Source organism: Polaribacter sp. AHE13PA (genome assembly GCF_019278505.1).
In the GTDB taxonomy this organism is placed as follows: domain Bacteria; phylum Bacteroidota; class Bacteroidia; order Flavobacteriales; family Flavobacteriaceae; genus Polaribacter.
The window spans coordinates 1825687-2287059 of sequence record NZ_CP058985.1; the positions used below are offsets into that span (position 1 = coordinate 1825687).

Sequence of the window (461373 nt, forward strand, 5' to 3'; positions counted from 1 at the left end):
AGTTATGGTTAACAACATATAAGGTTCTGAAATCAGTTTCATTTTTTATCTTTTGTTAGTTTCTTCAATCTTATTTTCCTCAACACTTGATGTGTAAAACTAGTGCTTAGTAAAACTAAAACAGTACTCCCCAGAATTGCTGCTAGTATTGGTACTAGTTCTTTTGAAATTAAATCAAGATAACACATAATAGCTACGCCCGGTGGTATAAAAAAGAAGACCATGTTATCTAAAAGAAAATCAGCAACTTCCTGTATCCATTTAAGTTTAATTACTTTAAATTGAAGTCCTGCTGTTAATAACAACATACCTATGATACTTGAAGGGATTTTAATCCCAGTGAAATAAACTATAATCTCACCTAGAGCAAGACACATGAGTATTATGAATAATTGTCTAATCATACTATTATTTTTCTACTACAAAAGTAGTGTTCTATAAAAAGATAGAGCTGATAATTCTCATGAAACAACAATATTATTTTCTATAATATTTACATAAAAAAAGAAAGATTCATTAATAGAAATTAAGGATGAAAAAAATGATTTTAAAAGACAAAAAACGAACCTTATAAAAAACCCAAATAATACACTTTGCAACCACACAACACCTTTTTTCAAAAAGGTAAATCAACTTTATAGATTTCTTTTAGAATTAAATTGATAACTATTCCTAATAGTTACAAGAAATAAGACTACTAGCAAAAATTTATTATAGTCACTAAATTATTACTTTTTTAAAACAAAACTTGTAGGATTTTGATTGAAAAAAGAATGTTTCAACTCTTGATTTCTTAACTTAAAAAAGTAACTTAGCTAACATTAAATCTAAAAAAGCGGCATATTCATCTTAACGTTACCAGCAATTAAAAACAATAAAAAAGATTAATTAACAGAACAAACAATATAATGGAAACGATATATATTGCAGGGGGCTGCCTTTGGGGCGTTCAAGAGTTTTTTAAACACATACCAGGTGTACATGAAACCCAAGCCGGAAGAGCTAATGGAATTACCAAATCTACTAAAACAAGCTATGATGGTTTTGCCGAATGTGTCAAAATAACCTTTAACCCTAAGGTTATTTCTGTTGAAGATTTAATACATCATTTATTAGAAATTATTGATCCTTATAGTATCAACCAACAAGGAAATGATATCGGAGAGAAATATCGCACAGGCTTTTACAGCAATCATCAAAAACATCTGTTAAAAGCAAAAAATTGTATTCAAAAAATAGAACAGACATTAAACCTTAAAAATAAAACCATAAAAAAAATAGCGATTGAAGTGCTTCCTTTAACTAATTTTATCCCGAGTGATGAAGAACATCAACATAGATTAACCTTGCACCCGAATGATCATTCTTATTGCCACATTCCTTTAGACATACTGTATAAGTATAAAAAAAAGGTAAGTAATAATTAGCTAGGTAGCTAGAATTCTCCAAAGTCTGTTATTAAAATGAAGTATAGAAAAGAGAATCTTAATCAGTCTTTATACTTTTAATTAATAAGGATTTAGAGCTATTTTTTTTATTCAGATATTCATTAAGTTCAAGAGAAGCAAAAATAAGACTTCCACCAATTAAAATCTTTTGAATATCTGCCTCTTTATTCCAAATAACAAGGTTGACAATTAACCCTATTGGAACTAATGCATTATTCATAATTGCTAACGATCCTGTATTTACCATAACAACACCTTTGTTCCAAAAAAAATAACCTAGTCCAGAAGCCACAGCGCCCAAATATATTAATACTCCCCATTGAACAGATGTGGTTGGCAACTTTTCTGTTGCCCCAAAAATGAAAAAAGCAATGAGTGCTACTAGAAATGCTCCAATAAAGAACAACCCAAAAATAGTATGCTTTGGAGTACTTTTTAATTCAGGCGTAGATTTTAATAAATATTTATAAGCGATTTGACCTACAGCAAAGCAAAGGTTAGCACCTTGGGTAATCATAAAACCTAAAAATACATTTTCACTAATACTTGAGTATTGAATATAAGCAGCTCCTAAAACAGCTATTAAAGCAGTAAGCAGATGTCTTTTATGAAATTTTTTACTTAAAAAATCATTTAATAAAGTAATGTAAATTGGTGTCAGCACACTAAAAAGTAACACTTCTGGCACCGTAAGAAAACGAAACGATTGAAAGTAAAAACAATACATTAAACCCAATTGAACTGAACCAATTGCAATAAGTTTGTAAATTGTTGCTACTTTAATTTTCTTCAGCTTTAAAAAAGGTAAAAAAAGCATTGTAGCAACACCTATACGCATCAGTACTGAAAACCAAGCATCAACAAACCCAGAAAGATATACACCAATTAAGCTAAACGAAAAAGCCCAAATCATAGTAACTCCAAATAAATACTTCATAAAAAAAACTAGATAAACAATAAATTAGACATCACTTAAAAAACAAAAAATTAACTAAAAAAAGACAATGATTTTTAATGAATCTTCTAGTTACAATTAACAAAGCACTAAACAAAATCACTGTTTAATGTGATGATGGGACAAAGAAAAATAAAAAAAGTGACAAAAAAATTATAAATTAAAATATCTCACTTTTTATGAGTAATGATAATATTAAAATGTGGTAAACTTATTTTACTAAAAAATAAGTTTGACAGAACAAATATTAATCGTAATATTGCAATGAATAAATAAAGAAACAAAATGGGATTAGCAAAAACTGAAATGTTTACCGATCAACAAAATAAAATTGCCTTGTTTGCAAAAGTTTTTGGTCATCCAGCAAGAGTAACTATTTTACAACATTTGTTTAAAATTGATTCTTGTGTTTGTGGAGATTTAGTAAACGAAATCGGATTGGCACAACCTACCATTTCTCAACATTTAAAAGAATTGAAACATTTAGGGTTGATAAAAGGAAGTGTAGAAGGGACAAGTGTTTGTTACTGCATTCATAAAGAAAACTGGACCGCAATGAAAATAGTAATGTCAGAGTTTTTAGATCAAGATTTATCTCAAAAAACAGATTGCTGTTAAAAAAATTTACAAATATTAATCGCAAAATTGCAATAAACAAATATATCATTATGAAATTATCAGAAGTAAAAGTAGCTCTAAAAGCTTTAAAAAAAATTGGTTTTCAATTACCAAACGGAGAATTAGTACCAAATCATTTTCATGTTACCGAAGTTGGGAAAATCACCAAAAATTTTATTGATTGCGGCGGAACCGTTAGAAACGAAGAAGTAGTAAACTTTCAACTTTGGAATGCCGATGATTATGACCACAGATTGCACCCAGAAAAATTATTAAATATTATAGAGCTTTCTGAAAAGGTTTTAGCCATCGGAAATTTAGAAATTGAAGTAGAATACCAAGCAGAAACTATTGGTAAATTCGGACTTGATTTTGATGGAACAAACTTCTTACTAACTTCTAAGCAAACAGATTGTTTAGCCAAAGACAATTGCGGAATTCCGGAAGAAAAAACAAAATTACAATTTTCAGAAATAGCTACAGGAAATTCTTGTGCTCCAGGAAGTGGATGTTGTTAAACTAAAAAAAAAAATCAACTTAAATAAAAATGATCACAACACAAACAACACTGTTTTCAGAAATAGAAAACGTAATTAAAGGTTTAAACTTTACAGCCATAACAGAAGAACGTAAAACCGTTTTACAACCTTTGGCAGATTATATTCAAACCAAAGTTTCTAATCAACAAGAAATTAGAATCAACTTTATTTGTACGCATAATTCTAGAAGAAGCCATTTATCTCAGGTTTGGGCACAAGCAATGGCTAGCTATTTTAACGTTAAAAATGTATTTTGTTATTCTGGAGGAACAGAAGCTACTGCTCTTTTCCCGATGGCTGCAGAAACGTTGAAAAATCAAGGTTTCCAGATTAAAACAATTTCAGAAGGTAAAAACCCTGTTTATAGTATAAAATACGGAGAGAATGCACATCCTATTATTGGGTTTTCTAAAAAGCTAGATGACGATTTTAATCCGAAATCTCAATTTGCTGCTATTATGACTTGCTCGCAAGCGGATGGTGGTTGTCCGTTTATTGCTGGTGCAGAAAAACGTATTCCAATAACTTTTGAAGATCCAAAGGCATTTGACAATACACCTCAACAAGCAGAAAAATACCAAGAAAGAAGCTTGCAAATTGCAGCGGAATTATTTTACGTTTTCTCACAAGTAAATTTATAAAAATGGCTTCAAAAAAATTAAGTTTTCTAGACAGTTATTTAACTTTATGGATATTTGTTGCCATGGCAATTGGAGTAAGTTTGGGGTATTTTATTCCTACTTTTCCAAACATTATAAATTCCTTTAGCAGCGGAACTACAAATATTCCTATTGCAATTGGCTTAATATTAATGATGTATCCGCCTTTGGCGAAAGTAAACTACGCACTATTACCTAAGATTTTTAAGAACACAAAAATCTTATCCATTTCACTAATTTTAAACTGGATTATTGGTCCTGTTTTAATGTTTATTTTGGCAATTATATTTTTACGTGACTATCCAGAATACATGGTCGGACTTATTTTAATTGGTTTGGCTCGTTGTATTGCAATGGTTTTGGTGTGGAATGATTTAGCAGAAGGAAGCGCTGAATACGGAGCTGGACTAGTGGCTTTAAACAGTATATTTCAAGTTTTTGCATATAGTTTTTATGCATGGCTATTTATAACTGTACTTCCTCCCTATTTTGGGTTTGAAGGTGCAATTGTAGATATTTCCGTAGCTACTATTGCAGAGAGTGTTGCTATTTATTTAGGAGTTCCGTTTCTATTAGGTATTTTAAGTAGATTAATTTTAGTGAAATTAAAAGGAGAAGATTGGTACACAAACAAATTTATCCCTACAATTTCTCCATTAACCTTAATTGCATTGTTATTTACCATTGTAGTGATGTTTTCTTTAAAAGGAGAATTAATTGTAGAAATACCTATGGATGTTTTAATCATCGCTGTTCCTTTATTAATTTACTTTACATTGATGTTTATTATTGGTTTTTTCTTTACCAAAGCATCAGGGGCAGAATATGATAAAACTGCAGCCGTGGCATTTACAGCTGCAGGTAATAATTTTGAATTAGCAATAGCAGTTGCCATTGCTGTTTTCGGTTTAAACTCCGGACAGGCTTTTGCAGGTGTAATAGGTCCTTTAGTAGAAGTGCCTGCTTTAATTTTATTAGTACGTGTTTCTTTTTGGTTGAAGAAAAAATATTACAATAAAGCCTAGTTTTATAAACATTTTACTATATAATAAGTTAAATTTGTGTAAACCATCTTAAGAAATTGCACAAATGAATTTAACCATTGAAAACATACTATTAGTTGGATCTATACTCCTTTTTATAAGTATTATTGTTGGTAAAACCTCCTATAAATTTGGAGTACCAACTTTAATACTTTTTTTAGCTATCGGAATGATGGCAGGATCAGAAGGGATTGGCGGTATTAATTTCGATGATCCAAAAATGGCACAATTTATAGGGATTGTTTCACTTAACTTTATCTTGTTTTCTGGTGGTTTAGACACCAATTTTAAAGCAATAAAACCAATTTTAAAAGAAGGTCTAGTTTTATCTACTGTAGGTGTTTTACTTACGGCACTTTCCTTAGGTACTTTTGTTTGGTTTGTTACAGACTTTACGATATACGAAAGTTTACTTCTAGGCTCTATTGTTTCTTCTACAGATGCAGCTGCCGTTTTTTCCATTTTAAGATCAAAAAATTTAGCTTTAAAAAATAACTTAAGACAAACTTTAGAGTTAGAAAGTGGTAGTAACGACCCAATGGCATATGTATTAACATTGGCTTTTTTAACTTTAGTAATCAACCAAGATTTAAGTATTGCCTCTATAATTCCAACGTTTTTTCAACAAATGATTTTTGGTGGAATTGCAGGTTTTGGTTTTGGTAAATTAAGCGTATTTATCATCAATAAAATCAAACTTGACTTCGAGGGTTTGTATCCTGTTTTAGTCATTGCCCTTATGTTTATTACTTTTTCGGCTACAGATGCAGTTGGCGGAAATGGTTTTTTAGCAATTTACATTTGTGCTGTTTATTTAGGAAATCATGATTTAATACATAAATCTACCATTCTAAAAATGTTTGATGGTATGGCGTGGCTTATGCAAATTGTATTGTTCCTGACTTTAGGTTTGCTTGTTTTTCCTTCAGAAATAATCCCTTATATGGGCGTTGGAATCTTAATTTCTATATTTTTAATTTTAATTGCGAGACCAATAAGTGTTTTTATTAGTTTACTATTTTTTAAAATGAAACTTCGTAGACGTCTCTACATTTCTTGGGTTGGTTTACGTGGCGCTGTGCCTATTGTGTTTGCCACCTATCCGCTTTTAGCGGGAATAGACAAAGCAAATGTTATTTTTAATATTGTCTTTTTTATCTCGGTAACCTCTGTATTAATACAAGGTACCACATTATCTCTTTTTTCTAAATGGTTAAATGTTGCGCTACCAGAAAAATTAAGTCCGGTTGCAGAGAATGATCGTTATATTTTGAATTTACCAAAATCTGCTATGAAAGAATTAAAAATTCCAGCAGACAGTACAGCTGTTAATAAACGAATTGTAGATTTACACTTTCCAACTTGTGCCTTTATAAGTATGATAAAAAGAGACGGTAAATTTGTGCGCCCAGGAGGAGCAACTGTTATTGAAGCAAACGACACGCTTGTGATATTGCTAGACAATGATCACAGTATAAAAGAAGTTTGTGACGTATTTAATAAATACGGAATGAGTTATATTGAAAATGTAACAGAGTAATAAAAACGAACCTTTTTTAGTCTTATAAAATTGAAAAATACTGATATCTTATAGCAATTTAAAGCATATTGAATTCAATCATCAGTTTGCAATACCATTGCAAGAATAAGTTTCTATATTTGCATCAATGAAATTTTTAATATTTTTATTAGCTATTTATATTTTTGCACTCAACCTAACACCTTGTGCAGATTTTATTGTGCCTAATGATCATGTACAAACCAAAATTTCACAAATTACCGACAACCACAAACATCAAGACTCAGATTTATGTTCGCCTTTTTGTATTTGTCAATGTTGCCACGTAAACGCAACAGATCTTCAATTAACTTTTATAAAAATTGAAGTTTCTGAAATTTCGACACAAGATTTTTTCTTTTTAAATGGCTCAGAAAAAGAGTATACTTCTTCAATTTTACAGCCTCCAATAGCATAATTTAATTCTTTTACAGGATACTTATATCCCATTTTGAATCTTTTAGGTTCTTTTTATTTCGAATGATTCTATTTTTATAATTGAATTATATCGAGATGTTTAACTGAATTAAATCTTTTTTTATGATTAATAAAATCATTGATTTCTCAATCAATAACAAGTTTATTATTGGTTTGCTTACGCTTACCATAATTGCAGCAGGTATTTGGAGCATGACCAAAGTACCTATAGATGCTGTGCCAGATATTACAAACAACCAAGTACAAGTAATTACCCAAGCGCCAAACTTGGGCACAGAAGATATTGAACAGATAGTAACCTACCCTGTAGAAATTGCCATGAGTAATCTGCCTAATGTTCAAGAAATTCGTTCTATTTCTCGCTTTGGTCTGTCTGTTGTTACCGTTGTTTTTGATGACGATATGGGCACGTATTTGCCACGTCAATTAGTAGCAGAAAAACTAAACGATATTAAAGCTCACATTCCCGAAGGATTTGGAGAACCATCCATGGGACCAATATCTTCTGGATTAGGAGAAATTTATCAATACACCTTAAAAGTAAAGCCAGTATTTAAAGACAAATACTCAATTACCGATTTGCGAACCATGCAAGATTGGATTGTACAACGTCAAATGGCTATGGTAAAAGGTGTTGTTGAGGTAAACGCCATAGGCGGAAAAATTAAGCAATATGAAGTTGCCCTAGATCCGAATGAATTAAGAGCAATTGGCTTAACTATTACCGATGTTTTTGAAGCGTTGGAAGTCAATAATCAAAATACTGGAGGTGCTTATATCGAAAAAAATCATCAAGCCAATTTTATTCGTGGAGAAGGATTGGCAAGAAATTTAGATGATATTAGACAAATTGTTATTAAAAACACTAATAATATTCCAATTACCATTGGAGACATTGCAACCGTTCAATATGGTGCTGCCGTTCGTTATGGTGCTATGACTCAAGATGGAAATGGTGAGGTTGTTGGCGGAACAGTAATGATGCTTAAAGGAGCCAACTCGAATGATGTTATAAAAAATGTAAAGGAAAGAATGGCTGAGATTGAAAAATCTTTACCAGAAGGTGTTAGTATAGAACCTTTATTAGACAGAAGTAAACTGATTAAAGAAACAACATCTACAGTTTCGAAAAACCTAACTGAAGGCGCTCTAATCGTCATTTTTGTCCTCATTTTTTTATTAGGTAATTGGCGTGGAGGCTTAATTGTGGCTTCAACAATTCCATTATCATTATTATTTGCTTTTATTTTAATGAATGCATTTGGTGTTTGGGCAAACCTAATGAGTTTAGGAGCTATAGATTTCGGAATTATTGTTGACGGAGCCGTAATTATTGTAGAAAGCACTGTTTTTATTATAGCTACACAAGTCTTAAAAAAGAAGAAATTATCACAAAAAGAAAGGGATGGTGTAGCAGCAAATGCTTCTAAAAAAATGATGAATGCAGCCTTTTTTGGTCAACTTATAATCTTAATTGTGTTTTTACCCATTTTAGCATTAGAAGGTATCGAAGGAAAAATGTTTAAGCCAATGGCTTTAACATTCATATTTGCCATGATTGGCGCCATGATTCTTTGCTTAACATATGTACCAATGATGTCTGCCTTAATTTTAAGAACACCTAAATCTGACAAAAAATCGTATGGTGATAGATTTGTGCTTTGGACAGAACGAAAATACCAACCAATATTAGAGAAAGCTTTAAAAAACGGAAAACTAATTGTTGGTATCTCGGTCGTTTTATTTGGTGTAACTGTATTTATGTTCTCTAAAATGGGAGGAGAATTTATACCACAACTAGATGAAGGAGATATTGCATTTCACTCTATTCTAAAACCCGGTAGTTCTCTTACAGAAACACTTGAAACGACAACTCGAGTTGAGCAAATTGTAATGTCTAAGTTTCCAGAAGTTAAAAAAGTTGTTAGTAAAATAGGAGTTGCAGAAATCCCTACAGACCCCATGCCTATGGATTTAGCTGATGTTTTTGTTATTCTGAAACCTAAAAATGAATGGACAACTGTAACTTCTAAAGACGAGTTAATTGAAAAAATAAAAGAAGCCGTAGAAATTATTCCAGGCGTAAATTATGAATTCACGCAACCTATGGAAATGCGTTTTAATGAATTGCTTGAAGGTGTTCGTGAAGATATTGCTATAAAAATTTATGGTGAAGACATTGATATTCTTTCTAAAAAAGCAGAAGAAATTTCTAAAATTATTGCAGGAACAAAAGGTATTGGTGATATGAAAACGGAAGCTACCACAGGTTTACCACAAATAACCATCACATATAATAGAAGTAAACTAGCGCAATATGGCTTGCAAATAAACATGCTGAATCAGATTGTTCAATCTGCATTTTCAGGAGGAACCGCTGGTATTATCTTTGAAGGTGAAAAACGTTTTGATTTAGTAGTTCGTTTAAATTCTGAAAATAGAAAAGACATTTCAGACGTTCAAAACTTATTTATCAACTTGCCTTCTGGAATACAAGTTCCGCTTCGCGAAGTTGCAGATGTGAGTTATAAATCGGGGCCTATGCAAATAAGTAGAGACAATACCAATAGAAGAACTTATGTTGGTATTAATGTTAGAGGGCGTGATGTAAAATCTTTAGTAGAAGAAATTAAAGTAAAATTAGATGCGAAATTGGAATTACCTTCTGGGTATTTTATCCGCTATGGAGGCGCTTTTGAAAACTTAGAACGTGCTAGTAATCGCTTGCAAACCGTTGTTCCGATTGCCTTGTTACTTATTTTTGTATTGATTTATTTTGCATTAAAATCGCTACCACAAACCTTAATGATTTACATAGCAATCCCTATGGCAACCATTGGCGGTGTTGTTGCATTATGGCTTAGAGACATGCCTTTTAGTATTTCTGCAGGTGTTGGTTTTATTGTACTCTTTGGAGTTGCTGTTCTTAACGGACTAGTAATGATTAGTGGTTTAAATGAATTAAAAGAAGAAGGTGTTACTAATTTAAAAGATAGAATTATAGAAGGTACCAAAAGACGTATTAGACCTATAATGTTAACTGCACTTACCGATGTTTTAGGTTTTTTACCAATGGCAATTTCATCATCTGCAGGCGCAGAAGTGCAAAGACCTTTAGCAACCGTTGTTATTGGAGGTTTATTGACGGCTACCCTATTAACACTATTCGTTTTACCTATTTTATATCATTGGGTAGAAAACAAAAATTTCAATTTTAAGATGAATAAAAAACTCGTTACAAATACCGCTATTTTAGTATTTATACTCTTACTACCTATCGTAGGATATGCCCAAGAGTCTGTAAATAAGCTACCGATACTTTCAATGCAAGATGCTCTAAAATTATCAAAAGAAAATTATCCTAGTTTAAAACAAGGACAACTACAAATTGAAAAACAGCAACTATTAAAAAGTACTGCTTTTGATTTTGGTACTACTCAAATTTATACAAGCGGAGAAGAACTAAACAATGGTGCTGGTGTTTACACAACTATTGGTTTAGGGCAATCTAACATTGATGTTTTTGGAATTTCATCTAAACGAAAATTAAATAAACAACGTATTCAATTGGCTGAAAAAGCCTATCAACTTTCTGAGTTAGATTTAGAGCTAGAAGTAAAAAAAGCTTGGTCAAAAGTATTTCAGACAAAGAGCAACTACTATTTATATAAAGAATTAGACTCAATTTATACCAATTTCGAAAAATCTGTAAAGTTAAATTATGAAGTAGAAGCGATCTCTAAATTAGAATATTTAGCGGCTAGAAATCAAAAGTTACAGATTCAGAATAAAACAAAACAAGCCTATAGTGCATATATTATTGCAATACAACAATTCAATTTATGGTTTGTTTCAGATGAGTTGTTTACCGTATCAGATAAATTTGAAGACCTAAATACTATTGATATCAGTGCGATTAACCCAGAATTGCATCCATTATACAGTCTTTCTCAGTTGCAAATAGCAGAAGCAGAAGCGAATTATAAAGTAGCAAAAGCAGAAAACTTACCTAAATTGAATCTTAAAGGAGGCTTACAGGAAGTACAAGGAGTTTCCGGATTTTATAGTTATCAAGTAGGTGTTTCTATTCCCTTTTTATCTGGGAGAACAAAAGCACAAATTAAGACTGCTAAAATAGATACAGAAATAGCTAAAGCAAATGTACAATTCAAACAGAAAGAAATTAAATCTAAATTATTTCAGGCAAAAGAAAATTATCAAAAATGGAAAACTTCTTGGTTGTTTTATAAAGAAGAAGTTTTACCACTTGTAAAAAGTCAAAAAACAGGTGCTTTATTTGCTTACAAAGAAGGAGAGATTGATTATACCGCATTTACACAACTTATAAAGGAAGCCATACAGTCTGAATTAGACGCACAAGATGCATTTATAAATTATTTAGAAAGTACTTTTGAATTACAATATTTTAAAAATTAAGACAATGAAAAACACAATATATAACATTCTAGCAGCATTAATTCTCTCAGTTTTATTAACTTCATGCGGTGATAAAAAAGCAGATACACATGCACACGATATAGAAGTTAAAACAGAAGTAAAGCAAGAAGAACATCTTGAAGAAGCGATGCTTTCTGCTCAACAATTTGATGCTTTAAAAATGAAAGTAGCAACTATAACTACAAGACAAATGAGTGGTTTTGTAGAAGCAAATGGAACCTTAGAGGTTCCGCCACAAAATGAAGCAGCAATAACTACAGTTATAGGTGCAAATGTGGTTTCTATTAAAGTGATTGAAGGAGACAAAATAAATAAAGGGCAGGTTGTGGCCTACCTATCACATCCAAATATTATAAAAATGCAAACGGAATATTTAAATGCTTATAGCAATCGCAATTTTCTACAAAAGGGTTTTGAGCGTCAAAATAAACTATACAAAGCTGGCGTGGGTTCTGGTGCTAATTTTCAAAAAGCAGCAGCTGAGTATGAAGCTTCAAAAGCATTAGTTAATGGAATGGCTGCACAATTAAAACTGTTGAACATAAATACTTCTTCTGTTAGAAATGGCACTATTTTTCAACGTATTGCATTGCGAACTCCAATTGAAGGTTTTGTGCAAAAAGTTCAAGTAAAAATGGGTCAATATGTAGATCCACAAACAGAATTATTCGAAATTGTAGACACACATCACGTGCATGCTGATTTAATGGTTTTCGAAAAAGATGTTTACAAAGTAAAGAAAGGTCAGAAAATAACGTTTGATGTTCAATCGATTCCTAACCAAGAATTAACTGCAGAAATTTATTCAGTAGGCAAAACTTTTGAAGAAAATCCAAAAGCAATTCACATACACGCAGAAATAGAAAATAAAGAAGGAAATTTAATTCCGGGAATGTATATTAAAGGAAGAATTCAGGTAGAAAGCACAGAAAAAATGGCATTGCCAGAAAGTGCTATAACAAAAGAAGGAGATCATTTTTATGTTTTTTCTGTTGAAAAAGAAAATGATGCTTGGAGTTTTAAACCCGTAGAGGTTATTCCAGGCCAAAAAGATGGTGATTGGATCGCTTTAACTTTTCCGAATGAAATAAATCCTAATACAAAATTTGCTTATAACAATGCGTATTACCTTATTGCAGAAATAAAAAAAGGAGACGCAGAACATTCACATTAATGACGCAAACAATAGAACATTTTTTAGAATCTAACAATATTCGGGTCACAGCAATGCGACTGCTTATTTACAAGTTTCTGGCAAAAAAACAAGTTGCTGTTACCCTAACGGATATTGAAAATGCTTTTGAAAAAGCAGACAGAACAACTTTATACAGAACCATTAAAACTTTTGAAGAAAAGACAATTGTACATCAAATTGATGATGGAACGGGTATTACTAAATACGCCCTTTGTGCACAAGGATGTAATTGTGAAATTGAAACCGATTTGCACCTACATTTTCATTGCAATCATTGTAATGAAACAGTTTGCTTAACAGATCATAAAATTCCACAAATAAAAGTACCCGATGGTTTCATTTCAGAAAACATCAACCTCGTTGTAAAAGGAATATGTGATAAATGTAGCTGACAATAAATGCACTTCCGTTGCATTGAATTTTATAGCATCTTTGAGCTATAATTAAAAGCATTATGAAAAAAAAGCAACTCAATTTAAGAGATATAAAACCAAGTTCAGAAAAAGAACATCATCATCATGATGGACATAATCACGATGGAGAGCCAAGTGGTTTTAAAGCCTATATTCCGGCAATTGTAAGTTTTACAATGTTGATGACTGGTATTACCTTCGATTATTTTGATATTTCTTTTTTTAAAGATTGGCTCCGTATTATTTGGTACGGAATCGCATATATACCTGTTGGACTTCCCGTAGTTAAAGAAGGTTGGAAAAGTATTAAAAAAGGAGCTGTTTTTACCGAGTTTTTCTTAATGTCTATCGCAACTGTTGGTGCCTTTGTTATTGGCGAATATCCAGAAGGTGTTGCTGTAATGTTATTTTATGCCGTTGGCGAATTGTTCCAAGATGCTGCAGTTAATAGCGCAAAAAGAAACATCAAAGCGTTGTTAGATGTCCGTCCGAAAGAAGCCAATGTTTTTAGAAACGGAAAAACAGAAAGTGTAACTCCTGAAGAAGTTGTTATTGGCGAGAAAATTCAGGTTCGAGTAGGAGAAAAAATTCCGTTAGATGGAATTTTAACTTCAGCAAAAGCATCATTAAATACCGCGGCATTAACAGGAGAAAGTAAACCAAACACCATTGAAAAAGGAGATACTGTATTTGCAGGTAGTATTAACCTAGAAAGTGTCATTGAAGTTAAAGTTACCAAAGATTTTAAAGATAGTTCTATTGCTAGAATTTTAGATTTGGTACAAAATGCGACAGCCCGTAAATCTAAAACGGAATTGTTTATCAGAAAATTTGCACGAATTTACACTCCAATTGTGGTATATCTTGCAATCGCTGTAACATTCTTACCGTACTTTTTTGTAGTTAATTATGTGTTTACAGATTGGTTATATAAAGCCTTAATCTTCCTAGTAATTTCTTGTCCTTGTGCTTTGGTTATTTCTATTCCGTTAGGTTATTTTGGAGGATTAGGAGCTGCTTCTAAAAACGGAATTTTGTTTAAAGGAGCTTCTTTTTTAGACACCATGACTAAAATAAACACATTGGTTCTAGACAAAACAGGAACTGTAACGAAAGGTGTTTTTAAAATAACAAACATTAAAACGATTGGTTGGGAAGAAAAGGAATTTATGAAATACCTCTTTGCCATAGAAAAACAATCTACACACCCAATTGCCAAAGCTATTTTAGAATATAAGACAACTTCACCACATTTTAAAGCAACTGAAGTCACTGAAATTGCAGGAAAAGGTTTAAAAGGAATCGTGAATGGAAAAACTGTTTTAGTTGGTAACAAAGCTTTAATGATGGCTAACAAAATTGAAGTTCCCCAAGAAGTTGAAACAATTGTAGAATCAATCGTTTTAGTTGCTATTGACGGAGTCTTTGTTGGTTATGTAGTAATTGCAGATGAATTAAAAGACGATGCAAAACAAACCATTATCAACCTACATAAAATTGGTATTGAAAATATTATAATGCTTTCTGGTGATAAAAATTCTATTACTCAAAAAGTAGCATCAGAATTAGGTATTAAAATCGCCAAAGGCGGATTATTACCAGAAGACAAATTACATGAAGTAGAACTTTTAAAGCAAAATACTGCAAATAAAATTGTATTTATTGGTGATGGTATTAATGACGCACCCGTTTTAGCTACAAGTGATGTTGGTATTGCCATGGGCGGTTTAGGTAGTGATGTTGCCATTGAAACTGCAGATGTTATTATTCAGACAGATCAACCTTCTAAAGTAATAAAAGCGATAAAAATAAGTCGTGCTACACGTAAAATTATATGGCAAAATATAGCACTCGCTTTTGGTGTAAAATTAGTTGTAATGATTTTAGGAACTCTGGGCTTAGCAACCATGTGGGAAGCCGTTTTTGCTGATGTAGGCGTTGCTTTATTAGCCATTTTAAATGCAGTTAGACTACAAAAAATGCAGTACGATTAAGCATCATAATTACTTATTAAAACAAAATAAAGTCTCACTTAAACTGAAATCAGTTCAATTTAAGTGAGGCTTTTTAACTTATTTACTCTTTAAGCAAGACTACTCTTCACTTCCCCAAGGAGCAGAAGGTGTTTCAATTTCTTTTGTGACATCAAACTTTACAGAAAAGTATCTTTCAGAACCAATTCTTCTTAGATTATATGTAAAACTTGTTTCATCAATAGTTACCCACCAAACATTGGTTGCTGCTGACGGAATTAAATCTGCAGTTTGTTTATCCGCAGGAAAAACTTGAAGATTCGCTAAGCAAACATTCGAACTCATGCCTCCATATTGTGTAATTTTATATTCTGATCCATCTTTGTACCTATGATCGTGTTTTAATTGAATCAAATTATCTTTATCCATTGTAAAAACCCACGTTCTAGATTTGTCATCACCCACAAAAAAAGGAATTCTAATGGTATTTTCTTCACAAGAACGTACATGCATTACTAATTTCTCACCTGTAAAACCATCGCCTTCTTTTCCTCCTGCAACAATTTCTCCTTCATAAGATTTGCCACAATGTGTTGCTAAAACATCCCAAAACACTACAGAATTTGGTACACCTTGTGCTAATAATTGAATTGGTAACAATAATAGAAATACTAATTTTTTCATATTTTAATTTTAAATAATCGGATGAAGATACACTTTTTAAGCATAAAAAAACACCTCATTTACATGAGGCGTTTTTAAGTATTTATAAAACTTTAAGTATTAAGCTCCTAAAACTTCAGCAACTTTATCTGCAGCTTCTTGAAATTCTGTAGCAGAAATAATTTCCATTCCAGAATTGTCAATTAATTCTTTTGCTTCAACAGCGTTTGTACCTTGTAATCTACAAATAATTGGCACAGTAATTTTGTCTCCCATACTTTTGTATGCATCTACAACACCTTGTGCAACTCTGTCACAACGTACAATACCTCCAAAAATATTTACTAAAATTGCTTTTACATTCGGGTCTTTTAAGATAATACCGAAAGCAGTTTCAACTCTAGCTGCATCTGCAGTACCACCAACGTCTAAAAAGTTAGCAGGCTCTCCTCCAGATTCTTTAATTAAATCCATAGTTCCCATTGCTAAACCAGCTCCGTTTACCATACAACCGACGTTTCCATCTAAATCTACATAGTTTAAACCAGCAGCTTTTGCTTCAACTTCAATTGGGTTTTCTTCACGTAAATCACGCATTGCTGCATAATCTTTATGTCTGTATAATGCATTTTCATCTAAAGAAACTTTAGCATCAACTGCCATAATTTTAGAATCAGATGTTTTTAATACTGGATTAATTTCAAACATAGCAGAATCTGAACCAATATACGCTTTGTATAAATTGGTAACAAATTTTGTCATTTCTTTAAAAGCAACTCCAGATAAACCTAAGTTAAAAGCAACTTTACGTGCTTGAAAAGGCATGATTCCTAATAAAGGATCAATTTCTTCAGTAAAAATTAAGTGCGGAGTTTCTTCTGCAACAGTTTCAATATCCATTCCACCTTCTGTAGAATACATAATCATGTTTTTACCAGTTGCTCTGTTTAATAAGACAGACATATAGTATTCATCTGGCTCAGAATCTCCAGGATAATATACATCCTCACAGATTAAAACTTGATTCACTAATTTTCCTTCTGCAGAAGTTTGAGGAGTAACTAACATCATTCCTAAAATATCATCAGAAATACTTTTTACTTCGTCTAAGTTTTTAGCCAACTTAACTCCACCACCTTTACCACGACCACCTGCGTGAACTTGTGCTTTAATTACATGCCAACCAGTTCCTGTTTCTTCTGTAAGCTTTTTCGCAACTTCTACTGCCTCTGCAGGAGTACTTGCAACAATTCCACGTTGTATTCTAACGCCAAAACTGTTTAATATTTCTTTTCCTTGATATTCGTGTAAGTTCATCTGTAAATGTTTAAAACGGAATCAAAAATACAAATTCATATATAAAAAGGTGCAAAGTTTCTATTAAAAATTTATTAATGCTATTTATCTTAAATTTTCTAGAGATATTTTATTACAAAAAAGTGTAACATTTTAACAAGATACTCGTCTTTATAATAACGAACAAAATAGACTTATGTATCTAAAACAGAAAAGAGATATTGGTTTTGTACGTACAGATAATCAACCAAAAATTATATGTTTAAAAGAATCATTCTACTGCTTATTGCAGTGTTATCAATAGCTCCGCTATCTGCTCAAAATAAAAAAAACAGAAAAACTATTAAAACTACAAGGGTTAAAAAAACTCCTAAAATAGATGGTCTTTTAAATGATGTAGTATGGGAAAAGGCAGAAGTTTGTACAGACTTTGTTGACTTAAGACCAAATAATGGTAAATTAGTTTTAGAAGAATATCAAACAACTGTTAAGGTTATTTATGATAATGATGCCATCTATATTTCTGCTCAAATGAACGATCCAGACCCAGAAAGTATTCCGCAGGAGTTTGCAACAAGAGATAATTTTAGTATTGCAGACTTCTTTATGGTTACCATAAACCCTAACGACGATGGTCAAAATCCTTTTGAATTTTTAGTTCAAACTACCGGAAACCAAGCTGATGCTAAAATTTCTAACGGAGACGAAGACTTTAATTGGAGTGCTGTTTGGGAAAGTACTGCAAAAATTAATGATAAAGGTTGGGCTGTAGAAATGAAAATTCCCTACAGAGCACTTCGTTTTGCAAACAGACCAATACAATCTTGGGGGTTTAATTTTCACCGAAGGTTAGAGAAATTAAACGCTCATCACACCTGGACGCACATTGACAATGCTGTTGGAAGATGGACGCAATACGATGGTTTAATTGAAGATTTTAGAGATATTAAACCACCAACAAGATTAAATCTTTACCCATATGCTTCTGCAACTGCTAATACTTTTGAAGGACATACAAAATATGATTGGAGTGTTGGAATGGATATTAAATATGGTTTAACTGAAAATTTTACTTTAGATGCTACTCTAATTCCAGATTTTAGTCAGGTTGGTTTTGATGATGTTGAATTAAATTTAGGCCCTTTTGAACAACAATTTACTGAACAAAGGCAATTTTTTACAGAAGGAACCGAATTATTTAACAAAGCAAACCTTTTTTACTCTAGAAGAATAGGTAGTGACCCAATAGATCAATTTAACGTAGAAAGCACTTTAACTTCGGACGAAGAAATTACAGATTACCCAAGTAAAGTAACCATGTTAAATGCTATAAAAGTTTCTGGAAGAACAAAAAGCGGACTGGGAATTGGATTTTTTAATGCCATTACAGAAAAAACAGAAGCAACCATAAAAAATAATTCTACAGGAGACACTAGAAAAGAAGTGATAGCCCCTTTTACAAACTACAATATTTTAGTTTTAGACCAACAGTTTAATCAGAATTCTACAGTAACATTAATCAACACAAATGTTACAAGAGACGGCAGGTTTAGAGATGCAAATGTAACTGCTTTAGATTGGCACATAGAAACAAAAGACAGTAAATACAATGCAGATGGCTCTGTTAAGATGAGTAATATTTCTGATGACATAAACAACCCAAACACCGGGTATACATTTGATAATAGCTTTGGATATAATTCTGATCACTGGAACTGGGAATTGGGTTATAATTTTGAAAACAAAGATTTTAACCCGAATGATTTAGGAATTCTTTTTAGCAACAACGAACAATCTATTTATGGTAGCGCAGGGTGGCGAACTTTACAGCCAACCAAAAATTATAATTGGTATAATATTTACTACTACAACAATGCTAATTTTCAACATTATTCTGGCATTTATACTGGTTTTACTGCTAGCGCAGGAATTGAAGCCCAGACAAGAAATAGATTTACTTTTGGAGGAAACTTAAACTACAATACAGAAGAAAAAGATTTCTTTGAACCAAGACAAGGATCTACAAGTGGCATTTATTTTCTACAACCAGAAAGAAAAAATATAAATATTTGGATCTCTACCAACTCACAAAAAAAATTAGAAGTGAATGCAGATATTTATTATTCTGCCTACAACAATTACAACAAGGCAGCTTACGGCTTTAGCATTGCTCCTCGTTACAGATTTACAAATCAGTTTTCTTTACAATATCAATTAAATTACAATAAAACGGATAATGATTTAGGTTTTGTAGATAAAGTAAACACCAACATTATCTTCGGTAAAAGAGATCGAAAAAACTACACCAACACCATTGCTGGTAAATATAGTTTTAGTACCAATTCTTCTTTATCTCTTAGTTTTAGACATTATTGGGGCGCTGTTAACTATAACGATTACTACAATCTTAACACAAACGGTGGATTAAACTCAAACACAACCTATAATAGCGATAATGTAAACTTTAATAGTTGGAATTTAGATCTGAGTTACATTTGGCAATTTGCCCCAGGGAGTCAGTTAATTGCTTTTTACAGAAATGCAATTTTTAATGAAGACACAAACGCAGACTTAAATTTCAGTAAAAACTTAGACAACTTATTTAAGGAATCACAAAGACATACGTTTTCTGTTAGGCTTGTTTATTTTATCGATTATAACAAATTGAAAAATATTTTTTAAAACTTCTTACTTTATAAACACAACGGATATTCTTAATAACAAAGGATATCCGTTTTTTTATGAGTAAAATTAAAGTCTTTTTTATACATTCGTTACAAAGTTATAGGTATGATAATAGGTAAAAACATTCACAAATATTATGGGGATGTAGAAGTTTTAAAAGGAGTAGATTTACATATTAAAAAAGGAGAAATCGTTGCTATTGTTGGTCCATCCGGAGCAGGAAAAACAACTTTACTTCAAATTTTAGGCACCTTAGACAAACCTCAAAAAGATCAAAACTACGAGTTAAAACTAAATAACGTTTCACTAAAAAACCTCCCAGACAAAAAACTTTCTTCTTTTAGAAACCAGCATATTGGCTTTATATTTCAATTTCATCAATTATTACCAGAATTTACGGCTTTAGAAAATGTTTGTATTCCTGCTTTTATTGCTAAAAAATCGAAATTAGAAACAGAAACAAGAGCTAAAGAAATACTTACATTTTTAGGATTATCGCACAGAATAAGTCACAAACCAAACGAACTTTCTGGAGGAGAACAACAAAGAGTTGCCGTTGCCAGAGCATTAATTAACAATCCTTCCGTTATATTAGCGGATGAACCTAGTGGTAATCTAGATAGTGAATCTGCTAAAAACTTACACGAATTGTTCTTTAAATTGCGTGATGAATTTGGACAAACCTTTGTAATTATTACGCATAATGAAGAATTAGCAGACATGGCAGATAGAAAATTAACCATGATTGACGGTAAAATTATAGAATAGTGTAACATTTCTAAGTTTAATACTACTTATAAATAAACCTAGATAATGAAAGAAACCTTTAACAATGTAATTAGCTATTTAAAAAATCCAGTACCAGGCATAGATCCCAATAAGAATGCTGGTTATCGCATTAAAGTATTCTTTCACCTATTTGTTATAAGCATAGCAACCAGCATTATAATCACTCCTTTATTCAGTTTAATTCAAGAGTTACAACTTGTAGATTTTGAAACTCATAAACTAGAAGAAATGTTTAAAGATTTGTCTTTTATTCAAGTTTTATTATTAGGTTCTATCCTTACTCCTATTTTAGAAGAAACCTTATTTAGAGCCCCAATTACTATTTTTGTAAAACCTAAATCGTTTAAATATGCCTTTTATATTTTTACACTAATTTTTGGTTTTATACATATTAGCAATTTTGAAATCACCACAAACGTCCTATTACTCTCTCCCATATTAATCTTACCACAATTATTAGTTGGTGGTTATTTTGGATATATAAGAGTAAAATTTGGCTTATTATGGGCGATGTTACTTCATGGAAGTTATAATGGTTTTTTATTTTTAATGAGTTTTTTATTTGAGTAGATAAATATGAAGAAATCTGAATTAAAAGAATTTTTAGACGAGAAGGTAGTTCTATATAACACCCCTAATTTTATTGAATCTGACCCAATTCAGATTCCGCATTTGTTCACCAAAAAGGAAGATATTGAAATTTCAGGCTTTTTAACAGCAACTATTTCTTGGGGAAATCGAACTATGATTATTAAAAACGCCACTAAAATGATGGATTATTTTGATCATTCTCCTTTTGATTTTGTTATGAATCATGAAGAAAATGATTTAAAAATTCTTGAAAATTTTGTGCATAGAACTTTTAATGCAATCGATTTACAACAATTTATAAAGTCTTTAAAACACATTTACACGCATCACCAAGGATTAGAAAAGGTGTTGTTGGTTGATAAAAAACAGACCGATTATAAGCATGCAATTCATCATTTAAAACAAGTTTTTTTTGAAACTCCTCATCAACAAAGAACTCAAAAACACATCTCAGATCCTCTAAAAAATTCGGCAGCAAAAAGAATAAATATGTTCTTAAGATGGATGGTTAGAAACGATAATTCTGGGGTAGATTTTGGCATTTGGAAAACCCACAAACCTGCAAATTTATCATGCCCATTAGACGTACATTCTGGTAATGTTGCACGTAAATTAAAACTTCTTTTAAGGAAACAAAATGACTGGAAAGCACTTTCTGAATTAGATACAAACTTGCGAAAACTAGATCCAAATGACCCTGTAAAATATGATTTCGCTTTGTTTGGTTTAGGTGTTTTTGAAAAATTTTAACGACTCTTAAAACTCTAAAAAAAGACAAACAAAGCAGTTTATTACACCTAATTTAAAGTTCCTTTTCATCCCTTGTTCTGCTATTTCTATTTTCAAATTAAAGACTATTATTTCGTTTTAATTTCAAAAGATTATCTTTCACATTTCTAAATCTATTTTTTAAATTTAACTTTTTTCGAATCACATCTAAACATGATAAATGCAATTTAAAAACCCAGAAATATTATACTTTTTAGCACTGTTAATCATACCGATAATAGTGCATCTTTTTCAACTACAAAAGTTCGTAAAAGTACCTTTTACAAATGTTGCTTTTTTACAAAAATTAGCACAACAAACACGTAAAAGTTCACGTATAAAAAAGTGGTTAATATTAGGTACAAGAACACTTTTATTTACCGCTATTATTTTTGCATTTTCACAACCTTATTTCAGCAACAAAACAGCAAACAAAAAACAACATAACTTCATCTATTTAGACAACTCTTTAAGTACAAATACAAAAGGAAAAAGAGGGAATTTATTACAAATAGCAGCCAAAGAAATTATAGAAAACGCATCAGAAAAAGATGTATATTCGCTGCAGACAAATTCCAGTTTCTACGACAGAATTACAAAGTCAGAACTAAAAAACATCTTATTACAGGTTAAAGAAACTTCAAAAAAAATAGATTTAGCGACTGTTTTATTAAAATTCGACTCCAAAACACAAGATAAAACAAACACTACAAATAAGACAATACTAATATCTGATTTTCAGAACACCTACAAAAACGAGTTTACAAATGTAACACCTGGTTTTTCAGCTATAAAACTAGAATCTTCCATAAAAAACAACATTTCTATAGACAGTGTTTTCATCACAAATTCTAACACCTATAATTTTACACTTAATGTTCTTATAAAGAACCAAGGCGAAGTAAAAAAAAATATTCCTATTGCTGTTTACAACAATAACAAACTAATTAGCAAACTCTCCTCCTCTTTTAAAAAAGACACTTTAAAAAACGTTCAATTTAAAATTCAAAACCAGGCAGAATTTAACGGTAAAATAACCATTAATTTTAGCGACACTTTCGCCTTTGATAATGTATTTTATTTCACCATAAAAAATGATCAAAAAATCAATATTTCATCCATCGGAAACAAAGCTAATTTCCTTCCAAAAATTTACACTAAAAATGAATTTAACCTCACACAATCTACAGTCCAAAACACAAACTATAATTCCATTTTAAAACAGCAATTAATTATCCTAAATGAGGTAGAAGATATAACTGAAATACTATCTAAAAAAATCATTGAATTTTCTAAAAACGGAGGAAGTCTTGTAATTATTCCACATAAAAACTTGAATATTAATTCTTACAATTCTTTGTTTCAAAATTTGAGTTTAGGGAAAATTCAACCTAAAAAAACAGACAGTTTAAAAATTACAAACATCAACTATAAGCATCCACTTTTTCAAAATGTATTTTCAAAAAAAGTGACAAATTTTCAATATCCAACAGTGCAACATTACTACCCTTTCTCTTCAAATAATAAAAGTACAATTGTAGCTTTTGAAAACGGAAGTTCTTTTATTTCTCAAATTAAAAATGGAGAAAATAACACCCTTTGGATCTCGAGTTCTCTAGACACAAAAAACAGTAATTTTATAAATTCTCCTTTAATAGTTCCTGTGTTTTACAACTTCGGAAAAATGAGTTTTAAACACCCTAAATTATTCTATAGAATTGCATCAAAAAACACCATTGATATTGAAACAAATATTAAAAAAGACAAGGTGTTAAAAATTGCAAATTCTGAAAATTCTTTTATTCCGTTGCAAAAGAAATTTCAAAATAAAATAAGCATCACTACAAAAGAACAACCATTAAAATCTGGCATATATAGCATCCTACAAAATACAGATACCATTCAAAAAATTGCATACAATTACGCTAAGGAAGAAAGTTTGTTAAATTTTCTGGACTTAAATGAACTAAAAGAAACCAATCAAAATATTACTGTTTCTAATTCAGTTGCAGACGTTTTTAAAAAAATCAACAAAAAAAATGAAGTTCATTGGCTTTGGAAATGGTTTTTATCGTTGGCAATTGTATCTTTGCTTTTAGAAATTTTGATTTTAAAATTCTATAAACCATGACTACGCTTTTAAAATCGGCAACGATTATAGATACTTCAAGCCCATATCATCACCAACAAAAAGACATTTTAATTACCAACGGAATCATTACTAAAATTGAGGATTCTATAGAAGACAACAATTATCAAGTGGTAACGCTAGATAACTTGCATGTTTCTTGTGGTTGGTTCGATACGAGTGTTTCTTTTGGAGAACCTGGCTATGAAGAACGAGAAAATATTAAAAACGGATTAAATGTTGCTGCAAAAAGTGGCTTTACAGCCGTAGCAGTAAACGCAAACTCAAACCCAGTAATAGACAATAAGGCAGCGGTTGAGTATTTAATACACAAAGCAAACGGATTTGCTACAGGTCTCTATCCTATTGCTGCACTAACACAAAACAGCGAAGGTGTTGATATTGCCGAATTGTATGACATGCAACAATCTGGTGCCATTGCTTTTGCAGATTACAACAAACCAATTGCAAAAGATAATTTGATGAAAATTGCACTTTTGTATGCTCAGAATTTTGATGGCTTGATTTTTAGCTTTCCTAAAAACAACTCTATTGCAGGAGAAGGAATTGCAAATGAAGGCATTAATAGCACGAGATTAGGATTGAAAGGAAGCCCTGCTTTAGCAGAGCATATACAAATTGCAAGAGATCTATATTTATTAGAATATACAGGAGGAAAATTACATATTCCAACTATTTCTACCACAAAATCTGTTGAGCTAATTAAAGAAGCTAAAAAGAAAGGCTTGCAAGTTACCTGCAGTGTCTCTGTACATCATTTAACTTTATCTGACGACGAATTACATGGTTTCGACAGTAACTTTAAGGTAAACCCTCCTTTAAGAACTAAAACCGATTTAAAAAGCCTGATAAAAGGAATTAAATCTGGAGTTATCGATATTATCACTTCAGACCACAACCCAATTGACATAGAGCATAAAAAATTAGAATTTAGTGAAGCAAAAGACGGAACTATTGGTTTAGAAAGTGCTTTTGGAGCAATTAATTCAGTTTTAGATTTAGACGATTTTATAGAAAATATTACAAGTAAACCAAAAGCTATTTTTGGTATAGAAAATCTTTCTATTCAAGAAAACAATAAAGCAGAAATTACTTTATTCAATCCTGAACAGAATTACACTTTTACAAAAGAGGATATTTTATCAACCTCTAAAAACAGCGCTTTTTTAGATAAAAAATTAAAAGGGAAAGCCTACGGAATTTACGCTAACAATCAATTAATATTAAAATAAACAGCATGCAAAATCAGACAGCAAACGAAGGAAAAACAATGGCAATTATAAGTCATTTTTGGATTATAGGCTTAATCATTGCTTTTTTCATGAACAACAGCACAAAGAATTCTTTTGCTAATTTTTACATCAGACAAATGATAGGCTTAAATTTAATTCAATTTTTAAACGGATGGATTATTTATAACTACCTAGGAAATACAGCAGGAATAATTGTAAGTACTATTTTATTGGTTTTATGGGTTATTTCATTAATGGGAGCTGTTAAAGGTGAAGAAAAAATTATTCCTGTAGTTGGAGATCAGTTTCAAGAATGGTTTAAGAACATATAATTAGATTAAAAAAGAATATAAATGAGCGATTTACAATACATAGTTAGGCAACCAAAAACAATAGCTGAAAACCCGCCATTATTGATTTTATTACATGGTTACGGAAGTAATGAACAAGATTTATTCTCTTTTGCTGAAGAATTACCAGATGAATTTTTAATTATCAGCGCACAAGCACCTAATGCATTGGGTGCCGGTAGCTACGCTTGGTACGCTATTAATTTTGATGATGTAAATGGTAAGTTCTCAGATTTAAAACAAGCAAAAGAATCTATAGATAAAATTGCCATTTTTATTGATGAAATAAAAGCAAAATACAATACAGCCTCAGACAAAACTTTTTTATTAGGTTTTAGTCAAGGTGCAATATTAAGTTATTCTTTAAGTTTTTTCTACCCAAATAAAGTACAGCATGTAATTGCATTAAGTGGCTACATTAATACAGAACTACTACCTGCATCTATTTCTAAAGAGATTAAAACAGACTACTATTGCTCTCATGGTTCTGTAGACCAAGTTTTACCTATAGAATGGGCTCGAAAAAGTAAACCTTTCTTAGATAGTTTAGATTTTAAAAACGTGTACTCAGAATATCCGGTAGGTCACGGAGTTGCTCCACAGAATTTTTATAGTTTTAAAACCTGGATTGAAGAACGTTTATAAGCTTGTTTATTTTAAACTTTAAAAGTGTATACCAAATCAATAAAAGCTTTAAAAGACATATAAAGAACCTCAAACACTCGTTTGAGGCTTTTTATTTACAAATAAATAAAACTCAGCAATAGACAGAAATCTATCTTATTTATAAATTTGAACCACAAATAAACCCCAACAATACATATACCATTAAATTAAAACGCATGAATACGCTAATAAAAGTAATTGAAGCAGAAGAAATTTTGACAATAATTCCGCTTTTAACAAAATTAAATTCAAAAACTCCTTTAGATATATTGAAAGAACGCGTGATAGAAATATCAAAAAACACCAATTACGAATGCGTAGGTCTATATGTTGATGAAAAATTAGTAGGAATATCTGGACTTTGGTACTCTACAAGACACTATATTGGTAAATCCGTAGAGCCAGATCACGTAATTATTGACGACTCTGTTCGTGGACAAGGACTTGGAAAACAATTCTTTAATTGGATAGATAGTCACGTTAAAAATAAAGGCTGCGAAGCGATTGAGCTAAATGCTTATTCTAGCAATCCTAAATCTCATAAGTTCTATTATAATGAAGGATACAACATCTATGGCTTCCATTTTTTAAAGGTTTTACGAGACGATAAAAAATTTTATTAATTTTTTCAAAAAAAAGCTTGCGGAACTCAAAAAACATATTATATTTGCAACCGCTTACCAATAATGCGAAAGTAGCTCAGTTGGTAGAGCGTCAGCCTTCCAAGCTGAATGTCGCCGGTTCGAACCCGGTCTTTCGCTCAAAAGACTTCATATTTTATATGAAGTCTTTTTTTTGTTTAAAATATTAAAAAAGATTTAGAAGTTTTTAAACCTCTAAATCTTTATCATAAGGAATACGGTTTAAAATGTGATTAATTACATTTACACGCGCTTCTGTTTTTCTATTTGCTCTTATTATCTTCCAAGGAGAAATATCTGTATTTGTTTTCTCAAACATTGCTTTTTTATACTCTGTATAATCATCCCAAAGCAATTGAGCCTTTTCATCTAGCTTTGTCATTTTCCATTGCTTTAATGGATCACTTTTTATGTCTGCAAAACGTTTTGCTTGCTCTTTTTTAGAAATAGACATATATATTTTAACTAAATGAATTCCCGATTCTAAAATCATTCTTTCGAAATCATTAACCTGGTTCATAAATATTTTATATTCCTCTTGTGTACAAAAGTCATTAACAGGTTCTATAACCGCTCTGTTGTACCAACTTCTATCGAAAAACACCATTTCTCCTGCTTTTGGAAACTGCTCTACATATCTCTGAAAATACCATTGAGACTGCTCATCTTCCGATGGTTTCGGCAGCGCAACAATACGCATATGACGTGGATTGATACGTTCTGTTAATCTTCTAATCGCTCCTCCCTTACCTGCAGCATCTCTACCCTGAAAAACAATAATTATCCTTTCATTATTATTAATAGCCCATTTTTGTAAACGAATCAATTCTACTTGCAAGCCCTCAAGCTTCTTTTGATAATCTACATATCTAATGGCTCTTTCTATATTTAAAGGTTCTTTAGACAAAAGCGCTAACAAACCTTTCTTAGAATTTAGTTTTTTTAAATTTTTAGGTGATATTTCCATATTAAATTTAATCTATATTAGTATTAGATCTATAATAACGCATTACAACATTAGGATCTGGGGTTAATACTGTTTTTGCTTCTTTATCCTCATAATCAAACTGAGATAATACGTGCCTAATAGCTTCTAACCTTGCTACTTTTTTATCATTCGTTTTTATCATCATCCAAGGACTGTAAGAGGTATGTGTCTTAGAGAACATCTCGCCCTTATAATGCGTATATCTATCCCAAAGAATTTGCCCTTGCTTATCAACAGGACTAAATTTCCATCTTTTTAATGGATTTTCTTTTCTGCCTTCAAAACGCTTTAGTTGCTCATCTTTACTAATTGATAACCAAAATTTAATAATAATAACCCCGTCTTCGTACATCATATGCTCAAACTCGGGCACTTGCACTAAAAACTCTTTATATTGTTGATCTGAACAAAACCCCATAACAGGCTCTACTACCGCTCTATTATACCAACTTCTATCAAAAAAAACAATTTCTCCAGGGTTTGGCAATTCTTTTATATAACGTTGAAAATACCATTGTCCTTTTTCTATTTCTGTAGGTTTATTTAAAGCCACCAACCTACTAGAACGTGGGTTTAGGTGCTCCATAAACCTACGAATATTACCACCTTTACCGGCAGCATCTCTTCCTTCAAAAATAATTGCAACACGCTTGTTGTTATTAGAAATCCATCTTTGTAATTTAACAAGCTCTATCTGAAGCAACCTTAGCTCTTCATTATAAATAATTGTTTTCTTTACTTTCTTACAAGCAGCATTCTTTTCTCCTATAAGTGTTAATAACTCTTGATTGTTTTTAACATTCTTAAAGTCTTCTGAACTTAATCCTTCTTTAATTTCCATAAATTCTATTTACTCGGACTAAAATAACTACTTTTTTTTAGAAATACATTAAAAAAAAATCATTTTAAATAAGTTATTTTATATTTGTTACTTATGAAATACTTTATACTTATTCTAGTTGTCTTTATATCGTCATACACAATTGCTCAAGAAAAATTCTCAAAAGAAATTAGCCTAATCACAGATAACGATTTATATGTTTCTACTGTTAGAGATAGATATTATACAAGTGGAATTTTCTTAAGTTATAGCTACCTTTCTAAAAATAAAAAAGAGTCTTTGGATAAACGAATTTTAGAATGGAAAATAAATCAGGAAATGTATACTCCTTTTAAAGCTACAGTTCAAAACGCTAGCAATCACGACAGACCTTTTGCAGGGTATTTATATGGGAGCTTCGGCATAAAAAGAATCTATAAGAACAACCAAATTTTTAACACTACTGCTCAAATTGGGGTAATAGGAAGTAATTCTTACGCAGAAGAATTACAAGAATTGATACATAATGTTTACGGCTTTAAAGAAGCAGTAGGCTGGGAACATCAAATAGAAAATGCTTTTGCTTTAAATTTTAATGTGGAATATTCTAAAACAATTGTAAACAACCAAAACCAGCTTTTTGACATCACTTGGACCAACAACGTAAATTTAGGTTCTGTCTATACAAATATTTCTACAGGAGTTTATAGTAGAATTGGATTAAAACCTCTTCAGAACTTAGCTAATTCAATTGCCTTTGATACAAACCTAAATAACGAACACACTAATTACTTTAGAGAAGTTGAATCTTTTTTTTACATAAAACCAATGTTGCGTTACGCAGTTTATGACGCAACTTTACAGGGAAGTTTCCTCAACAAAACAAGCCCAATTACAAAGGATTTAAAGCCAATTGTCTTTCATCTAGAATTAGGATTAAAATTTACTGCAAACCGTTTTAACTTTGGATACTCATTTCACTACAATACAAGCAAATCTAAAGATTTACGATTTACGAATGGACATAGATACGGTAGCATCGCAATTAACTATCTATTGAAATAACCTAATTTTAATTAACAAAAAGAGCTCGTAACTATTCCTCAAAAAACTCATCTTTAAAACCGATTAAATATAATTTTTCTTGCGCTCTAGTTAATGCGGTATACAACCACCTGTAATACTCTTTAGACACTCCTTCGGGTAAATAAGGCTGCTCTATAAACACTGTTTTCCATTGCCCTCCTTGAGATTTATGGCAGGTCATAGCATAAGAAAACTTAACTTGTAATGCATTAAAAAACAAATTCTTTTTAATTTCCAGAAACTGTTTAGACTTCGATTTTAAATGTGCATAATCTTCCTTTACTGCCTGATATAATTTATTAGATTCCTCATAAGTTAAAGAAGGAGTTTCACTCGTTAAAGTATCTAACAATAAAACGGTTTCAAAAGGCTGCATTTCTGGATAATCAATCATACTTACTTCTACTTCTGCAAATTTGAAACCATACAATTCTTTAATAGAAAATATTTTTAAGACCTCACAAATATCTCCATTGGCAATAAAACCTGCGGTTGAATTTTCTTTTAACCAGAAATAGTTGTTTTTTACAACCATTATATAGTCTCCTGCAGAAATTTCATTTTCCTGCCCACGAATTTTCATTCTAATTTGCTGATTATAGTCATTTGCTCTTTTATTAGAACGCACAATAAACGCAGTATCCTCTACTCCATCACTTTCATAAGCAGTAACTAAAGCGTCTTCTATATCATAACCATCATCTAAACGAACAATATCAGGGAAATCAACATCAAACTTAAAATTAATAGTATCATTTTGAATCATTAACCTCAATAAGGTAGCATTTGCAAGAATTCCAGAATCTTCATGCTGACGCATAACTTCATCTAATTCAATTTCAGTGACATTCTTATGATAGTCATACACCAACGTATCTTCCTCTAAAGCAGGACTAATATTTAACTTTACAGGAGGTAATTGAGCAGTATCACCTATAAATATCAATTTACACTGATGACCAGAGTACACATATCTAATTAAATCGTCTAATAATGATCCCGAATCGAATAATTGTTGATTCTGCCTACTATCAGGAATCATAGAAGCCTCATCCACAATAAAAATAGTATTTCTATGCTTATTAGGTTGCAAAACAAAACCTACACCACCATTTGACTGTTTTTTAGGAAAATATATTTTTTTATGAATTGTAAATGCAGGTCTTTTAGAATATACAGAAATTACTTTAGCTGCTCGCCCTGTTGGCGCTAGTAAAACTGCTTTTTTACCAATAGCTCCCAAACTATTAACATAAGCACTAATACTTGTTGTTTTCCCGGTACCAGCGTACCCCTTTAATAAAAACAATGCATCTGTATCTTCTGTAAAGCTAAAATCGCTTAAAAGATTTAATAATTTATTCTGCTTCGTTGTTGGTGAAAATTGAAATTTTTTCAATAATTCTACGTAAAAATCGGCTCTTTTATTTATCATATAAAAATTAATACAACAAAGATACATTGATTTGTAAATAAAAGTTTTTATCATAAAAAAAAAATTGTAGATTTGCCTTAGGACTATTAAAAAAAATACTTAACAATGGGATTACTTGGAATGATTTTGGCAGCTGTTTTAGTTGCAATATTACTAGCTTTTATTATAGTTAAATTTTTACCATTAAAACTAAGGTGGATTGCCTCTATATTACTTTTGGCATTAACCGCTTTTTTAGTTTCTAAAATATACTACGGTATTATGGAGCCAATTATTTTTAACAAAACAAAAGTTGTTAAGTACAGCAAAGTTGTTGATAAATTAAAAATAATTAGAGATGCAGAAGTTAAACATTTTGAAGTAACAGGAACATACACTAAAGACAAAAATGCTTTATTGCAATTTATTGACACTGCTAGATTAGCTTTAACAGAAACAAAAACTGTTGTTGAAAAAGAAGATAGAGGTGGTGGAATTATCATTGATGTAGAAAAAAAGAAAGTAGATACTATAGGTTACGAGCCAGTTTCTAAATACTTTAAAGGTAAAAACTACAAAGAGATGTTTAAAGTACCTGGTGTAGAAGGAAAAGAGTTTGATATTGAAGTAGGAACAGTAGAAAAAGTACCAGGAATGGTAGTACCAACATTCTATGTAAAAACAGATAAGAAAGACATTTTAAAAGGAATGAATGAATCTCTTTTAAAACAAGAATTAGAGCAAGTTGCAACAGACCAAATTAAAGGAGAATTTGTTTCTGTAGGTTCTTTAGATGAAGTTTCAACTGGTGGTAACTGGCCTCCTGCTTATGATAAAAAAGACCGTGATCAAGAAGAATAGTAGAAATACTGTAACACACTCAAAAGATACAAAGTTATCCATTCAATTTAATTTGGATGGATTTTCTTTTTGTATCATAAACAACACTACAAAAGAAACTAATTATTTTTCTGAATATGTTTTTAAAGAGAAACAATTAACTCCAGAGAATCTATTAAAAAAAATAGAAGAAATATTTAAAACAGATATACATTTACAAAAAGATTTTTCTTCTGTTTTAGTTATTCATCAAAACAATTTATTTTCACTAGTACCTAATCAATATTTTTCTGAAGACGTACTTTCTGAATATCTTAACTTTAATATTAAAACATTAGCCACAGATTTTATTGCATATGATGATATAGAAACCATCAATGCAAAAAATGTATATGTGCCTTATGTAAATATTAATAATTACTTATTTCAAAATTTTGGAGAGTTTGAATACCAACATCATTTAACTATTTTAATTGAAAAATTAATTTCAACTAATAATTCTGATGATAAAAAGGTATTTGTAAATGTTTCTAAAGAAAATTACGACATTGTTATACTTGAAAATAAACAATTGCAATTTTCCAATTCATTTAATTTTCAAACAAAAGAAGATTTTATCTATTATATCTTATTTACATTCGAACAATTAAAGTTAGATGTAGAGAAAATAGGTTTATTCTTTACGGGAGATATTGAGCCAGAATCTGAAATTTACAAAATAACGTATCAATACATTAGAAATGTTTCCTTTTTAGAAAGCAATAACAAAATTTTTAATGAATTAGATGCTTCTAAACATTCTAATTATATACTTTTAAATTCATGAGAATAATTTCTGGAAAACACAAAAGTAGACGTTTATCAGCGCCTAAGAACTTACCTGTTCGCCCTACAACAGATATGGCAAAAGAATCGTTGTTTAACATTTTAAATAACACGTATTTCTTTGATAGTATTGCTGTAATAGACCTTTTTTCTGGTACAGGAAACATTAGTTACGAATTTGGTTCTAGAGGAACAAAAGATATTTACGCTATAGATGCTCACTTTGGATGTATAAAATATATCAACGAAACAGCTAAAGTTTTAGACTTACCAATAAATACTTTTAAAAGTGATGTTTACAAGTTTTTAGAAAAGACTTCTTTACAAGCAGATGTTATTTTTGCTGACCCACCTTACGATTTTGAAGAAGAACAATTTTTAAAAATAGTAGATTTAGTTTTTACTAGAAAACTACTAAAGGAAGAAGGTGTTTTAATTGTTGAACACTCTAAACATACAGACCTTTCTAAACATGAAAACCACAGTTACGACAAGCGCTACGGAGGAAATGTATTTAGTTTCTTTGAAAACGAATAATTTTCATCAATTAAAAGTGTACTCATAAAAAAACACGGCATTTGCCGTGTTTTTTTATGTATGAAAAATATAATATATCTACAAAAGAGACTTTATAATATCTGCAACTGTAATTCCTTCTGCCTCTGCTTTGTAATTTTTTACAATTCTATGCGATAAAATAGGGATTGCTACTGCTTTTACATTCTCGATATCCGGAGAAAACTTTCCGTTTACAACTGCATGTGCTTTTGCTGCTAAGATTAAGTTTTGAGATGCTCTTGGTCCTGCACCCCAATCTAAGTAAGATTTTACTAAGTCTGTCGCTTCTTTAGATTTTGGTCTTGTTTTACCAACTAAACCAACTGCATATTCTATTACATTATCTGCAACAGGAATTTTACGTATTAGTTTTTGAATTTCAACAATTTCTTCCGCCGAAAACAATGGATTTATAGTGGTATTTTTATTACCTGTTGTACTTTTTACAACTGCAACCTCTTCTTCAAATGAAGGATATTCTAAATAAATAGAAAACATAAATCGATCTAATTGAGCTTCAGGTAAAGGATATGTCCCTTCTTGCTCAATTGGGTTTTGTGTTGCTAATACAAAGAATGGTAAGTCTAATTTATAATGATTCCCAGAAACCGTTACAGAACGCTCTTGCATTGCCTCTAATAAAGCTGCCTGCGTTTTTGGTGGAGTTCTGTTAATTTCATCAGCAAGAATAATATTAGAGAAAATAGGTCCTTTAATAAATTTAAAATGTCTGTTTTCATCTAAAATTTCACTCCCTAAAATGTCGGAAGGCATTAAATCTGGGGTAAACTGAATTCTTTTAAAACCTAATCCTAAAGCATCTGACACTGTATTTACTAACAAAGTTTTAGCCAAACCAGGTACACCAACTAATAATGAATGTCCCCCGCAAAAAATAGACAATAAAGTAAAATTAACAGCCTCATGCTGACCTATAATTACTTTACCTATTTCTGTTTTTAGCGCGTTGTATTTATCTACTAAATCCTTTACAGCTTTAACGTCAGACATTATTTATTTACTGCTTTTTTCCAATTCTTATCAAACGTACATTTACTATGTGTAGGTCCGATGTTAATGTAAGTGTCTTTTATTTTTTCTTTAGACCATTTTGTAATAGTTTCTTCTTTCTTTTTTTGAAGTGCTAATTGCTGTACTTTAACGTAATCATCAATAATATTTGCAACATGCGTATCTGTTCTACCTTTCATTAAAATGAATTTAAACATTTTATCTCCAGATCTTTCTTCATCATAAAAAGGGTCTGTCATTTCACCTTTTTTAAGATCACTTACTCTTGCATAAAAAGCAGGATCCATTCTTGTTAAATCGAATTTAGATTCTCCTGTGGATGGGTTAATAATAAGCCCTCCACTATTCCTTGTATCCTCGTCATCAGAATATTTTTTAACAGCTTCCTCAAAAGTTAAAGCTCCTTCTCTAATTTTTTGAACAATACTATCTGCTTTCACTTTAAGCTCATTCATTTTAGAATCTGGAACTTCTGGTTGCATTAATATATGAGAAGCAACTCTTGTATTTCCTTTAACTGCATGCAATTGCATAATATGATAACCAAATTCAGATTTAAATGGTTTAGAAACCTGACCAATATCTAAAGTAAAAGCCATTTCTTTAAATTCTTTAATAAAAGCAGATTCTTTTGTCACTGTATACTCTCCTCCATTATTAGTAACTCCAGGATCATCTGAATTAATAATCGCTTTCATTCTAAAGTTAGATCCGTCTTCTATATCCTTTTTAATTTCTAATAACTTAGCAATAACTCTTTCTGTTTCTTCTTTTGTTGGGACTGCTGTTAAAACTATTTGAGCCAATTCTATCTCTGCAGGAAACTGAGGTAATTCTCCTTTTTCTTTTAACCCATTAAAATACAAACGAACTTCTTCTGGAGTAACATCTATTTTTTCTGTAATTTTTAATTGTTCTTTTTCAATTAAAAGATTTTCTGTTTGAACAGTAGTCAATTCCTTTTTTAAATCTTCTAAATCATTAAAACCATAAGCTTTAATTACTTTGTCTATATTTCCGTATTGTTGTGTAAAGTACTGAATACTTCTATCTACTTTATCAGAAATTTCAGCATCAGAAACTGTAACACTATCTACAACTGCGTGATGTGCCATTAATTTCTGCTGCATTAATTCTTCTAGCATTTCGCAGTCTGAAATTTGCACTTTCCCTTCGCTTCTTACCTCTACCTCTTGCTTAAATTTAGCAATATCAGAATCTAAAACTATGTTTTTACCAATAACAACGGCTACACCATCTATTTTCACCTTTTGTGCGGAAGTTTGCAGTCCTAAAAAGCATAAGAATAATGCAAAAATTGATGATTTAATATATTTTAAAATTGTTGTTCTGTGTTGCATCTTTTACTATTATTTTTTCTATCTCTCTTAATAATTCAATTTTACGTTTATGTAAAATCATTTGTTCTATGGTTGGTGTAATATAACTTAATGGCGCAATAGAATTACGCTCTAAAACATCGTTTATAGCCACCAAATATAAACCTATTGAATCTTGTTTTTCGATGAATTTTGTTTTTTTTAACAGTTTTTCCTTGGAAAAAGGAAGTTTTAACAAAATGTTATCTAATTGCGTCCAAACAGAGTCGTTAAATTGATGTGATTTAAAACTCAACTCTTGTTTTTCTAATTTTTCTAAATCAGTAATATCATCCGATTTAAAAAGCTTTAAAATATTCTTTTTATCTTTAATGTTATTATCTACATGAAGATACCTTATTTTAACTAGCTCTTCATTTAATTTAAAATTCTCCATATTCAACATATAATATTCCGCTAATTCCTCTTCAGAAATAACAGTATCTAATTGTTGTTTTACAAGTTGTTCTTTAAAATTATTAATTAATAGACTTTCTTTATAATCTTTAACTAAATTGTCTATTTGATTTACCGTTTCTAGAGAAATATTATTCTTTGCTTTTTCAAGCAAAAGTCTTTTAATTGCCCAATTTTGAATATAGCTTTTTACCAACACTAAGCTATCTACATTACTTATGTTTTTAGGTAACACATTTGCTAAGTCTTCTTTAAAAAGCTTTTCCGCATTAACAGAAGCCACAATTTCTGAGGTGTTAATTTCTTTTTCTTTCATTGTAAAAAATTCACAAGAAGAAAATAGCACTACACAAAATAGGAAAACAATGTATTTCATTATTTATTTTCGTAAAATTTAATTAACTTTTTTAATTCCTTTTTACTCACTTTAACTTTACTTTTCTTTCTTAAATCTGCAATCCAATTTTCGTCTAAAAAGTTTTGATAATCATTAATCACCTGTCCTTTTATACTATCTAAATCGCTTGTTGCATAAGTATCCTTTTGGTTCTCAAAGAACTTTTGCAATCCAATTGAATCGTTAGAAGACTTTGTCCAGATTTTTTCTTGCATCAATTCAAAAAGCAACAAACCATCTTCATATTCTTTTAAAGTATATGCATATTCTGGTTCTGTATAAATTAAATTCTCTTTATAATAGGTAAGAATTTGATCATCTTTAAACATTTCAAAAAGTTTAAAAACAGCTAAATGCCTTCTATTTCTAATATATTTTACAAAAGTTTCTTGTGTAATTTTTTTATCATTTATACTAATAATTGTATTCTGTAATGAGTCTTTTGGAATTGCTCTTAGGTTTTTACGATCTAAAATCTTTTTAGCTTCATCATATTCTGTTATTGTGTACTCTTTTTTCAATTTATTTACAACTGCATCTTCAGACAACTGCATTCTAGAACTCTTTTTTATCTTTTCTTTTAATTCAACTTTCATTTCATCAAAAGATTTAATAGGATGTTTTTTTAACAATTGTACAATATGCCAACCAAACTGACTTCTAAATGGTTTAGAGAAATCTGATACGTTTTCTAAAGCGAAGGCTGCATCATCAAATGATTTCACCATTCTTCCTGCTCCAAATTTACCTAGCTTACCTCCATTATTTTTAGAACCCGGATCTTCTGAGTATTTTTTTGCTAAATCGTCAAAACGCTCTTTATTATTTAATTTAGCATAAATACTATCTATCTTCACTTTACCAACAGCAGTGGTGTCTCTTATTAAAATATGTGCTGCTTCAATTTCTCCTTTAGATTCCTTTACATCATCAACTTGCATAATATGATATCCAAATTGTGTTTTAAATGGCATAGAAATTTCACCAACCTTAGTAGCATACGCAGCAACCTCAAAAGGATACACCATATTAAAAGCAGAGAAATAGCCTAAATTACCACCATTTCCTTTTCTTCCTGTTTTAGGATCGTCTTGTGCAGATCTATCTTCTGAATATTGTGCCGCTATTGCTTCAAACTGTTCACCTTTTATAATTCTTTCTCTTAGTTCTAAGATTTTATTATAAACCATTAAGGTATCTTTTGGTGATGCTTCTCTTGGCAATCTTATTAAAATATGCTTTGCCTTTACCTGATTTTTAGTTCTAAAATAAGCGTCTTTCACTAATTGATCTATAAAAGTAGTATCTTGTAAATAAGGTGCAGAAAGCTGGTTTTTATAAGATTCCATTTCTCTTTTATAAGAAGGCAACGTATCTAAATTAATAGCATAAGCTTCTTTTACTTTTAGCTTATAATTAATGTATAAATCTAAATTTTTAGTGATGCTTTTAGCTTCTTCATTATCTATAGCCTCTAAATTTTTTTCATACACTCTTTTAAATTCAGAAACAGTTGTTTTTTCTCCATCTATTGTAATTAACGTTTTCTCTTTCTTTTGTGAGAAGACAGATATAGAGGCCCCTAAAACAAATAATAAAACTATTTTTTTCATAAAATGACTTAATTATAATGATATGATTCCTTTAATTTTTTCAGCTTTTAAATAATAAGAAATTACTTTATCTGAACTTTCTATCTTTAATACGATAGAAACGCTCACATATTTCCCTGTCTTAGATTTTTTTGTATTAATTACTGCCCCAGAATCGTTAAATAAATCTTCTACTTCTTGTACCTGATTACCATCTGTAGGTACAATAAATTTATACATATAATCTGCAGGAAACTTTGTAGTATCGTCTAATTGACTCTTTAACTTTTTATAAAATTCTTTTTTATCACTCATAAAAACACTTTCTTAAATCTAAATTAATTATAAACAACAAGACACAAAATTACGTTAAAAATTAGTTTTATAAAGAGATTCATTTATTTTTGTGAAATGCAGCAAAAAATAGTCTTAATAGGTGGACCTGGAACAGGAAAAACTTCCGTTATAAATGAATTAACAAATAGAGGGTATTTTTGTATGCCTGAAATTTCTAGAGAAGTAACCTTAGAAGCTCAAAAAAAAGGAATCGATCAACTGTTTTTAACAGAACCTTTATTATTTAGCAAAATGCTTTTAGAAGGCAGAGAAAAACAATTTTTAGAAGCGAATAAAAGCGAGCAAGAACTAGTTTTTTTTGATAGAGGAATTCCGGATGTTCATGCATATATGGATTATTTTAAAACCGACTATCCAGCAACATTTTTCGAAAAATGCAATCTTTATAAATACACTAAAATTTTTCATTTCTCTCCTTGGAAAGACATTCATACAACTGATAACGAGCGTTATGAATCTTTTGAAGAAACCACCGAAATAGACCGGTTTTTAATGAAATCTTATACTGATTTAGGGTACGCAATAATTAATGTTCCTTTTGGCTCTTTAAAAGAAAGAACAGATTTTGTTATAAATTCGCTTGCTTGCGAATTATGATTTCGCCAAAAGAAATATTAAAAAAATATTGGGGCTTTTCTGAATTTAGACCCCAACAAGAAGAAATAATTACGGCATCTTTAGCGCAAAAAGATGTAATTGCATTACTGCCAACAGGTGGAGGAAAATCTATCTGTTTTCAAATTCCGGCTTTAGCACAAGAAGGTGTCTGTTTAGTTATTTCTCCTTTAATTGCTTTAATGCAAGATCAGGTAGAAAACTTAACTCAAAAAGGAATAAAAGCAACAACCATTAAATCTGGTTCTACACAAGATGAAATGATAACATTGTTTGACAATGTTAAATTCGGAGGCATCAAATTCTTATATCTTTCTCCAGAAAGGTTGCAATCTTACTTTATTCAACAGAAAATAAAAGAATTAAACGTTAATTTAATTGCTATTGATGAAGCACATTGTATTTCTGAATGGGGACATGATTTTAGACCCTCTTATAGAAACATCAATATATTAAGAGAATTAAAACCAGAAACTCCTTTTATCGCTTTAACAGCAACGGCAAACCAAAAAGTTCTTGGTGATATTGAAAAAAACCTTGAATTAAAAGAACCACAACTTTTTAAAAAATCTTTTTATCGAGAAAATTTAGCGTATCAAATATTTACGATTGAAGATAAATTACAACGCTTACTTCAAATATTTACAAAAACGAAAACACCTGCAATTGTTTATGTCAATTCTAGAAAAAAAACAGCTCAGATAGCCTCATTTTTAAATGCAAATAATTTTAAAAGTTCCTTTTACCACGCTGGATTATCATCCGTAGAAAAAAATATTTCTTTTGAAAATTGGATGACAGAAAAAACACCCATTATAGTGGCTACAAATGCCTTCGGAATGGGAATTGACAAAGCAAATGTTGGTTTGGTTATTCATTTAGACTTGCCTACAAGCATCGAAAATTACGTACAAGAAACTGGTAGAGCAGGTAGAAGTGGTAAAAAATCGTTTGCCGTTTTATTGTATAACAAAAGTGATGTTTTATTATTTAAAGAACGCTTAGAAAAAACATTATTAAGCATCTCTGAAATTAAAGAAATCCATAGAAAATTGTATCAATATTTTAGAATTTCTTTAGGCGAATTAAGCGAAGAATCTTATTCTTTTAATCTTTTAGAGTTTTCTAAAAAGTATAATTATTCCGTATTAAAAGTAGATACTGCTCTTAAAATATTAGCTAATAACGGAATTATAGAAATTAGCAATCAGTATAATAAAAAATCTACGTTGCAGTTTATTGTGAACAGTAAAACGGTTTTAAATTATTTGGACAAAAATCCTATAATTAAAAATTTTACTAACTCTATATTAAGAACCTATGCGGGTCTATTTGAGGAGGAAGTTAAGATTGATGAATTTTTTATCGCTAAAAAATCTGGTTTAACCACCAATCTTGTTTTAACAAATTTTCAACGTTTAGAAAAGGATAATATAATTGCTTACAAACCCGTAAAAAATGATGCAGAACTCTTATTTTTAGTACCACGGGAAGATGATTATACTATAAATAGGTCTTCTAGAGAAATGAAGCAATTCATCCATCAGAAAAAACAAAAATCTGAAGATTTAATTGCTTTTGTAAATAACAATTCCGTTTGTAGAAGTAATCAGGTTTTAAGTTATTTTGATGAAATAAAAACAGAAAAATGTGGCATTTGCGATGTTTGTATTTCAGAAAACAGAAAGCCTACCAAAACTTTATCATCAGAAATAATACTACTTTTAAAGAATAATCAATTTTTATCATCCCAAGAAATTAGTGCTTCTTTAGTAGCAGATGAAAAAGACATTTTAATACATTTGCGACAACTATTAACAGATGATAAAATAAAAATTAATCATCAGAATAAATACCAATTAATCCACTAATTATGAAAGACATGCGTATTGTTTTTATGGGAACTCCAGATTTTGCTGTTACTATTTTAAAGCATTTGGTAGAAAATGATTATAATGTAGTTGGTGTTATTACAGCAGCAGACAAACCAGCAGGAAGAGGAAGAAAGTTAAATGAATCTGCAGTAAAAAAATATGCAACTTCGGTAAATTTGCCAATTTTGCAACCTCCCAACTTAAAAAACGAAGATTTTAATATAGAATTAAAAAATTTAAATGCTGATGTACAAATTGTAGTCGCTTTTAGAATGTTGCCAAAAGTAGTTTGGCAAATGCCCAAATATGGTACTTTTAATTTACACGCTTCTTTATTACCAGAATATAGAGGTGCAGCACCAATACATTGGGCAATTATAAATGGAGAAACTAAAACGGGTGTAACCACTTTTTTTATTGATGATAAAATTGATACTGGAGAAATTATCTTACAAGAAGAAATAGCGGTTTCAGAGACAGAAACAGTTGGTACATTACATGACAAGTTAATGTTTTTAGGAGCCGATTTAGTTGGTAAAACTATAGACTTAATTGCTACAGAAAAAGTAACCACTACAAAACAACCAGATTTAGAAGAAAAATCTGCTTCTAAATTAAATCCTGAAAATTGCAGAATAGATTGGACAGATTCTTTAGACAACATCTATAATAAAATTAGAGGTTTAAACCCTTTTCCAGCAGCTTGGACTATCATCAAAAATGGAGAAGATGAAATAACAGCAAAAATCTATGCCATTAGAAAAGAAATTGAAGAAGAAGCTCATGATTTTGAAATTGGTAAAATAATTACTACTAAAAAAGAATTAAAAGTAGCTGTTCATGGCGGTTTCATTATTATTGATGAAATAAAACTATCTGGAAAGAAAAAAATGGATGCAAAAAGTTTATTAAATGGCTATAATTTTTCTTCTGAGGCGAATGTCTTCTAAAGCCTTTATCCGTAGGGTTTTTACAGATTTTCGTTATTTCCAACTACCTTTATTAACAATTTACACATATTTATTAACAAAAAGGTGCTTTTTTTGCACTCAAATTTGCGTAAACCCTTAATCCATCTATATTTGTTAAGCTATTAAGCAAAAAATATACAATTAATTTTAAAAAATTTATTTATTATGAACAAGTCAGATTTAATCGATGCAATGGCTGCTGATGCAGGAATTTCTAAAGTAGCAGCTAAAGCGGCATTAGAATCTTTTACAGACAATGTAACTTCTGCTTTAAAAGGTGGTGATAAAGTTGCATTAGTTGGTTTCGGTACATTCTCTGTTTCTAACAGAGCTGCTAGAACTGGTAGAAATCCTCAAACAGGAAAAACTATAGAAATTGCTGCTAAAAACGTAGCTAAATTTAAAGCTGGAGCTGGTTTAAGCGACGCTGTAAACTAAAACATATAGTTTTAAAGTATATAAAAGCTCTCTTTTTTAAGAGGGCTTTTTTTTATGAAAATTTTTATTATATTTAACATAACTATTTTAAATCAAAAATTTGAAACTAAATAAAGGTAAATTATTAATTGCAGAACCAGCTATTTTAAACGATAGCGCCTTTAATAGAACTATCGTCTTATTAACAGAACACACCTCTAGTAATTCTGTTGGCTTTATCTTAAATAGACCTTTAGATTATACTATTAATGATTTGTTACCAGAAATTGACTGTAATTTTCCAGTATATCAAGGTGGTCCTGTAGAGCAAGATAACTTGTACTTTGTACATAAAGTACCACAACTACTTCCGGATAGTATAGAGGTTGCTAACGGAATATTTTGGGGAGGAAGTTTTGAGTGTTTAAAGGATTTGTTAAACACTGACACCTTAAAAGCATCTGATATTCGTTTTTTCTTAGGATATTCTGGCTGGGAAAAAGAACAACTAGACCAAGAAATGAATCAAAATTCATGGTTTGTAGGTGACAATGATTTCGAAAATATTTTTTCCATGGACGATGAAAGCCTATGGAAAAATAAATTACTACAAAAAGGAGGCAATTATAAGCTTTGGGCAAATGCCCCCAGTGATTTTAATTTAAATTAAACACCCGTAATTTGTAATACTTTTAAATTACCTGCTATTTTCTTTCCAATCTCTGTAGTAAATACTTTTTTCTTATATCCAGTTACTGGTTGTACACCAATTATTGCATTTGTAATAAACACTTCATCTGCTTTTTGTATTTCAAAAGGAGATATTGAAGTTTCCTCTAACGTAAAATCTTTGTTTTTAGATAAAATTTCAATTACCTTATTACGTACAATCCCTTTTATACAACCTTCTGAAAGTGCTGGCGTTTTAATAACATTTCCTTTAATTACAAATATATTTCCATTTGTAACTTCTACTACTCCCTTTTTTTCATTTAATAAAATACAATTGTCTAAATCATTTTCGTCAGCAAAAATACTTGCCAAAGTATTCAGCATTCTGTTATTGGTTTTTATGGTTGATAAAAGCCCAGAATAATTATAAAAATCTTTATAAACATCTAAAGAATAAGATTCTTTTGTCTGATAAGAACTTTCCGAAGCTTCTATAGTGTAATCTATTTTATTAGTTTTAGGAGTGTACAAACCACCGTCTTTTCTAAAAACATTTAAACGAACTCTATATGTATTTGCAGATCCTTGGGACGCAACAGTTTTTAAAATTTCTTGTTCTAAAAACTCTAAAGTAAACTCCATAGGAATTCTCATACGCAACATTCTCATAGAGGCCATTAATCTAAAATAATGATCTTCCCAAAAAACCACTTTTTTATGCATCACTTTTACAGATTCAAAAATGGCGTCACCATATTTAAAAGCTCTATTTTCTGATGATAATTTTATATTTTCAGGATCTATTAACGTTCCATTAAAGTTAATCATAAATACATTTTTTTTAGCCTTGCGAAATTAATGCTTTTTAAAATATTTTAGCATAAAAAAACTCAACAATAATGTTGAGTTTTATATTTTAATTATATGTGTTAAACCACAAAGAATACAAAGTTTTAACAGAATAATACTATTACCCAATAAAGGCTAAAACTTAAGCACCAATAGTGTGTCTTAATTCATCAATTTGATTTTCCCAAAGTTGTTTAGACTCCTCTACTTCATCTTCATCATCAGCAAAATCTGTAATAACTAAAGAAACATCTTTAGTTAATGCATCAACTTGAATCTTAATTTCAAAATAACTATCATCTCCTTCACTCTCTACCCACTTAAAACGGATTCTATCATCTGTTTTTTTTGTTATCAATTCAGCAATTTCTTCTTCTCCCTCCCAAGTAAAGCTATATTCTTTACCTCTAGAGTTTACTTTATCTGCAAACCATTCTTGCAAATTAGAAGGTGATGAGATGTACTGATACAACATGTGAGGCGATGCGTGAATAGCTATTTCTAGTTCGAATTTTATTTTATCCATTATTATTTTCTTAGGTTGACAATATAGTTATTAATTCTTTTTAAAAAAAATTTAAAACAGTTCTTGCCAGTTTGTAAAATTCTACTATATTTGCAGCCTCAAAACAATGGCGAGGTAGCTCAGTTGGTTAGAGCGCAGGATTCATAACCCTGAGGTCACGGGTTCAAATCCCGTTCTCGCTACTATTTTAAATCAATAAAAAACAACAGTTTAGGTCTCTAAACTGTTTTTTTATGCAATCAATTTACCATTACCTTACCCTAACAACAGAAATTGAACACGATTTTGAACACGATTCTAAAGTTTTAAACCTTTTTTCTTCCCCAAAAATCTATACAGCAAAAGGAGATTTATCTAAGCGATGGTACATCTATTTTTCCTTCAGAAATCCAAAAACAGGGAAATTGGAACGAATGGCAAATGTATATGGTAAAGTAAACCAATACAAAACCAAAGAGAATAGAATGAGCATCTTGTCTTCTTATAGAAAAAACTTGTTGTTTTTACTAAAACAAGGCTTCAATCCTTTCATAGATAACTCCGAGTTGTATGAGCAGTTGAAAAATCACACTGTTGATATAGAACTAGAAGAAACTCTTAAAGAAGAAGCAATATCTCCATCAAAAATAAACGAATCTGTAAAAAATGCTGTAAAGGAAGCCCTAGATGAAAATATGATTACTTCACTTTTAGAAAATGTAATTCTAAAGGGAGACTTATCTAAAACAACCAAAAAACCTATAAAAAACAACCAAAAAGAAATTCACAAAAAAGAACAAAATACTGGGAATAAGAATCAAGAAGAAATGTCTATTGTAAAAGCTTTTGACTTTGCTCTAAGCTTAAAAGAAAAGGCAGTAAGTAGTGGAACGTTAAAAGATTATAAAAGAAAAGCAAAACTTTTTATTATTTGGATGGAAGAAACGCATCCAACCAAAAAGAATATAAGAGAAATTTCTAGAAAAGATTTATTAGATTATTTTAATGGAATTGTTTTAAAAACAAGCGCAAGAAATCGTAATAATTACAGAACAGAATTAGGAAGTATCTTCCAAGTATTAAAAAATAATGAATTGGTTGCTGAAAACTATATTCAATCAATTCCTGTATTAAAATCCAAAACAGAAAGAAATAAGGTTTACACATTAAAAGAGCAACAAAATATATTTGAATATTTAGAAAAACAAGATCAACTATTATTACTATTCATAAAATTCGTTTCTTATAGTTTCATTAGACCTATTGAGGTTTGTAGAATAAGAATTAAGGACATTAATTTAGAAACTAAAACCGTTCAATTTAAGGCTAAGAATAGCCCTTTAAAAACAAAAATTATTCCTAGTATTTTATTTGATGAATTACCAGATTTATCAAAGTTAGATAAGGAATCCTTTTTATTTACTCCAGAAACAATTGGAGCTTTCTGGGATGCAAATGAAACTAATAGAAGAGATCATTTTTCTAAAAGATTTAGAAAAGTTGTAAAAGACCATTTTAAATTGAATGAAGATTATGGAATTTATAGTTTTAGACATACCTTTATCTCAAAATTATATAGAAAACTGAGAGAAAATGCTTCTCCTTTTGAAGCTAAGAGTAATTTAATGCTGATTACAGGACATAAATCAATGAGTGCATTGGAAAAATATTTAAGAGAAATTGATGCAGAGTTGCCAGAAGATTACTCAAAATTATTTAAGTAAAAAATGAGCAAAGAAACTAGAAAAGTAAATGTAATTTATCAGGAGTTTAGAAAGAGGGTATTTTACCCTCTTTTACTCAATTCCCCAAAATTCTATTTCGAACACTTAATTGAACAAGTACAAATCTAACAAATAGAATGGGTGTTTGATGTTTTGATATTAGCAAGAAAGAAAATGGATATTGTTTTTATTGATGATAAAGATGAATCACAAGAAATTTTAAATAAACGGAGTCTTTTAAACGAAAACTTGTTTGATTTAGTAGACTGTCAAATAGAACTCAAACCTGATTAATTTTTCTTTTTTACCTAAAAAACTGCTATAACAATACCCAATATGTTACCTAATAATACTATTGCTTAGCTCGAACTCACGCTATTTAACAACTTTTTTATAACTCCATAATAGTATAAAAATCGTGTGCAATTATTTTACATTGCCTATATTAGGCGTTAATTATACGTAAAATTAACGCATAATTCAACTATAGATATACTTAAATTCATAATTATTTTTAATGAAAATAAAGAGTATTATATAAAACAAAAATTTAAACTAAAGACTTTTCAAAGCATCCAACTCCACTCCTATCACAAATAACATTAGTGTAATACAAGTTTGTAATACAAAACTTGATTTGTGTTACAAGTATTTTATCAATCCATTTAAAGTATCTCCTCCATATTTTGATAATGATTTTTCTTGGAAAAATCGAGATAATGTAACTAACTATAGTTTTACTCCCAATAAATACAAATCATTGCTTACAACTTACCATACATTTAAATACAGAAGTATAATTTGATAATTAAGAAAAATATTTGAATTATCTAAAAAAGACATTGTATATATCTTTACATTACACTCGAATCAAAAATCGACGAATTAAATCTATTAAAGCACAAAGCTACATACTTCTTATTTATTTTATTTTCAATACATTAGATAATTATTTAGCTATGAAATCTATTATTTTACTTCCTAACATTCATAAGAGTTCAAATATTGTTATGATTAATTTTCCTTTTGATCAGGAAATAAAAAATCATTTAAAATTATTACCCGAGGTACAATGGAGCCAAAATTTGAAATCTTTCTACATTAAAGATTCTTCAAGTAATAGGAGTTTATTATATAACCATATTCGACTAAAAAAATGGTTTGTTAATTATGAAAAACTTAAAAAAAAAGTTATACCTCCGTCAGAAGAAATCTACAAATTGGTCTTACCTGCTTTATCTATCGACTTAACTTCAGAATTAAAAAAGTTTAAAAGGTGGTTGCAACAAAAAAGATTAAGTGAGAATACTGTTAATACTTATGTGGAAGTAACTGCATACTTTCTTCGTTATGGATTACTAAAAAAAAATGAAGATTATTCAATAAAATTAATTGAACAGTTTAACTATGACTTTATATTTAGAGCAAACAGATCCGTATCCTATCAAAATCAATGCATTAATGGAATCAAAAAATTTCTTTTTTTTAAAGGTATAGAAATTAATTTATTAAATATTGAAAGACCTAAGAAAGAAAAGAAATTACCAGCAGTTTTAAGTGTTGCAGAAATTAAAGCCATATTTAATAATCTTACAAATCTAAAGCATAAAACATTATTAAGTCTTCTTTATTCTGGTGGACTCAGAATTGGGGAAGCATTAAATTTAAAAGTTGATGATATTGATAGCAAAAGAATGTTAATTCATATTAAGCAAGCTAAGGGAAAAAAAGACAGGTATACTTTGCTCTCGTATTCTTTTTTAATACTTCTTAGAGAGTACTATTTAGCTTATAAACCTAAAGTTTTTCTTTTTGAAGGGCAAAATGGACATAAATACAGTGGTGCCAGTGCTCAAGCTGTGTTAAAAAAAGCATTGATAAATACTAAAATTACAAAAAAGGTTACATTACATACTTTAAGACACTCTTTTGCAACACATTTATTAGAAAATGGAACAGATATTAGGTATATACAAGAATTATTAGGTCATAGTAGCCCAAAAACGACAATGATATATACTCATGTTACAAAAACTAGTCTTAAAAATATTAAAAATCCTTTTGATGAATTGTAGGAATAAATTACTTTTAAAGAATCATATTCAATGTATAAATATAATCATAAAACTTCAGCATATAAACCCAATTAAGAGATATATACTGATATAACATAAGCATATAAACAAGTTACCCAACATTAACCACTCAACTCAAAACTGAAAGAAAAATTGAAAGCTGAATTTATTAATCAACCAACTTCTGGACAATATGAGGAAAAAATTTTTGACTTAAATACAGTTTGGAAAAGTCAAATTTGGAGTTGGACAAAATTCGTAACAAAAAGTGGATTTGAATGGGTAGGAATGTTTCGTGGAGAACAGAAAAGAATTGCAATTGCGGAAAAAATTAATCAAACAGGAATTCTAACAAGTGACGGACTTTATATTTTAGATATTGAGGAAAAAGAAATCCTATATTTTGACCAAAAAGTAGAATATGGAGAATTAGCTGAAATCCCAACAAAAGATAAATTCATTGTTTCGGAATTTGGCGAAATCGGAATAATTGACGAAAATTTTAAAATAAAGTATTTAAATCTTGAATTTGAGATTGAAAATATTGTGTTTGGAAAATATGAGGAAAAAAGATTGAAAATAAACTTTGAGAAACTACCTAATTATGAAATAATAGATGGCTTTTTAAATACTGAAAATTGGAAAATAGAAATGAAATAAAAAAACGTTGGGTAACACCGTATATAATTTATTGCTGGCTTGTCGCCTACTTACGAAAGTCCTCGCGGACTTTGAACTGCTCCCAAAAAGTTAGACACTATTTGAGGGTATTATTATGGGAAGAAAAGTCAAGTATGATTACGCATTTAAACTTCGATGTGTAAAGCAAGTTTTAAAAAATAACCAAACAGTTGAAGATGTGTCTAAGTTATATGGTTGTCATCATACAACCCTTCATGATTGGATTCGATTTTATGAAAAATATGGTAAAAAAGCACTATTACCAAGAAAAACAAAAGTGTATAGCATTCCTTTTAAACTTAAAGTTTTAAAAGCTATTGACAAAGATTCATTATCTTTCAGTCAAGCTTGTTTAGAATTTAATATTCCTACAAAATCTGTAATTATGAAGTGGCAACGTAATTATAAAAAAGAGGGTATTATAGGCTTAAACATTAAACCTAGAGGTAAACCAAAATCTATGCAATTTAAGAGGGCTAAAAAAAAGTCTAATAAACCTTTAACAAGAGAAGAGGAACTTTTATTAGAAAATGAATCATTACGTGCAGAACTGGACTTGCTAAAAAAGTTACAGGCCTTAATTCAACAAGAGCAAAACAAAAAGCAAAAGCCATAACAGAATTAAGGCATAAGTATGATTTAGATATTTTATTATATCATATGAACATGGCAAGAAGTAGTTATTATTATCATCATAAAAGAAGTCTTATAGTTGATAAATATAAAGAGATAAAACTATTGATTCATCAAATATATCATCGTCACAAAGGAAGATATGGTTATAGAAGAATCTCTTTAGAAATCAACAAAACAGGAACTCTAATAAATCATAAAACAGTACTCAAGTTAATGCGTGAATTAGGTTTAAAAAGTTTAGTCAGAACTAAAAGATACAAGTCTTATAAAGGGCAAATAGGGGAAACAGCTCCTAATATATTACAACGAAATTTTAAAGCTATTAGGCCAAATAAAAAATGGGCTACCGATATTACAGAATTTAAAGTTTTAGGAAAAAAACTATATCTATCTCCAATAATTGATCTCTTTAATAGAGAAATAATAAATTATCAATTATCTGAAAAACCTGATTTTAAACAAGTAGCTATTATGCTGAAAAAGTCTTTTAAGAAAATACCAGATCAAACAAATTTAATATTACATTCAGATCAAGGATGGCAGTATCAAATGAAACAGTATCGAAGATTATTAACAGAAAAAGGAATTACTCAGAGTATGTCTCGTAAAGGAAATTGTTTAGATAACGCTGTGATAGAAAATTTCTTCGGTATTCTAAAATCTGAATTGTTTTATATAAATAAATACAAGTCGATATCTCAATTAAAAAAAGAGATTAAAGTGTATATAAAATATTATAATAATGAGAGAATTAAACAAAATTTAAAGGGAATGAGCCCGATTGAATATCGAGCTAATTATTATCAAAATTAATTATAAATTTGTCTAAACATTTGGGTGCACTTCACTTTCTATCTGTGTTTTATTTACTAACTTTAGTGCTTAAAACACGCAACTAATCATACACAACAACGTTACCTGTAAGCTAAAAAAAATCTCGAACTGAATGAAATTCAATCTTCTTATATTATTAATTCTAATTAATTTTGATATAAATGGACAAGATTCAATTCGTACATACAAAATTGAAAGTAAAACTTTTGAAATAGAGAAAAAATATGCAATTCAGGAAATAATAATTAGCTCTGATTCGACATATATTCACCTGAATTATAGATTAGATGAGAAATCTCAAAGAAAGAAATATAGAACTTATAAACCAGAAGAAACAAAAGGAAAATTCCGAAAAATAGGAGATTATTATTTATTTAGACCTTTCAATCAAACTTTTGAAGTTGGAAAATATAAGATAACTGAAAAATGTATTACTTATTATTATCCTTGGAAAAAAAATAAATTTAAAAAAGGAGCAAAATTCAAAAGAGTTGAAAAATTATAAAAATCAATATAATTTGAAATTATATAAACCAGTTTTTTCAATTGTCATAATAATAATTCAACTGATTTTTTCTCTTAAAGATTATTATGAACTTCAAGAATGGAGAAAAGCAAATCCTGAACTTGATTCACTAATAAATTTAGTTATTCATTATGACACGCTTTTTATATTTGTCTTACTAATCGGAATTTATGAAATGCTGACAAAACCGAGTTTAAATAAAAAATTGATTCGATTAATTTTAGTCTTTATTGTTTTTGGTTATCATTTTTCTGGACTTATTCCTATCAAAGATTTTAAATACGGAATTTATAATACTGCTTGGTTTTTAGGATTTTCAGCATTCGTTTTAATTTTAGTAAAAATAACGAAATATCTAATTGAAAAAATAACAAGTAGAAAGTTGAAATAAAGCCTACAGGTAACACCGTATAAACTTTATTGCTGGTTTTAGCTCACTTGGGAAATTCCTTCGGAATTTCGCCGTTCGTGTTTTATTTACTAAATTCACTGCTTAAACCACGCAACAAAGCTTATACAACAACCTTGTAAGTAAGCTGAAAAACAATCGAAATATGAAAAACATCGGAATTTATTTAATTTTGATTTTATTAATAACATCCTGTAAGAAAGATTTTGAAATAAATATAACTCCGAAAAAAATATCTAAAAAGAAATTTAAAACAATTATAAAAACGAATTTTCCTGAAAATACTATTTTTTCAATTACAGTTGAGAGATTATATCAACGAAAAAACAACCCAAATATTTATGGCGGAACACATTTTTTCTCAAGGGAGTTTCCTGTAAAAAACGGAGAAATTGAATTTTCTTTTGAAGTTAATGACAAAGAATGGATTAAATACTATAATGAACATCGAGAAGATGATAAAAGAAACGAATTCCCAAATAAGGAATTAACCGAAATAGATTTTAAATTTATAAAAGATTCATTAGAAATTTCAGTTTTTTACAATCCAATTTTTGAAAGAGACGAAAATGTTAAGAAAATAATTGGAGAAAATGGAAAAAATTTAAGCGGAAAAGGAACAATAGAATTAGAAAACGAAAAAATATTCAGAATAACGAAAAGCATTTATAGTAAATTCGAAAAGTAAGCCTACTTACAACACCGTATAAACTTTATTGCTAGTTTTAGCTCACTTGGGAAATTCCTTCGGAATTTCTCCGTTCGTGTTTTATTTAGTAAATTCATTCCTTAAACTACGCAACAAAGCTTATACAACAACGTTGTGTGTAATTTAAAAAATGTACTTTCCTGAAATAGGTTGACTAAAAATTAAACACTTAATTATAGTCACTTATGAAAGCTCAAAAACAACCCTGGCGAAAAAAAACGTACGAAAAAGCAACTTTAGAACTCAAATTATTCGTCGTTGACCAAATTCAGAATGGACAGATTTCCACAAACTTTGCTTCCAAAAAATATGACGTTCCTAGAACTACAATTGGGTATTGGATCAAAAAATATAGTACTTTAGTCCAACAAAATACAGGTATAAGTAAATTAGATGAGATTAAAAAACTAAAGGAACGTATTGAAGAATTGGAGTTTGTAAAGGAATTTCAACAAGATATTATTGCTGACATGGAAATCATTACTGGAGTCGATTTGTCAAAAAAGTCGTTGCCCAAAACATTAGCGAAAGAGATAGAACTAAAAAAGAAAAACCGTTTAAAAGAAAATGGTTCTATGAGTGTTTTGGGATTAGTAAACAAGCTTTCTACAAAAGACTCAAAACCCAAGAAAACAAACGACTAAACGATGAAAAAGTCATCGAAATGATACAGGAATATCGAAAATTAGTTGGTATGAGAACTGGCGGAATTAAGTTATATGATGAACTTAAACAAGACTTTATAAAACAAGGTATTAAAATAGGTAGAGACAAGTTGTACGATGTGTTAAGGCTTCACAATTTACTTGTTCCTAGGCTTAAAAACTATGTAACAACAACAAACTCTAATCATCAATTTAGAAAATATAAAAACCTAATTAAAGACCAAGTTCCTACTCGACCAGAACAACTATGGGTAAGCGATATAACATACATTAAAACAGACAATGGACACAATTACCTAGCAATCGTTACAGATGCATATTCTAAGCAAATTATGGGCTATAAATTAGATAACAACATGAAGACATCACTTTGTTCAGAAGCGCTAGAAATGGCTATTAAAAATAGAAAATACCCTGATAAAAAATTAATACATCATTCTGACAGAGGTTTTCAATACTGTAACCCCAAATACACAGCATTCGCAGAAGAAAATGGAATAATGATGAGCATGACAGAACAATATGATCCTTATGAAAACGCAATTGCAGAGCGAATTAATAGAACTTTAAAATATGAATATGGACTTAGAAATTGCATTAAAAACACTGCCATTGCTCAAGAAGTAACAAAACAAGCAGTATTTATTTACAACAATTTAAGAACCCATTTTAGCTTAGAATTAAGAAAACCAGCTGAAGTACATTTAAATCCAAACATCAAATACAAATCATATCGAAGAAATAATGTAAATTTGACTGAACTAACAATTTGAAAACAAAACTAGTTCAAAATATTTTTTGCCTTCTAAACGGCTAAAAAAATCTTTTGAACGGTATAAATTAACCTAAAAAAAGGTCAACCTATATCAGTATAATACACTACAGAACTTTTAGAAATGTAATTGAAAAATCTATTCTTGAAGAATATACTAATCATTCAAAAACAAAGTATAATAAAAGTTATAAAGGAGTATCTAAAAAAGCCATAGAAACTAGAAAGGAAATTTCGTTTTTAACAACTTCTCTTATTTTCAAATCAATTCAAGGAGAATATAATGGGCATCCTTTTGATTCAGAAAGATTATCAAAAATGCTTAAGGATTATCGTGAAAACAACAACTTAGAGAGTAAATCATTTACGCCAATTATAGTCAGCCCTCCTCTACTTAAAGACCAATTTATTATACATTATTTTAATAGTAAAAATATTATATTAAAACTTTTAGCAAGTAAAAAAAGTAAATTAGTAAGTGAAGTAAATTTAAAAAGAGGAAATGGAGATATTTTTGATTTTACTTATGATTATGATAATGAGTTTGAACTTGTTGAAATAAATGATTCTCAAACTGAAATTTACAACTCTAAAGAAAATTTTGAAATTGTTAATGAGCTTATAATTGCTAGTAATCATTCTTCAATAATAATCAAAAATGAAGTTGCAATTGAAACCTTAAAACAAATAAATGAAAGCTTAAAAACAGAAACAGAAGATGAATTTTTAGTTGATGGAATATAAAGCCTACTGCCAACACCCTGTATAATTAATGGCTAGTTCTCGTCTACTTACGAAAACCCTCGCGGATTTTCTATTCAGTTTTTATTTACTTAATTAGGTACTTAAAAACGCCACTAATCATACACAACAACGTTAGCTGTAATTGAGTAAAAATTTTGTAAAATGAAACAAAACCCTACTATCTACAAAATAAAACCTCAATATCCAATTGATGATGTTTTTCAAAAGATTTCTGAACAATTACATTTTAATGGAAAGATTTTCACAAGTAAGGACTTAGAATTTGAAGACTATGAAGGAAAATTAATCGTAATTGAATCCGATGAAAAATCATCTGAATGGGCTACATTTTTTCCTGAGGAATTTGTTGAGGGACTTACATTAACATACAAAATGCCTTCTTTATTATTTTTAATAAACACCATAAATGGAATATATGCTATAGTTGGTGGAGGTTTTTATAAATATGTAATTCCATATTTAGATACTTCATTTGGATTAAACACATACTCTAGAATAATGAATCCCACAAGAGATGAAATCATTACAATTAAGACTAGAGGTGTGACAGGAATGAGAGCTGGAATGTCTGAACAATTCAAAGACAATTACAGAATAATGGATTATATTAAATTCGGTAAAATTCCAACCGAATTAAAAATTAAACTAGCTAATGAAACTGTAGACTTATATTTTAGTGAATTTATAAACAATAGATCTCCATATATTATACTTAATATATCTAGTGGATTTAATATTAATAAAAAACTAAACTATACAGAATTAGAGTTATTAATTTCAATATTAATTCACATAGAACAACTTCCTCCAAATGATTTTTTTAGTTCCTACAAGGAAATTACAGATGCAAGACAGATTTCAACTTCTCTAAAACCTGCATTAATTAATGAATTATTTAACAAACGAGCAGGTATATTAAACAATGAAATTTCTCTTTTTGACATTTGTTATCCCAATAAAATTGAAGATTTTTATAGTGCCGATGAATACGAAATAAAGCTAAAAAAAGAAGCTAGAAAATATATAACTATAGATAGAACTACAAATAAAAGTGAAATTTTAAAAATTATTCTCAATTATTTAAATGAAAATGGTTTTGATAATAACTTAAATGATTTTAGTAATAAAATCTACAACATGTATATAAGAACGTTTAAAAACGAGAATAATACACCAATTCTTAATACTGCACTAATCTATCATCTTAACACAGAGCTTATCATACCACATTTAGGAACATTCATATACCTAGATTCAAAATGGTATAAGTTACGTGAGAATTTTATTAATGAAATGAATACAAGATGTTTAGAAATATTTAATATAAGTGGCTTAAATAATGAAATTTTAAATGAAACTTGGGATATGGGAGAACGTAGAAAACGTTCAAGAGAAGATGTCTATAATGACAAATACCTAAAACCAAATTATTTAGTCCTAGACAAAATAATAATTGACTCAATTGAATTAGCAGATATAATTCATATAAAAGAAGGAGTCTTATACCTATGTCATGTGAAATATGGCTTTAGCACTGAATTACGTGAATTATATAGCCAAATAATATCATCTGCTAGAAGACTTAAAAACGATTTGAAAGATGAAAACAATGAATATTTGAAAAGTATTTATAATGGTTTAGTTAATAAGGAGAGAAATAATAATCTTAGCCAAGATGAATTTATTAATCTTTTTAAAAATAATAGCATAAAGTATGTTATGTCTATAACAGGACATTTGAAAAACAGACCTTTAATAGAAAACATAAATTCATATAAATCAAATATTGCTAAACTCTCATTGATACAATGCTATACAGAAATGAGAACCGATTATTATGATTTAAATATAGAAATTATAAATAATCAAAATTGTTTTGAATAAACTGAATTAACTACAGCTAACACCGGCTAAAATTAATACGGGTTTTGTTTCTTACTCAAAGTTTTGTGTATATTTACTAAGTCGCCAAATCCTTTTTGATTTGGCTTTGTAATAAGAAAATTAAAACCAAAAAAAAGGCTTCGGCTTAGTACGTGTCTGAAAATCTTGGCGATTTTCACCCGCACTAATCCTAGCCAAAACCGTTGTAAGTAAGCTGAAAAACAATCGAAATATGAAAAACATCGGAATTTATTTAATTTTGATTTTATTAATAACATCCTGTAAGAAAGATTTTAAAATAAATATAACTCCGAAAAAAATATCTGAAAAGAAATTTAAAACAATTATAAAAACGAATTTTCCTGAAAATACTATTTTTTCAATTACAGTTGAGAGATTATATCAACGAAAAAACAACCCAAATATTTATGGCGGAACACATTTTTTCTCAAGGGAGTTTCCTGTAAAAAACGGAGAAATTGAATTTTCTTTTGAAGTTAATGACAAAGAATGGATTAAATACTATAATGAACATCGAGAAGATGATAAAAGAAACGAATTCCCAAATAAGGAATTAACCGAAATAGATTTTAAATTTATAAAAGATTCATTAGAAATTTCAGTTTTTTACAATCCAATTTTTGAAAGAGACGAAAATGTTAAGAAAATAATTGGAGAAAATGGAAAAAATTTAAGCGGAAAAGGAACAATAGAATTAGAAAACGAAAAAATATTCAGAATAACGAAAAGCATTTATAGTAAATTCGAAAAGTAAGCCTACTTACAACACCGTATAAACTTTATTGCTAGTTTTAGCTCACTTGGGAAATTCCTTCGGAATTTCTCCGTTCGTGTTTTATTTAGTAAATTCATTCCTTAAACTACGCAACAAAGCTTATACAACAACGTTGTGTGCAATACGAAAAAACCGATACTATGAAAAAAATACTATTTATTACATTCTTAATACTAATGAATATTTCTCTTTTCGGACAAGGAGAAAATAACGATTATGATATTGACTCTGAAGACCTGAAAAGTGTTTTTGAAGGACAAGGTATTCACATATTCAAATATCCTTTTGACCTTAAAAAAGGAGAGTATATATCAATAAGTTACGAAATATTTGAGAATGAAAAATTGACAGTTAAAAAACATCTTATAGAGGATTTTCAAATTGATAATGAAATAAAATTTAACCATCACATTGCTAGACAAGACACCACTATTTTTCATCGGTTCTATTTCTTTGAAAAAAATGATATTCTAACAATGAGACAGACACTTCCTGGCATAAAACCAGTTGAAAAAATTGACATATCTAAAATTGTGACAGGTAGTTTTAATTCAAAAATTAATATTCCAACGGACTTGACTAAAAAAGAAGAAATATTATTTTATTATGGAAATAAATCTAAAGGCTGGTTGGATTGCTCATCTGGAATAGCAAAAACTGATTTAATAAAACGTTATGATTTTGTGATTTTATTTTATGCAGAAAAAATAAAAAAAGAACGAACAAAAACCATACTTGAGGAATTGAAGAAATAAAAAGTACTGCACACAACACCGTGTAGTAAAAATTGCTAAATTAGTGCTTAACTAAAAGCTGTTGCATTTTTGCTCACTTCAATTTTCCTACGGAAAATAGCCGTTCACAAAAATCGCAACTTTCATTACACAAACACGTTGGCTTTAATGCGAAAGAAATCACATAAAAATGAAAAAAACATCGATTAGAAAAGATTTGTTTAGATTTCTGAAAAAACCAAATTTTGACAAACTTCAAGATGTATCAATAAAAACGAAAGTAATTATTCTATTTAAAATTTTAATTCTTACTTATATTGGACTAATTATAGCAAACTTACCTTTTCAAATTCTGAAAGAATTAAGTTTTGTATCTGAAACTACAAATAAAGTTAATGTATTTTTAGACACAATGAGGGAAAGTAAAAGTGAATTTAAACCATATTATATATTTACATCCATTTTGTTAATACCTTTGTTTGAAGAAACAGCATTTAGATTATTTCTAACAAAATTTAAACTAAATTATTTTATCATTTCAATATCTTTAATTTTAGGTGTTTTGATTAAACACTTTATGAATTTTCACTTTTGGAAACCTAAATCATATTTATTACTTGCAGTCTCATCATACATTTATATTATTATAATTAGTGCAATTATTGGATTAGTATTATGGAGAATCAAGAATCAACTAATTAGAATAGAGAAATTTTGGAATAATAATATTGGATTAATTTTTTACTCTTCAGCAATACTTTTTGCGTTATTCCACTTTATGACAACTAATTTCGACAAAGACAATCTAATATTTGCACCATTAATTCTTTTACCTTTTTTAGTTTACGGACTAACCTTTAGCTATGTTAGAATTAGACTTGGATTAATATATTCAATGACTCTCCATTTAGTTGTTTTAGGAATACTATTTGGATTACCAGAACTAATAACCTTACTGAAAAAATAATGCTCTATTAAACTAATAAATTAAATTTAAATAATAAAAATCACGAAATGAAAAAGCACTAAAGCCAACACCGTGTATAATTTATTGCTGGTTTTAGCCAATTTACGAAAGTCCTTTGTGACTTTCTTAGTTCGTGTTTTATTTAGTAACTTCACTGCTTAAAACACGCAACAAATCATACACATCAACGTTAGCCATAATTAAATAAAAATGACAGCAGAATTTGAAACTGAAATAGTAAAAACAAAGGAATTCAATAAAATCTTTATGATTGTATTTATCATTCTTTATATGATTTCAGGATTTTATATTTTTATGTATGATAAAGAGAATCAAAACATCTATTTAAAGTATTTAGCACTTGGAATTTACCTATCTGGAATTTATTTTTTATTTGGACAATCTTTTATAAAACCAAAAAAAATCGGAAAATTAAAAATCTCAACTGACAGAATTGAATTTAACGTGGATGATGATAATAAAAATATTCCACTGAACGAACTTGAAAATATTTATTTGAAATATATGGATTATGGAAGTTGGTCAACTCACTCAATTTTCGGAAACAAAAACTACTTGAGAATAACGGAAAAGTCAGAAAAAAAATATGATTTTGAAATACTTTTAAGAAATAAAAACTCAAAAAATGACCTTAAAAAAATTTTAAATAGTCCAGAGTTTTATGAAAAATTTGATTTTATGAAAGATAGAAACTCTCGAACTGAATTTTAGAAAAAAACTATGGCTAACACCGTATATAATTTATTGCTAGTTCTAGCCTACTTACGAAAATCCTCGCGGATTTTGAACTGCTCCCAAAAAGTTAGACACTATTTGAGGGTATTATTATGGGAAGAAAAGTCAAGTATGATTACGCATTTAAACTTCGATGTGTAAAGCAAGTTTTAAAAAATAACCAAACAGTTGAAGATGTGTCTAAGTTATATGGTTGTCATCATACAACCCTTCATGATTGGATTCGATTTTATGAAAAATATGGTAAAAAAGCACTATTACCAAGAAAAACAAAAGTGTATAGCATTCCTTTTAAACTTAAAGTTTTAAAAGCTATTGACAAAGATTCATTATCTTTCAGTCAAGCTTGTTTAGAATTTAATATTCCTACAAAATCTGTAATTATGAAGTGGCAACGTAATTATAAAAAAGAGGGTATTATAGGCTTAAACATTAAACCTAGAGGTAAACCAAAATCTATGCAATTTAAGAGGGCTAAAAAAAAGTCTAATAAACCTTTAACAAGAGAAGAGGAACTTTTATTAGAAAATGAATCATTACGTGCAGAACTGGACTTGCTAAAAAAGTTACATGCCTTAATTCAACAAGAGCAAAACAAAAAGCAAAAGCCATAACAGAATTAAGGCATAAGTATGATTTAGATATTTTATTATATCATATGAACATGGCAAGAAGTAGTTATTATTATCATCATAAAAGAAGTCTTATAGTTGATAAATATAAAGAGATAAAACTATTGATTCATCAAATATATCATCGTCACAAAGGAAGATATGGTTATAGAAGAATCTCTTTAGAAATCAACAAAACAGGAACTCTAATAAATCATAAAACAGTACTCAAGTTAATGCGTGAATTAGGTTTAAAAAGTTTAGTCAGAACTAAAAGATACAAGTCTTATAAAGGGCAAATAGGGGAAACAGCTCCTAATATATTACAACGAAATTTTAAAGCTATTAGGCCAAATAAAAAATGGGCTACCGATATTACAGAATTTAAAGTTTTAGGAAAAAAACTATATCTATCTCCAATAATTGATCTCTTTAATAGAGAAATAATAAATTATCAATTATCTGAAAAACCTGATTTTAAACAAGTAGCTATTATGCTGAAAAAGTCTTTTAAGAAAATACCAGATCAAACAAATTTAATATTACATTCAGATCAAGGATGGCAGTATCAAATGAAACAGTATCGAAGATTATTAACAGAAAAAGGAATTACTCAGAGTATGTCTCGTAAAGGAAATTGTTTAGATAACGCTGTGATAGAAAATTTCTTCGGTATTCTAAAATCTGAATTGTTTTATATAAATAAATACAAGTCGATATCTCAATTAAAAAAAGAGATTAAAGTGTATATAAAATATTATAATAATGAGAGAATTAAACAAAATTTAAAGGGAATGAGCCCGATTGAATATCGAGCTAATTATTATCAAAATTAATTATAAATTTGTCTAAACATTTGGGTGCACTTCACTTTCTTGGTCTGTAATTATTTACTAAATTACGTGCTAAACCACGCAACAAACCATATACAACAACGTTACCTGTAATTATGAAAAACATCCTGCTTGCCATAATATTATTTCCGATTTTGACTTATTGCCAGTCATCTAAAACTTATTTGGAATTAGTTGACGACGCAAAAACGAAGAAAAGTTCGGAACAAATTGAAAAACTGTTTATTGGAACATGGGAATTTCAAAAATTGACTGATAAAAACGGAAAAATTATTACCGAAATAAAACATTTTGTAAACGACACAATTACTGCCAATGAAGTTGTTTGGAGACCAAGTATGCGGATTGAAAAAAATGGAACTTATGAACTAATTGGTTGTGAAAATTCGGAAAATTGTGAAAGTGGAAAATGGGAATATGACTCAAAAGAAAAGGTCGTTATAATGACCTTTGACAAACCACAATACAACGTTCCGATTGACAAACTTGCGCCTGGTCTTTTGGAACAATTAAAAAAATCTGGTTCTTTAATTGAGTTTACGAAAAACGAAATAGAAATAGCGGAAATCACTCAAACGGATTTGAAAGTGTTTGAATTTTTGGAAAGTGACGGAACTGAATTTAAATATAATTTAAAAGTGTATCGGAAAAAATAACTACAGGTAACACCGTATAAACTTTATTGCTAGTTGTAGCTCACTTGGGAAATTCCTTCGGAATTTCGCCGTTCGTGTTTTATTTAGTAAATTCATTGCTTAAACAACGCAACAATGCTTATACAACAACGTTGTGCAACATATCTGAAAAAACTGAAAATTAATGACAAATCGAATTTTAACAGCTCTAGCAATAAGAATAGCTGGAATATTTTTATTTATTAAAATTTTTGACCAATTTGGTTCTTACTTTCTTTCAATTTATCTTACTACTGCAATAGGAGTATCTAAAGATTCATTAAACGAACCATTAGAAAAGTTATACTACACAGGAACATTTCTTATTTTTGCTAATATTATTGTATCACTGTATCTATTCATAAAGGCAGAATGGATTTCTAAAAAACTAATAAGAACAGATAAAGAAATAAGTACAGAATTAAATTCCAAGTCATTATCGAAAGTTATTTTAATTACTGTGGGAATTGTTTGGTTAGCTAATTCAATTTATTTATTGCCTGATTTTATAAAATATTGTGTTGAACTAATTTCAAAACTGAATGGGAATGAAAACGCTCATGTTCCTGATTTTAGCTTATCAAAATACATTTTAAGAACAATAATAGGCTTAATTTTAATATTCCGAATTGAAAAAATTTCGAATTGGATTACAAAACGAATATAAATACGTTGCACAACACCGTGTAAAAAAAATTGCTTAATTTTAGCTTAATCAAAATTAGTCGCATTTTTGTAAACTCCTATTTTCCTGCGGAAAATAGCCGTTCACTTTAAACGCAACTTTCCTTAACACAACAACGTTGGCAACTATAATGAAAAAGACACTTTTACTATCAATATTATTTTTTTCTTTTCAAATTATCTTTTCTCAAATCAATAAAGATATTTACGAATTGAATTCAATAGACAATCTTTTGACAGAAAAAGTTAAAAAAATTATTGACACTAATATTAGTAAAAAACAAACCGTCTTTCTTGGTGAGTCTGTACATTATAGTGGTTCAGATTTCCTTGCTAAAACTGAATTCATAAAATATTTGGTAATTGAACACAATTACAAAGACATCGTTTTTGAAAGTGATTTTTTTGCTTTATTATTTGAGCACGATAAACGAAATTTATATACATATTGGAGTAAATCAAATCAATGTGAAGAACTTTTCAAATTTCTTAAAGAAAATAACGTCACAATTTGGGGATTTGATAACAAATTATATTCCAGATATTCATATCTAAATTTTACAAGAAAACTATCAGAAATTCTTAAAGAAGTAGGAATTGAATTAGAAACAGAATTTACAAGACTTATTAAATTAATTATCAAGAATCAGTACAATAGCAGAAAGGAGTTATCTCAAAAAGAGGTTGACTATTTAAAAAAATATATCATAGAACTTCAAGCAAATGAAATAATTAAATCAAACAAGGTTTGGAATCAAATTTTAAAAAGTATTGAAAGTGCTATTAAACTTTATACTATAAAAGATAACAACTCTGATAAGAATAGAATTCCAATAAGAGATAAACAAATGGCTGAAAATCTTGACTTTTTAGTTAAAACTAATCCAAGCAAAAAATTTATTATTTGGCTTGCTAATGGACATATGTCAAAATCTAACAGTGAGTTAATGAAAGGAGAAACTATGGGATATCAATTTAGAGAACTAAACCCGAATAATTCTTATCATATTGCTTTCGGTTCAATAAGATTAACCGAAAGAACGGAAAAAAACATTACAAAAGCTGGAAAAAAAAGAAATAATGTTTTGTCTCTTTTGCCTTCTCTTGAAAGCAATTATTTTCTTGATTCGAAAAAAATATTATCAAAAAATATTGAATTAAAAAATAAAATTTTTAATGATATGTATATTTTCAATTTACCAAATAACAAAACAGAACTACTGAATCATTTTGACGCTCTTGTTTTTATAGCATTTGGAGAAGAAGTAAAATATGAAAAATAAATTACAGTTGCCAACACCGTGTAAAATTAATTGCTGGTTTTAGCCAATTTACGAAAGTCCTTTGGGACTTTCTTGGTTCGTGTTTTATTTTCTAACTTTAGTACTTAAAACACGCAACTAATCTTACACAACAACGTTAGCCCAAATTAAAAAAATGTACTTTCCTGAAATAGGTTGACTAAAAATTAAACACTTAATTATAGTCACTTATGAAAACACAAAAACAACCCTGGCGAAAAAAAACGTACGAAAAAGCAACTTTAGAACTCAAATTATTCGTCGTTGACCAAATTCAGAATGGACAGATTTCCAGAAACTTTGCTTCCAAAAATATGATGTTCCTAGAACTACTATTTCATACTGGATTAGAAAATATAGTACTTTAGCTCAACAAAATAAAGGTATGAGTAAACTAGATGAAATAAAAAAATTAAAAGAACGTATTGAAGAACTTGAGTTTGTAAAGGACTTCCAGCAGGATATTATAGCGGATATGGAAATCATTACAGGAGTCGATATGTCAAAAAAGTCATTGCCCGAAACATTAGCAAAAGAGATAGAACTAAAAAAGAAAAACATTAAAAAAAAAAATGGCTCTATCAGTGTTTTGGGATCTCTACACAAGCATTCTACAAAAGAATCAAATCCTTCGAAAACAAAAAAACAAACGATAGAATATTAATTAAAATGGTATTACAATATCGTAAAAAAGTAGGTTCAAAAACTGGTGGTATTAAACTCTATTCTGAATTGAAAAACGAAATGGTACACCAGAATATTAATATCGGTAGAAATAAGTTTTATCGCTTTTTAAGACACTATAATTTATTGATAGCCAAAAGGAAAAACTATGTAACGACAACAAATTCTAAACATTTTTTTTAGAAAATATAGGAACCTTGTAAAAAACCACGTTCCTACTCGACCTGAACAACTTTGGGTAAGCGATATCACATATATTAAAACTGAAAAAGGGCACAATTATTTAGCCTTTGTTACAGATGCCTATTCGAAGCAAATTATGGGATACAAACTTGATAATCATATGAGAACATCACTTTGTACAGATGTGCTGGCTATGGCTATTAAAAATAGAAAATATCCAACTAAAAATCTCATTCATCATTCAGATATAGGTTTTCAATATTGTAACCCTAAGTACACGGAATTTGCAGAAAATAACGGAATTACAATGAGTATGACTGAAAAATATAATCCTTACGAAAACGCTATTGCAGAACGAATTAATAGAACTTTAAAATACGAATACGGATTAAAACAAATTCTTAAAAACACAGATATTGCCCAAGAAATAACAAAACAAGCAGTATACATTTACAATAATTTAAGAACACATTTTAGCCTAGGTTTAAGAAAACCTGCAGAAGTACACTTAAATCCGAATATAAAATGTAAACTTAAGATGTATAAAAATTTATCTTTTAAAAGTATGTAAAACATATAGTAAAATTAGTAAATTGCATACAGAAATTTATACTAATAATCTGGTCTAAACTGAACACGTTTTTGAACACGATTTACAAATAAAAAAGGTTATTTATTACGTTATAAGCATTTTAACTCGAATTCATAACCCTGAGGTCACGGGTTCAAATCCCGTTCTCGCTACAAACTTAATGTTAATTAAATCAACGAATTGTGTCTCACAATTCGTTTTTTTATGTCTACATTTTTCTTACTTTTACAAAGAGTACACGATAAAGTACACGATTCCACTATGAAATTGAATTATTCAGAGCCAAAAATCTTCACAGGTGGAGTTATTATTGGAGACTGGTCTAAACTGTCAAAAAAAGATAAAAAAGAAGCATTATCCAAAAGTTGGTACGTCTATTATTCATTTAGAGATCCAATTACAGGAAAACTAAAAAGGCAGACTAATATAAAAGCTGGAGTCAACCTTTATAAAGATAAAAGAAGTAGAATACACATCTTAACTCAATTAAAGGAAAGTTTAGAATATGTTTTATCAAAAGGCTTCAATCCTTATGAAGACAATAGTTCCTTAGCTGAATTTATCGAAAATCTTCTATCTCCCGAAGAAGACAAAATCAAGAATACACCAACACAAAAGGAAACTCCTGTGTATCTTGAAAAAAAGGCTGTACAAGAAACACCAATCCTCTACCCTATTAACACTTCTTTTGACTTAGCATTAAATACCAAATCTAAAGTTCTAAGTGGAATTTCTTATAAAAATTTTAAAAATAGAATTGAACGATTTAAAAAATGGCTCAATGAAGAAGGTTATAATCTTAAAGAAGATATTTCAATTATAAATAAGAAACTTGTAATACAATATCTGAACACTGTATTACAAGCAACAAGTCCTAGAAACAGAAACAATACACGTACTGACATTAGTTCCTTATTTCAAACGTTAGAAGACAATGAAATCATTGAAAATAATTTTGTTAAGAAAATTAATGTTTTAAAATCTGTACCAGAAAGAAATAAAACCTATACTACAACTGAGCAGAAAGATATTTTTAAATATTTAGAAAAACATGATGCAGTATTATATCTTTTTGTTCAATTTATATCTTATAATTTTCTTAGACCTGTTGAAGTTTGTCGATTAAAAATTGGTGATATCGATTTAATAGATAAAAAGATTTATGTGAGAGCCAAAAACAAGCCTGTAAAAATTAAAATCATTCCTGATATATTAATTAAGCAATTACCAGATCTATCTAAATTAAATAAAAGCGATTTTTTATTTACTCCAAATGACATTGGTGGCGAATGGGAAACAAAAGAAAACAATAAAAGAGATTATTTTACCAAACAGTTTAAAAAAGTAAAAGACCATTTTGGTTTAGGTAAAGATTATGGTTTATATAGTTTTAGACATACCTTTATAACGAAGTTGTATAAAGAAATGGCAAAAACAGCAACTCCTTTTGAAGTAAAAAGTAAATTAAAATTAATTACAGGCCACGCAACAATGGATGCACTAGAATTGTATCTACGAGATATTGATGCCGTATTGCCTGAAGATTATTCAAAATTATTAAAGTAATGGAAAGTAAATATTTTGGAATTATTCCAAAAGAACTAAACTCTTTGAATAAAATTATACAATTAGAAAATTTTCTAAAGGAAAATGATTTAATAATTATATCTAATAAATTAGAAATAATAAAATCAACTAAAACAGAAAATCTAGGAGAACGAAAGAACGTAGTTAAATACGATCATAATAATACTGGTTACAAATTTACAGATGAACTTACTATAGAGGTTTATGACTTTTTATTAAATCAATATAAGAATAGTTTATGTAAAAATATTTTATTTAACATTAACTTTGATGATGAAACCTTTGGTTTTTTAGAAGCTAGAAAAAAAGAAGCTGCCTTAATACAGTTCAAAAATCTTTATTCTAAATGGACTAACAATCTACCTACAATGGTCTCGGAAAATGAATTTAATAAATTAAAGAGAGCTAGAGCATTATTCCAAAACCAACTAAAATATCAGTATGAGTTAGTTGTAGCCTTCCTTATTGGGGAAATAAATTACTTTAACAGAGATTTACTTCAAACTAATGAATTGTTAATTGAAATGTTTGATTTTGAAAATGATTTATTAATTTTAATAGATTTAAACCAACGTTTTTCTTTTACAGAAGATAATGTCTTTACAAAAAAAACAATAGCTCAAATAATATATAAAGAATACCCTGAAGAATTTCATTCTTTAAAACAAATTGAATTTATAGAGCATCTAATTACCATAAAAGACATAATAAATAGAGCTTTTATCGTAAGCCTTTTTGATTTTTTTAGTAACAAACTAAGTATAAAAACACCATCTGCCGAGTCCTTTGGGAAAATTATAAATAGTCACTTTGGCTTTACTTTTGGAGAAATTAAATTAAACAGTTCTGAAGGGGATAAACATTTTAAAAGAGTAAAAGAAATTGAAAAAGAATGGGGGCAATTTTAATAATCAGAAGCTATTTTTAACTATTCCCCATAAACCTTAAAAATTCCCACACATTTCCCACACATTTCCCCTTTTCCCTCCCTTTTAAAAGCTTCATTGTATCACGTAATTGCACCTAGTTAATTCTTGTTAATTAGGTAGTTATCTTTTGATGTAAAATCACCTTACTTTTTAACAAGTATTTATTTTAAAAATATTTAAAACAAAAAGTAAAAATGATTGCAACAATTAATTTTAGAATTGATCAAGACCAGAAAGAACACCTTCAAATTTTAGCAGATGAAAAAGGGATAAAAGTATCCGCTTTAACTAGAGAAATTATAACAGACTATTTAAATAGTTTAGATAATCACGGTCTGTATGATCCATCAAAGACAATTGGTGAGTTAATAATGCCTATTCCGCCAATAGACTCTAATAATCTTAAAAATTAACTTCATGATAAAAGATAAAGTTAATTTAATAACTAAGGATATAGAAAACAATCAAAAAAAACTTAAAATTAAAGGTTTTGAATATGGTTGTTTAATTATTAAAGAAGCAAATACTTGGGTAGAGGAGGCTAAAAACAGACCAATACCCAACATGCTTTTTAGTGAGCTATGGTATGAAAATGAGCTTTGTATTTTATTTGCAGACACTAATTTAGGTAAATCTATTTTAGCTGTGCAAATAGCGGATAGTATTAGTAAAGGAAAAGCAATACCTGGGTTTAAACTTGAAAGCCCTCCTAAAAGAGTTCTCTATTTAGACTTTGAATTATCTGATAAACAATTTGAAAATAGGTGTTCTGAACAATATGAAAACCATTATCAATTTAATAAAAATTTTCTTCGTGCAGAATTTCATACCGAGTTAGAGTTACCAAAAGAGTACAATAATATTGAAGAATATCTTTGCGCAACCTTGTCAGATATTATTACCAAAACAAAAGTATCTGTTTTGATTGTAGACAATCTTACCTTTTTAAGCAGCGAAAATGAAAAAGCAAAAGATGCTTTGATATTAATGAAAACTCTTAAAAAAATATCTAATACAAATAATGTTTCAATACTTGTATTAGCTCATACTCCTAAAAGAGATGACTCTAAACCTATTAGTAAAAATGATCTAGCAGGAAGTAAAATGCTAATGAATTTTTGTGATAGTTGTTTTGCTATTGGTAGTAGTTCTCAAGAAGCATCGTTTAGATATATCAAACAAATTAAGCAACGTAACACAGAACATTTATATCACTCAGAGAATGTTATTGTTTGCAGTCTTGATAAAGAAACTAACTTTCTAGAATTTCATTTTGAAGATTTTGATTCTGAAAAAGCACATCTTAAAACTTTTGGAACATCGGACTTAGAAGAAAGAGACGAACAGATGAAGTTTTTAATTTCTGAAGGAAAGAATAATGTTCATATAGCTGAAATGTTAAATGTATGCGAAGGAACTATCAGAAAAAGAAGAAAAAAACTAAATATCTAAGATAGATGGTTGCTTCAGACATATACACAATAGCCAAAGCTCTTTCTAAAGAAGAGTTTATCAAGCTATCCGATATGCTAAGAAGCGATATAAAAAAAAGTAAAATAAAAAAAAGTGAAATAAAACCGAAAAAGAAATATGAGTTACCAGACTTCACTAAAGAAGATGGATTACGTTACCTATTAGAAAATCACATTCGCAAAAATTAAAAAACATAATCGTACCATTCGTACCAATAAATAGGTACGAATGGTACGAATTCAAAAAAATGAAACATAATTATAAATACAGTTTAGATAGATCAAGCAGAAAGTTTATCTGCCCTAATTGCCATAAGAAAACATTTGTGAAATTTATTGACAATGAAACTAATCTTTATTTAAATTCTAGTGATGGAAGATGTGATAGAGAAAGTAAATGTGGTTATTTTAAAAAACCAACATCAAATTGTATTACAAATATTAATAACTGTATCACAGAAGTAATACAACCTTCGTATCACAATAGAAAAGTATTGCAAGAATATTGTAATACAAAGCAACAAAGTAACTTTATAAGCAATTTATTAAGGAATTTTGAGCCTAAAATGGTATCACAAGCAATAGATATGTATCACATAGGGACAACAAACTATTGGTATGGAGCTACAATATTTTGGCTAATAGACACAAAAAACGTAATACGTGGTGGCAAGATTATGTTGTACAATTGTAATACAGGTAAAAGAGTTAAAAAACCTTTTAATCATGTTAGCTGGATACACAAACAACTAAAATTAAATAATTTTGTATTACAACAATGTTTATTTGGGCTACACCTTATAAACAGCATTTCTAAAAGTGATACAATTTGTATTGTAGAATCAGAAAAAACTGCAATCATCATGAGTATTATGATTCCTAATTTCATTTGGTTAGCTACAGGTAGTAAAACAGGTTTTAAAGAAAAAATGCTAAAATCTATTAAAGAATTTAATGTTATTGCTTATCCAGATAAAACAGTTTATAGTAATTGGAACAAAGAAGCAATACTTTTAAATAAACAAGGTTATAATATCCAATGCAGTACAATGTTAGAAAATTTAGAAATTGAAGACGGTGGTGATTTAATTGATTTTTTATTGTAGTACACTTATGTAAGACACTAACACTCAAAATAAATATCACTTTATACAAACATTTAGATAGTATCGGTTTGCGTGTATGAGAAGTATCGGATTAAAAAGCACTTCAGTTTCAGATTGGACTGACTTTTATTAAATGAACTGACTTTTATTAAATGAACTGACCTTTGATTTATCACTGAATCAGCTATTTCTTATACTTGGATTCAATGTTGTAACGCAACAAACCGTTTTTGTTTATTGATGTTACTAAGCTACAAATTTAAGTTCTAAATCCATCATTTCTTTTGGAGTTTTATATCCTATAATTTTTCTTGGTCTGTTGTTCAATTTTTCTTGAATATTTTGGAGTTTATTTACGTCAATTTCATTGAAGTTTGTTCCTTTTGGAAGATATCTTCTAATGAGTCCATTTGTATTTTCATTTGTTCCTCTTTCCCAGGAAGAATATGGATGTGCAAAGTATATTTTCATACCTGTTTTTTTAGTAATCATTTCGTGTCTCGCCATTTCAATTCCGTTATCATATGTCATTGATTTTTTATAAATAGGATTTAATTTGTTTAATATTTTAGAAAACTCATTAGCTACTTCACCTGCTTTTTTAGACTCTAATTTTACTATTAAAGTAAATCTAGTTTTGCGCTCTACAATAGTTCCAATAGCACTTTTATGATTTTTTCCAATCACTAAATCTCCTTCCCAATGTCCCACTTCATTTCTAAGTTCAATATGTTGTGGTCTGTTGTCAATACTGACTTGGTTAATGATTTTACTTCCACCACCACGTCTTTTTTTAGGAGTTCTACGTCTTGTTTTTTTACGTACTAATAGTTTGATTAACTTTTTATTTAAACGAGCTTGTGGTCTAGTATAAATGTGTCTATAAATAGCTTCGTGTGAAATAGACATTATTAGATTATTAGGATACAACTCTTTTAATCTTCCAGAAATTTGTTCAGGAGTCCAGTTTGATAAAAGTCCTTTGTAAACAAAAAATTTGAGTAAAGAATAAGTGCTTATTTTATCTAAATTTCTCTTGTTTAAATAATCTTCTTTAGCACACCAATGAGCAAGTTCAGCATCATATTTATGTTCTTTTTTTTTGCACCCATTTATTCACTTCTCTACCGATAGTTGAACGAGATCTATTGAGTTTAATTGCTATATAAGATTTAGACTTTTCTTCATTTAAAAGAGTCTGAATAATCACTCTTTCTTTCAAAGTTAATCGTCTATGTTTTTTTACTTCCATTTTACAAATCTATAATTTTAGATTTGTTGCGTTAAGTTATTGAATGGAGGGGTACATTGCTCAACTTGTGGCTAACGGTCTTGTATATGAAAAGTAGCAGGTTTTTATAAGCTATTTTTCGGATTAAAACAAAATTAGCAGTTAATAACCAAGCTTTAAGTTTTGCTCTTAACTGCTATTTTTTATATACGTTGTTAGCAAACGTTTTATATCATTTAGTTTGTAGTAAAAGAAGCTGTGCTTGTTCCACCATTAGTTACCGTATTATCTGCATATTTTGCGTAAGGTCTAAAATAATAAACTGTATTTGATGTTAATCCAGTAATAAACTCTGCGTAAGTTGTTACAAAAACATTCCCTGATACATCTGTATCTAAGGCAATTGAGCTATTAGAAAAATCTTGATTCAAGCTATATTCAAAACCGATTTCTATAGGCGATTCTTTTTCTATTGCTGTTACTTGCAATTCTGGTGTAATTCCTTCAGAATTTTGGAAAAATAAATCTGGCTTAATCGTCATTGCAATTAAACGAGTGCTACTTGCATCTACATCTGTACTAGTTTGTATTTCATTTCCATAGAAAAAAGTACCGTCATTCATTTCAAAAAAGCCTCTTATGAAAATAGAATTACCAGCATCTAAATTCATAAATGTTGCATGTACAGGGTTAGGACCTGAAGCTGTTACTGTATTATTATCATTCGCTTCTGGATTAGATGCTGTGCCATAAACAAAACCACGTCTTGTTACATCTCCAGCAATACCTGAGTCTGTAAATTCTCCTGTAACTAAAATATTTACAGTTCCATCTCTGTTAATAAAAAAATCTGTATCAGTATCAGTGGTAAAAGCCCTATCATCTAAAGGGTTCATCGATTCTTCATCACTTGAACAACTATTAAGTGTTATTGTAAAAAGAAATAAAAAGGCTACTTTAAATAAATTTTTAATTTTCATTGTTTTCATTGTTTTTAAAAAGGGCATAATTCAGCAAAATATTTTATTTATCAATAACTATACCAAAAAAAGCATTATTAAATCTAATATTGTTGTTGTAATAAAACGCCAATATAGTTAGATTATTTCAAGGTGTGTCATAATGTTTGCTAACGTTTAGTATAAGAAACGTAGGGCAGTTAATAAGTACTTTCGTTTCGGTTTATTACTTAGCTAAATATAAATATTCTGCTTTTATCTTTTTTCTATAAACGCCAAATTTTATATTTAGCGGACTTAGTTAAAACTCACAGAACTTTCGGTTTAGCACAAACGCCCTATGTTTTTTATACATTGTTGGCAATAGTATTTTATTCAGTATCTTGTTTCGTTTCATTCCAATAATAACTATCGGGATAGATACGCTCTCCAAAAACAGCAGTTCCTACTCGTATAATTGTAGCTCCTTCTTCAATTGCAATTTCTAAATCACCACTCATTCCCATAGATAATTCGTTCATTTCTACATTTGGGACGTTAAGGGTTTTAATATCTTCTTGTAATTGTTTAAGAAGACGAAAACATTTCCTTATTTCTGTTGAATCAGAGCTAAGCAAACCAATAGTCATTAGCCCTTTAATATGGATGTTTTTTAATTTGGAAACTTTCTTTACAAGTTCAATAGTTTGGTCAGGAGAAATTCCAAATTTGCTTTCTTCAAACGAAGTATTTACTTGAATATAAACATCTATTTCCTTTTCTTCAAGAACTAATCTTTGTTGTAATTTTTGAGCAACAGACATTCTGTCAATAGATTCAATGCAACTTGCCCATTTTAAAACTTCTTTAATTTTGTTACTTTGTAAATGACCAATAAAATGAATTTCAGGATTTAACTCTTTTACGGCATTACATTTCTGTTTTAACTCTTGTACTTTATTTTCACCAATTAGTGTTTCACCTTGTTGTAATGCAAAATTTATACGCTCTGAACCTACCGTTTTAGTAGCCAATAATAAGCGTACATCTTCAGGTTTTCTATTTGTTTTTTCGCAAGCATATTTCATTCTGTTACGAATGATTTTTAAGTTATTTATAATGTTTTCCATTTTTAATTACTTTCTATATAATAAATCAATTTATTCAAGTTAGTTATTAAGTTTATTATATAAATTGATTGATTTTATTTTTAATTTCTTCCAAAGTAATATGACCAAACCATTCCTGTAAAACTTCATACTCTTTGTTGAAAAGAACAAAACTTGGTGTACCTCGTAATTGATTAATTGTAAATGAGAATGAAATTTCATCTAATGATTTTAAATATTTTTCAATTCTTTTTTCTAACGCCTTTTGTTCAAAGTCAGGCCATAATTTATAGTTTGGATTTATTCTACAAATAGCATGGATAGCATATTGAATCTCTTCTTCTGATTTACCCATTTCTTTATCCATAGCAATAGGGAAGTCAAACTTATCAGGGTATTTTTCATAGCCATTTTGGAGCATAAACTTTTTTGTCTCTCCAATTAAATCTCCATTATTGATTAACTTTTCTGTATTTTCAATAGTGTTCTTGTCAAAATCTTCAAAAGCTGTAGATAATGCTAAAAACGCCATATCTTCATTTTGAAATTATTGGTATAACGTATTGAATAATGGAAGAGCATAAGAGAAACATCCAGGGCAATTGACTTGAAAAACTAATAAAATATTCAAGTTTTTTAAATTAAATTTGCCTTTTAATTCCTTATCAAACTGTAATTCTAATTTTTTCATAACGATAATATCTGTTTTATACAAATGTAAATAACCAATACAAAAGAATAGTTTATTTTTTGTATTGGTTATCAATGCTATTAATTCAATGTAGAAGTTAATATACTTCTTAATTCTTCTTGTTCTTCATTTGAAAGTGGTTTCAGAGGACTTCTTAAATATCCACCATCTTCACCAAGAATATTAAGTCCTGCTTTTATAGATCTAGGCAGTCCAACTCTCACAATAAATTTCAGTAAATCTAGTTGTTTATGAAAAATAATTTGAGATGCTTTGAGGTCGTTTTTTTCAATTGCCTCATATAATTTTACATTCAAATCTGGAATTAAATTATGAGCAGCCGTACACCATCCAGTAGCTCCAGCAGCAAAAGCGCCCAAAGCAAGTGGATTTGATCCATTAAAAAAGGCTACTTTATCTCCAAGTGTTTTTTTCAAATAATGCATGCGTTGAATATCACCTGTACTTTCTTTTATCATTGTAACATTTGGAATCGTTAACAATCTTTCCAATAATTCTGTAGGCATATCCACACCACTTGTTGCTGGATTGTTATATGCCATAATAGGAATATTTATTTCTTGAGCAACTGTATTATAATGATCAAAAATTTCTTCAGGTGCTAATTTCCAATAACTCATAGGTATTATCATTACCGCATCAGCTCCTTGTTGTTCAGCATATTTAGCATGGTGTATTGTTCTTTCTGTAGTTAGATTTGATACGCCAACCAAAACAGGAATTCTTCCTTTAACTTGCTCGATAGTTGCTTTAACAATACTTTCTTTTTCAGAATCATTCAAATATGGTAATACGCCAGTGCTTCCTAAAGGTGCTATTACGTTGGCATTATTTAGTATTAACCTTTCAACTAGTTTTTTAAATAATGGAATATCGACACTCTCGTCTTTTTTGAAAGGTGTAATTGGATATGCAATTATACCTTTAAATTTATTGTTGTTCATATAGCAAATGAATTGTTGATTTATAAATCTCTTCCTTCTTCTTCTCTTAAGGCAACTCCTAAGTTTTGAAGTTGTGGCGCATTTTCACAAGCTAAATACTTAGCAGATTCATCATTGCTGAGATTCCCATGTCTGTGCCATGCCCATGATGGGATATAAACAGCATCACCAGCTTTCCATTCTACTCTTTTATCTTCGACTTCTGTCCAACCAGATCCTTCAATCACATATAAAACAGTTTCATAAGTATGTCTATGTCTACTTGTAACCTGATTTGGAAGTAATCCTCCAATGGTCATAGATACGTTTTTACTAGGTAAGTCAATAAAATGAACAGGATGCTTTCTCTCTTCTGAAAACTGACTGTGAACACCTTCACCTTCAACATTTCTGTAAATGAGTCTTTCCGGCATTCTAACTTCTGGTTTAGCGAATGTTTGATGAAAATCTTTTGAACTAAATTCTTTTTTTTCTGACATTATTTATGTTTTAAGTATTAATTGTATACAAATTTAAATTACTTTTGGTCTATCAATATGATCCAGTTTAATTAAAAATAGGTAGACCAATGAATAGGTTATGGGATTTTGATATCCAAATATCTTTAAAGGCTGATAAAGCCGTTTATATTCAAATAGTAGATGCTTTTATTTTAGCGATAAGAAAAGAACGTTTGAAATCTGGTGAAATATTACCTAGCTCTAGAAAACTAGCTGATATTATTGGTGTAAATAGAAATACAATAATAAAAGCACAAGATATTTTAATAGCAGAAGGATGGCTTATTTCAAAAAATAGAACAGGTGTTTTTGTTGCAGAATTAACAATTGAATCGAGTCAACTAAATATTGATAACCAACAAAGTCAATTCGTTTTAAAAAAACCTTTAATAGTTATTGATGATGGAGTACCAGATACTAAAATTGCTCCGATAAAAGAATTGGCTAGTGCTTATAGAAGAGTGTTTGGTCTTAAGTCGAAATTAAATATATTAGGATACGCTGATAGCAAAGGGAGTCGAGAATTTAGGAATGTAATTTCTCAAATGTTAAACCATAGAAGAGGTATGAATACAACCTCTGACAAAATTTGTATTACTCGTGGTAGTCAAATGGCATTGTATTTAATTGCTCATGCTTTATTAACTCAAAAAGATATTGTTTTAGTTGAAAATCCTGGATATCAACCAGCATGGAAAGCTTTTAAAAGTGCTGGGGCAATTGTTGTGCCTATTGGTGTTGATAATGATGGATTAAAAATTCTAGAAGTAGAAGCTATCCTTCAAAAAATATCCAATATAAAAGCAATATATATAACGCCACATCATCAATATCCAACAACTGTATCGCTTAGTTTACAGCGAAGATTAAAGCTAGTTGAATTATCTAATAAGTATAATTTTATAATAATTGAAGATGATTACGATCATGAATTTCATTTCGATCACAGACCAATTTTACCTATTTCAAGCTTACCAAGTATAAAAAACTATGTGTATATCGGAACTTTCAGTAAAATTATTGCTCCCTCTTTACGGATAGGTTTTTTAGTTTGTAATGTTGAATTAATCAATAAAATAGCTTCTTTAAGAGAGATTATTGATGTTCAAAATGATTCCATTATGGAAAGAGCAATTATTGAACTCATTCAAAATGGAGATATAAAACGACATCTAAAAAGAGCATCCAAAAACTATATTGAAAAAAGAAGGTATTGTGATAATTTATTAAAAATTCACTTAAAAGATAAAGCCCATTATAGCACACCTACAGGAGGTCTAGCATTTTGGATAAGACCATTAAAATCAGTAAGTCTGAAAGATTTAACCGTTAAGTTAGAAATGAATGGTATTCAGATAACAGATGCTTCTAAATATTGTATTGAGAATTCTTTTCGAGGGTTCAGACTAGGGTATGGTAGTTTAAGTAAAAGTGACCTTGAAAAGGTTATTATAAAACTAGGTCAATTACTATAAATTAATGACTTTGTTATAATTAAAAAATCTAGATTTATTTACCTTAATGCGTACGGTTTAATTTTTTAACCAATTTGTTTTTTAATTATGAAGCACTTGATGTTCTGGACAATCTATTTGTAATTCCGAATTTTTCAACTGTTCTTCCATTAAATTACAATAATGATTGTTGCCATCTTTTTTGTAATGAAAACATGTTAAGCACATGCGTTGTGTAGAGATTACATCTTTTTGATTTAATTGATAAATGAGTAGCATTAGTCTTTCTAAAAAAATACCTTTTTCTAATTCAGAGAAGGAATTAATAGATTCTTTTAATACAGTTGTAAAACCACTTGTTTTTTCTACAATTTCTTTCCCTTTTTTTGTTAATTGAACTGTGAATCTTCTAGAGTCTTTGGCATTAATGGTTTTGGAGAGTAGTTCCTTTTTTAGTAATACTTTAATAGAATCACTAATGGTAGCTTTTGTTAAATCATATTCGGTAGCTAAAAAACTTACATTCAAGTCTTCTTTTTTATGAGTGCCACAGAAAATAAGCAATTGTATTTGTATAGGACTTATTTTATATAACTTACTTTCTTCCCAAAGTAAAACCCTTAAGGCTTTAGAAATTCTTTCTAGTCCACTTATTATTTTTTGATTAACATTATTATCCATTCTGTCTTACTATTATTAATTCTTTTGCTTCTTCAATTTCTATAATTTTATTTTTAACAGCTCTAAAAGTAATGTCTTTAGCTTCGGCATAGGATATAGAATAATTACGTGTTACATTTCTGAATTCTTCAGGAAATTGCATTAACAAAGAGTCATAATATTTATCTAACTCTTTATTATTAGGTGCTTCAAATTTTAGCTTTAATTGAAAACGTCTTAATAAAGCGGTATCAATAATACTAGAATGATTAGTTGCTGCAATTAATAAAGTATCGTTTGGTAACTGATCTATAAGTTGAATAACGGTGTTTACCAACCGTTTCATTTCACCAGAATCTTTATTATCGTAATCGCGTATTTTGCCTATGTAATCAAATTCATCTAAAAACAGTACAGCATTTTCTCGAGATGCTTTTTTAAAAACTTCAGTAATATTTTTAGCTGTTTCACCTAGACGTGAAGATATAATACCACCTAAATTTAAAGTGAGTATTTTTTTATCTATTTCTTGGGCGATTGCTTTAGCAGTTGTTGTTTTTCCACAACCTGTATGTCCAAATAGCAGTAACTTATTGTCAATGGGTAATTTGTAATTGTTTAAAACATCAACATACTTAAATTCTTTAAGTAATTGGTTTAAAATAATTTTATTATTCGCACTTAAATGAATGTTACTTAACTCAATAGTAGTTTCATTTCTAGAATTTAAGATTAGGTCATATATCGCCATTAATATTTTTCTTTTTAAAACACAAAGTTAGTAATCCTAATTAAACAGACATACGTTTTTTATTAGATATATAAATCCAAGCTTTTTTGCCAGATTTAAATGTTTCTATAATTCTTTTGTAATCTGAAACTTCATAATTATCAGTTTGTATGAGTTCTTGCTCTGTAATTTCAAAAATAACACCTTCAATACAATTTTTTTTATATTTTGAAGGAGTGGCAATTGGATGAAATTGTTTTTGACTTATAGCGAGAACATCTTTATCTGTGATTTTAAGTTGTTCAATAGTGTAATTCTCTAGGGTATCTTTAAAACCAATTAGCTTTCTATTGTAAGTCTCTATTTGAACCTTTTCCAATTGAAGTGTTCCGTAAGAGAATAAATAATGAGCTTTACTATGCATAGATTAACAATTTTCCATTTCTAGAATATAATAACCATCTGTTAAAACTGCTTTTTCTATTTCAATAGGAGCAGTTTCTATGTGACAAAATGTACACTCTTTAGTTGTTAATTTACCATCAGATAGACTCTTTGAAACTAAATACTCTTTGCCAAAGGCAATTGCTTCTTCTACAGTTTTGCTTTCTTCAACTAAAATATCGAAGTGCATAATTGTACTATTATTTTTTTTAACGTAGGTATCGTAAACTGAAATTTTCATAAGTATCTTTATTTATTTATTTATTTATTTATTTATTTATTTATTTATTTATTTATTTAAAGTAGTGAGTAGTATTTACTCACTACTTTAAAATTATTTTTAACCTTTTACATCTGCCATTGATGCACCAAAGTTAAGATGCAATACGTTTTTAGTTGGCGTTAATAATGCTGGTACAGATTTTACTCCAGCTGATTCTGCCTCTTCAATTCTAGTTCTGTCTTCTCCAATGTTTACAATTTCTACATTGTCTTTTCCAACTAATTGAATTATGTCGTGTTCTGCGCTAATACAAACTGGACATCCTGCGTGATAAAAAATTGATTTACTCATTTTGTTTGTTCTTTAATGATTAATAAATATTGTGTTGTGAATTCACATTACAAATATAGTAAGGAATCCTAACTATATTACGTATTTATAAATATTTTTTTAAAATACTATATTATTACAGTACTATTAATTATTTTTCGGACAGAATAATGTTGATGATTTAATAATATATAGTGAGCAAAATATACCTCCATTAGAGAAATTGAGAGGTAGAAAATTTAGATTGTGATTAAGTGATTGTATTATACTGATATAGGTTGACTCTTTTTTAGTTAAAATCCTCTGTTCTTAAATTGTAAGCTCAGGTAAATTTACTTTATTTTTTCGATACGACTTGTATTTGATATTAGGATTTAAATGCACTTCTGCAGGTTTTCTGAGATCCAGGCTAAAATGAATTTCTCAAATTGTTATAAATATAGACTGCTTGTTGTGTCATTTTTTGTGCTAATTCAGTGTTTTTAATGATTTGTTTTAGCCCGTATTCATATTTAAGAGTTCTGTTAATGCGTTCTGCAACAGCATTTTCGTAAGGATCGTATTGCTCGGTCATACTCATTGTAATTCCATTATCTTCAGCAAACTGCGTGTATTTGGGGTTGCAATATTGAAAACCTCTGTCCGAATGATGAATTAGTTTTTGATTAGGATATTTTCTGTTTTTAATAGCCATAGCTAGCGCATCTGAGCAAAGTGATGTTCTCATATGATTATCAAGTTTGTAACCCATTATTTGCTTAGAATAGGCGTCTGTGACTAAAGCTAGATAGTTGTGTCCATTTTCTGTTTTAATATAAGTGATATCACTAACCCAGAGTTGTTCCGGTCGATTAGGAACGTGGCCTTTTACGAGGTTCTTATATTTTTTGTACATATGGTTTGAGTTTGTCGTTGTGATGTAATTTTTATTTTTTGGAATCAAAAGATTATTTAGTCTAAGAAAGCGATAGAACTTGTCTCTACCTATCTTAATATTAGCCTCAATAAAATTAGTTTTAAGTTCCGCATGTAATTTTATTCCACCAGTTTTAGAGCCTACTTTTTTACGGTAGTCTTTAACCATCTTGATCATTTTTTGATGATCTATTTCTTTTTTCTGTTGCGTTCTTAGTCTTTTGTAGAAGGCTTGTTTAGATATCCCAAAACATCCATAGAGCCATTTTCTTTTATACGCTGTTTTTTCTTTAGCTCTATCTCTTTTGCTAATGTTTTGGGTAATGACTTTTTTGACATATCGACTCCTGTAATAAGTTCCATATCAGCGATAATGTCCTGTTGGAAGTCTTTTTGAAACTCAAGTTCTTCAATCTTCTCCTTTAGCTTTTTAATCTCATCGTTTTTACTCATACCCATGTTTTGTTGCACTAAGGTACTGTATTTTCTTAACCAATAAGAAATAGTTGTTCTAGGAATATCATATTTTTTAGAAGCTTGGTTGTTTGAAATCTGACCATTTAAGATTTGGTCAACGACTAAAAGTTTGGTTTCTAAAGTAGCTTTTTGATAGCTTTTTTTTAGCCAGTGTTCATTTTTTGTTTTCATAAGTGACTGTAATTAATTGCTTAATTTTTAGTCAACCTATTTCAGGAAAGTACAGATATCTTCTAATGAGTCCATTTGTATTTTCATTTGTTCCTCTTTCCCAGGAAGAATATGGATGTGCAAAGTATATTTTCATACCTGTTTTTTTAGTAATCATTTCGTGTCTCGCCATTTCAATTCCGTTATCATATGTCATTGATTTTTTATAAATAGGATTTAATTTGTTTAATATTTTAGAAAACTCATTAGCTACTTCACCTGCTTTTTTAGACTCTAATTTTACTATTAAAGTAAATCTAGTTTTGCGCTCTACAATAGTTCCAATAGCACTTTTATGATTTTTTCCAATCACTAAATCTCCTTCCCAATGTCCCACTTCATTTCTAAGTTCAATATGTTGTGGTCTGTTGTCAATACTGACTTGGTTAATGATTTTACTTCCACCACCACGTCTTTTTTTAGGAGTTCTACGTCTTGTTTTTTTACGTACTAATAGTTTGATTAACTTTTTATTTAAACGAGCTTGTGGTCTAGTATAAATGTGTCTATAAATAGCTTCGTGTGAAATAGACATTATTAGATTATTAGGATACAACTCTTTTAATCTTCCAGAAATTTGTTCAGGAGTCCAGTTTGATAAAAGTCCTTTGTAAACAAAAAATTTGAGTAAAGAATAAGTGCTTATTTTATCTAAATTTCTCTTGTTTAAATAATCTTCTTTAGCACACCAATGAGCAAGTTCAGCATCATATCTATGTTCTTTTTTTTGCACCCATTTATTCACTTCTCTACCGATAGTTGAACGAGATCTATTGAGTTTAATTGCTATATAAGATTTAGACTTTTCTTCATTTAAAAGAGTCTAAATAATCACTCTTTCTTTCAAAGTTAATCGTCTATGTTTTTTTACTTCCATTTTACAAATCTATAATTTTAGATTTGTTGCGTTAAGTTATTGAATGGAGGATGGTTTTTTCAGCTTGTGGGTAACGTTGTTGTATAAGCTTTGTTGCGTTGTTTAAACAGTGAATTTAGTAAATAAAACAAGAACGGAGAAATTTCGAAGGAATTTCCCAAGTGAGCCAAAAACAGCAATAAAGTTTATACGGTGTTGGCAATAGTTTTTGTTTAATAATTATTATTAATATTCACTAATTTTATCTATCACAAATAATCTAGATGTTTCACCATCTTTTAATTTGTATTTTATTTGGCGAGTACCTCCGGTTGGGTTATTATTAGTATCTTCATCATTGTAAATAGGGAACCTTCTTGCTAAAGTGGTTTCCGTAATTGCAAATTCATCGTGTCCCATATATCCACTGCGTGCCTCCTCATTTTTAGATATTTCTGGGAAGTAAATTTGACTTATCGACTTTCCATTATTTACTGAATAGCCTATAACATCGCCATAGCTACCGCTTCCTGCAGATATTGTATAAATCAATATTTCTGGAAATCCATCTGCATTTAAATCTTTAATTTCTGCATTGGTAACTTGTCCTTCCAATTCAAGAGTAATTTTTTTATTATCTATTTCTAATCCTTTAGGTTGAATTGTTAATTGACTAATAGACCCTTCTCCGGTATTACTTAAATCAAAGGTTATATTTTGTAGAGTTAAATTTTTTTGAAATATAATTTTTTGACCTTCTTGAATTTGATTCTCAATTATGACCTCATTATTTTCAATTTGTTCTTTATTAGTTTTTCCCTGTTCGTTCTTACAAGAAATAATAGTCAATGCTCCAACTAGAGCAATTGTGATTGTTTTTAATTGTTTCATGCTTGGATTTAATTATTGCCAACGTTGTTGTATAAGCTTTGTTGCGTTGTTTAAGCAGTGAATTTAGTAAATAAAACACGAACGGCGAAATTCCGAAGGAATTTCCCAAGTGAGCTAAAAACAGCAATAAAGTTTATACGGTGTTAGCAAAAGTTTTTATATTCCATAAACTTTTTCCAACTTCCTAAGGCTGGTGATTCAGCAAGTTTTGTTTCCGGATTCATATTTATTATTTGAAATCCTCCTTTTTGTATTTTAGGAGAGTGTTCAATATAATTTTCTCTAAATTCATCGTGCATTCCATTCAAAACGTGAGAAATTTTTAAGAGAGTTTGTTTTATTAATTCTGACGAAGCATAACTGATACAGTATTCTAAATCTTTATCTATAATTTTCTTTAAATTAGATTTTATTTTTTCAGAACATTGAAATTGGGTAGTTACTTTTCCTGAGTTTAATTCCCAAGAAACATTTGCAAAAGATGTTGATTTTTTCCTGTGAATAAGTTCCGCTCGATAGTCATTAAACTTACTCACAAATTCCGAATTAACTTTTATTATGTTATCTACAAACTTCCTATCTGAAAATTCACTTTTATTGTTGTGACAATGTTTTACTAAAGTTATCCATTGCAATTTTGTTTGCGGGTTTTTTCCAAATATAAATTGAGTTAACATAGCCAAATAATCAAAACAAGAAGATAGATGGAAAACAATACTGTCATAGATTGCCATTATTTCATCAGCTGCTATTTCAAAATGAGGATTTCCCATTATAAACCCGTCAAAAGAGGAAGGTTTATCTTTTAACATTTTAGCAAATCTATTTTCTATTTCCATTTTTCGGACAATGAGTAAATAAAAATGAAGGTTTGCACTTCTTATTCTATAATCAATACTATCTCTTAATTCGTAAATTTCGTGTTTCCCATCTTTCGATTGTCCAAAAACATTATTAATATGATATCCATAATCCATTGCTAAAGCCATAAAACCTTCAGAAACAACCTTTATGAGGCTCTGAATTTCGTCCAATTTCTCTTGTGGTTTGTCTATGTAAATTATTTCACTCATTGGTCTGGTTTTGAATTTTTGCTAACGTTGTTGTAAATGGTTTGTTGCGTGTTTCAAGCAACTAATTTAGTAAATAATTACCGACCAAGAAAGTGAAGTGCACCCAAATGTTTAGACAAATTTATAATTAATTTTGATAATAATTAGCTCGATATTCAATCGGGCTCATTCCCTTTAAATTTTGTTTAATTCTCTCATTATTATAATATTTTATATACACTTTAATCTCTTTTTTTAATTGAGATATCGACTTGTATTTATTTATATAAAACAATTCAGATTTTAGAATACCGAAGAAATTTTCTATCACAGCGTTATCTAAACAATTTCCTTTACGAGACATACTCTGAGTAATTCCTTTTTCTGTTAATAATCTTCGATACTGTTTCATTTGATACTGCCATCCTTGATCTGAATGTAATATTAAATTTGTTTGATCTGGTATTTTCTTAAAAGACTTTTTCAGCATAATAGCTACTTGTTTAAAATCAGGTTTTTCAGATAATTGATAATTTATTATTTCTCTATTAAAGAGATCAATTATTGGAGATAGATATAGTTTTTTTCCTAAAACTTTAAATTCTGTAATATCGGTAGCCCATTTTTTATTTGGCCTAATAGCTTTAAAATTTCGTTGTAATATATTAGGAGCTGTTTCCCCTATTTGCCCTTTATAAGACTTGTATCTTTTAGCTCTGACTAAACTTTTTAAACCTAATTCACGCATTAACTTGAGTACTGTTTTATGATTTATTAGAGTTCCTATTTTGTTGATTTCTAAAGAGATTCTTCTATAACCATATCTTCCTTTGTGACGATGATATATTTGATGAATCAATAGTTTTATCTCTTTATATTTATCAACTATAAGACTTCTTTTATGATGATAATAATAACTACTTCTTGCCATGTTCATATGATATAATAAAATATCTAAATCATACTTATGCCTTAATTCTGTTATGGCTTTTGCTTTTTGTTTTGCTCTTGTTGAATTAAGGCCTGTAACTTTTTTAGCAAGTCCAGTTCTGCACGTAATGATTCATTTTCTAATAAAAGTTCCTCTTCTCTTGTTAAAGGTTTATTAGACTTTTTTTTAGCCCTCTTAAATTGCATAGATTTTGGTTTACCTCTAGGTTTAATGTTTAAGCCTATAATACCCTCTTTTTTATAATTACGTTGCCACTTCATAATTACAGATTTTGTAGGAATATTAAATTCTAAACAAGCTTGACTGAAAGATAATGAATCTTTGTCAATAGCTTTTAAAACTTTAAGTTTAAAAGGAATGCTATACATTTTTGTTTTTCTTGGTAATAGTGCTTTTTTACCATATTTTTCATAAAATCGAATCCAATCATGAAGGGTTGTATGATGACAACCATATAACTTAGACACATCTTCAACTGTTTGGTTATTTTTTAAAACTTGCTTTACACATCGAAGTTTAAATGCGTAATCATACTTGACTTTTCTTCCCATAATAATACCCTCAAATAGTGTCTAACTTTTTGGGAGCAGTTCAAAAGTCCGCGAGGACTTTCGTAAGTAGGCGAGAAGCCAGCAATAAATTATATACGGTGTTACCACCAGTTATTTATTTTCCTCTTGTTTTGGAAATTCATAATCTATATTTCCCTTAATTCCATAGAAATGAAGATATTGTCCGTGAGCCGTAATATACAAATGTGTTCCCCATTGTTGTGCTATTCCAGCAGAAATTAAAAAAGCTACATTGTCATCAATATGAGAATAACCTTTATGAAAAGGTTCTTTTTCTTCAGCCATTTCATTAAGAAAATCAATTGCAGTCAGATTCAATCTTTCCGCACAATATGATAAACTTAAAAAACTTGGCCAATCAAATTTGTCATTTATATGAGAAGCAAAAAGGTTAGCAAGTATTTTCGACTTTTCAATTTCTAATATTCTTTCATTGAGTATCATTATTTGTTCAACTACTGAATTTCTATACTTTTTGTTTTCTTTAAATTTATTTTGAAATTCAATTTTTACTGAATCTTTTAGTTTTGCTGAATGAAATTCTTTCAAAAATGTCAACAATTTTTTAGCAAAATGAATTTCTTTAATCTTTATTCCGCCTTTTACTAGACCAAGTATAGTCTTAACGATAGGGATTTCTTTAATTGCATCATTATCTAAAAAAGAATCTAAAGCCAATTCAGCATAATCAACTGTCAAATCCATAGTAGTTGATTCTAAACCATCTTGAACTACTTTTTCAATTGATTTTTCATTTTTTTCTTCAAATTCCATTGATTTCGTATTAATTGGTGGTAACGTTTAGTATAAGAAACGTAGGGCAATAAATAAGCACTTTCGTTTCGGTTTATTACTTAGCTAAATATAAATATTTTGCTTTTATTTTTCTTCTATAAATGCCAAATTTTATATTTAGCGGACTTCATTAATATGCCTAAACTTTCAGTTAAGCCACAAATGCCCTATGTTTTTTTATACATTGTTATATACCGTTTTCTTTTTTCCAGTCGGTTTTCAAATATTTCAAAGCACTTTCTAAAGCCTGTTTTGATGGTTTCGGATTATAACCTAATTCTCGTCTTGATTTACTAATATCATAATCTTGTTTTAAACCATAAAACATATCTAAGTAATGTCTCTGTAATAGAGGCTCTTTTCCTGTTAGTTTACTGCTAAATTCCATTAAACCAGCAACAGAGTACAATAAACATTTTGGTACTTTTTTAGGTGTTTTTAGTTTTAGTTCAGGGTATAAATCAGCTGCTATTTTCACCGTTTCTTGTAGCGTAGTGTGTTGCTCGTTAGATAAAATATACCTTTCACCATTTCCTCCTTTAGTCATTGCATTATACATTCCTGAAGCTACATCTTTTACATCTACCCAATTTAAAGTTACATTGGTGTCTACAGGTATTTCACCATTTAAAACTTGTAATACAAGCTTGTTAGAATAACTTAACTTATAAGCTTTAGACCCAATCATAGCAGAAGGTAAAACAAGAACAGTTCTAATACCATACTTTTTTCCTAATTCTAATGCGAGTTTATCAGAATCATTTTTAGAATTATAATACCAGTTTCGTCTGTCTTTGTTATATCCATTGTCCACATTTGCAGGTAATTTTGTGAAATCTAAACTGGCTACAGAACTTACATAAACGATATTGCTGATGCCACATTCTTTAGCAATGTCAAATACGTTTTGAGTTCCTTGCATATTATTATCATAAATTTCCTCTTTTGGATTTTTTGCCCACATACTAAAATTTGCCGCAACTGCATATAAGTTTGTGACTCCTTTGAATGCTTTTTTCAGAGATTCTCTGTCGGTAATATCAGCTTGAACAACTTCACAGTCTAACCCTTTAAAAGGTTCAGTATTATTAATGTTCCTTACAGTTGTTCTTACTTTTTGGTTGTCGGAAAGTAAAAGTCTAATTAGGTTGTTTCCTAAATGTCCATTTCCGCCAGTTACTAATGAAATTTCATTGCTCATAATTCTTAAATTTTGTTTGAGCAAATTTCCATACCTTTTATGAGGTTAGAAATAACATTTGTTAGAAAGTGATTTGTTTTCTAATACGACTTAAAGATTGAGGTTCCATTCCTAAAAAAGAAGCGATATTGTCAATAGATACATTCAAAGCTAATTTTGGATACTGATTTACAAATTTTAGATAACGTTCTTTTGCTGTTAAAATTTGAAAATCTTTAACACGCTCTAATTTGCAACCTAAATGTTCGTTGGTTACTTCTTTGACAAATATTGCCCAAAATTTTGTCTCCTTTTGTAAAATATCAAAATCAGGTTTCGATATTTTTAGAACTCTAGATTCTGTGATAGTTTCATAATAATCTAATGATGGTGTTTCTGTCATAAAACTTTCTAAAGATGTAAAAAAATCTTGCTCTACTACAAGATGCTGTACGATAATCTTTCCGTCAACATTTTGATACCCTTTTACGATTCCAGTATCTAAGAAATAAATATATCGCTCAATTTTTCCTGCTTTTAAAAGATTAGTTTGAGCTGGTATTTCTTTAGAAACGAAAGACTTTTTGATTAAATTAATATCATTTTGAGTTAAAGGAACTCTCGATTGTATGTAATTAATTAGATTTTCCATTTTGTTTGTATTATACTGATATAGGTTGACCTTTTTTTAGGTTAATTTATACCGTTCAAAAGATTTTTTTAGCCGTTTAGAAGGCAAAAAATATTTTGAACTAGTTTTGTTTTCAAATTGTTAGTTCAGTCAAATTTACATTATTTCTTCGATATGATTTGTATTTGATGTTTGGATTTAAATGTACTTCAGCTGGTTTTCTTAATTCTAAGCTAAAATGGGTTCTTAAATTGTTGTAAATATATACTGCTTGTTTTGTTACTTCTTGAGCAATGGCAGTGTTTTTAATGCAATTTCTAAGTCCATATTCATATTTTAAAGTTCTATTAATTCGCTCTGCAATTGCGTTTTCATAAGGATCATATTGTTCTGTCATGCTCATCATTATGCCATTTTCTTCTGCAAATGCTGTGTATTTGGGGTTACAGTATTGAAAACCTCTGTCAGAATGATGTATTAATTTTTTATCAGGGTATTTTCTATTTTTAATAGCCATTTCTAGCGCTTCTGAACAAAGTGATGTCTTCATGTTGTTATCTAATTTATAGCCCATAATTTGCTTAGAATATGCATCTGTAACGATTGCTAGGTAATTGTGTCCATTGTCTGTTTTAATGTATGTTATATCGCTTACCCATAGTTGTTCTGGTCGAGTAGGAACTTGGTCTTTAATTAGGTTTTTATATTTTCTAAATTGATGATTAGAATTTGTTGTTGTTACATAGTTTTTAAGCTTAGGAACAAGTAAATTATGAAGCCTTAACACATCGTACAACTTGTCTCTACCGATTTTAATACCTTGTTTTATAAAGTCTTGTTTAAGTTCATCATATAACTTAATTCCGCCAGTTCTCATACCAACTAATTTTCGATATTCTTGTATCATTGCGATGACTTTTTCATCGTTTAGTCGTTTGTTTTTTTGGGTTTTGAGTCTTTTGTAGAAGGCTTGTTTACTAATCCCAAAACACTCATAGAACCATTTTCTTTTAAACGGTTTTTCTTTTTTAGTTCTATCTCTTTCGCTAATGTTTTGGGCAACGACTTTTTTGACAAATCGACTCCAGTAATGATTTCCATGTCAGCAATAATATCTTGTTGAAATTCCTTTACAAACTCCAATTCTTCAATACGTTCCTTTAGTTTTTTAATCTCATCTAATTTACTCATACCTGTATTTTGTTGGACTAAAGTACTATATTTTTTGATCCAATACCCAATTGTAGTTCTAGGAACATCATATTTTTTGGAAGCAAAGTTTGTGGAAATCTGTCCATTCTGAATTTGGTCAACGACGAATAATTTGAGTTCTAAAGTTGCTTTTTCGTACGTTTTTTTTCGCCAGGGTTGTTTTTGAGCTTTCATAAGTGACTATAATTAAGTGTTTAATTTTTAGTCAACCTATTTCAGGAAAGTACAGTTTTGTAATGGTATATAACGGTTTCGTGTATGAATAGTTGCGGTTTTGTGTGCGAGGAATTTCCGAAGGAAATTCAGACGTAACAAAAATGCAACTACCTTTGTTTAAGCACTAATGTAGCAATTTTTTATACACGTTGTTGTAAAACGTTTTTTATTCCGTTTTCAAATTCCGTTGTTAATTTATTCACTTTTCTTTTATTCGCAAACCAATGAAAAGGTGAAGGACTTGAGTGAAGTCCGAACGATATACAATTTACTAACAAATCAGTTCCATCGTAAATTATTGTCATTTGTTTTCCCCAATCAGTTCCTGAATCTTGCCAAGAAAAATTAATTATTGCTATTTGTTGATTATTCGCTGAAATATTCCAGTCATTTTTTTCCGCAATCTTTTTAATCAGATTTGAGTTTTTTCCTCTCGATATTCCTTTAATCCGCTCTAATTTATAAACATTGAAAATTGAATAAATCATCAATCCTCCAATTATCATTGTAAAAATTAGAAAAGCAAGAGAAAGTCCAATCGGTTCGTCTTTGTTTAAATTCGAATTGAATTCCATTATCGCTATAAATGGAAACATTCCAACAAGCATTAGTGGAAGCAAATAGTCGAATATTTTTTCAAGAAACCATTGTCTCGTAATCAGCTTTTTAGCTTTTTTAGATTTTGATATGTCGATTGGAATTCTGTTCACTCAAATGTTTTACAACGTTTATGTATAAGAATAGTGCGGTTTTTGTGCGAGGATTTTCCGCAGGAAAATCAGCCGTAACAAAAGAGCACTAACCTTTGATTAAGCACTTAATACCGCATTATTTTTATACGGTGTTAGCTGTAGTTTTTATCTTTTGAATTCAGATGTAAATCCATCATTAAAATCATCAGTTATTATAAGGCTTTTACCAATTGAAAGAATAACCATTCTATAGTCATCATTATCAATGAAAAGGATTTGGTCTTCATTATTATCTTCAATATTGAATGAGTAGGTTCCGCTGTGCAAATAAAAACCATTATCGTTTCCAATTTTGTTTTCTACTGTCAAAATAGTAGATGTTTGGTCAAAAGTCCATTTTATGTCCCCTTTTGAATAGTCATTATCGATACTTGCTAATCCTCCGCGTACATTTACTAAATTCCAAGTTCCATCAATAGTGTTTTCTTGCGATGAATTATCGTCATTGCTACAGCTAGTCAGAAATCCGACTCCGACAATTATAAGTAGGGTGATAATATTTGCTTTCATAATAGTTTTCTTTTTAGATGCTAAAATTCATAAACGGTTGCGTTAAATTACAGCTAACTTGTTTATATACAGAGCTTTTATACTGATTTTGTTCCGTTATGGTGGGATATGCAGAAGTTTATTGTCTTTATATCCATTCTATAAAAGTAAGTGATTAAAATAAATCATCAAACGGATTTTTAATATTTTTTAAGCTTGGTTCTGTAACATGTGTATAAATCATAGTAGTTTTTGGACTACTATGACCTAATAGCTCTTGGATATATCTAACGTCTGTCCCTTTTTCCAATAGATGAGTTGCAAAACTATGTCTTAAAGAATGTAGTGTTGCTTTCTTTCTAATACCAGCTTTAAATAAAGCATTTTTTAATACTTTTTGTGCACTTGTATTACTATATTTTCCTCCTTTTTGTCCTTCGAATAAATATTTTTCTGGTTTATAAGCAATATAATATTCTCTTAAAATTTTTACAAACACAGGTGATAAAAGAGTGTATCTATCTTTTTTTCCTTTAGCTTGTTTAATATGTATTAACATTCTTTTACTATCGATATCGTTTATTTCTAGATTGATAGCTTCACCAATTCTTAAGCCAGCAGAATACAATAAGCATAAAAGAGCCTTATGCTTAAGGTTTGTTAAGGTGTTAAATAGCGATTTTATTTCAGATCCGCTTAACACTATTGGTAGTTTTTTTTCTTTTCGAGGTCTTTCAATTTGTATTTCTTCATAAGAATATCCCTTGTATTCAAAAAACTTTTTAATTCCACTTATAAATTGATTTTGATATGAAATTGATTTATTTGGAATAAAAATATAATCATAACTAAATGCTTCCACTATTTTTGTAGAGAATATTTCAGCATTTTTTAAAAGAACATATTTAATATAAGTTGTAGTAACATCTACATAAGTGTTCACAGTATTTTCACTAAAACGTTTTTGAAACAACCATTTTTTAAACTTTTGTAATTCTAATTGATAAACATCAGGTAGTTGTTCTATTAGGTGTGAATTTCTTCTTTCCTCTATTTTACTTTTGTTGATGGAAGGTTGTAATTCTATATAGTCAATAGTCCAATTTGTTTTTTTCAAATGATTGAAAACTATTCTTAAATTTTCTAACGAAAGTTAAGAATAAAAAGACCTTAAAGTTTGACTCCAAACAACATTTTTAAGTTTTTTAAGATGTTCTTTTATTTCATTATTATAAGCAAACCGAATTACTAAAACATTTTTATTACGAAGTTGAGAAATTGTTAAGTTGATTTTTTTCATAGCTTTTAGGTAAAGTTAACATTTTTTTTATAAAATCAATTTCTCGGATCTACCGCTACACTCATCTTTTTAGATTGAATTACATTCATACTACAAAATCCATAACGATTGGTAATTTTCCCATAACAACCATAAATCCCCATTCCGTTTACTGGATATTGATGTACAACATTTGTAAAATGTACTGCATCAAAGTAATGACCATCTTTATCAATAAAAGTACTCAGTCTCATTAATTTATTTTGAGACGTTTTGTTAAAGCGAGTAGTTACCAGTAAACCATAAATTAAAACATGCTGACTCTCAAAATCAATCATTTGTTTTGCTTTAATACTTGGCAGAAAAGGTTCAGTCACCAGTTTAAAATAATCATGCACAGTAAACCCTAATAATTCCATTTCATCATAGACTTTTTCTAACCAATGAGATTCTAGTTTTGGCAATTCATACTTTACTTGTTCTGTTTTAAAAAGCAGTTCTTGTTTTGTTTTTTGTTTGGTAGCTTTCAATTTAAAAATAGCTTGCCACAATAGTTGTTTTTTGGTTTTATTTGTAAAACGAAAAGCATCAATTCTAATTAAAATGGTTAGTTGTTCAATACTAATTACAACACGATCTATAAAATTTTCTAAAGACGTAAAATCCCCATACAATTGTCTTTCTGTTAACAATCTTTGAATTGTTAAATGCTCTAAACTTTTTAAATACCCAAAACCCAAATAAATAGTTTTATCTATGACAATGTTGGGATGATTACTTTTATTGATACAGGGCAACTCAATAATTGCTCCTTGCATTTTTGCTTCATGGATATAATGTTCCGTTGAATAAAATCCACCTCCGTTATTTAAAACCGCCACCATAAATTCTATGGGGTAATAACATTTTAAAAACATACTTTGATAGCTTTCTACAGCATAAGAAGCTGAATGTCCTTTGGCAAAAGCATAGCCTGCAAAACTTTTAATTTGATTCCAAACCTCAAAAATTAAAGCATCTTTATGCCCTTTTTTTCTACAGTTAGCAATAAACTTATCTTCTACAGCTTTAAATTCTGATAATGATCTGTATTTCCCACTCATTCCACGTCTTAAAACATCCGCTTCACCCAATGTTAAGTCTGCAAACTTACTCGCCACCTTCATCACATCTTCTTGATAAACCATTACACCATACGTCTCTGGCATAATTTCTAACAAAATAGGATTCGCTTCTTTTCTTTTTTCTGGAAAACGATGTCTTTTTATAAATTCATCTTTCATTCCTGATCCCGAAACGCCTGGTCTAATAATTGAACTTGCAGCCACTAATCCTAAATAATCTTGGGTTTGTAGTTTTTGCATCAATCCTCTCATTGCTGGAGATTCTACATAATAAGCACCAATGGCTCCACCTGACTTTAATAAATCATTGATTTTTTTATCTTTTTTAAAACTTTCTACATCCGTAATATCTATGGGAGGATCATTTGGTCTGTTTCTTTTTATAATTTCTAAGGCTTCTTTAATTTTTGCCAAACCTCGTTGTCCTAAAATATCAAACTTAAAAACACCTACATCATCTGCAATGTTCATGTCAAACTGAACTGTTGGAAATCCTTTTGGAGGTAAACTTGTTGCTGAATAATAATGTATTGGTTTATCTAAAATCAATATCCCTGCAGAATGGACACTTACATAATTCGGAAAACCCTCAATTAGTTTACCATATTTTAAAACCAACGTTGCAATACTATCCGTTTCTTGCTGTTTAATTCCCTTACTTAATTTATCTATTTCCTCTTTTGGCAATCCAAATACTTTTCCTAATTCTCTAATGACTGCTTTATACTTAAAAGTATTGTAGGTTGCTAAAAGTGCTGTGTTTTTAAAGCGTTTAAAAATATAGTTGGTAACATCTTCTCTATCTTTCCATGAAAAGTCAATATCAAAATCAGGTGGAGAAGCTCTAAAAGGATTGATAAAACGTTCAAAGTACAAATCTAATTCTACAGGATCTACATCTGTAATACCAATGATATAAGCAACAATACTATTGGCACCACTCCCCCTTCCTACATGAAAGTACCCTTTACTTTTTGCATAACTCACAATATCATAATTGATTAAAAAAAAGGAAACAAACTTTAAATCAATAATTACTTTCAATTCTTTCTCAAGTCGATCGTGTACTTTTTGAGTTGGATTTTTATAACGTTTATGTAAGTTGTTTTTACATAAATCTAATAACATATTGCAATCTTTTTCAAAACTATTGCAATACTTTTTAAGATTTTGGTTTTTTCTATCTTCGTGAAAGTCAAAAAACGTATTACAACCTTGCAATACTTTTTCTGTGTTTGTAATACTATTTGGAAACTCTTTATAAAACGTTAACAATTCTTTTCTTTCATGCATTACATCTGTTGTAATACATTGTTCTGTAGTAGGAAGTTTACTTAATAAAGTATTGTTATCTATGGCACGTAACAATCTGTGTGCGTTAAAATCTTTTTTATTTCGGATGGTAACCTGTTGTTGTATCACAATTCTATCTTCAAACTTCTTTAAATGAGAAAAACGGAGTTTATTAATTTCTGCAATAGAAACTCCAATAAATTCATTCTCTTTAAAAGTGGTCATGTTTAACTGCAATACTTTTTCAAATGGATAAACAATAAATGCATCTTCTAAATAACTAGGAGTATCTGGAATATCAGTTTTAGTTTCTAAAAAAGTAGATAAGTATTGATTGATATTTTGAAAACCAACATTACTTTTTGCGAGTGCTACAAATTGTTGGGAATTTCCATTTCTGAAATCAACACCAATTACAGGTTTAATGTTATACTTTTTAGCTTGTTGTATAAAATTCATACAAGCAGAAGTATTGTTGATATCTGTAAGCGCAATACTTTTGATATTGTTTTCTTTTGCGAGTTCTAGTAGTTCTATTTCCGAAAAAGTACCATAACGTAAGGAATAATAGGTATGACAGTTTAAATACATAAAGCAATCAATTATTGTTTTCTATGTGCAAGAACCAAAGGAGGTTCTCCATTAAAAGGATTGCTAAAACGACCAATAGATTTTGCTCCCATAGAAGCTGCTCTCATAATACTTTTATCTCCATATTTATTTCTAACAGTATCCATTGCATTGTATAAATCCAATAGTTGTTCTGTATCGTCAAACAAATTAATTTGGTAATTACCACTGACAATGTCAGATACTTTTACCCCCACCAATCGAATTAACAATCTTCGTTGATATAATTGTTTAAACAATTCTAAAACAGCAGGAATGATAATGTGATCTGCACTTGTATAGGGAATTTTTATTTGCTTGTTATACGTGTTAAAATCTGAATATCTAATTTTTACACTAATCACACCTGCTAACTTATCTCCTTTTCTCAATTGATAAGCTAAATTTTCTGCCATTGCAAAAATGGTTTCTTTTAACTTTATCATATCAATTGTATCTTTAGTGTAGGTTCTTTCTGTGGATAAAGATTTACGTTCGTGAAAAGCAATAATGGGTGGATTATCTATTCCGTTTGCACGTTTCCAAATAGTTTTTCCATTTTTCCCTAAAACGCTTATCATCATTTCTAAAGGCATTTCTTGAATTACTTTTATTTTTTCTACACCTAAATTCCTTAAAATTTGATACGTTTTTTCTCCAACTGATGGAATTTTACGAATTGATAATGGTGCCAGAAATTCTTTCTCAAATCCTGCATCAATCAATAATTGATTATTGGGTTTCGCTTCTCCTGTTGCAACTTTAGATACAATTTTATTTTGTGACATTCCAAAGGAAATAGGCAAACCACTTTCTTTTATAATTCGCTGACGTAATTCAGAAGCGTATTTATAACTCCCAAAAAAAGCATCCATTCCAGAAAGGTCTGCATAAAATTCATCAATACTCGCTTTTTCAAAAATGGGTACTTTTTCTTTGATGATTTCTGTTACAATATTTGAGTATTTAGAATAAATACTCGTATTTCCTCTAATAACAATTGCTTCAGGACATAACTTTCTAGCAATCTTCATTGACATGCCTGAATGCACGCCAAAAGTTCTCGTTTCATAACTACAAGCTGCCACAACTCCACGATCTCCTGTTCCTCCAACCAACAACGGTTTTTTTTGCAATCGACTATCAATCAATCGTTCACAAGAGACAAAAAAAGTATCTAAATCGAGATGTAAAATATTTTTCTTCACACCACAAAATTAGCTACAAACACAAACAATTATTGCTTACATTTGTAGTATTATGAAAATTATATCCAAAAACATACGTCATTTAAGAAGTTTAAAAGCGCTTTCACAAGAGCGTTTAGCTGATGATTTAAATGTAACAAGATCAAGAATAGGTTCTTATGAAGAGAACAGGTCTTCACCTACTTTAGAGTTTTTAATAGATTTCTCTAACTATTTTAAAGTACCTATTGATATATTATTGAAAAACGACCTTACCAAAACTAAAGATATTTCGTTTATAGAAGTTGGAAGCAAACGTGTTTTATTTCCAATTACAGTTGATGACGAAAATGAAAATTTAATTGAAGTAGTTTCTGCTAAAACTTCTGCTGGTTATTTATTAGGGTATGATGATCCTGAATATATTGAGCAGTTAGAAAAAATAAAATTACCTTTTTTACCTACTGGTAAACACAGAGCATTTCCTATTAAAGGAGATTCCATGTTACCTATGAAAGATGGATCTTATGTGGTTGCTGAATTTGTAGAAAATATTACAGATGTTAAAAATGGAACGTCTTATATCATAGTCACTAAAAATGATGGTATGACCTACAAAAGAGTCTATAATCAAATTGAAGAGAAAGGAAGTTTACTTTTAAAACCTGATAACAGAGAATATCAGTCTTATGAAGTTCCTTTAGAGGAAGTTTTAGAACTATGGAAATTTACTTGTAGCATAAATACGCAAGAGTATGAAGAACATGAACTAAAATTGAGTAGTATTATGCAAATGTTTAATGGTTTAGGTGTTGAATTGAAACAATTAGAAAAATCTTTAAAAATGAGTTAAAAAAATCAATTTTAACCTTTAAGGAATAAAAATCTTAATTATATTTGAATAGAAATTATATATAAATCCGAGTACACGATTCAGTACACGATTTAGTTAAAATAAAGCATAAAAGCGTGAAATTAGGGTGTTTTGTTAAATTCATAACCCTGAGGTCACGGGTTCAAATCCCGTTCTCGCTACTATTTTAAATCAATAAAAAACAACAGTTTAGGTCTCTAAACTGTTTTTTTATGCAATCAATTTACCATTACCTTACTCTAACAACAGAAATTGAACACGATTTTGAACACGATTCTAAAGTTTTAAACCTTTTTTCTTCCCCAAAAATCTATACAGCAAAAGGAGATTTATCTAAGCGATGGTACATCTATTTTTCCTTCAGAAATCCAAAAACAGGGAAATTGGAACGAATGGCAAATGTATATGGTAAAGTAAACCAATACAAAACCAAAGAGAATAGAATGAGCATCTTGTCTTCTTATAGAAAAAACTTGTTGTTTTTACTAAAACAAGGCTTCAATCCTTTCATAGATAACTCCGAGTTGTATGAGCAGTTGAAAAATCACACTGTTGATATAGAACTAGAAGAAACCCTTAAAGAAGAAGCAATATCTCCATCAAAAATAAACGAATCTGTAAAAAATGCTGTAAAGGAAGCCCTAGATGAAAATATGATTACTTCACTTTTAGAAAATGTAATTCTAAAGGGAGACTTATCTAAAACAACCAAAAAACCTATAAAAAACAACCAAAAAGAAATTCACATAAAAGAACAAAATACTGGGAATAAGAATCAAGAAGAAATGTCTATTGTAAAAGCTTTTGACTTTGCTCTAAGCTTAAAAGAAAAGGCAGTAAGTAATGGAACGTTAAAAGATTATAAAAGAAAAGCAAAACTATTTATTATTTGGATGGAAGAAACGCATCCAACCAAAAAGAATATAAGAGAAATTTCTAGAAAAGATTTATTAGATTATTTTAATGGAATTGTTTTAAAAACAAGCGCAAGAAATCGTAATAATTACAGAACAGAATTAGGAAGTATCTTCCAAGTATTAAAAAATAATGAATTGGTTGCTGAAAACTATATTCAATCAATTCCTGTATTAAAATCCAAAACAGAAAGAAATAAGGTTTACACATTAAAAGAGCAACAAAATATATTTGAATATTTAGAAAAACAAGATCAACTATTATTACTATTCATAAAATTCGTTTCTTATAGTTTCATTAGACCTATTGAGGTTTGTAGAATAAGAATTAAGGACATTAATTTAGAAACTAAAACCGTTCAATTTAAGGCTAAGAATAGCCCTTTAAAAACAAAAATTATTCCTAGTATTTTATTTGATGAATTACCAGATTTATCAAAGTTAGATAAGGAATCCTTTTTATTTACTCCAGAAACAATTGGAGCTTTCTGGGATGCAAATGAAACTAATAGAAGAGATCATTTTTCTAAAAGATTTAGAAAAGTTGTAAAAGACCATTTTAAATTGAATGAAGATTATGGAATTTATAGTTTTAGACATACCTTTATCTCAAAATTATATAGAAAACTGAGAGAAAATGCTTCTCCTTTTGAAGCTAAGAGTAATTTAATGCTGATTACAGGACATAAATCAATGAGTGCATTGGAAAAATATTTAAGAGAAATTGATGCAGAGTTGCCAGAAGATTACTCAAAATTATTTAAGTAAAAAATGAGCAAAGAAACTAGAAAAGTAAATGTAATTTATCAGGAGTTTAGAAAGAGGGTATTTTACCCTCTTTTACTCAATTCCCCAAAATTCTATTTCGAACACTTAATTGAACAAGTACAAATCTAACAAATAGAATGGGTGTTTGATGTTTTGATATTAGCAAGAAAGAAAATGGATATTGTTTTTATTGATGATAAAGATGAATCACAAGAAATTTTAAATAAACGGAGTCTTTTAAACGAAAACTTGTTTGATTTAGTAGACTGTCAAATAGAACTCAAAACTAATTAATTTTTCTTTTTCACCTAAAAAACTGCTATAACAATACCCAATATGTTTCCTAATAATACTATTGCTTAGCTCGAACTCACTCTATTTAACAACTTTTTTATAACTCCATAATAGTATAAAAATCAAGTGCAATTATTTTACATTGCCTATATTATGCGTTAATTATACGTAAAATTAACGCATAATTCAACTATAAATATACTTAAATTCATAATTATTTTTAATGAAAATAAAGAGTATTATATAGAACAAAAATTTAAACTAATGACTTTTCAAAGCATCTAACTCCACTCCTATCCCAAATAACATTAATGTAATACAAGTTTGTAATACAAAACTTGATTTGTGTTACAAGTATTTTATCAATCCATTTAAAGTATCTCCTCCATATTTTGATAATGATTTTTCTTGGAAAAATCGAGATAATGTAACTAACTATAGTTTTACTCCCAATAAATACAAATCATTGCTTACAACTTACCATACATTTAAATACAGAAGTATAATTTGATAATTAAGAAAAATATTTGAATTATCTAAAAAAGACATTGTATATATCTTTACATTACACTCGAATCAAAAATCGACGAATTAAATCTATTAAAGCACAAAGCTACATACTTCTTATTTAGTTTATTTTCACTACATTAGATAATTATTTAGCTATGAAATCTATTATTTTACTTCCTAACATTCATAAGGGTTCAAATATTGTTCTGATTAATTTTCCTTTTGATCAGGAAATAAAAAATCATTTAAAATTATTACCCGAGGTACAATGGAGCCAAAATTTGAAATCTTTCTACATTAAAGATTCTTCAAGTAATAGGAGTTTATTATATAACCATATTCGACTAAAAAAATGGTTTGTTAATTATGAAAAACTTAAAAAAAAAGTTATACCTCCGTCAAAAGAAATCTACAAATTGGTCTTACCTGCTTTATCTATCGACTTAACTTCAGAATTAAAAAAGTTTAAAAGATGGTTGCAACAAAAAAGATTAAGTGAGAATACTGTTAATACTTATGTGGAAGTAACTGCATACTTTCTTCGTTATGGATTACTAAAAAAAAATGAAGATTATTCAATAAAATTAATTGAACAGTTTAACTATGACTTTATATTTAGAGCAAACAGATCCGTATCCTATCAAAATCAATGCATTAATGGAATCAAAAAATTTCTTTTTTTTAAAGGTATAGAAATTAATTTATTAAATATTGAAAGACCTAAGAAAGAAAAGAAATTACCAGCAGTTTTAAGTGTTGCAGAAATTAAAGCCATATTTAATAATCTTACAAATCTAAAGCATAAAACATTATTAAGTCTTCTTTATTCTGGTGGACTCAGAATTGGGGAAGCATTAAATTTAAAAGTTGATGATATTGATAGCAAAAGAATGTTAATTCATATTAAGCAAGCTAAGGGAAAAAAAGACAGGTATACTTTGCTCTCGTATTCTTTTTTAATACTTCTTAGAGAGTACTATTTAGCTTATAAACCTAAAGTTTTTCTTTTTGAAGGGCAAAATGGACATAAATACAGTGGTGCCAGTGCTCAAGCTGTGTTAAAAAAAGCATTGAAAAATACTAAAATTACAAAAAAGGTTACATTACACACTTTAAGACACTCTTTTGCAACACATTTATTAGAAAATGGAACAGATATTAGGTATATACAAGAATTATTAGGTCATAGTAGCCCAAAAACGACAATGATATATACTCATGTTACAAAAACTAGTCTTAAAAATATTAAAAATCCTTTTGATGAATTGTAGGAATAAATTACTTTTAAAGAATCATATTCAATGTATAAATATAATCATAAAACTTCAGCATATAAACCCAATTAAGAGATATATACTGATATAACATAAGCATATAAACAAGTTGCCATTCATTGCGGAGCGCACTCTGAACGGAAAAATAATTTCTAAAATTACGTCTGACTTTTTAGCTTGTTTGCGGAATCGAAATCTGAATCGAAATCTGAATTGAAAAACGAAAACCGAACTGAATGCGGAATTTAGCAAGTTGCGGAATTGCTCACTCAAACGGAATTGAAAATAATGCGGAATAAAAAGCTGACCGATTTTACTCAAACGCGAAAAAGCGGAAAACGGAATTTAACGGAATAAATTGAACTCTGAAAAAACAACGAAATGGCAACACCGCATAAAAAAAATTGCTTATTTTAGTTAAAACGAAAAGAGTTGCTTTTTTACTAGCTGCTGATTTTCCTTCGGAAAATCCTCGCATGCAAAACCGCAACTCCTTTTATGCAAACACGTTGTACAACATAAAGAATGAAAATAAAATTTGTAATAATATTCACATTTTTAGCTTTTATAAAGGCTGAATTTTCTCATTCTCAACATTCCGAAAAATTTGTTGAATTAACACAAAATTTGAAACCAATTGATTCAATAGTTAAAATCAAAAAATTTACAAACGGAAAAATTAAAGAAATTTCTAAATTTTTAGTTTATGAATATGGAGAATATACTTATGAAATTGTAAGTGGGAAACAACAATTATTTGACAAAAAAGGGAGATTATTTTATGAAGTTTTTTATGGTAGTTTTGGGAATTTAATTTATCAAAAACAATTCAATAATAAAAATCAACTCTATAGAATTATTGAAACAACAAAAATTGATTTGAAACCTGAAACCACTCTTTATCAAATATTAAACTCTAATAAAAAAACTTTAATTGAAAGTTATGAAAAAGAGTATAACTCAAATGAAAAAGAGGGAAATTTAAAATTATGGAAAGAAGGAAAATGGTTGAATGGAAGAAAAATTGGAAAATGGAAAACTTATAATTTTTGTGACGAAACATTTAAAATAAAGGAATACAAAAGGAAATAAAACGTTGTACAACACCTTGTATAAAAAATTGCTAAATTTGGCTTAATCAAAGTTTGTGCTTTTTTATAAACCCCTATTTTCCTGCGGAAAATAGCCGTTCATTTAAAACGCAAATTTCCATACAAAAACACGTTACCTGCCATTTGAAAAAAACACTGCATAAAAAGACAATATGTTTCACTTCGATAAAAATTTTGGATTATTTATTGGCAAACTAAAAGAGAATCTTTATCATAAACATTATGCTATACAAATTAGTATTTCAGTAAAATCTAATATGAAACTGACTATAAAAGGCGAAAATGAGATATTAGGAAAATCATTTTTTATAAATTCTAAAGTTGAACATAAATTAATTAGCGAATCAAATCAACTGACAGTTCTTGTAAATCCATTAAGTTCTATTGGACACCAATTTCATTTGCAATTTGGAAAGTCGAATTTTACATTACTTAATGAAAATTTGTCAGATAAGTTAATCGAAACTTTAAACAAGTTTGAAAATTCAGAAATTGATTTTGAAAGATTATGTGAATTAATAAGTCAAGTGTTATCAGAATATCAATGCACTTGTGAATCCGAAAACCATTTGGACGAACAAAGAATTATAAATGCAATAAAATATATGGACGCTAATTTTGAAAAAGTATTAAGTCTTGAAGAAGTTGCAGAAAAGTGCTTTTTATCGCCAACACGTTTTTTACATTTATTCAAAGAAAAAACAAATTTAACTTTTAGAAGATATCAATTATGGAATAAGTTAATAAAATCACTTCCGTTTTTAGTCAAAAATTCTATTACTGAAACAGCATATACTTTTGGGTTTTCAGACAATTCACATTATACAAGAACTTTTAAAGAAACCTTTGGTGTTACACCAAAATTTTTGATAACAAAAACATAGCCAGTTCATACAATTTTAAGTCTGTTTAACTTCTCACCTTTGTATTTCAATAGAAACAAAATGAGAACGATATTATTTATTATGCTATTAACACAGTTAAATGCATTTTCACAAACAGACTTAAAAACAATGAACAATTATTTAAAAGAAACGACAATTTTAAACTATTCAAACCTATCTCTTCAATCTTTAATTAAAGAGAAAAAATGGATGGAATTAGACACTATTAAAAGAGTAAAATCAATTTATAACTATGTTAGAGATGATATTGAATTTGGCTATAATATTTCTGACAGTATAACTGCAACACAGGTTTTAGAAGATGGTTATGGGCAATGTAATACAAAAGCAACATTGCTTATGGCTCTTTTACGAGCAACTGGAGTTCCAAACAGAATACACGGTTTTACAATAGATAAAGCATTACAAAAAGGAGCAATTAGCGGAATTTGGTATAAATTATCGCCAAAAAACATTTTACATAGTTGGGTAGAAGTTTATGTTAATGAAACTTGGTATTTTCTGGAAGGAGTTATATTAGACAAAGAATATTTAACCAAATTACAAGAGAAAAACAAAAATTGTAAAACTACTTTTTGTGGTTATGGTACATACACAGATAATTTTGAAAACCCACCAATTGAATGGAATTTAAACAATACCTTTATTCAAGACAAAGGAATAAATCAAGATTTTGGGCTTTTTGATACACCAGACGAATTCTATGCTAAACACCAACAAAAATTAGGAGCATTTAAAAGGTTTATTTATCGAAAAATAGTTAGGCACAGAATGAACAAGAATGTTGAAAGAATAAGAAACGGCAGGTAACAATGTATAAAAATAATAAGGGTTTTAGTGCTTAATGTAAAGGTCTGTGCATTCTACAGAGTTCACCAAATTTACAATTTTAAATTTTGTGAAAATATAAAAGTAAAATTGTAAATTTGGCTAAGTGCTAAAGCTGAAAGTAAGTACATTTTAACCCCTTACTATTCTTATACTAACCGTTGTAGCCAATTAATACATCACGATGACCAAGAAAAAACCTCTCAAGAATTAATTAGATGAAAATATGAATAAAGATGCTTACAATGCTCAAGACAATCCTATAAATGACCGAAAAAAGACAGTAAAACGAGGTCCGAATGTATTGCATTTAGAATATTTAGGAGGCTTGAGTGAAGATGATTTGAAAGAAATTAATGAAAACTTATCCAAAGCAAATCTTGAATTAAGTTCATTTAATAAAAGTGGAGTTTTTTACAATTCAATTGATGAATATAGCCTAGTTACATATTTCGTAATTCACCAAGTTTTAATAATTGAAATTCTAAAAAATATTGGAACTAGCGCTCTTTGGGATTCAATTAAATGGTCTCTTATGTTTGGTTGGAATAAATTAAAAGGAAAAACCTATCACAAAGGTGTAGGTTCTAAAATTACAGAAGAAAAAGTAAAGTTTGGACTTTCTGTAAAATTAGATGAAAACACAGGTTTTAACTTTGAGTTAGATGGGAATTTAGACAAAGAGATTATTGAAAGCTCTCTAGATAAAGTCTTTGATTTTTTAAAAGAGCAGAAAGTAAATGATAATTATAAAATTCCAGATTACGTTTATTATTCGGAGAAAGAAGAAAAATGGTTAAAGATTGATGTAATAGCCGAAATTATCAAAAAGACAAAAAACAACAAGAATAAAGCCCTTGAAAAAATTCTAAAAGAAAAAAGGAAAACGAAAAAGAAATAACTGGCTACAACACCGCATAAAAAAAATTGCTTATTTTAGTTAAAATGAAAAGAGTTGCTTTTTTACTAGCTGCTGATTTTCCTTCGGAAAATCCTCGCATGCAAAACCGCAACTCCTTTTATGCAAACACGTTGTAAACAAGCTAAAAACAAACCGTAAATGGAAAGACCATTTGATACAAGATTAAAATTAGTTTATGAAACTTTGGAAAAAACTAAAGAGAATTTCATATTCAATTTCAATCAAAATGACAAAATACTAGTTTGGATTGTTGGTTTTTCTGTAACCGCAATTTCTATTATAATTTCAAAGATTTCCAACATAAGTGAAAATTATTCATCGTGCATTTTAAAAACAGTTTTATTACTCTTAACAACATCAATTATTAGTGGAATAATTTATAGACTTTCTGCCCTTTTATTTCTTCAAAAATATCAGAGTATTATGTTCTTTTTAGAAGGAGCATTTTCAAAAGAAAAAACAATGCCGACCGAAACTAAAGAATTAAAAAATCCAGATGATATACACGAAATTTATCAAAAGATTAAAACCGATTTTGACCACGATTATTCCGATATAATAGAACTTTACAATAAACCTCAATCAGCAGAATCAAAAAATTATTATGTTGACTATCTGAAAAACGAATATGAAAGATTAGCAGAGTGGGCTAAAAACGAATACGAATATGCAGACGAATATATGAAAGGAGTTTATAAAACTGCATTCGGACTTTCTGAAAAACAAATCAATAAACTTTTTAGTAAAAATAAAGATTCATTTTACTTGAAATTATGGAGTTGGATTTCTGTTATATCAATTGCAGTTTGTCTAATTACTTTTATTTCAGTAATAATAATTTTAGCAATGAATTATGAATAAAGCCAGTTTACAACACCGTATAAAAATAATTGCGGTTTTTGGCTTAATCAAAGGTCGTTGCGTGTTTGTAACGTCTGATTTTCCTTCGGAAAATCCTCGCATACAAACCCGCAACTATCCTTATACATAAACGTTGTAAGCAAGCTAACGAAAAACCTGAAAACTGAATTTAAATAATAAACTTAATGATTTTAAAAAAACGAAAAATATTTTTGACTTTTATAGGAACTATATTATTCCTTTTCTATAGCCCTTTTACTTATTTCGAAGCTCATACAAATATTGAATCTCAAAATAAATTAAATGAAATAAATATTAATGGTTTTACGGAAAAAAATGAAACTCATAAAAAAGGTATATACTGGAATGAAAAAGAAATTAGTCTAAAAAATGACAGAAGAATTAAAGTTAACAAATCTTCTGTTTTAAATTTTGGAGTTTATTCAAAAATAACGAAAGAAATATCTTTTGAAAGAATCGTTAATAACCAATTGACAAAGACAATTCTGAAAGCTGAAAGTAAGATTTGGGGTTTAGGAAAATTAAGTGTTAAAAAAAATAATTTTAACAATATAATTAAGAAGAAAATTGACGAAATATATTCGGAAAAATAAATCATTAACATTTGAATTTATAAAGCCAGCTTACAACACCGTGTATAATTAATTGCTAGTTTTAGCTCACTTGGGAAATTCCTCCGGAATTTCGCCGTTCGTACTTTATTTAGTAAATTCACTCCTTAAACAACGCAACTAATCATACACAACAACGTTGTGCCCAATTAAAAAATTCCGTTTCATAAGATAATTCAGATTAAATGATTGTATCTTTGATAGTATCAAATGATAGTATCAAAAATGAAACCACCTTACGAAATAACATCTTCTATTTTAAAATTAATAACTTCTATTTCAGAAAAAATAGGAGAAGTAAATGCTAATTTATTAAACAAACCTTCGCCTAAATTGAGAAAACAGAATAGAATTAAAACTATTCATTCTTCTTTAAAAATAGAAGGAAACACACTTACAGAAGAACAAATAACAGCACTTCTTGAAAACAAAAGAGTTATTGGTCCTAAAAAAGATGTTCTTGAAGTTTTAAACGCAATTAAAATTTATGAAAATTTAGAAGATTATAATCCTTCAAATGAAAAATCCTTTTTGAAAGCACATAAAAACTTAATGGAAGGTTTAATTCAAAATTCTGGAAAATATAGAAATCAAAGTGTAGGAATTGTAAAAGGCTCAAAAGTTGAGCATTTAGCACCACCTTTTGGAAATGTGCCATACTTAATGAAAGATCTTTTTGAATATTTGAAAAAGTCTGATGAAATTGAATTAATTAAAAGTTGTGTTTTCCATTACGAAATGGAATTCATACATCCTTTTTTGGATGGAAATGGCAGAATGGGAAGATTATGGCAAACTTTAATTTTAATGGAAAAATATCCAATCTTTGAGTTTTTGCCTTTTGAAACTCTAATTAGTAAAGACCAGGAAAAATATTACAAGTCTTTAGCTGAAAGCGATAAATCTGGAAAGTCAACTAAGTTTATTGAATATATGCTAAATGTTATTGACATTTCAATAAGTGAACTATTAGATTTTAATAATCGAACGTTAAATGAAAAAGATAGATTAGATTATTATATTTCATTAAATAAAACTGAATTTACAAGAAAAGATTATATGGATATTTTTAAAGATATTTCTTCTGCGACTGCAAGTAGAGATTTAAAGAAAGGAGCTGAATTAGATTTATTTGAAAAAATAGGAGAAAAAAATAAGACAATCTATCGTTTAAAATAACTAGGCACAACACCGTATATAATTTATTGCTGGCTTCTCGCCTACTTACGAAAGTCCTTGCGGACTTTCTTAGTTGGTAATTATTTCCTAAATTAGTTACTTAAACCACGCAACAAACCATATACAACAACGTTGTAGGTAATTAAAACCAACCTTTGCGAATGAATGACTATTTAATAATTACTTTGATTGTACTGCTTTACTTTTCGCCAGTATTTTATCAATTATACTTATTATTAAAAGAGCGAAAAGAAGAAAACAAGAAACTGCTCAAAAGATTATTGCGTTTTACGAAATACAGTTTTTTAGTTCTAATATTTACTGGAATTGTATTTGGAATATTAAGTCATACAAACTATTTGAATTACCAAAAACCTATGACTTTTGACAAGTATGACCAAATCACCTTTCAGAATTTCCGAGGTTTGGAATTTTTTAAAAAGTCACTATATGGAAATGAACGGTTTGCGTATGTTGTAACATCAATCGAAAGTGAAATTGATGACAATTCTGTAACTGTGCAATCATTATTCTATCCTTCGCGCTCTTTCGTTTATAAAAAAAACACGAATAGTACAGAACTCTTAACTCACGAAAAATATCACATCAAAATCACAGAGTTGTTTGCTCGTAAAGCAAAACAAGAAATATCTGATTTAAAAACTTTCGATGAAAACAAAATCAAGGGAATAATTAAAGACGTAGAATCAAAAGAAAGAGCTTTTCAAAAAGAGTATGATTACAATACTTTTCACAGCTATGTATTAAGTGAACAAAAAAGATACGAGAAAGAAGTAGATAGTTTATTAACTTCGCTAAACCAATATAAAAACCCAAAAATCATAATTGATGACAAAAATTAAGTACGTCCTTTTAGCAATTATCTGCTTAACATTAACCAATTGCAAAACCGAAGAACACGAATTCCCTTTAGACAAAAGATATTGGGATACAAATGATTACGACAAAGCAATTCTTGAATTAAGATTTGGATACGAAGACGATGAAAAGAAACCAACTTTTGACAATCCAGAACAAAGAATAATAGTTGAAAAATTAACAGACGAACAAAATTTCAAAGTCGTACTTAAAGACAATGAATTAGGTACAAAACATCGGAATGCAGTTGCAACCGAATTCTTTGAACATTGGAAAGATATGCATCAAATTTACCAAGCAACTGACCGAAAGGATATGTATGTTTATGATATAGAAATGTTGGCTGTTTGGCAATATGGTTTGAGTTTACAACTTGACTATTTTAAGTTAGGAAATGACGAAATATTAGAAAGTGCAGACGACCCAAACTCTTCAAGAGTCAAGAATGTTATTAACTCAAACATTAGTACTTTAATTGGCAATTATATTATTTATTTGGATGAGATAAACGAAGAAAATGCGTTTTCGGAAAAAGGAAAAACTAAACTTGCTGACGGAATAGATAAATACTTTACTCAATTGATTGAACTTTATCCTGACGCAAATTATAACGGAATGAAAAAGAAAGCGGAATTGATGCTTAATAAGAGTGAGTCTGACAAAATTAAATCGTCTCTGACAAAATTAATTGAGTTAATCGATTCAAAGAAAAAAACGGAAGAATAACTACCTACAACACCGTATAAAAATAATTGCGGTTTAGTGCTTAATCAAAGGTCGTTGCGTGTTTGTAACGTCTGATTTTCCTTCGGAAAATCCTCGCATACAAACCCGCAACTATTCTTATACATAAACGTTGTAAACAATGCTGAAAAACCTCATTTACATAACAATCTTTTTTACTTCATTTTTAAGTTTTTCTCAAAACATAAAATCAATTGCGGAATTTAAAAAAGTTGGAGATAGCTTAATTAAGAATAGATTGAGCGAATTTGACCAATCCGGAAATTTAGTCCGCGAAGTGAATTATGGAAGATTTGATTCCAGATTAAAAACTTACAGAAATAAAATCACAACATTTGAATTAAAAAATGGACAAAGAGTTTCGGAATATTTCTGCGAAGACTTTGTTGCTAAAGATACTTGTGTACTTCGTTCTTTCTCAACATTTGAATTTGACAAAAAAAATGGAATTGAAAAGCAAACAAAATTCGAGTCGGATTCTCTAATTCGTTTCATTCGAGAAACTAAAAAATCAAAAAGAATCAAAAGTTCTAAAACATACTCTTGGGAATTTATACCTGTCGAAAAACCTGATTTTGAAAAAGCTCTTGTCTTAATAGACACAATATTTTATGACAAAAAGCAAAGAAAAATAAAAAGAGTAAGCTATAACAGTCGTAAAAAAAAGCCAGTTGTCGAATTATATAAATATTCAGATAAGAATTATACTTATCAGACAATTGGAACTTTTAGAGATACAACATTGACTTTTCAGTATAATAAATTGCAGAAATTAGCGGATAAAAAATCGTTGAATTATATATTTCAGAATTCCGAGAATTTTAAGTACGAGATAGAATATTATTAAAAGCACAGTTTACAACAACGTATAAAAATAATGCGTAGTTTAGTGCTTAATCGAGAGTTAGTGCATTTTTTTTACATCTGATTTTCCTGCGGAAAATCCTCGCACACAAAACCGCACTATTCTTATACAAAACCGTTACCTGCCATTTGAAAAAAACACTGCATAAAAAGACAATATGTTTCACTTCGATAAAAATTTTGGATTATTTATTGGCAAACTAAAAGAGAATCTTTATCATAAACATTATGCTATACAAATTAGTATTTCAGTAAAATCTAATATGAAACTGACTATAAAAGGCGAAAATGAGATATTAGGAAAATCATTTTTTATAAATTCTAAAGTTGAACATAAATTAATTAGCGAATCAAATCAACTGACAGTTCTTGTAAATCCATTAAGTTCTATTGGACACCAATTTCATTTGCAATTTGGAAAGTCGAATTTTACATTACTTAATGAAAATTTGTCAGATAAGTTAATCGAAACTTTAAACAAGTTTGAAAATTCAGAAATTGATTTTGAAAGATTATGTGAATTAATAAGTCAAGTGTTATCAGAATATCAATGCACTTGTGAATCCGAAAACCATTTGGACGAACAAAGAATTATAAATGCAATAAAATATATGGACGCTAATTTTGAAAAAGTATTAAGTCTTGAAGAAGTTGCAGAAAAGTGCTTTTTATCGCCAACACGTTTTTTACATTTATTCAAAGAAAAAACAAATTTAACTTTTAGAAGATATCAATTATGGAATAAGTTAATAAAATCACTTCCGTTTTTAGTCAAAAATTCTATTACTGAAACAGCATATACTTTTGGGTTTTCAGACAATTCACATTATACAAGAACTTTTAAAGAAACCTTTGGTGTTACACCAAAATTTTTGATAACAAAAACATAGCCAGTTCATACAATTTTAAGTCTGTTTAACTTCTCACCTTTGTATTTCAATAGAAACAAAATGAGAACGATATTATTTATTATGCTATTAACACAGTTAAATGCATTTTCACAAACAGACTTAAAAACAATGAACAATTATTTAAAAGAAACGACAATTTTAAACTATTCAAACCTATCTCTTCAATCTTTAATTAAAGAGAAAAAATGGATGGAATTAGACACTATTAAAAGAGTAAAATCAATTTATAACTATGTTAGAGATGATATTGAATTTGGCTATAATATTTCTGACAGTATAACTGCAACACAGGTTTTAGAAGATGGTTATGGGCAATGTAATACAAAAGCAACATTGCTTATGGCTCTTTTACGAGCAACTGGAGTTCCAAACAGAATACACGGTTTTACAATAGATAAAGCATTACAAAAAGGAGCAATTAGCGGAATTTGGTATAAATTATCGCCAAAAAACATTTTACATAGTTGGGTAGAAGTTTATGTTAATGAAACTTGGTATTTTCTGGAAGGAGTTATATTAGACAAAGAATATTTAACCAAATTACAAGAGAAAAACAAAAATTGTAAAACTACTTTTTGTGGTTATGGTACATACACAGATAATTTTGAAAACCCACCAATTGAATGGAATTTAAACAATACCTTTATTCAAGACAAAGGAATAAATCAAGATTTTGGGCTTTTTGATACACCAGACGAATTCTATGCTAAACACCAACAAAAATTAGGAGCATTTAAAAGGTTTATTTATCGAAAAATAGTTAGGCACAGAATGAACAAGAATGTTGAAAGAATAAGAAACGGCAGGTAACAATGTATAAAAATAATAAGGGTTTTAGTGCTTAATGTAAAGGTCTGTGCATTCTACAGAGTTCACCAAATTTACAATTTTAAATTTTGTGAAAATATAAAAGTAAAATTGTAAATTTGGCTAAGTGCTAAAGCTGAAAGTAAGTACATTTTAACCCCTTACTATTCTTATACTAACCGTTAGCAATAATTACCAATGAAAATCCGAAAATTCATAGAAAATCTAACACCTGAAGAAATTGAAGAAAAAAACCTTCAGCAAATTAAGGAAAATGATGAATTCTTTAAGGAATTTAAAGATGCTCACGAAAAAAAATGTTGTGTTCTTTGTGGTAATAAATTAGATTACTTTTCAGATTTTGAACCTTGCTTTCACTGGTTTCTACTACCAAAAGGAATAAAGAAAAAACATTTTAAAAGCTACCTATCTGAACCTATTGGATATTATAGACTTGAAAGTTATTTTAGATGGATTGCTACATTGGAATCACCTCTAAAAAACATCAATGATTTAACAGATGAAAAATCTGGTTCTAAATTAAAAGAAATCACTATCAAATATGAGAACATTGAGTGGTCTATGAATTTTGGACAAAATGATTTGGATGGACATAAAGATTCAAATAATGCTAAATTTCCACATTTTCATATTCAAATGTTGATTGACAATAAGCCTTTTATTAGGTTTAACGATTTTCATATTCCTTTTTCAAAAGAAGACCTTTTCAACCTACAAATGATGGAAGAAGCTTCTGATTTAATAAGTTTAGACTATGATTTAGGAACTGGTATGTCATTTATTGAAAAAAATGAAAATTTAATTGAACTAGATAAAGTTATGAGACTTGCGGAAGATGAAAATAACGCAACTTTTAATACAAGTTCTATGTTTCAAATGCCAGAAGGCAAAACCATAAAAGGAGAAGAAATTGAAAAATTTATAAAGGAAAGTAAAGATACTAAAACACCTCTAAGAAAAATAATGAAAGAAAACATTCCTGACATAAAAATTATTACAGAAGTTAGACCAGGTAATTCAGTTCCGAAAATGAAAAAAAGAAATTCAAGAAAATAACTATTGCTAACACCGTATAAAAATAATTGCGGTTTAGTGCTTAATCAAAGGTCGTTGCGTGTTTGTAACATCTGATTTTCCTTCGGAAAATCCTCGCATACAAACCCGCAACTATTCTTATACATAAACGTTGTACACTATTTATGAAAAGAATTTATTACTTAATAATATTTGTTATTTTCATTCAAAATTCTTCTTGCAATCGAATTAAAAAAAATGATTTAATTGGTGAATGGAGAACTTTCACTTTTAATGATAAAATTTCTTATTCAGATATTAAGTTCTCAAAAAAGAAAATACAACTACTTGATAATTTTTCAAGAATTGAAAGCGGAAAATATTATTTGAAAAGTGATGAATTAAATATCAGTTTGAATAATTATAATTTAAAATCAAAACTTATTTTCTTCAACAACGATTCTATTGAAGTATTTAATAAAACATATTACAAAGTTGAAAATTCGAAACATTTTGAATTAGATGAATATCGTTTAATTGGAATAGATTCAAATGAAAAACTGTCAGTAAATAATAATTCATATAATTTCCATCTTTATTCCGAAAAAGGAATTACAAAGATTCGATTTAATGAGAAAATTATTTCTCTCAATGATGTGAAAATAGCCATTTTTGGAGGACATCACAATTTAAAGCCAACCGTTGAATTATTCGTTGGAGAAAATATTAAATCAGAAGACTTAACGAATTTTTATATTGAACTTGAAGAATTGGGAATAAAAAAAATAACATTAATCGTTAAAAAGGAAAATCCAACTGAGTATAAAGTTATTAAAGATTCTACTGGAAATAAAGAAAATATATTGAATACAAATAAAGAATTAATTATAAAATTGAAATAAAAAACAGTGTACAACACCGTGTAAAAAAAATTGCTTGTTTTAGCTTACTTGCGAAAATCCTCTCGGATTTTCTCGGTTCGTGTTTTATTTATTAACTTTATTGCTTAAAACACGCAACTTTTCTTACACAACAACGTTGTAGGCAATTTGAAAAACATCTCCTCCATTCAATAACTTAACGCAACAAATCTAAAATTATAGATTTGTAAAATGGAAGTAAAAAAACATAGACGATTAACTTTGAAAGAAAGAGTGATTATTCAGACTCTTTTAAATGAAGAAAAGTCTAAATCTTATATAGCAATTAAACTCAATAGATCTCGTTCAACTATCGGTAGAGAAGTGAATAAATGGGTGCAAAAAAAAGAACATAAATATGATGCTGAACTTGCTCATTGGTGTGCTAAAGAAGATTATTTAAACAAGAGAAATTTAGATAAAATAAGCACTTATTCTTTACTCAAATTTTTTGTTTACAAAGGACTTTTATCAAACTGGACTCCTGAACAAATTTCTGGAAGATTAAAAGAGTTGTATCCTAATAATCTAATAATGTCTATTTCACACGAAGCTATTTATAGACACATTTATACTAGACCACAAGCTCGTTTAAATAAAAAGTTAATCAAACTATTAGTACGTAAAAAAACAAGACGTAGAACTCCTAAAAAAAGACGTGGTGGTGGAAGTAAAATCATTAACCAAGTCAGTATTGACAACAGACCACAACATATTGAACTTAGAAATGAAGTGGGACATTGGGAAGGAGATTTAGTGATTGGAAAAAATCATAAAAGTGCTATTGGAACTATTGTAGAGCGCAAAACTAGATTTACTTTAATAGTAAAATTAGAGTCTAAAAAAGCAGGTGAAGTAGCTAATGAGTTTTCTAGAATATTAAACAAATTAAATCCTATTTATAAAAAATCAATGACATATGATAACGGAATTGAAATGGCGAGACACGAAATGATTACTAAAAAAACAGGTATGAAAATATACTTTGCACATCCATATTCTTCCTGGGAAAGAGGAACAAATGAAAATACAAATGGACTCATTAGAAGATATCTTCCAAAAGGAACAAACTTCAATGAAATTGACGTAAATAAACTCCAAAATATTCAAGAAAAATTGAACAACAGACCAAGAAAAATTATAGGATATAAAACTCCAAAAGAAATGATGGATTTAGAACTTAAATTTGTAGCTTAGTAACATCAATAAACAAAAACGGTTTGTTGCGTTACAACATTGAATCCAAGAAACTTCAAATCGAAAGTTTTGAACTAAACAGAGAAAGGAATTGAAAAATATGATTGAAAAATATGACGGAAAGAAGTATGCTCTGAAAGAATATCTTCCAGTTATTTTTTTATTTATTTTTCTTATTGGATTTGCAATTTATACTGTTGTTAAAAAAGGAGAGTTTGAAGATGTCTTTTTAAGTACAACTTTTGACGAAAGTGTTGTGGACATTTTTGAAGAAAAAGGAAATACTTATTTATTACTGACAAATAAAGATAATAGATATAGAATCGAAAACAGTCGGAATTACGCTTACGAATCTGCTTTTTTATATGATTTTATTAAAGAAAATGACCGAGTGATTAAAAACGAATGTTCTGATACTCTTTTTATAGAACGAAGTTCAAAAAAATATCATTTTCTTATAGGAAGTACATTGTACAATCGTGAAGGAAAATCAAAGGAACTTATACAGAAATCTCTAATCGAAAGAGAAATAATGAATGACAGAAATGACTGTGACTGAAAATAAAACTGAATAGAAAAACGAACACACAACACCGTGTAAAAATAATGCTTAGTTTAGTGCTTAATCAAGAGTCCGTGCATTTTTGTGACGTCTGATTTTCCTGCGGAAAATCCTCGCACACAAAACCGCACTATTCTTATACATCAACGTTGGCAATAATATCCAAGCAGAATGCTGAAAAAAAATATACTGAAAGAATAAACGATAGAATGAAAAGGCACAAATTTAAAACATCAAAAAAATTAAAAACAATACATCGTAAAATGATAGTAAATTTTGGTGCGGAAAACATAAGATATGAATACGAACATTATTATTTCGATATCAAAACTGAAAAAGTAGAAAGTTTACAAGCTCATTTTAAGAAAATTGGATTAGTGTTGTTAGAAGTTTAACTGGAAGTATCTAAAATAGATGCTGGAAAAAAAAATAAACATAATGCCAAAATTTTTATGTGTTTTTATATCAATAAAGAATTTTAATAAATCAATCCGATAGTTTGAGAAAAATCGAACTGAATGTTGAAAAAAGTATTTCGGAATTATTAATCGTGCGGAATCTCTAGCAAATTAAAAAACTGAACAGAACGCTGAAAATTATTTCGAATTGAAACAAACCTAAAAAAAACAAAAATACTATCGCCAACACCGTGTATATTTAATTGCTTTTTTCTTCCCTACTTGCGAATATTCCTGAGGAATATTCACGGGTTCGTAAAAGTTTACTAACTTAGTTGCTAAACCACGCAACTAATCATACACAAACACGTTGGGCATAATTTATGAAAAATCTAATTTTAATAAAAATAGGTGAATCAAAATACATTAACGATATGTATGAGAACGAATATTTATATTTTAAAAGTTTAAAAGAATTTAGAAGTAATTCAGAAGACCAAACAGGAAGATTAGACCCGAAAGAATTAAATGTAAGTAATACGCAAATAAATAACTTAACACTAACAACAAATAACAAGGAAATAGAATTACATAAAGTTTTCAAAAATTTTGAAGGTCAATTAATGAAAAACTTAGATAACCCTGAAATTAATTGTTGTTCACTTAATTGGTTAGTTCTTGAAACTGGTAAAAAAAGTAGATTTTTTGAAAAAAAACTACTCGAAATGGGAAACAAAGCTCTGTTAATATTAGATTGGAAAAAATTCTTTGAAATTCTTGATAGAGAAATTGAAAAAATGAATTATAATTTTTCTAGGAAAAAAGTAACATATTATTCTCCTAAAATTCATAACGGAGAAATCTCATTACATCACAAAGATGAAAAGTTTGAATATCAAAATGAATATCGAATATTAATTTCACCTACGAAAAATGAACCAATAAACATTCCTTTGCCAGGTTTGAAAGAAATTAGCACTGTAATAGATTCTAGTAATTTGAATAAATTAATCATTAAATAAAAAACTAAGCCCAACACCGTGTATAAAAAATTGCTATTTTTAGCTAAACTAAAACTTGTTGCTTATTTGCAAACTTCTGAATTTCCGTTGGAAATTCCTCGTTCACAAAATCGCAACTTTTAATACACAACAACGTTGGCAATAATATATCAGAACGCAAAGAACACGAACGAATTGAGCAAATAAAGAACTAAAAAAATGAAAAACATACACTTTGATAATATGAGAAATTGGATATGGATTGCAATTTTAATCCTATCTCTAATATTTATTTTGGGTGGAGCTTTTGAACTGTTTGAACTTGAAAACCCAAAGTTGAATAAAGGAATGAGTGCTATCGGATTTTTTCTTCAAGTTATTTATTTCAGCAAAATGTTTTGGTATAAAAACTATGTTCAATGGAACAAAAAAGGTGCTGTAATTCGAATTAATTCTTTTTCTGCGAAGTCGTTGAGTTTTGACCAAATCAAAAAAACTGAACTGATTGAAAAAAAATTGATAATAACTAAAGACAGCGGAAAGACAATAACATTTGACTTGAACGAAATAGCAGAACCTGACACACAAAAGTTGAACGAAATAATAATAAAAAATACTATTGCCAACACCGTATAAAAATAATTGCGGTTTAGTGCTAAAACAAAGGTCGTTGCGTGTTTGTAACGTCTGATTTTCCTTCGGAAAATCCTCGCATACAAACCCGCAACTATTCTTATACATAAACGTTGCCAGTAATTTAAGAGGAACATTGGAAATCACAAAGAAAGAAATAGAAAAACTAATTGAATTGAGAAAAGAAAACACTTTTCTTAATCATTTATGGAATGTTTTTTCTCGTGATTTTAGATCAAAAGGAGAAATTAATAGGAATAAAATAAAAGTTTGGAATCAAAGTATTTGGAATGTAGCTTTTTATCCAATTTTTACGTTTGAATTGAACGCTAATAATCATCTGACAAATATAACAGATAAATTAAATCCAATAGGAAAAACAATCGTTGGGTTATTTTCAGTCGGAATTCTCTACTTTATTTTCACCAATTTTTCAATCGATTTTGACTTTTTGGAAAATTGGTTACCTATTCTAATCGTTTCCATCTTCTTGCTAATTGTTATTACAGTTTTCAGGAAACTTTACCTATTTGAAAAACAAAATCAACTTGACGAAATATTTGAGATTTTAGAAATAGAGGTTGAGGAAAAAAAACCAGAAAAAGAATGGTCACTGAAAAACATATTAATTAGATTATTTACATATCCGTTTTGTCTGTTTTTAATCGGACTAAATATTTTTCTAATAATTCCGAATGGACAATACATTTTAGCATTAGGAACTTTTGGATTTGTTGGATTTTATCTGTTTTCGGATTTGAAAATGATATTTAAGAAATAAAAAACTACTGGCAACACCGTATAAATTTTATTGCTGGTTTTAGCTCACTTGGGAAATTCCTTCGGAATTTCGCCGTTCGTGTTTTATTTAGTAAATTCACTGCTTAAACAACGCAACAAAGCTTATACAACAACGTTGTACACAATATAACCCAACAGAATGAATAGAAAAATAATCACACTTTTACTTTTAGCAATATTCACAAATTTTGGATATTCGCAATCGGACAAAATAAATATAAAAACTGAACATTTAACAGAGGCGAATTATCTGAAAATGGATGATTTTTATTTGACTCATTACTTATATATCGACCTCTTTTTAAGAGAAAATTTGTTTCCAGAAGCAAACGCAGAAGATGTTTCCTCAATCTTAAAAGCTTTGAAAAAATATGTTTCAGTAGAAAACAAACTAGACATTGAAATTGAAAAACCTGGAAAAAGGAATTACTTAATCCGATTCACAATTTTAAAGAAAGATGACGGTACTGAACTTTTAATAGCTTTCACGAATTGGAGCGTTAAGAAAAAAGAGTTTGAAAAAGATATTAAAATGGAAAATGATTCCTATACGAGATGGTATTTTCTAAATGGAAACAAAATGACTTACCGAAAGGATATGTCTGACCAAAGCGATTATTCAACTATGAATAAATCTGACTTAGCTAATGCTTATCTATTCGATGAAATATCTGAAAATGATTCTGAGATAAAAAATACAATAGACGAATATCTAAATCAAAGCGAATTAAGTGTTTCAGATAAAATTATGGCGAATTTAATCTTATTGAAATACCAAATTTTTCAAAAAGAGAACGATAATGTGAATAAACAAACTGAATACATAACTGAACTTTTTGAGAAAAATAAGTCGGAATCTAATTTAAGAGGTTTACAAGCTGCATTCAATGCGACAATATTTCAAATAGAATTAAGTAAATAAATACTGTGTACAACACCGTATAAAAATAATTGCGGTTTAGTGCTTAATCAAAGGTCGTTGCGTGTTTGTAACGTCTGATTTTCCTTCGGAAAATCCTCGCATACAAACCCGCAACTATTCTTATACATAAACGTTGTACAACATAAAGAATGAAAATAAAATTTGTAATAATATTCACATTTTTAGCTTTTATAAAGGCTGAATTTTCTCATTCTCAACATTCCGAAAAATTTGTTGAATTAACACAAAATTTGAAACCAATTGATTCAATAGTTAAAATCAAAAAATTTACAAACGGAAAAATTAAAGAAATTTCTAAATTTTTAGTTTATGAATATGGAGAATATACTTATGAAATTGTAAGTGGGAAACAACAATTATTTGACAAAAAAGGGAGATTATTTTATGAAGTTTTTTATGGTAGTTTTGGGAATTTAATTTATCAAAAACAATTCAATAATAAAAATCAACTCTATAGAATTATTGAAACAACAAAAATTGATTTGAAACCTGAAACCACTCTTTATCAAATATTAAACTCTAATAAAAAAACTTTAATTGAAAGTTATGAAAAAGAGTATAACTCAAATGAAAAAGAGGGAAATTTAAAATTATGGAAAGAAGGAAAATGGTTGAATGGAAGAAAAATTGGAAAATGGAAAACTTATAATTTTTGTGACGAAACATTTAAAATAAAGGAATACAAAAGGAAATAAAACGTTGTACAACACCTTGTATAAAAAATTGCTAAATTTGGCTTAATCAAAGTTTGTGCTTTTTTATAAACCCCTATTTTCCTGCGGAAAATAGCCGTTCATTTAAAACGCAAATTTCCATACAAAAACACGTTGGCAACAAGCTAAAAAAAACGACATAGATGGAATTTAAAGGAGGTGCAATTATCATAGGTTCGTTACTTTGGGACAAAAAACCCGAACGAATTAAATGGAGAAAACTCTATCTCGAACCTTCAGAAAATATAATTTCATTTAAAGCTCGAATTCGTTACGGAAGAGAATCAAGTTCAAGGAGAAATACGCATACGATGATTTTATCAAATCACCCAAAAACAGAATTCGGAAATGCTTACATTCTGCGATTTAAGGAAATACTTAAAAATGCTCGGAATTTAGAAAGTCAAGCATTTGCTATGGCAGCAGCAGAAGGACTTTGGAAAAAAACTGGACCTTCATTGAATAAAAATTGGGGAACTGTTGGTCTTTTAATAAATCCGAAACTTGAGGAAAGCAGAAATCTTGAAATAATAAAAGAGCGTTGGACAAAAATTTATGCAGAGTATAATTTCAATCCAGCTGATTACAAAATCGAAAAGGAATCTGAAATAATTGATAAAAACGGATTTTTAAAAATTGAGTGGACAGAAGAAATGAACGAATTTGATTTTCTAATAGCAACATTGACTGTTCCAAGTCCAAAGTCATTGCTTAACGAAAAAATTATAGCTGAAAGAATTAATGAAACGGGTTATGACAAATATTTTTTAAACAATTATAAAAACGGAATTAGAACTTTCCAAGATGAGGAAATAATTAAGAAACTGAATAAAAAGCCAGTTGCCAACACCGTATAAAAATAATTGCGGTTTAGTGCTTAATCAAAGGTCGTTGCGTGTTTGTAACGTCTGATTTTCCTGCGGAAAATCCTCGCATACAAACCCGCAACTATTCTTATACATAAACGTTGTAAAACATTTGAAAAAAACTCTGTACATATTAATATTATTCTGTTTCGGATTTAAATGCGCTGATATTAATTGCGATTTGAGTAACGGAAAGTATAAAGTCATCTATGATAAAGAGTTCTTAAACTATCCAAAATTTGAGTTTAAAATAGATGGAGAAAATTTAACGGAGATTAACTCTAAATTGAATCGGAGATATAAGATTGAAAAACTTGGAGAGAATTCTTTCAAACTAAAATCTCTTGAGAAACAAACTGACTCTTTGACTGAATTTCAAAAAGCATTAATCTCAAACGGAAAAACCTACTATGAAATTACGAACTGTAAAAAAGACACGATTGATTTTATAATGCGAGTAAACTTGCACGTAATTTCACATTCTGGAAAATTTGTGCGAATAAAATAAATATGACTTAATTTATTATAATATCAATACTTGTAATTCTTTTTGCTGGATTTTTATACTGGGCTTATTTACCAGATTATCGAAGAAATCCAAAAGAATTCTGGAGAACTATAATCGGAATGCCAATCGGAATGATATTAGGCGGATTAGGATACTCTACATTGAATGATAAAATAAAGAAATGGGCAACTAACGATAAAAAGAAGAACGCGAAATAAAACGTTTTACAACACAGTATAAAAATAATTGCGGTTTAGTGCTTAATCAAAAGGTCGTTACGTGTTTGTAACGTCTGATTTTCCTTCGGAAAATCCTCGCATACAAACCCACAACTATTCTTATACATAAACGTTGCAAAACATTGTCGAGTAAGTTTGGAGAAAAATTGAAAATTAACGATTTAAGAATGTTAGTTGTAATTACAAAAAATGAAAACAAAAGAATTATTTGATAAAATCATCAATGGAATCGAATTAAATAGTGGAGAAACTCTTGAATGGAATGCTGAATTAAAAACACTTATTCCATATTCAAATAAACACTTTATTGATAATGAATATATTACTCTTGATTTCGGAATACAAGAACTTGTAAATGGAATAAAAATAAAACTGACAGTAACCGAAATATTAAATGAAAACAAATATTTTACAAATATTGGTTCAAGTTTAAAAAGTCAAGAAGAAACTCTATCTCTAATCGGTAAACTGAAATCCAAATTAGGTGATCCAAATGAGTTTTATCAAGGGAATTTTGGAATTTTCACTCATTGGGAAAATAATGATAATCGAATTGAAATTATAACTAAAGACCATCACGGAGGCTCTTGGTTTGAATTTCATATAAAAAAGAAAATATCCTTATAAATTAAAGGTTGCTTTTTGTGTTATAAAAATTAAAAATAAGGAACACCTTCTCACTAATCGGAATTTTCGAAAAACAAGGAATTGAGAAAAATGGAAAGTAAAAAACAACGATTTTGCAACAACGTGTAGTAAAAATTGCTAAATTAGTGCTTAACTAAAAGCAGTTGCATTTTTACTCACTTCAATTTTCCTGCGGAAAATAGCCGTTCACAAAAATCGCAACTTTCATTACACAAACACGTTGTAGCACATTTAAAATGAACATTTTGCTGAAATTAATATTTAGAGTTTTCATCATTTTTTATTCATCTATAATTGGAATAATTTTAGTTTCAAAACTGAAAAATATTGAGCTTTCTGACAATTATATTAGTGGAAATATCTATGTGATTTTTATCATCACAACGATTATATTAATAATAACTTCTATAAGAATAAATACTTTAAGAAAAATTGAAAATACCGAAAAAGGAATATTTCGATTGGCGCATTATATTGTTGGAATTACAACTTTAATCTTTTTAGTTTCACTCACACTAACATCTGAATTTGGAAGTTGGATAAATAATAGAATCGAATATGAAAATATACAAAATCCGAAAAGAACTATTAATCATCAAATATTAGATAAAGGAACTTTAGGATTTGGAGGTGAAAGAGTTGTGGAAACTTCTTCCTTTTTTAAAATATGGAATACTGTTAAAAAAATTGACACGTTAAAATTAAACTCGAAAGAATGGAAAAGAGTTGAGAGAATTCCACAATATCCATTTGAATAAAATATGAATTATGAAAAATAAAAATAACGTGCTACAACAACATATATAATTTATTGCTAGTTTTAGCTTACTTACGAAAATCCTCTCGGATTTTCTTTGTCAGTAAATATTTACTAAATTAGGTGCTTAAAACACGCAACAAACCATATATAAACACGTTGTAAACAATTTAAGAAATGTCGAAAAGCATTCATATAACAAAGAAAAATTTCAAAGGTTTAACTAAAGCTGAACTTGACGAACAAGCTAAAGACCCAAATTCGGAATTAACTGAATGGGCTCGAAAAAGTGCGATAAAAAAAGAGGTTAAGAAAAACCGAAAGAATGAAAAGAATAGTTAAATATGGTTTTTTGATTTTCGGAGCAATAATTCTAATTGGATTTGCTCTGAAAGGAAATATCACTCACGAACAATTTGACTCTGAAAAGTGGAAAAACTGGACGGAATCTGAAGCGGAATTATCATTGCGTTGGGATATGATGAATAGTTTGAGAAATAATCACGAACTGAACGGAAAAACGAGAACGGAAATAATAAACTTATTAGGAAAACCAGATTCAGAAACTAACTCGGATTTCCGATATTATTTGGGAATGTCAAAACGTGGAATTAATACTGGAAGTTTAACAATTAAATTTAATGAGAACGGAATTGTAAATAACTATAAAGTTTGGCAAGGATAATATGATTTTTAAAAAAGAAACAAAAGATAATGAACTCTACGTTTATATGAACGGAAAATTGATTTATAAAAAGTGGATGAATACTGGTGAATCGAAAGTATTTGACTTAATTGCTTATGACAAATACACTTTGAAATCAATTAAAGAAACGGAATAAAAAACTGTTTACAACACCGTATATAATTTATTGCTGGCTTCTCGCCTACTTACGAAAGTCCTCTCGGACTTTCTTGGTCGGTAATTATTTACTAAATTAGTTGCTTGAAACACGCAACAAACCATATACAACAACGTTGTAAAACATTTGAAATTGACCTCAATAAGTGAAATTAAAATTTAATGGATAAAAGTATAATCGGAATTTTTTTTGCGCTTGGAATAAGTTTCTTTATTCTTTATTCGAGAAAAGCAAAATGGATAACACCCAAGAAGGTTTGGTTTTTCTGTTTAGGATTTTTGATTGTCGGAATTTTTGGCTTATTATCAAAAAATGAGTTAAGAAATGAAAGATTAATGTATTTTGGATTCTGTGTTCCTTTAGTATATTGGATTTTTGACAGATTATTTAAAAAACTGAGTGAAAAAATTCACAATAGAGATTTTATTCTCTTCTTAAGAAATTCGAGTGAAATTGATTATGGATTTTCAGCTGAAAATCCACACGTTAAAACCTCCGATAAATTATTTTCATTTGGGCTTTTAATAATTATTATTGGAACTTTATTTATCGGTATGAAAACATTATGAAAAAAAACGTTTTACAACAGCAATGAACACAGATAAATCAAACGAATTTCCTCATATAAAATTTGGTTCTCGTGGAGAAGGAATTTATTATAATCTGAATGGAAAGGAATATGGTTTTGATTCAACTTGTTTTGGTGGAATAAATATCTGTTTGAGAGATTTAAGCGATACGAATTTGGGCGAAAACCAAAAGACTAAAATGTTTATGGAAATTATTCAATTCGTAAATGAAAGAGAAAATGAAAAACCAATAATCTCTTACAATACTGACGAAAAAGATTCGGAATTGTGGAAGAAACTGACAGCTAAATTTAGTTCGCAAATTAAGGATGTTGAAATAACAAATAATGAAGAAGCGAATCAAACTTGGTATGAAAGTATGAAAGCTGATTTAGAAACGGGATTAACCGAAATCAATATCAGAGGTCTGAAAATAAAAACAATTAAGGATTTAGACAAACATTGGAATAAAATAAAATTTACGAAAGATGGTGAATCAAACGAAAAAGTCACTTTTTGGGACAAAATAAAAGCAAAACTGAAATAAAAACGTTTTACAACACCGTATATAAAAAATTGCTGGTGTTGTGCTAAAAAAAAGGTCGTTGCACGTTTGCTACGTCTGATTTTCCTTCGGAAAATCCTCGCACACAAACACGCAACTTTCCATATACAAACACGTTGGCTTTAATGCGAAAGATGTACTTTCCTGAAATAGGTTGACTAAAAATTAAACACTTAATTATAGTCACTTATGAAAGCTCAAAAACAACCCTGGCGAAAAAAAACGTACGAAAAAGCAACTTTAGAACTCAAATTATTCGTCGTTGACCAAATTCAGAATGGACAGATTTCCACAAACTTTGCTTCCAAAAAATATGATGTTCCTAGAACTACAATTGGGTATTGGATCAAAAAATATAGTACTTTAGTCCAACAAAATACAGGTATGAGTAAATTAGATGAGATTAAAAAACTAAAGGAACGTATTGAAGAATTGGAGTTTGTAAAGGAATTTCAACAAGATATTATTGCTGACATGGAAATCATTACTGGAGTCGATTTGTCAAAAAAGTCGTTGCCCAAAACATTAGCGAAAGAGATAGAACTAAAAAAGAAAAACCGTTTAAAAGAAAATGGTTCTATGAGTGTTTTGGGATTAGTAAACAAGCCTTCTACAAAAGACTCAAAACCCAAGAAAACAAACGACTAAACGATGAAAAAGTCATCGCAATGATACAAGAATATCGAAAATTAGTTGGTATGAGAACTGGCGGAATTAAGTTATATGATGAACTTAAACAAGACTTTATAAACAAGGTATTAAAATCGGTAGAGATAAGTTGTACGATGTGTTAAGGCTTCATAATTTACTTGTTCCTAAGCTTAAAAACTATGTGACAACAACAAATTCTAATCATCAATTTAGAAAATATAAAAACCTAATTAAAGACCAAGTTCCTACTCGACCAGAACAACTATGGGTAAGCGATATAACATACATTAAAACAGACAATGGACACAATTACCTAGCAATCGTTACAGATGCATATTCTAAACAAATTATGGGCTATAAATTAGATAACAACATGAAGACATCACTTTGTTCAGAAGCGCTAGAAATGGCTATTAAAAATAGAAAATACCCTGATAAAAAATTAATACATCATTCTGACAGAGGTTTTCAATACTGTAACCCCAAATACACAGCATTTGCAGAAGAAAATGGCATAATGATGAGCATGACAGAACAATATGATCCTTATGAAAACGCAATTGCAGAGCGAATTAATAGAACTTTAAAATATGAATATGGACTTAGAAATTGCATTAAAAACACTGCCATTGCTCAAGAAGTAACAAAACAAGCAGTATATATTTACAACAATTTAAGAACCCATTTTAGCTTAGAATTAAGAAAACCAGCTGAAGTACATTTAAACCCAAACATCAAATACAAATCATATCGAAGAAATAATGTAAATTTGACTGAACTAACAATTTGAAAACAAAACTAGTTCAAAATATTTTTTGCCTTCTAAACGGCTAAAAAAATCTTTTGAACGGTATAAATTAACCTAAAAAAAGGTCAACCTATATCAGTATAATATAAAAGGATTGCAACTGTAATACAAAAGAATTGCTACTACCCTACACTGCAATGTTTATCATAAAGTAAAAACAATTGCTACAAATTCACAAAGACGATACAAATTCTCATCAAAATAAATAATTGCATTACAAAAACAAAAAGGATTGCAAATGTAATACAAAAGGATTGCCATTACTTTACACTGCAATTTTATCACAAAGTAAAAACAATTGCTATAAATTCACAAAAACAACACAAAGCCATATCAAAATAAATTATTGTATTACAAAAACAAAAAAGATTGCAACTGTAATACAAAAGAATTGCTACTACCTTACACTGCAATGTTTATCATAAAGTAAAAACAATTGCTACAAATTCACAAAGACGACACAAATTCTCATCAAAATAAATAATTGCATTACAAAAACGAAAAGGATTGCAAATGTAATACAAAAGGATTGCCATTACTTTACACAGCATTTGCAGAAGAAAATGGCATAATGATGAGCATGACAGAACAATATGATCCTTATGAAAACGCAATTGCAGAGCGAATTAATAGAACTTTAAAATATGAATATGGACTTAGAAATTGCATTAAAAATACTGCCATTGCTCAAGAAGTAACAAAACAAGCTGTATATATTTACAACAATTTAAGAACCCATTTTAGCTTAGAATTAAGAAAACCAGCAGAAGTACATTTAAATCCAAACATCAAATACAAATCATATCGAAGAAATAATGTAAATTTGACTGAACTAGTTATATAGAATATAAATAATTTAAAAGGTATAAATTAGACCAAAAAAGGTCAACCTATATCAGTATAATACATTATGGGATACAAACTTGATAATCATATGAGAACATCACTTTGTACAGATGTGCTGGCTATGGCTATTAAAAATAGAAAATATCCAACTAAAAATCTCATTCATCATTCAGATATAGGTTTTCAATATTGTAACCCTAAGTACACGGAATTTGCAGAAAATAACGGAATTACAATGAGTATGACTGAAAAATATAATCCTTACGAAAACGCTATTGCAGAACGAATTAATAGAACTTTAAAATACGAATACGGATTAAAACAAATTCTTAAAAACACAGATATTGCCCAAGAAATAACAAAACAAGCAGTATACATTTACAATAATTTAAGAACACATTTTAGCCTAGGTTTAAGAAAACCTGCAGAAGTACACTTAAATCCGAATATAAAATGTAAACTTAAGATGTATAAAAATTTATCTTTTAAAAGTATGTAAAACATATAGTAAAATTAGTAAATTGCATACAGAAATTTATACTAATAATCTGGTCTAAACTGAACACGTTTTTGAACACGATTTACAAATAAAAAAGGTTATTTATTACGTTATAAGCATTTTAACTCGAATTCATAACCCTGAGGTCACGGGTTCAAATCCCGTTCTCGCTACAAACTTAATGTTAATTAAATCAACGAATTGTGTCTCACAATTCGTTTTTTTATGTCTACATTTTTCTTACTTTTACAAAGAGTACACGATAAAGTACACGATTGCCCTATGAAATTGAATTATTCAGAGCCAAAAATATTCACTAGAGAAGCTGATATTGGAGCTTGGTCTAAACTGTCAAAAAAAGATAAAAAAGAAGCATTATCCAAAAGTTGGTATGTCTATTATTCAATTAGAGATCAGATCCAATTACAGGAAAACTAAAAAGGCAAACTAATATAAAAGCTGGAGTCAACCTTTATAAGGATAAAAGAAGTAGGATACACATCTTAACTCAATTAAAAGAAAGTTTACAATATGTTTTATCAAAAGGCTTCAATCCTTATGAAGATAATAGTTCTTTAGCTGAATTTATCGAAAATCTTCTTTCTCCTGAAAAAAGCGAAGTCAACAATACACCAACACAAAAGGAAACTCCAGTGTATCTTGAAAAAAAGGCTGTACAAGAAACACCGATCCTCTACCCCATTAACACTTCTTTTGACTTAGACTTAGCATTAGACACCAAATCCAAGGTTCTAAATAGGATTTCATATCAAAATTTTAAAAATAGAATTGAACGATTTAAAAAATGGCTCAATGAAGAAGACTATGACCTCTATGAAGATATTTTAACTATAAATAAGAAACTTGTAATACAATATTTAAACTGTATCTGATTTATTGTTAGCTTTAACCTACTGTCCAAATTATTTCTCAAAGCTTTCAATTCCCGTCTGAAGCCATGAATGATAATCTTCTGGATTAGACATATAACCAACAGGAGGTAATAAATTTTCTTCGTTGTGATCCATCAATACATAAAACGGCTGTGAATTGGCTTTATACCTAATGGTTTGTAATTCACTCCATTTCTGACCAATATACTTTAACTGTTTACCTGGTTTTAGTTTAGACTCCGTAACTTCATTTGCTTCTAATGGGCGCTTATCATCTACATATAATGAGATTAAAACGACCTCATTTTTAAGAATGTTTAAAACTTTTGGGTTTGGCCAAACGTTTTGTTCCATATTTCGACAATTTACACATGCCCAACCTGTAAAATCAATCATAACAGGTTTGCCTATTTTTTTAGCGTAAGCTAAACCTTTATCATAATCATTAAAGGCTAAAATATCATGAGGAGCTAATAAATGTGCACCATCTGGTAAACCTTCATTAACACTTAAAACTGAAGATGTCCCCATTCTAGAATACCCAACACCGTATGACGACTCACTATATTCTAGTGGTGGAGGGAAAGCACTTATTAAATTTAATGGAGCTCCCCAAAGTCCAGGTATCATATAAATAGTAAATGATAAAACAACTAACCCTAAACTTAATCTCCCTATGGAAATATGAGGTAATGGTGAATCATGTGGCAGTTGTATTTTTCCGAATAAATAAAATGCTAAAGTTCCAAAAATTGTAATCCAAATAGCTAAAAACACTTCACGTTCTAGTAAATGAGCTTGTAAAACTAAATCGGCCTGTGATAAAAACTTGAAAGCTAATGCTAATTCTAAAAAACCTAGAAAAACTTTAACAGTGTTTAACCAACCTCCTGATTTGGGCAAAGAATTTAACCAACCCGGAAAAGCAGCAAAAAGGGCAAAGGGTAAGGCAATAGCTAATGAAAACCCAAACATACCTACCACTGGCGCTACCCCACCTTTAGAAGCTGCTTCAACTAATAAAGTTCCAACAATGGGACCTGTACAAGAAAATGATACAATAGCTAAAGCCAATGCCATAAAGAAAATACCAATAAAGCCTCCCCGATCAGCTTGTGAATCGACTTTATTAGCCCATGAATTTGGTAACATAATTTCGAATGCTCCTAAAAAAGACGCCGCAAAAATGACCAATAATAAAAAGAAAAAAATATTAAACCAAACATTAGTAGCTAGCGCATTTAACGCATCTGCACCAAAAATTCCAGTTACAGCGATACCTAATAACAAATAGATAACAATGATACAAATACCATAAGTAACCGCATTTTTTATACCTGCTGCTTTGGTTTTACTTTGTTTAGTAAAAAAACTAACTGTCATCGGAATCATAGGAAACACACATGGTGTTAACAAAGCTGCTAAACCTGATAAAAAGGCTATAAAAAATATACCCCACAACCCTTGTCCTGATTCTTCGGGGATGTTTTTTGATAGAGATTTATATGAAATAACCTGTGCCTCTTTCTCGGACATACCCCGAAGACTGAATGTTAACTCAACCTCTGTAGGCGATAAACATCGAGTATCATCACACACCATAAACTCTACAAAACCATCAATAGTCGCAACTTCTTTTTCAACCGTAATTTTTTGTTTGAACGTTGCTGTTCTTTCGAAGAATTTAATCGTCATACCAAACACAGGATCGTCTACAGTGTGCCCTACTTCTTCAGAAGTATTTCCTAAAATTTTAAAAGCCCCTTCACTATCATCATAAATAAATGTGGTAGGTATGGGACCATCTTCTGGAACTGTTTGAGCATATAAATGCCAACCCTCTTCTATGGTCGCTTTTGACACTAAAATATACTCGGTATCTGATGTTTTTTCAACAGAAGTACTCCATGTTACGGGATCTAAAATTTGCGAATAACTTATGGTAAAAGTTAATAAAACGTATAAAAAAATTAGTTTTTTCATTTATAAAATCTATCTTAAACTATTTGATATTAAAAATTAAACCTTCTTCACTTGGAGGCAAACACCTAGTATCGTCACAAACCATAAACTCTACAGTGGCATAGACACTAAATGGCATTTTTTCTTTTATTAAAATGCGTTGCTTAAATAAAGCTTTGGTTTCAAAAAATTTAATTTCCATATTAAAAACAGGATCATTTATAGTTTCTCCTATCGCTTCCTTTGTATTTCCTTTTTTTAAATAATTGGGACTACTTTTAAATGAAAACGTAGTAGGTATTGGCCCTTCTTTAGGTACATATTGTGAATATAAATGCCAGTTCGTTTCTATGTCTGCTTCGGCTACTAATTCATATTCTTTATCTGATATTTTATTTACAGATGTAGACCATGTTAAAGGTTCTAAAATCTGAGCGTTACCAATAGCAAAAACTAATAACGTTAGTAATAATGTAAGTTTTTTCATATTTCTAAATTTATATTTTATTAAAGGGTTGTTATTTATTTAACAACCCTTTGTTAATCTCTATTTGTATTAGTTTACCGACTAATTAACTCAAATAATTTCTAGATAAATAATAATAGAAAGAGATTAATATAACCTTAAGACAAAGACGTAAATACCAAATAAAAGGCTGATACGTTTTATAATTAAGTATTAAAAGACCTTTAATTAATGTAGTTATTTAAGACACTAACTGGTACCACTTCTTTTATAACCATTTGTATGTCTCGATTTGTTTTAGACCCCATTGTATAATGAGAAGAAGTAGCACTTACAACACCTATTAATTGTCCGTAACTATTAACTACAGGCCCTCCACTTGCACCTGTACCAAAATCTGCAGTTATAGATATTTTAGGCATGTTTGTACGACCATTAAGATATTCTCTAGCCACTATACCTTTAGACATAAAAAAAGTTTTTTCAAAAGGATGTCCCATCATAAACACATCTTCTCCTATTAATTCTTTTTCTGCCAACTCCAAAGGTTTTAGTTTCTTTCCTTGCATATCTAACTGCAGAACAGCTATGTCATTTAATTTACTAGCAGACAAAACCTCAGCAACAGAATACACATTACCTTTATCATCAATTGCGAAAATAGCAGATGATTTTAAATTTCCTTTCACATCAATTACATGATAATTTGTAACGATTATACCATCTTCGTTTATAACAAACCCCGACGCATTACTTAAATGCATATTGGGACATCTCGTACATAAAAAAGAATCTCCTATATATAAAGTACGCTCCTTTAAATAATTATATATTTCGTTTCCTGTTTTTATTTTAGAATCACCACTTTTATACATCGACACTTTAAATTTCACTTCAGTTTTATTTTCCTTTTGTTTTTGTAAAACCTCAAAAGGCGTATATGCATTTTCACTTAATAGTTTCTTTGCTTTTTCCATTGCGTTATTAAGGAACACCGAACTGTTTTCTGGTTTAGTAACCTTAACGGTATTACTATTCAAATGGAAATCATCATGTATATTATTAATCGATCCACAACTAACCAAGGCTAGTGCCATTAAAGCACCTGTTAAATAACTAATTCTCATAATTTATATCTTTATTTTAGGAGCTGTAATAATTATAGATCAAGTTCATTAAATAACTTGATTAACTTCTCATCTGATGGTCTTGGTGCATTTGCATCAATAATTTTACCTTGGGGATCTAATAAGATAAATCTTGGAATACCACTAATTGCATAATCCTTTATAAACTGTGAATTAAAATTATTATCAGCTAATAATTGAACTCCTCCAAGTTCTTTTTCCTCAATCATAGTTCTCCACTTATCATAATTCTTTTTTTGATCTATGGAAATACTTAAAAATTCGATGTTTTTATTATGATATTTTTTTTCTAATTTTTTTAAATATGGTATTTGTCCTAAACACGGACCACACCAAGTTGCCCAAATATCTATATAAACATATTTCCCTTTAAAATCATCTAAAGAACTAGTTCCTCCAGCATAATTTTCATAATCAATAAATTTTGGAGAAAACTTGTATTCAGAAACCTTTTTAAGGCTATGATAGATTTCATAAATTTTAGCATTGTTTTTTTCGTCTGTAGAAGCACTCATGTATGTTTCATAAAATACATCTAAACTTTCCGTCTGTGCAATAGACATACGTGCTTGAATATATATCAACTCATTTTTAATGGTTTGATTTGAAATTTTAGAATACGTTTTTATTGAAGCTAAACCACGATCTATAGAATCTGTTTTAACTAATTCTTTAACTTGACCTGTGTAATAATCACCAATTAATGTATAGTAAGCCCCTGAAAATCTATAATCTTCTTCACTATTAAAATCTATTTTTTGTAACTCTTTTTTCAGTTCTTGTGAAACCTCATCATTAATTTTATTAAATTTTTTAAAATTTGATAATTGATATACATAAGAGTAATTAATATTTCTATTTTCTAAAGCCTTAAAGTTTTCTGACACCCCTTGCATGGTATCTAAAACCTGATGGAGCGTTGTTTTAATTTTCTTTGCAGTCGTTAAAAATTTCGTCTCTTTTAGTTTAAAAAAAGAAGTTTCTCCTGTTCTTAAATTTGAAGAAATATCTCCCTTAATAGCTAGATATTTTGTAGCGCCAGCACCTTTTCCTGAAACATTAAGAGATGACTTAAAATTATCTGCATCTGCTTTAATATTAAGGTCATACCCATTTTCTAAATAAAAAACTACTTTATTTTTACCAGAAATTAATCTATAAAAACCTGACTTTATTTTCATCGTATCTTTAAAAGTACCATCAGAAGTTACAACTATCTTTTTGGTGTAGGAACGATTCGTTTTTAATAGGGTTATTTCTTTATCTTTAAGATTGTCTATTTTACCCGTTAATAAAACATAATCTAATTTAGTTTTTTTTGAGCAAGACGTAAGGCAAAAAGCCATTATCAATATAAATAATACTTTATTCATGTGCGTTTTTATTATAAGTTTTTTTATTGCTATTTGCAGAAAATTATTTGAAAATATTCAAAAACATATAGGTGTAAAAAGCTATACCTATAATATTTTATAGATATACTTTTAATGTTATTACTTAAAAAGAATCAACAGAATTTTAGTCTTTAACAACGTACTACACTGCTGTTTTATTAATATCATTAGGTGTTATAAAAAAAGGGCTGATAGTAACACAACCCTTTTTAAAACTTATTAACGTTCTCTATATGCAACACTTTTAATTTTGCCAAATCCAGAGTATGACGTTTTTAATTCTATTTGACCATTTACAGGTGGTACATCATATAATTCCATAGTCCCTTCTGAGCCATCATAACTACAAACAATTAATTGAAATCCTAATTCATCATAATCGCTATTAGAATAGAAAAAATCATTAAATTTTATCATTGTGATTTCATCGGAACCTTTATCTACCATTAATTTTGTAGTTTTTAAAGAATAATCATACTGATATACTTTTCCTCCTACAGCATAAAATAAATACCCATAGTTTGGACTCACAGCATAGCTTGTTGCTTGGTCAAAATCTGGCGCTACCACTTCAGCATAATAAGACTGAGAACTATTAGTTGCATTAAATAAAGCTAAATATTTTTTGCTGTCAATAGGGTCTTTTAACACTGCAAAAATTTGAGCACCAGCACTACTATTAAAATTATTACCTACCATATATTCCAAATCTTTACCGGTAGTATAATTAAAACGTGTACCCGTTGGCATGACTCTTGAGCTACCAAAGTTTGTTCTAATAAAACGCTTGTTGGTGTTATCGTATAAAATTGAATTTCCAAAATAAGTTCCTTTTCCTATAAAAGGTGAAGCTTCAAATAAAACACCATTAATAGAGTTTATAGGCGCACTATATTTATAACTAAAGACACTAAAATAGTAATATACATTTCCATCCTTAACGGCATATGACATTTGACTTGCTTTAGCAACTATATTATCAACTTCTAAATCTTCTGGTTGATTTGTTACAAACTCTTCAGAGATATTAAAAGAGCTATTCCATGTAAATGTATTAGGCTCTAATTTAACAGTACCATTACCTGTAGTTGAAACATAAATACCATAAAAATTAGATTCAAACGGGTAGGTATAAACAAATTTTGGAGTACCTGTCAATGTTAATTCAGAACCAACAACATTAAGAATATCATACGCTGTTCTATACTCGTTTTCAATTAAAGACACCATATCTAATCTACCAACGCCATTTACATCACTTAAAACTAACCAGCCTTCGTAAATATTATTTACTACGTTTAGTTGAAAACTATGTTGAAATTCTACCTCTGTATTTAGATCTTTAACAGTATAATAAATAGTATAATCTCCTGGTATTAGATTAATAGTGGTTTTTAAATCTTTTTCAAAAGATAAATCTACTAGTCTATTTTCTCCTGTATCTGCAGGCTGATATGCCTGCCATTTATAACTATATGTATTCTCTTCATTTTGATCTTGAGAGCTCACTAATTCAGGAACAATATTAAATTCATCAAACCTAACTACAGAATATATTTCTTCTAAACCTGCGACTTCTATTTGATTTATTCCTGTATAATTGTAATTACCCTGATCTTCAAGACAAGAACATATCAACGTGCAAGTGAAAAACACTAAAACAAGTTGTATTTTTATTTTTTTAAACATTTTATATGTATTTAAATTAAATAATAATTAATTAGGCATTAGGTCCTAAAACCATTTCTGTACCATCCTCTTCTAAAACAGGAGTCCCTGCATTTTTTTGAGCTTCTAAATAAGCTTTTAATACAGCTACATGACCATAAAAGTCTGGCCAAAAGCTCGACGTTAAAACATTATAATTTGGTAATGGAATTTCGTTAACTTCTGCAATCAAATAATATTTTTTCACAGAAAATGCACCTAAATATTTTTCTAATACAGACCATCTATCTGGCTCCGTTAACATATCTGAAATTGTTATTTCAAATTCTGAATAGCTTAAAATTCGATTAGGATTATTATCACTTAATTCTTCTCCCCACAAGTTCACTTTAAAACTCTCATTTTCTAACAATTGAATTTTTAAAGACACCTCTTCTACTTTCATATCTTCAGTTCTATTAAAAGAGACAGGTATGTAGCCAATATATTCATTTGCAGGTATCATAATATTATCTGAAATTGTATAATGAATATCTTTTTGAGCGGTAGACTCATCTAAAACTTTCACCGTTACAGACCTATCTTTAGAACTAACATATCCTTGAATTTTTACAGGAACTAATATTAAAGAATCGGTTACTTCTGTTGGCAACTCTAAAGCAAAACTAATAGCCGTACTATCTATTTTTTGGGATGCAAATTCTTTTCCATCTATGGCCCACTGAAAATAAATAACATCTTTACCATTAAAGGTTGCAATTTCTTCTTTTTCACAAGCTGAAAAAGCGAACGCTATAACACATAGCGTAATTATTGTTTTTATATATTTTTTCATAAAAAATAAAATTTTATTATTAACGATAATCTGTTTCTGATTCTGGTAACGGAACCACATATTTATTTGTATCCATAATTACATCTCCTGTAGTAGAAGAACCATCAGGAATACTTAAAGCATTCTTTCTTTTATAATAAAAGAATAATTGCCCCTCTCCGTAAAATTCTTTTTGATATTCTTTTAGAATTTCACTTTGGATATCTGCGCTTAAAGGTAAGTCTACTAAACCTCTATTATAGCGTACCGTATTTAAATAATCTATAGCTACTGCTGGATCTTCTTCTGTTTCGGCTGCGATATAATACATTTCACTAATTCTAATTAATGGTTGTCTATAACGAAACGCTTTACTATTGCTATCTACATCTGCATATTTAAAAAACGTTCTAAAAGTATGATCACCAACATCAGGTATCATCCATGTATAAATGTAACGGTAGTCATTTTGATTCCCCTCAAAAACAGTGTTTAAACGAGAGTCTTCGCTTGCTAGAATTGCATAACCATTTAAATAACTATCAAATAAATTAGCATGTTGATTATATAGGTTATTATTGTGAATAGCAAATAGTACTTCTGATGAAAATGTACGATCTGGATTTTCACCTGCCGAAATTATTTCTGAAGGACTTGTCCACTCAAACCATGTTGAAGCCTCATCAATGACTACTTTAGACGCTATTAAGGCCGCTTCTTTATTTCCTGCATATAAATGCACCCTCGCTTGTAGAACTTTGATAGCATAATAGTTTAATCTGAGATTTCTGAATCTATAAAAATCTTCACCATTGTAACCTGTAGCATCATCGTACTCTTGATTTACTGCTACTTTTCCATAGGTTCTTACAGGATCATTTTCCAATAATTGTTCGGCCACATCCAAATCTGCTAAAATTTTAGCAATTACATCTGTTGCTGGCAATAAAGCATTTAAATTAGCTTTAGCTTCTGTATTATAAGGTATCGCTTCTGCAGATGCATTAGCACTATATACAGGACCGTACAGTCTTAATAAATCAAAATGATGCATGGCTCTTAACCCCATAGCTTCTCCTTTTAAAATATCCTCTTTTTCTTGAGAAATTATAGGGCCATATGTTTCTAAACTTCCTATAAAATTATTAATGTTTAATATATTGCTATATAAGCTGGTCCATATATTATCAAAGGTATTTTTAACACCTGCATTTTCATAGTTGTAATTTCCATAATAGTGATATCTATGGCTAACATTATTAACATTATAGCGTTGCGCTAAAAGATCTACAGTACCTAATGTTAAATTGCCACCATAAGTATTACTACTTGTCATATTAGAGTAAATACCGTTTAGAGCAGTTTGTATACCATTTTCTGAGGTAAAAACATTTTCTTCTAAGTATTCATCAACAGGTTGAACATCTAAGTAATCGTTACAAGAAACCATTAAAATAAAAGCAGAGATTCCTATGATATTTTTTAAGTATTTTTTCATTATCATCATTTTTATATTAAAAAGAGGCGTTTAAACTAAACGAAATAGCACGTGCAAAAGGATAATTAATTCCTCTTTCAGTTTTCACAGAAGAAACACGAAATATTTCATTCATATAAGCATTTAATCTTAATCTGCTTAAGCCCATTTGGCTTACCCATGGTTGGTCTTTAAATTCGTATCCAAAGTTTATAGATTCTCCTACAATTACATTTTCTTCTTGAATAAAACGTGAAGAAAGTTGTGTTGAACTAAAATCTGCAATGGATTTAAATCTAGAAACATCACCTGGATTAATCCATCTATCGGTTAAAGCCCTAACGTCTTGGTTGTATATTCTACTAGATTCTGAAATGTTTTCTACTTTATTAAATAAAGCCGTATTCATTACATCGCCTCCAAAACGGTAACGTAGATTTACACCAAAAGTGAAGTTTTTTATTCTCAGGTTGCTACTAATAACACCCTCCATAGTTGGTCTTGCATTACCCATTACTTTTTCATCATCAGAATTGTATTCATAAGTTGGCATACCATCTTTAGTTAAAAACACTTCTAAACCATTTGTAGGATCTATTCCTAAAGATTGTACAGTCCATAAATCATCAGGACTATAACCATCACGATACCTAAGTAAAGACTTACTTACTAACGCCTCATCATTTAAAGATTCTAAGGTTGAATTAAAACCATTATATTCACTTTTAACAGCACTTGCAGTAGCTCCCAGTGTCCAAATTATTTGCTCGTCAATTTTATAAATTGGAGAAAATCTTACAATAGCTTCAAGTCCCTTTGTATTCATATATCCTGTATTTATAGGATATTTAACGATACCTGTTGAAGAAGGAAGATCTATACGTACAATTAATGGATCTGTTTTCTTATTATATACATTTAAAGTAGTAAACAATCTATTGTTAAAGAAAGCGCCATCTACTCCAATACTTGTTTGTAAAGTATTCTGCCATTGTAAATTAGGGTTCGCTAAAGTTGATAAATATGTTCCTTGTCCAAAAACATTTACGTCTTGTGTAAATCCGTAAATAGAAACTGAAGATAAATTTCCAAAACCTTGATTTCCTGTAGATCCAATATTTCCTCTTAACTTAAGTTGCGAAACTTTATTTGAATCCATATTAAATGCGTTATTTAAATTAACACCTGCACCAACAGCCCAGAAAGGAGAATATCTTTCATTAGAGCCAAAAACGGTTGATCCATCTAAACGATAAGTTCCATCAAAAAGTAATATTCTATCAAAGTCGTAATTAACACTCCCTAATACATTAACTCTTCTATAGTTACTATATACCGCATTGGGTTTAGAATCTGGGTAACTATAAGCAAAAGAAGGATTTCCATTGGTTCCAGAAGGATAACCAATTGCTGAGAAACTAATTCTTTTGTTATCAGTTTCCTCAATCTCCCCCCTTAAGTTAGCTGTAAAACTATGCTTATCTTTAAATAAATTAGCATAAGATATCATTGTATTCACTTTATAACTGAACATATCTGTTCGTTGATTGCTGTATGATCCTCTCTCTAAAATAGTCGTATTTCTAAAATTAGTATGTTCCGGTTGTAAAAAAGTTTCTAACGTGGTAATACCTTTATTTAACTGTAAATTTGACTGTATTCTAAATTTGCTATTTAAAGTCCAAACAGCACGTAGATTATTAGTAATCTGCAAATTACTTGTATTATCTAAAGAATTTAAAGATGCATTGTATAAAGGGTTTACATAAGCAGTTCCATAATAATCATTAATATCTAAATATTTTGTAATATTTCCATCTTCATCTGTTTTTTTAAAATAAGGATTTGCTTTTGCAAAATTTGAAAACGATCCGTAAGGAGAGTCATTAGCATCATATCCATTTATATATAAATTATTAGATATATTTATTTTACCCTTTCTATACCTTAGGTTAAAACTAGCTCCCCAGTTTTCTCTATCTGAGCCTTTCATTACACCCTCTAATTTCTTATAGTTTAAACCGACTCCAAATGTTACTGCTTCACCACCTCCACTTGCATATAAAGAATGGCCTAAAGTGGTTCCTACTCTTACTGGTTCATTTAACCAATAAGTATCTACACCTCTTTTAATTTCAGCTAAAGCTGCATTATATTGTTTGTCTAATTTAAATTGACCAGTAACATTATAAGAATCTGTATCCCAAAGTCCTGATAGTTTTTCATACTCTAACTTTTGAGTAGAATTCATTAAATTATAATCATTTAAATCTGGCATTTCTACTCTAAAATCAGCATTATAAGTTACTTGCAATTTTCCTCCAGTAGCTCTTAATGTTTCAACAACAATAACACCATTGGCTGCTTTTGCCCCATATAATGCTGTAGAAGAAGCATCTTTTAAGATTGTAATAGATGCCACTCTATTCATATCTAAATCGGTGATAACTCTTAATGTTGTTTCAAAACCATCTAAAATAAATAAAGGTTGATTTGGGTTAGCCCCAAACTCATCCCCTAAATCACTAGTAGATAAACTGGTTTTTCCACGAACCTCGATGTCTGAAAGCATATTAGGATCGGAACCTAAAAGGTTGTTTTCAACAATTATAAAAGAAGGATCTAACACTTTTAAACTTTGTAAAACGTTTGAGTTTCCAATAACTTTTAACCGCTCTCTACTTACAGTAGTTGTGGCTCCTGTAAAACTTCTTTTATCTCTTTTTACTATACCGGTGATTACCACCTCATCTAGTTCACTAATAGCTGGAGTTAATTGTACGTTTATTTCCTTATTTCCGTCAACTTTTACCTCTTTCTTTTCATAGCCTATATAATTAAAAATAAGCGTAGACCCATCCGTTGTTTTAATAGAATATTTTCCATTAAAATCTGTGGTAACTCCTTTTTTGGTTTCTTTAATTATTACTGTTACACCAGGTAAAGGCATCTTATTTTCGTCCGTTACATGCCCACTAATTATATACTCTTGTCCTTTTTTTAATATAGCATCTGCATCATTATTTTTTACTATAATAGTATTATTTTTAGCAAACTCATATATAAACTCTCCACTAGACAAGGTCAACTTTAAAAGTTCACCTACATTAATATCTCCTTTATTTAAAGATATTTTTGAGTAGTTTTCAAACAAATCTGCTCTATAAATAAAAGTATAATCTGTTTGATTTTTAATAAGTTTGAATACTTGATCAACAGAAATAACTTGATTATTTTTTATGTTGATTTTGGCGTCTTGAGAAAATCCGTTACTAGAGGAAAAACTAAAAAGTGACAACGAAAAAAGAAAAATAAATATTTTCATAATTTGTACTAAGAACCTTATTTTAAAAAATAAAGGAGGTTTGTTAATGTTTCTTTTCATAAATTTGTGTGTGTTGGTTAATGAATCAATATAAAGGGATATTACTGGCTTGAGACGTTATGTTTTATCCCTTGTTTTTTTTTATTTAATTACGATAGTATTTTTATCGATTGTATAAGTCATATTGTTTGTGTTTTTAATAATTTCTAATATATAATCTATAGGCTGGTTCTTACTTATAACACCAGTAAATCCTATCTTTTTCATTTTTTCGTTAGAGATAAGAATATCTACATTATACCATCTTTCGAGCACTTTCATTATTTCTTCTAGTGATTTATCTGTAAAACTAAACTCTCCATTACGCCAAGAAACTTGATCTTCAATTTCTACTTGGTAAATTTCGAAATCACTATCACTCTGAGGTAATTTAGATTGCTCACCAGGCTTTAGTATACTTTTATTAATACTATTACTAACAGAAACACTACCTTCTATTAAGGTGGTTAAAATCTCTGTTTCATTTCTGTATGCCTTTACATTAAACTCAGTACCTAATACTGCAATTTGTTGTTCATTGGTTTTTAAACAAAAACCATCGCCATTATGTAGAATGCTTTTAGAAACCTCAAAATATGCTTCACCATATACCAATTCTACCGCTCTCGGTTTTCCTTTGGTAAAACTTACAGGGTATTTTAATTTAGATTCTGAATTTAGCCAGACTTTTGTACCATCTGATAATTCAACAAAAAACTGACCTCCTCTAGGAATTGTTAAATAATTATAAACAACCTTCTCATCACTTATTTTTGTTTTATTATATAATAACGATTGACCATTAGTAGAAAGCTTGTTTGAATGATAATTGGTTTTTTCGTCAAGAATAATATTTGTACCATCTTCTAGTGTCAACTTCGCTTTATTTGTACCAATCTGTATATTGTTTTGAGTAACATTAATACTATTATCTCCAAACAAAATATGTTTATACAAACTTCCCAAACTGATACATGTAATTAATGATGCTGCAACTGCATATCTAAAAATATTTTTTCTATAAAAAGGAACAACTTTTATAGGTGTTTCTATTGATTCTAAAATATTGATAAGCATTTTATTCTTTATCCTACTTTCAGAACCTAATTCTTCAACCCAATCATGTGACTTTTGAAAACTTTCATAATAGTTGACAAGTTTTTTTACTTCATCAATCGAAATTTTAGAATCAAGATATTTCTCAATAAGTTCCTTAAATTCTTCATTGTATTTTTGACTGTTTTCCATAAAATATGATTAAAAAAAATAACTATGTATATCTAGTAAGTGTGTAAAAAGACACCTACCCCCTAAAAAAAAATCAATTATTTATATATTTTTATAAAAAAAATATCAAAATTTACTAAAAAAGAAGAATTATCCCCACTAAAACAAGGGTATTGATGATTAAAATGTAAAAAAAATAAAATCTAGATTTAGATTTAAATTTTAACGATTTAGAAAAATAGCTATAAATAAAGTGTGCCCTAAAGAAGTACGAAGAATACGAAGTGCGTTTGTTATATGGTTTTCAACAGTTTTAATAGAAATACCTAACTCCCCTGCTATTTCTTTATGACTTAAATGCTCATTTCTACTCAGTTCGTATACTCTTTTACATTTATCAGGTAAACTTCCAACAATAAATTTAACTTGTAGCTCGAGCTCATCATGCATCATTTTAGTTTCTGGAGTTGTATATTGAAAACGCTTATCTAATTCTTCAAACAATTCAACTCTTATAATTTTATTCTTTCTAAATTCAGCAAAAACCTTATATCTTACACAAGCATAGAGATAACTTTTTAAAGAAACCTTAATCTCTATATTTTTTTGTTTATTCCATACTTCTATAAATACATCTTGAATAATTTCTTCACAAACTTCTTTATCTTTCAATAAATTATATGAAGAAATATAAAGAACCTTCCAATAAGTATTATACAATACAGTTAAAGCTCTTTTATCTCCAGCTTTAATACCTTGTATTATATCTTCGTCAGAATTATACATGAATTTATAGTTGATTTAATGCAAAAATACATCAAATAAGCAGCCCTAAGAGGCTAAAAAAGAAAAGAAGTATCAAAACATTTAATTTTTCACAAATCAACAATTAGCAGTCCTCTTTTTCATTAAAGAGCAAAAAATAAAGTTATTTTTTATCGCTTTAGTGGAATCTAAAATTTTGCAAGAGTTTCTCAAAATTAATTTACAGTTAAGAAAAAAGCAGGTTTTTTACCTTATTGTAAAAATAACATACTATTAGGTTAAAAACAAACTAATAATTACACAATAATTATTGTAATATTGTCTTTAAGAAATTATGGTATGGCTTGAGACTATCTATAATCAGTTGTTTATTTCTTAAAACAACTACCTTAACTATACTTAATTATGCAAAAAAAACTATGGGTTAAACAACTCTTAATATTGCATGTCTTTGCAATAGCAACATCATCAATTTTCGCTCAAGACTTATTTTTCGAAAAATCAAATGGTACTTCTAATACATTTGGTGAAATTGATGCCTACCAACAATTAACCACTACTTTAAAAGAAAACATTACCATCAATGCTACTTTTAATAAAACAGAAGGTTGGGAACTTTTGGCTCTTGATGGCTCAAACTTTTATTATCAAATTACCGATGTAGCTTCTAGTAATTACGGACAAATAGATATTTGGAACAACACTTCTAAAACCAGAACAACTTACGGTACATTAAGTTCTATTTTTACAGACCCTAATAATTGGGTTTTAGGTGGAGCTGATAAAGGCACATTATACTTTAGTTCTTCTGCAGTTAATCGTGAAATTGTGTCTTGGGATGGTGTTACAAAAAACACCTTTGCACATTTACGAGATGTCGTGACGATCCCTAAATACTGGAAATTTGCTGGTTTTCATGATGGCGTCATGTATATTGAATGGAAATATGCCAGTAATTTTAACCCCTCAATAAAAACATGGGACGGCACAAGTTCTCGAGGTACTTATGATAATACCAATTATTACAGCAATTATGATGATGCTTTTCTAATTGGTGTCACTGATTTTATTTCTTCTGATAATCCTGAGATATTAACTCAATTTCACAAAGTTAAAACCCACATTTTAGGTACATCAACATTAGCCACTACAGGATTTCAATCCATAAGCAATACCATTAAAACGGATTACGCTTTATTTACAGATAATTTTGATGTTATAAAAACAGCATTAGAAATCATTGAATTGTATGAAACTAACAAAGGAGCGCTATTTACAACAGGTACAACAACTTTAGGAGGATTCTCTAGAACAGCATCTGGTTTTGATCTAGAAAATACAATTCTCTTAATTATGCAATCTGTTTTAGATTACTCATATACAGAAGCAAATATTACAGCTTATCCAGATCTATTTAACAACAAGCTTTTTTTAACATCTTCTTTTTTCCCTGGGGCAGCAGCACAACCAACCGATGCTTCAGTAAATTACACGGTTAAAATTAATGGAGAACATGTAAGAAAACCAGGTACACAAGCTAATTATGAAACAGAAGATGCTAGAAGACCTACAGGCTGTTATTTAGCTCCAGGAAGTATTGCTAAAATAACTGTTCCTTCATCATTAGTTGGTACAGGTGCTTCTATACTCGTAGGAGCTCAAACTTGGGATTTATCTAATAAATCAACCATTAAAAGGATGGATCGTGTAACAAAAAAATACGAAATAAACAGCACAACAACTACAATAGCAAACCCTTTGGGAGGGGGTATATATATTAACATCCCCTATCACAGTAGTTTTGGCATTGTTAATATAACACTAGAAAATGTAATTCGTTCTCCTTATTATGCAAATACAGTAGCTAACAAAACAAGTTTAAGCGAATGGCAAAATACAGAAAGATTACATGCTGCTCCTTGGACCGATTTTGAAACTGATAAAATAATGATTCAAGTGCCAACATCTTGGATATATGCCTTTGATGATCCTGAAACACCTTTAAACGATTGGGATATGTCTATGGATGCTATTTCTGAACTTTTAGGACGACCACTTATTAGATCTAAAACAGTAGTCTATGCACAAGTAGATGTTACACCAAGAGGAAGCGCAAATTACCCAGGCTACCCACAGTCTAACGTTGCCTACAATCCATACACAAATTATGAGGGAAATCATGACAATTACTTAATAAACGGACCAAGAGACGAAAGAGGTTATCTCATTAATGTATTTTTCCACGAACAAGGTCACGCAGAAAAAATATACAAATTTAGAGGAGAAATAGAATCTTTTGTAAATTTCTTATGGGTTCCTATTTATAACAAAAAATTTGGTATTGAATTAAATCAAGCTTTCGAAGATTCTTTTGCAGCTTATGGTCTATCTCATTCTATTGAAGAAGCCGCCATTAGTTGGATGATTACAGAAAACTTTAGAGTAGGAAATCAAATGAGTTCAGTAACAACTGAAAATCAACAAGAATTCTCATACCAACCAAGAGGTCATGCAAAATACGCCGATTTAGTAAGACTTTTTGATTGGGAAACGATAGAGACATTTTATGCTAATACAAGTAAAAGTCATGAAAATGGAACGATAGACTATTCTAGCAATGTAAATAATGTACCTGCTGATGATAGATTACTAAGAATGTCTGAAGCTGCTGGTTATGACTTACGCCCTCTCATTCATTTTTGGGGAATTCAACCAGATGACTTCAATAGTCTGGCAATTGAAATTGGAAATAGGGATTTAAAAAAATCTACCGCAATTTATGATCAATTATCTTTTTATAAAACCATAGTTCCTATAGATAATGAAACTTTCAGAAGCTTTGGATTAGAAGATTACTCTGAATCTAAAATTGAAAACAGTACTTATTATGATCATGTCTCACAATCATATTCTGCTGGATTCTTTAAAAAATGGTGGGATTATTACGGACCTACACAAGGACAATCTGCTATAGATGAAATACAGAATATTATAAATTTATACTTCCCTGGAGGTAGACCTGAAGAAGACAATAGTTCTTGTCTTGAAATCACAGCAACCTCAGTAGAAGCAAGTAATTTTACTGAAAACGCACAAAACACCTTAGATAACCTTTCTGAAACAGCATGGATATCTAAAGGAGATGGAGAATATTTATTGTATGATTTAGGAGCTATCTATGATATTTGTGATTTAGAAATAAAATTCCAGAATAAACTTACAAAATTCAATTATTTCGATGTGGAAGTTTCTAGAGACAATCAAACATATTTAGCAGTAAAACAAAATTTATCCAGTACCAAAACAGATGAAAATTATGATGCCTATTCTATTTCTAGAAAAGCGCGTTATATTAAAATTATTTGTAGGGGAAATGAATTTGATGACTGGAATGCAATTAGTGATGTAAAAATTTACTCTAAAGAAAACAACCTTTCTATCGATAATAATAATTTAGAGAATACAAGCACAATGTCTTTATTCCCCGTTCCTACTAAAAATATTTTAAAAATTAGTGGGATACCTTTAGAAAATACTAAAGTGGAAATTTATGATATAAAAGGCGCATTAATTCAAACTGAATATATGAATCCAGATTCCTTTATCGATACATCAAAATTGATTTCAGGTATGTATTTTATTAAGGTAAAATTATCTAACACTCGTATTATAAAAAAGTTTATAGTTCAATAACTATACAATCATCAAAAAAATGGGATCTAAAAAAACATCATGGGGATTGCTGTAATTGAGAGTGCTTCTCAAAACTTAAAAAAGATGATGCGTATAAATTGACTTTTCATTTTATTTTAAGGCCAAATATGTACTCACAATCCAGTCCCCACTAAACATTACAACTATTTATAAAAATATTTGTAAATAAAGAATGAAGTGACTCCCCTACTGTGAGAACTTTATCTGATTTTTTAATTTATCAAGTAGCAATAATTGCTCTTCTAACAGAAGGGCATTTACTGCTTGATAACTATTTATGAATCCATATCTAAAAACAAATATTAATTAGCTGTACTTTCCTGAAATAGTCGTATTTATTTTGTTTGCAAAGCAATTCTTACTTATTTCATTCCATCAAATAAAATTACTTTTGTTTTTTCTGTTTTAAGATAAGAGCAACACTATCTAAGGTTAATTAAAAAATGGAGTTGATTAATTGCAATAATTAATTAACTCCATTTTCTTAAAATTTTAAAACTAGTTATATTAAATTTTCGATAAAGACACCTTTTTTAAATGAATTTATAAAAACAAACGACTTCTAAACATAGAAGCTATTCATTCATAAACACCTCTAACTTGTCTACCATTTTTGGACTTCCGCAGAAAAAAGGAACTCTTTCGTGAATGTCTGTTGGTTTTAATTCTAAAATTCTTGTACCATTAAAATCTATAGCTCTACCACCTGCCTGTTCCGCAATAAAAGCAATAGGATTACACTCATACAATAATCTTAATTTTCCGTCTTCATTTATAGTACTATTTGGATACATATAAATACCTCCTTTAATCATATTTCTATGAAAATCTGAAACCATAGAGCCAATATACCTTGCAGAATATACTTTTCCATTTTCATGACTCTGGCAAAATTTTATGTAGTTTTTTACCGCTTGAGGAAAATGGATATAACTACCTTCATTTACAGAATACACATTTCCGTCTTCAGGAAATTTCATGTTAGGATGCGAAAGATAAAAAGAACCAATTGCCGGGTTTAATGTAAAACCATCTACTCCATTACCTGTTGTTAAAACTAACATTGTAGAGGTACCATAAATTATATAACCTGCAGCAACCTGGTTAATTCCTGGTTGTAAAAAATCTTCTTTTTTAACAGCTGTTCCTATTGGTGTAATTCTTCTATAAATAGAGAAAATTGTACCTACAGATACATTTACGTCTATATTAGATGAACCGTCTAAAGGATCCATTAAAACCACATATTTGCTATTATTTTGTGCATCTAAACCTTCTACGGGTATAAACTCATCATCTTCTTCAGAAACAATTCCACAAACAATGTCTCTATTCTTTAAAGCTTGTATAAAAATATTATTGGCATAGACATCTAATTTTTGTTGTTGCTCTCCTTGTATATTTACGTCTCCAGAATTACCAAATAAATCAACTAAACCCGCTTGGTTTACTTTATGATTAACTGTTTTTGCAGCTAACCTTATTGCATTTAGCAGACTAGATAATTCTCCGCTTGAATACGCAAAAGAGGATTGATTTTCAACAATAAACTCTCCAAACGTTCTTTTTCTACTATCCATTTTAATTTTTATTTAGTTAAGTTTGATTTCATTATAAATGAAGTACCAAAAGCACTTTCATTTTTTCATTCAGATATTTTAACAACGCTATTTTTTAAAAGCATTATTTTTTTTACTTCTGATGAAAGCTTTCCTATTATTATAATATCTAATAAAATTGACTTCACAAAGATATTTATAGCTCTAACCAAATTAAATATTCAAAATCCGTATTTTTGTATCTAATATAAACATCAACACTTAATTAAAATTACAAAAGCATCATTTTAAGAGATCCCCATCTGATTATTAAATTTTATCATGTTAAAATTAAATTATAGCACTGAAGATAATATTACTATAATTATGGAACTTACAAAATATCATTTTACTTTTGGGATAATATTTTAACAATAAAAGTAAGAAAAGTATTAATTCATTTAAATAACACTTATAAAAACAAACTAGATGCTTTATATCTAATTCTACCTTTCATTTCCATTTTCACCTACCTAAAAGAAGTAGATACTTTAAAATATTGAAAACATTTAACAGGTTATTCTTTTTTTTATCATTAATTCATTGGAATTAAGATGTTCTATTTTAGCATGTAAATCCTAAAATTATAGAAATAGAAAATAAAGACTATAAAAATTCCTTTAATATAAATACATTAGCAATTTAAAAGAAGTATAAACCTATATACCTAGAACGTTTTAAGGCTATTCTAAGTTTTCACGTAAGTAAAAAAAATAAGGTTTAGAAAATGCTATTCTAAAAATAGTTGCGTCTATTCTGATGATGATGGGATATTGTTCTAGCAACACAAGTTAAACCTTTCTTTACTTATTGCTGCTCAACGATACTCAAAAAACTATTCTATTGTTAGTCTATAAACATTTGTTTCTCTTTTGATAAAACCTAATTTCTGATATAATTTATTGGCAGCAATTCTATCTGGACTCGATGTTAAATTGATACTTTTAATACCTTTATTGGCGGTAAATTCTATAGCAAATTGAGTCAGTTTCTCTCCAACTCCTTTACCTCTTGCGGCATTATCAACCACAACATCTTCTATCCAAACTTTATTACCAGTAGGTATTTTATTAAAAACAAGTGTTAGTGTCCCTAATATATTATTGTTTTCTTCTGCTATAAAAAGCATCGTATTACCAGAGCTAACAATATCTTCCAAATCTTTTTGATTAGGTAAAATACAACTAGTGCTAAGTTGTGGGATTAACTTTATAAATGCTTTTAAAATATGGTCATTTACTGTTTCTAGCTTATAAATTTTCATCACAATAAAATTTTATTTTAATTCCTTATTTACAAAGCCTAAATTTAGATAAAAAAAATCGTTAATGTTAGCTACTAAGTTATCTATTTAGATTTTTACAAAAGACACTATTTCTAGTCCTCTTTACTTAGCTTATAGAAATAAATTAAAGCGATAAACAGGATAAATTACAAAAAAAAGGTGATACTTTCTAATTAGAAAATATCACCTTTATACTACGCTTTTGTTTATCTAACTCATAACTCTTGTAAGATGAAAGAATTTTTTATAATCTAAAGGAATCGTACTAATATCTAGCAAACATCCTTCTTTTAAATAAGGATAAATTTCTTCGTAAGTTTTTACATTATATAAACCTACTCTTTTACTAATGTGATCTCTTGTTAGCTCACTAGGATCATTTAAACCTGCAGCTGCCACCAATTCTAAAAAACTATGAATAGTAGCGTCGTGATATCTTTTTGCTCTTGGCGCTTTATCCTCTACAACTAAACCTTTAACTAAAGATTTATTTTGAGTTGCCACCCCAACAGGACAGGTATTAGAATTACACTGTAGCGCTTGGATACAACCAATGGCAAGCATCATTGCACGAGCACTATTACAGCCATCTGCACCTAAAGAAATTGCTCTAGCCATATGAAAACCTGATATTATTTTTCCTGCTACAATTACTTTAATATCTTTTCTTAATCCAAAACCAACAAGCGTATCGTGCACAAAAATTAAACCTTCACGCAATGGCATTCCCATTGAATTAGAGAATTCTACAGGCGCAGCACCTGTTCCTCCTTCTCCACCATCAACAGTAATAAAATCTGGTTGTATACCTGTAAAAATCATCGCTTCACAAAAATCCATAAACTCTTGTTTTCTTCCTAAACATAATTTAAAACCAATTGGTTTTCCATCAGAAAGTTCTCTTAACCTTTTAATAAAATGCATGAATTCAATTGGATTCGAAAAAGCAGAATGAGAAGGTGGAGAATGCACTGCAATACCTGGTTTTACGTGTCTTATTTTTGCAATTTCTTCTGTGTTTTTTGAAGCTGGTAAAATTCCACCATGACCAGGTTTAGCACCTTGTGATAGTTTAATTTCTATCATTTTAACCGATGGTTTAATGGCATTTTCTTTAAAAGTTGTTTCATTAAAAGTACCGTCTTCATTTCTACAACCAAAATATCCAGTACCAACTTGCCAAATTAAATCTCCTCCATGTTCTAAGTGGTATTGACTAATAGCTCCCTCACCAGTATTGTGTGCAAAATTCCCCATTTTTGCTCCTTTATTTAATGCCAAAACAGCATTTTTACTTAAAGAACCAAAACTCATGGCAGAAATATTAAGTAAACTAGAAGAATAAGGTTGTTTACAGTCTTTACCGCCAATTAATAATCTTGGAAATTCTTCAATTTCTTTTGGATTATTTTTCGCATACATAGAATGCTCTAACCACTCATAACCAGAATGGTACAAATCCATCTGAGTTCCAAAAGGTTCAGTATCATTTTCTCCCTTTGCTCTTCTATAAACTAAAGATCTTAAAATTCGGTTTAATGGCCTCCCTTCAGTATCTGTTTCTACAAAATACTGCATAATTTCTGGTCTTACAGACTCCAAAATATATCTAAACCTACCTAATAATGGAAAATTACGTCTAATAGTATGCTTTGTTTGAAAAACATCAAAAAGTCCCAAAATAATTAACGGTCCAATCAATAAGAAAGCCCAAACAATTGGAAACCAAAATTGAGCGATAACAATAACAGCTGCTGTTATAAGAATAGAAATGATTATAAAATATTCACGAACTTTCATAAGATAAATTTATTTTGTTGAAAAAGTTTACTTTGAGAAATAATTTTAATTGAATCTAATTTAACCACAAGATTAATTTGTAAATCTATGAATTATATTTCTCTAAAAAAAACAGTGTTAACCGAGTATAAATCTAGTTTTTATTAAACCTGAAAAATAAGTAACATCTAATGCCTAAACAAGTATTAGTTTCTATTGATTCCACCAATAAAAATAACCTTTCTTAGAATGACAAAATTTAAAAGTTTATAAATTTAGATGCCATTTATTCTAATTCAAAAAAAACTTTAACAATACTTTACATTAATTCGGTTCGCTATTACACGAACCAAAACTATATTTATATTCTAACAAAAAGGAAAAATTATGAAAACTAAATTAATAATAGTATTTACAATGATAGCAATGATAACTATAAGTTGTAATTCTGATAAGAAAAAAAACAAGGATTCTTTAACAAATTCTATTACAGAAAAACATTGGCAACTTAAAACTCTAGAAGGACAAGAGGTAACCAAAGCAGATAACCTAGAACGTGAAATTTTTATCACTTTAAATACAGATACAAACAGTATTACGGGTTTTACAGGTTGTAATACAATTTCTGGAGAATTTATTTTAAAAGAAGGTAATAGAATTGAATTCAAAAAAATGCTAACAACTTTAAAAATGTGTCCAGATGCAGCTGTTAATGAATCTGAATTATTAAAAATATTTGAAGTAGCAGACAACTACACAATTAAGGATAACATTCTATCATTAAACGTTGGTAGAAAGGCTCCTTTGGCTGTTTTTGAAGCTATTGAATAAAATAAATATTCATACATTACTTTATTCTAAATATTATTGATATTTCACCAACTTGTTTAGACCTTGCAGGTATTGATTATCCTGAATCATTCAATCAAAAAAACATAGCTCAATTTGAAAGAGCTAGTTTAGTAATTGTATTAGAAAATAAAGACTAAAAATAAATGTGATCATTTTTTTCAACATCAACAAAGTTGCGCCATTATATCAGACCACTGGAAACTAGTTCGTGGAAAACTTTCTGATAAAGTAATTGAATTAGAACAAAAATGGAATGATTGGGCAACCGAAAACAATGTTTTCCCACTTGAAGAAAGAGAATGGACAGATAGAATAAAATATTATAAAAATTTGAATCCTGATCAAGATGGGATTTACCAATTAGAAAAATTTAATCTTACACATAAAAAAGAAAGGGATTGTATTACTACAATCCCTTTTTACATTCTTAGAAATAAAGAAAACCTAACGTAAAGTAATTAATCGTATTAAGTTTTAAAGCTGAAACACCTTTCTTTAAACTAATAATTTTATAATGAAAACCATTTCTTTACCAACTCTTTTTCTATAGGCAGAACATTCTTGTGTAAAAAATCATTTTTAAGAGTATCATACTTATAATCTTTAGACCATTCTTCAATGTTTTCTGACAGTTCTTTTAAAGAGTTACAAATAAAACTTAACTCTTCTGATGTTATTGTTGGATGAATTGACAAGCGAATCCAACCCGGTTTATCCGTACTGCAGCCAAGTAAAATTTCATCTTTAATTCTATTAGATGTTGCTTGATCTACATTTAATAAAAAATGTCCGTAAGTTCCTGCACAAGAACAACCTCCTCTAGTTTGAATTCCGAATCTATCATTCAATATTTTTACAACCATATTAAAGTGATGTTTTTCAAAATAAAAAGAAAAAATACTTAATCGGTCTTTATGGTTTGGTGCTAATATTTTTACTCCCGAAAGACTTTCTAAAGTTTCAAATACTACGGCATTAATTTCATCTTCCCTTTTCTTAATATTTACAACTCCCATTTGGTCTTTCAACTGAATAGAAAGTGCAATTTTTATGGCCTGCATAAAACCTGGTGTTCCACCATCTTCTCTTGTTTCTACATCTACAAAATAGTCATGTTGGCCCCATGGGTTTGTATAACTTACTGTACCTCCACCGGGGTTATCTGGCACCACGTTTTTATACAATTTTTTATTAAAAACTAAAACTCCAGAAGTTCCTGGACCTCCTAAAAACTTATGCGGAGAAAAAAAGATGGCATCTAACTGTTCGTCTTCATTTTCTGGGTGCATATTTATATCTACATAAGGAGCACAACAAGCAAAATCTACAAAACAGAGTCCATTGTATTTATGTATTAGTTTTGCAACTTCATGATACGCCGTTTTAATTCCTGTAACATTAGAACAGGCAGTTATAGAAGCAATCTTTATTTTTCTATGTTCGTATTTCTTAATACATTCTTCAAATTTCTTTACACATAACAAACCTTCATCATTACAAGGTACTACCTCAACATCTGCAATTGTTTCTATCCAAGAAGTATGGTTAGAATGATGCTCCATATGAGATACAAAAACAATAGGTCTAATTTCATCTGGAATATGAGTATGCTCTTTTAAATTCTCTGAAACTTTTAACCCTAAAATTCTTTGAAATTTATTAACAACACCTGTCATTCCTGTACCAGAAGTAATTAAAACATCATTATCATTTGCATTAACATGACGTTTAATGATGCTTCTAGCTTCATGATATGCTAAGGTCATAGCAGCACCAGAAGTTGATGTTTCTGTATGTGTATTTGCTATAAAAGGACCAAACTCATTTATTAACTTTTCTTCAATTGGACGGTATAATCTTCCACTTGCGGTCCAATCTGTATAAATTAATTTTTGTTCTCCATAAGGAGATTGAAAAGTCTGATTAATACCAACAATATTTACTTTAAACTGATTGAAATAATTTTCTAAATCAGATTTTACTATGTTGTTTTTATTTACTGAAATCATAATTAAAATTATTTAAATTTTTTAATACCTTCTTTCATCCAATTATAATAATCATCGCTATTAGGCGTATATCCTACTGGCGCATTTAAATCTTCTTCATCATGATTCATTAAAACATAAAAAGGTTGCGTATTGGTCTTATATTTAATGGTTTGCATTTCACTCCATTTCTGGCCAATATACTTTAGTTTTTTACCAGGTCTTAATTTACTTTCTACCACTTCATCATCCTCTAACTTTCTTTTATCATCAACATATAAAGAAATTAAAATTACGTCATTTTTAAGCATTTTTAAAATATTTGGTTGCACCCAAACATTTTGCTCCATTTTTCTACAGTTTACACAAGCATGACCTGTAAAATCCATCATTACTGGCTTCCCTACCTTTTTAGCATAAGCCAAACCTTTATCATAGTCGTTAAATGATAAAATATTATGTGGAGGCATTAAATGTGCTCCATCAGGAATTTCTACTTGAGAAGCATCTCCAGAACCTAACTTCATATATCCAACACCGTAAGGAGATTCGCTATAATGCTGTGGTGGTGGAAAAGCACTTATTAAATTTAAAGGTGCTCCCCATAAACCTGGTAACATATACAATGTAAAAGTTAATGAAAATAATCCCAAACCTAATCTACCTACCGAAATATGTTTTATCGGAGAATCATGTGGTAATTGTATTTTTCCGAAAAGGTATAAAGTTAACCCTCCAAAAACTGCAATCCAAATAGCTATAAACACTTCTCTTTCTAACCAATGTAACTGAAGAACTAAATCTGCATTCGACAAGAATTTGAAAGCCAACGCAAGTTCTAAGAACCCTAAAACTACTTTTACAGTGTTTAACCAACCTCCCGATTTTGGCAAAGAATTTAACCAACCAGGAAAAGCAGCAAATAATGCAAATGGTAAAGCAATTGCTAAAGAAAAACCTAACATGCCCACTATTGGACCTATTTGACTTCCACCGGCAGCAGCCTCTACTAATAAAGTACCAACAATTGGACCTGTACAAGAAAAGGACACAATAGCCAATGCCAAAGCCATAAAAAAGATACCAATTAAACCTCCTCTATCTGCTTGAGAATCTACTTTATTTGCCCAAGAATTTGGTAACATAATTTCGAAAGCACCTAAAAAAGAGGCTGCAAAAACCAATAACAAAATAAAGAAGATAACATTAAACCACACATTGGTGGAAAGTGCATTTAATGCATCTGCTCCAAATAGTAAACTGACCAAAACTCCTAATAAAACGTAAATTACAATAATTGAAAGTCCGTAAATAATAGCATTTTTAATTCCGGCAGCCTTTGTTTTACTTTGTTTTGTAAAAAAGCTCACCGTCATTGGTATCATCGGGAACACACAAGGCGTTAACAATGCAGCAAAACCAGATATAAAGGCAATTAAAAAGATTGAAATTAAACCTCTCTGATTGTTATCTTCACTTGGTGTGTTTGTCGTAGTACTTGTTATAACACTCTCTTTTTCTGATGTTACACTTGCAGCTGAAATTTCTTTTGTAGCAGCTGTATTATTAAAATTAAATTCTAAATCTATATAGGTAGGCGGAAGACACTTACTATCATCACAAACCATAAACTCTACTTCTCCTATTATTGCAGTAAGTTCTGTACTTGTAATTTTTATTTTTTGTTTAAAAGTTGCACTGTCTTCAAAAAACTTAATGACCATATTAAAAACAGGGTCATCTATCGTATGTCCCTCTTCTTCTTCAACATTACCTATTAAAGAATAACCTTCATTTTCTTCGAAACTAAATGAAGTGGGTATTGGTCCATCTTCTGGTACATTTTGAGAGTATAAATGCCAACCTTTATCTATACTTGCCTTTGCTACAAGATTGTATTCTGTTTCTGATACTTTTTCTACAGAAGTAGTCCATTTTACAGGTTCAAAAACTTGAGCGTATGATGTAAACCCAAGTGTTAATAATAAAATTAAAATTATTTTCTTCATCTGTTTCTATTTGGTATTTAGTATCAGTTTTATTTTTAAAACTTTTAAGTTAAAGGAGAATAATAATGCCTTACTAATTACGTTATATATAAGCAGTAATTACCTTTTTTTTAAAGCACCAATATTAATATTTCTAAGGATGTCTACAAAGTATTATAGGTTAATTATATTATAATTTTCCTTATAAAACACTTCTAATAAATCCATATAAAAAGATTTAAACTCGTCTGCTGCTTATATTCTTTTCAATAATTTGACTTCCTTTTTTTTAAACCTTTTAAAGTGAATTCACGTTGTACTATTTTTCTAATATTCTTTTAGTTAAAAAGCTACTAAGATATCAACTTTATCTGAATTAGAATTAAATTGTATGCAAATCTTAGCTTAATAATACCACACATATACTTGGCAAAATTAAGAATAACACCGTGTTAAACTAAAAATATATGTATCATCGTAATCAACTTCTCTCTTCAATATTAAACTTATACTAACATAAACACCTTTAAGATACTAATCTCTTTTATGCTTAATTCATTTATATACGTTAAAAAAGTGTTCTTTTTTCAAAATTTTATAAATGCAAAAAGCATTGATACAATTAAACTATCTTTGCATAAAAAATAATCAATGCAGTTTTCTGAATTACCTTTACATAAATCCATCTTAAAAGCAGTTGCTGAAGAGCGATTTCACAGACCAACCCAAGTACAAGAAAAAGCAATCCCTTTAGTTTTAGCTAAAAAAAACGTAATTGTTTCTGCACAAACAGGTACCGGAAAAACTGCTGCTTTTGCACTGCCTATTATTCAACTTTTATTAGATAAAAAAGTAGAAGATGAAAAAGCTAAAAAGAAGATAAAATCATTAATTATAACACCAACCCGTGAGTTAGCAATACAAATTTTAGAAAATTTTGTAAGCTACAGCAAATACACCGATTTAAAAACTACTGCTGTTTTTGGAGGTGTATCTTTAGAACCTCAAAAAGAAATATTAGGCGAAGGTGTAGATGTTTTGGTTGCAACTCCTGGTAGATTAATTGATTTACAATTACAAGGAAACATCGATTTAAGTGCTATTGAAATTTTTGTTTTAGATGAAGCAGATTTAATGTTAGACATGGGCTTTATTGCCGATGTTAAAAAAATAGAAGCATTATGTCCTAAGCAAAAACAAACATTACTTTTTTCTGCAACAATTCCAGAAAAAATAGATGAATTGGCTAAAAGGATTTTAAAAAGCCCTATTAAGATTGAAATAAACCCAGAAGAAACTACCGCAAAAAACATCGGTCAGTTATTGTATTATCTTCCAAAGAAAAACAAAACCGATTTGTGCTTGCATTTGTTAAGAAACACCATAAACGGGAAAATAATTATTTTTAGACGTACCAAATTTGGTGTAGACAAATTAGAAGAATCGTTACTTAAAAACGGCTACAAAGTTACAAGTATTCATGGTGATAAAACCCAAGCAATACGTAACAAAGCAATTGAAGATTTTAAAGACAAAAAAGCAAATATTTTAATTGCGACAGATGTTGCTGCACGTGGAATTGACATTACAAATGTAGATGCCATTATTAATTTTGATATTCCTAACATACCAGAAACATATATTCATAGAATTGGTAGAACTGGTAGAGCTGGTAAATCTGGAATTGCTTTTTCTTTCTGTTCTCCAGATGAAAATGCTTATATTAAATTAATTGAAACGTTAATAGAAAAGCCAATTAAAGTAATCGCAGAACATCCTTACCCTATTGCGCCACCAAAACATAGAAAAAAACAACCTAATACAGTTAGTAAACATAATAAAGGAAGAAAGTCTGAAGCTTCTAAGAAAAATAAAAAACGCTGGTATTAAACTTAGCTAACTTTTTAAAATTACAGCATAAAAAACCCCAAGTGAAAACTTGGGGTTTTTATTAAATAGAGGAAAAAGTTCAATTAATCATCTAAATCATTTCTCTTATAATACTTTTATTGAGCAACCAATTGCTCTAGTGTTTGTTTTTATAGGCTTTTTTCCAGATAATAAAGCATCTACAACATTTTCTACATATTTCTCTGTCACTGCATCTGCATCTCTAGAATTATTATCTACTGCACCAATATATTCTACTTTCATACCTGGCCTGCTTACCACAAATACATGAGGTGTTTTAGTTGCTCCAAATTTTGGATATACTTTTTGTCCTTCATCTAATAAATAAGGAAACGAAAATCCCTTCTCTTCTGCCCTAACCTTCATATCTTCTAAACTATCTCCTTTAGATGCTTTTGGATCATTCGGATTGATAGCAATTACAGGGTAACCTAATTTCTTATATTTCAAATCTAAAGCAATTATTCTATCTTCATTAGCCACAGAATACGGACACGTATTACACGTAAAAATGAGAATAAATCCTTTTACATCAGAATAATCTGATAGAGAAACCATTTTTTTATCAATATTCCTTAATGTAAAACCTTCTATAGTGTCACCTACTTGGTAACCATCTGCTGTTTTTATCGTAAAGGCACTTGCCACAAGAACTACAAATACTAGTAAAATTGATTTTGTAAATTTCATATCTTTACTTTGTTTGTTTATAAAATAGTTTTTAACTCTGTTTCTAGCATTTCATAATCGAAAGATTGCTCGTAAAACGTTCTTCCTTTTGCATTGTAAATTAATGTAGCTGGTATGGCTCCAGACCAAGTAGAGTCTATCGCTTTTATCCAAACATCTTCATTTATATCATTTAATAAAACAACTTTAGACTGTAAATTATGTTTATTGATAAATGGAATCAATCTTTTATCTACCTGCTTCGGAAAGTCTAAACTCACCAAAATAACTTCTACATTTTTAGTTGCGTATTCTTTGTTTAATTTTTCAAATGCCGGTAATTCTTTTACGCAAGGAGCACACCAAGTTGCCCAAAAATTAACCACGTATGTTTTACCATCATTTTTTTCTAACAAAGGTTTCAATTCATTATATGTATAAGACTTTACTGAGCTTACTTTTTGTGATACTTCTTTTACTTCTCCTTTTTTACAGGAAAATAAAAGGGACAAAAATAGCAAAGAATAAAAACCGTTTTTAAACATTTTATAAAATTACAAAGAAGATATATCACTAAAAAACAATTAACTAATCCTTAACAAAAAAGCCTCATAAAACTAAGTTTATGAGGCTCTATTACTAATCTATTTTTCTGTTAGAAAATTTCGTTTAAAATTTTAGCCAAACGAATTCCTCCTTTTTGCAATTGAGTTCTTACAGTTCCTAAATGATCATAAGAATACCTGTATTTTAAATTCTCGCCAACCTTTACAGATTTATAAACCTCCTTTGTAACCTCATGAACTTCATCTACCCAATCTACAACAGTTCCTTTTTTAATAGCTTTAATTTCTGCTTTTGATAAATCTTTTGCATTTTCAGCCAATTCTATATAACTCATGTTGTATTCTTCTATTATTTTAGAATCCCAAACCGAGTGTAAATTTGTACCCTTACCAAACCATTGAAGTTGTATAGTATTCCCTCCTTTGTCTTCTCTTTGACCAACATGCATTGGTTGGTGTAAATCTCCTACTAAATGCACCAACATTTTTAAATAGAAAACTTTATCTTCCTCAGAACTATTTTCATCCTTTAAAACCTCTATACATTTATAGATACCAGTAACCATATCTCCTGCCGGATTTTTTTCTGCATCTGCATACTTTTCATCTAATCCCATATTTACATAATGCCAAGAATAAAATTCATTGTATTTTTTCTCAGATTTTATTTCATCACCAAAGGTGGATACAAAAGCTAAACTTTGTCCTTTTAAGAGTTTATCAATTTTTCTTTTGGCTTTGTTTGATAAATGTTTCTCAGCAATTTTCCCTGTAGTTCTATGTCCTGTTGGTCCCCAAAAAACGGTTTCTTCTGCTGAAAAATTTGAGAATAAAAATATCGATAGTATAAAAAGTACTTTAATCTTCATTTTGTATTTTTAAAATTATGTTTCAACAAATTTATAAAATTATTCTTCACCAAATTTGTAAATCTTAAAAATAATACTATATCTTTACGATATCATTTTAATATCATTATAAAACAATTCATATGAAAGCAGAAAAAATTATTAAACCAGCAAACGGTTATTTAATGTTATTAATCGTATTACTATTATTTATTGGCGGAATTGTATTGTGTGCAATGCAAGAAACAATTGTGTATGCTCTTGTTAGTCTAATTGGCTTTATTGGTTTCTTCGGATTTATTTTAGTAAACCCAAATACTTCTAAAGTAATTTTACTATTTGGTAAATATGTAGGAACTATTAAAGCGAATGGATTGTATTGGGCAAATCCTCTTTATAAGAAAAAAACAATTTCTTTAAGAGCTAGTAATTTCGATTCTGAACGTTTAAAAGTAAATGACAAATTAGGGAATCCAGTAATGATTTCTACCATTTTGGTTTGGAGAGTTACCGATACGTATAAAGCTGCTTTTGATGTTGATAATTACGAAAACTTTGTACGAGTACAAACAGATGCTGCCGTTAGAAAATTAGCAAGTATGTATCCGTATGATAATTTTGCAGACGAAGGTCATGACGAAGACATTACCTTACGCTCTAGTGTTAACGAAGTTTCTGAAGCTTTAGAAAAAGAAATTGATGAACGTTTAACAATTGCAGGTATTGAAGTTTTAGAAGCAAGAATTGGGTATTTAGCCTATGCTAATGAAATTGCTTCTGCAATGTTAAAAAGACAACAAGCAACTGCTATTGTAGCTGCAAGACATAAAATTGTACAAGGTGCCGTGGAAATGGTAGAAATGGCTTTAAACGAATTAAGTAGAAAACAAATTGTGGAGCTAGATGATGAACGCAAAGCTGCAATGGTAAGTAATTTATTGGTTATTTTATGTGGAGATAAAGAAGCTTCTCCTGTTGTGAATGCAGGAACCTTGAGTCATTAACACGGAGTTAGGAGTTAGAAAGAATAAAATTTCGAAAATAAAAAACCTTAATTTTTTAAAACTTTGTAACTAAATAAAAAAACATGAAAGAATATAAAATAGTAGAGCTAAAACTAGGTCTTAGAAATCGAGTTCAAAATTTTGAAGATTTATTAAATCAATATGCTAGAGAAGGTTGGATTTATAAAGAAGTACCTCAAGGCTGGAACTCTGTAATATTTGAACGAGACAAAAACAGATAAAATGAAAATTTTTAAAGAAGAGCAAAACTTTAGACAAACTTGGTTAATTTTAGTATTAATTATAGCTTCCATTGTACCTATTACAATGATGATAAAAAAATACTTAAAAACAGATACAACGTTATCTACACAAGAGTTTTTAATTACAATTGGAGTTATTGTATTATCAATTTCATTAATTTTCTTCTTTAAATTAACAACAAGAATTGATGAAAAAGGAATCCATTACCTGTTTTTTCCTTTGCATTTTAAGGTAAAAACAATTCCTTGGAGTACAATTTCTAAAGCATATGTTAGAACGTATTACCCTATAAGTGAATTTGGTGGTTGGGGATTAAGAGGTGGCTTCTTTTTTAATAAAGGAAAAGAAAAAGCCGTAAATGTTTCTGGTGATATTGGCATTCAACTTATATTTAAGAATGGTAAAAAATTATTAATTGGTACTCAAAAAAAAGAAGAAGCTAAAAGAGTTTTAGAAACTTATAATTTAAAAATAAATTAATATGATTCGTTTTATTACTTACCTCATAATCTTAACCTTAGGAACCTTAACTTCTTCTGCACAGTTAAAAACTGAAGAAATTTTAATAAAAAATGGAGAAATAGAGCTTCCAGGAACCTTAACTTTTACAGAAGAAAAAACACCTTTAATAATTTGGATTCATGGTTCTGGCCCCATAGATAGAAACGGAAATCAGCCTGTACAAAACGTAAAAGCAAACTATATTAAACAGTTTAGAGATTCCATCAATAAAGAAAATATTGCTTTTTTTAGTTATGATAAAAGAACAGCTAACAAGAATAATAGCAAGTTATTAGCACATACAAAAATTACAGATTTCACACTGGATGCTGAAAAAGTAATTACACATTTTAAAAATGAAAACCGTTTTTCTAAAATTATTTTAATAGGTCATAGCCAAGGTTCATTAATTGCAATGATGGCTGCTAAAGAGGTCGACCAATATATATCTATTGCTGGCTCAGGAGAGCAGATAGATGAAACGATTATAAAACAAATTACAAAAAACAATGCTCCTTTAGGTCTTGCGGCCAGAAAACAATTTGACACTTTAAGAGTAAAAGGTAAGATAGAAACTGTTCATCCGTTTTTAATGAGCATATTTGGCAAACCAAATCAGGCTTTTTTATACGATTGGATGCAGTTGAACCCTAAAATCGAGATTAAAAAATTAAAGATTCCTGTTTTAATTATTAATGGAGATAAAGATTTACAAGTAACCATAGAAGATGCTAAAATATTACATGCAGCAAATACTAACTCTAAATTAGTGATTATAGAAAACATGAATCATGTTTTAAAAGACATTCAAAAAGAGGAAGATAATATAAAATCTTACTATTCTTCTGAATACCAAATCTCAAATAAACTAATAAAAACCATTAGTTTATTTATAAAAAAATAACATGGCAAAGAAAAAAGCATTCGCGTTGCGAGTTAATGAAGACATGATAAAAGCTATTGAAAAATGGGCTGCAGATGAATTTCGTTCTACAAACGGACAGATAGAATGGATGCTTATGCAAGCACTAAAGGAAGCTAAAAGAGAACCAAAGAAAAAAGAAGAATAAATTAAGCTTATTCCAAGCAATTAGAAAACAACATAAATTTTAAAAATAGACGCTCAATTTTTATTGAGCGTTTAGTATTTTGTATATTGCCTACTTGATTAAAATTTATTTTCTTAGATCTAATTAATTTATGAAAAACAAAATACAAATTATCTGTTTAATACTTTACTGTTTTCAAGTAAATGCACAATCTTCCGCTGAAAGCAAATTAGGTACTTGGTATATGTACAATGGTTCTCATAAACTTACTAAAAATATAAAACTTACAACCAGTACCCATTTTAGATATTATGAATTAGCAACAGAATATCAACAAGAAATTTATAGAATAGGACTCAATTATGCTTTTAATGACAAAATTAACGTTACAGGCGGTAGTGTATACTCCATAACAGACAAATCTTATAAAAAGGATGCTGCAGATTTGTATGAATACCGTTTTTATCAAGATCTAAACATTAAAGATAATTGGAATAAAATTAGGGTAAAACATCGTGTACGGTTAGCCCAAAGATTTAAAAGAAGAAACGCAACAAATGAGATAGCACATAGAATACGATATGGTTTGTTTTTAAACTATCCTATTTCTAAAAATTGGGAAACCTATACTTTTAGTGAGCTTTTTATAAAATTTGCAACTAAAGCTTACAGCCAAAATAGAACGGGTGCAGGCATTCTTAAAAAAATCGATGATAATCTAAAACTAAAATTAGGTTACTTTTACACAAAATTTTCAAATAGTGACCTTCATCGGTTACAAGTAGGAATTATCTTAAAAACAGACTTTACAAAAAAACAATTTAAATATGACAACACCCACTTTTACAAATGATGCAATCGTTTTTGGAATCTTAATGTTATCACTCGGTTTCGTTTTCTATACGGAAAATATAAAAAGTGGTTTCTGGCATAAATTTTACAAGATTGTACCAGGTTTATTTATGGCATATTTTATTCCTGCTATTTTTACTACTGCTGGCATTATATCCCCAGAATGGGAAACCTTAAATACGGCAGGTGAAATTGTAACAGGTAAATCGCAATTGTATTATATTTCTAGTCGATTTTTATTACCTGCAGCCTTAGTTTTAATGACATTAAGCATCGATTTAAAGGCTATTTTTAACCTAGGTTCTAAAGCATTAATAATGTTTTTTACAGGTACTGTAGGTATTATTATTGGAGGACCCATAGCTATTTTGTTAATTTCAATCTTCTCTCCAGAAACGGTTGGTGGATCTGATTTTGATGCTGTTTGGCGTGGTTTATCTACACTTGCAGGAAGTTGGATTGGTGGTGGAGCAAACCAAACTGCCATGTTAGAAATTTATAAATATAACCCTGCAAAATATGGAGGAATGGTGTTTGTAGATATTGTAGTTGCTAATGTTTGGATGGCTATTCTATTAATAGGAATTGGTAAAAAAGACAAAATAGACAAATGGTTAGGTGCAGATACTTCTGCCATAGAAGATTTAAAAGATAAAGTTTCTTTATTTGCTAAGAAAGTAAAAAGGAATCCTTCTGTAACAGACTTTATGATAATTCTTGCCATAGCTTTCGGTACGGTAGGTTTAGGTCATTTTACAGCAGAATATTTAAGTTCTTTTTTCGGTGAATTAGTTGCTGGTATCGAATCTGAAACTTGGAGAAACATCTTTACTTTCTTAGGTTCTAGTTTCTTTTGGTTGATTAGTATTTCTACAGTTATTGCAGTTATCTTATCTTTTACAAAAGCAAAAAATTACGAAGGCGCAGGAGCTAGTAAAATTGGAAGTGTATTTATTTACATTTTGGTTGCTACAATTGGTATGAAAATGGATTTAGCAATGATTTTTGACAATGTAGGATTAATTGCCATTGGTCTTGTTTGGATGTCTATTCATGCTGGATTATTAGTATTCGTTGCCAAATTAATAAAAGCTCCTTATTTCTTTCTAGCACTTGGTAGTCAAGCAAATGTTGGAGGTGCAGCTTCTGCCCCAATTGTAGCGCAAGCATTTCACCCTTCTTTAGCTACTGTTGGTGTTTTATTAGCTGTTTTTGGATATGCCATAGGAACAATTGGTGCTATTTTATGTACCATTTTAATGGAATTATCAGCAACACTTTAAATAAAAATGAGCATATTTGCACACGAAAAATATAGATTTATGAAGAAAATTATTACGCTTTTAGTCCTATCAATTTTAATTACAGCATGTTCTTCTAAAAAAGAAGGAAATATGACTGTGCAAGGGAAAATTAAAGGTCTTAAGAAAGGGACTCTATACCTTCAAAAAATGAAAGATACACTATTAGTATCTGTAGATTCGGTAAAATTGCTAGGTAGCGATAAATTTACTTTAACGGATAATGTGGAATCTCCTGTATTATATTATTTAACATTTGACGGAAATACAAGTGATAAAAGAATTTTATTTTTTGGTGAAAAAGGAATTATTACCATTAACGATAATGTAGAAAAGTTTGGATATACTCCAAAAATAACAGGATCTAAAAATCAAGAAATTTTAGATAAGTATAATAAAATTAAAAGTAAATTTCAAGATCAGCGATTAGAATTTATCAAAAAAGATTTTGATGCTAAAAAAACAAACAATCAAGAATTAATTACACAATTAGAAAAAGACTATCAAAATCTTGCAAAAAGAAGAGTTTTATTTACTACTAATTTTGCACTTACAAATGCAGACTATGAAGTTGCACCTTATATTGGTTTAACAGAAATGTATGATGCTAGTCTAAAAATGTTAGATACAGTAAATAATTCTTTATCAGATAAAGTAAAAAGCTCTGATTATGGAAAACGTTTTCAAGAATACTTAATTTCTATCAAGGAAAAATAGTTAAAATATTTCTTCTATTAAATAAAAAAAAACGAGCAAATTGCTCGTTTTTTTTATGTTTAAAAAAGTAAAAAACTAATATTTAATTATTGTCGACACATTTCAAACTTATATAATTAGACTTTAAGCCACAATTAGAAACAGTTACAAAGTAATGTCTTAATCTCTTATTAAAGGCAATGTAGAACATCTAAGTAACCCTTCTTGCTTCGATATTTCAGAATAAGCAACTTCCTCTACAGTAAAACCATTTTCTCTAAGCCAAGTATTTAATCTTGTAAAGTTTTTTTCAGAAATAATAACTTCTTCAGAAATTGAAAAAATATTACTATTCATGTTATACATTTCTTCATTTGTAATTTCAAAAACATTTTCCTTTCCAAAGAAATCTACCAACCATTCATATTCTCTTTCTATTAAAAAACCGTTTTTATGAAGAATAGCCTTGTCTTTTCCTATTGGTTGAAAACAGCAATCTAAATGCAACGCATTATCCTTTGCATTGGTATTCGATTTTCTTAACTCAAAAGACTTTACTTTTTTATGAGGAAATAATTCTTGTAGCGCAATTACCGCGTCCATATTTGTACGCGCTGTAATATAATCTGCATAATCACTTCCAGAATAGGTACCAACAAAAATATATTCATTCCATGGCATTACATCACCACCTTCAACATGACACTCTTTGGGTAAAACAACCACTTTAGAAGGATCTATTTGTGAGATTACTTTATCTATTGCCTTATATTCTTTTTCTCTGTCTGGTAGAATATTGGCTTCTATAAAAGTATCTTCAATTACAAAAGCAATATCTCTAGCAAATATTTGATTATAATTTTCAATTATATCTGGTCTAAAAACTTGTACATTATACTTTTCTAAAATTTCAGCAACTGCTTCCATTTCTAAGTTCATTGCAGATTCTTTAGGATATGTTCCGGCTAGAACATGTTCTATACTTTTAGGATCATAGCAATCTTCTACCCTTGGCACTCCTCCATTACTTTTAGCAGTTCCTAAGATAACAGCTCTTAATTTAGATGTTTCGTTTTTAATATTTAATTGTAACATATATAAAGTAGATAAAAAAAGCTTCATAAAATATGAAGCTTTGATTTTGTAAATGTAATAAAATTTATCTTTTTTCTATACCTGTAAAAGGTCTGTAGTTTTCACCTGTATATATTTGACGTGGTCTACCTATTGGCTCTTTGTTAAGGCGCATTTCTTTCCACTGAGCAATCCAACCAGGTAAGCGTCCTAAAGCAAACATTACTGTAAACATTTCTGTTGGAATCCCCATAGCTCTATATATAATACCAGAATAAAAATCTACATTCGGGTATAATTTTCTTTCAACAAAATAAGGATCATTTAAAGCTTCTTGTTCTAAACTTCTTGCGATATCTAAAATAGGATCTTCAACTCCTAAATCATTTAAAACATCATCTGCTGCAGCTTTAATAATTTTAGCTCTAGGATCGAAGTTTTTATAAACTCTATGTCCAAATCCCATTAAACGGAAAGGGTCATTTTTATCTTTTGCTTTGGCCATGTACTTTTTAGTATCACCTCCATCAGCTCTAATTCCTTCTAGCATTTCTAAAACAGCCTGATTAGCTCCACCATGTAATGGTCCCCAAAGTGCAGAAATTCCTGCAGAAAGAGAAGCAAATAAACCAGCATGAGAAGAACCTACAATTCTTACTGTAGATGTAGAACAGTTTTGCTCATGATCTGCATGTAAAATTAATAATTTATCTAATGCATCTTTAACAATAGGGTTAATTACAAAATCTTCATTTGGTTGCTTAAACATCATAAACATTAAATTCTCTACGTAACCTAAAGATTTTTGTCCATAATTTAAGTGCATTCCTTTTTGCTTACGCATAGTCCAAGCTACTAATACTGGAAATTTAGCCATAATACGTACAATAGCGTTGTACATATCTTCTCTAGACTCAATATTAACTGAAGATGGATTAAATGCAGTTAAAGCACTTGTTAAAGAAGACAATACTCCCATTGGGTGTGCTGTCTTTGGAAATGCTTCTAATATTTTTCTAACATCATCATCTACTAATGAATGATCTCTAATGTCATTATGAAATTTTTCTAATTCTGCCTTTGTAGGTAAATTACCAAATATTAATGCATAAGATACTTCTAAAAAATCTGCTTTTTCAGCTAATTCTTCAATAGAATAGCCTCTATAACGTAAAATACCTTTTTCTCCATCTAAGAAAGTAATAGCACTTTCACATGAACCTGTGTTCTTATAACCTGGATCTATAGTTATAATTCCATTGGTTGCACCTCTTAAGGTTTTAATATCTATGGCTACTTCATTTTCTGTACCCTTTACAAGTGGAAACTCATAAGTTTTATCTCCAATCTGTAATTTAGCTGTATCTGACATTTACTGATGATTTTTTAGTATTGTTAAGTTTGACGAAGATACCAAATTTAATAGTATTTTAAAAGGGTGCACTAATAGATTTTAAGAATTTTAAAATAAAGGTAGCTTATGTAAGAATAATGCAAAAAAAACCTCATAATTTCTTATGAGGTTATAATCTATTTAAAAAAGTTACTCTTAAAGGTTAAAAGCATTTTCTCCTGGAAAATAAGCAGTTGCACCTAATTCTTCTTCAATACGTAATAATTGGTTGTATTTTGCCATTCTATCTGAACGAGAAGCAGAACCAGTTTTAATTTGTCCACAGTTTAATGCTACTGCTAAATCTGCAATAGTATTATCTTCTGTTTCACCAGATCTATGAGACATTACTGAAGTATAACCTGCATTTTTTGCCATATTTACAGCTGCAATAGTTTCAGTTAAACTACCAATTTGGTTTACTTTAATTAAAATAGAATTTGCTATTCCATTTTCAATTCCTTTAGCCAAACGCTCTACATTAGTTACAAATAAATCATCACCAACTAATTGAACTTTATCTCCAATTAATTCAGTAAGATATTTTGTACCATCCCAGTCATTTTCATCCATTCCATCTTCAATAGAGATGATAGGATATTTAGCAGTTAATTCAGCTAAATAATCTGCTTGTTCTTTACTTGTTCTAATTTTTCCAGTTTCACCTTCAAATTTAGTATAATCGTATTTACCATCAACGTAAAACTCTGCAGAAGCACAGTCTAATGCAATTTTAATTTCTTCTCCAAAAACATAACCTGCATTTTTAACTGCTAAAGCAATAGTTTCTAAAGCATCTTCAGTACCACCTGCTAAATTAGGAGCAAATCCTCCTTCATCACCAACAGCTGTAGATAAACCTCTATCGTGTAAAACTTTCTTTAAGTTATGGAAAATTTCAGAACCCATTTTTAAAGCTTCAGTAAAAGTTTTCGCTTTAACTGGCATAATCATAAATTCTTGAAATGCAATCGGAGCATCTGAATGAGAACCACCGTTAATGATATTCATCATTGGTAATGGTAAAGTATTAGCAGAAACACCACCTACATATCTATATAAAGGCATCCCTAACTCATTAGCAGCAGCTTTAGCGGCAGCTAAAGAAACTCCTAAAATAGCATTTGCTCCTAATTTAGATTTATTTGGTGTACCGTCTAAATCAATCATTAATTGATCTATTGCATTTTGCTCAAATACAGAAGTACCTAATAATTCTGCTGCAATAATGTTATTTACATTAGATACTGCTTTTAAAACACCTTTACCCATGTAATCTTTACCACCATCACGTAATTCTACAGCCTCATGTTCTCCTGTAGAAGCTCCAGATGGAACTGCTGCTCTACCTAAAATTCCGTTTTCTGTAGTTACATCTACTTCTACTGTTGGATTACCTCTTGAATCAAAAATTTGACGTGCGTGAACGCTAATTATTATACTCATTTTATTTATTATTTAATTAATTTATGTCTTTTATTTATACTGCTAATTTACAAAAAACCACTCATAAATGAGTGGTTTTAAATAGTTACTTACGAAAACGTTTTCAGATGAAATAAATTAACAAATGTTAACTTATCACTGCTTTAGCCTTGGTAATATTTTCTATAAATTGGTCAAATAAATACTCAGAATCGTGTGGTCCTGGGCTAGCTTCTGGATGATATTGTACAGAAAAAACATTCTTTTCTTTCATACGAATTCCTGCAACAGTATGATCATTTAAATGAACATGTGTAATTTCTACATTTTCATTAGATTCCGTTTCTTCTCTATTGATAGCAAAACCATGATTTTGTGAAGTGATTTCCCCCTTACCTGTCAACAAGTTTTTTACAGGATGATTAATTCCTCTATGCCCATTGTGCATTTTATAAGTAGAAATTCCATTAGCCAAAGCTATTACTTGATGTCCTAAACAGATACCAAATAACGGTAAATTTCTTTCTATAATTTCTTTAGCTACTTCTTGTGCTTCAATCAATGGTTCTGGATCTCCAGGTCCATTAGAAATAAAATAACCATCAGGATTAAAATCTGATAAATCTTCAAACTTAGCATTGTAAGGAAACACTTTTATGTAAGCTCCTCTTTTTGCTAAATTTCTTAAAATATTCTTTTTAATACCAATGTCTAAGGCAGATATTTTAATCTCAGCATTTTCATCACCAACAAAATAAGGTTCTTTTGTAGACACTTTAGAAGCCAACTCTAAACCTTCCATACTAGGTACTGCCGCTAATTGCTTTTTTAAAGCATCAATATTGTCTACATCAGTAGAAATAATAGCATTCATAGCTCCATTATCTCTAATATACGCCACTAAAGCTCTAGTATCAACATCTGAAATAGCTACAAGATTGTGTTTAGTAAACCAATCTTTTAAATTACCATTAGAATCTACTCTAGAATGCGTAAAACTAAAATTTCTACAAATTAAACCTGATATTTTTATTCCATCAGATTCAACTTCGTTGTCATTTACCCCATAATTACCAATATGTGCATTTGTTGCAACCATTAATTGACCAAAATAAGAGGGGTCAGTAAAAATTTCTTGATAGCCAGTCATACCTGTATTAAAACAAATTTCTCCGGTAGACGTTCCTTCTATTCCTACGGATTTACCATAAAAAATTGTTCCATCTGCTAATAAAACAAGCGCTTTTTTTCGTGTTTGATATTTCATTGATAGTTGTTGTGTTTCTTAATGCAAAAATATAAAAAAAAGGGATAAACGTAAACGCTTATCCCTTTTATATAATTTAAAAAATTTTCATTTTTTATTCTTCAGATTTTTCTTCTGTTGCTGTTCCTTCTACTTGTGGAGCATCTGCTTTTTTGCTTCTTCCTCTACGTGTAGTTTTCTTAGCTTTTTTACCATTAGGATTGTAAATTTCGTTGTAATCAACTAATTCAACCATTGCCATAGGAGCATTATCCCCTTGACGATTTCCTAACTTAATAATACGAAGATAACCTCCTGGTCTATCTGCTACTTTTACAGAGATTTCTTTAAATAATTCTGTAACTGCATATTTATCACGTAAGTGAGAAAATACAACACGTCTGTTGTGAGTAGTATCACTTTTAGACTTTGTTATTAATGGTTCTGCAAAAACTCTTAATGCTTTTGCTTTAGCCACTGTAGTGTTAATACGTTTATGTTCTATTAAAGAACATGTCATATTAGCTAACATTGCCTTTCTGTGTGAAGTAGTTCTTCCTAAATGATTATGCTTTTTTCCGTGTCTCATGACCTTTGTTTTATAATTTCATCTTGCATCAACTCGTTATGAGGAGCAAATTATGAAAAATTAATCTCTATCTAATTTGTATTTTGTTAAATCCATACCGAAACTTAAACCTTTAACAATCACTAATTCTTCTAGTTCTGTTAATGATTTTTTACCAAAGTTTCTAAACTTCATTAAATCACTTTTGTTAAAAGAAACTAAATCTCCTAATGTATCTACTTCTGCAGCCTTTAAACAGTTTAAAGCTCTAACAGATAAATCCATGTCGATTAATCTAGTTTTTAATAACTGACGCATGTGTAATGACTCCTCATCATACGTTTCTGTTTGTGCAATTTCATCTGCCTCTAAAGTGATACGCTCATCAGAGAATAACATAAAGTGGTGGATTAATATTTTTGCAGCCTCAGTTAATGCATCTTTAGGATTGATTGATCCATCAGTATCGATATCGAAAACTAATTTTTCATAATCCGTTTTTTGCTCTACACGAAAATTTTCGATTGCATACTTTACATTCTTAATTGGTGTGTAAATAGAATCAGTAAAGATTGTTCCTATTGGTGCTGAAGCTTTTTTATTCTCTTCTGCTGGTACAAATCCTCTACCTTTTTCTATAGTAATTTCTGCATTTAACTTTACAGATTTATCCATGTTACAGATTACTAAATCTGGATTCAATACTTGAAAACCAGAGATAAATTTCTGTAAGTCTCCTGCAGTAAACTGCTCTTGACCAGATAATGAAATAGATACAGTTTCTCTATCTGTTTCTTCTATTTGTTTCTTAAAACGAACTTGTTTTAAGTTTAAAATAATTTCTGTAACGTCTTCTACAACCCCAGATACAGTAGAAAATTCATGCTCTACACCATCAATTCTTAATGATGTAATTGCAAATCCCTCTAAAGAAGATAAAAGAACTCTTCTTAAAGCGTTTCCTATTGTTAAACCAAAACCTGGTTCTAAAGGTCTAAACTCAAATCTACCTGTAAAATCAGTAGATTCAATCATAATAACCTTATCTGGTTTTTGAAAATTTAAAATTGCCATTTTTCTTCGTTTTAATTGTTATCCGGTTGCGCGGTTTATAAATGTGAAGAAATATTTATAAACCCTTTGGCCGAATTTCAATGTGTTTAATTTATTACTTAGAATATAATTCTACGATTAATTGTTCTTTGATGTTTTCTGGAATTTGTAATCTTTCTGGTGCTTTTACAAAAGTTCCAGATTTAGTATCTGTATTCCAAGTTAACCATTCAAAAACATTGCTGTTAGAAGCTAATGCATTTTCAATAGCACTTAAAGATTTAGATTTCTCTCTTACAGCTACAACATCTCCATCTTTTAAACTATAAGAAGGAATGTTAACTATTTCTCCATTAACAGTAATATGTCTGTGAGAAACTAATTGACGAGCTCCACTTCTAGAGTTAGAAACACCCATTCTGTAAACAACGTTGTCTAAACGAGATTCACATAATTGTAATAAGATTTCACCTGTAATCCCAGAAGCAGCTTGTGCTTGTTTAAACAAGTTACTGAATTGACGCTCTAAAATACCATAAGTGTATTTCGCTTTTTGCTTCTCCATTAATTGAGTTGCATATTCAGATTTCTTTCCTCTTCTTCTTGCATTTCCATGCTGTCCTGGAGGAAAATTTCTTTTTTCGAAGTTTTTATCTTCTCCAAAAATTGCTTCACCAAACTTACGAGCAATTTTAGTTTTTGGTCCTGTATATCTTGCCATTTCTTTTGTTGTTATAGATAGGGATTATGAATTAAGGCTTACTCCTTCGATAATCTAGTTCCTATCAAATTAAAAAATTAAATTATACTCTTCTTCTCTTTGGTGGACGACATCCGTTATGAGGAATAGGTGTAACATCAATAATTTCTGTTACTTCGATACCTGCATTATGAATTGATCTAATAGCAGATTCTCTACCATTACCCGGTCCTTTTACATACACCTTTACTTTACGTAAACCTGCTTCTTTTGCAACGTTTGCACAATCTTCTGCTGCTAATTGAGCTGCATATGGAGTATTCTTTTTAGAACCTCTAAAACCCATTTTCCCTGCAGATGACCAAGAAATAACGTCACCTTTTTTATTTGTTAAAGAAATAATGATGTTGTTAAAAGATGCAGTTACGTGCGCCTCTCCAATAGCATCAATGATTACCTTACGCTTTTTTGAACTTGCTTTTGCCATAATTTTTCAGTTTTAGTAATTTAGTTTTCTAACCTTATAGCCTAGACTATTATTAGATCTTTATTACTTTATCTAACTTATTTTTTCTTGTTAGCTACAGTTTTTCTCTTACCTTTTCTTGTACGAGAGTTATTCTTAGTTCTCTGCCCTCTTAAAGGAAGACCAAGTCTGTGACGAATACCTCTTTGACAACCGATATCCATCAAACGTTTGATGTTAATCTGTACCTCAGAACGTAGTTCACCTTCGATTGTGAAAGATCCTACTTGTTCTCTAATTGCTGCGATTTGATCATCAGTCCAATCTTGAACTTTAATGCTCTCATCTACTTTTGCTTCTGCTAGAACTTTTTGAGCTCTGCTGCTTCCTATACCAAAGATGTAAGTTAATGCGATAACACCTCTTTTATTCTTTGGAATATCAATACCTGCTATTCTTGCCATTACCCTTGTCTTTGTTTAAATCTAGGATTTTGTTTATTAATCACGTATAATCTACCTTTCCTGCGAACTATTTTGCAGTCGGCACTTCTTTTTTTAACTGATGCTCTAACTTTCATCTGTTTTGTTTTTTTAGTATCTGTAAGTAATTCTTGCCTTTGATAAATCGTACGGACTCATTTCTAATTTTACCTTATCTCCAGGTAGTAATTTGATATAATGCATACGCATTTTACCAGAAATGTGTGCCGTAACAATATGTCCATTTTCTAATTCTACACGAAACATTGCATTAGATAATGCCTCTGTAATTGTTCCGTCCTGTTGAATTGCTGATTGTTTAGCCATATTATTTATTCGATTTTCTGTTGCTATTCCCCGCTTTCATTAAACCATCATAATGACGATTTAATAAGTACGAATTAATTTGTTGCAACGTATCAATTGCAACTCCAACCATAATTATTAATGATGTACCACCATAAAACATGGCCCAACTTTGTTGTACTCCAAACTGAACTACAATTGCTGGTAAAATAGATAATGCTGCTAAAAATAACGATCCTGGGAACGTAATTCTAGATAATACAGAATCTAATCTATCTGCTGTGTCTTTTCCTGGTCTAATACCTGGTATAAAACCACCACTTCTTTTTAAATCATCCGCCATTTTATTCGTAGGAATAGTAATAGCAGTATAGAAATAACTAAAGATGACAATTAACAATGCAAAAATAACATTGTACCATAAACCATTCATATCTTGTAAGCTAGCAATTGCTGGAAATCTCTGAGCTAAAGCAACTGGTAAAAACATAATTGCTTGAGCAAAGATAATTGGCATAACACCTGCTGCATTTAATTTCAAAGGAATATAATCTCTTGAACCTGCAACATTTTGTACATTTCCTACAACCGTTCTTCTAGCATACTGCACTGCAATCTTTCGAACAGCAGTAACTAATAGCACAGTTAATAAAATTACTACAAACCAAACAATAATTTCTATTAAAACCATCATAATACCACCTGCTCCTGCATTTGTTGTTTTAGCAACAAACTCTTGTAAAAATGCAGCAGGAAAGTTAGCGATAATACCAACAGTAATTAATAATGAAATACCATTACCAACACCTTTGTCTGTAATACGCTCACCTAACCACATTGCAAAAATAGTACCTGCAGTTAAAATGATAATTGATGATATCCAAAAAGTAGCACCACTTACTAAAAACGCTTCTGGTCCTAAACCAAATTGTGTTTTAATAGCAGTAATATACGTAGGTGCTTGCACTAACGTAATACCAATTGTTAACCATCTTGTTATTTGTGTAATTTTTTTTCTTCCACTTTCTCCATCTTTTTGTAGTTTTTGTAAATAAGGAACCGCAATTCCCATTAACTGAACTACAATAGATGCAGAAATATAAGGCATAATACCAAGAGCCATTACTGACGCCCTAGCAAATGCTCCTCCTGTAAATGCATTCAATAAACCTAAAAGACCTCCAGAAGTACTTTCTTTTAAAGCTGAAAGTTGTAATGGATCTATTCCAGGTAAAGGAACAGAAGCCATAAAACGATACACAGCAATTAATCCGATTGTAAGAAGAATTTTATTTTTCAACTCTTCAATACTGAAAATCTCTTTTAATCTATTAATAAAATTCATCATTTACGGGATGTTATAAAGTAACAGCTTCTCCTCCAGCTGCTTCGATAGCTGCTTTTGCTGTTGCTGTAAATTTATGTACAGTTATATTTAATTTAGCCTTTAACTCTCCACTACCTAATATTTTAATTAAGTCGTTTTTTCTTGCCAATCTATTAGCAATTAAAGTATCTAAAGTAACTGTATCTGTTATCTTTCCACTATCAACTAAAGATTGTAATTTATCAATATTGATACCTTGATATTCAACACGATTAATATTTGTGAAACCAAACTTTGGCACACGTCTCTGAAGTGGCATTTGCCCTCCTTCGAAACCAATCTTTTTAGAATAACCAGAACGAGATTTCTGTCCGTTGTGACCTCTTGTAGCGGTACCACCTTTTCCAGATCCTTCACCCCTTGCAATTCTTTTTCCTTTTTTAATGGAACCTTCTGCTGGTGTTAAATTATGTAAACTCATTTTTTCTAAATATCTTATTTAATTTCTTCGAAAGAAACTAAGTGTTTAACTGTATTTACCATACCTACTATAGAAGGAGTTGCCTCATGCTCTACAGTTTGGTTCATTTTACGTAAACCTAATGCCTCTAAAGTTCTTTTTTGACTTTGAAGACGTCCGATTTGACTTTTCACTTGTGTAACTTTTATTCTTGCCATCGTTCTTAGGTTTATCCGTTAAATACTTTCTCTAAAGAAATCCCTCTTTGCTTAGCAATACCTGCTGCACTACGTAATTGTAATAAAGCATTAAAAGTTGCTTTAACTACGTTATGAGGATTTGATGATCCTTGAGATTTTGATAATACATCATGAATACCAACAGACTCTAGTACGTGCCTTACAGCACCACCAGCAATAACTCCAGTACCATGAGATGCAGGCTTAAGAAAAACTTTAGCTCCACCAAATTTACCTTTTTGCTCATGAGGTAAAGTTGCATCTAAAATAGGAATTCTAACTAAATTTTTCTTTGCGTCTTCAATTGCTTTTGCAATTGCAGATGCAACATCTTTAGATTTCCCTAATCCATGACCAACAACACCATTACCATCTCCAACAACTACGATTGCAGAGAAACCAAATGCTCTACCACCTTTTGTTACTTTAGTAACACGTTGTACTCCTACTAATCTATCTACAAGATCTAACCCACTAGGTTTTACTCTTTCTACGTTTTTATATCCTTGCATAATTTCTTAAAATTTTAAACCCGCTTCTCTTGCAGCGTCTGCTAATACTTTAACTCTACCGTGATATAAATACCCGTTTCTATCGAAAGCGATTGTTTCAACTCCAGCTTTAGTAGCTTTTTCTGCTATTAATTTACCAACTGCTGTTGCTGCTTCGATTTTAGTACTTGCGTTTATTTCTTTATTTCTAGATGAAACTGAAGCTAATGTTACTCCATTTACATCGTCTACTAATTGAGCGTAGATTTCCTTGTTACTTCTGTAAACCGATAATCTTGGTTTAGTAGCAGTACCAGAAACGATCTTTCTAATTCTACGCTTAATTCTAGCTCTTCTTTGTAGCTTTGATAATGCCATAATGCTATATATTATGCAGATTTACCTGCTTTTCTTCTTAATATTTCACCAACAAACTTCACACCTTTTCCTTTATAAGGCTCTGGAGCTCTGAAAGAACGAATCTTTGCAGCAATTTGACCTACTAATTGTTTGTCAAATGAAGATAATTTAATGATCGGGTTTTTCCCTTTCTCAGATATTGTCTCAATTTTAACCTCTGGAGCTAATTCTAAAACGATATTATGAGAGAAACCTAAAGCTAAATCTAATTTTTGTCCTTGATTAGATGCTCTATAACCAACACCAACCAATTCTAAATCTTTAGTCCAACCTTTACTTACACCTTCAATCATGTTATTGATTAAAGCTCTCATTAAACCATGTTGTGCTTTATGGTTTTTACTTTCTGATGCTCTATCTAAAGTGATAATACCATCTTCGATTTCTACTGTAATACCTTCAGAAATAGTTTGAGTTAACTCACCTAATTTTCCTTTTACGGTTACTACATTGTCTTTTACATTAACATCTACACCTTGTGAAATGCTAATAGGATTTTTTCCAATTCTACTCATTTCTATAGATTAATAAACGTAACATAAAACTTCTCCTCCAACATTCTCTTGACGTGCTTTTTTGTTTGTCATTACACCCTTAGATGTAGAAACAATAGCAATTCCAAGTCCGTTTAATACTCTTGGCATCTCTGTAGAGCCAACGTATTTACGTAAACCTGGTGTACTGATTCGTTGAATCTTTCTAATTACTGATTCTTTTGTTTCTCTTTCGTACTTTAAAGCTATCTTAATTGTTCCCTGAACTTTATCGTCATTGAACTGGTAGCTTAAAATATACCCTTGATCAAACAAAATTTTAGTCATTTCCTTCTTCAAGTTTGAAGCTGGAATTTCCACTACTCTGTGTCCTGCTGCGATTGCATTTCTTACTCTTGTAAGAAAATCCGCGATTGGATCTGTATACATATTTATTTAAAATTGCGATTACGGTTTTCAAATACCTCTATTTATGCTACAGATTTCTCTGTGATAAATGAACCTATAATCAGTTAAAATTCTTATACTCAAAAAAAATAGAGCGTGCAAAGATACACATTCTATTTTTATATTTGAGCTTTATTTAAAATTTTCTACCAAGATGCTTTTTTAACACCTGGTATTAACCCTTGATTGGCCATTTCTCTAAAAGTAACACGAGATAAACCAAATTGTCTCATATATCCTTTTGGACGACCAGTTAATTTACATCTGTTATGCATTCTAACTGGTGAAGCATTCTTAGGTAATTTTTGTAATGCATCATAGTCTCCAGCTTCTTTTAAAGCTTTTCTCTTTTCAGCATATTTAGCAACAGTTGCTGCTCTCTTACGCTCACGCGCTTTCATTGATTCTTTAGCCATTTCTTAATTTTTTTTGAATGGTAAACCTAATTCTCCTAATAATGATTTAGCCTCTTTATCAGTATCTGCAGATGTTACAAAAGTAATATCCATTCCACTAATTTTTTTAACTTGATCAATATTAATCTCTGGGTAGATGATTTGTTCAGTAATACCTAAATTGTAATTACCTCTTCCATCAAAACCATTAGCTTTTATACCGTTAAAGTCTCTAACACGAGGTAAAGAAGCTGTAACTAATCTATCTAAAAACTCATACATTTTATCTCCACGTAAAGTAACTTTAACACCAATTGGCATCCCTTTACGCAATTTAAATGCAGCGATATCTTTTTTAGATAATGTAGAAACTGCTTTTTGACCTGTAATTTTAGTCAACTCTTCTACAGCATAATCTATTAATTTCTTATCTGCAATTGCAGCACCTACACCTTTAGAAACAACTATTTTTTCTAATTTAGGCACTTGCATTACATTCTTGTAACTGAATTCTTCAGTAAGAGCTTTTATTACTCTTTCTTTGTATTCTGCTTTTAATCTTGGTACGTAACTCATGATTATCCTTATTTTTTAGTTTTTTTAGAGACTCTAGTCTTAGTATCTCCATCAACCTTATAACCTACTCTCACAGCTACACCATCTTCAACTAACATTAAGTTAGAAATGTGAAGTGAAGCTTCTTTCTTTACAATACCACCTTGAGGGTTTTGAGCGCTTGGCTTAGTGTGCTTAGAAACTAAGTTAACACCCTCTACCAAAACTCTATCTTTCTCCTTAATGATCTGTAAAACCTTTCCTTCAGATCCTTTATGATCTCCTGCAATTACTTTTACAGTATCTCCTGATTTTAATTTGAACTTCTTCATCTTATATAATGATTTAAAGCACTTCAGGTGCTAATGATACTATTTTCATGAATTGTTTCTCACGAAGCTCACGTGCAACAGGTCCAAATACACGAGTTCCTCTCATTTCCTCTGTAGGATTTAAAAGTACACAAGCGTTATCATCAAATCTGATGTATGATCCGTCTTTACGTCTTACTTCTTTTTTCGTTCTCACAACAACTGCTCTAGATACTTGACCTTTTTTTACAGTTCCGTTTGGAGTTGCAGATTTAACAGCTACAACAATCTTGTCTCCAATACTTGCGTAACGTTTTCTTGTTCCTCCTAAAACTCTAATCACTAAAACTTCTTTTGCTCCAGTGTTATCTGCGACTTTTAATCTTGATTCTGTCTGTAACATATTATTTAGCTCTTTCTAGGATTTCTACTAATCTCCAACGTTTAGATTTACTCATAGGTCTTGTTTCCATGATCCTAACAGTATCTCCTTCGTTGCAATCATTCTGTTCGTCGTGTGCAACATACTTCTTCGTCTTTAATACGAATTTACCGTACATTGGGTGCTTTACTCTCTTAGTTTCTGCAACAACAATAGATTTTTCCATTTTGTTACTAGAAACAACACCAATTCTCTCTTTTCTAAGATTTCTTTTTTCCATCTTTAAAACTGACTATAGAATTATTGTAATTCTCTTTTTGTTAATTCTGTTGCAATTCTTGCTACAGTTCTTCTTAAACCTCTCAACTGCAATGGGTTCTCCAATGGAGTGATTGCGTGAGCCATTTTAAGATCAGTATAATTCTTTTGCAACGCTCCAAGCTTTTCATTAAGATCAGCTATAGATAATTCTTTTACTTCAGATTGTTTCATTTTATTTAGAATTATGCGTTAATATCAAAATCTCTTGCTACTACAAACTTCGTTTTTACTGGAAGTTTCTGAGCTGCTAAACGTAAAGCTTCTTTTGCTACTTCAATCGATACTCCACCGATTTCAAACAAAATTCTACCTGGTTTAATAACTGCAACAAAATGATCTGGTGCTCCTTTTCCCTTACCCATACGTACCTCTAAAGGTTTCTTAGTGATAGGCTTGTCTGGAAATACTTTAATCCATAACTGACCTTCTCTTTTCATATGACGAGTTGCCGCGATACGAGCTGCTTCTATTTGACGAGAAGTTAATAAATTCTGGTCTAGTGATTTGATACCAAACATCCCATTAGAAAGTTGATTTCCTCTACCAGAAATACCAGTCATATTTCCTTTCGACTTCTGTACCTTACGGTATTTTACTCTTTTTGGCTGTAACATTTTTAATTTCTAATTTTAAAAATTATTTTCTTCTACGAGGTTGCTGACGTTTAGATCTATCACCACCACCTTTATTACCACCTTGTTTTTTAGACAAGCCAACTAATGGAGATAATTCTCTTTTTCCATAAACCTCACCCTTCATAATCCATACTTTAACACCTAGTCTTCCGTATTGAGTATGAGCTTCTACAAGTGCATAGTCAATATCAGCTCTAAAAGTAGAAAGTGGAATTCTTCCTTCTTTATAATGTTCAGAACGTGCCATTTCAGCTCCATTTAAACGACCTGAAATTTGAATTTTAATTCCTTCAGCGTTCATACGCATAGTAGCTTGAATAGCCATCTTAGTAGCTCTCTTGTATGAAATTCTATTTTCAATTTGACGAGCAACACTAACTGCAACTAATTTTGCATCTAATTCTGGACGTTTAATTTCAAAAATATTAATTTGAACTTCTTTTCCTGTAATTTTTTTAAGCTCTTCTTTTAACTTGTCTACCTCTTGACCTCCTTTACCAATAATGATACCTGGACGTGCCGTAGTGATAGTAACGGTTACAAGTTTTAAAGTACGTTCTATAATTACTCTAGAAACACTTGCTTTAAATAATCTAGCATTTACATACTGTCTTATTTTAAAATCTTCAGCTAATTTATCTCCGTAGTCATTACCACCGTACCAGTTAGATTCCCAACCTCTGATGATTCCTAAACGATTTCCTATTGGATTAGTTTTTTGTCCCATTTCTACTTTAATTAATTGCTTAAATTTTTACTACCTAACTCTAAAGTAACGTGATTAGAACGCTTACGAATTCTATGTGCACGACCTTGTGGAGCTGGTCTTAATCTCTTTAACATCCCTGCGCTATCAACACAAATTGTTTTTACAAATAACTTAGCGTCTTCTATAGATGCTTCTTCATTTTTAGCTTGCCAGTTTGCAATTGCAGACAATAACAATTTCTCTAAATTAATTGAAGCTTCTTTCGGGCTAAATTTTAAGATTTGTAAAGCTTTTTCAACTTCAACGCCTCTTATCTGATCTGCGACTAAACGCATTTTCCTCGGTGATGTAGGACAGTTAGTAAGCTTCGCGAAAGCACGTTGCTTTCTATCTGCTTTTAACTGATCTGCCATGTTTTTTTTACGAACTCCCATATCCTACTATTTTTTTCCTTTATTTTTTGCACCAGCGTGTCCTCTAAAAGAACGAGTTGGTGAAAATTCGCCTAATTTATGCCCTACCATGTTTTCTGTAACAAAAACTGGTACAAACTGACGTCCATTATGAACAGCAATAGTTTGTCCTACAAAATCTGGAGTAATCATACTTGCTCTAGACCAAGTTTTAATTACAGTTTTGCTACCAGCCTCTACATTAGCTAACACTTTTTTCTCTAATTTATAGTGAACGTAAGGTCCTTTCTTTAATGATCTTGCCATAACTTATTATTTCTTTCTACGTTCTAAAATGTACTTATTACTAGCTTTAGTCTTAGATCTAGTTTTAAATCCTTTAGCAGGAATACCATTTCTAGATCTTGGATGACCTCCAGAAGCACGACCTTCACCACCACCCATTGGGTGATCGACAGGGTTCATTCTTACTGCGTTAACTCTTGGTCTTCTACCTAACCATCTTCTTCTACCTGCTTTACCAGATACTAATAATTGATGATCTGAATTAGATACAACTCCAATAGTTGCCATACATGTTAACAAGATTAATCTTGTTTCACCAGAAGGTAACTTAACTGTTGCATACTTACCATCTCTTGCCATTAATTGAGCAAAAGAACCAGCAGAACGAGCCATAACAGCACCTTGACCAGGACGTAATTCTATACAAGAAATTGCAGTTCCTAAAGGAATTTCACTTAATGCCATTGCATTTCCAATTTCTGGCGCAATAGCAGAACCTGCTACAATTGTTTGACCTACTGTTAAACCGTTTTGTGCAATCACATAACGCTTTTCTCCATCAGCATAACTAAGTAAAGCAATAAATGCAGTACGATTTGGATCGTACTCTATAGTTTTTACTGTTGCGGGAATACCTGCTTTATCTCTTTTAAAATCGATAATACGATATCTTTGTTTATGACCACCACCTATATTACGTGTTGTCATTCTACCCTGACTGTTTCGACCTCCAGATCGTTTTTTCGGAGCAAGTAAACTTTTCTCCGGCTTATCAGTTGTTATGGTGTCGAACCCATTTACAACTCTAAAACGCTGACCTGGTGTTATTGGTTTTAATTTTCTAACTGACATTTTTGTCTTTTCTTAAAGATTGTTATAAAAATCAATGCTTTCTCCTTCTGCTACTTGAACGATAGCCTTTTTGTATCCACTTTTAATACCAGTAACTAAACCTTTTTTAGTAAACTTAGTATTTCTTTGTATTGGATAGTTTAAAGTCTTAACGCTTAAAATAGAAACTCCGTAAGTTGCTTCAACAGCTCCTTTGATCTCTAATTTATTAGCTTTTTTATCTACAATAAATGTAAAGCGATTATACAATTCGCTATCATTAGTTGCTTTTTCCGTGATAATAGGTTTTATTAAAATACTCATTATGAATCCCTATTTGGTTAAATTTGTATTAATTCCTTCTAAAGAACCTTCAGTAATAATAATCTTACTTGCATTTAAAATACCATAAGTATTTAAATCTGCAGCGTTTATCACTGTAGTACCTTTTAAGTTTCTAGAAGATAAATACACATTTGTATTTAATCCGTTCAAAACAAATAAAGATCTTCTAGCATCTAAAGCTAATGCACCTAATAAGTTTGTAAAGTTTTTTGTTTTTGGACTGTCAAATTCAAAATCTTCAACAACTACTAAGTTATTATCCGTTGCTTGAATACTTAAAGCAGACTTACGTGCTAAACGCTTTAAGTTCTTATTCAATTTAAAAGAATAACTTCTTGGTCTTGGACCGAACATACGACCTCCACCTCTAAAAACACCAGACTTGATAGAACCTGCTCTTGCAGTACCAGTTCCTTTTTGTTTTTTTATCTTTCTTGTAGAACCAGTAATTTCTGCTCTCTCTTTAGACTTATGCGTTCCTTGACGTTGGTTAGCCAAATACTGCTTTACATCTAAATAAATTGCGTGATCGTTAGGTTCAATTCCAAATACATCTTTAGAAAGCTCAACCTTTCTACCTGTATCTTTTCCTGTAATATCTAAAACTGCTACTTCCATTATTTCTGAATAGTTACAAAAGCATTTTTGTGTCCAGGAATAGCTCCTTTAACAACAAGTAAGTTCTTTTCAGCAACTACTTTTAATACTCTTAAGTTTTGTACTTTCACTTTATCTCCACCCATGCGGCCTCCCATTCGCATTCCTTTGAATACTCTTGCAGGATATGACGCAGCACCAATAGAACCCGGAGCTCTTAAACGGTTATGCTGACCATGAGTAGCTTGACCTACACCACCGAAACCATGACGTTTTACAACACCTTGAAAACCTTTACCTTTAGATACACCTGATACATCAACGAATTCGCCTTCTTCAAAATGACTAACTGTAATAGAGTCTCCTAACTTAAATTGCTCTTCAAATCCTTGAAATTCAACAACTTTTTTCTTTGCAGTGGTACCAGCTTTTTTAAAGTGGCCATCTAACGCTTTGTTAGAACTTTTTGCTTTTTTGTCATCGAAACCAAGCTGTAACGCACTATAGCCGTCAACCTCTTCGGTTCTGACCTGAGTGACAACGCAAGGACCCGCTTCGATTACAGTACATGGAATATTCTTCCCGTTCTCATCGAATAAGCTGGTCATCCCAATCTTTCTTCCTATTAACCCAGACATTTAGTTAAAATTTTAGACGATAGATCTATTTATCCAGCGCGTCTATATTAATAATTTATTTTTTGAAACAATTGTTTCATTTTCGTCCTTTAAATTTCGACCAAAAAAAACAGCGCAAACAAATTCAACGCTGATTTTGTTTTTCCGTTTTTCCTTCGCGAAACGCTCTGGACATGTTACTATTTCTTAATTTTACTCAAAAAATAGCGTCACCCTACTCTATTTCGGGTTGCAAAAGTATAAAAAACTTTCGGTTTAACAAAATTAAACCGAAAGTTAATATAAAATTACTTTTTTTTTAGAGATTCTTACTTTCGTAAGAAATACTATAAAAGTTTAATTAAACTTTTATTTCTACTTCAACACCACTTGGTAACTCAAGTTTCATTAAGGCATCAATAGTTTTCGAAGAAGAACTATAGATGTCTAACAATCTTTTGTAAGAAGCTAATTGAAATTGCTCTCTAGATTTTTTGTTAACGTGTGGAGAACGTAATACAGTAAAAATCTTTTTATGTGTTGGTAAAGGTATTGGTCCGTTTACAACAGCTCCAGTACTTTTTACCGTCTTTACAATCTTTTCAGCAGATTTATCTACTAAATTGTAATCGTAAGACTTTAATTTAATTCTAATTTTTTGACTCATCTTATATTATTTAGAGATTAACCTTTAGATTTAGCGATAACATCTTCAGATACATTTGAAGGAGTTTCTGCATAATGTGAAAATTCCATAGTAGAAGTTGCTCTACCAGAAGACATTGTTCTTAAAGTAGTAACGTAACCAAACATTTCAGATAACGGTACTAAAGCTTTAACAACTTTAGACCCATTACGATCGCTCATGTCGTTTACCTGACCTCTTCTTCTATTTAAATCACCAACGATATCTCCCATGTTCTCCTCTGGAGTTAACACTTCTAATTTCATTAATGGTTCCATTATTTTTGCTTTTGCAGATTTTGCAGAAGCTTTATAACCCATTCTTGCAGCTAATTCAAAAGATAAAGCATCAGAATCCACAGCGTGGAAAGATCCGTCTTTTAAAGTAACTTTCATTGAATCCATTTCGTATCCAGCTAAAGGACCGTTTTTCATAGCCTCTTTGAATCCTTTCTCTACAGAAGGAACAAATTCTCTAGGTACGTTTCCACCTTTAATAACAGACTCAAATTGTAAACCTTGAACACCTTCATCTGCAGGTCCAATAGTAAATACAATATCAGCAAATTTACCACGTCCACCAGATTGTTTCTTATAAATCTCTCTATGTTCTGCTTCTGCAGTAATAGCCTCTTTATATTCAACTTGAGGTTGACCTTGATTAACTTCTACTTTAAACTCACGTTTTAAACGGTCTACAAGTACATCTAAATGCAACTCACCCATTCCAGAAATAATAGTCTGTCCTGAGGCTTCGTCTGAACGTACTGTAAACGTAGGATCCTCCTCTGCTAATTTTGCAAGTCCAACACCTAATTTATCTACATCAGCTTTTGTTTTAGGCTCAATAGCAATACCAATTACTGGGTCTGGAAAATCCATAGACTCTAATACAAGAGGGAATTTTTCAGCAGTTAAAGTATCTCCTGTTTTAATAGATTTAAAACCTACAGCAGCACCAATATCACCAGCTTCAATATAATCAATTGCATTTTGCTTATTCGCATGCATTTGATAAATACGAGAAATACGCTCTTTTTTACCTGAACGGTTATTTAAAACATAAGAACCTGCATCTAAACGACCAGAGTATGCTCTAAAAAATGCTAAACGACCAACAAAAGGGTCTGTAGCAATCTTAAATGCTAAAGCAGCAAAAGGCTCCTTTACACTAGGCTTACGTAATTCTTTTTCTTCTGTATCTGGGTTTACACCTACAATACCTTCCTTATCCATTGGAGAAGGTAAGTAACGACATACAGCATCTAAAAGAAACTGAACACCTTTATTTTTAAATGAAGAACCACAAACCATTGGAATGATAGCCATATCCATAACAGCAGCTCTTAATGCATTGTGCACTTCGTCTTCTGTAATAGAATCTTCATCTTCCATGAATTTTTCTAATAAGTTCTCATCATAACTAGCTACTTCTTCGATTAATAAAGCACGATATTTACGTACTTCATCTTTCATGTTTTCTGGAATTTCAACAACATCAAAGGTAGCTCCGAAGTTATCATCATGCCATACAATAGCTCTGTTTTTTACTAAATCTACAATACCTTTAAACTCATCCTCATCACCAATATTTAAAACAATTGGCACTGCGTTAGACTTTAACATATCTTTTACCTGTTGACAAACCTTTAAGAAGTCAGACCCTTGACGATCCATCTTATTAACGAATCCAATTCTAGGCACCTTATAGTTATCAGCTAATCTCCAGTTAGTTTCAGATTGAGGCTCTACACCATCAACTGCTGAAAATAAGAATACTAATCCATCTAATACACGTAAAGATCTATTTACTTCTACAGTAAAATCTACGTGACCAGGAGTATCAATAATATTAAAATGGTATGCTTGAGTTTCTGGAGTAGGTTGAGCATTTTCTTTTGGAAAATCCCATTCACAAGTAGTTGCAGCAGAAGTAATTGTAATACCTCTTTCTTGCTCTTGTTCCATCCAGTCCATCGTAGCTGCTCCATCATGTACTTCTCCAATCTTATGAGAAACACCTGTATAGAACAAGATACGTTCTGTTGTTGTGGTTTTACCAGCATCAATATGAGCTGCAATACCAATATTTCTTGTTAATCTTAAATCTCTAGCCATTTCTATTAAAATCTGAAGTGAGAGAAAGCTTTATTAGCCTCTGCCATTTTGTGAGTATCAGTACGTTTTTTTACTGCTGCACCTTCTTCTTTAGCTGCTGCTAAAATTTCTGCTGCCAAACGCTGTGCCATGGTTTTCTCATTTCTCTTACGAGTATATAAAATCATCCATTTAATAGCCATAGAAACCTTACGGTCTGGTCTAATTTGCATTGGTATTTGGAATGTTGCACCACCAACACGACGAGATCTTACTTCTACGTGAGGCATAACATTAGATAAACCATCTTTCCAAATTTCTAAAGCCGACTTTTCTTCGTCTTCTCCTTTTCTTTCTTCTACTAGCTCTAAAGCGTCATAAAACACTTTAAACGCTACAGACTTCTTACCGCTCCACATTAAGTTATTCACAAAACGCGTTACTAACTGATCGTTAAATTTAGGATCCGGTAATAAGACTCTTTTTTTTGCTGCTCTTTTTCTCATGTCTTTACATTAAAAAAGTTAATTAATTTGTCATTAGCTCTTCGTTATAAAAAATAAAAAACAATAGTTAAAACTCAAGAAAAATTCTTAAACAACAACTACTACCTTAAAGATCCTACAACCCTTTACTGATAACTCTTACTTCTTTGGGCGTTTTGCACCATACTTTGAACGTCTCTGGGTTCTACCCTCAACTCCCGCTGTATCTAATGCACCACGTACTACGTGATATTTAACACCTGGTAAATCTTTTACCCTTCCACCTCTAACTAATACTATCGAGTGCTCTTGTAAATTATGTCCTTCACCTGGGATGTATGCGTTTATCTCATTACCATTTGTCAATCTAACTCTGGCAACTTTACGCATTGCTGAATTAGGTTTCTTTGGTGTTGTAGTATAAACACGAGTACACACTCCACGTCTTTGAGGACAAGACGACAAAGCAGCCGATTTACTCTTCTTAGTTATTTTGGTTCTTCCTTTACGAACTAATTGTTGAATAGTTGGCATACTAAATTATTACTGTTTTTCGTTTATAATTAAACCTTTACTCTTTTTTAAGAGTCCGCAAATGTACAATTATTTTCTAATTATTCAAGTATCAGCAAGTTATTTTTTCTTAATGTTTATTTTTATGTTAGTTATTAGGATTTTCTTTTACTTTTGATTCTTATATTTTATCCATTTTGAATAAAAAAATCACTCCTTATATATATATGATACTTGCACTGCTTTCTTATACAGAAACCTTTGCACAATCATTTTCCTTAAAACTTACCTCGTTAAATACAACAGAAGTAAACGTTTTAAATAAAATTAATTATCAAAAAAAACACAAAGACACTATTTTTCTAAACCTGGAAATTAATAGAATTTCTGAGCACTTAAAGAATATAGGATATTTTACAAATACAATAGATAGCATAAAAAAAACGAATGAAGATTACATTGCTTATTTTAATCTGAATCATAAAATAGACAATGCTATTATAACAACAAATAAAGAATTTGAGTTTTATTTAGAAGAATTTAAAACAACAGAAAACACATTTTCCATCCCAATAAAAAAACTACAAACCACATTATTAAAAATTTCTAAAAATTTAGATACAGAAGGAAAATCTTTCTCTAAAGTGAAACTAAAAAACATTACCCTTAAAAACAAAATCCTTTTTGCTCATTTAATAATTAATCCTTCTAAAAAAAGAATAATAAATAAAGTGATTATTAAAGGATATGAAAATTTCCCTAAATCATATTTAAAAAATTACTTTAACATAAAACCTACTGACATATTTAATCAACAAAAAGTTTTAGAAATTTCTGATGCTTCTAAAAATTTAGACTTTATCAAGGAGATTAAATCTCCAGAAATTTTATTCACAAAAGATTCTACATTATTATATATGTATTTAAAAAAACATCAAAATAATAGTTCTGATGGAATTATAGGTTTTGCATCAAAAGAAGATGGGAAATTATTGTTTAACGGAAACTTAGAATTACAATTAAATAATATTCTTAATACTGGTGAAAAATTTGGTTTATCTTGGAACAGTATAGGTGAAGAAAAACAAGAATTAAAATTAAACACAACAATACCCTACATCTTTAATTCTAAATTTAGCCCAGAATTAACTTTCTCTATCTACAAACAAGATTCCACATTTCTAAACTCAAAATTTGATTCACGCATCTCCTACCATATCAATTCAAAAATTAGACTCGCGCTCACGCTAAATTCTGAAAAATCAGAAAACCTAGAAGAAAACCTATCCAACAACATAGAAACCTTTAGCAATTATTTTTTAGGTCTACAATTAAAATACAGTGTACCCAAAAATGACTTTTTCTTGAGCAATAAATTTCACTTAGAGATAAATCCCAGTTTTGGTAATAGAAAAACAACAAACGAAGAAACAAGCCAATTTAAAATCGAAGCCACTTTTTCTTATCTATGGAACCTAAATTCACGCAACAGTATTTTTATCAAAAACAAAACAGGTTATTTAAATTCTGATTCTTATCTTAATAATGAACTTTTTAGAATCGGAGGAGCGAACTCGATAAGAGGATTTAACGAACAAAGCATATTTACCCACAGCTACACATTTGTAAATCTAGAGTACAGATACCTGACCTCAGAAAAATCTTATCTATATACTATAACTGATTTAGGACGCATAAACTTAAACTCTAAAAAGGAAAACCTAATCGGATTAGGCTTCGGTTATTTATTTAACACCAACAACTCACAAATAAACATAAGCCTTTCAACAGGAAAAATAAATCAACAAGAAACCGACCTTAAGAGCATGAAACTTACGATAAACTGGAAAAACTACTTTTAATTATCCATAACAACTTAACATTACTTAACTTTATTTTAACTATTTTTATGAAAAATGATTGCACAATTGATAATTAATATTGATATTTGAGTCAAATAATTCAAATTCAAATAATAATGAAAACAAAGTTTAAAGGATTTTTTACACTACTATTGGTGTTTCTGATGCAAATATCTTTTGCTCAAGAAAAAAAGGTTTCTGGAACCGTATCAGACTCATCTGGTACATTACCCGGAGTTAGTGTAGCAATTAAAGGAACAAACAACGGAACTCAAACTGACTTTAACGGAAAGTACTCCATTAGTGTTAAACAAGGCGACGTATTAAGTTTTAGCTATGTTGGCTACAAAACCATTCAAAAAACGGTTGGCAATTCAGCAACAATTGATATTACAATGATTGAAGACGCTAGCGTTTTAGATGAGATTGTTGTAACTGCCTTAGGTATTAAAAGAGAAAAAAAATCTCTAGGTTATGCCTCTCAAGAAGTTAAAGGAGATGAAGTAAGCGCAATTAAAGACGTAAACTTCGCAAACTCTTTATCTGGTAAAGTTGCAGGTATAGATGTTTCTGGAAGTGGAACAATGGGTGGATCTACCAACGTTGTAATCCGTGGTTATTCTTCTTTATACGGATCTAACCAAGCATTATTTGTAGTAGACGGCGTACCAATTAGTAACAATAACTCAAACTCCGCTGACCAACGAACAGGTGGAGCTGGCTATGATTATGGAAACGCTGCCGCAGACATTAACCCTGATAACATTGAGTCTATAAACATACTAAAAGGTGGTGCCGCAACTGCTCTTTACGGGTCTCAAGCTGCAAATGGAGTTATTGTTATAACAACTAAAAAAGGTAAAGACACTGATGGATCTATTGGAGTTACCGTGAATTCATCAATAACATTTAATAAATATAATGCAGATACTTTTGCAACTTACCAAGATGAATATGGAGCAGGATATTGGATTGGTAATTATCATGACGATTTTTACGTTAAAAATGGAGAAAACTATACATTAGCTGACTGGGATGGATCTTATGGAGCTGCATTTGACTCAAATACACTAGTAAGACAATGGGATTCTTTCTACCCTTCATTAGATGGTTACGGAATAGCAACCCCTTGGGAGGCTGGTAAAAACGATCCTTCTTCTGTATTTGAAACAGGAACAACAGTATTTAACAGTGTCTTTTTAGATGGTGGTAGCGATAAAGGTACTTTTAAGCTAGGTTATTCAAAAGCAAGCATTAAGGGAATAATGCCGAATAGTGAAATAATAAGAGATAATGTTGATTTTTCTGCATCATACAAACTTACAGAAAAACTTACGGCAGCATCTAGTGTTTCTTACAACAAAACAACCGGTAAAGGACGTTATGGAACAGGATATGATTCTCAAAACTTTATGCAAACTGCTAGACAATGGTGGCAAACAAATGTAGATTTAAAAGATCAAAAAGCAGCCTACCTTGCAACTGGAGAGAACGCAACTTGGAATACAAGTTATATTGATGAAGATTTACACGCAATTTACCACGACAACGTTTATTGGATGCGTGACAACAATTATGAAACTGATGTAAGAAATAGAGTTATAGGTAATGTTAATTTAAACTATGAAATTAACGATTATTTAAATATTTTTGCCAGAGCTTCTATTGACACTTATTCTGGAAACCAAGAAGAGCGTATTAATAATGGTAGTACTAGCCTACCTTCCTCTTACGGTATTTTCACTGAATCATATACACAAAACACCTATGATTTACAGTTACATTTTGACAAAGATCTTACGGAAGACTTAAACTTAAAAGCTATTTTAGGAACAAATATCCAAAGAAATCATTACTCTTATGTAGATGCAGAAACTAACGGTGGAATTAATATTGATGGACTTTGGTCTTTATCAAACTCTGCTAATGCTCTAGAAGCTCCAGGACAATATGAATATAAATCTGGAGTTGATGGATATTTTGCAAATGTATCTTTAGGGTATCAAAATTTCTTATTCGTTGAAGGATCTTATAGATTAGACATAGCTTCTACCCTTCCAACAGATGATAATCAATATGATTATTATGGTTTATCAGGAAGTTTCTTATTCTCTGAACTAGTAGAGTCTAACTTTATGAACTTAGGTAAATTAAGAATTGGATATGCAAAAACAGGTAATGCTGCTTCTCCATTATCACTTTACAACACATTCGGATTAAACACACCTGTACAAGGACAAGCATCTGCTTCTTTACCATCAACAAATAACAACTCTAACCTAAAGAATGAAGAGTCTACTGAGACAGAAATAGGATTAGAAATGATGTTTGCAAAAAGAAGATTAGGTTTTGACTTCTCTCTATACAATAAAACATCTAAAGATTTACTTACACCAATATCTGTTACTCCTGCAATAGGATATACCGGACAATGGTTAAATGCTGGAGAAATAGAAAATAAAGGTGTTGAATTATCTTTATACGGTTCTCCAATAAAAACAGAAGACTTTGAATGGAGAGTTGATTTAAACTGGGGGAAAAACGTAAGTAAAGTAATAGCACTTCCTGCAGGTTTAAAAAACCTTCAATTAGCTAGCTTACAAGGTGGAGTATCTATCAACGCAACAGTAGGAGATACTTACGGTATGATTAGAGGTACTAATTTTGTATTTGACGACAACGGTAATAAAATTATTGACGCAACATCAGGCGCTTACGCTGTAAGTCAAAGTTCTGATGAAAATCTTGGTTCTTTTCAACCAGATTGGAAAGGTGGTATAAATAACTCATTTACCTATAAAAACTTCTCTTTAAGTTTTTTAATTGATATTAAAAAAGGAGGTAATGTATTTTCTTTAGATACTTGGTATGGTATGGCTACTGGATTATATCCTGAAACAGCTGGACTTAATGAATTAGGCAACCCAAAAAGAGATGCTTTAACATCTGGTAATGATAGTGGAGGTATTATTTTACCAGGAGTTATACAAACTGGTACAGATTCAGACGGAAATGCTATCTCTGATGGGACCGTTAATACCTTAAGAACTGACATGAGTAATTTTGATAACGCATTGGGGTATAAAAGAGCACCAAATGCACTTCACGTATACGATGCAGGTTTTGTTAAATTAAGAGAATTATCTGTATCTTACTCTCTATCTCAAGAACAATTAGGTAATTCATTTTTTAAAGGAGCTACTTTTTCTTTAATTGGTAGAAACTTATGGATTATTGACAAAAGTTTACCATACGCAGACCCTGAAGCAGGTTTAAGCTCAGGTAATGTACAAGGTTATCAATCTGGTGTTTATCCAACAACAAAAGATTATGGATTTAGTGTTAAACTTCAATTTTAAAAAAACAAACGATGAAAAAAATATTTTTAATAGCATTATTGATAGGGATCACATTTTCTTCATGTGAAGATTTTGAAGGATGGAATGTCGATGATAAAAACCCAAGTGAAGTACCAGCATCATATTTGGTAACTAGTACTCAAAAAGATTTATTCTATAGGATGTCTAGTCCTAATGTAAACTATAACATATTTAAGTTTTTCGCTCAATATTGGACAGAAACACAATATACAGACGAAGTAAACTACGATATTAGAGGAAGAGATATAGGTGGTGGTTTTTCAACTTACTTATATAGAGACGTATTAATTGACTTACAAGCAGCAAGAGACATTCTTGATGCTGATGAATTTTTAGATGCAGGAACAAAATCTGCTCAATTAGGAGTAATTGGACTTATGGAAGTTTATACCTGGAGTGTATTAGTAGACGTATATGGAGATATTCCTTACACAGAAGCTTTAATGGGAGTAAACAATATTATACCTGTATACGACAATGATGAAGATATATACACAGATCTATTCACTCGCTTAGACGCAAGTTTAACTAACTTAAACGCAGGTACAGAAACTTTTGGTGATGCCGATATCGTTTATGGAGGATCAACTGCAAAGTGGAAAAAATTTGGTAATTCTTTAAAATTAAGAATGGCACTTAGAATTGCAGATTACGATAATGCTAAAGCAAGCACAATAGCTTCTGCTGCGATTGCAGGTGGTTTATTTGCATCTAATGATGATAATTTTGCTTTTGCTTTTGAAACGACAAGCCCAAATACAAATTCAATTTGGGTTGACTTAGTACAATCTGGTCGTGATGATTTTTTAGTAGCTGACACTTTTGTAAACCTAATAAATCCATTAAACGACCCAAGAGCTTCAACTTATTTAGCAGATAACAAAACACCATATATCGGAGCTCCTTACGGTGTAGGAAGTTCTTACACAGACTTTACACATATTGGTGACGCATGGCATCAACCAGACTTAGAAGGAGTACTTTTAAGTTATGATGAAGTTCAATTTCTATTAGCAGAAGCTGTAGAAAGAGGTCTTATAACTGGTAGTGCAGAAACTTATTACAATGCAGCTATTTCCGCTTCGATTATCTATTGGGGAGGAACTCAAGCAGAGGCTGACACATATTTAGCACAAGCAACTGTTGCGTATACAACTTCTGGTTCTTCTTGGAAAGAAGTTATTGGTAATCAAAAATACATAGCACTTTACGGAAGAGGATTTGAAGCTTGGAGTTCATGGAGATTATTAGACTACCCAAATACTTTTACTCGTCCTTCAATTTCTAACGAAGCTGTACCAAGAAGGTATTTGTACGGAAACGACGATAAAGATCTTAACCCAGATAATTATGCTGCTGCAAGCAGTGCAATGGGAGGTGATGATAAATCTTCTCGCGTATTTTGGGATATTACAGGTGTAGGAAACTAACATCAAATACACTAAAAAAAAGACTATCTGAAAAGGTAGTCTTTTTTTTATACCATAGAAAAATCTTTAAAAAAAACAGACTTTAGCTAAAACTAATACATATTTCGTTTATCTAAATAAAAAAAGTCACTAAACCAAATTATGTTAACATATAAGATAATTACAAAGGAATACAAATTATTCTAGAACCTAAAAAAAACATCAACAGAAATAATAACGTTAAAAATCGTTTTTACTTGAACAAACACCTCTATTTAAGAGGTCTTTTTTTTATCAAAAGAATCATAACTGATAAAAAAACAACACCCATACAATACAAAAATAGAAGAATTCATTACAGATAATTTAACCATATCTATAAATGAATAAATTTTATATTGCAAAAACACTAAAATCACTCGATTATTCCTAACACTGAAAGGTTTTAAATAAAAAAAATAAATAAAATTTAAAATTATTTTTATTACAAAATACAAGAAGAGAGAAAGAGTTTTTTAGATAAAATAAAAATAGAACCCCTTAAAAAAGAACCTATTAAAAAAATAATAAAAGAATAAAAAGATTTAAAAAGCAAAAATAACAACAAAATTTAATGCTATTTTTACCACATACTAAAAAACTATTTGTGTTAAAAAATTGTTTTATTAAGATTAATTTAAGACTTTTGGATTTAATTAATTCAAATAATTATACAATGAAGACAAAGTTTAATGGATTTTTAACGCTACTCTTAGCGTTAATCGTGCAAATTTCATTTGCACAAGACAAAACTGTTTCTGGTACAGTTACAGAAAATTCGGGACCTTTACCTGGAGTTAGTATATCAGTAAAAGGAACCAACAAAGGTACAGAGACTGATTTTGATGGAAAGTACTCTATCCTAGCAAAAAGCGGAGATGTTTTAGTTTTTAGATACTTAGGTTTTACACCAGTAGAAAAAAAAATAGGAGCATCTAACACCGTTAACGCGAGTATGGTAGTTGACGATAACAACGTTTTAGACGAGGTTGTGGTTGTTGGGTATGGTACAAGTACAAAACAAGCCTTTACAGGTACTGCAACTGTAGTTAGTGCAGAAAACTTACAAGCAAAGTCTGTTTCTAACATATCACAAGCATTAGCAGGTGAGGTAGCAGGTGTAACAGTTGTAAATGGATCTGGACAACCAGGTAGTGCTGCTGAAATTAGAATTAGAGGTTTTGGTACTATTAATGGTAACAGTGATCCTTTATATGTTGTTGATGGTGTACCATACTTAAACAGTATTAGTAACATTAACCCAGCAGATATTGAGTCTACTACTATATTAAAAGATGCAACTGCAACTTCTATTTATGGTTCTAGAGGAGCAAATGGGGTAATTGTAATTACAACTAAAAAAGGTAAAGATGGTATCTCTAACATTAATGTAGAAGTAAAGTCTGGTGTAAACATGAGACTTTTACCTACTTATGATTTAATTAGCTCTCCAGATGAGTACATGGGACTTTCATGGCAAGCTTTAAGAAACACAGGAAGTAGATTAGGTGTTGCAGATGCAAATGCATATGCAAATGATGTATTATTTGATGATACAAGAGGTGGTATTAGCCAAGATTATAATATGTACAATGCAACAAATGGTGCAGATATTATAGATCCTGCCACAGGTACAGTTATACCTGGTGTTTCTAGAAAATACACTCCTGAAGACTGGTCTGATTATGGCTTTCAATCATCTACAAGAACAGAAGCTAACGTAAGTATGAGTGGAGGTAATGATACAACAACTTATTTTTCTTCTTTTGGTTACTTAAATGACAAAGGATATGTTATAAACTCTGATTATAAACGTTATTCTACAAGATTAAATGTAACTCATAAGCCTGTAGATTGGTTAGAAGCAAATGCTAATATTGATTACTCTTATGCAGAACAAACTGCAAATGGTCAATCTGAGGATTCAGGTTCAATTTTTTGGTTTACAGATAATATCCCATCAATTTACCCATTATTTTTACGTGATGCTTCTGGAGCAATAGTTGCTGACGATTACTATGGTGGTAACCAATATGATTATGGTACTAATAGAGGTTTTGGAGGTTTAACAAATGCTATTGCAGATGCTACATATGATTTAAGTCAAAATATGCGTCATTCTATAAATGGTAACTTCTCTTTTAAAGTTAATTTTACTGATGCTTTTTCATTTACAGCTAAGTATGGTGCAAACTTCTATAGTTTAGTAGACAACAGCATCAACAACCCGTTCTATGGATCTTCTGCTGGACAAGGTGGTAGTTTATTCAAAGAACAAAGACAAGCTATAACACAGAACTTTTTACAAATGTTTAACTACAATAAAACTTTTGGAGACCATAACGTTTCTGCTTTAGTAGCACATGAAACAAATAATTGGGAAAGAGAGCGTACTTACATCAGTAAGAATACAGTAGTAAACTTAATTAATGGTTTAGACAATCCTACAAACTATGTAAACTTAGGAAGTAACCCTTCTGGTTATACAGAAGAAACTGCAATAGAAAGTTTCTTTGCTCAAGTTAACTATAACTATTTAAATAAATATTTTCTTTCTGGTACAGTAAGAAGAGATGGTAGTTCTAGATTTGCTACAGAGAAATGGGGAACTTTTTGGTCTGCTGGAGCATCTTGGATTGTTAGTAAAGAAGATTTCTTTAGTAATGTAGATTTTGTAAATAACTTAAAAGTAAAAGCAAGTTACGGTATTCAGGGAGATCAAGGTGGAGTAGATTTCTATTCTGGTCAAAATGGATATGATATTGATAATTTAGACGGAGGTATTTCTCTTATTTTAAGAGCAAGAGAAAATGCTAGTTTAACTTGGGAAACAAGTAAAATGTATCAAGTAGGTACAGAGTTTAGATTGTTTAACAATGTAATTGATGGTTCTGTAGATTATTATATAAAAGATACTGATGGACTTATTTTTAGTGTACGTACGCCAATTTCTACGGGTGATGCTCTTGACACTAAAAATGATGGTGCACTTGTAAATAGAGGTTTAGAATTTGACTTGACAGGACACATTATCAACAAAGAAAACTTTAAATTAGATTTATCTATAAATGGAGAAGTTTTAGATAATGAACTTACTAAAATGCCATATGACGTTCCAGAAGGTAGAGATAAAATTATTGACATTGATGGAAACTTTGGTAGAGCTGAAGGACACAGTAGATATGATTATTATATGCCAGTATGGGTAGGTGTAAATGCAGCAAATGGAGATCCTCTTTGGGAAACTCATTATGTAGATGCTAATGCGAATGGTGCTTTTGATTCTGGAGAAGAAATTGCAGAATTATTTGAATATTCTATAAAAAACCCAACAGCAGAAATTAAAAAATCTGTTACAAACGACTATACAGAAGCAACCAATCAATTTATTGGAAAATCTGCAATACCTAAAATTAGAGGTGCTTTTAGATTATCTGCTCAAATACATAATTTTGACGTAAGTACACAGTTTGCTTATAGTTTAGGAGGTTATGGATATGATGGTAACTATGCAAATGTATTAGGTAATGGTCAAGTTGGATCTAATAACTACCATGTAGATATTAGAGATGCATGGCAAGCTCCTGGAGATATTACAAATATCCCTAGATTATACAGTAATGAAAATGTAAATGTAAACAGACAATCTACACGTTTTTTAACAAAATCTGATTACTTAGCATTAAACAATGTAAGGATTGGTTATAGTGTACCGTCTAAATCATTAACTAACACAGGTATGTCTGCTTTAAGTTTTTGGGTAGCAGGAGACAATTTGTTCTTATTAAGTTCTAGAACAGGTTTTAATCCATCTTCATCTTTAGTAGGTGCATCAGAAAGATACCAATATAGTCCTTTATCTACATTCACATTAGGTGTTAGAGTACAATTATAATTAACTTAAAAACAAAAAATAATGAAATATAATATTTTAAAAACAGTATTTACTCTTGCGGTAATTACATCATTTTTAAGTTGTGGTGATGACTTTTTAGAAAAAAGTCCAACATCATTTATAAATGCTGAAGACGCAGGTTTAACAGGGCAATTAAACCCTGTAATCTCAGATGCCAACCTTAGTGGTTTGTATTCTATGATGGTGAACACCGGAACGGGTGGTACTACGGCTCATGAAGATTTTGGTCAAAAAGGGTATGATATCTTTACAGATTTTCTTTCTGGAGATTTAGCACTTACAGCTAATAACTATAACAGATATGCTAACTTTGTAAACTTATTATCTACAGTAGATTATTCTGATAATAATAACTATATACCTTGGAGATACTACTATAGAGTAATAAGATCAGCAAACCTAATAATTAGTTCTTTAGGTGGTAATGATGCAATTCCTGAATCTGATGCTGCAAAGCATGCTTTAGGACAAGCTAAAACATTAAGATCATATGCTTATTTTTATTTATCTCAATTATATCAGGCAGAATATAACGGTACAGAAGCAATTTTACCATTGTATTCAACTCCTTTTGACCCTGTATTTCCACAATCACCAATGAGTGATGTATATGATTTTATGATTCAAGATTTTACATCTGCAGCTTCACTTTTAGAAGGTTTTGAAAGATCAAACAAAGCAGGTGCAAATCAAGATGTAGCTAGAGCTTTATTGGCTTATGTGTATGCAGCTAAAGGAGACAGCGCTTCTAACTTATTAGCTAAAGGATTAGCAGACCAAGTTATTGCTGCAGGGTATCCTTTAATGACTAGTAGTGAAGTTGTAGGCGGATTTACCAGCGTTACTACACCAGGTTGGATCTGGGGATTTGATGTTACTTTAGCTAATGGATTAGATTTAGTTTCTTGGTGGGGACAAATTGATGTATTTACCTATAGTTACCAATGGGCTGGAGATAGAAAAGGGATTGATGATGGTTTATTTGCACAAATTAAAGATGGAGATATCAGAAAAACTCAATTTGATGTTGATAATTCATTACAACCTCGTAATAAGTTTTATAATGCTGCTAGAGTAATTGGTGGTCAAAGAAACGTAGAAGATGATTACGTTTATATGAGAGTTGCAGAAATGTACTTATTATCTGCTGAAATGGCTGCAAAAGAAGGACAAGATGGTGTTGCTAAATCAAGATTAATTGAGTTATTATCTCAAAGATTTGATGATGCTGCAGATTATGCATACGTGAACGCATTATCTGGTGATGCTTTATTAAATGAAGTTATTCTACAGACTAGAATAGAATTATGGGGTGAAGGAAAAAGTTATTTATCAATGAAGAGAAATAAACAGACTATGACAAGAGGTACAAACCATGTATTTCACTCTGGTTTATCTATTCCTCATACTGATGAAAGATTAACTTATGAAATTCCTCAAGCAGAGGTTCAAAACAACCCTTACATTAACTAGATTTTTTACAATGGGCAAGCTTAAGTTTTTATAAGCTTGTCCATTTAAAACAAAAACATAAATTATGAAAAAATATATTTATTTATTTTTAGCATCTGTAGCTATTATATCTTTCTCTTCTTGTAAAGATAGTTCTCTAACAGCTTTAGATACTTCTTATGCGTCATTTGTATCTAACTCTATGGATATCGGTGTTTTAGAAGGCGCCGAAACTTCTGAAGAAGTTAGTGTTTATACTACAAACATTATAAGTTCTGATAGAACTATTACTTTAAATGTAGTAGAAAGTACTACTGCAGATGAAGGTGCTTATACTGTTCCTACTTCAGTTGTTATTCCTGGAGGAACAAACGTAGGGACAATTACAATTGGAGTAAAAGATGTAGATTTAGTAGAAGATAAAGTATTAGTTTTAAGACTAGAAGCTTCTGAAGAAACTTTTACTGGTGAAGCTTTAACAATAGGATTATCTCAACTTTGCCCTGATAACGGAATAAAAGTAAAAATAAACCTTACTTTTGATAGCTATCCAGAAGAATTCGCTTGGAGAATTTTGGATGCTGACGGAACAACAGTATTAGCAAGTGCAGATCCATTTGGATATGGAGCTTACACGGGTTTAGCTGGAACATCTTTAACAATTAGCGAATGTTTACCTTCTGGAGATTATACCGTACAGGTATACGACAGTTATGGAGACGGAGGTAATGAAGTTAGCATTACTGCTAATGGTGTATCCGTTTTTAGCATATCAGGTGATTATGGAGATGGAACAGAGGAAGTAATTTCTATTTAATTTCTTTTATAAAATTTAAACCACCTCTTAATGAGGTGGTTTTTTTTTGTCTAATAATTTCAATAATTAACATACCTTTGCACAATGACAACAGAAAGTACACCAACAACCAATATTTTTGGTATTAGAGCTATAATTGAAGCCATAGAAAGTGGTTCATCAATTAATAAAATATACTTACAAAAAGGATTAAGAGGAGAATTGTTTTATGAACTGAACAAGTTAATTAAAACAAACAACCTAACTACAAGTATGGTTCCTGTAGAAAAATTAGATAGGTTATCTAAAAACAGTAATCATCAAGGTGCTGTTGCTCAAATATCTCCAGTAGAATTTTACGATTTAGAAGAATTGATAGAAAAAACAGTAGAGAGTGATAAAACACCTTTATTTTTATTGTTAGATCAAGTATCTGATGTACGTAATTTTGGTGCCATCATTAGAACTGCAGAATGTTCTGGAGTTAGCGGAATTATCATTCAGAAAAACGGAAGTGCTCCTGTTAATGCTGAAACTATAAAAACATCTGCGGGTGCAGCTTTTAAAATTCCTATTTGTAAAGTAGATCACATTAAAGATGCTTTATTTTTATTACAAGCATCAGACATTAAAACGGTAGCAGCTACAGAAAAGACAGAAGACTCTGTATATGATATCGATTTTAAGCAACCAATTGCTATAATTATGGGTTCTGAGCATAGAGGTGTAAACCCTTCTATATTAAAAATGGTAGATTATAAAGCTAAATTACCATTATTAGGTGAAATAGCTTCTTTAAACGTATCTGTTGCTTGTGGTGTTTTACTATATGAAGCCGTAAGACAAAGAATTGTTGTGGGGAGTTAGAAAGAATTAAAAATACATTTAAAACAAAGCTGTATCTAAGGAATTAGGTACAGCTTTATTTATTTACCATTTATATAAGAAGTTTCCAATTTCTATTCAACTTTTTCATCACCTACCTCCTGCTTTATTTCTGGTGGAGTAAAATTACCATGTTCATCAAACAAAGCATCAAATTCTGTTTCTATAAATTGATGTTCTTCTCTTACAATTCCTCTATTTCTAAAAACAATTGCAAAAAGAAGTCCCACTATAAAACCAGATAAATGACCTTCCCATGAAACCCCTTCTTTTATAGGCAAAACATACCATATCATACCTCCGTATAGAAAGATGATGATTAATGACAATGCGACTAATCGAAAGTGTCTTTTTATAATTCCGCTAAAAAAAACAAAACTAAAAAGCAAATACACAATTCCGCTTGCACCTATGTGGTAAGACTCTCTAGCAATGCACCAAGTTATTAAACCTGTAAAGAAACCACCAAGAAGCAAAACTTTATAAGCTACATCTCTATAAAAATAAAAAAGACTGCTTAAAAGCACAAATAAAGGAACCGAATTATTAAAAAGGTGACTAACATTACTATGTATAAAATGTGTTAAGAAAACACCTCTAAAACCAACAAGATTTCTTGGAAAAACACCATATTTATTAAAATTGAAGTCAAGTTGTATTTCAATCCAATAAATAAGCCATATTGTAACAACATATACAATTGGAATTAAGAAAATTGATTTCGAACTTTTTAAATTATTTTCCTCTTTCATCATTATAAAAATAACAAAAATAGAACCAATCCCGATTTTTACAATTTCTGTCAGAAATCTTTATTATTTTTACGGAATGAATGAACCTTTGGCAGAAAGAATTAGACCTAAAACTTTAGAAGACTATATCAGTCAACAACATTTAGTGGGTAAAACGGGTGTTTTAACCAATTTAATCAAAAAAGGAATCATTCCTTCATTAATTTTATGGGGACCTCCAGGAATTGGAAAAACAACGCTTGCAAATATTATTGCAACAGAATCTAAACGTCCTTTCTATACATTGAGCGCTATTAGTTCTGGGGTAAAAGATGTAAGAGAAGTTATAGAAAAAGCTAAAAAAAGTGGAGGATTGTTTACGGTTAAAAATCCTATTTTATTTATTGATGAAATTCATCGATTTAGTAAATCTCAGCAAGATTCACTTTTAGGAGCAGTAGAAAAAGGATGGGTAACGTTAATTGGTGCAACTACAGAAAACCCAAGTTTCGAAGTTATTCCTGCCCTACTCTCTCGTTGCCAAGTCTATATTTTAAATTCTTTTGATAAAACTGATCTCGTGGCACTTTTACATAGAGCCATGGAGAAAGACGAACTTTTATCAACCAAAAAAATTACTTTAACAGAAACGGATGCATTATTACAAGTATCTGGAGAGGACGCTAGAAAGCTTCTTAATATTTTTGAATTATTAGTATCTGAAGAGGATGAAATTGAAATCACCAATGATTTAGTACTCGCTAAAATTCAGAAAAACACTGTTAGATATGATAAAACAGGGGAACAACATTATGACATTATATCTGCTTTTATAAAATCGATTAGAGGTAGTGATCCTAATGGCGCTGTTTATTGGTTGGCTAGAATGATTGAAGGTGGTGAAGACGTAAAATTTATAGCAAGAAGGCTACTTATTTCTGCTTCAGAAGATATTGGAAACGCAAACCCTACTGCTTTAATACTAGCAAATAACACGTTTCAAGCTGTTTCTGTTGTTGGATACCCAGAATCTAGAATTATATTAAGTCAATGTGCTATTTATTTGGCTAACTCCGCCAAAAGTAATGCTTCATATATGGCTATTAATGATGCTCAAAATTTAGTACAGAAAACGGGAGACTTATCTATCCCTATTCATTTAAGAAATGCACCAACTAAGTTAATGAAAGACTTAGACTATGGTAAAAACTATAAATACTCGCACAATTATCCGAATAACTTTGTAGAACAAGAATTTTTACCTGATGAAATATCTGGAACAAAACTGTATGAACCAGGTAATAATGCTAGAGAAAATCAGTTTAGAGAAATCTTAAAGAATAGATGGAAAAATAACTATGAATATTAATTTATATCTAAAACTTTTATCAAAAAAAAATGTCACTCAGAAATTATTTCTAAGTGACATTTTTTATTCAAAATAAAACTAAGGATACTAAGTTTTATTTTTTTTTATAGAAAATTAATTAAAATTTTATTTGATATTCTTCTTTTACTAATTGGTCATTTTTATAATATTCTGCAATCCAAATTTCTCCATTTTTATAAAGCGTTCCGTCTTTTCCTTTAATTACATAAACATCTTTCTTGTTTGTATTTAAAATTATAAAAACAACTTCTGGTGTTAAATTTACCAGTTGAAATCCGTTATTTTTTTTCTGTGCATATAAAACATTAGTAGCATTAGAATTAGTATTAATTTCTTTTACACTTGTTTTAACGGTAACAACAGATTCTTTTTCCTTAACTATTTCTGGTTTTATCTTTTCTTTAGCAGCAATAGAAGTATTATAATTATACTTTAAATCTTCCATTGTTTCATAAGCTTTTCTTATAGCCTCTTGATAACCTTTCTTATATTCTTTAAGTTTACTCTTACCAACCTCTGAAGTGTATAATACATTATTATTACAGTCTTGTAATTTAATTACACTTTTAATGGTAAACATACTAGAATAATCTACAACTATTGCTGTTAACGCTTTACATCTATTTAGCATTAAATCTTCTGGTAATTTTTCATTGCTTAGAAAAACTTCAAATCCTTTTTTTTCTAAAAGAAACTTAGTTAAAGAACTCGTTTGGTATTGATCTGAACTCTTTAAAAAATCGAATCGATCTGGTACAATTACATATTTGTAGTTATTAATATCTCGTTCTTGACTAAATGCTGATATTGCTATTAAAAACAAAAAACTAAATGCTATTTTTTTAATCATTTTAATTAAATATTTAATGAATTTCTAATTTTACAGTACTATTATTTGCAGATGCAATATCGCAAAATTGTGCGATACCATCTAGAATTCTAGATAAATTAACTTTTATTTATTTAAATATAAAACGCTCAATCAGTTATAAATATTGCTTTATTTCTAGTAGAGAACTTACAGATACCAAATTACTTTTATTATGTGAAACATTGTAAAAATTACAATGAATAGCTTGCATACCAACGCTCAAAGCTCCTTCTATATCCGCCTCAATATTATCACCAATCATAATAGAATTGTCTTTGTGTGCGTTTGCAACTTCTAAAGCATAAGTAAACACTTTAGGGTTTGGCTTTTTAACACCAACAGATTCTGAGGTAATAATTTTATCAAAATAATGATAAATATTAGAACTAATCATTTTCTTATTCTGCACTTCTTCAAAACCATTGGTAATGATGTGCAATTGATACTTATCATTTAAGTAATCTAAAAGTTCAAAAGTTCCATCAAACAAATAATTAAAATCAGGTAAAAACATTAAATAATCTACAGACATTTTAACTATAACCTCATCTGAAACAGTATGATTTAAAGCGTCAAAACTATTTTTTAATCGACCGTATCTTAATGCTTCTTTAGTTACTTTTTCTTCTCTAAACAATTTCCAAAATTCAAAATTTATGGGTTTGTAAACTTCTAAAAAAGCATTTAAATCAACTTTTAAATTATTGACTCTAAAAACCTTTTCGAAGGTTAAATCAGAATTTTTATCGAAATCCCATAAAGTGTGATCTAAATCAAAAAAGACGTGTTGTATCTTTGTCATTTACATTATATTTGAATACATTATTTTAAGTAAGTAATATGCAACTATTTTCTTTTCTAAAAAAAGAGTTTGTTAAAAATGTTTTAACATTAATAACAGGATCTACTTTAAGTCAAGTTGTTATTTATGCTTCAATTTTAATACTTACGCGCCTTTTTTCTACAGAGCTTTTTGGTATTTACACCTTGTTTTCATCCGTAACTTTAATCTTAAAGCCTTTGGCAACTCTGCAATATGAATTTGCTATCGTTTTACCAAAAAAGGATAAGGATGCTATTAATTTAGTGGGTTTTTCATTTATTATTTTAACAATATATTGCTTTTTATTACTTGTAATCATCTTCTTTTTTAATGAAAACATTACTACCTTTTTTAATATAACAAAACTCGTAAATTTAATTTATTTACTACCATTAAGTGTCTTCCTTTTTGGTAGCGTTTCAATTTTTGATTTTTGGAACAACAGAACTAATATGTTTAAAAATATTTCTAAAGGATTGATCACAAAATCTGCGGTAATGAGTACATCTCAACTTGCTACCGGTTTTAGCTCTTTTAATTCTTTAGGATTAATTCCAGGAATGCTTTTAGGGCAATTTATGCAACTTCTTTTTTTAATAAAAGCGTCTACCAAATTAATGCAAAAACTTACCAAGGAACTATCCTTAAAAAGAATGTTTTTTTTGGCAAAAAAATATAAAGATATTCCCGTTTTTAATACCATTATCAACTTGACTAATAATCTTTCTAATGAATTACCCGTGCTTTTAATTACTAAATATTTTGGTTTGGCAAACTCGGGAATTTATGGTCTAGCAGTTAAATTTACAAGAGCTCCTATTGGCATTTTTCAACAATCAATAAACCAAGTCTTTTTTAATAAAGCAAGTAAAACTTACAATGAACAAGGCAATTTGCATGATTTAGTTATAAAAACAGTCAAACATTTATTATTCATAAGTTCTTTTCTTTTTATTCCTTTATTTGCAATTTCTTTTTTCTTAGATATTATTTTTGGTGAAAATTGGTCTGACGTAGGTTTGTTCTCAAGAATTATAATTCCGTGGTTATTTTTTGCTTTTTTAAGCAATCCTATATCACCATTAATTTTAATTCTAAACAAACAAAAAACCATGGTTGTTTATGATACTTTTTTACTGCTTTTTAGATTTTTGGCATTATTCTTAGGATACTATTTTTACGATAATATTGTTATTTCTTTGATACTTTTTTCTGGAGTAGGAATGCTTTTTAATATTCTTATATTTATCTATCTTTTAAAAACATCAAAAGAAAAGAAAATTGCATACAGCTAATATGAACATTACTTTAAAACATAATAAAGGCTTTAAATGGTATAAAAATGATTCTTTTTATTTAAAAGGTTATTTTTATATTGATGCTGTTTTTTATGAAAAAGAAAATGCTTTAAATTTCCTTTTAACAATAAAAGATACATCTGATTTTAAAGAACTTTTAAAGAACATAAATGGTGTTTTTACAATCGTTTTTTCTGATAAAAAAACTGTTTGTATTGCTTCTGACATAACAAGATCTTTCCCCATTTTCTATACTTTTCATAATGAAAAATTATTTTTGAGCGATGATATTATCTATTTGAAAAACACTTTTAATATTCTTGATTTTAATGCTGTTTCAGAAATCGAATTAAAAGCTTCTTGTCATACCCATGGTAATAAAACATTATTACAAAATGTAAATCAAATACAAGCAAGTGAATATTTAATCATTGAAAATCATAAAATTATTGAGAGTAACTTTTTCTTTTCTTACGCTATAGAAAAAGCATATATAGACTCCTATTCTATTTTAAAAAACAAGATAGTAATTGCTTTTGAAAATTCTTTTAAACGGTTTATAGACTCACTAAATAATAGGACGGCAGTAATTCCTTTAAGTGGTGGTTTTGATTCGCGTTTAATTGCTGTAATGCTTAAAAAGCATAACTATAAAAACGTAGTTTGTTATACCTATGGCAGAAAAGATAGTTTTGAAATTGAAAATTCTAAAAAAACTGCAGAGACTTTAAATTTTGACTGGTATTTTATTGAATATAAAAATGAGTTAATTTCTAATTTTTTATCAACTGAAGAATTTAAAAATTACGCACATTTTGCTGGCAAACTTTCTTCTATGCCTTATCTTCAAGAATACTTTGCTATTAAATTTTTAAAAGATAAAAAAATCATTACTCAAGATGCTATTTTTGTTCCGGGTTTTGCCGGCGATATTTTAGGAGGAAGTGAATATTCTAAAACAATTTCTAAAAACTTAAAACACTCTAATTTACCAGAAGTTATCTTAGAAAAAAAAATGATTAATTATTGTTTTTCTAATGATGAAAAGAAACAAATTGAAGCAGAAATAAAAAAGAATTTATTTCTATTTGATAAAAATTATACAAAAAAAATACCTGAAACTGTCTTAGAAGATTACAACTTAAAAGAACGAATTGCTAAATATATTTTTAATTCTGCAAGTTATTATACTTTTTTTGGTCATCAATTTAGATTTCCTTTTTGGGATACAGAATTGTTAAGTTTATTTAAAAAAATTCCAATTAAATACAAAAAAGGAAAACTTCTTTTTGATGATATATTAATTAATGATTATTTTAAACCTTTTGATGTCTACTTTGAAAAAGAAATTCAGCCTACAAAAAAACAAATTAAATTACAAAAACTAAAAGACAAAATAAAGCCACATTTACCTAATCACCTAAAAAAAAGAATATTAAAAAAACATGATTGGAATAATTATAAACCAATAACCGATCAAATGGTTTATGAATTAAATAAAAAAAATATCAAGGCAAAAAAATTATATAAAGATTATAATGAAATAATATCTCAGTGGTATATTCATTTTTCTAAAAAAGATATTTAACTCATTTTTTTTAACAACTTAATAAACCAAGGTAAATTATTATACTTTATTTGTTGATAATTATTTGATGTAGCACCAAAACTCAAAAAATATTTGGCTATAGATTCCATTGATGAACCTCCAAAATTAAAAATACTAAAATTCTTTTCAAACTTATAAATTGCACGATCAATTAAAAAAGTATTTGCGCCATTTTTTCTATGCTTAAAATCTGTGGATGACACTAAAATTGTAACAGCTTTTTTATGTTTTAAGAAAAAACCAGAAGCGACTAACCTATCTTCTTTGTTGTAAACCGAAAGTATTTCTCCTACTTTTTTCTCTATACAAATTTTTATCAATTCTTCTAAAACTAAATAATCTTTATCTGTAATATTGGGTGTTCTTTTACCTACGTTATTTTTAAATAACTGAATTAATTTTTCAGGATTATCATTCCATTTTTCCGTTAAATCGACTTTCTTTGCCTTGTTTAAGTCCTTTCTTCTATCTTTTCTGTAACCATTACAAATAGTATTATAATCATCCGAAATTAACAAAATTTGCATTTGTTTTCCTACAAAACAAGAGGTGTTTTCTTGTATATTAATAGCACTATTTAACCGGCTTTCTACAGATTTAAATTTCTGAAACAGAAGTTTAAAAAAAGGATTGTAATCTATGTTTTCACTTAAAGAAAAAATACCTAATTCTAACAACCAAAGTGGCGGATAAACATATTTAATCCCAGCCTTTTTACGACAAGGAATTGGCATCACTGCTTTATAATCATCCAAGACCAAAACATCCCAATTATCTGCAACAATATCTAAATACCAAGAAAAAGCATAAATTCTAGATTGAATAGAATTATCTATACAAGCATCATATTTCTCTACCTCTAAATCTTCTCTCTCAACATATTGAATCATTATGAAGTAGCAATTTTAATCATAGATTCATACAGCCTTTTCCAGCCTTTCCAACGTAAATAATCACTTAGGCTTTCGTTATGAAATAAAGTAATAAAAGTTCCGTTAACCGCTTTTACTTCATTTTTTATATCTCTTATTCTTCCTAGAGATTGTTTAGGTGTAAGCTTCATATAATCATTTAAAGTAGTGTCCATTAATGCAAATGGAAACACCTTTAACGGAGTTTGAATTTCGAAATCTAAATCGTAAAAATAAAAAGGCGTACAAGTACTTGCTCTAAAACCTACATTACTTGCATACCCCATAGAGTAATCTTCTTCTACTTCTAAATCTATTAAATGTTGGTACGTTTCGGGCAAGCTAAATCTTAAATAATGTTGTCTAGACCTCTGAATTGGAGAATTAATAATATTTTCTAACCTCAGTTTTTCCTTTTTTAATAAAGAAGTATTGTGCATCGTAAAATAAGAAGGATGCAACCCCACTTTTGCATAATCTACCATTTCTTTAATAAGTAGTTTGTACTTGCTTTTTGAAGCAGAAACATTGGTATCAAAAGTAGTATAATCGCCTATTAAAAAGAAAAAGATTGTTTTAATTTTATACTCCTTTTTAGTCTCTAAAATTTTCTGAAAAGTATCAAAAGGATCTTTCTTTAAATTGAAAGTAACTGCAAATCGATTCCAAACATCTAACACTCTAAAATGAAGTAAATCATTTATAAAACCACCTACACTTCTTATCAAGCTTTTATACTTATAAGCATACGCATTATCAATATCTACTGTGGAAATAAACTCATACTTACGATTTTTGTAATCATAATCTGGAAACTTTTCTTTTAAAGCTTCTAATAATTTATAGGCCCAAATATCTACTACTGGTTTTTCTAAAAAACGTTTTTTATAAGCCAGACTCTGGTCTGCAGTATAACGACCATGAATATCTTTTACGTGCGGTAAGTATTCTTCATATCTCGTAATAAGATAAAAGCTTGCCGCAAAAACATCAAAAGGAATAGAAGATTTTGGTCCGGTTTTAAAGAAACATGGAGTTTCATCCCATTTCTGCATAGAAATCTCCATATCATTAACACCTTGCTCAAACAATAAATTGTTACTTTTCACAAAAAACTCATTCCCTAAAGGTGTTTTTGTGTAGGTCATTTTAGGACCATTAAAAGCCACAAATTCTTCTACCTTAGAAGTGAAATCTACCGGAATTAATAAAGTTCTTGTAAGAATATGTTTAAAAATATAACGAACTCTTGGTGTAATTTTATGTGTGTAAACTAGTATCATGTATTCAGTTTTCAGTCTCAATTTGCGGTCTCAGTAATCAGTTATAATTTCAAGTAACTTTTTTACTGATTACTATAACTGCAAACTAAAGCAATCCTTCATCTGCAAAGCTAAAATACGCTTTTTCGGTAATAATTAAATGATCTAGCAGCTTTATATCTAAAGTGTTTCCTGCTTCTTTAATTTTTTGAGTAAGTTGTTTATCTGCATTACTAGGTTGTAATTTACCTGAAGGATGATTATGGCAAACAATCATTGCTACAGATGCCAATTCTAACGCTCTTTTAAACAACAACCTAACATCTACAACCGTGGCCGTTAAACCGCCTTTACTAATCTGACTTTTTGCCAAAACTTTGTTAGAATTATTTAAAAATAACACCCAAAATTCTTCGTGCTCTAAATCTCCAATAACAGGTTGCATTAAGTTAAAACCATCTTTACTACTGGTAATTTTAGGTTTTTCTAAAGCTATTTCTAATTGACGTCTTTTACCAATTTCTAAAGCAGTAATAATAGCAATTGCCTTTGCTTCTCCTATTCCTTTAAAAGTGGTTAATTTTTCTACGGATAGTTTTGCTAGCTCATTTATGTTACCACCTACCTCTTGCAAAATTCGTTTAGATAACGCTACAGCACTTTCTTGTCTATTGCCAGATCCAATAAGAATTGCAATTAATTCTGCATCAGAAAGTGCCGTTTTCCCTTTTGCTAACAGCTTTTCTCTTGGCCTATCATCTAAAGCCCAAGTCTTAATCGTTAACTTTTCCATTTACTTTTTTTATAAAAATACAAAAATGAAAATTAACTATTTTACCTTTTTTAATCTGTTAAACGAAACCTTTTATTAAAATAATCTACTACAAAGTGATTATAATTGATTTAAAAAATTTCTATATTGTTGGTTATTTGGATACAAATCAACCAATCTTTGTAAAATATTTTTTGCTTTTGGTTTTTGATCAGATTTAGAATATAAATAAGCCAACGCATACAGTAAACCTTCATTTTGTGCATCAACTTTTAGACCAGTAACCAATGCTTTTTCACTATTTTTAAAATCTTGTTTTTTATCATACAACAACCCTAAATTATAATAAACACGAATATTGTCTGGCATTTTTGTCATCGCTATTTTAAGTTGCTCAATTGCCTCATCTTCTCTATTTAATTCTGCATACATTAAAGCAAGAGAATAATAAACAGGGCCATATTCAGGCTCTTGTTTAATTACTGTTTTAAAAGCTGCTTCAGCCTTTTCATATTCTTTAATATTATAATATAACGTTGCTAAATTTATTCGTATTTGATTGTTGATAACATCAATAGATTGTGCACTTTCAAAATTTTCTATTGCTTTTTCTATGTTCCCTTGTTTTAAAAAGTAATCTCCTTTTTTCATTCTTACCCCTACAAAATCTGAATTTGTATCGATATGTAACCAAAATTCTTTCTTTACCTTTTGATAACTTTCTTTATAAACTTCAGGCACATCTGTTTCAGCCAAACCTCCTAAACCATAGAAAGCCTTTACCCTAACACTTCTTTTTGGATCTTCTAATAAAGGTAAAAAATAGGCATTATAATCCGTGGTATTTATGCCACCTAAAACATCTACACTTGCTCCTCTTACCAAAGCAGAATCATCATTTAAAAGTGAAATATAATCTTCCACAAAATTCTGTGCATTATAGTTAGCCAACACTTTTGTTGCAGAAGCTCTTACTATTTCTGGTTGATGCGTATCGTGCATCAAATCAATTAAACCTATATGTCCTTCAGGTTGCATGGTTATTCCTGGTGCTAATTTTTCTGAATAATGAATAGAATCTACCTCTCCAAATAATTTTGTAAAATTTTCTGCCGCCCAAGCATCATCTTTATCTGTATGACAACCAGAACAAGCGTTTGGATTTCCATATTTTACACTTAAATCTGGTCTTGGTACTCTAAAACTATGATCTCTTCTAAAGTCATTTCCCATATAAAATCTTCCTGTCATGTGACAGTTAATACATTTTGCTCCATCGGTATTTTGTTCGTGAAAATGATGTGTAGGAGTATCATATTTTTCTGGAACATGACATTGGGCACACAGTTTATTACCATCAAACTTTAGTTTTAAAGAATGTGCATCATGGCAGTCTGTACAAGTTACATCATTTTGATACATTTTACTTTGCGTAAACGAACCATAGACATAATCTTCATCTAAAATTTGTCCGTCTGCTTGATATAAAGGAGCTTCTAATAATTGTGGATAATAATGATCTAACATTGTACCTTCAAAATTAAAGACTCCAGAGAACTGCTCTCTTCTCATGTGGCAACGTGCACATTGATCTACTAATTCTTTAGGCCCTGTTTCTATTGTCATTTGAAAAGTACCGCTATCCATATAATCTTCACCAAGTTTATCTACATCGGCAACATGTTCTTTTCCAGGGCCATGACACGCTTCACAATTCACGTTAATAATTGCAAATTCGGTATTATAACTATGTGTTTCTACATCGTAATTTTTACGAACATTTGTAGAGTGACAATCGGAACACATATTATTCCAATTTAAACCACCTCTAGACCAATGCAACCATTCGGAATGTACAACTTTAAAATCTGGATATAAATCGAACCATTTATTCTCTACAGAATCCCAAGCAGTTCTTAAACATTGATAATGTCCGTCAGGAAACTGAACAATGTATTGCTGTAAAGGAGTAACACCAAAAGTGTATATTATTTTATAATCGTGATTTTCACCATCTGGTCCTTCTGTATTTACATAAAAATCATTGTCTTTTTTATAAAAATGAGAAGTCACACCCTGACTTGTAAATTTCTGATTGTTAAAATCACCTAAAATAGAAACACTATCGGCAATTTCCATCGCTTTATCATGATGAGAACCTTCCCAACTTTTAAATTGATCTTGATGACATTCTTTACATTTCTGATCTCCTAAAAAATGATCATCAGGAATAATTTTTCCCGAAAGAAAAACGCTACTATCAGCTACAACTGTTTTATAATCTTCTTTTTTATCACAAGAGAAAAAAGAAATTATAAACAAAGAAAAGATTAAAAATGAGTTTATTTTTAAAAAGACGGATGAGCGTAGGTTGGTTAATTTCACGAATACTATTGTTTATAAATTGTAGCAGTAAATCTAAAATTTCTATTTAATAGAAAATAAGATATTTATCATTTTTCATAGAAAAAACATATTTTTATTGAAACAAAAAAATAGTAGTAATTGTTCATACTCTACGTTAAGCAGAAAAATATTTCTGATTATTTTATTTATATGCTGATAATATTCTACACTGATTACCTTGATATCGCTATTACCTTTACAAATACGCAAAATACCCGATACATACTTAAATTTGAAAAAATCTATTTATTTCCCTTTTCCATGAAAACTCTTTATATCTTTGCCAACACATACTACTTTTAAATTATGAAAATTATAATAGCTGGTGCTGGAGACGTTGGTTTTCACTTGGCTAAACTTCTTTCTTACGAATCTCAAGACACCTATATCATAGACTTTGATGGTGAAAAGTTAGAATATCTAAACAGCCATTTAGATGTAATTACTAAAAAAGGAGATGCTACATCCATAAAATTATTAAAAGAAATTGGAATTGAATCTGCAGATTTGTTAATTGCGGTTACCGATAGCCAGAATACCAACTTTACTATTTCTGTAATTGGAAAATCTTTAGGAGCAAAAAAAACAATTGCTAGAATAGACAATCCTGAGTTTCTAAATAATTGTGAAGTAGATTTTAAACAATTTGGTTTAGACTTTATGATTTCGCCTCAAGAATTAGCGGCTAATGAAATAAAAATGCTCTTAAATCAATCTTCATTTAATGATACTGTAGCCTTTGAAAGCGGTATTTTTAATGTGTTAGGTACACCATTAACCTATAAATCTCCCATTGTAGATTTAACCGTTAAAGATGCAAAACAAAAGTTTGCTGATGTAGATTTTATTACAATTGCAATTAAAAGACAAGGTGAATCTCAAACAATTATTCCCCGAGGAGATGTTGTTTACGAGATAGGAGACCAAGTTTATTTTTGTGTTCCTAATTATAGTATGAATGATCTTTACCCTATTACAGGTAGAAAACGACTAAAGATTAAGAATGTAATGATTCTTGGTGGTGGTAGTATTGGAGAAAAAACGGCAAGAAAACTTTGTAAAGATAATTTTAGAGTAAAACTTATAGAAAAGAAAAAAGATAAAGCAGAGTTTCTTGCAGAAGAATTAAGTGACACTTTGGTTATTAATGGTGATGGTAGAGATTTAGAACTACTAGAAGAAGAAAATATTAGAGAAACAGACGCTTTTATTGCAGTTACAGGAAACTCTGAAACCAATATTATGTCTTGTTTAGTAGCAAAATCTAAAGGAGTTAAAAAAACGGTTGCCTTGGTTGAAAATATGGATTATATCGATATTTCTCAAACTATTGGAATTCAATCTTTAATTAATAAAAAACTACTTGCAGCAAGTAATATTTTTAGACACATAAGAAAAGGTGAAATTTTAGATCTCGCCAATTTACATAACGTAGATGCAGAAATTTTTGAATTTGAAGTTCAAGAAGGTGCTAAAGTATCAGAATATCCTATTAAAGATATACGCATTCCTCGAGAAGCTATTTTTGGTGGTATTATTAGAGATAAAAAAGCAATTATGCCTCACGGAAACGTGCAAATTATAACTGGTGATAAAGTAATTGTATTCTGTTTACCAGAAGCTATAAGTGCTGTAGAACGCCTATTTAAATAAATATGACGAGTACTTTAAACACCAAAATAATATTTCGCTTTTTAGGTATTACAGCAATCTTAAACGGATTCTTTATGTTTATTGCATATCCGTTTAGCGTGTACCACGAAGAAAATGCTAAATGGGGTATTTTAAATGCAGGAATTGTAACTGTAATTACAGGACTGCTACTTTACTTTCTTAACAAGCCTAAAAGCACCAATATAAAGAAGAAAGACGGTTACTTAATTGTTACCTTAGGTTGGTTAATTCTCTCCTTAACAGGAATGCTCCCCTATTTGTTTTCTGGTACAATACCAAGCGTTGCAGATGCTTTCTTTGAAACTATATCTGGCTATTCTACCACAGGTTCATCCATTTTAACCGACATAGAATCCATGCCAAAAGGAATTCTATTTTGGAGAAGCGCAACCCACTGGATTGGAGGAATGGGAATAATTGTTCTTACCATTGCTATTTTGCCTCTTTTAGGTATTGGAGGAATGCAACTTTTTATGGCAGAAGCTCCAGGACCATCTGCAGATAAATTACATCCTAGAATTACAGATACTGCAAAACGCTTGTATTTAATTTATATATCGCTAACGTTTGCTCAATTCTTTTTATTAAAAATTGCTGGTATGACTTGGTTTGATGCCATTAATCACGCAATGGCAACAATGAGTACAGGTGGTTTTTCTACAAAGAATAGTAGTGTCGCTTTTTATAACAACTTACCTCTTGTACAGTATATTATTATCTTTTTTATGTTTGTTGCAGGTACCAACTTTGTAATTACTTATTTTGCTCTAAAAGGGAAGATTCGTAAAATTTTTGAAAGCGAAGAGTTTAAATATTACTTTGTTGGAATTATAAGTGTTTCTGCATTAATTGCTATTTTAATCATCTTTTTTCAAGACCATAATTTACAAACAACCATTCAGCACCCTATGATTTTCGGTGAAGTAGAAAGCGCTATTAGACATTCTCTATTTATGGTGATTTCTGTGGTAACTACAACTGGTTTTGTTAGTGCAGATTTTACCATGTGGAATTTCTTTGCAACAGGTATTTTCTTTGCATTGTTTTTTACAGGTGGTTCCGCAGGTTCTACAAGTGGTGGAATTAAAATAGTTAGGCATATTGTAATGCTTAAAAATAGCTTTCTAGAATTTAAAAAAGCCTTACATCCAAACGCAATTATTCCGGTACGATTAGACGGAAAATCGATACCTCCAACTATTGTATTTAATATACTATCGTTTTTTATTATTTACATGCTTATTTTTATATTAGCTTCTGTAATACTAACGCTTTTAGGCTTAGACTTTATGTCTGCTTTAGGTGCTGCAGCTTCTTCTTTAGGAAACATTGGACCTGCAATTGGTAGTGTAAGTCCGGTAGATAGTTATGCCCATTTATCTGATGCCGCTAAATGGTTTTGTTCTTTTTTAATGCTTATTGGTCGTTTAGAACTTTTTACAGTGCTTATTTTATTTACTCCATTTTTTTGGCGAAAAAATTAAATATATCATTCATTATTAAATAGTATACCTCTTAAGTTTTAAGCGTTTTTTGTTTTTTATAAATAATAAAAAAGTTACTTTTATTCTTTATGAAAAAACAATCGAAATTCTTGTATAAAACTGTTGAAGACAAAACTATTGTTTGGTTTGAGAATAGTAATGAATATTTAGTTTTAGAAAACAACACTGCAGATATTTTAAAAAGATTAAGCAAAGGGATTCCAGTAAAAGAAATTGCTGAAGCTTTATCTAAAAAGTTGGCAGTTCCTTTAGATAGAACTTTCGATTTTATAATAGATTTAGAAAAAAAGATTTACGTACCAAAAAGCAATAAAGAACCTGAAATAGTTAATGATTATAGAGATATTGAAAAGCCAAAATCTTATGAGTTTATAAAGTTCTACAAAGTAAACAATGTTGTTTTTAAAGTTTCTTATTTAAGTGAAAAAGAATTATCTCATGTGCATCCAAAATTTGCGCATTTGGTAATTGACAACACTACCAATTTTGACTATGAATTTGATGTTTTTATCAATAATAAATTTATCTTTCTTATTGTTGATAAAAAACTGATAGGTGCTTGGAGTAGTAAAAACATTCATTACTTTCAAGGAAAGTTTTCGATGCAATTTATTCAAAAAATTCATCATAAAGAAGAAGACGAATGGATGGGAGTTTTTCATGCATCTGCAGTAAGTAATGAAAAAAAATCCATTCTTTTTTTAGGTGATTCTGGCAATGGTAAAAGTACTTCTTTAGCACTTTTACAAGCAAAGGGTTTTACTTGTTTAGCGGATGATTTTGTACCTATGGATGTAGAAAAAAGAGAAGTATATAGTTTTCCTGCATCTATATCTATCAAAAAAAGTAGCTTAGAAACCTTACTTCCCATTTATCCCGAATTAGAAACCACAGCTGAATATAATTTTACCAGATTAAATAAAATTGTACGTTATTTAAAGCCAAATAACACAAATTATTTTAATCACTTACCGTGTAATGACTTGGTTTTTATTAAATATGAAAAAGACGCTGAAATAGCTTGTGAAAAAATTTCTAAAATTGAGGCGTTTCAGCAATTAATTCCAGATTCTTGGATTTCTCCAAAATTAGAAAATGCACAAGTATTTTTAGATTGGTTCAGTTCTTTAAATTGCTATCGCTTAACGTATTCTAAGAATGAAGAAATGATTGCAACTGTTTCTAAGATTTTTAGTGATGAATTATAAAGAAACACTCTTTTTTATCGCGAAATGTTTAACAATTTCTTTGAATAAAGGAAACAAAGAAGAAATTGAAAATCAATTAAAAACTACAGAAATAGATTGGGAAGCTGTAGTAAAAGTAAGTACCGGTCATTTTGTATTTCCTGCTTTGTATTGCAACCTTAAAAGAGTCAATTTCTTGCATTATTTACCAGAAGAATTGGTGAATTATATGATTCATATTACTGATTTAAATAGAGAAAGAAATAAGCAAATTATTGATCAGGCTATAGAAATAAATGCTCTTTTATTGGCAAATCATATTACTCCTATTTTCTTAAAAGGAACAGGCAACTTACTTGAAGGATTATACGAAGATATTGCAGAGAGAATGGTTGGCGATATAGATATAATTGTTTCGAACACTGATTTTAAAAAAGCCATTCAACTTTTAAAAAGCGAAAAATATTCCGCTAAAAATGAGGTTTACATGAACTTTCATTGGCACTATCCAAAAATGGTAAAAGAGAACCGTATTGCTGCCATAGAAGTGCATAATAAGGTTTTAAAGAAACCATACACCCAATATTTAGATTACCAAACTCTAAAAAAAGACTCTTTTTCTGTAAATAAAATTACAGTTGCTTCTTTTGAAAATCAATCTTTAATTACAGTTTTACAAAAACAGATTAATGATAATCTTTATTTTTCTAAAACAATTACTTTAAGAAATGCTTATGACAGCTATTTATTAGCTAACAAAACAACCTTAAAAAAGAGAGTTTTAAATAATAAAAAGTTAGAGAAATATCTTAATAATTATGCAATTGTTGCATCAGAAATATTGAATCACCCAAAAAGTTTATCTTTTATTAAAAATGAAGAAGCTTCTAAATATTTAAAATCTTACCTTTTAATTTTAGAAAATTCCCAAGCGGAAATCAAAAAAATTAATCGAATTAATTCTTATATAAAATTAAAAGATAAGCTAAAAATTCTACAATATTCTTTTACTGATAAAGAGTATCGTACATATACATTTAGGCGTTTTAAAAGTGTTCCATTTTATTTAAAACAACTTGGTTTAAAAAAAACTAAACCAAATTCTTAACCTCTTCAAAATCTAAACCTCCATAATTACCCGAACTCATTAAAACCACTGCTGATTTTTCTAAATTCTGACTGAATAAAAAGGCTTTAAATTCATCTGGATTTGTATAAATAGTTAAATCGTCTCTTTCAAAAGCGTTTGCAATTTGTTCCGCCGTAACTGCAGATAATTGTTTTATTTTTACAGCATGCGGAGAATAAAACACCACCGCTTTATCGGCCGCATCTAATGCTCCTTTATATTCTGCTAAAAATTCTGCATTTAAACTAGAATATGTGTGTAACTCTAAACAAGCCAAAACAGTTCTCTCAGAATACTGTTCTTTAACCGCTTTTGTAGTTGCAGCCACTTTACTTGGCGAATGTGCAAAATCTTTAAAAATTACTGTTGATGGAGTTTCAATAATCTTTTCTAATCGTTTACTTGCACCTGCAAAACTAGCAATGGCTTCATAAAAATCATCTTCATCAACTCCCATATGTTGACAAATCCACTTTGCCCCGGCTAAATTCTGAAGATTGTGCTTTCCAAAAATCTCTAATGGTAAGTTTCCTTCTGCTGTTTCTAAATAGGTAATTCCGTTTTCAATAAAATGTTCTGGTGTTGTGTAAGGATATTTTTTAATATGATTTTCTGATGATTCCACAACGTCTTTTACAATGGCATCTTCTTCATTATACACCATACTTCCTCCATTTACCATAGAATCTGTAAAGATTTTAAACTGATCAACATAACCTTCAAATGTTGGAAAAACATTAATATGATCCCAAGCAATTCCGCTTAATAAAGCAATGTTTGGTTTGTATAAATGAAACTTTGGTCTCATATCAATTGGCGAACTCAAATATTCATCACCTTCTAAAACAATAAAATCGTTTTCTTCAGTTAAATGCACCATGGTTTCAAAACCCTCTAATTGTGCACCAACCATATAGTCTACTTCTTTTTCATGATAATTTAACACATGTAAAATCATAGAGGTGATGGTAGTTTTTCCGTGAGAACCACCAATAACAACGCGCGTTTTATCTTTAGATTGCTCATATAAAAACTCAGGATAAGAATAAATTTTTAAACCTAATTCTTGGGCTTTTAATAATTCTGGATTATCTTTTTTAGCATGCATACCTAAAATAATCACCTCTAATTCGGTTGTTATTTTCTCTGGAAACCAGCCAAATACTTCTGGCAATAGCCCGTATTTTTCTAATCGAGATTTAGAAGGATTATGAATTGTATCATCAGATCCAGAAACTTGGTATCCTTTTTGGTATAAAGCAATTGCAAGGTTGTGCATGGCACTTCCGCCAATAGCAATAAAATGAATTTTCATCGAACAAAATTTAAAAAAGTAAAAATACAAAAGCTTACTACAATATAAAGTATCTTTAGACGTAAACTCTAATAAATTTTGATTTACAAGCTAATTTGTAGGTGCTTTAAAAGCATAAAATAAATTGATTATGAAAAAACTGACAACAACACTAATAATGATTATAGCTTTCTCTTCTTTTTCTAATGCTCAAGACTCTTTTAATGACCTTTGGTTACAAGTAGATAGGTTTGAAAAAGACAACTTACCAAAATCTGCTTTAAAAATTGTAGAAGATATTTACGCTAAAGCGGATAAACAAAACAATGCACCTCAGTTAATAAAAACGCTGTTTTATAAAAGTAAATATTCTTTAACCTTAGAAGAAGATGCGCAATTAATCATCATTGATAATTTAAAAAAACACATTGCTAAAAGCGAATTTCCAACAAGAAACGTATTAGAAAACATACTAGGAAATTTATATTGGCAATATTTTACTGAAAATAGATACAAGTTTTACAACAGGACAAAAACGGAAGCTAAAGTAGATGAAAACGATTTTAGAACTTGGGATTTAGAAACTCTTTTTAAAGAAATTCACTGTCATTTAGAAGCTTCCTTAGAAAATGCAGCAGAATTACAGAAAACAGATATTTATGACTATTCAGATATCTTACAAATCACCAAAGATTCTAAAACATACAGACCTACTTTATATGATTTTTTAGCAAATAATGCTTTAGACTTCTATAAGTCATCAGAAACTAGTATTACAAGACCGTCTTATAAATTTGTGTTAGATAATTCAGATTTTTTATCTGATTACAACACCTTTTTAGACATAAAAATAGAAACTGAAGATCACTTATCATTACAATTTAATGCGTTAAAAATATATCAGAATTTAATTCAGTTTCATACTAAAGAAAACAATTTAAACGCTTTAGTAGATATTGATATTCAACGTATAAACTTCATTTACGAACACGCTACTTTTAGCGACAAGCAGAAAATTTATCTAAGTACATTAAATAAAACGAAACAATATTTTAACAAAAATAAAGTAAGTGCTTTATATACTTTTCAAATTGCAAAACATCATAGAGAGCTAGCCAATAACACACTTGCTTTCTCAATTTGTAATGAGGTAATTAATGAGTTTCCCAAAAGTATGGGAGCACAAAAATGTACAGTTCTTAAAAATAAAATTTTAGAGAAATCACTTTCAATAACAGCAGAACAATTTGTGCCTATAAACACCAATTCTAGAGCATTGATCAATTATAAAAATATTGACAACCTCTATTTTACAGCGTACAAAATAACAAGTACAGAACTAGAAAAATTCAATAAAACGTATAATACAGCTGATAAAATAAAGTTTATAAACACTTTAGAGAAGAACAAAAACTGGAATTCAAAACTAAGAAATGAGCAGGATTACTTGCAACATACTACAGAGGTAATTCTTCCAAAATTTGACAACGGAAACTATTTAATTGTTTCTTCTGTAGATGAAATTATTGGAGAAAACTCCATTTTTGGAACAACTACAATTCAAGCAACCGATTTAACTTTAATTAAAAACAATTTTGATGACAAATACAATTATCAAATTGTAGATAGAAATACAGGTAAACCTGTTAAAAATGCAGAGGTATCTCTATCTAACAACCAACCTAGAAGAGGTGCTACTATCAATAAAAAATTAACGACAGATAAAAACGGATTTGCTTCTTTTAAAAGTGACGATTATTACCAAGATGTAATTATTACAGTAAAAACTAAAGATGATGTTGGCACTTTTGGAAATCATTATTTATATAAAACCAATAGAAGACAAACGAATAAAGCGAACGAAAGCTTGCAATCTTTTATTTTTACAGATAGAAGTATTTACAGACCAGGACAAACCGTTTATTTTAAATCAATCGTTATCAAAAAACAAGGAGAAGAATCGACTGTTTTTACGGATGATTTTATAGAAATTAATTTAAAAGATGTAAACAATCAAACGGTAAGTACACTCGAATTAAAATTGAATGAATTTGGTTCTGTTGCAGGTGAATTTATCTCACCAAACAACGGTTTAACGGGTCAGTATGCAATTGAAATAAAACAAAGTTCGAAAAGTAAAAATACTATTCGTTTAAATAATAATCGTTCTTATATTTCTGTTGAAGAATACAAAAGACCAAAATTTGAAACAGCATTTAAACCAATTACAGAAAGTTATAAAATTAACGATGCTATTACCATAAACGGATTTGCAAAAGCATTTTCTGGTGCAAATATTACAGATGCAAAAGTGGTGTATCGTGTACACAGAAAAGTGCAATACCCAAATTGGTATTATTGGAGAAAACCAAATCCTGCTTCTAGTTCACAAGAAATTATAAACGGAGAAACTATTACTGATGAAAATGGCGCGTTTAAAATAGTTTTTAATGCCATTCCTGATGAAAGTGTTGATAAAGAAAGTCTGCCTATTTTTAATTATGAAATCACTGCAGATGTTACTGATATCAACGGAGAAACTCGCAGTGCAACTAGCATTGTAAATGTTGGGTATCATGCTTTAGTTGCAACTATTTTATCAGAAAACAACATCGATAAAAATAGTGATGACAATATTTTAAATATTGATACAAAAAACTTGAACGGTGAGTTTATTCATGCAAAAGGAAATATTAAAATATACAAATTAGAAGCACCAAAAAAACCGTTAAGAGACAGACCTTGGGGAGCACCAGATTATCAAGATATTTCAGAAAATGAATTTAGAAAGCTATTTCCTCATGACGCGTATTCAGATAACGAAATGAATGCTACAAACTGGAAAAAAGGAACTCTTGTTTTTAACGAAAACTTCAACACAGAAACTAGTAAAAAGCTCCTTCTAAAAAATACCGGAAATTGGCTTTCTGGTAAATATAAAATAGTTTTAGAAAGTAAGGATAAATTCAACCAAAAGGTAAAAAACCAAAAAATAGTTACGCTTTTTGCTACCAAAGAAAAACAAGTTGCAGATAATAATTTATTTGTAATTCATGCAGATAAACCTTCTTATCAAATTGATGATATCGTTGAAATCCAATTAGGTTCTGCATCTAAAGATATTACTGTAATTGTACAAATTGAAAAAAATCATATAATTATAGAAACTCGTTTAATTAAATTAAACAACGACACAAAAACGATAAAAATACCGGTGAACAGAGAAGATCTTGATGGTTTTGCTGTAAAGTATCACTTTGTAAATTATAATTATTTTAAAAGTGGAAGCTTATTAATTAATGTAACTGAAGAAAAAGAAAGCATAGAAATTGAAACCAATATATTTAGAGATAAGTTATTACCAGGACAAGATGAAACTTGGAGTTTTACTATTAAAAATGATAAAAACGACCAGCTTGCAGCTGAAGTTTTAGCTTCTATGTATGATGCTTCTTTAGACCAGTTTACACCTCATCAATGGAGTTTTAACCCGATAGCTTCAAAGCCAAAATATTATTCTTACACACATAGTAATGCGAATAGTAGTTTTAGCAACACTTATTTTAACGTTGTAAATACCCAAAGAAATCTATCAGGTTACCCAACAATTTCTTATGATACTTATAATTGGTTTGGGTTTCGTTTTGGAACGAATAGAAATCTTTATTTAAGACATTCTATGGCTAAGAGAAGTGCTCCAAGCCCAGAAATGATAATGGTTGTTGAAGATGAAGCTGAAGTCTCAGAAACAATTATTGAATCTACAGAATCCGATGAAAGTGAAATGGTTGATGATGTTTCATTCGTTAAAGAGGAAGAAGAAAAAATCGATTTAGAAGGAATACAAATCAGAAAAAACTTTAATGAAACTGCTTTCTTTTTACCTCAATTAAGAACTGATAAAAACGGACAAGTAAGTTTTTCTTTTACAATGCCAGAAGCATTAACTAAATGGAAATTGCAATTATTAGCGCATACAAAATCGTTAAAATCAGCAACAAAAACATTAGAAACGGTTACTCAAAAAGAATTGATGATAGTACCAAATGCACCAAGATTTTTACGAGAAGGAGATAAAATTACGCTTTCGGCAAAAGTAACCAACTTAACAAATAATAAATTAAGTGGTTTTGCTAAACTAATTTTAACCGATGCCATTACAGGAAAAGAAATTGATATAGCATTAGAAAACTTAAACTCCACCAAAAACTTTACCGTTGATAGAGATGGAAATACCAATGTTTCTTGGAATTTATCAATTCCGGAAACTGTACAAGCTGTTCAGTATAAAATTGTAGCTAAAGCAGGTGATTTCTCTGATGGTGAACAAAATGTTTTACCTGTTTTATCCAACAGAATGTTGGTTACAGAAACTTTACCAATGTGGGTAAAATCTAACGAAACTAAAACTTTTACCTTAGATAAGTTAAAGAATAATACTTCTTCTACTTTAAAAAACCATAAGTTGACTTTAGAAATGACATCAAACCCAGTTTGGTATGCTATACAATCTTTACCATATTTAATGGAATATCCATATGAGTGTGCAGAACAAGTTTTCTCTAGATATTATGCAAATACCTTAGCTAGTTTCGTTGCAAATTCTAACCCAAAAATTCAAGAAGTATTCAATGCTTGGAAATCTTCTGATGCGCTTTTATCAAACCTAGAAAAAAATGAGGAATTAAAATCATTAATTATTCAAGAAACTCCTTGGTTAAGAGATGCGCAATCTGAAACCGAGCAAAAAAAGAGAATTGCTCTATTATTCGACTTGAATAAGATGATAAATGAGCAAGAAAAAGCTATCCATAAATTAGAAGACATTCAGATGAATTCTGGTGGTTTTCCTTGGTTTAAAGGTAGTAGAAATGAAAGCAATTTTATTACACAACATATTGCAACTGGTTTTGGTCATCTGCAAAAATTGGGCGTTACAGATTTAGATGCTTCAACAAAAAAAATGATTGAGAAAGCTGTACAGTTCTTAGATGAAGAAATAGATGATCAATACAAGAAGTTATTAGACAACGCAGAGCAAATAAAACAGAAAGCAAAAACAGAAAAGAAAGGTAAAAAAGCATATGATAATTATTTAGCTAAAAATAATTTGAACTATTTTACCATTCAGTATTTGTATATGCGTAGTTTTTACAACAACATTTCTATGGATAACAACTTGCAAAAAGCGGTTGATTATTACAGAAATCAAACTGTTACCTATTGGAATGATTATAATTTATATGCAAAAGGACAAATTGCTTTATCACTTTTTAGAAGCGATGAAAAAACAACTGCTAATCAGATTTTAAAATCGTTAAAAGAAAATTCAATTACTTCAGATGAATTAGGAATGTATTGGAAAGAAAACGCTGCTGGTTACTATTATTATCAAGCTCCTATAGAAACTCAGGCATTAATGATTGAAACATTTTCTGAAATAGAAAACAATACAGAAACCATTGATAACCTAAAAATTTGGTTACTTAAAAATAAGCAAACTAATAGTTGGAAAACGACCAAAGCAACCTCCGAAGCCGTGTATGCATTATTGTTAAATGGAACTAATTGGATTTCAGTTACAGAAATGGTAGATATAAAAGTTGGTGACAAAGAAATTAACCCAACAAAGTTGGAAGAAGTAAAAGTAGAAGCCGGAACTGGTTATTTTAAAACTTCTTGGAAAGGAAATGAAATCACACCAAAAATGGCAACAATTACCATCAATAAAAAAGGAGAAGGAATTGCTTGGGGAGGTTTGTATTGGCAATATTTTGAAGATCTAGACAAAATTACTTCCGCAGACACACCTTTAAAACTGGATAAGAAATTATTCTTAAAAGTAAATTCAGACACAGGAAAAGAGTTACAGGAAGTAACAAAAAATACACAGTTAAAGGTTGGCGATTTAATTACAGTTAGAATAGAACTAAGGAGCGATAGAGATATGGAGTTTATTCACATGAAAGACATGAGAGCTTCTGGAGTAGAGCCTATAAATGTTTTATCTAGCTATAAATGGCAAGACAATTTAGGATATTACGAAAGCACTAAAGATGCTGCAACAAACTTCTTTTTTGATAGATTACCAAAAGGAATCTATGTTTTTGAATATGATGTGAGAGTTAATAATGCTGGAAATTTCAGCAACGGAATTACTACCATACAAAGCATGTATGCTCCAGAGTTTAGCAGTCATTCTAAAGGTATAAGAATTAATGTGTTATAAATTTAAGCATATTACCTAGCAAAATAATACCCCTTATATTTTGAAACAAGAGTTGAAAGGTTGTAATTTGGGGCAACCCCCAATTTGACATAAAATGCAAAAAATATTATTAGCCCTCAGTTTAATATTTGTAGTAAACTTAACAGTAAAATCCCAAAATATATCAGACCATGCAATTGGTGTACGTATAGCCGGCGGAAATGGAACCGGAGGAGAAATCTCCTACCAAAAACATTTAGACAATAACAACCGTTTAGAAGTTGACTTAGGAATAGCCAGCGAAATTAACGACTTTAAATTAACAGGTACATACCAATGGCTATGGAGCATTGAAAAACAATTTAACTGGTACGCCGGAGTTGGTGGTGGAGTTGTTTCTGCTAGTAAATTTGGTGTTTATGGAGCCGGAGTTGTAGGACTTGAGTATAACTTTGACGCTCCAATAGTAGCTTCCTTAGATTACAGGCCAGAACTTGGTTTCTCTGGTTCTTTTGGTTTTATTTCCAATATAGGTTTAGCTGTAAGGTATCAATTTTAAAAAAAAAGAACCTTTTAAAAGCCCTTCTACTTTAAAACTAGAAGTTTTTTTTATGTGTTTATCTTTGGATTAACATTTTAATGACAAAGTTCATTTAGATTAAATTATAAATATAACTTTGTCCTTTAATAAAAAACACACTTAATTATGAAAAAAACACTTTTAATTATCGGTCTATTAGTAGCAGGAGCATTTTCTGTAAATGCACAAAGTATTTCTGAAAATGCAATAGGTCTACGATTTAGTGGAGGAAATGGAGTTGGAGGAGAAATCTCTTACCAAAAAGGATTAGGAGATAACAACCGTTTAGAAGTAGATTTAGGTTTAGCAAACGAGTTTTCTGATTTTAAAGCAACAGGTTTATACCAATGGGTTTGGAATTTAGAAGATAGATTTAATTGGTATGCAGGTGTTGGTGGTGGTCTTGTTTCTGCTAGCGGAGCAAGTATCTTTGGAGCTGGTGTTGTAGGTATTGAATATGATTTTAATGCACCTATTTTACTTTCTTTAGATTACAGACCTGAAGTAGGTATTTCTGGTAATTTAAATGGTGTAAATTCAGATATATCTTTAGCTGTAAGATATCAATTCTAAATAGAATACTTAACATAATGAAAGATCCTCTAAATTAATTTTTAGAGGATTTTATTTTTTACTCACTTTATCTAGCGTATTAAAAGCTAATTACATTCAATAATTTAAACCTAATGCTCCAAATTAGAAATTTACTTTTAAATAACTCAGGTAGTTTAGTTTATGCTATAGGTTTTAAAATTATTCTACTTTTTTAAACCTTATACTGTAGACTAAAGTTTCTATCAAAAAACCTTTTGAATCAATAATTCAATCGATAAAGGTCATTTAAACGCAGTAATACATCTAAATTTGAACTATAATAAAAAACACACTTAATTATGAAAAAAACACTTTTAATTATCGGTCTATTAGTAGCAGGAGTATTTTCTGTAAACGCACAAAGTATTTCTGAAAATGCAATAGGTTTACGTTTAGGCGATAATGATGGATTTGGAGCAGAAGTTTCTTACCAAAGAGCTTTAGGAGATAATAACAGATTAGAAATTGATTTAGGGTTAAGAAACAACACAAACTACGACGGTTTTAAGGCTACAGGTATTTACCAATGGGTCTGGAATATTGAAGGAGGTTTTAATTGGTACGCAGGTGTTGGTGGTGGTTTAGGAAACTATAGTGGAAAAGACAACAACGATGATTTTTCTGAAACATTTGCTTTTGCAGCTGGAGATATTGGAATTGAGTATAATTTTACAGACGCACCAATATTACTTTCTTTAGATTTAAGACCAGAATTTGGTTTTGGAAATACATATAATGATTTTGATAACGACATAGCATTTGGTATCAGATACCAATTCTAGATAATAAAAGATTATATAAAAAATCCTCTAAATTAATTTTTAGAGGATTTTCTTTTTTTACTCGCTTTTGCTAGCGGATTAAAATCTAAGGCCAACTGCAACCAATAGTTTAGGTCTTCCTCTAAATCTACCGCTTCTTCAGAGAGAAATACAAAACCATTCATCGGTTTTCCTGTAAAATTCATTTTATTACAACCATCCTTTACTAAAGATTCTTCATAAACATCAGGATTAATACGTGCCATAATTTCCGCTTTTATTACAGCAACATACATTTTATCATCTAGCATAAATAACAAGCCTCCCATCATTTTTTTAGTGATAAAGAAAACACTTTTCTCTTTTAAAAATTGAGAAACTCTATCTGCTAAATATTCACTATAAGCCATTATTATTTTTATTTAAGCGGATAACTTTGTAATATTTTATGAAAAACTTCTTTAAAATAAAGTATTCTTTTTTCTGGACTTCTTTTCTCTTTTATAGTTGATGTTAAAATTCCTTCCCAAAAAAGCTGGTTGGTTTTGGCATCTACAAATTCTACCATTATTTCTTCATCGAGTTTTTTTCCGCCAATTGGTATTCCTCCAGAAACTCCAATTCCACCATTTCTTCCTCCACTTCCTAAACCAATTGCAATAGTATTAGTAACTTTAGGTGCTGATGTTTTTGCCTTAAAATTGATATAAAAATCTGGTTTTTCTACCTCATTGAATCCTAATTCTCCCATTTCTTCAAATAGAGCATCTGCTGCCCTATCTACATCAAATTCATTTAAACCTGCACCAATATCATCAAAAAAAGCATAGGTTTTATATTCCTTAAAGTTGGTATTCTCATCATAATCTGTAATTACTTTAGATGTTGAGCAACTCATTAATAGGAGTAAAATAAAGTATTGGACTTTTTTCATCAGAAATATTATTTATTTTCTTTAATCACAACTCTTGTAGGCGTATCTTTTCCACTAATAATACTCTCTGTTCCTTTAGCAACCGCCTTTATGGTTTCTGTAATAACCGTCATATTTAAAGTTTCTACTTCATCTGATACTTGGTGATAATCTTTATCAACATCAATTGGAGTTGTAGAAAAAGTATGAGAAGGCACACCTAATCTCGCCAAAGAGGCATTGTCTGATCTAAAAAATAAATTAAACTTTTTATACGGATCTGCAAATAGTTGATAACCGGTTCCTTCTAAATTCTTCTGAATAATTTTTCCGAAATCAGATCTTTCAAAACCTGTTAACCAAGCAGTATTTGGACCAAAACTTGGCACTTTACCAATCATTTCTAAATTAATACCTGCAACAAACTTATCTGCATCAATACCTTTTCCAAAATGCGTAGAACCAATTAATCCCATTTCTTCAGCCGTAAAGGCCACAAAAAGAATGGTTCTTTCATTGTTTGCTTTCACTTTAAAGTATTCGGCCAATGCTAAAATTCCTGTTACTCCAGAAGCATCATCATTTGCACCATTATAAATACTATCTAATTGCCCTTCTTTTTTACTAATTCCTAAATGATCATAATGGGCAGAAATAACTACAATTTCATTTTTCTTAGATTTCCCTTCTAAAATTCCGATAATATTACTGGTTGTAATTTCTTTTTTAGACCTTTTATCGGTAAACGTAAACGTTTGTCTATAATTTTTTAGAGTATCATAAGTGGTTAAACCAATTCTTTTAAATTCATTTTCTATGTATTTAGCTGCTTTTTCAATTCCTGGTGTTCCAGATTTTCTACCTTCCATATCATCTGAAGCTAGTGTATAAAGGTGTTTTTTTACAGTAATAGAATCTATCGTTGCTACCTTTTTTTTCGTTTTAACTACTTTGGAACTTTCTTTACAAGAAATAATAACTGCAAACAAAAGCACATAAACTAAATTCAATTTCTTCATTCTAATAGATTTTTAAAAGGCTAAATATAGCTAATTTTATTTCGTATTTTTGCTGAAAATATATAAAATGGATTTATCTCTTATACCAAACATAAAACACTTAAACTCAAATAACTTTTTTTTACTTGCAGGTCCTTGTGCCATAGAAAGTGAAGAAATGGCTATGAGAATTGCTGAAAAAGTAATTACAATTACAGAAAAATTAGAAATTCCTTATATTTTTAAGGGGAGTTTTAAAAAAGCAAATAGAAGTAGAATTGATAGCTTTACAGGAATTGGAGATGAAAAAGCATTGAAAATTTTACGTAAAGTTTCAGAAACTTTTAATGTACCAACTGTTACCGATATTCATGAAGTCTCAGATGCTATAAAAGCCGCAGAATATGTAGATGTTTTACAGATTCCTGCTTTTTTAGTGCGCCAAACAGATTTAGTTGTAGCTGCTGCACAAACGGGTAAGGTTGTCAACCTAAAAAAAGGGCAATTTATGAGCCCTGGTGCTATGAAACACGCAGTACAAAAAGTAAAAGATGCAGGATCTGAAAAAGCTTGGATTACAGATAGAGGTACTATGTTTGGTTACCAAGACATGATTGTAGATTTTAGAGGAATCCCAGAAATGAGAAAATTTGCTCCTACAATTTTAGACGTTACGCATTCTTTACAACAACCAAATCAAGAAGCTGGTGTTACTGGTGGAAGACCAGATATGATTGAAACTATTGCCAGAGCCGGAATTGTAAATAATGTTGATGGTTTATTTATTGAAACTCATTTTGACCCTGCAAATGCAAAATCTGACGGAGCAAATATGTTACATTTAGACAATTTAGAAGGTTTATTAACCAACTTAGTTGCCATTAGAAAAACAATTAATAGTTTATAAAATATACATTTTTTGGGCGTTTTAACAGGCTTTCACTACTCGCTTTTTTTCTAAAAAAGAAAAAAGAGCTCAAACAAGCCGTTCAATCCTTAACGCGCTTACCCAGTTCACATAAAAAAAATAATTTCACAATTCCTGTAAGGTCTTTTTCTTGATATTGCAGGAATTATTTTCTTTTATAAAATCCTTTTTCTTTAAGTTGATGTGCTTCGGCTAAAACAGATAGTAAAATTTCTTCATTAATAGCATCAATAGACGTATAACGAAGTGATTTTATAACCTTTCTATTTTCTGAAATTAAATGCTCATTGTATTTTGTTAAATGAGCAGAAACCCAAAAACCAACATCTACATATCCTTTTTTCTTTGAAGGATTTAAATAACAAAATGGCTTTTCATCTAAATAATAAAAAGGCATTTTCCATTTAAATTGTAAATCAACTTCAGGGAAATTAGTTTCAATTAAAATCTGCAAATGCATTAAAATGGATTTGAAAGGTTCTGGTTGGTTTAAAATGTATTCTTCTGCAGGTTTCATTGTTGTATATTCGCGAAAGTTAAAAAATAACAGTTACATGAACGATAATTATCAAATTAATTTCTCTTTAAAAGGATTTACAAGTATTTTAATTGGTGCTTACTTTTTTATTGGAGGCTTTTTTATAGAAACCATATTAAAAGGTTCTCTAACTAAAGAAACTCCTTTAAATTTATCTTATAAAACTACAGAAATATTAATTATTACAACTGTTCTACTCGTTTTTATTTTTTCTTCTTTGACTTTATTTTTTAATGGAAAAAGAAATGCTAAAAAATTACAATATCAACTTTGGAATGATAATAGCAAAGTAGCTTTAAAAAAATATATACTTGCATTTGTAGCTATTTTTACTTCGTTACTAATTTTAATGAATCTTGGTTTTATAACCTACCTTACTCCTGCTTTCCTTATTTTATACGGACTTTTACTATTTTCCATAAAGCATAAAGATCGAAAAAACCTATTAATTTTAGCGGGCTTAAGTATTTTTTTAGCAGTAATCTGTTTCTTAATACCTACTTACTGGTCTGCATCTCTTTCTATTTTAGGAATTGCCCATGTAGCGTATGGTGTTGCTGTAAAAGAGTAATTTTACAAGTCATCTTACATCAGTTCATCAATAAAAACTAAAAATAATAAACTTTTGTTGCCCAATTGATATTTTTACTTTTACTTTGCAATTCAAAGTTCTTTAAGAAATGAGTCAAGAAGATTATTTAAGAGACATATCAGAAATTAAAAACTTAATGAGTAAATCATCGAAATTTATTTCATTGAGTGGTCTGTCTGGTATTTTAGCAGGAATTTATGCTTTAATAGGTTCTGGGTATGCATATTGGTTGGTAACCCAAAAAGGAGGTGGAATTCTTACTTTAGACGGAGAAGTATTCCGTTTGGCAATTATAGATTTACTTTTAGTAGGAACTCTTAGTGTGGCAACAGCTATCTTTTTAACCACCAGAAAAGCCAAGAAAAACAATGAAAAAATATGGGATCCTTTAACTAGAAGAATATTATTAAATTTTATAATACCTTTGGTCGCTGGTGGAATTTATATCATCATAATTTTAAACCAACAACGTTACGGACAAACAGGTGCATTAATGTTATTGTTTTATGGTTTGGCGCTATTTAATGCCTCTAAATATACTTTGGGTGACGTAAAATATTTAGGACTTACTCAGATAGTCTTAGGTTTATTATCAGCTATTTTACCTGGTTATGGTTTTTGGTTTTGGGTACTTGGTTTTGGAGTAATGCACATTTTATATGGAGCTGTTATGTATTTTAAATACGATAGAAAATAACCTCTTTTAATAATAAATAGACCTTAGTTGAAAAATATAATTCTAAATATAAATAAAGCTTTTGATCATCGAATACGACTTGGCATTATGTCTGTTTTGATGGTGAATGAATATGCGGATTTTAATACATTAAAAGAATTATTAGGTGCCACAGATGGCAATTTAGCAAGTCATACAAAGGCTTTAGAAAAAGTAGATTTTATAAAAGTTGAAAAACAGTTTATTGGCAGAAAACCTAACACAAAATACTTAGCAACCGAATTAGGTAAAATGGAATTTAAAAAGCACATTGAAGCACTGGAAAAATTAATTAAAAATAAATAAATCTATTTTTTTACACATTTACTTTGAATTTCAAAGTACTTCAAAGAAAACGAATCAATTTAAAAAAAATATAAATAAATTAATAACTATGGAAACAAATAATCAACAACAAGGAAAATTTGGTAGATGGGTAAAAACATCAATTACTGCAAGAATGCTAATGGTAGGCGTTTTAATTGTGGTTTTAATGATTCCGCTCTCTTATATTAAAAATTTAATCTACGAAAGAATGATACGCCAACAAGAAGTTGTTAGTGAAATCAATCAAAAATGGGGAGAAGAAGTTCTAATTTATGGCCCTATTTTAAAAGTACCTTATAAAACATATTCAGAAAAAACGATAACAAATCCAATTACTAAAGAGGTACAAAAGGAAACAATTTCCAAAATAAAATATGCTTACTTTTTCCCTAAAAAGTTGGTCATAAATTCAACCATAAATCCAGAAGAAAAAACGAGAGGAATCTATAAAACCGCCGTTTATAAAAGTAGCATAGCTATTAATGGAAGTTTCTCTAAACCCGATTTTTCTGAAATAGAAATTAACGACGAAGATATTCTTTGGGATAAAACAAGAGTAATTATACAATCTTCAAATTTAAAAGGAGCTGCTAGTTTGTTTGAAATTAAGTTTCATAAAAACAAGTATCAATTAACTTCTAAGAACTTTAAAAACACAGATTCTAATATAGCGTACAACACAGATTATGTAGATTTAAACGAATTAGAAAGCAATAACTTACAACTTTTAGACGTACCAAACGGAAAGGAAACTTCGTTTGCGATAACCATAAAAATGAAAGGTAGTAAACAGATTCGTTTTATACCAGTAGGCCAAGAAACTGATGTTAATATTAATTCTGATTGGAAAACTGCTAATTTTATTGGAGAATATTTACCTCATAATTCTGATAAAATTACAGAAGAAGGTTTTAATGCAAAATGGAAAATTTTAGATATCAACCGACCTTTTTCTCAGCAATATTTTAACGGAATTCCTAATTTAAATAACTATGCTTTTGGAGTTAATTTTTTAATTCCTGTTGATGAATATCAAAAAAGTGAGCGCTCTGCTAAATATGGATTTTTAGTAATTGGACTTACGTTCTTAATTTTCTTTTTAATACAATCTATGAGTAAAATTAATATACATCCGTTTCAATATTTAATGATTGGTATTGCATTAACCATGTTTTACACCTTATTAATATCTATTTCTGAACATAGTAGTTACTTAAAAGCATATTTAATTGCAGGAGCTTCCGTTGTTACTTTAATCACTTTATATTCTAAATCGATCTTAAAAAACATCAAGTTTCCTGTTTTTATTGGAGTATCCTTAACAGCATTATACACCTTTATTTTTGTAATTATTCAGTTAGAAAATTATGCTTTATTAGTGGGAAGTATTGGTCTATTTGTAATTCTAGCAGCAGTTATGTTTGCTTCAAGAAAAATAGATTGGGAAAATAATTAGTAATCAGCTTTAATTAAGCAAAGTCTATAGCCTACTCGATATTTAGCTTTTTAATAAAAACAAATGATCTTATTTACATTATTAGCACTCTTATTCTTAACATCAATATCTTTTATAAGCTACTTAACTTCAAAATTGATAATATCAACTTTTAATATAAAAAAAGGTGAGAAGAAAACGGTATTTACCATTCTAACAACCTTATTAATTATATGTGCTATAATGCAACTAATATTTAACTACAAACCATGAAAATATACTTAAACTATTTTATCCCTTTTATTTTACTTTTGATAATAGAAGTACTTATCGAAAGATTTGCTACAGGTTTTATTAGATTTACAATAGGTGATTATTTAGCTGTTATGTTGGTCTATACTTTGATAAAAAGTATCCTTAGAATATCTATAGAAAAAGCAATATTAATAACCTTTATTATCGCTTTTAGTATTGAATTTCTTCAATTATCTGATTTACAAAATAACTTTCCAGCAGCTTATTCTAAAACATTAAAAATAATATTAGGTACCTCTTTTAGTTTTGGAGATCTAGTTGCTTATTCACTAGGAATCATATCAATAATTTTAGTAGAGAGATATTTAAAAAAGCTTAAAATTGCCTTCTAATCTTTCTAATAATATCTTCTAATCCATTTAATTGCAGTTCATACACCAACTCCATTTGTTTCCCTAATTTTCCGTTAGGGAAACCTTTGTTTTTATACCAAACAATATAATGTTCTGGTAAATCTATAAGATATTTGCCTTTGTATTTACCAAACGGCATTTTCATGTTTGCTAAATCTATTAGAAATTGTCTGTCTTGTTCCAATATTTTGTATTGATTTTTTTTACTTTTTACTTAAAACGTATTATTATCCTTAAAAACTGCAACTAATCACTGAATACGGACTTACTCTTTTCCGTCTATATAATCTTGTAAATAAGAAAAACGTGGAGTTAATTTTCCGTTTTCTGTCATTTTTGCACGTTGTAAAACGCCATCTTTATCATTATTGAAAAAAGCAGGAATTACGTTTTCTAAAAACATTTCTCCAAAACCTTCGCTCGCATCTTTTGGCAATTCACAAGGTAAATTGTCCACCGCCATAACAACAATAGCATTTTTGTCTTTAAAATTAACTTCTGATGCTGTTTGTGGATTATACCCATAAATTGGATCTGCAATTGTTGATGCTTTTATTGTAGATGCCACTGGACCATCTACATCGCAAGAAATATCTGCCACGAATTTTATATTAAAATCTTTAGCTTTTGCATCTTCTCTTGTAAATAAATAAGGTGCACCATTTCCATAAAAATGACCAGCAATAAAGAAATGGGATACTTTTGCAAAACGCATAAAATCTGACTCATATTTTTCTGGATGATCATAAAAATCGAAATTATCTATAACTTGTCCGTCTTTACGTTTGTTATAATCTAACACATCTGCCAAACAATAAACAGGCTCGTTAAACGAATTATTTAAATATTCATCTACAGAAACTTCTTTAATAGACATTGCATCTAACATTTCTTTTGCTCCGTAAGCCACTTTTCCGTTTCCGGTTAAAAGAATTTTGATGTTTGGTAATTTTATTTTCTTTAATTCAGAAATTAATTCTTGTTGGCTATCTAACGTTTCTGCTTTTGGCAAATTGAATGTTTCGTTTGTTAAACCAATTGCTCTAAAACCATTATAAGCACCAACAATACCTGCATAACGACCAAAACCAATTAAACGCATTCCGTTTTCACCTACAATAGTTTCGTGATCGTATAATTCTATATTTTTTTCTAGAATAGCTAATAACAATTTTCTATTATAAGGTTGCTTTTTAATCGTATGGCTAAAGAAAAAATATTTTTTATTGTTGATTAAAGCCTCAATTGGCACTTCTTTGACACCAAATAAAACATCACAGTCTGACACATTTTCAGTTACCTCTAATCCTGCAGCTTTATAAGCTTCGTTAGAAAACACTCTAATATCTGAAGACTCTACTTTAATAACCGCTTCCGGATAGTTTTTCTTAAATTCTTGTAGCTTTCCTGGTGAAAAAACAACTCTTCTATCTGGTGGGTTTTTGCGTTCTTTGATAATGCCAAACTTCATAATTTTAGTGTTTTTAGAGACCTTGAAACAAGTTCTGTAGGATTGGTATAATATTTGCTCGAAGATATTAGAATTTATGGTGATAAGCAACTGTATTTTTTATACTTTTGCAGACCGCGTTAAGGATTGAAGTGACATCCTTTTTAATTTTTCATTAAAAAGATATAACGGAAAGCCTGACCACGATTTTTTTTCGTGGTAACGCCCAAACTATTAAAACGGGGACGACTGGTTTTGACAGCGAGGACAGTGGATTTGTAAGCATACCGAGTTATGAAATAACACTCGTTAAACCTAATTTCAACTTTTTAAACGGCGAAGATAACTACGCTTTAGCTGCTTAATCCGAATCACAGTAGGATTGGCCTCGGCACACTAGGTGTGCAAGCTTTATGTCCACGAATAGCCTTGATTTACGGCGATTCACTTTTGGGCATCGTAAAAGTAAATATAGAAAATCTGGTACTTTGACGGGTTTTTGAAACTAAAGAAGATAAGCTAAAAGCAGATTGTTCTTAATCAGCTTTTAGTCGAAAACTAAGAAAGAACTAAGTATGTAGAAAGCTTTTTGGCTGCTCGTTTGGACCCGAGTTCGATTCTCGGCGTCTCCACCACACACCCTCTAATCAATTGATTTAGAGGGTTTTGTTTCTTAAGGTGTCATTTCAGGTGTCAATAATAATTTTTACTAAACCTATTATTTTTACCACATTTCTACTAGCAATATAGTTAAAACCTCATCTAAATAGTTAAAATATGTAGAATAAAATCAGAAATAATTTATAGTAAATAATTATAATTTTTATTATTAATTAATAATCGTTATATTTAATTTCTTTTTCTAAAAGCCTTTTTTTTTAAGGCTTTTACATAGCAATTTTTCCCACCTCTTAACAGAGGTGGGTTTTTATTCTAAAACAATCCTTTTTGATATTGAACTTTTTTTTATATTAAAAATTATTTACTCCTTATTAAGTTGTCTCAAAAGATAATGGTTAATTATTGGAATATTTACTCTTTATGTTATCAATTGGTTGAACATTAAAAATTAAAAACTCCTCTAAAGCTAAACGCTCAAACCAAGTCTTTGAATCAACAGCTATTGTACAAACGTATTTTGGTGTTGTACTCCATTTATGTATAATTTTACAAGATTTATCCTCTGAATATTGAAAATAGTCACTTAGGCGATTTCCTATGTTTGAAGATTCACCTATGTAAATTACATTTTTATCTTTATCCATTATTAAATACACACCATACTTTCCGTTGTTAGGCCATTCATTAAACCATCCATAACTTTCTTTTGTTTTTGGAAATAAGTCATATGTATTGCTAATGCTTAATTTTTCGAGGTTTTTACCTCTGTATTTTTCTGAATATTCATTTACAAGTTTAAGAACGTTGTTCAATGCTGTTTTTTTCATGGAAATCTATTCTATTTCTTCTAATTGCAATCTTTTTATAATATTTAAAATTGCACCCCCAAATTCCTTTACTTTTTTACTTCCGAATCCTTTTATTTGAAGTAGGGATTGTTCGTTTTTTGGTTTTATGGATACTAGCTCATTTAATGTAGTATTACCAAAAATATAAAAAGCTTTCATGCCTTTTTCGTTTGCTAGTTGTAGTCTAAATTCTTTTAATAAAAGATACAGTTTTCTATCTTCATTATTTAGTTTAGGTAAAACATACTTTTGAATTAAAGGTTTGTCAAAAGATAAATTATTTGATGTATAATTATTGATGACCTCTAAAATGTCTTTAGCATAAGTATTGCACTTTTTTTCACTTATACCATAGATGTTTAATAACTCTGTTTCAGATTTTGGGATTTGTTCTACTAATGCATCTAAAGTTTTGTTTGTAAACACCGTAAAAGCAGGTTTACCAATTTTATTTGCTAACAGCAATCTTTTTTGTTTTAAGGCTTCATATAATGCAATCTTATTTACAATAGAGTTATTACTTGTTGGTTCTGTTGATTTATTCTCTTTTTTGGTAGGGAAAACAATATCTACACCGTTGTTTCGTGCTATGTGAATTAGAGTACCTAAACTAATTGCACCGTTGTTTCTTTTTAATAAATTTGTATACTGTTTATCACAAGAACTTGAATTATATCCTTGATTAAGTCTTGATAATCGATGAAAATGATCTCTACCGTTTTCACCCAACGTTGATGCTAGTGAAAAACCGATTCTAATCCAATTTTCGTAACCATTTGTAATATCAATACTATTTTTTTCTATTTCTCTTGTTAAATTTTCAATAACCTCATTATCATTATTGGAAGTGATACTAATTGTGTAATTTAATTTTTTATTGCTTTTTGGTAGTTCTTTAGGTTCAGGCATATATAGTTCTGCATAAACTTCTGAAAAAGGATTGCAATACAAATTAGGGTCGTATGACAACAACATACATCTAGCAATATCTTTACAGGCACTATCGATTTCAATATTATAAGTATCATTATAATACTTTTGAAGTGCCATAAATTGCTCTAAATGTGTATCTATTGATGGATTTACTTTAACAATTACTTTTATTCCATTACCACTAGGACTTTTAAAAGTAACAAAAGTAAACTCGTCAGCAATTATTTTATTATATACATTATTAAAATCTTTTACTTCATCTATATCTACCTGCATTAAACCAGAATGTTCTTGTAGATAATCTTTACTTCTTTTTTTAAATGTTCCTGATAAGGTTACGCAAGGTAATTTTGATTGTTTTAATTTGGCTCTAATTTTCTTGTCTTCAACATTTCTTAAAGCTTCAACTTCTTTTTTTATATAGCCGTATTTTATTACCTCTATGAGTTCGTTTATATTAAATTCATTATCTGGTGATTTGGCTGAAAGTAAATTATTGTAGTATGAAAAAGTGTATTCTGAATTTATTAATTGCATCAATCTTATAATTAATTATCTACCCCATTAATAAAAGTTTTTACAAAGTCTTTTATTTTTTCTGTGATTCTTGTGCTTATTGATTCTCTTTGTAGGACACTTGGTTGTTTTTCTAATGCTTCTATTACTTCATCTTCTGTTGCCATTCTTCCTGTAAAAAGAAAATCGTTTATAATGTCTTCTACTTTATCTTGTTTTAATGCTTCTGCTTTACTTAAATCCTGTAAGGCTTTTTTAGTTTCTTCTTGCCAATAACTTTTAAATTCATCTTCAATCGTTTCGCTATCGTTTATTTTAGGAAGATTATTTTGAATAAACTTTTCTATTAAATCTCTTTTACTTCTTAATTCAAATTCTCCTGCAATTAAATCTATAATTTGTTTTTTCTGTTTTGCTTGGTCTTTTGGTTTCGCATCTTTTAATTGTGCTAACAGCTTCATTATATAGGCTACATTAATTTCATCACGATGTATTAACTCTAATTCAAAATCAATTTCATCTAAGATAGATACTGTTTCCTTTTGGTTATTTGTTTTTATCTTATCGTAAAGGTCTAAATATTTACTTGTGTAATCTGCAAACTCTTGGTCTTTCATATACGTATCATCAAATGAAAATTCTACAAATGATGATAATATATTTTTTAAACGAATTATTTCTCTAAATGCTTTTGCAAATTCTAATTCATCTTCTTCTGTAACTAAATCGTTTACACTATCTACAGTTGGTGCAATACCCATTAATACTTTATAAGCTTCATTAAATTTCGCTATTTGCTCATCGTATGGTGCTATAATTATAGTTTCTTGAGCGTTTTTATCAGAAAACAAAGCGATAGCATCGTCTGTATTTTGTTTTAGATTACGGAATGCTAAAATATTACCTTGTGATTTCTTTTCGTTTAAGATTCTATTCGTACGAGAATACGCTTGTATTAAACCGTGATAGTTTAAATTTTTATCTACATATAGCGTATTTAAGAACTTACTATCAAAACCTGTAAGAAACATATTAACGACTAATAATATATCAATCTGCTTGTTCTTAACACGTTTAGAAATGTCTTTTTTATAGTTTAGAAATGCATTACCATCTTTAGCTGATTGTTTAGTACTAAACTGTTTATTATAATCTGCTATAAATTCATCTAACTTATCTCTTGTATGTTTATTTACAGGTGCATCATCATTTACATCTTCTTCTTGTATTTGACCATTTGCATCCTTATCTGGTTCATTTACATTATAAGAAAAAATAGTTGCAATATTTAAACGGTGTTCTCCTGCTTCTTTTTTAGCTTTTAATAACTCGTAATATTTTATTAGAATATCTACACTACTTACACAAAACATTGCTGTAAATGCTCTGTGATGTGTTTTTCGATTGTGATTTGCTATTATATAATTTGTAATAGTATTTAAATATTCATCATTTTCATAGACTTCTTGTTTGTTTATATCTTCTACTTTAGTATCATCGACACCTTCTTTAGATTTAAAAACATTGTAATACTCTATTGAGAATTTTAATACATTTTCATCTCTAATAGCATCTGTAATTACGTATTGATGTAAACACTTGTGAAATAGGTTTGCAGTTGTTTGTTTGATACTCTTTTTACTAATCGCATTTTTTACAAATATTGGTGTTCCTGTAAAACCAAATAATTGGTGATTGGTAAAGAAGTTTACAATACGTTTGTGTGTATCTCCAAATTGTGAACGATGACATTCATCGAATATAAAAACTACTTTTTCATCTTTTAAAGCTTCAATCTGTTTTCTAAACTTTGCTTTTGAAATAGCACTATTTAGTTTTTGAATTGTTGTAACTAATAAAGGTCTGTTATTATCTAAAAATTGATTGATAAGCATTTTGGTGTTTTCAGTTCCATCAATACTCTCTTTGTCGAACGCTTGAAATTCTCTAACAGTTTGGTCGTCTAAATCTTGTCTATCTACTACAAATACTACTTTTTTAATTTTAGGATTGTTTGTTAATATCTGACTTGCCTTAAATGACGTTAGGGTTTTACCTGAACCTGTAGTGTGCCATATATAACCGTTTTTATCAGAATTTTTAACTCTATCTATAATTGATTCTACTGCATAATACTGATAAGGTCTAAGTATCATTAGCTTTTTATCACTTTCGTGTAAAACAGTATACTTTGTAATCATTTTAGCAATATGACAAGGCTCTAAAAAGATGCTTGTAAATTTATCTAATTGTGTGATTTTTTTATTCTTTTCGTCACTCCAAAAAGATGTAAACTTAAAACTTTGCTTTTGACTATTTGCGTAATATTTGGTATCTACACCATTACTAATTACAAATATTTGTACATAATTAAATAGGGCGTTATTAGATGCAAAAGACTCTTTTTGATAACGCTGTATTTGATTAAATGCTTCTTTAAGTTCAATTCCTCTACGTTTTAATTCTATTTGAATTAATGGTAACCCATTAATAAGAATAGTAACATCATAACGGTTTTCTCTTTTACCGTTAATAGTAATTTGATTGGTTACTTGAAATTGATTTTGACACCAGAAGTCTTGATTAATAAACTCTATATACGCCTTCTCTCCGTTATCTTTATGTAATACATATTTATCTCTTAAAGTTTTAGCTTTATCGAAGATATTACCTTTAGAAAGATGTATTAATATACGCTCAAACTCTGACGTAGTAAAGGTTATTTTATTATGCTTCTCTAATTGAGATTTTAGATTGCTTAATAAATCATCTTCGGTTTTAATAGTTACCGATTTATGGCCTAAAGCTATTAATTGGCTTATTAAATTATTTTCTAATACTTGTTCTGGTTGCGTTGTCATATTTAAACAAACATTTGTTGTAATAACCCTTTTTTTAAGGTTTTACTATTTTCTATTTTGGTATTTAAGCCTTCTATTTTTACATCTATATCTGATAAGAAATTGGCTATTTTGGTTTGTTCTTCTTTTTCTGGCAGTGTAGTCATAATTATGCTTCGTATTTAACCATTGCTTGATATGAAATATCACGACTAACACTTACACCTCCTAAAGGTTCATACCCCATTTTTACAAGCTCTAAAACTTGTTTTTCAAAGATTTCTTTTACGATACTATTTGTTGTTGGATTTAGGTCGCTCTCATATTTCTTTAACTCTTCATCAAGTTCTTTAATTTCCCTTGTCTTCGTACCTAAAGCGTATTCTAAATTAGAAATTTTTTCTTTAATATTTGTTGTTGATTTTTTGAAAATTTTAAATGCAGCTTCTTGAGCAAAATCATAAGTGCGTTCACCTAAAACAAAAGATTTTTCTACTTTATCATTAAAATAAAGAGGGTTCGCTATTTTAATTTTAGATTTATCACTAAATTTATTTTCCCATTCTGCTTTTTCATTATAATCTATGGACTTATATTCTTTACCTATCTCGAATTTATTTAATTCTTTAAGTAATTCATTATGATTTTTTAAAATCTCTGTTTTGTGATTTATTTCACGTGTATTATTATACTTTTCCTTATTAATTTCAGAAATTTTATTTTTAATTCTTACTAACAAATTCTCTTCTGGAATACCTCCATTAACAACAATATAATCTACAATTTTTTTATTTTTCATATTTTTATTAATACTGATAAATTAACAAAAGGGTTACACAAACATCTTTTGTAATAACCCTTTTTTAAAGCTTTTACTATTTTCTATTTTGGTATTTAAAACCTCTATTTTAATATCTATATCTGATAAGAAATTGGCTATTTTGGTTTGTTCTTCAACACACGGTAATTGCACTAAACATTTTCCTATTTCCCCTAAATTTATTTTTATAGGAAATGCAACGTGTATAATCCTTTTCCAAAGTTCACGCTGAAATGGAACTGAATTAATATATTGAGCTAAATATTTACTAGAAAAAGAAGAGTTTTGTTTAATTAAGGCTAAACTCACATAAAATGAAGCCTTTACATCCCAATCAATATACCTAGCTTTTCCAACATTCCCTATACGGGTCATTAATATATCGCCTTTCTCTAATCTCACTCTTTTGTTCTCTTTCTCAAAAACCTCTCTAGAGATATATTTTGTCTTTTCAAATTGATTAGCTGTAACGTGTTCCACACTATAAAAAGGAATACCCTCTGAAACGTAATTAGGCGTTTGATGTGTGCCATCATAGTATTTGGTAATCTCGCCTAACTTCTTCTCTTCCCACTCAGGAAAGTCATTACCTTCATCATCTTTAAATCGTAACTCTTGATTAAAGATTTTTTGCATTATGCCTTTTTTGTATTGCTCTAAAAGTTCTTTCTTTTTGGTTAGTTTGGTAATTTTATCATCTACATCTGTAAGGAATGATGCTATTTTTTGTTGTTCTTGAAGCTGGGGGAATTTTAAATTTATCTTCCTTAATTCAACCATTGTTAATGCTTTTTGAGTTGAACCTATTGAAGTTTTAATTAGTTCTTTAGTATTTAATTGAATTAATTTTTCTAAAAAACTGCTATCTTCTTTTATATTTTTAAGCCATATTAAATTACCATCTTTAAAATAAAATGGTGAACTATTTTCTATCATCCATACATTACCTAATGTGCCAACAGCAGTAACCAAAATGTCCCCCTTTTTAGGTACACCATATTTTTCCTTAAAATCATTATACCTCTCTTTTGATATGTAAAGGATATCCGTTGGTTTTTCTTTGTTTTTTAATTCAGTTATTTCCTTTCCTCTAAAAAATGGGATACCTTCACTTACATAATCTTCAAGATAAACTCTTTTACTCGATGTCAAAATAGATATATCCCCTAGTTTTTTAGAAAACCATTCACCCTCAAATTCAGGAAACCTCAATTGTGGTATATTTCGACTACGCTCAATAGAACTTAATTGCTTTTCCATATTAAAAAGGTGTTTTAATATTTAACTCCTTACAATAGGAAGCAATACGCTTATCGGTTTCAGCTATTTCTATATCTAATGCTATTATTTCATCTGCAACAGCATTAATATCAATAGACTCTTCTTCTTCAAAGGTATCTACATAACGTGGTATGTTTAGGTTGTAGTCATTATCTGCAATTTCTTGTAATGTAGCTCTGTGGCTGTATTTATCTGTTACCGTTCTATTGGTATAGGTTTCTACAATTTGGTTAATATGCTCTGGTAGTAGCTTATTGTCTTTGCCTTGTTTTTCAAAATGATTAGAAGCATCAATAAACAATACATCTTCGTTTACCTCTCTACATTTTTTTATTACTAAAATACACGTTGGAATACCTGTACCAAAAAAGATGTTTGCAGGCAAACCAATTACAGCATCTATATAATTTCTATCTTCAATTAAATAACGTCTAATATGAGCTTCTGAACTCCCTCTAAATAATACACCGTGCGGTAATACGGTTGCCATTATTCCACTTTCATCTAAATGATGAATCATATGTTGTACAAATGCAAAATCGGCTTTTGTTTTAGGTGCTAATTTACCATACTGACTAAATCTATCATCTGTACTAAAAATACCTTTTGCACTCCACTTTGCAGAAAATGGTGGGTTTGCGACAATAGCTTCGGCTTTTAAGTCGATAGCCATATGTTGTGGTTCTTCTAAGGTATCTTCTTGTTTAATATCAAACTCACGATAATTTATATCGTGTAGTATCATATTCATACGTGCTAAGTTATACGTTGTACGATTTAATTCTTGACCGTAAAACATACCGACATCATCTACTTCTTTAGCTACACGTAATAGCAACGAGCCACTACCACACGTTGGGTCATATACCGATTTTAAACGCTTTTTACGAGTGGTTACAATTTTTGCTAATATGGTAGATACTTCTTGAGGTGTGTAAAATTCCCCTGCTTTTTTTCCTGCACTTGCAGCAAACTGCCCGATTAGAAACTCGTATGCATCACCTAATAAATCGCTGTCATTATCTTCTAATCTAAAATCAATTTCATCTAAATGTGTTATGATTTTTGCAATCGTTTCATTTTGTGCTTTTACGGTTCTTCCTAACTTACCAGAAGTTAAATCTAAATCTTCGAATAGTTTTACAAAATCATCTTCTGATTCTGTACCCATTGTACTTTGTTCAATATTGGTAAGAATACGCTCTAAGTCTTCAATGATAAAGAATTGTTTTGCTTCGTCATTATCATTGGTTTCAATTTCTGAAAGGTTGTTTCCTTTTTGAGCAATAGAAGTAAATAATTCGCTTGGTTTTAAAAAATACCCTAATTCTTTTACACAGGCTTTTTTAACAGCTTCAACATATATTTTACCATTATCTGAATTTTCATCTAACTGCTCATAGGTTAAACCATCTGGTGCTAATATTTTATTAGCGTATAAGTGTAACTTCTCTGAAAGGTATTTAAAGAATATAAAGCCTAAGATGTAGTTTCTGTAATCGTCTGCATCCATTTTGCCACGTAATAGGTTGGCAATAGCCCATAATTGTTTTTCAAGTAGTTTTTTTTGTTCTTCTGACATTTAATATTGTTGATTTTTTTGAACTTTAAAAGTAGTATTTATATAATACAAACAGAGGTTTTTTGATAAATTACTTTGTCTTTTTAGTTAAATAATTAGCTGCAAAAAAAGATTGATATTTTGAAATGGGTTTATTACATTTTATTAAATAGTAACTAAAACGTATTACATCTATTTTATAAAAGTGTTGGTTTTGATAAATGGGTGTATTACAGTAATAAAAATAATTGCTTTGTTATAATATCGGATGAAAATGTAACTTTAGTTGTAACACATTGTTTTTGTGCAGGTCTCAATATATTAAATTACGCTAAAAAAAGGATTGATGTTTGTGATTGATTGTATTACAATAAGAATAGGTTTCTTTTTATGTATTAAATTGATGTTTTATGAAAATAAAAATAATTGCAATACTTTTTTAAAAACAATTGCTTTGTTATAATATCGGGTGAAAATGCAACTTTAGTTGTAATACATTGTTTTTTCTTTAGGTCGCAATACATTAATTGCTCTAAAAAAAACAATTGATGTTTGTGATTGGTTGTATTACAATAAGAATAGTCTACTTTTTGTGTATAATATTGATCTCTTTTAATAATAAAAATAATTGCAATACTTTTTAAAAACAATTGCTTTGTTAAAGTATCGGGTGAAAATGTAATTTTATTTATAACACATGTTTTTTGTGCAGGTCTCAATACATTAAATTACGCTAAAAAAAGGATTGATGTTTGTTATTGATTGTATTACAATAAGAATAGGTTTCTTTTTATGTATTAAATTGATGTTTTATGAAAATATAAATAATTGCAATATTTTTTTAAAAACAATTGTTTTGTTATAATATCGGGTGAAAATGCAACTTTAGTTGTAGCACATTGTTTTTTCTGTAGGTCTCAATACATTAATTGCTCTAAAAAAAACAATTGATGTTTGTGATTGGTTGTAATACAATAAGAATAGTCTACTTTTTATGTATAATATTGATCTTTTTTAATAATAAAAATAATTGCTTAGTCAAAGTATCGGGTGAAAATGTAATTTTATTTATAACACATGTTTTTTGTGCAGTCTACTGTAAAGTATGTAGATGTTTTTAATCTGTTTCTGTTATTGTGATTTATTATTTACAATAAAAAATGAAAACAAGTAATTTTCTGTTGCGAAGTTGATAATTACTCTAAAGCCTTTGGTTGAAAGAGGTAGAGAGGTAACAAAGATTCAACATACTGTCAACAATAAAAACTAGATTTATTTATGTTGACAGTCTGTTGAACTACTGTTGCAATCTTAATCCTTTTGTGTTGTTGAGTTTTTTGCTTATTCATCAACAGTCAACGCAGATTCTATAAAATCACTTTTTACAAACTCGTAGTATCTTCCTTTTTTAGTTTCGTAATCAATTAAAGTTTTTCTATCTGAACTATATGAAGGATAGTATTTTTTATAACTTCCATTAATCGATTTTAAACCGTAGTCTAATTTTAAACTCTGGCCAATCTTAAATATTGATGATCCAATACTTCCTTTTAATAGCTTTTCAAATAAATCTTTTGCGGAATATTTTAGTGTTGCTACATCAAAAGCTATAAAATCATCAATAATAATTTCTTTGATTTCTAGACTTAAAGACGATTTGTTTCCTTTTACAACTTTATCTAAAGCGGGTGTGTAAATTTGTTGCTTTGTAAACCACATTCTAGTTTTTCTTTCTGATGTAATTTTTCTATTCTTTATAAAATAAATAAACATCGGAATTTCACTTTGTAGTTTCTTTAGCATATCTACATCTTCTGTTTTAAAGGGATTCACCTTAATTACCCAATATCGAATTTCTTTATCATCAATCTGAATAAAATTTTCTTCATTATTAGAACATAAAATAAACTTTCCAAAAAAGTTAGATTCCACTTTGTCTTTTCCTTTGGATTCTGTTTTATAGGAATTGGCGGTAGAAAGGTTTTTAATACGTTCACTGTCTTCTCTTCTGTCTAGCAATACTTCATCAATTGCAATTATTAATTTAGAAGACCAATCGCTATTAAACCTACTTCTAAAATCTTCATTTTTATTGATAGTCATATTACCTTGAAACAATAATTTCATCCAATTTAAAAAAGAGGTTTTTCCCGTATTTCTTTGGTCGCTAACCAGACATAAAATTGGTAATATTTGAGTAGGATATTGCCAAAGAATAGATAAATAATCTAAACCCAATATATATTGCTCACCAAAAATATGTTTTAAAAATTCTTCGGTTTTGTTAAAACTACCTTTTTGAAGTTTATGTTCAACCTTTTCGTACTCATTATAAAAAGAATTAATTTCTTGCTGATAATTATTATGTTCTGGAATTGTGATAAAACCATCATACTTTTTTATCGATTGTAAAAAATCTCTTCCATTGTCTGTAATAATTTCTCCTTTAGACCATTTTATTAAGGATTTTACAGTATCCCCACTTAAAAGTGGGATATTGCAAATTTTAAAATAATCTGTTCCTATTCTTAAGTAATCCATAATTATTTTCCTTTATGAATTTCTAATTTATAAAAAGCTCTATTTCCTCCCTGTTTCCAATCTAATTGAACAGTTATACCTGTAATACTTTTGTCTAAAGCGTAAAGTCTATCTATTTCTTCTTGAATTTGTACCCATATAAATCTTGGGTTGTTTTCAATAGCAATTTTTACTTTATCAAGTTCAGATAATACATAGCCTAAAAAATTCTGCAAAAAGTTATCGGTAATTCTATCAATTTTAAACCTTGATATTTCAGTAGATAACCTTTGGATAATAACAAGTCCGTTCTGAACGAACTTGTTACTTAGTGCGTTATAATCTTTCATACTATCTTCTGTATTTTAAAGATTTAACTTCTTTTAAAGAGTTTTCTAAACTATCTAAATTGATAACAATTCTCCTACCAATTTTAGAGGCGGAAATTGTACCTTTCTTAATGTAGTTCTTAATTGTTGGCTCAGAAACATTAAGTATCTTTGCAGCTTCTTTAACTGTTACATTTTTCTTTTTAGGGTTTAACTTACTATTTATAAGTTCCTGTAAAGGATTGATTCTTTTATATATTGCAGAATCAATCATCATAGCCAACTCTTCGTGGCTTGTTATAATAATTTTACTCATAATATGAATATTTTAAAATGTTAATATTTAAAACACATCATATTCAGTAATTACTAATATCCATGGATTGAATATTTATGTTTTATTACCGCAAAGATTGTTGATTAAGTAGTAAGATGAAAGAATATTAAAGCAATGAAGTAAGAGCAAAGTAGAACTTTAAAAAAGTTAAAAAACTAAATATCAAGGTACTGGATTTTATTTATGACGTAAAATATAGCTTTAGGAGTAGAAGGATTCTCTCATTTTTAAAATATTTATTAAATTTATTATCTCATTTAAGCCATTTAGTTTTTTAAGTTTCTCAATAATGTTTTCCATCATTATTCTTTTATCTCCTTTAAACTTCTGACCTTTATTCACACCAAATTTAAAATAATCAAAACTTTTGTATCCTGTCTTGATTTTATAAAAATCCTCTTCTTTTAAAACACTAGAGCATAAAATTAATAATCTGTACTTTTCAGTTTTTGGGATACCTTCGCTTAAACTATCATTTAAATAAAAAAATAAAATACTTAGTAAAATTGATTTTTCATTATCCTCTAATTCTATTAGATTTGATACAAGTTCTTTAGATTCTTTTTGAAGTTCTTTTTTATTATTTAAAACTAAAATATTTAAGTCATCCTTAATGTATTTAATTTTAAAAAAATCATCAATATTTTTTTTACGTATTTGGGTGCAGAAATCTTGATAGTTCTTATTTAGAAAACTACTGTAATTATGAAGTACTAGGAATTTAGAATAAAGTTCAAGAAAGTGATTGAAATCTTTATACTGTGTATATTGTTTATTACTTTGAAAGCAATTATAAATATCTAGATTTACGATGTTTTGTATTCTATCAGCTTTATATTTTTTATTCATAAAACCTAAACAATAACCTGTTAAAGAGCTTGTTTTATCACCTTTACTATCATTTTTACGAATTTCATTAATCTTTTCTTGAATTTCATTTTTATAAGTAAGGTATAAATCTTCTTCCATTTCTGGAGAGTCATGGTCTTCCTTAATTCTTGCAATGATTTCTTTTTTAAACGCTGAAAAATCTTTGTTATATAATTCTATAAAATCTTTTCCGTAATTCATTTTTTTTAACTTTAATATTATTTAGTATTTTCAGGTATATTCAAATCAAAAGTATCATCTACAGCATCTTTTACATCTTCATTAGTCACTTGATAATATTGATTTAGGGTCTTCATATCATTGTGACCTGTAATTTCTGCAATTAACTTATCACTTTTTCCTTTACTTTTCATTAATGTTATGAAGCTCCTACGTGCCGTGTGGCTCGATATTCTCTTGTAAAATGGTATATTTATTCTGATTACTTCTTTTCCTCTTGTAGTTGTTTTTTCAACATCATGTGTATAACCTGCTTCTTTAAAAACATCTTTTATGTAATCGTTATATTTCTGATTTTCAATTAAAGGTAAATTGTAATCGTACTTATTCAAAACATAAATAGCAATACTGCTTAACGGTATATACCTACTCTTTTTACCAGAACTTTTTTCTTCTTTTAACAACAAAGTTCTTCCGTCAATATTATTTTTTGAAACAAATTTTAATTCTCCAAACCGCATACCAGTTACACAAGCAAAAACAAAAACATCTCTAACCCTCTCTAACTTCTTAGAAGACATCTCTGTATCTAATAATTTTTCTAAATCTTCTTTTTTTAATGCAATTTGACTTGTAATAACTTTTGGCTTCTTTTTAAAATTGATAAAGTCTGCCTTATATGTATATCTGTTTTTTAAAGCCCAATAAAGAAAAGTTTTAACCAAGCCTACGTTTCTAGAAAAAGTATTATTAATATGACCTCTACCCACCATACAGAAATCTGTAAATTCTGTATAAAATTTTTCATTTATAGTATCAAACGTAATTTTATATTTTTTTTTGACCTCAAAATCTTGTAACATGTTTTTTATATTGTCATACCTCTTAATTGTTGCCAATGACCATTCTTGATTTTTCTTTTTAAAAGATACAAATTCATCATACGCATCGTAAAATTTATTTTTACCTGTTGCAACTCTTTTAAATTCTTTATCAAACTCAGCTCTAACTTTTTCTACCGTTAATTCTTGATTTGTATTTTTAAAAGATTCTGTAATAAGATTAAACAAATTAGAATACCTATCTAATTGTCTTTTTATAGTTCTATGTGTATCTGCTTTTCGTGTTCTTCCTGTTAAAGCATTTGGTTGTCTATTTTTAAAATCCCATTCTTTTGGGTGAATAGATTCTCCTGTAGAATAAACAAATCTTTTACCTTCATTCTTAAAATAAGCTTTTAAGTAAATTAAAGTAGCTCCATCTTTGTTTTTATCTTTTAAATTAAATGTACTTGTCATTGTAAAAGGGTGTCAAATTAGGTGACAATAAAGGTAACATTTAATAGATAAATTGACCTAAAAGAAATAATATTTATTTTATAAACATAGTAAAAACAGTATATACAGTAAGGTTTAAGGTACAATAAGGCAAAATAGGCACAATACTCGGCGTCTCCACAAAATACCCTTATAAACCCAGTGTTTGTGAGGGTTTTTTATTTGCGTTGATAATAACGTTGAATTTTGTAGAATAATAAAATAATTAAAACACTTAAAAAATGAAGAAGTTAAGTAAAATCTTATGTGTAATTTTTGCCATAACATGTATAGCCGGATGTAGTAGTAATGAAAATAACATTATGGAAACACCAGTAAACACAACTATTAATGCGAAATGGAAGGTTAGTAATTCTACCGAATATAAATCATTCGAATTTAATGATAGCGGTAATTATATTATAACAAAAAATGCTGCTGACGCAAAAACAAACACCGCTACTACTGAAACTAAAACCATCTTTTTTGGAACCTATATTTTTATTGATGATAATACTTTAGAGCTTTCAGATTTTGGAACACTAACCATAGATAATATGGATGAAAACGCTATATATTTTACACTAAAATTAAACAACAATACAAATACGGAAACTTTTATTGAAGCCGACAGAGAAGAAGAAATAACAAACTCTACAAATACTGAGTTACTATGTAGAACTTGGCAATTAATAAGTATTGACGGACAAAATGTACTTGGAACAGATGAAGAGCTTACTGTTTTATTTTCTAAAGCTGGTACATATTTTGTTACCAATAATAACCCTTTAGAAGAAGGTGGTTTAGCTGAATGGAATTGGACAGACAGCACACAAACATTTCTTGAATATTCTTGGAATAAAGGCCTAAGTAGTGATGGTATTGTAGAAGTTAGTAATTTAACTTCTACCTCTCTAACAATTACTGAAGATGGAGAAATATTTATTTTAGAACCTATTTCTAATAAGAAAACAAGTAAAACTGATACAAAAAAATATAGTGGAGTTGTAAAATCTGGTATCTTTAAAAGATAAAAAATATAGGAAATAATACTTTACCATAAACCTCAAAAAATTAATTTTATTTTTTGAGGTTTATTTTTAGCCAACTATTAGTCAACATCTTTTACAAAACATCAAAATTAGCCTTTTACTTTTTTAACAAAGTTCTGTTTAAAGCATTTCATTAATTCCTTCCAGAACCTCTTCTAGAACGGCCTCCACCGCTTCTATTCTTTCCCTGAACATTCATTTTCTGGCCAGCAAAACTACCAAACTTATACACGAAGTTGAGCATAAAATATTGTTCTAAAATTTTATTTTCTACATCTTGAATATAGGTTTCTGTTACAGATCTTCTATACCCATTATTCTTACCAAGCATATCATAAGCCACCAAAGAAAGTGTTGCTTGATTATCCCAAAGCTCGACTCCTAAACCTGCATTCCAAAAAACGGCATCACCATCAAACTCATCTCCCACTCTACTATTGTAGCGATATGAAACTCTATTAGATAAAAAAGCATTTTTAAAAAAGAACACATTAGAATTGACATCAACATTCTGAACAAAATAATTATTATCATTAAATGCATCTGTAGTATAAACATTTTTATTTTTAGAATAACTGTAAGCTGTAGTTATATCAATTTTGCTATCATAAGAATAACTAACAGAAAATGAAGGTTTTAAGACAGTAGTTTTTGCAGTAAACTCTACAGCATTCTGTAGAGATAAACTGTTCTTATAACTCGCATTAAAACGGGCATTTAAATTAATATTTGTTTTTCTGTTAAAGTAAGATTTAGAAACCGCAACATTTCCGGTATATGAATAATCTCCGTCTATATTACTATATGTAGTGTACCTGTTTAAATCTGCATCTGTAATGGTAGAGTTTATAATTTTATCTTGAACAAATTGTGCTCTCACATTTCCAGAAATGTTGATATTATTATACGCTAAATTATTTTGATATTGAAAACGTGCATTATGACTTATTCCTGGTTTTAAAAGCGGATTACCAACAATTACATGCGTAATATTACTAACATCTTCCACCGGTTGTAATTGTCCTACGGATGGTAAATCCACATTCTGATCATACTCTAAAGAGATATTTTTATATCCATTTTCATCTCTATAGCGTATTCTTCCCGAATAGGTTAGATAATCAAATTCGGCCTTAAAATCTCGCTCCGCTACCAACTCATCTTTATAATCTCTATAGGTATTGGTATATGCGCCTTCTATATCAAAACGAAATTCTTTATATTGATATCTTAATTTTAATGCAGGTCTTAATGTTGTGGTAACGTACTTACTCTCTGAACTTAGCAACTCATTAAAATCACTATATTCTTCTGATGTTTCATCGAAATCATAGATATATTTTTCGCTGTTTTTTGTATTAACTGTAGCGCTATATCTTGGCATCAACCTAAAATTTGTAAATAATTCCTTACTCCAAAAGGCATTAAAATTGATATCACTACTATTACTATCTGTTGTATTAATTTGATCTTGAATAACCGTTTGCCCCCTATTAACTAAAACGTTTTTAGAATATTTTTGACTATCGGAATCTGATTTGTTAAAATCTGTACCTAAGCTTACATTTAAATAATCTGCTTTATTATTTAAAACAGGTGTTACTGAAAATTCATTTTTAAATTCACTGCTAGAAGAGCTAGATTCGCTATTAGAAGTATAATCACTTACTAAATCGCCATTATCATAATAAGATTCACTTTTAACTGTTCCACCAGATTCTTGACTAGAACTTTTAAAATCTGTTTTATTAGATAAACGGACTTTCTTATTGGAAGAAGTACTTTTTGGTTTTAGAATAAATTTTAAATCTACTCCGGCTGTATGACTGTCTGAATCTGAAAAGCTATTACTTTTAGAGTCAGTAATATAATTTAAATCGGGTAAAAAAGTTTCTTTATGACTTATGTTATCAAAATCTCTATTCTGTGCACTATACCTATAATTACCATTTACACTTGTTTCATTCCATTTCCCTTTTGTATAATTTGCTCCTACAAAATCAGACTTAATATCTCCATTACTAGTATCTGTATCTGGTAAAGAATTAAACCCTTTAGATAAATTTATATTATTAGTACCACCAATAATCCCTAATTGTTTGCCATCAATTAATTTAAAAACATTGGCATTTGCCTGATATTTTTCATCTGTACCATAACCGAGTTTAACATCTCCAAAAGTAGCTCTGTTTTTCCCTTTTTTAATTTTAAAATTGATTTCTTTTGTACCTGAATCAGATTCTTCTCCTGTAAATTTTTGATTATCCGTTTTATAATCTGTAACCTGTACTTTACTTATAACGTTACTTGGCAGGTTTTTTAACGCGATATCTCCTTTTTGCTCACCAAAAAATCGCATTCCATCAACATTTATAGCCGTTACTTCTATTCCATTTACCGTAATAACACCATCTATATCGATATCTACTCCTGGTAATTTTTTTAATAAATCTTCGGCTTTGTCATTTGGTAAGGTTTTAAAACTATCTGCATTATATTCTACAGTATCTTTTTTTATTAAAACAGGAGGAGCTCTCGCAATAATTGTAATAACATCTAACTCTTCTATTTCATTATTTAAAACTAAATACCCCATATTTAATGTCCCGTTATCTGGAACATTAACAACTTTTATATATGGTTCATAACCTAAGGACGCTATGTTAAAAATCACTTTAGAATCCTCTCCAGCATTTACTCGCAAAGAATATTCACCATTTTTATTTGTAATACCATAAGCAATCGGAACACTATCTTTTGCACTCTGCACATACACTGTTGCTCCATTTAAAAAAATAGAATCTTGATCTTTAAGCACACCTTCTAACGTGAATTTTTGTGAGAATAATGTAGAAGAAATAAGTAGCAAAAATAATAGTAGTGTTGTTTTCAATGTATGCAGCTTTAGATTTAAATCTTTGACACAGAAAAAGGTATAAGGTTTAAATGAAAAGCAACAAAAATATCCTAACTTAAATTACCATATTAATAGAGATCAGCAGTTTTAACATTATAAATCATAGCATCTTCTAACTTTTAAAGGATACTGTAAAAATTTCCTTTTCATTTAAACCTTTTTAACACGATGGCTTTATAAAAATAAGGAACTTTTAAAAATCTAGTTTTACAATTATGACAACTATAAAACTTTGAATTGGGAATTAATCTTAAAACGAAACTCCTAGAGAGTCTTTTTCTAAAACTAGAGTTACATGATGGACATTTAGGCATTTGGGGGAAAGGATTAGTAATAGTTAGCTTACTGATAATCTACACATTAGTTAAACAAAACTACATTTAATTTTCTAAAAATAAAATTGATAAAAAAGGAATTCATATAACGATGTGCATTTTTATGATTTTGATAATTAAAACCATATTTTTGCTTGATACTGTAAAAAAAATTGAAAAAAATAATTGTTTCTGTCACAAATGACTTATCAACAGACCAACGTGTTGATAAAGTTTGCTGTACGTTACATAAAGATGGTTTTGAAATTGTTTTAATAGGTCGGAAACTAAAGAATAGCCAACCTTTAAATAGAAATTATTCCACAAAAAGAATCCGATTATTTTTTAACAAGGGTTTTTTGTTTTATGCAGAATATAATTTTCGTTTATTTTTTATCTTATTTTTTTCAAAGAAAGACATCTTACTTTCTAATGATTTAGATACATTATTACCTAATTTTTTAGTGAGTTGGTTACAAGGGAAAAAAATAGTTTATGACAGTCATGAGTTATTTCCAGAAATTCCTGAATTGGTACACAAACCTTTGGTTAAAAAATGTTGGTCTAATTTAGAAGCTTGGATACTTCCAAAACTAAAAAACAGCTACACAGTTTGTAAAAGTATTGCAGCGTTTTATCATAAAAAACACAAAACGGACTTTAAAACAATTATGAACTTACCTAGAGATAAAGAAATTCAGTTAGGTATGTTTCCTTTTAATACTAAAGACAAAAAAATCATTCTATATCAAGGTGCAGTAAATTTAGGAAGAGGCCTAGAATTAATGATTGATACCATGCCTTATTTAAAGAATACACTTTTAGTAATTATTGGTGATGGTGATATTATTGACGACCTAAAACAATGCGTACACGAAAAAAAGTTAAACAACTACATTTATTTTTTAGGTAAAATTTCTCCGATAGAACTACACAAACTAACACCTTTAGCAGATTTAGGGATAAGTGTAGAAGAAGATCTAGGCTTAAATTACAGATATGCTTTACCAAACAAAATATTCGATTACATACAAGCCGAAGTCCCTATTTTAGTTTCTAATTTACCAGAAATGAAACAAATTGTACTAAATTATAAAGTAGGTGAAATCGTTAAAAGTAGAAATCCAAAAGAACTTGCTACACAAATAAAAAGGTTACTAGAAAAGGATTTTTCTACAGAATTAAAGAAAGCAAAAAAAGAATTGGTTTGGGAGAAGCAAGAAGAAAAACTATTGTCAATCTTCAATAATTTAAAATAGCTATTTTTTGTATTGATGCGGGTTTTCTCTAATGCCTTTTTTAAATAATTTGCGTACACTAGATCGCAGAGTATTATCTATTCTTAAGAAAATATCTTTTACTTTTTCTGAAGATCTTCCTCTAAATGTTGTTACATGAAAAGTATCCGAAACTAAAATAGGTGTGTTAGAAAAATAGTAATTAGATACACAGCATCTAACAGCATCCTTTTCTACTTTACTTACAGAATGCCAAGAGTTTTGATGCGTTGTCATAACAACCAACCTGTTAAATTTACTTACTACGGTAGTTGCTGTTTTTTGTAATCCTTCTGGCCAAATCTCTAAATTACCTCCATTATCGGCAGTCCAATTAGGACTTACATAATACAAAAGGTTTAAAACCCGCCATCTATTTCTATCCTTATCATGAGAATTATCTAAATGCGGATTTAAAAAATTATCTTTTTCCATTAAAGATAATCCACCAGCATACAAGTTTTCATCGCTATAAACTTCTTCTAATTCACAAATTTCGGAAACCAAATCGACCACTCTTTTGTCTTGAAACGCATAAATAACTTCTTCTAAAAGAGTATTATAGTTATCCATTTGGTAGGCTGTAAATTTAAACTCTCTTAAATTCTTTTTCCGAACAGCTTCCTTTGTTGTAGGAAATTTATTATAAATCTCTGTAGCCAGTTCTTTTGGCAATAAATCATCTATAAAAAAATAACCAATCGTATCTTTAGATTCTAAAAACTGAATTTTTAAAGCTTCTTTATTTGTAATTAATTTAGAGCAAATTAAACCGGCGATTTCAGTTCTATTCATGTTTTAATTTTAAATGACACATATAGCTTACTTTCATACAATTTAAGAAAAAAACTGAAGATTTTTTGATAGCTAATTTTTCAAAGAAAAGGTGAAACACACCAACTATTCTTGTCATTCTTAAAATAGATATTTTTCTCACCAACGCTAACAAAGGCATTTCTTTTGTATCAATTAAACTTTGTTTATCAATAAAAATAAGGTTTTCCATTGCTTCTTTAGTTTTAGCAACAAACAAATCATTTTTATCTAAACCTAAATGATACACCTCATTATTTATATGTTCAATTTTATATCCTTTCTTTATCAACTCTAAAGAAAACAACAAATCTTCTCGCCCATATTGCATTAATTTTTCTTCAAATTTCACACTATTAAAGATCTCTTTCCTAACTAAAAAATTTGAAGTGAAAAAATATTTATCTGGATGTTCAATACGTTTATCAACAGAAATTTCTTCGTGCCTTTTCCCATATTTATAACGTAATAATCTAAAATTCTCTTTTTTATTTTGGTATAATAATCCTCCACAAAAAACAGTTTTATCTTTTTTAAAACAATGTATATAGTTTTTTATAAAATTAGAATTTACAGGAATAACATCAGCATCTAAAAACAACAACCAATTATATATTGCTTTTTTTGCTAATAAGTTTCTAATTGCACTTCTACCAATGTTATTTTCTAGACTTTTAAAACTAGAGAAAGAAAGTTTATTTATGTCCTTATTTTTTTCATTTAAAGGTGACTTAGAGCCATCATCCAAACAAATAATTTCAAATTGTATGTCTTCTAAAATTAATTGTTGATGTATCTCTTTCACCAAAAAAAAAGTATTGTAATTATATGTCGGTATAAGAACAGATAGCATTAAGTAGTTGCTTTTTGGGCTACTTCAAATAATTCTCCCCCCTCACACTTTAATGTTTTTTGCTTAAACTTTACAATTAACTGATAATCGTGCGTTGCCATTAAAATGGTTTTTCCACTTTTATGAATTTCATTTAAAAGTTCCATCACTTCTAAAGAAGTTTTTGGATCTAAATTACCTGTTGGCTCATCTGCTAAAATTAATTCTGGATCATTTAACAACGCTCTTGCAATAGCAATTCTTTGTTGTTCTCCTCCAGAAAGCTCGTACGTTTTTTTGTAAGCTTGAGATTTCATCCCTACTTTATCTAAAACCTCGTCAATTTTTTCTTTAATCTTAACTTTATCTTTCCAACCAGTAGCTTTTAAAACAAACTCTAGATTACCAAAAATAGTTCTATCGCTTAATAATTTAAAGTCTTGAAAAACAATTCCTATTTTTCTTCTTAAAAAAGGAATCTCTTTTTCTTTTATTTTTTTTAAATCGAAGTCTACAATACTCCCCGCGCCTTTTTGTAATTTTAAATCCCCGTATAGGGTTTTCATTAAACTACTTTTTCCACTTCCTGTTTTACCAATTAAATAATAAAACTCTCCTTTTTGTATTGATAAATTTACGTTAGACAATACCAAATTTTCTCTTTGATAAATCTCTGCGTTCTCTAAAAATAAGACTGGTTTTTCCATAAAAAACTTGTTTTTACAAACTTAAAAGTTTTGAACGATTTTATACCATGAATTATAAACAATTCTTATTTTTGAATTAAAATATTTTTTCATATTTTTTTCTTCTAACATCAAACAAAATTAAAATAAGTTCGTTATTCATTCTAGGTATCAAAAATAATTATATGAAGTTTATTTTTATAAAAAAACGTTTTATTACATGTTTCTTATTATTAATTGTTTTTGCAGGTTATAGTCAGCAAACAATTGTAGAAACTAATAATTTCACAAAATATAACAATGCTATAAAATTGTTTAATAATAAAGCTTATGCTGCTGCACAAAAAAGTTTTACAGCAATAAACGAGACGGCTACTCTTGGATCTAATTTAAAAGCAGATGCTGCTTATTATGATGCCATGTGTGCTGTACGTTTAAAACAGTCAGACGCAGATAAAAAAGTGCTTACTTTTATTGAAGAAAACCCTAATAGTAGTAAAAAAAACACCGCAGTTTTTACAGTTGCAAATTATTACTTTGCGAATAAAAAAGCGGCTTACGCACTTAAATGGTACCAAAAAGTAGATGCTGCTTATCTTTCTAAAGAGGATAAAAAGGAACTCGATTTTAAAATGGGGTATTCTTATGTAATTAGCAATAATTTACCTTTAGCTAAAGAAAAATTTCTTCCTTTAATTAATGATGCTAAGTACGGAAATGATGCAAGGTATTATTATGGTTACATTGCATATAAATTAGAAGATTATGGCATTGCAGAATCTACCTTTAAAGAAATTGCAGACAACGAAACCTACCGTGTAGAAATTTCTTATTACCTGTTAGATATTAGTTTTCAAGCAGGTAAGTTTGAACGCTGTATTAAAGTTGGTAAAGAATTAATTAACACCTTTCCTAGAAAAGATAGGTCTGAAATTTCTAAAATAATTGGAGAGAGCTATTTTAATTTAGAAAAATACAGTGAAGCAATTCCGTATTTAAAAGCTTATACCGGTAAAAAAGGAAAATGGAACAACACCGATTTCTATCAATTAGGATATGCATATTACAAACAAAACGATTTTGAAAACGCGATTAGTAATTTTAATAAAATTATAGATGAGAAAAACTTTATTTCTCAAAATGCATATTATCACTTAGGTGAATGTTACCTTAATTTAGAGAAAAAGACAGAGGCTTTAAATGCGTTTAAAACTGCTTCTGAAATGGATTTTGACAGAAAAATTAAAGAAGATGCTGCTTTAAATTATGCGAAATTGAGTTATGAAGCAGGAAACCCTTTTAAAAGTGTTGCTGAAGTTTTACAAGAGTATTTAAAAGAATATCCAAAATCTACAGCTTATGAAGAAATTAACGATTTAGTAGTTTCTTCTTTCTTACACCAACAGGATTTTAAAGGTGCTTTGGTCTTTTTAAACGAAAAGAAAACTGAAAAAAATAATTCATTAATTTCTGAAGTTTCTCTATACAGAGGTATTCAATTATTTAATGATCAAAAATTACAAGAAGCATTGCCTTTGTTTGTTGCAGGTAAAAAAGCAACAGAAGTATCTATTAGAGAAAAATCTAAATATTGGGAAGCAGAAACTTTGTATCAATTAGATAACCCGAAAGAAGCACTTTCTAAATTTACTGCTTTAAAAAAGGAATTGAAATCAAAAGATGAAGATTTTAAACTAATTGATTACAATATAGGCTACAGTAATTTTACACTAAAAAATTATGCAGATGCAGCCGTATCTTTCGAGAACTTCTTAAAAGATGGTTCTCTAGAAAAAGACATTAAAGACGATGCATACATTCGTTTAGGTGATAGTTACTTTGCTATTAGAAATTACAGAAGCGCCATTAATGCTTACACTACGGTTGTTAATACCTATGGTGCAGAAGCAGATTATGCGCAGTATCAAATTGGAATGAGTTATGGCTTTATAGAAGACAATCAAGCTAAAATTACAGCGCTTACCAATGTGGTAAATAAATACCAGATTTCTAACTTAAAAGATGACGCTTTATTTCAACTTGCAAATACATACACCGTAATAAAAGAGAATAACAATGCACATAATGCCTACAACAGATTAATAGAAAAACATCCAAATAGTATTTTTCTCCCAAAGGCATTAGTCCGTCAGGGTCTATTGTATTACAGTGAAAATGATAGTAAAAAAGCTTTAGAAAAGTTTAAACAAACTACCAATCAATTCCCAAATTCTCCAGATGCTTTTGAGGCAGTTGCAAATGCTAGAAATATTTATATTGACAATGGCAATTTAAACGAGTATGTAGATTGGATATCTGGTTTAAAATTCATAAATGTTACAGATTCAGATTTAGACAATACGACCTTTGCTGTGGCAGAGAAAAAATACTTTGAAGCAAAAGATGGTAGTGAAATTATTAGAGCACTTTCTAAATACACCATTTCTTTTCCTGAAGGAATTCACAAACTAAAAGCTAATTATTATTTGGCAGACATCCTTTTTAAGGAAAAAGAATTTAACAAGGCTATTGCCTATTATCAAAATGTTCTAGAAGAAGGACAAAATGAATATAGTGAAGATTCTCTAGCCAAATTAGCGCAAATATTTCTTGAAAGAGATGAATTTGAAAATGCCATACAAATATTAGATCGATTAGAATTGGAAGCTTATTCTACCGAGAATGTATTATTTGCACAGAGTAATCTAATGAAAGGTTATTATGAAACAGAAGCTTACGACCAAGCTATTGCATACGCTAAAAAAATTCTTGCAAAAGAGAAGTTAAATATCCAATTGGAAAATGATGCTAAAATAATTATTGCACGTGCTTCTTTTAAAACCGAAGATTTTTACACTGCAGAAGAATATTATACAGAAGTAGAACGTAAAGCTACAGGAGAATTAAAAGCAGAAGCATTGTTTTATAATGCTTTCTTTAAAAATCAAAAAGAAGAATACTTAGACTCTAATAAAACGGTTCAGAATTTAATAGCAAATTACTCTTCTTACAAATATTGGGCTGTAAAAAGTTATATTATAATGGGTAAAAATTATTATGGTTTGCAAGATGTGTATCAGGCTACTTTTGTGCTAGAAAACATCATTAAAAACTTTACACAATTTGAAGACATTGTAGAAGAAGCTAAAAAAGAGCTAAAAAATATAAAAGAAAACGAAGCCAAAACTAATAACTCTGTAACTCCTATTAAAGAGGACAACACAATTAAAAACAATAAAAAATAATGAAAAAAGGTTTCACATTATTTCTAGTCTATTTTTCATTTTTAAGTTTAAACGCTCAAAAAAAGGATCAGGCTAAAGACACCGTAAAAACAGAAGTTGTAAATATTGTAACAAAATACAATCCTAAAATTTCTGATGCCAAAAAAATTAATAAAAACCCTAAAATAGAATTGCTTAAAAACAGCGAAAAGAAAAAACTAGAATATACTATTTTTTCTGCTCCAGTTGCCTCTACTTTTATTCCTAAAAGTGGTGTTGTAAAAGGCATTGATGTTGGCGTTAAAGAAAGGGTCTACAAGAACTATTTAGCCGCAGGTATCGGAAATTATACAACTCCATATTTAGAAACATATCTAACCCACAGTACTAATTATGAAAACGAGTTTGGTTTTAATGCTAAGTATTTAGCATCTCTAGATAATGTTAAAAACTCGGTACTTAACAGTAATTTTTCTAACTTTAATATTGGGGCATTTTACAAACAACAGGAACGTTATTTCGACTGGAAAGTAACTTTAAATTCTGAAAGAAATCTTTATAATTGGTACGGTTTACCAGATATTACTTTTACAGAACCAACTGTATCTGCAATAAATGAAGAGCAAGTATTTAATTATTTTGACTTAATTGGGGAATTAAATTTTGAAGATTCTTATATTCAATCTGGAAAAGTAAACTTTGCAAACTATACAGATAGCCATGAAAGTAGCGAAATCTTAGCAAAATTTCAAGCAAAATTAAATTTGCCTTTAGATTATTTACTGCCTAATTTAAATGATATCTCTATAGCAACAAGTATCGAATTTTTAAAGGGAGAATTTAAAAACGATTACAGCAATTCTAACCCTGTAAAATATGGTACCTCTACCATCAACATAAACCCTCAATATAAAATGGAATATCAAGGTTTTTCTATAAAACCGGGTCTTAAATTAATTGCTTCTTTTGATTCAGAAAACAGCGCTAATAACTTTTTTATACTGCCAGATGTTTTTGTTGAAGGACCAATTATAGAAGAGTATTTAAATGTGTATGCAGGTATTACGGGTGATTTACATACCAATACTTACAAAAACTTTACAGAAGAAAATCCTTATGTATCTCCAACACTTTTTATAACACAAACTTTAGAAAAATCGAACCTCTTTTTAGGATTTAAAGGTCTAATTATAGATGATTTAAGTTTTAACGTAAAAGCAAGTTTTAAATCTGAAGAAGACAAACCAATGTTTATAAGAAACAATTCTAAGTCCGACGGAACCAATACTACTTATAATAGCATGGATTTAAAAGGTTATGAATACGGCAACTCTTTTGATGTTCGTTATGATGATCTAAAAACCAACACCTTCTTTACAGAATTAGAGTATGAATATTCTAAAAACTTATCATTCGGTATGCAAGGAATATACAATAGTTACACATTAGAAAATGAAGTAGAGGCTTGGAACCTACCTTCTGTAGAAGGAAATATTTCTGCGAAATACAAAACAAATAAATGGTTTGCAGGTGCCAATATTTTTTATGTTAGCGAAAGGAAAGATGCACTTTATAGCAGTCAATATCCAACTACCTCAACTGGTTCAGAAAACGTAGCTTCATTTACCGATGTAAACCTAAACGGAGGGTATCATTTTAACGATAAGTTTTCGGCTTTCCTAAAGTTAAACAATGTATTTAATACAAAATACCAACGTTTTGCAAATTTTGATACACAAGGAGCTCAAATACTTGGTGGTTTAACCTATAAGTTCGATTTTTAAAAACCTATTTAAAAGCAACCTTTTTACCAAATTAATTTTATGTTATATTACTTAGTTATTGGACTTCAAATTTATTGTGCATACCACGCCTATAAGAATAGAAACAATATGTATTGGTATTTTATCATATTCTTTATTCCGGTAATTGGTTGCATTATTTATCTTTTAACACAGGTAATCAGCAAAGGAGACGTTACTCATATTACAGAAGAAATAACGACTATAATTAATCCTACAAAAAAGATTAAGGAGTTAGAAACAGCTTTAAAATTTTCTAACACATTTCAAAACAAGATTAATTTAGCCGATGCGTATGCACAAAACAAAGAGTACCACAACGCAATTGAACACTATGAAAATGCGCTAGAAAGCAACTTTAAAGACGACCCTCACACCATAAACAAACTTATTATTTGTTATTATAATATTCAAGAATACGACAAGGTTATTGCATATGCTCCCAAAATAGACCTTCAAAAAAACTTTAAAGAAACGCTCTTTTTTTACGGCTTAGCTTTAGAACAAAAAGGAGAACTAGAATTGGCAGAAATTCAATTGAGAAAAATTGATATACGTTACTCTCATTACGATGAAAGACTTGAACTCTCTAAATTCTTAATTAGGAATAACAAAAAAGAGGCAGCTAAAGAGATTTTAACTGAAGTTATTACAGAAATAAACGCAATGACCAACGCAAATGCAAAAAAACATAGAAGCATACTTTCTGAGGCTCGTAAAATTCTAAATGAGAAGTAACTATTTTTTTAAAGGAATTCTACATTTATTAATTTTCATATTTCTAACTGTAGCAACTCAAATTGGAGGCTTTTTATATATAATTCCATTTTTACTGATTTCTAATAAAGTATCAAAATATAAATTGAAAAGAACATTCTTTTTCATCACTTTATATTTAACAGCATCCTTTTTAATTGTTCCAAAAGTTGCACCATTATTTGGACGCGTTAAAATTGAAAACAACAAAAACTTAGAAGCACATAATTTTCTAACTAAACTCTTTAATAGAAATTATGTAACGCCTAAAATGCAAAAAGTATTGACAAGTATTTCTTTAAAAATAAAAAAAGAATCGCCTTCTCTAAAAGTTATTTATTTAGATGCAAATTTCCCTTTTTTTAATGGCTTTCCACTACTCCCACATTTAAGTCATAATGATGGTAAAAAGATTGACATATCATTTATATATCAAACCGAAAAAGGTATAAATACAAATTCGAAACCGTCTAATAGTGGCTACGGAATCTTTGTAGCTCCAAAAAAAAATGAAAGTAATCAAACCAATATTTGTAAGAAAAAAGGGTTTTGGCAATATGACTTTACTCAGTATTTTACGCTTGGAAGCTTCCACTCAGATTTAAAAATATCAGAAAAAGCAACCAAAAACCTTATTATACAAATATTAAAAGAAGATGCGATTAGTAAAATTTTTATAGAACCTCATCTTAAAAACAGGTTAAACCTCCGTAATTCTAAAATTAGATTTCATGGTTGTGGTGCCGTTAGACATGATGATCATATTCATTTTCAAATTAAATAAATAGTCATTTCATTTTTGTAGCTTTATAGAATCAAATAAACTACCCAACATGAAAAAATTACTACTACTATTTTTATCATCAATCTTACTAATTTCTTGTAATCAAAAACAAGAAAAACCAATAGACAATACCCAATTTTCTGCAGAAGAAAAAATTGATTCCACTAAAATAAAAACACTATTCAACACTGCTTTAACAGAAGGTAAATCTTATGAATGGTTACGAGATTTAACTCAGAATATTGGTGGTCGTTTGTCCGGTTCTCCAGAAGCTGAAAAGGCCGTTATTTGGGGAGAAAAATTAATGAAAGAAGTTGGTTTAGATTCTGTTTGGCTACAACCTGTTATGGTGCCTCATTGGGTTCGTGGCGAAAAGGAAGTTGCTAATTATGCAATAAACGGCGTTCAAAAAAATGTACCTATTTGTGCTTTAGGCTTTTCTATTGCAACTTCTAAAGAAGGTGTTTTAGCAGAAGTTATAGAAGTAAAAAGTTTAGAAGAAGCAACAGCTTTAGGCGATAAAATGAAAGGTAAAATCATTTTTTTTAATCGTCCGTTTGATAATACTTTAATAAAAACCTTTGAAGCATATGGAGGTTGTGTAGACCAACGTGTTAAAGGAGCTGCTGTTTGTGGAAACTTTGGTGCAAAAGGTGTAATTGTACGTTCTATGACCAATGCTGTTGATGACTATCCGCATACAGGAACCATGAGTTATGGAGATTTACCTAAAGAAAAACACATACCTACTGCTGCAATAAGCTCTAGAGCTGCAAATATTTTAAGTGATGATTTAAAAGCAAATCCTAATTTAAAATTCTACTTTAAACAAAATTGTGAAACTTTACCAGACGCTCCTTCTTTTAATGTTGTTGGAGAAATTAAAGGTTCTGAAACTCCAGAAAATGTTTTTGTTGTTGGTGGGCATTTAGATTCTTGGGATTTAGCAGAAGGCGCACATGATGATGGTACAGGAATTGTACAATCTTTAGAAGTTGCTTACTTATTTAAAAAAAATAACATTAAGCCTAAAAACACCTTACGAGTTGTCTTTTTTATGAATGAAGAAAACGGAACAAAAGGTGCTAAAAAATATGCTGAATTAGCAAAACTAAACAAAGAAAACCATATTGGAGCTTTAGAATCTGATGGTGGCGGACATACACCTAGAGGTTTTTCTATTGATGCAAATACTGTTAATACAAAATTATTACAAAGCTGGAAAAAACTATTATCGCCTTATGGTTTACACGATTTAGACAAAGGCGGTTCTGGTGCAGATATTAGTCCGCTTAAAGCAGAAAATGTAACCTTGGTTGGTTACAGACCCGATTCTCAACGTTATTTTGATTATCACCATACAAGTACAGATACTTTTGACAAAGTAAACAAACGCGAGTTAGAATTAGGTAGTGCCTCAATGGCAAGCATTATTTATCTAATGGATAAATATTTATATAACAATACTCCGGTAAAACCGTAATTCCATGGACATTTTCATCCTAATTTTAAAAATATTTTTCGGTATTTTATTCTGTTTCGCAGGAATTATGCACGTTATAAAACCGGATATTTTTAAACACTTTATCCCCGATTTTTTACCGAAACGATTGGTAAATTATATTGCAGGGATTATTGAATTCTGTTTAGGCTTAGGCTTATTTTTTCCATCAACCGTAAAATATGCTGCAATAGGTATTTTTATGCTGATGGTTCTTTTTCTTCCCATTCATATTTGGGACGTTACTAAAGAAAGACCTGCTATTGGATCTAAAAAAATAGCTATTATTAGAATTCCGTTACAATTTTTATTGATGTATTTATCATACCTTATTTATCTAAATTCATAAACCTAGAATAAACCAAAATGAAACAACTTCTTTTCTTTTTCACCATATCAATTGCACTGTTTTCTTGTAATAACAAACAGCAAGCAGATTTAATTGTTATCAATTCAAATGCTTATACTGTTAATAATAATTTTGACAAAGCAGAAGCTTTTGCTATAAAGGGAGGAAAGTTTATTGCTGTAGGAACTTCGAAAGAAATTCAAGAAAAATATCAATCTAAAAATATAGTTGATGCAAAAAATCAAACAATTCTACCTGGTTTAATTGATGCTCATTGTCATTTTTTCAGAATGGGATTACAGCAACAAAAAGTATCTCTAGAAGGCACTAAAAGTTACGATGAAGTTTTAGAGAAGATTGTCGATTTTCAAAAAGAAAAAAACGTCACTTTTATTACGGGTCGTGGATGGGATCAAAACGATTGGGAAGTAAAAGAGTTTCCTACTAAAGAAAAATTAGATCAATTATTTCCAACAACTCCTGTTGCAGTTGGTAGGGTTGATGGACATGCCTTGCTAGTAAATCAAGCTGCATTAAACTTATCTGAGATAACAAAAGACACCAAAGTTTCTGGTGGAGAAATTATTTTGAAAGATGGCGAATTAACTGGAGTCTTAATTGATGCTGCCATGGATTTTATTAAGTTTCCAGAAACGACAAAACAAGAAGCAATTCAAGGGTTATTAGATGCTCAAAAAATTTCTTTTTCTTATGGATTAACCACAGTGGATGATGCAGGAATCAACAAAAAAACAATTGAACTAATTGATAGTTTACAACAAGTTGGAAATTTAAAAATGCGTATTTATGCAATGGTTTCTGGCGATAATCAACAAGAAATAGACTATTATATTAACAACGGCATTGTAAAAACTGACAGATTAAACGTTCGTTCTTTTAAAGTGTATGGAGACGGCGCTTTAGGTTCTAGAGGAGCTGCAATGCGCATACCATATTCTGATAGAGAAAACCATTTTGGTGCCTTAATTTATAGCCCAGAGAGATATCAAGAAATTGCAAGACAAATTGCTGCATCCAATTTTCAAATGAATACGCACGCTATTGGAGATTCTGCAAATACTTGGCTTTTAAAAACCTATAAAGAAGTTTTAAAAGATGAAAAAGACAGACGTTGGAGAATAGAACATGCACAAATTATTGCTCCTGATGATTTTAAAAACTTTGATAATATATTACCTTCTGTACAACCAACGCATGCAACTTCAGATATGTATTGGGCAGAAGATAGAATCGGAAAAGAGCGAATAAAAGGTGCTTATGCTTTTAAAGACTTATTAAATACATATGGAAAAATTGCTTTGGGTACCGATTTTCCAGTAGAGCAAGTAAATCCATTTTTAACGTTTTACGCTGCTACTATCAGAAAAGACCTCAACAATTATCCTGAAAATGGTTTTCAGATGGAAAATGCCTTAACCAGAGAAGAAACTTTAAAAGGAATGACCATTTGGGCAGCTTATTCTAATTTTGAAGAAGACGAAAAAGGTTCTATTGAAGTGGGTAAATTTGCAGATTTTGTAATTCTAAATCAAGATATTATGAAAGTTAAAGGCAATAATATACCGAATACAAAGGCCGTTTCTACTTTCTTAAATGGTGAAAAAGTTTATTAAAAACACTTTCTAAATTGAATATAAGTTTGATAAAAAACTAAACTTTCTTGATGTTTTTTATCAAACTTTCAGACAAGCTTAACAACCACCTAACCTGTTCAGAGACCATTTGTGTTTCGTGTAATTGAGATCTCATTTCTTTTGTAATAGGCAATCCCTTTGCTATTTCTTTGTCTCTTTGGTTTGATAAACTTTGAAAGTAATCATCATAGTTCTTGGCAGCAAAACCTAACTCTTCTGTATCCAAACAAATGGTAGACTCCGAATTATTTAAGAGTTCCATCGCCTTTTCTAAATTGGATAAAATGTGCTTAACATAAACTTCAAATTGTTCGGGCACCTTACCTGTTTCATTCGTTCTAATATACATCCCTAAAGAAGAAAGAGAAGACAAATACGTATTAATTATGGTTATAAGTTCATAAAATACTGCAATATTTTCTTGTCTAGATTTTGGTTCTTGTGCTAATCTTTGATACGCCGCATTTAAGTTTCCTACTTGTAAAAAGGCTTCTTTTCTGGCCAAAGCATATATAGTAGGCACTTCTCCTTTCTCGTGATAAAAAATAGCTATTTGTTTTAAAAAATCTGAAAAACCTTCAATTGATTTCGATAAAACCTCCTTAATATTTTTAGCTTCCCAAGCAGGCCAAAAAAGATAATTTGCAACGTATGCTAGCATAGAACCAATAAGAGTATCAATCACCCTAAACTGAATAACCGTTAAAATATTAGGGTGAATTAAAGCATACATAAAAATGACATATAGCGTAATAAAAGCTGCTGCATTTCTATAATTTTCCTTCACTAAAGAAAAACCTATTATTAAAGAAACGGCAGCTATTACAGCATAAATTACTGGATTTTGAGTTAAAAAAATAATTCCAACTCCTACAGCTGCTCCTATTAACGTACCTACTACCCTGTTCTTTGTTCTTTCTTTAGTTAAACCATAACTAGGTCTCATTATAACGACTATCGTTAACAAAATCCAATAAGATTGCTGCATTTCTATAACAAAACCAATAGCAAAACCAATAAGCATGGTAAGCGTTAATCGTAAAGAATGTCTAAAGATAGGTGACTTAAAAGTGAAATTTGCTTTTAGTTTTTTAACATCATAATCTTGAGGCGTTAAAAACTGTTCCGCGTCTTTAATAGCTCTAATTTTATCGTTTTTAGAATAGTTATCTAAAATTCTAACGATATCCATTAAATTACTAATTTGTTTTTCTTGATACGCTTTATAATTTAATAGAAAAATTACTCCTTCTCTAGATTCTGGCAAGCCAATATCTACTTTATAAATTTGAATATGATTTTCTATTTTTTTTATTAAAACCTTAAAATTATTTTTATACGTAAGTTTTTCTTCCTTTAGAATAACTTTTGAAATGTGATTTAGTTTATCTGAAACTTCAAAAATTAAAAGTTTAAACTCATCTACTTTCTCGTGGTGCTCTTTAAATAAAGTATCGAATTTGTCATAATCAATGGCATTTGAAATAGCAAGCTCATAGATTTCAATAATTTTAGAAAAAATTAATTGCTGACGTCTTGTTCTATTACTAAACCCGGAATTGAATCTTTTTTCTAAAACAACTTCCCGAATATTCTCTTGAAGTTCATTAATAGCTGTTTGCAATTTAAAGTTTTCCTCTAAGAGACTTGTTCTATCATTTTCTTCCGCTAACAGTTTTCCTCTTATTTTTATAAATTCTGCTGTTTTCTCCAACAATTCAACAAATAAAAAGTCCGCCTGAACTCTGGGTAATAACAATTGTGTTGAAATTGCTAAAACTAAATACCAAACACCTCCTAAGACAATAAATAATGAATGTTCTAAAATACTAATTTCTGTGCTTTGATGTCCAAAAGCCAAAACCAAAGCAATTAAACCGGATAAGGAAATTAAAGAAGCCCTAAAACCAAATACAGAAATATAAGAAATTAAAAAGACTAAAATGATTAGTAAAGGAACTAAAACAGGAAGGTAATTGTTAAAATAACCAATTAAAAATGTGATAGAGAAAGCTAAAATTAGAGACGCTAACATTCCATAAAACTTATGTTTCACACTACCTGAGACATCTGATGGTGCACATAAAATAGCGCCTAAGGCAATACTAAACCCTACATCAAAACTATCGAAAAAATACACAGAGACAATTACAGCAATTACCATGGCTAAAGCAACTAAAAATGCTTTAATAAAATAAATGCCCTTAAAATATCTAATTAAATTTTTAACCATAATCAAATTAATATTCAAATTTAAGAAGTTTTCTTTCTAACACTAATAATTAAAGGGAATTAAAACAAAAAAATAAGTGAAGTAAAAATACTTGAGAACTTAACATCAATATAAAAAAAGGTTTGTAAAACATAAAATAATTGTCGATCCTAATTATTTAAGAGTAACATTATTATTTATGAAAACCATCACATAAAGGTTTATTTTCAGACAAACCACAAGTACACCATGCATAGTTCCCTCCTTCTAATTCTACTGATAGAGATCTATTTCCAGCTCTTTTGGTAATTCCTTATTTATTTTAGTGAATAATATAACAAAATTTCAGGAATAGTTTATAAAATTTTAATTTATAATGATTTTTAATTATTTTATATTAGCCCGAAATTTTAAAACTATAAAATGAAATCCTACTTAACACTTTTTTTATCAGTAATTCTTTTTACCTCTTGTATTAGCGATGATGAAACTACTTGTACACCTCAAACAGATGAAGACATTGTTGAATATATTGAGAGTAAAGACTTAATAACTACAAAGACTGAATCTGGCTTATATTATACTGTAAACAATGAAGGTACAGGAGAAACTCCAACTGAAAATTCTATTGTAGATGTTAAATATAAAACATATTTTTTAGACGGAACTGGTAATGCTGAAAGTGAATCTATTGCTCTAAATTTAAGCACATTAATCCCTGGATTAAGTGAAGGAATTCAACTATTTAAAGAAGGAGGAAGTGGAACTTTAATTATTCCTTCTGAATTAGCTTTTGGAGAATCTGGAAACTCTACTGGATCTATTCCTTGTGGAACTGTTTTAGTTTTTGAAATAGAAGTTTTAGCTGTTCATGATAGTTATGAAGCACAAAATGAGGTTGCTATTTTAAAATATATTGATGACAACGATTTAGATGCTATAAAAACAGAGTCTGGTTTATATTACGTTATAAATACAGAAGGAACAGGAGCACAACCAACAAGTGCTTCTAACGTAACTGTTTCTTACAAAGGAACTTTTTTAAACGGAGAGACTTTTGATGAAAGCACTGTGTCTGGAATAGACTTTAATTTAAGTCAAGTAATTGCTGGTTGGACAGAAGGCATTACATACTTTAAAGAAGGTGGAGAAGGTATTCTTTTAGTCCCTTATACTTTGGGTTATGGACAGTACGGAAGTGGCGCTATTCCTGGTTATACTCCTTTAGCCTTTGATGTAAAATTAATTAGCGTTAATAACTAGACTAGTTATTAAACTACAAAAAAAAGCGAAACTTATTAAGTTTCGCTTTTTTTATGCTTATTATTTATTCACTAATTTAAATCTTGCAATAAAACCTCTACAGCTTTCTTTAACTGATCATCTTCTCCCCTTGCTTTCCATCCCGGTTTATTTTGTACTAAAATATCTGGTACTGCAGGTCCGTTTTCCATATTCATACCAGATTCTTTAACATACCAAGCTCTATAAGGCATTCTAATAGAACCATCTTGCAATCTTTGAGAACCTGTAGAAATTACAGCTCCAAAGGTTGGTTGCCCTACTACTTTACCTAACTTAAAACTTTTAAATGCGTGTGCAAAAATTTCTGCATTAGAATAACTGCTTTCATTTGTTAAAGCAACTAAAGGCTTTGTATTTACAGCCAATAAAGCTCTTTCGTTAAAAGGATAATTGCCAGAGAAATTTTTGTTATCTCTTTGTAAATTATCAGTTGCGCCTCTTGGTACAGTGTAAGAATGTTGTTGCACTGTTAAAACAGCCATTAAACGGTCTGTAGTCCAACCTCCACCATTATTTCTAACATCTATTACAATTCCTTTTTTACCATAACCACTTGCTTTTAACTCTCTTTCAAAACGCTCAAAACTTGGTAAATTCATTCCTTGTATATGAATATATCCTAATTGCCCGTTAGAATATTCATCTACTAACTTTTTTCTAGAGTTTATCCATTCTTCATAACGCAAATTACTAATCGTTCTCGTAGATTCTGTTCTTACCACAATTTCTCTTTTATCAGCTAGATTTAATAAGATTTCATTTTCAGAAGTATTTTTTAACAAACTATAAAAGTTAGTATTTTCTTTAATTTCTACTCCATTTACAGCGGTAATAACATCTCCTTTTTGCAAAGAAACATTGTTTTTTGTTGCTGTAGAGTTTGGTAAGATAAAGTTTATTTTCACTCCTTTTTTTACATTAGAAACATCCAAACCTAATAAACCAATATTATCATTAGAAACTTTTTCTGGCGTTTTACCTCTATATCCCATATGACTTGCATTTAACTGCCCTAACATGTTGTTAAACATAAAAGAATAGTCATGTTTACTTTCGGCAGCTAAAACCATTGGTCGGTATCTTTCTACAATTTTATCCCAATTATATCCATGAAACTTAGGATCATAAAAACCTGCAGTAATTGCCCTAACACCTTCTTCAAAAACTTGTTCATTTAGTTTACTAAAGTTAGTTGTATAGGTAGCTGAATGAGAGAATGATAAAACTTTATCAGATTTTAAGTTTAAAGATTTTAACTTTCCTTCTGCAGCATAATACAAGTTATCCTTATGTAAACTATAACCGCGTAAACCACCAACACCTTTAACTAATTTTGGTTTGCCTCCTTTTAAGTCTAATTTATACAAACCACTTTCACCTGTTGTTGCATCTAAAGCTGCAATATAAATACTCTTACTATCTGCACTAAAAAATCTTCCGCTTTCATTACCTGCCCAATTTGTTAACTGTACAAGTCTGTCGTAAATTTTATCTTCATCAATTTTTACATCAACAACTTTCTTTTCATCCTTGCTTTTAACATCTTCTTTAGAACTGTAATAATCTCCTTCTTCAAAATCTGTTTTGGTTTTTTCCCAATCAGATTTTTGTAACCAAATCATCCAAGTATCATAATTAATACCTCCTCTATCTCCTGCTCTATTAGAAACAAAAGAAAGTTTTTTTCCGTCTGGACTCCAAGCCGGAGAAGAATCTGACCTAGGATGCATAGAAACATTTATCTTTTTAGATGGATTTTCTATAGATTGAATATAGATTTCACTATCAAAATTTAAATCATCCTGAGAATATGCAATGTACTTGCTATCCGGACTCCAAGCTACACCCTCTGCAGCTGCCCAAGTATCAGAATAACTTTTAACGTTAACTATTTTACCCTCTTTTAAATCTGCAATTACCAATTGTCCTCTACCAATTCTATAAGAAATTTTCTTTCCATTTGGCGAAACTAATGGTTCAAAAACATCAATTTTACTTTTTGTTAGTTTTGTAACTTTCGTTTTTAGGCTTCTACTTAAGTTTACTTTATCATCTGTAGAAAAAACTTTATATAGCTCATTTTGACCGTTTCTATCTGATAAAAAACCTAATGTATTATCGTCTATCCAAAAAGGATTATCATCTTTAAAAGGATTATTACTAACATTATTTGTTTTCTTTTTATCCTTATTATTTTCTTTCACAAAAATTTCTCCGTTAATACTTAACGCTATTAATTTTCCGTTTGGCGAAACATTTAAATCTTTAATTCCGCTAGAAACCGTTTCTGTTTCTTCTAACTCAAATCTATTATCTGTTGCTAAGTTTAGGTTTATTTTTGATGTTGATCCATTTTCTATTTTAAAAACATCTAATCCGCTGTTGTAAATAATAGTACCATTGTTACTTACAGAGTAAGATAAAACACCATTAACTTTTAAATCTGTTAACTTATTTTCTGTACCATTTTTGCTACCGTTTGTATTTAATAAAGTTTTATAAATATTATATCTACCGCTTTCTGCACCTATATAAAACAAATTGCTTTGCGCATCCCAAAACGGAGAATGATCGTTTTTGTTACTTGTAGTAATTTGATGATATTTTTGGGTCTTTATATTATAAATCCAAATATCTCTTTGTGCAGGACCGTTATAATCTTCTCTAGAAATTCTACAAGTTCCTTTTACAAAAGCAACTAAATTACCGTTAGGCGATATAGAAGCCTGACTACCTAAAGCAGTCATAAAACGATTAGGAGTTTCTCCGTTTTCGTTAATTTTATAAATTGATGTTTCTCTTTCTGTTCCTTTATAAATTCTATTACTTGAAAATATAATTTCTCCATCAGCATTCCACTGACTCGGTGTATCTGTTGTAGGATAGTATGTTAATTGTTTAGGGATTCCTCCGTTTAAACCTGTTTTAAAAATGTTTGTATTTCCTCTTCTATTAGAAGTAAAAACTAACTGATTACTTTCTGAATTCCATGTAGGACTGGTCTCATAAGCTTGATGAATTGTTAGCCTTTTAGGCTGATTTGTTTTTAAATCGAGAACCCAAATATCACCATCAAAACTAAATGCCATCTTAGAAGCGTCTGGGCTTATAGATGGCATTCTTATTAAGGTGCTTTGAGCAATTAAAACAGTTGTACTAAATAGAACTGCATAAAAAAATAAAGTCTTTTTAATCATTATTACTGAGGTTTTAATGACCAAATTAAACTTTATTAAGTTTATAACGTTTTTTTAAATACTCTTTAAGAAATATTTAAGAGTTTCTTAACTTATTATAGGTTTAATAAAATCATCAATTTTATCAATACCATTTTCTCCTAAGTTCTTTATAAATGCAGAACCAATAATGGTTCCGTTTGCATATTTACAAGCAGTTGTAAAGGTTTGCTTATCAGAAATACCAAAACCAACAATTAAATTACTTTGCAAGTTCATGTTTTTAATTCTTTCGAAATATGCAATTTGTTGATTAGATATATCGCCTTTTGCACCGGTAATAGAAGCAGAAGCAACTACATAAATAAACGCTTTAGAATACGCATCTATTTTTCTAATTCTTTCTTCGGATGTATGCGGAGTAATTAAAAATACACTTGTAATTCCGTATTTTTCAAACAATGTTTTATAATGATTTTCAAACTCTACCATTGGTAAATCTGGAATAATAACTGTTTCTATACCACAATCTACTACTTTCTGACAAAACTTATCCTCACCATATTTAATCATCTGATTTAAATACCCCATTAAAACTAAAGGTGTTTTATTAGTGTCTTTAATCGTCATTAATTGATCGAATATAATGTCTAAATTAATTCCGTTTTCTAATGCTTTTTGGCTACTTTCTTGTATCGTAGGACCATCTGCTAAAGGATCTGAATATGGTAAACCAACTTCTATAAAATCTACACCACTTTTTTCTAATGCAGTAATTACCTTAGTAGTATCATCTAATTTAGGATAACCACAAGTAAAATAAATCGATAATAAATTTTTCTTTTCCTGAAAGATTGTTTCTAATTTTTTCATGCTAAAATTGGTTCGTTTTTACTTTTTAATTCTTCTTCTACAGCACTCCACAAATTAATTCTTACTTGCAAAGATTCTTTAGCAACCTCTAAAACTTCTTGCCATTTCTTTTCATCATTACCACATAATTCCTCAATCATTTGTAATGATAAAGGTCCATGTTCATCTCCATCTAACTCAATATGTCTTTCTAAATAATAGATAAAATTATCAAACTTTTTATTACTTTTTAAAGTTGTTTCTCCTACAATTTTTATAAACATATCTGGTATAATATCCTCTCTACCAAATGTAAAAGCTGCTGCAATTTTATGATCTTCTTTAGTATCAATTATTTTAAAAGTATACGTAACAAAGTCCTTTATAGCGTTATGCACTTCTAAATTATCAATAGATTTAAAAACGTCTTCACCTTTAGAAATTTCATCAATAAAACCTGCTATTTTAGAGCAATCTGCATTCATTTCTTGCATTGCATCTAAATACATTTCATAATGACTTTTTAAAACGCCATCTTTATTAACGTCACTTTCTTCTGCCAACGTAATTTCGTTGATAAAACGAACTAAGTTGGTGTTCTTCTTCGGAATCCAAGGAATTGAAACCGTTGTTAAGTTGATTTGCAATGCTTTTAAAAGCGACATAAAATCCCAAACAGCAAAAACATGTGCTTCCATAAATGTTTTAATATCATCTACAGAGTTTAGTTTTTTATACAATTCGTGATTTTTTAAATCGTCTCTTAAAGACACCAACTCACTTTCTATATGTGTTATTTTAGAATTCATTAGTCTTCTAAATGATTGATAAACGTTTCTAAATCTTTATCTCCTCTACCCGATAAATTAACCACCACAACTTGGTCCTTTTTAAATTTAATTTTTGATAAAACAGCCAAAGCATGCGCACTTTCTAAGGCAGGAATAATTCCCTCAATTCTAGTTAATTCATATGCTGCTGCCAATGCTTCTTTATCTGTAGCATCCATAAACTTAGCTCTTTTACTTTCGTATAAAAACGCATGTAAAGGGCCAACTCCCGGATAATCTAAACCTGCTGAAATAGAATAAGGTTCAACAATTTGTCCGTATTCATCTTGCATTAAAATGGTTTTAGAACCATGAATAATTCCTACTTGTCCTAATTGAGAAGTGGCAGCACTTTCTCCAGAATTCACTCCTAAACCAGAAGCTTCTACTGCTATTAGTTCTACCTCTTCATCATCCATATAGTGATAAAAAGCCCCAGCAGCATTAGAACCTCCTCCAACACATGCAATTATTGTATCCGGGTTTTCTTTTCCTGTTTTCTCTTTTAGCTGCCATTTCATTTCTTCTGAAATTACTGCTTGTAAACGTGCAACCATATCTGGGTACGGATGCGGACCAACTACAGAACCAATTAAGTAAAACGTTTCTGGATGCTGAATCCAATAACGAATCGCTTCATTTGTTGCGTCTTTTAAAGTTCTACTTCCGCTTAAAGCAGGAATTACTTTTGCACCCAACATTTTCATACGAGCAACATTTGGTGCTTGACGCTCAATGTCTTTTTCACCCATAAAAACAGTACATTCTAAGCCCATTAAAGCACAAACAGTAGCAGTAGCAACTCCGTGTTGCCCTGCGCCTGTTTCTGCTATAATCTTAGTTTTTCCTAATTTCTTAGCAACCAAAATCTGACCAATCGTATTGTTTACTTTATGTGCTCCTGTATGGTTTAAATCTTCTCGTTTTAAATAAATAAAAGCACCGTATTTTTCTGACAAACGTTTTGCCAAATACAACGGACTTGGGCGTCCCACGTAATCTTTTAATAAGGATTTATATTCCTCTTGAAACTCTTCCGATTCTAAAATTTGAAGGTAATTATCTTCTAACTCCTTTACATTCGGATATAACAATTCTGGGATAAAAGCACCTCCAAATTGTCCGTAATAACCATTTTTGTCTGGGTGAAATTTTGATTTCATATCTTAAATTGTGTAATTGTTTATTTGTTTAATCGTGTAATTGTTGATGTGCTTTTTTAGACAATTCAACTTTTACACAATTACACAGATATTTTATTTTTAAATTTTTCTAACTCTTCTATTTTCTTAACTCCTGGTTTACTTTCAAATTTACTATTTACATCTAAAGCGTAAATTGGTAAATTAGATTTTAATATTTTTTGTACTTCTTTTACATCTTCTAAACCGATTCCTCCACTTAAAAAGAAAGGCTTTTCAAAAGGATATTTTTCTAAAACAGACCAATCAAATTTTGTTCCGTTTCCGCCTCTTTCTTTACCTTTAGTATCAAACAGAAAGAAATCTACAACTTCTAAATAAGGCTTCAAAACATCAAAATTAAATTCGTCTTTAATTCCGAATACTTTAATAACCTCAACTTCATTTTTAGAAATGTAGTGTTTGTTTTTTTGCTTTTTTATCGTCTTGTTTTCTTCAATAAACAAAACTCTATTTTCTGCTAATTGCTTTTTTAAATTGATAACATATTCAACAGATTCATCTCCGTGTAACTGAATAGCTTCTAATCTATATTCTTCAACTAAAGAAATAACAATCTCAACATATTCATTTACAAAAACACCCGTTTTTTTTATCGAATTAGAAAATTCTGGAATAATTCCTTCAAAATTTCTTTTTGATTTTTCATAGAAAATAAAGCCCAAATAATCAGGTTGCAACGCTGCAACTTGTTGGATATTTTCTGTGAATTTCATTCCGCAAACTTTCAGTTTCATATTTATCTAATTTGATTGATAAATTCTAAACAAGCTTCTCCCGGGTTGTCTGTTTTCATAAAGTTTTCTCCTATTAAAAAACCTTGAAAACCAAATTCTTTCAATCCTGTAATTATCTTTGGGTCAGAAATTCCGCTTTCTGAAACCTTTAAACAAGTATCAGGAATTTGACCTGCCAATTTAATAGAATGTTCTAAATCAACTTCAAAAGTATTAAGATTTCTATTGTTGATTCCGATGATTTTATTGTCTAAATCGTTGATCTTATCTAAATCTTCTTGGGTATGAATTTCATATAAAACTTCTAAACCTAAATCTGTTGCTAAGTTTCCGTAGTTTTTTAATTCGGTTGCTGTTAAACAAGATGCTATCAATAAAATTACATCTGCTCCAATTGCTTTTGCTTCTACAATTTGAAATCCATCAACAATAAAATCTTTTCTAAGAATAGGTTTTTGTTGATTGATAATTCTCGCCTCCATTAAATCTGCCATCGTTCCACCAAAGAAAGAAGTGTCTGTTAAAATAGATTGTGCCGCTACATTGGCATCTAAATACCCATTGGTAACCTCTGCAATAGTTGCTTGGTCGTTAATGATTCCTTTTGATGGAGATTGACGTTTAAACTCTGCAATAATTCCGGTAGAACCAACTTCTAACAAAGATTTTTTTAATGAAAAAGTTGTTCTTCCAAAACTAGGACTTTTCACTAAATTCTGAACAGGAACTTCTGCTTTTATCTTAGCAATTTCCTTCTTTTTAAATGCTATTATTTTATCTAAAATTGTCATTTCTTATATATTCTGTCATTGCGAGGTACGAAGCAATCTGTTAATTCAAATTACAAGATTCCTTCAGTCATACTTCATTCGGAATGACGTTTTATTTATTACTATTTATTTTACTTCTGTCATTGCGAGGTACGAAGCAATCTCTTTTTATAAACAGAGTACTTCACTCATAACCTCGTTCGTAATGACATTCTAATTATAAACTCACTAACTTCTCTAATGTTTGTTTTGCTTTCAACCCGAAAAGCGAATCTTTTGCTTCATTAAAAGCAGCATCAAAAGGTTTTGTTTCATCAACAATAGTTAATGCAAAAGCAGCATTTGTTAAAACCACATTATTTTGTGCTTCTGTTCCTTTTCCTTCTAAAATAGATTTGAAAATTTTTGCTGCATCTGCTACAGAGTTTCCTCCAAAAATTTCTGATTGTTGAATTCTTTTCTGTCCTAAATCTTCCGGATTTATAATTTGTTCTCCGTTTTTAGTAAAGAACTTGAATCCGCTTGTTAAAGAGATCTCATCGTAACCATCTAAGGCATGAATAATTCCGTAATTGATATCTTCTTCTTGTAAAATGTAATTATACAAACGTGCAACTTCCATATTAAAAGTACCTAACATATGGTTCTTAGGCGAACTTGGGTTTACCAAAGGACCTAGCATATTAAAGAACGTTTTTAATGCCAACGCTTTTCTTGTTGGCCCAACCGCTTTCATTGCCGGATGAAATTTTGGAGCATGTAAAAAACAAATATTTGCTTTTTCTAGCTGCTCTTTTAAAACGTTTTGGTCATTTGTAAAATTGTAACCAAAACTTTCTAACATATCTGAAGAACCCGACTGAGAAGACACTGAATAATTACCGTGTTTTGCTACTTTTTGTCCGGTACCTGCAACGATAAATGATGTTAAGGTTGATATATTGAAGGTGTCTTTTCCATCGCCACCAGTTCCTACGATATCTATGGCATTATAATCTGATAAATCTACTTTTATAGCTAACTCCATTAATGCATCTCTAAAACCTGCAAGTTCATTTGCGGTAATTGGGCGCATCATAAAAACAGTCATAAATGATGCTAAATGCGCATCATTGTATTTCTCTGCAGCAATATCTTTTAAGATTTGTTTTGCTTCAGATTTAGACAATCTTTCGTGATTATATAATTTGTTTAAAATTGCTTTCATAATTCTTACTTGTCATTGCGAATCAAATGATAATTTGATGTGGCAATCTTTTAATTAAAAATGAGATTACTTCGTTTCTCTCGTAATGACATTACTTTTTTACACTATTGATAAAATTAGTAACCAACTGCTCACCAACATCTGTTAAAATAGATTCTGGGTGAAACTGAACCGCAGAAATTGGAAATATTTTGTGCTCAATTGCCTGAATTAATCCATCTTCATCTCTTGCTGTTACTTGTATTTCTTCAGGAAAACCTTCGTCTGTTGCTGCCCAAGAATGGTAACGAGCCGCCATAAATGTTTCTGGAACATCTTTAAAGATAGTCGCATTTGTATCTGTTACTTTCATTTCTGTGGCAACTCCGTGAAAAACATCGTCTAAATTAATGATTTTGCCACCAAAAACTTCTGTTATTGCCTGTAAACCTAAACAAACTCCGAATATTGGTTTTATGCCTGCGTATGTTTTAATGACCTCTTTTAAGATGCCTGCTTCATCTGGAATTCCTGGACCTGGAGACAACATAATGATATCATACGTACCTACATCTGCAATACTTATTTCGTCGTTTCTAAAAACTGCAGGAAAGTTTCCTGTAATTTTCTCTACCATATGAACTAAGTTATAGGTAAACGAATCGTAATTATCTAAAATTAATATTTTCATGTTTTTTCTAATTGTCATTGCGAAGCAAATTTTTCATTTGCTGTGGCAATCTGTTTTATTAATTAAGAGATTACTTTGTCGGAAAAACTCCTCGTAATGACTTAATACTCACTTTCGCGTTAGGGATTTACACCGTTCGAATATCTGCTGATATTCTTAACCTTTTTTCTTTTTCGGAAAAAAGATATAGTGGAAAGCCTGTTAAAACGCCCTAAATATTTTCTGCTAAAATTAACGCTTTATTTAACGCTGCTAATTTATTATTTACTTCTTGTAATTCTTTTTCTTCGTCGGAATGAATAACGATTCCTGCTCCGGCTTGCGAGTACAAAACATTATTTTTACTCACAAACGAACGAATAGCAATCGCTAAATTTACAGAACCATCTAAACCGATAATTCCGACTGCTCCACCATAAAAACCACGAGTTTGATTTTCATATTTGTCTATCAACTCCATTGCTTTGTACTTTGGCGCGCCACTTAAGGTTCCGGCAGGAAAAGTGTCTCCAACAATTTCTATTGGGTTTCCTTTAATCTTTCCTCTAACCGTAGAAACCAAGTGAATTACGTGGCTAAAATACTGTATTTCTTTAAAAACCTCAACGGTAACTTTATCGGCATGTTTGCTTAAATCGTTACGAGCTAAATCTACCAACATTACGTGTTCTGCCGTTTCCTTTTTATCTTCGGATAATTTTTTACCCAGCTTTATGTCTTCTGCCATATCGCCCGTTCTTCTAAACGTACCTGCAATAGGATTGATAGTAGCTTTACCTGCAGAAATTTTAATTTGTGCTTCTGGTGAAGAGCCCATTAATTTGAAAGACCCGTAATCGAAATAAAATAAATATGGCGACGGATTGATAGAACGCAATGCTCTATAGACATTGAATTCGTCTCCTTTAAATTTTTGTTGAAATTGGCGTGATAATACCAGTTGAAAAACATCTCCTCTTTTACAGTGCGATTTTGCTTTTCTTACATAGTCTTTAAATTCTTCGCCTGTAACATTGGAAGTTTCTTCGCCTACAATTTCGAATTTCTGCGTATTAAATGCTTGTGCATCAATAATAGTTTGAACTTCTTTAATACGAGATTCTGTGCCTTCTTCTATATTTTCTATCAATGTCATTTCATCATTAAAATGATTAATGGCAATAATAAAACGGTAAAAACTGTACTGCATTTCTGGAATTGCAGAAGGTGCTTTCTTGTTAGTAAATTGAATATTCTCAAAATACTGAACAGAATCAAAAGTAGTATACCCGTACAATCCGTTGAATGATTTTAATTCGTCAGGACACTCTAATTCTATAGAATTGGTGAATTTATCGAATAACTCATAAAAGTTTTTATTGATAGGTTGTTCATCTAGTTGTGTTCCTTTGTGAGAAACAGAAAACTGATAATTATCTACTTTCATAGAAACAATTGGCTCCACGGCAATAAAAGAGAAACTTTCTTCTTTACTATGATAATCTGAACTTTCTAACAACAAAGTGTTAGCGTATTTGTCTCTAAAACGCAGGTACAAACCTACCGGCGTAACGGTATCTGCAATCTTTGTTTTGTGAATTGTTTTAAACTGTAATTTTTTCATTTTACTTTTTATCTGGTCGAGCGCAGTCGAGACTTATTTTGGAACCTCTCGACTGCACTCGAGGGGACATTTGTCTATTCTTTTTAACTTTGGATGATTTAAAAAATCATCATAAAAAAAAGGCTTATCGTGAGATAAGCCTTTTTAAATTTTATGTTGTATACATATAGGTTTTTTCTCACTTATTATATAAGAGAGTTCCACCAACCTGTATTTATTGTATTATTTTTCATTGTTTAACAAAAGTAAGATAGATTTTTTAAACAAGCAACCTTTAGTTTGATTTATTTTGGATTTAACCACAAAGAGCGGATTTCTTTTGTAAAAAATTCTTTCTAGCTTACCTTCTTATTTCAATAGGATTTCTATAAAAATCGAATACTTCTACCAGCTTTCTGATTCTTTTTCTAAATCTTCTACTTTGGTAAAGTTTCCATTTTTTACAGATTTTAAAGTACTCTGCACCTTTTCTACATACATTTCTTAAGTTAATTCCTCTCCTTGAACAGTATAAGCCACAATTTTTTTATTAGATAGTTGCAACTCTAAAAATTCTTCAAAACGCTGAATTAAATCGATGTCTTTTATTTGATCGAAACGTTCTTTAAATATATTTTTTCTTGCAGCTAAATCCATAACGTAAAGGTTTAAGTACTACAAATATATGGAATTTTAAAATAAATATGGAATTCAGTCTCTTACAGCTTTCTTATCGAGTGTTTAAAATAATGGTTGTGGTACTTGCTAGAAACATGCACTAACGAGTATTTTATTTAGATTATACAGGAATAGCTTCTTTAAAGTAAATGTATTATTAGCTAGTAAATAACAACATCTAAGATAGATTAGCATTTATGACTTGAATGTACTCCACATGATTTAAAATTATTTTTATCTATTATACCTTAGTTAACAAGTTAGTTATTTCTAAAAAAAACAAGCTCCACTATTTTTTATAGTAGAGCTTGTTTTTTTGTGAGGTTAAATACTATTAAAAAACAACAGTATTGATTTTTTTACTTTTAATTAACCGATTATAATATCTTTTTTCATGTGACTTATTTTATTTAAAGGTTCTTATTAATATGTATATCTCAAATTTCGTGCAAATATTGCGAAATAAAAGTTAAAATTAATGTTAATTTATTTATAAATTAAAAGAAATCCTTGATTTTTAAACAATAAACCAGTGTATCTTGCTTTTAATTTCTTACCGTATCCATTAACCGACGGTTCTACTTTCCATTTACCTAAAGCTCCAACGTTTAACCATTCAAACTCCATTTCTTTAGGATACGTTAAATTTAACTCTAAATTTTCATATAACCAAACTGCAGAGTGAGATCTGTAAGGATTTTCAGCTAAATTATAAATTTTAGTATCTTTTCTAGTAACAATATAATCTTTTTTAGTTGATTTACAGTCTATTTTAGCGTTAAAAGAAATATTTAAGTTAGTTTTAGTTCTTTTAACTTTTAACTCATTCTCAATTGAATACTTAACATCTACATCATTTACAGTAAGTTGTTCCAACTGATAAGTTGTTTTACCTAAATCGTCTGAAGGGAAAGGGATCACACTGCTAAACTTTAAATCTACACAATCTACATCGTCAGTAATTAATTTATAAACTGTTTCTTCTGTAATTTTAATGTAACCTTCATTTGCTGTATCATATTCAATTATTGTCTCTATTTTGTAGTCTTTATAGTAATAATCATGATCTATTGGTAAATAATACTCTTTAATAATTTTTTGTAATGGTGTACTAATTTTTTGAAACTTTTGCTTACAAAGCTGAAGAGTTATTTTTTCCCATATAATTTCTAAATCATTTCTTTTTTCTAAATGGTCTTCAGCATAAACAACTTTTCTTAATTCTTCTTTAAAAATACCTGTAAACTGATAAGACTTTACAATCCCCATAAAAACTGCACTAGACATAAAAACAGACCCTAATGTTGTTAAAAAATCATAAAACCAATCATAGTTCCAATCATACTTCCAACCTTCGGAATAATCCAAAATTTTAAAATACCCAAAGAAATAAAGACCTATTCCTAATAGTAAAACCCAAAACGAAAAGTATTTTATTCCTGGAATTGTTTGTGTAAAAAATTTTATCATAGATTTTTTTTTATTGCAAAGAAAGTGAAAATTTATTAAAAATATAAAACACAAATTCCCATAAAAAACTAAGAAACAAAAACACTATTCCATTTAAAATAAATTACTTTATTTTTGTAACATCCTATTTAACCAATGTTCAATTACTAATTTAGACTAAAACATCTATTGTAAACCCGATTTCAATTATAACAAAAAAAAATCTCGCTTTCGCGAGATTTTTATCTTTTAAAGAATTACTGAAAATTTATTTCCTAATAATCCTAACATTCATCTCTTCTACCTTTTTATCCGATAAAATTGAAGGTGCATTAAACAATAAATCTTCGGATGAACCTGTTTTAGGAAAAGCCATTACCTCTCTAATAGAAGCTTTCTTTTCTAAAATCATCATTAATCTGTCTACTCCCCAAGCAATTCCTCCGTGAGGCGGCGCTCCATATTGAAACGCTTTGTACATTGTACCTACACTTTTCATCATTTCTTCTTTATTGTAACCCATATTTTTATAGGTTGCTTCTAAAATTTCTGATTTATGTGCACGAACAGAACCTCCACCAATCTCATAACCGTTTAAGATTAAATCGTATTGTTGCGCTATAATAGTTCCTATTTCTTCTCCTTCTCCAGTCATGTGCTTTTCTAAGTCATAGATTGCTGGCATAGAAAAAGGATTGTGTGTAAATGTCCATCTTCCTTCATCTGTTTTTTCAAACATTGGAAAATCTACAACCCACGCTGGTCTTAATTCTTTCGGGTTTATCAACTTTAAAATACGTCCCATTTCTTGACGAACAGCATCTAACGCTTTGTTAGCAGTTGCATAATCTGCTGCTGAGAAAAATACAATATCACCAACTTGTGCATCTGTAGCTTTAATAATATTGGCTGCAATTTCTTCTCCTAAAAACTTAATAATTGGCGATTGTAAATCATTTTCATTTACAATAATATAAGCCAAACCACCTAAACCATTTTGTTGTGCAATAGCTGTTAAATTTTCTATTTGTCCTTTAGACATACGTTTGTTTCCTTGCTCTGCTGCAGAAACTTTAATACATTTTACAATTCCGCCGTCTTCAATTGGTTTGCTAAAAACTTGGAATGTGGTATCTTTTACAATATCTGTAATATCTTGCATTTGCAATCCATAACGTAAATCTGGTCTATCACAACCATATTTATCCATTGCTTCTTTATACGTAATTACTTCAAACGGACGTAAAACCCATTTTTTACCATATATTTTTTTGACAATTTCATTAAACATTTTGGTGTTTAAATCGATAATTTGCTGCATACTTGCGTACGCCATTTCTATATCTAATTGTGTGAATTCTGGTTGTCTATCTCCACGAGAATCCTCATCTCTAAAACAACGTGCTATTTGAAAATATTTTTCAAAACCACCCACCATTAACATTTGCTTAAATTGTTGTGGCGCTTGTGGTAACGTGTAAAAAGAACCTGCTTGTTTTCTTGTAGGTACAATAAACTCTCTTGCTCCTTCGTCTGTACCTGCAGTTAAAATAGGCGTTTCAATTTCTAAAAACTCTTCTTCATCTAAGATATCACGCATTAGCTTGATTACTTTATGACGGTTTACAATAGCTTTACGAACCTCATCATTTCTATGATCTAAAAACTTATATTGAAAACGAACATTCTCATTCGATTTCATTGCTCTTTTTATTTCAAAAGGAAGCGTTTTAGATAAGTTTAAAATATCCAAAGCAGCTGTTTCTAATTCTAATTTACCAGTTCTTAAACCTGCATTATAATCATCTTCATTACGCTGAACCACAACTCCGGTTACAGAAATAACAGATTCTGATTTTAACTTTACAAGCTCATCTAAATTAGGAAATGTTTCTCTACTTAAACGTACCTGAAAAACTTGATTGCTAGAATCGCGTAAATCAATAAAAATTAATTCACCATGATCTCTAACACTAGAAACCCAACCAGATAAAGTAACCTCATCATTAATTGAATCTTCTGATATTTGAGAAATTTTATGTGTTCTATATTCCTCTTTTATAATAATAGGAACTTGAGGTAAAGTTTCTTCTTCTATTTTTGCTTTTGGTTGATCGCTAGTTACTTTTAACTCATCAGCTACAGCTGTACTCTTTGTCGTTTTAGCATCCGCAGAACAAGCATTTAATATTTCTTGACGAATTACTTTCCCTGAAGCGCCTTTACCAATAATACCAATTACTTTACCAACAAGAATACCTGCTTTCCCTTGGTTTCCTGCTTTAATATCATTTGCAGTTGCTTCGTTTTCTGAAACTACTTTTGCAACAGCAGCTTTAATTTTATCTTCAGAAATGGTATTGTCTTCAAAGTACTTTTTATAATCGAAAGTTCTATCTTTTAAATACGATGTAATTCCGTTTTGTACTAATACAGACGTTATTTTATCTTCTTTAAATAATTGAAAAATTTCAATTAACTGATCCACACTATGAATATTCTTATACTCATCTGCTCCAATATTATTTACCAATGTTTTGGCAACAAAAGAAGCGTCATTTATTTTATTATTGATCGCAACAAAAACTTCTGAACGTAAAGAATCTGCTGTAAAAAACTTAGCATCTTGTGGTAAAACGCCACCTTTTATCAAAATAGATTCTACTGCAAAAGGCAAAGAACTAATATCAACATGTATACTATCTACAACTTTTTTGATGTTTACAAAAGGTAAATCTGGTTCAGAAATAAAACGATAATCTGCTTCAAATTCCTTTTTACGCATTGTTTTGGTTTGCTTTAAATCTGCATCCCATAAAACAGTTGTTTGGTCTGGTCTAAATGCTTTATTTTCTACATAATAGCTTAATTGCTTTTCAATTTCTTCCTTTAAAGCATCTACCATAAACTTAAAAGAATTTAAGTTTTTGATTTCTGTTCTCGGGTTTAAATCATACGTGTGTTTTTTACGAAGTGATACAGAAACATCCGACTTAAACTCACCTTTTTCTAAGTTAGCTTCAGATATTTTTAAATTCTGAACAATACGCTGAATGTATTGTGCATACGTAGATGCATCTTCTATGTGACGAATACAAGGATCGGTTACAATTTCTATTAACGGAACACCTGCTTTGTTAAAATCGACTAAAGAAACTTTCTTTTCGTGCATTAATTTTGCAGCATCTTCCTCTATATGAGTTTGTGTTAAACTCACTGTAAATTGCGAACCATCATTTCTATAACAAGAAACTTGTCCATCTGGAATTACAGGATTATGAAACTGTGTAATTTGAATATTCTTTGGGTTATCTGGGTATTCATAATGTTTACGATCCCAAGAAATAACTTCATTAGAAAAAGTAGATTTTACTGCTTTTCCAAAATAAATAGCTTTAGTTATTGCTTCTTTATTTATAGAAGGTAAAACTCCCATTTGCCCAGTACAAACCGAACATATATTTTGATTTGGTTGTTCTATTTCTTGATTTGCACAAGAACAGAATAACTTTGTTTTTGTATTTAATCGAACGTGAGTTTCAATACCGATTACTAACTCTAAGTCGTGCTTTTTTATAAGCTCATTTAATTGTTCCAGTTCCATTATATCGTATCTTTTAAGAAGTTAGCAAACTTCAAAACAAGTTCGTCATTATTTTTTGCTGCCGTAATTTGTAATCCTGTTTCTGTTCCTTGTGGCACTGTTAATGTTGGCAATTGTCCTAAACTAAAACCAACCGTATACGCATCAGACAAATACATGGCTAAAGGATCTTTTAAACTATCGCCAATTTTTGGTGGCGAATTTGGTGTTACTGGTGATAAAATAATAGCAACTTCTTTAAAATCTTTTTCAAAATTAGCTATAATCTGATCTCTTACATTTAACCCTTTTAAATAGATTTCATCAGAAAAACCTTGAGATAATACTTGATTTCCACCAACAATTCTACGTTTAGATTCTTCAGAGAAATTTTCTGATCTTGTAATAGAATACGTGTCTTTTAAAGTATCGCCCTCTATTCTATTTCCGTAATTTGTACCATCTAATCTAGATAGATTCGATGCCGTTTCTGCCATTGCTAAAGTATAGTAGGTAGAAACTAAAGTATCAGACTCAAAGAAATCTAATTCTTTTACTTCAATTCCTTTGGCTTTTATTTTTTCTATGGTTGCTAAAAAGTCCGCTTTTACTTTTGCATCAATTGCATTGTTTTCGATGAAATTTTTAAAGTATCCAACAGTTTTTATTTCATCAGCATTTAAAATATTTTCTTCTGATATAGCTTCCGATTGATACGTGGTTTGATCTTTAATATCCTTACCACTCATCACATTTAAAACAATTCTAATATCTTCTATCGATTTTGCAATGGGTCCAACACAATCTGTAGAAGATGCGTACGCCATTAATCCGAATCTAGAAATTCTTCCGTAGGTTGGTTTTAATCCGTAGACATTATTATAACCTGCCGGTTGACGAACAGAACCTCCTGTATCTCCACCAATTGAAAATACCGTAAAATCTTTGGCAACATTTACTGCAGAACCTCCACTAGAACCACCAGAAACTAAATCTGTATTGATTGCGTTTTTAACGGCTCCGAAAATGGTGTTTTCAGATGATGAACCGTGCCCAAAAGAATCACAATTTTCTTTTACTAATGGTATTGCGCCTGCATCAAATAATTTCTGAATGGCAGTTGCCGTGTAAGGCGATTTATATTTTTTAAGTAAATCTGAACTCGCCGTTGTTAAAGTTCCTTGCACCATGTACACGTCTTTAATTCCGAACGGAATTCCTTCTAACAAACCAATTTCTTGTCCGTTTGCAATTTTAGCATCTACTTTAGCAGCTAATTCTAGCGCCAATGTATCTAAAAGTGAATTGACAGTATTGTGTGTGTTCGATTTTAATAAATCTAATCTTTCTTGTACCAGTTTTGTACACGAAATTTCTTTGTTCACCAATTGCTGATGAATTTTATGTATTTGCGATTCCATAATTATTCTTCTATCACTTTAGAAACTACTAAAAAACCATTCTTTTCTTTCGGAAAGTTTTCTATAATTATTTGTTTTTCTGCCTGCGGACTATCAATAACAACATCTTCTCTTAAATCATCTAAAGTTACAGCATTGTTATGATTGGTATTAACGTTATTATCTGATGTATTGGCATTTTTAATTACCTCAAATAATTGATTCACCGATTCCGATGGCTCTGCTCCTTTAATACTAGACAAAATGTCTACCGTCATTATTTTGCTCATTTCTTTATTTTTTAATTAAGATTCTGAAACCAGTTCAGAACATGAAAAAAGCCTTCCGATTAGGAAGGCTTTATGTATATATCTATAAACAACAACCTCCCTACCCTAACAATTAGGATTATTGAAATTACGATTGTTATTATTATTTATCATTGTAACGATATTGATGTCAAATATATAGAGAAAATGTCGTTTATAATCTTCTTTTTTAAGATTTTATATAGCTGTTGCAGAATTTCTAAAATATCGTTGTTTATTTATTGATATAACAAAATATCAAAGTTTATTTACAAGAAACCTACTAATTAAATAGCAGGTTCCCTATAAATTCAACGATAAAATTGGGGGATTTTACTATTTTTAATAAAAAAACTTACTTTCTTAAAGGAATTGCAATATTTGGATAATCGGTAATAATTCCATCTACACCCATTTTTAGTAGGTTTACCATGTCCTCTTTTTTATTGACCGTCCAAGGAATTACTTTCATATTTTTATTTTGAATCGTTTTTACCTCATCTTTATTCAATAAAGCAAAATACGGACTGTAAATTTCTGGCACAAAACTTAACATCTTCATATTCGTTTCAAAATCATTTTGATACGTTAAAAACGCCAATATAAACTCAGGGTATTTCTTATGAATGTATTCTAAAATACGAGGATCAAAACTTTGAACCGTTATTTTATTTTTAGGAATTTTGGCTTTTATCAATTCCGCTATAACAAGGTCAGAAAATTTAGCAACAGCAGGTTGAAATTCTCTTTTTTCGCCATCAGGCGTACTTTTTATTTCAATATTATAACGAATCTCCTCATTTTTAGCTTCGGCAAAATCAATTACCTCAGACAACAATGGTTTGTAAGCTTTCTCTTTTTTCTGCTCTAAAAACTTAGGATTTCCAATAGAACCAACATCATAACTTTTAATTTTCTTGTATTTATTTTTATACATATTAAAAACCAATGCGCTTTCTTTAGAAATCTTATTTCCTTTAGCATCTAAAGTAACTTCTTCATTTAACCAAGGTTCATGAGAAACAACCACTTTGTTATCTTTACTAATTACAACATCTAATTCCAACGTATTTACACCCAATTCTAATGCTTTTTGAAAAGCCTGAATTGTGTTTTCTGGTGACAAACCTCTCGCTCCACGATGACCTTGTAAATCAAACTCAAACTTTTGTTCTTTCTCTAAAATTACCTCATCAATAAAAGTTACTGTTTCGTTATAAACACCTTGCCAATCGTTAGATCTTAAATCGCATGCAATTACATGGTTTCCTGCTTCTGGAAAAGCAACTTTTGTTTTTTTATCCGCAGGAGTCCCTAAACCATCATACATTTTTAAAATTGCAGCAACAGAAACCACTTGATCTTGTTCTTCTTCATTCTTATAATAATAACCAACAAATACAGGAACTTTAACTTTAGCAAAAGTTGCTGGCTTCATATTATCTAATAACATTTTTATTAAAGCCTCGTAACCGTTAACATGATACGTAGTAGACCAATATTTAGCTTCTTCTTCAGGTCTTTTCTGCTTTGTAATTTCACTACCGTTCATTTTTATAAATCCGGCTTTTCCTTCTGGAGTGGTAATGGCTGCAAATGCAGAATTTTTAAGTCCGACAAACGGAGAATACATTACCAAACCTAAAATAGAAGTATCTTCCGAAGCTAGTTTTAAACTTAAAGTTCCGCCAGTAGATGTACTTACCAAAATTACTTTCTTACCAATTATTTTACCAATGGACAAAGCTTCTTTTGCTGTTTCTATATAGTTTTCTGGAGTTAACTTCTTAAAACTATCATCTCTCTGTATACCATGTTCTTTTAAACGAGACACATAAACATTTGCGTTGTATTTTTTAGAAAGCATACTTAATATAGGCTCTCCTTCCCTACCACTTGCTCCAAAACCATGCAAATAGACAAATGCAATATCAGATTGTTTATTTTTATAATTATCAGCCCAAATAATTCTAGCATCATTATTGGGTTTGATGTTTTTATTACTATCCTCTTTCTTTTTTACAATACTTTCAATTGTCATAATCGTTTTTACTTCTTGACCTAAAACTGTAAAATTAAAGGCTATTAATAAAAGCGAAGTTAAAAATGTTTTTTGCATAATAAATTGTGTTTAAAAAAAAGCTATCTAAAATGTTTGTTAAAATACATTTAGATAGCTTTTCTAATGAATTATAAGCGTTCTTAAAAGTTCGCTTTTACTTGTACTCCAAAAAATCTTGGTGCCCCAGCAATAAAAGTTGGTATACCAAAAGCACCACCTGTATTACCTGCATCAACAATAAACTCTTTATCTAAAGCATTGTTCATAAAAAAAGTAAGTTCGTAATCTTTGTTAATTACAAGACCTGTTTTAAAATTTAAGATCCCGTACCCATCTTGAGAAATATCTGGCAAATTTGTTTCTTCAAAAAATACTTTAGACTTATATGTATAAGTAGGTCTAAAAAAGTAGCTTAAGTTTTTAGTTGCATCTATGTTGATATTAAATCCTGCAGAAAAGGAATTCTTAGGTGTTAATCTAAATGTATTTCCTGCTAAAGCTTGAGCATTTCCATTAGAGTCTTCGTCATCAAAAGAAGCATCTATATAACTATAATTTGCAAAAAAGCTTGATGTCTTTGAAAACGCATATTGCATAGCCGTTTCAAAACCAAAAGAACTTGCACTTCCACTATCTTCTGGCGTTGCTGTTAAGACTCCATCTTCAAATTTAGAAATAGTTGTTTGAAAATTTGAATACTCATACACATACGCATTTACATCAAATTGTAATTTATTATTTAAAAACAATGATTTTGCACCTACCTCATAAGACCAAACTGTCTCATCTGATAATACATTTGTTTCTGTTGCCGTTACATTAATAACATTTGGCCTTCTCCCTCGAGCTGCCGTACCAAATAATGTAATATTATCATTTACATCATAATTTAAGGCAAAACGTCCAACAGCTGACAAAAAGTTTTCACTAGCTTCTATTTTTTCTCCGTTTGTTGATGCAAACAACACATTTGGATAACTACCTAATAAGTGTCCTAAAACAGAAGGGGTTTCTGAATCTGTTACTTGATACCCTGCATTAATGTTTTCCCAAGTAGCTCTTAATCCTAAAGTAACAGATAATTTATCAGTGAAATCATAAGAAGCATCAGCAAAAACATCTCCAGAATAATTTTCTCCAAAATTAGTATTTGATTCAGTATTAAAAGAATTTAACGGAGCACCTGCAAGTGGTCCAAAAGTAGCTGGATCGTTTGGTATATTTGGTAATAATGTTGGTACACCACTAATTAATAAAGCTTCCGGATTTAAAAATAACATTGCTACACTTTGCTCATTATATTCCCAAGGCACTCTTTGTGATCCTTTTTCGTAAAAGAAATTTCCTCCAAAAAAACCTCTAAATTTATCATCAGTATCAAAGTTAAACCTAACCTCTTGACTAAATTGCTCCCCTTCTGATATCTCATGAAAAAATAAAGCAGGAGCTGCAGTTCCGTCTGCATCAAAAGCTTCATCAGAATTAAATTTTCTATACGCAGAAGTAGCAGTAACATCCCAAACATCATTTAAATCATGTTTTAAAATTGCAGTAACACCCCAAACAGTTCTATCCAAACCTAACTCTTCTCCTCTTTCTAAATCTGCAAAAGTATTTGGGTTTGTATCTCCACCTAATGGTGCATAAGTCCCACTTTTAAAAGAAGTTCCCGGAGGTGTATCTTGTTGCCAGTTTGCAATTACATCTAAAGTAGTATCATCATTTAATAAATATCTAAATGAGGTTCTAAAAGCAACAGTTTCTTTTCCGTTTAAATCTCCACCAGAAAGGTTTTCGATATAACCATCTCTTTTATTATAAATTGCAGCAGCTCTAAAAAATAATTTATCGTCTACTAAAGGAGCATTATAATGTCCTGTTGCCAAAAACTGATTAAAGTTGCCATACCCTAATTTTACAGCACCAGACGTTTCATTTTTTGCTTTATTTTGAATGATATGCATTGCGCCAATTTGAGCACCTCTACCAAACAATGTTCCTTGAGGTCCTTTTAAAACTTCTACACGTTCTATATCGTATAATTCAACCACAGAACCTCTAGATTTACTAATTGAAACTCCATCTTGAAAAATAGAAACCCTTGGTTCTACCCTAGAATCCCCACTATCACTTGTAATTCCTCTAACCACAATCCCTGGGTTGTTAACACTCTGAATTTGCACTTGAAAACCTGGTACATATTCCGATAAAGCATCATACTCAAACGTTCCTTGATTTTCTAAAAAATCTGTTCCGTAAGAGGTAATTGCAATAGGCACATCTTTATTTTTTTGTTCTCTTTTTTGAGATGTTACCACAACACCTTCTAACTGATAAGCACTTTCTTTTAAAACAAAGTTTTGAATAGTTTCTACCTTATTAATAACTACATTTTTAATAATTGTATTGTACCCTAAATATGAAACCTCAACAACGTAAGAAGCATTTGCAATTTTTTCTAATATAAATTCTCCATTTTCATCTGAAGTTGTTCCTTTAGCTATTTTTTTAATATGCACATTTGCTCCCATTATAGGCTCTCCTTGTTCTGTAGTAATAGTTCCTTTTAGGACACCTATATCTTGGGCATTTATACTAATTAAACTAAAAAGTGTTAAAAATGTAAGTACAATTTTTGAAAACATTGTTTTATGAGTTTATAATTAATTTGAATCACAAATTTATCATCGTAAACCGAGACTCTTATTAACTTAAAATCATACAAACGTTACTTTTTTAATCATTAGAACCTATTCTATACAGATAATTTACAAAACAATAACACCAAGGTTTCAGAATATTAATATTGTTTACCTTTATCAGAAAAAAAACTTTTAGATTAATTACTGATTTATAAATTATTAATCAATTTAACAGTAAAATAAGCTACTTTAAACCAAGAATCATAAACTTAACTTACACACATCCATAACACCTTAATATCACACTAACATTCCTTCAAACGAAGAATGTCTGCTATTTTGTAGTTTTAAAACAAAAGTTTTAAGCGATTTTAAAATTTTCTAAACTTGATATTAAAACAAAAAACATCAAATTTTAATTTAACATCATTTTTAAGCGATTTAAAGCACTTTTATGAAATTAATAAATGTTGATAATTTTAAGCTAAAATCACTAAAAAGCTTTTAAAAATACTTTATAAATTGTAAATTTGAGATTATGAATTTCACTTTTCGAAGCTGAATTTCATCAATCTAAAAAACATTAATTTACTTTTATATAATGAGCGAAGAAATTAAAAAAGAATATGATGCTTCCAGTATTCAGGCACTGGAAGGAATGGAGCATGTTAGAATGCGTCCTTCCATGTATATTGGAGACGTAGGTATACGTGGTTTACACCATTTAGTATATGAAGTTGTAGATAATTCTATTGATGAAGCAATGGGTGGTTATTGTGATACAATTGATGTTACAATAAATGAAGACAATTCTATTACCACTAAAGATAATGGACGTGGAATTCCTGTTGGAATTCACCAAAAAGAAGGCGTTTCTGCACTACAAGTAGTAATGACAAAGATTGGTGCTGGTGGTAAATTCGACAAAGATTCTTATAAAGTTTCTGGTGGTTTACACGGTGTTGGTGTTTCTTGTGTGAACGCACTTTCTGACCTTTTAGTAGCCACGGTTCATAAAGAAGGAAAAGTTTGGAGACAAGAATATTCTCAAGGTAAAGCATTATATCCAGTTAAAACGATTGGAGAAACAGATTTTACAGGTACAATTGTTACCTTTTTACCAGACAAATCTATCTTTAAACAAACTACAGAATATAATTACGATACGTTAGCAACTCGTATGCGTGAATTGGCTTTCTTGAATAAAGGAATTACAATTACCTTAACAGATAAACGTAGTACAGATGATGAAGGAAACTTTATTTCTGAAGTTTTTCATTCTGATGAAGGTTTACCAGAATTTATTAGATATTTAGATTCTACCAGAGAGCAATTAACTGCCAATGTTATTGCAATGGAAGGTGAAAAAAACGGAATACCTGTTGAAGTTGCCATGGTTTACAACACCTCTTATGCAGAAAATTTACACTCTTATGTAAATAACATTAATACACACGAAGGAGGAACACATTTATCTGGTTTTAGACGTGGTTTAACAAGTACGTTAAAAAAGTATGCAGATGAATCTGGACTACTTAAAAATGTAAAATTCGAAATTGCTGGAGATGATTTCCGTGAAGGACTAACAGCAATCGTTTCTGTAAAAGTTGCAGAACCACAATTTGAAGGACAAACAAAAACAAAATTAGGAAACAGAGAAGTTACTTCTGCTGTATCTCAAGCAGTTTCAGAAATGTTAACTGATTATTTAGAGGAAAATCCTAACGACGCAAAAACAATTGTTCAAAAAGTAATTTTAGCAGCAACCGCTAGACACGCAGCACGTAAAGCCAGAGAAATGGTACAACGTAAAACGGTAATGTCTATTGGTGGTTTACCTGGTAAATTATCTGACTGTTCAGAAACCGACCCAGCACAATGTGAAATTTTCTTAGTTGAGGGAGATTCGGCGGGTGGAACAGCAAAACAAGGTAGAGATAGAAACTTTCAAGCAATTTTGCCACTACGTGGAAAGATTTTGAACGTGGAAAAAGCAATGCAACATAAAGTTTTTGAAAACGAAGAAATCAAAAACATGTTTACCGCTTTAGGTGTTTCTATTGGTACAGAAGAAGACCCAAGAGCTTTAAACTTATCTAAAGTTCGTTACCATAAAGTAGTTATTATGTGTGATGCCGATGTAGATGGTTCGCATATTGCTACCTTAATATTAACGTTCTTTTTTAGATACATGAGAGCAATGGTAGAGCAAGGTTATATTTACATTGCTACTCCTCCTTTATATTTAGTTAAAAAAGGTCAGAAAAGAGAATATGCTTGGGATGACAATCAACGTGATATCATTGCACAAAACATGGGCGGTTCTGTAAGTATACAACGTTATAAAGGTCTTGGGGAAATGAACGCAGACCAACTTTGGGACACTACAATGAATCCTGAATTTAGAACGTTACGTAAAGTTGTTATAGATAACGCAACTGAGGCAGACAGAGTTTTCTCTATGTTAATGGGAGACGAAGTACCACCACGTAGAGATTTTATAGAAAGAAATGCTAAATACGCAAACATAGACGTATAAAGCTTCCATCTAAATAAATTTATAAAATACACATTTCTAACAATTAGGAATGTGTATTTTTTTTGACCGTAAAACACTCATACTTCATATGTTTTACACATACTCATCTATAAGTATTTTTCCCCTTTTTGAAGTATTAAAATATCAGTAACCTTTGTTTATTGATAATTTTATTTATTTTAGCAATGACTTTAACAGAACTTTAACCATTTACAAACAAAGCCACAACCAATGAAAAAAAGCATTTTAATTTTTACCTGCGTATTTGCATTTACATTTAACGCAAAAGCACAAGATGGTTTTGAAGGTTATCTTTTAGCCGATAACAATGATCGAGGACAATTGATTGAAGCTTACATTAGCCCAGCAATGAAAGGATTAATTTACGGCATGAACAATGGTTGGTACCATACCGCAAAAGTACACAAGAAATTTGGGTTCGATATTTCAATTGGCTTAAACGCGTCATTAGTTCCAGAAAAAGATGAAATGTTCACTTTATCTGGATTAACTTCTATTAATAAATTAAATGGAGGAAACATTACAGCAGCTACCGTTGCTGGCTCAGAAGATACAACACCACTTACTTCAGTAGAAATACAAGAAGGAGGCATCAACTACATCACAACCTTTAATGCTCCAGGAGGAATAAAAGAAAGCTTGCCATTAAGTGCCGTTCCTGCTCCTGCCGTTCAATTAAGTTTAGGTTTGCCTGCAAAATTTGAAGTAAGTTTACGATTAGTACCTAAAGTAGGTGATGACGACGTAAAAGGAAGCCTTTTAGGTGTTGGTTTAAAAAAAGAAATCACTGATTGGTTTGGACCAATAGGAAAAACACCTTTACACATATCTCTACTAGCAGCTTACACAACAATGAAGGTAGATTATAACATAGAATCTAGCCCAGAAATAACTGTTAATAATGGAATAGCTCAATTTAAATTAGATTCTTACACCGTGCAAGCAATAGCATCTGTAAACTTCCCAATCATCAACTTTTATGGAGGCGTAGGTTATGGCTCAGGAAGTTCTACTCTTAATATGCTTGGAGATTATACCTTAAACTATAATCTAAATCAGACAAGAGAAGTTACAGACCCGATAAACTCTAAATTCGATGCAAGTGGTTTTAGAACGACTATTGGTACAAGATTAAGCTTAGGATTCTTTAAGATTTTTGGAAGTTACACACTACAAGAATACAACACAGTAAATGCAGGTATTGCATTTAGTTTTAGATAAAAAGAGTCGAAATCCTTTTCGTAAAAAGACACTTCTATAGGGTGTCTTTTTACTTTTTTAGAACTAAAACCTTAAGTAATTTTCGTACTTTTGTTAGAGATCAAATACATTATAAATCTTAAAAATTATATATATGAAAGTTTCAGTAGTAGGAGCAGGTGCAGTAGGCGCAAGTTGTGCAGAATACATCGCAATTAAGGATTTTGCATCCGAAGTTGTTATTTTAGACATTAAAGAAGGTTTTGCAGAAGGTAAAGCAATGGATTTAATGCAAACCGCTTCTTTAAACAGTTTTGACACAAAAATTACAGGAAGTACAAACGACTATTCTAAAACAGCTAATTCTGATGTTTGTGTAATTACCTCTGGTATTCCACGTAAACCAGGAATGACTCGTGAAGAATTAATTGGTATCAATGCAGGAATTGTAAAAACAGTTTCAGCTAATTTAATTGAACATTCTCCAAACACAATTATTATTGTAGTTTCTAATCCTATGGATACTATGACCTATTTAGTTCACAAAACTACTGGGTTACCAAAGAATAAAATTATTGGAATGGGTGGTGCTTTAGATTCTGCTCGTTTTAAATACAGATTAGCAGAAGCTCTAGGTGCTCCTATCTCTGATGTTGACGGTATGGTAATTGGTGGTCACTCAGATACTGGTATGGTGCCATTAATAGGAAAAGCAGCAAGAAATAGTGTTGTTGTTTCAGAATTTTTATCTGAAGAACGTATGGATAAAATTGTACAAGACACTAAAGTTGGTGGCGCAACCTTAACTGGTTTATTAGGTACTTCTGCTTGGTATGCTCCTGGTGCAGCAGTTTCTGCAATGGTACAAGCAATTGCCTGTGATACTAAAAAAATATTCCCTTGTTCTGCTTTATTAGAAGGTGAATTTGGTTTAAGCGATTTATCAATTGGTGTACCCTGCGTATTAGGTGCTAACGGAATTGAAAAAATTGTTGAAATTAGCTTAACAGATGCTGAAAAAGCAAAATTAGCAGAATCTGCAAAAGGTGTTAAAGCAACTAACGGATTATTAGAATTATAAAAAGTCGTTTTGTAGACTTTTTACAAAAAACAATAGTACTTAAAGCCTCAAAGAAATTCTTTGGGGCTTTTTTTTCATCCTTCTACTTCTACCCCATCTTTACTAGGAAACCAAATAGATATTACTTTACAAATATCTAAACCCGTATATTTGAGCCCCAATTGTTGAAAAAGTGAAAAATCAAACTCATACCCTTTTAAAAAACGTATACGGTTACGACAACTTTCGTCCTTTACAGGAAGAAATTATTAACAGAACCATAGACGGAAAAGACAGTTTTGTATTAATGCCTACAGGTGGAGGAAAATCAATTTGTTTCCAAATCCCTGCATTGGTTTTCAATGGAATTACCATCGTAGTTTCACCATTGATTTCATTAATGAAAGACCAAGTACAAGCACTAAAATCTAACGGAATAAAAGCAGATTTTTTTAATAGTTCCATTTCTCCGCAAGAAGAAAACGATGTAATTGGTAGAGCAATAAATGGAGAGTTACAATTATTGTATTTATCTCCAGAAAAACTAATATCCGTAAGCAATACTTGGCTAAAAGAATTAAACATAAAATTAGTTGCTATTGATGAAGCACATTGTGTTAGTATGTGGGGACACGATTTTAGACCTGAGTATACACAACTAAAAGTCTTTAGAAACTCTTTACCGCAAGTACCTTTTATGGCTTTAACCGCTACTGCGGATAAATCTGCAAGAAAAGACATTGAAGAACAATTGGGCTTAACAAACTCTAAATTATTTATCTCTTCTTTTGATCGAAAAAACTTAAGTATAGAAGTTAGAGGTCAGGTTCCAAAACAGAGAAAGCTACAAGAAATCGGCAGTTTTATAGAACGACGAAAAGAACAAAGTGGTATTATTTACTGTTTAAGTAGAAAAAACACCGAAGAAGTAGCGAGTCATCTTAAGCAAAGAGGTCATTCTGTAGCATTTTATCATGCGGGAATGAATAATGAAGAAAGAGAAAAAACACAAACTGATTTTATAAATGACGATACTAAAATAATTGTAGCTACGATTGCCTTTGGAATGGGGATTGACAAATCGAATGTTCGTTTTGTAATTCATTATAATTTACCAAAAAACTTAGAAGGCTATTATCAAGAAATAGGAAGAGCAGGAAGAGACGGATTGCCATCAGAAACTATTTTGTACTACAACATGAGAGATTTTGTGCTATACAGCCAATTTGCTGATGGTGGCGCAAATAGCGATATGCAAAAAGAAAAATTAAACAGAATGCTTCAATTTGCAGAAGCTAAATCGTGTAGAAGAAAAATATTATTATCCTATTTTGGAGAGCATCTCACAGAAAATTGTGGCAATTGTGATGTTTGCGAAAATCCTCCTAAAGATTTTGAAGGCACTGTTATAACACAAAAAGCACTTTCTGGAATTGCAAGAATGAAAGAAAAAGACGGAATAACCATGTTAATTAATGTCTTAAGAGGAAGTAACAATGCAGATATCCATTCCAAACAGTATTATAATCTAAAAACATACGGAATAGGAAAAGATGTTAGTTTTTTTGATTGGCGAGATTATGTAATTCAAATGGCAAACCAAGGTTTGATAGAAATCATGTATAGCGAAAATTCTGCTTTAAAAATATCACCCATCGGGTGGAAAGTTTTAAAAGGAGAAAAAACAATACGACTAACAACACCTCTAACTTCAGATGATAAAAAGAAGAAAACAAAAACTGTAAAAGCAACTATTGGAAGTGAAGCAAATAAAGACTTATTTACAGAACTTAAAAAGATAAGATACACCATTGCTAAAGAAGAAAACATGCCTGCATACATCATTTTTAATGACAAAACATTAAAATTAATGGCAAGTGAACTACCAACAACCGAAAATGAATTTTTAGCTATTTCTGGAGTTGGGATGAACAAAATGGAAAAATATGGAGAAGAATTTATGAGCGTAATTCGTAAATTCAAAAGCGTGGCAAAAGCTAGAAAAGTTAGTACAATACAACACACCTTTAATTTATACCAAGAAGGTTTAAATGTTTCAGAAATTGCAGAAAAAAGAAACTTATCTATCACTACTATTTTTTCACATCTTTCTCAATTGTATATAGAGGGAAAAGAGGTGGAATTAGAAAAACTTGTAGATACAAAAGTTGTAGATAAAGTACGAATTGCTTTTAATGAATTAGACCGTAAAGTAGCATTGAAACCCATTTTCGAAAAACTAAACGAAGAGGTTTCTTATGGGGAAATAAGATTGAGTATTACACTCATTTTAAAAAATGAATAACAACCATAAACTATAAATAGACACCCAGTTTTTCTATTCAATAAAAAAGAATAGCATTAAAGCCTTTTCATAATTTCTGCCTTCCAGTTTAATTTTTCAGCAAGAATCTTTTCTTCATTTATTTTTTTAAGATTCATAATATAATCATGAAACTCAAAATTGAAAGAAAAGTATAATACAGAAAAATTAACCTTATCATCTACAAAGATAGAATTACCATGAGAATCATTAATAGCAGACTCTGAAAAACAAATATTAGAATCAATATTCAAATATTTTTCCCTTAAGATACTTTCAATTTTTCTTTTATTATTCATATTAGAAAAAGTATACCTAAAAAGAACTAACTTTTTTTTATAAAAATGAAGTTCCAAGATCACTTTGTCACTTCCAATTATAGTTTTAGAATATAAAATTACTGTACCACAAAGCGTTTTAACAGTATGAAAATCATCTTTAAGACCACTTTTAACACTTCTAATTGTACTACCAAATTTAAACTTAGAAGTAAAAAAAATTTCATTTTCAGTAGTAACTACCTTCTTTCGTTTAAGTTCTTCAAACAACAATAAATAATAGTTAATATTTTTAATACTAAAAAAAGACCTATAAAAATAACTTGCGTCTTTATACTTATTTTTTTTTAAGAAAACGAAAAAATAAGTAAGGCTTTAAAGGGGAAAGAGCACTCAATTGATATAATATTTTTGGGGGTTACCATATAATAACAAACATACTTAAATTATACAACAATCAAATCAATAAATAAAACCTTTTAAATTATTAAAACAATCAAATAATTACAATTATATTAAAATTATTAAGAAATTCGCAAACAAAACACAATTATCACACATAAAACACAATTAATAAACTCAAAACATTATAAGAACAGAACAATATAATGATGCTATTCTAAGAAATAAAACAAAAGCACAATATTAAGTCTAATACATTATAAAAAACTAGAAAACAAAGTAATAAACAACTAAACAAAACACATAAAAATATGACAATTACCTTGTATTGAAATTTACATTATAATCAGTTGAAGTTCCTATCAATAAAATTAAATTAGATTCTTTATTACAGAACGATAAAGCAATCTTTTTTATATATTTGACACATGAGAACAAAATGGTACATCGGTACTTTATTCTTACTATTTATTTGTTTCGGAGCATTTCATGAAGAGGTTACTTTACCCAATCAAGAAATAGTGCTTAAGTTTGTTGATGTTAAAATTGACAAAAAAGATATTGAAAGTACCATTGCTGACGTAAAAGAAAAGCTACTAAAAATTGGTGTTTCAAATATTAAAATTAATGAAACAGACAGCGGAACTTTAAAAATTTCTTATTACAGTAATTTTCATATTGATAAAATCAAGAAAAAACTTACTAAGAAACATACGTTAGTTTTAAATGGAGATCATGATCAAAAAGAAAGAGATGAAAACTCTTACAAATACAATATTGATATTCATGAAATTACAAACAAATCTGACATTTCTAATTCTGATTTTCATTTTGTCATAGAACTTAAATATAATTTAGACAAAATAACCAATTACAATTCATTTGCTTTCCTAAAAAAAGCAGACCAAAACAAAGAAAATCAACTTTTTAAAACTACTTATAAAGTTCATAAAACAAATCCTTTTATAAAGGATAAAACATCTTACAACGAACCAGAAGTTAGAGCAGGTCCCAGAAGCTTCCTTATATAAAAAATGTAATCATTTACACTTTTTTATAACCTCTTTAAAATCATGAGTACCAAACTCATAATTACAAAAAACAATCAACAAAAATAATTGTCAGATTTTACGAGAAACTATATATTTGCTCGTTTTTTAAAAACCTAGACAATAAAATAATTATAAAATGCAAAACAAAGGACTTATAAAGTTATTTGCTATCCTTTTTGGAATAGTAAGTTTATACCAATTATCATTTACATTTTTAGCCACTAAGGTTGAAGATGACGCTGTAGCTTACGCTGAGAGCAAAGGTGATAATATTGATGCAAGACAAAAAGCTACTTTTGAGAGAAAGTACTTAGACAGTGTTGCAAACCAAGAGATTATTAACTTAGGTATTGCCTCTTACAGCTACAATGATGTAAAAGACAAAGAAATGAATCTTGGTCTAGATTTAAAAGGTGGTATTAACGCTATTTTACAAGTATCTGTAAAAGAAGTTTTAAAAAGCTTAGCTAACGACTCTAAAAACGTTGCTTTTAACCAAGCATTAGACGCTGCTGATGAAGCTCAAAAAAGTAGTAATGCTACTTATTTAGACTTATTTTTTGAAGAGTTTGAAAAAGTTGCTGGAGACACTAAATTAAGTGATCCTTCTATTTTTGGAACAAAAGCTTTAAGCGAAAAAATTACTTTTAACGAAGCAAATGCTACGGTAAAAGCAACTTTACAAGAAGAAATTAACAGTTCTATTGGTACTGCTTTTGAAGTATTAAGAAGTAGAATTGACAAATTTGGTGTTACACAACCTAACATTCAAAGAATTGGAAATTCTGGTAGAATTCAAATTGAATTACCAGGAGCTAAAGATATTGAGCGTGTTACTCGTTTAATTACAAGTAAAGCAGAATTACAGTTTTGGGAAGTTTATACCAATGCAGAAGTTCAGAATTACTTTTTTACTGCAAATGCTAAAATCGCTGAAATCTTAAAAGACAACAGTGCTGCAGAAAAAGTAATCGATTCAACTAAAACAGACGATATTGATGATTTATTAGGTGAATCAATCGATTCTACAGATGTAAATCAAAAAAACCTTTTCACTTATTTATTTCCTAACGTAGCACAATCTCAACAACAAATGAGTTCTTTAGTAGGACAAGCTAGAGTGTTAGATACTGCTATGGTAAATGATTTATTAAGCAGAAAAGACGTAAAAGCTTTATTGCCTAACGAATTAAAGTATGTTAAATTCTTATGGGATTACAAATCAAACAAAGGTACAGACGGAACTGAGCTAATTAACTTATATGCTATAAAATCGAACAGAAATGATGTTGCAACTATAGAAGGCGATGTAATTTTAGATGCTTCTCAAGTATTTGACCAATTAAACAAACCAGAAGTTAGTATGACTATGAATAGTTCTGGTACTAAGCAATGGGCTAAAATGACCGCAGATAATGTTGGTAATTTTGTAGCTGTTGTTTTAGATGACTATGTATACACTGCTCCTTCTGTAAATGCAGTTATTCCTGGAGGTAGAACTTCTATCTCAGGTGGAAGTATGACTATTACAGAAGCAGAAGATATTGCTACCGTTTTAAAAGCTGGTAAATTACCTGCAGCTGCAAGAATTATTCAAGCAGAAGTTGTTGGACCATCTTTAGGGCAAGAATCTATAGATCATAGTATTCAATCTTTTGGATTAGCTATTTTATTAGTTTTAGTTTGGATGGTTTTATACTACGGTAAAGCTGGTTTATATGCAGACATCGCTTTAGCAGTAAACATCTTATTTATCTTCGGAATATTAGCTTCTTTCAACGCCGTGTTAACATTGCCTGGTATTGCAGGTATTATCTTAACCATTGGTATGTCTGTAGATGCAAACGTAATTATCTTTGAAAGGATTAAGGAAAGTTTAGGTATTAAGAAAGGATTAAAACAATCTGTAGAAGAAGGGTTCTCTATTAAAGGAGCTTTATCTGCAATTATAGATGCAAATATTACAACGCTTTTAACAGGTGTTATTTTATATGTTTTTGGTACAGGACCAATTAAAGGTTTTGCTTTAACATTAATGATTGGTATTGCAACGTCATTATTTACAGCGGTATTTATTACTCGTTTATTAATTGACAGATCTATTGATAAAGGTGGTAAATTAACATTTAACACTTCTATATCTAAAGGATGGTTCCAAAACATAAATATAGAATTCTTAAGAAAACGTAAAATTGCTTACATCGTTTCTGGTGCTATAATTATTGCAGGTATTGTTTCTATTTTCTCTATCGGATTAAAGCAAGGTGTAGATTTTAAAGGAGGACGTTCTTACGTTGTTCGTTTCGATCAAAGCATGAATGCTACAGAAGTTGCTTCAACTTTAAAAGATGCTTTTGGTACAGCTCCAGAAGTAAAAACATACGGTTCTGATCGTCAATTAAAAATAACAACTGTTTATAAAATTGATGAAGATGGACAAGATGTAGATGACCAAGTTCAAAGTGCATTATTTACAGGATTAAAATCTTATTTAGGAACAACTACTTATGAAGATTTTAAACCAGGTTTCGAAAAAGAAGGTTCTGGTGTAATGAGTTATATGAAAGTAGAGCCAACTATTGCAGATGATATTAAAACATCAGCATTATATGCGGTATTTGGATCATTATTAGTTGTTTTCTTATACATCTTATTACGTTTTAGAAAGGTATCTTTCTCTATTGGGGCTGTAACTGCCGTTTTCCATGATGTTTTAATTGTATTAAGTGTATTCTCTATTACATACAGCTTTATGCCTTTTGATATGGAAATAGGTCAATCATTTATTGCGGCAATTCTAACCGTAGTTGGATACTCTCTGAATGATACTGTGGTTATTTTCGATAGAATTAGAGAGTTTACAGGAACACATCCTAATTGGAAATACAGCGAAGTTGTAGACAAAGCATTAAGCTCTACTTTAGGTAGAACTATAAATACATCTTTAACAACATTATTAGTAATGTTAGCAATCTTCTTATTTGGAGGGGACTCTATTAAAGGATTTATGTTTGCCTTAATTATTGGTGTAGTAGTAGGTACTTATTCATCATTATTTGTGGCAACACCAATTATGTTTGATACTTCTAAAAAAGAAGAAAAAAATAATTAAATTTATTTATAGATATATTAAAACCGTTTTTAATTTGTGAATCAGATTAAAAACGGTTTTTTCATTCAACAAATAGCTATTAAAAACAACAATCTAATGAGTATTATAAAACTTCAAGATCTATATTTTAAACCTTTTATTACTAAGGAAGAAATTGCAGTAATCGTAAAGCAATTAGCAGTACAAGTAAAACAAGACTTACCTAAAGGAGAAGTTCCTATTTTTGTAGGAATTTTAAATGGATGCTTTTTATTTGCAGCAGACTTTGTTAGAGAATTTAATGGAGATTGTGAGGTTTCTTTTGTAAAATTAGCTTCTTATAGCGGGACTACTTCTACAGAAAACGTAAAACAATTAGTAGGTATTAATGAAGATTTAACAGGAAGAACTGTAATTATATTAGAAGATATTATAGATACAGGGAACACTCTTCAAGAAATTTATAATATCTTTAGAGATAAAAATTTAAAACAATTAAAAGTTGCAACGTTATTTTTTAAACCAGACGTATTTAGAAAAGAACTACCAATCGATTATATCGGAAAAGGAATTGAAGATAAATTTATTGTTGGTTACGGATTAGATTATAATGGTTTGGGAAGAAACTACCCCGCAATTTATCAATTATCAACACAACCTAAAATGAAAAACATCGTATTATTTGGCCCTCCAGGTGCAGGGAAAGGAACACAAGCAGATTTTTTAAAGGACATGTACAACTTGGTGCATATCTCTACAGGAGATGTATTCCGTTTTAACATTAAAAATAAAACTGAATTAGGTTTGTTAGCTAAAAAATATATGGATGAAGGAGATTTAGTTCCGGATGAAGTAACTATAAATATGCTAAAAGCAGAAGTTGAAAAAAAAGCTGATGCTAATGGCTTTATTTTTGATGGTTTCCCTAGAACAGAATCTCAAGCAGAAGCATTAGATGCTTTTTTAGCTGAAAAAGGTGAACAAATAAACGGAATGGTAGCTTTAGAAGTTCCTGAAGATGCTTTAGTAACTCGTTTATTAGAAAGAGGAAAAACAAGCGGAAGAACAGATGATACTGACGAAAGTAAAATTAGAAACCGTTTTAATGAATACAATACCAAAACAGCTGTTTTAAAAGATTATTTTGAAGCTCAGAATAAATACTATGGAGTTAATGGTTTGGGTTCTATTGAAGAAATTACACAAAGAATTGCAAAAGTATTTGATACTTTATAAAATGTGTAACTGTGTAATTGTTTAACTGTGTAACCTTTAAACGTATATTACATAGGGCAATTAAACATTTAAACATTTACACGATTAAACAAGAATTATGACTGAAGGAAATTTTGTCGATTACATAAAAATATACGCTTCTTCTGGTAAAGGCGGACAAGGTTCTATGCACTTACATAGAGAAAAGTATATTACCAAAGGTGGACCTGACGGTGGAGATGGTGGACGTGGAGGACACATTATTTTACGTGGTGATAAAAATATGTGGACGTTGTTTCATCTAAAATTTAAACGTCATTTTAGAGCCGAAAGTGGTGGTGGCGGAAGTGCTAGTAGAAGTTCTGGTGCAGATGCAGATGACATTTATATTGATGTGCCTTTAGGTACCATTATTAAAGATGCTGATACTGACGAAGTAATTATAGAAATTACAGAACATCAAAAAGAAGTAGTTTTATTACGTGGAGGAAAAGGAGGTCTAGGAAACTGGAACTTTAAATCTTCTACAAATCAAACACCAAGATACGCACAACCAGGAATGGATGGTTTTGATGGTTGGTTTAGAATGGAATTAAAACTATTGGCAGATGTTGGTTTGGTTGGTTTCCCTAATGCAGGAAAATCTACTTTATTATCTGTATTAACCTCTGCGAAACCAAAAATTGCAGATTATGCTTTTACTACTTTAAAACCAAATTTAGGAATTGTAGAACATAGAAATCATCAAACGTTTGTAATTGCAGATATTCCTGGAATTATAGAAGGTGCTGCTGAAGGAAAAGGATTAGGACATCGTTTTTTACGTCATATAGAACGTAATTCGGCGCTGTTATTCTTAGTTCCTGCAGATAGTGATGATATTAACAAGGAATATGAAATTCTTTTAAACGAGCTTAAAAAACACAATCCAGAATTGTTAGACAAAGATCGTTTATTAGCTATTTCTAAAACAGATATGTTAGATGAAGAGCTAGAAGCAGAAATAAAAGCAGATTTACCAAAAGGTGTAGAAGCTATATTTATTTCTTCCGTTGCTCAAAAAGGCTTGCAAGAATTGAAAGACAAACTTTGGAAAATGTTGAATTAGAGGTTTACTATTTTAAAAAAAAATCTAAACTTAGAGTCTAAGTATATAATATATTAAAGGTTATCATTACTGCGAAAGCAATAATGATAACCTTTTTTTATATCATAAAACTATAAAATAGCATGGTTTAATTGTTACTTCTAAAAAACAAAATGAACCTTTTTAATCAAAAAAAGGTTCATTTCTAGATAATAATTAAAATTGGGGAACAAAATTATTAAAAGTCATACCACTGAGCAAGCATAGTAGTATCATCAACAGGAATTAAACCTAAGGTGTTTTGATTTGCATTAAAATCTACCATTTTTTGTACATAGAAACCACTATCTCTAAATAAAAACTCTAATAAAGGCAATACCCCTGCTCTTCTAGTCGTATTAACTGGTATCGTTTCTGTTAATTTATAAATTTTATTACCAGTAGCGTCTTCAGTTACCGTATATGTAAAACCAAAGTTTAAACTATATGTATTTCCACTAGACAAATAACGTACTTGAACAAAAGAATTATCACTAGTATCTAAATTATACAAGTATACTCTTGTAACCGTTCTACCACTTTGAGTAGCTGTAAAATGTGCTTCCCATTCTTTATAAAAGTTTATAAAATTTTCACTAGATAAATCCGAGTTAGGTAAGTTAGTTCTATATAGCCTCATGTTATTATTTCCTCTTGATTCATTTCCAAAATCATAAAATGGCAATAAAAAACTTAATTCATCAGCATAATTTAAAGTCATTTTAACTCCATCAACCTCAGCAACAAACTCGTCATTATCTACACTATAAATAAACTCATCTAAAGTTACATTATCTATTTCTATCGCTGGACTAACAACAAAGCCAGTAGGTGTAGGCGCAAGACCAAAGCTTAGGTCTGTTTTTGCAGCGTCTTTACTGATTGCTGTAACCGTAGCATACCTTCTAGCCTCATTAAAAGAAAAACTATATAAAGTAGTGTTACCTCCGCTTTCTAAAGTTAAATTTCTAAAAACAGATTTTAATGGGTCTATTGGAATATTTGTTTCTAACATTGACCTATTTTGAGTTGTTAAACTAGTCCAATCTTCTTTAGATGCTTTAGAGAAACTAATAATAATATCTCGATCTCTATTCGATTTAAAAAAAATCTCTTCTCCCACTGTTTTAAAGTATAAAAACTCAAAACTACCTTTATAACCCTGCCCTCTAAGATCATCATCAGGGTAATTATTGGAGTCAGATAGCTCATGAATTACATTTTTTGATGTAAACGTAAGCTTAATGGTAGAACCCAATGTAATATCATACAAACTCGTAACAGTAACGTCTGGGGTTCCAAAATCAGAATCCATAATTACTTCGGAATCACTAATAAAGTCGAAAAGAAAAGTAAAACCTCCTAGTTCTGAATCATCAGTAAAATAAGTTGTTTTCCATCCATTTTCTGAGTCTTGTAAAGCTGTTTTTAATTCTGAAATACTCTTTTCTATTCTAACTGTTGGTACATCATCAAACAACAGTTCTGGGTCGCTATTATCTTGACAGCTGTTAAACACTACAAGACAAAAAGCTAAAATTAATTGATATCTATTTATTTTAAAATTTTTCATGTTCTTAGTATTATTTAATTGCTTCTAAAATATTATCTGTAGCTAATTGTTGTAATTCATATAAATCTATATTAAAAGATTTCTTAAAGTATTCTGCTACAATTGCTTCTTTTGCTTTTATCAGTGCTACAGCATTTTCTGCTTGTGGCGTTGCTGTAATAGTAGCACCTTGAGTTGCTGCATCTATTTCTGCTTGCGTAGCTCCAGAACCTAGATTAGATAAAGCATTAGAAACAGCATTACTTATTATCTTAGCCTTAATATTATCTAAAATTTCCTGGTAATCTTCTGCATTGTTGGTAAGAATAGTTTCTACCATTTCTGCAAAATCTTCATTTTCATTAAGCCTCGCATAATCCGTTATATAACCAAGACTATTGGCAATATCAAATCGCTCTTCTTCATCTGCAGGATTAAACCATTGTGCCGTATAACCACTAGGTGTTATTTGTTTAAAAGCTTCTTCATCATAACGAACTTGTTGATTTAAAATGTGTGTATATTCATGCTGAATTGTTTGAATAAACCTTGTTACTTGGCTTTTATTCTTTACATCTACTAAATCCGTTTCAAATAACACAATGTTCTTTCCACCTTCTGCAAAACCTAAAGTTCTTGTTCCGCTTGGGTTTAAATTTGTACCACCAACCAACACCATTTCTCTTGGTGCTATTATTTTTACAAAATCTTCACCTCCTAACTCCGAGTAAGTATCAATCCAAACTTTTTTAACAACTTGCATAATAGGCACTACTTTATCTAAAGTTGGTGGAAATAAATATCTATCTAAATCTACACTCCCTTCGTCCCATAAATAATTTACATCAATATTATATGGATAGGTAATGTTTTCTCTTAACCACAGATCTGTAGTATTTAAACTTGGCGTTTCTGTATTTAAGTTACTGTCTGTTAATTTATCATCATCTTTAGTACAGGCAGAAATAATTCCGAAAATTATAACTGCTACATATATATATATCTTTTTCATAATTATCTAGGATTAGGTGTTAGCCCAAAGTTTATTGCAGATTCTGGGACTTGTAATTGTTTTCTTAAATCTTCTTTAGTTAATTCTACATCGATATCATCTTTTCTATAATATCTTTTAATAGCAATGTTAAATCTTCTTACATCAAACCATCTTACCCCTTCGTGATAAAATTCTTTTTGTCTGAATTTTAAAATAGCATTGATAAAAGAGGTTTGTTTATCATCTTTAAAACCGTAAAAAGGCGTTAATTCATCTGGAGTTACAGGAAATAAGTTAACAACCATTTCTTCAGTTAAAATATCTGTACTGCTATTATATCCTTCTGTTTTCTTTGATAAAAAATCATTTAAATCTTTTAAACAGTTTGCATAATCTTCTTTCATAGCGTAAGCTTCTGCCCTATTTAAAAGCGCTTCATCATTACCAAATAACACCAAACTAGTATATCCTCTACCGGTTCCTGCAGATTGATTTGTTACCTTAAAATACTCATCAAACTTAGGGTTGTTAAAACCTTCACTAGAACCAAAAATATCATAAGCCCAACCTTTACCAAAAGGATTGTCTGCCTGAAAAATTGCATCAGAATTAATATTTGATAAACCATAGTTCGTTCTCCAAAAATTTCTTCCCCACCAAGATGATGTAGAACTAATAAGAATGTTAGAATCTTCTAAAGAGCTACTGTATTGAAGCGCTCTTTGCGCATACGATAATTCTTGATACGCTAGCAAATCTCTTATCTGTGCTTGCGGATTGGTGATAATTTTATTGGTGTAAGAAATTACCTCATCCCATTCTCCTTTATATTGATAAAACCTAGCAGCAAAAGCATTTGCTGCTGCTTTAGAAAAATGAAATTTGGCATTTTTTTCTCTGTCTTGTATTAAGTCGATACCTTCTAATAGATCTTTTTCTATAAAATCATACACTTCTGCAACCGTATTTCTAGTATAACTTTGTATTAAAGTTGTTTCTGGTGTAATTACATAAGGTACTCCTAAATCTGATGCTGAAGTAGTAGGATTATAATGTTTACCCCAAAAATTAACTAACATAAAATGAGCATACGCTCTTGCTATTAAAGCTTCTCCCTTTTGCGCATCTAAATTAAATTGACCTTCTAATTCTTCTATAGAAACCAACGCTTGATTAGCTTGTGCAATTGCTCCATAAGAATTAGACCAAAAAAATGTAGGTGAATCTTGATCTTCTGCTAAACTGGTATCCCAAGTAAACATTTGCTCACCTATTAAAACATTTATGTAACTTCTAATATTAGATCTAGAGGTAGCATTGTCTGACATTATTTCTGCCATTAACTGATAGTTTCCTATTGAATAAGCCCCAGTAACTAATGCACTTATTTTTTCTGGAGAATCTATTTCTGCTCTATTATCTGGTAATTCAGATAAATAATCATCACAACTAATTAGTAAGAATAAAGATATAATTGTGGTTATTTTTAAAATATTTTTCTGTATTTTTTTCATTGTAATATATTTTATAGTCCAATATTTAAAGACATTGTAAATTGTCTGGTTATAGGTAAAGCAACACCACCTGTGCCATAAAATTCTGGATCTTGTCCGTTTAATCTATCATCTGAATACAATAAAAACAAGTTGGTTCCTTGTAGTTTAAGTTTTAAATGAGAAAGACTTAATTTAGCTAATACATCTTTACTAAAACTGTATCCTAAAGAAATGCTTTTCATTCTTAAAAAATCTCCATTGGCAACTCTTGCATCAGAAAAATTATAAGCGTTATAAGCTCTAGATAAATCGCTAGTATCATAAATATTGTTATCTCTAACATCTATAACTTTAGGAATATTGGTAATATTTTCATCACCAGGTAAAACCCATCTATTAATACTACTTTTTGTAAATACATTTGTACCAGAATAAAAGTTATCTAAAGCTGGGTTTAACCTTACTACATTACCACCAGAACCTGTGATTAACATATTTAAATCCCAATTTTTATATTTAAATGAATTTGAAAAACCACCCGCTATATTTGGTAACACAGAACCGTTGTACACTAAATAATCTGTAATATTAGAACTGTCTTGAAAATCTACATCTGTAACTGGGTTATCTCCTTCTGGTAAAATAAATGTTGGTATACCGTCTGAATTTAATCCATCGAATTGAAAAGAAAACAAAGAGTTATTTGGATATCCTTCTAATTTTCCTCCTTGAAGTCCAACAACATCGATTACTCTTGGTTTATTTTGAAGTTTTGTTATTTCTTGATCGAAAAAAGAGAAGTTTAAAGAAGACGTCCAACTAAAATTATCTGTTTTTACGTTGGTTGATGTTAAAGCAAACTCGATTCCTTTTTGAGTGGTATCAGAATTATTTCCTGTTTTAAAAAATTCTCCTCCAATACCCGAAGTTCTCACAAAATCGATATTATCAAAAATATCTCTTTGATATACGTCTGCTGTAAATTGAATTCTATTATTAAATAACCCTAAGTCTACACCAATATTTAATTCGTGTTGTTTTTCCCAAGTTAATTCAGAGTTTTCTAAATCTTGAATATCTAAATATGTTTCTCTTTCAGAAGGTGTTAATCTATCTGTAATTTCACTTCTAAAAATTGCCAAAGAGTTCGTAGCAGGACCTGGTGAAGCACTTAAACCATAAGAGGCTCTAAATTGTAGGTTGTTAATGGTTTTTGATTTTTGTATAAAATCTTCTTCACTTGCATTCCATTTAGCACTTACAGTTCCTGTAGGTAACCATCTAGATTTAGAACTTCTACCTTGTCTATTAGAACCATCATATCTTCCTGTTAAAGAAAAAACATACTTATCATTATATGTATAAGTAGTTCTACCAAAAAAAGCAACCGTTCTTTCTCTTTCTCTACCTAACCCAAAATAGTTTCCGCCTTCTGCAATTACTTTTTCTAATAATCTAGCATCTGTAAATGGTACATAACCGTTTTCATATTGTAAGCCATAACCCGTAAAATTTTCGTTATTTCTATCTACATATCTTAATTCTTGACCTAATAAAGCATTAAAATTATGTTTTTGATTAAAATCTTTCTTTAATTGAAAACTGTTTCTTACGTAATATGAAGTTAAACTGTTATCAAATTTACGGTACAAACCACCTTCTGGAAAAACAGAAATAGGAATAGCATCTGGATTGTTTGGGTCTGTATATAAAAAGATATTTGCATTTGCTATTACAGTGGTTTCGTCTGCATTATAAGCTCTAACAACATTAGAGTTTTCTCTAATTTGGTGTTCTCTAACACTATTTACATATCTCGCAGAAGCATTTAAATCATATGTAATATTGTCTGAAATTTTATAAGAAGCATCTAGTTGAAAGCGAATATCTTTTACATCTAAATCTAAGGTATTGTTTTCTAATTCTTCTAAGATATTAAAGTCAGCCCAATTATTGGTGTAGTATTCTAAATTGCCATCATTATCTCTTGGTCTTAACGCTCTAGATGTATTTAATGCGTAACTAAACGGATTGATATCAAAATCTCTACTAAACTGACCATCTACAACATTGGCCTCTCTATTAAAAGAACCTGGTGCTTTTTGTTTTCTAACAGATGCTACTGTAGCAATTGAAATATTAAACTTATCTGAAAAGTAAAATGTATTCTTTAAGTTAGTTGTAATTCTAGATACTTTATCTGCAACAGACCAACCCGGATCGTGTAAAAAACCAACAGATGCGTAGAAAGAATTATTCTCTCCACCTCCTGTAAAGTTAATCGTGTGATTTTGCATTAAAGATTGTCTAAACAATTTTTTAAACCAATTGGTATTTGCCAACTCGTAATCCTTTAAAAAAGCACTTCTACCTTCTACTGTATTTGGCACCCCAAAACCACCATTAGAATAGCTATTAATTTTCTTTTCTAAAATACCATATACTCCAGAAAATCTAGAATTACCAACATCTGGTAGTCTTAAATAACCTTGACTTCTTAAACCTTCTAAAATACCAATGGTTTCTTTAGAATCTAAAATATCATATTGAGAATAAGATGGAATATCTCTTACCGTTTGCTCTAACGTATAACTTACTTTTAAAGGGCTCTCTCTTTTACCACTTTTAGTAGTTATAACTACAACTCCGTTTCTTGCTCTTGCTCCATAAATAGAAGTTGCAGAAGCATCTTTTAAAATATCTATTTTTTCTATATCTGTAGCATTAACACCTGCTATAGAAGAACTAATTAAAGTAGAAGCATCTCCAGAAGTTAAGGCATCTAAATCTTGCTCTACAATATCTTCTTGTACCACACCGTCTATAACGTATAATGGATTATTGTTACCAAATACAGAAGAAGAACCTCTAATAGTAATTTGAGGTGCAGCACCAAAAGTTCCGGTAATGTTTTGTACAATAACTCCGGCTACTTTACCTTCTAACATTCTACTTACATCATTAATACCATCAATTTTTAAATCTGCTGCTTTAATGGTTGTTGCTGCTCCAGTAAAACTTTTCTTGTTAATTTTGTCGTAACCTGTTGTAATAACAATTCCTGCTAAGTTTTCTGATGATTCTTGCAAGACTACCTTTATAACAAACAAACTACCAACCACAACTTCTTTAGATTCGAAACCTAATGATTGAAAAACCAATACATCTCCTTTAGAAGCTGGCACTGAAAATTCTCCATTAAAATCTGTAGCAGTACCAATACCTGTAGCCTTTACACGTACAGAAGCCCCCATAATCGGCATGCCTTTATCATCAACTAAAACACCTGAAACCTTTTGTTGAACAGATTTTTTCTTTAGCAAAATTGAACCATCTTTATTAAATTGATAAATAACATTACTTGCTTGTAAGCTTTTATCTAAAAGATCTTTTACAATGATAATACCCTTATGTAGGTTAACTTTTGGAAGTTTTTTGAAAATACTATTTTCGTAAACAAATGTATAATCTGTTTGCATTTTAATTAAATCAAAAACTTGCTCTACAGATATGGTTTTATCTGTATCTATTTTAATTTTTGAGTTTTGTGACATTCCTTCGCTTGGTACAAATGCAAACGAGATGGCACAGAATAAGTATATGAACGTTTTCATAATAGTTGTTAATAGCTTTTTTCGCAACAGAAAAAAGTCTCCAGTAAATTTAATTTCCATAAATTTGTTAAGTGTTTAATTATTAATAAGCATGAACCTAAGGAATTGTGGTTTTAATATTGTGAGAGATGGACAAACCACATTCCTTTTTATTTTCTAAATTTAATTTTTCTATTATCTATTTCATAAGTTATATCTGTTGTATTTATAATAGCATCTAAGACAAATTTTATGTCTTGTTTTTTACTCAAAACTCCATTAAATCTTAAATCTTTTATTTTTTCATCTTCAAAAGAGATGTCAACATCATAACATCTAGAAAGTGTTTTTGTAATTTCTAACAAAGAAGTGTTATCAAAACTAAAATAACCGTTTACCCAAGAAATTTTTTCTTTTGCATTTACCTCATTCTTTTGCATTTCTAATGTTAAAACATTTAAAGTTATCTCTTCATTAGGTTCTAAATACATTTTTATTTTTTCGTTATTTTCAACCAAAACTTTACCTTCTATTAAGCTTGTTGTTATTAAATGATCTTCTGGATATGCCTTTACATTAAAATGTGTTCCTAAAACAGATACCCTTTGTAAAGAATTTAAAACATTAAAACCATCTCCTGAATTCTTTTTACTAGATGAAACTTCAAAATAAGCTTCTCCATAAATTAGTTCTACAGTTCTTGGCTGTCCTTTTATAAAGCTTACCGGATATTTAAGTTTAGATTCTGAATTTAACCACACTTTAGTTCCATCTGCTAAGGTTAAAGAGAATTCTCCCCCTTTTTTAGTTGTTAGGTAGTTATAGATAATTTCGGGTTGTGTTGCAATTTCTTCAGATTGCTTTGTATTAGCCTTCTTATACGCAATACTTTTATCTTCACTTTTAAAAAGAGCGTTTTCTATTTTATGATCTTTAGAAAGAAGAATTTCTTTACCATCATCTAAAGTTAATATTGCTTTATTATTATAACCTACATCAGTAGTTATTTCCGCAGTATTTACTTTTTCATTAATAGGATTAAATAAATAAGATATTGAAAACAATAATGCAATGGAAGCTGCTGCTGCATAATATTTCCAAGTTGTTTTCTTTTTGATGTTAGCTTTCCCTTTTATTGCTTTCCAATTCTTTTCTTTGTCAAAAAGGTATTTTTTAGAATTCTTGTTTTCTTGTACACTTTTAAAATACGCTCTATGTTTTTCTGATTCTGAATACCATTTATCAAACGCTATCTTTTCCTCTTCAGAAAGCGTATTATTTATCTTTTTTATTATTAAGAAAAATTCCATTTTAAGAATGTCTTTTTTAAGTGTAATTATATTTTGTAATTAAATACTATACACTAAAGACAAGGTGAAACAAAAAACGGGTGACAAAAAAAGTAATATTTTTTAAAAAAAACTCAAATTAAATCAACAATAAGAGAAAATCGTTGATAATTATTAAGCAAAACAACATAATCATTAAAGAATTATTAATCTTAACTCGAGCTCTTTTTAACTGTGTTTTCACCGTATTTAGAGAAATATTTAGCTCTTCGGCAATTTCATTATACTTATAATCCTCTATAAATTTTAATTTAAAAATTTTTTGCATTTTTAAAGGCATTTCATCTACAATTGCTAAAACCTTTAAATAAAGAGTATTATTTTCTTCTGTAAAATTAAGTATTTCTACACGATCAATTAAAGACCTACTATACTCTATATAATCTTGGTTATCGGTTATTTTTATAGATTTTAAATGATTCAAACACCTATTTTTAACCATCACAAATAAGTAAGCTTTTAGTGATGTTTTAATTTCTATCTTTTCTGAGTGTTCCCAGATATAAACAAATACTTCTTGAACAATATCTTCACTAACTGAAAAATCTGATACATATCTATTTGCAGAAACCACTAAATCTTGAAAAAATAAATCATAACATTTTTTAAAAGCAACGGTATCTTTCTTTTTTATTTGCGCTATTAAAAGATGGTTATTCATAAAAAAATATAATAATTAGCTTTTTTCTAAAAATACTTTTGCCCTATAAAATAAGTATGTATTCTTATTATAAAGGACAAAAAAGATTAAACGTATTTTTGTTAGCGGTAAATATAAAACATTAAATATAAATTAATTTAATGTTACTATAATTCTCATTTTTCAAGGTAATTATTACGAAACCGTTACATTTTCTATATCAGAATAAGTTAAAGAATAAATTATATGCAGAAAAAAAGGCATATCGACAAAATAATATTAGCTTAAAAACATAGCGACTAGACTCTTTAACAAAAAATTAAAAAAGTTAAATAATAGGCAGTAAATTAAATGTTTTTTTATTCTTTTAATTGAATTCTAATTGGCAATCTGTATTTTGTAGTAACAGGTATTCCTCGCTTGTTTGCAGGGTATATTTTTGGAAGTTTCTCTACACTCGCTTTTAATAAACTATCTAATTCGGGCAATTCCTTTTTAAGGTTTTCAGAAGCCTGAATAGTGTCTAATCTAAAAATTCCTTCAGAATTAATAATTACATCTACATAGACAATTTCATTAATAGAATCTTTAACAGCAAATGAATGTTGTTGCAACTCCGCTTCTATTTTCTGATGGATGGTTGTTCTAAAGCAATCCATTTTTTCTTGTTTATCAATAATCGCATCACAAGTTTTAAAAGAAGGAAAAGTATCTACCGAAGAAAAATCTACAATAGTGTCTAAATCTGATGTATTTTTATCCTTTGGAGGGCAAAATAAATCACACGAAGTGATAAAAACCAACATTATTAAAAAAGATAAAACCCTTAAAAACATACTTTTATTTAGAGTGTGAATTTACTAAATTTTGTTGACTTGTACTTTAAACTTTTTAAGCCCTAAAAAAAAGCCAATTTTAGTTATAAAAACAACTTATATTTAAAAATAAAAAAGCCGAGATTTACACCTCGACTTTAACTATTTCAAATAATTATACACTTAATTTTTCCTTTTCATAGATGTATTAATTTACTATTATTGAAACCGGAATTGAATATTTTACACCTACTTTTTTACCTTCATGTTCACCAGGAATCATTTTAGGCAACGAATTCATTACCGAAATAACTTCTTCCTTAAGATCTTTATGCGGTGCTCTTGCATTTACATCTACTACATTTCCTTCTTTGTCAATTTTAAAACCTATAAAAATCCTTTTCCTGCCTGCTTCTAAACCCAATTGATTTGGTAAATCTGCATTAAAGTTTCTAGAAAAATGTTTCTGAACTTCTTTAGAAAAACAATCTTTATCACCCGATGCGCAACCTGGAAATGTTGGTACTTTGTCTATAGTCATAAATGAGACTTCTTCTTTATTCTCGGTGCCATCTCCATACATTTTCTTCTTCAAAAATTTAGTCATACTTTCAAATAGCTCTTTCTCTCTATTTAGTTTATCTATAGAATCTCCCAGCTTTTGATTAATAAGTGTTAATTCTTTTATCTGAATTTCTTTCGCTAAAACCTTTTCAGATTCTAAATCTTTATTTTTATTTTTATTTTCGGAACAAGAAGTGTAAAATAACATACTCGCCAATACCGGAATTAATACCAAATACTTTAGTTGATTCATTTTTTTTGATTGTTTCTTTTTCATCATAATAATTCTTTTTTTGATTAAGGTTTTTTTATAAAATTGGTTCACAAAGGCAATGTTTTCAACTTGAAAAAAGTTGGATAATAAGTTATTAATATAAATTTCTTTTGTTTCTGACTTTGCCGCTACTTCGTCAGAAATATATTCGTGAATGAGTGTTATTCTCTTTTGATAAATAAAAATCATTGGATTAAACCACATCATTATTTTTAAAAATTCGAAGAATAATAAATCTAAAGAGTGCTTTTGATTACTATGCACTAGTTCGTGTGCTATAATTTGTGCTTGTTGAGAAATTGGAATTTCTTTTCCTAAAAAAATAAAGTTGAAAAAAGAAAATGCCTTGGTTTGATTTGGTATTATAACTAAAGTGTAATTCGCTTTTTTTACAACTTCGTATTTTCTAATTAGGTTTGTTATTTTAAACAGTTTTATTAAAAAAAGTATCAAAAAAAGACTGAATCCAAACCAAAATAAAAGGTTTACATAATTTATAGATTGATACAAACTCGTTTCTTGAATAACATCTTGAATTACTTTTTCTGGTGATAAAACGATTTCTGGTAAATAAATAATAAACTCTTCTGGAACCGCTTTTTGAAACGTCGGAATTTTAATAAACGGTAAAATGAAAGATACAATTGGTGTACTAATTAAATACCATCTGTTTTTAGTAAAAAAGGTTTCTTTACTTAGAAAGAAATCATAAATAGCCAAAAACAATACTTGAAATAATATGACTTGTAGAATATAATTGATCATAGTTTTTTTTTTATTTTTTTATTATCACACTGTCATTTCGAAATGAGTCTTTTTAGACGATTGAGAAATCTCATATTGAAAAAACTACTTCTATATAGGAAAGAGATTCCTCTTCTTTAGCTGCGCTAGATACTTTCAATTAAGAAAGTATTTTAATTTCAGTAGCATTCGGAATGACATCTACACTTTAATAATAATGAAAACTGAGACTGCCAACTGCAACTGAAAACTGTTTACTCCTTCCCTTTATTTACTTCCTTTAAAATAGATTCTAATTCGGCAACATCCATTTTATTTTCTTTTACAAAAAAGGAAACCATACTTTTAAAAGAACCATCAAAATAACCGTTCATTAATTTGTGTAAACTCTGGTTACTGTAGGCTTCTTTTTCAATAATAGGATGATAGATAAATCCCCTTCCTACAGGTTTATGCCCAACAAATTCTTTGGTTTCTAAAATTCTAACAATGGTAGAAACTGTATTATATGCAGGTTTAGGTTCTGGTAATTTATCTATCACTTCCTTTACAGAAGCTTCTTTTAAATCCCATAAGACTTGCATAATCTGCTCTTCTGCTTTTGTTAATTGTTTGCTCATAATTATAACTAAGTTTTTAGTTCAACAATGCAAATATAACTAATTATATAGTTTAAACTAATTTATTAGTTTAAATATTTGTAACATAACGTAACTATAATCGTCTTATAATTAGAAAACTGTGATGTTTATTGACTTTAAACCCGTATAATTATTAAAATATTTATGGATATATTTTTATTACTATTAGGATTCCTTTTTGTCTGCTTAGGCATTATTGGCGCTTTTTTGCCCATTTTACCAGGACCTTTAACAAGTTGGGTAGGTTTACTTTTATTACATTTCACTAAAATAATTCCGATGGATTGGACTTTTTTAGGAATTACTTTAGCCGTAGCCATTCTAATTTGGATTCTCGATTACTTTATACCTGGTATGGGTACAAAACGTTTTGGCGGCACAAAATATGGAGTTTATGGCACTACCATTGGCTTATTTGTCGGCTTGTTCTCCCCTATTCCATTCGGAATGTTAATTGGTGCTTTTTTGGGAGCCTTTATAGGGGAATTACTTTATGATAGCAAAGACACAAACCGAGCTTTAAAGGCTTCTTTTGGAGCGTTTCTTGGTTTTTTAGCTTCTGCAACTATTAAGTTTTCTATAGCCGCTATCTATTTTGTGCTATTTATAATTCAGTTTTGGGAATTTAAAGGAAGCTTTTTTTAAATACCATCTTTTATTCTCAACAAATCATGAGAAGCGTCATTACGAGGATGAACGACGAAATAATCTGATTATTAAAATTTACGTATTCTATATTTAGAGATTGCTTCATTCTTCGCAATGACGAGAAAATTCCTTAACGATGATTACATATAATTTAAAGAATGATATAAGTCTGCAAACAAGTCTAACGCAAATTAACTCCAATTTAATATTTATTTGAGTCGTTGAATGCTTCGCATTTGAAGTGGCATCCTTTTTATACCTTTTTTAAAATTGTCATTGCGAGGCACGAAGCAATCTGCTAATCAAAAAGAGATTACCATAGTTTACAAAAAAGCAAACTTCGCAATGACAGCATAAAAGATATAGCTACTAAAAAAAGAAAATTTAAGAGACAAATTAACACATTACCTAAAAATAACCGTGTTTTCTATTTACGAAAAGTCATAAAAAAAAGCGTCCCGTTTCAGGGAAGCTTTCCATTGGTTAACAAAACCACGACGCTTTTACTAAAGCGCCAAAACAACACAACTAATGCTGCCCTAACAAAAAGCAGCCGACAAATATACGATGTTTTTTAATATTCTCAAATAAAGAAGTTGTTTTTTATTTTATTCTCAATTGTCTATTAATTCATTTGATTGTATCTTTGCATTCTTAAATAAACATTAGAAAACTAAACAGCAAATGCAATTATCAGAACAAGAAGTTGTACGTAGAGAAAAGCTCGTAAAATTACGCGCTTTAGGCATCAATCCTTATCCTGCAGATTTATATCCAATAGATTCAAATTCGGCAAAGATAAAGCAAGATTATGCTGAAGGAAAAAAGGTAATTATTGCTGGTAGACTAATGTCTATTAACATACAAGGAAAAGCTTCTTTTGCACAATTACAAGACGGAGAAGGTAGAATACAAGTGTATTTTAACCGTGATGAAATTTGTACTGGTGAGGATAAAACCTTGTACAATGATGTTTTTAAAAAATTACTAGATTTAGGTGATTTTGTAGGGATTGAAGGAGAATTGTTTACCACTAAAGTGGGAGAAAAAACAGTACGTGTTAAGAACTTTACATTATTAAGTAAGTCTTTAAAACCATTGCCTTTACCAAAAGTAAAAGACGGTGTTACTTATGATGCTTTTACAGACCCTGAATTACGTTACAGACAACGTTATGCAGATTTAGTAGTAAACCCACACGTAAAAGAGGTGTTTATAAAAAGAACAAAATTGTTTAACGCAATGCGTTCTTTCTTTAATGATGCTGGTTATTTTGAAGTTGAAACTCCGGTTTTACAACCAATTCCTGGAGGTGCAGCAGCAAGACCTTTTATAACGCATCACAACTCATTAGACATTCCATTATACATGAGAATTGCTAATGAATTGTATTTAAAAAGATTAATTGTTGGTGGTTTTGATGGTGTATATGAATTCTCTAAAAACTTTAGAAATGAAGGAATGGACAGAACTCATAACCCAGAATTTACAGCCATGGAAATCTACGTATCTTACAAAGATTACAATTGGATGATGGATTTTGCAGAGCAACTTTTAGAGCATTGTGCTATTGCTGTAAACGGAACTTCTGAAGCTACTTTTGGTGAACACAAAATAGACTTTAAAGCGCCATACGCAAGAGTAACAATGGCAGATTCTATTAAACATTTTACTGGTTTTGATATTACTGGTAAAACAGAAGATGAAATTAGAGCTGCTGCAAAAGGTATGAATATTCCTGTAGATGAAACTATGGGGAAAGGAAAGTTAATTGATGAAATTTTTGGTGAAAAATGTGAAGGAAACTACATTCAGCCAACTTTTATTACAGATTATCCTAAAGAAATGTCTCCGCTTTGTAAAGAACACAGAGACAACCCAGAATTAACAGAGCGTTTTGAGTTAATGGTTTGTGGTAAAGAAATTGCCAACGCATATTCTGAATTAAATGACCCAATTGACCAACGTGAGCGTTTTGAGCACCAATTAAAATTAGCTCAAAAAGGAGATGATGAAGCAACTGAGTTTATTGATGAAGATTTCTTAAGAGCGTTAGAATACGGAATGCCTCCAACATCTGGAATGGGAATTGGAATGGACCGTTTAATTATGTTTTTAACCAACAACCAATCTATACAAGAAGTTTTATTCTTCCCTCAAATGAGACCAGAGAAAAAAGCGACTGCAGTAGAATTGAATGCTGATGAAAAAGCTGTTTTGGCAATTGTTACCAAAGCCGAAAAAATAGATTTAAATGATTTAAAAGTAAAATCTGGTTTATCTAATAAGAAATGGGATAAAACAATTAAAGGTTTAACAAAACATAAAGTTGCAAAGGTTTCTAAAACAGACGAAGGTTTGTTTGTGGAAATTGCATAGCAATTTCTAATTCTGAACTTGTTTCAGAATCTTATTTATAAAATTTACAAAAGGAATTACAGCAATGTAGTTCCTTTTTTTTATGATGCGTTTTTTATGTTGTTTCTTAAATTATTTTAGAATAGGTTTGCCTATACTAATACTATAAATTATCAATGGAAAATTATAAAGAAGTAATTGAATGCGTTTATGCTGATGTAAAAAATGTAGCTGACATTGGTAAAGTAGCTAGTTATATTCCTGAATTGGCATTTATAGATCCATCTAATTTTGGCGTTGCTATTACAACTATTGATAAAGAATCTTTTGGTGTTGGCGATTTTGACAAAAAATTTTCAGTACAAAGTATTACTAAAATTCTTTCATTAACCTTAGCCTATAAATTTGAAGGCATAAAATTATGGGACCGAGTAGACGTAGAACCTTCTGGTAATCCGTTTAACTCCTTATTACAATTAGAAGCAGATTTAGGAAAACCTAGAAACCCTTTTATAAATGCTGGCGCAATTGTGGTTTGCGATGTATTGGTCAGTCACCTTAACAACCCAAAGGAAGATTTCTTAGACTTCTGTAAAGATATTTCTAACATTCCTACTTTAAAATATAACGAGAAAGTAGCACAATCGGAAAAAAGTTCTGGGTATAGAAATGTTGCGCTTTGTAATTTTATAAAATCTTTTGGAAACATTAAAAATGACGTAGATGTAGTCTTAGACTTTTACTTTCACATGTGTTCTTTAGAAATGACTTGTAAAGAGCTTTCAAAAATATTTTTATATCTAACGATTGATAATTTTACAACCCAAAAAGGAGAAAAAGTAATTACAGAAAGTCAAACAAAAAGAATTAACGCCATTATGCTTACTTGTGGTTTTTATGATGAATCTGGTGAGTTTGCTTTTCGTGTTGGACTACCTGGTAAAAGTGGTGTTGGAGGCGGAATTGTTGCCATTCACCCAGATAAATACTGCATTGCTGTTTGGAGTCCGAAGTTAAACATCAAAGGAAATTCTTATAAAGGAATGTTGTTTTTAGAAAAATTCACTTCAAAAACTACTTCTTCTATTTTTTAGAAAATAGACATATAACAGCGCAATAAAAACTCAAAATATATTCAATAATTACATTGGATATGTGAATAAAAAAGAGGAACTTTCTTGTCCTTTCAATAAGGATGAGATGGAACAAAATAAACACAATTTTTCTTCTTTTGAAGAATACCCTACAACAGATAAAAGCCTTTGGTTAGAATATTCTAAAGAAAAAACTACTTTTAAAATTTGGTCTCCAACTGCAACTGCCGTAAAACTAAATTTGTACAAAACTGGAAATAATTCTGAAGCATTTACAATTTTAGATTTAAAGGCTATAGAAAATGGACTTTGGCTAAAAACGGTAAAAGGAGATTTAAACGGGACTTATTATACATATCAAATATGTATTGAAGATAATTGGCTAGCAGAAACTCCAGGAATTTACGCTAAGGCAGTTGGTGTAAACGGACAAAGAGCCATGGTTTTAAACTTTGATAAAACAAATCCTAAAAATTGGGAGCAAGATACATATGTGCAATTAAACGCTCCTAATTCGGCTATTATTTACGAACTACATATTCGGAATATTACCATTCAAACAGAAGCTAATTCTTCTTATCCAGGTAAATATTTAGGTTTGATAGAACAGGGAGTGAAGAGTAATCTTGATGTTCCAACAGCCATCGATCACATTAAAAGGCTAGGAATTACACACGTTCATATATTACCCACATTCGATCAATATTCTATTGATGAAACTCATTTAGAGGTACCACAATTTAATTGGGGATACGACCCTCAAAATTACAATGTTCCAGAAGGTTCTTTTTCTACTGATCCTTTTAAAGCAGAAGTAAGAATTCCGGAATTTAAAAAAATGATACAAGCATTTCATAGTGCCGGAATTGGTGTTATTTTAGATGTTGTGTATAACCATACTGGAATCATTGAAAACTCAAATTTTAATTTAGAAACCCCAAAATATTACTATCGTTTTAACAACGATGGTAGTTATTCTAATGCTTCTGGGTGTGGAAATGAAACATCGTCTGAACGGACAATGACACGAAAATTCATACTTGAATCTGTTAAATATTGGACAGAAGAATATCATTTAGATGGTTTTCGTTTCGATTTAATGGCGATTCATGATGTAGAGACGATGAATCTAATTGCAGATGAAATCACCAAAATAAATCCAAGTGCACTTATTTATGGAGAAGGTTGGACAGGTGGAGATTCACCGTTACCAGAAGAGAAAAGGGCTTTAAAAAAACACATTCCACAAATGCCCAAAATAGCTGCTTTTTCTGATGAAATTAGAGATGCCATAAAAGGAAGCACATTTGATGATAGAAGTACTGGCTTTGTTAGCGGTGCTAAATTTAAAGAAGAATCTCTAAAATGTGGAATTGTAGGTGTTATACCACATCCTCAAGTAAATTACATGTATATAAATCATACAGATTTTCCTTGGGCACTGCAACCTTGGCAAGCTATTAATTACGTTTCTTGCCACGACAATTATACTTTATTCGATAAATTAAAAATATCTAGACCAGACGCTTCTTTAGAAGATATAAAAGCAATGCATAAATTGGCAACTGCTATTGTAATGACTTCTCAAGGAACTCCTTTTTTACATGAAGGTTCAGAAATAATGAGTACCAAAAAAGGAGATCATAACTCATATAAATCTCCAGATAAAATAAATGAAATAGATTGGAATTTAAAAGTGAAAAATGGAGACGTTTTAGCGTATTATAAAAATCTAATTCAATTAAGAAAAAAACATCCTGCATTTAGAATGACAACCGCTAAAGAGGTGCAAGAAAACTTAGAGTTTAAAAAAATAGATCATGGTTTGGTTTCTTATCAACTTAAAAATAATGCCAATAAAGATTCTTGGTCAAAAATATTAGTAATTTTTAATAGAGAAAATAAAACGATAAATTACCAATTAGACCAAACTTATAAAATTGCTGTATTAAAAGATACATTTGATTTTGAAGGAAAACAAGAAGTTAAAAACGATGTATATGTACCTGCAATTTCTATGATGGTTTTGTTTAAAGAATAAATATTTGTTTTATTTTGGCTTTATTCTTTCATAAAAAAACAGAACTTTGCAAGAAGTAAAATCTGTTATTTTTAGAACCTTTAAAATAAAAATGTAAATCATAATGAGCAAAAATCAAATTTATAAAGTTGATAACTTTAATGATTTACTATCTACTAAATTTAAAGGAGATATCAACGCAATCTGTTGGAACCGTAATTTAAAAGGTGATTTTTCTGAAATTGTCAATAAAATAATGTTAGATGGAAATATGAGTGAAATTTTCCCTCAACAACTTTTAGATCTTCAGTTAACTGAACAAGGACAACTTGCGCGAGAAATCCTTTTAAACGACTTTAAAGCATTAAAAGAACACGGTAAAATTCCAACTTTAAATATCATTAAGTATTACGAGAGAGATGATGCATTTCCTTTTTTCCCTACTGACGTGTATTCGTTTCATGTAGATCGCTCTCCAATAACTGCAGATACTTTTCTATGCACGTATCATGGAGCATCAAGTGATATTCTACCCAACGATCAAGGAATACAAAAAATATTAATTCCAGAAATAAGAAGTAAACTCAAAAAGTTATACGACGGACCGGAAGATGGTTTTGAATCGTTTTTAAGCGACTATTTCTTTGATTTACATTATCAAGCGAAGCCAGAAGCACAACCTATTAATTTAGGTATTGGTCATTTATGGAAGCTAGCAATAGATCATCCAGAAAGCGAGGTACTTCCTTGCTTACATAGAGCACCGAAGGAAAAAACAGATGAACCTCGTTTAATGATTATTTGTTAATTTAAAATAAAATATATGAACATAAAGATTGATAAGTTTGTAGCTTCTATCATCATCGTAATACTACTAGCGTATCTATTTCCGCAATGGGGAACACAAGAAAATAAATTCCCAATCAACACTATTAGTTCTATTGGTATTTCACTTATTTTCTTTTTCTATGGACTAAAATTAAGTCCGAGTAAGTTAAAAGCAGGACTCAAAAACTGGAAATTACATGTTTTGGTACAGATATCTACTTTTTTAATTTTTCCAATACTTGTTTTATTGCTACACCCATTTATTCAAAACCAAGAACAAGAAACCATTTGGTTAGCTTTCTTCTTCTTAGCTGCTTTACCGTCTACCGTATCCTCTTCTGTAGTTATGGTTTCTATGGCAAAAGGAAACATACCAGGAGCCATTTTTAATGCAAGCATTTCTGGCATTATTGGTATTGCCATCACTCCATTATGGATGGGATTATTTGTAAATGAAATTCAATCTGATTTTGATTTTACCGATATCTACCTTAAATTGATTTTGCAAATAATTGTACCTGTAGTAATAGGTCTTTTTTTACAACGGTTTTTGGGTGCTTTTGTACAAAAACATAACAGTAAACTTACTCTTTTTGATAAATCTATTATCCTTTTAATTATTTACAAAAGTTTTGCAGAATCTTTTGAAGGAAACATATTTAGAGCTGTTTCTTTTGTAGACTTAATGCTAATTCTAGTTGGTGTTATTGTCTTATTTAGTCTTGCTTTTTTTCTCACCGGGTTTTTATCAAAAAAACTACAACTAGATACAAAAGATCAAATTACAGCACAGTTTTGTGGTACAAAAAAATCTTTAGTACATGGTACGGTTTTTTCTAAAATAATCTTTGGTAATATGGCGGCTATTGGTATTATTTTATTGCCATTGATGCTATTTCATGCAACTCAAATTTTAATAATTAGTGTTGTGGCAACAAAAAAGGCTGCTAAAAATAGCAACCTTTAAAATCTAAATTATAGTTAATTTCTTAAAGAAATTTACACTTTATACTTCATTCCTAAATGAACTACTTTCTTGGTTTCATAGAAATCTTCATCAAAAAAGTCAGGTAAATCATAAATTGTGGCAGAAGTGTATAGTTTCAATTCTTCTGACAAATCGCCTCCTTTTAAATATAAAATCCCATTTTTTAAATCGTGATTTTGTTTTTTAGCAATTCTTCCTTTAGTCCACCCTACAAACGTTTCCATTTGCGCTACTGCTCTACTTACAATAAAATCATAAGTTTCTTTTATCTCTTCTACTCTACAGTTAGAGGTTTTTACGTTTGTTAAACCTAAACCAGCAACAACTTCATTTACTACTTTTATCTTTTTACCAATAGAATCTACCAAATGAAACTGCGTTTCTGGAAACAGAATTGCTAACGGAATTCCAGGAAAACCTCCACCAGTACCAACATCCATTACTTTAGACCCAGGTTTAAATTGCACCACTTTTGCTATTGCTAAAGAATGTAAAACATGGCGTAAATACAATTCGTCTATGTCTTTTCTAGAAACAACGTTTATTTTTAAATTCCAATCTTGGTATAATTCTTGAAGTTTAGAAAACTGTTCTATTTGAGTTGGGGTTAAGTCCTTAAAATACTTGAGTATAATTTCCATTAATAAATAAATTTGAATTGCAAAAATAGTTATTTGTATTGGAACAATTCTAAACAAAAACTGACGTTTATCATAAAATTCCATTTCAAAAAGTATATTTTTGCAGATTATAAACATATAAATGAAAACAATAAACTTTTCAAGAGTAGATAAAGCTAAATTCTTTAGAACTCTAAACAAAAGAGTAAATACATATTTTAAAGAAAACGAAATCAAAAAAACAGGAAACTGGAAATTGTACACAAAAGCAATTATCATGTTTTCGCTATTCTTGGTTCCTTTTATTTTAATTCTAACGGTTACTATGCCACAATGGGTAATGGCACTTTTAATGGTGATTACAGGAATAGGAATGGCTGGAGTTGGTATGAATGTAATGCACGATGCCAATCATGATTCTTTTTCTAAAAGAAAATGGGTTAATAAATTAATGGGAAGCAGTATTTATATTCTTGCTGGAAACGTGTATAACTGGAAAGTACAACACAACGTTTTACACCACACTTTTACAAATGTAGAAGGACATGATGAAGATATCGATGCAGGACGAATTATTCGTTTTTCTCAACACTCGTCATGGTTACCAATTCATAAAATCCAGAAATATTATTCTATCTTTTTATACGGATTATTAACAATAAACTGGGCTATTACAACAGATATTAAGCAAATGCATCGTTATTTAAAACGTAAATTATCTTATGGTAAATTTCCAAATCCTACAACAGAATGGACAAAATTAGTCATTTCTAAAATAGCTTATTATTCTCTTTGGATTGTTTTACCGCTATTAGTTTTAGACGTTGCTTGGTGGAAAATTTTAATCGGATTTTTTGTAATGCATTATACCGCGGGTATGATTTTAAGTTTGGTTTTTCAATTAGCACATATTGTACCAAATACAGAAATGCCTTTACCAGATAAAGATGGTAATTTAGAGCACACTTGGGCAGTCCACCAATTATACACAACATCTAACTTTGCCCCTAGTAACTGGTTGGTAAACTTCTATACAGGAGGATTAAATCATCAAGTTGAACATCATATTTTTCCGCATATTTCTCATGTACATTATGATAAATTAGCTAAAATTGTAAAAGAAACGGCCAAAGAATTTAATTTGCCTTATAACGAATACGACACCATGCGTAAAGCAATTATAGAACATTTTAGACATTTGGGAGTTTTGGGTAAAAACCCTGAAATAGCATAAGTAAAACAACAACAACTAACAGTAAGATGAAAAATCCATTATCGGACAGAATTAACAGTTTACCTGTATCTCAAACTTTAGCAATGGCTGCTAAAGCAAGAGAACTAAGAGCAGAAGGAAAAGATATTATAGGTTTAAGTTTGGGAGAACCAGATTTTAATACACCAGATTTTATTAAAGACGCTGCAATTGAAGCTATCAATCAAAATTATAATTCGTATTCTCCAGTAGATGGATATGCAGATTTAAAAGAAGCTATTTGTACCAAGTTTAAGCGCGATAACGACTTAGTTTACAAACCAAGTCAAGTTGTTGTTTCTACAGGAGCAAAACAATCTATTGCAAACATTGCACAGGTATTATTAAACCCAGGTGATGAAGTTTTATTACCTGCACCTTATTGGGTTAGCTACTCTGCAATTGCAATTTTATGCGAAGCAACGTATGTAGAAATTCCTTCTTCTATAGAGAATGATTTTAAAATTACTCCAGAGCAGTTAGAAGCTTCTATTACGCCTAAAACAAAAATGATTTTCTTTAACTCGCCAAACAACCCAAGTGGAACTATTTATAGTGAAGCAGAATACAGAGCGTTGGCAGCAGTTTTAGAAAAACACCCACAGATTTTTATCTTATCAGATGAAATCTATGAACATATCAATTACGAAACAAAACCATTTAGTTTTGCTGCAATTGAAAGCATGTACGATAGAACTATTACCGTAAACGGTTTAGCAAAAGCATTTGCTATGACAGGTTGGAGAATTGGTTATATTGGTGCTCCAGAATGGATTGCAAAAGCATGTACAAAAATGCAAGGGCAAATTACTTCTGGTACAAACTGTATCGCTCAAAGAGCAGCAATTACAGCTGTTTTAGCGCCAGTTTCTAAAATTCAATATATGGTAGATGAGTTTAAAACTCGTAGAGATATCATTATTGGATTATTAAGAGAAATAGACGGATTTAAAGTAAATGTTCCTGAAGGTGCTTTTTACGTTTTTCCAGATGTTTCTGCTTTTTTCGGTAAAACTATCAACGGATATAAAATTGAAACTGCAAGTGATTTCTCTTTATTCATTTTAGAGAGAGCAAATGTTGCAACTGTAACTGGTGAAGCTTTTGGTACACCAAACTGTATTAGAATTTCTTATGCAGCATCAGAATTACAAATTAGAGAAGCAATCAAGAGAATTAAAGAAGCATTAAGCTAGTCTTAAACTGTCATTCTAAATTTATTTCAGAATCTGAAACAAGTTCAGACTGACAAGGCAGTTATTTATCAATATAAAATCCATCTTTTTTAGATGGATTTTTTTTGTTTGGGCGTGCCCTAAAGGTCAGGCTATCCGCACTCGCTTCACGCTAAAAAGCGTGAGAGCTCAAACAATTGCTACTATCCTTCACGCAAGCTTGTTTGATCTATATTAATACCAAATAAATATAAAATGATTTAATTTATTTAGTATAATTAATTATAGAAAAGACTTTATATAAATTAAGACAAGTTTATTTTTTTTAATAATTGAACCTTGTAAAGAATCATAAAAAGTAAAAACCATATCTACAAATAAATATGGTTTTAGGTGAATTAGGGGGACAATATTGGGGGAATAAAATTGGGGGACAATTTGAACAATATTTCTTATACTTTTTTCTTTTATTACTGTAAATATACAATCGATTAAAACCTAACACATACACTTACAGACCATTAAACATTAACTAAAGATAAACGACAATTTTAATTCGTTAATTAAACATTTTAAAAAATAAAAATCATTTTAACCTTAGATAAAAACACTTAATCTATAACTCAACACACTTACATACAAATATCTAACATATTATTACCCTTTTTTATTCATTAAATATCATAAACTCTATCACTTTTCAACCCTATACAGGAACACAAAAATGAATGAAATAACAATAAAGAAACTTAAAACTTCCTTGAGTACACTTAAAAATAAAAGCCTCATAATTAAAAATAATTATGAGGCTTAAGAGTTAAAGAATAAGAAAAATGACTTACTCTATTATCAACTTTAGGGTTTTATAATTTCTAAAATCATTTCTAATTTTTATAAAATAGACACCGGGTTTTAAACCTTCTCTTAAAATAGAAACACTGTTATTTCCTATAGTCGTATTTTCTTTTGTTTTTCTAATTAATGCACCAGTTAAGTTGTAAACTTCAAAGTTTGTGATTGCATTCGTTTCTGAATAAAAACTTAATTCTGAACGATCTTTCATTGGGTTTGGCGTTAACAAAGCCTCATTTTCTGCAATAACTTCTGTTTCTACTCCAAGTACATTAGATGTAAACTCTATGTCTTTTAAACTCATTTCTTTATCTAAAACCACTACTCCATCCGAAGACATTGTAAAAACAATATTTACAGCATCAGATAAATCTATATTACCACCTGCAGCAGAAACAAAATGTGAAAAAGGAATTGCATAATGACTTTCTGTATCGTTTAACTTTACGGTAGTTCTAAATTGGTTTTCCCAAGCTCCTATGCTTTCTTTCACAATTGTAATTTCTACATCTCCAGTTCCTTTCGCATCTAATTCCAATGTAGAAAACATAGATAAGTCTACAGTTGTAAATCTTGGAGTAAAAGATCTAAAAGCAGAAACATACTCGCTTGTACTAGCTCTTAAAGCTATATTTCTCTCTACTCTATAACCATTTCCAGTATAAATATTATCATTTTGAGTAATCTCAAACTCATTAATTGTAGTTCCTTCAGGTGAATCATCACTTCCCCAAACACCATCAGACATAAATAAATCGTCTGGTGTTAAATTATACTCATTTTCTATTCTAAAACCAATATCAAAAATATTTCCTGTTTCAATAACTAAAGATTCTATGTAATTACCCGTTAAATCTATTGTATTATTAAAATACTCTGTATCTGACGTTTCTGTTCTTTTAAAACCGGCATCTATTACCACACTTTTGCTTCTTCTAACATTTATTAACTCTAATTCTAAAGTACCGTTAACATATTTACCTTTCTTTACAAACACAGGTGGTGGAGAAGACGTTTCATAATCTAAAATAGGTTTCTGAATTTCGAACAACGCCAAAGCCTCCTCTCCTAAGGTTAATAAATCGTCTACACTGTTAGACCAGATTTGAAAGTTGTAATAAGTAGCTCCCGCCTCGTATTTATCAATATTCCAATGACTGTCTATTTCAAAACTTTCTGCATCATTAATCAATCTTCCAGAAAAACTTAAAACAAATTCTTTAGTTCCATTACTGTTTTTTATGATAGACTTAATAAAATGTACACCTTCACCTTCTTGTTCCTCTTCTCCTTCTTCACTTTCTTGCTGAAAAAGTTCTATTGTAGAAACTGACAATAATTCGGCACCGAGCAATCTATCACAAATAAATTTAGTGTGTTCATAAACACCATTTTCTGTTTTAGTAGCCAACACAACTGCAATCGTTTCTCCATCTTTTACATAATCTACAGAGTAGAGTTCGGTAGCATTTGTAATTGCTATTAAATCTAAAGGTGATGATTCTACTGTTGTTGTACCAGCAATTACATCTAAAGGAATTAAATCTTTTAAATCGAAGTTTGTACTTTTAGCTGCAGATTTCTTATAATTTTTACTTTTTATAACTTTCTTAGCTTTTGATTTATCAAACTTATAATTTCCCTTTTTTCTTAAATAGTTTCTTTTATTAATTTGCTGGGAAAGACGATCATTACTTTCTAAACCTCCATCATTACCACTAGAAACTTGTGGAGCTAATACAGGACATGCGGCTACACCAGAACATGCTGGATCATCACAATCTACAAGCCCATCTCCATCATCATCCAATCCATTAGCACAATCCTCTTGAGGCACTGGAGCTGTAGGACATCTCGCTCCATCATTAGAACTACTTGAAGGTCCGTACGCAAAAAGGTTAGAGTCTAAAGAGCTTCCTTCTTGTAATGTTTGTACACTTTGAATAACATATACAGTTCCTGTTTGGTTTGCTGATACATAAAATCGTCCTGAAGCATCAAAATAAACAGCACCATAGGTATAATTTAATCCGGCTAAAATTGGAACTTCTCCTAAATCAGTTATCTCACCTGTAGTAGCATTAATTCGATACAATATATTTGTCTTTTTTTCTACCGTATATAAATGACCATCAACAGCATTAAAAGCCCAATCATGCACAGAAATATTTTTTGATAAGGTATTTGTACTTACATATTTTGTGTAATTAGCAGATTCAGGATTTAAATCTATTTTAAAAAAACTAGTTCCACCACCTTTTAAAAAGTAAATCCCTTCCGAACTAACATCTCCAATATACCTGCTAGAAGTTGGTAACTCATCTATATAAAAAGTTTCTACATTAAAGTTTTTTCCAATTCTTACAATTGTTTTTGCAGGTGTACTTAATGATCCCCAAATATATCCATCCGCAGGATTGTATCCTACTGCATTAATAGATCCTGGGGTAATGTCTTCTTTTACAATATAAGAACTTCCAGAAGCTAAATCTAAAGCATAGATATCATTTCTTTGAAATAAATACGCATTGTAATCACAATTGAATGGTTCTTCTTGTGCATTAAAAGAAAAATTAATGATAATAACCCACAAAAAGGTTATTAGCTTAAAGTGTTTAGGTAGTTTTGATTTCATCTGTAAGTTTTTTTAACAAAGGTATTTTATTTCTACAAAAGCAATACTCTTTGGGGGTTTAATGGCGCTAAAGTATAGACCAACACTAAGATATGAAAAGATAAAGGTTTAACAAAACTTTATTATAGCATGAAGCCATATCTAAAAGATATGGCTTCATGTTATTTTTGGGGGAACTTATTAAAATTTAATCTACATTATCATGTAAAAAAGAATTATTAGATTTAAAACTAATTTCATCTGTATTCTTTTTAATTGATGTTTCTGTACTACTAATAGAACTATTTGTATCTAAGTTTATTCCTAGTCTTTTATAAGCTGGCTGACGCTCAATTTCATCAATATTTTTACTCATTTGATCATTGAACTTATAATTAAAACCTTTCATTGTTTTACGTCTCTCTTCAGCTCTTTTTTGCAACTCGGTAATTGTCAAATCTAAAGGAGAAACCTCTTCACTTTGTGTTTCTATTTGGTTAACTTCTGCTTGAGGTGCTCTTGTTTTTAGTTCGAAATTAACTTCTTCTTCAACACTTTTTTTTTCAACAATTCCAGAACTTTTACCAATCGTTGGCTGTGCATCAAAATCTTCTAAAACATAACGCTTTTCTACCACTTTTCTCTCAAATACAACCTCTTCTGCTTGTGTAGCTTCCATCTCGTTTACTTTAGGAGTTTCTACTTCTGCTTTCGGATTTAAAGGTAAATCAAACAATAAATGAGGCTGAACTGCTTTTGGCTCTTCTATAGCTTGTACTTCCTGAACTGGAGTTACATCTGTAATAACAAAATCATCCTCAGCGGCAACTTCTACTTCTACCTCATCATAATCAACCGCCATATTTACAATCTCATTGGTCGTTTTAACCAAGTTAGATTTTGGTGTTACTACTTCCTCTTCTAAAGTATGAACAACTTTTTCCTCTACAGCATTCGTTAACGGCTCGTTTAAAGAAGGCGCTTTAGTGATTGTTTTTTCGCTAAAATCATACGTCGCTTTTTGTTCATCCTCTAAGGTGTGAACAATTTTTTTTACCTCCGTATTTGTGATTGTACTTTGTTGATCTGCAGCAAAACCTGTAGCTACAATAGTTACAGCAATAGCATCACCCAACTCTTCATCTTCACCAATACCCATAATAATATTGGCATCATAACCCGCTTCATCTTGTATGTAATCGTTTATTTCACCAATTTCATCTAAGGTAACTTCATTAGTACCAGATACAATTAACAACAATACATTCTTTGCTCCTGTAATTTTATTATCGTTTAATAAAGGAGAATCTAATGCTTTAATAATAGCAGTTTTAGCTCTAGTTTGACCTTCTTCTTTTGCAGAACCCATAATTGCAGTTCCACTATTAGAAAGCACAGTTTTAGCATCATGTAAATCTATATTTTGTTTATAGTGATGCGTAATTACCTCTGCAATTCCACGAGAAGCTGTAGATAAAACCTCATCTGCTTTAGAGAAACCAGCTTTAAAACCAAGGTTTCCATAAACTTCACGAAGTTTATTATTATTTATGACAATTAGAGAATCAACATTTTGGCGCAATTGATCAATTCCTAACTGAGCTTGTTTAGCACGTCTTCTACCTTCAAAGGCAAAAGGCATCGTAACAATACCAACAGTAAGCACATCCATATCTTTTGCAATTTTTGCAATAATAGGAGCTGCTCCTGTACCAGTACCACCCCCCATACCAGCAGTAATAAATACCATTTTGGTTTGGGTATTCAGCATTTGCTGAATTTCTTGCATACTTTCTTTAGCTGCTTGTGCTCCCACTTCTGGATTTGCACCTGCACCTAAACCAGAAGTTAAACTTACTCCTAATTGAATTTTATTAGGAACAGGACTGTTTTCTAAAGCCTGTGCATCTGTATTACAGATTACAAAGTCTACTCCTTTAATTTGTTGTGTAAACATGTGGTTTACTGCGTTGCTACCGCCTCCACCAACTCCAATTACCTTAATTGTGTTAGATTGTGTCTTAGGCATGTCAAATGAAATGTTATCGAATTCTGCGCTCATAATAACCGATATATTGTTTATTATTATTTTTTTGATTTTTGTTCTCTTTTCTTAATCTCAATCTTTATTCTGCGTTGTCCAAAAAATCTTTTAAACTTTCTGTAAACTTTTCAAAAAACGATTTCTTTTTAGGTTTTCGTTCTTTTTCTACTTCAACTACAGGTGGTCTTTCTTCTATAGGTTGTTCTTTATATTCATCAACAACTGGTTCTATAACCTCCTCCTCAATTACTTCTTGCTCTTCTTCTACAACAGGTTTTTGTTTTTCTAAACCTTCCATCAATAAACCAACGGTAGTAGCAAAAGCTGGACTAGATAAAAGTTCATCAGATTCTCCTGCCAAATGTTCATTAGGATATCCAATTCTTGCATCCATGCCTGTTATATACTCTACCAACTGGCGTAAGTGCTTTAATTGTGCACCACCACCTGTTAACACAATACCTCCAATTAGTTTCCCTTTTGCAGTTTCATGTCCGTAATTTTTTATCTCTAAATACACATGCTCAATAATTTCCTGAACTCTTGCATGTATAATTCTTGATAAATTCTTTAAAGTAATTTCTTTAGGTTCTCTACCTCTTAAACCAGGTATAGAAACTATTTCTGTTTCTTTATTTTCTCCAGGCCATGCAGAACCAAACTTTATTTTCAATAATTCTGCTTGCTTTTCTATAATAGAACAGCCCTCTTTAATATCTTCTGTAATTACATTTCCTCCAAAAGGGATAACTGCTGTATGTCTAATAATTCCGTCTTTAAAAATAGCTAAATCAGTTGTTCCACCACCAATATCAATCAATGCAACTCCTGCTTCTTTTTCTTCCTGACTTAATACTGCATTTGCAGATGCTAAAGGTTCTAAGGTAATTTCACTTAAACCTAAACCTGCACTTTTAACACAACGCCCAATATTTCTAATAGAAGATACTTGCCCTACAACTACATGGAAATTCGCTTCTAAACGACCACCATACATACCTATTGGTTCTTTAATATCTGCTTGAGAATCTACTTTATATTCTTGTGGCAATACATGAATAATCTCTTCTCCTGGTAACATTACTAATTTATGAACCTGATTTATTAAATCTTCAATATCGTTGTCATCTATTACCTCATCAGCATTATTTCTTGTAATATAATCACTATGGTGTAAACTACGAATATGTTGCCCAGCAATTCCGACAACAACTTCGTGAATCTTTAAACCAGAAACACTTTCTGCCTCTTCTACTGCTTGCTGAATAGACTGTATGGTTTGCGTAATATTACTTACAACACCACGTTTTACACCTAAACTTTTGGCTTTACCAATTCCTATAACTTCAATCTTGCCATATTCATTCTTGCGACCAATCATTGCTGCGATTTTGGTTGTACCAATATCTAAACCAATTGCTATTTTATTGTTCTCCATTTTGATTTATTTTGCGCACACAACTTGGTTGTGATATTTTAAATTAATCGTTTTATACTCTTCAATCGTTTTATCTTCAAATGTCTTGTTATAAAACGCTTTTAACTTCTTAAATTTCACATCAATTTCGGATAATTTTCCAAAATCAATTTTATAATTTCCACTTCTAACAGAAAATTGATACTCACCATCGTCGAATTTCTCTATTCCCACCACTTCTTTATGCAAAAAATCATCCTCTAAAATAAAGGATATTAATGGTAATAATTCTTTAACTTCTTCATCTTTTTTAACGCCAGAAACGAGCATTACTCTTGCTGAAAAATTATGAGACAAAGGTATTTTTACACCTTGTTTATCAACATAATAAGAATCTTTTTTATTTATAATTCTAGCAACAGGTGAACGTTGTTTTATGATCGTTTTTAGGGTCCCCGATATGGTTAAAAATACTGCTGCATTTTCAACATAAGGGTTTTCTGAAACCGTTTTTTCCAAACTGTATAAATTTATCACAGATTTCGCTTGGTTTTTCACAGTTGTATCATTTTGTATTAACAATTTATCAACCATAGAATGTGTCAAAAATTGATTATCTCCAGCCTCAAATTCTATGATAACTTCCGATACTTTTTTATTCGAATTTCTTTTTTTAGAAAAACTAGATAAAAAGGCCAAACCTCCTATTAACAAAAGGAATGCTATGTATTTAAAAAACTTCTTAAACCTCATTTCCTATTGCTTTTAAAAGTTCATTACTTACCTGATCAACCATTATACCAATATCACCCGCACCTAACATTACAACCACTTTTGCTGATGAATTTTTAATATCTTTTTCTAAATTATTTTTTTTAGTTAATTTTTTATTCTTACAGACAACTTTATTTAATAACCATTCAGAATCTACTCCGGCAATTGGTTCTTCTCTTGCAGGATAAACATCTAGCAATAAAACCTCATCGAATTTTGATAGCGCAGCAGCAAAATCTTCAATAAAATCTTTTGTTCTAGAAAATAAATGTGGCTGAAAAACAACCAATACTTTTTCGTTAGGATACATTTCTCTAACAGAACTTTCTACTGCATTTATCGCTGTTGGATGATGTGCATAATCATCAATCAAAACAAAATCGTTTGTTTTAATTTTATACGAAAATCTTCGCTTTACTCCTTTAAAATTTGATAACCGTTCTTTTATTACTTCTAAAGAAACTCCATAAACATCTGCCATAGCTATTGCCGCTAATGCATTCATAACATTATGCTGACCTGGTAAATGGAATTCAATATTTTTTATTTCTGATGATGGTGTTTTCACATCAAAAATATATGTACCGCTTTCTATTTTTAAGTTAAATGCTACATAATCCGCCTCCTCATTAATAGCATATCTTAACCCCTCTAAAGGCAAACCTTTTGCTACAATTAAAGTGTTTTCTACTTTGTTTGCAAACTCAATAAACGATTCGTTTAAAGCTTCTGAGTCTCCATAAATATCTAAATGATCTGCATCCATAGAGGTTATACATGCAATATTAGGACTCAACTTTAAGAAAGACCTATCAAACTCATCTGCTTCTACAACACTCACTTTATCATCTCCTAAAATTAGGTTAGAATTATAGTTTTCTGCAATTCCTCCTAAAAAGGAAGTTGCATTTACTTCATTCATAATATGACCTAAAATTGCAGAAGTAGTAGTTTTACCATGTGTCCCCGCAACCGCTAAACAGAAAGTTGTCTCTGTTATTTTCCCTAAAATTTCAGCTCTTTTTAAAACCGTAAAACCATTCTTTAAGAAGTAACTTAGTTCAGCATGATTTTTAGAAATTGCAGGAGTATACACTACCAACGTTTTTTCGGTATCTAAAAATGAAATAGGAATGTTTTTTACAGCATCTTTAAAGTGAATTTCAGCACCCAAATCTTCTAAACCTAAAGTAATTTGAGTTGCAATTTTATCATAACCAGCCACACTTTTCCCATTAGATGCAAAGTAACGAGCAATTGCACTCATTCCTATGCCTCCAATTCCGACAAAATAGACGTTATGTATGGTATTTAAATTCACTTTTTTAATAATTTTTCTACTTCATTAACAATATCTGTGGTTGCTCCTGGAAGTGCTAATTCCTTTATATTTTCTGACAAATTACTTTGTTTCCCTTTATCTTTTAATAACGTTTCAAAAACGATTGGAAATGTTTCCAATTCACTTTCCTTTAACAAAATTGCACCATGCTTATCTGCAATTGACTTTGCGTTTTTTGTTTGATGATCTTCCGACACATTTGGTGAAGGTATAAACAGTACTGGTTTACCTACAATACACAATTCGGAAACCGAACTTGCTCCTGCTCTAGAAATAATAATATCAGATGCTGCATAAGCAAAATCCATTCTATTTAAAAACTGATGTACCTGAACACCTTCTATTTCGTTGTATTTTTTATATTCTTCAAAATATAATTTACCACATTGCCAAATAACCTGAACACCTTGTTTTTTAAAGAATTCTAGATTAGCTTCTACCAATTGATTAATTTTTCTTGCTCCTAAACTACCTCCTAAAACTAAAATAGTTTTCTTATCTTTTTCTAATTTAAAAAACACTTTTCCTTCATCCGTTTTAGAATGAATAGATAATAAATCTTGACGAACAGGGTTTCCTGTTTTTACAATTTTATCTGCTGGAAAAAAACGTTCTAAATTGTCATAAGCAACACAAATTTTATGCGCTTTTTTACTTAATAATTTATTGGTTATTCCAGGAAACGAATTCTGTTCTTGTATTAACGTAGGAATTCCTTTTCTATTTGCCATTATTAAAGTTGGCCCACTGGCAAAACCACCTGTACCGATTGCTACATCTGGCTTAAATTTTCTAATAATTTTAGATGCATTCCATAAACTACTGATCAACTTAAAAGGAAAAGACAAATTGTCTATAGTTAACCTTCTTTGTATTCCAGAAATCCACAATCCTTTTATTTCATATCCCGCTTGCGGAACTTTTTCCATTTCCATTTTATCCTTTGCACCTACAAACAAAAATTTTGCATTCGGATAACGCAGCTTTAATTCATTTGCTATAGCTATTGCAGGATATATATGTCCACCTGTACCTCCTCCAGAGATTAATATATTAATCGAGTGTTTCATGAAGTATGTTTAAAGGGTTATCATCTAAAATATCTTCTTCTGTTTCATCTGTCGACGCACTTACACTTAAAATCATTCCCAATGCAAAACAGGTCATCCAAATAGAAGTACCTCCACTACTAATTAGCGGTAAAGTTTGCCCCGTTACTGGGAATAAATTGGTTGCAACCGCCATATTTATGGACGCTTGAAAAATAATAGGAAGTCCAACTCCCACCACCAACAAAGTCCCAAAAATTGTGGTTGTTTTTCTAATGACTACAAAAATTCTAAACAAAAGAATAAAATAGATAGACACTATTAAAAAACCACCAACTAAACCATATTCTTCTACAATTATCGCAAAAATAAAATCTGATGTAGATTGAGGTAAAAAGTTTTTTTGCACACTTTTACCAGGACCAACACCAAAAGTTTCACCCATTGCAATTGCAATTTTCGCTTTCTCTACTTGATACTGTTCTTTCCCTTCATCATCAGAAAAACTAGCGATTCTGTTTTCCCAAGTTTGAACTCTATTTGGCATTAAATCTGGAAATGCTTTGGCAGCTAAAATAAAAATTAACAACAAACCAATTCCTGCTCCTATTATAAATCCTAAGTACTTAACTGGATATCCACCAATAAAAGTTACAATTAAAATCATCGTGAAAATAATTGCCGTTGTAGAAAAGTTTGCCGGTAAAATTAAGATTAAAACAACTGCAACTGGCAACCATAATTGCCACAAGCTCTCTTTAAAACCAATTGTGTTATCTTTATTTCTAGACAAATACCTTGCTACATAAACCATTAACACTAAACCTGCCAAAGTAGAAGTCTGAAAACCAATTCCTCCAATACTAATCCATCTACTTGCATTTGCCCCTCCTATTGTTGTACCCTGAGATAGCGTATAAATCAATAAAAAAACAATTACAGGAAGCATGATAACTGAGCCACCAGAGAAAAACCTATAAGGCACTTTATGAACCCCATAAATAATGGCAAATCCCATTATTAACAGTACAATATGCTTTATCAAGTACCCAAAAGAAGAACCAGAACCAACAACATACTCCAAGTTTGTGCTTGCGCTATAAACTGGCATAAATGAGAATATTGCCAAAATAGCAACAATTGCCCAAATGGTTTTATCTCCTTTTATATATTGAAAAATGGTTTTCATTAAATAGTACTTAGATTTTTATAATATTAAACTTTATTTTATAATTAAACGCATAAACAATTACACGATTAAACAATTTTTACAAACTTCTTACTGCTTTCTTAAATTGACGACCTCTATCTTCATAGTTTTCAAACAAATCGAAACTAGCACATGCTGGTGACAATAAAACAGCTTCTCCACTTTCTGCTAATTTGTGAGATACTTTTACAGCTTCTTCTGCTCCTGCAGTTTCTACTATAATATCTACTACGTTTCCAAAAGTGTTTTTAATTTTATCGTTATCAACACCTAAACAAACAATTGCTTTTACTTTTTCTCTTACCAAAGGCAACAAATCATTATAATCATTCCCCTTATCTACACCACCAACTATCCAGATAGTGCTTTTGTCCATACATTCTAACGCATAATACGTTGCGTTTACGTTAGTAGCCTTAGAATCATTTATATATTCTACACCTCTAACTTTTGCCACATTTTCTAAACGATGCTCTGCTCCTTCAAAATCTTCTAAACTCTCTATTATAACTTGCTTTCTAGCTTTTAATAATTGAGCCGCCATAGTAGCTGCCATAGCATTTTTTGTATTATGTTTTCCTTTTACTGATAAAGTTGATAACGGCATGTTAATTTTGTCTTTATTTATATTGATAATAATATTGTTGTCTTTGATATACGCTCCATACTCTAATTCTTTTTCAAGCGAAAACGGAACTAATTTTGCGCTTGTTTTATGTTCTTTTAACCAATTATTGATGGCTTCATCATCTGCATCATAAATGAAATAATCGGCTGCTGTCTGATTCTTTGTAATTCTAAACTTTGAATCTATATATTTATTAAAATCGTATTCGTACCTATCTAAATGATCTGGTGTAATGTTTGTTAAAATTGCAATATGACTATTAAAACTCTCTATTCCATCTAACTGAAAACTACTTAACTCTAACACATAGTTTTCATAAGATTCTTCCGCAACTTGTTGTGCAAAACTGTCACCAATATTGCCTGCAACACCTACATTAAATCCTGCTTTTTTTAAAATATGATGCAGTAATAACGTTGTGGTTGTTTTTCCATTAGAACCTGTAATTCCTACAATAGTTGCGGCTATAAACTGCGCTGCAAATTCAATTTCTGAAACAACAGGAACTGAATTTTCTTTTAACTGCAGAATTAAAGCAACCGTATCTGGAATTCCAGGACTTTTCATCACTACATCAGCATTTAAAATTTTGCTTTCTGTATGTTGATTTTCCTCAAAATCGATCTCGTTATTTAAAAGAACTTCTTTATACTTTTTTGATATTCCGTTTTTATCCGAAACAAAGACTTCGTACCCTTTTTGTTTTCCTAAAAGCGCTGTACCAACACCACTTTCTCCTCCACCAAGAATTACAAGCCTTTTCATTTATCTTAATTTTAAAGTAACAATTGTAAATACAGCTAATAAGATTCCAATAATCCAAAAACGGACTACAATTTTACTTTCGTGATAGTTTGATTTTTGATAATGATGATGTAAAGGCGCCATCTTAAAAATTCTTCTACCTTCGCCAAATTTCTTTTTGGTATACTTAAACCAAGAAACCTGCATAATTACCGAAAGGTTTTCTATCACAAATATTCCTGCTAAAATTGGCAACAATAACTCTTTACGAATAGCTATTGCAATAACCGCTATAATTCCACCAATTGTTAAACTTCCCGTATCTCCCATAAAAACCTGAGCAGGAAACGTATTGTACCACAGAAAACCAATTAATGCTCCTGCAAACGCCAATATAAAAACAGTCATTTCACCAGAATCTGGTATGTACATTACATCTAAGTAATCTGCAAAAATGATATTCCCAGAAACCCATGCAAATACTGCTAAGGTTAGTACAATAATAGCAGACGAACCAGTAGCTAAACCGTCTATTCCATCTGTTAAATTGGCACCATTTGAAATTCCTGTTACAATAAAAACTGTAATAAATATGAATACAATCCATCCATATTTCTCATAGCCATCACCTAAAAAACTCAAGGCTTTAGAATACTCTAATTCGTTGTCTTTAAAAAATGGAACTGTAGTTTTTGTAGATTTATGCGCTTCTCCAAAAACAACTTTTCGTCCATCTTTATTTACTATTTGCTGCTCTTTTGGTAATTGTTCTTTTATAGTAACTCCATCATTAAAATACAACATAGAACCTACAATAATACCTAAACCAACCTGACCTAAAACCTTAAACTTACCACTTAAACCGCCTTTATCTTTTTTGAAAACTTTTATATAATCGTCTAAAAAACCAATTAATCCCATCCAAACGGTAGTGATAATCAATAAGATCACATAGACATTATCTAATTTAGCCAATAACAAAACAGGAATTAATGTTGCTAAAATGATAATAACACCACCCATTGTTGGCGTACCTGTTTTTTGTTTCTGCCCCTCTAAACCTAAATCCCTTACTGTTTCTCCTACTTGCTGGTTTCTTAAAAAATCTATAATTCTTCTACCATAAATGGTTGAAATTAATAATGATAAAATAAAAGCTCCCGCTGCTCTAAATGTGATAAACTGAAATAATCCAGCACCAGGGAAATCCATTATATTTTCTAAATATTCAAATAAATAATATAGCATTCTTAATTATTTTTTAATTGATTGAAACAGTTCTTTACTTCTTCTAAATCATCAAAATGAGCTCTCACTCCATTAATTTCTTGATAATTTTCATGTCCTTTTCCTGCTATTAAAATAATATCTCCTGTTTCAGAGAATTTGCAAGCAGTTTTAATTGCTTGTCTTCTGTCTAAAATTGACAATGTTTTTTTATAGTTCTCAGCTGCAACACCAACTTCCATTTCATCTAAAATAGTCTGTGCATTTTCTGTTCTAGGATTGTCTGATGTAAAAATCGCTTGACTACTTAACTGAGAAGCAATATGTGCCATTTTTGGTCTTTTCGTAACATCTCTATCACCACCACAACCAACTACTGTTATCAGTTTTTCATTACCGTTTCTAATATTATTAATCGTTTCTAACACGTTTTTTAAAGCATCTGGCGTATGTGCATAATCTACAATTGCCGTAACTCCATCACTTGAAATAACATACTCGAAACGACCACTTACATTTTCTAACTGACTGATAATTGTTAAAATTTCTAACTTTTCTAATCCCAATAATTCTGCTGTTGCAAAAATTGCCAACAAGTTAGATGCGTTAAACTGACCAATAAGCTTGGTCCAAACTTCTGTTTCGTTTATTTTTAAGAGTGTTCCAGAAAATTGCTTTTCTAAAATCTTAGCTCTATAATCTGCTAATGTTTTTAAAGCATAAGTTACTTTCTTAGCTTTTGTATTTTGCAACATAAAGTCGCCATTTTTATCATCGATATTAGTAAGCGCAAATGCTGACTTAGGCAACGAATCAAAAAATACTTTCTTTACATCTCTGTATTCTGAAAATGTTTTATGATAGTCTAAATGATCATGAGATAGGTTGGTAAAAATTCCACCAGCAAATGTTAATCCCTCTGTTCTTTTCTGATGAATTCCATGAGAACTCACCTCCATAAAACAATAATCTACACCTGCATCAATCATTTTATCTAAATAACTATTGATGGTAACAGAATCTGGAGTTGTATGTGTTGCCTTAAACTCAACATCATCAACTAAAATTTTCACTGTTGAAAGCAAACCTACTTTATAACCTGCTTTTTTAAACAATTGATACAAAAGTGATGCTATCGTAGTTTTACCATTTGTACCGGTAACACCTACTAACGGCATCTTTTTTGACGGATTTTCATAGAAATTAGACGCCATTATCGCCAAAGCAACATTAGCATCTGCAACTTCAATATAAGTAATTCCCGTTTTTTTATCCGCAGGAAAATCTTCACAAATAATTGCAACTGCACCTAAACTAATTGCTTTCTCAATATATAAATGCCCATCTACTGAGACTCCTTTTTGGGCAATAAAAACGTCATTCTTTTCAATTTTTCTAGAATCGAAAACAACAGCGTTTACCTCAATATCTGTACTTCCAAATACTTGATCAATAGCAACCTGATATAATATGTCTTTTAAATTCTTCAGTTTATGAAAGTTTTAAAATAATGGTTCGTCCTTTTATTAATTTTTCTCCTTTTTTTAGTGATTGAGACTTCACTTTACCAACACCAGTAAACTGTACTTTTAATCCGATATTCTCTAACAAAGCCAAAGCATCCATACCAGACATTCCTCTAACATCCGGAATCTCTTGATACTCTACATTTGATTTTTTATCAAAATCTAAATACTGTTTATCTATAGCTGCAAATTCTATTTTATCATCTACAGACTGATTATCTATGGGAGTTGTTGTATAAATCTTCTGTGCAATTTCCTTAAAAACAGGCCCAGCAACTGTTGCCCCATAATATCCTTTCTTTTTCTTTGGATCATGAATAACTACAATACAAGAGTATTTTGGGTTATCCGCAGGAAAAAAACCAGCAAAAGAAGCTACATAACGTTTACTTGAATAAAAACCGCCTTCCCATTCACCTTTACTGTTTTTAGTTCTAGGAATGTATTTTTTAGCAGTACCTGTTTTACCCGCCATAGAAAAATTAGGAGAATAAATACCTCTACCCGTACCTTTTTCCACTACGTTTTCCAATACTTTTTTCAACTTACTTAAAGTTTCATCAGAAGCTATTTTTGGATTTAAAACCTCAGTTTCAAAAACCTTTTCAACTTTATCTTCCTTTCTTAATTCTTTTACAAATCTTGGTTTTACCATTACACCATTGTTTGCAATAGCATTGTAAAACATTAACGTTTGCATTGGTGTTATAGAAATACCATATCCCCAAGACATCCATTCTAATGAAACCTTACTCCATTCTTTATCTTTTGGATTTGGTATATAAGGCTTCCCTTCTCCTTTTATCTGAAAACCAATTGGCTCCGTAAAACCATATTCAGCTATCTTATCATAAAATCTCTGAGGATTTTTATCATAATATTTCTGAATCACTTTTACCACACCAACATTAGAAGAAACCTCTAAAATTCGACCAACAGAAATCTTACCATAACCACCGTGATGAGAATCTTCTACCTTTCTTCGATTTACATAAATTCTACCTTTTTCTGTATCTACAACCGTAGATGTATCTACAACCTTATCATCTAAAGCAATCATCATACTCGCCAACTTAAAAGTAGAACCAGGCTCATGACTCTCCCAAACTGCATAATTTCTTTTCTCAAAATAAGTCCCTCTAGAAGTTCTTCCTAAGTTAGAAATTGCTTTAATCTCACCTGTAGCAGTCTCCATAACCACCGCACAACCATGTTCAGCCTCAAAATACTCTAACTTATCTAACAAAGCATGGTGCGTAATATCCTGAATATTAACATCTATTGTGGTTATAATATCATGCCCATCAACAGGCTCTTTTTCATTTACATCATTTATAGGTTTCCATTGGTTTTTAGCAATTTTCTGCTTCCACCTTAATCCATTTTGCCCCTGCATATAATCTGCAAACGCACCTTCTATTCCTGCTTCACCTCTAAAATCATCATACCCAATAGTACGTTCTGCAATTTTACCAATAGGATGCGCTCTTACCGTTTTATGCTCTGCTATAAAACCACCACTATAAACACCTTTTTTAAAAATTGGAAACTCCTTAACCTTTAAGTAATCTGTATACCCTACATTTCTAGCGATTAACAAATACCTATTTCTTCTCTTTTTTGCAGTTCTTAATTTATTCTGATAATAGTAAGGCGTTTTACCAAACATTCCAGAAAGCGCTTTAGACAATGCTACAAAGTTTTTCTCAAAAACTTCACTATCCACAGCCACCACATCCATTCTAATTGTAAATTTAGACATAGAAGTAGCCAACAAATTACCATCTGCCGCATAGACATTTCCTTTATTAGCGTAAATAGTATCTTGCCTAATCGTTAATTCCGTAGACAACTTTCTATACTTATCACCCTCTGAATATTGAATAGAAAAAATACGAAACACCACAAGCAACAAAAATAGCGTCATAAAAGCAGCTACTATGTAGAATTTGGTAAGTATGCTTTTTTTCTGAGTTGCCAATTTTATTAATCTTTTATGGTTACTTTTATTTTCTTTGGTGGGGATTTTAAAGGCTCTAAACCTCTAACCTTTGCTTTTTCTCTGATACTCGACTCCATTTTCATTCTCATTAAAATAGTACCAGTATCCACATACACTGCTCTTAACTCTCTTTTCTCTTTATTCAACTTTGATATCTGAATAACTTTTCGCTCCGCTTTGTGTGCACTTGTTATCATAATTAACAACAATGCAACCACAAAAATAATGATTCGCCAATTTTTAAAAGCCGCATCATCTGTAAGAAAACTTCCTCTCAGAAAATCGTAGACCCCTTTTTTAACTTTAGACATCCTATTTTCTTAAAGTTGCTATTCTTAACTTAGCACTACGAGCCCTATTATTAAGCTTCACTTCTTCCGCCGTAGGAACAATCAACTTACCAACTTTTTGCATTGGCTCGTTACTCCTTCCAAACACATCTTTCTCCAATTCACCTTTAAACAAACCAGTTCTTACAAACCTTTTCACCAACCTATCTTCTAAAGAATGATATGAGATTACACTTAAACGACCATCTTCTTTTAATAAATTTGGCATCTGCTCTAAAAACTCTTTTAAAACATCTAACTCCTCATTTACTTCTATTCGAATCGCCTGAAAAATCTGTGCAATTATCTTATGTTCTTTTGCTTTTGGCAAATACTTTTGCAACACTTGCCTTAACTGAAAACTAGTATCAATTTTTTCTTCTTGCCTTTTCTCTACAATTGTTTTTGCTATATTTCTAGAATTTCTCAACTCACCATATAAAAACAATATTTCCGCTAATTTCTCTTCAGAATAAGTGTTCACAATTTCTTTAGCCGATGTTTTAGATTTTTGATTCATCCTCATATCTAAATCACCATCAAAACGCGTAGAAAAACCTCTTTCCGCTTCATCAAATTGATGAGAAGAAACACCTAAATCTGCTAAAACACCATCTACTTTCCGAACACCATGAAACCTTAAAAACCTCGAGATAAACCTAAAATTCTCAGGAATCAAAGTAAAACGCTCATCATCAATAACATTATCCAAAGCATCTGGATCTTGATCAAAACCAAACAACCTTCCGTTAGCACCCAATCTTTTCAAAATTTCTCTTGAATGACCTCCGCCACCAAACGTAACATCTACATAAACACCGTCTTCTTTAATAGCTAACGCATCTACACTCTCTTGCAATAAAACTGGATTATGATAATTCATCTAATTCTGTATTTCCCATTACCTCTTCAGCCAAATCAGCAAAATCATCTGCTGCATCATCAATGGCTTTTTCATACTTCTCTTTATCCCAAATTTCAATGATATTCACTGAAGAAGACATTACTACTTGTTTTTTAATACCCGCAAACTCAAATAAGTCTTTCGGAATTAAAATTCTACCACTAGCATCTAATTCTACCATCTTTACTCCTGCTGTAAATCTTCTAATAAAATCATTATTCTTTTTATTAAACCTGTTAAGTTTGTTGATTTTTTCCATCATCAAGTTCCACTCTTTCATTGGATACAACTCTAAACACGGTTGAAAAACAGCTCTTTTCACCACAAAACCATCTTGTAACACAGAATCCAGTTGCTTTTTAAAGGCTGATGAAAACATCAATCTCCCCTTAGCATCTGATTTACACTCATATGTACCGATTAGGTTTATCACTCTTAAAATATATTAATTGAAGTCAAAAATATGTAAATTTTACCACTTTTTACCACATTTTACCACTTTGTTAATAAATAACGCTTTTATTAACAATTCATTGCAGTTAGAATCTATTTTATTTTAAAAATAGTCGTTTCCGAAAACGATATTTATTTCGCAAAAAAGAATTACATTTGCTTCTAAGCCAATTAAAAATTAATGACTGATAAGTTAACAGAGGAAGGGAAATTTACATATGCAGAAGCTGGAGAAGGACCTGCAATCATTATTTTACACGGATTAATGGGTGCTTTAAGTAATTTTGACTCCACATTTGATCATTTTTCCAATAACGGATACAAGGTTTTAATACCTGAATTACCTTTATACTCATTACCCCTTATAAAAACGAATGTTAAAAACTTAGCGAAGTTTTTAAAAGAATTTTTAGAACATAAAAATATAGATCACGCCATTCTTTTAGGAAATTCTTTAGGAGGACACATAGCGTTGTATTTTACAAAACACTATCCAGAAAAAGTAAGTGCGCTTGTACTTACAGGAAGTTCTGGAATGTATGAAAAAGCGATGGGAGATAGTTTTCCTAAAAGAGGAAACTACGAATATATAGAACAAAAAGCTAGAGAAGTTTTTTACGACCCTGCAATTGCAACGAAAGAATTAGTAGACGATGTTTACAGTACTGTTAATGACAGAATGAAAGCTTTAAAAACGTTATCTATTGCCAAAAGTGCCATAAGACATAATATGGCGAATGATTTACCCGACATGAAACATCCAACATGTTTAATTTGGGGAAAACAAGACGGTGTTACACCACCTGAAGCAGCCGAAGACTTTCATAAACTTTTATCGAACTCAGACTTATTCTGGATTGATAAATGTGGACATGCAGCAATGATGGAAAAACCAGAAGAATTTAATACAATTCTTCATACTTGGCTTACTTCTAGAAACATATAATTCTCGCAGAGAAATATTATAAAAATTAAAGAACCTTATACTATATAATGAAAATTAGATCTGCAGATTTTGTAATGAGCAACAGTAATGTTACGAAGGCTCCACAGGAAAGAATGCCAGAATATGCTTTTATTGGACGTTCTAACGTTGGAAAATCTTCATTAATTAACATGTTGATGGAGCGTAAAGATTTAGCAAAAATCTCTGGAAAACCTGGTAAAACACAACTTATTAATCATTTTAAAATAAATGATGAGTGGTTTTTAGTAGATTTACCTGGTTACGGTTACGCTAAAGTATCTAAAAAGAAAAGAACTATTTTTCAGTTTTTTATAGAGAACTACTTCAAAGAAAGAGAGCAATTAGTATGTACTTTTGTTTTAATCGATTCTAGACATGATCCTCAAAAAATTGATTTAGAGTTCATGAAATTTTTAGGCGAAAACCAAATTCCGTTTTGCATTGCTTTTACGAAAGCAGACAAATTAGGAAGCTCTAAACTGAACAAACAAATTACTTCTTATAAAAAGAAATTGTTAAACACTTGGGAAACGCTTCCTAAATCTTTTATTACATCTTCTTCAACCGGACTTGGTAGAGAAGAGTTTTTAGATTTTATTGATGGAGTGAATGAAGATGTTGCTAAAGATTTTAAATAATCAAAAATGCATTCTACTAAAGAAAATTTACAAATTTTATTTGAAGACAACCACATTATCATTGTAAATAAACGTGCAGGCGATATTACACAAGGTGATAAAACAGGAGACAAACCTTTAAGTGATGTTGTAAAAGAATACATTAAAGACAAGTATAACAAACCCGGAAACGTATATTTAGGTGTTGTACATAGATTAGACAGACCCACTTCTGGTATTATTATTTTTGCTAAAACATCTAAATCTCTAGAACGTCTTAATAAGATGTTACGAGAAAAAACAATCAATAAAACGTATTGGGCAGTAGTAAAGAACCGTCCGAAGAAAGAAAAAGACACTTTAATTAATTTCTTAAAGAAGAATCCGAAGAATAATAAATCTACAGCTTACGCCAAAGAAATTGACGGAAGTAAAAAAGCAATTCTTCATTATACAGTGATTAAAAAACTAGATAACTATTCTTTAATAGAAGTTGATTTAGAAACTGGAAGACACCACCAAATTAGATCGCAATTATCTAATATTGGTAGCCCTATTAAAGGAGATTTAAAATACGGATTTGATAGAAGTAACAAAGATGGAAGTATTCATTTACATGCTCGCAAAATTCAATTTATACACCCAGTAACCAAAGAACAAGTTACCGTTACTGCACCAACTCCAAAAGAGGTTATTTGGAACGCTTGTTTGTAATTTTTATTTCTTAAAATACCCCTAGATGTTATTTTCAACTCCAATTGTCATTTCGACGATAAGAGAAATCTCATAGCAATGATAACACCTACCTAATTTTAAGGGATTTCTCCCAAAAGTTCGAAATAACAAAACTATTATTTTATTTTCTTCTTCGATTTTTTTTAGATAATGAAGAACAGAAAACTATTCCATCGGCTTAAAAATCAATACATTTTTACTCTGTTCAATTTCAGTTTGATTCAATTTCATTTTTACAAACTCCCCTTGTAAATACTTTTTAGTTTGATTTTTATAATACCTACTAAACACATTACCAGATTGCCCTGTAGGAATAATTGCTAAGCTATTTTCTATATCAGAAAAATCGATAACCCTTCTTGTAGATGGTCCGGCAGTTACCTTATAATATCCAGTACTATCTAGTTTAAAAATCTGATTATTTATCACTTCATTCCCACCAATAGTTTCATAAGGACCTAAGTTAAACAGTTTACGCAACAAACCACCGGCTTTACCTATAGCATGCTCATACTCTACAGAGATTACTCTGTTCCAAGTCCAATTTTCTACATTTTCACCTAACTGGTTTTCTAAAAATGAAAAAGCACTTTTAAAAGACGCCTGTATGATATCACTTTTCACTTCAACTTTATCTTTCGTAGAAATATTATCCCACCAAACAGAATGCTCTCTATTTAGTTGATTTGGCAATACTTCATCCTGCAATTGCGAATTGATAAATAAATCGAAACTATCACCCAATTCATCTTTATAAGTCATACTTAAAAACTCGTATAAAAAACGATTGTAAATTGTTGGACCCACAGCTGTTTTTAAATAGTTGCCATCCCAATTTTCAAGAACAGAAAATGCTTTTCTTTCCGATGCAGACAAATCAGATTTATTTACACTTTTTAACAAATCACGAATAATATTAGACACTGTAGACGATTTAACATCATAAGTCATATTCGCAACATCTTCTTTTGTAAAATCATTCTTTTTATCTAATAATTCTACAATTCTTTTAGCCCTATCCTGCGGCTGATAATAACCAGGATACAATTTTCCTCTTACAGAATCTACTTGATTATTGGCAGAATACACATAATTCCAACTTGGGTTTATAGCTTTCGGATTTTCTTTAAAAGGTAAAAATTCTAAAATCTCATCATTTCCTGAAGCTCCATTTAAATAAGTCTTAGAAGACAAACTATCTCTTAACTGGTACAATCTTGCCGAAGAAAACCAAGCAATATTATCTTTTGCATCACCATACATTACATTCAATCCTGGTGCGTGAATTCTAGCAACTCCACTTTTAAAATCTGTCATAGAGTTTGCATGAGACATTTTATAAGAAACATCTAACATTTCATTAGGCAATTGCGTGTACACCCAATTCATAGCAATAGGCCTATCATCTATAATATGCGTTATTAAATTATTCATTATAGGTCCGTGCTTACTTACTTTAACTTGAAAAGTAGTATCCTCTTCATTCTTTATACGAATCGTTTTGTCTCTAAACTCATATTTTTTATAACCATCTACGGTTTTGTATTGTGCTGCATCTGCAGGATTATTTTCTTCTACATAAAAGTTTAAATCATCATTTGCCAACATGGTTAAACCATAGGCATATTCTCTATTATGTCCTAATAAAGGAAATGGCATTAAGGCAATATTGAATCCATAAATTTCAAAATCTGGTGTTTTTATATGGTTTTGATACCAAACTGAAGGTTGAGAAAATCCAATGTGCGGATCGTTTTCAAAAATCACTTTTCCGTTCTTCGTTTTTTCTGGACCTAAAATCCAAGAATTACTACCTATAAAAGGAGAAACTGGTAAATCATCCATAATAGCAGCTACTGATTTAGAAAATGTTGCTTCAACTTTAGTTGGAATACTTGTTCTGTTAATTGTTAAATACTCATTATTAATACTCAATAATTCATTTAAATAAGAATCCCCAAGTTTTTCTTTAATTTCAGTTAATAAAGGATCTGTTTTATGAGCAACAGCAAAACTAAAAGACATATAACCAAAAACATTATAAATATCCTTCATTGTATATTTCTCTTTATCCACTCCTACCAACGTAAATTCTAAAGGTGTTTTTCCTTCTTTTATATATTGATTAATTCCATCTAAATAAGACTGGGTTAAAATATAAGATTGAGTCGTTTTATCTAAACTAGCAATAGTTACCTCTGCAGCTTCTTCAATTCCTAATCCTCCAAAAAATTGATCTACGGTCACCAAGTCCTTTCCAAAAATTTCAGACAATCTTCCCGACGCAATTCTTCGCATTAATTCCATTTGCCACAATCTTTCTTGTGCATGCACATACCCTAAGGCAACATAAGCATCTTCTTGATTTTGAGCATTGATATGAGGCACACCAATATCATCAAAATAAACCGTTACTTCTTTAGAAATATTTTTCAATTCTAACTCCCCAGAATATTTTGGATGATACGTTCTAGAGTACAACCAAACAGAAACCACTAGCAAGACTACAAGAATTAACAGAATTTTAAAAAAACGTCCTAAAAACTTCATAAAATTGATTTTTTTCAAAGATAACAGAATTATTATTTACGGATAACTACAAAGAAAATGAAAGTAAGTTCGTATTTTTGATGAGCAAAATTTTTTATATGAAAAAAATTCAAATGGTTGACCTACAAGGTCAATATCAACAAATAAAAGAAGCTGTAAATTCTTCTATAGAACAAGTTTTAGATACTTCAGCATACATAAATGGACCTTTAGTTCATGAATTCCAAGCAGATTTAGAGAAATATCTAGGTGTAAAGCACGTAATTCCTTGCGCAAACGGAACAGATGCATTGCAAATAGCAATGATGGGACTAGGTTTAGAACAAGGTGATGAAGTAATAACTGCCGATTTTACTTTTGCAGCAACTGTAGAAGTAATTGCATTGTTAAAACTGACTCCTGTTTTAGTGGATGTAGATGCAGAAACGTACAACATAGATATTGAAGCTTTAAAAAGAGCGATTACTCCAAAAACAAAAGCCATAGTACCTGTTCATTTATTCGGACAAGTAGCAAATATGGATGCTGTAATGGAGATTGCAAAAGAGCACAATCTTTTTGTAATTGAAGACAATGCACAAGCAATTGGAGCAGATTACACATTTAAAGACGGAACAAAAAAGAAAGCAGGTACTATTGGAAACGTAGGAACAACTTCTTTTTTCCCATCTAAAAATTTAGGTTGCTACGGAGATGGTGGTGCAATTTTTACAAATGATGATGCATTAGCTCATACCATTAGAGGTATTGTAAATCACGGAATGTACACACGTTATTACCATGATGTAGTAGGGGTAAATTCTCGTTTAGATTCTATACAAGCTGGAGTTTTAAAAGCAAAATTACCACTTTTAGATACTTATTGTGAAGCAAGAAGAAATGCTGCTCGTTTTTACAACAAAGCATTATCAGTTTCAGAACATATTATTACACCAACAACAAGTGCATGTGGCGAAATCTGTGATACTTGTGATTGTCACGTTTTTCATCAATATACGTTACAAATTACAAACGGAAAAAGAGATGCATTGCACAAACATTTGTTAGACAGCGGAATTCCGAATGCGATATACTATCCAGTAGCTTTACATTCTCAAAAAGCTTATGCTGATACTCGTTACAACGAAAGTGATTTTCCAGTTACTAATGAATTGATAAAAACAGTAATTTCTTTACCAATGCACACAGAGCTAGACAAAGAACAATTAGAGTTTATTACAAAGACTATTTTAGATTTTGTAAACTAAAAAGGACAGCATTGTTATTTAGAGGAAAAACAACATTGTTATCTTATAATAACCAAACATATTACTGCATTATAATTCCTCTTAATAATGCATAAATAAAACAGAATGAAAAGAATATTAGTTACAGGAGGATTAGGATTTATTGGTTCTCACACCGTTGTAGAATTACAAAACGAAGGTTTTGAAGTAGTAATTATCGATGATTTATCGAACACATCTATTGGTGTATTAGACAACATTACATCTATAACAGATATTAAGCCAGATTTTCATCAAATCGATTTAAGAATTAAAAGTGATGTAAAAAGCTTTTTCGAAAACAACAAAGTAGACGGTATTATTCACTTTGCTGCTTTTAAAGCGGTTGGAGAAAGCATGCACAAACCTTTAGATTACTACGAAAACAACTTAGGTTCTTTAGTATATTTATTACAAGAAATGAGAGACAGAAAGTTAGATAACTTTATTTTCTCTTCTTCTTGTACTGTTTACGGACAAGCAGATGAATTGCCAATTACAGAAAATGCACCTGTAAAAGCAGCAGAATCTACTTACGGAAACACCAAGCAAATTGGCGAAGAAATTTTAAGTGATGCGAGTAGAGCACATGGTTTAAATATTATTGCTTTAAGATATTTTAATCCAATTGGAGCGCATCCATCTATTAAAATTGGAGAATTACCCTTAGGTGTTCCTCAAAACTTAATACCTTATATTACACAAACCGCTGCCGGTATGCGTGATGAATTGTCTGTTTTTGGTGATGATTATGATACCGTAGATGGAACAGCTGTTCGTGATTATATTCACGTAGTAGATTTAGCAAAAGCACACATTGCTGCATTACAGCGTTTGATTAAAAAGAACAATAAAAAGGCTTTTGAGTACTTTAACGTAGGTACAGGAACAGGTAGTTCTGTTTTAGAAGTAATTAAAGCTTTTGAAAAAGCTTCTGGAAAACCTTTGAATTATAAAATTGTTCCTAGAAGAGAAGGTGATATTACTGCTGCTTTTGCAGACACCACTATTGCAAACAAAGAGTTGAACTGGAAAACAGAAAAAACTTTAGAAGAAGCATTAGCGTCTTCTTGGAAATGGCAATTAGCTCAAAAATAAAATTCTTAAAAACTCCAATCTTTACCGATTGGAGTTTTTTTTTTGCTTTAGAATACTTCTGTTCTTTTTAACAGCGAATTAAAAAACCTAAACATACATAGGTTTTACCTAATGTAATTAAATTTAGAAATATCAGTTCGAGTGATTTTTATAAAAAATCGTGCAGAGAACTCATATAGAAACTAAAATGTTCAATAGATTAATGCTATAATTAATCAAACTTACTTTTCATGAAAATTTCAGGGAAACGCTATTTAGATTACTCCTCCTTTATAAAACTTAACTTCGGAGAAAGGGTTCAAAAAATATCTTTAGACATTGGCTTCTCTTGTCCGAATAGAGATGGTTCTAAAGGTTATGGAGGTTGTACCTATTGCAACAACAATACCTTTAACCCAGATTATTGTGAACCTAACAAAAGTGTAAAACAACAATTAGAAGAAGGTATTTCTCGATTTTCTACCAAATACAAAACGCAAAAATATTTAGCTTATTTTCAAGCTTATACAAACACCTACTCAGATTTTGAATCTTTAAAGATAATGTATGAGGACGCGTTAAATGTTCCCAATGTAATTGGCTTAGTTATCGGAACAAGACCCGATTGTATTTCTGATGAAGTGATAGATTACTTATCCTTTTTATCAAAAACATATTTTATTTCTCTAGAATTCGGAGTAGAAAGCACTTCGAACAAAACTTTAGAAAAAATAAACAGATGTCATTCTTATGATGATAGTATTGCTACTTTTAATAAATGTAAAAACAGGGGTTTTCATTTGGGAGCTCATTTAATTATCGGTTTACCCGGAGAAACAGAAGAAGATTTACTCAACCATGCTATTGAAGTTTCTAAACTACCTATAGACACTTTAAAACTGCACCATTTACAGATTGTAAAGCAATCTATCATGGCCTCTCAATATAAACGAAACCCGAAAGATTTTAATCTTTTTACACCAGAAAGCTATATTGACTTTATAACCAAATTTGTTACTTTATTAAGACCAGATATTGTTATAGAGCGTTTTATCAGTCAAGCACCAATAGATTTACTAATTGCGCCAAAATGGAACGGACTTAAAAACTTTGAAATGGTTGCCCAAATTGACAAACAACTGGAGATAGAAAATATTTGGCAAGGGAAGAACTATACGGAGGTTTAGAATATCAAACAAGTTGTAAACCTTAGTTTAAAAAATAGAGGAAACATACTTGGTTTGGTTTGGTTAATTTTAAAATAAAAATCTCAAATAATTCTAGATCTATTTAGTTCGTTGTAATTTTGCTATTCCTAAATTTAACAATAAAAAATCATGAATAAAATATTAAATCAGACTTACCCTTTTCTTATACTCTCATTAATTTTATTCAGTTGCAGTAATCAAAAGAATAAATTTGAATTGCAACAAGGAGATCTACTATTTCAAAATACGGGAACAGGTGAAATAGATAATGCTATTAAAAACGTAACGGCAACTACAGTTTCTAAAAATTATTCGCATGTTGGTATAGCAATGCAAAAAAATAAAGAATGGTTTGTAGTAGAAGCGATTCCAAAAAAAGGTATTCGTCAAACTCCATTGCAAAAATTTTTGAATAGAAATAAAAATAAACTCAACAAATCTCAAACCACAGTTGCAAGGTTAGATAGCTATTACCAACCTTATATTTCTAAGGCGATAGCCTATGGTATTGAAAGAATAAATACACCTTATGATGAGATTTTTTTATGGGATGATAATTCTTATTATTGTTCCGAATTAGTTTATAAAATGTTTTCCTCTCAAGACTTGCCTAAAGACTCTATTCCTTTTCTTACGCATCCAATGACATTTAACGACAGCACAGGAAACCCAATGCCTAGTTGGGTAAAGTACTACGAAACACACAATCAGCCAATTCCTGAAGGAATTGAAGGAACAAATCCAAACTTAATGGCTAGCAGTCCTTTCATCACATTTGTACATGATTATGAGAATGAATAACGCGTAACTTATTATCTGTAAACAATTAACTACGTTAGTATTTGCTGCTTAATTTATAGGTTTAGAGTATTTAATCGGTACACCAATCCCCTCTTTTATGAAGTAGGATCATAAAAAAAAACAAGAGTAGAGAAAAAAACCTCTAACTAAATCCGATTGATTTTTTGACAAATAATTTATAGCTAAGTTTTAGCACACTTACAGAAACCGTTCATAATTCACCCAAACAAGAAACAAAAACCATTAATTACAAGTAATTATCAAGCTTTTCAATCAGTTTTCTGCTTTTTAATGTTTTTATATGATAATTATATCACCCTTAGAATATCATATCCATAAAACCTTCTTGTAATGTTTTACATATTCATGTTTCTTCACCCTTTTGTCGGATTTTAACAGTTATAAATAGACTGCCCTTTCAATTCCCGATAACTTTGTAGCCGATTTATTAATGATACTAGAAAACATGAAACTGATTAAAATTAAAAGAAAAACACGCTTAGAAAAACGATTTACGCCCAAAATGGGAAAATTACACACCAATGTAACTTACATTAAAAAAACACTATTTAATATTATACCTATAGAAACTGTACATAAATATAGAGAAACATATTACGGTGAAATTAAAGATTGTGAAGACTGTCTTTTATCAAAATAATAATCAAAATCCTAAACTAAAGTTTAGGATTTTTTTTTGCATTATATTTAACAACACAAAAACATACCCATCAATAAATAATAGTATTTTTAAAAGCTTAAAAATCAACCAAAATGAAAAAAATATTACTTGTATTCTTAGCAACAACTTGCTTATTAAGTTGTAAAAAATCATCCGAGGAAAAAACACCAGAACTGAGCATCAATTATGAAAAAATTGAACTAGAAAACGGCTTAGATATTGTTTTTCATGTAGATAAATCAGACCCAGTTGTGGCTGTAGAACTAATGGTGCATGTTGGTTCTGCAAGAGAAGTGGAAGGTAGAACAGGTTTTGCACATTTATTTGAACATTTACTATTCTTAGAATCAGAAAATTTAGGAAAAGGTGGATTAGACAAAATGAGTGCAAGAATTGGAGGTTCTGGTGCAAATGGATCTACATCTAGAGACCGTACAAACTACTTACAAACGGTACCAAAAGATGGTTTAGAAAAAATGATTTGGGCAGAAGCCGATAAATTAGGTTATTTTATAAACACGGTTACAGATCCTGTTTTAGCAAAAGAAAAACAAGTTGTTAAAAATGAAAAAAGACAGAGTTACGATAATAGACCATACGGACATAACCAATATGTAATTGGTAAAAACTTATACCCAAAAGACCACCCTTATAACTGGCAAGTAATTGGTTCTTTAGAAGATTTACAAAACGCAACTTTAAATGATGTAAAAACATTTTTTAAAAAATGGTACGTACCCAACAATGCAACTTTAGTATTGTCTGGTGATATTGATATTGAACAAGCTACAAAATGGGTTCATAAATATTTTGATGAAATCCCTAGAGGAGATGAAATTCCTACACTTGAAAAAAGACCAGGAAAAGTAGACCAAATTAAGTCTTTATATTACGAAGATAATTTTGCTAGAGTTCCGCAATTAACAATGGTTTGGCCAACAGTAGAACAATACCACCCAGATTCTTATGCTTTAGATGTTTTGTCTCAATATTTAACAGACGGAAAATCGGCTCCTTTTAATCAAGTTTTAATTGACGATTTAAAGTTGACTTCTAGAACAGGTATGTTTAACAGAAATGCTGAATTAGCCGGAGAAACACAAATTTCTATTAGAGCTTTTAACAACGTAAAGCTAGGCGATGTAAAAGCAGGAATTGAAAAAGCATTTGCAAAATTTGAAGCAGAAGGAATTTCAGAAAAAGATTTAAACAGAATTAAAGCCGGACAAGAAACACGTTTTTACAGTAGTTTGTCTAGCGTTTTAGGTAAAGGAACTGGTTTAGCTTCTTATAACACCTATACAGGAAATCCTGGATTTGTAACAAAAGATATTAAAAACACCTTATCAGTAACAACAGAAGATGTAATGCGTGTTTATAACAAATACATCAAAAACAAAAATTATGTTGCTACAAGTTTTGTTCCTAAAAACTCTGTAGAATTAGCGTTACAAGGCGCTATTTTAGCTGATGTTGTTGAAGAAAAAATTGTAATAGGTGCAGAAGAAAAATTCGATCCTAAAATTGCAGCAACTTACAAAAAAACACCTTCTTCTTTTGACAGAAGCGTAGAACCTCCTTACGGCGAAACTCCGTCTTTAGCAGTTCCTGAAGTATATGAAAGTAGTTTAGAAAATGGTTTAAAAATCTTTGGTATCGAAAATGACGAAGTGCCTTTAGTACAATTCAATATTACAATTGATGGTGGCCAATTATTAGAATCTATGGATAAATTAGGGGTTGCTAACTTAACTGCAGATTTATTAAATAAAGGAACTAAAAACAAAAGCGTAAAAGAATTAGAAGAAGCTATTCAAGAATTAGGCGCTTCTATTTATGTGTATTCTGATGTTGAAAACATTACTTTAAGCGGAACAACTTTAGCAAAAAACTATGATAAAACATTAGCTTTAGCACAAGAAATTTTACTAGAACCAAGGTTCGATGAAAATGAATTCGATTTACTAAAAAAAGCAACTATTGCTAATTTACGTCAGCAAGAAGCAAGCCCTAATTCTGTAGCAAGAAATGCTTATAACGAGTTAATTTACGGAAAAGAAAACATCCGTTCTAAAAATATTTTAGGAACAACAGCATCCGTAGAAACAATTTCTATAGAAGATTTAAAAGCTTATTACAATAATTACATTTCTCCTTCTGTAGCTAAAATGTTGGTTGTAGGTGATATTTCTAAAGAAAAAGTAATTGCTTCTTTAAAAACTTTAAATACTAATTGGAAAGCTAAAGAAGTTACCATCCCAACTTATAAAACACCAGACACACCAACAAGTCCTGCTGTTTATTTTTATGATATTCCGAATGCAAAACAATCTGTTTTACAATTTGGTGCTCCAGCTTTGGCTGCAACGGATAAAGATTTTTACGCAGCTTCTGTGATGAATTATATTTTAGGTGGCGGTGGTTTTGCTTCTCGTTTAACACAAGAATTACGTGAAGGAAAAGGATATACGTACGGAGTTCGTTCTGGATTTTCTGGTACAAAAGCAAAAGGTGCTTTTACCATTTCTAGTAGTGTACGTTCTAATGTTACTTTAGAATCTGCTCAATTGGTAAAGCAAATTTTAGAAGAATACCCAACTACTTTTTCTGACAAAGATTTAGAAACCACAAAAAGCTTCTTAATTAAAAGTAACGCACGAGCTTTTGAAACTTCTAGAGCAAAACTAAATATGTTGTCTAATATTAGTGACTATGGTTGGAGTGCAGATTATGTAAAAGGCCAAGAAAATACGGTTAACAACATGACCAAAGAACAAATTACAGAGTTGGCTAACAAATATGTGAGTCCTACTAAAATGATTTGGCTAGTTGTAGGTGATGCAGAAACTCAACTAGAAAGAATGAAAGAACTTGGTTATGGAGAACCAATTTTATTGAACAAAAGAGCTGAGAAAATCAAGAATTAGTTTTATATATTTTTATAGAAAAGCCCCAATTTCAAAATTGAAATTGGGGCTTTTTTTATATTTTTTATTACAATACTTAACTTAAAAAAAAATACATTAAAAACTAATTTAGTTTGTTTCTATCCTTCTAAAAAACTAACTTCGTTAACTTCTGATATAAAACATTGAAACGATTTCATATCATTAGAGTTGTACATAATTATGAAAAAACCGAAAAACCTCTTAATTGTAATATCTTCAGTTATATTAATTGGAATTTTATATTGGAACTTCAATGTACAGATAAGAGGTTATTTATTATCAAAACACGCTATTTTTTGGAAAAAAAACGTTGAATTAAAACCTTCTGATTTTAAAGCTCAAATTGACCAAAATTCGAAATCTGAAATTTGGGTTTATTTCGGTCTTTATCTTAAATCAACAAACTTGAAAGATGCAGAAGTTAAAGCATATTTTGACAAAAATAAATCTTGGGTAAAAGATACTTTGAATTTTAAAGATGAAATTGAATTCCAAAAATTGAGGTTTGACCTTTATGAAAATTATGCCCGAAAATTTAATAAGGAAATTGACAAAATTAAATTTGATGAAGATAAATACTTTTCAGATTTAGAAAAAATTGGAGACAAAATATATTCAGAATTGAATATAATGGAAGATTCTCTATATAATACAGATTTAGAAAAAAATGAATTAATAAAATTTTGGAGATTGAAAATTGACAAAATGTTGAAAACAAAAAATTAACTATGTACAACACCGTATAAACTTTATTGCTGGTTTTAGCTCACTTGGGAAATTCCTCCGGAATTTCGCCGTTCGTGCTTTATTTAGTAAATTCACTGCTTAAACAACGCAACAAAGCTTATACAACAACGTTAACGAAACCGAAAATTCGGCCACAAAAAAAACGAACTCTCATAAGTTCGTTTTTTTTATATAAAATATTTCATTAAAATCTATTCAGCCAATGCAGCGCCAGAAGCAGCAACAGATCTATCAATTTTACGCATTAAACCTTGTAACACTTTACCTGGTCCAACCTCAATAAATTCAGTTCCACCATCAGCAATCATTGCTTGCACACATTGCGTCCATTTTACAGGAGCCGTTAACTGAGCAATTAAGTTTTCTTTAATTTCATCCGGACTCGTAACTGCTTTGGCAACTACGTTTTGGTATACTGCACAAGTAGGCTCGCTAAATACAGTTGCTTCAATTGCAGCTGCTAATTCTGCTCTTGCAGGCTCCATCATTGGCGAGTGAAACGCACCACCAACAGGTAACAACAACGCTCTTCTTGCTCCTTTTTCAGTTAAAACTTCACAAGCTTTTTCTACTGCAGCAACTTCTCCAGAAATCACTAACTGTCCTGGGCAATTGTAATTTGCAGCCACCACTACTCCATCAATTTCTGCACAAGTTTCTTCTACTACATTGTCTTCCAATCCTAAAACTGCCGCCATGGTACTTGGTGCAGCTTCACATGCTTTTTGCATTGCCAAAGCACGTTTAGAAACTAATTTTAAACCATCTTCAAAAGTTAAAACACCGTTTGCTACTAAGGCAGATAATTCTCCCAAAGAGTGTCCCGCAACCATTTCTGGCTGAAAAGAATCACCTAAAACTTTCGCTAAAATTACCGAGTGTAAAAAGATTGCCGGCTGCGTAACTTTCGTTTCTTTCAACTGTTCCGCCGTTCCTTCAAACATAATATCTGTTATCGAGAAGCCTAAAATCTTGTTTGCTTTTTCAAAGTATTCTTGCGCTAATGCAGACTTTTCGTATAAATCCAATCCCATTCCTGTAAATTGCGCTCCTTGACCCGGAAAAATATATGCTTTCATAAAATATGTGTTTTTATAACTATTTATTCTTTTTATTATTGGCAAAAATAATCATTTTTATTGGAAGCTAATCCCGCTTTCCGCACTCGCTTTTTTTATTCCGAAAAAGAATAAAAAAGAGCTCAAACAATTGCTGCAATCGGGGCTAAACTTGTTTGCCAACTATTTGTAATCCTAAAATAGCAAATAGCTTTATCTTTAGTAAAATTTTCAAGAAACTCATTCAATGAACAGATATCAAAAAAATTAAACCATTTTATATTGCAAAACCTCAAAGGTTTTAAAAACTTTGAGGTTTATGAATTAGGTAGTTTTGTAGTTATTAATCTATAAATATTTATATTTTTAATGTACTAAAAGAACTACTTGTAAAAATAATATCAAATAACTAAATTATCAGCTATTATTGTAATCAACTTAAAAAAATTTCGTCTATATAATTAGAAAACAAAAAACAATGAAAAAAATACTTATAGTAATCGTCACTCTTTTTGCATTATCAAATACAAATGCGCAAACAGCAATATTTCATAATTTGTTACAAAATAACGTAACCAAAGACGGAGTTGTAGATTACAAATCACTGAAACAAAATCCATCAGAATTAAATAGTTATATTTCTTATTTAGAAAAAACAACTCCAGATAATTCATGGTCAAAAAACAAACAAAAAGCATTTTGGATAAACGCCTATAACGCCTATACTCTTAAACTTATTTTAGACAATTATCCTTTAAAAAGTATTACAAACATCAAAGAAAATGGACTTATTGCTTGGAAAATACCGTTTGCTAAAGTTGGTGGAAAAACCTATACTTTAGATCATATAGAACATACCATTTTAAGAAAAAAATTCTCGGACCCCAAAATACATGTTGGTGTAAATTGTGCTTCTGGTTCTTGTCCTAAATTAGGAAACAAAGCATTTACAGAAAAAAATATAGAAGCAGAATTAACGCATTTAATGAAAGTTTTTGTAAACGATACTTCAAGAAATAAAATTACAGAAAACAACATTCAAATATCTTCTATTTTCGATTGGTTTAAAGAAGATTTTATCAAAAAAGGTACAATTATCGATTTTTTAAATAAATATTCAGAAACTAAAATTAGCCCAAAAGCTAAAATTAGTTATCTAAAATATGATTGGTCATTAAACGGAAAATAGTATTTTTATTTTTCAAATAAACATCAAAAAAGATTATGATGTTGCACATTAAATATAATTTGAAAGAATCGTAAAACACAACAAAGAACTTGGAAACAAGTTCTTTCTCTATTGTAAAAAAATCGTTATCGAAGTTAAATTGAAATAACGTCTACCAAAGGAATAAATATATAATGAAGAAATTTTTAATTCTTTTTCTACTGATAACATCAACGCTATCTGCACAAAAGAAGTTAGATAAGTTGTTAAACAAATTCAACAAGAACAATGTTCCTTATATTTCTGTAGATACATTAGCAACTACAAAAACTTTTCTTTTAGACGCTAGGGAGCCAAAGGAATACAATGTCAGTCATTTAAAAAATGCGATACTTGTTGGTTTTGATCATTTTAACATCAGCGAAACAGTAGATAAATTACCTAAAAATAGAGATGCAAAAATTGTGGTGTATTGTTCTGTTGGTGTCCGTTCAGAAATTATTGCACATCGAATTATAGAAAAAGGCTATACAAATGTTTACAATTTGTACGGAGGAATTTTTGAGTGGAAAAATAACGGTTTTCAAGTAATGGATACCTTAGGGAATACGACAGAAAAAGTCCACACTTATAATAAAGAATGGAGCAAATGGCTTACAAAAGGAGAGAAAGTTTATTAAAAATTTTTTCAGTAAACAGTTCTAGTTTTCAGAGATCACTCTTGTGCTTAAAATAAAAATATATTAAAAAAAATCTTATCACATTAAAACATAGTCTATAATCTCTATGCTTCCATGTGGTGAAAACTTGATACATTAATGGAAAATAAAATAAATAGTAAAAATTTATTATTAATCTTTACCAGAAACCCGGAGTTAGGCAAAGCTAAAACACGTTTAGCTAAAACAGTTGGTGATGAAAAAGCTTTAGAAATCTATAAATTTTTATTAGAAAAAACACGTAATATTTCCTCTGAAGTAACATCCGATAAAGCCGTTTATTATTCAGTAAAAATTAGAGAAAACGATATTTGGGATGCAAATAGCTATCAAAAACACCAACAAGTTGGAGAAGACTTGGGCATTAGAATGTTAAACGCTTTTAAAAATAGTTTTGATGCGGGTTATAAAAAAGTTATGATTATTGGTAGTGATTTGTATGATTTAACATCAAAAAACATAGAAAACGCATTCAAAAAACTAGACACAAACGATGTGGTTTTAGGGCCTGCAGAAGACGGCGGTTATTATCTTTTAGGTATGAATGCTTTACAAGAAAACATCTTTAAAAATAAAGACTGGGGAACGGCTTCAGTTAGAAAAGATACATTAACAGATTTACAAGATAAAGCAGTATTTTTGTTAGAGGAATTAAATGATGTTGATGTTTTTGAAGACATAGAGCATCATCCTGCATTTCAACATTTTTTACAATAACAAGTTTTCTCTCTAGTTCAGTCGAAAGGGAATATAATTTAGGTCGCGACTGCGTTCGACCAGACAACAAGATGAAAAAACAACAATTACAAGAAACCATCGATTTTTTAAAATCAAACGGAATTACAACCCCAGAAATCGGAATTGTTTTAGGAACAGGGTTAGGAAAGCTAGTTGACGAAATTTCAATAGAAAAAGAAATTTCGTATTCAGATATTCCAAATTTTCCGGTAGCAACCGTAGAGTTTCATTCTGGTAAATTAATTTACGGAGAATTGTCTGGAAAAATGGTACTTGTAATGGCTGGACGTTTTCATTTATATGAAGGTTATAATGCTTGGGAAGTTACTTACGGAATTAGAACGATGCACGGTTTAGGTATTAAAAACTTATTAGTTTCTAATGCCGCAGGAGCCATTAATCTTACTTATAAAAAAGGAGATTTAATGCTGATAAACGATCATATTAATTTACAAGGAAGTTCTCCTTTAGCTTTTAAAGGAGCCAATACTTTTGGAAATATTTTTGCAGATATGTTAGAACCGTATTCTAAAGAAATAAATACTAAAATTATTGCAGTTGCCAAAGAGCAAGATATATTATTACACGAAGGTGTTTATACAAGTGTTTTAGGTCCTCAATTAGAAACTAGGGCAGAATATAGAATGTTGCAAATTTTAGAAACTGATGCCGTTGGTATGAGTACCGTACCAGAAGTTATTGTTGCAAAACAACTCAACTTACCTTGTGCAGCCATTTCTGTATTAACGGATGAATGTGATCCTAAAAACTTACAACCTGTAGATATTTCAGAAATTATTGCCATTGCAGGTAAAGCAGAACCTAAAATGATTACGCTGTTTAAAGAAGTAATTAAAGTGTTATAAATAAACACTTAGACATTATAAAAAAACTCCTAATTCAATAATTAAAATAGAATTAGGAGTTTTTTTTGATTCACTTTCAACCAACAAGCACTTTATACCATTATAGCTTCTTGCTATTATAAGTAATTACAGCGACTGAATTTGCAGGAATCGTAGCAATAGCAACCGTTTCTCCTTTTTCTACACATTGATATTTTTTTGCTGTATTCGTTTTGTTTTGAACAAATAAAAACACGGTATTGTCTTTCTTTAGAGAAATAATTGTTCCTTTAGAAAAAGAAGCAATCCTTTTTGCTCCTGGTTGCATATATTTACTAAGCAATGCCATTACAGCATAATCAGGATTATAGGTAACCTCTTGTTTTTCTCTATCAATATTAATAAGACTATTCTGTTTCCAATTCCATCCACTTTCTCCGGTTTCGTTTAAAACCATATTCCAATAACAGTAATTAGAGATTCCGTAATTTATATAAGAAGCAACCTCTCCTAATCTTTTAAAAGCTTGCTCTACTGTATTTTTTCCATTGTAACAAACGCCTTCAGTATGCATTGTTGGCTTATTATTCACCAACAAGTTCATATCACTTATAAATTTTGTATTGGTATACTGTATGCCAATACCATCTACAACGTTAAGGTACGCATCTTTGTTTGCAAACTCTAAGGCATCTAAGGCTCCATAAGTACGGAAAGTACCTGCCCAAATTTCAGTTTTAATGTTTTTATCATCAAACTCTGGACGCAAATAAGAAGCTATAAATTTATACATCTGTTCTGGTTGCATTACACAAGAAGGGTATTTTGTACTAATATCTGTTTCGTTCTGAATTAAAATTTTATGTACATCAATTCCTTCTTTTTTATAAGCGGATACATATTTAGCAAAATAAGAAGCATACGCTTTGTAAATTTTAGGATCGTCTTTTAATTTGTTTTCTGCTGCATTTTCCTTTCCTTGATCCATCAGACCCGAATATTTCATCCATCCTGGAGGACTCCATGGAGAAGCAAATAATTTTAAATTCGGATTGTACTTTTGAGCAAGTTTAATATATGGAATCACACTTTTTTCTTCTCTTTTGATAGAAAAATGTTCCATTGCATAATCATTAGGTACTTCGGCATAACTATAGGCATTTGTGCCAAAATCACTAGCCCCAATTGCAGTTCTACAAAATGAAAACTGAGCTTGGTCTTTACTAAAAAGATTACTCATAACGTTTTCTCTACTTTCTTCTGGTAATGACATTAATGCTAGTCCACCAATTTCATTAAACGCACCACCAATACCTGTAATTTCTTGAAATTCTATATCTGGGTAAACTGCTATTTTTTCTCCAAGTGTTTGCCCCTTTTCACCTTTGTATTCCTTTATTGGAAGTGCAGGTATTTTTACATCTTTTTTTAACGCTACATAATAAACTTTCGTTTGAGAGTTTGCAGATAACCCAATTAATAAAAGACTAAATATGTTTAAAATTATATTCTTCATACACTTTTACTTTTTTAAAAAAAGTTTTTTATTGATTACAGACAATGAATTTTGCGGATATGAAGATAATTATTTTGTTTGAGAATTTACTATATTTTAAGTCCTTATTGTTTTATTTTAGCAATACCAATACCCTTTTTAAATATTTCTTTTCGGGTAAGTTTTTAAATTAAAAATAGACTTCTTATAAACGATGTTGCAAATGCCATCTTTAGATTATGAACAAATACTTAGACATTATAAAAAACTCCTATTCCGATTATTGGAATTACGTAAAACAATCTGTTTTAATGGACCTCAATTGGGAAAACTATTTCTACGGATTAATTATTATTTCTTTAGTAGTTTGGGGATTAGAAGCTATTTTTCCTTGGCGCAAAAACCAATCATTATTTAGAAAAGACTTTTGGTTAGACACTTTTTACATGTTTTTCAATTTCTTTATTTTGAATTTAATTGTCCTTATTGCCTTATCTAATTCGGCAGCAGAATTGTTTAATGATATTTTAGGAATTGTAGGTTTGTCAATTGCAAATTTTCAATTATTAGAAATTAATAACCTACCATATTTTGCACGTATTTTTATCTTTTTCATTGTTGTTGATTTTGTACAATGGTGGACACATAGATTACTACACACATTCGAGTTTCTTTGGAATTTCCACAAAGTGCATCACTCAGTAAAAGAAATGGGCTTTGCCGCACATCTACGTTACCACTGGATGGAACCTGTAGTTTACAGTTCTTTAAAATACATTCCGTTAGCAATTATTGGTGGATTTTCTGCACAAGACGTAGCTATAGTCCACTTTTTTAACATTTTTATTGGGCATTTAAACCACGCAAACATTAATTGGGATTACGGTTGGTTAAAATACATTTTAAACAATCCGAAAATGCATATTTGGCATCATGTTAAAGTATTGCCTGAAGACAGAAAAAATGGTGTAAACTTCGGAATTACATTAAGTATTTGGGATTATATTTTTAAAACAAACTACATTCCATATTCTGGTAGAGATATCGAATTAGGTTTTGAAGGTGATGAAGAATTTCCTAAAAACTTCATAGAACAAGAACTATATCCTATAGTAAAAAAGTAACTCTTTTTGTATCTTTATCACTTTTTAAAATCAACTATATGAAATATATTAAAATTCTATTTTTATTCCTTTTTGTACAGGTTTCTGCGCAACAAGGAGGTATGTGGATTCCTTCGCTTTTAGAAGGAATGAACGAACAAGAAATGACTTCTTTAGGAAGTAAATTAACAGCAAAAGACATTTACGACGTAAACAATTCTAGTTTAAAAGATGCTATTGGGCATTTTAACGGAGGCTGTACTAGTGAAATTATTTCTCCAAAAGGTTTAATTTTAACCAATCACCATTGTGGTTTTGGTCAAATTCAATCTCATTCTACCTTAGAAAATGATTATTTAAAAGATGGTTTTTGGGCAATGAATTTAGAGCAAGAATTACCAAACCCAGGTTTATATATCGAGTTTATTGTGCGTATTGAAGATGTTACAGACAGCGTTCTTGCAGGTGTAAATGATTCTTTAACTGAAAGAGAAAAACAATCTATCATTACAAAAAATGGGAATGCTTTACAAAAAACAATCACTAAAGAAGCTTGGCAACAAACCAAAATAAAATCCTTTTTTCAAGGAAATCAATTCTTTTTATTTGTGACAGAACGTTTTGAGGATATTCGTTTAGTGGGTGCACCACCAACAAGTATCGGTAAATTTGGTAGCGACACAGATAACTGGGTTTTTCCTAGACATACTGGAGATTTTTCTATGTTCAGAATTTATGCAGATGCAAATAATCGCCCTGCAAAATACAGTAAAGACAACGTACCTTATACAACAAAACACTTTTTACCAATTTCTTTAGACGGTGTAGAAGAAGGAGATTTTACCTTAGTTTTTGGTTTTCCAGGAACCACAGATGAATACTTACCTGCTGCTGCAATTAAACATATTACTGAAGAATACAACCCAACAAATATTGCCATTAGAGAAGCTGCATTAAAGGTTATTGATGCAAAAATGAAAGAGAGTGATGAAGTTCGTATTAAATATGCTTCTAAACAAGCCGGAATTGCAAATTCTTGGAAAAAATGGATTGGAGAAAATTTAGGAATCCAAAAAAGTAACGCCGTAGAAAAAAGACAAGCTTTTGAAGCTACATTTACAAAAGCCTTGGCAGAAAAAAACTTAACAGAAAAGTATGGAAATATTCTTCCTGAATTTGATCGTTTGTATAAAGAGTTTGCTCCTATCAACATCAAAAGAAGAAACTTTATTGAAGTCTTTTTGGTGACCAATGAGCTAATGAGCATGACTTTTAGAGCATATCAATTTGAGCAAGCTATTAATAAAGATCCAAAGTCTTTTGACAAAGCAAAAGCTACTATAGAAAGCACTTTAAAAGGCATTCACAAAAATTATGATCTAGGTGTAGACAAAGGTGTGTTCGAAAATGTAATGCCTTTCTATAACGATAAAGTTGATGCTAGTATTTATGAAAAAACAGCTTTTACAAATCTAGATACCGCTTTACAATTGTTTGATGGAAAAGCTAAAAAGGTGCTTAAAAACTTGAATAATGATGCTGCATATCAATATGCAAAACCAATGATTGAAGCATTTTATAAGGATCTGAATAGAGAATATCAACTAAAAAACGAACCGATTGTAGCTTTGCAAAAAACCTACATGAAAGCATTGATGGAAGCATTGCCAAATGCGCGTTATTTTCCGGATGCAAACAGTACTTTACGTGTTACTTACGGACAAGTAAGAGGTTATGCGCCTAGAGATGCCGTTTACTATAATCCTGTTAGTTATTTAGATGGAGTTATTGAAAAATATGTTCCTGGAGATTATGAATTTGATGTTCCAGAAAAATTGCGTGAACTTCATAAAACAAAAGATTACGGACAATATGCTGATAAAAATGGTAAAGTTCCCGTTTGTTTTTTAGGTACAAATCACACCACAGGTGGTAATTCTGGAAGTCCTGCAATAGATGCTGAAGGAAACTTAGTCGGTCTAAATTTTGATAGAGTTTGGGAAGGAACCATGAGTGATATGAACTACGACCCTGAAATCTGTAGAAACATTATGGTTGATGTTAGATATGTATTATTTATTGTTGATAAATATGCTGGAGCGACTCATTTAATAGATGAAATGACTATAGTACACCCGAAGAAAGGCAAATAATTAAAGTATATATTAAGTATTAAAAAAGGTTTAAGAAACATTTATTTTCATGTTTCTTAAACCTTTTTTTTGTGTTGAAAATTCAGTGTATTTCTGTCACTAAATAGTAATACTACATTGTAGGTTTCGAAGTTATTCCTTTTTGAAATGACTCAATACACTAACACATTCTAAAAAAATAACTTGAACTATGAGATTCCTCTTCGTTCCTCATTCAGAATGACAATTATAACTCTTTAAGAAAATAAAGGTTTTACTTATTTCTACCTTTTTCATTAGGGTACAAACTTGGTAAACTATCACTTTGTACAAATTCTTTGGTGTCAATATTTAAGCCAGTAACCTTTCCCTTAAAAGCGGCACCTGTATCAACATTCCAAACATTTGCAATGTTTATTGGGTTTGGTTCATTGTAGTTTGTTGTTGGCGTATGACCAATGTAAATTTCTTTATAGTGTTGTATTCTTTTCGGATAGAATAAAGAATCTTTTTCGATTTTAGAATCTAAAGCTAAAAGCATCTCCCACAATGATCTATCTAAATAAAACAACTCTTTAAATTGCTCTTTTTCTACGCCATGTAAAGAAGTAAAACCAGCATGTAAAAACAATCTATTTTCTGTATCTATATGATATAATGGTAAGTTTTCAAAAAAAGTAAGGTGTTGCTGTTTCTCTTCAATAGAGAAGCCTGCATAACTTTCCATGGTTTCTTTACCTCCGTGTAAAAACCAAATAGGATTTACATCATTCGCATCTTTTAACCAATTCTGACACCAAACATCATGATTTCCTTTGATAAAAACACAGTCGAATTTTTGAGACAACTCTAGTAAAAGCGCAACAACTTGTGCAGATTCACTCCAACCATCTACATAGTCTCCCATGAAAATAATTCTATCTCCATCTCTTAATTCAAGCTTATTTAAAACCTGAATTAATGCTTTTAATCCTCCATGAATATCTCCAATTGCAAAAGTTCTCATTTAAATTTGTTTTTGACAAAACTAAGTATTTTTATAAGAGAACAAGAATTGTAAGATTAAATTTAGATTACTAATCTTACTTTTTAGAAATACTTTTAAAGATCTCCAAACCTCATTATTCTGCAGTAAAAGTTTCTTGTATCATCAGGTTTACCCAAAAATCATCACTTAAACCCATTACAGTAATTTTATAATCTTCATTTAAAATTAATGCTGCTGGTGTATCTAAATTTATTTTTGAAGTAACGTTAGAAGTGTCATAATATTGAAACAATTTATCCTCTGTAAAAGTTCCGGATAAAAAATCACTATCAGCATCCGTAATTATTTCTAAATATTCAACATTTTCTAAATAAGAACCATCCGTCCAAGTAAATATCGGCATTAATGATTCACTCGAATCTATGGTAAGATCGGTAAACCATTCTGTAGGTCTTGTTTGATTTTTAATTTTTACTGGATTAGAAATATGTAATGTTTCATTAATAACATACGTAACAATACACCAACTTTCTGAATCATCTGTTCTATTGTACCTTCTAAGTTCACCTCCATAAACAGCTTCATCTGTCAGCATTTTTCTTCTATAATTAGAAAAATCTGTTTCATCTACCAACGTATTATCTGTTTCATAATACCTCATGGCAGAAGAACCTATTAAGAAATCATAATAAATATAAGAAAGACTCTGGGAACCACTACTACTTGCTGCAAAAGCTAGCGCACTTTCAATTGTTTTTGTTGAATTTAAAGCCACATACTCTTCCAAATTTCTTGGTACAAATGATTCTAGAATTACAGTATTTACCCAATAATCATCACTAATTGCCATCATTGTAAAAAGATACTCTGTGTCTTCTACCAAATCATCAGGCGTTCCAGAAACGTTTAAAGAACTCTCTACATTAGACGTGTCATAATATTGAAATGTTTTATCTAAAGTATATGTTCCGGAAACAAAAGTTTCATCGTCTACTTCAGAAATAGCTTCAAAATAAATTACATTATCACTCACTCCAAAATCTGACCAAGTGAATTTTGGGGTTATTGTTGTTGGATATTCTATAGTAACTTCATCCGTCCAACTTGTTGGGTTTGTTGCATTTTTTAAACGAATTGGATTCGATTTATGCAAATCACCATCTAACATATAGGTAACGATACACCAATTTTCTTCGGAACCAGACCTTGAAAAACGCTTCAATTCTCCTTCATAAACATTAGTTGCAGTTAGGTTCTGTCTTCTGTAATTAGAAAAATCTAATTGATCTACATTTAGGCTATCTGCTTCATAATATCTAATATCCGTAGCTCCTTCTCCTGGTGCAGCATATATATATGTTGTACTAGTGTCTCCACTTGCACTTGCTGCATATGCAAAAACGTCTCCTAAATCTGTATTTGATGAAGTATCTATATATTCCTGTAAATTTCTTGGAACAGTAATATCATTATCTTCGGTACAAGAAAATAAAAAAAAGCAAACAAAAACTGTTCTCAAAAAATTTTTAATAGTCATATCTTTTTAAATTTTAATCGTAATAATTGGCAAGGTAGAATGATTTGCAATATCCTCGGCAATACTTCCTGCAAAAATATGAGATAATCCTTTTCTACCATGCGTAATTACAGAAATTAAATCTGCTCCTAATGCATTCGAAAAATTTAGGATCCCTTTTTCTACAGTTCTATCGCAAACATAATTTACATTAATCATTCTATGAACATCTCCTTCTGCTTTCAATAAAAAATTATTTGCCATTTTTTCCATTTCAGAAGTTGTTTTAAATTCTTCATTTGGTAAATTCACATATAAAATATGTTTTTGGGCATTTAAAAAGTCTAATGTTTTTAACATTCTTTGAAATCCTGGAATACTTTCTTCAGAAAAATCTGTGGCTACCACAATGTCTGAAAAATCAGCATTTACCATTTCATTTTTTATAACTAAAACCGGTAAATTTGCAAATCTTACTACTTTTTCTGTATTAGAACCTACAAAAAATTCTTTTAAACCACTTGCACCTTCAGATCCCATAATTATTAAATCGGCATCTAGCTCTTTTGCAATGTCATTTATCTCACTAAAAACTTTAAACTGTTTTATAACTGGAATAAGTTTTACCCCCTCTAAAAAATCTTTTACCAGAAAATCTTTAAACTTTTTTTCTGCTAATTTTAAGAAAAAAATTGCTTTTTCATGCTGATTATCTTCACTTTCCGTTAAAGAAATTTCTTGTAAATCTAACATGTGCAACGCGTAAACAGTTGCTTTGTATTTTTTTGCTAACAAAGCAGCCGTTTTTAAGGCATGCTCAGAATGTACAGAAAAGTCTATGGGTACAATTATTTTTTTCATGGTTGTAGTAGTTTTTTGTTAATATGCTAATTTAAGCGCTAATTACCTAAATATATAGGATATTCGTCATATTTTAGATTGCTAATTTTCTTGATATAATTTTCTAATTGTTGCTTCTGCTGGTTTATTTTGTGGTGTAAATCTATTATCATTATTTCCACCAACTTTATCGTGTTTATGAAACCACTTCCAGATAAAACCACCTGCAAACCATTCTTCTTTCCAAAACTGATTATGGATTGCTTGTAAACCATTTACCTGAGCTTGCAAATTTACACTACCTTCTACCCTATTTGCGTCCCAAGGTTCTTTACCTGTATAATCTACACTTCGGTAACCGAACTCTGTAAATAAAATAGGTTTATTAAATTTCTGTTGAACTTGTAAAATTTCTTTTTTGTGAGGCTGCCAACTTAATTCGAACTCCTTCACAGAAGGTGTTTTTTTATCGCTTAAAGGAAAGTAAGCATCTACACCAATAAAGTCTAATTCCTTCCAAAACATAACACGTTTATATTCATCCCAATTTGCAGCGTAGGTTAATTTCCCTTTGTAAACTTTTTTGATTTCTATAATTAATTGATGCCAATATTCTGGCCTATTCATTACAAAATCTTCTAATTCTGTACCAATACAAAATATGTCTGCATTAATTTCTTGTGCTGCTTTTGCATAGGTTAAGATAAAATCTGAGTAAGAAACTTCTAATGTTTTCCAGTTCTCTTCAGAATCCATTTTTATATCACCTGTAAAAAAACCATGACCAACCCAAATTTGAGGTTTCACCATAATTTTTACATTCTTTTTCTGAAATTCTTCTGCATACTGCAATAAACCTCCTCTAGTTTCTCCAAACCACTGTCTGCTAGAATTAAAACCAACTTTAGGAAAAGAAAGGTCTCTGATAAATCCAAATGGCATTAATGCAACATAATTACTTTGCGCTTCTAAGACCGAATTTATATGTGTTTTATTTATTGTATCTCTTGATGCAACAAAACTTAATCCGTTTATTTTTTTCTGTTGACTATTGCATGATAACTGAATGAATATCAACAATAAAAAAAGTAGTTTATAGGTTTTCATATCGCCCGAAAATAGCTATTTAATAAAACAATGCTCTTAAACCAATGTTAAAACTTTGTACTAATAGTATAAATATTCCTCTTACTTATTTACTCTCTAAATTTTATTTAATAATCGGCATCTGTATCGATCTTAAATATTTCTTTAGAAAACTATCAAAATCATTATTAGTTCTTTTATCCATTCCTAGAATTATGCTAATCATTTAGTTAAGTATCTAAAAACAAGTAGTACTAACCACAATTAATAGATACTTTCATCCATAAAAAAATTACTCAAAAAATAAAACATTCTCCTTAATCACATTCAACAAAGACCTATTTCTTTATTTAAATCCATTCTAAATTAATCTATGCGATTAAGTTCTTAACTTTAGCTTCGACTTAACCCTCAAGAATCAATCACCCTATGAAGCATATTGTAATAATCGGTAACGGAATTTCTGGAGTTACCACTGCGAGACATATCAGAAAAAATTCTGATCATAAAATAACAATCGTTTCTGCAGAAACTAAATATTTCTTTTCTAGAACTGCCCTTATGTATGTCTACATGGGACACATGAAGTTTGAACATACACAACCTTACGAGAATTGGTTTTGGAAAAAAAACCGCATAGAACTACGAGAAGGATTTGTTAGTAATGTAAATACAGACAAAAAAGAATTAGAGTTTAAAGATGCATCTACTCTTTCTTACGATCAATTAATTATAGCAACAGGATCTAAACCCAATAAATTTGGCTGGCCAGGGCAAGATTTAGATGGAGTTATGGGTATGTATCATAAACAAGATTTAGAAAAATTAGAAAAGTTTGCACCAGACAACAAGGCTTGTAAACGCGCAGTAATTGTTGGTGGTGGGTTAATCGGTATTGAATTAGCAGAAATGTTAAGAAGCAGAAAAATACCTGTTACTTTTTTAGTGCGTGAAGATAGTTTCTGGAACGGGGTTTTACCTACACAAGAGTCGGAAATGATTAACAATCATATAAAAGAACATCATATAGATTTACGTTTAAGCACCAATTTAAAAGAGATTAAATCTGATGAAAACGGACGTGTAAAATCGATTATTATTGAAGAAACTGGAGAAGAAATTCCTTGTAATGTGGTTGGATTAACTGCTGGTGTAACTCCAAATATAGATTTCTTAAAAGAATCTGGTATCGCCTTAGGTCGTGGTGTAAAAGTAAATCGATTTTTAGAAACAAATATAAAAGATGTTTTTGCAATTGGAGATTGTGCAGAACAACACGAAGCTATTGGGCAACGTAGAAATATTGAAGCTGTTTGGTACACTGGTAGAATGATGGGCGAAACTTTAGCGCAAACAATTTGTGGCAATAAAACAGCTTACAAACCTGGACATTGGTTTAACTCTGCAAAGTTTTTAGATATAGAGTATCAAACCTATGGTTGGGTCTTTAGCGAAAAAGGTAAGCAAGAAAATGAAACCTATTTTCAATGGCAACATCCAACAGAGCATAAATGTATTACCATTTCTTTTGATAAAAATACACATCTATTTTTAGGGATAAATACCTTCGGAATTAGAATGCGCCATGAAATTTTTGACAAATGGTTAACCGAAAACCAATCTATTGAACATGTTTTAGAGTATTTAGCCGACGCTAATTTCGATCCTGAATTCTTTAAATTACATGAAGCTGAAATTTTAGCAAAATTCAATACAGAAAACAACACCAATATTCAATCCAAAAAGAAAAGTTGGAAACGTATTTTTTCTCTTAATTAAAGAAATACGTTTAAAGAAATCCAATTTTAACTCATAACACCCCATAATTATTTTGAAACTCATAAAACAATCAGGTTTAATCATCTTCTTAGCAGGATTAACCTTCTTTATAGCTACCGTTTTCACAGGTTCGTTTAACTTAAAACAAGCGGAATTAGATACTTTTATAAAAGAAAAAGGCTATAAAAGTGAAATTATAAAAGAAGAATTATCAAAGGCAATTGTAACAGAAGAAAACTTAAATATTTTTCAATTCTCTAGCCGTGTAATCAATGCTTACGAAACCTCTAATAATCATTACGATGCATTAATTGCTAAATATGATTCAGAGAAAAATTGGGACGCAAAAGGAAAACAATTTCAATATAAAATCTCAGGAAAACCACATAGTATCAGTTTTGAACTTGCAAAAAAATCGGGTAAAGGTTTTGCTGCAGACAATACAGGTTTAGCTTGGTTTTTAACCTTTGGTTTAGGTATTATTGGGGCACTTATGTTTATTGTGCCTGATGTAATTTTATTAGGTAAACCTGGAATTAAAAACGATGGTATTTTCTTAAGCGCAGTTACCAACCGTGGTTGGATTGGTTGGTTTACTTTTATATTCTTGGTTACTTTTTATATTTTACTTTACTTTTATCCAGATTTCATTGTAAACTGGGTGTATTTAGTAGATCCAATTAGTAAATCTCTTAGCGGAAACCCTGCAGGTCAATGGTTTTTATATGGTTTTTTATACTGTACAGTAATGACAGTTATGGCAGTGAGAATGTATATAAAATACCGTCATAATAAATACCAAATATTAAGAACTACTTCTGTTTTATTCTTTCAAATTGTATTTGCTTTTTTAATTCCAGAAATTTTAGTTCGTTTTCAAATGCCTTGGTATGATTTTAAAAATGCTTTTCCTTTAGATTACGACTTTTTCTTTAGATGGAATTTAGAAGAACTGCTTGCTAGTGGTGCTTTTGGCTTATTTATTTTAGTTTGGGGAGTTGTTTTAACTATTGTAGTTGTACCTGTAATGGTTTATTTCTTCGGAAAAAGATGGTATTGTTCTTGGGTTTGTGGTTGTGGTGGTTTGGCAGAAACATTAGGAGATCCTTATAGACAAAACTCTAGTAAAACCCTACTTTCTTGGAGAGTCGAACGTATTGTAATTCATACTGTATTAATTTTTGTTTTGGTAATGACTGGGTTTGCTTTGTACACTTTCTTTACCCAAGAAAGTCAAGTTTTAGGTATTAAGACACAAACGATTCAAGATATTTATGGCTTTTTAATAGGTGCTATTTTTGCGGGAGTGATTGGTACTGGTTTCTACCCAATTTTTGGGAATAGAGTTTGGTGTCGTTTTGGTTGTCCGTTGGCTGCATATTTAGGTTTTGTACAGCGTTTTAAATCTAGGTTTAGAATTACCACAAATGGTGGACAATGTATTTCTTGTGGAAACTGTTCTACATATTGTGAGCAAGGAATTGACGTAAGAGCTTATGCACAAAAAGGAGAAAACATTATACGTTCTAGTTGTGTAGGTTGTGGTATCTGTTCTGCAGTTTGCCCAAGAGGAGTTTTAAAATTAGAAAACGGACCAGAAGAGGGTAGAATTAATCCTACAGAAATCTTATTAGGAAACGATGTTGACTTAATGGATTTGATGAATAAGAAGTAAGAATAAACTTTACGACTTATTTTAAAGCTATTCAAAAATATCCTGAAAAGCATTTCTTTAAGTTCGTAAGAAAACGAAACATATATTACTGAATGTAAAAAGATAAAGCCACAAAATAATTTTTGTGGCTTTATAAATTAAACTAAACTAACACTCAATTTTATTATAGATTTAATAATAAAAATCGATCTATTACATGAACAATACCATTGGTAATTATCATAAATAGAGGACAATGTATTTCTTATAGAAACTTGTTCTACGAATTATGAGCTAGAAATTGATATTAGAGCTTATGCACAACAAAAAGGAGGAAACATCTTACGTTCTAGTTGTGTTGGTTGTGGTATCTGTTCTGCAGTTTGTCTAAAAGAAGTTTTAAATTAGAAAAACAAACCAGAAGAAGGTAGCAGCATTAATGCTTCATAAATTTTATTAGTAAACGATGTTGACTTAATCGTTTTAATGAATAAGAAGTAGAAGTAAACTTTACGACTTATTTTTATGCTATTTAAAAAGCATTTCTTTATGTTAGTAAAAACTAAACATATATTCCTGAATATAAAAATCAATTTTTTGTAAAAAATAAAGCCACAAAATAAATTTGTGGCTTTAAAAATCAAACTAAACTAACACTCTATTTTATTATAGATTTGGTAATAATACTCTATCTATTACGTGAACGATACCATTTGTTGTTTGTACATCTGGTATTACCATATTTGCAACTTCACCACCATTTCCTAAACCAGTAACCGTAAGTGTACCATTAGTAAAAGCACCTAAAGTTAAATCATCTCCTCCTAATGGAGATACTGCTCCTTCACTTAACTCTGAAGTAAATTTACCATCGTTTGCTATTACATGATTTAAAAGTACAGATGTTACTACCTCTACTGGTAATTGACGAATATCTTCTGGTTTTGTAAAAGTTAATCCTAATGCAGCACCTAAATCAATAAATGCCTGGTCTGTAGGTGCAAATACTGTAAATGAAGGGCTACCTTCCGAAGCTGAAAGTGCTCCTGCTAAATCTGCATAAAGTACAGCTTCCACTAAATAAGTTAATTCTGGTGATGTAAAAACCTGAGCCGTTTGAAGCGCTATTGCTGTTTGTACAATATCTGCTCCAGAAGCAATCATAACTTTATCAATTACATGCACAGTACCATTACTTGCCATAACATCGGTTGCCAATATTTTAGAACCATTAATATATGTATCCCCATCACGAGTTATAAAACGTCTGTCAATTCCAAGAGCAGATGTTGAAGAAACATCAGCAGAAATTGCTGAATTAAGTAAATTTCCATTAGAAACATGATATAATAATGTATTCGTCAAAAATGATTTTTGAAGTGCTCCCAAAGTATTTTCATTTAATCCCAATCTTGCAAAAGCATCATTAGTTGGTGCAAAAACGGTATAATCTCCAGAAGCATCTCCTGGATTAGGGTTACTTAAAACAACAGCAACACCTCCAGCTACCGCTGCAGCTTCTAACGTACTAAAATCTTGATTTGTAACAGCAATATTAGCTACAGAAGGTAATTCTTCTTCGTAATTAGATGTTGTTTCACATGAACTTAATGTACTAATAGCCATCGCTGACATTAATATATATTTTGATATAGATAAATTTTTCATAATTGTATATATTTTTTATTGATTGATTAAAATGAGTAAACAACACCACCGTAAACCCCTGTAGATTTACCAACGTTTCTACCACTAACATAACTACTAACTCCTGCTGTTATACCTACAGATGCATCTAATGGCACAAAACCATTAACACCTATTCTTGTATAGTTTACACGTGTTGCAGGAAAAAAGCCTTCAAAACCTTCGCCTAAAATATCTACACCATCTTTATCTGATAATTGGTTAGCAACAAATGCATCTACGTAAAATTTAGAGGATGCATACCCTAACTTTAATTCTGTGATAAAAGCATTTGGAACATCGTTACCTCTTAAACTGTAACCAGCCTGACCTGTTGCAAACATTCCTGAATCGTTTTTAAAAGTAGCAATACCAAAAGCACTAAACTTAGTCGACTCATTTCCAATAGCAATAATAGATTGCAAACCTTCATCTGCTCTGTAACTACCTAAAGGTGTTTCTAAACCAGCAGCTCCAATTAAGGATAAAGAGTTTTTATCAAAATCAAAAGTGTGAATTTTATACTTCGCATAAATTTTTAAATCTTGAAATCCTTTTCTTTCATTTTGAAAGCCATTATTTGCTAATACTTCACTACTTGCATTTCCTTCAGATTTAATATAAGGTACATTTAATACAATATTAAAATTATCGGTTACACCAATTTCTCCGTATAAAGAAATACTTGTTGTAGTTACATCATTAAATACAGGTACTCCGTCTACTTCATTAGGTACTAAAAATACCTTACTATAAGATTCTTGAGAATAAGATAAGACCAAAGCGCCTTCTCCTGTTTTTTTCATAAATCCACTTACTGGGCTCTGAGCCATACAAATAGTGGTAAACATCATGCATAATCCTGCAAGAGTTCCAATGTTATTCATTTTTTTAATTGTCATAATTGTTTTGTTTTAAATGTTAGTGACACCATACTTACGTAAAAAAACAAGTAGCGGTTTTAAAATTTTTAAAAAAACCTTAAACTAAATAATTTCGTATGTATTAAACACAAGAAATAACCGACTAAACAAGAGATTGACATGTTTAGGTATTTTATTAATTAACCTATAAATAGTAACTAACTAATTTCAATTCACTAAAGAACAAGAAACTATAAACAAAAAAAACAATATGATTCTTAAATATGCATTATGTCTCTTTTTTATTTCAACCTATGCTCAAAATGAAAAAGAATTTGTTCAAATTTTTAATACACAAGGAAATTTACAATCTAAAGGATGGATTCAAAATAATGAAAAGGTAGATTTCTGGACTTTTTATCATTTAAATGGTAACATTTCAAAAAAAGGTCATTTTAATCACGATAAAAAAAATGGATATTGGTACTTTTACACCGAAAATAATATATTATTAAAAGAAGGCACTTATACGAATGATTCTGCTAATAATTGGTGGACCTTTTACAGTAATAAAGAGAAGAAAAAAATTCAGTTTAAAAATGGTGTTAAAGATGGTTATGCATTGATTTATAAAAATAATCGTCTAAAAAAAGCAGAACATTATAGTGCAAACGAAAAAACGGGAGAGTGGACATCTTATTTTATATTTAAGAAAGATAATCCAAATGTAAATTTTTAATGGATCAACTAATAAAAGTAATTATACCTGCTTATAACGAGCAAGATTCTATAGCAAATGTTATTAACGACATTCCTAAAATAGTAAACGAAGTTATTGTAATTAGCAACAACTCTACAGACAATACAGAAGTTAATGCAAAAAATGCAGGTGCAACTGTTTTAACAGAAGCAAGAAAAGGCTACGGTTACGCATGTTTAAAAGGGATGGAATACATTAGTAAGCAAGAAACAAAACCAACTATTATTGTATTTCTAGATGGAGATTATTCTGATTACCCAGAACAGTTAACAGAATTAATTCACCCAATATTGCATGATAATATCGATTTTGTAATTGGTTCTCGTGTAAAAGATACGAGAGAAAGTGGTTCTATGACGCCGCAACAAGTCTTTGGAAATTGGCTAGCTACCTTTTTAATGAAGTTATTTTTTGGCGCAAAATATACAGATCTAGGTCCTTTTAGAGCTATAAAATACGATAAACTACTAGCCCTAAACATGGTAGATAAGACTTATGGTTGGACCGTAGAAATGCAATTAAAAGCATTAAAACAAAAATTAAGTTACGTAGAAATTCCTGTAAAATATAGAAATAGAATAGGCGTTTCTAAGGTATCAGGTACTGTAAAAGGAAGTATCTTTGCAGGAATTAAAATATTAGGTTGGATTTTTAAATACAGTTTTAAATAGTGGTTATAGAATACATTATCATAATTATTTACTCGTTATCGTTATTGCTCATTTTTATGTATGCATTAGCGCAATTAAATTTACTTTTAAACTATTTAAAAGCAAGAAAGAAAGTAGATAACTCAGAAAAATTTAATTTCTCAAATACAAATGAGATTCCGTTTATTACCATACAATTACCCGTTTATAATGAGTTGTATGTAATGGAGCGCTTGTTAAAAAACATTGCGTTATTAGAATACCCAAGAGAAAAGTTAGAAATTCAGGTTTTAGATGATTCTACCGACGAATCTGTAGAAATAACTGCGAAACTTATCAAAGAAATTCAAGCGCTTGGTATAGACATTCAGCATACTAGAAGAAGCAATAGACAAGGATTTAAAGCAGGTGCGTTAAAAGAAGGTTTAAAAACAGCCAAAGGAGAATTCATCGCTATTTTTGATGCAGATTTTTTACCAGAACCAGATTGGTTATACAAAACTGTTCCTTATTTTAAAGACCCAGAAATTGGTGTTATTCAAACACGCTGGGGGCATATTAACAGAGATTATTCTACGCTTACTAAAATTCAGGCTTTTGCTTTAGACGCACACTTTACGTTAGAACAAGTAGGTAGAAATAGTCAAGGACATTTTATTAACTTTAATGGTACTGCTGGTCTTTGGAGAAAAGAATGTATTTATGATGCTGGTAACTGGGAAGGAGACACGCTTACTGAAGATTTAGATTTAAGCTATAGAGCACAATTAAAAAATTGGAAATTTAAATACCTAGAAAACGTAGTTACACCGGCAGAATTACCGGTAGTTATTAGCGCTGCTAGATCTCAACAATTTAGATGGAATAAAGGTGGTGCAGAGAATTTTCAGAAGATGATGAAACGTGTTATTAAAAGTAAAAACGTTCCTTTTAAAACTAAAATTCATAGTTTATTACACCTATTAAACAGTTCTATGTTTACATGTATTTTCTTGGTAGCAGTTTTAAGTGTACCTATGTTGTACATTAAAAATGAATATGCGCATCTAAAAATATACTTTTATGTAATGAGCTTTTTTGTAATAAGCTCACTAATATTTTTTGTTTGCTATTGGTTTATGTTTAAAGCAATTTATGGTGGCGGATTTGTAAAATTCATAAAATATATTGGATCTTTTTTTACCTTTTTCTCCATTGCAATGGGGTTTTCTTTACACAATACAATTGCTGTTTTAGAAGGTCATTTAGGTAAAAAAAGTGAATTTATAAGAACTCCAAAATTCAATATTAATGGATTAAAAGGAGAATGGAAAAGCAACAAATACATAAAGAAAAAGCCATCTTTTCATGTTATTTTAGAAGGTTTATTGGCTCTATATTTCGTTTTTGGTATGTACAGTGCATTTGTTGTAGGAGACCAAGGTGGAGATTTCGGTTTATTTCCTTTTCACTTAATGCTTTTTATTGGGTATAGTTATGTATTCGTTAAATCAATATTCTCGAAAGTTTAATGTCGTCTTTTACCAAATACAAAGACGTATTCCTAATTTTAATTAGCACACTTTTATATGTAATTTTTGCCTATTATTTAGAAAGAACAGAATTCTATAAACTTTTATTTTTATGGTTTTCACTTTTTACTTGTTTCTTTTTTTTGATAAAAAGCAAATCTATAAACATCTCAACTTTAATTGGATTAGTGATTCTTTTTAGGTTGATTTTTCTCTTCGCTATCCCAAATTTATCTCAAGATTTCTACAGATTTATTTGGGATGGACGTATGATTCTTGAAGGATTAAATCCGTATTTATCGTTACCAAAAACCTACATTCAACAAGGTCTTCACCCAATAGCAGAAACATCAAATTTGTATGCTGGTATGGGAGAAATGAACGGAAGCCACTACACCAATTATCCTCCTATAAACCAACTCTGTTTTTTAATAGCTGCGTTGTTTGCTAGTAAAAGTATATTTGGTTCTATTGTAGTTTTAAGACTGATTATTATTCTTGCTGATATTGGAATTCTGTACTTCGGAAAGAAACTACTAGAAGGATTAAACTTGCCTGTAAAAAACATTTTTTTGTATGCGTTAAATCCCTTTATAGTTATAGAAATGACAGGTAACTTGCATTTTGAGCCAGTTATGTTATTTTTCTTAATTTGGAGTTTTTACAAATTACATCAACAAAAATGGATATGGGCCGCAGTTCTTTTAGCCTGCTCTGTTTCTGTGAAGCTAATTCCGCTATTATTTTTACCTTTGTTTTTTCAATGGTTTGTAAACAATAAGATCAATGCCACAAGCATAAAAAAATCTTATAGTGATAAAAAATTAAAATGGATTACTGCCTTCTCGGGAATCAAAAAATTGATAGGTTTTTATGCAATAACATTATCAACCATCATCATTCTATTTCTTCCTTTTTACTCATCTGAATTCGTTAATAATTATGCTAATTCTGTTGGTTTATGGTTTCGTAATTTTGAATTTAATGCAAGTTTCTATTATATTTTCAGAGAAATTGGTTACCTATTTAGAGGTTATAATGAGATTGCAATTATTGGGAAAACCACTCCCATTTTAACGATATTATTTTTAGTAATAATCACTTTTTTTAGAAAAAACAACTCTTTAATTCCATTAATCACAGCAATGTTATTTGCATTGTGTTTTTATTATTTCACGGCAACAACCGTACATCCTTGGTATTTGGCAACACCTTTAGTTTTATCCGTTTTTACGAAGTATCGCTTTCCAATAATCTGGACAATTGTAATTATTTTTAGTTATCAAGCCTATGCAAACAATCCTTGGAAAGAAAACCTGTGGTTCGTTGGTATAGAATACGTTATCCTCTATGGATTTCTTATTTTTGAACTTCTAAAGAACCGTAAATATTATAAAATTGTAAAATAATTATTTTATATCATAACTATGATTGGAATTTTGTATTTTAGTCTTTAATTTTTGAATCTAATATGAAAAGACTTACCATAAAAGACATTGCTAAAGAATTTAATGTTTCTATTTCTACTGTTTCTAAAGCACTTAACGACAGTTATGAAATTAGCGTAAGTACAAAAGATAAAATTCAAAAATACGCGAAAGAGAAAAACTACAAACCTAACTTTAATGCACTAAGTTTAAAGAATAGACAGACCAAAACTATCGGAATTATCATTCCGAATATGTTAAACTATTTTTTTGCGCAGGTATTTAACGGTATCGAAAAAGTTGCCAACGACAGAGGTTATAAAATAATTTCATGTATTTCTAATGAGTCTTTTAAGAAAGAAGTAGAAACTATTGAAATGCTTTCTAACGGAAGTATCGATGGTTTTATATTATCGCTTGCAGAAGAAACCGTTTCTAAAGGAGATTATAAACACTTTCAAGAAGTTTTAGACAATGCGACTCCTATAGTTATGTTTGATAGAGTTGCTGAAAAATTAAAATGTGACAAGGTGGTTACAGATAATTTTGACAGTGCTAGAAGTACCGTTTCTTATTTAGTAAAATCTGGTCATAAAAACATTGCCTTTATTTCTACAATGAATAATTTAGATATTGGAAGAAGAAGACAATTAGGTTATTTAAAAGGTTTAGAAGATTACAATCTTAAAGCCGAAAAAAACCTCATCATAAATATTGATGACAATTATAAAAACTACGAGAATATTTTAACTCCTATTTTTAAAGACAACACTATAGATAGTGTTATTGCTACAGACGAATCTTCTGCTATTGCAGCAATGAAAGTAGCTATAAAACAAGGACATAAAATTCCAGAAAACTTTTCTGTTATTTCCTTTTCTAACGGAATCTTAGCAAGACACTCTAGCCCAAGAATGACTACTGTTAGCCAACACGGAGAAATTATGGGAGCAACTGCTGCAGAAATGCTTATAAACAGACTAGAAGACAAGTCTAAGGTGAAGAAAAAGCATGAAACTGTTATTGTTAAGACAGATTTAGTTGAAAGAAATTCTACTAAAAACATATTATAATTCCACATCTATTTACAGCACAATGAATTTATCTAAAGTAAAATTAGTAGTTTCTGATATGGATGGAACATTACTAAACTCAAAAGGTGAAGTAAGTACCTTATTCTTTGACTTATTTAAACAACTGAAAGAAAAAAACATTACTTTTTGCGCTGCAAGCGGAAGACAATATAATAGTATCGTTTCTAAACTAGATGCCATTAAAAATGATATTTATGTAATTGCAGAAAATGGTGGAATTGCAAAAAAAAATGATGACTTATTAGTCATAAATTTACTTTCTGCAGAAAAAATTAAAAAAATTCTTCCGATTTTAAATAGTATAGAAAACTCTCATGTAGTTTTGTGTGGAAAAAATGGGGCATTTATAGATTCTAAAGATGAAGATTTTATTGATTTGTTTCAAGAATATTATACCAAATACCAAATTGTAGATGATTTATATAGCGTTATAGACAAAGAGGATTTCTTAAAAGTAGCAATTTATCATTTTACATCTTCAGAACAATACGTATACCCACTTATAAAAGATTTTGATGAAGACTTATTAATTAAAATCTCAGGAAAAAACTGGTTAGATATTTCTGATAAAAAATCAAATAAAGGAAATGCTTTAAGAAAGGTTCAACAAATCTTAAATATTACCAAAGAAGAAACGATGGTTTTTGGTGATTACCATAATGATATAGAAATGTTAAGAGAAGCCGATTTTAGTTTTTCTATGAAAAATGCTCATAAAGACATTACCAAAATTGCTAATTACGCTACCGAAAGTAATGATAATTATGGCGTAGAAAAGGTACTAACACAATTAATAGAAGCTAAATAACAAACTTGTTTTTATCTAGTAAGCAAGTGCTGCCCAATAGATATTGTATTATCTTTTAATCCGTTAATTTCTTTAATTGTCCCAACAGTTGTATTAAATTTTCTAGCAATAGAGTACAATGTATCTCCTTTTTTAACCTCATAATACTTACCAATAGTTTTCTTGGTTCTAGCATCATCCGTCACAACATCTATATTTTTATTGCCACCTCTATTTTTTATTTTATCAAATTCATGTAACCTATAGTCTTCAATAATTTTGATAAGTTTATTTGGATATTTTTTATCCGTGGCATACCCTGCTCTTCTTAACCCTTTAGCCCAACCTTTATAATCATCACTATCATAATCAAACAAAAAAGCATACCTTCTTCTTTGTGTTAAAAATGCAGAATGATCATCATAAGAAGATTCTACATATTGGTATTTTCTAAAGCATTCTCCTTTATGATCATCGTCATGATAAACGCGTTGTCCTTGCCATTCACTATGACATTTTATACCAAAGTGATTGTTAGATTTTAAAGCCAATTCGCTCCTTCCTCTACCCGATTCTAAAATACCTTGGGCTAACGTAATACTAGCAGGAATTCTATGCAAATGCATTTCTTTAACAGAAACTGCTGCATATTTTCTAATATAATCTAAAGTTTGTTTATTTAAATTTGAGTTTTTAGTTATTAAATCTTTAGTTCGTTCTACTTCACTTGATGTAGGTATTTTTACAGGCTTCGGTTCATTTAAAACAACACCAGCATCCCTTTTAGTTCTACTAGCTTTTTTGCTAGACCCACAACTTGATAAAATTAATAAACTAACACAAAATAATACAACTCTTAACTTCATATACTTTTAATTATTGGCTCATTTTTCTTTTCTAACATCTGGTTAAATCCAGCAATTCCCTGAATTCCTCCTGTATGAATTGCCAAAATCTTAGTTCCTTCAGCAAAAAAATCTTTTTTAATTAAATCGACAATACCAAACACCATTTTCCCCGTATAAATAGGGTCTAATAGAACGCCTGTTTTATCTGTAAAATCATTAATAAACGTAATTAATTCTTCACTATGCTTGGCATAACCTCCAAAATGATATCCTTTTTGTAATTTCCAATTATCATTTTTAATGGTATATTTTTTTATTTCTTCGGATAAAAAGTTTCCTTTCAACGCAGGGAAACCTAATACCTTTTGTTTTCTTTTTAACGTTTTTATCAAACCAGCTAACGTACCTCCAGTACCAACTGCAGCACATACGTAATTAAACTGAGCATCTTCTTTTGTTAAAATTTCCTCACAGCCATTCACTGCTAAAAAATTTGTTCCTCCTTCTGGAATTAAATAAAAATCGCCCCATTTATTTTTCATTTTCTCTATAAAACCAAAAGACGTTTTTTGTCTATATAATTCTCTGGATACAAAATGAAATTTCATACCATGCTCATGCGCAACCTTTAATGTTGGGTTTTCCTCTAAAGTTTGTTCTAAGTTCTTTCCCAATTCCTCACCTCTAATAATACCAAAGGTTTTTAAGCCTTCCATATTACCAGCAACAGCAGTTGCAACAATATGATTTGAATACGCACCACCAAATGTAAGTACCGCCTTTTTTTTAAGTTTTTTAGCTTCTTCTAAATTGTATTTTAATTTTCTAAATTTATTCCCCGAAACAAAAGGGTGAATTAAATCTTCTCTTTTTATAAAAAGTTCTATATTTTTTTCTTCTAAAATAGGAAGAAAAACTTGTTGGTTTTGAGCGATAAATTCACTCTCGAAAAAGGTTTGGTTTGTATTACTCAATGTTAAGAATTTGTTACCGCAAAAATAACAGATATTATTTTGATACCTACATAATCTTCACTTTTTAAAGTTAAAACTGCAACTTAACATACTTTTTAGAAGAAACATACCCAAAACACCTTTAAATTAACCCCTTACCTAAAAACCTGCCATTAAAAAAGCTTACAAATAGTGGCTAAAGAAAGAAACAATTCTATTTAGATTTTAAAAATAGCTTATAAAAACAGAAATAAGCTCTTAATTTTTTAAGAATCTCATATAAAACCGTCAAATATTACTACACAAAAGGAATAAATCATTGCTTTTCCTACAAGGTAAAGTAAGCTTGTTTATACTTAGAAATAACTAATTATCACTCATTAAAAAATAAATCAAAATAGTTGATTGTTTTTTAGCAATAATAAAACTAAAAGAAAAGAAGATTTTCATCAACAGAAACCACAAGAAAACATTAAAACAAACGATTAAGAAACTAATTAACATCTGTTATCATGATAGTTAACAATAAAAAATTAATTGCAAAATAATTGTATTTATTTTTTAACTCATGTATTTTCAATCAAAAAAAAGTATAATTTTACTTAAAATATATATCGCGATTATGCTTCTTAAATGAACAAATACATTGTTGCCAATCAACCTGAAAAATGGCTTTTTTCGATTGATAATATTACCGTAATTTCCTCACAAGAATATCTTACCAACCCAAAATATTCTACTATAAAAAAAGCTAGAATATTTAACCTTTGTAAAAACTACAGCTACCAATCTAAAGGATACTATGTTTCTCTATTAGCAGAAGCGAGAGGTCATTTAGCCATACCTACTGTAAAAAACATTGTAGATTTAAAAACATTGAAACTCGTAAAAATAGTTTCAGAAGAGTTTGATGATGAGATTCAGCAAAGTTTAAAAAACATCAAATCAAGGTCTTTTACTTTAAGTATTTATTTTGGTCAAAATGTTGCACAAAAATACAAAGGTCTCAGTAGCTTGTTTTACAAACACTTTCAAGTACCTTTTTTACGTGTTCATTTTAGTTTTAATAACAAATGGAACATCCAAAGTATCGAAGCTATTTCTGAATCTGAAATACCAAACGAACACCTAGAATGTGTCTATGAATTTGCAAATCAATATTTTTCTAAAAAACGATATGACACACCTAAGTTAGCTACGTCAGATTTTGATTTAGCCATCTTAGTAGATCCAAATGATCCTGCTCCACCAAGCAATGCCAAAGCCTTAAAAAAGTTTGTGGATATTGCTGAAAAAATGAACATCTATGCAGAAATTATTGAACCAAAAGACCTCAGTAGATTGTCTTCTTTTGATGCATTATTTATTCGTCAAAGTACAGAAGTAAATAACGAAGCCTACGCATTTGCACGCAAAGCCCAACAAGAAGGAATTGCTATCATCGATTATCCGGATGCTATTTTAAAGTGCTGCAATAAGGTTTTTATGGCAGAAGCTTTAAACAATGCCAACATAGCAACCCCAAAAACAATTATTGTACATAAAGATAATATGGACACTGTTATTGATAAAGTAGGTTTACCATGTGTTCTTAAAGCACCAGATTCTACTTTTTCATTTGGTGTAAAAAAAGCAAAAACGGAAATTGAGTATGCTGATTTAGTCAATGAAATGCTTAAAGAATCTGACCTCATTATTGCACAAGAGTTTTGCCCTTCTGATTATGATTGGAGAATTGGTATTATTGATGATAAACCCTTCTTTGCTTGTAAATATTACATGGCAAAAGGACATTGGCAAATATACAATTGGAATGCAAAAAAGAAGAAAGAGCAAGATGGTGATGCAGATTGTTTACCGATAGAAAAAGTGCCTAAAAAAGTTTTAGATATGGCTTTAAAATCGGCAAGAATTATGGGAAAAGGTTTGTACGGAATAGACATTAAAGTTGTAAACAACAAACCGATGGTGATTGAAATTAACGACAATCCAAATGTAGATTTTGGTGTAGAAGATGCCTTTTATGGTGATGTAGTGTACACAGAAATTTTATCAGCATTAAAAAAACGTTTAGAATAAAATGGGAACAAAATATAAATTGTTTGAGGTTTTTGGTATCGAATTAGAATACATGCTAATTAATAACACCTCTTTTAAAGTTGCACCAATTGTAGATGTTTTATTGACAAAAAAAAATGGAGCACTTACTTCTGATATTGATAATGGAACCATTGCCTGGAGCAACGAATTGGTTGCACATGTTGTGGAAATAAAAACAAACGGACCAACAGCAGATCTTACCAACTTATCGGAAGAATTTCATAAAAACCTTCTAGAAATTAATGCTATTTTAAAACCGTTGAACACAAAATTATTACCAACGGCTTGCCATCCTTTAATGAATCCTTTGCAAGACACACAACTATGGAAACATAGTTATAGTGAAGTGTACGAGTTATATAACCGAATTTTCAACTGTAAAGGTCACGGTTGGTCTAATGTACAAAGTACGCATATTAATTTACCTTTTTATGATGATGTTGAGTTTGAAAAACTACATGCTGCAATTCGTGTTATTTTACCTTTAATTCCGGGCTTATGTGCTAGTTCTCCTATTTTAGAAGGCAAACTTACAGGTTTTAAAGACACCCGATTAGAGTACTACAAAACCAACCAAAAAGAGATTCCGGAAATGACTGGTAAGGTTATTCCTGAGCAAGTTTTTTCTAAATCGGATTATCATAAAGCTATTTTTGATCCTATTAAGACAAAAATAAAAAAACACGACACCAACAATATTTTAGATCATCATTTTCTAAATTCTAGAGGAGCCATTGCTCGTTTTGATAGAAATGCAATTGAAATTAGATTGGTAGACATACAAGAATGCCCAAAGGCAGATATTGCTATTTGCGTGTTCATTATTGAAGTTTTAAAACAATTGGTCAACGGAAAATTAGCGAGTTTAGAAATTCAAAAAAGCAGGAACGAGCAAGATTTATTCAATATTTTAAACCCAATTATTAAGGTAGGGGAAAATTGTAAAATCAGCAATAAAGAATACTTAGCTCTTTTTAATCTTTCTGATGATTACACCGTTAAAGAAGTTTGGAAACATCTTTTTGAATTGGTAAAAGAAAATATTTCTGAAAACTATAAAGAAGCATTGCAAATTATCTTTAAACACGGAACATTGGCAACAAGAATAGAAAATGCACTTGCTGCTGATACTTCGGATAAAAACATTATAAACATTTACACACAATTAGCAAATTGCTTAGAAACCAACACGCTATTTATCCCAAATAAATAGAAATGAAACTGGTAATTACTTGTGAACATGGCGGAAATGAAATTCCAGAAAAGTTCCATACTCTTTTTAGTGATAAAGAAATTTTAAATACCCATAGAGGCTATGATTTAGGTGCTTTAGATGTTTTTAACGCGCTAAAGCACTTAGCAATTTACACCAATTACAGCACAACAAGTAGATTGTTCATCGAGTTAAACAGATCGCTTTGGCATAAAAACTTGTTTTCAGAATTCACGAAGAAACTATCTTTTATAGAAAAAGAACACCTCATAAAAAGCTATTATGAGGTGTATAGAAATCGTGTAGAAAATCAAATTAAAGCACTTATTACAAAGAAAAATAAGGTTATACATCTTTCTATTCATTCATTTACCCCTATATTAAATAACGATGTTCGGAATTGTGATATTGGCTTGTTATATGATTCTTCAAATTTACATGAAAAAAATATTGCCATACAACTTAAAGCTAGCTTGCATAACATAAACCCAAAATGGAATGTGCGCTTTAACTATCCTTATTTAGGAAAAGCAGATGGATTTACAACGCATTTAAGAAAGCGTTTTAAAGAAAACTATATCGGAATTGAGATTGAACTCAATCAAAAATTTTCTAAAAACAACATTATGAATTATCAACTTAAAGAAGATTTACAGAAAGCGATTTCTAACATATTAAAATAAAAAAATACCGAGAGACAACACTATAAAAAAACGTACAAATAAAACTTAAATTTATTTGTTATTTTTCTTACTTTCTAATTAAACGTTGCCAAATAAAAAGAGTCATATTAAAAAGTAAAATTTATTCGGCATCATGAAAAAAAACAGACTCCTTATTTTTTGTTTACTAACTATAATGGCATGTAGCAACAACAATGACAATTTAACAGACACAACGGACACAGCAGAAACAACTCCTAATTTAGCTTATCCTTACCCTATCGTTGACACTGAAGAAACCACATTTTACACAGATGTAAACACCATTTCATCCGTAAGCATACACGAAGATTTCTACGGACAAGATGCTAACTATACAGGAAACCAACCCTCTTACACAAATAACGGAGACGGTACTATTACAGACAATGTAACAGGTTTAATGTGGGAAAAAGATATGGGAGAAAAAATTAGCTACGAAACTGCTTTTACGAAAGCTGAACAAGCTACATTAGGTGAATATAATGATTGGAGAGTTCCTACTTTAAAAGAACTGTATTCCTTAATTTTATTTACAGGTCAAGTAGAAGGTCAAAAAGCCGTTGCATTCTTTATAAACACCAATTATTTTAACCAACCACTTGGAAATATAAACATCGGAGAACGAGAAATTGATGCTCAAACATGGTCTTCTACAACCTATGTGGGTCTCACTATGAATGGAGATGAAACTGTATTTGGGGTTAATTTTGTAGATGGCCGTATTAAAGGATATCCTAAATATAAAGCAGGTACCGAAACCCCAAATACTATGTATTTTAGAATGGTAAGAGGAAACATGGACTATGGTAAAAATAATTTTATTGACAATGGAGATGGTACCATAAGCGATACCGCTACCGGCTTAATGTGGCAAAAATCTGACAATGGTATTGGAATGGATTGGAAAACATCTTTAAGCTATTCTGAGAATTTAGAATTGGCCAATTATTCTGATTGGAGATTGCCTAATGCTAAAGAATTACAAAGTATTGTAGATTACTCTAGATCTCCGCAAACTACTAACTCACCAGCAATAGACCCTATATTTGAAACAACAGCAATTAATGACCCCAATAATAATAGCGGTCAATATCCATATTTTTGGACAGGAACTACGCACTTAGACGGTGTTACTCCATATTCTGGCGCTGTATATATTGCTTTTGGAGAAGGACAAGGAAAAATGGAAGGTGTTTTAATGGATGTACATGGCGCAGGATGCCAAAGAAGCGATCCTAAGAGTGGTAATGCAGACAATTATCCCGATTATTTTGGTCCACAAGGAGATGTAAGATATGTTTATAATTATGTAAGAAGTGTAAGAAATATAGACAATTAAGTGATTATAAAATCTAAAGAACTCACTTTAAATTTTGATACCTCTTTAATGACAAACGTTAAAATGAGGCATAGAAATCATAAAAACTAAAATTTCAATCAAAAAAAACTCCAAATGCATTAAATGTATTTGGAGTTTTTTTTGAATAGCTCTAAATTTCTATCCACATTTAGAAGAGCCACAATCTTTACAGGTTAAACACCCTTCTTGATAAATTAAATTTGTAGAGTCACAATTATCACAAGTATGTCCTTTTACTTCCGTACCATCTTCTACATAACGTTTTAAAGCACGTTGAACTCCGTTTTTCCAAGTACTGATAGATTCGGAATCGAACTGTAAACTTTGTATCAATTCTACAATTTTATCAATTGGCATACCGTGACGAATAGTTCCCGAAATTAGTTTTGCATAGTTCCAAAATTCTGGATTAAACTTATGAGACAACCCTTCTATCGTTGTTTTATAACCTCTTTTATTTTGATATTGAAAATCGTATCTAGTAAGTCCTTCTTCGTTTTTATTTTTAATGATCAAGCCTTTGTCTACCCAACGCGGAATTAAAATTCCGTCTTCATCATCTGTTAATCCTGTAAAAATTTCATAAGGTCTGTTATCAACTAAACCTACAAAAGCAATCCATTTTTCTTTCTGATTTTGAAAACGAACCACATCTGCTTCTAAAATTTGAGGACGTTTCTTAGAAAAATTTGTAGTTGTAACTTCTTTCTTATCATCTGCCGAAATTAAAACACCAGAACGAGAACCATCTCTATAAACGGTTACCCCTTTACAACCAACTTCCCACGCTTTTAAATACAATTCACCAACCAATTCCTCTGTTGCATCATTTGGTAAATTAACAGTAACACTAATAGAATGATCTACCCATTTTTGGATAGCTCCTTGCATTTCTACTTTGCTATTCCAATCAATATCATTAGAAGTTGCTTTGTAATATGGAGATTTTTTAACCAATTCATCAATTTCTTCTTGCGTAAAATTCTTAGAAGAATCAATATTATTTACTTCCATCCATTGTTTAAAACGATGATGAAAAACAACATATTCTTCCCAAGAATCGCCAACCTCATCCACAAAATCTACTCTAATCCCTTTATCATTCGGATTTACTTTCTTTCTACGCTTGTAAACAGGCATAAAAACAGGCTCTATTCCAGACGATGTTTGTGTCATTAAACTAGTAGTTCCTGTTGGAGCAATCGTTAACAAGGCTATATTTCTACGACCATGTTCTAACATTTCATAATACAGTTTACTATCTGCTTCTTTTAATCTTAAAATAAAAGGATTCTCTTTTTCTCTGTCTGCATCAAAAATAGCAAACGCACCTCTTTCTTTTGCTAATTTTACAGAAGCCCTGTACGTTTCAACTCCTAATACTTTGTGCACATCAGTAGAAAAAGTATTTCCTTCTTCACTTCCATAACGAATATTTAAAGCAGCCAACATATCTCCTTCAGCAGTAATCCCTATCCCTGTTCTTCTACCTTCCTCTGCTTTATGCTTGATATTCATCCACAGATTTCTTTCAGTTGCTTTTACAACTTCCTCTTCTGGATCTGCATCAATCTTTGCTAAAATTCCATCAATTTTTTCTAATTCTAAATCAATGATGTCATCCATCATTCTTTGCGCAATGACAATATGTTTTTTGAACAATTCAAAATTGAATTCAGCTTTTTTTGTAAACGGGTTTTCTACATAAGAAAACAAGTTCATCGCTAATAAACGACAAGAATCATACGGACATAAAGGAATCTCACCACAAGGATTTGTAGAAACCGTTTTATACCCTAAATCTGCATAACAATCTGGCACAGATTCATTGATAATCGTATCCCAGAATAAAATTCCTGGTTCTGCAGATTTCCATGCATTGTGTACAATTTTCTTCCAAATTTTAGTAGCTTCAATTTCTTTGGTATACAAAGGATTTTTACTAAACGTGGGATATTTTTGCAAGTACGCTCCATCACCTTTTACGGCTTTCATAAACACATCGTCAATTCTTACTGAAACGTTTGCTCCAGTAACTTTGCCTTGCTCTAGTTTTGCATCAATAAAATCTTCTGCATCTGGATGATTGATAGAAACAGACAACATTAACGCTCCTCTTCTACCATCTTGCGCAACCTCTCTAGTAGAATTTGAATAACGCTCCATAAAAGGGACAATTCCTGTTGATGTTAATGCAGAGTTTTTTACTGGAGATCCTTTAGGACGAATATGAGACAAATCATGTCCAACACCACCTCTACGTTTCATTAACTGTACTTGTTCTTGGTCTATCTTCATGATTCCTCCGTAGGAATCTGATTCGCCATTGTTACCAATTACAAAACAGTTAGACAAAGATGCAATTTGAAAAGGATTTCCAATTCCTGCCATCGGACTTCCTTGAGGTACTATATATTTAAAATTCTTGATAGCATCAAAAATTTCTGACTCCGTTAATGGATTGGTATATTTTTGCTCTACTCTAGCAATTTCCGAAGCAATTCTTTGATGCATTTCATCAGGTGTGCTTTCGTAAATGTTATCAGCAGAATCTTTTAAAGCATATTTATTTAACCACACACTTGCAGCTAATTCATCGCCTTTAAAATAGTTAAGAGCAGCTTTTAAAGCTTCCTCTCTAGAATATGTTTTTGTTGGAGTAAGTATTGTAGAAGATTTCATTGTATTATACAGCAATTAGATTATTTTTTGTCGGATAAATATCCCACAAATGTACAACCTAAAAGGTGACAATTATCATAAAGTTTACAAGAAATAAAATTAAACAACTAAAAACCAACTAAATAAAACTTATCAATACAAAAAAGTTAACAAATAAATTTATTTTTACTAAATTATTATTGCGTAAAATGACATCACTAAAAATCAGCATTTTAAAATTTATTTAGACCATTTGTATAAAAAATAAAGGACTTTTAATCATAAAAAAAGACTTAAATAACACCCTTTTTCGACTTTTCAGTAAGCAATATTTTAAACTACGGAAAACTATAAAGTTCTATGTTTTTATAATGATTCTAAACAAGTATTATCTTTTAGAATACTTAAACCTAACTTCAAAAGCAATCTATTTATTTATAAATAGTAGTAATCAATTAAGTTATTCAATAAAAAAATAGACAGACTTGTCTGTTTTAAGTATTTTATTATATATTTGCAGTATGAAACATAGTGAAGTAAAAAATAGAATTACTGAAACAGCCTCATTTTTATTTTATAAGAATGGGTATAATTCTACAGGTATAAACCAAATTATTGCAGAAACTGGTATTGCTAAGGCCACGCTTTACAATCATTTTAAATCTAAAGAAGAGATTTGTTTGGCCTATCTTCAATTTAAGAATATTAATTTTATTGAAGATTTTGAAAAGTTCACCACATCAAAACCAAAAGGAACAGATCAAATCTTAGCGATATTCGATTTCCTTCGATTATTTTATCAAGATAAAGATTTTAATGGATGTTGGTGTATTAAAACGGTTTCAGAAATACCAAAAGATAATGAGATTATTAGGAATGAAATTCAATCTCAAAAAAACGAGTTTATTGCACTTATAACAAAACTAATTATTAACAATTTAGAGCAAGTTAAAAGTGAACAAGTAAGTTCACTAGCAAGACAAATTTACTTACTTTACGAAAGTGCGGTAGGAGAAAGCCACTTACATCAAAAGGATTGGCCTATTATAGAGGCTAAAAATTTATGTGAAAAAATAATAACTTAAAAAATTTTTAACCCACAAAAGACAGACTTGTCTGTCTTTTTACCACAATTCATAATGAAAGAAAACAAAATATCAAGAGAGTATTCAAAGCTAGAATTAGGTGAATTCTCAAATCTGACTGAAAATGTATTTCAACCAAGTCCAGATTTTAAATTAGATGGTAAAAAGTTTGTAAAAGATGAGCTAGGATTAACCAGCTCAGAAATATCATTTAATACAATGGAACCACACACTGCAATTCCACTCCTTCATAAACACAAAGAGAACGAAGAAATATATATCGCCGTTAAAGGGAAAGGTCAATTACTTCTCAATGATAATTATGTAGATCTAAAAGAAGGGACGATTGTAAGAGTTGCAACAGATACAGAAAGGGCTATCAGAAATAATTCGGATGCACCTTTCTCTTTTATCGTAATTCAAGCCAAAGAAAACTCATTCGAAGGAAGCAATGTTTCCGACGGATACTTAATTGAGAAAAAACCAAATTGGAATTAATTAATAATAAAACAATAAATAAAATGAAAGAATTTGCAAACAAAGTAGCCTTAATAATTGGCGGAACAAGTGGTATTGGTAATGCAACAACAAATGCATTATTAGAAGGTGGTGCAACAGTACATGTTGTAGGAAGAAATACAGATAAAATTGCCGATGCAATCAACTTAATTAAACACACGGCAAACATATCTAACACCACTGAAGTTGATGCTTTAATAGCTAAAATTGATGGTTTAGAGAACTTAGATTATTTAGTAAATGCTTCAGGAATTTTTGGTCCTAAACCATTTTTAGATCATACTATGGAAGATTATAATTCTTATCAAGATTTAAACAGAGGCTTCTTTTTTATTACACAGAGCGCTGCTAAAAAAATGAAAGCTACAAATGGAGGGTCTATTGTAAATGTAGGGTCTATGTGGGCAAAACAAGCTATAAAAGCAACACCTTCTTCTGCATATTCTATGCAAAAAGCTGGCTTACATTCGTTAACTCAACATTTAGCAATGGAATTAGCTGAGGATAATATTCGTGTAAATGCGGTATCTCCAGCCCTAGTAAACACGCCTGTGTATCATGGTGTTTTTGGAGGTGAAGAAGCTGCTAAAGAAGCATTGGTTGGCTTTAATGGTTTTCATCCTATAGGTCGTTTTGGAGAATCGGAAGATATTGCTAATAGTATCATTTTCTTATTATCAGACAAAGCTGCCTGGGTAACAGGTGCTATTTGGGATACCGATGGTGGTGTTATGGCTGGTAGAAACTAAAAAAATAAGAAAGAGGTTATCTAAAAAGTAAATTTTTGTCAATCTTAATTTATTTCAGATTATTTCAAACCTGAATATCAACAAATTATGACACTGAAACAAGTTCAGCATGACAAGATTCATTTCTTTTTAGATGACCTCTTCTATTCAATTCTCTCAAAATTAATTTGAGACTTAAATTTAAATTATGAAAAACCTAGTCCTAGCCTTAAGTATCGTTTTACTCTTCAGCTCTTGTAAAGAGGAGGTAACATCTGAAATGAATAATGCTTCATTAGCTATTGGTGAAAATCAAAAATCAACCTTAAAATATAAAACATTAGAAGTTAATGGAATTAACATTGCCTATAGAGAAGCAGGAAATGTAAATAACCCAACCATTGTTTTACTTCATGGTTTTCCTGCATCTTCATATCAATACAGAAAAGTATTAGCGCAATTATCTAACGAGTTTCATTTAATTGCCCCTGACTATCCTGGTTTTGGTAACAGTGATTTTCCAGATGCTGAAACGTTTCAATATACGTTTGATAATATTGCAGTGGTTGTAGATTCATTTTTAGAGCAAAAAAAGATTGATTCTTATGCAATCATGATTCAAGATTATGGTGCTCCTATTGGTTTTAGATTAGCAACAGCGCATCCCGAAAGAATTACAGCAATTATAAATCAAAACGGAAATGCTTATGAAAAAGGTTTAGGTGAAGCTTGGGCTGGAATAAGAGCACTTTGGAAAAATAGAACTAAAGAAACCGAAGATGCTTTATTACCTGCTTTTTCTTTAGAGGGTTTAAAATGGCAATACACACACGGTGTTAGAGATTCTGAGACTGTAGACCCTGATACTTATAATTTAGATTTCTTAAGATTGTCTAGACCAAATGCACATGCCGTAAATTTAGATTTGTTTTATGATTATCAGAATAATGTAAAACTATATCCAAAGTGGCAACAATATTTAAGAGATAATCAGCCACCACTATTAATAGTTTGGGGTAAAAATGATGCCTTTTTTCCTGAAAGTGGTGCCGTAGCATTTAAAAAAGACGTAAAAAACATAGATTACAACATTTACGATACCGGTCATTTTGCTTTAGAAGAAGATGGTGATGCCATTATTGAAAACATTAGAGTTTTCATGAGAAACCTAAATAAATAGAAATACCGTATGAAACAATTTACGTTAATTTTAGTCATCATAGCCTCTTTATTTGGGTGTAAAAATACATCAAAAGAACATGAGAAGCAGTTCTTTTTACCACCAGCTACAACGCATAATTATGCAGAAATTGATAGTATAAAACTATTTTATAGAGAAGCTGGAGATAAAAGTAATCCGACAATTGTGTTGCTACATGGTTACCCTTCTTCATCACATAGTTATAGAAACCTGATTCCTATGTTGGCGATGCATTACCATGTTATTGCTCCAGATAATTTAGGCTCGGGTTATAGCACACATTTAGACCCTGAAACTACAACATATACGTTTGATTTGTTGGCAACTTATACAGAAAAGCTTATCGATACACTTCAAATTGAAAACTATGTGATGTACATGCAAGATTTTGGTGCTCCTGTTGGATATCGAATGATGACGAAAAATCCAAAACGAATAGAAGCTTTAATTGTTCAGAACGCCAATGCTTATTTGGAAGGTTTAACGCCTAAACGACAAGATTTTTTTAGAACAGCACAAACAGACACCTCGCAGGAAAAGCATGATTTTTTATATAGTTTAACAAGTGAAGATGCCATAATAAACAAGCAATATGTATTTGATTTAGACGCTACAAATATCAATATTCAAAGTCCGGATGCTTGGACACACGATTTAGCATTTCTAAAATCTAAAAAAGACAGAGAAATCCAAGTGCAGCTATTTAAAGATTACAACACCAATTTGATTAGATACCCTAAATGGCAAAAAATGTTGAGAGAAAATCAACCAAAAACATTAATTACTTGGGGAAAAAAGGATTTGAAATTTAATGCTAATGGAGCAAAGGCTTATTTAAAAGACTTACCCAATGCCGAGTTACACTTATTGGATGCTGGTCATTTTGCAGCTGAAGAAAAAACGAGAGAGATAGCAAAACTTATTTTAGAATTTTTATCTAAAAATGAAATAGAATAACGAGATACCACAAACACATTCGCTAAACAAAACTAAAAACTCCAACTACTTTTAAAAGCAGTTGGAGTTTTAATTTTAATATATTTTAAGAATAACTTGGTATTTTAATATTCAAATACACCGTACTCACTTGTAATGGTTAATTTTTTAGTTTGGTCCTGACCTGCATCAGGATGAAAAGCTTCTACTCTACCTATAATTTTTGCATCTACATTAAAAGATTTAGAAATAGCAATAATATCTTCTGCAATTTCTGGATTAACATAAATTTCCATTCTGTGTCCGCAGTTAAAAACTTGATACATTTCTTTCCAATCTGTTTTAGATTGCTCTTGTATCAACTTAAATAATGGTGGAACTGGAAACATATTGTCTTTTATAATATGTAATTCATCCACAAAGTGTAATATTTTGGTTTGAGCTCCACCAGAACAATGAATCATTCCGTGTACTGTATCCGAAGAAAAATTAGATAATATTTTTTTAATAATTGGCGCATACGTTCTTGTTGGTGACAATACTAATTTACCAGCATCGATAAGAGAATTTTCTACTTTGTCTGTTAATTTTGTATTACCAGAATACACTAACTCTTCAGGGACAGCAGCATCAAAACTTTCTGGGTATTTTTCTGCTAAATATTTATGAAAAACATCGTGTCTTGCTGATGTTAATCCGTTAGACCCCATACCTCCGTTATATTCAGTTTCGTAACTTGCTTGTCCAAAAGATTCTAATCCAACAATTACATCACCTGCTTTTATGTTTGCGTTATCAACAACATCGGTACGTTTCATACGTGCAGTTACTGTAGAATCTACAATAATGGTACGAACTAAATCGCCCACATCTGCAGTTTCTCCTCCGGTAGAATGAATGGTAACCCCAAAACCTTTTAAGTCTTGGATTAATTCTTCTGTTCCGTTTATAATTGCAGATAAAACTTCTCCAGGAATTTTACTTTTATTTCTACCGATTGTAGAAGACAACATAATATTATCTGTTGCTCCAACACACAATAAATCATCAATATTCATGATTAAAGCATCTTGAGCAATGCCTTTCCATACAGAAATATCGCCAGTTTCTTTCCAATACATGTAGGCTAAAGAAGATTTTGTACCCGCTCCATCTGCATGCATTATTAGACAATAATCATCATCGTTTGTTAAATAATCTGGAACAATTTTACAAAATGCTTTAGGAAACAAGCCCTTGTCTATATTCTTAATTGCATTGTGTACATCTTCTTTTGATGCCGAAACACCTCTTTGTGCGTATCTTTTAGAAACTTCTTGACTCATGTTGTTGTGTTGTTGTTGCTGCAAATTTAACTTTCTTTTATGTGGCATCATAAAAAAACCAAATGATTTTTGATCATTTGGTTCTTTCTTATTAATATTTCAGTTTTAATTACTCCCAATCTGGCATAATTGCTTCTGTAAAAATTTCTTCTCTACGATTATCTCCATCAATTGGAGATGTAAATATTTTCTTTTCCGAAATACCATCGTTAGATGTATTTACATAAATTATTTCAGCCTCATTAGGTGAGAATCTTGGATCTAAATCATTTGTTCCTGGCGGTTTAGAAATAATCATTTTTGTCTCGGTCATTGTAGAAAAATTATACTTAAAAACTTTATTATTCAATCTTCTATAATTTGATGATTGAAAATCACTTACATCTTTAGTATAAATTAATAAGTTACCATCTACAGACAAATTTAAGCCACCTAAAGCACCAACATTTGCAGAGACAACTGTATTTAGTACATTCCCACTCATATCAATAGTATAAATAGCACCATCATAACCATCAGAATTATTTGTTCTTAACACTATCTTAGTACCGTCATTACTCCAATCACATTCGGTAATTAAGTGTCCATTTGTTGTTTTATATATCATTTGAAGACCACTACCATCTTTATTAATCAGATATAACTTATCAAAACTCGGATAAATAAGTTGATCACCCGTTGTTGACCAAGAGAAATCCACTTCATTCAAATCAAAAGCATTAACAGCGATATCGGAAGTTACTCTTTTTACCTCCGATCCATTTGGTTTCATGGTAAAAATATGAACCTCATTGTTATACAATCTTAAAAAAGCTATTAAATTTACAGTATTATTTTTTCTAGGTCTCCATGAATTTGAGTTAGATTCTGTTAATTTAATAGTATTAATTTCATTAAAATCTTCATCTAAACTTGATGAATAAATTACATTATTCCCCCCTTCAACCCTAACGTAAGTATACCTATTCTTTGGATCACCCTTAACTGTAAATGAATTTGAAGCACTTAGCACTTCAGAATTTATATTATCTGTTACTGCTACTTGCCAAAAATACTTACCTCCAAATTTTAAATTAGGAACCACATAAGTTGTATCACTAAGATTTTGAACTTGAATTACATTATTATCAAAATCATTTTTAATCTCTAATCTATACGTTAATTCATCATCATCTACACTTAAAGAAGACCAAACCAACTCTACTGAACTATCGATATCTACTGCACCATCAATTGGCAATATTAACACCGGAGTTGTTGGCGGAATATTAAGTGTAGACTCTCCCTGCATTTCAAAGACTATGTTTACTGTAGCATCTACCTCTACAGAAACGGGCTCAAAACTAGTTAAAAAATCTTCTTTTGAAGCTTCAATCGAATATTCATTTACAGGTACTTCTTCATAAAAAAACTCTCCGTTAGCATCTGTAAATGTTGTATTATTTGTTGGAGACAAAGTAATTTTGGCATTCTCTATAGGCTCAAAACTATTAGCTTTTACAACCCTTCCTGTTATTTCGCCAAACTCTACAACACCAAAAGTAGTCTCTTCACCACAACTAAAAATTAAAACTAGAGTTATAAGAACTAATATTTTTCGTAAAATTTTCATACTAATATATTTTGTTTTTTAAAAATAAAAATTAATTCCAGCCCTAACATTCCAAATCTTATCGTTTTTTTCTCCCCTAACCAAAAGATCTAAGTTGTCTGTTGATATAATATTTTGCTCACCTCTTAAAATCAACCCTAATTTATCTGTAACAAAATACTCTAAACCAATACCATATTGATATTTAAAGTAATTATCACTTAAATTTTTAGTTGAAATTGAACCAACACCAATGTATGCATAAGGAGTAATTTTATCATAGGGTAATAAATAGTATTCAAAATTTACATTAGAATCATAAATTCTTTTTTCAAATATGTTTTTATTAGAAAGATTACTAGAACCTAGTCCTATAGAAAATGCAAACCTAGATTTATTTAACATGAATTTGAGTAACATATCAGCCCCAAAACCAAACTCTGCATCAGAATAATCACCAACAATTTTAGATACTCCCCCCACAAGTCCTACACCTATTTTACCTCGCCTATGCTCTTTTTTTCTATTAAACAACTCTGTTAACTTTGCCTCCTCTTGCTCTTTCTTGTAATTCTTCTTTACAAAATCTACTACTTCTTCACCACCAGCAGGCGCCCAAAACCCATCAATAATACCTTCTATAATTAAATTTTCTACCGCTTTATCTATAGCTTCCTTAACAGCTAATTGAACAGGTTCGTTTTTGGTAAAGCCAACCTCAGATTCTAATAACCTTTGAAACTTAACATACTTAAATAAATTTAGCGCTAATGCCTGAGATAAGATTGTTTTAGATATATATACTGTTTTCAAGATCTTTCCATTAGATGTAGAAACCGCCCTTAAATACACAGTAATTCTGTCTTGCCTATATTCTGTTGAACCACCAATACCAAGATATCTAGCTCCCGCACCACCAGTAATTATATTTGTATCATAAGATATAACACCTCCTTCTAACAGTACTCCAGCAAATAAAAGAGCAGGCAAATTAGGAGTATTCGTTTGCGCTTTATTATTCTTTGTAAACTCTGCTCTAGTAGACCTTATTATATTTCTTTCATTTAAAAGATTACTAAGGTTCTCTCTTTCTACAACTGTAAACCAATTAGAATCTTCTAAAGCCTTATTTAACATTGTGGTAGCTCCTTGTGAAACTGCAGTACTAAAAGTACTACCATTTTCTATAGCTTTGTATTGACCTGTTTGGTCTTTAAAATTATATACGGCCGCTACTATAGGTTCCTGTGGCAAAGGGAATTTTTTTAACTTCTGAGTTGGCACTGTCGTTTCTCCTAATCTTGCTCGTTCTTGTTCAAAAGGTTGATTATAAAAAGAGCCACAACTAGTAAAGAATAACAGTAGTATAATAGTATATCTATAATTTAACATATAAGTGATTAAGATATTAGTTAGGTACTATAATTTGTGTTTGCTCTCCCGTGTCTGTGTCTAAAATATTAACAACCAAACCTTCTGCAGAGTCATAAATTTCTAAAGCCAAGCTACCAAAAGAGAAATTACCTTCTTTTAAATCTTCCCCTAATTGCGTATTAAACAAAGACCTAGACAACTGACTTAGTATTTGCCTATTTAACGATTCTGAAAACTCAGCTAACGAACCTTCTTCTCCTCCTAGTGCAATACTAGGGTCTTTAAAAGAATTTTGTGCGTTTGCAGAATTTAATAACCATTGATAATTAAACGTTTCACCACCAAAAGCAGGATTTATAGGCTTATAAGAAAGCTGCTGACCTACACATACATATCCGGTTAAGAATAATATAATTAATAAATTTCTTTTCATATCTTTTTAGTAGTATTTAATTGTTTTAGATTCTTTTTCTGAATTTTTAAAGTGCCTATATACTTTAATAATGGCATAATCATTTATTTTTGTTAAATAATCTATACTAGGTCTTACAAAAAACGAAAACACCACATCATCTCCTACAATAACTTCAATTTTGGTATTTCTTCCAATAGCTAAAACTTCTTTAATTTTTACCACCTCATTGCCATCAATATTGTTTCTCGTATATAATGAAGAAAATAACTTATAGAAGTCTCTACCTGGTTTTGTTTTAGTATCCTCTACAACAATACCTCTTAACTCTACACCATCTATAGCTTCTACACTGAGATCTTTTGAACCTTCTTGCTCTTGCTTTAACTTTTTATCTAATTCTTTCTGCCTATCAACTTCATCTTCAAAACCTTCATTAAACACTATTTTATCTTCTGCGACTAAAATATCATCTAAATTATATATAGAAAGAACAGCTACTTTTTTTTCATTTTCATTTATTTTAATAATCATTGACGATAAAATAACTTTCTCATTTGCAGATAATATAAACCGAGTATCTTTTTCTTCTTCTATATTATTTTCACTTTCGATTGTATTAAAAATGGTAAACTTATATTTTAAACTACTTGTTATTTCTGTTTTATTAAAAACGGTACCGTTAATTATTAATACTCCATTTTTATTCTCTGTGCCAATTTTAGCTTCAAAATCTTCGTTTATTATTGGTGCAGACAATTTTGTTGCCGTATTATTAACCTTATTAGCAATCTCTTGTATCACCCCTATATTATTTTCGTTATCATCATTTAATACAACCCTATCCTTTCCTACAATATCTTGATTGGCATCATAGATTAAAAGAAGAAGAATAACTTTTGTTGATTTATTAAAGTTTAATGAAGTTGAGGATAAATCTTTTTCTTGATTTGGACCTACAGTAAATAAACCAGATTGTTTATTATTAGATTTATTTTTATTAGAATCTGTTTTAAATACCGATAATTTATAACTTAATTTTTTTGTTATCGATGTTTTATTAAGTGCAATTCCAGTTACTTTTAGATTACCACTTTCTTCTTTAATTAACAGCTTTGCTTCCACCTCTGTATTATAAGTCTGAGAATAAGCTCCAATAATTGTTAAAAGAAATACAATAATTGTTGCTATTATTATTTTTATTCTAAATAAAAACATAACATTTTTGTTTTTAAAAATTTCTTATAATAATACTTTGATTTTGACCCTGCATTGATACTTTCATTTTTTCTGATAAAGAATTAGATCCATGCATTGTTAAGTTTTGATTATCCCCTGTTTGATTAATTTCTGTATTCCTTACGTCTGATTTTAGTAAGTTATAATCTAAAAATGTATTATTATTCCCTATTTGTACTACCGTTTCCGTTAATTTAACACTATTTAATTCTAAAAAAGCGTTGTTTTGATCACCTTTTTGCACAATAACGATATTACTCTCTAATGTTTTTACATTACTTCTTAAATTATTATTATCACCTACTTGTAATACATAAACAGAATTACTATCTGTAGTTAAGTTTTCACTTCCAACATTACGTTGATTTAGTAAAAAATTTTCTTGAGAAGTTTGTGTGTTAAAACTAGAAATTCTAAGTGAAGTATCATCTTTAGCTTTAAAAGTTTGAGCAAAAATTATATTGCCTAAAAACAGCGTTGTAAAAACTATTAAAATTTTAAAAATTGCTTTCATAACTTATATTTTATTATATTTTCAAGTATACCTAAATTACAAAGTAAATTTGTTTTTAAAAAGTATAAGAGCACACGCTATGCTATGCTCTTATACCTTATAATATCAAATTATAACAGTTTTATATTAGTCATTTTGTGACACAATAGATATATTACCATTACCAATTTGGTCTACATCACTTACATGAGTACTTCCTCCTTGTCCAACAAAGCTATAATTACTGTTTCCTTGCTGTAAAACATCACTCATATTACCTGTTCCTAATTGAAGTACATCACTCATATTACCCATTCCATCTTGAGTTACTTTAGAGTCATTTGAATTCCCCCATTGCCACACAAAACTTGAATTATTGTCTCCATCTTGATCTACATTAGATACATTATCATCTCCCCATTGGTAAACACTAGAAGAATTAGTATCACCAAATTGATCAACCGTACTACTATTTCTATCACCCATTTGGTCAACTGTAGTCATATTAGTTAAACCTATTTGAACACCCCAAGAATAGTTATTGTCTCCTGTCTGGTCCACATCACTGGTGTTAGCTGTACCATCTTGCCCAACAAAAGTATAGTTGCTATCTCCTACTTGATCAATCGTACTTACATGATCGTTTCCTCCAGCAAAATAACCTTGTAAAGTAATAGTTTGATTACCATTACCTGTAGAGTTTACATCACTAGAATTATTCATTCCATTTTGCTCAGCATGAGCAAAATTACCATCTCCAATTTGAAAAACATTAGATGTGTTATCATCTCCAATTTGTCCTACATAAGAGTAATTAATATTCCCTTGCTGATCTACTTCAGAAAAATTACCATCTCCATCTTGATCTACATCAGAAGTATTTAAAGTTCCTTGTTGTGCAGTATCCGCAAAGTTTCCATTTCCATCTGAAGTTATATCACTATTATTTCCATTTCCCCCCTGGTAAGTACGAGCAATATTAGAATCACCCATTTGATCTACATCAGAATCATTAGAATCTCCTATTTGATTCACAGACGAATCATTCATGTTACCTTGCTGGTTAGTATCTGCCATATTGAAGTCTCCATCTTGACTGATACCACTTACGTTGTCATCACCAACTTGGTTTACAAAAGCATCATTATCGTTACTCTCTTGACCTGATGTTGCACTTCTTTGATTAACAACAGAACCATTATCAGTACCATCTTGATTTACTGTAGCTTCATTTCTATTTCCTATACGAGAAATAGTACCTCCACTATTTACCAAACCTTGGTTTACTCTAGATGTATTCCAATTTCCATTCTGATCAACATCTGCATCATTTCCATCTCCTGCTTGATTTACCTGAGACCCGTTTCCACGTCCAAGAGAATTTACATCAGATGCATTTGAATCTCCATGTTGTATAACATTAGACCTATTTAAATCACCAATTTGATTAACAATAGAACCATTAAAATCACCTAAAGACACAACTTTAGAGTCGTTTGTCAGTCCAATCTGTGTTACTGTAGAGTTATTTGTATTTCCTGTTTGATTAACAGAACTTGTATTAGATTGAGCATAGAATGCTCCTGTAGCTAAACACATAGCCATTATTACTAATTTTTTCATGATAAATAATTTAAAATACGTTAGTTAAAAATTAAGCATATCAAAATCTATTCGATATAAATTGAATATGATATACTACAATAAATTTTTAGGGGTAATTAAAATTATTAGGGATAAAATGTTAAGTTATTAAGGATAACTTTTCATTTTCAGTCAACTCTTAAAAGTAAAGAATTGTTGTAAACTATATAGCTTGATCGATTCTGTGTTTAAACAAGTCAAATATAGAAAATTATTTATCTAATTCCAAAATAAAATAAAAAACACAAACAAAACAAAACAACAAGTACCTAAAAATCAAGCACTTACACACGTTAAGTGTAGGAAAAACAAACAAAAACAAGGGAAAACACCTATAAAAAAAAGGTTAAAAATGAATAATTATCATTTTTAACCCTTCCTTTTTAAGATATAACTAATTTACCTATCGTTTAATTAGTAAATAACAACTCCCTATACTTAGCTAATGGCCATAAATTATCATCTACCAAGGTTTCTAGTTGGTCACAATGATATCTTATATCTACAAAAAAAGGTTTTATTTTGTTACTGTATTGTTCCGCTAATTTAAAACCTAAATGTTTATTAGCTTTCACTTTTTCTGCTTCCATTTTTACTACCAAAGCATTAATTTTAGTAATATGTTTAGAAATTAACATAACTAGCTCAATTTGCTCTTTGGCTATATTTTTATACTCATCACCAAAAATTTCTTTTAAGTTCTTAGTATTCTCCAATAAAGTATTCTGATAAATTATTGCAGTAGGCACTACTTGATTTCTTGCAATATCAGCCAAAACACGTCCTTCTATTTGCACCTTTTTAGCGTACGATTCTAAATCAATTTCATAACGAGCTTCTAATTCTACTTTACTCATTACCTCCATTTCCTCAAACAAAGAAATTGTTTTCTCAGAAACTTTTACTTTTAAAGCTTCTGGAGTTGTTTTATAATTAGTTAAGCCTCTTTTCTTAGCTTCCTTTTCCCAAGCTTCCCCATAACTATCTCCATCAAAACGAATTGCCTTAGAGTCTTTTATATATTCTCTTAGTATATTAAAAACAGCTTCATCTTTTTTAAGATCCTTTTCCTCTATTAGAGCATCTACCTCAACTTTAAACTCTTTTAATTGTTTTGCAACAATAGTATTTAAAACAGTCATTGGTATTGCACAATTTGCTAAAGAACCAACAGCTCTAAACTCAAATTTATTTCCTGTGAATGCAAACGGAGAAGTTCTATTCCTATCCGTATTATCTAATAAAATTTCGGGAATTTTACCAATAATATTTAGTTTTAAATCGGTTTTTTCTTGCGGTGAAAGCTTTCCTTTAGTTACATTTTCTAATTCATCTAAAACTGCTGATAGTTGACTACCAATAAACACAGAAATAATTGCAGGTGGGGCTTCATTAGCGCCTAATCTATATTCATTACTTGCAGACGCAATAGAAGCTCTCAGTAACTCTTCGTATTGATACACTGCTTTAATGGTATTGATAAAAAAGGTAAGAAATTGTAAGTTCTTCATTGGAGTTTTACCCGGACTTAGCAAATTAGTTCCGTTACCGGTAGACAAAGACCAATTGTTGTGCTTACCAGACCCGTTTATACCTGCAAATGGTTTTTCGTGCAACAACACTTTAAAATGATGTCTTCTTGATATTTTTTGCATCACATCCATTATTAATGAATTATGATCCACCGCTAAATTAGCTTCTTCATAAATTGGTGCAATCTCAAACTGATTTGGAGCAACCTCATTATGTCTGGTTTTTACAGGAATCCCTAACAACATACATTCTTGTTCTAAATCTTGCATAAAACTCATAGCCCTTGCAGGAATGGTTCCAAAATAATGATCATCAAGTTGTTGTCCTTTAGCAGGCGAATGCCCTAATAAAGTTCTACCCGTAAATTGTATATCCTGTCTTGCGAGTACTAAAGCCTCGTCAATTAGAAAAAATTCTTGTTCCCAACCAAGTGTTGCACTTACTTTATTTGCATTCTTATCAAAATATTTACAAACAGCAGTAGCATGTGTATCTATAGCTTGTAGCGCTCTTAACAAAGGCGTCTTATTATCTAAAGCCTCCCCAGTATAAGCTACAAAAATAGTTGGAATACAAAGTGTTGTTTCATAAATAAAAGCAGGAGAAGTTGGGTCCCAAGCCGTATAACCACGAGCTTCAAACATATTTCTAATTCCTCCATTAGGAAAACTAGATGCATCTGGCTCTTGCTGAACCAATTGTTCTCCATCAAATTTTTCCATTGCAAGACTGCCATTTATAGACTCAAAAAAGGCATCATGTTTTTCTGCTGTAGCACCTGTAAGTGGCTGAAACCAATGCGTATAATGAGTAGCCCCTTTAGACATTGCCCAGTCTTTCATACTTACCGCAACTTGATCTGCAATTTTTCTATCTATTTTAGTTCCATGATCAATTGCATTCATCACACTTTCGTATGCAGCACGCGTAAGATACTGTTGCATAGCATATTTATTAAATACATTCCGACCAAAAAGAGCTGATCTTTTTTCATTCTGAACTACTTTTATAGGACTTCTACGTAGTGTTTCTTGCAATGCATTAAATCTAATCCTTGACATATTAGTAATATTTTCTACTTATTTTTAACTTTATACAAATATACCCTTTCAAATTTAGGGATAAAATTATTTTTTAGCTATTTTAAATATTTTACCCCTAATTTTTTTGATATCTAATGAAAATATTTGATTTTTGTAGGACGAACATCACATAAACACATATATTATGGCAAAAATTAAATTAGAATACATTTGGTTAGATGGTTATTATCCAACTCAGAACATGAGAAGTAAAACCAAAGTTGAGGAGCATGAAGATTTTAAAGGAACAGTTGAAGAATTGGGACTTTGGTCTTTTGACGGTTCTTCTACAAAACAAGCTTCTGGAGGAGCATCTGACTGTATTTTAAAACCTGTTGCTATTTATCCAGATCCAAATCGTATTAACGGTTGGTTGGTAATGAATGAAGTAATGAATGCAGACGGAACTCCACACGAATCTAATGCACGTGCTACTATTGAAGATGATGATAACGATTTCTGGTTCGGTTTTGAACAAGAATACTTTATTATGAATACAAGTACAGGATTGCCTTTAGGATTTCCAAGAGGTGGTTACCCTGCTCCACAAGGACAATACTACTGTTCTGTAGGAGGTTTATATACACATGGTCGTGATTTAGTAGAAGAGCATGCAGATTTATGTATAGATGCAGGCTTAAACTTTGAAGGAATTAACCAAGAGGTTGCTTCTGGACAATGGGAATACCAATTATTTGCAAAAGGTGCAAAGAAAGCAGGAGATGAAATCTGGATATCTAGATATTTATTAGATCGTTTAACTGAAGGAAAAGGAATGTACATTGAGTACCACCCAAAACCACTAGGAGACACTGATTGGAATGGTTCTGGAATGCACGCTAACTTCTCTAACTCTATTTTAAGAGAATGTGGTTCTAAAGATAAGTATATTGAAATTTGTGAAGCTTTCCGCCCAGTAGTAAAAGAACATATTGAAATTTATGGTGAGTTTAACGACCAACGTTTAACTGGTAAGCATGAAACTGCTGCAATTACTGATTTCTCTTGGGGAGTTTCAGATAGAGGTGCATCAATTCGTATTCCAATTATCGTTGTAGAAAAAGGATACAAAGGATGGTTAGAAGACCGTCGTCCATCTTCAAACGCAGATCCATATAAAGTAGCTGCTAGAATTATTAAAACTGTTAAACCAGTTAAATAATTACGAATAGTATAAAATCTTAAAAAGCACTTACAGCAATGTAGGTGCTTTTTTTATATAATTATTTTGGGCGTTACCAAAGGTCGGGCTATCCGTTATATCTTTTTTAAATTTTCAGCTATCGCCAAAATTAAAAAAGGATACCACTTCTATCCCTAACGCGAAAAAAAGAAGTAATTCAAAAAAACAAAAAATTCAGTACTTTTAAATACCATTTTAAACAATTACATTTAGATATGAAAAACAATATAAAAATAGAATACTGCACACAATGTGGCTGGTTATTACGCGCCTCTTGGATGAGTCAAGAACTATTAACCACTTTTACAGAAGAAATTACAGAACTTACTTTAAAACCAGGTACCGGAGGTATTTTTAACATTACCGCAAACAACCAATTGGTTTGGTCTAGAAAAGAAGAAAATGGTTTTCCGGAGATTACAGAGTTAAAACGACGTATTAGAGATGTTATCGCTCCAGAAAGGAACTTAGGACATATCGACAGAAAAAAAACGCCAACAAATTAATGTTAGCGTTTTTTTATATCTAATTTTAGACACCTTCTATTTAAAGAACTAAATAAATAAACAATACATACCCTAAAAATAAAAAAGCACCTTTAAACCTGTTTAAAATAAACTTCTTAGGCAAAAACACTAGCACCAATAAAACAGCAGCAAACCCTAACATCCAAAAAATATCTCTAGATAAAATCTGGGCTTCCGTAACAGGTATTTCTTTAATAATAGCTGTTAACCCCAATACAGAAGCTATATTAAAAATATTAGAACCAATTAGGTTTCCCAAAGAAATTGCTTTCTCACCCTTCATAGCAGCAATAACAGAAGCAGCCAACTCAGGTACACTAGTTCCAATAGCAATCATTGTAATAGAAATAACACCTTCACTAATTCCTATATTCTGAGCAATATCTTTTGCACCGTTCACTAAAAATTCCGATCCAAAATAAAGAGAAACACCTCCTATTAATAACCATCCAAATATTTTACCATAACCTATAGAAGCCAAAGCATCATCTACCTCTTCTACATCCACATCTTCTTTTCTCGCACTTCTTATCAATACAAATAGAAAAGCAGCCAACCCTACTAAGAGAATAACACCTTCTAACTGTGTTAAAACACTGTCGTTCCATAAAAAGTAATACAAAACTAAAGAGAAAAGCATCATTACAGGCCAATTAAGCTTGTAAAAGTCTTTACTAACCGCAATAGGTCCAATTAAAGCTGTAATACCTAAAACCAACCCAATATTAGCAATATTAGAACCTATAACATTGTTTAAAGCAATAGCTGGTGAACCATCTAAAGCAGCTTGTAAACTAACTAATAATTCTGGCGCAGAAGTGGCAAAAGAAACCACCGTCATACCAATTACCATTTTAGATATACTTAACTTAAAAGATAAACCGATAGACGATCTTACCAAGAACTCACCACCAACAACTAATAAGATTAATCCAATAATAACATAAAAAATACTCATCAATTTTATTTTTTGCGAAGATACATTTTTATCACTTTAAGAAGAGAATAAAAAATGAAAAGCCAAAAAGTATTCATTTTAAAAATATATTTCCCTTTACTTTAAAAAAAAGCACAAATCGCCCCCTTTAAAACCTAACATATTTTTATAAAAACAATATATTATAATTACAATAAACAACAAAAATAAAGTAAACCTAATTACACATTAATACACATAACGCGATTTTAGTTATAAATAAAAAATCAATTTGATTAATAAGTAATAGTTCTCTTGGAAACAAGCCTACAGTGGTTATATATTGATAAAACAATTTCGAAATTGACCTAAATTACTAACCTTAAAACCCAAACTATTATGATTCTTATTATAACTAAATTTATTAAAGACCTGTCTGATATTATATTTCTAATTTTATTATAACAAAAAAATAACAGAACTATAAATGAAGAGAGAAAAAAGTAGCTTATCTTTAAACAACTCAATCTTTAAACGCTGAGTTGTTTATTTTAGTAAATTTGAAAGCTAATTTACAACTCATGAAAAAACAAGTTTTTAAAACACTTGCAAAGATTAATAAATTAATTTTACCTTCCTTTACAAAAAAAGGGTTGGATATCTCTAAAGCATCTAAACTTCAATTAGCTATTATTGGATGGAGAGCTTTTATAACTAAAAATTCATTAACCTAAAAAAAACAATATTATGTCAGAAGATTATACAAAAGTATTTACTGATAACTCTATATTAGTAAACAGATTAAAATACTTATTAGACGAAGCAAACATCGAATCTAAAATCATTGATCGTGTGGAGTCTGGAAGATTGGCAGGTTTTGGAGTACCTACAAATTCTGTAGAATTATTTGTACTAAATAACAACCTAGAAAAAGCGCAATCTATTGTCGATTTATTTAAAACTGAAATAAATTCATAAAAAAACAAGAATTATCTTTCTAATTTAAAAAAAGGATACTATATTTGCACCCGCTTAACGGCCATGTGGCGCAACTGAATAGCGCACTTGATTACGGCTCAAGAGGTTGCAGGTTTGAATCCTGCCATGGTCACTTAAAAACCAGCACTTTACAACGTTTTTGTAAAGGCTGGTTTTTTTATTTGCCCACAAAACAAGAATTAAGGTATCCTACAAAAAGTAAAACGTACTTTTAAACCCTTTTATAAAGTAGTTTTTATTTTAAATTGCAGTTGGTGTTATAGAATTAAAAAGCAGAAATACTAAAGATTTAGAAAGCATATGAAAACAAGCCTTTGATTTTAAAGCAAATCAAAAAGGATGCGTGTATATAATTATTTCTAATTTCGAAAAGTTACGTTTTTATATAAATGATGCCACAGAATTTGAAGAATTCAACTTACTTGAATTAACAAAAGAACTTACGTCTGCAAAAAGATAGTATTATAAACAATATTCCTTTAAAACTTAAAGAAACACTTTTAGTAAAAGAATTTTACAAAGACTATTCACTTTTTTATAAAAGAAGTAAACAAAACCATAAAAGCAAATAACTTGTAAAAAATGGTTTAGAAGAAGTACCAACCTTAAGCAAAAAAAATAAGTTTGAATGGTTCGATTTATTTACAAAAAATAAGCAAAAAACACAAGCCCTACAAACCCAAATACACCAAACAGACAAAAAAATAGACACTATGATGCATGAGCTGTATGGTTTAACAGATGATGAAATTAAAATTGTAGAACATACTTAAGAGTACTATGTAAACAATAAAAATGGATAAGAATGTGATATTTATTAAGTATGTAAGTAATTTATGGTAAAAAATTTTGTTAATTTATTGAAGAATAATTAAAAATATGTATACTTTTATTGCAAATTAAAAATGTAGGATGCATAGAATTTTATTCATTATTGGTATTGTATTTACACTATTTTCTCAGCAAATTTATGCTCAAAATTTTGAAAGAATTTCTAATAAAGAGGGCTTTAATCAAAATACCGTAAATGCAATTGAACAAGATAAGTATGGTTTTTTATGGTTTGCAACCCCTAATGGATTGATACGTTATGATGGCTATGAATTTAAAACATTTACCACGCAATCTAAAACTCATGGCGCAATTTCTAGTAATAATATTACCTACTTATTTAATGATAAAAACGGAATACTTTGGATAGGCACAAATGTAGGTATTAACATTTATGTACCTTGGTTAGAAAAATTTTTTACTGTTCCGCTTAAATATAATATTAATGTAAATAAAATTGATTCTGAAAATGATGATTTTGTTTGGGTCTCATCTCCTAAAAAACTATTAAGATGCGAATTAATAAGTATGGAAGAAGGTATCTTTTCTATTTCAGGTAATATTCTTGATAAGGAAACAGAAAATATAAAAATTAACACCTTTTCTTTTGGTCTGAATTCTTCAATCATTTTAGGAACAAGTAAAGGATTAAAAAAAATTAGTTATCAATCAGAATTCACATCTGTAAATAAAGACTCTTTTAATTTAGACGAATTTAGTTTTTTTAATGATAAAGAAATTACTAAAATTATTAAAGAAGATAATATATTTTGGATTGGCACAAAAGAGGGGTTATACAGTTCTAATTTAGACTCAAATTCAAAATATCTTGTTAAAAAAATCAAAATTAAAAATCAGGATACTAATTTCTTTGTGAACAGTCTTTTTAAAGATAATGAAAATACAATATGGGTTGGTACAGTAGCAAACGGACTATTTAAATACAATCCTATTCTAAATTCTTTTAGCCATTATAATTATGATTCAACAAATAAAAATGGCATTAGTAGCAGTCAAATTAACGCTGTTTACCAAGATAACTTTAATGTTATTTGGGTTGGTACTGCTCAAGGTGGTATAAATAAATTAGACCTTTTTCAAAAGCCATTTTACTCTTACACAAATAACCCAACTACTAAACTATCTATTGGAGACAACCTAATCACCTCCATACTAGAAGATAATAAAGGTAGAGTTTGGGTCTCGGGGTATCATAAAAAGTTATTTAGGAGTCTTGAGGTAGTCGATGAAAATACAGTTAACAACATTAAATTTGAAGATTTACAAGCAAAATTACCTATAGAAAAAAATGATGTTATTAGGTCTATTTATCAAGATTCAAGAAATTACATTTGGTTTGGTACAGACAAAAAAGTGTTTGTTTACAATCCTGTAAAAAAAGAATATAAAGAAGTGCAATTTTTATCCGAAAACGATAAATTACCATTGCTTTTGGTTCGAGAAATTGCTCAAATAAATGAAACAGATTTTGTATTATCTGGTAATAAAATTATAGTAATAGAGAATCCTTGGAAAGAAATAGCCCAAAAAAAGAATCCTAAAATTTATACAAAATCTAGTTTAAGAATAGCTGCAAGTAGAGTGCAATGTTTCTTACAAGATAGTAATAATCAACTCTGGTTTGGTACAGATTATGGTTTATTACAGTGTACGTATAAAGAAGGAAAAATTAAAGTAATAAGACAATATCAAGAAAATAAAACAGGAAGTAGTAAAGTTAGTTACAATAGTATCTTTACGTTGCATGAAGATCATAAAAAGAATATTTGGATTGGTACTTTTGGTGGTGGTTTAAATAAATTAACTTTAGATAGTGATCAAAATCCAATTAAAATGGATTATTTTAGAAAAGATGATGTCTTGCTAGATGATGCTATTTATGGAATTTTAGCTCAGAAAAATAGTGATAATTTATGGATTAGTACAGACATGGGATTGATGCTATTCAATAAACAAACCAATAAAATAAATGTTTTTGATGTAAACGATGGTCTAATTCAAAATAACTTTAGACAATCTGCATATGCCCAAGGTAAATCTGGTTTTATGTATTTTGGAGGTTTAAATGGTTTAACTATTTTTAATCCGAATAAAATATTTTTAAATACACAGCCTCCTAAAGTTCTAATAACATCCTTATTAATTAATAACAAACCTATAGAAATAGGTGATAAACTGAATGACATTGTTATACTTAAAAAGTCAATTTCAGAAACAGACACTATTACAGTTTGTAAAAGTCAAAGAATAATATCTTTTAACTTAGTAGCAGAACATACGTCTGCACCTTCTAAAAATAAAATAGCCTATAAATTAGATGGATTTAATAAAGATTGGGTAGAAATAAAGAAAGGTAAATCGCCAATATCGTATACTAATCTAGATGCCGGCACCTATAAATTAAGAATAAAATCTGCTAATGGAGATGGTATTTGGAGCACATCAACAAAAACATTAACCCTAATTGTATTGCCTTTCTGGTATCAAACTTGGTGGAGTTATACTTTAATGGTCATTTTGTTTTTAGCTATTGGTGTTTGGATTGTTTTTTACTTTGTAAGTAATGAAAAACTAAAACAAAAACTGATATATGAACAAATTGATAAGGATAGAATTGAAGTTATTAACCAAGGTAAATTTAAATATTTCACAAACTTATCTCACGAATTTAGAACACCACTTACACTTATTTCTGGGCCTTTAGATAGAGTTATAGAAAATAATAACAACGCAGAAAGTGAACGTTTTTTAGCAATTATTAAAAGAAATACCCACAGACTTTTAAGTTTAATAGACCAATTAATAACATTTAGACAGGCAGAACAAGGTTTTCTAAATTTAAACTATACAAAGTCTACTTTAGGTGAATTTTTATATCCAACAACAGAAGCTTTTGAAAACTATGCATTAGAAAAGAATATTAATTTTTATTATAAAATTAGTTCGCCAAATGAAGAAATTGTAATAGATGTAGAAAAAGTAGAAAGAATACTTTTTAACCTACTCTCAAATTCATTTAAAAACACACCGGTACAGGGAACTATAAGTATTGATGCTTCCATTATATTTAAAGAAAATATTAAAAGTATTAAAATTGATGTTATTGATACTGGTAAAGGAATTCCAAAAGAAAACTTAAAGAATATTTTTGAAAGGTTTTATCAACTAGGAAATCAGGATGGAAACGTAAGTGGAGGTGGTATTGGTTTGTCTTTTTGTAAATCTTTGGTAGATTTATTTAGTGGTAGTATTTCAGTAAAAAGTAAACCAAATAAAGAAACTCGTTTTAGGGTTGTTATTCCATCTTCAAAAATAGAAGAGGTTGAGATAGATGAGGACAGTGTAAAAAAGTCATTTATAAAAAATTGGGTGCCTGTACAAATTAAAAACTTAGAAGAGAATAATGGTAAAGTAAAAAGTAAAAAGAAACATAGTATTTTAGTTGTAGAAAATGAGATAGATATACAAAATTTCTTAAAAAGTGCACTTTCAAATTCATATAATGTAACAATAGCTAACAATGGTTTAGAAGCCTTAGAAGAAATTAAAAAAACAGAATTTAGTACTGTTATAAGTGATGTTATGATGCCAGAGATGGATGGATTTGAATTATGTAAAATAATAAAAGCCAATCCAGAAACGTGTCAATTACCTGTTTTATTATTAACTGCGTTAGGAGATAATGCCGATTTAATTAAAGGATTAGAGTTTGGAGCAGAAGAATATATTAGCAAACCATTCTCTTTAAAACACTTAGAACTTCGTTTAAAAAAATTAATTGAAAATAACCTTAAGATAAAAGATTATTTTTCAAAAAACAGTTTACCTCCTAAGAATAAAAAAGAATTAGGCTTATCTAAAAGAGATTTAGAATTTTTAGATAAAATTACAGAAGTAATAGAGAAAAATTTATCTAATTCAACTTTTGGCGTAGAAGAACTCTCTATAGAAGCAGGTTTAAGTTCTGCTCATTTCTATAGAAAACTAAAACAACTTACTGGGCAAGTACCAAATGTATATTTGCGTAACTTTAGATTGCAAAGAGCTGCAGAATTATTAGCTAGTAATAGTGGTTTTAATGTTGCAGAAGTAATGTATCAAATTGGTATAGAGTCTAATTCTTATTTTTCTACATCTTTTAAGAAATTACATGGAGTGTCTCCCTCTGAATACTCAAAAAGAGCAAAATCATAGTCATTAAAAAAATTAATAGACCAATAAAAGATAGATTTTATTTCGTTTTTTCTAACAATCTGCGCAGCATTTCATAAAAAAAACATAAAGTTTAGTGCAAGTACCAACCTAATATTTAAGTGTTTTTTAGTGCTGCATAACTACTACATAATGGTTGTTTAAAACTGTTTTTAACACCTCATAGCCTTTAGGGTAAATACCTGTTTATTAGAAATTATTATTTTCCTCACCTTACTTAAAAACCACAAAACCATTGAATTATAACTACTTAAGAGGTAAAAATGATGACTTAGAGCAAAAGAATGATGAATACTAGAAAAGCAGTTACCTAATTCTCTCCTAGCTTTGTAACTAATGAAAACAATTAATTATAACTAAAAAATTAATCATGAAAAAACAGTTACAAAAAATTTTTAACAAGAAAAAAACAACACTTGTGCTACTGGCCTTTATAGGCATATGTAGTTTTCAAGTAAATGCGCAAAAAACTACTAATTATTTAAATACAACTACAGATGGGTTATGGGTTACTCCAGGTAACTGGAGTAATGGCTTACCAACTGCTGGTGATGGTGATATAGCAAATCTTACAGAAAGTGTAGATTTAGGAGGCGTTAACCGTGAAATAGGGCAACTTCTTGGTGCAAACAATACTAATACAAAGACATATTCTAATGGTACATTAACTCTTAATGGTACTACAGTGTCAAATACTGATCAGATTATAAGAATTCGATCTAATAAAGCGATTACTGTTACTTGTGACGTAGTTGTGAATGTTGATGGCCTAGATATTAATATTAGAAATAATGCGTCTTCAGAGCTTGTTTTTAATGGTGGATTTGCAATAGGTACTAATACAGTACATGTAGATAATAATAGTACTGCTAGTCCTGCTCTTCCAGTACAGTTTAACGGAGCTGTAACTGGTTCTGGAACTATTAATATAGAGGATCAAAATATATCTACAGGTGCCTCAGCTGATTTTACAGGTTTTACTGGTAGTATAACTTTTGGAGGTACTAATGGTTTGTTAACCGTAAATGGTGCAAATACTATTGAAGGTTCAATTGGAGTATTAGCTGCATCAGATGGAAATTCTAAGATAGAATTTAATACTAATCAAAGTGGTTTAGCTAACCTTACAGTAGATACCCAAAATTTAGCAATAGATTTTGATGCTGCTGCAACAGATGTAAGGTTTACAGGATATACTACGTCTGGTACAGAAGGTGTTGTAGATTTACAAAATTATGTATCTGGTTCTTTAAAAATAGGAACTACAGCTACTAGTGTTCCAGCAGCAGCTTTAAGTACATGGACTCTTGATGGTGCAGCTGCAACGATAACTCAAGATGCAACAGGTGCTATAGTTTTTGGTAGTTGTTCAACTCCAGACGATGTTACAACTTTAGCAGCAACTGCTGGTGCAGAGTATGTAAGTTTAAGTTGGGATGCACCTACTTGTTTTGATGAGGTTTTAGTAGTAGCCAAAGAAGGTTCTGCTGTTACAGTTACACCAACAGGAGATGGTTCAGCATATACAGCAGATGCAGATTTTGGTTCTGGAACAGATTTAGGAACTAGTGAATATGCAGTTTTTAAAGGAGCATCTAATACAGTAGATGTTACTGGATTAACTAAAGGAGGTACAACTTATCATTTTGAAGTATTTACACGTAAAGGGACTACTTGGAGTGCAGGAGTTACCATAAGTGCAACTACAAATAATATGTATACTTCAACTTCTGGCTCTAACGGTGCTGGTCTTAATTGGGAAGATGCCTCTTCTTGGATAGCTGGCGTTAAACCTAGCGCTACTTCAGACGATGTAACCATTAATACAGGAATAGTAATTAATTCAGATGTAGATGTTAATAATATTGTTATTGAAGGTAGAGTTACTGTTAAAGAAGGATATTCTATAACTGCTAATGACTTACAACAAAACAGTCAACTTATTGTACAGTCTTCATCTAGTGCTTTTGCTAGTGTAATAGCAACTACATTAAGTGGAACAGGTACCCTTATTTATAATAGATGGCTAAATGATTCACCTAATAATGATTTAATTTCTTCCCCTGTAAGTGGAGTACCATTTAGTTCTGTAGCTGAAGCTTCTAATAATGAAGATAGATTTTTTATTAATCCTTCAGTAGCTGGTAACTACTTTTTTGGACCTTTCAATAATGCTACTGGCTCGTTTGAAACTTACACTACTCCTGATGATGATGCAGTTGTAATTGGTACAGGTCAAGGGTATAGAGCAGCAACTATAGCAGGTGCAGCAAATACCGTAAGGTTTGTAGGAAATATTGAAGTTGGTTCTGTTCCTGTTAGTATTACAGATGGTGGTGACGCAACGTATGGTCAATGGAATTTAATAGGAAACCCTTATCCTTCTTATTTAGATTTTGATACTTTCTTTACCGATAACACTGGTCAATTTGAAGTTGGTTTAAATAATGCAATTTATGGTTGGAATGGTACTTCTTATACAGCATGGAACGCTTTATCTGGTGCAAAAATAGCCCCAGGTCAAGGATTCTTTGTAAAGACTAAAGACGGAATAACTGGTACCGTAACCTTTACACCAGCGATGAAAGTTACTGGTAATAGTGATGATTTTGTTGCAGGTAAATCTGCTAACAATACAAATAAAGCATTAGCAAAAATAAATTTAAGTAGTGCTACAAAAACATTTGCTACAGATATCTATTTCGTAGAAAACCAAACTAGAGGTTTAGATAATGGTTACGATGCTGGTGCTTTTGCAGGAAGTACAGATGGTATTTATACAAATTTGGTAGAAGCTAACACAGGCGAAGATCTTTTAATTCAAGCTTTACCTTATAATGATTATAATAGTGTAGTTGTTCCAGTTGCTATTAACGCTGAAGCAAACACAGAACTAACAATTAGTTTAGATGAAACATCTTTAACTTTACCTGCTAATACGTATGTATATCTTAAAGACAATGTATTAAATACTACAACATTGTTAAATGATACAGATTATGTATTTACAGCAGACTCTAAATTAAGCGGATCAGGACGTTTCTTTATAGAATTCTCTGCTAAAGCAGTATTAGCTACAGATGAGTTTGCTGTAAATGAAATGTTAATCTATACAAACCAAGAATCAAAATCAATTATTATTAAAGGAATATTAAAAACAGCTGCTACTGTAAAAGTTTACGATGTACAAGGTAGAATGGTATTAGAACAAAAATTAGACAGTTCTAACATAACAAATATTGTTAATGCAAACACATTAAATACAGGAATTTACATGATACAGTTACAGGGAAGAACTCAAAAAGTTATCCTTAATTAAAGATAACTGAACACTTTAAATTCTTTAAACCTTTAATAATAATATTTAAAACATATAAAATGAATAAAAATCAAGAAAATATCACAAGAAAAGAAGCTGTTAAAAAAATGGGAAAATATGCTGCACTTACAGCATTAGGTACCTTTATGATATTAAGTCCACAAAAGTCCCAAGCACAATCTGTACCACCTGATGCAGCAGGTACCGGATTTTAAATAAAATTAATTAGTATAACATATTACAAGCATTTAAAGAAAAAAATGTTTTAAATGCTTGTTCTTTAATAATAAATAGAAATTATGAAAAAAGTAATATTATTTTTAGTATTTAGTGTAGCAATGAGTAGTTCAATCTTTGCTCAAGAAAAGATGGATAAAAAAATACAGAAAAAAGTAGATTCTTACGTAGAAACTGTTGCAAGTAAAATAACATTGTCTAAAGAAGAAAAAGAAAAATTAATTGTTATTAAAACTGAACAAACAATATCTTCTTCTGAAATTACGGCTAAATATAAAGGTACGCCAGAATTAAAAGAACAAAGAAAAGCTAGCAATAAAAAGTTTTCTAAAGACCTTATAAAAGCTTTTGGAAAAGAGAGAGCTCTAGAAATTAAAAAAGCATCTAGAAAAAATAAAAAGAAGAAAGAGTAAAACTAGCTTTTAGTATTTCTTATACATATAGAACATCCTTTTGTGTTTCTGATATTTTTAAAATATTCCCCCAAATATTTTTTAGAAATCAACCAAAAGGATGTTTTGTTTTAAGATATAGGTAAAGCCTATTTAATCTTGTATTATTAGTAATATGTTCATTTAATATTCATCTCATAGTTATATTTAAGAGCTTATTAAAATAACAATTATAAGTAGGGTATTTATAAATTGGAACAATAATAACATCTTAATATGCTCCGGTCAAAATAAAAAAATAAAGTGTTATCAAAATATTGACTATCATCAAATTTTAGACAGATTTTAGTAAGAAATTGTTTAATTATAGAAAGTACAGCATTCCTATTTCAGTAATATTTGCAAAAAAAAAACATCAAAAAAAATGATTAAAAAGGTTTATTTAATAGTTATATTTTCTTGTATCTATACATACTCTATACAAGCTCAATTTCTCTGGTATGAAAATGAAACAGACACAGAGAATATTATATTTTCAAACACTGGAAACGGTACTTTTTCTATTAACGAAACCAATCCAGATACCAATGGTATAAACACAAACGAAGTAACTTCTAAGTTTGTTAGAGAAGCAGATGTTACCAAAGGTTTTTCTTATTTTGAATTATCAAAAAACCTTTTAGAAGATGTAACATATACAATAAGCCTTAAAGCATATGTAGATATACCAACTGAAGATTTGACAAGTATAAATCGTATACGTTTCTATATAAAAAATACAACTACAGGAGATCTTAAGGCAGTTCAATTAAAATTTTCAAAAGGCCAAGAATGGGAAGAGTTTTCGTTTGTTTTTAACGAAGGTGATTTACCTTCTGAAGGATTTTTAGAGGATGGTTACAATCAAGTATATATAGGTTATGGAAATGGGCAAGGATCAACATCAGAAGTTACTTATTATATAGATCAAATATATGGTTCAGTTTTACAGGAAATAGTTGTGCCAGATCCACTTGAAGAAGATCCACTTGTAGATGTACTAAAAGGATCATGGGGTGGACGTTTTTATGTAAGAGGAGGTGAAGACTTAGATGAATATGTTGACAACAGAGGCTATGATTATATAGCAGGTGCTCAAGAAATTGCTGATAGTTACCCTACAATGGGGCATGTAATTACCAATGGTACCAATAATGCAAATTCACATTTGTGGACTTTAAGAACAAATCCTAATGTAGATGCTGTAATGGGAGCTACAGGTTCTGTTGTAGATGAAGAATTTGTACCGAGTTTAGCTAATGAACAAATTATTATTGATGTTATTGATATCTTTAAAAAATCAGGTAAAAAAGTAATCTTATATATAAACTCTTTAAGCCCAGGAGATAGAGCATCAGATGAAGGGGCAGCATCCTGGAATAACTATGTAGATACATATTTTGATGGTAATAATCATGAAGCATGGATGAATTATTGTGAAGGTTATATTAAACGTTTTACAGAATTAGGAGTTGATGGTTATTGGTTTGATACATTTGGACAATATGCTAGAAATAATAGTCTTGGAAGTGCAGGTGTTGATACGACTGATGAAGAAAAAAATGAGTTTGTAGAAATGATTCGTAATACAGCTCCTAATGCTATTATAGCAAATAATAAAGATAAACATCAGTTTCTAGATGAAGACGGCGAGCTAATTCTTGTTGATACTGATGGGGTTAATGAAACGGTAGGTATTGATTATAATGATCTAGCTGAAGGTGAAGATGATGATGATATACCTTTTGAGGAAGATGAAAGAGATTATGCTATAATAAAAATGCAAGCAACAAACCCTTGGTCAGACTTTACAGCAGGACACATTACACCTTTAGGACAAGGAGCTCCTCCTAATTCTTGGGCGTATGAAGAATTCACAGTACCAGATATTGAAGAAAATCATATAACGATATATGAAGAAAACTCTAAACAAACATTAAAACATTTATTTTTACCGATAAGATCTACTTGGTCTAGCGAAAGGTCTGACTTAATGTTTGATAAAGAACAAGCGTATCGTTTTGCTAAAAGAATTACAGATGCAGGAGGGTCAGTTACTTTTTCTAATACAACATCTACAGATGGTACTACCTCAGATGATGAGGTAGAAATATTAACATATATGGATCAACAATTTGCCATCAATGCAGATGCAACCGTTTATCAACGTCCTGCAGGTGCCTTTCTTGTTGGAGAAGATCATACATTAAATACTTGGAGTGGGTTTTCAGATTCAACTTGGCTTACTGCTTCAAATTGGAGTAAAGCTACAGTACCAGTGCTTACAGACAATATCGTAATACCAACTGGGGTAACAAATTACCCTACAATAACTACTGCAGTTTCCGTAAACAGCGTTTCTATTGAAAATAGTGCTTCTTTATTGTACAATGGTGGTTCTTTAACAACAACAAAAGGTATAAATTACAGTATTGCTGTAACAGATACAAACTGGCATTTAGTAACTTCACCTGTTTCAGGAGAAAATTATAATGATGATTGGGTTACTGATAATTCAATTGCTTCAGGTACTACAAATATAGGAAATAGAGGAATTGCAACCTACCAAAACGGAACAGCAGATAATACAACAGGAAACTGGGTTTATATGCAAGGTGGTACTAGCGCAACTTTTGGTGATGGTGTTGGTTATTCATTATTAAGTAATACTGGAACTGGAAACTTTACTTTTACGGGTACAGCAAATTCTTCAAGTATGGCCCCAGCTATTAGTCAAAATGGTACTAATTTCTGGAACTTAATAGGAAACTCATATACTTCTTATTTAGATGTTGCTGCTTTTATTGACGAAAATGACACTAATTTTGGAGGTGCTTTTCAAGCAATTTATGTTTGGGATGATAGTTCTTATCTAGCAAAAACTACTGGTTATGTGTATCCAGGTCAAGCTTTTTTTGTAAGTGCTAGTGCTACAGGTACAACAGCTTCTTTTACTACAGCAATGCAAAGTCATCAAAATGATATTACTTTTCTTAAAAGTTCTAATACAGAAACTTCCATTGAGATAAATATAACTGATGGTACAAATAATAAAACTACAACAATTAATTATTTAGATGAAAAAACACTAGGGTTAGATCCAGGTTTTGATATTGGAATGTTTAACGGAGTTTCTTCAGAATTAAGTTTGTATACTCAATTAGTAGAAAACAATGAAGGAACTGCATTTGCAAAACAAGCAGTACCTAATTCAGATTTAGAAACTACTATAATTCCTTTAGGAATAAAAGCAGCAGTAAGTAAAGAAATTACGTTTACTGCAGAGGCTTTAAACTTACCTTCTGGTTTGAATGTTTATTTAGAAGACAGACAAGAAAAAACATATTCACGTTTAGATGAGGCAAATGCTAGATATAAAGTAACCTTATCTGAAAGTTTAAATGGTTCTGGTAGATTCTATATTCATACCTCTACAAATAGTGTATTAAGTATTGATAGTGCTATTTTAGAAAGTATAGGTATTTATAAAACGAATAATTCTAAGTTGAAAATAACAGGTTTATCTCAAGGAAAATCTATAGTTAAATTATTTTATATTCTTGGTAAACAAATGATGGAAACTTCATTTGCGTCAAGTGGAAGTGATGCTATTTCTTTACCAAATTTAGCTCCAGGAATCTATATTATTCAATTAAAAACGGCCTCAGGAGTACTGAACAAGAAAATAATTTTAGAATAATTTGATATAGTCCGTAAAATCTAAAAATGAGAGCTTATAAGCACTTTTCTATTATTTCCTATTTACAATCTTCAAATTTATGGATGGTTCTTATTTAGAACGATGGGATATAGCAAGTAGCGAACAAGCTAACGCAGATGCAATTGCTGTATCTATTCAATTAATGAGAGAAGCTTTGCCAAAAGGTAAAATGATTAATTTACAAACAAACCCAAGTTACAATACAGCTAAATAAGAGCCTACAGATGATGATGAGTTAATCGCGTATGCAAAAGAAAATATATACTATCCTTTGGCTGTTTTTTTTTTAATAATTACAGAAGAGAACGTCTATTTTAGTTATACAACAAGTGTATATGCTTTAAGCTCTAGTTCAGATGTATGGGACACTAGTTTTATAGCTGAGTTTCATTATTTTTTAGGAGAACCTTTAGATGCTCCTATAAAAAATGGGTATATTTATGAGCGATCTTTTGAAAATTTAGATCTTAGGGTAAATATTGAAACCAAAGAGACTGTTTTTAATTGGAAGGATAAAACAGTATTATCTACAGATATACAAAGCTTTAAGGATACATTAGATCTATATCCTTACCCTGTAAATAACACCTTTCGTTTATCAAAAAAATTACATCTGCATTTGTTTATAATATGTTAGGACAAGAAATGATGAAATTTTCTAACAACAGAAATCAATATGATATTTCCAGTCTTAAAAGCGGTTTTTTTATTATTAAAGTCTTTTTAGAAAATAGTGAATCAAAGATTATTCGTTTTGTTAAAAAGTAAATAAAATTATTAACGACACCTAATCAAAAAAAAAACATAAACCACTACCAATCATAAACTTATAATTACTTTAAAATATAAAGAGAGCAAGGCAATGATTGATTTAAGCAAAACTAAACACTTAATTTCAACTATTTTTACAATAAATTATTAATCGAATAAATTTAAAATTATGAAAAAACAATTACTTACTAGCCTTTTATTTTTATTAGCATCAATAACTACGGTTGCACAAACTTGGTATGACGTTGATAATGGAGTTACGGATTTAACATTTACATCTACTTGTGATGGATGTTCTGTTTCAACAGTTGCCAATCCTGATGCCACCGATACAGAAGCTACAAATGTACTATTATGGAAAATTGCAGCAGACACAACATTAGATACAGCAGGATTAACTGATGATGAAATAGCAGCATTAAAAATAGGAAACAAGGATCTTAGTTTTAGTTTTCCTAACGGTTATGTACTTACGCCAGCTGATTTCGCTAGTTTGAGTGTAAACGTACGTTTATATATGCCAGATATAACTAATTACTCTAACTTTGATTCATTAACTCGTATTAGGTTTTATTTAGGGACTCAACAAGTACAAGTAAAACTTTCAGATTTAGAAGGTACAGATGTAAATGGTTGGTACACTTTAACCTTTGATTTTAGTGGAAAAACGTATACAGAAAACGTAACTTCGGGTTATATTAGAATCCTTGGTCAATCTAACAGATTTACAAATTTAAATAACGATATTGACTTTCACTTTGATACGTTTACAAGTTCAGTAGCATTATCTTTAGACCAAGGAGCAGTTTTAGATGCAGAAGCAGTTTTAGATGCTGGAAATGCGTGGTACCATAACTATAGCCCAGATACATTTGGCGTAACAGTTAATGAAGTACAAGGTGGTGTGTTTTTAGAACAAGGAAATGCAGTAACTACACCAACAACTACTGGAAACAGCAGTCCATTAGTTGCTAAGTTTACAAAAGGAGAAGATCCACACTCACAAATAAAGTTTCAATTACCAGGTGTTATTACAACCGACTATCAATCATCTGCTATTTTTAAAATAAGAGCCTATGTACCGTCAACAAATGTAAATGGAACTTCTGGTAGAAGATTGAGATTGTATTTGCGAGATGGAATTGAAACAGCAGGGCAAAAAAACGTAACAATTGATGTTACTATTTTTGATGCATGGCAAGAATACACCTTTGATTTTACAGAAAAAAACCTTACAGAAGGAGTATCTTATAGTACTGCAAATTTATTAATTGATCAACCAGATGCTGATCTTCTTGCTACAGGAAATGTATATTATTTTGATGCTTTTCAAGGACCAGCTGCAGCTATATTATCTGTAGATAATTTTGAATTGAATAACGCTTCTATTGTTGCGTATCCTAATCCTGTAACAAACAGTTTTCAAATAGATTCTAGTTTAGATATTGAAAATGTAAAATTATATAATATTAATGGACGTTTAGTAAAAACGTTTAAAGCGAACACTAATTATGATGTTAGTAACTTAGCAAAAGGAATTTACATTGTAGATATTAAGACTCTTAAAGGTTTAAAAACTTTAAAAATTGTAAAAGAGTAAATATTTATTTTAAAATAACTCAATAGTATTAAACCCCTCTTGAGATAAGATTTATTTTTTTAATCAAAATTCTATAAAATTTATAAAAAAAAGGTAGTAATTTATATTACTGCCTTTTTCTGTTAAGACAAATAACTTTTTTACTTTATTTATAAGTATTATCATCAATAAATAAAATTATTTATATAATGAAAACACAGTACAAAAATTTCCTCCCTTTAGTTTTAACAAGTGTATTACTATATAGTTGTAATACACAAAAAGCACCCAACAACAAAACACAGAGTAATGATAGGCCAGAGCCTAATGTGGTGCTCTTACTTACTGATGATTTAGGTTGGCAAGATTTAAAAGTGTATGACATAGATAATCCATCTCCATACGAAACACCAAATATTGATGCTTTCGCAAAAGAAGGGGTTCAGTTTTGGCAAGCCTATTCTCCCGCTCCTACTTGTGCACCTAGTAGATGTGCAATAATGAGTGGAACTCATCCTGCTAGAGCACAAAAAACACATGTTGTGGGTGGTGCGCCCCCTACAGTTTACGCTAGTAAAGAAACACAACGTATTATGGATCCTTGGTATAGTGGACGTATGCCAGAAAACGAAACGACATTAGCTAGAGTCTTACAACAAAAGGGATACACAACAGGGCATGCAGGTAAATGGCACATGGCTATAAACCACTTTGCTTATCCGCAACCAGAAGACCAAGGTTTTGATGTTACTACCCATGATCGTGGAGCTACAGTTCCTCAAAAACCACATAGACTTACAGATTTTGCAACTAATAAAGCATCAGATCCTTATCGATTAGATAAAGAAGGATTCCCTTTTCATCAAAATAACGAAAATGCATTAAAGTTCTTAAAAGAGAACAAACAAGATCCATTTTTCTTGTATTACGCCACTTTTTTAGTGCATGCACCAATACATACCAGAAGTAAAGCGCTATTAGAAAAATACTGTAACAAATTAGGTCTAGATTATCCAACTGATCCACATGGTTGGGACGTAAAAGGACAAAACAATCCGTATTATGCTGCAATGGTTGAAATGTTAGATTATTATGTAGGCCAAGTTTTTGATTATTTACAAACTACAGATGATCCTCGTTGGCCTGGTCATAAATTAAGTGAAAATACGTATATTATTTTTACTTCTGATAATGGAGGAATGGAAGGGCATCCTGGTGAAGTTTTTACGGATAATTATCCTTTAGATAAAGGAAAAATAAACGCTAAAGAAGGTGGTACAAGAGTTCCTTTAATTATTGCAGGACCAGGAATAAAAAAAGGAATACAATCTGATGTTGTTGTAAACGGACTTGATTTTTACCCTACAATTCTATCATTATTAAATGTTGAAAAACCAAAAAATAAACATTTAGACGGTGATGATTTATCTACTTTATTATTAAAAGATCCTACAGATTCTAAATTAGTTTTAGACAAAGAAGGAAATGAGAGAAATACGATGATGTGGCACTTTCCACATTCCTCATATCAAAGTACCTTACGTGTAGGTGATTATAAAATTATTAGGAATTATGATTACAAAAACAATCCTAAAACTCCAGAATTTGAACTTTACAGATTGTATGACACCTCTAACGGAACTGCTGAACGTGTTGATATAGAAGAAGCAAATAACTTAGCAAAAGTAGAAGTTAAAAGAACAAAAGAGATGAATGATAAGCTTACATCAATCTTAACAGAAATGAATGCGAGTTACCCATCTTACAATCCTTTTTACTTAAAAGATATGGAGCATAAAGAAACTGTTCCAACAATAATTTCTGAATCTATAAAGAAAGGTAAGGTTACTTTTAAGTACAAAGAAAATGGAGCAAAAGTTGTAAAAGCCAATCTTATTTATACTACAAATGGTGGACATGAATATGAAGAGTGGTTTAAGGCAGAAGCAAATATTGAAGGAGATTCTACTATAACAGCCATTTTACCAAAAGGAACAACGCATTATTTAATTAATTTAATTGATGAGTACAATTTTTTAGTAAGCTACCCAGAAATGCCTACTATAAAATCTCTTAAGACAGAGAAAAAACAATATTCTAACTATGCATTATCTAGTAAATAAGTAGTACTTAATTTAATTTGGGTTTAAAACAAAAAGACGGGTAATCCTGTCTTTTTATTTTAAAGATGAATTGTACTCATTTGAAGGTCTTTACCATTCGTTTAATTTTCCCTCCTACTTATTCTGGAATTGGTTAACTGCTAATTTTTTAAAAGTAAATTGTATTTACTATAGTTTTCATAAGGTTTGAGGAGGGGTTTGATAGATAGGAGTATGATTTAGATTGGACAACGTAAATAAGACCAAGCCTCTTAGTCTAAATATGAATAAATTATTAATTAAAAATATATTCATATCATAAAAACAATTACTTACAATTGTTTTAGCTTTAACAGCATCCGTAACCGTTGTTGCACAAACTTGGTATCACATTTACAATTCAGTAATAGATTTAACATTTACATCTACGTGTGATGGACGTTCTATTTCAATATCCCATTAGATCATAAAAAGGTTTCTTAGAATATATTTATACGGTACTTAGAGATAAATTCTACTTAGACAACTTACCTTTCGTCTAAATATCATTGGGTTATAGTAGTTATTATTTTCCAATATAAAAAGAACCCCCACTAATTTATAGAGGGGGTTCTTTAATTGGGTTATAATAAACTTATTCTTTTAATAATTTTATATGTTTTCTGTTACCATCTTTACATATAACTTTCAGTAGATATACACCTGATTTTAAATTAGATATATCAATACCTTTATTTGCATTTTCGAATTTGTAGGCTATTGCTCCATACACATTATACAAAATACCTGATGCTACTTCCTTTGTAAGGCTAAAAGTATTCTTTACTGGATTAGGATATAGATTTAATACGTTATTAGTTTCCTTACCAATATCATCAACCCCTAAAACAAAATCTGAGACATGAAATATAATATCTTGAAGTCTTAATCTCCCAACAACTTCCGCGCCTGAATTAGAAAGACCTGTTGTTACAAATTTTATTTCTGTAGTCTCATCGTCAGCTAACGTAAGTGGAGTATTAAATACAAACTCGAAATTATTACCTTCATTATTCCCACCACTAGTATAAGTAGCTTGCTGTTGCGTCTCGCCATTAATGGTAATTGCAACGTCTACAATATCATTTTTTTGTGATTTCGCGGCAAACGTTACTTTATTTAATATACTTTGATAACCTTCTGTAGATTTCACAAGAAATTTAGCTCCATCTCCTTCAAGATTATCTGCTGGGTCAATTTCTGTTCTCATTTGTAAATAAATTCCACTTCCAGCAGCTGTACCACCAATCAATTCTGAATAATTATCTACAGCCGTAAACGTTTGTTCCAAATCTGAACTATTCAGAGTTATTTCATGAAGTGGTTCTGTAACTCCTAAAACATTAAAGAAGAGATCTACAAATCTCACTCTTGGTGCTAATCCTTCTGAATTAGAAAGTGAGGTTGTTATCACCTGAATTTCTTTAGCTGACTGTGTAAAAGTAACAGGAGTATCAAATTCGAATAATTCTGGAGTATTATTGTTTGTACTTGTATAGGTAAAACTTTGTGTTTCTCCATCAATAATGAGATCAACATTTACAGTATCTCCTGCTTGAGATATGATTCCTAATGTAATTTTATCACAAGTTATAGATGCAACATCAGCAGGAGCTTTTACATAAAATTTAGCTCCATCTCCTCCTTCTACAGTCCTTGCTTGTAAATAAGCTGTACCGCCTATAGTTGTATTCCCAATTAACTCTGCATATTCATCTACTACTTTAAAAGGTTGTTCTCCAATAGAATTAGCAAGTGTTATCTTATGAGGATTAAATATTGATAGTTCTTCCGACAAAACCATAAAATTATTTTCATCAGTTAGGGTAAATATAACTCCTGTAGCTACTTCTGGTACTTCAGCAGTAATCACATTGCCATTTATAGTTGCTGAAATTTCAAACCACTCTATTTCTTTTGAATCTGCTTCTTCTATTCTATAAAGTAAATAAGCGGTTTCAATAATAGCATCTCCTGCATTAGCAGTTAGTGTTGCTGTGGCTACACCTGTATCCTGATCAAAAACTGTTGAAACAACAGATGGAACAATATCTTGATTATCTAATGGATCACCATTATAGTCTGGATTAAACTGAGGAATTCTTACGTCATTTTCAGATAAAAGAGTCTCTAGCTTTAAAATAATTTCATTTTTAAGAGATGCATACATCGTATCTATCACATCATATATCTCCTCTATATCATTATCAGACCCATCGTCATTATATAATTTGAAGGCTTTATAATAACCTCCTTTATCATAGATTTTATACAATTTATAATTTCCACTTCTAATAGCTGAAGATGCTCTTTCATCTTGTCCATGTGGGTAATGCCAAAAAAGATCTGTTCTTTCAGTATCGTCGCTATTTTTTATTTCTGTTTCAGTTCCACTTAAAAAAGGAAATAAACTTACACCATCTAAATTGTTCAGAACATTTGCATCAAGAACGGCATCTGCTCCAGTAACCTCCATAATTGTAGGATAAAAATCTAAATGAGAAACTATGTTATCATATACTTTATTTTCTACAATACCAGGTCCTGTTATAACAAATGGAGTACGCAAACCGCCTTCTTTGGTGTGTGTTTTCCCTAAATCTAAAGGAAAGTTATCTGTAATAATTTCTGACCCATGATTTTCTGCCCCTCCATTATCTGACGCAAATATAATATAGGTAGTTTCAAATAATTTTTTCCCAGGATTTCTTGGATCATCTGTTTCTTTTAAATAATCTACTACTCTCCCTAAACTCCAATCTAAACTAGCAATCATCGCTCCATAATATGGATTTGTTTGGCCTGGAGTCGTAATGTTTGCATCGGTTGTAGGCACAGGAATTCCTAATTTATTACAATAATATTCTAGTAATGCTAAATCTCTTGTTTGTATAGGTGAGTGAACTAACCAATGAGCCATGTATAGAAAAAAGGGTTCCTCTTTGTTATCATCCATAAAATCCAATGCTAGTTCTGTTACAGCATCATAAGGTCTTCCATCTGCGTCTAATCGATAAGGATCATCTTCTGCATCTGTGGCAAAGTCCACTGATCGGTCTCCCATACTTCTCGTAATTCCTCTATCAGTGTCTTGGTAATCAAACCCTTGGTCTACAGCTTCTGGATAAATATTGTGATTAGCTGCCATATGCCATTTACCAACATGACCAGATACATACCCTAAAGGACTTAATGCTTCAGCCATGGTAACTTCATCTAGCTGTAATCTACCAGGATAATACGACTCTATCGTTTTATTTGAAGATTTAACATTAGGTATTTGCCCTCCAGCTACATGGGTCATTTTAGTTTTAAGAGGCATTCTACCACTCATTGTACCCCCTCTTGATGGTGCACAAGTTGGTGCTGAAGCATAAGCTTGTGAAAAATTAGCACCACTTTCTGCCAATGACAACATATTAGGGGTTTCCCAAGGTACAACAGCACCAACATCATTTAACTGAGTATCTTGCCAACCAAGGTCATCTGCGTAAATAAAAACAATATTAGGCTTCACTAATTCTTGCCCTTTAAGAGAAAAAAATGAGATCAACAAAAAGAAATATAAAATTGAGTTTTTCATTATTTAGTTTTTTTATAGTTGATACAAAAATAAAGGGCTCTACGATATTCAATTTGCTCTAAACAATCAATTATTTACGCTATGATTACCTTTTAATGTGTAAAATAATTATTCGATACTGTTTGAGCAGCTTATTTTGTTATTATTATTTTTCGTGTTAAACTTTGATTATTACTGTTAGTAAGTTTAACAAAATACATTCCTGATTTTAATGTAGACAAATCTAATTGTGTTGATAAAGCTCCATCATCCCATAACTTTTCTAATACTTTTGTTCCTGTAACAGACACAACAATTATGCTTGAGATACCTGTTGCAGTCTTTGTAATGGTTAACGCATCAACCACAGGATTGGGATACAAGTTAATTTGAAATGGATTGGATGTTGGATTTATAAAATCATCAGTTGATGAAAGAGTATTGTCGATTTCTCCAACAAGATAAGCCCCTTCAGGTCTTACATAAGGTTCATAATCCGGCACAGGATTAGATAAAAGTCTGTCATTAATTGTTTTCATAATTACCATTTCGTCGTCCTTAATATGTCCAGCATCAACACCATTATTATTAGATATCGTATTAGCAAAAGTAACACCAGCTTTAGCATCGATAAGAATTTTAGAAAACCTGTACGCATCTTCTGTCCCGAATATTAAATTTGCACTAGAAACATGCCATTTGTCTCTAATAGGAAACCATACATGTTTTAGTACTTGTTTTTTTTCATAGACTGACCAAGGATTACCAACCATAGCGGGTAAAGTATACTCTTCATATCCCCATGAATTTGGAGGAGCACCACCACCTAGTGCAGATACATGTCCTCTTGTAAAATCTGAATAAGAGTTATTTCCTCTAAAGTTTGATACATTATAGTCTCTATCGTCTTCATCATCAATTCCATCAGAATCAACCATAACTGGTTCTCCTTCTATATAATGTAAATGCCCAAACTCAGAAACAGACATAGCCGCTCCAGGATCAGCATCTTTAAACATTTGAACAAAATCTTCTAAATGTCCATCGTCTCGAAGCGAAGTTGTAGTATCGAACCAATATCCATCGGCATATTCTGCTACTGCAGGAATAAACCCTTGGACTAAATTTTTGTAAGCTAAATATTCATTCCCATCAAACTTTGTTGTGTAATAATTTACCCAAGCAGCTTGTGTTTCATCACTTGCTCTGTCTAAATAATTTGTAGAAATGTACAAAATAATCTTCTTCCCAGAATTTTTTAGTGTTTGTAAAACTTCAAGCATTATTTCTTGATTCTCAGCACTAGGAACTAAACTTTCGTGTATTTCAGAAGCAACATCTACATTGGTATTATCTCTTACGTTAAAATAATGTGAATGTGCAAAATAAGAAAGATTTGTAATCACATGTCCTAGAGCAGGAAGTTCTGTTACTAGCTCATTTACACCTCCTATTGGGTCATGTCCTGTTGCTATTTCTGTATCTAATCTTTCTCCACCAAAAACAGGAAATGTACCTCCCCATGAACCTGCTAACCACGCCGCTGGATGATCTACTGTTGTTGCAGTTTGATCTGTTGAGCCATATATTTCATCAAAATAATAACTCATAGCTGGTTCTTCTATACTACCATTGGCTAAACCAATTATCATAAGGTCATACCCTCCAACATCTAGTACATTCTGTGGAATAGCAACATCTTGAAAATGAAAGGTAAAAGTTTCCCATTCTTGCCCAACTGTGAATTTCAATTGCTCATAAACACGTCCTCCTGCATCAGAACTTTGAAAAAACACTCTAAGTTTTGAGTTGTTTGTAGTTAGCTCATCAGTAGGGATGTCAAGATATGCTTTTAGTGTAACTGTATAATCGGTTAAATCTGTTACATAATTGAACAAGTTAAAAGATAAAAAATCATTGGTCCCTTCAGGTCTATTGTATTTAGAGACAATAGTATGTGTATTAATACCTAAAGTATGAGGGTTTGGAAAGTTTCCTGTTAAATTTGTGGGTACATCTTCTTCGGCTGTAAACTCAATTTTACGCGTATTTGTTTCATCTTCCAACCACAAAAATTGTGCGTTAGAAATTTGTACAGAAAAAAGGAATACTATTAAAAACGTGATTTTTTTGATCATAATGTTTAGTGTTAAGGTTGGTTAATTACTTAAATTAGAAACGTAATTTTCAATATTTATGACATAGTAAAAATTCCTTTTTCTTTGATTGAAATTTATTATTTAACTTGTATTGCTTTCGTTGCAAATATTTTTGTGGTTTTTTGGTAACCGGCATCTGGATAACTAATCAAATAATTGTTTTCATCCACTAAATTAAATACATAATGGGTTGTTCCTTTTGGTAAGGTTACAGAAACTTTATTATTGGTAAGATTCATAGTAACAGGAAACCAAATTTCTCCTGGTATACCTCCGTTTTTTGTGTATATTAACTCTGCTTTTACAACTTTGGCTCCATTGGTTTTGTATTCTAACCAAACATTTTGTCCGTCTATACCATGTGTAACAACCGTAGGTACTTTTACTTTGTTTGGTAAATCTGCTTTACTGGTTGGGTTTAAATAAGGATATCTAGCATTTAGTTTTTCTAATCGTTCTTCTAAAAGACGATTCATTTCTTTGGCTTTCTCTGGCATTTTTTTTGCAAGATTTTTAGCCTCTTCAATATCTACACGTTCAGATTCATTTTTATACAATTCATACAAAGCTAACTCCGTTTTTTCTTCAGTAGCAACATATTCTCGTACCAATTTATAACCATCAATACGCAAAGTAGATTGCATAGAACTGTTTGGAAAATGCCACATCATAGTATTTCTAGCTTTACCAGTTTCTGGATCTAAAACTAATTTTGAATCCGTTGGGTCTTTATCTAATAATGTTGATAAATCTGCACCATCTAATATTTGATTTTCTTGTTTTTTAGTACCTGTCCAACTTAATATTGTAGGATACAAATCAAGACCATTTACCATTACGTTAGATTCTATATTTGAAGAAATTGTTGGGCCTTTTACAATAAAAGGAACTCTGGTGCCTCCTTCTTTAGCATTAATTTTCCCTTTATCTAATGGATAGTTGTCTGTAATAATTTCACCAGTATGTTGCTCCATACCTCCATTATCAGAAGTAAAAACCACATACGTATTTTCAATTAACATATGTCCAGGCCATCTTGGGTCTTCAGTTTGTTCAAGGTACTTAATCAATAAACCTGTATAATGGTCAATCGTTTCTACCATGGCAGCATAATAGGCATTTCTTTGTCCTTTTTCTTCCCAAAGATCCTTTTCTTTAGGATAATCTATTCCTAATTTCTGGTAGTATTTTTTTAATAAAGCTTCACTTCTTGTATGAATTGGTGTATGCACTAAACGAGAAGCATAAAAAAGAAAAAATGGATCTTTTTTGTTTCCATCCATAAAATCAATTCCGTCTTGAGTAATGTCATCAAACGGAAAACCTGCTTCATCTAAATAAAATGGATCAGATTTGTCGGCAGTTGAGAACCCTTTTGTGCGGTCTTTCATTCTTTTATGAGATCCAAAACCATGCTTTGAGAAATCAAAACCTTGATCTTTCGGTTCTGGATAGTCTGTTACTGCAATACCTACATGCCATTTACCAGAATGACCTGTTTTGTAACCATTGGTTTTAAGAGACTCTGCAATGGTAACTTCTGATGTGTCTAAAGCACCTCTCATCCAAGGACTTATTAATAAAGATCCATAATTAAAAGGCAATGGTGGATGACCTCCTCTAACACTAGTTCTTTCTAGACGAACAGGATGTTTACCTGATAAAATAGCTCCTCTGGAAGGAGAACAAACAGTTGCAGCAGAATAAGCTTGCCAAAAAAGAACGCCTTCTGTAGCTAATTTATCAATATTTGGTGTTTCAAATGGCGAAGGTTCGTCAATATCGTAACACTTTACATCTTGCCAACCTAAATCATCGGTTAAAATTAATACTACATTTGGCCTTTTTGGTCTTTCTTGTGCAAAACAACTTGATGTAACTAAACAGACCATTACTAATAGAATTACTTTTTTCATGATGATAATTACTTAATTATAAAACTAATTTAGTTCAGACACAAGGGTTTTACACCGTGCTCTGTATTCATTTAAAACTTTGATGTAATCTTTATTTCCTACTAAATTGTTTTCTTCTTTTGGGTCTTTTATAATATCGAATAATTCCTCGTAAATAGGTTCTTCATTTGTGTTTGAAGATTGGTTTGGAACATATTTATTACGGTCATTTAATTTACTAAAAGAACGAATGTATTTGTATTGTTTACTTCGTACGCCTTCTTGTCTTGGATATCCTTGGTCTGTAAATAAGTTTTCTAAAAAAATGTCATCTCTCCATTTTACATTCTTGTTTTCTATCAAAGGAAGCACACTTGCTCCTTGATAAGATGTAGGGATATTTACACCACACATTTCTAAAAGTGTAGCAGGAATATCTTGACCAACCACCAAATCATCTATTACTTTTCCTTGTGTCTTATCAGTAAAAAAAGGAGAATACACAATCATAGGAACGTGTACAGATTCATCGTACAAAATAGTTTTACCACCTAATCCGTGTTCACCTAAAAACAAACCATTGTCTGAACAAAATACAATAATGGTATTATCCGCTTCGCCAATTTCCTTTAAAAATGAACGTAAATTTCCTATCATGATATCTATAGCATGAATTGCTCTGGTCATTTTTAGTTTCTCATTTAGTAATTTACCCTTTTTAGATGTAATGTAGTATTTCATTAAATCTTTGGTGGCATAAACATCTTCAGGCAAACTAATGTTTTGAGGATATCCTTCTGGTAATTCAATTTTATCTTTTACATCATCATATCCTGTTTTGTAATATTCTGGGTCTGTTTCATGTGAACCCATTCCGCCAATACTAGAAGCATGAGGTAGATTTAAATTAATCCAAGCAGAAAAAGGTTTGTTAGGGTCTCTTTTCTTAATTTGATTTTTAATAGAGGCATCAGCATTTTTATAAAAGTAATCATAAGCATCTCCTTGTGTTAAAAAAGCCTTAGTTGCCTCTAACATTCCTTCAACTTGTGTTTCGTGTTTAAGGTTTGCAAACTGTTTGTGCTTTATGGCTGGATAAAACCCTAAATGACCATTTCCATAGTAACAAAAATCTACATCCTTTCTTAAAGGCGTATTATTTTTATCTCCTATTTTTGTGTGATGTTTTCCAATAAAAGCGGTTGAGTACCCTGCTTTTTTTAATTGTGCTTGCCAGCTATTTTTATAGGTCGTTTCAGAAATAAGATTTTTAGAAACATTAGTAAAGCCAATTTTATTTCTTCGTTCCCATTGTCCTGTAAATATATTTGCTCTACTTGGACCACAAATAGGGCTCGTAATATAGGCATTGTTAAAAAAGGCTCCTTCTTTAGCTAATTCATCAATATTTGGAGTTTGAATAATAGGATCTCCAGTCATACTCAAAGAATTGAATCTTTGATCATCAGAAAAGATAAAAATAACATTCGGTTTCTTCTCTTGCGCTTGTACAGTTTGAGTAACTGCAGTGCATGATAAAAAAGAAGAAATAATAAGTAGATGATATAAAATTGTTTTCATAATTAATTTTAATAAGAACTGTAATATGTATGACCAGGTAATCTTTTTGTTTTGTTACCATACCCAAAAAGATTCTGCTCTTCTTTAGATTTTGGTAACTCTTTAATACTTAAATCGGTTTTATTTAAAGTTTTGGCAGTAATTATTACCGATTCATTTTTCTTTAAATTTATAGGATACGAACCATTTGCATTTTGTTTTATGGAAACACATTTGCCATTGATATAAAAATTCGGGTTTTTAAAATCAACCTGAACGTTACATTCGTTTCCTTTTAAACTTTTTATAGATACAAATTCGGTAGTTCCTTCTATTTTTTTAGCACTCACCAAAAATGCGCCTTGTGTTCTTAAGTTGTGAAAAGCAACATCTTTCCATTTTTTAGGACTTGCAGGAAATACATTTATTTTTCCACCCCAACTTTGAAGCATCATATCATGTAAACTTGTTGCAAAAGATAGCGGACTTTCAATAACAGGGTTAATTTTTCCTTCGGAATACATGGTTGTAGATGAAATGTTTTTATGTTTGATTAAAAAATCAAGATAATAATAAGCTTTTTCTGCGTCTCCTAAATTAGCGTACATAGATGAAGCTCCAGTAGCTGTATAACCAGTTACAGGCATGGCTTTAATTTTTTTACCACTATTAAAAGTAACATCTAACCAATGGTCTAATGAAGTGCGTAATAATTTTTTATCGGCTTCTTTTTCTGGTGTAATTACCATTAAAGGATAAAAGGCTAATAAATGTGAATAATGCCTGTGCGGATTTGCAAAAGGTCTGTCTTTTCCTACCATCAATCCATTTTCATCAATTTGAAAATCAACCAAATTAGTTAGTAAATACTCCCATTCTTTTTTAAGAGGATCATTTATTTGATGCTTTTCATCAATATCGATTAATGTTTGACAACTCCAACGAATTAATGCCAACGTAAAATTAATGTCTTGCCCACGACCGGGTTTGTACTCTGGAGACCAGCTATATTTTATATGAATTTTTCCATCTTCGGCATCAACAGGATTATCCTTTATATAATTTAAATAACTATTTACAGTCTTTTTTAAGATAGGAAACAATTTATCTCGCATACGAATATCATCACCAGCAAATTGGCAATGCAACCAATAATCGTTTAACATCCATGCTAACATATCTGGTACTTTTGCTCCGTTAAAAGCAATAAGATCTTGCGGCATTAAAGCAGCAACGGCAGCACTGTTTTTCCAACTTGCAGGCACATTGTTTTCTAGGTTTTTTGCATATTTATCAATGTTATTGGGTAAAGATTCTCCAATAGACATTCTATTGGCAGTTAAGTGCGTCCAATAGATGAGTTGCACATTTAAATCTCCCCAAACCATTGGCCAAAACGTTCGGTTGTACCAAGGTCCCATTAAATCTAAAATGGGTCCATTTCCTCTAGAAGCAGAACCTAACTTATACATTTGTATCCAATAGAAAGATTCTTTTTCTGCATCATTAATGGTTAAAAAACTCAACGGATAATAGTTATGCCACCATTTTTTATGTGATGAAATAAAGCTATTTTCTTTAATAAGCTTCTCTCCTACTTCTAAATTTTTAGTAACTATTTCTAGTGAATTACGTTCTGGATAAGAATGATGTACACTTGTTATTAATTGTTGTTTTCCAGAAGGATTTCCTGTAATTTTATAACCTGTAGTGGTTTCTCCTCTATGATTAAATAAAGGTTGATAACAAAAATTGTAGCCGTTTTTCTCGCTAAATGTTGGTTTTGGAGCCATCTCTAAAGTTACCGCTCTCATTTTATCCCAAGTACCTCCTTTTGGACCTCCTCCACTTTTTAAGACTTCATAAACAGGAGGAATAGGATCTTCTGCATGCCAAGTAATTTCTACATTTTCATCAGTTGTGTCTGTTTCAAAAAAGATAACATCTTTTGTACTGTGCGTAAAACCCTTAATTTTATAAGTTCCTTTAGTAGTCGTAACAGAACCTGTTAATTCAGCATTCCATAAATCCAAACGCATATCAACTCCTGTTATTTTTCCTTTAGATTTTAACTGAAAATGACCAAGAGGTAATCTGCTTCTTTTTATCCAAAGCATTTCATCTGCCTTCGTTTTAGCTTCTCTATGATCGTAATAATCATGGCGTCCAATATGTAAAGAGATTACATTGTTTTTTTCTTCTTGGCTTTGATATAGTAAAAATCCAATATTACCATTTCCTGAATAAGGAGCGGTTTGCCATTTATCTGGCACAATATCCCAAAGCATGTCATGCTTAGATAAAAATGATTCGAAATCAACTTTAAAATCAACTTGTTTTTCTTGAGAAGAAAACGGAATTGAAAATAAAATAAAAACACAAAGAAATAAAACTTTTAACTTCATAGGAAACATTGTAAATTAAGGTTTTTAATCAGTCTTAAATTTATTAGCTTGATTAAATGTAATACAAATATATCCTATACACTAAAGAAACCTTTACTCTAATCATTCAAATACTTTTCTCTAATGCAACATTTCGCTAACATTTAGTTGATAAGCCTAAAAGTTAAACAACTCACTATAAATCAATAAGCATATATAATAAGAATTCTTATCATCAAGTATGGATATTTATCTTTATTCAATAAGAGCAACAAAAAGAAGGATTAGAGTAAGCCTATATTAATGATAAATAATAATTTTACCTTAACATTATAATCTTATTAAAAATGTACAAATCTATAATTGCAGTTGTTTTTTTAATTTTGAGTCAAAATTTACTGGCACAAAAAAAGGCTGACACAAGTCGTCCTAATATCATTTTTATTTATGCCGATGATATGGGAATAGGTGATGTTTCTCATACTACAGGGAAAGCTGCAACACCAAACATAGATCGTATGGCTGCAGAAGGCATTCGTTTTACGGATGCACATACGTCATCTTCTGTTTGTACACCATCTCGTTATTCACTTTTAACAGGACGTTACAATTGGCGTACAACTTTATCTAAAGGGGTTATCCATAAACCGACTGCGAAACCGTTGCTTAAAAAAGGAGAAACAACGGTTGCAAATTTGTTAAAGCAAGCAGATTATCATACAGCTATGGTTGGTAAATGGCACTTAGGTATTGGTTGGGAATTGTTACCTAATTACAAAAAAGAGAAATGGCAAATAGGTGGCGGATGGGATATCGATTATACAAAACCAGCAATAACGCCAACAAGTAATGGTTTTGATTACTTTTATGGAATAGCAGCTTCTTTAGATATGCCTCCGTATGTTTATATTGAAAATGAAAAGGTGACAGAACTTCCTTCTGTTATGAATGATCCAAAGATACGTTCTAGAAAAGGGCCTTCTGCTCCAAGTTTTAAATCAGGTGAATGTTTGCAAGTTTTTGCAGAAAAATCTGTTGATTATATAAACGAGAGAGCTGGAGAAAAAGAACCATTCTTTTTATACCTTCCATTAACGTCTCCACATACGCCTATTGTTCCTAGTGAAAAATGGAGAGGAAAATCTGAATTAGGTCCTTATGGTGATTTTTTAATGGAAACAGATTGGGTGGTAGGCGAAGTTTTAAAAGCACTTGACAAACATCATTTAACCGAAAACACGATTGTTTTATTTTCTACGGATAATGGATGTTCTCCTGCTGCAAAAATTCCTGCTTTAAAAAAGAAAGGACACTCACCTAGCGGAAATTTAAGAGGAAATAAAGCAGATATTTATGAAGGAGGACATAGAGTTCCTTTTATCATTCGTTGGCCAGAAGTTATAGAAGCAGGAACGCAAACAGATAGATTAACATGTATGACTGACTTTATAGCTACTTGTTCTGATATTACAGGGATAGAATTAGATGAAACATCAGGTGTAGATGCTATTTCCTTTTTATCAACATTAAAAAAGCCAACTATAACAAATAGAGAAGACATCATTAGTCATAGTATTAATGGTTCTTTTTCAATCAGAAAAGGAAATTGGAAATTAGCGCTTTGTCCTGGATCTGGTGGTTGGAGTACGCCAAGAGCTGGTAAAACCCCAGAAGGATCTCCTAGTTTACAGTTATTTGATTTGTCTAATGACATCGCAGAGACTACCAATCTATATGATAAATACCCTGAAAAAGTAGAAGAATTAACAAAATTACTTCAATCTTATGTAGATAAAGGAAGAAGTACTCCTGGAAAACTTCAACAAAATGATAGAGAAGTAAATATATATGCAGAAGATGTAGCAAAATAAATTACTGCTTAAAATAAGAATGAAAAATTAATATATAAAAATGAAAAAATTATTTACCTTATTATTAGTACTGTGCATTGTACCATTATATGCACTAGACATTCATGTAGCAACCAATGGATCGGATGCCAACGATGGAACAGAGTCTAAACCTTTGTTAACTATAAAAGCAGCACAAGCTAAATTAAGAGCTAGTGGACTTTTAGGAAAAGAAGCATGTAACATTATTATACATGAGGGAGTTTATAGATTAACAACGCCTTTACAAATTACCACAGCAGATAGTGGTAGTGAACAATTTCCTGTTGTTTATTCGGCAGCTAAAAATGAAAACGTAGTTATTACAGGAGCACAATTAATTACCTCTAAATGGGAAGAATTTAAAGATGGTATTTATCGTACCAATGTGGGAGATTTAAATGCAATTGATCAACTTTTTGTAGATCAGAAAAGACAACACATGGCACGATATCCTAATTTTAATGCTGGTTTTATACCTACAGATGGAGACCCTTCTGTACGTGGAAAAAAAGCAGGAACAGTTCCTTTTTCAGGAGCAGCTCCAGATGCTTGGGATGCTAAAAAAGCAGCTGAATGGAAAGATCCTACCGGAGCAATTTTAAACGGTATGCACAGAGGTTTATGGGGAAGTCAACATTATTTTGTAACTGGTAAAAACAATAAAGGTGAATTGGTTTACGAAGGTGGTTGGCAAAACAACCGATCTGCTCCACCTCACAAAGGGTATCGAATGATAGAAAACGTTTTTGAAGAATTAGATGTTCCGGGAGAATGGTATCATAATACCAAGGACGGTTGGTTATATTATATGCCAGAAGCCCATGTAAATCTTGACGACACAAAAATTGAAGCCGTTCTTCAAATTAAACACCTTATTGAGATTTATGGAGAGCATAAACTACCTGTTGCAGAAATGGTTATTCACAAAAGTGGTAATGCACAAAAAGAAACCGTTGTTAAAAACTACGAAACGACTAAGCCGGTAAAACATATTCAGATTTCTGGTATTCACTTTACGGGAACAAAAAGAACCTTAAAAGAAACCATTGAGCCTTTACTCAGAAGCGATTGGTGTGTATATCGTGGAGGTGCTATTCATATACGTGGTACGGAGAATATTATTGTTGAAAATTGTTCTTTCGAAGAATTAGGAGGAAACGCTGTATTTATTGATAGTTATAATCGTCATATAGAAATTAAAAGCAACTTTTTTCAGAATAATGGTTCAACGGATGTGAACTTGGTTGGTTCCTTTGCTGCGGTTCGTGATCCTTCATTTAGTTTTCAACATCTTCCACCACCAATAGATGAAATAGACACTACAATTGGTCCAAAATCTGAAGAATATCCAGCAGATTGTATAGTTGAAAATAATCTGATGATGCGTTGTGGTCGTTTTGAAAAACAAGCCTCAGGAATTAATATTTCTATGTCATCAAGAATTACAATTGCTCACAATACTATTAGTCATACACCAAGAGCCGCCATTAACATTTGTGATGGAACTTGGGGAGGTCATATTATAGAATGGAATGATTGTTTTGAAACTGTACTAGAAACGCACGATCATGGCGCTTTTAATTCTTGGGGAAGAGATCGTTTTTGGTTTAGAGCTGGCCCATCGGGACCAGATTTAATGGATGAAAATGGAAAGCCTATGATTAGTAATTATATAGAAAAGTATCCAAATATACCTTTATGGGATGCGTATCAAACAACTACAATTAGAAATAACAGAATGCAATGCGATCATGGTTGGGATATCGATTTAGATGATGGTTCCACTAATTATGAAATCTATAATAATATCAGTCTTTCAGGTGGTATTAAAACACGTGAAGGCTATCATCGTAATGTTACTAATAATGTAATATTAGGTAGAGGATACACCTGTAATGTACCATACCCTAAACCAACGCATGATATTTTTGAAAGTAACATTTTATGGGGAGGAACAGTGTATAAATCTAGTAACCCAACGCTTTGGGGAGGTATACGCAATAAGAATTTCATTCACAATCCAGATGCTAAAGACGTTGTTCCTGCTTATGGAGTACAGCAGCAAACATTAGATGATGCAGAAAGTCTCTATGGAAATGTTCTTTTTGAAGCGCCTCAACATGGCGATTTTACAGTTTCAAATCAATCAGAAGCATTACAACTTGGATTTAAAAACTTTCCGATGACGGGTTTTGGTGTTACTTCAGATAAATTGAAGCGCTTAGCGATGAAACCACAAATACATGCACCAAAAGAGGTAGCGTCCAATGTGTATGTGGAGAAAAAGATGAAAGGATTATTTGGAGCTAAGTTTAAAACGCTAGAAACAGAAGCCGAACTTACAGCAACGGGAATGTTTGACAACTATGGCGTTTTATTGGTTTCTGTTCCTAAGGATAGTAAATTGGCTAAAATGGGATTTAAAGTGGATGATGTCGTATTTGAATTAAATTCGGAAAAAATAGCAAATGAACAAGATTTTATTAAAAACATGAAGCAATTAGCGAACCATGAACATACCGTGAAAGTATGGAGACATCAAGAATCAAAAACATTTTCTTTTGAAAAATAAATCATATAATTCATCTAAAAATATCATGAAAACAAACCATAGAACACAAGTAAATAAAGGCTTATTTCTGTCACTTACATTTTTATTATTGACAGCAAGCGGAATGCTACACGCACAAGATACTTGGACCCTTGAGTCTCAAGAAGACTGGCAAGCGAATATAGCTACAAAATCAAATTTGGAAATCACCAATGGAAAAGTAATTCCTACTGAAAAGGAAGCCGTATTCCAAAGCGCCATGAAAAAGTTCACAAAAAAAAGAGCTGCAAAATCCATTACGTTTTCTCAATCAACAGAATGGTTAAATTGGGAACAAATCCCTACTGCAGCACCAGCAAACTTAGGTGATGCTCCTGTCGCATTACAGTTAGGAGATGGAAATTACTGGATGTTTGGTAAATATGATACTCGAAAGAATAATAAACGACCGAATGATTTTAAAAGTAAGGATACCATCTTAAAAGGTTATGATGTGGTACTAAAAACCACACATCTTAAAAATCAATTTGATGCTCCATCAGGATTAAAAAAATCGCTAAAGGGATATCATGCTTGGCATAGTATCGATATGAAAAACTGGGTGCATTATGGACCTATATCAGACATGTCTTCACGTTGGGTAACTTCTGCAGAATATATTGATGGAAAATTTTATTTTTATTACGATTTTCCAAACGATCAAGATCCGCATTTACTTATTGATGAAAACTTAACTGATGGTCTTGTTGGGAAAAAGATGGGCATGGCTTTTAAGGATCCTTCAGATGGTTCTGATTGTGCAGTCATTAGAGATTTAGATGGTAATTTTCATATTATAGCTGAAGATTGGTCGCCTATTGATGCTTCTACGCATGCTTGGGATTCGCCCTTAGCAACGCATGCGGTTAGTAAAGATGGTTTTAATGATTTTAAAATTTTAAACCCTCCTGTAGATGAACGCACCAAACCAACTGGTAAATTTGCTGAATATGCACATCCACATTGGTTTAAGGAAGACCCTGATAACTATCCTGGAAAAGCGTCACCTGTTGATATTCCGAGACAAAGAATCAAAAAAGGAGACGTCGTTGCTTTTGGTAAATACGAAATCCATGAGCCAGAACAAAATTCTTTTGGAGATTGGGCTTCTATTTCTATTGGTGGTCAATATTATTTATTTGCTGATTATGATCCAGCAGGTAAGACAGGTGGTAAACACATGAGTGTTGCTTGGTTTACGTCTGATGATATTAATAAACAATTTGAATTTTGTGGAAATATAGGTCAAGGACATCCAGATCCAGATATCATGTTTGCAGAAGGTAAATATTACTTGCTTACCCAAACAAGAAATGATTATGTAAGTACTGGTCCTTGGGTGGAAACTGTAGAAGTAAGAATGGGTGTAGATACCACTAATGATGGACTCGTTAATGAGTGGAGTGATTGGCAAGTTGTGAAAGAACAATATGATTATATCAAAGGTTTCTCTAAGCAAATTGAAAAAACTCCTGCGCAAATGAATTTTTCAGACTTACCTAAAGGATATGGTTTTCAATTTGAGGTTAAAATGACAGATACTACAGAAAATGAATCAAAACCAATTTTAGATAAGGTTGTTGTTTCATTTGAGGAATAAGATTTAAAAATCACCACTCGTATTTAAAACGAAAATTAAATTTTATAAGATGATAATAAACAGAAATTTATTAACAATCCTTCTAGTTCTGTTAATGCTTAGCAATTCTTTTGCGAAAGATATTTATGTATCTCCCAAAGGAAATGATGCGAATTCAGGTACAAAAAACAGTCCTTATTTAAGCTTTAAAAAAGCCTTACTAGAAGTAAAAAAATATGCGAGTAAAGAAACTGTAACCGTATGGTTTTCTGCTGGAGAATATTATATTGATGAAACGCTAACCTTGGGTAGCGAATATTCAGGAACAACAGAAAAACCAGTTATATTCTCTGCAATTCCAGGAGAAAAGGTTGTTGTAAAAGGTTCTCGTCAATTAGCATCTTTAAAATGGAAAAAACACAAAGGAGATATTTATAAAACTCAAGTTCCAAGTGGATTGTCTATGGATCAATTATTTGTTGATGATGTTCGCCAGGTAAGAGCACGTTTTCCTAATTATGATTACGAAAACCCACTTCGTGACGGAAAAGGATACCTTCAGGTAACAGGTGGTACAGACAAACGATACGACAAATGGTTTTCATACGATCCTGAAACTTTTTCGGATAAAACATGGAGCAATCCAGAAACAGGAATTGTGCATGGTTTCCAAAGTCACAACTGGGGAAATATGCAGTACAGACTTAAATCAATCAATAAAGAAGAAAGTAGAATATACCTTAACGAAGGTGGTTGGCAATTACAGAGAACACATGGTATTGGAGGAAAAAAAAGTCATGCGTCTTACTATTTCGTAGAAAATATTTTTGAGGAATTGGATGTTCCTGGTGAATGGTTTTTAGACACCAAAACTAGCACGCTTTACTATTATCCGATGCAAGACGTAAAATTAAGTGACGTTAAAATTGAAGTTCCGGTTATAAAAGATATTATTCAGTTGAAGGGCACTAAAGAATCACCTGTAAAAAACATTCAGTTTAAAGGATTCAATTTTACACAAACCAATTATACATTTATGGAGGCTTATGAGCCTGTTGCTCGCGGAGATTGGGCTGTTCACAGAGGTGGAACCATTTTTATGGAAGGGACAGAAAACCTGTTAATTGAAGACTGTAATTTTGAGTATGTAGGAGGAAATGGCGTTTTTATGAGTGCCTACAATCGTAATAATAAAGTAACCGGTTGCCGGTTTGTGCATACTGGAGAAAGTGCGGTTTGTTTTGTCGGTTCGCCGGAAGCTGTTCGTTTTTATCAAACTTGGGACGATAGATTAATGGACGGAAAAAATTGGAATCACATGCGTGAAAATATGGACTTAGAAGCTGGTCCTAAAACTCCAGATTATCCAAAGAATTGCGTTGTTGAAAATAGTATCATGCACGATTTTGGAGATGTTGGTAAGCAAGTTGCAGGTGTTTATATTTCTATGAGTCATAAAATTACAGCGTCTCACAATACCATTTATAACTGTCCGCGTGCAGGAATATGTATTAACGATGGTACTTGGGGAGGACACCTTATTGAATTTAATGATATTTGGGAAACGGTTAGAGAAACAGGAGAGCATGGACCTTTTAATTCTTGGGGACGTGAAAGACAATGGAAAGGAGGTAGAGGAACGAATGAGCATTTTATAAAGGAATTAACAAGATTGGATGCTATTGATAACACTATTTTACGAAATAACAGAATAGCCAATTATAGAAAATCTATTAGTGCAGGAAACTGGACGATTGATTTAGATGATGGCTCTAGTTATTACGAAATCTATAATAATCTAAACTTAGGTTCTACCATTAAACTTAGAGATGGTATGGGCCGTAAGGTGTACAATAATATTACCGTAAGTGCAGTTCCTTCTGGATGGCATGTATGGCCAGAATATTCAGAAGACGAGATTTATAAAAACATTTTTGTGATTGCAGGAACACTACCTGGAAAAAATGTACCTACTAAAAACTTTATTCGAGGCGTAGGATTGTCTAAAAAAGTTAAATGGAGTGAAAACTATGACAATAACACGTATTGGAACGTTAATTATCCTGATAATTTTGAGATGTCACCAAATCAGAACATGGAAGCTTGGAATAAGGAAGGTTATGATCTAAATGCTGTTTCAGCAAATCCAAATTTTGTAGATCCGATTAATGGAAATTATCAAGTTAAAGAGAATTCTCCAGCATTAAAGGCAGGGTTTAAAAACTTCCCAATGGATCAGTTCGGTCATACAATGACTCGTATATTACCTTTTGGAGGTGATTTTGAAAACGAAACTATTGTAAGCTTAAAGGCCGATATTAGAGCAGGAAAAAAATCTAATATTTATTATACTACGGATGGTTCAGAACCGACAATGGGTTCTATAAAATATTCAGAGCCATTTAAAATTAACCAATCAATGTTGTTGAGCGCTAGAACCTTTGATTCTAATGGAATTCCAGTTGGTTTTACAAACGAAGTTGAATTTACAAAAGTTAAAAAAGTTACCTACCCAAGTTGGTTAGCAACGCTATTAGCTGGTAAATATAATGGAGAAAGTGTTGTCGAGGGAAAGACTACCAAAATTAAAAAAGCACTTCAAAAAGAAGTGCATGGCGCTTTGTTAATTAACATTGCTGATGATCCAGATTTAATAGATGCTACTGGTGGATATAATTTTGGTTGTTATATTGAGTCTTTGAATCCTAAAAAAGGACAAATGTGGTTAGATGCCGGATTGAACAAAGATTGGGTGATTCAAAAATTAAACAAACATAAAATTTCAAATATTGCACATTTACAAAAGTTCCTAAAAGAATATTCAGGACAAACCGTAAAGATTACTGCCGTAAGAGATTATGGTTCTAAAATATTTGAGGTAACCATTCCTTAAGTTTGTTTGGAGTAAATTCTATTTCATGAATAAAAACTAAACCTCAATTAGATAATTCTAATTGAGGTTTAGTTTTTTGTAATATACTTATTTATGTCAAAGGAAAGAAAACTCTTCCTGAAACGATTATCTTTTAAGGAATCTAATTACTTCAAAATTATTATTTACATATGCTTTGATTATGTAGAATCCAGAATTTAAGTTTGAAACGTCAAAACTTTCTTTATTTCCTGAAAATTGTAATATTTTTTCACCTGTAATTGCATAGATAGTAAGAGAATTGAATTCTTTAGATAATTTAAAAACATCTTTTACTGGATTCGGAAATACTTTAAGAGAGACATCATCACTCAAATTAGACGCTATAGAAAGGCTTTGATCTTCTCCAACAAGAAATGCCCCTTCTGGACGCTCATAAACAGTTGCATCTGCATTAATAGCAAATTGTTGATCCATAAATGTTAATATTTCTACTTCATCTTCTGAGGTAGTACCATCTTTAGCAGTTGTGTTTGAGAATGTAACGGATCCTCCTGCATCTGTAATTCTTTTCGCAAAACGATACGCTTGTTCATTATCAAACATTAGATCAGACCTTTCGCTAGACCAAGTGGCTCTTATTGGTAAAAACAAATGTTTTAATGTTTGTTTTTCATTTTCATATATAGATATTGATGATTGTTCAATATCTGGTACTGTAAACTCCTCATAAGCCCAAGAATTAGGAGGAGCTCCTTGCCCTAACGGCGTAATATGTCCTGCTGTAAAATCTGACCAAGAATTAGTTGCTGTCATCTTTATAATAGTGTAGTCTCTATTAGGATCATCACCAGTACCATCAACACCTACCGTTTCATCAATTCCATCAGTATCTACCAATATTAAATCTCCGTTTTCATCAACAAAAGAATCTTTATCAATGTTCGTTGTGATAATAGCATTAGGAGCTGCATTACGAATCATTGCTACAAATTCAGCTTTTTGTTCAGTAGTACTCGCAATATCAGCACCTCCAAGACTATTATTAATATTATAACTTCCAAATGAATCAAACCAATATCCATCAACTCCTATTTCTG

The 461373-nt window shown here is 30.2% G+C and carries 410 protein-coding genes, 3 tRNA genes and 1 other RNA gene (2 of these 414 cut by a window edge); 215 read left to right on the forward strand and 199 right to left on the reverse strand.

The features are described from left to right. Both H0I28_RS07930 and H0I28_RS07935 read right to left on the reverse strand, forming a co-directional pair. Positions 1–42: the 5' end (the start) of an LrgB family protein gene (locus H0I28_RS07930; protein WP_218730993.1), read on the reverse strand. Its footprint begins 654 nt before the window's first position; only the first 42 of its 696 coding nucleotides appear in the window; the start codon lies at positions 40–42; the stop codon falls past the left edge of the window. Next, positions 39–404 carry a CidA/LrgA family protein gene (locus H0I28_RS07935; RefSeq protein ID WP_218730994.1) on the reverse strand — a complete coding sequence of 122 codons (366 nt, stop codon included), beginning with the start codon at positions 402–404 and terminating at the stop codon, positions 39–41. Before H0I28_RS07935 ends, H0I28_RS07930 begins: the two co-directional genes overlap by 4 nt. 504 nt (positions 405–908) lie before the next feature. Between H0I28_RS07935 and H0I28_RS07940 the strand changes: the two genes are divergently transcribed. Beyond that, positions 909–1427: a peptide-methionine (S)-S-oxide reductase gene (locus H0I28_RS07940; RefSeq protein ID WP_218761320.1), complete on the forward strand. Its 519-nt coding sequence runs from the start codon at positions 909–911 to the stop codon at positions 1425–1427. 58 nt (positions 1428–1485) lie between these two features. On the opposite strand, the gene H0I28_RS07945 is transcribed toward H0I28_RS07940, so the two are convergent. Beyond that, complete coding sequence (locus H0I28_RS07945) at positions 1486–2385, reverse strand: EamA family transporter (RefSeq protein WP_218761321.1); 900 nt, start codon at positions 2383–2385, stop codon at positions 1486–1488. Between the two features lie 303 nt (positions 2386–2688). On the opposite strand from H0I28_RS07945, the gene H0I28_RS07950 reads away from it, so the two are divergent. From H0I28_RS07950 to H0I28_RS07995, 10 genes are all read left to right on the forward strand, one after another. Further along, positions 2689–3021, forward strand: a complete 333-nt coding sequence (locus H0I28_RS07950) for a helix-turn-helix transcriptional regulator (RefSeq protein ID WP_218761322.1) — start codon at positions 2689–2691, stop codon at positions 3019–3021. A gap of 50 nt (positions 3022–3071) precedes the next feature. Continuing rightward, positions 3072–3539, forward strand: coding sequence for a DUF6428 family protein (locus H0I28_RS07955; RefSeq protein WP_218761323.1), 468 nt, complete (start codon positions 3072–3074; stop codon positions 3537–3539). A gap of 29 nt (positions 3540–3568) precedes the next feature. After that, positions 3569–4201 carry a low molecular weight phosphatase family protein gene (locus tag H0I28_RS07960; RefSeq protein WP_218761324.1) on the forward strand — a complete coding sequence of 211 codons (633 nt, stop codon included), beginning with the start codon at positions 3569–3571 and terminating at the stop codon, positions 4199–4201. Between the two features lie 2 nt (positions 4202–4203). Next, a complete protein-coding gene (arsB, locus tag H0I28_RS07965) occupies positions 4204–5244 on the forward strand; it encodes an ACR3 family arsenite efflux transporter (RefSeq protein WP_218761325.1) in 1041 nt (346 codons plus the stop codon). 64 nt (positions 5245–5308) lie between these two features. Then, on the forward strand, positions 5309–6802 hold the full coding sequence (locus H0I28_RS07970; protein WP_218754020.1) for a potassium/proton antiporter: 1494 nt from the start codon (positions 5309–5311) through the stop codon (positions 6800–6802). Positions 6803–6929: 127 nt separating this feature from the next. Beyond that, positions 6930–7238 (forward strand): DUF6660 family protein, encoded by a 309-nt coding sequence (locus H0I28_RS07975; protein ID WP_218754021.1) that lies wholly within the window; start codon positions 6930–6932, stop codon positions 7236–7238. A gap of 122 nt (positions 7239–7360) precedes the next feature. Next, complete coding sequence (locus tag H0I28_RS07980; RefSeq protein WP_218761326.1) at positions 7361–11695, forward strand: CusA/CzcA family heavy metal efflux RND transporter; 4335 nt, start codon at positions 7361–7363, stop codon at positions 11693–11695. Between the two features lie 4 nt (positions 11696–11699). After that, positions 11700–12890, forward strand: a complete 1191-nt coding sequence (locus H0I28_RS07985; RefSeq protein ID WP_218761327.1) for an efflux RND transporter periplasmic adaptor subunit — start codon at positions 11700–11702, stop codon at positions 12888–12890. Further along, complete coding sequence (locus H0I28_RS07990; RefSeq protein ID WP_218761328.1) at positions 12890–13303, forward strand: Fur family transcriptional regulator; 414 nt, start codon at positions 12890–12892, stop codon at positions 13301–13303. The genes H0I28_RS07985 and H0I28_RS07990 overlap by 1 nt, the downstream gene beginning before the upstream one ends. Before the next feature lie 62 nt (positions 13304–13365). Next, positions 13366–15318 (forward strand): heavy metal translocating P-type ATPase, encoded by a 1953-nt coding sequence (locus H0I28_RS07995; protein WP_218761329.1) that lies wholly within the window; start codon positions 13366–13368, stop codon positions 15316–15318. A 99-nt stretch (positions 15319–15417) separates the two neighbouring features. Here H0I28_RS07995 and H0I28_RS08000 read toward each other — a convergent pair whose 3' ends face one another. Together H0I28_RS08000 and sucC are read right to left on the reverse strand one after the other, a co-directional pair. Further along, positions 15418–15981 carry a hypothetical protein gene (locus H0I28_RS08000; RefSeq protein WP_218761330.1) on the reverse strand — a complete coding sequence of 188 codons (564 nt, stop codon included), beginning with the start codon at positions 15979–15981 and terminating at the stop codon, positions 15418–15420. A 99-nt stretch (positions 15982–16080) separates the two neighbouring features. Next, a complete protein-coding gene (gene sucC / locus H0I28_RS08005; protein ID WP_165733658.1) occupies positions 16081–17277 on the reverse strand; it encodes an ADP-forming succinate--CoA ligase subunit beta in 1197 nt (398 codons plus the stop codon). Between the two features lie 237 nt (positions 17278–17514). Between sucC and H0I28_RS08010 the strand changes: the two genes are divergently transcribed. From H0I28_RS08010 to H0I28_RS08055, 10 genes are all read left to right on the forward strand, one after another. After that, entirely contained in the window at positions 17515–19938 is a 2424-nt protein-coding gene (locus H0I28_RS08010) for a DUF5916 domain-containing protein (protein ID WP_218761331.1), read from the forward strand. A gap of 108 nt (positions 19939–20046) precedes the next feature. Continuing rightward, entirely contained in the window at positions 20047–20709 is a 663-nt protein-coding gene (locus H0I28_RS08015) for an ABC transporter ATP-binding protein (protein ID WP_218761332.1), read from the forward strand. A 45-nt stretch (positions 20710–20754) separates the two neighbouring features. Continuing rightward, a complete protein-coding gene (locus tag H0I28_RS08020) occupies positions 20755–21300 on the forward strand; it encodes a CPBP family intramembrane glutamic endopeptidase (protein WP_218731011.1) in 546 nt (181 codons plus the stop codon). Between the two features lie 6 nt (positions 21301–21306). Continuing rightward, entirely contained in the window at positions 21307–22071 is a 765-nt protein-coding gene (locus tag H0I28_RS08025; protein WP_218754029.1) for a TIGR02757 family protein, read from the forward strand. Positions 22072–22270: 199 nt separating this feature from the next. Beyond that, positions 22271–24220, forward strand: a complete 1950-nt coding sequence (locus tag H0I28_RS08030; protein WP_218761333.1) for a BatA domain-containing protein — start codon at positions 22271–22273, stop codon at positions 24218–24220. After that, positions 24217–25470 (forward strand): dihydroorotase family protein, encoded by a 1254-nt coding sequence (locus tag H0I28_RS08035; RefSeq protein ID WP_218761334.1) that lies wholly within the window; start codon positions 24217–24219, stop codon positions 25468–25470. The genes H0I28_RS08030 and H0I28_RS08035 overlap by 4 nt, the downstream gene beginning before the upstream one ends. A gap of 5 nt (positions 25471–25475) precedes the next feature. Next, entirely contained in the window at positions 25476–25802 is a 327-nt protein-coding gene (locus tag H0I28_RS08040; protein ID WP_165733665.1) for a hypothetical protein, read from the forward strand. A 21-nt stretch (positions 25803–25823) separates the two neighbouring features. Continuing rightward, positions 25824–26465, forward strand: coding sequence for an alpha/beta hydrolase (locus tag H0I28_RS08045; protein ID WP_218731015.1), 642 nt, complete (start codon positions 25824–25826; stop codon positions 26463–26465). Positions 26466–26662: 197 nt separating this feature from the next. Next, the gene (locus tag H0I28_RS08050; RefSeq protein ID WP_218731016.1) at positions 26663–27109 is read left to right on the forward strand and encodes a GNAT family N-acetyltransferase; all 447 of its coding nucleotides are present in this window, start codon (positions 26663–26665) and stop codon (positions 27107–27109) included. A 65-nt stretch (positions 27110–27174) separates the two neighbouring features. Beyond that, positions 27175–27247: transfer RNA gene (locus H0I28_RS08055), tRNA-Gly, on the forward strand. Positions 27248–27314: 67 nt separating this feature from the next. Here the strand turns inward: H0I28_RS08055 and ppk2 (H0I28_RS08060) are convergent. Next, the gene (gene ppk2, locus H0I28_RS08060; RefSeq protein ID WP_218754033.1) at positions 27315–28094 is read right to left on the reverse strand and encodes a polyphosphate kinase 2; all 780 of its coding nucleotides are present in this window, start codon (positions 28092–28094) and stop codon (positions 27315–27317) included. A gap of 7 nt (positions 28095–28101) precedes the next feature. Continuing rightward, on the reverse strand, positions 28102–28956 hold the full coding sequence (gene ppk2, locus H0I28_RS08065; protein WP_218761335.1) for a polyphosphate kinase 2: 855 nt from the start codon (positions 28954–28956) through the stop codon (positions 28102–28104). A gap of 93 nt (positions 28957–29049) precedes the next feature. Here ppk2 (H0I28_RS08065) and H0I28_RS08070 point away from each other — a divergent pair, with 93 nt between their 5' ends. Then, entirely contained in the window at positions 29050–30000 is a 951-nt protein-coding gene (locus tag H0I28_RS08070) for a lipid A deacylase LpxR family protein (RefSeq protein ID WP_218761336.1), read from the forward strand. Between the two features lie 31 nt (positions 30001–30031). Here H0I28_RS08070 and H0I28_RS08075 read toward each other — a convergent pair whose 3' ends face one another. Then, positions 30032–31456, reverse strand: a complete 1425-nt coding sequence (locus tag H0I28_RS08075; protein ID WP_218754035.1) for an ATP-dependent RecD-like DNA helicase — start codon at positions 31454–31456, stop codon at positions 30032–30034. Positions 31457–31561: 105 nt separating this feature from the next. On the opposite strand from H0I28_RS08075, the gene H0I28_RS08080 reads away from it, so the two are divergent. Genes H0I28_RS08080 through H0I28_RS08090 form a run of 3 tightly spaced genes read left to right on the forward strand, consistent with a single transcriptional unit; the run spans position 31562 to position 33637 of the window. After that, the gene (locus tag H0I28_RS08080) at positions 31562–32296 is read left to right on the forward strand and encodes a hypothetical protein (RefSeq protein ID WP_218731021.1); all 735 of its coding nucleotides are present in this window, start codon (positions 31562–31564) and stop codon (positions 32294–32296) included. Beyond that, entirely contained in the window at positions 32265–33101 is an 837-nt protein-coding gene (locus H0I28_RS08085; RefSeq protein WP_218761337.1) for a DUF3822 family protein, read from the forward strand. Before H0I28_RS08080 ends, H0I28_RS08085 begins: the two co-directional genes overlap by 32 nt. Beyond that, positions 33098–33637 (forward strand): RsmD family RNA methyltransferase, encoded by a 540-nt coding sequence (locus tag H0I28_RS08090; protein WP_208889834.1) that lies wholly within the window; start codon positions 33098–33100, stop codon positions 33635–33637. Before H0I28_RS08085 ends, H0I28_RS08090 begins: the two co-directional genes overlap by 4 nt. A 78-nt stretch (positions 33638–33715) precedes the next feature. Here H0I28_RS08090 and H0I28_RS08095 read toward each other — a convergent pair whose 3' ends face one another. Genes H0I28_RS08095 through H0I28_RS08115 form a run of 5 tightly spaced genes read right to left on the reverse strand, consistent with a single transcriptional unit; the run spans position 33716 to position 38790 of the window. Continuing rightward, positions 33716–34669, reverse strand: a complete 954-nt coding sequence (locus H0I28_RS08095) for a MoxR family ATPase (protein ID WP_218731024.1) — start codon at positions 34667–34669, stop codon at positions 33716–33718. Beyond that, positions 34669–36051: a peptidylprolyl isomerase gene (locus tag H0I28_RS08100; protein ID WP_218754038.1), complete on the reverse strand. Its 1383-nt coding sequence runs from the start codon at positions 36049–36051 to the stop codon at positions 34669–34671. Before H0I28_RS08100 ends, H0I28_RS08095 begins: the two co-directional genes overlap by 1 nt. After that, a complete protein-coding gene (locus tag H0I28_RS08105) occupies positions 36017–36802 on the reverse strand; it encodes a hypothetical protein (RefSeq protein WP_254712669.1) in 786 nt (261 codons plus the stop codon). Before H0I28_RS08105 ends, H0I28_RS08100 begins: the two co-directional genes overlap by 35 nt. Positions 36803–36861: 59 nt before the next feature. Continuing rightward, entirely contained in the window at positions 36862–38496 is a 1635-nt protein-coding gene (locus H0I28_RS08110; RefSeq protein ID WP_218761338.1) for a peptidylprolyl isomerase, read from the reverse strand. Positions 38497–38508: 12 nt separating this feature from the next. Beyond that, positions 38509–38790 (reverse strand): DUF493 family protein, encoded by a 282-nt coding sequence (locus H0I28_RS08115; RefSeq protein ID WP_165733678.1) that lies wholly within the window; start codon positions 38788–38790, stop codon positions 38509–38511. A 96-nt stretch (positions 38791–38886) separates the two neighbouring features. On the opposite strand from H0I28_RS08115, the gene H0I28_RS08120 reads away from it, so the two are divergent. From H0I28_RS08120 to H0I28_RS08140, 5 genes are all read left to right on the forward strand, one after another. Continuing rightward, a complete protein-coding gene (locus tag H0I28_RS08120; protein WP_218761339.1) occupies positions 38887–39429 on the forward strand; it encodes an AAA family ATPase in 543 nt (180 codons plus the stop codon). Further along, complete coding sequence (locus tag H0I28_RS08125; protein WP_254712861.1) at positions 39426–41318, forward strand: ATP-dependent DNA helicase RecQ; 1893 nt, start codon at positions 39426–39428, stop codon at positions 41316–41318. Before H0I28_RS08120 ends, H0I28_RS08125 begins: the two co-directional genes overlap by 4 nt. A gap of 2 nt (positions 41319–41320) precedes the next feature. After that, positions 41321–42271, forward strand: coding sequence for a methionyl-tRNA formyltransferase (gene fmt, locus H0I28_RS08130; RefSeq protein WP_218761340.1), 951 nt, complete (start codon positions 41321–41323; stop codon positions 42269–42271). Between the two features lie 186 nt (positions 42272–42457). Beyond that, on the forward strand, positions 42458–42730 hold the full coding sequence (locus tag H0I28_RS08135; protein WP_068449845.1) for an HU family DNA-binding protein: 273 nt from the start codon (positions 42458–42460) through the stop codon (positions 42728–42730). A 91-nt stretch (positions 42731–42821) separates the two neighbouring features. After that, on the forward strand, positions 42822–43379 hold the full coding sequence (locus H0I28_RS08140; RefSeq protein ID WP_218733880.1) for a YqgE/AlgH family protein: 558 nt from the start codon (positions 42822–42824) through the stop codon (positions 43377–43379). Here H0I28_RS08140 and H0I28_RS08145 read toward each other — a convergent pair. Both H0I28_RS08145 and H0I28_RS08150 read right to left on the reverse strand, forming a co-directional pair. Next, on the reverse strand, positions 43376–44209 hold the full coding sequence (locus H0I28_RS08145; RefSeq protein ID WP_218761341.1) for an aminotransferase class IV: 834 nt from the start codon (positions 44207–44209) through the stop codon (positions 43376–43378). The two genes, H0I28_RS08140 and H0I28_RS08145, sit on opposite strands and share 4 nt — an antisense overlap. Positions 44210–44372: 163 nt before the next feature. After that, positions 44373–44756 (reverse strand): START-like domain-containing protein, encoded by a 384-nt coding sequence (locus H0I28_RS08150; RefSeq protein ID WP_218731032.1) that lies wholly within the window; start codon positions 44754–44756, stop codon positions 44373–44375. 108 nt (positions 44757–44864) lie between these two features. Between H0I28_RS08150 and H0I28_RS08155 the strand changes: the two genes are divergently transcribed. The 32 genes from H0I28_RS08155 to H0I28_RS08305 all read left to right on the forward strand — a co-directional run bounded on the left by H0I28_RS08155 (position 44865) and on the right by H0I28_RS08305 (position 70345). Then, positions 44865–44938 (forward strand) — tRNA-Met (locus tag H0I28_RS08155). A 51-nt stretch (positions 44939–44989) separates the two neighbouring features. After that, positions 44990–46459: a tyrosine-type recombinase/integrase gene (locus H0I28_RS08160; RefSeq protein ID WP_218761342.1), complete on the forward strand. Its 1470-nt coding sequence runs from the start codon at positions 44990–44992 to the stop codon at positions 46457–46459. Between the two features lie 601 nt (positions 46460–47060). Further along, complete coding sequence (locus tag H0I28_RS17700) at positions 47061–47264, forward strand: hypothetical protein (protein ID WP_368384470.1); 204 nt, start codon at positions 47061–47063, stop codon at positions 47262–47264. Positions 47265–47418: 154 nt separating this feature from the next. After that, on the forward strand, positions 47419–48534 hold the full coding sequence (locus H0I28_RS08170) for a tyrosine-type recombinase/integrase (RefSeq protein WP_218761343.1): 1116 nt from the start codon (positions 47419–47421) through the stop codon (positions 48532–48534). Positions 48535–48687: 153 nt separating this feature from the next. Continuing rightward, positions 48688–49194, forward strand: a complete 507-nt coding sequence (locus tag H0I28_RS08175; RefSeq protein WP_218761344.1) for a hypothetical protein — start codon at positions 48688–48690, stop codon at positions 49192–49194. A 115-nt stretch (positions 49195–49309) separates the two neighbouring features. Further along, on the forward strand, positions 49310–49831 hold the full coding sequence (locus H0I28_RS08180) for a helix-turn-helix domain-containing protein (protein ID WP_025562376.1): 522 nt from the start codon (positions 49310–49312) through the stop codon (positions 49829–49831). Continuing rightward, on the forward strand, positions 49828–50664 hold the full coding sequence (locus H0I28_RS08185; RefSeq protein ID WP_254712874.1) for an IS3 family transposase: 837 nt from the start codon (positions 49828–49830) through the stop codon (positions 50662–50664). The genes H0I28_RS08180 and H0I28_RS08185 overlap by 4 nt, the downstream gene beginning before the upstream one ends. A 133-nt stretch (positions 50665–50797) precedes the next feature. After that, on the forward strand, positions 50798–51190 hold the full coding sequence (locus H0I28_RS08190; protein WP_218761345.1) for a hypothetical protein: 393 nt from the start codon (positions 50798–50800) through the stop codon (positions 51188–51190). Then, entirely contained in the window at positions 51177–51602 is a 426-nt protein-coding gene (locus H0I28_RS08195; RefSeq protein WP_218761346.1) for a hypothetical protein, read from the forward strand. Before H0I28_RS08190 ends, H0I28_RS08195 begins: the two co-directional genes overlap by 14 nt. A gap of 163 nt (positions 51603–51765) precedes the next feature. Continuing rightward, complete coding sequence (locus H0I28_RS08200; RefSeq protein WP_218761347.1) at positions 51766–52308, forward strand: hypothetical protein; 543 nt, start codon at positions 51766–51768, stop codon at positions 52306–52308. A gap of 206 nt (positions 52309–52514) precedes the next feature. Then, positions 52515–52973: a helix-turn-helix domain-containing protein gene (locus tag H0I28_RS08205; protein WP_254712862.1), complete on the forward strand. Its 459-nt coding sequence runs from the start codon at positions 52515–52517 to the stop codon at positions 52971–52973. Beyond that, positions 52919–53767: an IS3 family transposase gene (locus tag H0I28_RS08210; protein ID WP_254712875.1), complete on the forward strand. Its 849-nt coding sequence runs from the start codon at positions 52919–52921 to the stop codon at positions 53765–53767. The genes H0I28_RS08205 and H0I28_RS08210 overlap by 55 nt, the downstream gene beginning before the upstream one ends. 317 nt (positions 53768–54084) lie before the next feature. Further along, positions 54085–54510 carry a hypothetical protein gene (locus tag H0I28_RS08215; RefSeq protein ID WP_218761348.1) on the forward strand — a complete coding sequence of 142 codons (426 nt, stop codon included), beginning with the start codon at positions 54085–54087 and terminating at the stop codon, positions 54508–54510. Between the two features lie 162 nt (positions 54511–54672). Continuing rightward, positions 54673–56415, forward strand: a complete 1743-nt coding sequence (locus H0I28_RS08220; protein WP_218761349.1) for a DUF6119 family protein — start codon at positions 54673–54675, stop codon at positions 56413–56415. A 232-nt stretch (positions 56416–56647) separates the two neighbouring features. Further along, positions 56648–57190 (forward strand): hypothetical protein, encoded by a 543-nt coding sequence (locus tag H0I28_RS08225; RefSeq protein WP_218761350.1) that lies wholly within the window; start codon positions 56648–56650, stop codon positions 57188–57190. A gap of 161 nt (positions 57191–57351) precedes the next feature. Beyond that, positions 57352–57966: a hypothetical protein gene (locus H0I28_RS08230; RefSeq protein ID WP_218761351.1), complete on the forward strand. Its 615-nt coding sequence runs from the start codon at positions 57352–57354 to the stop codon at positions 57964–57966. A 169-nt stretch (positions 57967–58135) separates the two neighbouring features. Beyond that, the gene (locus H0I28_RS08235; protein WP_218761352.1) at positions 58136–58912 is read left to right on the forward strand and encodes a CPBP family glutamic-type intramembrane protease; all 777 of its coding nucleotides are present in this window, start codon (positions 58136–58138) and stop codon (positions 58910–58912) included. 210 nt (positions 58913–59122) lie between these two features. Then, positions 59123–59644 (forward strand): hypothetical protein, encoded by a 522-nt coding sequence (locus H0I28_RS08240; RefSeq protein WP_218761353.1) that lies wholly within the window; start codon positions 59123–59125, stop codon positions 59642–59644. 116 nt (positions 59645–59760) lie between these two features. Then, positions 59761–60282 carry a helix-turn-helix domain-containing protein gene (locus tag H0I28_RS08245; RefSeq protein WP_218761354.1) on the forward strand — a complete coding sequence of 174 codons (522 nt, stop codon included), beginning with the start codon at positions 59761–59763 and terminating at the stop codon, positions 60280–60282. After that, positions 60279–61115 carry an IS3 family transposase gene (locus tag H0I28_RS08250; protein ID WP_254712874.1) on the forward strand — a complete coding sequence of 279 codons (837 nt, stop codon included), beginning with the start codon at positions 60279–60281 and terminating at the stop codon, positions 61113–61115. The genes H0I28_RS08245 and H0I28_RS08250 overlap by 4 nt, the downstream gene beginning before the upstream one ends. A gap of 113 nt (positions 61116–61228) precedes the next feature. Then, on the forward strand, positions 61229–61789 hold the full coding sequence (locus H0I28_RS08255) for a hypothetical protein (RefSeq protein ID WP_218761355.1): 561 nt from the start codon (positions 61229–61231) through the stop codon (positions 61787–61789). A 163-nt stretch (positions 61790–61952) separates the two neighbouring features. After that, positions 61953–62474 (forward strand): hypothetical protein, encoded by a 522-nt coding sequence (locus H0I28_RS08260; RefSeq protein ID WP_254712863.1) that lies wholly within the window; start codon positions 61953–61955, stop codon positions 62472–62474. A gap of 148 nt (positions 62475–62622) precedes the next feature. Next, on the forward strand, positions 62623–63774 hold the full coding sequence (locus H0I28_RS08265; protein WP_218761356.1) for an erythromycin esterase family protein: 1152 nt from the start codon (positions 62623–62625) through the stop codon (positions 63772–63774). A gap of 209 nt (positions 63775–63983) precedes the next feature. Continuing rightward, on the forward strand, positions 63984–64160 hold the full coding sequence (locus H0I28_RS17560; RefSeq protein ID WP_254712864.1) for a hypothetical protein: 177 nt from the start codon (positions 63984–63986) through the stop codon (positions 64158–64160). Positions 64161–64177: 17 nt separating this feature from the next. After that, positions 64178–64456: a hypothetical protein gene (locus tag H0I28_RS17565; RefSeq protein ID WP_254712865.1), complete on the forward strand. Its 279-nt coding sequence runs from the start codon at positions 64178–64180 to the stop codon at positions 64454–64456. A 192-nt stretch (positions 64457–64648) separates the two neighbouring features. Then, the gene (locus H0I28_RS08275; RefSeq protein WP_302850278.1) at positions 64649–65230 is read left to right on the forward strand and encodes an IS3 family transposase; all 582 of its coding nucleotides are present in this window, start codon (positions 64649–64651) and stop codon (positions 65228–65230) included. A 225-nt stretch (positions 65231–65455) separates the two neighbouring features. Continuing rightward, the gene (locus H0I28_RS08280) at positions 65456–66817 is read left to right on the forward strand and encodes a site-specific integrase (protein ID WP_218761357.1); all 1362 of its coding nucleotides are present in this window, start codon (positions 65456–65458) and stop codon (positions 66815–66817) included. After that, positions 66817–67746, forward strand: a complete 930-nt coding sequence (locus H0I28_RS08285) for a hypothetical protein (protein ID WP_218754071.1) — start codon at positions 66817–66819, stop codon at positions 67744–67746. Before H0I28_RS08280 ends, H0I28_RS08285 begins: the two co-directional genes overlap by 1 nt. Before the next feature lie 215 nt (positions 67747–67961). Further along, positions 67962–68180, forward strand: a complete 219-nt coding sequence (locus H0I28_RS08290) for a hypothetical protein (RefSeq protein ID WP_218731053.1) — start codon at positions 67962–67964, stop codon at positions 68178–68180. 4 nt (positions 68181–68184) lie between these two features. Further along, a complete protein-coding gene (locus H0I28_RS08295; RefSeq protein WP_218731054.1) occupies positions 68185–69219 on the forward strand; it encodes an AAA family ATPase in 1035 nt (344 codons plus the stop codon). Between the two features lie 5 nt (positions 69220–69224). After that, entirely contained in the window at positions 69225–69428 is a 204-nt protein-coding gene (locus H0I28_RS08300; RefSeq protein WP_218731055.1) for a hypothetical protein, read from the forward strand. Positions 69429–69487: 59 nt separating this feature from the next. Then, the gene (locus H0I28_RS08305; RefSeq protein WP_218761358.1) at positions 69488–70345 is read left to right on the forward strand and encodes a DUF6371 domain-containing protein; all 858 of its coding nucleotides are present in this window, start codon (positions 69488–69490) and stop codon (positions 70343–70345) included. A 246-nt stretch (positions 70346–70591) separates the two neighbouring features. Here the strand turns inward: H0I28_RS08305 and H0I28_RS08310 are convergent, their stop codons facing one another. The 7 genes from H0I28_RS08310 to H0I28_RS08340 form a co-directional block, all read right to left on the reverse strand. Next, positions 70592–71461: an IS30 family transposase gene (locus H0I28_RS08310; protein WP_218761673.1), complete on the reverse strand. Its 870-nt coding sequence runs from the start codon at positions 71459–71461 to the stop codon at positions 70592–70594. Continuing rightward, a complete protein-coding gene (locus H0I28_RS17705; RefSeq protein ID WP_218761359.1) occupies positions 71433–71597 on the reverse strand; it encodes a helix-turn-helix domain-containing protein in 165 nt (54 codons plus the stop codon). Before H0I28_RS17705 ends, H0I28_RS08310 begins: the two co-directional genes overlap by 29 nt. 215 nt (positions 71598–71812) lie before the next feature. Beyond that, on the reverse strand, positions 71813–72556 hold the full coding sequence (locus tag H0I28_RS08320) for a hypothetical protein (RefSeq protein ID WP_218761360.1): 744 nt from the start codon (positions 72554–72556) through the stop codon (positions 71813–71815). Between the two features lie 350 nt (positions 72557–72906). Continuing rightward, positions 72907–73644, reverse strand: a complete 738-nt coding sequence (locus H0I28_RS08325; RefSeq protein WP_218761361.1) for a YggS family pyridoxal phosphate-dependent enzyme — start codon at positions 73642–73644, stop codon at positions 72907–72909. 55 nt (positions 73645–73699) lie between these two features. Continuing rightward, positions 73700–74155, reverse strand: coding sequence for a hypothetical protein (locus H0I28_RS08330; RefSeq protein ID WP_254712672.1), 456 nt, complete (start codon positions 74153–74155; stop codon positions 73700–73702). 239 nt (positions 74156–74394) lie between these two features. Then, positions 74395–75279 carry a dihydrodipicolinate synthase family protein gene (locus H0I28_RS08335; RefSeq protein WP_218754076.1) on the reverse strand — a complete coding sequence of 295 codons (885 nt, stop codon included), beginning with the start codon at positions 75277–75279 and terminating at the stop codon, positions 74395–74397. A 20-nt stretch (positions 75280–75299) separates the two neighbouring features. Next, positions 75300–75758, reverse strand: coding sequence for a cupin domain-containing protein (locus H0I28_RS08340; RefSeq protein WP_218754077.1), 459 nt, complete (start codon positions 75756–75758; stop codon positions 75300–75302). An 89-nt stretch (positions 75759–75847) separates the two neighbouring features. On the opposite strand from H0I28_RS08340, the gene H0I28_RS08345 reads away from it, so the two are divergent. Then, complete coding sequence (locus tag H0I28_RS08345) at positions 75848–77254, forward strand: PLP-dependent aminotransferase family protein (RefSeq protein WP_218761362.1); 1407 nt, start codon at positions 75848–75850, stop codon at positions 77252–77254. Positions 77255–77335: 81 nt separating this feature from the next. Here the strand turns inward: H0I28_RS08345 and H0I28_RS08350 are convergent, their stop codons facing one another. The 23 genes from H0I28_RS08350 to dinB form a co-directional block, all read right to left on the reverse strand. Continuing rightward, positions 77336–77914: a MarR family winged helix-turn-helix transcriptional regulator gene (locus tag H0I28_RS08350; protein WP_218761363.1), complete on the reverse strand. Its 579-nt coding sequence runs from the start codon at positions 77912–77914 to the stop codon at positions 77336–77338. Then, positions 77907–78644 (reverse strand): AAA family ATPase, encoded by a 738-nt coding sequence (locus H0I28_RS08355; protein ID WP_218761364.1) that lies wholly within the window; start codon positions 78642–78644, stop codon positions 77907–77909. Before H0I28_RS08355 ends, H0I28_RS08350 begins: the two co-directional genes overlap by 8 nt. A gap of 40 nt (positions 78645–78684) precedes the next feature. Then, on the reverse strand, positions 78685–79047 hold the full coding sequence (locus H0I28_RS08360; protein WP_218761365.1) for a gamma-glutamylcyclotransferase family protein: 363 nt from the start codon (positions 79045–79047) through the stop codon (positions 78685–78687). A 3-nt stretch (positions 79048–79050) separates the two neighbouring features. Then, positions 79051–79308 carry a DUF2024 family protein gene (locus H0I28_RS08365; protein WP_218754082.1) on the reverse strand — a complete coding sequence of 86 codons (258 nt, stop codon included), beginning with the start codon at positions 79306–79308 and terminating at the stop codon, positions 79051–79053. Between the two features lie 99 nt (positions 79309–79407). Beyond that, complete coding sequence (locus tag H0I28_RS08370) at positions 79408–79641, reverse strand: thioredoxin family protein (protein ID WP_218754083.1); 234 nt, start codon at positions 79639–79641, stop codon at positions 79408–79410. Positions 79642–80029: 388 nt separating this feature from the next. Continuing rightward, positions 80030–80860: an IS3 family transposase gene (locus tag H0I28_RS08375; protein WP_218761675.1), complete on the reverse strand. Its 831-nt coding sequence runs from the start codon at positions 80858–80860 to the stop codon at positions 80030–80032. Continuing rightward, complete coding sequence (locus tag H0I28_RS08380) at positions 80749–81183, reverse strand: helix-turn-helix domain-containing protein (protein ID WP_159020787.1); 435 nt, start codon at positions 81181–81183, stop codon at positions 80749–80751. Before H0I28_RS08380 ends, H0I28_RS08375 begins: the two co-directional genes overlap by 112 nt. 31 nt (positions 81184–81214) lie before the next feature. Further along, on the reverse strand, positions 81215–82012 hold the full coding sequence (locus H0I28_RS08385; RefSeq protein WP_368384471.1) for an IS30 family transposase: 798 nt from the start codon (positions 82010–82012) through the stop codon (positions 81215–81217). Between the two features lie 312 nt (positions 82013–82324). Next, positions 82325–82969: a PliI family lysozyme inhibitor of I-type lysozyme gene (locus H0I28_RS08390; RefSeq protein ID WP_218761367.1), complete on the reverse strand. Its 645-nt coding sequence runs from the start codon at positions 82967–82969 to the stop codon at positions 82325–82327. Positions 82970–83112: 143 nt separating this feature from the next. Further along, positions 83113–84042 carry a hypothetical protein gene (locus H0I28_RS08395; RefSeq protein ID WP_218754088.1) on the reverse strand — a complete coding sequence of 310 codons (930 nt, stop codon included), beginning with the start codon at positions 84040–84042 and terminating at the stop codon, positions 83113–83115. Positions 84043–84169: 127 nt separating this feature from the next. Further along, on the reverse strand, positions 84170–85084 hold the full coding sequence (locus H0I28_RS08400; protein WP_218755165.1) for an IS3 family transposase: 915 nt from the start codon (positions 85082–85084) through the stop codon (positions 84170–84172). Next, on the reverse strand, positions 85003–85524 hold the full coding sequence (locus tag H0I28_RS08405) for a helix-turn-helix domain-containing protein (RefSeq protein WP_218761368.1): 522 nt from the start codon (positions 85522–85524) through the stop codon (positions 85003–85005). The genes H0I28_RS08400 and H0I28_RS08405 overlap by 82 nt, the downstream gene beginning before the upstream one ends. A 111-nt stretch (positions 85525–85635) precedes the next feature. Then, positions 85636–86319 carry a hypothetical protein gene (locus tag H0I28_RS08410; protein ID WP_218761369.1) on the reverse strand — a complete coding sequence of 228 codons (684 nt, stop codon included), beginning with the start codon at positions 86317–86319 and terminating at the stop codon, positions 85636–85638. A gap of 208 nt (positions 86320–86527) precedes the next feature. Next, positions 86528–87541: an NAD-dependent epimerase/dehydratase family protein gene (locus tag H0I28_RS08415; RefSeq protein WP_218761370.1), complete on the reverse strand. Its 1014-nt coding sequence runs from the start codon at positions 87539–87541 to the stop codon at positions 86528–86530. A gap of 61 nt (positions 87542–87602) precedes the next feature. Then, a complete protein-coding gene (locus H0I28_RS08420) occupies positions 87603–88172 on the reverse strand; it encodes a Crp/Fnr family transcriptional regulator (protein WP_218761371.1) in 570 nt (189 codons plus the stop codon). 112 nt (positions 88173–88284) lie between these two features. Further along, entirely contained in the window at positions 88285–89133 is an 849-nt protein-coding gene (locus H0I28_RS08425; RefSeq protein ID WP_254712736.1) for an IS3 family transposase, read from the reverse strand. Further along, a complete protein-coding gene (locus tag H0I28_RS08430; RefSeq protein WP_218761396.1) occupies positions 89079–89537 on the reverse strand; it encodes a helix-turn-helix domain-containing protein in 459 nt (152 codons plus the stop codon). The genes H0I28_RS08425 and H0I28_RS08430 overlap by 55 nt, the downstream gene beginning before the upstream one ends. Before the next feature lie 182 nt (positions 89538–89719). Continuing rightward, the gene (locus H0I28_RS08435; RefSeq protein ID WP_218761372.1) at positions 89720–90289 is read right to left on the reverse strand and encodes a hypothetical protein; all 570 of its coding nucleotides are present in this window, start codon (positions 90287–90289) and stop codon (positions 89720–89722) included. Between the two features lie 147 nt (positions 90290–90436). Further along, positions 90437–90841: a hypothetical protein gene (locus H0I28_RS08440; RefSeq protein ID WP_218761373.1), complete on the reverse strand. Its 405-nt coding sequence runs from the start codon at positions 90839–90841 to the stop codon at positions 90437–90439. 154 nt (positions 90842–90995) lie between these two features. Then, a complete protein-coding gene (locus H0I28_RS08445; RefSeq protein WP_254712866.1) occupies positions 90996–91937 on the reverse strand; it encodes a tyrosine-type recombinase/integrase in 942 nt (313 codons plus the stop codon). A gap of 36 nt (positions 91938–91973) precedes the next feature. Next, on the reverse strand, positions 91974–92120 hold the full coding sequence (locus H0I28_RS17570) for a hypothetical protein (RefSeq protein ID WP_254712867.1): 147 nt from the start codon (positions 92118–92120) through the stop codon (positions 91974–91976). A 35-nt stretch (positions 92121–92155) separates the two neighbouring features. Further along, the gene (locus tag H0I28_RS08450) at positions 92156–95107 is read right to left on the reverse strand and encodes a DNA polymerase III subunit alpha (RefSeq protein ID WP_218761374.1); all 2952 of its coding nucleotides are present in this window, start codon (positions 95105–95107) and stop codon (positions 92156–92158) included. A gap of 11 nt (positions 95108–95118) precedes the next feature. Further along, positions 95119–96333 carry a DNA polymerase IV gene (dinB, locus tag H0I28_RS08455; protein WP_218731068.1) on the reverse strand — a complete coding sequence of 405 codons (1215 nt, stop codon included), beginning with the start codon at positions 96331–96333 and terminating at the stop codon, positions 95119–95121. Between the two features lie 52 nt (positions 96334–96385). Between dinB and H0I28_RS08460 the strand changes: the two genes are divergently transcribed. The 38 genes from H0I28_RS08460 to H0I28_RS08635 all read left to right on the forward strand — a co-directional run bounded on the left by H0I28_RS08460 (position 96386) and on the right by H0I28_RS08635 (position 128050). After that, the gene (locus H0I28_RS08460; protein WP_218731069.1) at positions 96386–97165 is read left to right on the forward strand and encodes a LexA family transcriptional regulator; all 780 of its coding nucleotides are present in this window, start codon (positions 96386–96388) and stop codon (positions 97163–97165) included. Positions 97166–97398: 233 nt separating this feature from the next. Continuing rightward, positions 97399–98868 (forward strand): tyrosine-type recombinase/integrase, encoded by a 1470-nt coding sequence (locus H0I28_RS08465; protein WP_218761375.1) that lies wholly within the window; start codon positions 97399–97401, stop codon positions 98866–98868. Positions 98869–99478: 610 nt separating this feature from the next. Beyond that, complete coding sequence (locus H0I28_RS17710) at positions 99479–99673, forward strand: hypothetical protein (protein ID WP_368384472.1); 195 nt, start codon at positions 99479–99481, stop codon at positions 99671–99673. Between the two features lie 154 nt (positions 99674–99827). Then, positions 99828–100943, forward strand: coding sequence for a tyrosine-type recombinase/integrase (locus H0I28_RS08475; RefSeq protein WP_218761376.1), 1116 nt, complete (start codon positions 99828–99830; stop codon positions 100941–100943). Positions 100944–101471: 528 nt separating this feature from the next. Continuing rightward, the gene (locus tag H0I28_RS08480; RefSeq protein ID WP_218761377.1) at positions 101472–102038 is read left to right on the forward strand and encodes a hypothetical protein; all 567 of its coding nucleotides are present in this window, start codon (positions 101472–101474) and stop codon (positions 102036–102038) included. Between the two features lie 277 nt (positions 102039–102315). Then, positions 102316–102942: an AraC family transcriptional regulator gene (locus H0I28_RS08485; protein ID WP_218761378.1), complete on the forward strand. Its 627-nt coding sequence runs from the start codon at positions 102316–102318 to the stop codon at positions 102940–102942. 60 nt (positions 102943–103002) lie between these two features. After that, positions 103003–103773, forward strand: coding sequence for a transglutaminase family protein (locus tag H0I28_RS08490; protein ID WP_254712868.1), 771 nt, complete (start codon positions 103003–103005; stop codon positions 103771–103773). 244 nt (positions 103774–104017) lie between these two features. Then, complete coding sequence (locus H0I28_RS08495) at positions 104018–104692, forward strand: hypothetical protein (protein WP_218761379.1); 675 nt, start codon at positions 104018–104020, stop codon at positions 104690–104692. 159 nt (positions 104693–104851) lie between these two features. Beyond that, entirely contained in the window at positions 104852–105574 is a 723-nt protein-coding gene (locus H0I28_RS08500; RefSeq protein ID WP_218761380.1) for a hypothetical protein, read from the forward strand. A 185-nt stretch (positions 105575–105759) separates the two neighbouring features. Further along, a complete protein-coding gene (locus tag H0I28_RS08505) occupies positions 105760–106188 on the forward strand; it encodes a hypothetical protein (protein WP_218761381.1) in 429 nt (142 codons plus the stop codon). A gap of 243 nt (positions 106189–106431) precedes the next feature. Beyond that, positions 106432–107385, forward strand: a complete 954-nt coding sequence (locus H0I28_RS08510) for a Fic family protein (protein WP_218761382.1) — start codon at positions 106432–106434, stop codon at positions 107383–107385. Between the two features lie 161 nt (positions 107386–107546). Further along, positions 107547–108248, forward strand: coding sequence for a hypothetical protein (locus H0I28_RS08515; RefSeq protein ID WP_218761383.1), 702 nt, complete (start codon positions 107547–107549; stop codon positions 108246–108248). Then, positions 108235–108990 carry a hypothetical protein gene (locus H0I28_RS08520; RefSeq protein WP_218761384.1) on the forward strand — a complete coding sequence of 252 codons (756 nt, stop codon included), beginning with the start codon at positions 108235–108237 and terminating at the stop codon, positions 108988–108990. The genes H0I28_RS08515 and H0I28_RS08520 overlap by 14 nt, the downstream gene beginning before the upstream one ends. 139 nt (positions 108991–109129) lie before the next feature. Next, complete coding sequence (locus tag H0I28_RS08525) at positions 109130–109855, forward strand: hypothetical protein (RefSeq protein WP_218761385.1); 726 nt, start codon at positions 109130–109132, stop codon at positions 109853–109855. 280 nt (positions 109856–110135) lie between these two features. Continuing rightward, the gene (locus H0I28_RS08530; protein WP_218761378.1) at positions 110136–110762 is read left to right on the forward strand and encodes an AraC family transcriptional regulator; all 627 of its coding nucleotides are present in this window, start codon (positions 110136–110138) and stop codon (positions 110760–110762) included. A 60-nt stretch (positions 110763–110822) separates the two neighbouring features. Then, complete coding sequence (locus tag H0I28_RS08535) at positions 110823–111593, forward strand: transglutaminase family protein (RefSeq protein WP_254712868.1); 771 nt, start codon at positions 110823–110825, stop codon at positions 111591–111593. A gap of 195 nt (positions 111594–111788) precedes the next feature. Then, a complete protein-coding gene (locus H0I28_RS08540; RefSeq protein WP_218761386.1) occupies positions 111789–112667 on the forward strand; it encodes a hypothetical protein in 879 nt (292 codons plus the stop codon). Between the two features lie 143 nt (positions 112668–112810). Beyond that, positions 112811–113527, forward strand: a complete 717-nt coding sequence (locus H0I28_RS08545) for a hypothetical protein (protein ID WP_218761387.1) — start codon at positions 112811–112813, stop codon at positions 113525–113527. 210 nt (positions 113528–113737) lie between these two features. After that, positions 113738–114742, forward strand: a complete 1005-nt coding sequence (locus H0I28_RS08550) for an IS30 family transposase (RefSeq protein WP_218759116.1) — start codon at positions 113738–113740, stop codon at positions 114740–114742. 100 nt (positions 114743–114842) lie between these two features. Next, positions 114843–115301, forward strand: a complete 459-nt coding sequence (locus H0I28_RS08555) for a hypothetical protein (RefSeq protein WP_218761388.1) — start codon at positions 114843–114845, stop codon at positions 115299–115301. A gap of 266 nt (positions 115302–115567) precedes the next feature. Continuing rightward, the gene (locus H0I28_RS17640; RefSeq protein WP_302850275.1) at positions 115568–115699 is read left to right on the forward strand and encodes a hypothetical protein; all 132 of its coding nucleotides are present in this window, start codon (positions 115568–115570) and stop codon (positions 115697–115699) included. 386 nt (positions 115700–116085) lie between these two features. Next, positions 116086–116724 (forward strand): hypothetical protein, encoded by a 639-nt coding sequence (locus H0I28_RS08560; RefSeq protein WP_218733063.1) that lies wholly within the window; start codon positions 116086–116088, stop codon positions 116722–116724. Positions 116725–116922: 198 nt separating this feature from the next. Continuing rightward, complete coding sequence (locus tag H0I28_RS08565) at positions 116923–117339, forward strand: hypothetical protein (RefSeq protein WP_218761389.1); 417 nt, start codon at positions 116923–116925, stop codon at positions 117337–117339. 172 nt (positions 117340–117511) lie between these two features. After that, complete coding sequence (locus tag H0I28_RS08570; RefSeq protein ID WP_218761390.1) at positions 117512–118117, forward strand: hypothetical protein; 606 nt, start codon at positions 117512–117514, stop codon at positions 118115–118117. A 159-nt stretch (positions 118118–118276) separates the two neighbouring features. Continuing rightward, a complete protein-coding gene (locus H0I28_RS08575) occupies positions 118277–119059 on the forward strand; it encodes a hypothetical protein (RefSeq protein WP_218761391.1) in 783 nt (260 codons plus the stop codon). A gap of 149 nt (positions 119060–119208) precedes the next feature. Beyond that, complete coding sequence (locus tag H0I28_RS08580) at positions 119209–119775, forward strand: hypothetical protein (RefSeq protein ID WP_218761377.1); 567 nt, start codon at positions 119209–119211, stop codon at positions 119773–119775. A gap of 161 nt (positions 119776–119936) precedes the next feature. Further along, positions 119937–120650: a hypothetical protein gene (locus H0I28_RS08585; protein WP_218761392.1), complete on the forward strand. Its 714-nt coding sequence runs from the start codon at positions 119937–119939 to the stop codon at positions 120648–120650. Positions 120651–121595: 945 nt separating this feature from the next. Next, positions 121596–122033: a hypothetical protein gene (locus H0I28_RS08590; protein WP_218761393.1), complete on the forward strand. Its 438-nt coding sequence runs from the start codon at positions 121596–121598 to the stop codon at positions 122031–122033. Positions 122034–122299: 266 nt separating this feature from the next. Beyond that, a complete protein-coding gene (locus tag H0I28_RS08595; RefSeq protein WP_218761394.1) occupies positions 122300–122812 on the forward strand; it encodes a hypothetical protein in 513 nt (170 codons plus the stop codon). A 324-nt stretch (positions 122813–123136) separates the two neighbouring features. Continuing rightward, the gene (locus tag H0I28_RS08600) at positions 123137–123496 is read left to right on the forward strand and encodes a hypothetical protein (RefSeq protein WP_218761395.1); all 360 of its coding nucleotides are present in this window, start codon (positions 123137–123139) and stop codon (positions 123494–123496) included. A gap of 339 nt (positions 123497–123835) precedes the next feature. Next, positions 123836–124243, forward strand: a complete 408-nt coding sequence (locus tag H0I28_RS08605; protein ID WP_055443587.1) for a hypothetical protein — start codon at positions 123836–123838, stop codon at positions 124241–124243. 22 nt (positions 124244–124265) lie between these two features. After that, entirely contained in the window at positions 124266–124790 is a 525-nt protein-coding gene (locus H0I28_RS08610) for a hypothetical protein (protein WP_055443586.1), read from the forward strand. 207 nt (positions 124791–124997) lie between these two features. Beyond that, a complete protein-coding gene (locus tag H0I28_RS08615) occupies positions 124998–125456 on the forward strand; it encodes a helix-turn-helix domain-containing protein (protein ID WP_218761396.1) in 459 nt (152 codons plus the stop codon). A gap of 20 nt (positions 125457–125476) precedes the next feature. Then, positions 125477–125602, forward strand: coding sequence for a hypothetical protein (locus H0I28_RS17645; RefSeq protein ID WP_302850276.1), 126 nt, complete (start codon positions 125477–125479; stop codon positions 125600–125602). Further along, entirely contained in the window at positions 125596–126249 is a 654-nt protein-coding gene (locus H0I28_RS08620) for an IS3 family transposase (protein WP_254712743.1), read from the forward strand. The genes H0I28_RS17645 and H0I28_RS08620 overlap by 7 nt, the downstream gene beginning before the upstream one ends. 502 nt (positions 126250–126751) lie before the next feature. Beyond that, on the forward strand, positions 126752–127111 hold the full coding sequence (locus H0I28_RS08625) for an integrase core domain-containing protein (RefSeq protein ID WP_218731049.1): 360 nt from the start codon (positions 126752–126754) through the stop codon (positions 127109–127111). Between the two features lie 66 nt (positions 127112–127177). Further along, positions 127178–127612 (forward strand): integrase core domain-containing protein, encoded by a 435-nt coding sequence (locus tag H0I28_RS08630; RefSeq protein WP_218731050.1) that lies wholly within the window; start codon positions 127178–127180, stop codon positions 127610–127612. 225 nt (positions 127613–127837) lie between these two features. Next, positions 127838–128050, forward strand: a complete 213-nt coding sequence (locus H0I28_RS08635; protein WP_218761399.1) for a hypothetical protein — start codon at positions 127838–127840, stop codon at positions 128048–128050. Positions 128051–128535: 485 nt separating this feature from the next. On the opposite strand, the gene H0I28_RS08640 is transcribed toward H0I28_RS08635, so the two are convergent. From H0I28_RS08640 to H0I28_RS08685, 10 genes are all read right to left on the reverse strand, one after another. Continuing rightward, positions 128536–130488 (reverse strand): protein-disulfide reductase DsbD, encoded by a 1953-nt coding sequence (locus tag H0I28_RS08640; protein WP_218761400.1) that lies wholly within the window; start codon positions 130486–130488, stop codon positions 128536–128538. Positions 130489–130507: 19 nt separating this feature from the next. Next, positions 130508–130954: a protein-disulfide reductase DsbD domain-containing protein gene (locus H0I28_RS08645; RefSeq protein WP_218754193.1), complete on the reverse strand. Its 447-nt coding sequence runs from the start codon at positions 130952–130954 to the stop codon at positions 130508–130510. 203 nt (positions 130955–131157) lie between these two features. Further along, positions 131158–132060 (reverse strand): serine protease, encoded by a 903-nt coding sequence (locus tag H0I28_RS08650; protein ID WP_218761401.1) that lies wholly within the window; start codon positions 132058–132060, stop codon positions 131158–131160. A gap of 32 nt (positions 132061–132092) precedes the next feature. Then, on the reverse strand, positions 132093–133454 hold the full coding sequence (locus H0I28_RS08655) for a redoxin family protein (protein WP_218761402.1): 1362 nt from the start codon (positions 133452–133454) through the stop codon (positions 132093–132095). 240 nt (positions 133455–133694) lie between these two features. Further along, positions 133695–135164 (reverse strand): PKD-like family lipoprotein, encoded by a 1470-nt coding sequence (locus tag H0I28_RS08660; protein ID WP_218761403.1) that lies wholly within the window; start codon positions 135162–135164, stop codon positions 133695–133697. Positions 135165–135195: 31 nt separating this feature from the next. After that, complete coding sequence (locus tag H0I28_RS08665) at positions 135196–135978, reverse strand: DUF4843 domain-containing protein (RefSeq protein WP_218754197.1); 783 nt, start codon at positions 135976–135978, stop codon at positions 135196–135198. Positions 135979–135997: 19 nt separating this feature from the next. After that, a complete protein-coding gene (locus H0I28_RS08670; RefSeq protein ID WP_218761404.1) occupies positions 135998–137455 on the reverse strand; it encodes a RagB/SusD family nutrient uptake outer membrane protein in 1458 nt (485 codons plus the stop codon). A 16-nt stretch (positions 137456–137471) separates the two neighbouring features. After that, positions 137472–140759, reverse strand: a complete 3288-nt coding sequence (locus H0I28_RS08675) for a SusC/RagA family TonB-linked outer membrane protein (protein WP_218761405.1) — start codon at positions 140757–140759, stop codon at positions 137472–137474. Between the two features lie 141 nt (positions 140760–140900). Then, positions 140901–142046, reverse strand: a complete 1146-nt coding sequence (locus H0I28_RS08680) for a FecR family protein (RefSeq protein ID WP_218754200.1) — start codon at positions 142044–142046, stop codon at positions 140901–140903. A 201-nt stretch (positions 142047–142247) separates the two neighbouring features. Further along, positions 142248–142811, reverse strand: a complete 564-nt coding sequence (locus tag H0I28_RS08685; RefSeq protein WP_218731124.1) for an RNA polymerase sigma-70 factor — start codon at positions 142809–142811, stop codon at positions 142248–142250. Between the two features lie 384 nt (positions 142812–143195). On the opposite strand from H0I28_RS08685, the gene H0I28_RS08690 reads away from it, so the two are divergent. Beyond that, on the forward strand, positions 143196–146483 hold the full coding sequence (locus tag H0I28_RS08690) for a M60 family peptidase N-terminal accessory domain-containing protein (RefSeq protein WP_218761406.1): 3288 nt from the start codon (positions 143196–143198) through the stop codon (positions 146481–146483). A gap of 596 nt (positions 146484–147079) precedes the next feature. Here H0I28_RS08690 and fbp read toward each other — a convergent pair. From fbp to H0I28_RS08705, 3 genes are all read right to left on the reverse strand, one after another. Beyond that, a complete protein-coding gene (gene fbp / locus H0I28_RS08695; protein ID WP_218731126.1) occupies positions 147080–148084 on the reverse strand; it encodes a class 1 fructose-bisphosphatase in 1005 nt (334 codons plus the stop codon). An 853-nt stretch (positions 148085–148937) separates the two neighbouring features. Then, entirely contained in the window at positions 148938–149366 is a 429-nt protein-coding gene (locus H0I28_RS08700; protein WP_218761407.1) for a GNAT family N-acetyltransferase, read from the reverse strand. 231 nt (positions 149367–149597) lie between these two features. After that, complete coding sequence (locus tag H0I28_RS08705) at positions 149598–151187, reverse strand: FMN-binding glutamate synthase family protein (protein ID WP_218731128.1); 1590 nt, start codon at positions 151185–151187, stop codon at positions 149598–149600. Between the two features lie 366 nt (positions 151188–151553). Here H0I28_RS08705 and H0I28_RS08710 point away from each other — a divergent pair, with 366 nt between their 5' ends. Continuing rightward, positions 151554–151997, forward strand: coding sequence for an META domain-containing protein (locus H0I28_RS08710; protein ID WP_218731129.1), 444 nt, complete (start codon positions 151554–151556; stop codon positions 151995–151997). A 530-nt stretch (positions 151998–152527) separates the two neighbouring features. Here H0I28_RS08710 and H0I28_RS08715 read toward each other — a convergent pair. Together H0I28_RS08715 and H0I28_RS08720 are read right to left on the reverse strand one after the other, a co-directional pair. Continuing rightward, on the reverse strand, positions 152528–154027 hold the full coding sequence (locus H0I28_RS08715) for an aminotransferase class V-fold PLP-dependent enzyme (RefSeq protein ID WP_218731130.1): 1500 nt from the start codon (positions 154025–154027) through the stop codon (positions 152528–152530). A gap of 8 nt (positions 154028–154035) precedes the next feature. Next, the gene (locus H0I28_RS08720; RefSeq protein WP_218761408.1) at positions 154036–156015 is read right to left on the reverse strand and encodes a cytochrome c biogenesis protein CcdA; all 1980 of its coding nucleotides are present in this window, start codon (positions 156013–156015) and stop codon (positions 154036–154038) included. A 630-nt stretch (positions 156016–156645) separates the two neighbouring features. Here H0I28_RS08720 and H0I28_RS08725 point away from each other — a divergent pair. Continuing rightward, positions 156646–157884, forward strand: coding sequence for a DEAD/DEAH box helicase (locus H0I28_RS08725; RefSeq protein WP_218731132.1), 1239 nt, complete (start codon positions 156646–156648; stop codon positions 157882–157884). A 105-nt stretch (positions 157885–157989) separates the two neighbouring features. On the opposite strand, the gene H0I28_RS08730 is transcribed toward H0I28_RS08725, so the two are convergent. The 3 genes from H0I28_RS08730 to H0I28_RS08740 form a co-directional block, all read right to left on the reverse strand. Then, entirely contained in the window at positions 157990–158595 is a 606-nt protein-coding gene (locus H0I28_RS08730; protein WP_218761414.1) for a thioredoxin family protein, read from the reverse strand. 17 nt (positions 158596–158612) lie between these two features. Beyond that, complete coding sequence (locus tag H0I28_RS08735; protein WP_218761416.1) at positions 158613–159119, reverse strand: TlpA disulfide reductase family protein; 507 nt, start codon at positions 159117–159119, stop codon at positions 158613–158615. 110 nt (positions 159120–159229) lie between these two features. After that, positions 159230–160009 carry a S1/P1 nuclease gene (locus H0I28_RS08740; RefSeq protein ID WP_218761418.1) on the reverse strand — a complete coding sequence of 260 codons (780 nt, stop codon included), beginning with the start codon at positions 160007–160009 and terminating at the stop codon, positions 159230–159232. 122 nt (positions 160010–160131) lie between these two features. On the opposite strand from H0I28_RS08740, the gene H0I28_RS08745 reads away from it, so the two are divergent. The 8 genes from H0I28_RS08745 to H0I28_RS08780 all read left to right on the forward strand — a co-directional run bounded on the left by H0I28_RS08745 (position 160132) and on the right by H0I28_RS08780 (position 165676). Then, positions 160132–160992 carry an SPFH domain-containing protein gene (locus tag H0I28_RS08745; protein ID WP_218731136.1) on the forward strand — a complete coding sequence of 287 codons (861 nt, stop codon included), beginning with the start codon at positions 160132–160134 and terminating at the stop codon, positions 160990–160992. Between the two features lie 83 nt (positions 160993–161075). Further along, positions 161076–161234: a DUF4177 domain-containing protein gene (locus H0I28_RS08750; RefSeq protein WP_218761420.1), complete on the forward strand. Its 159-nt coding sequence runs from the start codon at positions 161076–161078 to the stop codon at positions 161232–161234. Position 161235: 1 nt separating this feature from the next. Further along, positions 161236–161736 carry a hypothetical protein gene (locus H0I28_RS08755; RefSeq protein ID WP_218761430.1) on the forward strand — a complete coding sequence of 167 codons (501 nt, stop codon included), beginning with the start codon at positions 161236–161238 and terminating at the stop codon, positions 161734–161736. Position 161737: 1 nt separating this feature from the next. Beyond that, positions 161738–162661 (forward strand): S9 family peptidase, encoded by a 924-nt coding sequence (locus H0I28_RS08760; protein WP_218761432.1) that lies wholly within the window; start codon positions 161738–161740, stop codon positions 162659–162661. Between the two features lies 1 nt (position 162662). Next, positions 162663–162827, forward strand: coding sequence for an Arc family DNA binding domain-containing protein (locus tag H0I28_RS08765; RefSeq protein WP_068364181.1), 165 nt, complete (start codon positions 162663–162665; stop codon positions 162825–162827). 130 nt (positions 162828–162957) lie between these two features. Next, positions 162958–163659, forward strand: coding sequence for a DUF2490 domain-containing protein (locus H0I28_RS08770; protein ID WP_218761434.1), 702 nt, complete (start codon positions 162958–162960; stop codon positions 163657–163659). Next, positions 163634–164941, forward strand: a complete 1308-nt coding sequence (locus H0I28_RS08775) for a DUF819 domain-containing protein (RefSeq protein WP_218731141.1) — start codon at positions 163634–163636, stop codon at positions 164939–164941. The genes H0I28_RS08770 and H0I28_RS08775 overlap by 26 nt, the downstream gene beginning before the upstream one ends. Before the next feature lie 39 nt (positions 164942–164980). Further along, on the forward strand, positions 164981–165676 hold the full coding sequence (locus H0I28_RS08780; protein WP_218761436.1) for a DUF4369 domain-containing protein: 696 nt from the start codon (positions 164981–164983) through the stop codon (positions 165674–165676). A 159-nt stretch (positions 165677–165835) separates the two neighbouring features. Here H0I28_RS08780 and H0I28_RS08785 read toward each other — a convergent pair whose 3' ends face one another. The 36 genes from H0I28_RS08785 to rpsL form a co-directional block, all read right to left on the reverse strand. Then, on the reverse strand, positions 165836–166750 hold the full coding sequence (locus H0I28_RS08785) for a dimethylarginine dimethylaminohydrolase family protein (RefSeq protein WP_218761679.1): 915 nt from the start codon (positions 166748–166750) through the stop codon (positions 165836–165838). A gap of 64 nt (positions 166751–166814) precedes the next feature. After that, entirely contained in the window at positions 166815–168101 is a 1287-nt protein-coding gene (locus H0I28_RS08790) for a citrate synthase (RefSeq protein ID WP_218731143.1), read from the reverse strand. Between the two features lie 177 nt (positions 168102–168278). After that, on the reverse strand, positions 168279–169568 hold the full coding sequence (gene eno / locus H0I28_RS08795) for a phosphopyruvate hydratase (RefSeq protein WP_218761438.1): 1290 nt from the start codon (positions 169566–169568) through the stop codon (positions 168279–168281). 127 nt (positions 169569–169695) lie between these two features. Next, entirely contained in the window at positions 169696–170814 is a 1119-nt protein-coding gene (carA, locus tag H0I28_RS08800) for a glutamine-hydrolyzing carbamoyl-phosphate synthase small subunit (RefSeq protein WP_218761440.1), read from the reverse strand. 94 nt (positions 170815–170908) lie between these two features. Beyond that, the gene (rplQ, locus tag H0I28_RS08805; RefSeq protein WP_068451564.1) at positions 170909–171382 is read right to left on the reverse strand and encodes a 50S ribosomal protein L17; all 474 of its coding nucleotides are present in this window, start codon (positions 171380–171382) and stop codon (positions 170909–170911) included. A gap of 60 nt (positions 171383–171442) precedes the next feature. After that, entirely contained in the window at positions 171443–172435 is a 993-nt protein-coding gene (locus H0I28_RS08810; RefSeq protein ID WP_165732609.1) for a DNA-directed RNA polymerase subunit alpha, read from the reverse strand. Positions 172436–172529: 94 nt separating this feature from the next. Then, positions 172530–173135 (reverse strand): 30S ribosomal protein S4, encoded by a 606-nt coding sequence (gene rpsD, locus H0I28_RS08815; RefSeq protein ID WP_208890009.1) that lies wholly within the window; start codon positions 173133–173135, stop codon positions 172530–172532. Positions 173136–173217: 82 nt separating this feature from the next. After that, entirely contained in the window at positions 173218–173601 is a 384-nt protein-coding gene (rpsK, locus tag H0I28_RS08820) for a 30S ribosomal protein S11 (protein WP_036825729.1), read from the reverse strand. A gap of 77 nt (positions 173602–173678) precedes the next feature. Beyond that, a complete protein-coding gene (gene rpsM, locus H0I28_RS08825; protein ID WP_165732607.1) occupies positions 173679–174044 on the reverse strand; it encodes a 30S ribosomal protein S13 in 366 nt (121 codons plus the stop codon). Further along, complete coding sequence (gene ykgO / locus H0I28_RS08830) at positions 174044–174160, reverse strand: type B 50S ribosomal protein L36 (RefSeq protein WP_004568720.1); 117 nt, start codon at positions 174158–174160, stop codon at positions 174044–174046. The genes rpsM and ykgO overlap by 1 nt, the downstream gene beginning before the upstream one ends. 13 nt (positions 174161–174173) lie before the next feature. After that, positions 174174–174389, reverse strand: a complete 216-nt coding sequence (gene infA / locus H0I28_RS08835) for a translation initiation factor IF-1 (protein WP_004568721.1) — start codon at positions 174387–174389, stop codon at positions 174174–174176. A gap of 1 nt (position 174390) precedes the next feature. After that, positions 174391–175713, reverse strand: coding sequence for a preprotein translocase subunit SecY (gene secY, locus H0I28_RS08840; protein ID WP_165732728.1), 1323 nt, complete (start codon positions 175711–175713; stop codon positions 174391–174393). 13 nt (positions 175714–175726) lie between these two features. Next, entirely contained in the window at positions 175727–176176 is a 450-nt protein-coding gene (rplO, locus tag H0I28_RS08845; RefSeq protein WP_166382668.1) for a 50S ribosomal protein L15, read from the reverse strand. Between the two features lie 14 nt (positions 176177–176190). Then, positions 176191–176373, reverse strand: a complete 183-nt coding sequence (rpmD, locus tag H0I28_RS08850; protein ID WP_036783629.1) for a 50S ribosomal protein L30 — start codon at positions 176371–176373, stop codon at positions 176191–176193. A gap of 11 nt (positions 176374–176384) precedes the next feature. After that, positions 176385–176909 carry a 30S ribosomal protein S5 gene (gene rpsE, locus H0I28_RS08855; RefSeq protein WP_302849956.1) on the reverse strand — a complete coding sequence of 175 codons (525 nt, stop codon included), beginning with the start codon at positions 176907–176909 and terminating at the stop codon, positions 176385–176387. Positions 176910–176912: 3 nt separating this feature from the next. Further along, positions 176913–177263, reverse strand: coding sequence for a 50S ribosomal protein L18 (gene rplR / locus H0I28_RS08860; protein ID WP_165732605.1), 351 nt, complete (start codon positions 177261–177263; stop codon positions 176913–176915). A gap of 11 nt (positions 177264–177274) precedes the next feature. Next, complete coding sequence (rplF, locus tag H0I28_RS08865) at positions 177275–177820, reverse strand: 50S ribosomal protein L6 (protein WP_218731147.1); 546 nt, start codon at positions 177818–177820, stop codon at positions 177275–177277. A gap of 9 nt (positions 177821–177829) precedes the next feature. Continuing rightward, the gene (gene rpsH, locus H0I28_RS08870; protein WP_068451535.1) at positions 177830–178228 is read right to left on the reverse strand and encodes a 30S ribosomal protein S8; all 399 of its coding nucleotides are present in this window, start codon (positions 178226–178228) and stop codon (positions 177830–177832) included. A 164-nt stretch (positions 178229–178392) separates the two neighbouring features. Next, complete coding sequence (gene rpsN, locus H0I28_RS08875; protein ID WP_165732603.1) at positions 178393–178662, reverse strand: 30S ribosomal protein S14; 270 nt, start codon at positions 178660–178662, stop codon at positions 178393–178395. A 3-nt stretch (positions 178663–178665) separates the two neighbouring features. Beyond that, the gene (gene rplE / locus H0I28_RS08880; protein WP_165732602.1) at positions 178666–179217 is read right to left on the reverse strand and encodes a 50S ribosomal protein L5; all 552 of its coding nucleotides are present in this window, start codon (positions 179215–179217) and stop codon (positions 178666–178668) included. An 8-nt stretch (positions 179218–179225) separates the two neighbouring features. After that, the gene (gene rplX / locus H0I28_RS08885) at positions 179226–179528 is read right to left on the reverse strand and encodes a 50S ribosomal protein L24 (RefSeq protein ID WP_068451526.1); all 303 of its coding nucleotides are present in this window, start codon (positions 179526–179528) and stop codon (positions 179226–179228) included. Positions 179529–179541: 13 nt separating this feature from the next. Further along, positions 179542–179910 (reverse strand): 50S ribosomal protein L14, encoded by a 369-nt coding sequence (rplN, locus tag H0I28_RS08890; protein ID WP_068451523.1) that lies wholly within the window; start codon positions 179908–179910, stop codon positions 179542–179544. Position 179911: 1 nt separating this feature from the next. Continuing rightward, positions 179912–180169 carry a 30S ribosomal protein S17 gene (gene rpsQ, locus H0I28_RS08895; protein WP_065320234.1) on the reverse strand — a complete coding sequence of 86 codons (258 nt, stop codon included), beginning with the start codon at positions 180167–180169 and terminating at the stop codon, positions 179912–179914. A 20-nt stretch (positions 180170–180189) separates the two neighbouring features. Continuing rightward, positions 180190–180381 (reverse strand): 50S ribosomal protein L29, encoded by a 192-nt coding sequence (gene rpmC, locus H0I28_RS08900; protein ID WP_100947456.1) that lies wholly within the window; start codon positions 180379–180381, stop codon positions 180190–180192. 11 nt (positions 180382–180392) lie between these two features. Continuing rightward, on the reverse strand, positions 180393–180824 hold the full coding sequence (gene rplP / locus H0I28_RS08905) for a 50S ribosomal protein L16 (RefSeq protein WP_165732601.1): 432 nt from the start codon (positions 180822–180824) through the stop codon (positions 180393–180395). A 22-nt stretch (positions 180825–180846) separates the two neighbouring features. Continuing rightward, complete coding sequence (gene rpsC / locus H0I28_RS08910; RefSeq protein ID WP_158841427.1) at positions 180847–181572, reverse strand: 30S ribosomal protein S3; 726 nt, start codon at positions 181570–181572, stop codon at positions 180847–180849. Between the two features lie 11 nt (positions 181573–181583). Further along, positions 181584–181988 carry a 50S ribosomal protein L22 gene (gene rplV, locus H0I28_RS08915; protein ID WP_068451511.1) on the reverse strand — a complete coding sequence of 135 codons (405 nt, stop codon included), beginning with the start codon at positions 181986–181988 and terminating at the stop codon, positions 181584–181586. A 6-nt stretch (positions 181989–181994) separates the two neighbouring features. Then, positions 181995–182273: a 30S ribosomal protein S19 gene (rpsS, locus tag H0I28_RS08920; RefSeq protein ID WP_068451508.1), complete on the reverse strand. Its 279-nt coding sequence runs from the start codon at positions 182271–182273 to the stop codon at positions 181995–181997. Between the two features lie 6 nt (positions 182274–182279). Further along, a complete protein-coding gene (gene rplB / locus H0I28_RS08925; RefSeq protein ID WP_165732600.1) occupies positions 182280–183104 on the reverse strand; it encodes a 50S ribosomal protein L2 in 825 nt (274 codons plus the stop codon). 12 nt (positions 183105–183116) lie between these two features. Beyond that, a complete protein-coding gene (gene rplW / locus H0I28_RS08930) occupies positions 183117–183407 on the reverse strand; it encodes a 50S ribosomal protein L23 (RefSeq protein WP_218731148.1) in 291 nt (96 codons plus the stop codon). Positions 183408–183416: 9 nt separating this feature from the next. Beyond that, positions 183417–184046 (reverse strand): 50S ribosomal protein L4, encoded by a 630-nt coding sequence (rplD, locus tag H0I28_RS08935; RefSeq protein ID WP_218761442.1) that lies wholly within the window; start codon positions 184044–184046, stop codon positions 183417–183419. Beyond that, complete coding sequence (rplC, locus tag H0I28_RS08940) at positions 184046–184663, reverse strand: 50S ribosomal protein L3 (protein WP_218731149.1); 618 nt, start codon at positions 184661–184663, stop codon at positions 184046–184048. Before rplC ends, rplD begins: the two co-directional genes overlap by 1 nt. 340 nt (positions 184664–185003) lie before the next feature. Continuing rightward, the gene (gene rpsJ, locus H0I28_RS08945) at positions 185004–185309 is read right to left on the reverse strand and encodes a 30S ribosomal protein S10 (protein ID WP_004568745.1); all 306 of its coding nucleotides are present in this window, start codon (positions 185307–185309) and stop codon (positions 185004–185006) included. Between the two features lie 17 nt (positions 185310–185326). Then, positions 185327–187444, reverse strand: a complete 2118-nt coding sequence (gene fusA / locus H0I28_RS08950) for an elongation factor G (protein ID WP_218731150.1) — start codon at positions 187442–187444, stop codon at positions 185327–185329. 5 nt (positions 187445–187449) lie between these two features. Further along, positions 187450–187929 (reverse strand): 30S ribosomal protein S7, encoded by a 480-nt coding sequence (rpsG, locus tag H0I28_RS08955; RefSeq protein ID WP_087522435.1) that lies wholly within the window; start codon positions 187927–187929, stop codon positions 187450–187452. Between the two features lie 138 nt (positions 187930–188067). Beyond that, a complete protein-coding gene (gene rpsL / locus H0I28_RS08960) occupies positions 188068–188442 on the reverse strand; it encodes a 30S ribosomal protein S12 (protein WP_018943587.1) in 375 nt (124 codons plus the stop codon). A 206-nt stretch (positions 188443–188648) separates the two neighbouring features. On the opposite strand from rpsL, the gene H0I28_RS08965 reads away from it, so the two are divergent. From H0I28_RS08965 to rlmB, 7 genes are all read left to right on the forward strand, one after another. Continuing rightward, positions 188649–190283: a POTRA domain-containing protein gene (locus H0I28_RS08965; RefSeq protein ID WP_218761444.1), complete on the forward strand. Its 1635-nt coding sequence runs from the start codon at positions 188649–188651 to the stop codon at positions 190281–190283. A gap of 116 nt (positions 190284–190399) precedes the next feature. Then, positions 190400–193642, forward strand: coding sequence for a SusC/RagA family TonB-linked outer membrane protein (locus H0I28_RS08970; protein ID WP_218761446.1), 3243 nt, complete (start codon positions 190400–190402; stop codon positions 193640–193642). Positions 193643–193653: 11 nt separating this feature from the next. Further along, entirely contained in the window at positions 193654–195093 is a 1440-nt protein-coding gene (locus H0I28_RS08975) for a SusD/RagB family nutrient-binding outer membrane lipoprotein (RefSeq protein ID WP_218761448.1), read from the forward strand. A gap of 694 nt (positions 195094–195787) precedes the next feature. After that, positions 195788–199006 carry a SusC/RagA family TonB-linked outer membrane protein gene (locus tag H0I28_RS08980; protein WP_218761450.1) on the forward strand — a complete coding sequence of 1073 codons (3219 nt, stop codon included), beginning with the start codon at positions 195788–195790 and terminating at the stop codon, positions 199004–199006. A gap of 21 nt (positions 199007–199027) precedes the next feature. Continuing rightward, positions 199028–200500: a RagB/SusD family nutrient uptake outer membrane protein gene (locus tag H0I28_RS08985; RefSeq protein WP_218761460.1), complete on the forward strand. Its 1473-nt coding sequence runs from the start codon at positions 199028–199030 to the stop codon at positions 200498–200500. A 64-nt stretch (positions 200501–200564) separates the two neighbouring features. Then, entirely contained in the window at positions 200565–201296 is a 732-nt protein-coding gene (locus H0I28_RS08990; RefSeq protein ID WP_218731156.1) for a hypothetical protein, read from the forward strand. Between the two features lie 84 nt (positions 201297–201380). Next, positions 201381–202142, forward strand: a complete 762-nt coding sequence (gene rlmB, locus H0I28_RS08995) for a 23S rRNA (guanosine(2251)-2'-O)-methyltransferase RlmB (protein ID WP_218731157.1) — start codon at positions 201381–201383, stop codon at positions 202140–202142. A gap of 92 nt (positions 202143–202234) precedes the next feature. Here the strand turns inward: rlmB and H0I28_RS09000 are convergent, their stop codons facing one another. Next, entirely contained in the window at positions 202235–202915 is a 681-nt protein-coding gene (locus tag H0I28_RS09000) for a rhomboid family intramembrane serine protease (RefSeq protein ID WP_254712869.1), read from the reverse strand. Between the two features lie 73 nt (positions 202916–202988). On the opposite strand from H0I28_RS09000, the gene H0I28_RS09005 reads away from it, so the two are divergent. Further along, positions 202989–204260 (forward strand): replication-associated recombination protein A, encoded by a 1272-nt coding sequence (locus tag H0I28_RS09005; RefSeq protein ID WP_218761462.1) that lies wholly within the window; start codon positions 202989–202991, stop codon positions 204258–204260. Positions 204261–204378: 118 nt separating this feature from the next. Here the strand turns inward: H0I28_RS09005 and H0I28_RS09010 are convergent, their stop codons facing one another. Continuing rightward, positions 204379–205131, reverse strand: coding sequence for a hypothetical protein (locus H0I28_RS09010; protein ID WP_218761464.1), 753 nt, complete (start codon positions 205129–205131; stop codon positions 204379–204381). 136 nt (positions 205132–205267) lie between these two features. Then, positions 205268–205954 carry a YjjG family noncanonical pyrimidine nucleotidase gene (locus H0I28_RS09015; RefSeq protein ID WP_218731160.1) on the reverse strand — a complete coding sequence of 229 codons (687 nt, stop codon included), beginning with the start codon at positions 205952–205954 and terminating at the stop codon, positions 205268–205270. 38 nt (positions 205955–205992) lie between these two features. On the opposite strand from H0I28_RS09015, the gene H0I28_RS09020 reads away from it, so the two are divergent. Both H0I28_RS09020 and H0I28_RS09025 read left to right on the forward strand, forming a co-directional pair. Further along, on the forward strand, positions 205993–207270 hold the full coding sequence (locus H0I28_RS09020) for a lipopolysaccharide biosynthesis protein (protein ID WP_218761465.1): 1278 nt from the start codon (positions 205993–205995) through the stop codon (positions 207268–207270). A 1-nt stretch (position 207271) separates the two neighbouring features. Beyond that, on the forward strand, positions 207272–208861 hold the full coding sequence (locus H0I28_RS09025; protein WP_218761467.1) for an asparagine synthase-related protein: 1590 nt from the start codon (positions 207272–207274) through the stop codon (positions 208859–208861). Here the strand turns inward: H0I28_RS09025 and H0I28_RS09030 are convergent. The 4 genes from H0I28_RS09030 to H0I28_RS09045 all read right to left on the reverse strand — a co-directional run bounded on the left by H0I28_RS09030 (position 208858) and on the right by H0I28_RS09045 (position 214149). Next, complete coding sequence (locus tag H0I28_RS09030; protein WP_218761469.1) at positions 208858–209772, reverse strand: hypothetical protein; 915 nt, start codon at positions 209770–209772, stop codon at positions 208858–208860. The genes H0I28_RS09025 and H0I28_RS09030 overlap by 4 nt on opposite strands. After that, positions 209772–211076 carry a polysaccharide deacetylase family protein gene (locus H0I28_RS09035; RefSeq protein WP_218761471.1) on the reverse strand — a complete coding sequence of 435 codons (1305 nt, stop codon included), beginning with the start codon at positions 211074–211076 and terminating at the stop codon, positions 209772–209774. The genes H0I28_RS09030 and H0I28_RS09035 overlap by 1 nt, the downstream gene beginning before the upstream one ends. Positions 211077–211161: 85 nt before the next feature. Next, positions 211162–211848, reverse strand: a complete 687-nt coding sequence (gene radC, locus H0I28_RS09040; protein ID WP_218761473.1) for a DNA repair protein RadC — start codon at positions 211846–211848, stop codon at positions 211162–211164. A gap of 99 nt (positions 211849–211947) precedes the next feature. Further along, entirely contained in the window at positions 211948–214149 is a 2202-nt protein-coding gene (locus H0I28_RS09045; protein ID WP_254712870.1) for a tetratricopeptide repeat protein, read from the reverse strand. A gap of 390 nt (positions 214150–214539) precedes the next feature. On the opposite strand from H0I28_RS09045, the gene trkA reads away from it, so the two are divergent. The 4 genes from trkA to H0I28_RS09065 all read left to right on the forward strand — a co-directional run bounded on the left by trkA (position 214540) and on the right by H0I28_RS09065 (position 219707). Continuing rightward, positions 214540–215886, forward strand: a complete 1347-nt coding sequence (trkA, locus tag H0I28_RS09050; RefSeq protein WP_218731165.1) for a Trk system potassium transporter TrkA — start codon at positions 214540–214542, stop codon at positions 215884–215886. A 2-nt stretch (positions 215887–215888) separates the two neighbouring features. Then, positions 215889–217391: a TrkH family potassium uptake protein gene (locus H0I28_RS09055; protein WP_218761475.1), complete on the forward strand. Its 1503-nt coding sequence runs from the start codon at positions 215889–215891 to the stop codon at positions 217389–217391. A gap of 89 nt (positions 217392–217480) precedes the next feature. Continuing rightward, positions 217481–218620 carry a hypothetical protein gene (locus H0I28_RS09060; RefSeq protein ID WP_218761484.1) on the forward strand — a complete coding sequence of 380 codons (1140 nt, stop codon included), beginning with the start codon at positions 217481–217483 and terminating at the stop codon, positions 218618–218620. 40 nt (positions 218621–218660) lie between these two features. Then, positions 218661–219707 carry a nucleotidyltransferase family protein gene (locus tag H0I28_RS09065; RefSeq protein ID WP_218761485.1) on the forward strand — a complete coding sequence of 349 codons (1047 nt, stop codon included), beginning with the start codon at positions 218661–218663 and terminating at the stop codon, positions 219705–219707. Here the strand turns inward: H0I28_RS09065 and H0I28_RS09070 are convergent. Continuing rightward, positions 219691–221043 (reverse strand): UDP-N-acetylmuramate--L-alanine ligase, encoded by a 1353-nt coding sequence (locus H0I28_RS09070; RefSeq protein WP_218761487.1) that lies wholly within the window; start codon positions 221041–221043, stop codon positions 219691–219693. The genes H0I28_RS09065 and H0I28_RS09070 overlap by 17 nt on opposite strands. Before the next feature lie 130 nt (positions 221044–221173). Between H0I28_RS09070 and H0I28_RS09075 the strand changes: the two genes are divergently transcribed. The 4 genes from H0I28_RS09075 to H0I28_RS09090 all read left to right on the forward strand — a co-directional run bounded on the left by H0I28_RS09075 (position 221174) and on the right by H0I28_RS09090 (position 229186). Further along, on the forward strand, positions 221174–227251 hold the full coding sequence (locus tag H0I28_RS09075; protein WP_218761489.1) for an alpha-2-macroglobulin: 6078 nt from the start codon (positions 221174–221176) through the stop codon (positions 227249–227251). A gap of 94 nt (positions 227252–227345) precedes the next feature. After that, positions 227346–227789, forward strand: a complete 444-nt coding sequence (locus H0I28_RS09080; protein ID WP_218731171.1) for a hypothetical protein — start codon at positions 227346–227348, stop codon at positions 227787–227789. Positions 227790–227936: 147 nt separating this feature from the next. After that, complete coding sequence (locus tag H0I28_RS09085; RefSeq protein WP_218761491.1) at positions 227937–228383, forward strand: hypothetical protein; 447 nt, start codon at positions 227937–227939, stop codon at positions 228381–228383. Between the two features lie 320 nt (positions 228384–228703). Continuing rightward, on the forward strand, positions 228704–229186 hold the full coding sequence (locus tag H0I28_RS09090; protein WP_218761493.1) for an outer membrane protein: 483 nt from the start codon (positions 228704–228706) through the stop codon (positions 229184–229186). 32 nt (positions 229187–229218) lie between these two features. Here the strand turns inward: H0I28_RS09090 and H0I28_RS09095 are convergent, their stop codons facing one another. Genes H0I28_RS09095 through H0I28_RS09105 form a run of 3 tightly spaced genes read right to left on the reverse strand, consistent with a single transcriptional unit; the run spans position 229219 to position 231097 of the window. After that, on the reverse strand, positions 229219–229575 hold the full coding sequence (locus tag H0I28_RS09095; RefSeq protein WP_218761495.1) for a TfoX/Sxy family protein: 357 nt from the start codon (positions 229573–229575) through the stop codon (positions 229219–229221). 8 nt (positions 229576–229583) lie between these two features. Next, the gene (locus H0I28_RS09100) at positions 229584–230099 is read right to left on the reverse strand and encodes a DUF4136 domain-containing protein (RefSeq protein ID WP_218761497.1); all 516 of its coding nucleotides are present in this window, start codon (positions 230097–230099) and stop codon (positions 229584–229586) included. A gap of 8 nt (positions 230100–230107) precedes the next feature. Next, complete coding sequence (locus H0I28_RS09105; RefSeq protein ID WP_218761499.1) at positions 230108–231097, reverse strand: M28 family peptidase; 990 nt, start codon at positions 231095–231097, stop codon at positions 230108–230110. Positions 231098–231164: 67 nt separating this feature from the next. Here H0I28_RS09105 and kdsA point away from each other — a divergent pair, with 67 nt between their 5' ends. After that, complete coding sequence (gene kdsA / locus H0I28_RS09110) at positions 231165–231983, forward strand: 3-deoxy-8-phosphooctulonate synthase (RefSeq protein WP_218761501.1); 819 nt, start codon at positions 231165–231167, stop codon at positions 231981–231983. A gap of 166 nt (positions 231984–232149) precedes the next feature. Here the strand turns inward: kdsA and H0I28_RS09115 are convergent, their stop codons facing one another. After that, positions 232150–232521: a DUF1801 domain-containing protein gene (locus tag H0I28_RS09115; protein ID WP_218731177.1), complete on the reverse strand. Its 372-nt coding sequence runs from the start codon at positions 232519–232521 to the stop codon at positions 232150–232152. Positions 232522–232558: 37 nt separating this feature from the next. Between H0I28_RS09115 and H0I28_RS09120 the strand changes: the two genes are divergently transcribed. From H0I28_RS09120 to H0I28_RS09140, 5 genes are all read left to right on the forward strand, one after another. Then, a complete protein-coding gene (locus H0I28_RS09120) occupies positions 232559–233113 on the forward strand; it encodes a hypothetical protein (RefSeq protein WP_218761503.1) in 555 nt (184 codons plus the stop codon). A gap of 109 nt (positions 233114–233222) precedes the next feature. After that, the gene (locus H0I28_RS09125; RefSeq protein ID WP_218761505.1) at positions 233223–233831 is read left to right on the forward strand and encodes a hypothetical protein; all 609 of its coding nucleotides are present in this window, start codon (positions 233223–233225) and stop codon (positions 233829–233831) included. 27 nt (positions 233832–233858) lie between these two features. After that, on the forward strand, positions 233859–234155 hold the full coding sequence (locus tag H0I28_RS09130; protein ID WP_082864288.1) for a transcriptional regulator: 297 nt from the start codon (positions 233859–233861) through the stop codon (positions 234153–234155). Between the two features lie 88 nt (positions 234156–234243). Continuing rightward, on the forward strand, positions 234244–235632 hold the full coding sequence (creD, locus tag H0I28_RS09135; RefSeq protein ID WP_218761507.1) for a cell envelope integrity protein CreD: 1389 nt from the start codon (positions 234244–234246) through the stop codon (positions 235630–235632). Positions 235633–235880: 248 nt separating this feature from the next. Further along, positions 235881–236258, forward strand: a complete 378-nt coding sequence (locus H0I28_RS09140) for a DUF2809 domain-containing protein (RefSeq protein WP_218761508.1) — start codon at positions 235881–235883, stop codon at positions 236256–236258. On the opposite strand, the gene H0I28_RS09145 is transcribed toward H0I28_RS09140, so the two are convergent. Next, on the reverse strand, positions 236242–236463 hold the full coding sequence (locus H0I28_RS09145; protein WP_218731182.1) for a DUF3820 family protein: 222 nt from the start codon (positions 236461–236463) through the stop codon (positions 236242–236244). The genes H0I28_RS09140 and H0I28_RS09145 overlap by 17 nt on opposite strands. Before the next feature lie 81 nt (positions 236464–236544). Further along, positions 236545–237750, reverse strand: coding sequence for an NAD(P)-dependent oxidoreductase (locus H0I28_RS09150; protein WP_218761510.1), 1206 nt, complete (start codon positions 237748–237750; stop codon positions 236545–236547). 220 nt (positions 237751–237970) lie between these two features. On the opposite strand from H0I28_RS09150, the gene ssrA reads away from it, so the two are divergent. Further along, positions 237971–238364: a transfer-messenger RNA gene (gene ssrA / locus H0I28_RS09155) on the forward strand. A gap of 381 nt (positions 238365–238745) precedes the next feature. Here ssrA and H0I28_RS09160 read toward each other — a convergent pair. The 12 genes from H0I28_RS09160 to H0I28_RS09215 all read right to left on the reverse strand — a co-directional run bounded on the left by H0I28_RS09160 (position 238746) and on the right by H0I28_RS09215 (position 252683). Continuing rightward, the gene (locus tag H0I28_RS09160) at positions 238746–239177 is read right to left on the reverse strand and encodes a GIY-YIG nuclease family protein (RefSeq protein ID WP_218761512.1); all 432 of its coding nucleotides are present in this window, start codon (positions 239175–239177) and stop codon (positions 238746–238748) included. 6 nt (positions 239178–239183) lie between these two features. Beyond that, positions 239184–240668 carry an HRDC domain-containing protein gene (locus tag H0I28_RS09165; protein ID WP_218761514.1) on the reverse strand — a complete coding sequence of 495 codons (1485 nt, stop codon included), beginning with the start codon at positions 240666–240668 and terminating at the stop codon, positions 239184–239186. A gap of 11 nt (positions 240669–240679) precedes the next feature. After that, positions 240680–243508, reverse strand: coding sequence for a type I restriction endonuclease subunit R (locus tag H0I28_RS09170; protein ID WP_218761524.1), 2829 nt, complete (start codon positions 243506–243508; stop codon positions 240680–240682). 2 nt (positions 243509–243510) lie between these two features. Continuing rightward, positions 243511–243654: a hypothetical protein gene (locus H0I28_RS09175; RefSeq protein WP_218761526.1), complete on the reverse strand. Its 144-nt coding sequence runs from the start codon at positions 243652–243654 to the stop codon at positions 243511–243513. A 2-nt stretch (positions 243655–243656) separates the two neighbouring features. Continuing rightward, complete coding sequence (locus tag H0I28_RS09180) at positions 243657–244286, reverse strand: hypothetical protein (RefSeq protein ID WP_218761528.1); 630 nt, start codon at positions 244284–244286, stop codon at positions 243657–243659. A 33-nt stretch (positions 244287–244319) separates the two neighbouring features. Beyond that, on the reverse strand, positions 244320–245567 hold the full coding sequence (locus H0I28_RS09185) for a restriction endonuclease subunit S (protein ID WP_218758899.1): 1248 nt from the start codon (positions 245565–245567) through the stop codon (positions 244320–244322). Between the two features lies 1 nt (position 245568). Continuing rightward, positions 245569–247170, reverse strand: a complete 1602-nt coding sequence (locus H0I28_RS09190; protein WP_218758900.1) for a type I restriction-modification system subunit M — start codon at positions 247168–247170, stop codon at positions 245569–245571. Between the two features lie 1320 nt (positions 247171–248490). Beyond that, the gene (locus H0I28_RS09195; RefSeq protein ID WP_254712757.1) at positions 248491–249690 is read right to left on the reverse strand and encodes a primase-helicase family protein; all 1200 of its coding nucleotides are present in this window, start codon (positions 249688–249690) and stop codon (positions 248491–248493) included. A 2-nt stretch (positions 249691–249692) separates the two neighbouring features. Beyond that, positions 249693–250019 carry a hypothetical protein gene (locus H0I28_RS09200; RefSeq protein WP_218758901.1) on the reverse strand — a complete coding sequence of 109 codons (327 nt, stop codon included), beginning with the start codon at positions 250017–250019 and terminating at the stop codon, positions 249693–249695. 1 nt (position 250020) lies between these two features. After that, the gene (locus tag H0I28_RS09205) at positions 250021–250314 is read right to left on the reverse strand and encodes a helix-turn-helix domain-containing protein (RefSeq protein WP_218758902.1); all 294 of its coding nucleotides are present in this window, start codon (positions 250312–250314) and stop codon (positions 250021–250023) included. Positions 250315–250536: 222 nt separating this feature from the next. Further along, on the reverse strand, positions 250537–251406 hold the full coding sequence (locus tag H0I28_RS09210; protein WP_218758903.1) for a hypothetical protein: 870 nt from the start codon (positions 251404–251406) through the stop codon (positions 250537–250539). A 17-nt stretch (positions 251407–251423) separates the two neighbouring features. Continuing rightward, positions 251424–252683: a tyrosine-type recombinase/integrase gene (locus H0I28_RS09215; protein ID WP_218758904.1), complete on the reverse strand. Its 1260-nt coding sequence runs from the start codon at positions 252681–252683 to the stop codon at positions 251424–251426. Positions 252684–252943: 260 nt separating this feature from the next. On the opposite strand from H0I28_RS09215, the gene H0I28_RS09220 reads away from it, so the two are divergent. Continuing rightward, positions 252944–253735, forward strand: a complete 792-nt coding sequence (locus tag H0I28_RS09220; RefSeq protein ID WP_218754243.1) for a hypothetical protein — start codon at positions 252944–252946, stop codon at positions 253733–253735. 151 nt (positions 253736–253886) lie between these two features. Here H0I28_RS09220 and H0I28_RS09225 read toward each other — a convergent pair whose 3' ends face one another. Further along, positions 253887–256646 (reverse strand): outer membrane beta-barrel protein, encoded by a 2760-nt coding sequence (locus tag H0I28_RS09225; protein ID WP_218758905.1) that lies wholly within the window; start codon positions 256644–256646, stop codon positions 253887–253889. 511 nt (positions 256647–257157) lie between these two features. Between H0I28_RS09225 and H0I28_RS09230 the strand changes: the two genes are divergently transcribed. Further along, complete coding sequence (locus tag H0I28_RS09230; protein WP_218758906.1) at positions 257158–258243, forward strand: glycosyltransferase; 1086 nt, start codon at positions 257158–257160, stop codon at positions 258241–258243. On the opposite strand, the gene H0I28_RS09235 is transcribed toward H0I28_RS09230, so the two are convergent. From H0I28_RS09235 to H0I28_RS09245, 3 genes are read right to left on the reverse strand one after another with little or no spacing between them, the layout of a single operon-like run. Beyond that, positions 258244–259056 (reverse strand): 2OG-Fe(II) oxygenase, encoded by an 813-nt coding sequence (locus H0I28_RS09235; RefSeq protein ID WP_218758907.1) that lies wholly within the window; start codon positions 259054–259056, stop codon positions 258244–258246. Then, positions 259049–259927 (reverse strand): glycosyltransferase family 2 protein, encoded by an 879-nt coding sequence (locus H0I28_RS09240; protein WP_302850256.1) that lies wholly within the window; start codon positions 259925–259927, stop codon positions 259049–259051. Before H0I28_RS09240 ends, H0I28_RS09235 begins: the two co-directional genes overlap by 8 nt. After that, positions 259927–260613 (reverse strand): cell division ATP-binding protein FtsE, encoded by a 687-nt coding sequence (locus H0I28_RS09245; RefSeq protein ID WP_218731189.1) that lies wholly within the window; start codon positions 260611–260613, stop codon positions 259927–259929. The genes H0I28_RS09240 and H0I28_RS09245 overlap by 1 nt, the downstream gene beginning before the upstream one ends. Positions 260614–260777: 164 nt before the next feature. On the opposite strand from H0I28_RS09245, the gene H0I28_RS09250 reads away from it, so the two are divergent. The 7 genes from H0I28_RS09250 to H0I28_RS09280 are packed head-to-tail and all read left to right on the forward strand — an operon-like array spanning position 260778 to position 270642. Beyond that, the gene (locus tag H0I28_RS09250; RefSeq protein WP_218758909.1) at positions 260778–263837 is read left to right on the forward strand and encodes a tetratricopeptide repeat protein; all 3060 of its coding nucleotides are present in this window, start codon (positions 260778–260780) and stop codon (positions 263835–263837) included. Continuing rightward, a complete protein-coding gene (locus H0I28_RS09255) occupies positions 263837–265600 on the forward strand; it encodes a hypothetical protein (protein WP_218758910.1) in 1764 nt (587 codons plus the stop codon). Before H0I28_RS09250 ends, H0I28_RS09255 begins: the two co-directional genes overlap by 1 nt. A 39-nt stretch (positions 265601–265639) precedes the next feature. Next, the gene (locus H0I28_RS09260) at positions 265640–266356 is read left to right on the forward strand and encodes a hypothetical protein (RefSeq protein ID WP_218758911.1); all 717 of its coding nucleotides are present in this window, start codon (positions 265640–265642) and stop codon (positions 266354–266356) included. Next, positions 266346–267158 (forward strand): hypothetical protein, encoded by an 813-nt coding sequence (locus tag H0I28_RS09265; protein WP_218758912.1) that lies wholly within the window; start codon positions 266346–266348, stop codon positions 267156–267158. The genes H0I28_RS09260 and H0I28_RS09265 overlap by 11 nt, the downstream gene beginning before the upstream one ends. Positions 267159–267207: 49 nt before the next feature. Continuing rightward, a complete protein-coding gene (locus H0I28_RS09270) occupies positions 267208–268641 on the forward strand; it encodes a M20/M25/M40 family metallo-hydrolase (protein WP_218758913.1) in 1434 nt (477 codons plus the stop codon). A 4-nt stretch (positions 268642–268645) separates the two neighbouring features. Beyond that, positions 268646–269008, forward strand: a complete 363-nt coding sequence (locus H0I28_RS09275) for a MauE/DoxX family redox-associated membrane protein (RefSeq protein ID WP_218731195.1) — start codon at positions 268646–268648, stop codon at positions 269006–269008. 17 nt (positions 269009–269025) lie between these two features. Then, positions 269026–270642 carry an amidohydrolase gene (locus tag H0I28_RS09280; protein WP_218758914.1) on the forward strand — a complete coding sequence of 539 codons (1617 nt, stop codon included), beginning with the start codon at positions 269026–269028 and terminating at the stop codon, positions 270640–270642. A 37-nt stretch (positions 270643–270679) separates the two neighbouring features. Here H0I28_RS09280 and H0I28_RS09285 read toward each other — a convergent pair whose 3' ends face one another. Both H0I28_RS09285 and H0I28_RS17715 read right to left on the reverse strand, forming a co-directional pair. Then, positions 270680–272896, reverse strand: coding sequence for an FUSC family membrane protein (locus H0I28_RS09285; RefSeq protein WP_218758915.1), 2217 nt, complete (start codon positions 272894–272896; stop codon positions 270680–270682). A gap of 172 nt (positions 272897–273068) precedes the next feature. After that, the gene (locus H0I28_RS17715) at positions 273069–273185 is read right to left on the reverse strand and encodes a CDGSH iron-sulfur domain-containing protein (RefSeq protein WP_218755174.1); all 117 of its coding nucleotides are present in this window, start codon (positions 273183–273185) and stop codon (positions 273069–273071) included. A gap of 113 nt (positions 273186–273298) precedes the next feature. On the opposite strand from H0I28_RS17715, the gene H0I28_RS17720 reads away from it, so the two are divergent. Next, complete coding sequence (locus H0I28_RS17720) at positions 273299–274138, forward strand: FKBP-type peptidyl-prolyl cis-trans isomerase (RefSeq protein ID WP_368384395.1); 840 nt, start codon at positions 273299–273301, stop codon at positions 274136–274138. Positions 274139–274209: 71 nt separating this feature from the next. On the opposite strand, the gene H0I28_RS09300 is transcribed toward H0I28_RS17720, so the two are convergent. The 16 genes from H0I28_RS09300 to H0I28_RS09375 form a co-directional block, all read right to left on the reverse strand. After that, on the reverse strand, positions 274210–277377 hold the full coding sequence (locus H0I28_RS09300) for a S41 family peptidase (protein ID WP_218758916.1): 3168 nt from the start codon (positions 277375–277377) through the stop codon (positions 274210–274212). Positions 277378–277464: 87 nt separating this feature from the next. After that, positions 277465–278229 (reverse strand): tryptophan synthase subunit alpha, encoded by a 765-nt coding sequence (trpA, locus tag H0I28_RS09305; RefSeq protein ID WP_218758917.1) that lies wholly within the window; start codon positions 278227–278229, stop codon positions 277465–277467. Further along, a complete protein-coding gene (locus tag H0I28_RS09310; RefSeq protein WP_218758918.1) occupies positions 278226–279017 on the reverse strand; it encodes a DUF3050 domain-containing protein in 792 nt (263 codons plus the stop codon). The genes trpA and H0I28_RS09310 overlap by 4 nt, the downstream gene beginning before the upstream one ends. After that, positions 279017–280201: a tryptophan synthase subunit beta gene (gene trpB / locus H0I28_RS09315; RefSeq protein WP_218758919.1), complete on the reverse strand. Its 1185-nt coding sequence runs from the start codon at positions 280199–280201 to the stop codon at positions 279017–279019. Before trpB ends, H0I28_RS09310 begins: the two co-directional genes overlap by 1 nt. 80 nt (positions 280202–280281) lie before the next feature. After that, a complete protein-coding gene (locus tag H0I28_RS09320; protein ID WP_218758920.1) occupies positions 280282–280977 on the reverse strand; it encodes a phosphoribosylanthranilate isomerase in 696 nt (231 codons plus the stop codon). Positions 280978–280979: 2 nt separating this feature from the next. Then, on the reverse strand, positions 280980–281768 hold the full coding sequence (trpC, locus tag H0I28_RS09325; protein WP_218758921.1) for an indole-3-glycerol phosphate synthase TrpC: 789 nt from the start codon (positions 281766–281768) through the stop codon (positions 280980–280982). 196 nt (positions 281769–281964) lie between these two features. After that, entirely contained in the window at positions 281965–282954 is a 990-nt protein-coding gene (trpD, locus tag H0I28_RS09330; RefSeq protein ID WP_218758922.1) for an anthranilate phosphoribosyltransferase, read from the reverse strand. Between the two features lie 91 nt (positions 282955–283045). After that, positions 283046–283624 carry an aminodeoxychorismate/anthranilate synthase component II gene (locus tag H0I28_RS09335; protein ID WP_218758923.1) on the reverse strand — a complete coding sequence of 193 codons (579 nt, stop codon included), beginning with the start codon at positions 283622–283624 and terminating at the stop codon, positions 283046–283048. A 211-nt stretch (positions 283625–283835) separates the two neighbouring features. Continuing rightward, a complete protein-coding gene (locus H0I28_RS09340) occupies positions 283836–285227 on the reverse strand; it encodes an anthranilate synthase component I family protein (RefSeq protein ID WP_218758924.1) in 1392 nt (463 codons plus the stop codon). A 483-nt stretch (positions 285228–285710) separates the two neighbouring features. Beyond that, the gene (locus H0I28_RS09345; protein ID WP_218758925.1) at positions 285711–285863 is read right to left on the reverse strand and encodes a hypothetical protein; all 153 of its coding nucleotides are present in this window, start codon (positions 285861–285863) and stop codon (positions 285711–285713) included. A gap of 507 nt (positions 285864–286370) precedes the next feature. Further along, a complete protein-coding gene (locus H0I28_RS09350) occupies positions 286371–287354 on the reverse strand; it encodes a hypothetical protein (protein WP_218758926.1) in 984 nt (327 codons plus the stop codon). A 247-nt stretch (positions 287355–287601) separates the two neighbouring features. Next, a complete protein-coding gene (gene gatB/aspS, locus H0I28_RS09355; protein ID WP_218758927.1) occupies positions 287602–290937 on the reverse strand; it encodes a bifunctional amidotransferase subunit GatB/aspartate--tRNA ligase AspS in 3336 nt (1111 codons plus the stop codon). Then, positions 290937–292337, reverse strand: a complete 1401-nt coding sequence (locus H0I28_RS09360; RefSeq protein ID WP_218758928.1) for an amidase family protein — start codon at positions 292335–292337, stop codon at positions 290937–290939. Before H0I28_RS09360 ends, gatB/aspS begins: the two co-directional genes overlap by 1 nt. Before the next feature lie 2 nt (positions 292338–292339). Next, positions 292340–292606 (reverse strand): hypothetical protein, encoded by a 267-nt coding sequence (locus H0I28_RS09365; protein ID WP_068451264.1) that lies wholly within the window; start codon positions 292604–292606, stop codon positions 292340–292342. Between the two features lie 373 nt (positions 292607–292979). Beyond that, complete coding sequence (locus H0I28_RS17580) at positions 292980–294743, reverse strand: glycerophosphodiester phosphodiesterase family protein (RefSeq protein WP_254712759.1); 1764 nt, start codon at positions 294741–294743, stop codon at positions 292980–292982. A gap of 83 nt (positions 294744–294826) precedes the next feature. Then, the gene (locus H0I28_RS09375) at positions 294827–297331 is read right to left on the reverse strand and encodes a TonB-dependent receptor (protein WP_218758929.1); all 2505 of its coding nucleotides are present in this window, start codon (positions 297329–297331) and stop codon (positions 294827–294829) included. A gap of 598 nt (positions 297332–297929) precedes the next feature. On the opposite strand from H0I28_RS09375, the gene gyrB reads away from it, so the two are divergent. The 4 genes from gyrB (at position 297930) to recQ (ending at position 304453) form a co-directional block, all read left to right on the forward strand. Then, entirely contained in the window at positions 297930–299867 is a 1938-nt protein-coding gene (gene gyrB, locus H0I28_RS09380; RefSeq protein ID WP_218731212.1) for a DNA topoisomerase (ATP-hydrolyzing) subunit B, read from the forward strand. A 231-nt stretch (positions 299868–300098) separates the two neighbouring features. After that, entirely contained in the window at positions 300099–301109 is a 1011-nt protein-coding gene (locus H0I28_RS09385; protein ID WP_218758930.1) for a DUF6588 family protein, read from the forward strand. Between the two features lie 133 nt (positions 301110–301242). Beyond that, positions 301243–302169: a malate dehydrogenase gene (locus H0I28_RS09390; RefSeq protein ID WP_218731214.1), complete on the forward strand. Its 927-nt coding sequence runs from the start codon at positions 301243–301245 to the stop codon at positions 302167–302169. Between the two features lie 172 nt (positions 302170–302341). Next, entirely contained in the window at positions 302342–304453 is a 2112-nt protein-coding gene (gene recQ, locus H0I28_RS09395; protein ID WP_218758931.1) for a DNA helicase RecQ, read from the forward strand. A gap of 56 nt (positions 304454–304509) precedes the next feature. On the opposite strand, the gene H0I28_RS09400 is transcribed toward recQ, so the two are convergent. Next, on the reverse strand, positions 304510–305019 hold the full coding sequence (locus tag H0I28_RS09400) for a hypothetical protein (protein WP_218754271.1): 510 nt from the start codon (positions 305017–305019) through the stop codon (positions 304510–304512). A gap of 560 nt (positions 305020–305579) precedes the next feature. Here H0I28_RS09400 and H0I28_RS09405 point away from each other — a divergent pair. From H0I28_RS09405 to obgE, 4 genes are all read left to right on the forward strand, one after another. Beyond that, positions 305580–306182, forward strand: coding sequence for a hypothetical protein (locus tag H0I28_RS09405; protein WP_218758932.1), 603 nt, complete (start codon positions 305580–305582; stop codon positions 306180–306182). Between the two features lie 157 nt (positions 306183–306339). Beyond that, on the forward strand, positions 306340–309315 hold the full coding sequence (gene secDF / locus H0I28_RS09410; protein WP_218758933.1) for a protein translocase subunit SecDF: 2976 nt from the start codon (positions 306340–306342) through the stop codon (positions 309313–309315). 96 nt (positions 309316–309411) lie between these two features. Continuing rightward, the gene (locus H0I28_RS09415) at positions 309412–310530 is read left to right on the forward strand and encodes an adenylate kinase (protein WP_218758934.1); all 1119 of its coding nucleotides are present in this window, start codon (positions 309412–309414) and stop codon (positions 310528–310530) included. A gap of 97 nt (positions 310531–310627) precedes the next feature. Then, positions 310628–311617, forward strand: coding sequence for a GTPase ObgE (obgE, locus tag H0I28_RS09420; protein WP_165732521.1), 990 nt, complete (start codon positions 310628–310630; stop codon positions 311615–311617). 217 nt (positions 311618–311834) lie between these two features. Here the strand turns inward: obgE and H0I28_RS09425 are convergent, their stop codons facing one another. The 9 genes from H0I28_RS09425 to H0I28_RS09465 form a co-directional block, all read right to left on the reverse strand. Next, a complete protein-coding gene (locus tag H0I28_RS09425) occupies positions 311835–313208 on the reverse strand; it encodes a DUF4302 domain-containing protein (protein ID WP_218758935.1) in 1374 nt (457 codons plus the stop codon). A 10-nt stretch (positions 313209–313218) separates the two neighbouring features. Next, entirely contained in the window at positions 313219–314199 is a 981-nt protein-coding gene (locus H0I28_RS09430; protein WP_218731221.1) for a substrate import-associated zinc metallohydrolase lipoprotein, read from the reverse strand. Positions 314200–314201: 2 nt separating this feature from the next. Then, positions 314202–315695: a RagB/SusD family nutrient uptake outer membrane protein gene (locus tag H0I28_RS09435; RefSeq protein WP_218731222.1), complete on the reverse strand. Its 1494-nt coding sequence runs from the start codon at positions 315693–315695 to the stop codon at positions 314202–314204. Between the two features lie 11 nt (positions 315696–315706). After that, positions 315707–319291, reverse strand: a complete 3585-nt coding sequence (locus H0I28_RS09440) for a SusC/RagA family TonB-linked outer membrane protein (RefSeq protein ID WP_254712760.1) — start codon at positions 319289–319291, stop codon at positions 315707–315709. A 149-nt stretch (positions 319292–319440) separates the two neighbouring features. Beyond that, entirely contained in the window at positions 319441–320580 is a 1140-nt protein-coding gene (locus H0I28_RS09445) for a FecR family protein (protein WP_218758936.1), read from the reverse strand. 118 nt (positions 320581–320698) lie between these two features. Continuing rightward, the gene (locus H0I28_RS09450; RefSeq protein WP_218758937.1) at positions 320699–321280 is read right to left on the reverse strand and encodes an RNA polymerase sigma-70 factor; all 582 of its coding nucleotides are present in this window, start codon (positions 321278–321280) and stop codon (positions 320699–320701) included. A 338-nt stretch (positions 321281–321618) separates the two neighbouring features. Continuing rightward, the gene (locus tag H0I28_RS09455; RefSeq protein ID WP_218758938.1) at positions 321619–322095 is read right to left on the reverse strand and encodes a hypothetical protein; all 477 of its coding nucleotides are present in this window, start codon (positions 322093–322095) and stop codon (positions 321619–321621) included. Between the two features lie 187 nt (positions 322096–322282). Continuing rightward, positions 322283–323677: a M56 family metallopeptidase gene (locus tag H0I28_RS09460; RefSeq protein WP_218758939.1), complete on the reverse strand. Its 1395-nt coding sequence runs from the start codon at positions 323675–323677 to the stop codon at positions 322283–322285. A gap of 233 nt (positions 323678–323910) precedes the next feature. After that, on the reverse strand, positions 323911–324276 hold the full coding sequence (locus H0I28_RS09465; RefSeq protein WP_218754277.1) for a BlaI/MecI/CopY family transcriptional regulator: 366 nt from the start codon (positions 324274–324276) through the stop codon (positions 323911–323913). 165 nt (positions 324277–324441) lie between these two features. Between H0I28_RS09465 and H0I28_RS09470 the strand changes: the two genes are divergently transcribed. From H0I28_RS09470 to H0I28_RS09495, 6 genes are all read left to right on the forward strand, one after another. Further along, on the forward strand, positions 324442–324942 hold the full coding sequence (locus H0I28_RS09470; protein ID WP_218758940.1) for a DUF456 domain-containing protein: 501 nt from the start codon (positions 324442–324444) through the stop codon (positions 324940–324942). A 687-nt stretch (positions 324943–325629) separates the two neighbouring features. Beyond that, positions 325630–327324, forward strand: a complete 1695-nt coding sequence (gene lysS / locus H0I28_RS09475) for a lysine--tRNA ligase (protein ID WP_218758941.1) — start codon at positions 325630–325632, stop codon at positions 327322–327324. 155 nt (positions 327325–327479) lie between these two features. Then, positions 327480–328397: a glutaminase gene (locus tag H0I28_RS09480; protein WP_218758942.1), complete on the forward strand. Its 918-nt coding sequence runs from the start codon at positions 327480–327482 to the stop codon at positions 328395–328397. A 106-nt stretch (positions 328398–328503) separates the two neighbouring features. Next, positions 328504–330438: a type I pullulanase gene (gene pulA, locus H0I28_RS09485; RefSeq protein ID WP_218758943.1), complete on the forward strand. Its 1935-nt coding sequence runs from the start codon at positions 328504–328506 to the stop codon at positions 330436–330438. 103 nt (positions 330439–330541) lie between these two features. Further along, complete coding sequence (locus H0I28_RS09490) at positions 330542–331225, forward strand: hypothetical protein (RefSeq protein WP_218758944.1); 684 nt, start codon at positions 330542–330544, stop codon at positions 331223–331225. Positions 331226–331240: 15 nt separating this feature from the next. Continuing rightward, a complete protein-coding gene (locus H0I28_RS09495; RefSeq protein WP_218758945.1) occupies positions 331241–332212 on the forward strand; it encodes a bile acid:sodium symporter family protein in 972 nt (323 codons plus the stop codon). Between the two features lie 32 nt (positions 332213–332244). Here the strand turns inward: H0I28_RS09495 and rsmG are convergent, their stop codons facing one another. Further along, positions 332245–332874 (reverse strand): 16S rRNA (guanine(527)-N(7))-methyltransferase RsmG, encoded by a 630-nt coding sequence (gene rsmG, locus H0I28_RS09500; protein WP_218758946.1) that lies wholly within the window; start codon positions 332872–332874, stop codon positions 332245–332247. 121 nt (positions 332875–332995) lie between these two features. On the opposite strand from rsmG, the gene H0I28_RS09505 reads away from it, so the two are divergent. After that, positions 332996–334087 carry an acyl-CoA desaturase gene (locus H0I28_RS09505; protein WP_218731235.1) on the forward strand — a complete coding sequence of 364 codons (1092 nt, stop codon included), beginning with the start codon at positions 332996–332998 and terminating at the stop codon, positions 334085–334087. A gap of 26 nt (positions 334088–334113) precedes the next feature. Further along, complete coding sequence (locus H0I28_RS09510; protein WP_218731236.1) at positions 334114–335301, forward strand: pyridoxal phosphate-dependent aminotransferase; 1188 nt, start codon at positions 334114–334116, stop codon at positions 335299–335301. An 817-nt stretch (positions 335302–336118) separates the two neighbouring features. Here the strand turns inward: H0I28_RS09510 and H0I28_RS09515 are convergent. The 14 genes from H0I28_RS09515 to mraZ form a co-directional block, all read right to left on the reverse strand. Beyond that, positions 336119–338767, reverse strand: coding sequence for a T9SS type A sorting domain-containing protein (locus H0I28_RS09515; RefSeq protein ID WP_218758947.1), 2649 nt, complete (start codon positions 338765–338767; stop codon positions 336119–336121). A 187-nt stretch (positions 338768–338954) separates the two neighbouring features. Further along, complete coding sequence (ftsZ, locus tag H0I28_RS09520; RefSeq protein WP_218758948.1) at positions 338955–340808, reverse strand: cell division protein FtsZ; 1854 nt, start codon at positions 340806–340808, stop codon at positions 338955–338957. A gap of 64 nt (positions 340809–340872) precedes the next feature. Further along, positions 340873–342228 (reverse strand): cell division protein FtsA, encoded by a 1356-nt coding sequence (ftsA, locus tag H0I28_RS09525; protein WP_218731239.1) that lies wholly within the window; start codon positions 342226–342228, stop codon positions 340873–340875. A gap of 6 nt (positions 342229–342234) precedes the next feature. Beyond that, complete coding sequence (locus H0I28_RS09530; RefSeq protein ID WP_218758949.1) at positions 342235–342960, reverse strand: cell division protein FtsQ/DivIB; 726 nt, start codon at positions 342958–342960, stop codon at positions 342235–342237. Then, positions 342950–344302 (reverse strand): UDP-N-acetylmuramate--L-alanine ligase, encoded by a 1353-nt coding sequence (gene murC, locus H0I28_RS09535; protein WP_218758950.1) that lies wholly within the window; start codon positions 344300–344302, stop codon positions 342950–342952. Before murC ends, H0I28_RS09530 begins: the two co-directional genes overlap by 11 nt. Next, entirely contained in the window at positions 344299–345393 is a 1095-nt protein-coding gene (gene murG / locus H0I28_RS09540; protein ID WP_218758951.1) for an undecaprenyldiphospho-muramoylpentapeptide beta-N-acetylglucosaminyltransferase, read from the reverse strand. The genes murC and murG overlap by 4 nt, the downstream gene beginning before the upstream one ends. Next, a complete protein-coding gene (locus H0I28_RS09545) occupies positions 345377–346561 on the reverse strand; it encodes an FtsW/RodA/SpoVE family cell cycle protein (RefSeq protein ID WP_218758952.1) in 1185 nt (394 codons plus the stop codon). Before H0I28_RS09545 ends, murG begins: the two co-directional genes overlap by 17 nt. Positions 346562–346640: 79 nt before the next feature. Beyond that, the gene (gene murD, locus H0I28_RS09550; RefSeq protein ID WP_218758953.1) at positions 346641–347975 is read right to left on the reverse strand and encodes a UDP-N-acetylmuramoyl-L-alanine--D-glutamate ligase; all 1335 of its coding nucleotides are present in this window, start codon (positions 347973–347975) and stop codon (positions 346641–346643) included. Further along, positions 347976–349202 (reverse strand): phospho-N-acetylmuramoyl-pentapeptide-transferase, encoded by a 1227-nt coding sequence (gene mraY / locus H0I28_RS09555; protein WP_218758954.1) that lies wholly within the window; start codon positions 349200–349202, stop codon positions 347976–347978. It lies immediately after the preceding gene. Positions 349203–349204: 2 nt separating this feature from the next. Further along, a complete protein-coding gene (locus H0I28_RS09560) occupies positions 349205–350671 on the reverse strand; it encodes a UDP-N-acetylmuramoyl-L-alanyl-D-glutamate--2,6-diaminopimelate ligase (RefSeq protein ID WP_218755178.1) in 1467 nt (488 codons plus the stop codon). A 1-nt stretch (position 350672) separates the two neighbouring features. After that, a complete protein-coding gene (locus tag H0I28_RS09565; protein ID WP_218755179.1) occupies positions 350673–352634 on the reverse strand; it encodes a penicillin-binding protein in 1962 nt (653 codons plus the stop codon). Between the two features lie 59 nt (positions 352635–352693). Then, positions 352694–353020 carry an FtsL-like putative cell division protein gene (locus H0I28_RS09570; protein ID WP_218731246.1) on the reverse strand — a complete coding sequence of 109 codons (327 nt, stop codon included), beginning with the start codon at positions 353018–353020 and terminating at the stop codon, positions 352694–352696. Between the two features lies 1 nt (position 353021). Beyond that, a complete protein-coding gene (gene rsmH / locus H0I28_RS09575) occupies positions 353022–353921 on the reverse strand; it encodes a 16S rRNA (cytosine(1402)-N(4))-methyltransferase RsmH (protein WP_218758955.1) in 900 nt (299 codons plus the stop codon). After that, on the reverse strand, positions 353908–354375 hold the full coding sequence (gene mraZ, locus H0I28_RS09580; protein ID WP_166386584.1) for a division/cell wall cluster transcriptional repressor MraZ: 468 nt from the start codon (positions 354373–354375) through the stop codon (positions 353908–353910). The genes rsmH and mraZ overlap by 14 nt, the downstream gene beginning before the upstream one ends. A gap of 201 nt (positions 354376–354576) precedes the next feature. Between mraZ and H0I28_RS09585 the strand changes: the two genes are divergently transcribed. From H0I28_RS09585 to H0I28_RS09595, 3 genes are read left to right on the forward strand one after another with little or no spacing between them, the layout of a single operon-like run. Further along, positions 354577–355341, forward strand: coding sequence for an alpha/beta fold hydrolase (locus H0I28_RS09585; protein WP_165732491.1), 765 nt, complete (start codon positions 354577–354579; stop codon positions 355339–355341). Positions 355342–355388: 47 nt separating this feature from the next. Then, on the forward strand, positions 355389–356000 hold the full coding sequence (gene yihA, locus H0I28_RS09590; protein WP_208890089.1) for a ribosome biogenesis GTP-binding protein YihA/YsxC: 612 nt from the start codon (positions 355389–355391) through the stop codon (positions 355998–356000). Between the two features lie 6 nt (positions 356001–356006). Further along, the gene (locus H0I28_RS09595) at positions 356007–356693 is read left to right on the forward strand and encodes an RluA family pseudouridine synthase (protein WP_218754292.1); all 687 of its coding nucleotides are present in this window, start codon (positions 356007–356009) and stop codon (positions 356691–356693) included. Between the two features lie 186 nt (positions 356694–356879). Here H0I28_RS09595 and H0I28_RS09600 read toward each other — a convergent pair whose 3' ends face one another. Beyond that, positions 356880–359264, reverse strand: coding sequence for a penicillin acylase family protein (locus H0I28_RS09600; RefSeq protein ID WP_218758956.1), 2385 nt, complete (start codon positions 359262–359264; stop codon positions 356880–356882). Positions 359265–359362: 98 nt separating this feature from the next. Between H0I28_RS09600 and H0I28_RS09605 the strand changes: the two genes are divergently transcribed. The 7 genes from H0I28_RS09605 (at position 359363) to H0I28_RS09635 (ending at position 367971) form a co-directional block, all read left to right on the forward strand. Further along, positions 359363–360511 carry a DegT/DnrJ/EryC1/StrS aminotransferase family protein gene (locus H0I28_RS09605; protein ID WP_218758957.1) on the forward strand — a complete coding sequence of 383 codons (1149 nt, stop codon included), beginning with the start codon at positions 359363–359365 and terminating at the stop codon, positions 360509–360511. 105 nt (positions 360512–360616) lie between these two features. After that, a complete protein-coding gene (gene galE, locus H0I28_RS09610) occupies positions 360617–361627 on the forward strand; it encodes a UDP-glucose 4-epimerase GalE (protein WP_218758958.1) in 1011 nt (336 codons plus the stop codon). 230 nt (positions 361628–361857) lie between these two features. Then, positions 361858–362793: a TIGR01212 family radical SAM protein gene (locus H0I28_RS09615; protein ID WP_218758959.1), complete on the forward strand. Its 936-nt coding sequence runs from the start codon at positions 361858–361860 to the stop codon at positions 362791–362793. Positions 362794–362943: 150 nt separating this feature from the next. Then, the gene (locus H0I28_RS09620) at positions 362944–363615 is read left to right on the forward strand and encodes a YiiX/YebB-like N1pC/P60 family cysteine hydrolase (RefSeq protein ID WP_218758960.1); all 672 of its coding nucleotides are present in this window, start codon (positions 362944–362946) and stop codon (positions 363613–363615) included. A 466-nt stretch (positions 363616–364081) separates the two neighbouring features. Continuing rightward, positions 364082–364276: a hypothetical protein gene (locus tag H0I28_RS09625; RefSeq protein ID WP_218731254.1), complete on the forward strand. Its 195-nt coding sequence runs from the start codon at positions 364082–364084 to the stop codon at positions 364274–364276. A 113-nt stretch (positions 364277–364389) separates the two neighbouring features. Then, on the forward strand, positions 364390–367224 hold the full coding sequence (locus H0I28_RS09630; RefSeq protein ID WP_218758961.1) for a pitrilysin family protein: 2835 nt from the start codon (positions 364390–364392) through the stop codon (positions 367222–367224). A 201-nt stretch (positions 367225–367425) separates the two neighbouring features. Continuing rightward, complete coding sequence (locus H0I28_RS09635) at positions 367426–367971, forward strand: hypothetical protein (RefSeq protein ID WP_218758962.1); 546 nt, start codon at positions 367426–367428, stop codon at positions 367969–367971. Positions 367972–368183: 212 nt separating this feature from the next. Here the strand turns inward: H0I28_RS09635 and fabD are convergent, their stop codons facing one another. Next, a complete protein-coding gene (fabD, locus tag H0I28_RS09640; RefSeq protein ID WP_218754299.1) occupies positions 368184–369071 on the reverse strand; it encodes an ACP S-malonyltransferase in 888 nt (295 codons plus the stop codon). A 457-nt stretch (positions 369072–369528) separates the two neighbouring features. On the opposite strand from fabD, the gene H0I28_RS09645 reads away from it, so the two are divergent. The 4 genes from H0I28_RS09645 (at position 369529) to H0I28_RS09660 (ending at position 372541) form a co-directional block, all read left to right on the forward strand. Beyond that, the gene (locus tag H0I28_RS09645) at positions 369529–370239 is read left to right on the forward strand and encodes a DUF547 domain-containing protein (protein ID WP_218758963.1); all 711 of its coding nucleotides are present in this window, start codon (positions 369529–369531) and stop codon (positions 370237–370239) included. A 173-nt stretch (positions 370240–370412) separates the two neighbouring features. After that, positions 370413–370898: a rhodanese-like domain-containing protein gene (locus H0I28_RS09650; RefSeq protein ID WP_218758964.1), complete on the forward strand. Its 486-nt coding sequence runs from the start codon at positions 370413–370415 to the stop codon at positions 370896–370898. Between the two features lie 138 nt (positions 370899–371036). Beyond that, positions 371037–371654 carry a TIGR04282 family arsenosugar biosynthesis glycosyltransferase gene (locus tag H0I28_RS09655; RefSeq protein ID WP_218758965.1) on the forward strand — a complete coding sequence of 206 codons (618 nt, stop codon included), beginning with the start codon at positions 371037–371039 and terminating at the stop codon, positions 371652–371654. A 71-nt stretch (positions 371655–371725) separates the two neighbouring features. Beyond that, positions 371726–372541, forward strand: a complete 816-nt coding sequence (locus tag H0I28_RS09660; protein WP_218758966.1) for a purine-nucleoside phosphorylase — start codon at positions 371726–371728, stop codon at positions 372539–372541. Between the two features lie 100 nt (positions 372542–372641). Here H0I28_RS09660 and H0I28_RS09665 read toward each other — a convergent pair whose 3' ends face one another. Further along, positions 372642–374036, reverse strand: a complete 1395-nt coding sequence (locus H0I28_RS09665) for a hypothetical protein (protein ID WP_218758967.1) — start codon at positions 374034–374036, stop codon at positions 372642–372644. A 218-nt stretch (positions 374037–374254) separates the two neighbouring features. Here H0I28_RS09665 and H0I28_RS09670 point away from each other — a divergent pair, with 218 nt between their 5' ends. Together H0I28_RS09670 and H0I28_RS09675 are read left to right on the forward strand one after the other, a co-directional pair. Next, positions 374255–375139, forward strand: a complete 885-nt coding sequence (locus H0I28_RS09670) for a sterol desaturase family protein (RefSeq protein ID WP_218758968.1) — start codon at positions 374255–374257, stop codon at positions 375137–375139. A gap of 38 nt (positions 375140–375177) precedes the next feature. Then, positions 375178–377271 carry a S46 family peptidase gene (locus H0I28_RS09675; protein ID WP_218758969.1) on the forward strand — a complete coding sequence of 698 codons (2094 nt, stop codon included), beginning with the start codon at positions 375178–375180 and terminating at the stop codon, positions 377269–377271. Positions 377272–377524: 253 nt separating this feature from the next. Here the strand turns inward: H0I28_RS09675 and H0I28_RS09680 are convergent, their stop codons facing one another. The 4 genes from H0I28_RS09680 to H0I28_RS09695 form a co-directional block, all read right to left on the reverse strand. After that, on the reverse strand, positions 377525–378256 hold the full coding sequence (locus H0I28_RS09680) for a metallophosphoesterase family protein (RefSeq protein WP_218758970.1): 732 nt from the start codon (positions 378254–378256) through the stop codon (positions 377525–377527). 115 nt (positions 378257–378371) lie between these two features. After that, positions 378372–379775: a hypothetical protein gene (locus tag H0I28_RS09685; RefSeq protein WP_218758971.1), complete on the reverse strand. Its 1404-nt coding sequence runs from the start codon at positions 379773–379775 to the stop codon at positions 378372–378374. A 6-nt stretch (positions 379776–379781) separates the two neighbouring features. Next, entirely contained in the window at positions 379782–380615 is an 834-nt protein-coding gene (locus tag H0I28_RS09690) for a universal stress protein (RefSeq protein ID WP_218758972.1), read from the reverse strand. Between the two features lie 81 nt (positions 380616–380696). Further along, a complete protein-coding gene (locus H0I28_RS09695) occupies positions 380697–381701 on the reverse strand; it encodes a glycoside hydrolase (RefSeq protein WP_218758973.1) in 1005 nt (334 codons plus the stop codon). Positions 381702–382109: 408 nt separating this feature from the next. On the opposite strand from H0I28_RS09695, the gene H0I28_RS09700 reads away from it, so the two are divergent. Further along, positions 382110–383459 carry an NAD(P)/FAD-dependent oxidoreductase gene (locus tag H0I28_RS09700; RefSeq protein ID WP_218731268.1) on the forward strand — a complete coding sequence of 450 codons (1350 nt, stop codon included), beginning with the start codon at positions 382110–382112 and terminating at the stop codon, positions 383457–383459. Positions 383460–383511: 52 nt separating this feature from the next. After that, positions 383512–385134 carry a 4Fe-4S dicluster domain-containing protein gene (locus H0I28_RS09705; protein WP_218731269.1) on the forward strand — a complete coding sequence of 541 codons (1623 nt, stop codon included), beginning with the start codon at positions 383512–383514 and terminating at the stop codon, positions 385132–385134. 645 nt (positions 385135–385779) lie between these two features. Here the strand turns inward: H0I28_RS09705 and H0I28_RS09710 are convergent. Further along, the gene (locus H0I28_RS09710) at positions 385780–386781 is read right to left on the reverse strand and encodes a fasciclin domain-containing protein (protein WP_218758974.1); all 1002 of its coding nucleotides are present in this window, start codon (positions 386779–386781) and stop codon (positions 385780–385782) included. 26 nt (positions 386782–386807) lie between these two features. Then, a complete protein-coding gene (locus H0I28_RS09715; RefSeq protein WP_254712761.1) occupies positions 386808–387701 on the reverse strand; it encodes a hypothetical protein in 894 nt (297 codons plus the stop codon). Positions 387702–387933: 232 nt separating this feature from the next. Between H0I28_RS09715 and H0I28_RS09720 the strand changes: the two genes are divergently transcribed. The 6 genes from H0I28_RS09720 (at position 387934) to H0I28_RS09745 (ending at position 393912) form a co-directional block, all read left to right on the forward strand. Further along, a complete protein-coding gene (locus tag H0I28_RS09720; RefSeq protein ID WP_218758975.1) occupies positions 387934–388401 on the forward strand; it encodes a toxin-antitoxin system YwqK family antitoxin in 468 nt (155 codons plus the stop codon). Further along, complete coding sequence (locus H0I28_RS09725; RefSeq protein WP_218758976.1) at positions 388401–389093, forward strand: glycosyltransferase family 2 protein; 693 nt, start codon at positions 388401–388403, stop codon at positions 389091–389093. Before H0I28_RS09720 ends, H0I28_RS09725 begins: the two co-directional genes overlap by 1 nt. Next, complete coding sequence (locus H0I28_RS09730; RefSeq protein ID WP_218731273.1) at positions 389093–390583, forward strand: cellulose synthase family protein; 1491 nt, start codon at positions 389093–389095, stop codon at positions 390581–390583. The genes H0I28_RS09725 and H0I28_RS09730 overlap by 1 nt, the downstream gene beginning before the upstream one ends. Continuing rightward, positions 390583–391992, forward strand: a complete 1410-nt coding sequence (locus tag H0I28_RS09735) for a mannosyltransferase (RefSeq protein ID WP_218758977.1) — start codon at positions 390583–390585, stop codon at positions 391990–391992. The genes H0I28_RS09730 and H0I28_RS09735 overlap by 1 nt, the downstream gene beginning before the upstream one ends. Positions 391993–392054: 62 nt before the next feature. Beyond that, positions 392055–393083, forward strand: coding sequence for a LacI family DNA-binding transcriptional regulator (locus H0I28_RS09740; RefSeq protein ID WP_218731275.1), 1029 nt, complete (start codon positions 392055–392057; stop codon positions 393081–393083). Beyond that, on the forward strand, positions 393052–393912 hold the full coding sequence (locus H0I28_RS09745; protein WP_368384396.1) for an HAD family hydrolase: 861 nt from the start codon (positions 393052–393054) through the stop codon (positions 393910–393912). The genes H0I28_RS09740 and H0I28_RS09745 overlap by 32 nt, the downstream gene beginning before the upstream one ends. Positions 393913–393923: 11 nt before the next feature. On the opposite strand, the gene H0I28_RS09750 is transcribed toward H0I28_RS09745, so the two are convergent. Together H0I28_RS09750 and H0I28_RS09755 are read right to left on the reverse strand one after the other, a co-directional pair. Continuing rightward, complete coding sequence (locus H0I28_RS09750; protein ID WP_218758978.1) at positions 393924–394757, reverse strand: glucosaminidase domain-containing protein; 834 nt, start codon at positions 394755–394757, stop codon at positions 393924–393926. Continuing rightward, positions 394754–395674, reverse strand: a complete 921-nt coding sequence (locus tag H0I28_RS09755) for a 1-aminocyclopropane-1-carboxylate deaminase/D-cysteine desulfhydrase (RefSeq protein WP_218761694.1) — start codon at positions 395672–395674, stop codon at positions 394754–394756. Before H0I28_RS09755 ends, H0I28_RS09750 begins: the two co-directional genes overlap by 4 nt. Before the next feature lie 651 nt (positions 395675–396325). Here H0I28_RS09755 and H0I28_RS09760 point away from each other — a divergent pair. From H0I28_RS09760 to H0I28_RS09775, 4 genes are all read left to right on the forward strand, one after another. Then, positions 396326–397771, forward strand: coding sequence for a RimK family protein (locus H0I28_RS09760; protein WP_218758979.1), 1446 nt, complete (start codon positions 396326–396328; stop codon positions 397769–397771). 1 nt (position 397772) lies between these two features. Further along, positions 397773–399005 (forward strand): glutamate-cysteine ligase family protein, encoded by a 1233-nt coding sequence (locus H0I28_RS09765; protein ID WP_218758980.1) that lies wholly within the window; start codon positions 397773–397775, stop codon positions 399003–399005. Positions 399006–399007: 2 nt separating this feature from the next. Next, entirely contained in the window at positions 399008–399688 is a 681-nt protein-coding gene (locus H0I28_RS09770) for an N-formylglutamate amidohydrolase (protein WP_218758981.1), read from the forward strand. A gap of 133 nt (positions 399689–399821) precedes the next feature. Next, complete coding sequence (locus H0I28_RS09775; RefSeq protein ID WP_218758982.1) at positions 399822–401048, forward strand: DUF1566 domain-containing protein; 1227 nt, start codon at positions 399822–399824, stop codon at positions 401046–401048. 159 nt (positions 401049–401207) lie between these two features. On the opposite strand, the gene H0I28_RS09780 is transcribed toward H0I28_RS09775, so the two are convergent. Next, on the reverse strand, positions 401208–403751 hold the full coding sequence (locus H0I28_RS09780; protein ID WP_218758983.1) for an adenosylcobalamin-dependent ribonucleoside-diphosphate reductase: 2544 nt from the start codon (positions 403749–403751) through the stop codon (positions 401208–401210). A gap of 500 nt (positions 403752–404251) precedes the next feature. Between H0I28_RS09780 and H0I28_RS09785 the strand changes: the two genes are divergently transcribed. From H0I28_RS09785 to H0I28_RS09805, 5 genes are all read left to right on the forward strand, one after another. Beyond that, entirely contained in the window at positions 404252–404815 is a 564-nt protein-coding gene (locus H0I28_RS09785) for a TetR/AcrR family transcriptional regulator (RefSeq protein ID WP_218758984.1), read from the forward strand. Between the two features lie 54 nt (positions 404816–404869). Further along, entirely contained in the window at positions 404870–405313 is a 444-nt protein-coding gene (locus tag H0I28_RS09790; RefSeq protein WP_218754322.1) for a cupin domain-containing protein, read from the forward strand. A gap of 23 nt (positions 405314–405336) precedes the next feature. Then, positions 405337–406083, forward strand: coding sequence for an SDR family NAD(P)-dependent oxidoreductase (locus H0I28_RS09795; protein ID WP_218758985.1), 747 nt, complete (start codon positions 405337–405339; stop codon positions 406081–406083). A gap of 187 nt (positions 406084–406270) precedes the next feature. Next, the gene (locus tag H0I28_RS09800; RefSeq protein ID WP_218758986.1) at positions 406271–407242 is read left to right on the forward strand and encodes an alpha/beta fold hydrolase; all 972 of its coding nucleotides are present in this window, start codon (positions 406271–406273) and stop codon (positions 407240–407242) included. Between the two features lie 9 nt (positions 407243–407251). After that, positions 407252–408220 carry an alpha/beta fold hydrolase gene (locus H0I28_RS09805; protein ID WP_218758987.1) on the forward strand — a complete coding sequence of 323 codons (969 nt, stop codon included), beginning with the start codon at positions 407252–407254 and terminating at the stop codon, positions 408218–408220. 104 nt (positions 408221–408324) lie between these two features. On the opposite strand, the gene H0I28_RS09810 is transcribed toward H0I28_RS09805, so the two are convergent. The 8 genes from H0I28_RS09810 to H0I28_RS09845 all read right to left on the reverse strand — a co-directional run bounded on the left by H0I28_RS09810 (position 408325) and on the right by H0I28_RS09845 (position 418871). Beyond that, positions 408325–409524: an AIR synthase related protein gene (locus H0I28_RS09810; RefSeq protein WP_218758988.1), complete on the reverse strand. Its 1200-nt coding sequence runs from the start codon at positions 409522–409524 to the stop codon at positions 408325–408327. A gap of 109 nt (positions 409525–409633) precedes the next feature. Next, entirely contained in the window at positions 409634–411136 is a 1503-nt protein-coding gene (locus H0I28_RS09815; RefSeq protein WP_218758989.1) for a carboxypeptidase regulatory-like domain-containing protein, read from the reverse strand. 18 nt (positions 411137–411154) lie between these two features. Beyond that, on the reverse strand, positions 411155–412507 hold the full coding sequence (locus tag H0I28_RS09820; RefSeq protein ID WP_218758990.1) for a CsgG/HfaB family protein: 1353 nt from the start codon (positions 412505–412507) through the stop codon (positions 411155–411157). A gap of 16 nt (positions 412508–412523) precedes the next feature. Further along, positions 412524–412922 carry a curli production assembly/transport component CsgF gene (locus H0I28_RS09825; protein WP_218731290.1) on the reverse strand — a complete coding sequence of 133 codons (399 nt, stop codon included), beginning with the start codon at positions 412920–412922 and terminating at the stop codon, positions 412524–412526. A gap of 6 nt (positions 412923–412928) precedes the next feature. Further along, positions 412929–414119: a CsgE family curli-type amyloid fiber assembly protein gene (locus tag H0I28_RS09830; RefSeq protein WP_218758991.1), complete on the reverse strand. Its 1191-nt coding sequence runs from the start codon at positions 414117–414119 to the stop codon at positions 412929–412931. Between the two features lie 13 nt (positions 414120–414132). Further along, a complete protein-coding gene (locus H0I28_RS09835) occupies positions 414133–414654 on the reverse strand; it encodes a hypothetical protein (protein WP_218758992.1) in 522 nt (173 codons plus the stop codon). Positions 414655–414780: 126 nt separating this feature from the next. After that, positions 414781–416256, reverse strand: a complete 1476-nt coding sequence (locus H0I28_RS09840; protein ID WP_218731293.1) for a hypothetical protein — start codon at positions 416254–416256, stop codon at positions 414781–414783. Between the two features lie 431 nt (positions 416257–416687). Further along, the gene (locus tag H0I28_RS09845; protein ID WP_218731294.1) at positions 416688–418871 is read right to left on the reverse strand and encodes a glutamine synthetase III; all 2184 of its coding nucleotides are present in this window, start codon (positions 418869–418871) and stop codon (positions 416688–416690) included. A 166-nt stretch (positions 418872–419037) separates the two neighbouring features. Between H0I28_RS09845 and H0I28_RS09850 the strand changes: the two genes are divergently transcribed. Both H0I28_RS09850 and H0I28_RS09855 read left to right on the forward strand, forming a co-directional pair. Continuing rightward, positions 419038–420054, forward strand: coding sequence for a glutamine synthetase beta-grasp domain-containing protein (locus tag H0I28_RS09850; RefSeq protein ID WP_218731295.1), 1017 nt, complete (start codon positions 419038–419040; stop codon positions 420052–420054). A 236-nt stretch (positions 420055–420290) separates the two neighbouring features. Next, positions 420291–420581 (forward strand): SelT/SelW/SelH family protein, encoded by a 291-nt coding sequence (locus tag H0I28_RS09855; RefSeq protein WP_218758993.1) that lies wholly within the window; start codon positions 420291–420293, stop codon positions 420579–420581. A 40-nt stretch (positions 420582–420621) separates the two neighbouring features. Here H0I28_RS09855 and H0I28_RS09860 read toward each other — a convergent pair whose 3' ends face one another. Continuing rightward, the gene (locus H0I28_RS09860; RefSeq protein ID WP_218758994.1) at positions 420622–421560 is read right to left on the reverse strand and encodes a calcium/sodium antiporter; all 939 of its coding nucleotides are present in this window, start codon (positions 421558–421560) and stop codon (positions 420622–420624) included. Positions 421561–422099: 539 nt separating this feature from the next. Here H0I28_RS09860 and H0I28_RS09865 point away from each other — a divergent pair. The 13 genes from H0I28_RS09865 to H0I28_RS09925 all read left to right on the forward strand — a co-directional run bounded on the left by H0I28_RS09865 (position 422100) and on the right by H0I28_RS09925 (position 439762). Then, complete coding sequence (locus H0I28_RS09865; RefSeq protein ID WP_165732401.1) at positions 422100–422252, forward strand: SsrA-binding protein; 153 nt, start codon at positions 422100–422102, stop codon at positions 422250–422252. 13 nt (positions 422253–422265) lie between these two features. Then, positions 422266–422496: a DUF2007 domain-containing protein gene (locus H0I28_RS09870; RefSeq protein WP_218731298.1), complete on the forward strand. Its 231-nt coding sequence runs from the start codon at positions 422266–422268 to the stop codon at positions 422494–422496. A gap of 59 nt (positions 422497–422555) precedes the next feature. Further along, positions 422556–422629 (forward strand) — tRNA-Arg (locus H0I28_RS09875). An 800-nt stretch (positions 422630–423429) separates the two neighbouring features. After that, on the forward strand, positions 423430–427563 hold the full coding sequence (locus H0I28_RS09880) for a two-component regulator propeller domain-containing protein (RefSeq protein ID WP_218758995.1): 4134 nt from the start codon (positions 423430–423432) through the stop codon (positions 427561–427563). Between the two features lie 388 nt (positions 427564–427951). After that, positions 427952–430900, forward strand: coding sequence for a T9SS type A sorting domain-containing protein (locus H0I28_RS09885; protein WP_218758996.1), 2949 nt, complete (start codon positions 427952–427954; stop codon positions 430898–430900). Between the two features lie 59 nt (positions 430901–430959). Beyond that, on the forward strand, positions 430960–431115 hold the full coding sequence (locus tag H0I28_RS09890) for a hypothetical protein (protein ID WP_218731301.1): 156 nt from the start codon (positions 430960–430962) through the stop codon (positions 431113–431115). 84 nt (positions 431116–431199) lie between these two features. Further along, positions 431200–431550: a hypothetical protein gene (locus H0I28_RS09895; RefSeq protein ID WP_218731302.1), complete on the forward strand. Its 351-nt coding sequence runs from the start codon at positions 431200–431202 to the stop codon at positions 431548–431550. A gap of 403 nt (positions 431551–431953) precedes the next feature. Then, positions 431954–435268, forward strand: coding sequence for a T9SS type A sorting domain-containing protein (locus tag H0I28_RS09900; RefSeq protein WP_218758997.1), 3315 nt, complete (start codon positions 431954–431956; stop codon positions 435266–435268). A gap of 79 nt (positions 435269–435347) precedes the next feature. Continuing rightward, on the forward strand, positions 435348–435503 hold the full coding sequence (locus H0I28_RS09905; RefSeq protein ID WP_218758998.1) for a hypothetical protein: 156 nt from the start codon (positions 435348–435350) through the stop codon (positions 435501–435503). Positions 435504–435527: 24 nt separating this feature from the next. After that, entirely contained in the window at positions 435528–435926 is a 399-nt protein-coding gene (locus H0I28_RS09910) for a putative glycoside hydrolase (RefSeq protein WP_302850280.1), read from the forward strand. Positions 435927–435937: 11 nt separating this feature from the next. Then, positions 435938–436057 carry a hypothetical protein gene (locus H0I28_RS17725; protein ID WP_368384473.1) on the forward strand — a complete coding sequence of 40 codons (120 nt, stop codon included), beginning with the start codon at positions 435938–435940 and terminating at the stop codon, positions 436055–436057. 172 nt (positions 436058–436229) lie between these two features. Next, positions 436230–437660: a T9SS type A sorting domain-containing protein gene (locus H0I28_RS09920; RefSeq protein WP_218759001.1), complete on the forward strand. Its 1431-nt coding sequence runs from the start codon at positions 436230–436232 to the stop codon at positions 437658–437660. Positions 437661–437848: 188 nt separating this feature from the next. Next, the gene (locus tag H0I28_RS09925; RefSeq protein ID WP_218759002.1) at positions 437849–439762 is read left to right on the forward strand and encodes a sulfatase; all 1914 of its coding nucleotides are present in this window, start codon (positions 437849–437851) and stop codon (positions 439760–439762) included. A gap of 613 nt (positions 439763–440375) precedes the next feature. On the opposite strand, the gene H0I28_RS09930 is transcribed toward H0I28_RS09925, so the two are convergent. The 5 genes from H0I28_RS09930 to H0I28_RS09950 form a co-directional block, all read right to left on the reverse strand. Then, a complete protein-coding gene (locus tag H0I28_RS09930) occupies positions 440376–443363 on the reverse strand; it encodes a sulfatase-like hydrolase/transferase (protein ID WP_218759003.1) in 2988 nt (995 codons plus the stop codon). Between the two features lie 131 nt (positions 443364–443494). Continuing rightward, entirely contained in the window at positions 443495–445480 is a 1986-nt protein-coding gene (locus H0I28_RS09935) for a T9SS type A sorting domain-containing protein (protein ID WP_218759004.1), read from the reverse strand. A gap of 98 nt (positions 445481–445578) precedes the next feature. Then, positions 445579–447417: a sulfatase gene (locus tag H0I28_RS09940; protein WP_218759005.1), complete on the reverse strand. Its 1839-nt coding sequence runs from the start codon at positions 447415–447417 to the stop codon at positions 445579–445581. Positions 447418–447441: 24 nt separating this feature from the next. Then, positions 447442–448977 carry a sulfatase-like hydrolase/transferase gene (locus H0I28_RS09945; protein ID WP_218759006.1) on the reverse strand — a complete coding sequence of 512 codons (1536 nt, stop codon included), beginning with the start codon at positions 448975–448977 and terminating at the stop codon, positions 447442–447444. 8 nt (positions 448978–448985) lie between these two features. After that, positions 448986–451361: a glycoside hydrolase family 95-like protein gene (locus H0I28_RS09950; RefSeq protein WP_218759007.1), complete on the reverse strand. Its 2376-nt coding sequence runs from the start codon at positions 451359–451361 to the stop codon at positions 448986–448988. A 326-nt stretch (positions 451362–451687) separates the two neighbouring features. Here H0I28_RS09950 and H0I28_RS09955 point away from each other — a divergent pair, with 326 nt between their 5' ends. Genes H0I28_RS09955 through H0I28_RS09970 form a run of 4 tightly spaced genes read left to right on the forward strand, consistent with a single transcriptional unit; the run spans position 451688 to position 460294 of the window. Next, entirely contained in the window at positions 451688–453211 is a 1524-nt protein-coding gene (locus H0I28_RS09955; RefSeq protein WP_218759008.1) for an arylsulfatase, read from the forward strand. Positions 453212–453251: 40 nt separating this feature from the next. After that, positions 453252–455804 (forward strand): right-handed parallel beta-helix repeat-containing protein, encoded by a 2553-nt coding sequence (locus H0I28_RS09960; RefSeq protein WP_218759009.1) that lies wholly within the window; start codon positions 453252–453254, stop codon positions 455802–455804. Beyond that, on the forward strand, positions 455794–457422 hold the full coding sequence (locus tag H0I28_RS09965) for a hypothetical protein (protein ID WP_218759010.1): 1629 nt from the start codon (positions 455794–455796) through the stop codon (positions 457420–457422). The genes H0I28_RS09960 and H0I28_RS09965 overlap by 11 nt, the downstream gene beginning before the upstream one ends. Positions 457423–457471: 49 nt before the next feature. Then, entirely contained in the window at positions 457472–460294 is a 2823-nt protein-coding gene (locus tag H0I28_RS09970) for a chitobiase/beta-hexosaminidase C-terminal domain-containing protein (RefSeq protein ID WP_254712762.1), read from the forward strand. Positions 460295–460420: 126 nt separating this feature from the next. Here H0I28_RS09970 and H0I28_RS09975 read toward each other — a convergent pair whose 3' ends face one another. Beyond that, positions 460421–461373, reverse strand: the 3' portion of a protein-coding gene (locus H0I28_RS09975) for a T9SS type A sorting domain-containing protein (protein WP_218759011.1). It continues 1051 nt past the right edge of the window; the window shows 953 of its 2004 coding nt (coding positions 1052–2004); its start codon lies off the right edge, out of view — the gene reads right to left on this strand; its stop codon occupies positions 460421–460423.

Coding starts and splice junctions, on each gene's coding strand:
- fbp (WP_218731126.1), bottom strand. CDS start 148,084: ATGGATAGTAGAAAAAGAACGTTTGGAGAGTTTATTGTTGAAAATCAA.
- H0I28_RS09760 (WP_218758979.1), top strand. CDS start 396,326: ATGAACAAATACATTGTTGCCAATCAACCTGAAAAATGGCTTTTTTCG.
- H0I28_RS08255 (WP_218761355.1), top strand. CDS start 61,229: ATGAAAAACATCCTGCTTGCCATAATATTATTTCCGATTTTGACTTAT.
- H0I28_RS08215 (WP_218761348.1), top strand. CDS start 54,085: ATGCTTAAGGATTATCGTGAAAACAACAACTTAGAGAGTAAATCATTT.
- H0I28_RS09090 (WP_218761493.1), top strand. CDS start 228,704: ATGAAAAAAACACTTTTAATTATCGGTCTATTAGTAGCAGGAGTATTT.
- H0I28_RS08110 (WP_218761338.1), bottom strand. CDS start 38,496: ATGAAAAAAATAGTTTTATTATTTGTTTTAGGGGCCTCTATATCTGTC.
- H0I28_RS09405 (WP_218758932.1), top strand. CDS start 305,580: ATGAGAACAAAATGGTACATCGGTACTTTATTCTTACTATTTATTTGT.
- H0I28_RS09455 (WP_218758938.1), bottom strand. CDS start 322,095: ATGTTTTTAAGGGTTTTATCTTTTTTAATAATGTTGGTTTTTATCACT.
- H0I28_RS08240 (WP_218761353.1), top strand. CDS start 59,123: ATGACAGCAGAATTTGAAACTGAAATAGTAAAAACAAAGGAATTCAAT.
- H0I28_RS09490 (WP_218758944.1), top strand. CDS start 330,542: ATGAGCAAAAATCAAATTTATAAAGTTGATAACTTTAATGATTTACTA.
- H0I28_RS09465 (WP_218754277.1), bottom strand. CDS start 324,276: ATGAGCAAACAATTAACAAAAGCAGAAGAGCAGATTATGCAAGTCTTA.
- yihA (WP_208890089.1), top strand. CDS start 355,389: ATGAAAATTAGATCTGCAGATTTTGTAATGAGCAACAGTAATGTTACG.
- H0I28_RS08705 (WP_218731128.1), bottom strand. CDS start 151,187: ATGAAAGTTCGTGAATATTTTATAATCATTTCTATTCTTATAACAGCA.
- H0I28_RS09775 (WP_218758982.1), top strand. CDS start 399,822: ATGAAAAAAAACAGACTCCTTATTTTTTGTTTACTAACTATAATGGCA.
- H0I28_RS08325 (WP_218761361.1), bottom strand. CDS start 73,644: ATGGAAAACATTATAAATAACTTAAAAATCATTCGTAACAGAATGAAA.
- H0I28_RS08545 (WP_218761387.1), top strand. CDS start 112,811: ATGAAAAGAATTTATTACTTAATAATATTTGTTATTTTCATTCAAAAT.
- H0I28_RS09255 (WP_218758910.1), top strand. CDS start 263,837: ATGAAAAAAGGTTTCACATTATTTCTAGTCTATTTTTCATTTTTAAGT.
- trpC (WP_218758921.1), bottom strand. CDS start 281,768: ATGACAATTTTAGATAAAATAATAGCATTTAAAAAGAAGGAAATTGCT.
- H0I28_RS08740 (WP_218761418.1), bottom strand. CDS start 160,009: ATGAAGATTAAAGTACTTTTTATACTATCGATATTTTTATTCTCAAAT.
- H0I28_RS17580 (WP_254712759.1), bottom strand. CDS start 294,743: ATGCAAAAAACATTTTTAACTTCGCTTTTATTAATAGCCTTTAATTTT.
- carA (WP_218761440.1), bottom strand. CDS start 170,814: ATGAAATATCAAACACGAAAAAAAGCGCTTGTTTTATTAGCAGATGGA.
- H0I28_RS09800 (WP_218758986.1), top strand. CDS start 406,271: ATGAAAAACCTAGTCCTAGCCTTAAGTATCGTTTTACTCTTCAGCTCT.
- trpD (WP_218758922.1), bottom strand. CDS start 282,954: ATGAAAGCAATTTTAAACAAATTATATAATCACGAAAGATTGTCTAAA.
- infA (WP_004568721.1), bottom strand. CDS start 174,389: ATGGCTAAACAATCAGCAATTCAACAGGACGGAACAATTACAGAGGCA.
- H0I28_RS08045 (WP_218731015.1), top strand. CDS start 25,824: ATGAGCGATTTACAATACATAGTTAGGCAACCAAAAACAATAGCTGAA.
- radC (WP_218761473.1), bottom strand. CDS start 211,848: ATGGAAAAGTTAACGATTAAGACTTGGGCTTTAGATGATAGGCCAAGA.
- H0I28_RS08680 (WP_218754200.1), bottom strand. CDS start 142,046: ATGGAAAACAGTCAAAAATACAATGAAGAATTTAAGGAACTTATTGAG.
- H0I28_RS08040 (WP_165733665.1), top strand. CDS start 25,476: ATGCAAAATCAGACAGCAAACGAAGGAAAAACAATGGCAATTATAAGT.
- H0I28_RS09055 (WP_218761475.1), top strand. CDS start 215,889: ATGACGAGTACTTTAAACACCAAAATAATATTTCGCTTTTTAGGTATT.
- H0I28_RS09460 (WP_218758939.1), bottom strand. CDS start 323,677: ATGATCAATTATATTCTACAAGTCATATTATTTCAAGTATTGTTTTTG.
- H0I28_RS09530 (WP_218758949.1), bottom strand. CDS start 342,960: ATGAGGTTTAAGAAGTTTTTTAAATACATAGCATTCCTTTTGTTAATA.
- trkA (WP_218731165.1), top strand. CDS start 214,540: ATGAAAATTATAATAGCTGGTGCTGGAGACGTTGGTTTTCACTTGGCT.
- H0I28_RS09825 (WP_218731290.1), bottom strand. CDS start 412,922: ATGAAAAGAAATTTATTAATTATATTATTCTTAACCGGATATGTATGT.
- H0I28_RS09495 (WP_218758945.1), top strand. CDS start 331,241: ATGAACATAAAGATTGATAAGTTTGTAGCTTCTATCATCATCGTAATA.
- sucC (WP_165733658.1), bottom strand. CDS start 17,277: ATGAACTTACACGAATATCAAGGAAAAGAAATATTAAACAGTTTTGGC.
- H0I28_RS08020 (WP_218731011.1), top strand. CDS start 20,755: ATGAAAGAAACCTTTAACAATGTAATTAGCTATTTAAAAAATCCAGTA.
- H0I28_RS08600 (WP_218761395.1), top strand. CDS start 123,137: ATGAAAAGAATAGTTAAATATGGTTTTTTGATTTTCGGAGCAATAATT.
- H0I28_RS08360 (WP_218761365.1), bottom strand. CDS start 79,047: ATGCATAGTAAAGCTCATTATTTATTCTCTTACGGAACACTTCAATTG.
- H0I28_RS09000 (WP_254712869.1), bottom strand. CDS start 202,915: ATGATGAAAGAGGAAAATAATTTAAAAAGTTCGAAATCAATTTTCTTA.
- H0I28_RS08660 (WP_218761403.1), bottom strand. CDS start 135,164: ATGTTTAAAAAAATAAAAATACAACTTGTTTTAGTGTTTTTCACTTGC.
- H0I28_RS08030 (WP_218761333.1), top strand. CDS start 22,271: ATGCAATTTAAAAACCCAGAAATATTATACTTTTTAGCACTGTTAATC.
- H0I28_RS09695 (WP_218758973.1), bottom strand. CDS start 381,701: ATGAAAACCTATAAACTACTTTTTTTATTGTTGATATTCATTCAGTTA.
- H0I28_RS09630 (WP_218758961.1), top strand. CDS start 364,390: ATGAAAAAAATATTACTTGTATTCTTAGCAACAACTTGCTTATTAAGT.
- rpmD (WP_036783629.1), bottom strand. CDS start 176,373: ATGGCAAGAATAAAAGTTACACAAGTGAAAAGTCAAATCGGACGTCTT.
- rplX (WP_068451526.1), bottom strand. CDS start 179,528: ATGAAGAAGTTCAAATTAAAATCAGGAGATACTGTAAAAGTAATTGCA.
- H0I28_RS09350 (WP_218758926.1), bottom strand. CDS start 287,354: ATGATAAAATTTTTTACACAAACAATTCCAGGAATAAAATACTTTTCG.
- H0I28_RS08345 (WP_218761362.1), top strand. CDS start 75,848: ATGAATAGGTTATGGGATTTTGATATCCAAATATCTTTAAAGGCTGAT.
- H0I28_RS08170 (WP_218761343.1), top strand. CDS start 47,419: ATGAAATCTATTATTTTACTTCCTAACATTCATAAGAGTTCAAATATT.
- H0I28_RS17570 (WP_254712867.1), bottom strand. CDS start 92,120: ATGAAAAAAATCAACTTAACAATTTCTCAACTTCGTAATAAAAATGTT.
- H0I28_RS09435 (WP_218731222.1), bottom strand. CDS start 315,695: ATGAAAAAAATACAGAAAAATATTTTAAAAATAACCACAATTATATCT.
- rlmB (WP_218731157.1), top strand. CDS start 201,381: ATGACAACAGAAAGTACACCAACAACCAATATTTTTGGTATTAGAGCT.
- H0I28_RS07935 (WP_218730994.1), bottom strand. CDS start 404: ATGATTAGACAATTATTCATAATACTCATGTGTCTTGCTCTAGGTGAG.
- H0I28_RS08580 (WP_218761377.1), top strand. CDS start 119,209: ATGAAAATAAAATTTGTAATAATATTCACATTTTTAGCTTTTATAAAG.
- H0I28_RS09425 (WP_218758935.1), bottom strand. CDS start 313,208: ATGAAAAATTTTAAAATAAATAGATATCAATTAATTTTAGCTTTTTGT.
- H0I28_RS08095 (WP_218731024.1), bottom strand. CDS start 34,669: ATGTCTGACGTTAAAGCTGTAAAGGATTTAGTAGATAAATACAACGCG.
- H0I28_RS09970 (WP_254712762.1), top strand. CDS start 457,472: ATGATAATAAACAGAAATTTATTAACAATCCTTCTAGTTCTGTTAATG.
- rpsJ (WP_004568745.1), bottom strand. CDS start 185,309: ATGAGTCAAAAAATTAGAATTAAATTAAAGTCTTACGATTACAATTTA.
- H0I28_RS09150 (WP_218761510.1), bottom strand. CDS start 237,750: ATGAAGTTTGGCATTATCAAAGAACGCAAAAACCCACCAGATAGAAGA.
- H0I28_RS09720 (WP_218758975.1), top strand. CDS start 387,934: ATGATTCTTAAATATGCATTATGTCTCTTTTTTATTTCAACCTATGCT.
- H0I28_RS09140 (WP_218761508.1), top strand. CDS start 235,881: ATGAAAATATACTTAAACTATTTTATCCCTTTTATTTTACTTTTGATA.
- H0I28_RS08405 (WP_218761368.1), bottom strand. CDS start 85,524: ATGGGAAGAAAAGTCAAGTATGATTACGCATTTAAACTTCGATGTGTA.
- H0I28_RS08100 (WP_218754038.1), bottom strand. CDS start 36,051: ATGCAACACAGAACAACAATTTTAAAATATATTAAATCATCAATTTTT.
- H0I28_RS08760 (WP_218761432.1), top strand. CDS start 161,738: ATGATTCGTTTTATTACTTACCTCATAATCTTAACCTTAGGAACCTTA.
- H0I28_RS08575 (WP_218761391.1), top strand. CDS start 118,277: ATGAATAGAAAAATAATCACACTTTTACTTTTAGCAATATTCACAAAT.
- H0I28_RS08480 (WP_218761377.1), top strand. CDS start 101,472: ATGAAAATAAAATTTGTAATAATATTCACATTTTTAGCTTTTATAAAG.
- H0I28_RS08990 (WP_218731156.1), top strand. CDS start 200,565: ATGAAAAAATATATTTATTTATTTTTAGCATCTGTAGCTATTATATCT.
- H0I28_RS09245 (WP_218731189.1), bottom strand. CDS start 260,613: ATGGAAAAACCAGTCTTATTTTTAGAGAACGCAGAGATTTATCAAAGA.
- H0I28_RS09900 (WP_218758997.1), top strand. CDS start 431,954: ATGATTAAAAAGGTTTATTTAATAGTTATATTTTCTTGTATCTATACA.
- H0I28_RS07995 (WP_218761329.1), top strand. CDS start 13,366: ATGAAAAAAAAGCAACTCAATTTAAGAGATATAAAACCAAGTTCAGAA.
- H0I28_RS08605 (WP_055443587.1), top strand. CDS start 123,836: ATGGATAAAAGTATAATCGGAATTTTTTTTGCGCTTGGAATAAGTTTC.
- H0I28_RS09085 (WP_218761491.1), top strand. CDS start 227,937: ATGAAAAAAACACTTTTAATTATCGGTCTATTAGTAGCAGGAGCATTT.
- H0I28_RS08535 (WP_254712868.1), top strand. CDS start 110,823: ATGAGAACGATATTATTTATTATGCTATTAACACAGTTAAATGCATTT.
- H0I28_RS09660 (WP_218758966.1), top strand. CDS start 371,726: ATGAAAAAACAACAATTACAAGAAACCATCGATTTTTTAAAATCAAAC.
- H0I28_RS09940 (WP_218759005.1), bottom strand. CDS start 447,417: ATGAAAAAAGTAATTCTATTAGTAATGGTCTGTTTAGTTACATCAAGT.
- H0I28_RS08765 (WP_068364181.1), top strand. CDS start 162,663: ATGGCAAAGAAAAAAGCATTCGCGTTGCGAGTTAATGAAGACATGATA.
- H0I28_RS09765 (WP_218758980.1), top strand. CDS start 397,773: ATGGGAACAAAATATAAATTGTTTGAGGTTTTTGGTATCGAATTAGAA.
- creD (WP_218761507.1), top strand. CDS start 234,244: ATGGAAACAAATAATCAACAACAAGGAAAATTTGGTAGATGGGTAAAA.
- H0I28_RS08160 (WP_218761342.1), top strand. CDS start 44,990: ATGCAATCAATTTACCATTACCTTACCCTAACAACAGAAATTGAACAC.
- H0I28_RS08525 (WP_218761385.1), top strand. CDS start 109,130: ATGCTGAAAAACCTCATTTACATAACAATCTTTTTTACTTCATTTTTA.
- H0I28_RS08715 (WP_218731130.1), bottom strand. CDS start 154,027: ATGATTTCAGTAAATAAAAACAACATAGTAAAATCTGATTTAGAAAAT.
- H0I28_RS08770 (WP_218761434.1), top strand. CDS start 162,958: ATGAAAAACAAAATACAAATTATCTGTTTAATACTTTACTGTTTTCAA.
- rplD (WP_218761442.1), bottom strand. CDS start 184,046: ATGGAAGTAGCAGTTTTAGATATTACAGGAAAAGATACAGGTAGAAAG.
- H0I28_RS09645 (WP_218758963.1), top strand. CDS start 369,529: ATGAAAAAAATACTTATAGTAATCGTCACTCTTTTTGCATTATCAAAT.
- H0I28_RS09450 (WP_218758937.1), bottom strand. CDS start 321,280: ATGAATAACCATCTTTTAATAGCGCAAATAAAAAAGAAAGATACCGTT.
- H0I28_RS09635 (WP_218758962.1), top strand. CDS start 367,426: ATGAAAAAACCGAAAAACCTCTTAATTGTAATATCTTCAGTTATATTA.
- H0I28_RS08180 (WP_025562376.1), top strand. CDS start 49,310: ATGGGAAGAAAAGTCAAGTATGATTACGCATTTAAACTTCGATGTGTA.
- H0I28_RS09100 (WP_218761497.1), bottom strand. CDS start 230,099: ATGAAAAAAGTCCAATACTTTATTTTACTCCTATTAATGAGTTGCTCA.
- H0I28_RS09080 (WP_218731171.1), top strand. CDS start 227,346: ATGCAAAAAATATTATTAGCCCTCAGTTTAATATTTGTAGTAAACTTA.
- H0I28_RS09955 (WP_218759008.1), top strand. CDS start 451,688: ATGTACAAATCTATAATTGCAGTTGTTTTTTTAATTTTGAGTCAAAAT.
- H0I28_RS08415 (WP_218761370.1), bottom strand. CDS start 87,541: ATGAGCAATGAAATTTCATTAGTAACTGGCGGAAATGGACATTTAGGA.
- H0I28_RS08495 (WP_218761379.1), top strand. CDS start 104,018: ATGAATAAAGATGCTTACAATGCTCAAGACAATCCTATAAATGACCGA.
- H0I28_RS09725 (WP_218758976.1), top strand. CDS start 388,401: ATGGATCAACTAATAAAAGTAATTATACCTGCTTATAACGAGCAAGAT.
- H0I28_RS09950 (WP_218759007.1), bottom strand. CDS start 451,361: ATGAAGTTAAAAGTTTTATTTCTTTGTGTTTTTATTTTATTTTCAATT.
- H0I28_RS08590 (WP_218761393.1), top strand. CDS start 121,596: ATGAAAACAAAAGAATTATTTGATAAAATCATCAATGGAATCGAATTA.
- H0I28_RS07960 (WP_218761324.1), top strand. CDS start 3,569: ATGATCACAACACAAACAACACTGTTTTCAGAAATAGAAAACGTAATT.
- H0I28_RS08370 (WP_218754083.1), bottom strand. CDS start 79,641: ATGAGTAAATCAATTTTTTATCACGCAGGATGTCCAGTTTGTATTAGC.
- H0I28_RS08235 (WP_218761352.1), top strand. CDS start 58,136: ATGAAAAAAACATCGATTAGAAAAGATTTGTTTAGATTTCTGAAAAAA.
- H0I28_RS08785 (WP_218761679.1), bottom strand. CDS start 166,750: ATGTTACAATTAAATATTAAAAACGAAACATCTAAATTAAGAGCTGTT.
- H0I28_RS09210 (WP_218758903.1), bottom strand. CDS start 251,406: ATGAATTACGGAAAAGATTTTATAGAATTATATAACAAAGATTTTTCA.
- H0I28_RS08730 (WP_218761414.1), bottom strand. CDS start 158,595: ATGAAATTTACAAAATCAATTTTACTAGTATTTGTAGTTCTTGTGGCA.
- H0I28_RS07985 (WP_218761327.1), top strand. CDS start 11,700: ATGAAAAACACAATATATAACATTCTAGCAGCATTAATTCTCTCAGTT.
- H0I28_RS09260 (WP_218758911.1), top strand. CDS start 265,640: ATGTTATATTACTTAGTTATTGGACTTCAAATTTATTGTGCATACCAC.
- rplV (WP_068451511.1), bottom strand. CDS start 181,988: ATGGGAGTTCGTAAAAAAAACATGGCAGATCAGTTAAAAGCAGATAGA.
- H0I28_RS09430 (WP_218731221.1), bottom strand. CDS start 314,199: ATGAAAAAGATATATATATATGTAGCAGTTATAATTTTCGGAATTATT.
- H0I28_RS08245 (WP_218761354.1), top strand. CDS start 59,761: ATGGGAAGAAAAGTCAAGTATGATTACGCATTTAAACTTCGATGTGTA.
- rplC (WP_218731149.1), bottom strand. CDS start 184,663: ATGTCTGGGTTAATAGGAAGAAAGATTGGGATGACCAGCTTATTCGAT.
- ppk2 (WP_218754033.1), bottom strand. CDS start 28,094: ATGGAAATATCACCTAAAAATTTAAAAAAACTAAATTCTAAGAAAGGT.
- rpsS (WP_068451508.1), bottom strand. CDS start 182,273: ATGGCAAGATCATTAAAGAAAGGACCTTACGTTCACTATAAATTAGAG.
- H0I28_RS17725 (WP_368384473.1), top strand. CDS start 435,938: ATGAAATTTTCTAACAACAGAAATCAATATGATATTTCCAGTCTTAAA.
- H0I28_RS09885 (WP_218758996.1), top strand. CDS start 427,952: ATGAAAAAACAGTTACAAAAAATTTTTAACAAGAAAAAAACAACACTT.
- H0I28_RS09285 (WP_218758915.1), bottom strand. CDS start 272,896: ATGGTTAAAAATTTAATTAGATATTTTAAGGGCATTTATTTTATTAAA.
- H0I28_RS08035 (WP_218761334.1), top strand. CDS start 24,217: ATGACTACGCTTTTAAAATCGGCAACGATTATAGATACTTCAAGCCCA.
- H0I28_RS09310 (WP_218758918.1), bottom strand. CDS start 279,017: ATGAATTCTAAAATAACACATATAGAAAGTGAGTTGGTGTCTTTAAGA.
- H0I28_RS08500 (WP_218761380.1), top strand. CDS start 104,852: ATGGAAAGACCATTTGATACAAGATTAAAATTAGTTTATGAAACTTTG.
- H0I28_RS08505 (WP_218761381.1), top strand. CDS start 105,760: ATGATTTTAAAAAAACGAAAAATATTTTTGACTTTTATAGGAACTATA.
- H0I28_RS09115 (WP_218731177.1), bottom strand. CDS start 232,521: ATGAAACCTGCAGAAGAATACATTTTAAACCAACCAGAACCTTTCAAA.
- H0I28_RS09865 (WP_165732401.1), top strand. CDS start 422,100: ATGAAAAAACAAGTTTTTAAAACACTTGCAAAGATTAATAAATTAATT.
- rpsG (WP_087522435.1), bottom strand. CDS start 187,929: ATGAGAAAAAGAGCAGCAAAAAAAAGAGTCTTATTACCGGATCCTAAA.
- H0I28_RS09020 (WP_218761465.1), top strand. CDS start 205,993: ATGCAACTATTTTCTTTTCTAAAAAAAGAGTTTGTTAAAAATGTTTTA.
- H0I28_RS08105 (WP_254712669.1), bottom strand. CDS start 36,802: ATGAAAGAAAAAGAAATTAACACCTCAGAAATTGTGGCTTCTGTTAAT.
- H0I28_RS17705 (WP_218761359.1), bottom strand. CDS start 71,597: ATGGAAGTAAAAAAACATAGACGATTAACTTTGAAAGAAAGAGTGATT.
- rplW (WP_218731148.1), bottom strand. CDS start 183,407: ATGAGTATTTTAATAAAACCTATTATCACGGAAAAAGCAACTAATGAT.
- H0I28_RS09175 (WP_218761526.1), bottom strand. CDS start 243,654: ATGACTACACTGCCAGAAAAAGAAGAACAAACCAAAATAGCCAATTTC.
- ppk2 (WP_218761335.1), bottom strand. CDS start 28,956: ATGGAAATTAAAGAAGGATTAAGTTCAGAAGACTTTAAGAATGTTAAA.
- H0I28_RS09770 (WP_218758981.1), top strand. CDS start 399,008: ATGAAACTGGTAATTACTTGTGAACATGGCGGAAATGAAATTCCAGAA.
- H0I28_RS08075 (WP_218754035.1), bottom strand. CDS start 31,456: ATGATAAATAAAAGAGCCGATTTTTACGTAGAATTATTGAAAAAATTT.
- H0I28_RS07950 (WP_218761322.1), top strand. CDS start 2,689: ATGGGATTAGCAAAAACTGAAATGTTTACCGATCAACAAAATAAAATT.
- H0I28_RS08775 (WP_218731141.1), top strand. CDS start 163,634: ATGACAACACCCACTTTTACAAATGATGCAATCGTTTTTGGAATCTTA.
- H0I28_RS09820 (WP_218758990.1), bottom strand. CDS start 412,507: ATGTTAAATTATAGATATACTATTATACTACTGTTATTCTTTACTAGT.
- H0I28_RS09805 (WP_218758987.1), top strand. CDS start 407,252: ATGAAACAATTTACGTTAATTTTAGTCATCATAGCCTCTTTATTTGGG.
- H0I28_RS08700 (WP_218761407.1), bottom strand. CDS start 149,366: ATGAAAATTTATAAGCTAGAAACAGTAAATGACCATATTTTAAAAGCA.
- H0I28_RS09340 (WP_218758924.1), bottom strand. CDS start 285,227: ATGAAAAAATTACAGTTTAAAACAATTCACAAAACAAAGATTGCAGAT.
- H0I28_RS08810 (WP_165732609.1), bottom strand. CDS start 172,435: ATGGCAATTTTAAATTTTCAAAAACCAGATAAGGTTATTATGATTGAA.
- H0I28_RS09565 (WP_218755179.1), bottom strand. CDS start 352,634: ATGACGCTATTTTTGTTGCTTGTGGTGTTTCGTATTTTTTCTATTCAA.
- H0I28_RS09545 (WP_218758952.1), bottom strand. CDS start 346,561: ATGAAAACCATTTTTCAATATATAAAAGGAGATAAAACCATTTGGGCA.
- H0I28_RS08320 (WP_218761360.1), bottom strand. CDS start 72,556: ATGAAAATTAAAAATTTATTTAAAGTAGCCTTTTTATTTCTTTTTACA.
- H0I28_RS09250 (WP_218758909.1), top strand. CDS start 260,778: ATGAAGTTTATTTTTATAAAAAAACGTTTTATTACATGTTTCTTATTA.
- H0I28_RS08540 (WP_218761386.1), top strand. CDS start 111,789: ATGAAAATCCGAAAATTCATAGAAAATCTAACACCTGAAGAAATTGAA.
- rsmH (WP_218758955.1), bottom strand. CDS start 353,921: ATGAATTATCATAATCCAGTTTTATTGCAAGAGAGTGTAGATGCGTTA.
- trpA (WP_218758917.1), bottom strand. CDS start 278,229: ATGAAAAAATTAGAAACAATCTTTCAGGAAAAGAAAAATTTATTATCG.
- rplO (WP_166382668.1), bottom strand. CDS start 176,176: ATGAGTTTACATAATTTAACACCAGCAGAAGGTTCCATTAAAAAAGGA.
- H0I28_RS09160 (WP_218761512.1), bottom strand. CDS start 239,177: ATGAAAAAAACAGCATTGAACAACGTTCTTAAACTTGTAAATGAATAT.
- H0I28_RS08520 (WP_218761384.1), top strand. CDS start 108,235: ATGACAAAAATTAAGTACGTCCTTTTAGCAATTATCTGCTTAACATTA.
- H0I28_RS08780 (WP_218761436.1), top strand. CDS start 164,981: ATGAAGAAAATTATTACGCTTTTAGTCCTATCAATTTTAATTACAGCA.
- H0I28_RS09715 (WP_254712761.1), bottom strand. CDS start 387,701: ATGACAATTAAAAAAATGAATAACATTGGAACTCTTGCAGGATTATGC.
- rpsD (WP_208890009.1), bottom strand. CDS start 173,135: ATGGCAAGATATACAGGACCAAAAACTAAAATTGCTCGTAAGTTTGGT.
- arsB (WP_218761325.1), top strand. CDS start 4,204: ATGGCTTCAAAAAAATTAAGTTTTCTAGACAGTTATTTAACTTTATGG.
- H0I28_RS08430 (WP_218761396.1), bottom strand. CDS start 89,537: ATGAAAGCTCAAAAACAACCCTGGCGAAAAAAAACGTACGAAAAAGCA.
- H0I28_RS09170 (WP_218761524.1), bottom strand. CDS start 243,508: ATGACAACGCAACCAGAACAAGTATTAGAAAATAATTTAATAAGCCAA.
- H0I28_RS09675 (WP_218758969.1), top strand. CDS start 375,178: ATGAAATATATTAAAATTCTATTTTTATTCCTTTTTGTACAGGTTTCT.
- H0I28_RS09855 (WP_218758993.1), top strand. CDS start 420,291: ATGAAAAACAATATAAAAATAGAATACTGCACACAATGTGGCTGGTTA.
- H0I28_RS08490 (WP_254712868.1), top strand. CDS start 103,003: ATGAGAACGATATTATTTATTATGCTATTAACACAGTTAAATGCATTT.
- rpsQ (WP_065320234.1), bottom strand. CDS start 180,169: ATGGAAAAAAGAAATCTTAGAAAAGAGAGAATTGGTGTTGTTTCTAGT.
- H0I28_RS07975 (WP_218754021.1), top strand. CDS start 6,930: ATGAAATTTTTAATATTTTTATTAGCTATTTATATTTTTGCACTCAAC.
- H0I28_RS09390 (WP_218731214.1), top strand. CDS start 301,243: ATGAAAGTTTCAGTAGTAGGAGCAGGTGCAGTAGGCGCAAGTTGTGCA.
- H0I28_RS08465 (WP_218761375.1), top strand. CDS start 97,399: ATGCAATCAATTTACCATTACCTTACTCTAACAACAGAAATTGAACAC.
- H0I28_RS09710 (WP_218758974.1), bottom strand. CDS start 386,781: ATGAAAAATTTATCTATATCAAAATATATATTAATGTCAGCGATGGCT.
- H0I28_RS07945 (WP_218761321.1), bottom strand. CDS start 2,385: ATGAAGTATTTATTTGGAGTTACTATGATTTGGGCTTTTTCGTTTAGC.
- H0I28_RS08615 (WP_218761396.1), top strand. CDS start 124,998: ATGAAAGCTCAAAAACAACCCTGGCGAAAAAAAACGTACGAAAAAGCA.
- H0I28_RS09360 (WP_218758928.1), bottom strand. CDS start 292,337: ATGGAATCGCAAATACATAAAATTCATCAGCAATTGGTGAACAAAGAA.
- H0I28_RS09270 (WP_218758913.1), top strand. CDS start 267,208: ATGAAAAAATTACTACTACTATTTTTATCATCAATCTTACTAATTTCT.
- H0I28_RS09220 (WP_218754243.1), top strand. CDS start 252,944: ATGAAGAAGTTAAGTAAAATCTTATGTGTAATTTTTGCCATAACATGT.
- obgE (WP_165732521.1), top strand. CDS start 310,628: ATGACTGAAGGAAATTTTGTCGATTACATAAAAATATACGCTTCTTCT.
- H0I28_RS08200 (WP_218761347.1), top strand. CDS start 51,766: ATGAAAAACATCGGAATTTATTTAATTTTGATTTTATTAATAACATCC.
- H0I28_RS08225 (WP_218761350.1), top strand. CDS start 56,648: ATGAAAAACATCGGAATTTATTTAATTTTGATTTTATTAATAACATCC.
- H0I28_RS09015 (WP_218731160.1), bottom strand. CDS start 205,954: ATGACAAAGATACAACACGTCTTTTTTGATTTAGATCACACTTTATGG.
- H0I28_RS09005 (WP_218761462.1), top strand. CDS start 202,989: ATGAATGAACCTTTGGCAGAAAGAATTAGACCTAAAACTTTAGAAGAC.
- H0I28_RS08675 (WP_218761405.1), bottom strand. CDS start 140,759: ATGAAAATATTTATTTTTCTTTTTTCGTTGTCACTTTTTAGTTTTTCC.
- H0I28_RS09605 (WP_218758957.1), top strand. CDS start 359,363: ATGAAAAAAATTCAAATGGTTGACCTACAAGGTCAATATCAACAAATA.
- H0I28_RS08125 (WP_254712861.1), top strand. CDS start 39,426: ATGATTTCGCCAAAAGAAATATTAAAAAAATATTGGGGCTTTTCTGAA.
- trpB (WP_218758919.1), bottom strand. CDS start 280,201: ATGAAATCAAAATTTCACCCAGACAAAAATGGTTATTACGGACAATTT.
- H0I28_RS08565 (WP_218761389.1), top strand. CDS start 116,923: ATGAAAAACATACACTTTGATAATATGAGAAATTGGATATGGATTGCA.
- H0I28_RS08585 (WP_218761392.1), top strand. CDS start 119,937: ATGGAATTTAAAGGAGGTGCAATTATCATAGGTTCGTTACTTTGGGAC.
- H0I28_RS08300 (WP_218731055.1), top strand. CDS start 69,225: ATGGTTGCTTCAGACATATACACAATAGCCAAAGCTCTTTCTAAAGAA.
- H0I28_RS08655 (WP_218761402.1), bottom strand. CDS start 133,454: ATGAATAAAGTATTATTTATATTGATAATGGCTTTTTGCCTTACGTCT.
- H0I28_RS09670 (WP_218758968.1), top strand. CDS start 374,255: ATGAACAAATACTTAGACATTATAAAAAACTCCTATTCCGATTATTGG.
- H0I28_RS09205 (WP_218758902.1), bottom strand. CDS start 250,314: ATGAGTAAAATTATTATAACAAGCCACGAAGAGTTGGCTATGATGATT.
- rpsM (WP_165732607.1), bottom strand. CDS start 174,044: ATGGCAAGAATAGCAGGTATTGATATTCCAAAGAATAAAAGAGGTGTT.
- H0I28_RS08330 (WP_254712672.1), bottom strand. CDS start 74,155: ATGGCGTTTTTAGCATTATCTACAGCTTTTGAAGATTTTGACAAGAAC.
- fusA (WP_218731150.1), bottom strand. CDS start 187,444: ATGGCTAGAGATTTAAGATTAACAAGAAATATTGGTATTGCAGCTCAT.
- H0I28_RS08205 (WP_254712862.1), top strand. CDS start 52,515: ATGAAAGCTCAAAAACAACCCTGGCGAAAAAAAACGTACGAAAAAGCA.
- H0I28_RS09365 (WP_068451264.1), bottom strand. CDS start 292,606: ATGAGCAAAATAATGACGGTAGACATTTTGTCTAGTATTAAAGGAGCA.
- rpsN (WP_165732603.1), bottom strand. CDS start 178,662: ATGGCTAAAGAATCAATGAAAGCGCGTGAGCGTAAGAGAGCAGCAACT.
- H0I28_RS09815 (WP_218758989.1), bottom strand. CDS start 411,136: ATGAAAATTTTACGAAAAATATTAGTTCTTATAACTCTAGTTTTAATT.
- H0I28_RS08560 (WP_218733063.1), top strand. CDS start 116,086: ATGAAAAATCTAATTTTAATAAAAATAGGTGAATCAAAATACATTAAC.
- rplR (WP_165732605.1), bottom strand. CDS start 177,263: ATGGCATTATCAAAGCTACAAAGAAGAGCTAGAATTAAGCGTAGAATT.
- H0I28_RS08485 (WP_218761378.1), top strand. CDS start 102,316: ATGAAACTGACTATAAAAGGCGAAAATGAGATATTAGGAAAATCATTT.
- H0I28_RS08145 (WP_218761341.1), bottom strand. CDS start 44,209: ATGATTAACTTTAATGGAACGTTAATAGATCCTGAAAATATAAAATTA.
- H0I28_RS09685 (WP_218758971.1), bottom strand. CDS start 379,775: ATGACTATTAAAAATTTTTTGAGAACAGTTTTTGTTTGCTTTTTTTTA.
- H0I28_RS08335 (WP_218754076.1), bottom strand. CDS start 75,279: ATGAACAACAATAAATTTAAAGGTATAATTGCATATCCAATTACACCT.
- H0I28_RS09620 (WP_218758960.1), top strand. CDS start 362,944: ATGAATAAAATATTAAATCAGACTTACCCTTTTCTTATACTCTCATTA.
- H0I28_RS09165 (WP_218761514.1), bottom strand. CDS start 240,668: ATGCAATTAATAAATTCAGAATACACTTTTTCATACTACAATAATTTA.
- H0I28_RS09750 (WP_218758978.1), bottom strand. CDS start 394,757: ATGAAGTTAAGAGTTGTATTATTTTGTGTTAGTTTATTAATTTTATCA.
- H0I28_RS09810 (WP_218758988.1), bottom strand. CDS start 409,524: ATGAGTCAAGAAGTTTCTAAAAGATACGCACAAAGAGGTGTTTCGGCA.
- H0I28_RS08670 (WP_218761404.1), bottom strand. CDS start 137,455: ATGAAAAAATACTTAAAAAATATCATAGGAATCTCTGCTTTTATTTTA.
- H0I28_RS09905 (WP_218758998.1), top strand. CDS start 435,348: ATGGATGGTTCTTATTTAGAACGATGGGATATAGCAAGTAGCGAACAA.
- H0I28_RS09570 (WP_218731246.1), bottom strand. CDS start 353,020: ATGTCTAAAGTTAAAAAAGGGGTCTACGATTTTCTGAGAGGAAGTTTT.
- ftsZ (WP_218758948.1), bottom strand. CDS start 340,808: ATGAGCGCAGAATTCGATAACATTTCATTTGACATGCCTAAGACACAA.
- H0I28_RS09690 (WP_218758972.1), bottom strand. CDS start 380,615: ATGAAAAAAATAATTGTACCCATAGACTTTTCTGTACATTCTGAGCAT.
- H0I28_RS09790 (WP_218754322.1), top strand. CDS start 404,870: ATGAAAGAAAACAAAATATCAAGAGAGTATTCAAAGCTAGAATTAGGT.
- H0I28_RS08260 (WP_254712863.1), top strand. CDS start 61,953: ATGACAAATCGAATTTTAACAGCTCTAGCAATAAGAATAGCTGGAATA.
- H0I28_RS08000 (WP_218761330.1), bottom strand. CDS start 15,981: ATGAAAAAATTAGTATTTCTATTATTGTTACCAATTCAATTATTAGCA.
- H0I28_RS09850 (WP_218731295.1), top strand. CDS start 419,038: ATGGCAAAAATTAAATTAGAATACATTTGGTTAGATGGTTATTATCCA.
- H0I28_RS08975 (WP_218761448.1), top strand. CDS start 193,654: ATGAAAAAAATATTTTTAATAGCATTATTGATAGGGATCACATTTTCT.
- ftsA (WP_218731239.1), bottom strand. CDS start 342,228: ATGGAGAACAATAAAATAGCAATTGGTTTAGATATTGGTACAACCAAA.
- H0I28_RS09445 (WP_218758936.1), bottom strand. CDS start 320,580: ATGGAATTTTTCTTAATAATAAAAAAGATAAATAATACGCTTTCTGAA.
- H0I28_RS08510 (WP_218761382.1), top strand. CDS start 106,432: ATGAAACCACCTTACGAAATAACATCTTCTATTTTAAAATTAATAACT.
- H0I28_RS08090 (WP_208889834.1), top strand. CDS start 33,098: ATGAGAATAATTTCTGGAAAACACAAAAGTAGACGTTTATCAGCGCCT.
- H0I28_RS08190 (WP_218761345.1), top strand. CDS start 50,798: ATGAAATTCAATCTTCTTATATTATTAATTCTAATTAATTTTGATATA.
- H0I28_RS08070 (WP_218761336.1), top strand. CDS start 29,050: ATGAAATACTTTATACTTATTCTAGTTGTCTTTATATCGTCATACACA.
- rpsC (WP_158841427.1), bottom strand. CDS start 181,572: ATGGGACAAAAAACTAATCCAATAGGAAATCGTTTAGGAATCATCAGA.
- secY (WP_165732728.1), bottom strand. CDS start 175,713: ATGAATTTTATTAATAGATTAAAAGAGATTTTCAGTATTGAAGAGTTG.
- rsmG (WP_218758946.1), bottom strand. CDS start 332,874: ATGGAAATTATACTCAAGTATTTTAAGGACTTAACCCCAACTCAAATA.
- H0I28_RS08340 (WP_218754077.1), bottom strand. CDS start 75,758: ATGTCAGAAAAAAAAGAATTTAGTTCAAAAGATTTTCATCAAACATTC.
- H0I28_RS09930 (WP_218759003.1), bottom strand. CDS start 443,363: ATGAAAAACTCAATTTTATATTTCTTTTTGTTGATCTCATTTTTTTCT.
- rpsL (WP_018943587.1), bottom strand. CDS start 188,442: ATGCCAACTATTCAACAATTAGTTCGTAAAGGAAGAACCAAAATAACT.
- H0I28_RS17645 (WP_302850276.1), top strand. CDS start 125,477: ATGATACAAGAATATCGAAAATTAGTTGGTATGAGAACTGGCGGAATT.
- H0I28_RS09180 (WP_218761528.1), bottom strand. CDS start 244,286: ATGAAAAATAAAAAAATTGTAGATTATATTGTTGTTAATGGAGGTATT.
- H0I28_RS07970 (WP_218754020.1), top strand. CDS start 5,309: ATGAATTTAACCATTGAAAACATACTATTAGTTGGATCTATACTCCTT.
- fmt (WP_218761340.1), top strand. CDS start 41,321: ATGAAAGACATGCGTATTGTTTTTATGGGAACTCCAGATTTTGCTGTT.
- gyrB (WP_218731212.1), top strand. CDS start 297,930: ATGAGCGAAGAAATTAAAAAAGAATATGATGCTTCCAGTATTCAGGCA.
- H0I28_RS09840 (WP_218731293.1), bottom strand. CDS start 416,256: ATGAAAAAATTAGTAATAATGGCTATGTGTTTAGCTACAGGAGCATTC.
- H0I28_RS08295 (WP_218731054.1), top strand. CDS start 68,185: ATGATAAAAGATAAAGTTAATTTAATAACTAAGGATATAGAAAACAAT.
- H0I28_RS09120 (WP_218761503.1), top strand. CDS start 232,559: ATGAACGATAATTATCAAATTAATTTCTCTTTAAAAGGATTTACAAGT.
- H0I28_RS09215 (WP_218758904.1), bottom strand. CDS start 252,683: ATGACAAGTACATTTAATTTAAAAGATAAAAACAAAGATGGAGCTACT.
- H0I28_RS08440 (WP_218761373.1), bottom strand. CDS start 90,841: ATGAAAGCAAATATTATCACCCTACTTATAATTGTCGGAGTCGGATTT.
- H0I28_RS08280 (WP_218761357.1), top strand. CDS start 65,456: ATGTCTACATTTTTCTTACTTTTACAAAGAGTACACGATAAAGTACAC.
- H0I28_RS17560 (WP_254712864.1), top strand. CDS start 63,984: ATGAAAACACAAAAACAACCCTGGCGAAAAAAAACGTACGAAAAAGCA.
- H0I28_RS09625 (WP_218731254.1), top strand. CDS start 364,082: ATGAAACTGATTAAAATTAAAAGAAAAACACGCTTAGAAAAACGATTT.
- H0I28_RS08645 (WP_218754193.1), bottom strand. CDS start 130,954: ATGAAAAAACTTACATTATTACTAACGTTATTAGTTTTTGCTATTGGT.
- kdsA (WP_218761501.1), top strand. CDS start 231,165: ATGGATTTATCTCTTATACCAAACATAAAACACTTAAACTCAAATAAC.
- H0I28_RS08965 (WP_218761444.1), top strand. CDS start 188,649: ATGATACTTGCACTGCTTTCTTATACAGAAACCTTTGCACAATCATTT.
- H0I28_RS08025 (WP_218754029.1), top strand. CDS start 21,307: ATGAAGAAATCTGAATTAAAAGAATTTTTAGACGAGAAGGTAGTTCTA.
- H0I28_RS09280 (WP_218758914.1), top strand. CDS start 269,026: ATGAAACAACTTCTTTTCTTTTTCACCATATCAATTGCACTGTTTTCT.
- H0I28_RS09835 (WP_218758992.1), bottom strand. CDS start 414,654: ATGAAAGCAATTTTTAAAATTTTAATAGTTTTTACAACGCTGTTTTTA.
- rplB (WP_165732600.1), bottom strand. CDS start 183,104: ATGTCAGTTAGAAAATTAAAACCAATAACACCAGGTCAGCGTTTTAGA.
- murG (WP_218758951.1), bottom strand. CDS start 345,393: ATGAAACACTCGATTAATATATTAATCTCTGGAGGAGGTACAGGTGGA.
- H0I28_RS08010 (WP_218761331.1), top strand. CDS start 17,515: ATGTTTAAAAGAATCATTCTACTGCTTATTGCAGTGTTATCAATAGCT.
- H0I28_RS09190 (WP_218758900.1), bottom strand. CDS start 247,170: ATGTCAGAAGAACAAAAAAAACTACTTGAAAAACAATTATGGGCTATT.
- H0I28_RS09030 (WP_218761469.1), bottom strand. CDS start 209,772: ATGATTCAATATGTTGAGAGAGAAGATTTAGAGGTAGAGAAATATGAT.
- H0I28_RS09275 (WP_218731195.1), top strand. CDS start 268,646: ATGGACATTTTCATCCTAATTTTAAAAATATTTTTCGGTATTTTATTC.
- H0I28_RS08390 (WP_218761367.1), bottom strand. CDS start 82,969: ATGAAACAATTAAAAACAATCACAATTGCTCTAGTTGGAGCATTGACT.
- H0I28_RS08350 (WP_218761363.1), bottom strand. CDS start 77,914: ATGGATAATAATGTTAATCAAAAAATAATAAGTGGACTAGAAAGAATT.
- H0I28_RS09615 (WP_218758959.1), top strand. CDS start 361,858: ATGAAAATTTCAGGGAAACGCTATTTAGATTACTCCTCCTTTATAAAA.
- H0I28_RS09440 (WP_254712760.1), bottom strand. CDS start 319,291: ATGAAAACGTTCATATACTTATTCTGTGCCATCTCGTTTGCATTTGTA.
- H0I28_RS09010 (WP_218761464.1), bottom strand. CDS start 205,131: ATGATTAAAAAAATAGCATTTAGTTTTTTGTTTTTAATAGCAATATCA.
- H0I28_RS09890 (WP_218731301.1), top strand. CDS start 430,960: ATGAATAAAAATCAAGAAAATATCACAAGAAAAGAAGCTGTTAAAAAA.
- H0I28_RS08690 (WP_218761406.1), top strand. CDS start 143,196: ATGCAAAAAAAACTATGGGTTAAACAACTCTTAATATTGCATGTCTTT.
- H0I28_RS09075 (WP_218761489.1), top strand. CDS start 221,174: ATGAAAAAACTGACAACAACACTAATAATGATTATAGCTTTCTCTTCT.
- pulA (WP_218758943.1), top strand. CDS start 328,504: ATGGAACAAAATAAACACAATTTTTCTTCTTTTGAAGAATACCCTACA.
- mraY (WP_218758954.1), bottom strand. CDS start 349,202: ATGCTATATTATTTATTTGAATATTTAGAAAATATAATGGATTTCCCT.
- H0I28_RS07990 (WP_218761328.1), top strand. CDS start 12,890: ATGACGCAAACAATAGAACATTTTTTAGAATCTAACAATATTCGGGTC.
- rplN (WP_068451523.1), bottom strand. CDS start 179,910: ATGTTACAGACAGAATCAAGATTAAAAGTCGCAGATAACACTGGAGCA.
- H0I28_RS08790 (WP_218731143.1), bottom strand. CDS start 168,101: ATGTCAGATACAGCTAAATTACAGATTGGAGATAAAACTTATGAGTTT.
- H0I28_RS09385 (WP_218758930.1), top strand. CDS start 300,099: ATGAAAAAAAGCATTTTAATTTTTACCTGCGTATTTGCATTTACATTT.
- H0I28_RS08635 (WP_218761399.1), top strand. CDS start 127,838: ATGTCTACATTTTTCTTACTTTTACAAAGAGTACACGATAAAGTACAC.
- H0I28_RS09870 (WP_218731298.1), top strand. CDS start 422,266: ATGTCAGAAGATTATACAAAAGTATTTACTGATAACTCTATATTAGTA.
- H0I28_RS08985 (WP_218761460.1), top strand. CDS start 199,028: ATGAAATATAATATTTTAAAAACAGTATTTACTCTTGCGGTAATTACA.
- H0I28_RS09740 (WP_218731275.1), top strand. CDS start 392,055: ATGAAAAGACTTACCATAAAAGACATTGCTAAAGAATTTAATGTTTCT.
- H0I28_RS09025 (WP_218761467.1), top strand. CDS start 207,272: ATGAACATTACTTTAAAACATAATAAAGGCTTTAAATGGTATAAAAAT.
- H0I28_RS07980 (WP_218761326.1), top strand. CDS start 7,361: ATGATTAATAAAATCATTGATTTCTCAATCAATAACAAGTTTATTATT.
- H0I28_RS09415 (WP_218758934.1), top strand. CDS start 309,412: ATGAGTATTATAAAACTTCAAGATCTATATTTTAAACCTTTTATTACT.
- H0I28_RS09585 (WP_165732491.1), top strand. CDS start 354,577: ATGACTGATAAGTTAACAGAGGAAGGGAAATTTACATATGCAGAAGCT.
- H0I28_RS08640 (WP_218761400.1), bottom strand. CDS start 130,488: ATGAAAAAACTAATTTTTTTATACGTTTTATTAACTTTTACCATAAGT.
- H0I28_RS09895 (WP_218731302.1), top strand. CDS start 431,200: ATGAAAAAAGTAATATTATTTTTAGTATTTAGTGTAGCAATGAGTAGT.
- H0I28_RS09235 (WP_218758907.1), bottom strand. CDS start 259,056: ATGAATAGAACTGAAATCGCCGGTTTAATTTGCTCTAAATTAATTACA.
- H0I28_RS08650 (WP_218761401.1), bottom strand. CDS start 132,060: ATGAGAATTAGTTATTTAACAGGTGCTTTAATGGCACTAGCCTTGGTT.
- H0I28_RS09335 (WP_218758923.1), bottom strand. CDS start 283,624: ATGAAAATATTAATTTTAGATAATTACGATTCGTTTACCTATAACTTA.
- H0I28_RS09125 (WP_218761505.1), top strand. CDS start 233,223: ATGAGTCAAGAAGATTATTTAAGAGACATATCAGAAATTAAAAACTTA.
- H0I28_RS09060 (WP_218761484.1), top strand. CDS start 217,481: ATGAAAAAACAATCGAAATTCTTGTATAAAACTGTTGAAGACAAAACT.
- rplP (WP_165732601.1), bottom strand. CDS start 180,824: ATGTTACAGCCAAAAAGAGTAAAATACCGTAAGGTACAGAAGTCGAAA.
- H0I28_RS09595 (WP_218754292.1), top strand. CDS start 356,007: ATGCATTCTACTAAAGAAAATTTACAAATTTTATTTGAAGACAACCAC.
- secDF (WP_218758933.1), top strand. CDS start 306,340: ATGCAAAACAAAGGACTTATAAAGTTATTTGCTATCCTTTTTGGAATA.
- galE (WP_218758958.1), top strand. CDS start 360,617: ATGAAAAGAATATTAGTTACAGGAGGATTAGGATTTATTGGTTCTCAC.
- rpmC (WP_100947456.1), bottom strand. CDS start 180,381: ATGAAACAATCTGAAGTAAAAGAATTATCTATAGCTGATCTTAATGAA.
- H0I28_RS08745 (WP_218731136.1), top strand. CDS start 160,132: ATGAAAGCAGAAAAAATTATTAAACCAGCAAACGGTTATTTAATGTTA.
- H0I28_RS09300 (WP_218758916.1), bottom strand. CDS start 277,377: ATGATTAAAAAGACTTTATTTTTTTATGCAGTTCTATTTAGTACAACT.
- H0I28_RS09945 (WP_218759006.1), bottom strand. CDS start 448,977: ATGAAAACAATTTTATATCATCTACTTATTATTTCTTCTTTTTTATCA.
- H0I28_RS07955 (WP_218761323.1), top strand. CDS start 3,072: ATGAAATTATCAGAAGTAAAAGTAGCTCTAAAAGCTTTAAAAAAAATT.
- H0I28_RS09920 (WP_218759001.1), top strand. CDS start 436,230: ATGAAAAAACAATTACTTACTAGCCTTTTATTTTTATTAGCATCAATA.
- H0I28_RS08380 (WP_159020787.1), bottom strand. CDS start 81,183: ATGAAAACAAAAAATGAACACTGGCTAAAAAAAAGCTATCAAAAAGCT.
- H0I28_RS08305 (WP_218761358.1), top strand. CDS start 69,488: ATGAAACATAATTATAAATACAGTTTAGATAGATCAAGCAGAAAGTTT.
- H0I28_RS08710 (WP_218731129.1), top strand. CDS start 151,554: ATGAAAACTAAATTAATAATAGTATTTACAATGATAGCAATGATAACT.
- eno (WP_218761438.1), bottom strand. CDS start 169,568: ATGAGTATAATAATTAGCGTTCACGCACGTCAAATTTTTGATTCAAGA.
- H0I28_RS08450 (WP_218761374.1), bottom strand. CDS start 95,107: ATGTATTTAAACTGTCATACCTATTATTCCTTACGTTATGGTACTTTT.
- H0I28_RS08555 (WP_218761388.1), top strand. CDS start 114,843: ATGATTGAAAAATATGACGGAAAGAAGTATGCTCTGAAAGAATATCTT.
- H0I28_RS08630 (WP_218731050.1), top strand. CDS start 127,178: ATGGGATACAAACTTGATAATCATATGAGAACATCACTTTGTACAGAT.
- H0I28_RS08475 (WP_218761376.1), top strand. CDS start 99,828: ATGAAATCTATTATTTTACTTCCTAACATTCATAAGGGTTCAAATATT.
- H0I28_RS09185 (WP_218758899.1), bottom strand. CDS start 245,567: ATGGAAAAGCAATTAAGTTCTATTGAGCGTAGTCGAAATATACCACAA.
- H0I28_RS08115 (WP_165733678.1), bottom strand. CDS start 38,790: ATGAGTGATAAAAAAGAATTTTATAAAAAGTTAAAGAGTCAATTAGAC.
- H0I28_RS08515 (WP_218761383.1), top strand. CDS start 107,547: ATGAATGACTATTTAATAATTACTTTGATTGTACTGCTTTACTTTTCG.
- H0I28_RS08550 (WP_218759116.1), top strand. CDS start 113,738: ATGGAAGTAAAAAAACATAGACGATTAACTTTGAAAGAAAGAGTGATT.
- H0I28_RS08285 (WP_218754071.1), top strand. CDS start 66,817: ATGGAAAGTAAATATTTTGGAATTATTCCAAAAGAACTAAACTCTTTG.
- H0I28_RS08980 (WP_218761450.1), top strand. CDS start 195,788: ATGAAGACAAAGTTTAATGGATTTTTAACGCTACTCTTAGCGTTAATC.
- H0I28_RS09105 (WP_218761499.1), bottom strand. CDS start 231,097: ATGAAGAAATTGAATTTAGTTTATGTGCTTTTGTTTGCAGTTATTATT.
- H0I28_RS08420 (WP_218761371.1), bottom strand. CDS start 88,172: ATGGAAAATCTAATTAATTACATACAATCGAGAGTTCCTTTAACTCAA.
- H0I28_RS17565 (WP_254712865.1), top strand. CDS start 64,178: ATGAGTAAACTAGATGAAATAAAAAAATTAAAAGAACGTATTGAAGAA.
- H0I28_RS09480 (WP_218758942.1), top strand. CDS start 327,480: ATGGAAAATTATAAAGAAGTAATTGAATGCGTTTATGCTGATGTAAAA.
- H0I28_RS07940 (WP_218761320.1), top strand. CDS start 909: ATGGAAACGATATATATTGCAGGGGGCTGCCTTTGGGGCGTTCAAGAG.
- H0I28_RS09320 (WP_218758920.1), bottom strand. CDS start 280,977: ATGAAACTGAAAGTTTGCGGAATGAAATTCACAGAAAATATCCAACAA.
- H0I28_RS08220 (WP_218761349.1), top strand. CDS start 54,673: ATGAAACAAAACCCTACTATCTACAAAATAAAACCTCAATATCCAATT.
- H0I28_RS08665 (WP_218754197.1), bottom strand. CDS start 135,978: ATGAAAAAATATATAAAAACAATAATTACGCTATGTGTTATAGCGTTC.
- H0I28_RS09655 (WP_218758965.1), top strand. CDS start 371,037: ATGGAAAATAAAATAAATAGTAAAAATTTATTATTAATCTTTACCAGA.
- H0I28_RS08050 (WP_218731016.1), top strand. CDS start 26,663: ATGAATACGCTAATAAAAGTAATTGAAGCAGAAGAAATTTTGACAATA.
- H0I28_RS09470 (WP_218758940.1), top strand. CDS start 324,442: ATGGATATATTTTTATTACTATTAGGATTCCTTTTTGTCTGCTTAGGC.
- H0I28_RS08410 (WP_218761369.1), bottom strand. CDS start 86,319: ATGGAATTTGAAGAAAAAAATGAAAAATCAATTGAAAAAGTAGTTCAA.
- H0I28_RS09515 (WP_218758947.1), bottom strand. CDS start 338,767: ATGAAATCAAAACTACCTAAACACTTTAAGCTAATAACCTTTTTGTGG.
- H0I28_RS09780 (WP_218758983.1), bottom strand. CDS start 403,751: ATGAAATCTTCTACAATACTTACTCCAACAAAAACATATTCTAGAGAG.
- H0I28_RS09600 (WP_218758956.1), bottom strand. CDS start 359,264: ATGAAGTTTTTAGGACGTTTTTTTAAAATTCTGTTAATTCTTGTAGTC.
- H0I28_RS08135 (WP_068449845.1), top strand. CDS start 42,458: ATGAACAAGTCAGATTTAATCGATGCAATGGCTGCTGATGCAGGAATT.
- rplE (WP_165732602.1), bottom strand. CDS start 179,217: ATGAGTTACGTACCAAGATTAAAAGCAGAATACAAAGAAAGAGTAATA.
- H0I28_RS09680 (WP_218758970.1), bottom strand. CDS start 378,256: ATGAGAACTTTTGCAATTGGAGATATTCATGGAGGATTAAAAGCATTA.
- H0I28_RS09830 (WP_218758991.1), bottom strand. CDS start 414,119: ATGTTTTTATTTAGAATAAAAATAATAATAGCAACAATTATTGTATTT.
- H0I28_RS09035 (WP_218761471.1), bottom strand. CDS start 211,076: ATGATACTAGTTTACACACATAAAATTACACCAAGAGTTCGTTATATT.
- H0I28_RS09510 (WP_218731236.1), top strand. CDS start 334,114: ATGAAAAATCCATTATCGGACAGAATTAACAGTTTACCTGTATCTCAA.
- H0I28_RS08120 (WP_218761339.1), top strand. CDS start 38,887: ATGCAGCAAAAAATAGTCTTAATAGGTGGACCTGGAACAGGAAAAACT.
- H0I28_RS09925 (WP_218759002.1), top strand. CDS start 437,849: ATGAAAACACAGTACAAAAATTTCCTCCCTTTAGTTTTAACAAGTGTA.
- H0I28_RS08970 (WP_218761446.1), top strand. CDS start 190,400: ATGAAAACAAAGTTTAAAGGATTTTTTACACTACTATTGGTGTTTCTG.
- H0I28_RS08460 (WP_218731069.1), top strand. CDS start 96,386: ATGAAAATTATATCCAAAAACATACGTCATTTAAGAAGTTTAAAAGCG.
- H0I28_RS09785 (WP_218758984.1), top strand. CDS start 404,252: ATGAAACATAGTGAAGTAAAAAATAGAATTACTGAAACAGCCTCATTT.
- H0I28_RS09795 (WP_218758985.1), top strand. CDS start 405,337: ATGAAAGAATTTGCAAACAAAGTAGCCTTAATAATTGGCGGAACAAGT.
- H0I28_RS09375 (WP_218758929.1), bottom strand. CDS start 297,331: ATGTTTTCAAAAATTGTACTTACATTTTTAACACTTTTTAGTTTAATT.
- H0I28_RS08755 (WP_218761430.1), top strand. CDS start 161,236: ATGAAAATTTTTAAAGAAGAGCAAAACTTTAGACAAACTTGGTTAATT.
- H0I28_RS17720 (WP_368384395.1), top strand. CDS start 273,299: ATGAAATCCTACTTAACACTTTTTTTATCAGTAATTCTTTTTACCTCT.
- H0I28_RS09935 (WP_218759004.1), bottom strand. CDS start 445,480: ATGATCAAAAAAATCACGTTTTTAATAGTATTCCTTTTTTCTGTACAA.
- H0I28_RS09200 (WP_218758901.1), bottom strand. CDS start 250,019: ATGAAAGATTATAACGCACTAAGTAACAAGTTCGTTCAGAACGGACTT.
- gatB/aspS (WP_218758927.1), bottom strand. CDS start 290,937: ATGGAACTGGAACAATTAAATGAGCTTATAAAAAAGCACGACTTAGAG.
- H0I28_RS09700 (WP_218731268.1), top strand. CDS start 382,110: ATGAAGCATATTGTAATAATCGGTAACGGAATTTCTGGAGTTACCACT.
- H0I28_RS08610 (WP_055443586.1), top strand. CDS start 124,266: ATGAACACAGATAAATCAAACGAATTTCCTCATATAAAATTTGGTTCT.
- rplF (WP_218731147.1), bottom strand. CDS start 177,820: ATGAGTAGAATTGGAAAAAATCCTATTAGCATTTCACAAGGTGTAGAT.
- H0I28_RS09880 (WP_218758995.1), top strand. CDS start 423,430: ATGCATAGAATTTTATTCATTATTGGTATTGTATTTACACTATTTTCT.
- rplQ (WP_068451564.1), bottom strand. CDS start 171,382: ATGAGACACGGAAAAAAGCATAATCATTTAGGAAGAACTACTTCACAC.
- H0I28_RS09845 (WP_218731294.1), bottom strand. CDS start 418,871: ATGTCAAGGATTAGATTTAATGCATTGCAAGAAACACTACGTAGAAGT.
- ykgO (WP_004568720.1), bottom strand. CDS start 174,160: ATGAAAGTTAGAGCATCAGTTAAAAAAAGAAGTGCCGACTGCAAAATA.
- H0I28_RS09650 (WP_218758964.1), top strand. CDS start 370,413: ATGAAGAAATTTTTAATTCTTTTTCTACTGATAACATCAACGCTATCT.
- H0I28_RS09265 (WP_218758912.1), top strand. CDS start 266,346: ATGAGAAGTAACTATTTTTTTAAAGGAATTCTACATTTATTAATTTTC.
- murD (WP_218758953.1), bottom strand. CDS start 347,975: ATGAAAAGGCTTGTAATTCTTGGTGGAGGAGAAAGTGGTGTTGGTACA.
- H0I28_RS17640 (WP_302850275.1), top strand. CDS start 115,568: ATGATAGTAAATTTTGGTGCGGAAAACATAAGATATGAATACGAACAT.
- H0I28_RS09735 (WP_218758977.1), top strand. CDS start 390,583: ATGTCGTCTTTTACCAAATACAAAGACGTATTCCTAATTTTAATTAGC.
- rpsH (WP_068451535.1), bottom strand. CDS start 178,228: ATGTATACAGATCCAATCGCGGATTTTCTTACAAGAGTAAGAAATGCA.
- H0I28_RS09070 (WP_218761487.1), bottom strand. CDS start 221,043: ATGAAAATTCATTTTATTGCTATTGGCGGAAGTGCCATGCACAACCTT.
- H0I28_RS09195 (WP_254712757.1), bottom strand. CDS start 249,690: ATGGATTACTTAAGAATAGGAACAGATTATTTTAAAATTTGCAATATC.
- H0I28_RS08725 (WP_218731132.1), top strand. CDS start 156,646: ATGCAGTTTTCTGAATTACCTTTACATAAATCCATCTTAAAAGCAGTT.
- H0I28_RS09345 (WP_218758925.1), bottom strand. CDS start 285,863: ATGGATTTAGCTGCAAGAAAAAATATATTTAAAGAACGTTTCGATCAA.
- H0I28_RS09095 (WP_218761495.1), bottom strand. CDS start 229,575: ATGGCTTATAGTGAATATTTAGCAGATAGAGTTTCTCAATTTTTAAAA.
- H0I28_RS08735 (WP_218761416.1), bottom strand. CDS start 159,119: ATGTTTAAAAACGGTTTTTATTCTTTGCTATTTTTGTCCCTTTTATTT.
- H0I28_RS08230 (WP_218761351.1), top strand. CDS start 57,352: ATGAAAAAAATACTATTTATTACATTCTTAATACTAATGAATATTTCT.
- H0I28_RS08015 (WP_218761332.1), top strand. CDS start 20,047: ATGATAATAGGTAAAAACATTCACAAATATTATGGGGATGTAGAAGTT.
- H0I28_RS08720 (WP_218761408.1), bottom strand. CDS start 156,015: ATGAAGAAAATAATTTTAATTTTATTATTAACACTTGGGTTTACATCA.
- H0I28_RS08265 (WP_218761356.1), top strand. CDS start 62,623: ATGAAAAAGACACTTTTACTATCAATATTATTTTTTTCTTTTCAAATT.
- H0I28_RS09665 (WP_218758967.1), bottom strand. CDS start 374,036: ATGAAGAATATAATTTTAAACATATTTAGTCTTTTATTAATTGGGTTA.
- H0I28_RS08290 (WP_218731053.1), top strand. CDS start 67,962: ATGATTGCAACAATTAATTTTAGAATTGATCAAGACCAGAAAGAACAC.
- H0I28_RS08750 (WP_218761420.1), top strand. CDS start 161,076: ATGAAAGAATATAAAATAGTAGAGCTAAAACTAGGTCTTAGAAATCGA.
- H0I28_RS09860 (WP_218758994.1), bottom strand. CDS start 421,560: ATGAGTATTTTTTATGTTATTATTGGATTAATCTTATTAGTTGTTGGT.
- H0I28_RS08150 (WP_218731032.1), bottom strand. CDS start 44,756: ATGGATAAAATAAAATTCGAACTAGAAATAGCTATTCACGCATCGCCT.
- H0I28_RS09240 (WP_302850256.1), bottom strand. CDS start 259,927: ATGCTATCTGTTCTTATACCGACATATAATTACAATACTTTTTTTTTG.
- H0I28_RS08085 (WP_218761337.1), top strand. CDS start 32,265: ATGATAAAAAAGACCGTGATCAAGAAGAATAGTAGAAATACTGTAACA.
- H0I28_RS08685 (WP_218731124.1), bottom strand. CDS start 142,811: ATGTATAATTCTGACGAAGATATAATACAAGGTATTAAAGCTGGAGAT.
- H0I28_RS08530 (WP_218761378.1), top strand. CDS start 110,136: ATGAAACTGACTATAAAAGGCGAAAATGAGATATTAGGAAAATCATTT.
- rpsK (WP_036825729.1), bottom strand. CDS start 173,601: ATGGCAAAAGCAAGTTCAAAAAAGCGTAAGGTAATCATTGATGCTATT.
- fabD (WP_218754299.1), bottom strand. CDS start 369,071: ATGAAAGCATATATTTTTCCGGGTCAAGGAGCGCAATTTACAGGAATG.
- lysS (WP_218758941.1), top strand. CDS start 325,630: ATGCAATTATCAGAACAAGAAGTTGTACGTAGAGAAAAGCTCGTAAAA.
- H0I28_RS08355 (WP_218761364.1), bottom strand. CDS start 78,644: ATGGCGATATATGACCTAATCTTAAATTCTAGAAATGAAACTACTATT.
- H0I28_RS08395 (WP_218754088.1), bottom strand. CDS start 84,042: ATGAGTGAAATAATTTACATAGACAAACCACAAGAGAAATTGGACGAA.
- H0I28_RS09960 (WP_218759009.1), top strand. CDS start 453,252: ATGAAAAAATTATTTACCTTATTATTAGTACTGTGCATTGTACCATTA.
- H0I28_RS08080 (WP_218731021.1), top strand. CDS start 31,562: ATGGGATTACTTGGAATGATTTTGGCAGCTGTTTTAGTTGCAATATTA.
- H0I28_RS09505 (WP_218731235.1), top strand. CDS start 332,996: ATGAAAACAATAAACTTTTCAAGAGTAGATAAAGCTAAATTCTTTAGA.
- H0I28_RS08365 (WP_218754082.1), bottom strand. CDS start 79,308: ATGAAAATTTCAGTTTACGATACCTACGTTAAAAAAAATAATAGTACA.